Source organism: Streptomyces antarcticus (assembly GCF_026627255.1).
GTDB lineage: Bacteria > Actinomycetota > Actinomycetes > Streptomycetales > Streptomycetaceae > Streptomyces > Streptomyces antarcticus.
Genome location: NZ_JAPNLM010000002.1, coordinates 56212 through 441087, shown reverse-complemented (window position 1 = coordinate 441087; position 384876 = coordinate 56212). Strand labels below are relative to the sequence as shown.

The 384876-nt window shown below is 72.7% G+C and carries 322 protein-coding genes, 12 tRNA genes, 6 pseudogenes and 1 riboswitch (1 of these 341 only partly in view); of the genes and pseudogenes, 199 read left to right on the top strand and 141 right to left on the bottom strand.

Translation table 11 applies throughout. The features are described from left to right. Positions 1-52: 52 nt before the first annotated feature. Positions 53-120: riboswitch (guanidine-III (ykkC-III) riboswitch) on the top strand. Positions 121-149: 29 nt separating this feature from the next. Beyond that, entirely contained in the window at positions 150-470 is a 321-nt protein-coding gene (locus OTB16_RS05715; RefSeq protein ID WP_150519451.1) for a DMT family transporter, read from the top strand. A gap of 55 nt (positions 471-525) precedes the next feature. Here OTB16_RS05715 and OTB16_RS05710 read toward each other — a convergent pair whose 3' ends face one another. Then, positions 526-3021, bottom strand: a complete 2496-nt coding sequence (locus tag OTB16_RS05710) for a transglycosylase domain-containing protein (protein WP_267718742.1) — start codon at positions 3019-3021, stop codon at positions 526-528. Positions 3022-3232: 211 nt separating this feature from the next. On the opposite strand from OTB16_RS05710, the gene OTB16_RS05705 reads away from it, so the two are divergent. From OTB16_RS05705 to OTB16_RS05685, 5 genes are all read left to right on the top strand, one after another. Further along, positions 3233-4036, top strand: a complete 804-nt coding sequence (locus tag OTB16_RS05705) for an ABC transporter permease (protein ID WP_267718741.1) — start codon at positions 3233-3235, stop codon at positions 4034-4036. 22 nt (positions 4037-4058) lie between these two features. After that, positions 4059-4898, top strand: a complete 840-nt coding sequence (locus OTB16_RS05700; protein ID WP_267718819.1) for an ABC transporter permease — start codon at positions 4059-4061, stop codon at positions 4896-4898. Positions 4899-4918: 20 nt separating this feature from the next. Then, a complete protein-coding gene (locus tag OTB16_RS05695) occupies positions 4919-5893 on the top strand; it encodes an ABC transporter ATP-binding protein (protein WP_420717626.1) in 975 nt (324 codons plus the stop codon). Between the two features lie 120 nt (positions 5894-6013). Then, positions 6014-6712, top strand: coding sequence for a DUF1707 SHOCT-like domain-containing protein (locus OTB16_RS05690; protein WP_267718739.1), 699 nt, complete (start codon positions 6014-6016; stop codon positions 6710-6712). Positions 6713-6961: 249 nt separating this feature from the next. Continuing rightward, positions 6962-8437 carry a DUF445 domain-containing protein gene (locus OTB16_RS05685; protein WP_420717625.1) on the top strand — a complete coding sequence of 492 codons (1476 nt, stop codon included), beginning with the start codon at positions 6962-6964 and terminating at the stop codon, positions 8435-8437. 210 nt (positions 8438-8647) lie between these two features. Here OTB16_RS05685 and OTB16_RS05680 read toward each other — a convergent pair whose 3' ends face one another. Together OTB16_RS05680 and OTB16_RS05675 are read right to left on the bottom strand one after the other, a co-directional pair. Next, positions 8648-8947: a hypothetical protein gene (locus OTB16_RS05680; protein ID WP_267718738.1), complete on the bottom strand. Its 300-nt coding sequence runs from the start codon at positions 8945-8947 to the stop codon at positions 8648-8650. Between the two features lie 65 nt (positions 8948-9012). Then, entirely contained in the window at positions 9013-9192 is a 180-nt protein-coding gene (locus tag OTB16_RS05675; protein ID WP_267718737.1) for a hypothetical protein, read from the bottom strand. Between the two features lie 182 nt (positions 9193-9374). Here OTB16_RS05675 and OTB16_RS05670 point away from each other — a divergent pair, with 182 nt between their 5' ends. Continuing rightward, complete coding sequence (locus OTB16_RS05670) at positions 9375-9911, top strand: GNAT family N-acetyltransferase (protein ID WP_267718736.1); 537 nt, start codon at positions 9375-9377, stop codon at positions 9909-9911. Positions 9912-9950: 39 nt separating this feature from the next. Continuing rightward, positions 9951-11393: a hypothetical protein gene (locus tag OTB16_RS05665; protein ID WP_267718735.1), complete on the top strand. Its 1443-nt coding sequence runs from the start codon at positions 9951-9953 to the stop codon at positions 11391-11393. A 19-nt stretch (positions 11394-11412) separates the two neighbouring features. On the opposite strand, the gene OTB16_RS05660 is transcribed toward OTB16_RS05665, so the two are convergent. After that, a complete protein-coding gene (locus OTB16_RS05660) occupies positions 11413-14574 on the bottom strand; it encodes a DEAD/DEAH box helicase (RefSeq protein ID WP_267718734.1) in 3162 nt (1053 codons plus the stop codon). A 135-nt stretch (positions 14575-14709) separates the two neighbouring features. Further along, positions 14710-15711 (bottom strand): SEC-C domain-containing protein, encoded by a 1002-nt coding sequence (locus tag OTB16_RS05655; protein ID WP_267718733.1) that lies wholly within the window; start codon positions 15709-15711, stop codon positions 14710-14712. A gap of 56 nt (positions 15712-15767) precedes the next feature. On the opposite strand from OTB16_RS05655, the gene OTB16_RS05650 reads away from it, so the two are divergent. The 6 genes from OTB16_RS05650 (at position 15768) to OTB16_RS05625 (ending at position 20970) form a co-directional block, all read left to right on the top strand. Next, positions 15768-16628 carry a class E sortase gene (locus OTB16_RS05650; RefSeq protein ID WP_267718732.1) on the top strand — a complete coding sequence of 287 codons (861 nt, stop codon included), beginning with the start codon at positions 15768-15770 and terminating at the stop codon, positions 16626-16628. 20 nt (positions 16629-16648) lie between these two features. Next, on the top strand, positions 16649-16846 hold the full coding sequence (locus OTB16_RS05645; protein ID WP_267718731.1) for a DUF3311 domain-containing protein: 198 nt from the start codon (positions 16649-16651) through the stop codon (positions 16844-16846). A gap of 38 nt (positions 16847-16884) precedes the next feature. Then, the gene (locus OTB16_RS05640) at positions 16885-18585 is read left to right on the top strand and encodes a sodium:solute symporter family protein (protein ID WP_267718817.1); all 1701 of its coding nucleotides are present in this window, start codon (positions 16885-16887) and stop codon (positions 18583-18585) included. Further along, a complete protein-coding gene (locus OTB16_RS05635; protein ID WP_267718816.1) occupies positions 18552-18860 on the top strand; it encodes a DUF6412 domain-containing protein in 309 nt (102 codons plus the stop codon). Before OTB16_RS05640 ends, OTB16_RS05635 begins: the two co-directional genes overlap by 34 nt. A gap of 158 nt (positions 18861-19018) precedes the next feature. Next, positions 19019-19990, top strand: coding sequence for a membrane protein insertase YidC (locus OTB16_RS05630; protein WP_267718730.1), 972 nt, complete (start codon positions 19019-19021; stop codon positions 19988-19990). Positions 19991-20112: 122 nt separating this feature from the next. After that, complete coding sequence (locus OTB16_RS05625; RefSeq protein WP_267718729.1) at positions 20113-20970, top strand: fumarylacetoacetate hydrolase family protein; 858 nt, start codon at positions 20113-20115, stop codon at positions 20968-20970. 115 nt (positions 20971-21085) lie between these two features. On the opposite strand, the gene OTB16_RS05620 is transcribed toward OTB16_RS05625, so the two are convergent. Then, positions 21086-22201 carry a Gfo/Idh/MocA family protein gene (locus tag OTB16_RS05620; protein WP_267718728.1) on the bottom strand — a complete coding sequence of 372 codons (1116 nt, stop codon included), beginning with the start codon at positions 22199-22201 and terminating at the stop codon, positions 21086-21088. 56 nt (positions 22202-22257) lie between these two features. Here OTB16_RS05620 and OTB16_RS05615 point away from each other — a divergent pair, with 56 nt between their 5' ends. From OTB16_RS05615 to OTB16_RS05555, 13 genes are all read left to right on the top strand, one after another. Continuing rightward, a complete protein-coding gene (locus tag OTB16_RS05615) occupies positions 22258-23541 on the top strand; it encodes an ROK family transcriptional regulator (RefSeq protein ID WP_420717624.1) in 1284 nt (427 codons plus the stop codon). Positions 23542-23954: 413 nt separating this feature from the next. After that, positions 23955-24710 carry a hypothetical protein gene (locus OTB16_RS05610; protein WP_267718727.1) on the top strand — a complete coding sequence of 252 codons (756 nt, stop codon included), beginning with the start codon at positions 23955-23957 and terminating at the stop codon, positions 24708-24710. A gap of 176 nt (positions 24711-24886) precedes the next feature. Next, on the top strand, positions 24887-25657 hold the full coding sequence (locus OTB16_RS05605) for a GntR family transcriptional regulator (protein ID WP_267718726.1): 771 nt from the start codon (positions 24887-24889) through the stop codon (positions 25655-25657). 220 nt (positions 25658-25877) lie between these two features. Beyond that, positions 25878-26999 (top strand): TIGR03364 family FAD-dependent oxidoreductase, encoded by a 1122-nt coding sequence (locus tag OTB16_RS05600; RefSeq protein ID WP_267718725.1) that lies wholly within the window; start codon positions 25878-25880, stop codon positions 26997-26999. Positions 27000-27004: 5 nt separating this feature from the next. Further along, positions 27005-27784: a phosphonatase-like hydrolase gene (locus OTB16_RS05595; protein WP_267718724.1), complete on the top strand. Its 780-nt coding sequence runs from the start codon at positions 27005-27007 to the stop codon at positions 27782-27784. Next, positions 27781-28830, top strand: a complete 1050-nt coding sequence (locus OTB16_RS05590; RefSeq protein ID WP_267718723.1) for an ABC transporter ATP-binding protein — start codon at positions 27781-27783, stop codon at positions 28828-28830. Before OTB16_RS05595 ends, OTB16_RS05590 begins: the two co-directional genes overlap by 4 nt. Positions 28831-29032: 202 nt before the next feature. Beyond that, positions 29033-29854, top strand: coding sequence for a 2-aminoethylphosphonate ABC transporter permease subunit (locus OTB16_RS05585; protein ID WP_267718814.1), 822 nt, complete (start codon positions 29033-29035; stop codon positions 29852-29854). Continuing rightward, a complete protein-coding gene (locus tag OTB16_RS05580) occupies positions 29841-30638 on the top strand; it encodes an ABC transporter permease (RefSeq protein ID WP_267718722.1) in 798 nt (265 codons plus the stop codon). Before OTB16_RS05585 ends, OTB16_RS05580 begins: the two co-directional genes overlap by 14 nt. A gap of 146 nt (positions 30639-30784) precedes the next feature. Then, positions 30785-31858: a 2-aminoethylphosphonate ABC transporter substrate-binding protein gene (locus OTB16_RS05575; RefSeq protein ID WP_267718721.1), complete on the top strand. Its 1074-nt coding sequence runs from the start codon at positions 30785-30787 to the stop codon at positions 31856-31858. A 176-nt stretch (positions 31859-32034) separates the two neighbouring features. Further along, positions 32035-33558 carry an alkaline phosphatase family protein gene (locus OTB16_RS05570; RefSeq protein ID WP_267718720.1) on the top strand — a complete coding sequence of 508 codons (1524 nt, stop codon included), beginning with the start codon at positions 32035-32037 and terminating at the stop codon, positions 33556-33558. A 156-nt stretch (positions 33559-33714) separates the two neighbouring features. Beyond that, the gene (locus OTB16_RS05565) at positions 33715-34494 is read left to right on the top strand and encodes an HAD-IIA family hydrolase (protein WP_267718719.1); all 780 of its coding nucleotides are present in this window, start codon (positions 33715-33717) and stop codon (positions 34492-34494) included. Positions 34495-34576: 82 nt separating this feature from the next. Beyond that, complete coding sequence (locus tag OTB16_RS05560; protein ID WP_267718718.1) at positions 34577-35191, top strand: hypothetical protein; 615 nt, start codon at positions 34577-34579, stop codon at positions 35189-35191. Beyond that, positions 35188-35847 carry a class F sortase gene (locus OTB16_RS05555; RefSeq protein ID WP_267718717.1) on the top strand — a complete coding sequence of 220 codons (660 nt, stop codon included), beginning with the start codon at positions 35188-35190 and terminating at the stop codon, positions 35845-35847. The genes OTB16_RS05560 and OTB16_RS05555 overlap by 4 nt, the downstream gene beginning before the upstream one ends. 90 nt (positions 35848-35937) lie before the next feature. Here the strand turns inward: OTB16_RS05555 and OTB16_RS05550 are convergent. Then, positions 35938-36011, bottom strand: a tRNA-Lys gene (locus OTB16_RS05550). Between the two features lie 219 nt (positions 36012-36230). On the opposite strand from OTB16_RS05550, the gene OTB16_RS05545 reads away from it, so the two are divergent. From OTB16_RS05545 to OTB16_RS05525, 5 genes are all read left to right on the top strand, one after another. Continuing rightward, entirely contained in the window at positions 36231-37574 is a 1344-nt protein-coding gene (locus OTB16_RS05545) for a peptidoglycan-binding protein (RefSeq protein WP_267718716.1), read from the top strand. A gap of 11 nt (positions 37575-37585) precedes the next feature. Beyond that, positions 37586-39877: an SPFH domain-containing protein gene (locus OTB16_RS05540; protein ID WP_267718715.1), complete on the top strand. Its 2292-nt coding sequence runs from the start codon at positions 37586-37588 to the stop codon at positions 39875-39877. A 216-nt stretch (positions 39878-40093) separates the two neighbouring features. After that, positions 40094-40687 carry a lytic polysaccharide monooxygenase auxiliary activity family 9 protein gene (locus OTB16_RS05535; RefSeq protein WP_267718813.1) on the top strand — a complete coding sequence of 198 codons (594 nt, stop codon included), beginning with the start codon at positions 40094-40096 and terminating at the stop codon, positions 40685-40687. Positions 40688-40713: 26 nt separating this feature from the next. After that, a complete protein-coding gene (locus OTB16_RS05530; RefSeq protein ID WP_267718714.1) occupies positions 40714-42474 on the top strand; it encodes an AMP-binding protein in 1761 nt (586 codons plus the stop codon). A gap of 181 nt (positions 42475-42655) precedes the next feature. Beyond that, positions 42656-42729 (top strand) — tRNA-Lys (locus tag OTB16_RS05525). A 104-nt stretch (positions 42730-42833) separates the two neighbouring features. Here OTB16_RS05525 and OTB16_RS05520 read toward each other — a convergent pair. After that, complete coding sequence (locus tag OTB16_RS05520; protein ID WP_267718713.1) at positions 42834-43592, bottom strand: IclR family transcriptional regulator; 759 nt, start codon at positions 43590-43592, stop codon at positions 42834-42836. Between the two features lie 253 nt (positions 43593-43845). Here OTB16_RS05520 and OTB16_RS05515 point away from each other — a divergent pair, with 253 nt between their 5' ends. Continuing rightward, positions 43846-44961 carry an LLM class flavin-dependent oxidoreductase gene (locus tag OTB16_RS05515; protein WP_267718712.1) on the top strand — a complete coding sequence of 372 codons (1116 nt, stop codon included), beginning with the start codon at positions 43846-43848 and terminating at the stop codon, positions 44959-44961. A 253-nt stretch (positions 44962-45214) separates the two neighbouring features. Beyond that, positions 45215-46921 (top strand): glycosyl hydrolase family 18 protein, encoded by a 1707-nt coding sequence (locus OTB16_RS05510; protein WP_267718711.1) that lies wholly within the window; start codon positions 45215-45217, stop codon positions 46919-46921. A 109-nt stretch (positions 46922-47030) separates the two neighbouring features. Here the strand turns inward: OTB16_RS05510 and OTB16_RS05505 are convergent, their stop codons facing one another. Next, entirely contained in the window at positions 47031-48230 is a 1200-nt protein-coding gene (locus OTB16_RS05505) for an RNA-guided endonuclease InsQ/TnpB family protein (RefSeq protein ID WP_267718710.1), read from the bottom strand. A 156-nt stretch (positions 48231-48386) separates the two neighbouring features. Here OTB16_RS05505 and OTB16_RS05500 point away from each other — a divergent pair, with 156 nt between their 5' ends. Both OTB16_RS05500 and OTB16_RS05495 read left to right on the top strand, forming a co-directional pair. After that, on the top strand, positions 48387-49229 hold the full coding sequence (locus OTB16_RS05500) for a helix-turn-helix domain-containing protein (RefSeq protein WP_267718709.1): 843 nt from the start codon (positions 48387-48389) through the stop codon (positions 49227-49229). Beyond that, positions 49195-49449 carry a DUF397 domain-containing protein gene (locus OTB16_RS05495; RefSeq protein WP_267718708.1) on the top strand — a complete coding sequence of 85 codons (255 nt, stop codon included), beginning with the start codon at positions 49195-49197 and terminating at the stop codon, positions 49447-49449. Before OTB16_RS05500 ends, OTB16_RS05495 begins: the two co-directional genes overlap by 35 nt. A gap of 43 nt (positions 49450-49492) precedes the next feature. Here OTB16_RS05495 and OTB16_RS05490 read toward each other — a convergent pair whose 3' ends face one another. Continuing rightward, a complete protein-coding gene (locus OTB16_RS05490; protein ID WP_267718707.1) occupies positions 49493-51412 on the bottom strand; it encodes a putative bifunctional diguanylate cyclase/phosphodiesterase in 1920 nt (639 codons plus the stop codon). A 346-nt stretch (positions 51413-51758) separates the two neighbouring features. Between OTB16_RS05490 and OTB16_RS05485 the strand changes: the two genes are divergently transcribed. Next, positions 51759-52994 carry a M6 family metalloprotease domain-containing protein gene (locus OTB16_RS05485; RefSeq protein ID WP_267718706.1) on the top strand — a complete coding sequence of 412 codons (1236 nt, stop codon included), beginning with the start codon at positions 51759-51761 and terminating at the stop codon, positions 52992-52994. An 89-nt stretch (positions 52995-53083) separates the two neighbouring features. Here OTB16_RS05485 and OTB16_RS05480 read toward each other — a convergent pair. The 6 genes and pseudogenes from OTB16_RS05480 to OTB16_RS05455 all read right to left on the bottom strand — a co-directional run bounded on the left by OTB16_RS05480 (position 53084) and on the right by OTB16_RS05455 (position 58867). Further along, positions 53084-53157, bottom strand: a tRNA-Lys gene (locus tag OTB16_RS05480). After that, positions 53148-53766, bottom strand: a pseudogene (locus tag OTB16_RS05475) (bifunctional DNA primase/polymerase). Before OTB16_RS05475 ends, OTB16_RS05480 begins: the two are co-directional and overlap by 10 nt. A gap of 384 nt (positions 53767-54150) precedes the next feature. Then, positions 54151-54498: a hypothetical protein gene (locus OTB16_RS05470; protein WP_267718705.1), complete on the bottom strand. Its 348-nt coding sequence runs from the start codon at positions 54496-54498 to the stop codon at positions 54151-54153. A 288-nt stretch (positions 54499-54786) separates the two neighbouring features. Then, positions 54787-56118: an AAA domain-containing protein gene (locus OTB16_RS05465; protein WP_267718704.1), complete on the bottom strand. Its 1332-nt coding sequence runs from the start codon at positions 56116-56118 to the stop codon at positions 54787-54789. Further along, positions 56115-57692: a hypothetical protein gene (locus tag OTB16_RS05460; protein ID WP_267718703.1), complete on the bottom strand. Its 1578-nt coding sequence runs from the start codon at positions 57690-57692 to the stop codon at positions 56115-56117. Before OTB16_RS05460 ends, OTB16_RS05465 begins: the two co-directional genes overlap by 4 nt. Continuing rightward, the gene (locus tag OTB16_RS05455; protein WP_267718702.1) at positions 57689-58867 is read right to left on the bottom strand and encodes a hypothetical protein; all 1179 of its coding nucleotides are present in this window, start codon (positions 58865-58867) and stop codon (positions 57689-57691) included. The genes OTB16_RS05460 and OTB16_RS05455 overlap by 4 nt, the downstream gene beginning before the upstream one ends. Before the next feature lie 180 nt (positions 58868-59047). Here OTB16_RS05455 and OTB16_RS05450 point away from each other — a divergent pair, with 180 nt between their 5' ends. Further along, a complete protein-coding gene (locus tag OTB16_RS05450; RefSeq protein WP_267718701.1) occupies positions 59048-59644 on the top strand; it encodes a histidine phosphatase family protein in 597 nt (198 codons plus the stop codon). Between the two features lie 25 nt (positions 59645-59669). Here OTB16_RS05450 and OTB16_RS05445 read toward each other — a convergent pair whose 3' ends face one another. Beyond that, a complete protein-coding gene (locus tag OTB16_RS05445; RefSeq protein WP_267718700.1) occupies positions 59670-60989 on the bottom strand; it encodes an NsdA family TPR-like regulatory protein in 1320 nt (439 codons plus the stop codon). A gap of 282 nt (positions 60990-61271) precedes the next feature. Between OTB16_RS05445 and OTB16_RS05440 the strand changes: the two genes are divergently transcribed. The 3 genes from OTB16_RS05440 (at position 61272) to OTB16_RS05430 (ending at position 63424) form a co-directional block, all read left to right on the top strand. Continuing rightward, complete coding sequence (locus tag OTB16_RS05440) at positions 61272-61679, top strand: hypothetical protein (protein ID WP_267718699.1); 408 nt, start codon at positions 61272-61274, stop codon at positions 61677-61679. Positions 61680-61713: 34 nt separating this feature from the next. Further along, on the top strand, positions 61714-62592 hold the full coding sequence (locus tag OTB16_RS05435) for a spermidine synthase (protein ID WP_267718698.1): 879 nt from the start codon (positions 61714-61716) through the stop codon (positions 62590-62592). Positions 62593-62767: 175 nt separating this feature from the next. Continuing rightward, a complete protein-coding gene (locus tag OTB16_RS05430) occupies positions 62768-63424 on the top strand; it encodes a class I SAM-dependent methyltransferase (protein WP_267718697.1) in 657 nt (218 codons plus the stop codon). A gap of 37 nt (positions 63425-63461) precedes the next feature. Here OTB16_RS05430 and OTB16_RS05425 read toward each other — a convergent pair whose 3' ends face one another. Next, positions 63462-64025: a hypothetical protein gene (locus tag OTB16_RS05425; protein WP_420717623.1), complete on the bottom strand. Its 564-nt coding sequence runs from the start codon at positions 64023-64025 to the stop codon at positions 63462-63464. Positions 64026-64094: 69 nt separating this feature from the next. Here OTB16_RS05425 and OTB16_RS05420 point away from each other — a divergent pair, with 69 nt between their 5' ends. Then, a complete protein-coding gene (locus tag OTB16_RS05420; RefSeq protein WP_150519499.1) occupies positions 64095-64781 on the top strand; it encodes a response regulator transcription factor in 687 nt (228 codons plus the stop codon). After that, entirely contained in the window at positions 64778-66166 is a 1389-nt protein-coding gene (locus tag OTB16_RS05415; protein WP_267718695.1) for a sensor histidine kinase, read from the top strand. Before OTB16_RS05420 ends, OTB16_RS05415 begins: the two co-directional genes overlap by 4 nt. 111 nt (positions 66167-66277) lie before the next feature. On the opposite strand, the gene OTB16_RS05410 is transcribed toward OTB16_RS05415, so the two are convergent. The 5 genes from OTB16_RS05410 to OTB16_RS05390 all read right to left on the bottom strand — a co-directional run bounded on the left by OTB16_RS05410 (position 66278) and on the right by OTB16_RS05390 (position 71423). Next, positions 66278-66778: a MarR family winged helix-turn-helix transcriptional regulator gene (locus OTB16_RS05410; protein ID WP_267718694.1), complete on the bottom strand. Its 501-nt coding sequence runs from the start codon at positions 66776-66778 to the stop codon at positions 66278-66280. Positions 66779-66936: 158 nt separating this feature from the next. Further along, positions 66937-68283, bottom strand: coding sequence for a GH1 family beta-glucosidase (locus OTB16_RS05405; protein ID WP_267718693.1), 1347 nt, complete (start codon positions 68281-68283; stop codon positions 66937-66939). Next, complete coding sequence (locus tag OTB16_RS05400; protein ID WP_267718692.1) at positions 68280-69104, bottom strand: carbohydrate ABC transporter permease; 825 nt, start codon at positions 69102-69104, stop codon at positions 68280-68282. The genes OTB16_RS05405 and OTB16_RS05400 overlap by 4 nt, the downstream gene beginning before the upstream one ends. Further along, positions 69101-70066, bottom strand: coding sequence for a carbohydrate ABC transporter permease (locus OTB16_RS05395; RefSeq protein ID WP_383901222.1), 966 nt, complete (start codon positions 70064-70066; stop codon positions 69101-69103). Before OTB16_RS05395 ends, OTB16_RS05400 begins: the two co-directional genes overlap by 4 nt. Before the next feature lie 28 nt (positions 70067-70094). Further along, a complete protein-coding gene (locus tag OTB16_RS05390) occupies positions 70095-71423 on the bottom strand; it encodes an ABC transporter substrate-binding protein (RefSeq protein WP_267718691.1) in 1329 nt (442 codons plus the stop codon). 102 nt (positions 71424-71525) lie between these two features. On the opposite strand from OTB16_RS05390, the gene OTB16_RS05385 reads away from it, so the two are divergent. After that, positions 71526-72614, top strand: a complete 1089-nt coding sequence (locus OTB16_RS05385) for a LacI family DNA-binding transcriptional regulator (RefSeq protein WP_267718690.1) — start codon at positions 71526-71528, stop codon at positions 72612-72614. A 60-nt stretch (positions 72615-72674) separates the two neighbouring features. On the opposite strand, the gene OTB16_RS05380 is transcribed toward OTB16_RS05385, so the two are convergent. The 4 genes from OTB16_RS05380 to OTB16_RS05365 all read right to left on the bottom strand — a co-directional run bounded on the left by OTB16_RS05380 (position 72675) and on the right by OTB16_RS05365 (position 75618). Beyond that, positions 72675-72747 (bottom strand) — tRNA-His (locus tag OTB16_RS05380). A gap of 98 nt (positions 72748-72845) precedes the next feature. Then, positions 72846-73448 (bottom strand): oligoribonuclease, encoded by a 603-nt coding sequence (gene orn / locus OTB16_RS05375; protein WP_267718689.1) that lies wholly within the window; start codon positions 73446-73448, stop codon positions 72846-72848. A 105-nt stretch (positions 73449-73553) separates the two neighbouring features. Beyond that, positions 73554-74726, bottom strand: a complete 1173-nt coding sequence (locus tag OTB16_RS05370) for a helix-turn-helix domain-containing protein (protein WP_267718688.1) — start codon at positions 74724-74726, stop codon at positions 73554-73556. Between the two features lie 376 nt (positions 74727-75102). Continuing rightward, on the bottom strand, positions 75103-75618 hold the full coding sequence (locus OTB16_RS05365) for a hypothetical protein (RefSeq protein ID WP_324290769.1): 516 nt from the start codon (positions 75616-75618) through the stop codon (positions 75103-75105). Between the two features lie 240 nt (positions 75619-75858). Between OTB16_RS05365 and OTB16_RS05360 the strand changes: the two genes are divergently transcribed. Both OTB16_RS05360 and OTB16_RS05355 read left to right on the top strand, forming a co-directional pair. Then, entirely contained in the window at positions 75859-76392 is a 534-nt protein-coding gene (locus OTB16_RS05360; protein WP_267718687.1) for a universal stress protein, read from the top strand. Positions 76393-76489: 97 nt separating this feature from the next. Further along, positions 76490-77065: a GPR1/FUN34/YaaH family transporter gene (locus tag OTB16_RS05355; protein WP_267718686.1), complete on the top strand. Its 576-nt coding sequence runs from the start codon at positions 76490-76492 to the stop codon at positions 77063-77065. 141 nt (positions 77066-77206) lie between these two features. Here the strand turns inward: OTB16_RS05355 and glmS are convergent, their stop codons facing one another. The 3 genes from glmS to OTB16_RS05340 form a co-directional block, all read right to left on the bottom strand. Beyond that, positions 77207-79024: a glutamine--fructose-6-phosphate transaminase (isomerizing) gene (gene glmS / locus OTB16_RS05350; protein WP_267718685.1), complete on the bottom strand. Its 1818-nt coding sequence runs from the start codon at positions 79022-79024 to the stop codon at positions 77207-77209. Positions 79025-79059: 35 nt separating this feature from the next. Further along, positions 79060-79335: a hypothetical protein gene (locus OTB16_RS05345; protein WP_030008735.1), complete on the bottom strand. Its 276-nt coding sequence runs from the start codon at positions 79333-79335 to the stop codon at positions 79060-79062. Between the two features lie 97 nt (positions 79336-79432). Next, positions 79433-80323, bottom strand: coding sequence for a DUF4429 domain-containing protein (locus OTB16_RS05340; RefSeq protein WP_267718684.1), 891 nt, complete (start codon positions 80321-80323; stop codon positions 79433-79435). A 52-nt stretch (positions 80324-80375) separates the two neighbouring features. Here OTB16_RS05340 and OTB16_RS05335 point away from each other — a divergent pair, with 52 nt between their 5' ends. Further along, a complete protein-coding gene (locus OTB16_RS05335) occupies positions 80376-81965 on the top strand; it encodes a beta-N-acetylhexosaminidase (protein WP_267718683.1) in 1590 nt (529 codons plus the stop codon). Between the two features lie 313 nt (positions 81966-82278). Here OTB16_RS05335 and OTB16_RS05330 read toward each other — a convergent pair whose 3' ends face one another. The 5 genes from OTB16_RS05330 to OTB16_RS05310 all read right to left on the bottom strand — a co-directional run bounded on the left by OTB16_RS05330 (position 82279) and on the right by OTB16_RS05310 (position 89327). Beyond that, entirely contained in the window at positions 82279-83322 is a 1044-nt protein-coding gene (locus OTB16_RS05330; protein ID WP_267718682.1) for an ABC transporter substrate-binding protein, read from the bottom strand. Between the two features lie 240 nt (positions 83323-83562). Then, positions 83563-84723 carry an acyl-CoA dehydrogenase family protein gene (locus OTB16_RS05325; RefSeq protein WP_267718681.1) on the bottom strand — a complete coding sequence of 387 codons (1161 nt, stop codon included), beginning with the start codon at positions 84721-84723 and terminating at the stop codon, positions 83563-83565. A gap of 7 nt (positions 84724-84730) precedes the next feature. Beyond that, on the bottom strand, positions 84731-85648 hold the full coding sequence (locus OTB16_RS05320) for a hydroxymethylglutaryl-CoA lyase (protein WP_267718810.1): 918 nt from the start codon (positions 85646-85648) through the stop codon (positions 84731-84733). An 11-nt stretch (positions 85649-85659) separates the two neighbouring features. Beyond that, on the bottom strand, positions 85660-87684 hold the full coding sequence (locus OTB16_RS05315) for an ATP-binding protein (protein WP_267718680.1): 2025 nt from the start codon (positions 87682-87684) through the stop codon (positions 85660-85662). A gap of 26 nt (positions 87685-87710) precedes the next feature. After that, the gene (locus OTB16_RS05310; protein ID WP_267718679.1) at positions 87711-89327 is read right to left on the bottom strand and encodes a carboxyl transferase domain-containing protein; all 1617 of its coding nucleotides are present in this window, start codon (positions 89325-89327) and stop codon (positions 87711-87713) included. Positions 89328-89426: 99 nt separating this feature from the next. Here OTB16_RS05310 and OTB16_RS05305 point away from each other — a divergent pair, with 99 nt between their 5' ends. Together OTB16_RS05305 and OTB16_RS05300 are read left to right on the top strand one after the other, a co-directional pair. Further along, positions 89427-90005: an SACE_7040 family transcriptional regulator gene (locus OTB16_RS05305; protein ID WP_267718678.1), complete on the top strand. Its 579-nt coding sequence runs from the start codon at positions 89427-89429 to the stop codon at positions 90003-90005. 56 nt (positions 90006-90061) lie between these two features. After that, on the top strand, positions 90062-90889 hold the full coding sequence (locus tag OTB16_RS05300; RefSeq protein ID WP_267718677.1) for a phosphatase: 828 nt from the start codon (positions 90062-90064) through the stop codon (positions 90887-90889). 123 nt (positions 90890-91012) lie between these two features. Here OTB16_RS05300 and OTB16_RS05295 read toward each other — a convergent pair whose 3' ends face one another. From OTB16_RS05295 to OTB16_RS05285, 3 genes are all read right to left on the bottom strand, one after another. Then, positions 91013-91891, bottom strand: coding sequence for an acyl-CoA thioesterase (locus OTB16_RS05295; protein WP_267718676.1), 879 nt, complete (start codon positions 91889-91891; stop codon positions 91013-91015). Between the two features lie 27 nt (positions 91892-91918). Further along, positions 91919-93076, bottom strand: a complete 1158-nt coding sequence (locus OTB16_RS05290) for an acyl-CoA dehydrogenase family protein (protein ID WP_267718675.1) — start codon at positions 93074-93076, stop codon at positions 91919-91921. Positions 93077-93180: 104 nt separating this feature from the next. Next, positions 93181-94884, bottom strand: coding sequence for a PucR family transcriptional regulator (locus OTB16_RS05285; RefSeq protein ID WP_267718674.1), 1704 nt, complete (start codon positions 94882-94884; stop codon positions 93181-93183). A 116-nt stretch (positions 94885-95000) separates the two neighbouring features. Here OTB16_RS05285 and speB point away from each other — a divergent pair, with 116 nt between their 5' ends. From speB to OTB16_RS05260, 5 genes are all read left to right on the top strand, one after another. Continuing rightward, complete coding sequence (gene speB, locus OTB16_RS05280; RefSeq protein WP_267718673.1) at positions 95001-95972, top strand: agmatinase; 972 nt, start codon at positions 95001-95003, stop codon at positions 95970-95972. Between the two features lie 4 nt (positions 95973-95976). Further along, complete coding sequence (locus tag OTB16_RS05275; protein ID WP_267718672.1) at positions 95977-97659, top strand: thiamine pyrophosphate-binding protein; 1683 nt, start codon at positions 95977-95979, stop codon at positions 97657-97659. 62 nt (positions 97660-97721) lie between these two features. Next, complete coding sequence (locus OTB16_RS05270; protein WP_267718671.1) at positions 97722-98147, top strand: hypothetical protein; 426 nt, start codon at positions 97722-97724, stop codon at positions 98145-98147. Between the two features lie 7 nt (positions 98148-98154). Continuing rightward, positions 98155-100308, top strand: coding sequence for a hypothetical protein (locus OTB16_RS05265; protein ID WP_267718670.1), 2154 nt, complete (start codon positions 98155-98157; stop codon positions 100306-100308). A gap of 43 nt (positions 100309-100351) precedes the next feature. After that, positions 100352-100954 carry a hypothetical protein gene (locus tag OTB16_RS05260; protein WP_267718669.1) on the top strand — a complete coding sequence of 201 codons (603 nt, stop codon included), beginning with the start codon at positions 100352-100354 and terminating at the stop codon, positions 100952-100954. Here the strand turns inward: OTB16_RS05260 and OTB16_RS05255 are convergent. Continuing rightward, on the bottom strand, positions 100944-101357 hold the full coding sequence (locus OTB16_RS05255; RefSeq protein ID WP_267718668.1) for an ATP-binding protein: 414 nt from the start codon (positions 101355-101357) through the stop codon (positions 100944-100946). The genes OTB16_RS05260 and OTB16_RS05255 overlap by 11 nt on opposite strands. Positions 101358-101523: 166 nt before the next feature. Here OTB16_RS05255 and OTB16_RS05250 point away from each other — a divergent pair, with 166 nt between their 5' ends. Then, positions 101524-102288 carry a GntR family transcriptional regulator gene (locus tag OTB16_RS05250; RefSeq protein ID WP_267718667.1) on the top strand — a complete coding sequence of 255 codons (765 nt, stop codon included), beginning with the start codon at positions 101524-101526 and terminating at the stop codon, positions 102286-102288. Between the two features lie 13 nt (positions 102289-102301). Here OTB16_RS05250 and OTB16_RS05245 read toward each other — a convergent pair whose 3' ends face one another. Then, entirely contained in the window at positions 102302-102481 is a 180-nt protein-coding gene (locus tag OTB16_RS05245) for a hypothetical protein (protein WP_267718666.1), read from the bottom strand. A 181-nt stretch (positions 102482-102662) separates the two neighbouring features. Between OTB16_RS05245 and OTB16_RS05240 the strand changes: the two genes are divergently transcribed. Continuing rightward, on the top strand, positions 102663-106526 hold the full coding sequence (locus tag OTB16_RS05240; protein ID WP_267718665.1) for an ABC transporter ATP-binding protein: 3864 nt from the start codon (positions 102663-102665) through the stop codon (positions 106524-106526). Positions 106527-106589: 63 nt separating this feature from the next. Here OTB16_RS05240 and OTB16_RS05235 read toward each other — a convergent pair whose 3' ends face one another. Then, the gene (locus OTB16_RS05235) at positions 106590-107144 is read right to left on the bottom strand and encodes an EF-hand domain-containing protein (RefSeq protein WP_267718664.1); all 555 of its coding nucleotides are present in this window, start codon (positions 107142-107144) and stop codon (positions 106590-106592) included. 324 nt (positions 107145-107468) lie between these two features. Here OTB16_RS05235 and OTB16_RS05230 point away from each other — a divergent pair, with 324 nt between their 5' ends. Next, on the top strand, positions 107469-107996 hold the full coding sequence (locus OTB16_RS05230) for a hypothetical protein (protein ID WP_267718663.1): 528 nt from the start codon (positions 107469-107471) through the stop codon (positions 107994-107996). Positions 107997-108080: 84 nt separating this feature from the next. Continuing rightward, positions 108081-109514 (top strand): alpha/beta hydrolase family protein, encoded by a 1434-nt coding sequence (locus OTB16_RS05225; RefSeq protein ID WP_267718662.1) that lies wholly within the window; start codon positions 108081-108083, stop codon positions 109512-109514. Positions 109515-109738: 224 nt separating this feature from the next. Here OTB16_RS05225 and OTB16_RS05220 read toward each other — a convergent pair whose 3' ends face one another. Both OTB16_RS05220 and OTB16_RS05215 read right to left on the bottom strand, forming a co-directional pair. Further along, positions 109739-111562 (bottom strand): glycoside hydrolase family 3 protein, encoded by a 1824-nt coding sequence (locus tag OTB16_RS05220; RefSeq protein ID WP_420717622.1) that lies wholly within the window; start codon positions 111560-111562, stop codon positions 109739-109741. A gap of 10 nt (positions 111563-111572) precedes the next feature. Continuing rightward, the gene (locus tag OTB16_RS05215) at positions 111573-112529 is read right to left on the bottom strand and encodes a LysR family transcriptional regulator (RefSeq protein WP_267718661.1); all 957 of its coding nucleotides are present in this window, start codon (positions 112527-112529) and stop codon (positions 111573-111575) included. A 100-nt stretch (positions 112530-112629) separates the two neighbouring features. Between OTB16_RS05215 and OTB16_RS05210 the strand changes: the two genes are divergently transcribed. After that, positions 112630-113586, top strand: a complete 957-nt coding sequence (locus tag OTB16_RS05210; RefSeq protein WP_267718660.1) for an EamA family transporter — start codon at positions 112630-112632, stop codon at positions 113584-113586. Here OTB16_RS05210 and OTB16_RS05205 read toward each other — a convergent pair. After that, positions 113537-114034, bottom strand: a pseudogene (locus OTB16_RS05205) (GNAT family N-acetyltransferase); the annotation flags it as partial. The gene OTB16_RS05210 and the pseudogene OTB16_RS05205 sit on opposite strands and share 50 nt — an antisense overlap. Before the next feature lie 141 nt (positions 114035-114175). Continuing rightward, positions 114176-114751 carry a DUF937 domain-containing protein gene (locus OTB16_RS05200; protein ID WP_267718659.1) on the bottom strand — a complete coding sequence of 192 codons (576 nt, stop codon included), beginning with the start codon at positions 114749-114751 and terminating at the stop codon, positions 114176-114178. A 289-nt stretch (positions 114752-115040) separates the two neighbouring features. On the opposite strand from OTB16_RS05200, the gene recD2 reads away from it, so the two are divergent. Both recD2 and OTB16_RS05190 read left to right on the top strand, forming a co-directional pair. After that, positions 115041-117293 carry an SF1B family DNA helicase RecD2 gene (gene recD2, locus OTB16_RS05195; RefSeq protein ID WP_267718658.1) on the top strand — a complete coding sequence of 751 codons (2253 nt, stop codon included), beginning with the start codon at positions 115041-115043 and terminating at the stop codon, positions 117291-117293. A gap of 182 nt (positions 117294-117475) precedes the next feature. Next, on the top strand, positions 117476-118765 hold the full coding sequence (locus OTB16_RS05190; RefSeq protein WP_267718657.1) for a citrate synthase: 1290 nt from the start codon (positions 117476-117478) through the stop codon (positions 118763-118765). A gap of 391 nt (positions 118766-119156) precedes the next feature. Here the strand turns inward: OTB16_RS05190 and OTB16_RS05185 are convergent, their stop codons facing one another. Both OTB16_RS05185 and OTB16_RS05180 read right to left on the bottom strand, forming a co-directional pair. Next, on the bottom strand, positions 119157-121436 hold the full coding sequence (locus OTB16_RS05185) for a heavy metal translocating P-type ATPase (protein ID WP_267718656.1): 2280 nt from the start codon (positions 121434-121436) through the stop codon (positions 119157-119159). 158 nt (positions 121437-121594) lie between these two features. Further along, positions 121595-121834 (bottom strand): heavy-metal-associated domain-containing protein, encoded by a 240-nt coding sequence (locus tag OTB16_RS05180; RefSeq protein WP_267718655.1) that lies wholly within the window; start codon positions 121832-121834, stop codon positions 121595-121597. Between the two features lie 165 nt (positions 121835-121999). Here OTB16_RS05180 and OTB16_RS05175 point away from each other — a divergent pair. Beyond that, positions 122000-123133: pseudogene (locus tag OTB16_RS05175) on the top strand (cation:proton antiporter). Here OTB16_RS05175 and OTB16_RS05170 read toward each other — a convergent pair. Beyond that, positions 123111-123839, bottom strand: a complete 729-nt coding sequence (locus tag OTB16_RS05170) for a TetR/AcrR family transcriptional regulator (RefSeq protein ID WP_420717621.1) — start codon at positions 123837-123839, stop codon at positions 123111-123113. The pseudogene OTB16_RS05175 and the gene OTB16_RS05170 overlap by 23 nt on opposite strands. Before the next feature lie 130 nt (positions 123840-123969). Here OTB16_RS05170 and OTB16_RS05165 point away from each other — a divergent pair, with 130 nt between their 5' ends. Beyond that, a complete protein-coding gene (locus OTB16_RS05165; protein ID WP_267718653.1) occupies positions 123970-126279 on the top strand; it encodes an MMPL family transporter in 2310 nt (769 codons plus the stop codon). A 60-nt stretch (positions 126280-126339) separates the two neighbouring features. On the opposite strand, the gene OTB16_RS05160 is transcribed toward OTB16_RS05165, so the two are convergent. From OTB16_RS05160 to OTB16_RS05150, 3 genes are all read right to left on the bottom strand, one after another. Then, positions 126340-126540 carry a helix-turn-helix transcriptional regulator gene (locus OTB16_RS05160; RefSeq protein WP_267718652.1) on the bottom strand — a complete coding sequence of 67 codons (201 nt, stop codon included), beginning with the start codon at positions 126538-126540 and terminating at the stop codon, positions 126340-126342. 246 nt (positions 126541-126786) lie between these two features. Beyond that, a complete protein-coding gene (locus OTB16_RS05155; protein WP_267718651.1) occupies positions 126787-127797 on the bottom strand; it encodes a Gfo/Idh/MocA family protein in 1011 nt (336 codons plus the stop codon). Between the two features lie 22 nt (positions 127798-127819). Beyond that, positions 127820-128734, bottom strand: coding sequence for a sugar phosphate isomerase/epimerase family protein (locus OTB16_RS05150; RefSeq protein ID WP_267718650.1), 915 nt, complete (start codon positions 128732-128734; stop codon positions 127820-127822). A gap of 288 nt (positions 128735-129022) precedes the next feature. Between OTB16_RS05150 and iolC the strand changes: the two genes are divergently transcribed. The 4 genes from iolC to OTB16_RS05130 are packed head-to-tail and all read left to right on the top strand — an operon-like array spanning position 129023 to position 134226. Further along, the gene (iolC, locus tag OTB16_RS05145) at positions 129023-129946 is read left to right on the top strand and encodes a 5-dehydro-2-deoxygluconokinase (RefSeq protein WP_420717632.1); all 924 of its coding nucleotides are present in this window, start codon (positions 129023-129025) and stop codon (positions 129944-129946) included. Positions 129947-129953: 7 nt separating this feature from the next. Further along, positions 129954-130844, top strand: coding sequence for a 5-deoxy-glucuronate isomerase (gene iolB, locus OTB16_RS05140; protein ID WP_267718807.1), 891 nt, complete (start codon positions 129954-129956; stop codon positions 130842-130844). After that, positions 130841-132715: a 3D-(3,5/4)-trihydroxycyclohexane-1,2-dione acylhydrolase (decyclizing) gene (gene iolD / locus OTB16_RS05135; RefSeq protein WP_267718649.1), complete on the top strand. Its 1875-nt coding sequence runs from the start codon at positions 130841-130843 to the stop codon at positions 132713-132715. The genes iolB and iolD overlap by 4 nt, the downstream gene beginning before the upstream one ends. 11 nt (positions 132716-132726) lie before the next feature. Further along, entirely contained in the window at positions 132727-134226 is a 1500-nt protein-coding gene (locus OTB16_RS05130) for a CoA-acylating methylmalonate-semialdehyde dehydrogenase (protein ID WP_267718648.1), read from the top strand. Between the two features lie 149 nt (positions 134227-134375). Here OTB16_RS05130 and OTB16_RS05125 read toward each other — a convergent pair whose 3' ends face one another. The 4 genes from OTB16_RS05125 to OTB16_RS05110 all read right to left on the bottom strand — a co-directional run bounded on the left by OTB16_RS05125 (position 134376) and on the right by OTB16_RS05110 (position 138780). Then, on the bottom strand, positions 134376-135404 hold the full coding sequence (locus OTB16_RS05125) for a WxL protein peptidoglycan domain-containing protein (RefSeq protein ID WP_267718647.1): 1029 nt from the start codon (positions 135402-135404) through the stop codon (positions 134376-134378). 90 nt (positions 135405-135494) lie between these two features. Continuing rightward, entirely contained in the window at positions 135495-136778 is a 1284-nt protein-coding gene (locus OTB16_RS05120; RefSeq protein WP_267718646.1) for a hypothetical protein, read from the bottom strand. Positions 136779-137040: 262 nt separating this feature from the next. Next, positions 137041-138264, bottom strand: coding sequence for a S8 family peptidase (locus OTB16_RS05115; RefSeq protein ID WP_267718645.1), 1224 nt, complete (start codon positions 138262-138264; stop codon positions 137041-137043). A 102-nt stretch (positions 138265-138366) separates the two neighbouring features. Beyond that, entirely contained in the window at positions 138367-138780 is a 414-nt protein-coding gene (locus OTB16_RS05110; RefSeq protein WP_267718644.1) for a GNAT family N-acetyltransferase, read from the bottom strand. 21 nt (positions 138781-138801) lie between these two features. Here OTB16_RS05110 and OTB16_RS05105 point away from each other — a divergent pair, with 21 nt between their 5' ends. Further along, positions 138802-139527 (top strand): nucleoside deaminase, encoded by a 726-nt coding sequence (locus OTB16_RS05105; protein ID WP_267718643.1) that lies wholly within the window; start codon positions 138802-138804, stop codon positions 139525-139527. 71 nt (positions 139528-139598) lie between these two features. Here OTB16_RS05105 and OTB16_RS05100 read toward each other — a convergent pair whose 3' ends face one another. Beyond that, positions 139599-140342 (bottom strand): 4'-phosphopantetheinyl transferase family protein, encoded by a 744-nt coding sequence (locus OTB16_RS05100; protein ID WP_267718642.1) that lies wholly within the window; start codon positions 140340-140342, stop codon positions 139599-139601. A 73-nt stretch (positions 140343-140415) separates the two neighbouring features. Here OTB16_RS05100 and OTB16_RS39445 point away from each other — a divergent pair, with 73 nt between their 5' ends. Further along, positions 140416-140613 (top strand): hypothetical protein, encoded by a 198-nt coding sequence (locus OTB16_RS39445; RefSeq protein ID WP_420717620.1) that lies wholly within the window; start codon positions 140416-140418, stop codon positions 140611-140613. On the opposite strand, the gene OTB16_RS05090 is transcribed toward OTB16_RS39445, so the two are convergent. After that, a complete protein-coding gene (locus OTB16_RS05090; protein ID WP_267718641.1) occupies positions 140610-141212 on the bottom strand; it encodes a hypothetical protein in 603 nt (200 codons plus the stop codon). The genes OTB16_RS39445 and OTB16_RS05090 overlap by 4 nt on opposite strands. A gap of 238 nt (positions 141213-141450) precedes the next feature. Here OTB16_RS05090 and OTB16_RS05085 point away from each other — a divergent pair, with 238 nt between their 5' ends. Continuing rightward, on the top strand, positions 141451-141915 hold the full coding sequence (locus tag OTB16_RS05085; protein WP_267718640.1) for a phospholipase: 465 nt from the start codon (positions 141451-141453) through the stop codon (positions 141913-141915). Positions 141916-142303: 388 nt separating this feature from the next. Here the strand turns inward: OTB16_RS05085 and OTB16_RS05080 are convergent. After that, positions 142304-142379, bottom strand: a tRNA-Arg gene (locus tag OTB16_RS05080). A gap of 333 nt (positions 142380-142712) precedes the next feature. On the opposite strand from OTB16_RS05080, the gene OTB16_RS05075 reads away from it, so the two are divergent. The 8 genes from OTB16_RS05075 (at position 142713) to OTB16_RS05040 (ending at position 153631) form a co-directional block, all read left to right on the top strand. After that, the gene (locus OTB16_RS05075) at positions 142713-144329 is read left to right on the top strand and encodes a dynamin family protein (protein WP_267718639.1); all 1617 of its coding nucleotides are present in this window, start codon (positions 142713-142715) and stop codon (positions 144327-144329) included. Positions 144330-144333: 4 nt separating this feature from the next. Beyond that, on the top strand, positions 144334-146184 hold the full coding sequence (locus OTB16_RS05070) for a GTPase (RefSeq protein ID WP_267718638.1): 1851 nt from the start codon (positions 144334-144336) through the stop codon (positions 146182-146184). Positions 146185-146282: 98 nt separating this feature from the next. Continuing rightward, positions 146283-146690: a single-stranded DNA-binding protein gene (locus OTB16_RS05065; RefSeq protein WP_267718637.1), complete on the top strand. Its 408-nt coding sequence runs from the start codon at positions 146283-146285 to the stop codon at positions 146688-146690. Between the two features lie 296 nt (positions 146691-146986). Next, positions 146987-148231, top strand: coding sequence for a thioester domain-containing protein (locus tag OTB16_RS05060; RefSeq protein WP_267718636.1), 1245 nt, complete (start codon positions 146987-146989; stop codon positions 148229-148231). 581 nt (positions 148232-148812) lie between these two features. Next, positions 148813-150294 (top strand): bifunctional phosphatase PAP2/diacylglycerol kinase family protein, encoded by a 1482-nt coding sequence (locus tag OTB16_RS05055; protein ID WP_267718635.1) that lies wholly within the window; start codon positions 148813-148815, stop codon positions 150292-150294. Positions 150295-150702: 408 nt separating this feature from the next. Next, entirely contained in the window at positions 150703-152367 is a 1665-nt protein-coding gene (ettA, locus tag OTB16_RS05050; RefSeq protein ID WP_267718634.1) for an energy-dependent translational throttle protein EttA, read from the top strand. A gap of 11 nt (positions 152368-152378) precedes the next feature. Next, complete coding sequence (locus tag OTB16_RS05045) at positions 152379-152843, top strand: acyl-CoA thioesterase (protein ID WP_267718633.1); 465 nt, start codon at positions 152379-152381, stop codon at positions 152841-152843. Beyond that, positions 152840-153631 (top strand): DUF8010 domain-containing protein, encoded by a 792-nt coding sequence (locus OTB16_RS05040; RefSeq protein WP_267718632.1) that lies wholly within the window; start codon positions 152840-152842, stop codon positions 153629-153631. The genes OTB16_RS05045 and OTB16_RS05040 overlap by 4 nt, the downstream gene beginning before the upstream one ends. Before the next feature lie 22 nt (positions 153632-153653). Here the strand turns inward: OTB16_RS05040 and OTB16_RS05035 are convergent, their stop codons facing one another. Next, positions 153654-154058, bottom strand: coding sequence for a globin (locus tag OTB16_RS05035; RefSeq protein ID WP_267718631.1), 405 nt, complete (start codon positions 154056-154058; stop codon positions 153654-153656). Positions 154059-154195: 137 nt separating this feature from the next. Here OTB16_RS05035 and OTB16_RS05030 point away from each other — a divergent pair, with 137 nt between their 5' ends. Next, positions 154196-155194, top strand: coding sequence for a methyltransferase domain-containing protein (locus OTB16_RS05030; RefSeq protein WP_267718630.1), 999 nt, complete (start codon positions 154196-154198; stop codon positions 155192-155194). On the opposite strand, the gene OTB16_RS05025 is transcribed toward OTB16_RS05030, so the two are convergent. From OTB16_RS05025 to OTB16_RS04960, 14 genes and pseudogenes are all read right to left on the bottom strand, one after another. Beyond that, positions 155191-156312, bottom strand: coding sequence for an FHA domain-containing protein (locus tag OTB16_RS05025; RefSeq protein ID WP_420717619.1), 1122 nt, complete (start codon positions 156310-156312; stop codon positions 155191-155193). The genes OTB16_RS05030 and OTB16_RS05025 overlap by 4 nt on opposite strands. Before the next feature lie 14 nt (positions 156313-156326). Beyond that, positions 156327-157652, bottom strand: a complete 1326-nt coding sequence (locus OTB16_RS05020; RefSeq protein ID WP_267718629.1) for a VWA domain-containing protein — start codon at positions 157650-157652, stop codon at positions 156327-156329. A 33-nt stretch (positions 157653-157685) separates the two neighbouring features. Continuing rightward, positions 157686-159272 (bottom strand): protein phosphatase 2C domain-containing protein, encoded by a 1587-nt coding sequence (locus OTB16_RS05015; protein WP_420717618.1) that lies wholly within the window; start codon positions 159270-159272, stop codon positions 157686-157688. Positions 159273-159275: 3 nt separating this feature from the next. Then, a pseudogene (locus OTB16_RS05010) lies at positions 159276-162150 on the bottom strand (serine/threonine-protein kinase). After that, positions 162147-163493, bottom strand: a complete 1347-nt coding sequence (locus OTB16_RS05005; protein ID WP_267718628.1) for a hypothetical protein — start codon at positions 163491-163493, stop codon at positions 162147-162149. The pseudogene OTB16_RS05010 and the gene OTB16_RS05005 overlap by 4 nt, the downstream one beginning before the upstream one ends. Before the next feature lie 83 nt (positions 163494-163576). Next, positions 163577-164515: a glutamate ABC transporter substrate-binding protein gene (locus OTB16_RS05000; RefSeq protein ID WP_267718803.1), complete on the bottom strand. Its 939-nt coding sequence runs from the start codon at positions 164513-164515 to the stop codon at positions 163577-163579. Between the two features lie 140 nt (positions 164516-164655). Further along, complete coding sequence (locus OTB16_RS04995; RefSeq protein ID WP_420717631.1) at positions 164656-166035, bottom strand: hypothetical protein; 1380 nt, start codon at positions 166033-166035, stop codon at positions 164656-164658. A gap of 202 nt (positions 166036-166237) precedes the next feature. Next, a complete protein-coding gene (locus OTB16_RS04990; RefSeq protein ID WP_267718627.1) occupies positions 166238-167233 on the bottom strand; it encodes an N-acetylglucosamine kinase in 996 nt (331 codons plus the stop codon). Then, on the bottom strand, positions 167224-168489 hold the full coding sequence (locus tag OTB16_RS04985; RefSeq protein WP_267718626.1) for a 6-phospho-beta-glucosidase: 1266 nt from the start codon (positions 168487-168489) through the stop codon (positions 167224-167226). The genes OTB16_RS04990 and OTB16_RS04985 overlap by 10 nt, the downstream gene beginning before the upstream one ends. A 5-nt stretch (positions 168490-168494) precedes the next feature. Continuing rightward, positions 168495-169334 (bottom strand): carbohydrate ABC transporter permease, encoded by an 840-nt coding sequence (locus OTB16_RS04980; protein ID WP_267718625.1) that lies wholly within the window; start codon positions 169332-169334, stop codon positions 168495-168497. Further along, entirely contained in the window at positions 169331-170212 is an 882-nt protein-coding gene (locus OTB16_RS04975; protein WP_267718800.1) for a carbohydrate ABC transporter permease, read from the bottom strand. Before OTB16_RS04975 ends, OTB16_RS04980 begins: the two co-directional genes overlap by 4 nt. A gap of 112 nt (positions 170213-170324) precedes the next feature. After that, entirely contained in the window at positions 170325-171659 is a 1335-nt protein-coding gene (locus OTB16_RS04970; protein WP_267718624.1) for an ABC transporter substrate-binding protein, read from the bottom strand. A 108-nt stretch (positions 171660-171767) separates the two neighbouring features. After that, entirely contained in the window at positions 171768-172985 is a 1218-nt protein-coding gene (locus OTB16_RS04965) for an ROK family transcriptional regulator (RefSeq protein WP_267718623.1), read from the bottom strand. 150 nt (positions 172986-173135) lie between these two features. After that, on the bottom strand, positions 173136-174224 hold the full coding sequence (locus OTB16_RS04960) for a mechanosensitive ion channel family protein (RefSeq protein WP_267718622.1): 1089 nt from the start codon (positions 174222-174224) through the stop codon (positions 173136-173138). A gap of 287 nt (positions 174225-174511) precedes the next feature. Between OTB16_RS04960 and OTB16_RS04955 the strand changes: the two genes are divergently transcribed. Next, positions 174512-175060 (top strand): HNH endonuclease, encoded by a 549-nt coding sequence (locus tag OTB16_RS04955; protein WP_267718621.1) that lies wholly within the window; start codon positions 174512-174514, stop codon positions 175058-175060. 30 nt (positions 175061-175090) lie between these two features. Here OTB16_RS04955 and OTB16_RS04950 read toward each other — a convergent pair whose 3' ends face one another. After that, positions 175091-178126, bottom strand: coding sequence for a beta-N-acetylglucosaminidase domain-containing protein (locus OTB16_RS04950; protein ID WP_267718620.1), 3036 nt, complete (start codon positions 178124-178126; stop codon positions 175091-175093). 226 nt (positions 178127-178352) lie between these two features. Here OTB16_RS04950 and OTB16_RS04945 point away from each other — a divergent pair, with 226 nt between their 5' ends. The 4 genes from OTB16_RS04945 to OTB16_RS04930 all read left to right on the top strand — a co-directional run bounded on the left by OTB16_RS04945 (position 178353) and on the right by OTB16_RS04930 (position 182957). After that, positions 178353-180422: a 4-alpha-glucanotransferase gene (locus OTB16_RS04945; RefSeq protein WP_267718619.1), complete on the top strand. Its 2070-nt coding sequence runs from the start codon at positions 178353-178355 to the stop codon at positions 180420-180422. Between the two features lie 20 nt (positions 180423-180442). Beyond that, on the top strand, positions 180443-180682 hold the full coding sequence (locus OTB16_RS04940; RefSeq protein ID WP_267718618.1) for a hypothetical protein: 240 nt from the start codon (positions 180443-180445) through the stop codon (positions 180680-180682). Between the two features lie 414 nt (positions 180683-181096). Next, positions 181097-182044: a DMT family transporter gene (locus tag OTB16_RS04935; protein ID WP_267718617.1), complete on the top strand. Its 948-nt coding sequence runs from the start codon at positions 181097-181099 to the stop codon at positions 182042-182044. A 10-nt stretch (positions 182045-182054) separates the two neighbouring features. Next, positions 182055-182957 carry a LysR family transcriptional regulator gene (locus OTB16_RS04930; protein WP_267718616.1) on the top strand — a complete coding sequence of 301 codons (903 nt, stop codon included), beginning with the start codon at positions 182055-182057 and terminating at the stop codon, positions 182955-182957. Positions 182958-183185: 228 nt separating this feature from the next. Here OTB16_RS04930 and pepN (OTB16_RS04925) read toward each other — a convergent pair whose 3' ends face one another. Further along, positions 183186-185783 carry an aminopeptidase N gene (pepN, locus tag OTB16_RS04925; protein WP_267718615.1) on the bottom strand — a complete coding sequence of 866 codons (2598 nt, stop codon included), beginning with the start codon at positions 185781-185783 and terminating at the stop codon, positions 183186-183188. 138 nt (positions 185784-185921) lie between these two features. On the opposite strand from pepN (OTB16_RS04925), the gene OTB16_RS04920 reads away from it, so the two are divergent. Next, complete coding sequence (locus OTB16_RS04920; RefSeq protein ID WP_267718614.1) at positions 185922-186452, top strand: DUF1203 domain-containing protein; 531 nt, start codon at positions 185922-185924, stop codon at positions 186450-186452. Between the two features lie 61 nt (positions 186453-186513). Here the strand turns inward: OTB16_RS04920 and OTB16_RS04915 are convergent, their stop codons facing one another. The 5 genes from OTB16_RS04915 to pepN (OTB16_RS04895) form a co-directional block, all read right to left on the bottom strand. Further along, on the bottom strand, positions 186514-187542 hold the full coding sequence (locus OTB16_RS04915; RefSeq protein ID WP_267718613.1) for an aspartate-semialdehyde dehydrogenase: 1029 nt from the start codon (positions 187540-187542) through the stop codon (positions 186514-186516). Between the two features lie 383 nt (positions 187543-187925). Then, the gene (locus OTB16_RS04910; protein WP_267718612.1) at positions 187926-191243 is read right to left on the bottom strand and encodes a S8 family serine peptidase; all 3318 of its coding nucleotides are present in this window, start codon (positions 191241-191243) and stop codon (positions 187926-187928) included. Between the two features lie 326 nt (positions 191244-191569). Further along, entirely contained in the window at positions 191570-192091 is a 522-nt protein-coding gene (locus OTB16_RS04905; protein ID WP_267718611.1) for a CGNR zinc finger domain-containing protein, read from the bottom strand. A gap of 112 nt (positions 192092-192203) precedes the next feature. Next, a complete protein-coding gene (locus OTB16_RS04900; RefSeq protein ID WP_267718610.1) occupies positions 192204-193166 on the bottom strand; it encodes a hypothetical protein in 963 nt (320 codons plus the stop codon). 187 nt (positions 193167-193353) lie between these two features. Then, entirely contained in the window at positions 193354-195912 is a 2559-nt protein-coding gene (gene pepN / locus OTB16_RS04895; RefSeq protein WP_267718609.1) for an aminopeptidase N, read from the bottom strand. Positions 195913-196040: 128 nt separating this feature from the next. Here pepN (OTB16_RS04895) and OTB16_RS04890 point away from each other — a divergent pair, with 128 nt between their 5' ends. Next, entirely contained in the window at positions 196041-196688 is a 648-nt protein-coding gene (locus OTB16_RS04890; protein WP_267718608.1) for a mycothiol-dependent nitroreductase Rv2466c family protein, read from the top strand. Positions 196689-196849: 161 nt separating this feature from the next. On the opposite strand, the gene OTB16_RS04885 is transcribed toward OTB16_RS04890, so the two are convergent. The 3 genes from OTB16_RS04885 to OTB16_RS04875 form a co-directional block, all read right to left on the bottom strand. Beyond that, entirely contained in the window at positions 196850-197509 is a 660-nt protein-coding gene (locus tag OTB16_RS04885; RefSeq protein WP_267718607.1) for a superoxide dismutase, read from the bottom strand. Positions 197510-197711: 202 nt separating this feature from the next. Then, positions 197712-199127, bottom strand: a complete 1416-nt coding sequence (locus tag OTB16_RS04880; RefSeq protein ID WP_267718606.1) for an amino acid permease — start codon at positions 199125-199127, stop codon at positions 197712-197714. Positions 199128-199272: 145 nt separating this feature from the next. After that, the gene (locus OTB16_RS04875) at positions 199273-200655 is read right to left on the bottom strand and encodes an amino acid permease (RefSeq protein ID WP_267718605.1); all 1383 of its coding nucleotides are present in this window, start codon (positions 200653-200655) and stop codon (positions 199273-199275) included. A gap of 230 nt (positions 200656-200885) precedes the next feature. Here OTB16_RS04875 and OTB16_RS04870 point away from each other — a divergent pair, with 230 nt between their 5' ends. Continuing rightward, positions 200886-201479, top strand: a complete 594-nt coding sequence (locus tag OTB16_RS04870; protein ID WP_267718604.1) for a biotin transporter BioY — start codon at positions 200886-200888, stop codon at positions 201477-201479. Between the two features lie 112 nt (positions 201480-201591). On the opposite strand, the gene OTB16_RS04865 is transcribed toward OTB16_RS04870, so the two are convergent. Next, positions 201592-203031, bottom strand: coding sequence for an amino acid permease (locus tag OTB16_RS04865; protein ID WP_267718603.1), 1440 nt, complete (start codon positions 203029-203031; stop codon positions 201592-201594). 219 nt (positions 203032-203250) lie between these two features. On the opposite strand from OTB16_RS04865, the gene OTB16_RS04860 reads away from it, so the two are divergent. Together OTB16_RS04860 and OTB16_RS04855 are read left to right on the top strand one after the other, a co-directional pair. After that, positions 203251-203736: a ribose-5-phosphate isomerase gene (locus OTB16_RS04860; RefSeq protein WP_267718602.1), complete on the top strand. Its 486-nt coding sequence runs from the start codon at positions 203251-203253 to the stop codon at positions 203734-203736. 121 nt (positions 203737-203857) lie between these two features. Next, positions 203858-204664 carry an Fpg/Nei family DNA glycosylase gene (locus OTB16_RS04855; protein WP_267718601.1) on the top strand — a complete coding sequence of 269 codons (807 nt, stop codon included), beginning with the start codon at positions 203858-203860 and terminating at the stop codon, positions 204662-204664. 110 nt (positions 204665-204774) lie between these two features. Here OTB16_RS04855 and OTB16_RS04850 read toward each other — a convergent pair whose 3' ends face one another. Continuing rightward, entirely contained in the window at positions 204775-206010 is a 1236-nt protein-coding gene (locus OTB16_RS04850; protein ID WP_267718600.1) for a GNAT family N-acetyltransferase, read from the bottom strand. A 129-nt stretch (positions 206011-206139) separates the two neighbouring features. Here OTB16_RS04850 and OTB16_RS04845 point away from each other — a divergent pair, with 129 nt between their 5' ends. From OTB16_RS04845 to OTB16_RS04830, 4 genes are all read left to right on the top strand, one after another. Continuing rightward, a complete protein-coding gene (locus OTB16_RS04845) occupies positions 206140-207282 on the top strand; it encodes a PP2C family protein-serine/threonine phosphatase (RefSeq protein WP_267718599.1) in 1143 nt (380 codons plus the stop codon). A 376-nt stretch (positions 207283-207658) separates the two neighbouring features. After that, positions 207659-209053 (top strand): pyridoxal phosphate-dependent decarboxylase family protein, encoded by a 1395-nt coding sequence (locus tag OTB16_RS04840; protein ID WP_267718598.1) that lies wholly within the window; start codon positions 207659-207661, stop codon positions 209051-209053. Beyond that, positions 209050-209505, top strand: coding sequence for an HD domain-containing protein (locus OTB16_RS04835; RefSeq protein ID WP_267718597.1), 456 nt, complete (start codon positions 209050-209052; stop codon positions 209503-209505). Before OTB16_RS04840 ends, OTB16_RS04835 begins: the two co-directional genes overlap by 4 nt. A gap of 164 nt (positions 209506-209669) precedes the next feature. Then, entirely contained in the window at positions 209670-209864 is a 195-nt protein-coding gene (locus OTB16_RS04830; protein ID WP_150519620.1) for a hypothetical protein, read from the top strand. A 69-nt stretch (positions 209865-209933) separates the two neighbouring features. Here the strand turns inward: OTB16_RS04830 and OTB16_RS04825 are convergent, their stop codons facing one another. Next, the gene (locus OTB16_RS04825; protein ID WP_267718596.1) at positions 209934-210125 is read right to left on the bottom strand and encodes a DUF1059 domain-containing protein; all 192 of its coding nucleotides are present in this window, start codon (positions 210123-210125) and stop codon (positions 209934-209936) included. Between the two features lie 285 nt (positions 210126-210410). On the opposite strand from OTB16_RS04825, the gene OTB16_RS04820 reads away from it, so the two are divergent. After that, positions 210411-211097 (top strand): hypothetical protein, encoded by a 687-nt coding sequence (locus OTB16_RS04820; protein ID WP_267718595.1) that lies wholly within the window; start codon positions 210411-210413, stop codon positions 211095-211097. Between the two features lie 252 nt (positions 211098-211349). Here the strand turns inward: OTB16_RS04820 and OTB16_RS04815 are convergent. Beyond that, positions 211350-211420: transfer RNA gene (locus OTB16_RS04815), tRNA-Gly, on the bottom strand. 178 nt (positions 211421-211598) lie between these two features. On the opposite strand from OTB16_RS04815, the gene OTB16_RS04810 reads away from it, so the two are divergent. The 5 genes from OTB16_RS04810 to clpX all read left to right on the top strand — a co-directional run bounded on the left by OTB16_RS04810 (position 211599) and on the right by clpX (position 216322). After that, positions 211599-211675, top strand: a tRNA-Pro gene (locus OTB16_RS04810). A gap of 186 nt (positions 211676-211861) precedes the next feature. Continuing rightward, entirely contained in the window at positions 211862-213262 is a 1401-nt protein-coding gene (gene tig / locus OTB16_RS04805; RefSeq protein WP_267718594.1) for a trigger factor, read from the top strand. 274 nt (positions 213263-213536) lie between these two features. After that, entirely contained in the window at positions 213537-214154 is a 618-nt protein-coding gene (locus OTB16_RS04800; protein ID WP_267718593.1) for an ATP-dependent Clp protease proteolytic subunit, read from the top strand. A gap of 56 nt (positions 214155-214210) precedes the next feature. After that, a complete protein-coding gene (locus OTB16_RS04795; protein ID WP_269287547.1) occupies positions 214211-214882 on the top strand; it encodes an ATP-dependent Clp protease proteolytic subunit in 672 nt (223 codons plus the stop codon). Positions 214883-215035: 153 nt separating this feature from the next. Continuing rightward, positions 215036-216322 carry an ATP-dependent Clp protease ATP-binding subunit ClpX gene (gene clpX / locus OTB16_RS04790; protein ID WP_267718592.1) on the top strand — a complete coding sequence of 429 codons (1287 nt, stop codon included), beginning with the start codon at positions 215036-215038 and terminating at the stop codon, positions 216320-216322. Between the two features lie 79 nt (positions 216323-216401). Here the strand turns inward: clpX and OTB16_RS04785 are convergent, their stop codons facing one another. Beyond that, the gene (locus tag OTB16_RS04785) at positions 216402-217358 is read right to left on the bottom strand and encodes a hypothetical protein (protein WP_267718591.1); all 957 of its coding nucleotides are present in this window, start codon (positions 217356-217358) and stop codon (positions 216402-216404) included. A 127-nt stretch (positions 217359-217485) separates the two neighbouring features. Between OTB16_RS04785 and OTB16_RS04780 the strand changes: the two genes are divergently transcribed. Beyond that, positions 217486-220107 carry a valine--tRNA ligase gene (locus OTB16_RS04780; RefSeq protein ID WP_267718590.1) on the top strand — a complete coding sequence of 874 codons (2622 nt, stop codon included), beginning with the start codon at positions 217486-217488 and terminating at the stop codon, positions 220105-220107. 89 nt (positions 220108-220196) lie between these two features. Here the strand turns inward: OTB16_RS04780 and OTB16_RS04775 are convergent, their stop codons facing one another. After that, on the bottom strand, positions 220197-220775 hold the full coding sequence (locus OTB16_RS04775) for a vitamin K epoxide reductase family protein (RefSeq protein WP_267718589.1): 579 nt from the start codon (positions 220773-220775) through the stop codon (positions 220197-220199). Positions 220776-220939: 164 nt separating this feature from the next. Between OTB16_RS04775 and OTB16_RS04770 the strand changes: the two genes are divergently transcribed. Continuing rightward, on the top strand, positions 220940-222088 hold the full coding sequence (locus OTB16_RS04770; RefSeq protein WP_267718588.1) for a sensor histidine kinase: 1149 nt from the start codon (positions 220940-220942) through the stop codon (positions 222086-222088). Between the two features lie 12 nt (positions 222089-222100). Here the strand turns inward: OTB16_RS04770 and OTB16_RS04765 are convergent, their stop codons facing one another. Continuing rightward, complete coding sequence (locus OTB16_RS04765; RefSeq protein WP_267718587.1) at positions 222101-222829, bottom strand: rod shape-determining protein; 729 nt, start codon at positions 222827-222829, stop codon at positions 222101-222103. Positions 222830-222946: 117 nt separating this feature from the next. On the opposite strand from OTB16_RS04765, the gene folC reads away from it, so the two are divergent. From folC to galE, 18 genes are all read left to right on the top strand, one after another. Beyond that, positions 222947-224476, top strand: a complete 1530-nt coding sequence (gene folC / locus OTB16_RS04760; RefSeq protein WP_267718586.1) for a bifunctional tetrahydrofolate synthase/dihydrofolate synthase — start codon at positions 222947-222949, stop codon at positions 224474-224476. A gap of 2 nt (positions 224477-224478) precedes the next feature. After that, a complete protein-coding gene (locus OTB16_RS04755) occupies positions 224479-224838 on the top strand; it encodes a DUF4233 domain-containing protein (protein ID WP_267718585.1) in 360 nt (119 codons plus the stop codon). Positions 224839-224902: 64 nt separating this feature from the next. Beyond that, positions 224903-225313: a nucleoside-diphosphate kinase gene (gene ndk, locus OTB16_RS04750; protein ID WP_267718584.1), complete on the top strand. Its 411-nt coding sequence runs from the start codon at positions 224903-224905 to the stop codon at positions 225311-225313. Between the two features lie 296 nt (positions 225314-225609). After that, on the top strand, positions 225610-226629 hold the full coding sequence (locus OTB16_RS04745; protein ID WP_267718798.1) for a rod shape-determining protein: 1020 nt from the start codon (positions 225610-225612) through the stop codon (positions 226627-226629). A gap of 212 nt (positions 226630-226841) precedes the next feature. Beyond that, positions 226842-227789 (top strand): rod shape-determining protein MreC, encoded by a 948-nt coding sequence (mreC, locus tag OTB16_RS04740; RefSeq protein ID WP_267718583.1) that lies wholly within the window; start codon positions 226842-226844, stop codon positions 227787-227789. A gap of 13 nt (positions 227790-227802) precedes the next feature. Further along, positions 227803-228507 (top strand): rod shape-determining protein MreD, encoded by a 705-nt coding sequence (gene mreD / locus OTB16_RS04735; protein ID WP_267718582.1) that lies wholly within the window; start codon positions 227803-227805, stop codon positions 228505-228507. 13 nt (positions 228508-228520) lie between these two features. Then, positions 228521-230692, top strand: coding sequence for a penicillin-binding protein 2 (gene mrdA / locus OTB16_RS04730; RefSeq protein WP_267718581.1), 2172 nt, complete (start codon positions 228521-228523; stop codon positions 230690-230692). 5 nt (positions 230693-230697) lie between these two features. After that, positions 230698-231900, top strand: a complete 1203-nt coding sequence (gene rodA / locus OTB16_RS04725; RefSeq protein ID WP_267718580.1) for a rod shape-determining protein RodA — start codon at positions 230698-230700, stop codon at positions 231898-231900. 49 nt (positions 231901-231949) lie between these two features. Further along, positions 231950-233485, top strand: a complete 1536-nt coding sequence (locus OTB16_RS04720; RefSeq protein WP_267718579.1) for a CYTH and CHAD domain-containing protein — start codon at positions 231950-231952, stop codon at positions 233483-233485. A 73-nt stretch (positions 233486-233558) separates the two neighbouring features. Next, on the top strand, positions 233559-235484 hold the full coding sequence (locus tag OTB16_RS04715; RefSeq protein ID WP_267718578.1) for a TIGR03960 family B12-binding radical SAM protein: 1926 nt from the start codon (positions 233559-233561) through the stop codon (positions 235482-235484). Between the two features lie 124 nt (positions 235485-235608). Continuing rightward, positions 235609-236934 (top strand): hypothetical protein, encoded by a 1326-nt coding sequence (locus tag OTB16_RS04710; protein ID WP_267718577.1) that lies wholly within the window; start codon positions 235609-235611, stop codon positions 236932-236934. A gap of 126 nt (positions 236935-237060) precedes the next feature. After that, entirely contained in the window at positions 237061-237840 is a 780-nt protein-coding gene (locus OTB16_RS04705; RefSeq protein WP_267718576.1) for a TIGR03936 family radical SAM-associated protein, read from the top strand. A gap of 236 nt (positions 237841-238076) precedes the next feature. Further along, complete coding sequence (locus tag OTB16_RS04700; protein WP_267718575.1) at positions 238077-242213, top strand: Rne/Rng family ribonuclease; 4137 nt, start codon at positions 238077-238079, stop codon at positions 242211-242213. A 469-nt stretch (positions 242214-242682) separates the two neighbouring features. After that, positions 242683-243003, top strand: coding sequence for a 50S ribosomal protein L21 (gene rplU, locus OTB16_RS04695; protein ID WP_267718574.1), 321 nt, complete (start codon positions 242683-242685; stop codon positions 243001-243003). Between the two features lie 13 nt (positions 243004-243016). Continuing rightward, positions 243017-243271 (top strand): 50S ribosomal protein L27, encoded by a 255-nt coding sequence (rpmA, locus tag OTB16_RS04690; protein ID WP_030384676.1) that lies wholly within the window; start codon positions 243017-243019, stop codon positions 243269-243271. 179 nt (positions 243272-243450) lie between these two features. Beyond that, positions 243451-244893 (top strand): GTPase ObgE, encoded by a 1443-nt coding sequence (gene obgE / locus OTB16_RS04685; protein WP_267718573.1) that lies wholly within the window; start codon positions 243451-243453, stop codon positions 244891-244893. Positions 244894-244963: 70 nt separating this feature from the next. Continuing rightward, on the top strand, positions 244964-246580 hold the full coding sequence (locus OTB16_RS04680; RefSeq protein WP_267718572.1) for a glycosyltransferase family 2 protein: 1617 nt from the start codon (positions 244964-244966) through the stop codon (positions 246578-246580). A gap of 49 nt (positions 246581-246629) precedes the next feature. Then, positions 246630-247610, top strand: a complete 981-nt coding sequence (gene galE / locus OTB16_RS04675) for a UDP-glucose 4-epimerase GalE (RefSeq protein ID WP_267718571.1) — start codon at positions 246630-246632, stop codon at positions 247608-247610. A 53-nt stretch (positions 247611-247663) separates the two neighbouring features. Here galE and OTB16_RS04670 read toward each other — a convergent pair whose 3' ends face one another. Together OTB16_RS04670 and OTB16_RS04665 are read right to left on the bottom strand one after the other, a co-directional pair. Continuing rightward, positions 247664-248836, bottom strand: a complete 1173-nt coding sequence (locus OTB16_RS04670; RefSeq protein WP_267718570.1) for a glycosyltransferase — start codon at positions 248834-248836, stop codon at positions 247664-247666. Further along, the gene (locus tag OTB16_RS04665) at positions 248833-251712 is read right to left on the bottom strand and encodes a bifunctional glycosyltransferase/CDP-glycerol:glycerophosphate glycerophosphotransferase (protein ID WP_267718569.1); all 2880 of its coding nucleotides are present in this window, start codon (positions 251710-251712) and stop codon (positions 248833-248835) included. Before OTB16_RS04665 ends, OTB16_RS04670 begins: the two co-directional genes overlap by 4 nt. 171 nt (positions 251713-251883) lie before the next feature. On the opposite strand from OTB16_RS04665, the gene OTB16_RS04660 reads away from it, so the two are divergent. The 7 genes from OTB16_RS04660 to OTB16_RS04630 all read left to right on the top strand — a co-directional run bounded on the left by OTB16_RS04660 (position 251884) and on the right by OTB16_RS04630 (position 258545). Then, a complete protein-coding gene (locus OTB16_RS04660) occupies positions 251884-252909 on the top strand; it encodes a glycosyltransferase family 2 protein (protein ID WP_267718568.1) in 1026 nt (341 codons plus the stop codon). Then, complete coding sequence (locus OTB16_RS04655; protein ID WP_267718567.1) at positions 252906-253448, top strand: GtrA family protein; 543 nt, start codon at positions 252906-252908, stop codon at positions 253446-253448. The genes OTB16_RS04660 and OTB16_RS04655 overlap by 4 nt, the downstream gene beginning before the upstream one ends. A 76-nt stretch (positions 253449-253524) precedes the next feature. Beyond that, a complete protein-coding gene (proB, locus tag OTB16_RS04650) occupies positions 253525-254652 on the top strand; it encodes a glutamate 5-kinase (RefSeq protein ID WP_267718566.1) in 1128 nt (375 codons plus the stop codon). 88 nt (positions 254653-254740) lie between these two features. After that, entirely contained in the window at positions 254741-255154 is a 414-nt protein-coding gene (locus OTB16_RS04645; RefSeq protein ID WP_420717616.1) for a hypothetical protein, read from the top strand. Between the two features lie 266 nt (positions 255155-255420). Continuing rightward, entirely contained in the window at positions 255421-256701 is a 1281-nt protein-coding gene (locus OTB16_RS04640) for a glutamate-5-semialdehyde dehydrogenase (RefSeq protein ID WP_267718565.1), read from the top strand. 76 nt (positions 256702-256777) lie between these two features. Next, a complete protein-coding gene (locus tag OTB16_RS04635) occupies positions 256778-257326 on the top strand; it encodes an SCO2584 family spore wall biosynthesis protein (RefSeq protein ID WP_267718564.1) in 549 nt (182 codons plus the stop codon). Between the two features lie 70 nt (positions 257327-257396). Continuing rightward, positions 257397-258545, top strand: coding sequence for an SCO2583 family membrane protein (locus tag OTB16_RS04630; RefSeq protein ID WP_267718563.1), 1149 nt, complete (start codon positions 257397-257399; stop codon positions 258543-258545). On the opposite strand, the gene OTB16_RS04625 is transcribed toward OTB16_RS04630, so the two are convergent. Then, positions 258529-259644 (bottom strand): M48 family metallopeptidase, encoded by a 1116-nt coding sequence (locus OTB16_RS04625; RefSeq protein WP_267718562.1) that lies wholly within the window; start codon positions 259642-259644, stop codon positions 258529-258531. The two genes, OTB16_RS04630 and OTB16_RS04625, sit on opposite strands and share 17 nt — an antisense overlap. A gap of 140 nt (positions 259645-259784) precedes the next feature. Between OTB16_RS04625 and OTB16_RS04620 the strand changes: the two genes are divergently transcribed. From OTB16_RS04620 to OTB16_RS04555, 14 genes and pseudogenes are all read left to right on the top strand, one after another. After that, the gene (locus OTB16_RS04620) at positions 259785-259949 is read left to right on the top strand and encodes a hypothetical protein (protein ID WP_267718561.1); all 165 of its coding nucleotides are present in this window, start codon (positions 259785-259787) and stop codon (positions 259947-259949) included. An 84-nt stretch (positions 259950-260033) separates the two neighbouring features. Continuing rightward, a complete protein-coding gene (gene nadD / locus OTB16_RS04615) occupies positions 260034-260651 on the top strand; it encodes a nicotinate-nucleotide adenylyltransferase (RefSeq protein WP_267718560.1) in 618 nt (205 codons plus the stop codon). Between the two features lie 24 nt (positions 260652-260675). Beyond that, on the top strand, positions 260676-262457 hold the full coding sequence (locus OTB16_RS04610; protein ID WP_267718559.1) for an LCP family protein: 1782 nt from the start codon (positions 260676-260678) through the stop codon (positions 262455-262457). A gap of 119 nt (positions 262458-262576) precedes the next feature. Beyond that, complete coding sequence (gene rsfS, locus OTB16_RS04605; protein ID WP_267718558.1) at positions 262577-263023, top strand: ribosome silencing factor; 447 nt, start codon at positions 262577-262579, stop codon at positions 263021-263023. Next, positions 263020-263676 carry a histidine phosphatase family protein gene (locus OTB16_RS04600; RefSeq protein ID WP_267718796.1) on the top strand — a complete coding sequence of 219 codons (657 nt, stop codon included), beginning with the start codon at positions 263020-263022 and terminating at the stop codon, positions 263674-263676. The genes rsfS and OTB16_RS04600 overlap by 4 nt, the downstream gene beginning before the upstream one ends. A gap of 123 nt (positions 263677-263799) precedes the next feature. Continuing rightward, positions 263800-263872, top strand: a tRNA-Ala gene (locus OTB16_RS04595). 143 nt (positions 263873-264015) lie between these two features. Beyond that, positions 264016-264249, top strand: a complete 234-nt coding sequence (locus OTB16_RS04590; protein WP_267718557.1) for a hypothetical protein — start codon at positions 264016-264018, stop codon at positions 264247-264249. A 131-nt stretch (positions 264250-264380) separates the two neighbouring features. Then, positions 264381-264453 (top strand) — tRNA-Ala (locus OTB16_RS04585). A 278-nt stretch (positions 264454-264731) separates the two neighbouring features. Next, on the top strand, positions 264732-267605 hold the full coding sequence (gene leuS / locus OTB16_RS04580) for a leucine--tRNA ligase (RefSeq protein WP_267718556.1): 2874 nt from the start codon (positions 264732-264734) through the stop codon (positions 267603-267605). 122 nt (positions 267606-267727) lie between these two features. After that, complete coding sequence (locus OTB16_RS04575; RefSeq protein ID WP_267718555.1) at positions 267728-268510, top strand: hypothetical protein; 783 nt, start codon at positions 267728-267730, stop codon at positions 268508-268510. A 312-nt stretch (positions 268511-268822) separates the two neighbouring features. Continuing rightward, the gene (locus OTB16_RS04570; protein ID WP_267718554.1) at positions 268823-269668 is read left to right on the top strand and encodes a DegV family protein; all 846 of its coding nucleotides are present in this window, start codon (positions 268823-268825) and stop codon (positions 269666-269668) included. Between the two features lie 630 nt (positions 269669-270298). Further along, positions 270299-270979 carry a ComEA family DNA-binding protein gene (locus OTB16_RS39200; protein ID WP_324290768.1) on the top strand — a complete coding sequence of 227 codons (681 nt, stop codon included), beginning with the start codon at positions 270299-270301 and terminating at the stop codon, positions 270977-270979. Further along, positions 270976-273357 (top strand): annotated as a pseudogene (locus tag OTB16_RS04560) (ComEC/Rec2 family competence protein); the annotation flags it as partial. The gene OTB16_RS39200 and the pseudogene OTB16_RS04560, both read left to right, overlap by 4 nt. A gap of 145 nt (positions 273358-273502) precedes the next feature. Further along, complete coding sequence (locus tag OTB16_RS04555; protein WP_267718552.1) at positions 273503-274363, top strand: YceI family protein; 861 nt, start codon at positions 273503-273505, stop codon at positions 274361-274363. 5 nt (positions 274364-274368) lie between these two features. Here OTB16_RS04555 and OTB16_RS04550 read toward each other — a convergent pair whose 3' ends face one another. Next, complete coding sequence (locus OTB16_RS04550; RefSeq protein ID WP_267718551.1) at positions 274369-274611, bottom strand: hypothetical protein; 243 nt, start codon at positions 274609-274611, stop codon at positions 274369-274371. Between the two features lie 61 nt (positions 274612-274672). Between OTB16_RS04550 and holA the strand changes: the two genes are divergently transcribed. Next, positions 274673-275665, top strand: coding sequence for a DNA polymerase III subunit delta (gene holA, locus OTB16_RS04545; protein ID WP_267718550.1), 993 nt, complete (start codon positions 274673-274675; stop codon positions 275663-275665). 486 nt (positions 275666-276151) lie between these two features. On the opposite strand, the gene rpsT is transcribed toward holA, so the two are convergent. Continuing rightward, the gene (rpsT, locus tag OTB16_RS04540; RefSeq protein ID WP_267718549.1) at positions 276152-276418 is read right to left on the bottom strand and encodes a 30S ribosomal protein S20; all 267 of its coding nucleotides are present in this window, start codon (positions 276416-276418) and stop codon (positions 276152-276154) included. Positions 276419-276675: 257 nt separating this feature from the next. Between rpsT and lepA the strand changes: the two genes are divergently transcribed. From lepA to hemW, 3 genes are all read left to right on the top strand, one after another. Then, positions 276676-278541, top strand: coding sequence for a translation elongation factor 4 (lepA, locus tag OTB16_RS04535; protein WP_267718548.1), 1866 nt, complete (start codon positions 276676-276678; stop codon positions 278539-278541). 225 nt (positions 278542-278766) lie between these two features. Further along, positions 278767-280659: an AMP-dependent synthetase/ligase gene (locus tag OTB16_RS04530; protein WP_267718547.1), complete on the top strand. Its 1893-nt coding sequence runs from the start codon at positions 278767-278769 to the stop codon at positions 280657-280659. 92 nt (positions 280660-280751) lie between these two features. Beyond that, entirely contained in the window at positions 280752-281984 is a 1233-nt protein-coding gene (gene hemW / locus OTB16_RS04525) for a radical SAM family heme chaperone HemW (protein ID WP_267718546.1), read from the top strand. A 60-nt stretch (positions 281985-282044) separates the two neighbouring features. On the opposite strand, the gene OTB16_RS04520 is transcribed toward hemW, so the two are convergent. Both OTB16_RS04520 and OTB16_RS04515 read right to left on the bottom strand, forming a co-directional pair. After that, the gene (locus tag OTB16_RS04520) at positions 282045-282845 is read right to left on the bottom strand and encodes a DUF3097 domain-containing protein (protein WP_267718545.1); all 801 of its coding nucleotides are present in this window, start codon (positions 282843-282845) and stop codon (positions 282045-282047) included. Between the two features lie 28 nt (positions 282846-282873). After that, complete coding sequence (locus OTB16_RS04515; RefSeq protein ID WP_267718544.1) at positions 282874-283599, bottom strand: MBL fold metallo-hydrolase; 726 nt, start codon at positions 283597-283599, stop codon at positions 282874-282876. A gap of 159 nt (positions 283600-283758) precedes the next feature. Here OTB16_RS04515 and hrcA point away from each other — a divergent pair, with 159 nt between their 5' ends. From hrcA to OTB16_RS04455, 12 genes are all read left to right on the top strand, one after another. Beyond that, positions 283759-284775 (top strand): heat-inducible transcriptional repressor HrcA, encoded by a 1017-nt coding sequence (gene hrcA / locus OTB16_RS04510; protein WP_267718543.1) that lies wholly within the window; start codon positions 283759-283761, stop codon positions 284773-284775. Further along, the gene (gene dnaJ, locus OTB16_RS04505; protein ID WP_267718542.1) at positions 284776-285912 is read left to right on the top strand and encodes a molecular chaperone DnaJ; all 1137 of its coding nucleotides are present in this window, start codon (positions 284776-284778) and stop codon (positions 285910-285912) included. It abuts the gene before it with no gap. 155 nt (positions 285913-286067) lie between these two features. Continuing rightward, positions 286068-287159, top strand: a complete 1092-nt coding sequence (locus tag OTB16_RS04500; RefSeq protein WP_267718541.1) for a nitronate monooxygenase — start codon at positions 286068-286070, stop codon at positions 287157-287159. After that, the gene (locus OTB16_RS04495) at positions 287156-287899 is read left to right on the top strand and encodes a 16S rRNA (uracil(1498)-N(3))-methyltransferase (protein WP_267718540.1); all 744 of its coding nucleotides are present in this window, start codon (positions 287156-287158) and stop codon (positions 287897-287899) included. The genes OTB16_RS04500 and OTB16_RS04495 overlap by 4 nt, the downstream gene beginning before the upstream one ends. 137 nt (positions 287900-288036) lie before the next feature. After that, positions 288037-288396, top strand: a complete 360-nt coding sequence (locus tag OTB16_RS04490; protein ID WP_267718539.1) for a histidine triad nucleotide-binding protein — start codon at positions 288037-288039, stop codon at positions 288394-288396. 3 nt (positions 288397-288399) lie between these two features. Continuing rightward, on the top strand, positions 288400-289308 hold the full coding sequence (locus OTB16_RS04485; protein ID WP_267718538.1) for a ribonuclease Z: 909 nt from the start codon (positions 288400-288402) through the stop codon (positions 289306-289308). A 683-nt stretch (positions 289309-289991) separates the two neighbouring features. Further along, positions 289992-291089 (top strand): carbohydrate kinase family protein, encoded by a 1098-nt coding sequence (locus tag OTB16_RS04480; RefSeq protein ID WP_267718537.1) that lies wholly within the window; start codon positions 289992-289994, stop codon positions 291087-291089. A gap of 230 nt (positions 291090-291319) precedes the next feature. Then, on the top strand, positions 291320-292360 hold the full coding sequence (locus OTB16_RS04475; RefSeq protein ID WP_267718536.1) for a PhoH family protein: 1041 nt from the start codon (positions 291320-291322) through the stop codon (positions 292358-292360). A 13-nt stretch (positions 292361-292373) separates the two neighbouring features. Next, a complete protein-coding gene (gene ybeY / locus OTB16_RS04470) occupies positions 292374-292871 on the top strand; it encodes an rRNA maturation RNase YbeY (RefSeq protein WP_267718535.1) in 498 nt (165 codons plus the stop codon). Continuing rightward, on the top strand, positions 292868-294172 hold the full coding sequence (locus OTB16_RS04465) for a hemolysin family protein (protein ID WP_267718534.1): 1305 nt from the start codon (positions 292868-292870) through the stop codon (positions 294170-294172). Before ybeY ends, OTB16_RS04465 begins: the two co-directional genes overlap by 4 nt. Then, positions 294169-294531, top strand: coding sequence for an MmcQ/YjbR family DNA-binding protein (locus tag OTB16_RS04460; protein WP_267718533.1), 363 nt, complete (start codon positions 294169-294171; stop codon positions 294529-294531). The genes OTB16_RS04465 and OTB16_RS04460 overlap by 4 nt, the downstream gene beginning before the upstream one ends. A gap of 86 nt (positions 294532-294617) precedes the next feature. Further along, on the top strand, positions 294618-294971 hold the full coding sequence (locus tag OTB16_RS04455; protein WP_267718532.1) for a cytidine deaminase: 354 nt from the start codon (positions 294618-294620) through the stop codon (positions 294969-294971). Between the two features lie 37 nt (positions 294972-295008). Here OTB16_RS04455 and OTB16_RS04450 read toward each other — a convergent pair whose 3' ends face one another. Then, the gene (locus OTB16_RS04450) at positions 295009-296319 is read right to left on the bottom strand and encodes an MFS transporter (RefSeq protein WP_267718531.1); all 1311 of its coding nucleotides are present in this window, start codon (positions 296317-296319) and stop codon (positions 295009-295011) included. A 71-nt stretch (positions 296320-296390) separates the two neighbouring features. On the opposite strand from OTB16_RS04450, the gene OTB16_RS04445 reads away from it, so the two are divergent. The 3 genes from OTB16_RS04445 to era all read left to right on the top strand — a co-directional run bounded on the left by OTB16_RS04445 (position 296391) and on the right by era (position 301008). Further along, entirely contained in the window at positions 296391-297617 is a 1227-nt protein-coding gene (locus tag OTB16_RS04445) for a GlxA family transcriptional regulator (protein WP_267718530.1), read from the top strand. Positions 297618-297769: 152 nt separating this feature from the next. Continuing rightward, the gene (locus OTB16_RS04440; RefSeq protein ID WP_267718529.1) at positions 297770-299065 is read left to right on the top strand and encodes a beta-xylosidase; all 1296 of its coding nucleotides are present in this window, start codon (positions 297770-297772) and stop codon (positions 299063-299065) included. Between the two features lie 992 nt (positions 299066-300057). Then, positions 300058-301008, top strand: coding sequence for a GTPase Era (gene era / locus OTB16_RS04435; RefSeq protein WP_267718795.1), 951 nt, complete (start codon positions 300058-300060; stop codon positions 301006-301008). Between the two features lie 144 nt (positions 301009-301152). Here the strand turns inward: era and OTB16_RS04430 are convergent, their stop codons facing one another. The 4 genes from OTB16_RS04430 to OTB16_RS04415 form a co-directional block, all read right to left on the bottom strand. Continuing rightward, a complete protein-coding gene (locus tag OTB16_RS04430; protein ID WP_267718528.1) occupies positions 301153-301854 on the bottom strand; it encodes an SAM-dependent methyltransferase in 702 nt (233 codons plus the stop codon). A gap of 91 nt (positions 301855-301945) precedes the next feature. After that, entirely contained in the window at positions 301946-302770 is an 825-nt protein-coding gene (locus tag OTB16_RS04425) for a GNAT family N-acetyltransferase (RefSeq protein ID WP_267718527.1), read from the bottom strand. A 27-nt stretch (positions 302771-302797) separates the two neighbouring features. After that, positions 302798-303076 carry a protealysin inhibitor emfourin gene (locus OTB16_RS04420; protein ID WP_267718526.1) on the bottom strand — a complete coding sequence of 93 codons (279 nt, stop codon included), beginning with the start codon at positions 303074-303076 and terminating at the stop codon, positions 302798-302800. 10 nt (positions 303077-303086) lie between these two features. Continuing rightward, positions 303087-304157, bottom strand: a complete 1071-nt coding sequence (locus OTB16_RS04415; RefSeq protein ID WP_267718525.1) for a M4 family metallopeptidase — start codon at positions 304155-304157, stop codon at positions 303087-303089. Between the two features lie 367 nt (positions 304158-304524). Here OTB16_RS04415 and leuA point away from each other — a divergent pair, with 367 nt between their 5' ends. The 6 genes from leuA (at position 304525) to OTB16_RS04385 (ending at position 311655) form a co-directional block, all read left to right on the top strand. Continuing rightward, complete coding sequence (leuA, locus tag OTB16_RS04410) at positions 304525-306288, top strand: 2-isopropylmalate synthase (RefSeq protein ID WP_267718524.1); 1764 nt, start codon at positions 304525-304527, stop codon at positions 306286-306288. 223 nt (positions 306289-306511) lie between these two features. After that, entirely contained in the window at positions 306512-307207 is a 696-nt protein-coding gene (locus tag OTB16_RS04405; protein WP_267718523.1) for a TerB family tellurite resistance protein, read from the top strand. Positions 307208-307863: 656 nt separating this feature from the next. After that, a complete protein-coding gene (locus OTB16_RS04400) occupies positions 307864-309399 on the top strand; it encodes a nucleobase:cation symporter-2 family protein (protein WP_267718522.1) in 1536 nt (511 codons plus the stop codon). A gap of 119 nt (positions 309400-309518) precedes the next feature. Then, positions 309519-310265 (top strand): DNA repair protein RecO, encoded by a 747-nt coding sequence (recO, locus tag OTB16_RS04395; RefSeq protein ID WP_267718521.1) that lies wholly within the window; start codon positions 309519-309521, stop codon positions 310263-310265. An 11-nt stretch (positions 310266-310276) separates the two neighbouring features. Then, positions 310277-311098 carry an isoprenyl transferase gene (locus OTB16_RS04390; protein WP_267718520.1) on the top strand — a complete coding sequence of 274 codons (822 nt, stop codon included), beginning with the start codon at positions 310277-310279 and terminating at the stop codon, positions 311096-311098. A gap of 32 nt (positions 311099-311130) precedes the next feature. Further along, positions 311131-311655: a YcxB family protein gene (locus OTB16_RS04385; protein ID WP_267718519.1), complete on the top strand. Its 525-nt coding sequence runs from the start codon at positions 311131-311133 to the stop codon at positions 311653-311655. A gap of 13 nt (positions 311656-311668) precedes the next feature. Here OTB16_RS04385 and OTB16_RS04380 read toward each other — a convergent pair whose 3' ends face one another. From OTB16_RS04380 to OTB16_RS04365, 4 genes are all read right to left on the bottom strand, one after another. Beyond that, entirely contained in the window at positions 311669-312097 is a 429-nt protein-coding gene (locus OTB16_RS04380) for a Fur family transcriptional regulator (protein WP_150519707.1), read from the bottom strand. 65 nt (positions 312098-312162) lie between these two features. After that, complete coding sequence (locus tag OTB16_RS04375) at positions 312163-313026, bottom strand: metal ABC transporter permease (RefSeq protein WP_267718518.1); 864 nt, start codon at positions 313024-313026, stop codon at positions 312163-312165. Further along, a complete protein-coding gene (locus OTB16_RS04370; protein WP_267718517.1) occupies positions 313026-313817 on the bottom strand; it encodes a metal ABC transporter ATP-binding protein in 792 nt (263 codons plus the stop codon). Before OTB16_RS04370 ends, OTB16_RS04375 begins: the two co-directional genes overlap by 1 nt. 29 nt (positions 313818-313846) lie before the next feature. Then, on the bottom strand, positions 313847-314830 hold the full coding sequence (locus OTB16_RS04365) for a metal ABC transporter substrate-binding protein (RefSeq protein WP_267718516.1): 984 nt from the start codon (positions 314828-314830) through the stop codon (positions 313847-313849). Positions 314831-314984: 154 nt separating this feature from the next. Here OTB16_RS04365 and OTB16_RS04360 point away from each other — a divergent pair, with 154 nt between their 5' ends. Further along, positions 314985-316361 (top strand): glycine--tRNA ligase, encoded by a 1377-nt coding sequence (locus tag OTB16_RS04360; RefSeq protein ID WP_267718515.1) that lies wholly within the window; start codon positions 314985-314987, stop codon positions 316359-316361. Positions 316362-316457: 96 nt separating this feature from the next. Here the strand turns inward: OTB16_RS04360 and OTB16_RS04355 are convergent, their stop codons facing one another. Genes OTB16_RS04355 through OTB16_RS04345 form a run of 3 tightly spaced genes read right to left on the bottom strand, consistent with a single transcriptional unit; the run spans position 316458 to position 318524 of the window. Beyond that, a complete protein-coding gene (locus OTB16_RS04355) occupies positions 316458-317051 on the bottom strand; it encodes a TetR/AcrR family transcriptional regulator (protein ID WP_267718514.1) in 594 nt (197 codons plus the stop codon). Positions 317052-317072: 21 nt separating this feature from the next. Continuing rightward, positions 317073-318113 (bottom strand): aldo/keto reductase, encoded by a 1041-nt coding sequence (locus OTB16_RS04350; RefSeq protein ID WP_420717615.1) that lies wholly within the window; start codon positions 318111-318113, stop codon positions 317073-317075. 54 nt (positions 318114-318167) lie between these two features. Beyond that, on the bottom strand, positions 318168-318524 hold the full coding sequence (locus tag OTB16_RS04345; RefSeq protein ID WP_267718513.1) for a DoxX family protein: 357 nt from the start codon (positions 318522-318524) through the stop codon (positions 318168-318170). A 79-nt stretch (positions 318525-318603) separates the two neighbouring features. On the opposite strand from OTB16_RS04345, the gene OTB16_RS04340 reads away from it, so the two are divergent. Next, positions 318604-319059 carry a MarR family winged helix-turn-helix transcriptional regulator gene (locus OTB16_RS04340; RefSeq protein ID WP_267718512.1) on the top strand — a complete coding sequence of 152 codons (456 nt, stop codon included), beginning with the start codon at positions 318604-318606 and terminating at the stop codon, positions 319057-319059. Between the two features lie 119 nt (positions 319060-319178). Here the strand turns inward: OTB16_RS04340 and OTB16_RS04335 are convergent, their stop codons facing one another. Next, positions 319179-320615, bottom strand: coding sequence for an MFS transporter (locus tag OTB16_RS04335; RefSeq protein WP_267718511.1), 1437 nt, complete (start codon positions 320613-320615; stop codon positions 319179-319181). Positions 320616-320649: 34 nt separating this feature from the next. Between OTB16_RS04335 and dusB the strand changes: the two genes are divergently transcribed. The 3 genes from dusB to OTB16_RS04320 all read left to right on the top strand — a co-directional run bounded on the left by dusB (position 320650) and on the right by OTB16_RS04320 (position 326292). Then, the gene (gene dusB / locus OTB16_RS04330; protein WP_267718793.1) at positions 320650-321810 is read left to right on the top strand and encodes a tRNA dihydrouridine synthase DusB; all 1161 of its coding nucleotides are present in this window, start codon (positions 320650-320652) and stop codon (positions 321808-321810) included. Between the two features lie 374 nt (positions 321811-322184). Next, complete coding sequence (gene ppdK, locus OTB16_RS04325; protein WP_267718510.1) at positions 322185-324893, top strand: pyruvate, phosphate dikinase; 2709 nt, start codon at positions 322185-322187, stop codon at positions 324891-324893. Between the two features lie 385 nt (positions 324894-325278). Next, positions 325279-326292, top strand: a complete 1014-nt coding sequence (locus OTB16_RS04320) for an ArsR/SmtB family transcription factor (protein ID WP_267718509.1) — start codon at positions 325279-325281, stop codon at positions 326290-326292. Positions 326293-326349: 57 nt separating this feature from the next. On the opposite strand, the gene OTB16_RS04315 is transcribed toward OTB16_RS04320, so the two are convergent. After that, on the bottom strand, positions 326350-327510 hold the full coding sequence (locus tag OTB16_RS04315) for an alkaline phosphatase PhoX (protein ID WP_267718508.1): 1161 nt from the start codon (positions 327508-327510) through the stop codon (positions 326350-326352). 620 nt (positions 327511-328130) lie between these two features. Between OTB16_RS04315 and OTB16_RS04310 the strand changes: the two genes are divergently transcribed. Then, positions 328131-328538 (top strand): VOC family protein, encoded by a 408-nt coding sequence (locus OTB16_RS04310; protein WP_267718507.1) that lies wholly within the window; start codon positions 328131-328133, stop codon positions 328536-328538. A 9-nt stretch (positions 328539-328547) separates the two neighbouring features. Here OTB16_RS04310 and nirD read toward each other — a convergent pair whose 3' ends face one another. From nirD to OTB16_RS04295, 3 genes are read right to left on the bottom strand one after another with little or no spacing between them, the layout of a single operon-like run. Further along, the gene (gene nirD, locus OTB16_RS04305; protein WP_267718506.1) at positions 328548-328880 is read right to left on the bottom strand and encodes a nitrite reductase small subunit NirD; all 333 of its coding nucleotides are present in this window, start codon (positions 328878-328880) and stop codon (positions 328548-328550) included. Continuing rightward, the gene (nirB, locus tag OTB16_RS04300) at positions 328877-331408 is read right to left on the bottom strand and encodes a nitrite reductase large subunit NirB (protein WP_267718505.1); all 2532 of its coding nucleotides are present in this window, start codon (positions 331406-331408) and stop codon (positions 328877-328879) included. Before nirB ends, nirD begins: the two co-directional genes overlap by 4 nt. Position 331409: 1 nt before the next feature. Next, the gene (locus OTB16_RS04295; RefSeq protein ID WP_267718504.1) at positions 331410-332756 is read right to left on the bottom strand and encodes an NAD(P)/FAD-dependent oxidoreductase; all 1347 of its coding nucleotides are present in this window, start codon (positions 332754-332756) and stop codon (positions 331410-331412) included. A gap of 157 nt (positions 332757-332913) precedes the next feature. Between OTB16_RS04295 and OTB16_RS04290 the strand changes: the two genes are divergently transcribed. The 3 genes from OTB16_RS04290 (at position 332914) to OTB16_RS04280 (ending at position 335500) form a co-directional block, all read left to right on the top strand. After that, on the top strand, positions 332914-334209 hold the full coding sequence (locus tag OTB16_RS04290; RefSeq protein ID WP_267718503.1) for a ferredoxin reductase family protein: 1296 nt from the start codon (positions 332914-332916) through the stop codon (positions 334207-334209). A gap of 153 nt (positions 334210-334362) precedes the next feature. Next, positions 334363-334686: a hypothetical protein gene (locus OTB16_RS04285; protein WP_267718502.1), complete on the top strand. Its 324-nt coding sequence runs from the start codon at positions 334363-334365 to the stop codon at positions 334684-334686. 37 nt (positions 334687-334723) lie between these two features. Further along, complete coding sequence (locus OTB16_RS04280) at positions 334724-335500, top strand: sulfite exporter TauE/SafE family protein (protein ID WP_267718501.1); 777 nt, start codon at positions 334724-334726, stop codon at positions 335498-335500. 34 nt (positions 335501-335534) lie between these two features. On the opposite strand, the gene OTB16_RS04275 is transcribed toward OTB16_RS04280, so the two are convergent. From OTB16_RS04275 to OTB16_RS04265, 3 genes are all read right to left on the bottom strand, one after another. After that, positions 335535-336167, bottom strand: coding sequence for a class F sortase (locus OTB16_RS04275; protein ID WP_420717629.1), 633 nt, complete (start codon positions 336165-336167; stop codon positions 335535-335537). A 280-nt stretch (positions 336168-336447) separates the two neighbouring features. Then, positions 336448-336990, bottom strand: coding sequence for a hypothetical protein (locus tag OTB16_RS04270; protein WP_267718499.1), 543 nt, complete (start codon positions 336988-336990; stop codon positions 336448-336450). Between the two features lie 344 nt (positions 336991-337334). After that, positions 337335-337613 carry an ATP-binding protein gene (locus OTB16_RS04265; protein ID WP_324290242.1) on the bottom strand — a complete coding sequence of 93 codons (279 nt, stop codon included), beginning with the start codon at positions 337611-337613 and terminating at the stop codon, positions 337335-337337. A 287-nt stretch (positions 337614-337900) separates the two neighbouring features. On the opposite strand from OTB16_RS04265, the gene OTB16_RS04260 reads away from it, so the two are divergent. Beyond that, positions 337901-338353: a gamma-glutamylcyclotransferase family protein gene (locus OTB16_RS04260; RefSeq protein ID WP_267718498.1), complete on the top strand. Its 453-nt coding sequence runs from the start codon at positions 337901-337903 to the stop codon at positions 338351-338353. Between the two features lie 7 nt (positions 338354-338360). Here OTB16_RS04260 and dnaG read toward each other — a convergent pair whose 3' ends face one another. The 4 genes from dnaG to OTB16_RS04240 all read right to left on the bottom strand — a co-directional run bounded on the left by dnaG (position 338361) and on the right by OTB16_RS04240 (position 343859). Next, positions 338361-340271, bottom strand: coding sequence for a DNA primase (gene dnaG, locus OTB16_RS04255; protein WP_267718497.1), 1911 nt, complete (start codon positions 340269-340271; stop codon positions 338361-338363). Between the two features lie 34 nt (positions 340272-340305). Next, a complete protein-coding gene (locus OTB16_RS04250) occupies positions 340306-341580 on the bottom strand; it encodes an NAD(P)/FAD-dependent oxidoreductase (protein WP_267718496.1) in 1275 nt (424 codons plus the stop codon). Positions 341581-341673: 93 nt separating this feature from the next. Next, the gene (locus OTB16_RS04245; RefSeq protein ID WP_267718495.1) at positions 341674-343002 is read right to left on the bottom strand and encodes a deoxyguanosinetriphosphate triphosphohydrolase; all 1329 of its coding nucleotides are present in this window, start codon (positions 343000-343002) and stop codon (positions 341674-341676) included. 65 nt (positions 343003-343067) lie between these two features. Next, the gene (locus OTB16_RS04240) at positions 343068-343859 is read right to left on the bottom strand and encodes a sirohydrochlorin chelatase (RefSeq protein WP_267718494.1); all 792 of its coding nucleotides are present in this window, start codon (positions 343857-343859) and stop codon (positions 343068-343070) included. A 348-nt stretch (positions 343860-344207) separates the two neighbouring features. Here OTB16_RS04240 and OTB16_RS04235 point away from each other — a divergent pair, with 348 nt between their 5' ends. The 4 genes from OTB16_RS04235 to OTB16_RS04220 all read left to right on the top strand — a co-directional run bounded on the left by OTB16_RS04235 (position 344208) and on the right by OTB16_RS04220 (position 349509). Continuing rightward, positions 344208-344966: a SanA/YdcF family protein gene (locus OTB16_RS04235; RefSeq protein ID WP_420717614.1), complete on the top strand. Its 759-nt coding sequence runs from the start codon at positions 344208-344210 to the stop codon at positions 344964-344966. 74 nt (positions 344967-345040) lie between these two features. Next, positions 345041-345805, top strand: coding sequence for a glucose 1-dehydrogenase (locus OTB16_RS04230; protein ID WP_267718791.1), 765 nt, complete (start codon positions 345041-345043; stop codon positions 345803-345805). A 182-nt stretch (positions 345806-345987) separates the two neighbouring features. Next, positions 345988-348066 (top strand): molybdopterin oxidoreductase family protein, encoded by a 2079-nt coding sequence (locus tag OTB16_RS04225; RefSeq protein WP_267718493.1) that lies wholly within the window; start codon positions 345988-345990, stop codon positions 348064-348066. A 273-nt stretch (positions 348067-348339) separates the two neighbouring features. Continuing rightward, complete coding sequence (locus OTB16_RS04220; protein ID WP_420717628.1) at positions 348340-349509, top strand: RNA polymerase sigma factor; 1170 nt, start codon at positions 348340-348342, stop codon at positions 349507-349509. Positions 349510-349602: 93 nt separating this feature from the next. Here the strand turns inward: OTB16_RS04220 and OTB16_RS04215 are convergent, their stop codons facing one another. The 4 genes from OTB16_RS04215 to OTB16_RS04200 all read right to left on the bottom strand — a co-directional run bounded on the left by OTB16_RS04215 (position 349603) and on the right by OTB16_RS04200 (position 355359). Beyond that, positions 349603-351525 carry an ABC transporter ATP-binding protein gene (locus OTB16_RS04215; protein WP_267718491.1) on the bottom strand — a complete coding sequence of 641 codons (1923 nt, stop codon included), beginning with the start codon at positions 351523-351525 and terminating at the stop codon, positions 349603-349605. Then, the gene (locus OTB16_RS04210; protein ID WP_267718490.1) at positions 351522-353255 is read right to left on the bottom strand and encodes an ABC transporter ATP-binding protein; all 1734 of its coding nucleotides are present in this window, start codon (positions 353253-353255) and stop codon (positions 351522-351524) included. Before OTB16_RS04210 ends, OTB16_RS04215 begins: the two co-directional genes overlap by 4 nt. Positions 353256-353484: 229 nt before the next feature. Continuing rightward, complete coding sequence (locus OTB16_RS04205; RefSeq protein ID WP_267718489.1) at positions 353485-354936, bottom strand: FGGY family carbohydrate kinase; 1452 nt, start codon at positions 354934-354936, stop codon at positions 353485-353487. 120 nt (positions 354937-355056) lie between these two features. After that, the gene (locus OTB16_RS04200) at positions 355057-355359 is read right to left on the bottom strand and encodes a YtxH domain-containing protein (protein ID WP_267718488.1); all 303 of its coding nucleotides are present in this window, start codon (positions 355357-355359) and stop codon (positions 355057-355059) included. A 145-nt stretch (positions 355360-355504) separates the two neighbouring features. Between OTB16_RS04200 and OTB16_RS04195 the strand changes: the two genes are divergently transcribed. From OTB16_RS04195 to OTB16_RS04175, 6 genes are all read left to right on the top strand, one after another. Then, positions 355505-355577 (top strand) — tRNA-Asn (locus OTB16_RS04195). Between the two features lie 5 nt (positions 355578-355582). Further along, positions 355583-355655, top strand: a tRNA-Asn gene (locus OTB16_RS04190). Between the two features lie 184 nt (positions 355656-355839). Next, positions 355840-355913, top strand: a tRNA-Ile gene (locus OTB16_RS04185). A gap of 140 nt (positions 355914-356053) precedes the next feature. After that, the gene (locus tag OTB16_RS39440; protein WP_420717613.1) at positions 356054-356566 is read left to right on the top strand and encodes a helix-turn-helix domain-containing protein; all 513 of its coding nucleotides are present in this window, start codon (positions 356054-356056) and stop codon (positions 356564-356566) included. Further along, on the top strand, positions 356563-356955 hold the full coding sequence (locus OTB16_RS04180) for a hypothetical protein (protein WP_267718487.1): 393 nt from the start codon (positions 356563-356565) through the stop codon (positions 356953-356955). The genes OTB16_RS39440 and OTB16_RS04180 overlap by 4 nt, the downstream gene beginning before the upstream one ends. A gap of 209 nt (positions 356956-357164) precedes the next feature. Next, entirely contained in the window at positions 357165-357728 is a 564-nt protein-coding gene (locus OTB16_RS04175) for a hypothetical protein (protein WP_267718486.1), read from the top strand. A gap of 67 nt (positions 357729-357795) precedes the next feature. Here the strand turns inward: OTB16_RS04175 and OTB16_RS04170 are convergent, their stop codons facing one another. The 6 genes from OTB16_RS04170 to OTB16_RS04145 form a co-directional block, all read right to left on the bottom strand. Further along, the gene (locus tag OTB16_RS04170) at positions 357796-358605 is read right to left on the bottom strand and encodes a leucine-rich repeat domain-containing protein (protein WP_267718485.1); all 810 of its coding nucleotides are present in this window, start codon (positions 358603-358605) and stop codon (positions 357796-357798) included. Positions 358606-358652: 47 nt separating this feature from the next. After that, complete coding sequence (locus tag OTB16_RS04165; protein ID WP_267718484.1) at positions 358653-359465, bottom strand: phosphotransferase; 813 nt, start codon at positions 359463-359465, stop codon at positions 358653-358655. Between the two features lie 85 nt (positions 359466-359550). Continuing rightward, entirely contained in the window at positions 359551-360012 is a 462-nt protein-coding gene (locus tag OTB16_RS04160; RefSeq protein ID WP_267718483.1) for a glycine-rich domain-containing protein, read from the bottom strand. Positions 360013-360146: 134 nt separating this feature from the next. Beyond that, complete coding sequence (locus tag OTB16_RS04155) at positions 360147-360338, bottom strand: hypothetical protein (RefSeq protein ID WP_267718482.1); 192 nt, start codon at positions 360336-360338, stop codon at positions 360147-360149. Continuing rightward, positions 360335-360520 carry a hypothetical protein gene (locus tag OTB16_RS04150; protein ID WP_267718481.1) on the bottom strand — a complete coding sequence of 62 codons (186 nt, stop codon included), beginning with the start codon at positions 360518-360520 and terminating at the stop codon, positions 360335-360337. The genes OTB16_RS04155 and OTB16_RS04150 overlap by 4 nt, the downstream gene beginning before the upstream one ends. A gap of 311 nt (positions 360521-360831) precedes the next feature. Continuing rightward, a complete protein-coding gene (locus OTB16_RS04145; protein WP_267718480.1) occupies positions 360832-362061 on the bottom strand; it encodes a helix-turn-helix domain-containing protein in 1230 nt (409 codons plus the stop codon). Positions 362062-362301: 240 nt separating this feature from the next. On the opposite strand from OTB16_RS04145, the pseudogene OTB16_RS39435 reads away from it, so the two are divergent. Then, positions 362302-362559: pseudogene (locus OTB16_RS39435) on the top strand (HNH endonuclease); the annotation flags it as partial. Then, entirely contained in the window at positions 362560-363297 is a 738-nt protein-coding gene (locus OTB16_RS04140; RefSeq protein WP_267718479.1) for a hypothetical protein, read from the top strand. 144 nt (positions 363298-363441) lie between these two features. Here the strand turns inward: OTB16_RS04140 and OTB16_RS04135 are convergent, their stop codons facing one another. Continuing rightward, the gene (locus OTB16_RS04135) at positions 363442-363960 is read right to left on the bottom strand and encodes a hypothetical protein (protein WP_267718478.1); all 519 of its coding nucleotides are present in this window, start codon (positions 363958-363960) and stop codon (positions 363442-363444) included. 1186 nt (positions 363961-365146) lie between these two features. Between OTB16_RS04135 and OTB16_RS04130 the strand changes: the two genes are divergently transcribed. From OTB16_RS04130 to OTB16_RS04120, 3 genes are read left to right on the top strand one after another with little or no spacing between them, the layout of a single operon-like run. After that, on the top strand, positions 365147-365773 hold the full coding sequence (locus OTB16_RS04130; RefSeq protein ID WP_267718477.1) for a hypothetical protein: 627 nt from the start codon (positions 365147-365149) through the stop codon (positions 365771-365773). 46 nt (positions 365774-365819) lie between these two features. Beyond that, the gene (locus OTB16_RS04125; RefSeq protein ID WP_267718476.1) at positions 365820-367013 is read left to right on the top strand and encodes a sensor histidine kinase; all 1194 of its coding nucleotides are present in this window, start codon (positions 365820-365822) and stop codon (positions 367011-367013) included. Continuing rightward, positions 367010-367732, top strand: a complete 723-nt coding sequence (locus tag OTB16_RS04120) for a response regulator (protein WP_267718475.1) — start codon at positions 367010-367012, stop codon at positions 367730-367732. The genes OTB16_RS04125 and OTB16_RS04120 overlap by 4 nt, the downstream gene beginning before the upstream one ends. Before the next feature lie 1395 nt (positions 367733-369127). Here the strand turns inward: OTB16_RS04120 and OTB16_RS04115 are convergent. Continuing rightward, positions 369128-370324 (bottom strand): carboxylate-amine ligase, encoded by a 1197-nt coding sequence (locus OTB16_RS04115; RefSeq protein WP_267718474.1) that lies wholly within the window; start codon positions 370322-370324, stop codon positions 369128-369130. 214 nt (positions 370325-370538) lie between these two features. Between OTB16_RS04115 and OTB16_RS04110 the strand changes: the two genes are divergently transcribed. Beyond that, complete coding sequence (locus tag OTB16_RS04110) at positions 370539-371801, top strand: MFS transporter (RefSeq protein WP_267718473.1); 1263 nt, start codon at positions 370539-370541, stop codon at positions 371799-371801. Between the two features lie 46 nt (positions 371802-371847). On the opposite strand, the gene OTB16_RS04105 is transcribed toward OTB16_RS04110, so the two are convergent. Beyond that, positions 371848-372036: an esterase-like activity of phytase family protein gene (locus tag OTB16_RS04105; RefSeq protein ID WP_267718472.1), complete on the bottom strand. Its 189-nt coding sequence runs from the start codon at positions 372034-372036 to the stop codon at positions 371848-371850. A gap of 83 nt (positions 372037-372119) precedes the next feature. Here OTB16_RS04105 and OTB16_RS04100 point away from each other — a divergent pair, with 83 nt between their 5' ends. Beyond that, a complete protein-coding gene (locus OTB16_RS04100) occupies positions 372120-372266 on the top strand; it encodes a hypothetical protein (protein WP_267718471.1) in 147 nt (48 codons plus the stop codon). A gap of 42 nt (positions 372267-372308) precedes the next feature. Here OTB16_RS04100 and OTB16_RS04095 read toward each other — a convergent pair whose 3' ends face one another. The 3 genes from OTB16_RS04095 to OTB16_RS04085 form a co-directional block, all read right to left on the bottom strand. Beyond that, on the bottom strand, positions 372309-373667 hold the full coding sequence (locus tag OTB16_RS04095; protein WP_267718470.1) for a carboxyl transferase domain-containing protein: 1359 nt from the start codon (positions 373665-373667) through the stop codon (positions 372309-372311). A gap of 339 nt (positions 373668-374006) precedes the next feature. Beyond that, on the bottom strand, positions 374007-375644 hold the full coding sequence (locus OTB16_RS04090; RefSeq protein ID WP_267718469.1) for a sensor histidine kinase: 1638 nt from the start codon (positions 375642-375644) through the stop codon (positions 374007-374009). Then, positions 375641-376678, bottom strand: a complete 1038-nt coding sequence (locus OTB16_RS04085; RefSeq protein ID WP_267718468.1) for a rod shape-determining protein — start codon at positions 376676-376678, stop codon at positions 375641-375643. The genes OTB16_RS04090 and OTB16_RS04085 overlap by 4 nt, the downstream gene beginning before the upstream one ends. A 211-nt stretch (positions 376679-376889) precedes the next feature. Here OTB16_RS04085 and OTB16_RS04080 point away from each other — a divergent pair, with 211 nt between their 5' ends. Then, complete coding sequence (locus tag OTB16_RS04080; protein ID WP_267718467.1) at positions 376890-377600, top strand: esterase/lipase family protein; 711 nt, start codon at positions 376890-376892, stop codon at positions 377598-377600. 13 nt (positions 377601-377613) lie between these two features. On the opposite strand, the gene OTB16_RS04075 is transcribed toward OTB16_RS04080, so the two are convergent. Next, entirely contained in the window at positions 377614-378225 is a 612-nt protein-coding gene (locus OTB16_RS04075; RefSeq protein ID WP_267718466.1) for an RNA-binding protein, read from the bottom strand. 78 nt (positions 378226-378303) lie between these two features. Between OTB16_RS04075 and OTB16_RS04070 the strand changes: the two genes are divergently transcribed. After that, positions 378304-379143: an SCO2400 family protein gene (locus OTB16_RS04070; RefSeq protein WP_267718465.1), complete on the top strand. Its 840-nt coding sequence runs from the start codon at positions 378304-378306 to the stop codon at positions 379141-379143. Between the two features lie 9 nt (positions 379144-379152). Here OTB16_RS04070 and OTB16_RS04065 read toward each other — a convergent pair whose 3' ends face one another. Continuing rightward, a complete protein-coding gene (locus OTB16_RS04065; RefSeq protein WP_267718464.1) occupies positions 379153-379575 on the bottom strand; it encodes a MarR family winged helix-turn-helix transcriptional regulator in 423 nt (140 codons plus the stop codon). A gap of 94 nt (positions 379576-379669) precedes the next feature. Between OTB16_RS04065 and OTB16_RS04060 the strand changes: the two genes are divergently transcribed. The 3 genes from OTB16_RS04060 (at position 379670) to OTB16_RS04050 (ending at position 382137) form a co-directional block, all read left to right on the top strand. Beyond that, complete coding sequence (locus OTB16_RS04060; protein WP_267718463.1) at positions 379670-380692, top strand: NADP-dependent oxidoreductase; 1023 nt, start codon at positions 379670-379672, stop codon at positions 380690-380692. 65 nt (positions 380693-380757) lie between these two features. Continuing rightward, the gene (locus OTB16_RS04055) at positions 380758-381180 is read left to right on the top strand and encodes an organic hydroperoxide resistance protein (RefSeq protein ID WP_267718462.1); all 423 of its coding nucleotides are present in this window, start codon (positions 380758-380760) and stop codon (positions 381178-381180) included. Positions 381181-381288: 108 nt separating this feature from the next. Beyond that, positions 381289-382137, top strand: a complete 849-nt coding sequence (locus tag OTB16_RS04050) for an EI24 domain-containing protein (RefSeq protein WP_267718461.1) — start codon at positions 381289-381291, stop codon at positions 382135-382137. Here the strand turns inward: OTB16_RS04050 and OTB16_RS04045 are convergent. Next, the gene (locus OTB16_RS04045) at positions 382134-383039 is read right to left on the bottom strand and encodes an imine reductase family protein (RefSeq protein WP_267718460.1); all 906 of its coding nucleotides are present in this window, start codon (positions 383037-383039) and stop codon (positions 382134-382136) included. The two genes, OTB16_RS04050 and OTB16_RS04045, sit on opposite strands and share 4 nt — an antisense overlap. 96 nt (positions 383040-383135) lie before the next feature. Here OTB16_RS04045 and OTB16_RS04040 point away from each other — a divergent pair, with 96 nt between their 5' ends. Further along, the gene (locus OTB16_RS04040) at positions 383136-383471 is read left to right on the top strand and encodes a winged helix-turn-helix transcriptional regulator (protein WP_267718459.1); all 336 of its coding nucleotides are present in this window, start codon (positions 383136-383138) and stop codon (positions 383469-383471) included. Between the two features lie 439 nt (positions 383472-383910). Here OTB16_RS04040 and OTB16_RS04035 read toward each other — a convergent pair whose 3' ends face one another. Then, complete coding sequence (locus tag OTB16_RS04035) at positions 383911-384501, bottom strand: TetR/AcrR family transcriptional regulator (RefSeq protein WP_267718790.1); 591 nt, start codon at positions 384499-384501, stop codon at positions 383911-383913. Between the two features lie 170 nt (positions 384502-384671). Between OTB16_RS04035 and OTB16_RS04030 the strand changes: the two genes are divergently transcribed. Beyond that, a protein-coding gene (locus tag OTB16_RS04030) for a glycoside hydrolase family 3 protein (RefSeq protein ID WP_420717612.1) crosses the window boundary here: on the top strand, positions 384672-384876 show its 5' portion. It continues 2306 nt past the right edge of the window; only the first 205 of its 2511 coding nucleotides appear in the window; the start codon lies at positions 384672-384674; its stop codon lies beyond the right edge, outside the window.

Below are 384876 nucleotides of genomic sequence, written 5' to 3'. Positions count from 1 at the left end.
CGGGGGGGGGGGGGGGGGGGGGGGCCCCGGCCCCCCCGCCCCCCCACACCGCCCTTTGCTACGGTGGGGGAGTACCCCGACGAGACGCGCCGTACCGGGTTGAGGACAAGACGACGCACCCCGTTCGCTCTCGTCCCGGAGGTGCCGTCATGGCCTGGATCCTGTTGCTCGTCGCCGGTCTGCTCGAAGTCGGCTGGTCGATCGGAATGAAGTTCACCGAGGGTTTCACCCGGCTGTGGCCCAGTGTGTTCACGGGCGCCGGGATCGTGGCGAGCATGGTGTTGCTGTCCTACGCCGCCAAGACCCTGCCGATCGGTACGGCGTACGGGGTGTGGGTGGGCATCGGGGCCGCCGGTGCGGCCGTGCTCGGCATGGCGGTGCTGGGTGAGCCCGTCACCGCCGCCCGGATCTTCTTCATCTGCCTGCTGCTGGTCGCCGTGGTGGGGCTGAAGGCGACCTCCGGCCACTGACCGGCCACTGACCGGCCCCCGGCCGGCCGGAGCGGGCCCCCGGCCGGCCGATCCGCTACTCCAGGAACGCCGACGGCGGCGGGCGCGGGCCCTCGGTCGTGGCGCCGTCCGTGCCCTGCGTGCCCGCGGTGGCGCCGCCCTGGTCGCCCGCGGTGGTGCCGCCGTCCGTCTGGCCGCCGTTCGTCTGGCCTCCTTGTGTCTGCCCGCCCTGGCCCTGGCCGCCGTCGGTGGTGCCGCCGTCGGTCCGGCCGCCGTCCGTCTGGCCGCCGTCGGTCTGCCCGCCGTTCGTCCGGCCCCCCTGGTCCTGCCCGCCCGTGGCCGGGGTGGGGGGCGTCGGGCGGCTCGGGCGCTGCGGGGGCGTCGGCGTACGGCCGCCCGGGGTGCGCGGCGGGGTGTCGGACTCGGACGGCGGCAGCAGGGGCGGGGGCGGGGGCTGGACCGCGCCCGGTTGCAGGTCGAGTTCGAAGTCGAGCGGGTCGGTGCCCTCCAGCGCCGTCTTCGTGTACGCGGCCCAGATGCGGGCGGGGTACCCGCCGCCGCCGATCCGGGGTTCGCCCAGGGCGCCGTACAGGGACTGGAGGGTGCCGGTGTCGGGGTCCTGGCCCATCATCGACACCACCGTGACCAGGTCCGGGGTGTAGGCGGCGAACCAGGCCGAGCGGTCCAGTTCGCCGGTTCCGGTCTTGCCCGCCGCGGGGTGCCCGGCGGCGAGGGCGGCGGTGCCGGTGCCGTTGTCGACGACGCTGACGAGCATCGAGGTGGTGGTGTCGGCGGCCTCGCGGCTGACGGCCTGGGCGGGGGTGCGGTCGGGGAGCTTGAGGGTGCCGTCGCCCTTGGTGATCTCCTCCAGGAAGGTGTGAGGGGTGTGGCGGCCGTGGTCCGCGAGGGTCGCGTACGCCTGGGTCATGTCCAGGACGCTGGCCTGCATCGTGCCGAGCGCCATGGCCGGTCCGGAGTCGAAGTTCGGGGTGTCCTCGGGGATGCCGAGGGCGACGGCGGTCTCCTTGACCGCGTCGGTGCCGACGTCGACGACCATCTGGGCGAAGACGGTGTTGACGGAGAGGTCGGTGGCGGTGTTGACGGTGATGTTGCCGTACGACACCTGGCCCTCGTTCTCGGGGGCGTAGGGGATGCGGGTGCCGACGACGCGGCGCTTGTTGTCGCCGTTGTAGACCGTCTGGGGGGTGATGCGGCGGCCGTCCTGGGTGCGGGAGCCGTTCTCCACGGCGGCCGCGAAGACGAACGGCTTGAAGGTGGAGGCGACCTGGTAGTCGTGCCGGGTCGCGTTGTTCACGTACTGCTTGGTGTAGTCGATGCCGCCGTACAGGGCGACGACCTTGCCGGTGGCCGGGTCGATGGAGACCCCGCCGGCCCGTACGAGGCGGTCGGCCTTGCGCTTCGCCGGTTCGAGCTTGCCGACCATCTCGACGTCGACGGCTTCGACGAAGGCGTTCTGGCGGCGTCGGTCGATGGTGGTGGTGATGCGGTAGCCGCCCTCGGCGAGGGTCTTGTCGTCGAGGACCTTCCGCTCGACGATGAAGTCCTTGACGGCCTCGACCAGGTAGCCGCGCTGCCCGGACAGCCCGGCGGCGGTGCGGACCTTGCCGGGCTCGGGGAAGCGCGTGGCCGCGCGTTCGGTGGCGGGCATCCAGTCCTTCTTCACCATGCCGTCGAGCACGTAGTTCCAGCGGGCGACGGCACGCGGGCGGTTCTGCGGGTGGGAGACGACGTCGAAGGCGCTGGGTGAGTTGAGGAGGGTGGCGAGGTAGGCGCCCTCGGCGGTGGTGAGCCGGTCGGTGTCCTTGCCGTAGTAGGCCTGGGAGGCGGCCTGGATGCCGTAGGCGTTGCGGCCGAAGTAGCTGGTGTTCAGGTAGCCCTCGAGGATGTAGTCCTTGGACTTCTCGCGGCCGAGTTTGATCGCGATGAAGAACTCCTTGGCCTTGCGTTTGATCGTCTGCTCCTGGCCCAGGTAGTAGTTCTTCACGTACTGCTGGGTGATGGTGGAGCCGGACTGGGTGCCCTTGCCGGTCGCGGTGTTCCAGGCGGCCCGGAGCATCGCCTTGGGATCGACCGCCCGTTCGGAGTAGAAGTCGCGGTCCTCGGCGGCCAGTACGGCTTCCCGGACGGTCCGGGGGATCTGGGAGAGCGGGACGTTGACCCGGTTGACCTCGCCGTCGCGGGCGATCAGGGAGCCGTCGGAGTAGAGGTAGACGTTCGACTGGGCGGTCGCGGCGGCGTTGGCCGGCGGGATGTCGACCAGGAGGTAGCCGGCGACGAGGGCGCCGCCGAGCAGCAGGACGACCAGCAGGACGCCGCCCGCGAGCAGGCGCCAGGTGGGGAGGAGGCGGCGCCGGCCGGTCCGGCTGCGGCGGGCCTTCTTGCCGGGCTTGCGGGGGGCGCCAGGGGCGCCGGGGCCGGTGGGGCCGGTGGGTGTGCCGGCCTGCCGGGGTTGGTGCCCGGGTGGCTCCTGGGGCCGCCGCGCCTGCGGTTTTCCGGGTGGGGTGTCCGGGTCCCGAGGGGTCCAGCCCGGTGGTGGTGACGGGTCGCTCATCTCCAGGACTCCTCGGCGCCGTGCGAAATATCCACTTCTGTACCTCATGGTGTCTACCCGATGGCCACGGGTTCCGCGCCGGACGGGCGTAAAACCGGTCGCGGGGATCGCCCCTCCGCACTAAGCTCGCGCGCTTTGGCCGACGTAGGAACGACGTGGGAAACGGAGGGATACGGTGCGTCAGAGAGCAGGCGGGGGTACCCGGTCGTCGGTGCGTCTCTACCTGGCGGTCGCGGCCGGGGGATTCCGGCGTTACGCCACCTACGGGACGGCGACGGCGGCAGGGGTTTTCACGAACACCGTGTTCGGCTTCATCGTCGCGTACACGTACATCGCGCTGTGGGAGGAGCGCCCCGGGCTCGGGGGCTACGACCAGGCGCAGGCCCTGACCTTCGTGTGGGTCAGCCAGGCGCTGCTGGCCGCGGCGGCGCTCATCGGGGGCGGGTTCCAGGAGGAGATCCAGGAGCGGGTCCGTACCGGGGACATCGCCGTCGACCTGTACCGGCCGGCGGACCTCCAGATGTGGTGGCTGGCGGCCGATCTGGGCCGGGCGGCCTTCCAGCTGGCGGGGCGCGGGGTGCTGCCGCTGGTCGCGGGGGCGCTGGCCTTCCCGCTGGCGCTGCCGGCGGACCCGGCGCGCTGGCTGCTGTTCCTGGTGTCCGTCACGCTCGGGCTGGTGGTGAGCTTCGCGCTGCGCTACCTGCTGGGGCTGGCGGCGTTCTGGCTGATGGACGGGGCGGGGATCAACCTGATGGCCACCGTGGTCACCATCTTCTTCTCCGGGATGCTGCTGCCGCTGACCGTGTTCCCGGGCGGCTTCGGCGAGCTCGTCCGGGTCCTGCCGTGGGCGGCGATGCTCCAGGTCCCGATGGACGTGCTGCTGGGCGAGCACGCGGGGGCGGGGGCGGCGGCCGGGGCGCTGGCGTTCCAGGCCGGGTGGGCGGTGGTCCTGCTCGGGGCGGGCCGGCTGGTGCAGTCGGCGGCGACGCGGAAGGTGGTGGTCCAGGGTGGCTGAGGCGGTGCTGGCACGGAGCCGGATGGAGCGGGAGCTGGAGCTGCCCCGGCGCAACCGGGCCGTGGAGGGGGTGCGCGGCTACGGGCTGATCGTGGCGATGTGGATCCGGTCGACGATGACGTACCGGACGTCCTTCTTCCTGTCGACCTTCGGGAACGCGGCGATCACGCTGCTCGACTTCGTCGCGATCTCCATCATGTTCACGCACGTGGACGTCCTGGGCGGGTTCACGCTGCCCGAGGTGGCCCTGCTGTACGGCTCCTGCTCGGCCTCCCTGGGCCTGGCGGACCTGCTCCTGGGCAACACCGACCGCATCGGCTCCCGCATCCGCGACGGCTCGCTCGACACCATGCTGGTGCGTCCGGTCCCGGTGCTCGCGCAGGTCGCGGCGGACCGTTTCGCGCTGCGCCGGCTGGGCCGGATCGCCCAGGGGCTGGGGCTGCTGCTGTGGGCGGTGTCCGCGCTGGACCTGGAGTGGACCCTAGGCAAGGTGCTGCTGGTGCCGGTGATGATCACGGCGGGGGCGGCGATCTTCGGCGCGGTGATGGTGGCGGGGGCGGCGTTCCAGTTCCTGGCCGGGGACGCGGCGGAGGTGCAGAACTCCTTCACGTACGGGGGCTGCACAATGCTCCAGTACCCGCCGACGGTGTTCGGCAAGGACCTGCTGCGCGGGGTGACCTTCATCGTCCCGCTGGCCTTCGTCAACTGGCTGCCCGCGCTGTACCTGCTGGGGCGGCCTGATCCGCTGGGGCTGCCGCAGTGGGCCGCGTTCGTGAGCCCGCTGGTGGCGTTCGCCGTGTTCCTGCCCGCGTCGCTGGCGTGGCGTGCGGGCGTCCGTTCGTACCGAAGCACGGGAAGCTAGGGGTGGTGGCCGTGGTGGCCGTGGCTGTGGCGGATGCGCTGATCTCGCTGGACGGGGTCGAGAAGGTGTTCGACGTACGGCGCAGGGTGGGTCTGGTGCGCCGGGAGAAACGTCAGGTCAGGGCCGTGGACGGGCTCAGCTTCGAGGTGGCCCGGGGCGAGATGGTCGGCTACATCGGGCCCAACGGCGCCGGGAAGTCGACCACGATCAAGATGCTGACCGGCATCCTGACCCCGAGCGGCGGCCGGCTGCGGGTCGCGGGCATCGACCCGGCGCGGGAGCGGATGCGGCTCGCGCACCGGATCGGGGTGGTCTTCGGGCAGCGGACCACGCTGTGGTGGGACCTGCCGCTGAAGGACTCGTACGGGCTGATGCGGCGGATGTACCGGATCCCGGCGGCGCGGTTCAAGGAGAACATGGAGCGCTGCGTGGACCGGCTGGACCTGGCCGAGCTGCTCGACGTGCCGGTGCGTCAGCTCTCGCTGGGGCAGCGGATGCGCGGGGACATCGCGGCGGCGCTGCTGCACGATCCGGACGTGCTGTACCTGGACGAGCCGACGATCGGGCTCGACGTGGTGAGCAAGGCGAAGGTGCGCGGCTTCCTGCGGCAGCTGAACGAGGAGCTCGGCACGACGGTGCTGCTGACCACGCACGACCTCCAGGACATCGAGCAGCTGTGCGAGCGGGTGATGGTCATCGACCATGGCCGGCTGATGTACGACGGGCCGCTGCAGGGGCTGCACTCGGCGGGGTCGGTCGGGGAGAGCGAGCGGACGCTGGTGGTGGACCTGGAGCGGGAGCTCGCGCCGATCAGCGTGCCGGGCGCGCGGGTGGTGAAGGTGGACGGGCCGCGGCAGTGGCTGGCGTTCCCGGCGGGGGCGTCGGCGGCGCCGCTGGTGGCGGCGGTGGCGGCGGAATACCCGCTGGTGGACCTGTCGGTGCGGGAGCCGGACATCGAGGACGTGATCGCGCGGATGTACGCGGGCCGGGGATGAACCCTCCGCGGGTCGGGGACGAAACCCTCCGCGGGTCGGGGATAAATCAGGGTCGAGACCGGGGTGCAGGGGGGCGGCGGGCCATACAACTCCCGTGGATCAGTGCATAGGCTGGGCCACATGAGTGACGAGCGGCCGGAGAAGCCGTTGCCGGAGCTGAGGGCGTCCGATGCCGACCGGGACCGGGTGGTCGAGCGGCTGCGCGACGCCGTGGCCGAGGGCCGGCTCGACATGGAGGAGTTCGAGGAGCGCCTGGAGGCGGCCTACACGTCCCGTACGTACGCGGAACTGGAACCGCTGACCCGCGACCTGCCGGCGGTGCCGGGCGTCCCGGGGGGTGTCGCCCCGGCGGCTTCCCCGGCGCCGGTGCCGCTCGCGGGCGGGGGCGGGGTGCGGCCGTGGGCCGAGCGGGTGGGCAGGGAGACGGCGAGGTCCTCCGGGGCGGTCGCGGTCATGTCGGGCTTCCAGCGCAAGGGCCGGTGGACGGTGCCCGCGCGCTTCGACGCGGTGGCGTTCTGGGGAGGCGGGGAGCTCGACCTGCGCGAGGCGGACTTCGCCCAGCGCGAGGTCGTGATCAACTGCGTCGTGGTCATGGGAGGCGTCCAGATCACGGTGCCGCCCGGCGTGGAGGTCGACGTCCGGGGCATCGGCGTGATGGGCGCCTTCGACCAGCGCGACACCCCGGGGCCGGCCCAGCCGGGCGCTCCGCGGGTGGTGGTGACCGGCCTCGCGTTCTGGGGCGGAGTGGAGATCAAGGTCAAGGCACCCAAGCCGCCCAAGGGCTTCGACGGTCCGAAGTCGCTGCGCAAGAAGCACTGAGCGGGAGCGGGCCCGGTGGGGCCCGGTGGGGCTCGCGGCTGAGCGGTCCGGGTACGGGTGCGGGTGCGGGGCCGGGCCGGGCACGGATACGGGTCCCGGTACGGGGTACGCGTCCGGGTCCGGGTCGCGGTACGGGTCCGGGTCCGGGTCTGCTCCGGGGCCGGGCCGGGTGCGGGGGGTGCGGTGGCGCGCCGGTGGGAGTGACACGGCGTGCCGGGAACTCCTCGCGCCTCCCGGGAGTCGGATGCTATGCAGACAAACCGGCGTCCCCGGGGAAAGCAGGAGCACGTGGACAACCGCACCACCGCCGGAGGCAGTGCCCCGCCGCCGATCGACCCGCCACCGGGCGGACCCTCGGCGATCGACCCGACGCCGGGCGGGGCTTCGCCGGGTGAGCCGCCGTCGGGCAGGCCATCGGCGACCGGGCGGGCGGCGCGGCCCTCGGCGCCCGCCCGCGGGGCCTTCGTGTTCAGCGCGGCCGACGAGGAGCGCCGCCACGGCGTCCGCCGGATGAAGACCACCGCGACGGGGCTGCTGGTCCTGGTCGCCCTGGTCTACGTACTGGCCAAGTACGCGCAGAACGCCTGGGGCGCGGGCGGCTGGGCCGGGTACGTCGCCGCCGCGGCCGAAGCTGGCATGGTCGGCGCGCTCGCGGACTGGTTCGCGGTCACGGCCCTCTTCCGGAGGCCGCTGGGCCTGCCCATCCCGCACACCGCGATCATCCCGACCAAGAAGGACCAGCTGGGGGTGTCCCTCGGCGAGTTCGTCGGCGAGAACTTCCTCTCCTCCGACGTGGTCACCGCCCGGCTGCACGCCCTCGGCATCGGCGGCCGCCTCGGCGCCTGGCTGGCCGAGCCGGAGCACGCCGACCGGGTCACGGCGGAACTGGCGACCGCGCTGCGCGGGGCCCTGACCGTACTGCGCGACTCCGACGTACAGGCGGTCGTGGGCGAGGCCATCACCCGGCGGGCCGAGACGGCGGAGATCGCCCCGGGCATCGGCAAGACGCTGGAGCGGGTCGTCGCGGACGGGGGGCACCACCGGGCCGTCGACCTCGTGTGCGCGCGGGCCCACGACTGGCTGGTCACACACGGGGAAGCGGTGATGGACGCGGTCCAGGGCGGGGCGCCGGGCTGGACCCCGCGCTTCGTGGACCGCAAGATCGGCGACCGGGTGTACAAGGAGCTGCTCCGCTTCGTCACGGAGATGCGCGACATGCCGGAGCACCCGGCGCGCGGGGCGGTGGACCGGTTCCTGACGGACTTCGCGTCCGACCTCCAGTCGGACACCGAGACCAGGGCGCGCATAGAGCGCCTCAAGTCCGAGCTGCTGGCGCGCGACGAGGTGCAGGACGTGATCGCCTCGGTCTGGACCGCGGTCCGGTCGATGATGATCTCGGCGGCGGAGGACGAGCAGAGCGCGCTGCGCCTGCGGGTCCGGTCCTCGCTGATGACGCTGGGGGCCAGGCTGGCCACGGACGGCCGGCTCCAGGACAAGGTGGAGGGCTGGATCGAGGGGGCGGTGGTGTACGTCGTCACGACCTACCGCGCCGAGATCACCTCGCTGATCACGGACACGGTGGCGGGCTGGGACGCCGAGCACACGTCGCGCAAGATCGAGGCGCACATCGGCCGGGACCTGCAGTTCATCCGGATCAACGGAACGGTGGTCGGCGCCCTGGCGGGCCTGCTGATCTACTCGGTTTCGCAGGCGTTCGGCGCGTAGCGCGGGGAGGGGCGGGGCGGGGCCGGCCGGCGGGGTATGGCCGGCTCCGCCCCCGCCCCCGCCCCCGGCGCCTGACTCGGGCTCGGAACCTGCCCCTGCCCCTGACCCTGCCCCGTAGGCGGAAGCGAACGCTCGGCCGGCCGAGATCCGATCCGAAAGGACCGGGCGCGCTGACCGCGCTCGGCGACGGCTACGCGCGGTCGGCGAAGGCTATGCGCGGTCGGCGACGGCCCAGGTGGTGGCGGCGACGACACCCGCCGCCCCGAGCACGGCCGGCCAGGCACCGACCTTCTTGGCCAGCGGGTGCGCGCCGGCGAACCCGGCGAGGTAGAGGGCCCCGAGCCCGGCGGCCGCGGGCACACCGCCCCGCCGGTGCCACTCCCGCCCGGCCGCGAGCCCGGCGGCGCCGAGTACGACACCGCCCAGGGGCCGCTTCTTGGTCCACCGGGCGACGGCGTACCCGCCCACCAGACCGGCCGCCGCCACGGCGGAACTCGGCACCCGAGCCATGTCCAACTCCTTCGGTCGTCTTGTCCTATGAGCTTCACTGTGAGAGTACGAGGGTGAGGACGAGGCTAACGCGAGCGCCCGGCCACCCGACGGGCACCCAGCACCCACACCAGCACGATCACGGCACCGCCGATCACCGAGTCCGGCACGGCGTCGCGTACGGCGCTCGGCAGCAACGCCAGTACACCCAGGGCGAGAAGGAAGGCGAGCGCGCACCGGCCGGCCGTCCGAAGCATTCTGTCCACGGCTGCTCAACGCAGTCGCCGGGTGTCCCGACACGGAAGGCGTGATGGTGATTTGTCGCATACTCGCCGGATCCGTGCGGTGTGCGCGACGGGAACGCGGAGCCCATAAATTCACTCTCCCAACCCAAAATGGGAAAATCCCCACCCACCCCTCGGAACCCGACCTCAGGAGCCAGAACAACGTGATCTGCTACGGACAGGCCGTCCTCGACCTCGCGGACGAACTGGTCGACGTCTATGCCGACGTCTTCTCAGGCCCGCCGTGGAACGAGGATGAAGAAACCATTCGCCAGTTCGCGACCCGTCTCCCCGCCGACGCCCGGCGCCGTGGATTCCGTACCGCGTTCGCCCAGTCCGCGACCGGCATCGACGGCTTCGCCACGGGCTGGATCACACCGGCGGCCTTCCCCAAGATCCGCGGCTACGCCCAGGTGACCGCCCAACTCGGCGCGGCCCGGGTGAAGGAGCTCCTGACCGGCGCACTGGAGATAGACGAACTCGCCGTACGCCCCTACGCGCGCGGTCACGGCACCGGCCGGGCCCTGCTCACCGAGATCACCGCCGACGCCCCGGACCGGCGGGCCTGGCTGCTGACGTCCCGCCTCGCCCGGGACACGGTGGCCACCTACCGCCGCCTGGGCTGGCACGAGGTCCCGGCCCGGCCGGGCACCGAGACGGGGGTCGTGGTCTTCCTGTCCCCGGAGCACCCGGGCCGCTGACGACGGTACGCCGCCCCCGCGCCGGGGCATACCGGCCGCATGATCACCACGCGGCAACCCCACCCCCGCCCCCACGCCCGCCCGAACCGTCGTCCCGTCCGCCCCGGACCGGCTCACCAGCTCCGGCAGACCGGGCAGCCCGACCCCGCGCAGGGGCCCGACCCCGACGAGCGGCGCGAGCCCGCCCGCGGGCCCGACCCCGCCTCCAGGCCCGGCCCCGACCCGCAGCGCGAGCCCGCGCACGGGCCCGGCCCCGACCCGCAGCGCGAGCCCGCGCACGGGCCCGGCCCCGGCCCGCAGCGTGGGCCCAGCCGCGGGCCCGACTTCGCGCAGGGGCCCGACCCCGACGAGCGGCGCGAGCCCGCCCGCGGGACCGACCCCGCCTCCAGGCCCGGCCCCGGCCCGCAGCGTGAGCCCGCCCGCGGGCCCAACCCCGACCCGCAGCGCGGGCCCGGCCCCAACCCGCAGCGCAAGCCGCAGGGGCACCACCCCCCGCGGGCCGCGCGCCGGCAGCTGAACCTGGCCACGCGTCACCAGCTCACCGCCGCCGGCATTCCCTCCGGCACGATCACCTCCCGCTCCCGGCCCGGCGGCCCCTGGCAGCGCCTCCTGCCCCGGGTCTACCTCCTCCAGACCGGCCCCCCGGACCAGCGCCAACGCGCCCTCTCCGCCGTCCTGTACGCCGCCGAGCCCGCTGCGGACCCCCTCTCCGGCGACACGGCCGCCCTCACCGGCGCCACCGTCCTCACGCTGCTCGGCATCCGCGAAGCCCCGTACGCCCCCGGCAGCCCCGTCGACGTACTGATCCGCTCCCCGCGCCGACTCGCCGCCACCGGGCACGTACGCCCGCTGCCGACCTCCCGCTGGCCGCGCACCATCACGGTGTCCGGCGTCCCCAGCACCCGCCCCGTACGCGCGGCCGCCGACTTCGCCGCCCGTACGGACGACCCCGACCGGGTCCGGGCGGTTCTCGCGGGGGTCGTCCAGGCCGGCTGGTGCCACCCGCGCGACCTGCACGCCGAGCTCCGCGCCTCCCGCCTCCTCACCCGGCCCGCGGTCGCCGCCGCGGCGGCGGAACTGCTGGCCGGGGTCCGCTCGATCGCCGAGGCCCGGGCCCGCGACACCCTCACGGCGACGAACCTCCCGACCCCCTTGTGGAACGCCCGCCTCTACACCCCAGACGGCACCTTCCTGGCCAGCCCGGACGCGTACTGGCCCGACGAGGGCGTGGCCCTGGAGATCGACTCGGCGGAGTACCACTACACCCGCGACGCCTGGCACGCCACGCTCCGCCGCCGCCTGCGCCTGGAGTCCCACGGTGTCCTGGTGGTCAGCGCCACCCCGTCGATGATCCGCGACACCCCGACGGAGGTCCTGGCAGCCCTCCGCACCCTCCTCACCCTCGCGGCCACCCGCCCCACCCCACCCACGACAACGGCCCGCGGCCACCAACAACTCCACTTCTTCCCGGGAGCGGGGTGAGGGCGTGCAGAGGTGCTCATCAGCCGGTGATGGCCGAGTAGGAGCGGACGTCAGCGGGGATCTCGTGGTGCAGCTTCCACTCGATCCCCATCGGCTTGCTGCCCTCATGTTCGACGAACTCGGCCGGTCCGAGCAGCATCCAGGCCTGAGGACCACCGATGTCCGTCTTCTTGAAGCGTCGGACGAAGAGCAGGACGTGTGAGCCCTTCTCTGCGTGCGTCCGGTACCGCACCCCGGTGGGGGAGGTTTCGGAGGTGGAGTTCTGCGACTCCCAATGGAACTGGAACTCACCCGACGCGTAGTCCTTGTACAGGGTCTGGGGGGAGAAGTCCTTGGCGTCCTTCTCCAGCGTGATGAAGAGGGCGTCCGTCCGGATTTCCTCGCACCACCTCACCCCTTCGCGGAAGTGCCCCGGCAAGGAGCCGCCGAGCTCGCCCTGACCCAGGGCGGGGAGGATTTCCTCCCGACTGTACGAGGCGTGCACGGTCAACGGCAGGGCCGCATGGTCGCCGGTCAGGGGGACGGGAACGTGCTCGGCCCGGTCCAAGTCGTGGGCGAGTACCTGACGGAGCTCATCGCGGAAGGCGTGTTGTGAGCGGAGTGAGTCGAAGCCGTCCTGATAGCGCGAGAAGCCTGCTCCGAGCGGCCAGAGGGAGAAGAAGAACATCCGGGCATAGGCCTGGTCCTGCTCGTCGAGATCGGCGTATGCCGGAGCACCGTCCGTGATCAGTGCGGCATACGACCGGACACGTTCCGGGTCATCCACATGCAGGAAGGCTGACACGCGCTTGAGGAGCGCGTCCTCGCCTTCCGGGACGGGGGTGGTGAGCAGCTTTGCCCGCCGCAGCAGGCCCGTCCAGGAGTTCCCGTTTCCCCGGTACAGCTCGCTGATCCTTCGGCCGCTCTCCTTGAGGTACACGGCGAGGTCCGTCGTGGCGTGGGCCATGACTTCCCGGGTGAGTTGCGTGACGTTGACGTTGATCTGGTTCCGGATGTTCTCGATGATCAAGTCCTTGGCCTTGGGCTCAAGGATGATCTGGCAGCCGGGCGGCGGCTTCGGGAAGTCGTTCTCGACGCTGGTGAGGAGGCGGTTGCGGCTCAGGTTGGTCAGGGCGCGGAACTGCTCCTCGAAGCGGAACTCCTTGCGGTGCTGCCCGATGAAGTCAAGGACGGTCAGAACGGACTTGTTCTCGCTCCGCCGTAGCCCACGGCCCAGTTGCTGCAGGAAGACGGTGGCACTGGAGGTGGGACGCAGGAGCAGCAGGGTGTCCACGTCGGGCACGTCGAGGCCTTCGTTGAAGAGGTCGACGGAAAATATGACGTTGAGCTTGCCGGCCTTCAGCGCGTCCAGTGCTGCCTTCCGCTCGTCGCGCGGTGTCTCTCCGGACAGGGCCAGTGCGTGGAAGCCTGCGCGATTGAAGAAGTCGGCCATGAAGCGCGCGTGTGCCACGGACACGCAGAATCCCAGTGCACGCATCGTCTCCGGTGCGCTGTGCTTGTCCTGGAGCGCGCGGATGACGAGCCGGGCTCGCGCCTCGTTGCCGGTGAAGAGGGCGCTGAGGGCCTGGGTGTCGTACGCTCCGCGTTTCCATGCGAGGGCGCTCATGTCAGTGTTGTCGGTGATGCCGAAGTAGTGGAACGGGCACAGGAGGTCTGCCTCCAACGCTTCCCACAGGCGCATCTCGGCTGCGATGCGCCCTTCGAAGAACTCATCCTGGATGTTCAGGCCGTCCATGCGCTCGGGGGTGGCGGTCAGCCCGAGCAGTTCCCTCGGTGTGAAGTGGTTGAGGACCCTGCGGTAGGTGGGCGACGTGCCGTGATGAAACTCGTCGAAGACGACGACGTCGAAATGGTTCGCGGCGAGCGTGTCCAGGGTCTTTGCCGTCAGGGATTGGACGCTGGCGAAGACGTGGTCCCATGCCTTCGGTACCTCGCCGTCACAGAGCAGTTCGCCGAAGTTGGCGTTGACCAGTACGTCCTGGTAGGTGCGCAAGGACTGCTCGAGGATTTCCTTGCGGTGGGCTATGAACAGCAGGCGCAACGGTCGCCCCAGGCTCTGCTGGAGTTGTTTGAAGTCGAGCGCTGCCATTACCGTTTTTCCGGTGCCGGTCGCCGCAACCAGCAGGTTCGCGTGACGGTCGTGCACCGTACGCTCGACTCCGAGCCGCTCCAGCATGTCGCGCTGATGGGGGAAGGGGCGTACTTCCAGGCCCGAGAGGCTGATGATGCGCGCGGCGTCCCTGTCCTTGCTGGAGCCGCCGGCGATCCGGAGCGCTTCGTCCAGGCGGGCGGCATCGACGTCGGGGTCGTAGGGCTCGAAGGCCCGTTCGTTCCAGTAGGAGTCGAAGGTGGCTTCGAACTTTCGCAATACGTCGGGGGTTGCGACGCCGGACAGCCGCACGTTCCACTCCAGGCCGTCGAGGAGCGCTGCCTTCGACAGGTTGGAACTGCCGACGTAGGCGGTGTCGAATTGAGAGTCGCGGCGGAACAGCCAAGCTTTGGCATGGAGCCGGGTGGAGCGGAGCTCGTAGTTCACCTTCACCTGCGCACCGAATTCGCGGACGAGTCGGTCCAGTGCCCTGCGTTCCGTGGCGCCGATGTAAGTCGTGGTGATGACACGAATGGGCACGTCTCGTGCCGCAGCAGCCTTGAGCGACTGCTCCAGGACGCGCAAGCCCGTCCATTTCACGAAGGCGCACAGCAGATCGATGCGGTCGGCCGTTGCCAGCTCGGCTCGGAGCTCCGAGCCGAGGCTCGGATCATCAGGGGAGTTGGTGATGAGAGCCGTCTCCGACAGCGGAGTGGACGGGCGGACCGTGTAGGTCTCGGAGGCTGCGCGGCCGGAGACGGCGAGCAGTTGACGAGGACCGTCGACAAGGGGACCCGCCCAATCCTGGGCGCCGGAGCTTGTCTCTCCGTCGAGGGTGGCCAGGGAGTGCAGGATCTCGTTCGCCGCATCGACCTGCTCGGTCGGTGGCAGCTTCTTCAGGGCTTCGCCGACTACACGGGAGATGTGCCGGGTCAGGACGTGCCGGGAAGACTCCCCGCGGACCTGGTCGGCTATGACCACGCTTCCTGAGGCGATCAGCTCCTTGAGCTTTTCCTCAAGCCTGCTGGTGATCAGAGTCTCGTGGAGTCCGGTGACGGGCTTCGCAGCAATGGAGCGGGAACCAGGTGTCACGGATTCTCCTCAGGGCTTGATCGTTACTGCCTCTTTTATCAAAGGCCCCTGACAATGACTGCCGTGATGTGGCGGACTCGTGCCCTCAAATGTGCCTGCAAGGTTGAGAATGGGCCATTCATCAGCTGGTTCCGGTCAGTCCGTGGTGCCGTGGCATTCCGCGTACGGCTTGCCTGAGGTGCACCAGCATGCGGCCGTCGGGCTCGGGGGCCACGGGGTGGCCTTGCCTCGGGCCGCCAGGGTGGTGGCGTACTCCGCCAGGAGGGACGGGGAGGCCGGGGAGGTCTTCTCCGACGCCGCGAAGGCCTCGTAGGACGGGACGCTCGCCGTGACGATGCCGAGGTTCGTGGTGCCCGAGGCGGCCAGGGCGCGCAGGGACGCCTCGATGCGGGCGAGGTGGGTGCCGTGGGAGGGGTACTCCGCGGAGAGAGTGGGGTAGCCCGTCAGGAGCTCGGCCAGTTCGCGCTGGGGCCAGTGCAGGATCGCCACCGGGAACGGGCGGGAGAGGGCCGCGCGGCGGTCGCCCAGTTCCGCGCGGAGGCGGGCGATCTCCGCGCGCAGTTCCGCCGGGTCGTCGGAGCCGAGGGCCCAGATGCGCTTCGGGTCGTGGAGTTCGTCGAGCGGGATCGGGCCGATGTGGCGGGTGTCGGCGACCATGTCCCAGTCGTCGTGCGGCCGGCCCAGGAGGCGGCGTACGCGGTGGCGGCCGGTCAGCAGGGCCGTGGTGGCCTGGGTGAGCGGCGCGTCCTGCGTGATGAGGAGCGTGGCGGCCTCGGTGAAGCAGTCGTGCGAGGCCTCCAGCTCGTCGTGGGTCTCGAGGGCCTCCGCGATGACCTCCCAGGGAGCCGGATCCGCGGGGGCGGCCGCGCGGATGCCGGAGATCAGGGCGCGGGCCTCCGCCTCGTGGCCGTACTCCCAGAGGTTGGCCGCCTGGAGGGCCTTGATCAGGAGCGGGTCGGCGGGGGAGGACGTCAGGAGCAGGTCGTACAGGGCGCTCGCCCGATCGCGCGCGTCGCCCAGTTCCAGGTGGGCGGCGGCCTGGAGGAGCAACGGCTCCTGGTCCTCGGGGTAGCGGGTCGCCGTGCGGATGAGGCGCTCGGCTTCGGCGATGTGCTCGGCAGGCGTGTCGGGGCGCATGGTTCACACCGTACTGCCGCTGGTCAGTTGGCGGGGGAGGTCTTATGGTGCCGCCCGTGAGAGATCACATACCGGTGGTGGTGCAGGGTCGCGTACGAGGGGCGCCGCGGGTCGCGTTCGCGCGGGTGCTGTGGGCGTGCGCCGAAGTGGTCACCACCGTGGGCGTGGTGGTGGCGTTGCTGGTGGTGCACCAGGTGTGGTGGACCAACCGGCAGGCCGTCGCCGCCGCGCAGGACCGCGTACGGGCCCTGGAGCGCGAGTGGGGCGCCGGCCCCGCCGTCCCCGCCGAACCCGCCGAAGCGGATGAAACCGGCCCAACGGGTGGGGAGTCGGCCTCCCCCGCCGTGCCGGACGCCGTGCCGGACACCGGGCCGTCCGCCGTGCCGGACGCCGTGCCCTCCGCCCCCGCGTCCAGGGCCCCGGCCCCCAAGGCTCCCGCCCCCGCCCCCGCCCCCGCCCCCGGAGCATCGGCGGGCGCCGGCCAGGCGTACGCCGTCCTGCGCGTGCCGCGCCTCGGCCTCTCCGTCCCCGTCGCCCGGGGCGTCGACAAGCGCACCGTCCTCGACAAGGGGTACGCCGGCCAGTACCCCGGTACCGCGTTGCCCGGGGCGCGCGGGAACTTCGCGCTCGCGGGGCACCGCAACACCCACGGGGAGCCGTTCCGCTACCTGAACCGGCTGCGGGCGGGGGACGAACTGCTGGTCGACGTCCGGGGGCGCAGGTACACGTACGTGGTCGGCAAGGTCCTCGGCGAGACCACCGAGCGGGACACCGGGGTGATCGCGCCGGTGCCGCGCAGCGTGGTCAAGCCGGAGTACGGGTACAGCGAGCCGGGCGCCTACATCACCCTCACCACCTGCACGCCCGAATACACCTCCAAGTACCGGCTGGTGGTGTGGGGAACGCTGCGGCCATAGCGGGCCCCTAGGGTGTTGCGATGCCTCCGAATCGGATGAAGCGTCCGCATCTGGCCTGGCTGGCCGTTCCCTTCGTGCTGTTCGTGGGCGCGCTGCCGCTCGTGAACCGGGTGGAGCCGCGGATCGGCGGGGTGCCGTTCCTGCTCGTCTGGTGCGCCGGGGCCACGCTGGTGACGCCGCTCGCCGTGTGGCTGGCCTGGCGGGGGGACCACCGGTGAGCGCGTCGGCCGTGGCGACCGGCGTCTTCGCCGTCTCCATGGTGGCGACCGTCGCGCTCGGGCTGCTCGCGGTGCGCGGGCGCGGCGGGGGCGGGGGCGGGGGCGGGCTCGCCGAGTGGTCGGTGGGCGGGCGCTCGCTGGGGACCGTGTTCATCTGGGTGCTGATGGCCGGCGAGGGCTACACCAGCTTCAGCTACCTCGGGGCGGCCGGCTGGGGCTACTCGTACGGGGCGCCGGTCATGTACGTGGTCGCGTACATGACCTGCGGGTACGCCCTCGGGTACGTCGTCGGCCCGCTGCTCTGGGACTACGCGCGGCGCCACGGCCTCGTCGGGATCACCGACATGGTGGCCCACCGGTACGGGCGCCCCTGGCTGGGAGCCGCGGTCGCCGTCCTCGCGACCGTGTTCCTGCTGCCGTACATCCAGCTCCAGATCACCGGCATGGGCGTCGTCGTCACGACGGTCACCTACGGGGCCGTCCCGCCGGGGTGGGCGTACTTCGTGGCCTTCGCCGTCACCACCGGCTTCGTCGTCGTCAGCGGGCTGCGCGGCAGCGCGTGGGTGTCGGTGCTCAAGGACGTGCTGGTCATCGGCACGCTGGGGTTCCTGGCGGTGTACGTGCCCCTGCACTACTTCGGCGGTTACGGGGAGCTCTTCGACCGGCTCGTGGCGGAGCGGCCGCAGTGGCTGACCCTCCCCGGGCACGGGGCCGGCCCGGGTGGGCGCGGGGAGCTGGGGACTGCGTGGTTCGCGTCCACGACCGTGCTGAACGCGCTCACCGTCGTCATCTTCCCGACCACCGTGGCGGGGTACCTGGGCGCGCGCGACGCCGACGCGCTGCGCCGCAACGCGATGCTGCTGCCCGCCTACAACGTGCTGCTCTTCGTGCCGATGCTGCTCGGGATGGCGGCGCTGTTCGTGGTGCCGGGGCTGGCCGGGGCGGACACCAACCTCGCGCTGTTCGCGCTGGTGGTGGACTCGCTGCCGGCCTGGGCGGTGGGTCTGGTCGGGGTGGCGGCCGCGCTGTCGTCGATCGTGCCCATGGCGGTGTTCATGCTGGTCATCGGCACGATGTGGGGGCGGAGCGTGCTGCCGCTGGTGCCGGGGTGGGGCGCGGGGGAGCGGCAGAAACGGGCGTCGCAGACGGTGGTCGTGATCGCCGGGGCGGTGGCGCTGGTGATGACGTACGTCGCCCCGAACACGCTGGTGCGGCTCTCCCTCGTGTCGTACGAGGGGATGGCACAGCTGGTCCCGATGCTGCTGCTGGGGCTGGTGTGGCGGGGGCTGACGACGGCCGGGGCGGTGAGCGGGCTGGCCGCGGGCGTCGGGCTGGTCTGCGCGCTGGTCTTCACGGGGAACGACCCGGTGTGGGGGGTGAACGCGGGGATGGCCGCCCTCGCCGTGAACCTGGCGGTCGCGCTGGCGGTGTCCCGGCTCGGCCCGCGGGAGGCCGCGGACGAGCGGCCGGACGAGGAGGTGCTGGCCCGGGATCCGCTGCCGGGGCCGGATCCGGATCCGGATCCGTACCGGTTGTCGGTGGGCCCGGTTAGTATCGGAGATAAGTGGCCGGTGTCGTACGAGAGTTCGTGCGAGAGTTCGTACGCGAGGTCATGTGCGAACTCGTGCGCGGGAGAGGGAAGGGGGCGGTCAGTGTGGCTCGGCAACGAAGCGGCGGCCGTCGCCCGTCGTCCCTCCTCGGAAACCTGGTCCGGACGGCGGGGGTGTCGGCGCTGCTGACGCTCTCCTTGGTCCTCCTCGGCGGTGTCCTCGGGCTGTTCGCCGGGGAGAGCGGGCTCGGCGTCGTGGTGCTGGCCCTCGCGGCCACCGTCGCGGTGGGCTCCGAGGCCCTGGCCGCCGCCGCACGGCTCGTGCGGCCGGTGCCGCCGCACCGCATACGCACCGCGCTCCGCGACCGGGAGCAGCGCACGGCGTTCCTGCCGCAGCGCGACCCCGACGCCTCGGGCCGCTCCCGGCCCAGGGCGCCCGGCCGTTGCGTCCCGACGGCCGCGTAGGGGCGCGGATCGCTGATCGCCATCCCCGATGGTGCCCCTCGTGGGTCGTCACGCCGAAACGCATCCCCCGCATTCCCACGCGTCCACGCACCCCGTGCGTCCACGCGTCGTCCGATGCGGCTCTTTCGACGTTCGACGAGACTCTCCGGAGGGCCCTCATGTCTGCTTTCACTCATCTTGTCGCTCAGTTGGGCCGGCTGCTGGAGCCGGTGCTGGCCCAGTCGGCGACCGCCGCGGCGATCGTGCTGTTCACCGTCCTCGTGCGGCTCGCCCTCTACCCGCTGAGCCGCGCGGCCTTCCGGGGGGCGACCCCGCTGGCGACCTGCCTGCCGATGCTGTTGCAGCTGCCGGTGTTCTTCGTGATGTACCAGGCGTTCTCCGCGGCGGAGGTCGGCGGGGCGGCCAACGAGCTGCTCGGACAGCGGTTGTTCGAGGCGCCGCTGGGAGCCCGGTGGTCCGGGGCGCTCGGGGAGGGCGGCCTGCTGGGGGCGCAGGGGCTGGTGTTCCTCGGGCTGTTCGCCGCCATAGCGGCCGTGGCGGCGTGGAGCGCGGTACGGGGGCGCCGTGCGGCCGCCGCCATCGGCTCGACGGCATCGGCATCGGCGGCGACGGCGGCGACGGCGGCGACGGCATCGGCGACGGCGGCACCCGGGGCGAAGGCGGGTGCCAAGGCTGGAGCCAAACCCGGTGGGGCCAGGCCCGGTGGGACCAAGGCCGCCGGCGCCAAGGGCGGGACCGGGGCCGGGACCAAGACGGGCGCACGCAGCGCACGCAGCGCACGCAGCGCACGCAGCGCACGCAGCGCGCGGGGCGAGGCGGGTGCGGGCCGGCCGGCCGAGATGACCGCCGAGCAGCAGGAGCTGATGCGCAAGCTGGGCGGCGTACTGCCCCTGCTCTCCTTCGGCACGCTGATCACCGCCGCCGTGGTGCCGCTGGCCGCCGGGCTGTACCTGCTGACCACCACCGCGTGGTCGGTGGCGGAGCGGGTCTGGCTCCAGCACCGCAAGGACCGCGAGGACCGCGCGGAGCGGGCGGCGTCGGCCGGGGCGGCTGGGGCGTCCGGGGCGTCCGGGGCGGCCGGGGTGGTGGCGGAGCCGCGTACCAGGGGAGGCGCGCGTTCCACCCTGTGAACAGGGTCTTGCGGATTGAGCCGACTTCTTGGAGGATCGACCAATCCTCCGATGGCCGCAACCCATCGTCCGGCCCGGGGCATGCCCTTGGGCCGACCATCCTCGACCACGGGAGAATGCCCATGAAGCTGCTGCGTGTCGGACCGGTCGGGTCGGAGCGCCCCGCGCTGCTCGACCAGGACGGGACCCTGCGTGACCTGTCCGGCGTGATCACGGATGTGGACGGCGGCCTGCTGGCCGACGACTCCGTGCTGTCCCGGGTGCGGGAAGCGGCGGAGTCCGGCGGACTTCCGGTCCTGGACGCCGAGGGGCTGCGCATCGGTTCGCCGGTCGGCCGCATAGGCAAGATCGTGGGCATCGGGCTGAACTACTTCGCGCACGCGGCCGAGGTCGGCGCGGAGCCGCCGGCCGAGCCGATCCTGTTCCTCAAGGCCGCCGACACCGTGGGCGGCCCGGACGACACCGTGCTGATCCCGCGCGGCAGCGTGAAGACCGACTGGGAGGCCGAGCTCGGCGTCGTCATCGGCGCCACCGCCCGCTACCTGGCCTCCGCCGAGGAGGGTCTGGCCCACGTCGGCGGTTACGTGCTCGTCAACGACGTCTCCGAGCGGGAGTTCCAGATCGAGCGCGGCGGCACCTGGGACAAGGGCAAGAACTGCGAGACCTTCACCCCGGTCGGCCCCTGGCTCCTCACGGCCGACGAGGTACCGGACCCGCAGGTCCTGGACGTGAAGCTGTGGGTCAACGGCGAACTCAAGCAGGACGGCACCACCGCGGACCAGATCTTCCCGGTCGGCGAGGTCGTGCGGTACCTGAGCCAGTTCATGACCCTGTACCCCGGTGACCTCATCGTCACCGGCACGCCGGCGGGCGTGGCCATGGGCCAGCCCGAGCCCAAGCCGTACCTGCGGGCCGGTGACGTGGTGGAGCTGGAGATCGAGGGACTGGGCCGCCAGCGCCAGGAGTTCAAGAGCGCGTAGCCCGCGACCGCGGGGCAAGCACGGCACGCTGGCAAGCGCGGCACGCACGACGTACACGGGTGAGGGGCGGGGCCGCCGGACCGGCGGCCCCGCCCCTCTGCCGTCCGTCTCTCCGCTACCGAGCGGTGACCTCGCCGGCCGGGATCTCCACGGCCACGCCCTCGCGGGACGAGGTGCGCGCGGCCTCCAGTACGTCGAGGCAGTGCGCGGCCTCGTACGCCGTCACCGGGGCCGGGCCGCCCGTGCGCAGCGCGGTGGCGACCGCCGCGTAGTACGCCGGGTAGTCGCCCGGCACCGTCGGCACCGGGGTTCCGCCGCCGGTCAGCGGGGACTCGCCGCAGCCCAGCCGCCCCCAGAGGTGCTCCGGCTCCTCGCCCCACGCCGCGTCCGTCCCCGGGCGCAGCCCCTCGCGCAGGGCGCCTTCCTGGGGGTCGAGGCCGTATTTCACGTAGCCGGCGCGGGAGCCCAGGACGCGCATCCGGGGACCGAGCTGGGCGGTGGTCGCGCTGACGTACAGGTGGGACCGCACCCCGTTCGCGTGCGTGAGGGCGATGAACGTGTCGTCGTCGGTCGCGGCGCCCGGGCGCCGCGCGTCGGCCTCCGCGTAGACGCGTACCGCCGGGCCGAACAGCACCAGCGCCTGGTCCACGACGTGGCTGCCGAGGTCGTACAGCAGGCCGCCGATCTCCTCCGGCGCCCCCGACTCGCGCCAGCCGCCCTTGAGCTGCGGGCGCCAGCGCTCGTAGCGGGACTCGAAGCGCTGGATCTCGCCGAGCTCGCCGTCCGCGAGGAGGCGGCGCACGGTGAGGAAGTCGTTGTCCCAGCGGCGGTTCTGGAAGACGGACAGGAACGTGCCGGTCCGCTCGGCGAGGCCGGCGAGGGCGCGGGCCTCGTCCGCGGTGGCGGCCAGCGGCTTGTCCACGACGACGGGGAGACCGGCCGTGAGGGCGGCGGTGGCGAGCGGGACGTGCGTCTTGTTGGGGGACGCGATCACGACGAGGTCGAGGGCGGGGGCGTCCCCGCGGTCCCACAGCTCGTCGGCGGACTCGACGATCCGGACGCCCGGGTAGGCCTCGCGGGCCTGGGCCTGGCGTTCGGGGTCGGAGGTGACGACGGTGTCGAGGACGAGCCCGTCGGTGGCGGTCACGAGGGGCGCGTGGAAGACGGAACCGGCGAGGCCGTAGCCGATGAGGCCGACGCGGAGGGGATCGGTGGGGGCGGTGGCGTTCATGGAGTCCACTTTGGCAACAGTGTTGCCAAAGTGCAAGGAAGGTGGACAATGGGCAGGTGAACAGGGGTAGCGGGGACGGACCCGGCAACGGGTACGGCGACGGCGCGCGCGGCAGCGAAGGCAGCGAAGGCCGCGAAGTCGGTGGAGGCCGCGAAGGCCGCGAAGGCCGCGAAGGCGGTGGAGGCGAAGTCGGCGGCGGGCGCGAGGGCCGCGGCGGGGTCAACCTGCCGGCCCTGCGCGGGCACAACGAGGCGCTGCTGCTGGACCTGCTGCGCGGCGCCGGGCCCACGGGACTGGGCCGCGCCGAGCTCGCGACCCGTACGGGGCTGACCCCGCAGGCCGTCAGCAAGATCACGGCACGGCTCGGGGCCGAGGGGCTGCTCGCGGAGGCCGGCCGCGCCGCGTCCACCGGCGGCAAGCCGCGCACCCTGCTCCGGCTGGCCCCGCAGGCGCGCCACGCGGTCGGCGTGCACCTGGACCGCGACGAGCTCCGGGCGGTACGGGTCGACCTGGCCGGCACCGTCCTCGCCGCGACCGGCGGCCCGCTGGACTTCGCGGCCGGTCCCGCCGAGGCGGTCGAGGCGGTCGTACGGGTGGTCGCGCGGGTCGCGGACCCGGCCGGGCCGCCACTGCTGGGCGTCGGGGTGGCCGCGCCGGGGCCGCTCGACCACCGGACCGGGGTGATGGGCCGGGTGACGGGATTCCCGGGGTGGGAGGGGTTCCCGCTGCGGGAGGTGCTGCGGGGGCGGCTGGGCCTGCCCGTGCTGCTGGACAAGGACACCAACGCCGGCGCGGCGGGGGCGGGGGCGGGTGTGGGCCCCGGGGCGGCCGGTGCCGTCACCGGACGCGGCGGCTTCCAGGCGGGCCTCCCCGGGGCCGGGGCCTCCGGGGCGGCCCCCCGCACCTCCGTCTACCTGCATGTCGGCACCGGTCTCGGCGCGGGGCTGCGCCTGGGCGGCCGGGTCTACCGGGGCACCCGCTCGGCGGCGGGGGAGTTCGGCCACCAGGTCCTCCTGCTGGACGGCCCGCCGTGCCGGTGCGGGGCACGGGGGTGCGCGGAGGTGCTGTGCCTGGCGGCCGTGGCCCGCGGCGACCTCCCCGAGGCGGCGCGGATCCTGGGCGAGGGCGCCGCGAACCTGGTCGCGCTGCTGGACGTGGACGACGTGCTGCTCGGCGGCCGCGTGGTGGCGGCGGCCCCGGAGGCCTTCGTCTCCGGAGTCCGCGCCGTCCTCACGGCCCGGGCGCTGACCCCGGACCCGCCGACGGTCTCCCTGACGCCGAGGGGAGTGGCGGAGGGCGCGGCGGAACTGGCCCTGTCCCCCTTCTTCGACCACACCTGACGGGCCCTCCCGGCCCGAAGGGCCCGGGCGCACGGCCTCTGGCGGACAGGGCCCGGGCATACGGCCTCCGGCGGACAGGGCCTGGGCGCACGGCCTCCGGCGGACAGGGCCTGGGCGCACGGCCTCTGGCGGACGTCTCCGCCCGCGCCTCGGCCCTCCGCCCGCGCCTCGGCCCCCGGCCCCGCCCGGGGATCGGCGGGGGCCCCCGCACGCAGGTCCAGGAACGCGGAAGGGCTCCGGCGTCGGCCGCGCGGCGCCGGTTTGACCTCGTGCGCCGATCGGGCGTAAACCAGTACGACTCAGGCGCGGCGCCCGTTAGCGCGTCGCGCGTGAGTGACAGGGTGCGAGCGTGGCCGGGGTGATTGTCACCTCGTCCGATCATCATCCCGTCCGGCGAGCAGCGAAGGCCTTCCATGCGACTACGCAAAGCCCTTGCCCTCACCGCCGTCCTCTCGGCCGCCCTCGTCGCCGGCCCCGCGACCACCGCGGGTGCGGACGTGGGCACCGGCGGCGGGGCGCGGCCGGCCCCCGCGCTGCCGTCCCGGGCGCATGCCACCTGCGGTGACGGGAAGGGTGCCGCCTTCCCCATCGGCGCCCGGATCCGCGGCGGTCCGGCCGTGTACCGCACGGGCAGCGGACCGCAGAGCTGGTACCTGGACCTGACCAACACCACGGGCTCCGTGTGCACGGCCATCCACCCCGTCATCGTCTTCACCGGCAAGGCCCGCACCCTTCGCCCCGCCCACCTCCGGATGGAGTTCGACGCCCCGGGCGGCACCTTCCCCGTCAGCCTGGAGGGGACCGACCGCGACGAGATCATCGCCGTCTTCGACGGGGGCGACGCCTTCCCCGGCTTCACCGTCGCCGCCGGCGGCTCGCTCACCGTCAAGGTCGGCCTGGCCTTCGCCCCCGACGCCCCGACCGGCGAGGTCCTCGCCGACGCGGCTCTCGTGCAGCGCAAGGGCGACGACGGCGACTGGGTCGGCGAGGCCGGTGGGTACCGCTTCTCCGTGGAGGGCCCCCAGGGCGAGGAACCCTCGGAGGTGGGCGCGCTGGCGCACAGCGGCCCGCGCGACCGGGCGTACGGTGTCGGGGCCATCGTCGCCGTCGCCGCAGGCGGGGGACTCCTGCTGGTCGCCCGGCGGCTGCGCGCGACCTCCGCCGGCTGACCACCCCTGACGCCCGCCCGCCGCGCCCGGCCGCTGTCGCCCTGACGCCCGGCCCCCGCCCGCCGCGCCCGGCCCCCGCCACTGTCGCCCCGGCCCCGCCACCGGCACCGGCACCCGGGGTGATCGCGCCAGTCCCCGTACGGGAGCCGTTCACCCGGCCCGCATAGAGTCCCACCGTGGAAGACCAGACCCCGCGCCACCGCCCCGGATCGCCCGTCCGCTCCGGGATCCCCGAGCACGGCCGCATCCCCAAGTACTACGCCGTCAAGGCCCGCATCGCGGCCCTCCTCGACGAGCTGGGCGAGGGCGGTACCCTCCCCACCGAGCGGGATCTCGCCGAGCGCTACGAGGTCTCCCGCGAGACGGTCCGTCAGGCCCTGCGGGAGCTGCTGCTCGAGGGCCGGCTCCGCCGCTCCGGGCGCGGCACCGTCGTCGCCGGACCGAAGCTGGAGCAGCCGCTCTCCCTCGCCAGCTACACCGAGGGCGTACGCCGCCAGGGCCGCCGCCCCGGGCGCACCCTGATCGGACTGGAACAGTTCCCCTGCCCGCCCGAACTCGGTCCCGGCATCGGCGCCGCGCTCGGTGAGCCCGTCTGGCACCTGGAGCGCGTCCTGCTCGCCGACGACGAGCGCGTCGGCCTGGAGAGCACGTACATCCGGGTCGCCCGCGCCCCCCGCCTCGGCGACGATTTCCAGCCGGACTCCTCCTTCTACGGATACCTCCGCGACAGCCTCGGCATCATCTTCGGGGACGCCGACGAGAAGCTGGAGACGGTCCTCGCGACACCCCGCGAAGCCCTCCTCGTCGGCACTCCGCCCGCCCTCCCGATGCTGCTCATCCACCGTTTCTCGCGGGACGGGGAGGGCCGGCCGCTGGAGCGGGTGCGCTCCCTCTACCGTGGGGACAGGTTCAGCTTCACGACCCACCTGCGGCCCGAATCGGCCTGATAGGCCTGATGGGCCCGAATCGGCCTGATGGGCCTGAGCAAGCGCGAACCGGCCCCGAAGCGGCCCGGGGACGAAGCCGCTAAACCATCCGTACCGAACGGAAAGGGGCGCATCGATGTCACGGGAAGATAACGGGTCTAGTCCAAACGTCGAGGGCTGTTCACCGGCGCGTCGCCACGCCGATCCCCCCGGGCCACGGGCCCGCACCACCGTGAACCGCGTGAGAGTCATAGTCGTCGGAGGCGGCGTGGTCGGCACCATGCACGCCTGGCAAGCAGTCCAACGCGGCCACGAGGTCGTCCAGATCGAGCGCGAGGCGGAGGCCCGCGGCGCGTCACTGCGTAATTTCGGCCAGATATGGGTCAGCGGGCGGGCCGGGGGAGAGGAGCTCGAGACCGCCCTGAGGGCCCGCGAGCTATGGGAGCGCATCGGCGCGGAGGTGCCCGGTCTGGGCTTCCGTGCCATCGGCTCCCTGACCCCCGTCCGCAACGCCCGCGAGTACGCGGTCGCCGAAGCGGCCGCGGCCCGCCCCGACGCCGCCGCCCGCGGCTACGAGCTGGTCACCGCAGAGCAGGCACGGAAGATCAACCCGGCCCTGCGCGGCGACTTCGGAGCCGCCCTGTGGTGCGAGCGGGATGCGGCCGTCGAGCCGCGCACCGCGCAGCTCCACCTCCGCGAGGCCCTGCGGGCGAGCGGCCGCTACACCTTCGTCCCCGGCCGGGAGGTCCGCGCCCTGGCCGGCCCCGGCGCCGTCCGAGACGACCACGGGTACATCCACCGCGGCGACATCGTCGTCCTCGCCACCGGCGCCTGGCTGTCCGGCCTGGTCCGCGAGCTGGCCCACGACCTGCCCGTGCGCCGCGTACGGCTCCAGATGATGCAGACCGCGCCGCTCGGCGAGCAGCTGACCACCTCGGTCGCGGATGCCGACAGCTTCCGCTACTACCCGGCCTACGGCTCGCCCGCCCTGGACGCGCTCAACGCGGAGCAGGCCCAGGCGCCGACCGCCGCCGCGCACAAGATGCAGCTGCTGATGGTCCAGCGCCAGGACGGCGGACTGACCATCGGCGACACCCACGAGTACGAGCACCCCTTCGCGTTCGACACGCTCGAGGACCCCTACGAGCACCTCACCGAGGTCGCCGAGTCCTTCCTGGGCCGCCCCCTGCCCAAGATCCGGCGCCGCTGGGCGGGCGTGTACGCGCAGTGCACCGACACCACCCGCGTCGTCCACCGCCAGCAGGTGGCCGAAGACGTCTGGCTGGTGACCGGACCCGGCGGCCGCGGCATGACCTGCTCGCCCGCCATAGCCGAGACCACAGCGAACGAACTGGGCTGGTGAACCACATGACCGACACGACCGACGCCCGCGACACGACCGACGCCCCCGCCACGACCAACGCCCCCGCCGGCACCCGCAAGCTGATCGTCCTCGACATGGCCGGGACCACCGTCGCCGACGGGGGCCTGGTCGAGCGCGCCTTCGAGCGCGCCGCCGAACGCCTCGGCGTCACCCCGGGCACCCCCGACCACGAGGAGAAGCTCCGCTACGTCCGCGACACCATGGGCGAGTCGAAGATCTCCGTCTTCCGCCACCTCTTCGGCAGCGAGGAGAGCGCACAGCGCGCGAACGCCGCCTTCGAGGAGGCGTACGGCGACCTCGTCGACGGCGGGCTCGTCGCCCCGCTCCCCGGCGCCCGGGAGGCCATCGAGGAGCTCCGCGCGGACGGCCGCACCGTCGTCCTGACGACCGGCTTCGCCCGCGTCACCCAGGACGCCATCCTCGACGCCCTCGGCTGGCGCGACCTCGCCGACCTCACCCTCTGCCCGGCCGACGCGGGCGGCCGCGGCCGCCCGTACCCGGACATGGTGCTGGCCGCGTTCCTGCGGACCGGCGCCGTGGCCGACGTGGCCGACGTCGTGGTCGCGGGCGACACCGCGTACGACATGCTCAGCGGCCGCCGCGCCGGTGCCGGGCTCGTGGCCGGCGTGCTCACCGGCGCCCACGACCGCGCCGCCCTCGCCGGGCACGGCGCGACCCACGTCCTCGGCTCCGTCGCCGAACTCCCCGCGGTCCTCGCCGCCGCCGGCCCCGCCCGCCCCGCCCACCGCGCGGAGCCGGCGTGAGTGGCATCCGGTTCGAGGGGGTCAGCGTCGCCTACGACGGCGCCACCGTCCTGGACTCGCTCGACCTGACCGTCGAGCCCGGCGAGGTGATGGCCCTGCTCGGCCCCTCCGGCTCGGGCAAGACCACGGCCCTGCGCGCGGTCGCCGGGTTCGTACGGCCCGCCGCGGGCCGGGTGCTGATCGGCGGCCGGGACGTCACCGCGCTCCCGCCGCACCGGCGGGGCATCGGCATGGTCGTCCAGCAGTACGCGCTCTTCCCGCACATGCGGGTCGAGGAGAACGTGGCCTTCGGCCTCAAGGCCCGCAAGACCCCCCGCGCGGAGATCCCCGGCCGGGTCGCCGAAGCCCTGGACCTGACCGGGATGGCCGCCTACGCCAAGCGCTACCCCCGCGAGCTCTCCGGCGGCCAGCAGCAGCGCGTGGCGATCGCCCGCGCCCTCGCGATCCGCCCCGGGGTGCTCCTGCTCGACGAACCGCTGTCCGCGCTCGACGCGCAGCTGCGGTCCGGGATGCTCGCCGAACTGGCCCGGCTCCACCGCGAACTGCCCGAGGTGTCCCTCCTGTACGTGACGCACGACCAGGTGGAGGCGCTCACGCTGGCCGACCGGATCGCCGTCATGGACCGGGCCCGGCTCCAGGACTGCGGCACCCCGCAGGAGCTGTACCGGTCCCCGCGCACCGAGTTCACCGCTTCGTTCGTCGGCAACGCGAACCTGCTCCCCGTCACCGTCGCGGACGCCGGAGCCGTCTTCGCGGGGCGCCCGCTCGCCCTCGACCGCGGTCGCGCGGCGCCCGGCTCCCGGGCCACCCTGTGCGTACGGCCGCACCTGCTCGGCCTCGGCGACGGCCCCAACGCCCTCAGCGGCACCATCGCCGAGGTCCAGTGGCGGGGCTCCACGCACCGGCTGTACGTCGACGTCCACGGCCACCGCGTCAAGGCGGACCTCCCCGAACTGCGCGAGACGCCCGCCCTCGGCGACCGGGTCACCCTGCACTTCGAGCCGCGGGACGCGGTGCTCCTCGCGGCGGGGGTCTCGGATGCCTGACGCCTCGCGGCGAGCCGCACCCGGGACGACCGTGGGAACGCCCCCGGGCGGAGCCCCCGCGGCCTGCGGCCCGCCGGTCCCGGCTCCGGGCGGGCCCGGCGGGCCGGGCGGGTTCCCTTCCGGGGAGGCTCGGGGTTCCGCCCAGGGCCCCGCGCCCCGGACCCCGGCGAGTCCGGAGGGTTCCCCGGCGGGACGCAGCGGTCTGCGGCTGCCGCGCGGCGTATGGGCCCTGCCGCCCGTCGCCGTGCTCGCGCTCGTCTTCCTCTACCCCCTCGGCCTCGTCGTCCAGCAGTCCCTCACCCCCGAGGACGGCGGCGGCGCCTTCGACGCCTACGGCTCCGTCTTCGCCTCCGCCGCCTTCCGGGAGGCCCTCTGGACCACCGTCTGGCTGGCCGTCGGCGCCACCGCCGGCTGCCTCGTCCTCGGCTTCGCGCTCGCGCTCGTCATCGCCTTCGTACCGTTCCCCGGCGCCCGCGCCGTCGCGAAGTTCATCGACGTCTTCCTCTCCTTCCCCTCCTTCCTCATCACCCTCGCCCTCCTCTTCATCTACGGCAGCGTCGGCATGGCCAACGGCGTCTGGACCGACCTCACCGGCACCGCCGAGGGGCCCTTCCGGTTCCTCGCCACCCCCTGGGGCGTCCTCCTCGCCGAGATCACGTACTTCACGCCCTTCGTGATGCGCCCCCTGCTCGCCGCCTTCTCCCAGCTGGACACCGCCCAGCTCGAAGTCGCCGCCGGCCTCGGCGCCCGCCCCGCCCGGATCGTCCGCCGGGTGATCCTGCCCGAGGCCCTCCCGGCACTCGCCGCGGGCGGCAGCCTCGTCCTCGTCATGTGCCTCAACGAGTTCGGGATCGTCCTGTTCACCGGCGCCAAGGGCGTCACGACGCTGCCGATGCTCGTCTACGGCAAGGCGATCCTCGAATCCGACTACCAGGCCGCCTGCGTGGTCGCCGTCGTCAACATCGCGATCTCCGTCGGCCTGTTCGGCCTCTACCGGGTGGTGAGCAAGCGTGCTGGTGCATAGCCGGACCGGCCGCTGGGCCGCCTGGGGCCTCTTCGCCCTCCTCTTCCTGCCCCTCTTCGCCCTGCCCCTGCTCGTCGTGGTCGGGGCCTCCTTCGCCACCCACTGGTCCGGCGCCTTCCCCTCCGGCCCGACCACCGGGAACTACACCGCCGCCGTCCGCGGCGAATCCCTCCAGGCCCTGACCACGTCCCTGGTCACCGCCGTGACCGCCAGCCTGCTCGCGCTCACCCTCGGTACCTGGGCCGCGCTCGCCGCCGCCGCCCTCGGGCGGCGCGGGAAGCGCGCGCTCGACGCGCTGTTCGTGCTGCCCGTCGCCGTGCCGTCCGTGGTCGTCGGCCTCGCCGTGCTCGTCGCGTTCAGCCGGCCGCCGATCCTGCTCAACGGCACCGGATCCATCGTGGTCCTGGCGCACACCGTCCTCGTCACCGCCTTCGCCTACCAGTCGGTCTCCGCCGCGATCGTCCGGCTCGACCCCGCGTACGAGCAGGCCGCGGCCTCCCTCGGCGCCAGTCCCGCGTACGTGCTGTGGCGGGTGAGGCTGCCCCTGCTGCTGCCGTCCCTCACCGCGGCCGCCGGGCTCTGCTTCGCCCTGTCGATGGGCGAGCTGAGCGCCACGATGATGCTCTACCCGCCGGACTGGATGCCCCTGCCCGTGCGTATCTTCACCGCCACCGACCGGGGCTCGCTGTTCAGCGGATCCGCCGTCGCCGTGGTCCTGATGGCCGCGACCCTGACGGTCCTGCTGGCCGTCTCCCGGATCCGCACGAGGGCCGCGTACCGCTGACCCGTACGAGGGCCGCGTACCGCTGACCCGCGCCAGAGCCGCGTACCCCTGAATCCGGCCACGCCCCCCGCGTGACCGCTCGACCCCGCGCGCCCCGCTGTCCCTGCTGAACCTCTGCCGACTCCCTTTCCCCGTAAGGAAGTTCCATGCCCAGCAAGCTCCTGCTCCGCACCGCCGCCTCCTCCGGCTGCCTCGCCCTCGCCGCCACCCTCACCGCCTGCGGCGGCTCCGCTTCCTCCGCCGGCTCCGACGGCGGTGAGAAGGTCGTCACCGTCTACAGCGCCGACGGCCTCAAGAGCGACAAGGGCGACGGCTGGTACGACAAGGTCTTCGCCGACTTCACCAAGAAGACCGGCATCGAGGTCAAGTACGTCGAAGGCGGCTCGGGCGAGATGGTCCAGCGCGCCGTCCGCGAGAAGACCAACACCCAGGCCGACGTGCTGATCACCCTGCCCCCCTTCATCCAGCAGGCCGACGGCAAGGGCCTGCTCCAGGCCTACGCGCCGCAGGGCTCCGACAAGGTCAACGGCGCGGACAAGGCCGCCGACGGCAAGTGGACCTCGGTCGTCAACAACTACTTCGGCTTCGTCTACAACAAGAAGGAGCTCGCCGAGGCCCCCAAGACCTGGGAGGAGCTCCTCGACCCCAAGTTCAAGGGCAAGCTCCAGTACTCCACCCCGGGCGTCGCGGGCGACGGCACCGCCGTCCTCATCAAGTCGATGCACGACTTCGGCGGCAAGGAGCCGGCGATGGAGTACCTGAAGAAGCTCCAGGCCAACAACGTCGGCCCGTCCTCCTCCACCAGCAAGCTCGCGCCGAAGACCGACAAGGGCGAGCTGCTCGTGGCCAACGGCGACGTCCAGATGAACTTCGCGCAGTCCAAGTCCATGCCGAACCTGGGCATCTGGTTCCCGGCCAGGGCCGGCGGCAAGCCCACCACCTTCGCCCTCCCGTACGCGGCCGGCCTCGTCGCGAAGGCCCCGCACACGGAGAACGGCAAGAAGCTGCTCGACCACCTCCTGACGGAGGAGTCCCAGAAGCTGGTCAGCGAGGTCGGCGGCGGCTTCCCGGCCCGCACCGACGTCCGGCCGACCGACGCCAACGCCGTCGAACTCGCGCGGATCCTGGCGGGCGTCGAGGTCTTCGAGCCGGACTGGGCCGACATCGACAAGAACCTCACCGGCTACGTGGACGCGTGGAAGTCGGCAACCGGAAGCTGACCGGTTACTTCCTGGCCACCCACGGCCGCGAGAGTGACGCTTGCACCGTCACGGCCCCGCCGCGACACCGAGATAACGGGTCTGGACCGAGGACCGCACCCCCGGTCCGGACCCGGCGCACGCACGGCCCGCCCCAACCTGCCGCGCCTTCCCCACGATTGCTCCCGGAGGAGTACGTGCCCACTGCTGTCCTGTCCGGACGCACCCTCGCCGTGGCGGCCACCGCCACCGCCCTGCTCGCCACCGCCCTCGGCGCCACCGCCGCCACCGCCGGGGAGTCGGCGGCCACCACCGACAAGGTCCTCGTCATCGGCATCGACGGAGCGGTCCTCGACCGCGTCAAGGCCGCCAACGCGCCCCACCTGAACGGCCTGATGGCCCAGGGCCTGACCGCCCGCAGCACCCTCTACGCCAACCCGATGGCCGCCACCTCCTCGGGCCCCGGCTGGTCCACCATCGCCACCGGCGTGTGGCCCGACAAGCACGGCGTGAAGGACAACTCCTTCACCGGCAAGAACTACACGGCCCACCCGGACTTCCTGACCCGCATCGAGAACGCGAAGCCGTCGCTCAACACGTACGCGGCCGCCGACTGGGAGCCGATCACCTCCACCGACCAGAACGGCCCGATCTTCTCGGCCAAGGTCGACAAGCGCCTCTCCCTCAAGGGCGACCGCGACGGCTACGGCAGCGAGGACCCGAAGATCGCCGCCGCGGCCGCCACCGAGCTGCGCGACCAGAACCCCGACGCGGCCTTCGTCTACCTCGGCGAGATCGACGCGGCCGGCCACTCCTCGGGGGCTGCCAGCCAGGCCTACCTGGACGCCGTCGCCCGGGTCGACGTCCTGGTCGGCAAGCTCCTCACCGCCGTCCAGAGCCGTCCCACGTACGCCCAGGAGAACTGGAAGGTCCTGGTCACCACCGACCACGGCCACACCAGCGGCGGCGGACACGGCGGCTCCAGCATCGCCGAGCGCGGCACCTTCGTCATCGCCAGGGGCGCGGGCATCCCGGCCGGCTCGGTACGGGACGACGTCCGCCTGGCCGACGTCGCCGCGACCGCCCTCGCCCACGTGGGCGTCAGCGGCGCGGGCCTCGACGGCGTTCCGCTGAACGCCCCCGACAGCGACCCTTTCGACACCCTGCGCCCGGTCCTCCAGGCCCGCGTGGACGAGACCGGGATCCCGGCCGGCACCAAGGGCTTCACCCACACCCCGCCGGCGGGCTGGTCCGTGGACAACTCGAAGATGGGCACGGGCGGCGTCACCGAGTGGGCCGGATGGGCCTTCGCCACCGACGAGTTCTGGAGCCAGTCGCAGCGCGACCAGTGGCGCGAGCTGAACGTCCGCTCCCGTGACGTCTTTGCCGTCGCCGACTCCGACGAGTGGGACGACAAGAGCCACACCGGCACCTTCGACTCCACGCTGATCACCCCCAAGTGGCCGGTCGCGGGCGGGACCGCGAAGACCCTGTCCTTCCAGACCCACTACCGCCAGGAGGCCGGGCAGACCGCCCAGGTGCTGGTGTCCTACAACGGCGGCGCCCCGGCCGTCGTGAAGAGCTACACCGCCGACGCGGTCGCGAAGGCCGAGTCGATCGCCCTCCAGGTCCCGGCCGGCGCCACCGACGTCCAGGTCCGCTTCCGCTACAGCGGCAACAACAACTGGTACTGGACCGTCGACGACGTCCGCCTCGGCTGACCCCGGCCCGCCGCCTCGCCCCACCCCGGCCGGCCCCTTTCCGGGGCCCGCCGTCCGGGCCGTGGACGCCTTCCGCGTCCGCGGCCCGGCCCGGATAGGGTGGTACAGACCAGAGGCCCCCGAGGTCAGAGGCCCCGCAGAGCGGAGAACAGTACCGTGGCAGAGCGCAAGCCGATCGAATCCTGGCTGACCGACATGGACGGGGTCCTCATCCACGAGGGCACGCCGATCCCCGGTGCCGACGCCTTCATCAAGCGGCTGCGCGAGTCCGGCAAGCCCTTCCTGGTGCTGACCAACAACTCCATCTACACCCCCCGCGACCTGCAGGCCCGCCTCAGCCGCATGGGCCTGGACGTCCCCGTCCAGAACATCTGGACGTCGGCGCTGGCCACCGCGAAGTTCCTCGACGACCAGCGCCCGGGCGGCACGGCGTACGTCATCGGCGAGGCCGGCCTGACCACCGCCCTGCACGACATCGGCTACATCCTGACCGACCACGAGCCCGACTACGTGGTCCTCGGCGAGACCCGCACCTACAGCTTCGAGGCGATGACGAAGGCGGTCCGCCTGATCAACGCGGGCGCCCGCTTCATCTGCACCAACCCCGACGAGACCGGCCCCTCCGCCGAGGGCCCGCTCCCGGCGACCGGCGCCGTCGCCGCGCTGATCACCAAGGCGACCGGCAAGAAGCCGTACTTCGCCGGCAAGCCCAACCCGCTGATGATGCGGACCGGGCTGAACGCCATCGGCGCGCACTCCGAGAGCAGCGCGATGATCGGCGACCGGATGGACACCGACGTCCTGGCCGGGCTGGAGGCGGGCATGCAGACCTTCCTCGTCCTCACCGGTCTGACCTCGCTCGCCGACACCGAGAAGTTCCCCTACCGCCCGACCAAGACGGTCGACTCGATCGCCGACCTGGTCGACCTCGTGTAACGCGTACGGCTGACACGTACGGCGCCGCTCCGGATGCGGGGCGGCGCGCCGCACGTGAATCTCCTTGTTGAGGAGGTTCACCATGCGCAGCATTCCCATCGCACTCCGTGTCACCGGTGTGGCCGTCGCCCTGACGGCGTTCACCGCGGTGACCGCGCCCACCGCCCTCGCGGGCGAGGAGGAACGCGGCGGCCGCGAGAGCATCTCGGTCGATCCGAACCCGGCCCACCCCGGAGCGCAGGTCAAGCTGCGCGTCAAGGGCTGCGACGGTACCCGGGGGGCGGCCAAGTCCGCCGTCTTCGTGGCGGACGCCGACCTGTACGGCCGCGACGGCGGCCGCAGTCCGCTCTACGGCGAGGCGATGATCAGCTCGCACGCCCCGCCCGGCTGGCACTCCATCCGGGTGACCTGCGACGGCCACGACAAGGTCACCGGCTCCATCGAGATCGCCCACCACCACCGCCCGACCCACCGCCCGACCCACCACCCCTCGCCGGTCTGGCCGGTCCACGCGGGCGGCGGCGGCATGTCCGCCGAGCTCGCCGAGACCTCCCGGCCGGCCGCGGCGGCCAAGGAGCAGGAGGAGGGCGGCCCGGGGATGCCGCACACCGTGATCGGCGCCGTCCTCGCCGCCGCGGCCACCCTGGCCGTCGCGGGACGCGCGCTGGCCCTGCGCCGCCGCCGAAGCGGCGAGTGAGCGAGGCCAGGGCGACCGCCGGCGGCCGGCTGCTGACCTTCGTCGCGTGGTCCGTGCTGGTCCTGGGCCTGTGGCTCTGGGGCCGCCAGCTGACCGGGATACCCTCGCCCCTCGCCGGCCGGGCCGGCGGGGCAGTGGGTCCGGGGATGCCGGCCGCGCACGCCCCGATGCCGGGGTCCTCGCCCGAACGGGTCGACGTGCCCTCCCTGGGCGTCCAGGCCCCGGTGATCTCGCGGAGCCTGGACAAGGACGGTGCGATCGAGCCGCCCCCGTACGGCAGCCCGGGCACGGTGGGCTGGTGGGGCGCGGGCACCCAGCCGGGCGTCGCCGGTACGGCGCTGATGGTGGGGCACGTGGACACCAAGTCGAAGCCGGCGGTCTTCTTCGGCCTGAGCTCGGCGCAGCCGGGCGAGAAGGTGCGGGTGGTGCGGGCCGACGGGTCGGTCGCGGAGTTCACCATCGAGGACGTACGGGTCTACGACCGCGCGGGCTTCGACCCGCACAAGGCGTACGGCCAGCGGGTCGCGGGCCGGGCGGAACTGCGGCTGGTCACCTGCGGCGGTTCGTACGACAAGGCGGCCAAGGAGTACACGGCCAACGTGGTGGTCTCCGCCTACCTGACGGGCGCGGGCGTCCGCCCGGGAACGGCGGCGTAAGGCCCCGCACGCCCGCACCCAGCCGCGCACGCCCGCAGCACCGGGACACGAAGAAGGCCCCCACTCGCGTGGAGGCCTTCTTTTCGTCTGTGCGCCGCCAGGGACTCGAACCCCGGACCCGCTGATTAAGAGTCAGCTGCTCTAACCAACTGAGCTAGCGGCGCTTGGTGACAGGTAAAACTCTACCCCACTCCTGCCGGTGCTCACGACCAGCCACGCCCGCCTTGTCCGATTAACCCATGTTTGGGTGGTTCATCGTGCACGATATGTCTTGGTCGTGCCACATCTGATGCCCCGCCAGATGCGGCACGGTCCGACCAGTGGACGAGCAGGGGAGTGGACGGAACCGCATGACGATGCAGCCTCCGACGCCGCATGGGCCGATGGCGATGCCCGTTTTCCAGGAGTACGAGCCCGCTGGCGACTGCGCGTGCCAGGGCTGCGCCCAGCGCCGGCGCGCCCTCGCCCGTGCGCGGGCCATACCGCTCCGGGACGGAGGACACCCCGCCGCGCGCGGCGCGCGCCGCGCGCTCGTCCTGGCCACCGCCGCCGGTGTGGTTCTCGGCGGCGCCGGTACGGGCGCGGCCGCGGTGACCGCGCCGGCCGCCGGCGCGGTCACCGCGGACGAGGACCCGCCCGGCTCCCCGCAGGGCGGCCGGGCCCCGCTGCACGGGCCCAACGGCGGCAAGCCCGGCGCCCCGGGAGCCCCGGCGGCCCCCGGCGTGGTGAAGCGGATCGACCGGGCGACGATCATCAACCGGGCGAAGCTGTGGCTGGACGCGAAGGTGCCGTACAGCATGACCGAGTACTGGACGGACGGGTACCGGCAGGACTGCTCGGGCTACGTCTCCATGGCCTGGAACCTCGGCACGAACGAGTGGACCGGCAGCCTCGACACGTTCGCCGCGAAGATCACCAAGGACGAGCTGCTGCCGGGGGACATGCTCCTCTTCCACAACCCGGCGGACCCGAGCAAGGGCTCCCACGTGGTCCTCTTCGGCGGCTGGGCGGACCAGACCCGGACGCACTACATCGCCTACGAGCAGACCAAGCCCCACACGCGGAAGCTGGCCACGCCCTACGGCTACTGGACCAACTCCGCCAAGTACCTGCCGTACCGGTACAAGGGCATCACCGGCGGCATCACCGGCGGCGTCACCCCGGAGGCCCCCGCCGCCGGACCGAAGCCGACGGCCCCGACGGCCTTCCCCGGGGCGGAGAAGTTCGGCCCGGGAGCCACGAACGAGTACGTCGAGCACCTGGGCCGGATGCTGGCCGAGCGGGGCGGCGCCCGCTTCTACCCGAAGGGCCCCAGCCGGACCTGGACCGACGCCGACCGGCTGGCCACCCAGGCCTTCCAGCGCGCTCAGGGCTGGACGGGCGCCGACACGGACGGCCTGCCGGGCGCGCATACCTGGCGCCTGCTGGTCGAGCACCAGGGCAAGGACATCCCGCCGTCGGCGACGGGCGCGCCCGGCCCCGGCGGCGTACGGGCCTACCCGGGCGCGGCGGTTTTCCGCCCGGGCGCGTCGCACGAGGCCGTCGCGGCGCTGGGCCGCCAGCTGGTGAAGAAGGGCTTCGGCAAGCACTACACCTCCGGCCCCGGACCCCGCTGGGGCGAGGCCGACCGCCGCAACGTCGAGGCGTTCCAGCGCGCGCAGGGCTGGCGCGGCGCCGCGGCCAACGGTTACCCGGGCCCGGAAACCTGGCGCCGGCTGTTCGCATGACGGAGGCAACGATGTACCCCACGCGCACCACGTCGACCACGGGCACCTTCCGGATCCCCCAGGAGGCCGCCCGGCCGGTCCGCCCCGCCCTCCTCGCCGAAGCCCCGGCGGCGACGCCGTCGCCGACGGCACCGACATCCTGGACCGAGGCCTCCCCGGCGGCGCCGTACGCGGCTCCCACGCCGTACGCGGCTCCCACGCCGTACGCGGCGCCGGCGGCGGTGGCGGTCCCGGTGCCGGTCTCGCCTCCGATTCCGGTTCCGGCCGCGGCTCAGGTGCCTGCTCCGGAGGCGTTCCAGGCCCCGGGCCCCGTACCCGCGCCCGTATCCGTACCCGTACCCGTACCCGTACCGGTGGAGGCGGTTCCGGCCGCCCGGGTCGACGGCCCGTCGCCCGAGCCGCAGGTTCCGGTGGCGCCGTACGGTCGCCCCGAGCCGGTCCCGGTCCCGGCGGAAGCCGTACCGGCGGCGCGGGCCGATGCCGTCCTCGTGGCCGCGCAGTCGGCGGGGGAGCAGGCCCCGGCGGCCGCGCCGTACGCCCGCCCGGTGGAGCCCTGGCCCTGGTCGCCGGTGCCGGACGCCGGGGAGGTGTCGCACTCCCGCCCGGCGGAGGCCGTGGCGGTGCGCGAGCCCGGGCCGGTGTCATCGTTCGGGCCCGCCGAGGCCGCCCCGGACGCCGGTCCCGCGAGGGAGGAGGCCCCGGCCCGCCGGGCCGAACCCGTCTCGGCCCTGCCGCACACCCGCCCGACCCCGGCCGCCGGGGAGCCCGAGCCCGCGTATGCGCCGCCGTACGACCACTCCGTCGCGGTGGTCGCCGGCCCGCGCGAGGGCGCGGAGGAGCCGGACGCCCGCCCCGCCGAGGCCCCGGTCCCCGCCGCCCGCGCACGGGCCGGGTCCGATCAGGAGCCGCACCCGCACCCCGACCAGGACTTCCACCAGGACTTCCACCAGGACTTCCACCAGGACCAGGACGAGGACCCGAACCAAGCCCCGGACCAAGACCCGCACCCGGAGCCCGAGCCCGAGCCCGAGCCACAGCACGACGGCACCGGCACCCACCCCCGCACCGACCCCCACGTCCGCCCCCCGCACCCCGGCGTGCCCGGGCTCGGCGTGCCCGGGCCCGGGGTGGCCGGGATCGTCGCCCGGGCCGTGGCCCGGGGCCTGGAGCGGGAGGACGACGACACCCAGGACCTGCCCCTCGTTCCCCCCGCCGCGCCCTTCCGCGGCGCGGCGGCCACCGAGGTGCCGCTCCACCTGCCGTTCCGCGCCGACCCGAAGCCCCCGGCCGCGACCGCAGCGACCGCCCCGACCGCCGCGCCCCCCGCTGACCCGGCCCGTTCCGCCCCGACCCGGCCCGGGCCCGCCGCGGCGTCCGTCCGCCCCGCCCCCGGCCGCCGCGTCCCCCGGGGCGACGACCGGCTCCGGGAGCACCGCGGGCCCGTGCTGCCCGGCTGGATCGGCGTGGCCGTCGGCGGCCTGGCCCTGGCCGGCTGCGTCGCCGTGCTCTGGCGGGCCGGGGTCGTCCCGGCGTCCCTGGTGGCGGCCTTCGGCGCGACCCCCCGCGCCTACGAGGGACTGCGGGCCACCCACTGGCCCCCGCTCGCCTTCCTCGGCGTCGTCGCGCTCCTGGCGCTCGGCGGCCTCGGCCGCGCCCGTACCGGCCACGCCTGGGTGCTGACCCTCTTCGGCCGCTACCGGGGCACGGTCCGGCGTACGGGTCTGACCTGGGTCAGCCCCCTGCTCCTGCGCCGCCGGGTCGACGTACGGCTGCGCCACTGGCGCAGCGACCCGATGCCCGCCGTGGACTCCGGCGGCCTCGCCCTCCAGGTCGTCGTCCAGGTCGTCTGGCAGGTCAAGGACACCGCCCGCGCCACCCTCGCCGTCGCCGACCACACCGAGTACCTCGCCGAACAGGTCGAGTCGGCCATGGCCCGAGTCCTGTCCCAGCTCCCGGCCGATGCCTTCCACGAGGCCGCCCCGACCCTGCGCGACGCCGAGGCCGTCGGCGACGCGCTGACGCGGATGCTGGCGGCGGAGACCGAGGCCGTCGGCGTCGAGGTGTTCTCGGCCCAGCCGACGAGGATCGAGTACGCCCCCGAGGTCGCCGAGGCGATGCGCCGCCGCCGGGTCGCGGCGATCGACGCCAAGCACCGCGACACCGTGCTGACCTCGGTCGTCGACGCGGTGGACGACACCGTCCACCGGCTGACCTCGCGCGGGATCGTCGAGCTGGACGACTACGAGCGCAAGGCCCTCGTGAAGGACCTCACCGTCGCCTTCTACACGGGGCGGTCGGAATAGCAGGTTCCGTAGCGGTACGGGAACGGGTGGCCGGAAGGGACCGGACCACCCGTTCTCCTTTTGGTATGGACATGGGCAACTCTCGTCAATAATCTGGGAGTTGGTCTAGACCTGAAATCCGTACGGCGATCCAGGGCTCGCCACACCATCCCCACGCGTGCGCTCGCTCTCGCCGAACTCCCCCCACGTTCAAGGAGCATCATGCGTCACTTCCGCATGCCCGGACGGGCCGGCGCCGCCGCGCTCGGCCTCGGCCTCGTCGCCGGGATCACCCTGCTCAGCGCCCCCAGCGCGAGCAGCCACGGCTACACCGACACCGCCATCAGCCGCCAGAAGCTCTGTGCCAACAAGGCCGTGTCCAACTGCGGCGCCATCCAGTGGGAGCCGCAGAGCGTCGAGGGCTTCAAGGGCTTCCCGGCCGCCGGTCCCGCCGACGGCAAGATATGCGCCGGCGGCAACGCCCAGTTCTCCGAGCTCGACAACCAGCGCGGCGGCACCTGGCCCACCACCGGCGTGACCAGCGGCCAGAGCTACTCCTTCCGGTGGCAGTTCACCGCCAACCACTCGACCACCGACTTCAAGTACTACGTCACCAAGAACGGCTGGGACCCCACCAAGTCCCTCACCCGCGCGTCCCTCGACCCCCAGCCCTTCCTCACCGTCGCCTACAACGGCGCACGCCCCTCCATGACCACCGTCCACCAGGGCGCCATGCCCAGCGGCAAGTCCGGCCGCCACATGATCCTGGCCGTCTGGACGGTCAACGACACCCCGATGGCCTTCTACGCCTGCTCCGACGTTCAGTTCTGACGGAACGTCAGCTAATCTCCGGCGGCATGCGGACGTCGACTGCACCCGAAACCGTCGCGGAGCTCATAGCGCGCCAATGGGGCGACCACCGGCCCGGGCTGATGTACGAGGACACCGAGCGCCGCGTCCTCACCCGCCACCGGACCGCCCAGGAGTCCGCCGCGCGCGCCGCGCTCCTCGTCGACCTCATGCCGCCGGAGGCCGAACCGCACCTGGGGGTGCTGCTCGACAACACCCCCGAGTTCCCGTTCTGGCTCGGCGCGGCGGCCCTCGCGGGGGCCGCCGTCGCCGGGATCAACCCGACCCGGCGCGGTCCCGAGCTCGCGCGCGACATCCTGCACACCGACTGCCGCCTCCTGGTGACCGAGCGCGCCCACCTGCCGCTGCTGCGCGGCCTCGACCTGCCCGGAGTCCGCCTCCTCGTCACCGGCACCGAGGAGTACGAGGCCCTGCTCGCCCCGTACGCCGCCGCCAAGCCCGGCGAGGCGACGCTGGGCACCCCCGGCCCCGCCTCCCGGCTGCTCCTCTACTTCACCTCCGGCTCCACCGGCGCCCCCAAGGCCGCCATCTGCACCCAGGGCCGGCTGGCCGCCGCCGGGTCGGCGCTGGCCCGCCAGTTCTCCGTCACGCCGGACGACGTCCACTACGTCTGCATGCCGCTCTTCCACGGCAACGCGGTCATCGCCGACTGGCTGCCGGCGCTGGCCGGGGGCGCGACCGTGGCGCTGCGCCGCCGCTTCTCCGCCTCCGCCTTCCTGGACGACGTGCGGGCGTACGGGGCGACGTACTTCACCTACGTCGGCCGGGCCGTCCAGTACCTCCTCGCCACCGACCCCCGCCCCGACGACCGCGAACACACCCTGCGGCTCGGCTTCGGCACCGAGGCCGGGGCGGTGGACGCGGCCCGCTTCGCCGAGCGCTTCGGGGTCCGGCTGGTGGAGGGCTACGGGGCCACCGAGGGCGGGGCTTCCGTCCAGCGCACCCCGGACACCCCGCCGGGCGCCCTGGGCCGGGCGGGCGCGGGCGACGACCTGGCGGTGATCGACCCGGAGACGGGCCGCGCCTGCCCGCCGGCGGTCTTCGACGGGGACGGCCGCCTGCTGAACGGCGGCGAGGCCATCGGCGAGCTGGTCAACCGGGGCCGCAGCCTCTTCGAGGGCTACTGGCGCAACCCCGGCGCGGAAGCCGCCCGCACCCGCGACGGCTGGTACTGGACGGGGGACCTCTTCTTCCGCGACGCGTCGGGCTTCCTCTACTTCGCGGGCCGTACGGACGACCGGCTCCGCGTCGACAGTGAGAACCTGGCGGCGGCGGTGATCGAGAACATCCTCGCCCGGTGGCCCCGGGCGGCGGCGGTCGCCGTCTACGCCGTACCGGACGAGGTGGCGGGGGACCAGGTGATGGCGGCGCTCACCCTGAACGAGGGCGCGGAGTTCACGCCGGACGCCTTCGCGGAGTTCCTGGCCGCCCAGCCGGACCTGGGCACGAAGATGCCGCCGCGGTACGTCAGGGTGGTCCCGTCGATGCCGGTCACGGCCACGAACAAGGTCCACCGGGTAGCCCTCCGCCGAGCCGCCTTCCTCCCGCAGCCGCCTTCGGCCGCCGCCGCCCAGGCCCCGCCGAACGATGCGGCCCAGCCCCGGCCGGCCGGATCCGCCCCCACCCACCCGGACCCGGTCTGGCACCGCACCCCCGACGGCGAGTACCGCCCCCTGGACGCAGTGGCCCTGGCAGCGCTCCTGGCGAAGTACGAGGCCCAGAACCGCACCCACCTCCTCCACCCCTAGCCCCGGCCGGGCACCCATGGCAGCGGGCCCGCCGAGTGCTGCTCCTGGGGCTCCGCCCCGGGGAACGGCGGAAGGGCGGGCTGGGGCAGGCTGCGCGCAGCGGCACCCCGGCCTCCAGGCATCGCGCGGCCAATGGTTTTGAGCACCCCGCAGGAGCGGGTAGTATTTTCTCTGTCAGCAGGCGCCGCTAGCTCAGTTGGTTAGAGCAGCTGACTCTTAATCAGCGGGTCCGGGGTTCGAGTCCCTGGCGGCGCACCTGTCCTTCGGGCGGTTTCCGGTTCACCGGGAACCGCCCGAAGTGTTTTCCGCCCCTGCCGCGCCGCGCCCCCACGCGGCCCCCCTCGCACCCCCCGCACCGCTCACAGCGTGAGCGACAGCAGCAGCGGCGCGGCCTTCCGGTTCAGGGCGTCGGCCGCCTCCCGCAGCCGGTGCGCGTGCTCCACCGGCATCGACAGGGCCAGGCAGCCCACCGCGTTCCCGGCCGTGATCGGGACCGCCGCGCAGACGGTGCCCACGGCGTACTCCTGGAGGTCGAGCACCGGCACGGTGGCCGGCTGCGCGTCCAGCTTGGAGAACAGGATCCGCTCGTTCACGATCGTCTTCGACGTGAGCCGGGCGATCTTGTGTCGGGACAGGTGGTCGCGGCGCCCGTCCAGGTCCAGCTGCGTCAGCAGGCACTTGCCGACCGCGCTGGCGTGCGCGGCGGAGCGGAAGTCGACCCATTCGTGCACCTTGGGGGTGCGGGGGCTGTCCGCGAACTGCGTGATCCTGACCTCGCCGTCCACGTACCGGCTGATGTAGACGGCCGCGCCGACCGAGTCCCGGAGCTGGTCCAGGGTGTCCTGGAGCTTGTCCGACAGGGCCTGCTGGCGGTCAGCGCCGGAGCCGAGCAGGACGAGTGAGTCCCCTATGGCGTACGCGCCGTCGGCGACCTGCAGGACGTACCCCTCCCGGCGCAGCATGAGCAGCATCGGGGCGAGATGGACTGCGGGCAGGCCGGTCTCACGCGCGATCTGCACGTCGGTCACGCCACCGGAGTGCCGTGCGATCGTTTCGAGTACGCGTAGTGCGTACTGCGCCGAGTGGAACGGCGCGGTCGGCTCGGGCTTCAGCGCCACGGTTTCCCCCTAGCAGGTTGTTACCGCTTGCCCTAACACAGTAGCCACCAAGAGGCCCGTGTGGAGCGCCTGTTGGAGAGATTGATGGCTCAATCATGTCGCCCCGCCTGGGTCTAATCCGCTGGCATATGCCTGCGTCACGGCCTCGGGCCCCTGCTCGCCGGGAATGCTGTGGAGCCGTCCGGGGTTCCCCTTCTTGGTACGTCTGTCGTACGGATGTCGTACGGACGTGGAACACGAGACGGGAGCGACGATGAGTGACACCGGGCACACCGGCCGGCGGGAGGGTGGCCGCGACGGGATCCGCGGCGCCGCACTGGGCAGGGCGCCCGTACCCCTGTCCGTGCTGGACCTCGTCACCGTGGGCGCGGGCAGCACGGCCCACGCGGCCCTGCGCACCAGCGTGGAGATCGCCCGGTTGGCCGAATCCCGCGGCTACCACCGCCACTGGGTCGCCGAGCACCACTCGATGCCGGGGGTCGCCAGCTCCTCGCCGGCCGTGATCCTCGCCCACCTGGCCGCGCACACCTCCCGCATCCGGCTCGGTTCGGGCGGCGTCATGCTGCCCAACCACGCCCCGCTCGCCGTCGCCGAGCAGTTCGGCACCCTGGAGGCGCTCGCGCCCGGGCGGATCGACCTCGGGCTCGGCCGCGCCCCCGGCACCGATCCGCGGACCGCGGCCGCATTGCGCGGGGCCGGGCGCCTGGACGAAGCCGCCGACGAGTTCCCCCGCAGCCTCTCCGAGCTCATCCGCTTCCTCGACGACGACTTCCCGGACGGACACCCGTACGCCCGCGTGCACGCCGTGCCGGGGCCGGTCCAGGGACCCGCCGGGCGGCCGCCGATCTGGCTGCTCGGCTCCTCCGGCTTCAGCGCCCGCCTCGCCGGCCAGCTCGGCCTGCCCTTCGCCTACGCCCACCACTTCTCCGCGGCCGGCACCTTGCCCGCCCTCGACCTGTACCGGCAGAGCTTCCGGCCCTCGGCCGTGCTCGACGCCCCGTACGCCGTCATCGGGGTCGCCGCGCTCGCCGCCGACACCGCGGCGCAGGCCCGCGCCGAGGTGCTCACCGGGGCCCTGGCGATGCTGCGGCTGCGCAGCGGGCGGCCCGGGCTGATCCCGACGCCGCAGGAGGCCGCCGCGTACCCGTACTCCCCGCTGGAGCGGGAGTTCATCGAGGGGCGGCTCGTGGACATCGTCCACGGCACGCCGGACGAGGTCCGCAGCGGACTCGACGACCTGGCCAAGCGGACCGGCGCCGACGAGCTGATGCTGACCGCGAACGCCCACGGCGGAGAAGCCCGGTTGCGCTCGTACGGGCTCATCGCAGATGCGTACGGCCTGCCGGTGGAGACGCCCGAGGCGGGCTGACCGTACACAAACGGAGTTTGGCTGGTTTGTTGCCGAAACCTTGCCGGGAGATGGCTCAAGGCAGCCTTAAGCCGCTCGTCACCTTAGGTGGCGAGCGGTTTCTGATGTGCGCTCAGGTCTCTGACGAGGGGGTTTGTGTGGGGAGTGGTCTAGTCCTTGTTTGGTCCAAACCATTGACTCGGGCCTCCGGTGATCGCTATCAATCTCCCACCTGAACTTCTTGCTCTTCCCTCCCACCCCCCGGAGGCAGTCCATGCACATCCGTAAACCCCTCATCGCCGCCGCCGCCACGGCGGCACTGGCCGCCGGAGCGCTGGCCTCCTTCGCGGGGCTCAGCACCGCCCAGGCGGCCGACGCGACCCCCGCCGCCGGGGCAGCCGCGGCCGGCGGCGTCCGCATCGCCTACTACGACCAGTGGAGCGTGTACGGGAGCGCCTTCTATCCCAAGCACCTCGATACCCGCGGCATAGCGGGCAAGCTGGACGTCATCAATTACTCGTTCGGCAACATCCACCCCACCAACCTCACCTGTTTCGAGGCGAACAAGGCGGCGGGCGACGACAACAACCCCAACGCCGGTGACGGTGCGGGCGACTCGTACGCCGACTACCAGAAGTCCTTCAGCGCGGCCGACAGTGTCAGCGGTGTCGCCGACAAGTGGGACCAGCCGATCGTGGGCGTCTTCAACCAGTTCAAGCAGCTGAAGGCCAAGTACCCCCACCTGAAGATCAACATCTCGCTCGGCGGCTGGACGTACTCGAAGTTCTTCAGCGACGCGGCGAAGACCGACGCCTCCCGCAAGAAGCTCGTGTCCTCCTGCATCGACCAGTACATCAAGGGCAACCTGCCGGTCGAGGGCGGCTACGGCGGCGTCGGCGCGGCGGCCGGGATCTTCGACGGCATCGACATCGACTGGGAGTACCCGGGCTCGTCCGGCGGCCACCTCGGCAACCACTACGCCCCCGAGGACAAGCAGAACTTCACGCTCCTGCTCAAGGAGTTCCGTCAGCAGCTCGACGCCCACGGCGCGGCCAACGGCGGCAAGAAGTACCTGCTGACCTCGGCCCTCCCGGCCGGCCAGGACAAGATCAAGTACATCGAGACGGACAAGATCGGCGCGTACCTCGACTACGCGAACATCATGACGTACGACATGCACGGCGCGTGGGACAGCGACGGGCCGACGTACCACCAGTCCCCGCTGTACTCCCCGGCCGGTGACCCGACCGACCCGATCGCCCCGGGCACGCAGAAGTACAGCATCGACAACGCCATCGACTCCTGGGTCGACGGCAACCCGGCCTACGGCATCACCGGCGGCTTCCCCGCCAACAAGCTGACCCTGGGCTACGAGTTCTACTACCGCGGCTGGAAGGGCGTCCCGGCAGGGGCGAACAACGGCCTCGCCCAGTCCGCGACCGGCGCCTCCGGCGCCCGGCCCACCAGCCAGCAGGCCGGCATCGCGAACTACAAGGAGCTCGGCGGCATCGTCGACAACCCGGCGAGCACCTTCTGGGACGACCAGGCCAAGGCCTCGTACTTCTACAAGGACGGCGAGTTCTTCACCGGCCTGAACCAGAAGTCCATCCAGGCCCGGGTCGACTACGGCAAGCAGCGCGGCCTGGCCGGCGCGATGATGTACTCGCTGCTCGGCCTGGACAACAACACCACGCTGCTGAACCAGATCTCGGACGCCCTCGGCGGAGCCACGGTGCCGCCGACCACCCCGCCGACGACGCCTCCGACCACGCCGCCCACGACGCCCCCGACCACGCCGCCGACGACCCCGCCGGCCACCGGCTGCGGTTCCGTCCCGGCCTACGTCGCGGGAACCGTCTACACCGGCGGAACCGAGGTCTCCCACAACGGCCGCAAGTACAAGGCCCAGTGGTGGACACAGAACGAGGTGCCCGGCACCACCGGTGAATGGGGTGTCTGGAAGGACCTCGGCGCCTGCTGATCCCCCCACCCCGCGCCGAGCGACACTCCGCCCCGCAACCCCGGACCCCGGGTGCGGGGCGGAGCTGTGTCACGTGACTCCTCCCCCTCCTGGAGGAGGGGGCTTCTCGCTATGCCGGGTTGGCGTCGCGACGGGCCAGCCCGGCCCGTAGAACGTTCAAGGCGCCGACCGTGTCCGCGTGCGCGCGGTGACCGCAGGCGACGCAGTGGAACCTCTCCCGGGTGGGCCGGTTCTCCGGTGAGACGTGCCCGCACTGGGGGCAGGTCCGCGAGGTGTTGCGGGGGTTCACAGCGATCACGTCCCGCCCGGCGCTTTCAGCCTTGGCGTGCAGGATGCTCAGGAACACCCCCCATCCGGCCTCCGAGATGGAACGGTTGAGACCTGCCTTCGCGGCGGCTCCGTTGGGCAGGAAGGTGCCGGAACGGTCAGGGTCGGGCTTCGGTTTGGGCGCCCTGGCCATGTTGCGGATCTTGAGGTCTTCGTGCGCGATGAAGTCGTGTTGGCGGACCAGATCCAAGGCGGTCTTGTGGGCATGGTCGAGGCGCTGGCGGCGCACCTTGCGGTGAAGCTCCGCGACCTTGCGGACCATCTTCTTGCGTCGGCCGCTTTGGCGCTCACACCGGGCAAGGGCCTGCTGTGCGGCTCGGAGCTTTGCAGCAGCCTTCCGCCCGTGGCGCGGGTTCTCGACAAACCCGCCCTTGGAATCCGCGAGGAAGTGGGCCAGGCCCATGTCGATTCCGGCCATGCTGCCCGTTTTGGGCTTCGGCTCAGGCTGTACCCGCTCGGCAGTCAGGATCACGTACCAGCGCTTGCCCTCGCGCTTGACGCTGATGGTTTTGACCTTGCCGATCACCGGCCGGTGCTGGTTGACCTTGACGTGTCCCACGCCCAGGAAGCGGACGCGGGTGATGGGGTCCTGCGGGGTGGAGTCCCACCGGCAGCCGTCGCCGTCCTCGGGGAACTCCACCGTGTCGAACCGGCTCATCCCGCGAAAGCGCGGGTAGCCGGGCACGTCACCGGCCTTGACCCTGCGAAAGAACGCTGAGAAGGCCTTGCCGAGACGACGCAGCGTCGCCTGCTGAGAGGAGAACGACCAGCGCCCCTGGCAGTCCGGGTCGAACGCACGGATCTCCTTGAGCTGTGCGGACTGCATCCCGTACTGGACGCTTGTCCTGGACACGTGTCGCCAGGCGTCGCGGCGTTCCTGCAATGCGCCGTTGTAGAGCGAGCAGTGATCGCGCAGCATCTCACTCAGGGCCATCTGCTGCCCGACAGTGGGCCGCATGAGGAACTTGTACGCGCGGATCACCGGGCCCACCCCTCTCGGTTCTTTGGATCAACCTATCGAAACTCATGCAAACCGGGGGACGGTTACCGGATCCTGCACTCCTCTGCGTATCTGGCTCACTACGCTCGGAAGTCGGCTGCTGCATCCGACCCGCGTCTTCATGGGGGTGACCGTCCCGTGGTCAACATCCGCGACCTCGACCCCAGCGCCTCGCCGCTGGACTACTACGGCTTCGAACTGCGCAGGCTGCGGGAGGATGCGAAGCTGAAACAGGGCCAGTTGGGCGAGATCATCTACTGCACGGGCTCCCTGATCGGCCAGATCGAAACGGCGCGCAAGGTCCCGACCCGCGACTTCTCGGAGCGGCTGGACGCGGCGCTGGGGACCGGCGGGCTGTTCTCCCGCCTCGCCGGACTGGTCCTGCGCAGCCAACTGCCGACGTGGTTTCAGCCGTACGCGGAGATGGAAGCCCGGGCGACGTTCATCTCCACGTTCCAGTGCCAGTTGATCTACGGACTCCTCCAGACGGAGGCCTATGCGCGTGCGGTACTGGGCGTCGAGAACCCCGACACGCTCGATGCTGCCGTTGCTGCTCGCATGGATCGGCAGCGCATACTGGCCCGCGAGAATGGGCCGGTGGTGTGGGTGGTGCTGGATGAAGCGTCTCTCCATCGGGAGATCGGGGGCCGAGAGGTCATGCGGAACCAACTGGCCCATCTGCTGAGCCTCCGGGACTGGCAATGGCTGGAGATCCAGGTCCTGCCGTTCGATACCGGCCAGCACGCCGGGATGATGGGGTCGTTCAACCTCCTGCGGTTCGACAACGATCCGGATGTCCACTACAGCGAGAGCTACGACTGCGGTCACATGACCGCCAACCTGCAAGTAATCAGGGAGCGTTCGGTCGGCTACGCTCGGCTGCAAGCCGAGGCCCTATCCCCCCGCGCGTCGGCAGAGCTGATCGCTCGCGTAATGGAGGAACGCTATGGGAAGCAACCTGACGGGCGCGTTGTGGCGTAAGTCGTCTTACAGCGGTTCCAGCGGCGGTGACTGCGTCGAGTGTGCCCCCCTCGGGCCTGCCGCCTGGCGCAAGGCCTCGTACAGCGGCGGGACCGGCGGTGACTGCGTCGAGGTGGCCGCGCAGCCCTGCCAGGTCGCCGTGCGGGACTCCAAGCGGCCCGACGGGCCCGCCTTCACCGTGGCGCCGGAGGCGTTCGGGGCGTTCGTCCGGAGCCTCTGACCGTACGTACGGCCCGGCGCGGCCGGACACCGCCCCGTACCCCTCAGAGCTGGGGGTGCGGGGCGGGGCCGTCGGCGGCCGGGGCCGCGAAGGCGGGGGCGCCCTCGGCGGCGGCCTGGCGGCGGATCATGCGGGCGATCACGTCCGGGGGCACGGCCCGCGAGTACAGCCAGCCCTGGCCGGTGTCGCAGCCCACGCCGCGCAGCCGGGCCGCCTGCCCGGCGGTCTCCACGCACTCCGCCGTCACCGTCAGGCCCAGCCGGTGCGCGAGCTGGACCAGCGCCTCGACGATGGTCTCGTCGGCCGGGTTGGGGTGCGCGCCCTCGTCGTAGCGGAAGCCGCGGACGAAGGAGCCGTCCAGCTTCAGGACCGAGACCGGCAGCCGGCTGAGGTAGGCCAGGTTCGAGTACCCGGTGCCGAAGTCGTCGATCGCGATCCGTACGCCCATGTCGCTCAGCGCCTGGAGGGCCTGGAGCGGGCGGCCCGCGGAGCCCATCACCGCCGACTCGGTCAGCTCCAGCTGGAGCAGCTGCGGCGCCAGCCCCGTCTCGGCGAGGATCTCCGCGACATCGCCCACCAGGTCGGAGTCCCACACCTGGCGCACCGCGACGTTGACCGACACGAAGACCGGCGCGTCACTGGGCTGGTCGAGCTGCCAGCGCCGGGCCTGGCGGCAGGCGGTGCGCAGCACCCACCGTCCCAACTGCACGATGGAGCCGTCCTCTTCGGCGATGCCGATGAACCGGTTCGGTGTCAGGGTGCCGAACTGCGGGTGTTTCCAGCGCACCAGCGCCTCCACCCCGCGCACCGCGCCGCTCGCCAGGTCCACCAGCGGCTGGTACTCCAGCGCGAATTCGTCCCGCTCCACGGCCGGCCGGAGCGTCGAGGACAGGGCCTGGCGGGTCATGCGGTGGGCGTTGCGCTCCGGGTCGAAGAGGGTCCAGCGGGCCTTGCCGTCCGCCTTCGCCCAGTACAGGGTCGTGTCGGCGGCCTGCATCAGCCCGGTCGCCGAGGTCCCGGCGGCCGCCCGCTCCACCACGCCGATCGACGCCGAGACCGACAGCCGCTGCCCGGCCAGGTCGAACGGCTCCTGCACCGCCGCCAGCACGCTCCGCGCCAGGTCCGCGAGCTGCTCGGTGCCCGTGGAGTCCTCGACCAGCAGGGCGAACTCGTCGCCGCCGAGCCGTGCCACCAGGTGCCCGCCCGTACGGCTGTACCCGGTCCGGTCGGCGCACTGGGTCAGCCGGGCCGCGACGGCGGCCAGCAGCCGGTCGCCGACCCGGTGGCCGAGGGTGTCGTTGACCGCCTTGAACCCGTCGAGGTCCAGGTAGCAGAGCCCGATCCGGCCGGTACCGCCGCCACGCTCGTACGAGGAGGCCTCCAGGGCGCCCGAGAGCCGCTCGAAGAACAGCGCCCGGTTGGGCAGCCGGGTGACCGGGTCGTGCATCTGGAGGTGCCGCAGGCGGGCCTGGAGGTCGCGCCGGTCGCTGATGTCGGCGACGGACAGCAGGACGTCCCCGGTCCCCGGTACGGGCCCGAGCGTCACCTCGGTCCACAGCGAGTGCCCGTCGGGGTGCTTGAGCCGGCGCGTGCAGCGCAGCCGGGCCTGCCGGCCGCGGAGGACCTCCTGGTACGCCGCCCAGGTCCGGGCCTCGGCGGCCAGGTCCACCAGGTCGGCGGCGCACTGGTGGGTGAGGGCGTGCGGCTCCGTGCCCAGCAGTCCGGCGAAGGCCTGGTTCGCGGTGACGACGAAGCCGTCGCGGTCCACGACGGCCATGGCGAGGTGGGCCGCGTTGAAGGCGGCCCGGTAGTCGCGCAGCTCGGACCGTGCGCGGGACGACGGATCCGCGGCGGCCGGGGTGGCCGTCGCCGACTGGGCCGCCGGTACGACGGGGTGACGCTCCGTGATGGCCGATCGGATGCTGTCGGCCGCCGAACCGGTTCCCTCTGAGGTTCCGCTCACCGTTGGCTCCCGCAGTGCTCGTGAGTGTCCGTGCAGGAAAGTGTGCCGATCATAGAGGCTTACGGGATGGGCTATCCAGCGGCATCGCCGTGCGGAGCAGGGCAGTTCACTGTGATGACAAAGCGTCGGCCAAAGGTCGCGTGATCGTTTCTGCGCGGCTCTGAGCATGCCGAGACCCCTGCTGATCTCACGTGATCGCTCGTGACGTTCTGTAGGCAGACCCGTGAAGCCCGAGGGTCACCGGGTTGCCCTCTTGCTCACTCGTGTGGGGTAGCGGAACAGGGCATTAGTAAGACAATCGCCTCAAGGTGGACGAGATGGGATCAATCCACCACCGGAGGTCGATGTGCAGCGACAGCAGACACCCGGGGGAGTGGACCGCTCCCGCGTCCGAAGTGCCGGGGCCGTGCTCACCTCCCTCACGGCGCTCGCCGCCATGTCGCTCGTCGCGGGTCCCGCCGTCGCCGAACCGGGGGCCGGCCCCTGTGCGCTGACCCGTACGGCGGCGCACCACTCCCTGGGCCTCGACAGCTGGAACGGCGCCTACCCCCGGCCCGAGCGCACCCTCGACGCGGTCATGGTCTTCCTCTCCTTCCCCGACCACCGGCCCGCCGTCACCACCGACGAGGTCACCGGCGACTACTTCCCCGAGACGAGCGAGTTCTTCGAGCGCGCCTCGTACGGCCGCTTCCGCCTCGTCCCGCACCCGCAGCGGCAATGGGCCCGGATGCCCCGGCCGTCGACGGCGTACGGCATACAGCGCGACTGGGCCCCCGAGGACCGGGCGGCCTACCTCCGCGACGCGGTCGCGACCGCCGACGCACGCGTGGACTTCTCGCGGTACGACGTCGTGTACTTCGTCGCCGACCCGGACGCGCCCGGCGTGGACTCCGACGCCACGAAGGTCGTCAACTTCGACCGCCCGATCCGCGCGGACGGCACCGACCTGCGCCGGATCGTCACCGTCTTCGAGCGGCACCCGCCGGACCGCAACGTGCTCGCCCACGAGACCGGGCACGTCTTCGACCTCCCCGACCTCTACCACCGGCCGACGGACGGCAAGGGCGACTGGGACACGTACGTCGGGGACTGGGACGTCATGGGAAGCCAGTTCGGGATGGCCCCCGACCTCTTCGCCTGGCACAAGTGGAAGCTGGGCTGGCTGGAGCCCTCCCAGGTGGACTGCGTGCAGTCCGGCTCCTCGATGCACACCCTCCAGCCGCTGGCCCAGACCCCGCCGACGGGCGGCACGGGCGGCACCCGGCTCGCGGTGATCCGTACCGGCCCCGGCAGCGCCATCGCCGTGGAGGCGCGCGGCTCCACGGGCAACGACGGGGACACCTGCACGGAAGGGGTCCTCGTCTACCGGGTGCGCAACGAGGCGGCGTCGGGCGGCGGACCGATCGAAGTGCTCGACGGGCACCCGCGGACGGAGGCCTGCTGGGACCGCTCGGTGTACCCGCCGCTCGCGGACGCGCCGCTGGAGGTGGGCGAGACGTACACCGTGCCGGGCGAGCGGATCACGATCGAGGTGGCGGACCGGACCCAGTCGGGCGCCTACACGGTGAAGATCACCACCTGAGCGGCACGCGCACCGGAACCCGCGCACCGGAACCCGCGCACCGGGACACGAAGAAGGCCCCCACTCGCGTGGGGGCCTTCTTCCGTCTGTGCGCCGCCAGGGACTCGAACCCCGGACCCGCTGATTAAGAGTCAGCTGCTCTAACCAACTGAGCTAGCGGCGCCTGCTGACATCGCAGACATTAGCATCCTGATCCGCCGAAGGAAAAATCGATATTCCCAGGTCGGTCGGTGCCGGGCCCCGCGATACGGGCGGCGCGGGCGAAGGCCCACAGCAGCGCCTCGGGGCCGGGCAGCCACGGCGACCGGGTCCCGGGGGCCACGAGCCACCGGGAAGGCCCGCTCACGGCGGCCAGCGGCGGCACGGTGACCGCGTCGCCGCGGCCGTGGCACAGGGGAGCCGGTGCCGTACGGGAGCCGCCCCACTCCTCCCACGCCAGCAGGGCGGGCAGCCGGTGGGCGGTGCCGGGGGCGGCGAAGAGCAGCAGCCGGCCGCGGTGCACGGCGACCGGCCCGCACCCGGGGCCCTCGGCCCAGAGCAGGTCCAGCACGCGGCGGCCGAGGACGACGGGGACGTTGACGACGTCGAAGGCGGTCCCGCAGGGGAGCACGGCCGCCGCGGCGGGCCGCGCCTGCCACAGCGCGAGGGTGGTCCGCGGGGAGGCGGACGCGGAGGCGAGCCAGGCGGCGCCCTGCGGGGTGACGTGGGTGGCGGGCGCGGCGCTGCGTGCGCCGAGGGCGGAGCTGCCGGGGGCCGTCGTCAGGGTCGTCATGGATTCAGGTCTACCGGCCGTAGCGGCCCGGACCCCTGGAGTTACCGGAAACGGGGACAGGGCGGGCCGTGCTGGGGTATGTTGCGCCCCGCATATGCCAGGGGCCCGCGCGCGCAACGCCGGCGGGCCGCTCGGCGGCGGAGCCGCGGAGCCCGGCCCCGCAGGGCCGGACGGGCCCGCCCGAACCCCGGCGCAGACGTGCGTACGGCGTACGGCGTACGGGTCCCCGGAGTCCGCGGTGAGGGCTCCGGGACGGAGCCCTTGCCGGGCGGCGCGGTCGGTGCGGTCCGGTCGGTCGGCGGGGTGTGGTCGGGCGGTGGCGGCGGCGCCGGTGGCGGGGTGTGGTCGGTCGGTGCGGTCCGCCGGCCGGACCTGCCCGTGCGGTCAGGGGCCCTCGGGGCCGGCGTCGCGCTGGAGGGTCTCGCCGAACTCGATCATCTTGCGGGCGTAGTCCTCGGTCCAGTCCGCCTGCTCGGCGATGGCCGCGGGCGAGAGCCGGTCGAACCGCCGCGGGTCCGCCAGCTGCGCCGCCGCGACGGCCTGGAACTCCACCGCCCGCTCCTGCGCCGCCCGGAAGGCCAGTGTCAGTTCCGTCGCGCGGACCAGGAGCTCGCGCGGGTCGTCGATCGACTCCAGATCGAAGAAGTGCTCCGGGTCCGTGGCGGCGTCCGAGGGCTCGAAGAGCAGCGGCGCGGGCCGCAGCCTCCGCTCGGTCCGCTCGGGCTCTGCCATGCGTGTCCTCCAGCTGCTGCGCGTACGAAATGCTTCCGGGCCACCGTCCATTGTCCAACGCCGCGCAAGAGTGCACCGCTGCGGACCGCGGGCGGTGGGAACGCCCGTACGACCGGTGTGGCGCACGGGGAAGCCGACCGGTCCCGTGGCGCGTGGGTCGAGCGGGTGAGCTGCCGGAGCCCCACCAGCGCCGCGATCCCGGGCCTCCCGTCCGGCCCGGGAGCCCGCTGACCGGCCGTCAGCCGCAGAGCTCTCCGGGCGGCGCCCCGCCGCCGCCCGGCCGGAGCGCTACGGCCGCCAGGACACCCGGTGTTCGGCGAGGTGCGCCAACACCGAGTAGTTGGCCTCCCAGCCGTCCGGGAACTTCACCGTCACCCCGAGCTGTACCGGCTCCGTCGAGGGGTGGTCGTCCAGCAGGTCCGCTATGCCCGCCCGGGCCACCACGACGCACGCGTGCCGGTGCCGGGAGGCCAGCACGCACAGCCGGCCCGTCTCCAGGTGGAACGCCGTCGCGTCCGCGCGGCCCGACAGCGGGTGGAGGACCACCGTGAGGTCGTACTCGCGGCCCTGGAGCCGGTTCGCCGTGTCCACGGTGACGCCCGTGACCCCGAGCCCTGCCAGGGCCGAGCGGACCGCGGCCGCCTGGTCGCGGTGCGCCGTGCCCACCGCGATGCGGTCGGCGGTGAGCGGGGCCGGGCGCCGCGCGTGCTCGTCCGTGGTCACCGCCCCCCGGTCCAGGGCGCGCCGGACCACCGCGGCCACCGCCCGCACCGCCTCCGGGTCGGTGCGCGGGGTGTGCCGGGCCGGGAGCTCCAGCAGGCCCCAGCCCGCCTCGGCCGCCTCGTCCAGCACCCGGTCCGGGCCCGAGCCGTCCGAGGCGACCCCGTACGAGAGCCGCCGCTCGCCCGGTCCCGTACCGCTGCGGAACTGCGTGTACGGGTAGAACGCGCGGGAGACCAGCGGCGCGGCCGTCGCCGGGAGCCGCCAGGACACGGGGAGCCGGTGCTGCGGGAGCTGCGGATTGTGGGCCAGCAGGGTGGAGACCGCCGAGGCGGAGGGGTCGTAGGACAGGCCCGCCCACTGCTCGGCGCCGACCACGCTGAACGGGTCGAGCTGCCCCGGGTCGCCCACGAACAGGGCCCGCTCGAACAGCCCGGCCACGGCCAGCAGCGCGTCGGAGCGCATCTGGTACGCCTCGTCGACGATCGCGTGCTCCCAGGGCTCGGCGTCCTTGACGTAGGCCCACTTCGCCGCCGTGGAGATGGTCACCGGCAGCTCGGCGAGGTCCCCCGGCTTCGCGGAGAGCGTCACCGACGGCAGTTCGCGGAGCGCCGGGTCGTACGCGTCGCCGTCGCTGCTGTGCAGTCGGCCGACCTTGAGCCCCGGGTCCTTCTCGGCGAGCCGCAGCACCAGGTCGTCGACCTGCGCGTTCGTCTGCGCCACCACCATCAGCCGGCGCCCGGCCGCGGCCAGCTCCCGCGCCGCCCTCACCACGAGCGTGGACTTGCCGGCGCCGGGCGGGGAGTCGACGACGACGCCCCGCTCGGTTCCGTGCAGCGTGTCGTGCAGGATCGCGGCGGTCGCCCGCGCGGCCGCCGCACCCGGGTCGAAGGCGGTCACAGGAGGTCCTCGTCGGTCACGGCGTCGGGCGCGGGGGCGGTCGGGGAGGTCAGGTGTCCGGGCGGGCCGCCGTGGGTCCACGGGGTCCGCTCCGGGTCCGGGAGTTTCGGGCCGCCGCGGGCGTCGTGCTCGAACAGCGTCCAGCACACCCGGTCGCCCTTCTCCGGCACCGAGCCCGGCTCCGGGTCCCGGCCGCGGCCCATCTTGTCGAGCAGCCGCAGCACGAGCCGCCCGTCCTCGTCGAACCGGACGAAGCGCGCGGACTGCGGGCGGCCGTCCAGCGAGCGGAACACCTTCGTCCCGCCGTCCTCCGCGAGCTGCGGCCGGTCCTCCGTGGCCACCGTCACCAGCGGGCGCGGACTCGGCCGTTTCGTCTCCGTCCACTCCATCACCACCTCGGTGACCTCGCCGGCGAACGCCTCGCCCGCGAGCCGCCGGCCCGCCATCACCAGCGGGTCGTCCAGCGCCTCCTGGGCGTCGAGCCGTACCTGCTCGGTCTCCCGGGTGGCCAGCTTCTGCGCCGCCGTCACCGCGTCGTCGCGGCGCGGCTGCGGCGGCTCGCCCGCCCGTACGCGGTCCCGGTGGCCGGTGTACGACCAGCGGTCGCGCGTCCAGCGCTCCTCGGCCCGCTCACCGGCCGGCAGTTCGCGCAGGAGCTCCACGGAGCGCCACACCGCGTCCCAGGCCGGCCGCATCTGCGCCTCCACCAGCGCCCGTACGTGCTCCTCGGCGCGGGCGAGCGCCGGCCCGTCCGGGGGCTCCGCCGTGCGCGCGGCGTCGTAGCGGGCCATCGCCGGGGCCAGCACCCGGTTGTCGAACGCCGGGTCGGTGGCCGGGCCCGCGGGCGGGACCAGCAGCTGGCCGTCGCCGTCGCGGCCGAGCTCCGCCCGCAGCGCCGCCTCCGCGCCGGACGCGCCCCCCGGGGGCGCTATCCAGGCGAGCAGCGCGCCCAAGTGCTGGTCCTCCAGGTTGCTCTGGCCGCTCGCCCAGTGCCGGGACAGCAGGTCCGTCGCCGAGAGCAGCAGCGAGGAGCCGGGCACCCGTGAGCGCTCGCCGAAGTGCGTGAACCAGCGGCCCAGCAGCGGCACCCGCGCGGGCGCGGGGTACGGGTTCTCCGGGTCCTCCTCGGCCGTCCGCCGGAACCGCATCGAGCGGCCCAGCAGCCGTACGTACTCCACGCCCGCCCGGCTCGGCACGATCAGCTGCGGGGCGTCCCGGCACAGCTCGGCCTCGACCTTGCTCTTGCGGCCCGTCTCCGGGTCGGTCTCGCTGCGCTCCACGTACTCGACGTCGTCCGCGTACCCGTCCACGTACGGCAGGACCACGTCCGCGAGGTCGGCCAGGAAGGCCCAGCGCAGGTCGCGGTCGCGCGGCTGCGGTACGACCAGCAGCCTCGGCTCCGCCGGGTCGGTGCCCACCAGCGCGCCCAGCGGGGCCCCGGCCTCACCGGCCGTCGTCAGCGGTACGAGGACCAGCGGGCGCCCGGCCAGGTGGCGGTGCCGTACGGTCGCGAGCGGCTGGGCCCGGCCCGCCCGGACGGCCTGCAGCCGCGCGAGGGTGTTGAGCAGGCTCATCCGGTGCTCTCCAGCGCTTCGGCGCGCAGCCGGGCCGCGCGGTGCAGCGCGGTCGCGGCGGGATCGTCGGGGCAGCCGCGGCCGACGGCCGCCGCGAGGGCCTCCTCGACGGTGGTCAGCGCGCCCAGCTCGCCCCGTACGGAGCGGCCCAGCGCGGTCAGCTCGTCGGCGCCGCGGGCCTTCTCCCGGCAGTGGAAGGCCAGCTCGCATGCGGCCAGGCACTCGGGGGCGTACGAGGCGTCCACCGCGGCCACGGCCTCGGCCAGCTCCTCGGCGGTCCGCGCCGGGTCGAAGGTGAGCCCCTCGGGCAGCGCCCCGGCCAGTTCCTCGACCCGCGTCAGCCGGTCGAGCTGGCGCCGGGTGACGGCCCGCTCGCGGCGGACGTCGACGGGCGCCGCGGCGGGCAGGTTGGAGAAGTCCTTCGGGCAGACCAGCAGCACGGTGTGGCCGGCCTCGGCGCCCGGCAGCTTCTCGGCGGTCTTCTCCAGGGCCAGGACGTACACGGCGGACTGGCGGGCCGCGGCGCCGACCTTCGCGGCGTCGGCGGCGCCGTCGATCATCGGGAACGACTTGATCTCCACGACGGTCCAGCGGCCGTCGGGGTGCACCACGACGGCGTCCGGCTCCAGGTAGGCGGGGGTGCCCGCCACTTCCAGGGCGAGCATCGGGTGGTCGAGCAGCGTCCAGGCCGCCGCGGCGGTGGCCTCGCGCAGGGCAAGCGCGGTGCGGGCGGCGCGGCCCTCGGGCCCGGCGGCGGTGAGGTCGGGGACGCGCGCGTCCGGCCCGGGCGGCTCGGCGCCGGCGCCGAGGTGCTCGTGGACCAGCCGCAGCAGCGCGGCTCCGCCGTCGCCCTTGACCTTGGCCTCGAAGGAGTTCCCGCGGACGATGGCGAACTGCGACTGCCCGAAGGCGGCGGGGGAGCCGAGCGCCGAGGCCAGCGCGGTCTTGTCCACTCCGGCGCCGTCGAGCAGGGCGCGTCTGCCGCAGCCGGGGTTGGCGGCGAGGGCCGCCAGGGCGCGGGCGTCGAGCGGGCGGGGCGGGACGGCGGGGCCGCGCAGGCCGGCGAGCCGCTGCCGCAGGGTCGCCGGGCGCGGGGCAGCCGGCCGGGGAACCGCCGGCTGCGGGGGCTGCCGCGCGCTGCTCTGCGGAGGGACGCTGGGCGGGTAGGAGCTCACGGGCGGAAGTGTCCCATCCGCCACTGACAATCGTGGACTTACGGCGGAAACCGGTGGCCGGGGGAGCCGGTGGCCCGTGGGGCGGACGGGGTGGGCGACCTGCTGTTCGAGTGATGGATGATGGTCGGGCGACGGAAGCACCGTAAAACGCGCGAACTCTCAGATACCGGGAGAAATCTCATGGCCCCCCGCATCCTGCTGGCCCGCCACGGCCAGACGGCGTGGTCCCAGCTCGGCAAGCACACGGGACGCACGGACGTGCCCCTGCTGGAGGAGGGCAGGCGCGGGGCGAAGCTGCTCGGCGAGCGGCTGGCCCGGGACCCGTGGGCGGGCCTGCGCGACCTGGAGGTCCGCACCAGCCCGCTCGTGCGCGCGAGCGAGAGCTGCGACCTCGCGGGCTTCGGCGTCCGGGCCGAACCGTGGGACGCGCTGATGGAATGGGACTACGGCGACTACGAGGGCATGACCCCGGCCGAGATCCAGGCGGTCCGCCCCGGCTGGCTGATCTGGCGCGACGGGGTGCCGGGCGGCGAGTCGGTGGCCGACGTCGCGGCCCGCGCCGACGAGGTGGTCGCCTGGGCGCGCTCGGCGGAGCGTGACGTCCTGGTCTTCGCGCACGGGCACGTGCTGCGTACCCTCGCCGCCCGCTGGCTCGGCTTCGAGGCGTCCTTCGGCGCCCGCATCCGCCTGGAGCCCACCTCGCTGTCGGTCCTGGGCTGGGCGTACGGGGCCCCCGCGCTGGAGCGCTGGAACGACACCGGACACCTGGACGGCTGACGCGGTTCCCCCGCGGGCGCCGGCCTCAGACTGCCGCGTGCCGGGTCAGGAAGGCGCCGACGCGCGGTGAGCGCTGGTGCGGGACCAGGGCCCGGGCGGTCCCGGAGAGCATCGACCGGATCCGCGTGGACTGCACCTCGGCGAGCAGGTCCAGCACCCGGCCGCCCGCCCAGGCGGCCTCGTCCGGGGCGCCCGCGCGGGCCAGGTCGCCGGCCAGCTCGGCGGTGTAGAGGGCCACGTTCCGGGCGAAGTGCGGGTCCTGGAGGTCGGCGGCCCGGCGGGCGTGCCGGGCCGCGCGGGCGTACTCCCCGAGCGCCGCCCAGCAGCGGGCCTCCAGGGACTCCAGTTCGGCCTCGCCGAAGAACGACATCCACTCGGGGTCCGAATCCCCCTCGCCCCGGGAGAACTCCGTGTGGGCGCGGGCCAGCGCCTCCTCGCAGGCCTTGCGGTCGGCCAGCCCCGCCCAGCCCCCCGCCTCGCGCAGCGCGAGCAGCGACAGCAGCCGCGGGGAGCCGAGGGAGCGGGCCGCGCGCCGGCCCGCCTGGGCCGCCCGTACGGACTCGCGGGAGCGGCCGCAGTCCCGCGCCAGGAACGCCATGTTGCTGAACGCGTGCGCCTCCAGGCCCGGGTCGCCCGAGACCCGGGCCGTCGCCAGGGCCTCCGCGTAGTGCGAGCGGGCGTCGTCGAAGCGGCCGGAGTCGTGGGCCAGCCAGCCGACCGAGACGGCCAGTTCCCCGGCGCCCGCGTGCAGCCGGTCCTCGGTGGACTGCCGGGCGGCCCCCGCGTCGAGCAGCGCGTACGCGGTGCGCAGGGGTTCGGCGGCCCGGCGGTAGAGGGCGTCCGCCCCGTGCCGGTCGTCCAGCAGCCGGATCTGGCGTACGGCGTCCTCCACGGCGGCGGCCTCGGACTCGCCCGCGCGGGCGGGGATGACGCGGCGGGTGTCGCCGAGCAGGGTGAGGCTGAGCGTTGCGGCCGCCACGGTCGCGGAGCCTCCCGCCATGAACGCGCGACGCAGCACGTCGCTCTCCTTGGGGCTGGGGCGGTGACGGGTGGGGGAGGAGAGGGGGTCGCGGTGCGCCGCGCGCCCCCGGACGGCCTCGCGCGGCGGGAAGCCCAGGTCTGCGAGGGTGCGGCCGGGGAACATGTGGAGGAAGACCCGCTCGTACGCGTAATTGGGGCAGCGGATCTCCCCGGACTCGACCCTGCCGATGTAGCGGGCGTCGCAGGAAACCGTTTCTCCGATCTCCTTCGCCGACCGGCGCACCAGGGCCGCGAACTCGGCCGGGGAGCGCTGTCCGCGCAGCCGCCGGAACGTGGAGTTGGGTGAGTGGGGGGACGCCGCCATGGACGTGGCCTCTCTGGCGAGGGACGCAGCGCCGGTGATCCCTCCTGGGGAGGGGGTGGCCCGGCGGGCATGAACGTACCGTCAGTGACAGGGCGTTCACACGCTGTTTGGCTACAAAACGGATATCTCACCCGTGATCCGCCATGAACTGCCATCCTTTGCGGCGTCTTGGCGCCGCACCCGTTGACGTTCCCGTGCGTTGAACCCGTGCGGAGTGGGAGGCGACTCCCCGCTCCCGGCTCGTACGCGGATCGAGGAGGGGTTCCCTTGGTGGAGGCCGGCATGGAGAGCACTGGAACGCACACCGCGCCCGGGCCCGGTGCCGTTCCGGCCGGTGAGCCGGACCTGGTCACCGTGCCGACCCGGCAGGGGCTGGAGGCGGTGGACATCATCCGCCGGGCTGCCTGCCGGGCCGACGGCGTCGGCCCGGTCCTGCACGACGGGTCGGGCGACACCCTCGGCTTCCTCGTCCCGCCCGGCACCGCCGACGCCTGGGACCTGCCGGGCAGCGCGTGTACGCAGACCAACGGCCGCGGGATGCGCTTCGGCGAGTCCGCCGCGCCCACCGCGGGCGGCACCGGCTGGCTGCTCCCGCCGGAGGCCGTCGGGCCGGTCACCGATCCGGCGGTGCTGCGCGCGGCGCTCGGCGAGGCGGCCCGGCTGATCGAGGCCGCGGACAACTGCCGCTGACGGGGCACGGCCGCCGCCCCGTCACAATGGCGGGGTGGCAGGCAAGGAAAAGGGCAAGGGCAGGCAGCGCGGACGCGGCGGCGCCGAGGCGGTCGTCGGGCAGGTCGACGGCGGCCTGGCACGGCTGGAACCCGACCGCGAGCGCGCGGACGGATGGACCCTGCTGATCGACGGGGCCCCGCAGTCGCACGTGGACCTCGGCGACCCCGGGTACCTGGACTTCTCCTACCAGCGGCGGCTCGGCCACCTGATCGACCTCTGCGCGCCGGCCCGGCAGCCGCTGAACGTGCTGCACCTGGGCGGCGGCGCCTTCACCCTCGCCCGCTACACGGCGGCCTCCCGCCCCCGGTCCGGCCAGCAGGTCGTGGAGATCGACGCGGCCCTGACGGCCTTCGTACGGGAGCACCTGCCGCTGGACCCGCAGGCGCGGGTCCGGGTCCGGTCGGCGGACGCGCGGGCGGGGCTGGCGAAGGTGCCGGACGGCTGGGCGGACCTGGTGATCGCGGACGTGTTCAGCGGCGCGCGCACCCCGGCGCACCTGACGAGCGCCGAGTTCCTGGACGACGTGCGCCGCGCGCTGGCGCCCGGCGGCTGGTACGCGGCGAACCTCGCGGACGGTCCGCCGCTGGCGTTCCTGCGGGGCCAGATCGCGACGGCCGCGTCCCGGTTCGGGCAACTGGCGCTGGCCGCCGACCCGGTGGTGTGGCGCGGGAAGCGCTTCGGCAATGCCGTGCTCGTGGCCGCCGACCGGGAGCTGCCCGTCGCGGAGTTCACCCGGCGGGTGGCGAGCGATCCGCACCCGGGGCGGGTCGAGCACGGGCGGGCCCTCGCGGACTTCGCCGGCGGAGCCCTTCCCGTACGCGACGCCTCGGCGGTAGCCTCCCCGGAACCGCCGCCTTCGGTGTTCCGGTAAGGCGATCGTCCGGTCACCGGCTGTGTGGTCGCCCGTTGCGTCCCGTTCCGACCCGGATGCGGATGTGCGTGCCGAGGGTTTCGGTTTGCCAAGTATTGGCTCTGGCCCGATCGTGCGTAGCCTTGGAGAACCTCGGAGGGGTGCCCCTCTACGACGCGTCAGGAGACGGCCGACGATGTCCGAATTGCCTGCTGAGCCCGGTTCATCTGCACCCGCGCCCAGCACCGCCACCCCCGACTACACACAGCGGCTCGCCCGCCTGGAACAGTCGGGGATCAAGCGTCTGCTGCCCACGCAGGCGCCGTACCGGTGGAACCTGCGCAGGCTTCGGCTGGGACGGGTGCTCGACATCGGGTGCGGCCTCGGGCGCAACCTCCTCAACCTGGGACCCGACAGCGTCGGCGTCGACCACAACCCGCACTCGGTGCGGACCTGCCGCGAGCGCGGTCTGAACGCCTACACCCCCGACGAGCTGGCCGCCGCCCCCGACTGCGGTCCCGGCTCCTTCGACAGCCTGCTCGTCGCGCACGTGCTGGAGCACGTCGACGAGGACACCGCCGCGAAGCTGCTGGAGCAGTACCTCCCGCTCGTGGCGCCCGGCGGCAAGGTCGTCATGATCACCCCGCAGGAGGTCGGCTTCCGGTCCGACGCCACCCACATCCGCTGGGTCGGCTTCGAGGAACTGCGCAGCCACGCGGACCGGGCCGGCATCTCCGTCCTGCACACCTTCTCCTTCCCCTTCGGCCGGCCGATGGGGAAGGTCTTCCCGTACAACGAGTTCGTGCTGGTGGGCAACGTCCCGGCCGTGCCGGCCGCCGGAACGGCGTCCTGACGGCCGCTCCCGGCGGCGTCGCCGGGGCGGTCCAGCACTAGGGGTCGACGATCTCGACCAGTGGGGGATGGTCGTGCCAGGTGCAGAACACCGACACCTCGCGGCCGTCCCGGGTGAAGGTGACCCGCATCCACAGGTCCTGCTTCCACACCTGCATCCGCCAGCCGGCCGCCGGGGTCGCGGAGACCAGTTCGGCCGAGGAGGGTCCGAGGTCGAAGACGACCCGGCCGCCGGAGACGGTGTACGACTTCACCGTGCCGGCGTCCCCGTCCGTCCGCCGCGGCTGCCGGCCGCCCGGCGGCTTCGGGGACGGCCTGGCCGGGGAGGACGCGGCGGCGCCCGGCGTGGCCGGAGCGGACGCGGACGCGCTGGGGGACGGCGAAGGGGCGGGGGAGGGCGACGCCGCCGGGGACGGCGGGTCCGGCTGGTCCTGGTGCGTGGACGAGGACAGCGGCCGCGTGGTCAGCGGCACCGCGAGCGGCGGATCGTAGGCCGTGCCCGACATGACGGTGTGCACGCCCCACCACGACAGGGTCACCGCGGCCCCGGTCGACAGCGTCCACGCCATGGCATGTACAAGTCCTCGTCGCATCGAGCACATACTGCACCACCCGCCCCAAGAGGCGCCCGGCACCTCCCTGGGTCCCCCGAATGGACTACGGTGCGGCCCATGGCAAGTGTGCTCGTGGTCGAGGACGACCAGTTCGTACGTTCCGCCCTCATCCGGCACCTGACCGAGGCCTCGCACACCGTGCGCAGCGTCGGCACCGCCCTGGAGGCCCTGCGCGAGGTCGCCCACCACCGCTTCGACGTGGTCATCCTCGACCTCGGGCTGCCCGACCTGGACGGGTCCGAGGCCCTGAAGATGCTGCGCGGCATCACCGACGTCCCCGTGATCATCGCGACCGCGCGCGACGACGAGGCGGAGATCGTCCGCCTGCTCAACGACGGCGCCGACGACTACCTCACCAAGCCCTTCTCCGTGGAACACCTCTCCGCCCGGATGGCCGCCGTACTGCGCCGCTCCCAGGCGGCCGCCGCCGAACCGCCCTCACGGGTGCTGCGCGTCGGCGGCCTGGCCATCGACCCGCTGCGCCGCCAGGCCGAGCTGGACGGGGCCGTACTGGACCTGACCCGGCGGGAGTTCGACCTGCTGGCCTTCCTCGCCGGGCGGCCCGGGGTGGTCGTGGCCCGGCGCGAACTGCTCGCCGAGGTCTGGCAGCAGTCGTACGGCGACGACCAGACCATAGACGTGCACCTGTCCTGGCTGCGCCGCAAGCTCGGCGAGACCGCCGCCCGCCCGCGCTACCTGCACACGCTGCGGGGTGTCGGAGTCAAACTGGAGCCGCCCCGGTGAGGTGGGCACTGGTCAAGGTGTGCCTCGCGGTCACCGCCATGGTGGTCGTGGCCTTCGCCGTGCCGCTGGGGCTGGTGGTCCAGGAGATGGCCAGCGACCGGGCGTTCTCCAACGCCGAACGGCAGGCGGCCACCATCGGGCCGACCCTGTCCATCACCACCGACCCGGCGCAGCTGCGCAAGGCCGTGGAGACCACGCAGATGGGCGCCGCCGGGCGGATGGCCGTACACCTGCCCGCGATCGGCGACAGCCCGCCCGCGGACATCGGCGACGGCTGGGCGGGCGAGCGGGTCGTCGCCGAGACCCGGCGCATGGGCCGGGCCACGACGGCGACGGTGCCGGGCGGGGGTTCGGCGCTGCTCCAGCCCACCGCGCTCGGGTCCGGGGACATCGCGGTGGTGGAGATCCTCGTCCCGGAGAGCGAGGTCAGCAACGGGGTCACCACCGCCTGGGCGGTCCTCGCGGGCGTCGGACTGGCCCTGATCGTGGGCTCGGTGGGCGTCGCCGACCGGCTCGGAGCCCGGCTGGTCCGGCCCGCCGAGCGGCTCGCGGACGCCGCGCACCAGCTCGGCGAGGGACGGCTCGGGGCACGGGTCCCGGAGGACGGCCCGAAGGAACTGCGCTCGGCGGCCGTCGCGTTCAACGCCATGGCGGACCAGGTGGTGCAACTCCTCGCCAACGAGCGGGAACTGGCCGCCGACCTCTCGCACCGGCTGCGGACGCCGTTGACGGTGCTGCGGCTCAACACGGCCTCGCTCGGCGACGGCCCGGCCGCCGAGCAGACCCGGGCCGCCGTGGAGCAGCTGGAGCGGGAGGTCGACACCATCATCCGTACGGCCCGCGAGCAGCGCCCGGCCACCGGCCCGGCCGGGCCGGGCGCCGGCGCCGGCTGCGACGCCTCGGAGGTGATCCGCGACCGGATGGCCTTCTGGTCGGCGCTGGCGGAGGACGAGGGCCGCGAGGTGCGGCTGGCGGGCGTGGACCGTACGGTACGGATCCCCGTCGCGCGGCCCGAACTGGCCGCCGCCCTCGACGCCATGCTCGGCAACGTCTTCCGGCACACCCCCGAGGGCACGCCCTTCGCGGTGGACGTCCACGACACCCCGGACGCGGTCATCGTGCTCGTCTCGGACGCGGGGCCCGGCATCGCCGACCCGGACGCCGCCCTGCGCCGCGGCAACGACGGGGGCCGCGACGGCTCGACGGGGCTCGGCCTGGACATCGTGCGCCGGGTCGCGGAGTCGACCGGTGGCGACGTACGGCTGGGGCGGTCGGTGCTCGGCGGGACCGAGATACGGGTGTGGATCGCGCTGGACGGCCGGACCAGGGGCGGCCCGGGCGGCCCGCGGGTCCGGCGCGGCCGGCGCAAGCGGCGCGGCGCCTGAGGGACGGGGCCGGGGGGGGTGTGGCTGGGCGGGGGTGTGTTCCGCGGGGGTGTTCCGCGGGTGTGTCCCGTCCCTTTCCGTCCCGTCCCTTTTCCTTCCCATCCCCTCCGGTCAGTCGGTGTCGCCCGAGTTCAGGCGCACGGCCTGGGCCCGGCCGACCTCCGCCGCACTGTGCAGGTAGTCGGCGATGACGGTGAGTTCGGCGTCGGAATAGCCCTCCAGTACGGCGCCGAAGGCGCGGCCGGGGGCGTCCCAGGCCGCGCCGATGCGTTCGCGGGCCTCGGGCGCGAGGGTGACGAGGGAGCGCCGGCGGTCGTTCGGGTCGGCGTGCCGATCAACGATGCCCGCCTTGACCAAGCGGTCGACGAGGCGGGTGGCCGAGCCCGAGGTCAGGCCGGTGAGGCGGGCGATGTCGCCGGTGCTGACCGGGCCCGGCTCCCTGTCGAGGAGGGTGACGCACTGCAGGTCGGTGGGGTGCAGGCCGACGTGATCGGCCATCGCCTGGCTGAAGAGCGCGTAGTCGGCGTGGTGCCGCTGGCTCTCGGTGACGATGCGCGCGAGCAGCTCGGCGCGGCTCCACGACTCACCCGTAAGGGGGAAATGCGTTGACATCGACGTCTCCATGCTCCAAATTAATCTGTGTGACGCAGGGAATGCGTCACACAGAATCTGTGTCACATGTTCAGTCTATGGAAAGGGAGACGGCCATGTCGATCCTCGTCCCGACCGAGTCGATGCTTGACCCAGCTGCGGAAGGCCGGCGCCCGCGGTTACATGGCTCCCGTCCGGGCCAGCCGGGCGTACCAGCGGGCGCTGGAGCGGGGTGTGCGGACCTGGGTGTCGTAGTCGACGTGGACGATGCCGAAGCGCTTGCTGTAGCCGTAGGACCACTCGAAGTTGTCCAGCAGAGACCAGAGGAAGTACCCCTCGACCGGGGCGCCGTCCTCCAGGGCGCGGTGGACGGCGGCGAGGTGGGCCTCCAGGTAGCCGATGCGCGCCGGGTCGTGCAGTTCCGGGGCGTAGGCCGCGCCGTTCTCGGTGACCATGAGCGGCAGCCCCGGCGCCTCGCCGGCGAAGCGCAGCAGCAGGTCGTACAGGCCGGTCGGGTCGATCGACCAGTCCATGTCGGTCCGTTCGCCCGGAGGCTGGTGGAAGGCGATGTCGTCCGCGGCCGGCCAGGGGGAGTGGGCCGTGGCCCCGTGGCCGTCGGCGCGCGGGCCGACGCGGTCCGGGGCCGACGAGACCACCGCCGGGGTGTAGTAGTTCACGCCGAGGAAGCCCAACGGCTGATGGATCAGCGCCTCGTCGCCGGAACGCACGAAGGACCAGTCCGTCACGGAGGCCGTGTCCTCCATCAGGTCCTGCGGGTACGCGCCGTGCAGCAGCGGCCCGGTGAAGATCCGGTTCGCGAGGGCGTCGATCCGGCGCTGCGCGTCCAGGTCGGCCGCGGAGCCGGTCAGCGGCCGCACCGCGCTCGGATTCAGCGCGATGCCGACCCGGGCCGTGGACGGCAGGACGGCCGCGGCCAGCCCGTGCGCCAGGTTGAGGTGGTGCGCGGCGCGCAGCGCGTCGGCCGGGGAGGTGCGGCCAGGGGCGTGGACCCCGGAGGCGTAGCCGAGGAAGGCACTGCACCACGGCTCGTTGAGGGTGGTCCACAGCTCCACCCGGTCGCCCAGCGCCTCCGCGACCTGTGCGGTGTACGCGGCGAAGGCGTAGGCCGTCTCCCGCTCCGGCCAGCCGCCGGCGGCTTCGAGCTCCTGCGGCAGGTCCCAGTGGTACAAGGTCAGGCAGGGCCGGATCCCGTGCGCGAGCAGCTCGTCGACCAGCGCGTCGTAGAAGCCGATCCCCCCGGAGAGCACCCGCGGCCAGGACACCGAGAACCGGTACGCCCCCAGCCCGAGCCCGGCCATCAGCCGGACGTCCTCCCGCCACAGCCGCAGGTGGTCCACCGCCACCTCGCCGGTGTGGCCGCCGTACACCTTGCCCGGCGTACGGCAGAACGTGTCCCAGATGGACGGCCCGCGCAGTCCCGCGCCACCCTCGATCTGGAAGGCCGCCGTCGCCGCGCCCCAGAGGAATCCCTCCGGGAACCGCGTTCCGGCATCCGTGTCCGTCATCCCTTCACCGCCCCTTGCATGATGCCGCCGACGATCTGGCGGCCGAAGACCAGGAACACGAGCAGCAGCGGGAGCGTGCCCAGCAGCGCGCCCGCCATGATCACCGACTGGTCCGGGATGTATCCCCGGCCCAGCCCCGTCAGGGCCACCTGCACCGTCGGGCTGCCGCTCTGGGTCAGCGCGACGATTGGCCAGAAGAAGTCGTTCCACGCCATCACGAACGTCAGCATCCCCAGGACCGCCATCGCGGGCCGGGCCGCCGGGAACACCACGTGCCACACGACCCGCAGCGAACTCGCCCCGTCCGTCCGGGCCGCCTCGATCAGCTCCGTGGGCAGCGCCTGCAGCAGGTACTGGCGCATGAAGAACACCCCGAAGGCGGACACCAGCGTCGGCAGGATCACCGCCTGGAGCCGGTCCGTCCACGACAGCTGCGCGATCAGCATGTACAGCGGGACCACGCTCAGCTGCGGCGGGATCAGCATCGTCCCGACCACCAGCGTCATCAGCACCCCGCGGCCGCGGAAGCGCAGTTTGGCGAAGGCGAAGCCGGCCAGCGTGGAGAAGGCCACGGTGCCGGCGGCGACCGTGCCCGCCACGACCACCGTGTTCAGCAGGGCCGTGCCCATGTGGGCGTCGGTCCACGCGACCTGGAGGTTGCGCCACAGGTTCCCGCCGAACCAGAACGGCGGCGGCGTCTGGGCCAGGCGCGTATTGCTCCGCGAGGCCGCGATGGCCGTCCACACCAGCGGGAAGAGCGACCCGGCGGTGAACAGGGCGAGCACCACGTACGTGAGCCGGCCCGCGCGCAGTGCCCTCATCGGGAATCCCCCCGTCCGCGCAGCAGCCGTGCCGCGCCCGCGATCAGCAGCAGGATCAGGAACATCGCCCACGCGATGGCCGAGGCCCGCCCGAGGTGCAGGTTCACCCAGCCTTGCTCGTACAGGTACAGCCCGAGCGTCTGGAACTGGTGGTCCGAGCCCCCCGTGGCGCCCGCCCCGCCGTTGAACAGCAGCGGCTCCCCGAACAGCTGGGTCGCCCCGATCGTCGACACCACGCAGGTGAAGAGGATCGTCGGCCGCAGCGAGGGCACGGTCACGTGGACGAACTGCTGCCAGCGCGAAGCCCCGTCCAGCGCGGCCGACTCGTACAGCTCGCCCGGGATCGCCTGCATGGCCGCCAGGTAGATCAGCGCGTTGTAGCCGGTCCACCGCCAGATCACGATGGTGGAGACCGCCAACTGGGAGGCGAAGGTGCCGTTCTGCCAGTCCACCGCCTCGAAGCCGACCACCGAAAGCGCCCAGTTGACCATCCCGTAGTCCCGCCCGAAGAGCAGCACGAAAACGAGGGTGGCGGCCGCCACCGAGGTCGCGTACGGGGTGAGCACGGCGACCCGGAAGAACGCCGACCCCCGCAGACGGTAGTTCAGCAGGTGGGCCAGGCCGAGCGCGATCGCCAGCTGCGGCACCGTGGACAGCAGCCCGATGGTGACCGTGTTGCGCAGGGCGTTCCAGAAGAACTCGTCGCCCCACAGCCGGGTGAAGTTGCGCAGCCCCACCCACGTCATGGCGTCCGGGTCGGTCAGCTCCACCTGGTGCAGCGCCGCCCAGCCCGTGTACAGCAGCGGGAACAGCCCGAAGGCGGCGAAGAAGAGGAAGAAGGGTGCCACGAAGGCGTAAGGGCTCCAGCGCAGGTCCCACCGGTAGCGGCGCGAGCGCCACACCTGCCCCCGGCGGCCCCCCTCCGCCGCCGGCGACTTCGCGCCGGCGGCGGAGGGGGACAGGACAGCCGTATCGTCCGTCACCGCGGCCTCACTGCTCCAGGGCGTTGTCGATCGCCTTCACAGCGGCCTCCCAGCCCTCCTGCGGGCTGCGGCCCTTCTGGTCGACCTGGAGCATCCCGATGTCCGCCAGGTTCTGCGCGATCACCAGGTCCTTCGGGCCGATCACGGTCACCGGCACCCCCTCCGCCGCCCGCGCGAAGATCTCGCCGATCGGGGCGCCCCCGAAGTACGCGTGCTGCGCGCCCGACACCGCCGGCAGCTTGTACGCGGCGCTCGCGCTCGGGAAGCTGCCCCGCTTCTCGAACAGCTTCGCCTGCTGCGCGGGAGCCGTCAGCCAGGCCGCGAGCTTCGCCGCCTCCTCGGCGTGCTTGCCCGCCTTGGGCACCACGAGGAAGGAACCGCCCCAGTTGCTCGGCTTCGGCGCCGGCGCCACGTCCCACTTGTCCTTGCCGGCCGGACCTGCCTTGTCCTGGATGTAGCCGAGCATCCAGGCCGGGCAGGAGACGGTCGCGAAGTTGCCGTTGGAGAAGCCCTGGTCCCAGGACGGGGTGAACTGCTGGAGCTTGGCGCTGAGACCCTCGGTCGCGAACGAGGCCGCGAGGTCGAACGCGCCGCGCACCGCGGGGTTGGTCTTGTAGACGACCTTGCCCTGCTCGTCGTAGAACCGCTGCGCGCTGCTCCCGGTCACCGCCGCCATCACGCCCGACGCCGAGTCCACGAAGGCCTTGCCCTCGCCGGCCTTCGCCTTGTAGGTCTTGCCCGTCTCCAGGTACTTGTTCCAGTCGCCCGCCCACAGCGCCCCCACCGCCACCCGGTCGGTGGGCAGTCCGGCCGCCGCGAAGAGGTCCTTGCGGTAGCAGATGCCCTGGGGGCCGACGTCGGTGCCGAGGGCGACCGTCGCCCCGCCCTTCGACGTGCCCTGGGCCCACTTCCACGGCAGGTAGGCGGACTTGTCCACGCCCGCCGCCTTGCCCAGGTCCACCAGCTTGTCCGCCTGGGTGGCGGTGATCTCGGCGATGTTGTTGACCTCGATGGCCTGGATGTCGGCGAGCCCGCTCCCGGTGCCCAGGTGGGTGAGGAGCTGCGGGTAGTAGTTCTCGTTCCGCTCGATCGAGGTCTGCTCGATGCGGATGCCGGGGTTCTGCGCCGCGTACTCGTCGTAGAGACCGGCCTCCTGGAGGCCGAAGGCCCCGAAGACCCCCACGGTCAGCGTCGTCTTCGCCTTGCCGTCGGCCGGGGCTCCCGGCTCGGGCTTCTCGGCCGGGTCCTGCGCGCACCCCGCGAGCAGCAGGGCCGCCGCCCCCATCGCGGTGCCTGCTGTGAGAAGGGTTCTTCGGGTTCGGGTGTGGGCTCGCATGTGCATCCTCCCTGAAGGACGAAACGTGCCGGGTGTCGTGTGACACAGTGTGGGAGCGCTCCCACAGTCGTCAAGGGGTAGATTCACAACCGGGAGGAAGCCATGAACGGGCACGGGCGCAGTGGGGGACGGCCGACCCTCGAGGAGGTGGCGGCGCGCGCCGGAGTCGGGCGCGGCACGGTCTCCCGGGTGATCAACGGGTCCTCCAAGGTCAGCGAGCACACCAGGGCCGCCGTCGAGGCGGCCGTGGCCGAGCTGGCGTACGTCCCCAACCGCGCGGCCCGGGCCCTCGCGGCCAACCGCACCGACGCCATCGCCCTCGTGATTCCCGAGCCCGAGGCCCGTTTCTTCGCCGAGCCGTACTTCTCCGACGTGGTCCGCGGAGTCGGCGCCGCCCTCGCCGAGACCGACGTGCAGCTCGTGCTCACCCTGGCCGGCAGCGACCGCGAGCGGCGCCGCCTGGCCCAGTACCTTTCCGGCCACCGCGTCGACGGGGTGCTGCTCGTCTCCGTCCACGCGGGCGACCCGCTGCCGGAGCTGCTGGCCGAGCTGGGCATCCCCACCGTGATCAGCGGCCGCCGCTCGGCCGGCGAGACGCTGCCCAGCGTGGATTCCGACAACCTGGCGGGCGCCGCCGAGGCCGTACGCCACCTCCTCGGGCGGGGCCGCCGCGCGATCGCCACGATCACCGGCCCGCTGGACGTGTACGGAGCCCAGTGCCGCCTGGACGGCTACCGGCAGGCCCTGGCCGCCGCCGGGCACCCCGTCGACGAGGAACTGGTCTCCGTCGGGGACTTCACCGAGGACGGCGGCCGCCGGGCCATGCGCGAGCTCCTGAACCGCCGGCCCGCCCTCGACGCCGTCTTCGCCGCCTCGGACGTCATGGCGGCGGGAGCCCGGCGCGAGCTGCGCGCCGCCGGCCGCCGGATCCCGCGGGACGTGGCGCTGGTCGGCTTCGACGACTCGGTGGTGGCCCGCCACATGGACCCGCCGCTGACCAGCGTCCGGCAGCCGATCGAGGAGATGGGCCGGACCATGACGCGGCTGCTGCTGGACCAGATCGCGGGCAAGCCGCAGCCCGCGGGCGGGCCGGACGGGCGGGGCGTTCCGGGCGGGCTGGGCGCGGTGGGCGCGACCGGCGTGGCGGCCGTCGTGCTGCCGAACAGCCTGGTGGTCCGGGAGTCGTCCTGACCCCGCACCGGGCACGCAGAAGGCCCCGGTCCGCTTTCGCGTACCGGGGCCTTCTCGCAGGGTGAGTGACGGGACTTGAACCCGCGGCCACCTGGACCACAACCAGGTGCTCTACCAACTGAGCTACACCCACCATGTCCGGTCGGATAACCGACCGGCCGAAGAAAAGCGTACAGGGTCCGGGAGGGTGCTCGCTCCACCCTTTCCCGCGCCCGTCTCCGGTGGGCCCCGCTACAGGCCCGGCACGACGTGCTTGGCGGCGATGGTCCGCGCCGTGTCCGAGTCCGGCCCGGGCTGCGGCACGAAGACCGCCTCGCGGTAGTAGCGCAGCTCGGCGATGGAGTCCTTGATGTCCGCGAGCGCCCGGTGGTTGCCGTTCTTCGGCGGACTGTTGAAGTAGGCCCTGGGGTACCAGCGGCGCGCCAGCTCCTTGACCGAGGACACGTCCACGATCCGGTAGTGCATGTAGCCCTCCAGCGCGGCCATGTCGCGCAGCAGGAAGCCGCGGTCGGTGCCGACCGAGTTCCCGCAGAGGGGCGCCTTGCGCGGCTCCTTCACGTGTTCCCGTACGTAGGCCAGGACCTGTGCCTCCGCGTCCGCGAGGGTGGTCCCGCCGGCCAGCTCGTCGAGCAGTCCGGAGGAGGTGTGCATCTCGCGCACCACGTCGGGCATGGTCTCCAGTGCGGCGTCCGGCGGGCGGATCACGATGTCCACGCCGTCGCCGAGCACGTTGAGCTCCGAGTCGGTGACCAGTGCGGCCACCTCGATAAGTGCGTCGTCCGTCAACGAGAGCCCGGTCATCTCGCAGTCGATCCACACCATGCGATCGTTCATGTGTCCCACCTTATGCGGTCCCTTCGGGCCGGGACCGCATATGCGGAAGGTCCCCCATCGGCGGTGACCGATGAGGGACCTTCGCCTGCGTACCCGTTGTGGGGGTTACGCGTGTTCCCGCAGGACGCGGCCCGGGGCGTACATCTCCGTCACCGTCGGGCCCGCGGCGGCCAGGGCCGCCGCCGCCCGCTGGGGCTGCGCCGTGCGCTGGTGCGGCACGGGTCCCCCCGAGAGGTCGGAGACCTGGGACACCTCCGCCTGCGGGCGGCGTGCCCGGTAGGCGGAGCGGTAGGCGGCCGGGGAGGACCCCAGCTGCCGCCGGAAGTGACCGCGCAGGGCGACCGGCGAGCGGAACCCGCAGCGCCCGGCGACCTCGTCGACCGAATAGTCGGAGGTCTCCAGCAGCCGCTGCGCCTGGAGCACCCGCTGGGTGATCAGCCACTGCAGCGGCGCGCTGCCCGTCAGCGAGCGGAAGCGCCGGTCGAACGTGCGCCGGCTCATGTAGGCGCGGGCCGCCAGGGTTTCCACGTCGAACTGCTCGTGGAGGTGTTCCAGCGCCCAGGCCACGACCTCGGCCAGCGGGTCGGCACCGATCTCTTCCGGCAGCGACCGGTCGAGGTAGCGCTCCTGGCCGCCCGTCCGGCGCGGCGGCACGACGAGCCTGCGGGCCAGGGCCCCGGCCGCCTCGCTGCCGTGGTCCGTACGGACGATGTGCAGGCAGAGGTCGATTCCGGCCGCCGTGCCCGCGGACGTGAGCACGTCGCCGTCGTCGACGAACAGTTCGCGCGGATCGACGTGGACGGACGGATAGCGCTTGGCCAGCGTCGGCGCGTACATCCAGTGCGTCGTCGCGGGCCGGCCGTCCAGCAGACCGGCGGCGGCGAGCACGAAGGCCCCCGTGCACAGTCCGACGATCCGGGCCCCCTCCTCGTGCGCCAGACGCAGCGCGTCGAGCGCTTCCGGCGGCGGTGGTGAGGTGATGGAACGCCAGGCGGGCACGACGACCGTGCCTGCCCGGGCGATCGCCTCCAACCCGTATGGCGCGGTCAGTTCGAGTCCGCCGGTGGTCCTGAGCGGACCGTCCTCACCGGCGCACACGAGCAATCGATAGCGTGGAACTCCCGCGTCCTGCCGGTCGATGCCGAACACGGAAAGTGGAATGGAGCTCTCGAAGATCGGTCCGCCGCTGAAGAGCAGCACCGCGACGATCTCCCTGCGGCGACGCCCCGCGAGCTTCCGGCCGGCGTCTGCGACGACGGCGGTGGAATCCTGGCTCATGGCGCTAAGCCCCCCTTGGGTGTCGCGACTCCTTGGTCTGGTCGCACCTGCACGTTTCCCCTCGGCCTTGCACGTGGATCCCCCGCCGTAAATACATGATCGAATCTACTGCGTCCCGTGGTGTCGGCGTGACAAGTTCAGCACGCAGCGCTATGTCGACTTGGCAACTTGGCGAAAAGCATTCGATCAGGAAGCGTTCCACTCCGCTACCCGGGTGGGAAGCGCGCTGTCCGGCCATGGCCAGTACCCGTACGGTCACAGCGCCCCTCGGGCTCCGTCGTCGCTGGTGGTAGGGGGAGCGGGGGGACATTCCGGCAAGGGGGGCACCCTGTCGGGAAGTTGGCTTAAAACGTGCGGGTGTGGGTGTGCGAATGAGTCAGTCCTGCGGGGGCGGCGCATCGGAACCGTGGCAGCCGCGGTGGCTTTCCGTCCCGGAGCGCGAGTGCCGGCCGCGGTGCGCGGACGGCGTCCGCGCCTCCGCCAGGACCCGCGCCGCGGCCCGGTCCGCCTTCTCCGAGCAGCGCAGCATCGCCCGGCACGCGGCCGTGACGACGAGCAGGCCGAGGGTCGCGACGGCGGCCCCGCCGTAGGACGTCCCGTAGACGACGAGGACCACCGGGACGAGCAGGCAGCTGAAGGCGGCCCAGCGCACGACGTCACCCGCGGGGTCGTCGTGGGGGCGGGCGGAGGGGTGTGCGGACGGGTGGAGGGGGGATCGCGGGGCGGGGGTGAAGGACGGGGGCGCGTCGGCGTACGGGGCGGACTGCGTCCGCTGGGCGGGCTGGACGGGGTGAACCGGATGGCCGGGCACGGGCGTACTCCCTGCGGGCTCTTCCTGGACGGTCGGACGCATGTCCAACGCCTCGCGGCGGGGCTCGGTCACTGCGCGCACGGGTGGCTCCGCGCGGACTCGTCACTGGCTGTAGGGGGCAGCGGTCATTGCCAAGGAGCGCTCGCTCCGGCATGCTCCCTGGGATGCTCTCCAAGGGCGGCAAGCCCTGTGCAGGACAGGAGTGTCGCCGTACCCTGGTGGGTACGGGCTTGGGAAGATGCTTCCCGGACAGAGCTCCGTCACACAGTGTGCCACTTTCCCCCTGTTGCTTCCTCCAAAAACCTCCTCGCCGAGACACCCATGGCCGGTCACGAATTCTCCGAACCCGCGGACCGCAAGCGCAAACGCCTCGCCGACCCCGCGTCGGCCGCCGATCTGCGCGCGGTGGAACAGACGCGCCTCCCCTGCGATCCGGCCTTCCGGCACGGGGTCGTCGTGGGATTCGACGGCTCCACGTCCAGTGAGCGCGCGCTCGCCTACGCCATCGGCATGGCGAGACGCTCCGGATCCGGCCTGATCATCGTCCACGTGGCCAACCGGCTGCCCACCACCGTGTGGGCCGGCTGCGAGCCGCCCGTCTTCGTGGACGTGCCCGACCACCGGACCGAAGCCCTCGGGCTGGAGCTGGCCTGTGCGGACTACCTGGCGGAAGTGCCATGGATCCTGGTCGAGCGCGGTGGGGACATCTGCCATGAGCTGGAGGAGGTCGGCCGGGAGTATTCGGCCGACGCCATCGTGGTCGGCTCCACGCACGGGATCGTCGGCCGGATCTTCGGATCGGTGGCGGGCCGACTGGCCAAGCGCGCACAGCGACCGGTTGTTGTCATTCCGTAACCGGCTGTCCGTCGCTTGTGCGGTTGTGCGTCCATGTAAAGGGTAAATAAATGCCGCTGGGACGCAGCAAACAACTGCAGATCGAAGGGAGCCCGCCGTGGACAACGGTGTCTCTGCGGGAAGCACGGCCTCGACTTCGACCCTCGGGCACATCGCCCTGGGTCTCACCCTTCTGGCATTCGGTATCGGCCACACCGGCGTCATCGACGGTGTGAGCGCCGCCAACTCCGTGTCGCTCGCGACGTACGTCGGCGGAATCGCCCTGTTCGTCCTCGGAATCCTCGCGTTCCGTGCCGGCGACGGCTTCGACGGCACGGCGTTCGCGGGCCTCGGAGCCTTCTGGTTCACCTGGGCCGCGGGAGCGGACGGGAAGGTTTCGGCAGACGCGGCCGGAACGTTCCTTCTCCTGTTCGTTCTGCTGGGCGTCACCCTCACCGTCGGCGCCGCGAGCGGGCTGTTCGGACAGGGCGTGTACGGCCTGTTCACCCTCTCGCTGCTGCTCCTGGCGATCGGCGCCTTCGCGGACAGCGGCGTGCTGGGCAAGGCCGCCGGCTGGGTGGCGGCGGTCGCCGGGCTGCTGGCCTGGTACGGGGCCACCGCGGCCCTGGCGCACTGGCCGACGGCGGTCGGCCGGGGCAGGGCCGCGAACCGGAGCGCGGTCCCCGCGAGCTGAGCGCCGCGGCCCCGGCCGGGCGGCACGACGGCTCGGAACGCGGAACACGAACACAGAACGCGGACGCGGAACGGCCCCCGGGGTGGGTGTCCCGGGGGCCGTTCCCTGCGTCATGCCCGGCGCGCGTCGCGGGGCCGGTGGCTACTCGACGGTGACCGACTTCGCCAGGTTGCGCGGCTTGTCGATGTCCCGGCCCAGGGCCAGGGCGGTGTGGTAGGCGAGCAGCTGGAGCGGGATGCCCATCAGGATCGGGTCCAGCTCGTCCTCGTTCTTGGGCACGAGGATCGTGTGGTCGGCCTTCTCCTGCTCGCGGTGCGCGACCGCCAGGATGCGGCCGCTGCGGGCCTTGATCTCCTCCAGCGCCGCGCGGTTCTTGTCCAGCAGGTCGTCGTCGGGGACGATCGCGACGGTCGGCATCGCCGGCTCGATGAGCGCGAGCGGGCCGTGCTTGAGCTCGGAGGCCGGGTAGGCCTCGGCGTGGATGTAGGAGATCTCCTTGAGCTTCAGCGAGGCCTCCAGGGCCACGGGGTAGCCGCGCACCCGGCCGATGAACATCATCGACTTGGCCTCGGCGTACTCGGCCGCCAGCTTCTTGATCTCCTCCTCGCCCTCCAGGATCTCCTGGATCTGCGCGGGCAGCTTGCGCAGGCCCTCGATGATCCGCTTGCCGTCGGTGACCGACAGGTCGCGGATGCGGCCCAGGTGCACGGCGAGCAGCGCGAAGGCCACCACGGTGTTGGTGAAGCACTTGGTGGAGACGACGCAGACCTCGGGACCGGCGTGCACGTACACGCCGCCGTCGGCCTCGCGGGCGATCGCGGAGCCGACCACGTTGACCACGCCGAGGACGCGGGCGCCCTTGCGCTTGAGCTCCTGCACGGCCGCGAGCACGTCGTAGGTCTCGCCGGACTGCGAGACCGCGATGTAGAGGGTGTCGGGGTCCACGACCGGGTTGCGGTAGCGGAACTCGGATGCCGGCTCGGCGTCCGCGGGGATGCGGGCCATGCCCTCGATCAGCCCGGCGCCGATCATGCCGGCGTGGTACGAGGTGCCGCAGCCCAGGATCTTGACCCGGCGGATGCCGCGCGCCTCGCGCGGGTCCAGGTTCAGGCCGCCGAGGTGGACGGTGGAGAAGCGGTCGTCGATCCGGCCGCGCAGCACGCGGTCGACCGCGTCGGGCTGCTCGGAGATCTCCTTGTGCATGTAGGTGTCGTGGCCGCCCATGTCGTAGGAGGCGGCCTCCCACTCCACGGTCTCCGGGGTGGCGGTGGTGGTCGTGCCGCTCGTCGTGTAGGTACGGAAGTCGTCGGCCTTCAGGGTGGCCATCTCGCCGTCGCCGAGGGTGACGACCTGGCGGGTGTGGGCGACCAGCGCGGCGACGTCCGAGGCGACGAACATCTCCTTCTCGCCGATGCCCAGGACGACCGGGGAGCCGTTGCGGGCGACGACGATCCGGTCGGGGAAGTCGGAGTGCATGACGGCGATGCCGTAGGTGCCCTCGATGACCTTGAGCGCCTCGCGGACCTTCTCCTCCAGGGAGTCGGCGCGGGAGCGTGCCACCAGGTGGACGATGACCTCGGTGTCGGTCTCCGAGATGAAGACGACGCCCTCGGCCTCCAGCTTGGCGCGCAGCTCGGAGGCGTTGTCGACGATGCCGTTGTGGACGACGGCGACCTTGTTCTCCAGGTCCAGGTGCGGGTGGGAGTTGAGGTCGCTCGGGGCGCCGTGCGTGGCCCAGCGGGTGTGGGCGATGCCGGTGGTGCCGGCGAAGCGCTTGGGGACGCGGGACTCCAGCTCACGGACCCGGCCCTTGGCCTTGACGACCTTCAGGGCGGTCGCCTTCGGGCTGTTGACCACGATGCCCGCCGAGTCGTAGCCGCGGTACTCCAGTCGCTGCAGCCCCTCCAACAGCAGCGGTGCCACGTCACGCTTGCCGATGTAACCCACGATTCCGCACATACGGTGTTGCCCCTCCTGAAGTCCGGTGTCCGTGCTCAGCCGTAGACGATGCGGCGCAGTTGCCGGAGCGACAGCTCCGGCGGCGCCACGGCGCGGTGCGGCAGTTCCGCCGCGATCCGCTCGAAGATCTCCGCGTTGACCGCTCCGCCGGATTGCAGTTCCCGGTGGCGGCGGCGGACGAACTCCTCGGTCGTCTCGTCGAAGTACGCGAGCACGTCGAGCACCACCCGGGCGGCCTCGCCGCGCTGGAGCGCGGTGCTGCGCACCAGGTGGTCGACGAGATCGTCATGCGACGGACGGCGATCGAGCACCCGTAGATAGTGGCGTCTCGGGGAATCGAATGCAAAGATCCTGCCCGGAATCGGGCAGGATCCTTCTGGTCTGGACCAGCGGAATGGATGGATCCGGTCAGAAACGCCGCAGAACGGACTGTTTGGCGGCCGCGAACTCCTCCGCCGTGAGGATCCCCGACTGGTGCAGTTCGCCGAGCTCGCGCAGCCGGCGCAGCAGTGCGTCGTGGTCCGCCGGGCCCTCCTCGGCCGCCGGGGCCGACGCGGCGGCGGCCGCCAGGGCGGCGGGCGTGGTCTCGGGCGCCGGGGTCGCCGGGTGGGGCATCCGCGCCGCCACCGCCGCCGCGACCAGCGCCATCAGCGGGTCGTTCTTGAAGCCGAACAGCTCCACCGTGTAGGGGTCGTACTTGGGCGGGGTGGCCGTCCCGCTGCCCGCAGGGGCGAAGCGCAGCCAGCCGTTGGTCAGCCCCTTGGACGGGGACCACTCGACCACCCGGAGCTCCGCCACCTTGACGGAGCGGGTGCCGCCGGAGCGTTTGGCCTCTTCCGCCGTCCAGTTCCACTCCAGGGTGACCCTGTCCCCGTCGAAGCCGACCGTCCCGTCGCCCGCGCCCACCGTGATCGGCACGGAGGGCCCGGTCAGCAGGTACGCGTCCGTCGGGCCGGGCTCCACCCGCTCCAGCAGCAGGGCGTTGCGCACCTCGTCCACGAAGTACTCCGCGACCCCGCTGCGGTCCGAGTCCACGGTGAGCCGGTACGGGTCGGAGGCGTCCGGGAGCCGCCCGCCCGTCACCTGGAGCAGGGGATCGGCGCCGTCACGCAGCCGCAGCCGCAACCGCCCCGACCGGCGGCCCGGTTCGTAGCTGATCGCGGCCACCGCGCGCAGCGGGACGGCGACTTCGCCAAGGGTCTGGCGCAGCAGCCCCACCCCCTTGTCGCGGCCCGGAACGATGCGCACCGTGTCCCCGTCGAAGGTCCATGTGCCGTCCTTCTGGATGATTTCCGCCATCCGACGATTCTTGCACCGGCCAGCGCGGCCCACTTGGTCTATACGTGGCTGCATGAGAGTCCTGCGACGCACGCTCGGCACCCTCCTCGTCCTCGGCACGTTCGGCGCCGCGGTCTCCTGCACCGCCGCCCGCGGTGACGACGCCCGGCCCGGCGACGATCCCCCCGCCGCCCTCGCGCCCTTCGAGCGGCTGCTGCCGGCGCCCGCCTCCGCCCGCGCCGGAGGGCCCGGCTACGCCTTCGGGGCGGGCACGGTCATCCGTACCGCGACGGCCTCCGGCGAGGAGGTCCGGCAGCTCGGCGAGCTCCTCGCCGAGCAGCTGCGCGGCCCCAGCGGGCTGCCGCTGCCGGTGGTCGACGGGGCGGACGGGGACGGCATCCGGCTCCGGCTCGACGAGGAGGCCGAGGGGGTGGGCGACGAGGGCTACCGGCTGGAGTCGGCCCCCGACGGGATCACCCTCACCGCGCGGACCCCGGCCGGGCTCTTCCACGCGGGGCAGACGCTGCGGCAGCTGGTGCCGGTGGCCGGGCCCGGCACGGTGCCGGGCGGGACGGTCGAGGACCGGCCGAGGTTCGCGTACCGCGGGGCCATGATCGACATCGCCCGGCACTTCTTCACGGTGGAGCAGGTGAAGCGGTACGTCGACCAGCTCGCCCAGTACAAGGTCAACACCCTGCACCTGCACCTGACCGACGACCAGGGGTGGCGCCTGGCGGTCGACTCCTGGCCGCGGCTCGCGCAGCACGGCGGCGGCGGCGAGGTCGGTGGCGGGCCCGGCGGGTACTGGACGAAGGACGAGTACCGCGAGCTGGTCGCGTACGCGGGGGAGCGGTACGTGGACGTGGTCCCGGAGATCGACATGCCGGGTCACGTGAACGCGGCGCTGTCCTCGTACGCCGAACTGAACTGCGACGGCAAGGCCCCCGAGCGGTACACCGGGATCAAGGTCGGCTTCAGCTCGCTGTGCGTGGGGAAGGAGCGGACGTACGAGTTCGTCGACGACGTGCTCGGCGAGCTGGCGGAGCTGACCCCGGGCCGTTACCTGCACATCGGCGGCGACGAGGCGCACACGACGCCCGCGGCGGACTACGCGGCCTTCATGGACCGGGCCCAGGCGGTGGTCGGCCGGCACGGCAAGACGGTGATCGCCTGGCACCAGCTGGCGGCCGCCCGGCCCGCCGGGGGCGCGGTGCTCCAGTACTGGGGCCACGACAAGACGCCGGCCGCGGAGAAGGCGGGCGTGGTGGCGGCCGCGAAGGCGGGGCACCCGGTGATCCTGTCGCCGGCGGACCGGCTCTACCTGGACATGAAGTACGACGCGGCGACGAAGCCGGGCCTGGCGTGGGCCGGCCACGTGCCGGTCGAGCGGGCGTACTCCTGGGACCCGGGCGCCTACCTGGCCGGGGTGCCGGAGTCCGCGGTGCTGGGGGTGGAGGCCCCGCTCTGGACGGAGACCATCGCAACGCGGGCGGACTGGGAGTACATGGCCTTCCCGCGGGTGCTCGGGCTGGCGGAACTGGGGTGGTCGCAGGCCGGGTCGCTCGGCTGGGACGACTACCGGCGGCGGCTCGCCGCGCAGGGGCCCCGGCTGGACGCGCAGGAGGTGAACTTCCACCGGGCGCCGGGCGTGCCCTGGAACTGAGGACGGGGCGGGCGGCGCGGCGTGCGGGCATGCGGCGGCGCGGTCGCGAAGAGGGCCGCTGGGGTCTTCGCGACCGCACCGTGGTGCTGAGGGGCGGGCGGATGTCGAGGGACCGTATCGACATCCGCCCGCCCCGGCCGTGCGATGCTTAGGTTAGCCTCGCTTTAGTTGTTGTACAATATCGAAGGGCCCCGGCGCGAAAGCCGGGGCCCAACTGGTCGCCGTCCCAAGCGCGATGGCCGCTGACCCCCTGGGGTTCGGCCGGAGTGCCGGCCGGGGTGGCCGGCCGGATCGTCAGCCGGACGGCGTCGGGTCAGCTGACCTTCTTGGCGCCCTGGATGGACTTCGCGAGGTCCTCCAGGATCTGGGCGCACTTGTCGTACGAGTAGATCGGCTCGGTCACGCGGGGGGTGACCTGGCCGGCCTTGACCGCGGGGAGCTCGGCCCAGGTCGGCTTCTCCTTGCTCAGCGTCTCGGGCTGCAGGGCGCTGCTGCGGTTGTCGAGGAAAATGACGTCGGCCTTGTACTTGCCGGCGTTCTCCCAGCTGAGGCTCTCGAAGAAGTCGCCCTCGTCCAGCTTGTCCGGGACGACGAACTCGACGCCGAGCTGCTGGAAGTAGCTCAGGTCGGCGGAGGTCTTCGGGGTGGAGGCGTAGAAGACCTCCGGGTAGCCGGAACCGGCGAGGACCTTGATGCCCGGGTTGGCCTTGGTGGCCTGGCGGACCTTCTCGGCGGCGGCCTCGAAGCGGGCCTTCGCGTCGACCGTCTTCTTGGCCTCCATGTCCGCTCCGAGGGACTTGGCCAGGTCCGCGGTGCGCGCGAGGGCCTTGTCCATCGTGGCGTCCTTGCCGACGCTGATCGCGGCGGTCGGGGCCAGCTTCAGGATCTTGTCCTTGGAGGCCTCCGGGACGTACCAGTAGCTGCCGTCCCAGGTGTTGGTGACGAGGAGGTCGGGCCGCAGGGCCGCGTACTTCTCGACGTTGAACTGGTCGTAGACGTTGCCGAGGATCTCGACCTTGGATATGTCCAGCGAACCGGCCTGGACGTCCGGCTTGCCGTCGGCGGTCTTGGTCGGGCCGAACACGCCCTTGACCGGGACGCCGTAGTCGTACAGCGCGGCGGCGGTGCCGGTGAAGGCGACGATGCTCTTCGGCTTGGACTTGGTGCTCACGTCCACACCGAGGTCGTCCTTGAACGTCCAGGGGCCCGAAGCGGCCGCGCCCTTGTCCTTGCCGCCGTCGCCCTTCGCCGAGTCGTCGCCGCCGCCGCACGCGGCGAGCGCCGCGACGAGGCCGAGGGCGCCGCCGGCGGCGATGAAGCCCCGACGGGTGAGGGGGGAGGTCCGCGACTTGGGCATGTCGATGTCCGCTTTCGTGCGTCAGGGCGGCCGCTGGCCGTTTGGAAGGAAGGTTAGCCTAACCTTTGCCAGAAGGGTCGGGGTGGCCGGCCCCCCGCCAGGCACGGAGGCCCGGCCACGGCCGGCCGAGGGTCCCGGACGGCCGGCCGAGGGTCCCGTAACGACGCCCGGCCGAGGGTGCAGAAACGGTTCTCCCCCGGCCCGCACGCGGACCGGGGGAGAGGGCGGCCGGAAGCCGCGTCAGGCGGAGAAGCCCAGCTCGCGGGCGATCAGCATGCGCTGGACCTCGCTGGTGCCCTCGCCGATCTCCAGGATCTTGGAATCGCGCCACATCCGGGCCACCGGGTACTCGTTCATGAACCCGTAGCCGCCGTGGATCTGGGTGGCCTCGCGTGCGTTGTCGACGGCGACCGTCGAGGAGTACAGCTTCGCGATGGCCGCCTCCTTCTTGAACGGCTCGCCCGCCACCAGCCGGGAGGCCGCGTCGCGCCAGCCGACGCGGGCCATGTGGGCGCGCATCTCCATGTCCGCGAGCTTGAACTGGATGGCCTGGTTGTCGCCGATGGCCTTGCCGAAGGCGTGCCGCTCCCGGGCGTACTTCACCGACTCGTCCACGCAGCCCTGCGCGAGGCCCGTCGCGAGGGCGGAGATGGCGATCCGGCCCTCGTCGAGGATCCGCAGGAACTGCGCGTAGCCGCGGCCCTCGGCGCCGACCAGGTTGGCCAGGGGCACCCGCACGTCGGCGAAGGACAGCTCACGGGTGTCGGAGGAGTTCCAGCCGACCTTGGAGTACGGGGCGGCGACCGTGAAGCCCGGGGTGCCGGAGGGGACGATGATCGAGGAGATCTCCGGGCGGCCGTCCGCCGTGCGGCCCGTCACGGCCGTGACGGTGACCAGGCCCGTGATGTCCGTACCGGAGTTGGTGATGAAGCACTTGGAGCCGTTGATCACCCACTCGTCGCCGTCGCGCACGGCCGTGGTGCGGGTGCCGCCGGCGTCGCTGCCCGCCCCCGGCTCGGTCAGGCCGAAGGCGCCCAGGACCTCGCCGGAGCACATCTTCGGCAGCCACTGGCGCTTCTGCTCCTCGGAGCCGAAGAGGTAGAGGGGCATGGCGCCGAGGGAGACCCCTGCCTCCAGGGTGATGGCGACGGAGGAGTCGACGCGCGCGAGCTCCTCCAGGGCGATGCCCAGCGCGAGGTAGTCGCCGCCCATGCCGCCGTACTCCTCCGGGAAGGGCAGGCCGAACAGGCCCATGCGGCCCATCTCGCGGACGATCTCGTACGGGAACTCGTGGCGCTCGTACAGGTCGCCGATCTTGGGCGCGATCACGTCGTGCGCGAACGCCTCTACGGTGCGGCGGAGTTCCTCGTGCTCGGGGGTGAGCCGGTGGTCGAGGGGCATGGTCTGACTACTCCTTGTGGGAGAGGGCGCGGACGGTGCGGGAGGGGCTGGGCCGGCCCAGCTGTTCGGCCATCCACACGCTCGTGGCGGTGAGGGCGGCCAGATCGACCCCGGTCTCGATGCCGAGGCCGTCGAGCATCCACACCAGGTCTTCGGTGGCGAGGTTCCCGGTGGCGCTCTTCGCGTACGGGCACCCGCCGAGGCCTCCGGCGGACGCGTCGACGGTGCTCACGCCGTGCCGGAGCGCGGCGAGGGTGTTGGACAGGGCCTGTCCGTACGTGTCGTGGAAGTGCACGCCGATCCGGTCGGTGGCGACCCCCGCGTCGTTGAGGCCCTCCAGCAGGGCCTGGACGTGGCCCGGGGTGGCGACGCCGATGGTGTCGCCGAGGCTCAGCTCGTCGCAGCCGAGGTCCAGGAGGGACTTGGCGACGGAGACGACCTGGGGGAGCGGGACGGGCCCCTCCCACGGGTCGCCGAAGCACATCGACAGGTAGCCGCGGACATGGGCGCCGTCCTGCCGGGCACGGGCCACGACGGGTTCGAACATGGCGAGGGACTCGGCGACCGTGCGGTTGAGGTTGCGGGAGGCGAAGGTCTCCGTGGCCGAGCCGAACACCGCGATGCGGGTGGCCCCGAGGGCGAGCGCGCGGTCCAGGCCGCGCTCGTTGGGGACCAGGACGGGCAGCGCCGCGTCCACGTCCGCGAGGAGCGGGAAGAGGGCCTCGGCGTCGGCGAGCTGGGGTACCCACTTGGGGTGCACGAAGCTGGTGGCCTCGATGGTGGTCAGGCCGGCTGCGGCGAGGCGGTGCACGAACTCCGCCTTGACGGCGGTGGGTACGGCCGTCTTCTCGTTCTGCAGGCCGTCGCGGGCGCCCACCTCGTGGATGCGCACCCGGGCCGGGAGGCCGGGGGCGGGGACCTTCATGGGGAGCCCGTTCACCGGCCCTCCTCCTCGTCCGGGGTCACCACGGCCAGCACCTGGTCCATGGCGACGGTGGTGCCGGGGGTGACGTCGAGTTCGGTGACGGTTCCGGCGTGCGGGGCGGAGATGACGTGCTCCATCTTCATGGCCTCCACGACGAGCAGGCTCTGACCGGCCACGACCTCGTCCCCGACGGCCACCTTGACGACCGTGACGGTGCCGGGCATGGGCGCGGCGAGGGTTCCGGCGCCGCCCTGGCCCCGGCCGTCGAGCGCCGCCGCCACGGGGTCGTGGTCCTGGACGTGCCAGCTGTCGCCGTCGCGTCCCAGCCAGGTCCCCTCCGGGGAGGCCGTGTGGGAGAACCGGTGGGTGACGCCGTCCAGTTCGACGGTGACGGTGCCGGGGGTGCGGTCCACGATCCGGGCTCGGGCGGGTGCGCCGCCGCTCTGCCCCGGACCCCGCGTCTCGAACGCCGGCGAGGCCGGATCCGTCCCGGCCGGCCGGGTCTCGACCCGTACCGGGTCCTGGCCCGGGAGGCGGAAGTGGTGGACCGTCCAGGCGGGGGTGCCGCCCAGGCGCCAGCCGTTCGGCGCGTCGAAGGGGTCGCTCCAGCCGCCGCCCGCGGGGGTGGGCGGCCGGGACAGCAGCGCGGCCGCCGCGTACACCTCCGGCGGAACGCCGTCCGGGAGGAGCGAGGGGAGGTCCCGCTCGACCAGGCCGGTGTCCAGGTCGCCCGAGACCACGTCCGGGTGGGCGAGGAGCCGCCGCAGGAAGCCGGTGTTGGTCTGGACGCCCAGGATCACGGTGTCGGCGAGCGCGCCCCGCAGCACGCGCAGGGCGGTGGCCCGGTCCGGGCCGTACGCGATGACCTTGGACAGCATCGGGTCGTACGTGGAGCCCACCGGGACGCCCGCCAGCAGGCCGGAGTCCGTGCGGACCGGGCCGCCCGACGGCTCCGACAGGGCCAGGACCGTACCGCCCGACGGCAGGAACCCGCGGGCCGGGTCCTCCGCGCAGACGCGGGCCTCGATCGCGTGGCCGGTCAGCACGACGTCGGACTGGGTGAGGCCCAGCGCGTCGCCCGCCGCGACCCGCAGCTGCTGTTCCACCAGGTCCAGCCCGGTGACCAGCTCCGTCACCGGGTGCTCGACCTGGAGCCGGGTGTTCATCTCCATGAAGTAGTACGAGGACGGGTCCCCGCCCGGGACGATGAATTCCACCGTGCCCGCGCCGACGTACCCGCACGAGCGGGCGGCCTCCACGGCCGCCGCGCCCATCGACGCCCGCAGCTCCGGCGTCAGCAGGACCGACGGCGCCTCCTCGATCACCTTCTGGTGGCGCCGCTGGAGGGAGCATTCCCGCTCGCCGAGGTGGACCACGTTCCCGTGGGAGTCCGCCAGCACCTGGATCTCGATGTGCCGCGGCCGGTCCACCCACCGCTCGACCAGGAGGGTGTCGTCACCGAAGGAGGAGCGGGCCTCGCGGCGGGCGGCCGCGATCTCCTCGGCCAGCACCGCCTCGTCGCGCACCAGGCGCATGCCCTTGCCGCCGCCGCCCGCCGAGGGCTTGAGCAGCACCGGCATGCCGATCTCCCGCGACGCGGCGACCAGCTCGGCGTCCGAGAGCCCGCTGCCCGAGGAGCCCGGGACGACCGGGACCCCGGCCGCCTTCACCGTCTCCTTGGCGCGGATTTTGTCGCCCATCAGGGAGATCGCCGGGGCGGGCGGCCCGATGAAGGCCAGTCCGGCGTCGGCGCAGGCGGCCGCGAAGGCCGCGTTCTCCGCGAGGAAGCCGTAGCCGGGGTGGACGGCCTCGGCGCCGGTGCGGCGGGCCGCCTCGAGCAGCCGCTCCACCGACAGGTAGCTCTCCGCGGCCGCCGCCGGGCCGATCCGGACGGCCGTGTCGGCCTCCCGGACGTGCCGGGCGTCCGCGTCCGCGTCGCTGAAGACGGCCACGGAGCGGATGCCGAGCTGCCGCAGCGTGCGGATGACCCGTACCGCGATCTCGCCCCGGTTCGCGACCAGAACAGTGCTGAACATCGAAGAGGTCCTCACGTCACATCACGTCACATACGGAAGATGCCGAAAGCCGAATCGCCCAGCGGGGCGTTCGCGCACGCGGTCAGGGCCAGTCCCAGCACCTGCCGGGTCTCCATGGGGTCGATGACCCCGTCGTCCCACAGCCGGGCGGTCGCGTAGTACGCGTTTCCCTGCTCTTCGTACTGGGCGCGGACCGGGGCCTTGAAGGCCTCCTCGTCCTCGGTCGGCCAGTCCTGGCCGGCGCCCTCGATCTGGTCCCGCTTGACGGTGGCCAGCACCGACGCCGCCTGCTCGCCGCCCATCACGGAGATCTTGGCGTTCGGCCACATCCACAGGAACCGCGGCGAATAGGCCCGCCCGCACATCGAGTAGTTGCCCGCGCCGTACGAGCCGCCGACGACCACGGTCAGCTTCGGCACCCGGGCGCAGGCCACGGCCGTGACCATCTTGGCGCCGTGCTTGGCGATGCCGCCCGCCTCGTAGTCGCGGCCGACCATGAAGCCCGAGATGTTCTGGAGGAACAGCAGCGGGATCCCGCGCTGGTCGCACAGCTCGATGAAGTGAGCGCCCTTCTGGGCGGATTCGGAGAACAGGATGCCGTTGTTGGCGATGATCCCGACCGGGTGGCCGTGGATCCGGGCGAAGCCGGTGACCAGGGTCTGCCCGTACTCGGCCTTGAACTCCTGGAAGCGGGAGCCGTCCACGACCCGGGCGATGATCTCGCGCGCGTCGTAGGGGGTGCGGGAGTCGACGGGGACCGCGCCGTACAGCCCGTACGGGTCCACCTTCGGCTCCTCGGGGGCCTCCACCGACCAGGGCAGGGCCCCGCGGCCGGGCAGGGTCGCCACGATGTTCCGTACGATCCGCAGCGCGTGCGCGTCGTCCTCCGCGAGGTGGTCGGTCACCCCGGAGACCCGGGAGTGGACCTCGCCGCCGCCCAGCTCCTCGGCCGTGACCACCTCTCCGGTGGCGGCCTTCACCAGCGGCGGCCCGCCGAGGAAGATCGTGCCCTGGCCGCGGACGATGACGGCCTCGTCGCTCATCGCCGGGACGTACGCCCCGCCGGCCGTGCAGGATCCGAGGACGGCGGCGATCTGCGGGATGCCGGCGCCGGACATGCGCGCCTGGTTGTAGAAGATGCGGCCGAAGTGCTCCCGGTCGGGGAAGACCTCGTCCTGCATGGGGAGGAAGGCGCCGCCCGAGTCGACCAGGTAGAGGCAGGGGAGACGGTTCTCCAGGGCCACTTCCTGGGCGCGCAGGTGCTTCTTGACGGTCATCGGGTAGTACGTGCCGCCCTTGACGGTGGCGTCGTTCGCGACGATCACGCACTCGCGGCCGCTGACCCGGCCGATGCCCGCGATGACGCCGGCGGCGGGGGCCGAGCCCCCGTACATGCCCTCGGCGGCCAGCGGGGCCAGCTCCAGAAAGGGCGAACCGGGGTCCAGGAGGGCGTCCACGCGGTCGCGCGGGAGGAGCTTGCCGCGCGCGGTGTGGCGGGCGCGGGCCTTCTCGCCGCCGCCGAGCCGGGCTGTCTCCAGCCGGGCGCGCAGGCCCTCGGCCAGCTCGCGGTGGGCGGCCTCGTTGGCCCGCCAGGCCTCGGACGCCGGGTCCGCGGCGCTCGTCAGCACTGGTGCCTGCTGCATCGGTCGAGCTCCCTTGCTCGGTGCACGGTGTTAATGAGCGTTAACGCTTGTGGGACTTAGGTTAACGACCGCTAACGGCCCTGTCTAGAATGGTTTCCCATGAGCACCAGAGCGGCCGCCCCCACCCGTCGCGAGCAGATCCTCAGTGAGGCCGCTCGTCTCTTCGCCGCGCGTGGGTTCCACGGGGTCGGCGTCGACGAGATAGGGGCCGCGGTGGGCATCAGCGGCCCCGGCCTGTACCGGCACTTCGCGGGCAAGGACGCCATGCTCGCCGAGCTCCTCGTGGGCATCAGCGAACGCCTGCTCACCGGGGGCCGCCACCGGGTGGCGGAGGCGGCCGGCGACCCGCCGCGGGTCCTGTCCTCCCTCATCGACGGGCACATCGACTTCGCGCTCGACGACCGGGCGCTGATCACCGTGCACGACCGGGAGCTCGACCGGCTCCGGGACGCCGACCGCAAGCTCGTACGGCAGCTCCAGCGCCAGTACGTCGAGCTGTGGGTGGACGTCGTACGCGAACTGCACCCCGAGGTGGCCGAGGCCGAGGTGCGGGTCTCCGTGCACGCCGTCTTCGGCCTGCTGAACTCCACCCCGCACCTGGCCGCGCTGGGCCGGGAGGCGACGGAGTCGCTGCTGCGCAGGCTCGCCCACGGGGCGTTCGGGGCGCTGTCCGTGTGAGCGGGCGCGTCCGGCGGCCGAGATGGACGGGACGCCTCCGCCCGGGCGGCGGCAGAATGGGCCGTATGCCGAAGCCGATAGAGACGCCCGACCGATCCGCGCGAACGCCGAGCCGCGCCGAACTCGTCGACCACTTGGTGCGCACCCGCATCGCGGGGCAGGTGGCGACGCCGCGCGAGAACAACCTCTCCCACTACCGCAAGCTCGCCAACGGCGACCGGCACTACTGGCTCGGCCTGGAGCTGGGCGACCGCTGGACGGACGAGCAGGACGTCCTCGCGGTGATGGCGGAGCGCTGCGGGGTCGTGGACGACGCCGAGCACCGGTACGGCCAGGACACCATCGACCCGGAACTGACCGTGGCCGGCCTGGACCGGCTGGCGGCGCGGCTGCGCAAGGCCGCCCTGGACCGGCAGAGCGTACTGCTGGCCACCGGGCACCCGGGCGGGCTGCTGGACGTCCACCGGGCGACGGCGGCCGCGCTGCGGGCGGCGGGCTGCGAGATCATGGTCATCCCGGCCGGGCTGCACGCCGACGAGGGCTCGGTCTGGCAGTTCGCCGACATCGCCGTCCTGGAGCGGGGCGCGACGCTGTGGCACACCCATTCGCCGGCACCGATGGCCGCGATCCTGGACGGCCTGGCGGCCTCGAACCGCCCGCAGCCCGACCTCGTCGTCGCCGACCACGGCTGGGCGGGCTGCGCGGCCCAGCGGGGCCTGGACGCGGTGGGCTACGCAGACTGCAACGACCCGGCGCTCTTCCTCGCCGAGGCCGAGGGCACCCTCCAGGTGGCGATCCCCCTGGACGACCACGTGCGCGACCCGCGCCACTACGACCCGATGGTGGCGTACCTGCTGGACGCGGCGGGCCTGGCCGGGGCGTAGCCCGCCGCCGGCGGCGGGCCCCGGCGTTCCGGCGGGGCCGGGCCACCGCCGCGTCGGCGGCGGGGGCCAGGTGCGGGCACGCGGACGACCGGGGTCAGGTGCGGGGCACGCGGACGACCGGGGTCAGGTGCGGGGCACGCGGACGACGCCCTCCTGGATGACCGTCACGGCCAGGCGCCCGTCCTGGGTCCAGATGCGGGCCTGCCCGAGGCCCCGGCCGGCGGCCGCCGACGGCGACTCCTGGTCGTACAGCAGCCACTCGTCCGCGCGGAACGGCCGGTGGAACCACATGGCGTGGTCCAGCGAGGCCCCCACGACATCGCCGACCGCCCAGCCGCCCCGCCCGTGGGCGAGCAGCACCGAGTCCAGCAGCGTCATGTCCGAGACGTACGTGGCCAGGCAGGTGTGCAGCAGGGGATCGTCGCTCTCCAGCTTCCCGGCCGTACGGAACCACACCTGCGACCGCGGCTCCACCGGCTCGCCGACGCTGCCCCAGGGCGGGACCGTCGCGTAGCGCAGGTCCACCGCGGCGCGCGCGTCGATCAGGCGCTCCACCGTGCCGGGGTCGCGGAAGGCGGACCGGTAGGCGGGCAGGGCCTCGGCGGCGGTGGGCAGGGTCTCCGGGTCCGGGGCGGCGGGCATGGCGGCCTGGTGGTCGAGCCCGTCCTCGTACGTCTGGAACGACGCGGAGAGGTGGAAGATCGGCTGGCCGTGCTGGACGGCGACGACCCGGCGCGTGGTGAAGGAGCGCCCGTCGCGGATCCGGTCCACCGAGTACACGATGGGCGCGCCCGGGTCCCCGGCGCGCAGGAAGTACGAGTGCAGCGAGTGCGCGGCGCGGTCCTCGGGAACGGTCCGCCCGGCCGCGACCAGGGCCTGGGCCGCGACCTGGCCGCCGAACACGCGCGGTACCAGCGCCGAACGGCTGGTACCGCGGAAGATGTTCTCCTCGATCTGCTCCAGGTCGAGCAGGTCGAGGAGCGTCGTCAGTGCCTCGTTCATGGGGGAAGGGTAGGTGTCCCGAATCCCTTACAGGCCCATGGACTTGGCGATGATGGACTTCATGACCTCGCTGGTGCCGCCGTAGATGCGGTTCACGCGGTTGTCGGCGTACAGGCGGGCGATCGGGTACTCGTTCATGTAGCCGTAACCGCCGTGCAGCTGGAGGCACTTGTCGATGACGCGGTGCGCGACCTCGGTGCAGAACAGCTTCGCGGACGCGGCCTCGGCGGCGGTCAGCTCGCCGGCGTCCAGGGCCTCCAGGGCGCGGTCGGCGACCGCCTCGGCGGCGTCCACCTCGGCCTGGCAGGAGGCCAGTTCGAACTTGGTGTTCTGGAAGTGGGCCACCGGCTTGCCGAAGACGGTGCGGTCCGTCACGTACTGCTGGGCGAACCGGACGGCGGCCTTGGCCTGCGCGTAGGCGCCGAAGGCGATGCCCCAGCGCTCGGACGGCAGGTTGGCGCCGAGGTAGTAGAAGCCCTTGTTCTCCTCGCCCATCAGGTCCTCGACCGGGACCTTCACGTCGACGAAGGCCAGCTCGGCCGTGTCGGAGGTGCGCAGGCCGAGCTTGTCGAGCTTGCGGCCGATCGAGTAGCCCTCGGACTTGGTGTCCACGGCGAAGAGGGAGATGCCGAAGCGGCGGTCGTCCTCGCGCGGGGCGGAGGTGCGGGCGCAGACGATCACCCGGTCGGCGTGCACGCCGCCGGTGATGAAGGTCTTGGAGCCGTTGAGGACGTAGTGGGTGCCGTCCTCGGAGAGCTTGGCGGTGGTCTTCATGCCCGCGACGTCGGAGCCGGTGCCCGGCTCGGTCATGGCGAGCGCCCACATCTCCTCGCCGGTGACGAACTTCGGCAGGTAGCGCTTCTTCTGCTCGTCGGTGGAGAGCATCTTGATGTACGGGAGGGCGAGCAGCACGTGCACGCCGGAACCGCCGAAGTTCACGCCCGCGCGGGAGGTCTCCTCGTAGAGGACGGCCTCGAACTTGTGCGTGTCCAGGCCCGCGCCGCCGAACTCCTCGGGGACGTTGATGCCGAAGACGCCCAGCTCGCCGAGCTTGTAGTAGAAGTCGCGCGGCGCCTGGCCGGCCTGGAACCACTCGTCGTAGACGGGGACGACCTCGGCCTCGATGAAGGCGCGGATGGTCTCGCGGAACGCCTCGTGGTCCTCGTTGAAAACGGTACGGCGCACAGCCGACACTCCCTTATGCGGCTAAACCGCCGCCGCTCTCGCGGAGGTGGTTGCGCGCCGTCGTCGTTGCTCAATTGATGGCTTATGTCTAAGCGCTTGCTCAATTAAGTTACCGGCGAGTTGTCGTCCCTGTCCAGACTTCGTAGTGCGAACCACAGTTCCATGCGCGTGTCCGGGTCGTCGAGGTCGCGGGCGAGCAGACCGGCCGCGCGGGTGATGCGCTGGCGGACCGTGTTGCGGTGCACGCCGAGGGCGGCGGCCGTCCGGTCCCAGCTGCCGTGGTGGGCCAGCCATGCGCGCAGGGTGGCGGCCTGCGCCCCGTTCAGCGGGGCGAGCAGCGCCTCGGCGTGCGCGCGGGCCTCGGCCGGGTCGAGCAGAGCCCCCAGGCCCCCGGCCGTGTGCCGGGCGAGGGGGGTCCGGGCCGCCTCGGCGCGCTCCAGGGCCCGCCGGGCCTGCGCGTCGGCGGTCGCGAGCCCCGCGGCCGCCGCCGGGGCGCTGACCCCCAGCCGCCACCCCGTCCGCGGGCCGGGCTCCCGGTCGGTGACCAGGCGTACGGCCTCCCCGCGCGGGTCCAGCAGTACGGTGCCCAGCGCCGCGGCGAGGGCCACGGGGTCGCCGCCGCCGGCGCTCCGGGCGTGGACGGCGTACCAGGGCCCCGGCCCGGCCAGCGACCCGGCGGGGGAGCCGCCGAGCAGCAGCCGGGTCAGCGCGGCGGCCTCGTCCCCGGCGGGCCGGTCGGCTGTGAGCAGCGCCAGCAGGACCGCCGCCACCGAGGCGATCGTGTGGTCGCCGGGGGCCCGCGCGGGCGTGGCGGTCCCGAGGGCCCGGGCGGGGGGTGTGGGGAGTGCGGGGGATGCGGGGGATGCGTGCGGGGTCCCGGGCGCGGGCGGGTGCGCGTGCGGGGCCCCGGGCGGGCCGACGGGCGCGGGGCCGGGGGTCGGGGTGCCGCGTGTCGCGGGGCCGGACACCGCAGGGCCCGCCGCCGCTCCCGCTGCCGCCGTGCCGCCCGCCGGGCTGGGCGCCGTCGTTCCGCCTGCCGGGCCCGCTGCCGTCGTGCCGCCCGCCGCCGCTCCCGCCGTGCCGCCCGCCGGGCCCGGCGCCGCCGGGCCCGGCGCCGCGCCCGGCGGCGGTTCCGGGTGACGGGACAGGGCGTACGCCGCGAGGTGCCAGCCCCCGGACTCGTCGGTGGCCGTCGCCGGGCCGCCCGGCCGCCCGACCCGGGCCAGCAGCGCGGCCAGCGCCCCGGCGGCCCCGGGAGGCACCGGCCCGCCCGCCGACCGGCCGTCCGGGGCCAGCTCGACGCGGCCGCCGAGGCTCGCGGCGAGCCGCCGCAGCACCGCGGGGACCGGGTCGGGCCGGGCGGCCGCCGCCGCGAGGGACTGCTGGGCCTCGGTGACCCGGCGCAGTTCACCCGTACGGGCCTGCTCCATCAGCCGCCACACCGTACGGGCGACCGCCGTGAAGGGGGTCCCCGGCGGGACCTCCAGCAGCGGCAGCCCGTGCCGGCCGCACGCCTCGGCGAGGCCCGGCGGCACCGCCTCGTGCACGGGCGCCACGCCGAAGCCGAGGGCCGCCGCGCCCGCCGCGACGAGCCGGGCCGCGTACCGGTCGGGATCCGCCCCCAGCTCGGCGCCCGCCGTCAGCAGCAGCTCGCCGCCCAGGAGGTACGGCGACGGGTCCGCCATCTCGGAGGCGTGCACCCCGTGCACCTCGGCCGCGGCGGGCCCGGCCACGTGCCGCAGCCCCAGCTCGGGGTCGGCGAGCAGCCGTGCCAGCGGGACCGGCGGGGTGGGAGGGGCGGCTTCCATGGATACTCCGTACACATCAAGGGGCCGTAGTGGATGAAACGTATACTTCGCCCCCCGCGGGTGTCCGCTTACGCTCGAATCACCGCACCAGCAGGACCTCCAGAAGGGCACCCCCCATGAGCACGCAGCCGCGCGGACCCGTCGACTCCTCCCGCATCCCGCGCTACGCGGGCCCCGCGACCTTCGCCCGGCTGCCCCGCCTGGACGAGGTCGGCGGCTCCGCGGACGTCGCCGTCGTGGGCGTCCCCTTCGACTCCGGCGTCTCCTACCGCCCCGGCGCCCGATTCGGCGGCAACGCCATCCGCGAGGCCTCCCGCCTGCTGCGCCCGTACAACCCCGCCCAGGACGCCTCCCCGTTCGCCCTCGCGCAGGTCGCGGACGCCGGCGACATCGCGGTGAACCCCTTCAACATCAACGAGGCCGTCGACCAGGTCGAGGCCGCCGCCGACGAGCTCCTCGGCGCCGGCTCCCGCCTGATGACCCTCGGCGGCGACCACACCATCGCGCTCCCGCTGCTCCGCTCGGTCGCCAAGAAGCACGGCCCGGTCGCGCTGCTGCACTTCGACGCGCACCTGGACACCTGGGACACCTACTTCGGCGCCGAGTACACCCACGGCACCCCGTTCCGCCGCGCCGTCGAGGAGGGCATCCTCGACACCGAGGCGCTCTCCCACGTCGGCACCCGCGGCCCGCTGTACGGCAAGCAGGACCTGACCGACGACGCCAAGATGGGCTTCGGCATCGTCACCTCGGCCGACGTCTACCGGCGCGGCGCCGACGAGGTCGCCGACCAGCTGCGCCAGCGCATCGGCGACCGCCCGCTCTACATCTCCATCGACATCGACGTGCTCGACCCGGCGCACGCCCCCGGCACCGGCACCCCCGAGGCGGGCGGCATGACCTCCCGCGAGCTGCTGGAGATCATCCGCGGGCTGTCCTCCTGCAACCTCGTTTCCGCCGACGTCGTCGAGGTCGCCCCGGCGTACGATCACGCGGAGATCACCTCGGTCGCGGCCTCGCACACCGCGTACGAGCTCACCACGATCATGAGCCGGCAGATCGCTGCGGCGAAGGCGAAGGGCAACTGAGCACGTGACGCACGACCACGACCTGGTACTCCGTCCCACCGAGGCCCAGACGGCCGCCGCCCTCGCACCGCCGCCGGGCCGCACGGGCGGGGACCTGGTCGTGGAGACGCTGCGCTCGCTCGGCGCGACGACCGTCTTCGGACTGCCCGGCCAGCACGCGCTGGGCCTCTTCGACGCGGTCGGCCGCTCCGACCTGCGGCTGATCGGCCTCCGTACGGAGAACAACGCCGCCTTCGCGGCCGACGCGTACGGCCGGATCACCGGGGAGGCGGTCCCGCTGCTGCTCTCCACGGGTCCGGGCGCGCTCATGGCCCTGCCCGCCCTCGCGGAGGCGGCGGCCGCGTCCGCGCCGGTCCTCGCGATCTCCTCGCAGGTGCCGGCCGCGGGCCTGGGCGGTGGCCGGCGCGGCCACCTGCACGAGCTGCGCGACCAGTCCGCGTCCTTCCGGGACGTGGTGAAGTCCGTGCACACCGCCCGTACCCCCTCCCAGATCCCGTCGGTGGTGGCCGAGGCCTGGGAGTCGGCGCTGACGACCCCGCACGGCCCCGTCTGGGTGGAGATCCCGGAGGACGTGCTCCGCGCCGAAACCGTCATCCCGCAGGTCACGGGCATGGACGCGACCCCGCACGAACTGGCCCCGCGCCCCGAGCTGACGGCGCTGGCGTCCCACTGGCTGGCGGGGGCCGCCCGACCGGTGATCATCGCGGGCGGCGGCGTCATCCGCTCCGACGCGGCGGGCAAGCTCAGGCAGCTCGCGGAGCGCCTCAACGCGCCCGTGGTCACCACCTTCGGCGGCAAGGGCGCCTTCCCCTGGACGCACCCGCTGTCCCTCCAGTCCTGGCTGGAGGACCGCCACATGACCGACTTCCTGGAGGACGCGGACGTCCTGCTGGTCGTCGGCTCGGGCCTCGGTGAACTCTCCTCGAACTACCACACGTTCTTCCCCACCGGCCGGGTCGTGCAGATCGAGGCGGACCTCGGCAAGCTGGAGTCGAACCACGCGGCCCTCGGCATCCACGCGGACGCCCGCCTCGCGCTCCAAGCCCTGCTGGAGACGGTTCCCGCACGCGAGGACCCCACCGCGCCCGAACGCGTCCGGATGGTCCTCGCGGACATCGCAGCCCGGCTGTCCACCCAGGACGTCGGCCTGGAACAGGGCCTCCTGCGGTCCGTCCGCGCGGCGCTCCCGGCGCGGTCCCCGTCCTTCTGGGACATGACGATGCTGTCCTACTGGGCCTGGTCGGCCTTCGACCCGAAGCACCCCAACACCATGCACTCGGCGCAGGGCGCGGGCGGCCTCGGCTACGCCTTCCCGGCGGCCCTGGGCGCCTGCGTCGCGGAACCGGGCACCCCGGTGCTGGCCGTGTCCGGCGACGGCGGCGCGATGTACTCGCTCGCGGACCTGGCCACGGCCCGGCAGCACGACCTCGACGTCACCTGGCTGATCGTGGACGACGGCGGCTACGGCATCCTGCGCGAGTACATGACGGCGTCCTTCGGCCGGGCCACGGGCACGGAGCTGACCCGTCCCGACTTCGTCGCCCTGGCGGCCTCGTTCGGCGTCCCGGCGGCCACGACCACCCCGGAAACCCTCCGCGAGGACCTGGCCAAGTCCCTCGCGGAACCGGGCCCTTCGGTCCTGGTCCTCCCGACGACCCTCAAGATGTTCGCCCCGACGCACGTATAGGGCCGCCCCGGCGCCTCGTTAGGGTGGTGGTGATCAGGCACCGGCAGTCGGTAGGGGGAGCAGTGTCGTTCGAGCAGGAGTGGGCCGCGCAGAAGCAGGCCGCAGCCGCCGGCCCGTCACCGCAGATGCGGCTGAACCAGGCCCCCGCCGAACCGGGGGGCGGCGGTTCGGGCGTCCTGGCGACCGCCCCGCCGGCGAAGAAGAAGGCGGCCAACACCATCGAGAACGTCCTCCAGCCCGGTACGAAGAAGGCCGCGGACGCGGCCGACGAACCGACGAAGGGTGCGGTCACCGCGTTCAACGGCTGGGACACGGCAGCGGGCCTGACCAAGGCGCACACCCACTGGGACGACCAGGTGAAGCGGCTGATGTCCCGCCTGGACTCCGAGAAGACCGCCCTGCGCGGGGCGTCGAACCTGTTCACCGGGAACGACCAGCTGACCGGCCGCGGCTTCCAGCCGGTGAAGTCCAACATCTCGGGGGTGTGAGGGAGCCGTGCCGACGTACCAGCAGATCCTGCAGACGGACCTCTCCGCGCTCACCACGGCCGCCGACGGCTGGAAGGCCATGGCGAAGCAGTTCAAGGCCATGGAGGACGTGTACGAGAAGGAAGTCCAGAGCGTATCCACGGGCAACGGCTGGCTGGGCTCCAGCGCCCAGGTGGCGAGCACGAACTCCGGGATCACCCGCAGGGAGTTCGACGCGGCCCAGACCGAGGCGCTCGCCATGGAGTCGCTGCTGCGTGACGCGCACGCCCAGTTCGTGAACCTCAAGTCGCGGGTGACGTCCGCCGTCGCGGACGCGGTCAGCGCCGGCATGAAGGTCTCGGACGCCGGCGTCGCCGGCTATGACTTCAGCAAGACGGACCCGGCCGCCGCGAACGCGATCCGCCACGACCCCGACCTCCCGGAGGTCGAACGCTCCTGGACGCGCAGGATCGCCGAAACGGTCAAGGCGGTCACGGACTTCGACGCCGACGTCAAGGTCGCCCTGCTGAACGCGTCCGGCGCGGACGGCACGGCGATGTTCGGCTTCAACTCCAAGCCGGTCAATGACGTCGAGGCCGTCGAAGCGCTCGCGCTCACCTCGAAGATCCGTGACGGCAAGGCCTCTCCGGAGGAACTGCGGCACTACGACGAGCTCCTGCGGCAGAACTCCAAGGACCAGCACTTCAGCGAGGCGTACCTGCACGCGCTGGGCGCGAAGGACACCCTTCAGCTCGCCGACCAGATGAACCTGGCGTCCAACGAACGCGGCGCGTCGGCGGCCGACAAGAAGCTGTACGAGTCGATCAACTCCGGCCTCGCCGGGACGATCGCCTCGGGCACGAAGGACCCGGGGAGCTACGCCTACCAGCCGTTCGTCAACGGCCTCAAGGAACAGGGCCCCGAACTGGTCGCCAAGGGCCTGCGGCCCACGTACGGCTACCAGGCGCTCCTGACGCTCATGGGCCACGGCGACGGCTACGGAAAGCAGTTCCTCAACGATGTCGGGCACGGCATCATCGAGGCCGAGAAGGCGAAGCCGAACATGTACGCCCACGCGTACGACTCCCAACGGCCCAATCTGGTCTCGGACCCGCTGGACGCGATCCTGGGCATCATGGCCAAGGACCCGGACACGGCCACCTACTTCCTCGACCCGGATGCGCCCGGCAACAAGAACGACCACCTGGACCACCTGCTTACCGACCGCAAGTGGCACGACCAGTGGATGTCGGGGCCGTACGGTCCCCCGATGGAGATGGAAAGCCCCTACAAGATGGACGGCTTCGCAGCGGCCTTCCACGCGGCGGCCACCGGCGACGCGCCCGGAGACAAGATGGGCCCGGCGGGCACGCACACCGAGGGCCAGGCGCGCGTCATGCACAACGCCATCCGTCTCCTCGACGACGAGATGGGCGGCGACGAGTTCCCGGAGGAGCTGGAGAAGTTCCGCCAGCCGATGGCCAAGGCCCTGGTCGACTACGTGGCGGACACCCATCTCATCTTGGGAGGTCAGGAGAGCGACCTCGGCATCGTCAGTGGCAAGGACTCCATCCACGGTTCGGGCGATCAGGCCCAGATCGCGGTCGGCCAGGGCAGCCTGGTCCGCGTGATGCGCGGCATCGCGGACGACGGCCCGGCCTACGCCCTGTTGGTCGAAGCGGAGCGCGCCTACTCGGCGGAACAGCTCGCGACCGCCGCCCCGTACAAGGCCGACTCCCCGCACGGCGTGAGCGCTGACTGGGACAACCGCGCGCACGACATCGGGGCCGCAACGGGTGCCCTGAACGGCATCGGGGCCGACGTCTACAAGGACAAGGAAGAGGACCGCGTCACGTGGGCGGAAGGCGTGTCCGAGCACACGGCTGCCGTCGCGAACGGGCTCATCGGTGAAATCCCGGTCGTCGGCACGGTCGGCGGCTCACTGATCGACTCGGCCAAGTACGAGTGGGTCGAGGGTGTCAAAGAATCGGCCGAGGAGCAGAGCAAGAAGGATTCCAGCAAAAACTACGCGGCTGGTGTCGAGGGAACCAGCAGTCTGTTGGATGCGTGGGGACGCGAGTGGAAGATCAGCGATGATCCTGCGTTCGATCACGCCAAGAACGAGGCGGGCGAGGGATACACCTCGGGACGGGAAGCTGCTCGTGCACATCTCAGGCCGTGACGTGATCAAGACCCTCGGAAGTTCGACGGCTGCGCTCCTCTGTGTGCTGACGCTGGCGTCGTGCGCTTCGGGCGACTCCGAGGGGAAGGCTGCAAACCTGTGCGGGATCGCCTCCTCGGAGGAGGAAGCGCTCGTGCGGGAGATCCTCGTTACCGAGGGCTACGAGACGAAGGCCTACAAGTCCACGAGCGTGCTGGTGGACAAGATGAAAGCGGCGGTGCAGCAGATGCGGCCGGGCAAGGATTCGTACTTCAACACTGCGTGCCGGTACGAGGATGACCAGCAGCATCGTGGATACGCGATCTTTTCGTTCGGCTGGTCTCCCCGGGCGACTTCCGAGGTGTCCCCGTCCCACAACGGCGCTTCGTACGAGTTGAACGGAGCGGGAGGCGTGGCGAGCGCCGGCCAGTCCACGCTGCTCGTCCAGTGCGACCTGCCCGGTGAGCTCGGGGGACAGTCGCGAAACGTGCGGCTCTCGGCGGACGCGATGTTCGACCGGCCGGATGGGCCGGTCGTGGATCAAGCGGCCAAAGACCGGCGGATGACTCTCACCTACCTGATGACCCGCCGGGTCACCGATGCCCTCGGCTGCGAGAACAAGCCCCTCGCCGCGCCCCCCGTGGTGAAGCCGCTGCCTACTCCCTGAGGCCCACCTCGGCCCAGACGGCCTTGCCGATGCCGTGGGCCCGGGGGCGGTAGCCCCACCGCGAGGCGAGCGCCTCCACGATGGCGAGCCCGCGCCCCCGCTCGTCCCCCTCCGCCGCCTCCCGCGCGGCGAGCTCGACGGGGGGACCCGCGTCGGCCACCTCCACGCGGAGCGTGCCGCTCCGGCGGACCAGCCGTACCCCGATGTCCCGGCCGTGCGGGGCGCGGGCGTGGCGTACGGCGTTGGTGACCAGCTCGGACAGGACCAACTCGGCCGTCCCCGCGACTCCCGCGTCGACCTTCCAGGCGCCGAGCTGCGCGCGCAGCAGCATCCGCGCCCGGCCGGGGGCGCGGGGGCCGCGCGGCACGATCCAAAAGACCTGGACAGCGGGGTTCTCTGCCATGCGAGCCTCACTTATCTAGATACCTTCCTGTGGCCAGTGAAGCGGGCCGGGGTACTGCTCCGCCAGTAGATGTCTAGATATGTTCGATGCTGGCGGGTGTTGAGCGAGGAGCGACGTTTCGTGCCGACGCGCCTCTAGGCTGCTCGGAGATGATCGGAGGGGCGGTATGGCGAAGGATGTCGCGGGTCGGCAGCCCAAGTACCAGCGCATCGCCGCTGAGCTGAAGGACGCCATCGCGGCCGGCGAGTACGGTCCGGGCGCACGCTTGCCCGGTGAGAGCGACCTGATGAGCCGGTACGGCGTGGCTCGGATGACCGCACGGCAGGCCTTTGGGGTCCTTCAAGCCCAGGGCCTGGCTGAGGCGCGCAAGGGTGCCGGGGTTTTCGTACGGGAGTACCAGGTCGTCATCCGGCGCCGCGGCATCCAGCGGTTGGCCGTGGAGGTGTGGGGCGCCGGGGGATCCATCTGGGACGTGGACGGCAAGGGGCGCGAGCCCGTCGTCGAGTTCCTCGGCGTCACGGACGAGGCGGCGCCGGACGCCGTCGCCGCCGTGCTCGGGCTTGGCGAGGGGGCGACGGCCTGCGTGCGCCGGCGGCGGTTCCTGCTCGACGGGAAGCCCGTCATGCTCGCCACTTCCTACCTCGACGCCGCCCTCGTGGCCGGGACGCCCGTCGCGGAGCCCGACAGCGGGCCCGGCGGGATCTACGCCCGCCTCGCCGAGCTGGGGTACGGGCCCGCGCGGTTCCGGGAGGAGATCCGGTCGCGGATGCCGGGCCCGGACGAGGCAGCCCGGCTCGGGCTGACCGCGGGGACCCCGGTGGTGCTGGTCTGCCGTACGGCCTACACCGCCGAGGGGAAGGCGGTCGAGGTGAACGAGATGGTCCTCGACTCCGCCGCCTACGTCCTGGAGTACGAGTTCGACGCCCGCTAGGGACGGATACGGCCTACGCCGGGGCGAACCAGCCCGACAGGAGGAGGTCGTCCTCGTCGCGGTCCGGTTCGTGGTTCGGGTCCGCGTCCCCCTCCGGGAATGGCGCGGGGAGGGGCCGGGCCGCGGCCGCCGGGGCCGAGGCGCGGACCCACGGGGCCGGGTCCGGATCCGCTTCGGTGTCCTTGATCGTCATGGGCTGAGTATCGCCGGGCGCCTCCCGGCGGCTTCCGCTGCCCCCGTACCCCCCTGACCCGTACGGCTCAGGGCGGCTCGCCGAACAGCGCGTAAACCCGTTCGATCGTTGCGGAGGGATGAAATCCGCCGGTCGGGGCGTTGGGGGAGGCGGCAGGGCAGGAGCTACGGGGAGGCATCACGTGACGGCGGCGAAGACGGCGGTCGAGGAAAAACAGGGCTGGGGCAGGAGGCTGACCGCGTACACCTGGCGCTACAAGGTCAACGTGCTCCTCGCGCTCGGGTCATCGCTGGCCGGCATGGCCGTCATGGCGCTCGTCCCGCTGGTCACCAAGGTGATCATCGACGACGTCATCGGGGACAAGACCAAGGACATGACGCCCTGGGCCGGCATGCTCATAGCCGCCGCCCTCCTCGTGTACGTGCTCACCTACATCCGCAGGTACTACGGCGGGCGCCTCGCCCTCGACGTGCAGCACGACCTGCGCACCGACATGTACGACAGCATCGCCCGCCTCGACGGCCGGCGGCAGGACGAGCTGTCGACCGGCCAGGTGATCGGGCGGGCCACCAGCGACCTCCAGCTGATCCAGGGCCTGCTCTTCATGCTCCCGATGACCATCGGGAACTTCCTCCTCTTCGGGATATCCCTCGGCATCATGCTGTGGCTGTCCCCGCTGCTGACCCTCGTCGCGCTCCTCATGGCCCCCGCCCTCTGGTTCATCGCCAAGCGCAGCCGCAAGAAGCTCTTCCCCGCCACCTGGTGGGCCCAGGGCCAGGCCGCCGCCGTCGCGGGCGTCGTCGACGGCGCCGTGACCGGCGTCCGTGTCGTGAAGGGCTTCGGCCAGGAGGACCAGGAGACCGGCAAGCTGCGCGCCGCCGGCCGCCGGCTGTTCGCCGGCCGCATGCGGACCATCCGGCTGAACTCCCGCTACACCCCGGCCCTCCAGGCCGTACCGGCCCTCGCCCAGGTCGCCATGCTGGCCCTCGGCGGCTGGATGGCCACCAACGGCCAGGTCACCCTCGGCACCTTCGTCGCCTTCTCCACCTACCTCGCCCAGCTCGTCGGCCCCGTCCGCATGCTCGCCATGATCCTCACCGTCGGCCAGCAGGCCCGCGCCGGCGCCGAGCGGGTCTTCGAGCTCATCGACACCGAGCCGGTGATCCGGGAGGGCGCCACCGAGCTGCCCGCCGACTCGCCCGCCACCGTCGAGTTCGACGGCGTCGCCTTCGGCTACGACCGCGAGCGGCCCGTGCTCGACGGGTTCTCGCTGTCCCTCGCCGAGGGCGAGACCATCGCCCTCGTCGGCTCCTCCGGCAGCGGCAAGTCCACCGTCTCGCTCCTCCTGCCCCGCTTCTACGACGCCGACCGCGGCACCGTCCGCGTCGGCGGCCACGACGTCCGCGACCTGACGTACGCGTCCCTCAGGTCCGCGATCGGCCTGGTGCCCGAGGACTCCTTCCTCTTCTCCGACACCATCCGCGCGAACATCGCCTACGGGCACCCCGAGGCCGGCGACGAGCAGATCCGCGCCGCCGCCCGCGCCGCCCAGGCCGAGGGCTTCATCGAGGCCCTCCCGGCCGGCTACGACACCACGGTCGGCGAACAGGGGCTCACCCTCTCCGGCGGCCAGCGCCAGCGCATCGCGCTCGCCCGCGCCATCCTCACCGACCCCCGGCTGCTGCTCCTCGACGACGCCACCTCCGCCGTCGACGCCCGCGTCGAGCACGAGATCCACGAGGCGCTGCGGGCCGTCATGGCCGGCCGGACCACCCTGCTGATCGCGCACCGCCGCTCCACGCTCGCGCTGGCCGACCGGATCGCCGTACTCGACCGCGGCCGGCTCGCCGACCTCGGTACGCACGAGGAGCTGGAGCGCCGCTCCGCCCTCTACCGGCGGCTCCTCACCGACCCCGACGCCCTCGGCGCCGGCTCGCCGCGCACGCCCGCCGACACACCGATGGCCGAGTTCGAACGCGACCTCGACCGGGACGGCGACCTGGAGCGGGGCATCGAGCTCGAGGCGGAGATCAACTCCGAGCCCGTCAACGCCAAGCGCCGGGTCGCGGGCGGGGTCACCCCCGAGCTGTGGCGGCGCCAGGAGGAGTCGGACAACGCCTCCGCCGCCGCGCCCGCCGCCTCCGCCGGGATCCGCGCCCCCGGGGCCGGGCACTCCATGGCCGGGGCCGTCGCCGGGATGCCCGCCACCCCCGAACTGCTGGCGCAGGTGGCCGCGCTGCCGCCCGCCGCCGACGAACCCGACGTGGACGAGACCCGCGCCGCGGCCGCCGAGGAGAGCTACGGCCTGCGCCGCCTGCTCAAGGGCTTCTGGGCGCCGCTCGCGATCAGCCTCGGCCTCGTGGCCGTCGACGCGGGCGCCGGGCTGCTGCTGCCCATCCTGATCCGCCACGGCATCGACCAGGGCGTCGAGCAGGCCGCGCTGGGCGCCGTCTGGGTGGCCGCCGGCCTCGCCCTGGTGATCGTGATCGCGCAGTGGGCCGCGCAGTTCGCCGAGACCCGCATGACGGGCCGCACCGGCGAGCGCGTGCTGTACGCGCTGCGCGTCAAGATCTTCGCCCAGCTCCAGCGCCTCGGCCTCGACTACTACGAGCGCGAACTGACCGGCAAGATCATGACGCGGATGACCACCGACGTCGACGCCCTGTCCACGTTCCTGCAGACCGGGCTCGTCACCGCCGTCGTCTCCGTCTTCACCTTCTTCGGCATCCTCGTCGCCCTCCTCGTCCTCGACGTCGAGCTGGCGCTGATCGTCTTCGCGACCCTGCCCCTGCTGGTGGTCGGCACGGTCTACTTCCGCCGCAAGTCGGTCGCCGCCTACGAACTCGCCCGCGACCGGGTCAGCCTGGTCAACGCCGACCTCCAGGAGTCCGTCTCCGGGCTGCGCATCGTCCAGGCCTTCCGCCGCGAGGGCGCCGGCGCCGCCCGGTTCGCCGAGCGCAGCGACGCGTACCGCGAGGCCCGCGTCCGCGGCCAGTGGCTGATATCCATCTACTTCCCGTTCGTCCAGCTGCTGTCCTCGGGTGCGGCGGCCGCCGTGCTCATCGTCGGCGCGGGCCGGGTGGACGGGGGGACCCTCACCCTCGGCGCGCTGGTGGCGTACCTGCTCTACATCGACCTGTTCTTCGCCCCGGTCCAGCAGCTCTCCCAGGTCTTCGACGGCTACCAGCAGGCCACCGTCTCGCTCGGCCGCATCCAGGGACTGCTGCGGGAGCCCACCTCCACCCCGAGGCCGGCCGACCCCCGCGCGCTGCCGGAGCTGCGCGGGGAGATCGCCTTCGAGGACGTCCGGTTCCAGTACGGCACGGCCGAGGAGCGGGGCGAGAAGGGGGAGGCGCTGGCCGGAATCAGCCTGCGGATTCCCGCCGGGCAGACCGTGGCCTTCGTCGGCGAGACCGGAGCGGGCAAGTCCACGCTGGTCAAGATGGTGGCCCGGTTCTACGACCCGACCTCCGGACGGATCACCGCTGACGGTGCCGACCTGCGGGAGCTCGACCTGACGGCGTACCGCCACCGGCTGGGCGTGGTCCCCCAGGAGCCGTACCTCTTCCCGGGGACCGTCCGCGACGCCATCGCCTACGGGCGGCCCGCCGCGAGCGACGCCGAGGTCGAGGCCGCCGCCCGCGCGGTCGGCGCCCACGCCATGATCGCCACTCTCGACGGCGGCTACCTGCACACCGTCTCCGAGCGCGGCCGCAACCTCTCCGCCGGGCAGCGCCAGCTGATCGCGCTGGCCCGCGCCGAACTCGTCGACCCGGACGTGCTGCTGCTCGACGAGGCGACCGCCGCCCTCGACCTCGCCACCGAGGCCCAGGTCAACCAGGCCACCGACCGGCTCGCGGGCAAGCGCACCACGCTGGTGGTGGCCCACCGGCTGACCACCGCGGCCCGCGCCGACCGGGTCGTGGTCATGGACCGGGGCCGGGTGGTGGAGGACGGCACCCACGCCGAACTCCTGGGCCGCGGCGGGCGGTACGCCGACCTGTGGCGCACCTTCGTGGGGGAGGACGAGCCGGCCGCGGCCTGAGGCGTCAGGGCCGGGGCCCGGGTGTCGGGTGGCGGGCCCCGGAACCGGGGCCGCCGCCCGGCCTCAGAGCTCGCCGAACAGCAGGTTGCCGGGGGCGTCCTCGTCCGTACCGGTGTAGTACTCGCGCACGGCGTCGAGGAGTTCGTCCACGGTCAGGTACCCGTCGTGGTTCTTGTCGATCCGCGCGAAGAGCGCGTCCGCGGCCGCGGGGTCCAGCTTCGTGTCGAAGGCCAGCTGCGCCTTGTGGAACTCCTCCGGGCTGATGTGCCCGTCGCCGTTGGTGTCGACCACCGTCAGGATCGCCTGGACCATCGGGCGGAAGGACCGGTCGTACGCGGCGCCGTCGTCCTGGAAGAGGCGCGTCATGCCCTGCTTGTACTCCGCCTGCGTGAGCTTGTGGTCCTTGTCGACGTCCAGCTCCTTGAACAGCTCGACCCAGAAGTCGACCAGCCCGCCCATGACCTTTGCCGCCTTGGGCGAGTCCGCCGGCTCGTCGAGGGCCGTGAGCAGGCGGGAGCCGAGCCCGATGATGTCGTGCTCGTCGATGACCCGGTCGTCGTTGACGTCCAGGTGCGTGAAGGCGCGCTCCAGCTTGCGGTCGAGCAGGTCGTTCGTCATGTCGGTGGCCTTTCGCGGCTACGGTGGGCGGTCGTCCGGTCGCCTAGCGTAATCTCCTCGGTGATCGCGAACTCCCGCTCTTCCGCTGGGAAGTTGTGGGTGCACTCGTACGAGGGGGGGGCGCCCGGCCCGACGGGCCGACGCCCACGGGGTCCGGCGGACGGGCTCGCCCGGTAAGGGGCGGTTCGGTCGGGTTCGGGTAGGCCCGTGCCGGTCGTCGCGCCGCGGATGCTTGTCCGTTGCAACCTTCCGGGCGGCCCGAACGTCGTACGTGCGTGCGCGCGTTGTACGTACGACCGATCGGGGGACTGGGTGTTGCCACAGGTGCGGAGGAGGCGCGGACGGTGGACCGTCGCGCTGGGGGTGTTCACGGCGGCGCTCTCGCTGTGCGCCGGCGGGCTGTCCGCGGCGTCGCCCACGGAGGCCGTGCCCGCGCGGATCGGGAGCGGGCAGGTCATGCCCGCGCAGGCCGGGAACGGGCAGGGCGTGTACGGGCAGGGCGTGTACGGGCAGGGCGTGTACGGGCAGGGCGGGAGCGTGCGGGCCGGGAAGGTCCGGGCGGCGGGCGAGGGGTGTGGCGGCCGGCTGGCGCGGACGCTGCCGTTCTCGACGGGTGAGGTGCGGATCTACAAGAGCCGCACCCAGGCCTGTGCGATGGCGGTGGCCCGCGTTCCCGGCGAGCGCCGTCCGATGGAGGTGAGCATCCAGCCGCGGGGCGGGGCGCCGGTCCGGGACGCGGGGCGATTCACCCGGTATGCCGGTCCTGTCACCGTCGGCGCGATCAGCCGCTGCGTGTATGTGAAGGGGAGCGTAGGGGCCGGATCTGTCGATTCCGGCTGGATTCTGTGCTGACGGAGCGACCCAACTAGGTCTGGTCAGACGCATGTTCGCCCAGCTAGGTTCACGGCGACCGAAGTGAACTCAAGGGGAGGGTGCATGCGCAAGACGCTCGGATGGCTGCTGTCACTCGTGGTGCTGATCGGCACCATGGGTGCGGCGGGCTCCACGGCACAAGCGGCCACCGCCGCGGGGCCGGCCGCCGCCACGGACATCAAGGACCAGATCCTCGGCATCCCGGGGATGAGCCTGATCGAGGAGAAGCCGTACCCCGGTTACCGCTTCTTCGTACTGAACTACGAGCAGCCGGTCGACCACCGGCAGCCGTGGAAGGGCACCTTCAAGCAGCGCCTGACCCTGCTCCACAAGGACGTGTCCCGGCCGACGGTGTTCTTCACCTCCGGCTACAACGTCAACACCAGCCCGCGCCGCAGCGAGCCGACGACCATCATCGACGGCAACCAGGTGTCGATGGAGTACCGCTTCTTCACGCCCTCGCGGCCCGACCCGGCCAACTGGGCCAACCTGGACATCTGGCAGGCCGCCAGTGACCAGCACCGCCTCTTCGCCGCCCTGAAGAAGACCTACACGAAGAACTGGCTGGCCACGGGCGGCAGCAAGGGCGGCATGACCGCCACGTACTACGAGCGCTTCTACCCGCGCGACATGGACGGCATCGTCGCGTACGTCGCGCCCAACGACGTCGTCAACAAAGAGGACTCGGCCTACGACCGGTTCTTCAACAAGGTCGGCACCAAGGAGTGCCGCGACCGGCTGAACGCCGTGCAGCGCGAGGCGCTCGTGCGCCGCGAGCCGCTGGAGGCCAAGTACGCGGCGGCCGCCGCCGAGAACGGCTGGACCTTCACCACCGTCGGCACCCTCGACAAGGCCTACGAGGCCGTCGTGCTCGACTACGTGTGGGCCTTCTGGCAGTACAGCCTGCTCGCCGACTGCTCCACGGTCCCGGCCGCCGCGACCGCCTCGGACCAGGAGATCTGGGACACCATCGACGCGATCTCCGGCTTCTCGGCCTACGCCGACCAGGGCCTGGAGACGTACACGCCGTACTACTACCAGGCGGGCACCCAGCTCGGCTCGCCCGACATCAAGCAGCCCCACCTCAAGGGCCTGAGCCGCTACGGCTACCAGCCGCCGCGCAACTTCGTGCCCCGCTCGATCCCGATGACCTTCCAGCCGGCGGCCATGGCGGACGTCGACCGCTGGGTCCGGAACAACGCGAACCAGATGCTGTTCGTGTACGGGCAGAACGACCCGTGGGGTGCCGAACCGTTCCACCTCGGCTACGGGGTGCGCGACAGCTACGTGATGACCGCCCCCGGCGCCAACCACGGGGCCAACGTCGCCAAGCTCCTGGACGGCGAGCGGACCCTGGCCACCGCGAAGATCCTCCAGTGGGCCGGGGTGGCCCCGGCCGCCGCGCTCGCCGACACGGGCAAGGCGGCGCCGCTGGCGGCGCCGGACGCGCAGCTCGACCAGCGCGACCTGGAGCGCGAGCCGCAGCTGCGGCCGTAGCCGGGGGTGAGCCCGGGCAGGTGAGCCCAGGGGGCGTGTCCGCACACGGTGCGGGCACGCCCTCACCCGTGTCCCGTGTCCCGTGTCCCGTGTCCCGTGTCCCGTGTCCCGTGTCCCGGGGGCCGTTCGCCGGTTCGCGCGGCGCCGGTTCGCCCGTCGCGGGTCTCGCGGCGCCGTGCGCGCCCGCCGGGCGCCGGGCGCCGATCGCCGCCGGGCGGCCGCCGTCAGGGGTACGCCAGTCCGTGGCCCAGCGGGTAGCGGCCCGGAACCGGGACCGGGAGGCGGCCCGCGGGGCGTACCGCACCGGTGATCACCCGGGCCGCCGCGCGCATCTCCACGTCCGTCCAGCAGTACGTGGCCAGCTCCGCCGCGCACTGCGGCAGCCGGGCCGCGTCGTACGGGTTGCGGATCGCCACCGCGACCACCGGGACCCCGGACGCGACGAGTTCCGCCACCAGCGCGCGCTGGGGGCTGTCCCCCCCGGGGACGTTGTACGTGCACACCAGCACCGCCGAGTGCCCCGGCGCCGCGGCTTCGGCCCGCTCGGGCGCCACCGCGGCGGCCCGGCAGCCCAGCGCCGTCAGCTCCCGGGCCAGTACGGCCGTCGGGGGACCCGTGGTGCCGGTGGGGGACACCGGGTCGGCCCCGGTGACCAGCAGCCGGGGCGCGGCCGAGGCGTCGAGCGGGAGCAGCCCGGCGCGATTGGCCAGCAGGGTCGTCGTGCCGGCCGCGATCTCGTCGGCGGCGGCCAGGTGCTCCGGGGAGCCGACGACGGAACCCGCCCCCGCCGCGGTGACCGCGGGCGCCCCGAACAGGCCGCGGCGGGCCTTCAGTTCCAGGACGCGCAACACCGACGCGTCGATCCGCGCCTCGGTCAGCTCGCCCGCCTCGACGGCCGCCAGCACGCTGCGGTGAGCGAGCCCCAGGTCCGGCGGGTTCAGCAGCTGGTCGCAGCCCGCGAGCAGGGCCAGGACCGGCACCCGCTCGTCCCCGTACTTCTGGCGGACCCCGGCCATGTCGAGGGCGTCGGTGACCACCACCCCCCGGAAGCCGAGGCGTTCGCGCAGGATGCCGGTGACGATGGGGCGCGAGAGGGTCGCGGGGTCGCCGGAGGGGTCGAGGGCGGGGAACACGATGTGCGCCGTCATGATCGCGTCCACGCCCGCCTCCACCGCGGCCCGGAAGGGCGGCTCGTCGAGCTCCTCCCAGACGGCCCGGCTGTGGCGCATCACGGGCAGCCCGACGTGGCTGTCGGTCTCGGTGTCCCCGTGGCCGGGGAAGTGCTTGGCGGTGGCGGCCACCCCGGCTCCCTGGTAGCCGCGGACCTGTGCGGCGACCAGGGCGGCCACGGCGCGCGGGTCGGAGCCGAAGGACCGTACGCCGATCACCGGGTTGGCCGGGTTGACGTTGACGTCGGCCACCGGCGCGTAGTCCTGGCGGATGCCCATGGCGGCCAGCTCGGTGCCCGAGATCCGCGCGGCCCGGCGGGCGTCGGCGGGGGAGCCGCCCGCGCCGAGCGCCATCGCCCCCGGCAGCAGGGTCGCGGGCCGGCCGATACGGGCGACCGCCCCGTGCTCCTGGTCGGTGGAGAGCAGCAGCGGGATCCGCGCGCCGCTGCCCAGGGCGGCCCGCTGGAGGCCGCCGGAGAGCTCCGCGATCTGCCGCGGGTCACGGGTGTTGTGGGCCCACGCGAAGTAGACGATCCCGCCGAGGTGGTAACGGGAGACCAGCTCGGCGGCGGTGCGGACCCCGAACAGCGCCAGGTTCCGCTCGGCGTCCGCCGGGTCCGGGTCGGTCGCCGAGTGGCCGTACGCCCGGGACACGAAGAGCTGCCCGACCTTCTCGGCGAGGCTCATCCCCTCCACCAGGCCGCGCATCCGGGCCCGGTCGAGGTGCCGGCCCGGCGGTCCGCCGGGGGCGCGGCCGGGGGCGCGCGGGTCGTCGGGGACGCGGCGGGCCCCCGCGGTCGCGGAGGCGGCCCCGGCCACCGTGACGGCGGCCAGGGCGGCCGCGGCGAGCAGGGTCCGGCGGGAGGCGTGGTCCGTCACGCGCCGGACCCTACTGCCGGGCCGGGGCCGGGGCGTGACGGACACTCGGGAGGTCCCCCGGACGGGCCGCCGCCGCGGCCCAGTGTTCCCGCAGGGTCCGTACGGCCTCGGTGATGGCGGGCCGGCGGGCGGCCCCGGTCCGCCACAGGGCGTACAGCCGGCGCACGGGCCCGGGCTCCAGCGGTACGGCCACCGCGCCCGGCGGCAGCGTGCCCGTGCCCAGGCGGGGGACGACGGCGATGCCGAGCCCGGCCGCGACCAGGGCGACGATGGTGTGGTTCTCCTCGGCGACGTGCGCGATGTCGGGCTCGAAGCCGGCCGTCCGCAGGGTCCGCACCAGCCAGTCGTGGCAGACGCGGCCGGGCGGCTGGCACACCCAGCGCTCCCCGCCCAGATCCGCGCGCAGGATCACCTCGCGGCGGGTGAAGGGGTGCCCGGCCGGGACCACCAGGTCGCAGAGGTCGTCGCCGATCACCGCCTGCTCGATCCCCTCGGGGGCGGGCAGCGGGGCGATGTCCCAGTCGTGGGCCACCGCCAGGTCGGTGACGCCCCGGACCACCAGGTCGACCGACAGGTGCGGGTCGACCTCCGTGAGGCGTACGTCGAGCGCCGGGTGCCGTGCGGCCAGGTCGGCCAGCACCCCCGGCAGCAGCCCGCGCGCCGCCGAGGCGAACGCGGCCACCGTCAGCAGCCCGCCGGGCTGCCCGCGGCGCTCCTCCAGGGTGGTTTCGGCCCGCTCCACGATCGCCAGCAACTCCTGCGCCGTGTCGGCCAGATGGCGGGCCTCCTCGGTGAGGGCGACGCCGCGCCCGCGGCGCTCCAGCAGCCTGGTGCGGGTCTCCCGCTCCAGCTTGGCGATCTGCTGCGAGACCGCCGAGGGGGTGTAGCCGAGGGCGGCCGCCGCGCCCGCGACCGAGCCGTGGACGGATACGGCGTGCAGGGCGCGGAGGCGGGCGAGATCGAGCATGTCCCCATCGTGGCAGTCCGGCCATTCGGTAGCAATGCTTCATCCATCGCGGAAGGAACTCGCGCTGGTGCTACATCCTCCGGGCGTCGATGCTCGAACCATGCGTCCCGTACACACCGCGCTCGCCGTGCTCGTCGCCGCCGTCTGGGGCGTCAACTTCGTCGTCATCGAGATCGGACTCGACCACTTCCCGCCGTTGCTCCTGTCCGCCCTGCGCTTCCTCGCCGCCGCGCTGCCCGCCGTGTTCTTCGTCGGGCGGCCCAAGGTCGCCTGGAAGTGGATCCTCGGGGTCGGGGCGGCTCTCGGCATCGCCAAGTTCGGCCTGCTGTTCACCGGGATGGCCGCCGGGATGCCGGCCGGGCTGTCCTCGCTGGTGCTCCAGATCCAGGCCGTCTTCACCGCGGTCCTCGCCGCCGTCGTGCTGCGCGAGCGGCCCGGCCGGGTGCGGGTGGCCGGCATGGGGGTCGCGCTCGCCGGGATCGCCGTCGCCGCCGTCGACGGGGGCACCTCGGGGCCGGTGCTCGGCTTCGTCCTGGTCGTCGCGGCCGCCGCCTGCTGGGGCGTCTCCAACGTGCTGACCCGCAGGGCCTCGCCGCCCGACGCCCTGAACTTCATGGTGTGGGTGTGCGCGGTCCCGGTGCTGCCGCTGTTCGCGCTCTCGCTGCTGCTGGAGGGGCCGGAGCGGGACCTGGCCGCGCTGCGGGCCCTGGACTGGTCGGGGGCCGCCGTCATCGGGTACGTCGCCTGGGTGTCCACCGTCTTCGGCTTCGGCGCCTGGGGCTACCTGCTGCGGCGCTACCCGGCCTCCTCGGTGGCGCCCTTCTCGCTGCTGGTCCCCGTGTTCGGGATGTCCTCGGCCGCGCTGGTGCTGGGGGAATCTGTCTCGGGCACGCGCTGGCTGGCGGCGGCGCTCCTGGTCGGCGGGGTGGCACTGACCTCGCTGACCCCCGCGCGGCGTTCGGACCGTACGGGGGTCGGACCGGACCGTACGGGGGTCGGTCCGGACGTCAGCGCGGGGAGCCCTCCTGCAGCGGCAGTCGCCAGTCCTGTCCCGTGAGGGCGACCCCGTACGAGCGGTGCGGGCGCTCGGCGACCAGGGTGAAGCCGGCGTGCAGGTAGAGGGAGCGCGCCGAGGCCAGCACGTCGTTGGTCCACAGGACCAGCTCGCGGTAGCCGACCGAGCGGGCGAAGGCCACGACGGCGCCGACGAGCAGGGTCCCGATCCCGTGGCCGCGGCCGGCGGGCTCCACCAGGAGCAGCCGCAGCCGCGCGGTCCCGGGCGCGGCGTCCTCCCGTACGCACATCACCGAGCCGACCGGGCGGCCGTCCAGTTCGGCGATCCAGACCCGTTCCAGGTACGGGTCGTGGTCCTCGGCGAAGTCCGCGACGATCCGGGCCACCAGGCCCTCGAACTCGGTGTTCCAGCCGTACTCCGCGGCGTACAGCGCGCCGTGCCGCTGCACGATCCAGCCCAGGTCGCCGGGCTCGGGGGCCCGCAGCCGCACGGGTGCCTTCTCGGGCGTGTCCATGGCGTCCGAGGATAGCGGGGCGCCGGCGGGGGACAAGCGCGGAGGGCGGTCCGGGTACGGCTCCCGCCGCCGTCCGGACCGCCCTCCGCGTACCCGCGGGGCGTTACGCCGTACGGGTCACTTCCTGCCGCCGCCGAGGATCTGGCCCAGCAGGTCCCCGAGTCCGCCGCCCTCCGGGCCGGTGCCCCTCGCCGGGCCCGTCCCCGGGCCGGACGCCGGGGCGCCGCCGGACGCCGGGGCGCCGCCGGCCGCGGGGGTTCCCGCCGCCTTGCCGGAGGCCGCGCGCTTGGCGAAGACCGCCAGCAGCACCGGGATCAGCAGCTCGATCACGCGGCTGATGGCGGGCGCGGGGATGCCGGTCTTCTTCGAGACGGCGCTGGCCACCGGCTTGCTGACCTTGGCGAGCACCCCGGCCATCATCCCGCCGGACAGCATTCCGCCCAGGCCGCCGCCCAGGGTGGACACGCCCTGCAGCGGGGGCTCCGCCACCTCGGCGAAGGCCTGGCGGACCTCGACGCCGTCGTCGTCGTCGGCCGCCGCCTTCTCCTGCAGACCGCCGGTCATGGCACCGACCGTCTCGGTGACGGTGTCGCGGGCGCCGTTGGTGTCCGTGCCGAGGAGCCCGGCGATCTCGGTCAGCTTGTCGTCGCCGAGTTCCTGGAGCACGTCGTCCTGCAATGAAGGTTCGCTCATGACGGAAACGCTACTTCTGCGGCGATTTGACGGCACCTCGGACCCGCCCTCGGTAACGGAACGGTAAAGCTCCGGATCCGGGTGCAACCCCGCGCGGGAATCGCGGGTCGTATGGTGCGTCGGGACTTTCGGGAGGGGATCTGGGGGGATCGGGAAGTCCGACACGGGAGGGGTAACCGTGAGGGGGTCCGGCCGCGAGGCCGGGCCCCCTTCTGGTGTCCCGGGCCCGTCCCCTGCGGTTTTCCACAGGAGCCCCGCGCTGTCGGCGCCGGACGGTAGCTTTCGGTCCATGGCAGCGGACGGGGCGGCAGCGGCACAACCGGCAGTGGTCGATGGGGTGCTCGAGCGCATCACCTACGCCAACGAGGACACCGGGTACACGGTCGCCCGCGTCGACACGGGCCGCGGCAGCGGCGACCTCCTCACCGTCGTCGGCTCGCTCCTCGGCGCGCAGCCCGGCGAGTCGCTCCGGATGGAGGGCCGCTGGGGCTCCCACCCGCAGTACGGCAGGCAGTTCACGGTGGAGAACTACCGCACCGTGCTCCCCGCCACCATCCAGGGCATCCGGCGCTACCTCGGCTCCGGCCTGATCAAGGGCATCGGCCCGAAGATCGCCGACCGGATCGTGGAGCACTTCGGCACCGACACCCTCGACGTCATCGAGGACGAGCCGAAGCGGCTCATCGAGGTGCCGGGGCTCGGCCCCAAGCGGACCAAACTGATCGGCGCCGCATGGGAGGAGCAGAAGGCCATCAAGGAGGTCATGGTCTTCCTCCAGGGCGTCGGCGTCTCCACCTCCATCGCCGTGCGCATCTACAAGAAGTACGCCGACGCCTCCATCTCCGTGGTGAAGAACCAGCCCTACCGGCTCGCCGCCGACGTCTGGGGCATCGGATTCCTCACCGCCGACCGCATCGCCCAGGCCGTCGGCATCCCGCACGACAGCCCCGAACGGGTCAAGGCCGGGCTCCAGTACGCCCTGTCGCAGTCCACCGACCAGGGGCACTGCTTCCTGCCCGAGGACCGGCTCATCGCCGACGGGGTCAAGCTGCTCCAGGTGGACACCGGGCTGGTCATCGACTGCCTCGCCGAGCTCGCCGCAGACCCGGAGGGCGTCGTACGGGAGCCCGTGCCCGACCCGCAGGGCGGGCCGGACCCGCTGACCGCCGTGTACCTGGTCCCCTTCCACCGCGCCGAGCTGTCGCTGGTCGGGCAGGTGCGCCGGCTGCTGAACGCCGAGGACGACCGGATGCCCGGCTTCCGGGACGTGGACTGGGACAAGGCCCTGGGCTGGCTCGCCTCGCGGACCGGGGCCTCCCTCGCCCCCGAACAGAGGGACGCGGTGAAGCTGGCCCTCACCCGCCGGGTCGCCGTCCTGACCGGCGGGCCCGGCTGCGGCAAGTCCTTCACCGTGCGCTCGATCGTCGAGCTGGCCCGGGCCAAGAAGGCCAAGGTCGTGCTCGCCGCGCCCACGGGACGGGCCGCCAAGCGGCTCTCGGAACTCACCGGGGCCGAGGCCTCCACCGTGCACCGGCTGCTGGAGCTCAAGCCGGGCGGGGACGCGGCGTACGACCGGGAACGGCCGCTGGACGCGGACCTGGTCGTCGTCGACGAGGCCTCGATGCTGGACCTGCTGCTGGCCAACAAGCTCGTCAAGGCCGTGGCGCCGGGCGCCCACCTGCTGCTGGTCGGGGACGTGGACCAGCTGCCGTCGGTCGGCGCGGGGGAGGTGCTGCGGGACCTGCTGGCCGAGGGCGGCCCGGTGCCCGCCGTACGGCTGACCCGGATCTTCCGGCAGGCCCAGCAGTCCGGGGTGGTCACCAACGCCCACCGGATCAACACCGGCCTGCCGCCGATCACCGACGGGCTGCCGGACTTCTTCCTCTTCGCCGAAGAGGACACGGAGGCGGCCGGGGCGCTGGCCGTGGACGTGGCCGCCCGCAGGATTCCCGCCCGGTTCGGACTCGACCCGCGCCGCGACGTCCAGGTGCTCGCCCCCATGCACCGCGGCCCGGCCGGCGCCGGAAACCTCAACGCCCTGCTCCAGCAGGCCATCACGCCGGCCCGGCCGGACCTCCCGGAGAAGCGGTTCGGCGGCCGGGTCTTCCGGGTGGGCGACAAGGTCACCCAGATCAGGAACAACTACGAGAAGGGCGTCAACGGCGTCTTCAACGGGACGCTCGGCGTGGTCACCGCCCTCGACCCGGACGAACAGCGCCTGACCGTACGGACGGACGAGGACGAGGAGATCGGGTACGAGTTCGCCGAACTCGACGAGCTGGCCCACGCGTACGCCGTCACCATCCACCGTTCCCAGGGGAGTGAATATCCGGCCGTGGTGATCCCGGTCACCACCGGGGCCTGGATGATGCTCCAGCGCAATCTGCTCTACACGGCGGTGACCAGGGCGAAAAAACTGGTCGTCCTCGTCGGGTCACGGAAGGCCCTGGGGCAGGCGGTGCGTACGGTTTCCGCAGGCAGGAGGTACACGGCGGTCGCTGCCAGGCTGTCCGGCCGGATACCGGTGGGAAACATCACCTAGATGATCGATCATTTGGGGTTCCCGGTGCCGGTGCGAAGGGGCAGGATGAGCAGCTTGGCGGCACTCAGTGCCGTCGAAAGAACCAAATGCCGACCCCGAGTGCACTCTCCTGCGCCAAATGGGGGAAGGTAGTGGCAGTCAGGGCACCTCGAAGAAGAGGCACTACGTCGGTGAGGGATGACGTGAGCGACAACTCTGTAGTACTCCGGTACGCGGACGGTGAATACACCTACCCGGTGGTCGAGAGCACCGTCGGTGACCAGGGCTTCGACATCTCGAAGCTGCGGGCCCAGACCGGGCTCGTCACGCTGGACAGTGGCTACGGCAACACCGCGGCGTACAAGTCCGCGATTACCTACCTCGACGGCGAGCAGGGGATCCTGCGCTACCGCGGCTACCCGATCGAGCAGCTGGCCGAGCGTTCGACCTTCATCGAGGTCGCGTACCTGCTGATCAACGGGGAGCTGCCGACCGTCGACCAGCTCGCGTCGTTCCGCAATGAGATCACCCAGCACACGCTGCTGCACGAGGACGTGAAGCGCTTCTACGACGGCTTCCCGCGTGACGCGCACCCGATGGCGATGCTGTCCTCCGTGGTCAGCGCGCTGTCGACGTTCTACCAGGACAGCCACAACCCGTTCGACGAGAAGCAGCGCCACCTCTCGACGATCCGCCTGCTGGCCAAGCTGCCGACGATCGCGGCCTACGCGTACAAGAAGTCGGTCGGCCACCCGGTGGTCTACCCGCGCAACGACCTCGGCTACGTCGAGAACTTCCTGCGCATGACGTTCTCCGTGCCGGCCCAGGAATACGACCTGGACCCGGTCGTGGTCTCGGCGCTCGACAAGCTGCTGATCCTGCACGCGGACCACGAGCAGAACTGTTCGACCTCCACCGTGCGTTTGGTCGGCTCCTCGCAGGCGAACATGTTCGCCTCGATCTCCGCCGGCATCTCGGCCCTGTGGGGCCCGCTGCACGGTGGCGCCAACCAGTCCGTCCTCGAGATGCTCGAGGGCATCAAGAACGACGGCGGCGACGTCGACGCCTTCATCCGCAAGGTGAAGAACAAGGAAGACGGCGTCCGCCTCATGGGCTTCGGACACCGCGTCTACAAGAGCTTCGACCCCCGGGCGAAGATCATCAAGGCCGCGGCGCACGACGTCCTCTCGGCGCTCGGCAAGAGCGACGAGCTGCTCGACATCGCGCTCAAGCTGGAAGAGCACGCGCTGGCCGACGAGTACTTCGTCTCGCGCAACCTCTACCCGAACGTGGACTTCTACACCGGTCTCATCTACCGGGCCATGGGATTCCCGACCGAGATGTTCACCGTGCTCTTCGCGATCGGCCGCCTTCCCGGCTGGATCGCCCAGTGGCACGAGATGATCAAGGAGCCGGGTTCCCGCATCGGCCGCCCGCGCCAGATCTACACCGGCGAGGTCCTGCGCGACTTCGTTCCCGTAGAGAGCCGCTGAGCCGGGGCCTCCGGGCCGCGGCGGCATCCGCGCGCCGAACACGGGCGCGCACGCACAGGCAGGGAGAAGCGCCCCGCCGTCGATCCCCCCACGGGTCGACGGTCGGGGCGCTTTCCTTTCCCCGGTACGGATTCCCCCCACGGGATCCGATCCGGGGCGTTCGGTGTCTGCCGGGACCCGTTCGGGTCGGGAGGGCCGCTCAAGGCTTCCCGCGGCACGCGTCCCGGCCGGCCGATGCCACGGACATCCCCCAAGACGTCCGTGAGACGTCCCCCAAGACGTCCCTGGCATCGCCCCATTAGACCCACGACGACCCCGGATGGTTACGTCGCGATCACTGTGATCTGCGTCTCGCGTGAAGGAACTGTGGCGGGGATGCGAAGGTGATCCACTAGCGGAAGGACCGCAACCGGAGGCTGTTGGTCACCACGAAGACCGAGGAGAAGGCCATCGCGGCCCCCGCGATCATCGGGTTGAGCAGTCCGGCGGCCGCCAGCGGCAGGGCCGCCACGTTGTAGCCGAAGGCCCAGAACAGGTTCCCCTTGATCGTGGACAGGGTCCGGCGGGAGAGCCGGATCGCGTCCGCCGCAACCCTCAGGTCGCCCCGTACGAGGGTCAGGTCGCCGGCCTCGATGGCCGCGTCGGTGCCCGTGCCCATGGCCAGGCCCAGGTCCGCCTGGGCCAGCGCGGCCGCGTCGTTGACCCCGTCGCCGACCATGGCGACCGTACGGCCCTCGGCCTGGAGCCGCTTGACCACGTCGACCTTGTCCTGCGGCAGCACCTCGGCGATCACCTCGTCGATGCCCACCGCGCGGGCCACCGTTTCTGCCACGGCCTTGTTGTCACCGGTCAGCAGCACCGGCGTCAGGCCGAGCGCGCGCAGCCGGGCCACCGCCTCGGCGCTGGTCTCCTTGACCGCGTCGGCCACGGTCAGCACCCCGCGCGCCGTTCCGTCCCAGGCCACCAGGACGGCGGTGTCGCCCGCGGCCTCGGCGGCCGCCAGGGCCCCGGCGAGCGCCTGAGGCAGTTCGACCGACCGCTCGGCCAGCAGCCGGGCGCGGCCCACCAGGACGGCGTGGCCGTCGACCACGCCCCGGACGCCCAGCCCGGCGAGGTTCTCGAAGCCCTCCGGCGTCGGCAGCCCCCCGGGAAGGCCGGCGGCGCCCGCCGCGACCGCCCGGGCGATCGGGTGCTCGGAGGCGTGCTCCAGCGCTGCGGCGAGGCGGAGCAACTGCGAGGGGTCGACGCCCTCGGCGGGGTGGACGCCGGTCAGCGCCATCCGGCCGGTGGTGACCGTACCGGTCTTGTCCAGGACGACGGTGTCCACGCGGCGGGTGGACTCCAGCACCTCGGGGCCCTTGATCAGGATGCCGAGCTGCGCTCCCCGGCCGGTGCCGACCATCAGCGCGGTCGGGGTGGCCAGGCCCAGGGCGCAGGGGCAGGCGATGATCAGGACGGCCACGGCGGCCGTGAAGGCGGCGGTGGGGTTGTCGGTGGCGAGCAGCCAGCCGACCCAGGTGCCGAGGGCGAGGACGAGGACGACGGGGACGAAGACGGCGGAGATCCGGTCGGCGAGGCGCTGCACCTCCGCCTTGCCGTTCTGGGCGTCCTCGACGAGCTTCGCGATCCGGGCCAGCTGGGTGTCGGAGCCGATCCGGGTGGCCTCGACGACCAGGCGCCCCGAGGTGTTGACGGTGGCGCCGGTGACGGCGTCCCCCGGGGCCACCTCGACCGGGACCGACTCGCCGGTCAGCATCGAGGCGTCCACGGCGGAGTCGCCCTCGACGACCACGCCGTCGGTGGCGATCTTCTCGCCGGGGCGGACGACGAACCGGTCGCCGACCGCGAGCGAGCCCACCGGGACGCGGACCTCGGCGCCGCCGCGCAGGACGGTGACGTCCTTGGCGCCGAGCCGCAGCAGGGCCTTGAGGGCCGCGCCCGACTTCCGCTTGGCGCGCGCCTCCAGGTAGCGGCCGAGCAGGATGAACGTGACGACGCCGGCCGCGACCTCCAGGTAGATGGCGGAGGAGCCGTCCGTCCGGGAGATCGTGAGGTCGAAGCCGTGCCGCATGCCGGGCATGCCCGCGTGGCCGAAGAACAGGGCCCACAGGGACCAGGCGAAGGCGGCGAGCGTGCCGACCGAGACCAGGGTGTCCATGGTGGCGGCGCCGTGCCGGGCGTTGGTCCAGGCGGCCTTGTGGAAGGGGAGGGCGCCCCAGACGACGACGGGGGCGGCGAGCGTCAGGGAGAGCCACTGCCAGTTGTCGAACTGGAGCGCCGGGACCATCGCGAGCAGCACGACGGGGGCGGCGAGGACGGCCGAGACGAGCAGCCGGGTGCGGAGCGCGGCCGACTCGGGGTCGGCCGCCTCCGGGGCACCGTCCGCTCCGGCTCCCGGGCCTCCCGCGGCCTCCGGCTGTGGTTCCGGTTCCGGCGGCGGGGGTTCCTCTGCGGTGTACCCGGTCTTCACGACGGTCGCGATCAGATCGGCGACCCGGACGTCACCCGCGTACGAGACCTTCGCCTTCTCGGTGGCGTAGTTCACCGTCGCGGTGACCCCGTCCATCCGGTTCAGCTTCTTCTCGATGCGGGCCGCGCAGGAGGCGCAGGTCATTCCGCCGATCGTGAGCTCGACCGCCGCTATGGGTCCGTCGTGCACTGTGCTGGTCATGTTCCGGGCTCCAGGGGGAGGGCCGGGCGGTACGGAACCAGTATGAGCTGGCCGGTGCCGCCCGGCGGGGTGCTGCGGGTGCTGCGGGGGGCGGGGTGCCGCCCGGGTGGGGTGCTCCGGCGGCCGGGTGCCGCCCGGGTGGGGAGCGGTGGCGCCGGTTACGGCTGGGCGGGGCCGGCGAACTCGTAGCCCGCCTCGTCCACGGCGGCGCGTACGTCCTCGTCCGCCAGCGGGGCCGCGGAGACCACGGTGACCTCGCCGGTCGCGGCGACGGCCTTGACCGAGCTGACGCCGGGCAGGGCGGAGAGCTCCGTGGTCACCGCGCCCTCGCAGTGCCCGCAGGTCATGCCGGTCACGCGGTAGACGGTGGTGGTCCGGGTGTCCGTCTCGGCGTTCATGTCGTTCTCCTCATGAGGGGTGGGTCCGGTCGCCGGGGGCGGCGGATTTCTCCAGCCTGTTCCTCCGACACTTCGAGACTATACCCCTAGGGGGTATCAAAGCGAGGATACGCGCCCGTTCTTTTGGGGTGGACGATATGGGCGAGGTGTATGTAAATGGCGGATATGGATCAACCGGGAACCCTCGTTCTGATCATGGCCGCCGCCGTGCTCGCCCCGCTCCTCGCCTACGGGTTCTCGCGCTGGCTGGCCGTGCCGCTGGTCATCTTCGAGATCCTGCTCGGCATCCTCATGCGGCCCGACGTGCTCGGATGGGCGAGCTCCGGGTAGGTGATCGACGTACTGAGCCAGCTCGGCCTCGCCATGCTGATCTTCCTGGGCGTCTACATCGGCACCGCGCTGACCAGCACCGCGCTCGGCGCCATCCTGCCGGTGCTCAGGGATGCCGGGGACCTCAAGAGCCGGTTGGGCACGGTGATGATGGCGATGGGGTCGGTCGGCGAGTTCGGGCCGATCATCGCCATGGCGCTGCTGCTGAGCGGGCGGGCGCCGGCCCGCTCGGCCGCGCTGCTGGTGGCCTTCGGGCTGCTGACGGCGGCGGCGGTGTTCTGGGCGCTGCGGCCCAAGCCCCCTTGGTTCTCCCGCGTCATCGCCAGGACCCTGCACAGCAGCGCGCAGTTCGCGGTACGGCTGGTGATGCTGATGCTGGTGGGAATGCTGGCGCTGGCCCAGGCGCTCGGGCTCGACATCCTGCTCGGCGCCTTCGCGGCCGGACTGATCACCCGGCTGGTGCTCCAGGGGGCCGTGCCGGAGAGCAGCGGGACGGTGCTGTCGAAGGTCGAGGCGCTCGGCTTCGGCTTCCTGGTGCCGCTGTTCTTCGTGGTCACCGGGATCGAGTTCGACCTGGAGGCGCTGCTCGGGGGCGGATGGACGCTGCTCCTGGTCCCGGTGTTCCTGCTGCTGTTCGTGGTGGTGCGGGGGCTGCCGATGTGGCTGCTGGCCCCGCGGGACCTCGGGCGGCGGGACCGGTCGGCGCTGGTGCTGTTCGGTTCCACGGCGCTGCCGCTGGTCGTGGCCATCGCGACGATGGGGGTCCAGGACGGGAAGGTCGAGCCGGGGGAGGCGGCGGCGCTGGTGGGGGCGGGGATGCTGTCGGTACTGGTGTTTCCCCTGGTGGGGCTGCGGCTGCGGGCGGGCTCCGGGACGGGGAGCGGGTCCGGGTCGGGGAGCGGGTCCGGGTCGGGGAAGGGGCCGGGCGCCCGGCGCCCGGACCGGGTCATCGAGAGCGAGTCGTGGTGACCATGGGTTCCAGGTAGCGGAGCAGAACGGTCTTCAGCTCAGCGGTGTAGGCGGCGCGCTCCGGTCCCTCGTGGGCGAGGATCAGGTCCAGCGACGACTTGAAGATGCCCAGGATCATGTTCGAGGTGTGGGTGAGCTCGGCCGGCGTGGCGGCGGGGGCGAAGCCGTGCAGGACGGCCTCGATCCGGGTGAGCAGGTTGCAGTGCAGCTCCTCGTGCTCCTGCGTGATGCCCGGGACGCCGGAGCCGTGCATCAGCGCCCAGAACGCCGGGTTCTCGCAGTTGAAGGCGATGACCGGGTCCAGGACGGCGTCCAGCAGTTCGGGCAGCGGCCGGTCCAGGTTCTCGGGCAGGAAGGCCTGGCCGTGCGTCTCGTGGGCGCGCTGGAGCAGCTGGCCGCCCAGCTCGATCGCGATGGCCTCCTTGTTCGGGAAGAACTGGTAGAGCGTGCCCGGTGAGACCCCGGCCTCGCGCGCGATGGCGTTGGTGCTGGCCGCGGCGTATCCGGTACGGCAGAACACGCCCGCGGCGGCGGCCAGGAGCTGGCTGATCCGCCGCTCGCCGCGGGCCTGGCGGCGGCGGGGGGTCGCGGTCGTGGCTGCGGCCGTGGTCACTGTGGCCGTGGCCGCAGCCGTGGCCGCTGCCTTGTCGGATGGCGGGGGTGCTTCTGCCTCTTCTGCCGTTTTGTCCTGGGGTGTCCCCGGCATGTCCAATCCCTTGCTTCCCGTGGGTGATTGACAAACGCGAGGGGTCGCTCGCATTCTGAATGAACGCGAGCGACTGCTCGTATTCGCCAGTGTATTCAGCCTGGCAATCAGGTGAAGGGGACACCGAGTCATGTCCGAAGTCAAGAATCCGCCGTCGCCCGGGGAGAGCGGCAGGTGGACCCGGATCGTCACGGCCCGGCCGCGGCTCTCGCTGCTGCTCGCCCTGGTCGTGACGGCGCTGGCCGTGTTCGCGGGCGGCGGCGTCGCCGACCGGATGGGCAGCGGCGGCTGGGAGGACCCGGACGCCCAGTCCACCCGTGCGGCCTCGGTCCTGGAACGCGAGTTCCCCGGCTCCCAGCCCAACCTGCTGCTGCTGGTCCACGCCCGTGAGGGCGCCGCCGGAGTGGACGATCCCGCCGTCGCGGCCGAGGCGGAGCGGCTGACGGTGCGGCTCGCCGCCGAGCAGGGGGTCGCCGGCGTCGGCTCGTACTGGCGCACGCCGTCACCCGCGCTGCGCTCCGAGGACGGCGGACAGGCGCTGATCGCCGCCCGGGTGACGGGCGACGAGAAGACCGCCACCCGGGTGCTCGACCGGCTCGCCCCGCGCTACCAGGGGGACCACGGACCGCTCAGGGTCTCCCTCGGCGGGCAGGCCGCGGTCCAGCGGGAGGTGACCGCGACGATCCAGGAGGACCTGCTGCGCGCCGAGCTGATCGCCCTGCCGGTGACGCTCGTGCTGCTCGTCCTCGTCTTCGGCAGCGCGGTGGCCGCCCTGCTGCCGCTCGGCGTCGGCATCGTGGCCGTCCTCGGGACGAACGCGGTGCTGCGCGGCCTCACCGAGTTCACCGACGTCTCGGTCTTCGCCCAGAACCTGACCACCGCCCTCGGGCTCGGACTCGCCATCGACTACGCCCTGTTCATCGTGCGGAGGTTCCGCGAGGAACTCGCCGCGGGCCGGGACCCGGTCGGCGCCGTCGGGGCGACGCTGCGCACCGCCGGCCGCACCGTGCTGTTCTCGGCGCTGACCGTCGCCGTCTCGCTCTCGGCGATGCTGTTCTTCCCGATGTACTTCCTGCGGTCCTTCGCCTACGCCGGGGTCGCGGTCGTCCTGCTGGCGGCGGGCGCCGCGCTGATCCTGCTGCCCGCGGCCCTGGTCCTGCTGGGCCACCGGGTCAACTCCCTGGACCTGCGCGCGCTGTGGCGCCGGGGCCGGCGTACCGCAGGAGTTCGGGAGGCCGGGGAGACCGGCCGGGGCTGGGCGCGGACGACCGCGCTGGTGATGCGGCGCGCCCCGCTGTTCGCGGTGGCCACCACCGCGGGGCTGCTGCTGCTCGGCCTGCCGTTCCTCGGGGTGAAGTTCGGCACCGTGGACGACCGGCAGCTGCCGGCGACCGCCGAGTCGCACATGGTCCAGCAGCAGATCCGGGACGGCTTCCCGGGCAGCCCCGGAGGCGGGCTGATCGTGCTGGCCGAGGGGGCGGCGGGACCCGGGGACCTCACCGCGTACCGGGACCGGGTGGGCGCACTGCCCGGGGTGGTCCGGATCGACGGCCCGGTGAGCGCCGGCCCCGGCTCGCCGTACGCCTACTTCTCGGTGGCCGCCGACGGCGAGGCTGTGGGGCCGCAGGCACAGGACCTCGTCGGCGAGGTGCGAGAGGTGGACGCGCCCTTCGAGACGTCCGTGACCGGACAGGCGGCGGTCCTCGTGGACGCCCAGGACGCCATAGCGGAGGAACTGCCCGCCGCCCTGGCCCTGGTGGTACTGGCCACGCTGCTGCTGGTGTTCCTGCTCACCGGGAGCGTCCTGATACCCATCCAGGCGATCCTGCTCAACGCGCTGAGCCTGACGGCGATGTTCGGGGCGGTGGTGTGGGTCTTCCAGGAGGGCAACCTCTCGGGCCTGCTCTCCTTCACCTCGACCGGTGACATAGAGACCACGCTGCCGGTGCTGATGTTCTGCATCGCCTTCGGACTCTCCATGGACTACGGGGTGTTCCTCATATCCCGGATCAAGGAGGAGTACGACCGCACCGGGGACCACGAGGGAGCCGTGAGCGCAGGACTGGCCCGCACCGGCGGACTGATCACCGCGGCCGCCGTGATCCTGGCGGTGGTGATGGTGGCCATCGGCACCTCGCGGGTGACCAACACGAAGATGCTGGGGCTCGGAATTGCCCTGGCGGTCCTGATGGACGCCATGGTCGTACGGAGCCTCCTGGTCCCCGCGGTGATGAAGCTGACCGGGAAGGCCACCTGGTGGGCACCGGGACCGCTGCGCCGGATGCACGAGCGGTTCGGGCTGAGCGAGGGGGAGGCCGCCGCGCCGGCGCCCGGTCCGGGAGCGGGTCCCGAGGCGGGTCGGGGGCCGGGGGCGGGCCCAGGTCCGGGGCCCGGGGCGGGGGCCGGAGAGGCTGAGCGGATACCTGCCGGGGCCCGGTAGGTCCCGTCCGGCCCCGGGCCCCCGGGCCCCGGGCGCTGGTGGGGGCCCGGCCGGGGGTGGTCAGTCCTCGCGGCGGCCCCGGTTGCCCGGGCGGCGGGCCACCCAGGTGCGGATGGTGTCGGCGTACCAGTAGGGCTTGCCGACCTCCACGTGGTCGGGTGCGGGAAGCAGCCCGTGCTTGCGGTAGGAGCGGACGGTGTCCGGCTGGACCCGGATGTGGGCGGCGATCTCCTTGTACGACCACAGCTGTCGGTCGCTCATGCACGACACCTCCTCGTCCACGCCGCGGAGCCGGCCGGGAGGCCGTCGGGGGAGCCGGCGCGTGGACACTGACGATCACTCGAGTTGTGCCCGGGGAACGACGCAGGGTGAGGGCAGGGGAGGGGCTGTCGACCGCCTGTGACGGAAAACCCGCGTAATGCGGATATGCGTGACACAAGCGGGACCCCTGTGACAGATGCGACGCACCGGTCCGGCGGCGGGGCGGCCCGTCGGGCCGGAGCAGGGTCAGCGGTACAGGGGCGGGCGTTCCACCAGTTCGACCGTGGTCCGTACGCCGCCGCGCGCCGCCGTCAGGCCGGCCTCCGAGACGGCCGACGCCGCGTACCCGTCCCAGGCGTCCGGTCCGGCCACCCGGCCCCGCGCGGCCGCGGCCACCCAGCTCCGCAGCTGGCGGTCGTAGGCGTCGGCGAAGCGCACCGTGAAGTCCTGCGGGATCTCCCCGCCCCACCGGCCGGCCGCCTGCACGACCATCGCGTGCCCGTCGCCGATCAGGGCGCTGCCGGACTCGCCGACCGCCTCGCACCGCACCTGGTACCCGACACCGCAGTTGACGAAGATCTCCACGTCGACGACGGCCCCGCCGGAGGTCTCCAGCAGGACCAGCCGGGGGTCGCGCAGCCCCTCGGGCGCCGCCGAGGAGGGGGTGGGGGAGAGCACGGACACCGCCGTGACCTCCTGCCCCAGCAGCCAGCGCGCCGCGTCCACCTCGTGCACCACGGAGTCCGTGATGAGCATGTCGCTGGTGAAGAAGGAGGGGGAAGCCGCGTTGCGGTGCCGGCAGTGGAGGAAGAGCGGCCGTCCGATCCCGCCCGCGTCCAGCAGCTCCTTCAGCCGCTCGTACTCGGCGTCGTACCGCCGCATGAACCCGACCTGTACCAGGCGCCGCCCCAGCCGCTGTTCGGCCTCCATGATCCGCAGGGCGCCCGCCGGGTCCGGGGTCAGCGGCTTCTCGCACAGCACCGGCAGCCCCCGCCCCAGGGCCGCCAGGATGGCCTCCTCGTGGGCCGGTCCGGGGGAGGCGATCAGTACCGCGTCCACCCCGGGCGCGGCTATCGCGGCCGCCGGGTCGGTGTACGCGGCGGCCCCGTCCAGGGTGCCCGCCACCTCCTTGACACGGTCCCCGTCCGGATCGGCCAGGGCCACCACCCTGGCCCCGCCGACGGTCCGTCCGATCCGGCGGACGTGGTCCGCGCCCATCTTCCCGGTGCCGATGACGGCGATGCCGAGCGTGCTCATGTGGTGATTCCCTTCCGGAGGGTCAGCGGGCGCCGCAGGAGCGCAGGTAGGCCAGGGTGCGCCGGGCGATCGGCAGCGGCCGGCCGGGCGGGCAGGGGTACATGTCCTGCTCCACGATCGCGAACAGGTCCACCCCGAGCCGCTGGGCCGCCTCCAGCACCGGCTCCAGGTCCGGTACCCCCGACGGCGGCTCGCACATCACCCCGCGGGCGACCGCCGGACCGAAGGGGACCCCCTCCGCGACGACTTCGGCGAGGACGCGCGGGTCCACCTGCTTGAGGTGGAGGTAGCCGATCCGTTCCGCGAAGGTCTCGACGGCCCGGACGCTGTCGCCGCCGCAGTACGCGTAGTGCCCGGTGTCCAGGCAGAGGGAGACCAGGTCCGGGTCGGTGGCGTCCAGGAACCGGGCCACGTTCTCCGGGGTGTCGACGTGGGTGTCGGCATGCGGGTGCACGACGATCCGCAGTCCGTAGCGGTCCCGGACCTCCCGGCCCAGCCGCTCGGTCTGGGAGGTCAGGTCGCGCCACTGGCCGGCGCTGAGCGTGCGGTCCTCGCGCACCTCCCCGGTCTTGTCGTCCCGCCAGAAGGAGGGGATGACGACGAGGTGGGCCGCGCCCGCGGCCCGGGTGAGCGCCGCGATCCGCGACACGTGCTCCCAGGTGTCCTCCCACACGGCGGGCCCGTGATGGAGTCCGGTGAAGACGGTTCCCGCCGAGACGCGCAGCCCCCGCCGGGCCGTCTCCTCGGTGAGGCGGCCGGGATCGGTGGGCAGGTAGCCGTACGGGCCGAGTTCGATCCACTCGTACCCGGCGTCGGCGACCTCGTCGAGGAACCGCTCCCAGGGGGTCTGGAGGGGGTCCTCGGGGAACCAGACACCCCAGGAGTCCGGAGCCGAACCGATGCGGATACGGGTCAACGCGGGCGGGGAGGACGTCATAGCGGCCACCTTAGGGTGCGAGGCCCGGGGGGACGGCGAAGAGGACGGTGAAGGCGGTGCGCAGAACGGCGTAGGGCGGTGCGCGCGGTGGCGTAGGGCGCGCACGGTCCGGCGCACGGGGCGGCGCGCGGCGCGGGCGACGGCCCGGGCGGCGCGCCGCGGAGGACGGCGCCACGACGGCGCGGAGGCGGCGCGCGCGGCGGAGCGGGAGACGACGACGTGAACGAGCGAGTGGGAGGAGTGGCAGTGACAGTGACCGGCGACCCGTTGGGCTTCGACCTGATCACGATGGGGCGGATCGGGGTGGACCTCTACCCGCTGACGACCGGCGTGCCGCTGGCCGAGGCCGACACCTTCGGCAAGTTCCTCGGCGGCTCCCCGGCCAACGTGGCCGTCGCGGCCGCCCGCCTGGGGCGCCGGACCGCGGTGGTCACCCGGACCGGAGCCGACCCCTTCGGCGGGTACCTGCGCGCGGAGCTGCGCCGCCTCGGCGTGGACGACCGGTGGGTGTCCGAGGTCGAGGGGCTCCCCACCCCGCTCACCTTCTGCGAGATCTTCCCGCCCGACCGCTTCCCGCTCTACTTCTACCGCCTGCCGAAGGCGCCCGACCTGGAGATCGAGGCCGACGAGCTGGACCTGGACGCGGTCCGGGCGGCCCGGGTCTTCTGGATGACGGGGACGGGCCTGAGCGAGGAGCCGAGCCGCTCCGCCACCCTCGCCGCGCTGGAGGCCCGCTCCAGGGCCGGGACCACGGTCTTCGACCTGGACTGGCGGCCGACGCTGTGGCGGGAGAAGGCGGAGCCGCACTACGAACGGGCGCTGGCCCTGGCCACGGTGGCCGTCGGCAACCAGGAGGAGTGCGCGATCGCCACCGGCGAGTCCGAGCCGTACGCGGCGGCGCGGGCCCTGCTCGCCGCCGGTGTGGAGCTCGCGGTCGTCAAGCGGGGCCCGGACGGGGTACTGGCGGTGCACCGGGACGGCTCGGTCGCCGACGTCCCGCCCGTCCCGGTGGAGGTGGTCAACGGCCTCGGCGCGGGCGACGCGTTCGGCGGCGCGCTCTGCCACGGGCTGCTCGCCGGATGGGACCTGGAGCGGACGGTGCGGTACGCGAACGCGGCCGGCGCCATCGTGGCCACGCGGCTGGCCTGTTCCACCGCGATGCCGTTTCCCGACGAGGTGGAGGAGGTGCTCGGCCGTGCCGGTGGTGTCTGAGTGGGGGATGGAGTGGACGAGGCTGCTCGTGCTCGCCCTCGAACCGGGGGAGACGTACGCGCACCCGTGCGGGGACGCGGAGTGGATCGTGCTCCCGCTGTCCGGGGCCTGCCAGGTCAGCGTCCGCGACGCCGGCCAGGGTCCGGGCCCCGGCCCCGGCACCCCTCGTGGCTCCGGCCCGGCCCCCGGCCCTGGCGCCGGTGCGTACGGCTTCGCACTCCGAGGCCGCCCCGGGGTGTTCGGCGGGCCCACCGACTTCGCCTACCTGCCCCGGGACGCGCACGCGACCGTCACCTCCGCCGCGGGCGGCCGGTTCGCGCTCGCGGGGGCACGCTGCGAGCGCCGCCTGCCCGCCCGGTACGGCCCGGCCGCCGGCGTCCCCGTCGAGCTGCGGGGCGCCGGGAACTGCTCCCGACAGGTCAACAATTTCGCCGCCGCCGACTCCTTCGCCTGCGACCGGCTCATCGCCGTCGAGGTGCTCACCCCCGGCGGCAACTGGTCCTCGTACCCGCCCCACAAGCACGACGAGGACCGTCCCGGCGAGGAGTCCCGGCTGGAAGAGATCTACTGGTTCGAGATCGCCCCCCACGGCGACACCCCCGGCATCGGGTACCAGCGGGTCAGTCCCTCCCCGGCCGGGAAGACCGACATCCTCACCGAGGTGCGCACCGGCGACGCCGTGCTCATCCCGGACGGCTGGCACGGCCCGTCCATCGCCGCGCCCGGGCACGACATGTACTACCTGAACGTGATGGCGGGCCCCGGCCGCACCCGGGAGTGGCTCATCCGGGACCACCCCGACCACGGCTGGATCCGCGCCACCTGGCCGGGCGCGGAGACCGACCCCAGGCTGCCCTTCCCCGGGGCGCCCTTTCCCGAGGCGGAGGCCCCCCGATGAGACTCACCGTCGCGCAGGCCCTCGTCCGCTTCCTCTCCCGCCAGTACACCGAACGCGACGGGCAGCGCCACCGGCTGATCGCCGCCACCTGGGGGATCTTCGGCCACGGGAACGTCGCCGGCGTCGGGCAGGCGCTGCTGGAGGCGGGCCCGCAGGCGATGCCCTTCCTCCAGGGACGCAACGAGCAGGCCATGGTGCACGCCGCCGTCGGGTACGCCCGCCAGTGCGGGCGGCTTTCCGCGCACGCCGTCACCACCTCCATCGGGCCCGGCGCCACCAACCTCGTCACCGGCGCCGCCCTCGCCACGATCAACCGGATCCCGGTGCTCCTGCTGCCCGGGGACACCTTCGCGACCCGTCCCGCCGACCCCGTGCTGCAACAGCTGGAGGTGCCGTACGCGGGGGACGTCTCCGTCAACGACACCCTGCGGCCCGTCTCCCGCCACTTCGACCGCGTCACCCGGCCCGAGACGCTGATCCCGGCGGCCCTCCAGGCCGTACGGGTGCTCACCGATCCCGTGCAGACCGGCGCCGTCACCCTCGCGCTGCCGCAGGACGTGCAGGCGCAGGCGTACGACTGGCCCGAGGAGTTCTTCGCCGAGCGGGTCTGGCGCGTGCGCCGGCCCCGGCCCGACCGGTCCGAGCTGGCCGCGGCCGCCGCGGCCGTACGGGGTTCCGCGCGCCCCCTGATCATCGCCGGCGGCGGCATCCGCCACAGCGACGCCCGGGCCGCCCTCGCCGCGTTCGCCGAGGCCACCGGCATCCCGGTCGCCGCCACCCAGGCGGGCAAGGGCGCCCTCCCGCACGGCCACCCGGCCGACGTCGGCGGCATCGGGCACACGGGCACCGCCGCCGCCGACGACCTCGCCCGGGAGGCCGACCTGGTGATCGCCGCCGGGACCCGGCTGACGGACTTCACCACCGCCTCCGCGACCCTCTTCCAGAACCCCGCCGTCCGGTTCGTCGGCCTCAACCTGGACCCGTACGACGCCCACAAGCTCGCCGCCCGGCCGCTGGTCGCCGACGCCCGCGAGGGTCTCGACGAACTCCGGGAGGCGGTCTTCGGCCACCGCGTCGCCCCCGCGTACGAGGAGGCGTACCGGCGGGGCCGGGCCCGGTGGGAGGCCCGCGTCCACGAGGCCTACGCCGTATCCGCCGCCGACGAAGACCTCCCGCCCACCCAGACGCAGGTGCTCGGGCTGCTCGACGCGCTCGTCGACGGCACGGACATCCTGGTCAACGCGGCCGGCTCGCTCCCCGGCGACCTGCACAAGCTGTGGCGGACCCGCTCGGCGGACCAGTACCACGTCGAGTACGGATACTCCTGCATGGGCTACGAGATCCCGGCCGCGATCGGCGTGGCGCTCGCCGCGCCCGGCCGGCCCGTGTGGGCGCTCGTCGGCGACGGGACGTACCTGATGAACCCGACCGAGCTCGTCACCGCCGTGCAGGAGGGCGTCCCGGTCAGGGTGGTGATCCTCGACAACCACGGCTATGCCTCCATCGGCGGCCTGTCGGAGGCCGTCGGCGGGGAGGGCTTCGCCACCGCGTACCGATTCCGGGCGCCCGACTCCTCGTACACCGGGGATCCCCTTCCGGTGGACCTCGCGGCGAACGCGGCCTCCCTCGGGATGGCCGTCATCCGCGCCCGCACCGTGCGTGACCTGCGCGAAGCCCTCGCCGAGGCCCGCTCGGCGACGCGTCCCACATGTGTCTACGTACAGACCCGAACGCCCGACACTGTGTCGGGCCCACCCCCGGCACAGGCGTGGTGGGATGTTCCTGTGGCCGAGACCGCGACCCGCGAGGCGGCGGCCGAAGCCCGTGAAGCGTACGACCGGCAAGCCGCGCAGCGACGTCGCCATCTGTGAAGGAGCAAGGCATGAAGACCGTCAACCACTGGATCGGTGGCAAGACCGTCGAGGGCGCGTCGGGCAACTACGGCCCGGTCACCGACCCGGCCACCGGCGAGGTCACGACCCAGGTCGCGCTCGCCTCCGCCGAGGAGGTCGACGCGGCGGTACGGATCGCCCAGGAGGCGTTCGCGTCCTGGGGCCAGTCCTCGCTGGCCGCCCGCACCAAGGTGCTGTTCGCCTACCGCGCCCTGCTCGACGCCAACCGTGACGCGATCGCCGAGCTGATCACCGCCGAGCACGGCAAGGTCCACTCGGACGCGCTGGGCGAGGTCGCCCGCGGCCTGGAGATCGTCGAGCTGGCGTGCGGGATCACCACCCAGCTCAAGGGCGAGCTGTCGACGTCCGTGTCCAACCGCGTGGACGTCTCCTCGATCCGCCAGCCGCTCGGCGTCGTCGCGGGCATCACCCCCTTCAACTTCCCGGCGATGGTGCCGATGTGGATGTTCCCGCTGGCCGTGGCCTGCGGAAACACCTTCATCCTCAAGCCGAGCGAGAAGGACCCCTCGGCCGCGAACAAGCTGGCCCAGCTGGCCACCGAGGCCGGTCTGCCGGCAGGTGTCCTCAACGTCGTCCACGGTGACAAGGTCGCCGTCGACGCGCTCCTCGCCCACCCCGGCATCTCGGCCGTCTCCTTCGTCGGCTCCACCCCGATCGCCCGCCACATCCACACGACCGCCTCCGCCAACGGCAAGCGCGTCCAGGCGCTGGGCGGCGCCAAGAACCACATGCTCGTCCTCCCGGACGCCGACCTGGACGCGGCCGCCGACGCGGCCGTCTCCGCCGCGTACGGCTCGGCCGGCGAGCGCTGCATGGCGATCTCGGCCGTCGTGGCCGTCGGCTCCATCGCCGACACCCTCGTCGACAAGATCCGCGAGCGCGCCGAGAAGATCAAGATCGGCCCCGGCAACGACCCGGCCTCTGAGATGGGCCCGCTGATCACCGCCGCCCACCGCGACAAGGTCGCCTCGTACGTCGAGGGCGCGGCCGCCCAGGGCGCCGACGTGATCCTGGACGGCACCGGCTACACGGTCGAGGGCAACGAGAACGGCCACTGGATCGGCCTCTCACTGCTCGACAACGTCAAGACCGACTCCGACGCCTACCGCGACGAGATCTTCGGCCCGGTCCTGTGCGTCCTGCGCACCGAGACGTACGAGGAGGGCGTGGCCCTCATCAACGCCTCGCCGTTCGGCAACGGCACCGCGATCTTCACCCGCGACGGCGGCGCCGCCCGCCGCTTCCAGCTGGAGGTCCAGGCGGGCATGGTCGGCGTCAACGTCCCGATCCCCGTGCCGGTGGGCTACCACTCCTTCGGGGGCTGGAAGGACTCGCTCTTCGGCGACCACCATGTCTACGGCAACGACGGCATCCACTTCTACACCCGCGGCAAGGTCGTCACCACCCGCTGGCCGGACCCCTCGGACGCCCCCGACGGCGTGGACCTGGGCTTCCCCCGCAACCACTGACGCGGGCCGCCGCCCACGCCCACCGAGCACCCCGAACCGCGGACCCCCGGCCCACCCTCACCGGCCGGGGGTTTCCGCTGCCCGGGTCGTCGGCGGCGCCGCTCCCGGTGCCGCCCCCGTTCGCGCGTCCGTTTCCGTCCCCGGTCCCGTCAGTGCACCCGGGCCACGTCCGGTGCGGAGGCGGGGAGTTCCGCGTCGCGGGCCCGGCGCCGGTGCAGCGCCCACAGGGCGGTACCGGCCCCCGCGAGCACCAGCAGCGCGCCCGCCGCCGGCCACGGCACGGCGACGAAGTCCGCCTCGGCCGCGGAGACCAGATCGGGGTGGGCCGCCGCGCCCGCGGCGACGCGTACCGTCACCCAGTCGGACTGCGGCGCGTCCGGCCAGGCCTCCGTCAGCTCGACGCGCTGCCCCGGCAGCAGCACCAGCTTCAGCTCGCGGGCCGGCCGGTCCAGCACCTCGCGCCCGAACAACCCCTCGGCGGAGACGGTGACGCGGGGCTCGACGACGACGTTCCCCCGGTTGACCAGGGCGTACGTGATGGTCGCGCGGGCGTCCTGGATCCACGGCAGCGGCGGCGCGGACCGGCTGACCCGCACGTCCTCCACGCTCAGCCCCGCGGTCACCGGCCCGGGGACCCGGAAGTACAGCCGGGCGCCCACCGAGCGCTTCACCCCGACCTGGACCTTGCCCTCCTTCCGCACGCCCTCCACCTCGGTGTTCAGGACCACGATCCCCCCGACGTGGTCGCCGGGCGTCGTGTCCTGCGGCACCTTCACGGTGAACGGGACGTCCTTACGGCCCTTGGGAGGCACGGTGACCGTGCCCGCCGCCTCCGGCGGCAGGGCGATCCAGGTGCCGATGTCCTTGGGCTTCGTCTCCACGGGCAGCAGCGCGAAGGCGCCGCCCGACGGGGTGTTCACGGCGTCCGTGGCGAAGACCTGGAACGTCAGCTCCCGGTCGGAGGAGTTGATGATCGTCGCGCTGTCGGCGACGGTCGTCCCGGCCGCGCCCTGGTGGAAGAAGTACGCCCGGTCGGTCATCGCCGCACCGGCCGGCGGGGTCGGGAAGACCCCCCAGGTGCCGTTGTCCGCCGCCGTCGCGACGGCGGCGGGGAGCAGGCCCGCGCCCAGCAGGAGCAGGCTGACGAGCAGACCGTACAGAGGGGTGCGGGTGCGCATGGGCGGGTCTCCAGTCGCGGCGGACAGGGCAAAGGCGGTGCGGCGCCGGAGCGCCGCACCACCCTGGACGGAGCGAGCGGGCCGTACGGGTCAGGCGATGGAGAAGGTGACCACCGACTGGTAGGTGTCGGCGAACATGAACGGCGGGAGCTGGATCATCCCCGCGCCGCCGACGGCGAACTCGCCACCGGTCAGCTCGTCCCCGCCGGCCGCCTGGGAGGCGATCTTCATCGGGGTGTCGGAGATGGCGCCCGGCGTACCGGCGGAGCAGGTGCTCGGGCTGTCCGCGTTGGTCACGGTGCAGGACGGCTGGATGCCGAGCTGCGCCTTGGTCATCGAGTGGCCCGTGGTCTCGTTCAGGAACGGGGTACGGGTCGCCGTGACGTCCCAGCCGAGGGTGCCGCCGCGGAAGTCCTGGACGGACATCGCGGTGAACTGGCCCACGACCGACTGCGACTTGCCGTTGATCGTCACCTTGCCGAAGTCGACGGCCGGGTTGCCGCCCTGCGGGCCGATGGCCAGCGGACCGGGCAGGACCTCGACGTCGACCGGGTTCTTCACGCCGGGCTGGTCCTCGACGAAGACGAAGTCCTTGTACGGCTTGATCGCGCCGTCGATCCGGATCTTGTCGGCCTTCTTGGTGACGGTGACGCCGCAGTCCGCGACGCCGTTCGCCGCAGCCGTGCCGGTGCCGGTGTCACCGGTGGGGACGTCGTTCAGGAGGGCGGAACAGGTGACCGCGCCGGGGGCGAAGTTGGCGCCGGTGACGGCGACCGTGGTGCCGGCCTTGCCGCTGTTGGGCGTCAGCCTGGTGGTGATCGGGTCCTTGGGCAGGGCCTCCACGGCGACCGAGCCGAGGGAGGCGCTGGGGCGGGGGGCCGGGGTGCACGTCGTGGTGAAGACCGAGCCGGAGAGGTCCGCGTCGGTCACCGCGAGGTCGAGGGCCACGTTGACGGTGGTGCCCTCGGTGCCGTCCGGGATCTTGATGGTGCCGGAGAACGCCTTCGGGTCGAGCGGCTGGCCGGCCACGACACTGACGGTCTCGGGCGGGCTGGTGACCACCTGGGTGGTCGCCCCGACCTTGAGGGTGATCTTGGAGGTGTTCACCGTGGTGACGGAGAAGCCGGGGATCAGCGGGCTCGCGCCCGGATCGATGGTGATCGGGACGACGTCGCCCGCCTTGGCGCCGTCGGGCAGCGTGACCGTGAAGTTCTGGTTGCCGGAGCCGTCCGGCTGCGGCGCGGGGGCGTCGCAGTTCTCGAAGACGGCGGTGGTCTTGGTCGCGGCCTGCGCCGAGCCCGCGAGGCCCACCGCCCCACCCGTCAGGGCCAGGGATAGGGCTCCCGCCCCGGCCAGCACTCTTCGTCTGAGCATTCTCGTACTCACTGGGTCGCGACTCCTTCGTCATGACGAACCCCTCCCCCCACCCGCTGTGTGGGGGAGGCCGAGCCGGTGCGGTGGCCGACATTGACGCGTCGCGGTGATGAGAAGTCAATGGCTTGCTTTCGCCCGAAGGACACACACATTGATGTCCCATCAGGTCGGGTCCGGCGGAGGAGTTCCCGCGGGAGGGCGCGGAAGGAGCGGTTCCGGGCCGTTGGGGCGGTCCGGAACCACTGGAAACGGCCAGGTGCGGTCAGCGGTCGGCCGGCGTGTGCAGCAGCAGGTTCGGCGTGCCGGCTGGCAGGCCGGTGATCCGGTCGGACACGGCGCTCCGTACGAGGGCCCGGGACACCTCCGCCGGGGTGCGGGCCGTACCGCCCGCCAGGACCAGCGCCGCGACGCCCGCCACGTGCGGGGCCGCCATGGAGGTGCCGGAGGCGCGGGCCGTGGCGGCGGAAGACCCCTTCCAGGCCGAGACCACGCCCACCCCCGGTGCCGAGAGGTCCACGCAGGGGCCGTGGTTGGAGAACCCCGCGCGCCGGTCCGCTGCGTCGGTCGCGCCGACGGTGACGGCCTGCGGGACCCGGGCCGGGGAGCCGGCGCAGGCGTCCTTGCCCGCGTTCCCGGCGGCCGCGGTGAAGGTGATCCCGGCGGCGACGGCCCGCGTCACCGCGGCGTCGAGGGCGTAGCTGGGGGTGCCGCCCATGCTCATGTTCGCCACCGCCGGAGCGGCGGGCGCGGCCGAGGCGTCCTTCACCAGCCATTCCAGACCGCGCAGGATGCCCGACAGCCGCCCGGATCCCCTACAGTTCGCCACCTTCACCCCGACCAGCGAGACGCCCTTGGCGACCCCGTACGTCGTCCCGCCCACGGTCGCCGCGACGTGCGTGCCGTGGCCGTTGCAGTCGCCGGAAGTCTCCAGCCACACCGCGTTGTAACCGCTGCGGGCCCGGCCGCCGAACTCCTGGTGGCGGACGTTGATCCCGGTGTCCACGACGTAGACGGTGACGCCCTCGGCCTTGGAGGCGTACGTGTACGCGCCGTCGAGCGGCAGCTCGCGCTGGTCGATCCGGTCCAGTGGCCAGGGGGCCAGCGGCTGCGTGTCGGCGGTGTGGAACTCCGCGTCCGGCTCCACGGAGGCCACCCGCGGATCGGCGGCGAGGGCGGCGGCCCGGGCGGCGGTGGTGCGGACGGCGAAGCCGTTCAGGGCGGTGCCGTAGACGGACCCGACCTCGTCACCAGCCTCGGCCGCCTCGGCGGCCAGGGCGCGGGTCGGCGCGCGGGGGGTGGTGTCCTTGAGGACGACGACGTACGGGGCGTACGGGGCGTACGGGTCGGTGGAGGTGCTGGCGGTGCCGGCCCCGGCGGCCCCCGGGGGCGGTGCGGCGGCCGTGGTGAGCGCGGCGAGGAGTGCGGCTGCGGCCGGGAGCAGTGCGATCGGTGACGTCAGTGCGGTCAGTGCGGTCAGTGCGGTCATGCGGCCGATGCTCGGCGAGCGGTGACGCGGGCGCGCGGAGGGTGCGCCGAGTGGGCGCACGACACGCCGCCGGGAGGGCTACTGCCGGGGCCCCGGGGGCGGTTACGGAGCCAGGGGCCAGCCGCGCATCGTGAAGACGCCCTCGTCGACCGCGCCGGCGGAGCCGTAGGTGGCCAGGGCGGCCTCGTTGTCGGTGTCCACGCCCACCCACATGCCGTAACAGCCGCGGGCCCGGGCCTCCTCGGCCAGGGCCAGGGTCAGGGCGCGCCCGATCCCGCGGCGCCGGTGGCCCTCGTCCACGGAGAGCTCGTAGAGGCACATCTCGGTGCCCTTGTCCGGGTGGCTCATCTCGACGCCGGAGACCATGCCCGCGGGCACGCCGTCGACGTAGGCGATCAGCATCAGGTGGCCCGGGGCCGCGAGGAAGCGCTCCGACCAGTCCGTGCGGGCGGGCCCGTCGAAGAGAGCCTCGGCGGCGGTGAGCTCGGCAGGCGTGAGGGCCGGGCGGATGTCCATGGGGGTGACGATAATGGCCGTATGGCACAGGGGCAGTTGGATTTCGGCACGGCGTGGCGGACGGCCCCGGCGGGGGTACGGAGATCGCTCGCGCGCGCCTACGAGGGGCTGACGGCGGGCGGCCTCGCGGTGGGGGCGGCGCTGACGGACGCGGTGGGGGCGGTGCTGTGCGAAGGGCGTAACGAGGCGTACGAGGAGGGACCCGGGAACGGCCCCCTGCGCGGTACGCCGCTGGCCCACGCCGAGATGAACGCGCTCGGCGCCGCCCGGACCGGCTGGGACCTCGGCGCGGCGGTGCTGTGGAGCACGCAGGAGCCGTGCGGGATGTGCGCGGCCGCGGCGCGGTTCACGGGGGTCGGCGCGGTGCGGTACCTGGCCCCGGACCCGTGGGCCCTGGCGACCGGCGCGCCGGTCGGGACGGGCGCGCCGGGGGCCTGGGGCGGGGCAGGTGCTTCGGGTGCTTCGGGTGCTTCCGGTGCTTCCGGTGCGGAGCTGGTGGGCGAGGCGGTGTGGCTGCTGGCGGCGAACGCGATGTTCCTGCGGAGCGTGGCGGTGGCGGCGCGGGGCCCGGGCGAGCCGGAGATCCTGACGCGGCAGCGCGCCGTCGAGCCGGAGACGGCCGCCCTGTACGACCGGGTGGCACCGGGCATGCCCACGGACCGTTCGGTGGAGGAGTGGCTCGACGGCATCTGGCCGGGCCTCCGCGCCGGGGCCGAAGCGCGCGACCGGAGGCTGGCCCGCCCCTGACGGCCGTCCCGCGAGACGCAGTACCGAGCGCCGCGGGACGGCGGACCCTTCCGGGTCACGGCGCGGGCGCCCTAAGCGGGACCGGCTGCGCCGCCCGTGGTCGCAGCGGCGTCGCCCGGGGTGGCGACGGCGACGGCCGCCGCGTAGCCCGCCGGGGCGGCGAGGTCCGTCAGGGTCCAGCCGGGAAGGGGTGCCGGGGCGGGCGCGGAGCCGATGTACGGGTCGACCAGCCCGAGGGCCAGGCCCGCGCCGGTGCCCTTGAGGTAGGCCTCCTTGCGGGACCAGAGCCGGGCGAAGGCGATCTCCCGCGCCGAATCGGGGAGCACGGACAGCTCGGCGGTCTCCGACGGGTGCAGGCTGTTCACCACGCTGGCCAGCGTCGTCGCGTCGGGCACCTTCTCCACGTCGATGCCGACCGGCAGCCGGGCGAAGGCGAAGTAGGCCAGGTCACCGCTGTGCGAGAGGGAGAAGTGCACCGCGCCCCCGGCCACGGCGGGACGCCCGTGGGGGCCGCCGCAGCACGGGCAGTCCTCCCGGACCAGACTGACCTGTTCGGGCGCCAGCCCCAGGTAGCCGCCGAGCAGCACCCGAAGCCCCAGGTGCGAGGCGACGTAGCGGAGCCGGTCCCCGGGGCGCACCAGCCGGGCGGCCCGGTCCCTCTCGCCCGCGTCCAGGACGTCGCCCGCCCGGTCGACCGGGCGGCCGGCGACCTTGGCGAGCGTGGTGTCCAGGGACCACACGGCCACGGCCCGGCCCCGGGGGAGCCCCCCGATCTGGGGCGCGTCACTGCCGAGTTGGTTCACGTGCTCGATCACCTGACGAGGGTAGTCCAGGAGTCGGTGGGACCGACTGGCCACCCTCGTGCCTTCGGACACGGGGGAGTGCGTCGTGCGGAGTGCCGTGGTCACAGCGGAGGGCGACCGCATCCGCTGGGCCGAGCTGCCCTCCCGGGTGTCGACGCCCCGGAAGCGGCGGGGATTCGCGGTACTGACCGTCCCCGACTGCGGGCACGACATCATGCTCGACAACCCGGACGGTTTCGCGCGAGCCACCGCGACGGCACGTGCGGCGCCTGACACTTCCTAGCGGCGGGGCTGCCCGGCCGGGACCGCGCTGGTGGCGCCACCCGAACCGCTGCCCGAAGCACCTCCCGTACCGCTGCCCGTACTGCCTCCCGAGCCGTCGCGGGGTATGCCGTTCCCGGTCTTCGCGCCGGGGGACAGGGTGCCGTCGGTCCAGGCGTAGACCCGCTTGCCGCGCACGGCGACCTGGTACTGGCGCTGGTCCCGGCATTCGGGCCGCGCCTCGGCCCGTATGCCGTCCGGCCACCACCGGGCGCCCAGATCGGGGTCCTCCACCTTCCCCGGTGTGCCCGAGGCGCACTGCGGGCCGTCCAGGGGGGTTTTGCCGAGCGTGAACCGGATCAGCCGGGCCTCGCCGGTGGTACGCACCTTCATCCGTACGTGCGTGGCGTCCTTGGGTATCCAGGACGGCAGGTCGAACTCCTGCCGTCCGCGCCGCACGGGGGCGTCCGCGGCGGTCGCGAACTGCCTGCCCTTCTCGTGGAACACGCGGTCGTTGACGACGTCGGTCACGGGGTTGGGCGGGAGGTTGGGCAGCGCGAAGGCGCCGATGGCGAGGACTCCCACGGTGGCGGCGGCGATGACGAGCGGACGGCGGTTCATGCCCTCCAGTCTCGGCGGGGCACCCCCTCCCGCGCGTCCCTCCCCAGGACGAATCCCGCCTCTGCCGAAAGTCTCACACGCGTCATACCTGAGAGCTGTGGCCAACGCCGGGGCGGTGCGGTAGCCCGGTCCAGTAACCCCTTGCCCCCCGGAGCAGTTGGCCCGAGGGCGGACCACCGCCCCCCACCGGCCCCGAGGGCGGACCAGCCGCCCCCCCACCCTGCTCCGAGGAATGCCCATGCGCCGCCGTCGCCTCGCCCCTGCTCTCGTCTCGGCGGCCACGGCCGCCCTGCTCGCCCTCGCGCCAACTGCGTGGGCGGCAGCGGCCGTTCCGGCGGACAAACCCCTGGTGCTCGACCGCTGGACGCAGACCAGTGCCGCCAGCTATGAGTCGTGGGCCGAGGCGCGCGCGCACCGGACCACCTGGACCGCGTACGGGTTCGACTGGTCCACCGACTTCTGCACGTCCTCCCCGGACAACCCCTTCGGCTTCCCGTTCGCCGACGCCTGCGCGCGCCACGACTTCGGTTACCGCAACCACAAGCCGGCCGGGCTGTTCCCGGCCGCCAAGGCCCGCCTGGACGAGGCGTTCCACGCCGACCTCACCAGGGTCTGCGCGCGGTACTCGGGTACCCGCAAGGGTTCCTGCGACGGCACGGCGTGGACCTACTACCAAGCCGTCAGGCTCTTCGTCATCTCCTAGCCGCGAGCCGGGCACACCCCGTACCACCCGCCCGGCGAACTGGCTGAATGACGGGGTCCGGCCGGGCGGATCCACGGCCGGTCGGGGAACGAAGTTCCGGCCCGGCCGCCCGGATACGCCCGATGTGTCCCCCGGCGGCCCGTCGGTTCGGAGCGGCGGCTCGAGGGCCGGCGGAGGCTTCGCCGGTGTGCCGGAGCCGGGCCGAACGCCGCCGGGAATCCCGCCGCGCGGACACCGTGACCGCTCGCGAGAAGGCGGCGGCAGCCGGGCGGCCCCGCCCCCGCCGACGGATCCCCGGGGCTTACGGCGGCGCTACACCACTCCCGCTAGGGTGCCTCTGACCTGCACGAAAGCCCTCCTGGAGGGAGGGCTTCGAGGGGTGGAGAAGTGGTGCCCCCGGCAGGACTCGAACCTGCGGCCAAGTGCTTAGAAGGCACCTGCTCTATCCACTGAGCTACGGGGGCCGGAAGGTGGCCGTGGTGGGCCTGGAGCCCCTGGTGGGGGTGGGACTGCGGTCCGTGCCGGGTCAAGGATAGGGCTCCGGTTGCCTTGTCCCGGTTGCTTCACTCGCGTGCCACGATGTGGAGGTTCGGTGAAGCGGTCCCGATAATCGCAGGCAGGTGCGATTCTCGCATCGCTTTTGCGCCGCGACGCCCCGGGTGTTGTGTACTCGTTATGCCTGCGCCCCACTCGTCCGCCGTGCCCCGGGATGTCCCGCTGGGGTAGCGGTCGGCGCGCAGAGGACGTATAAGCTTCAAAAATGGCCCAAAATTGGGCATTCTTCGCATGTGGTGACCTTGGATGTTCGGCCTCAGCTGCTCGATGCCCTGTCCGCCCTGCGCGACCGGGTCGCGTCCGTGCGTCTGCCGCTGCCCCTGCCCGGCGCTCCGCGCGCCCGCCAGACCAGAGCCGAGCTGCTCGCGCAGCTCGACGACTACCTCGTACCCCGGCTGAAGGCGCCCGAGGCGCCGCTGCTCGCCGTTGTCGGCGGGTCCACCGGGGCCGGAAAGTCCACCCTCGTCAACTCCCTCGTCGGGCGGCAGGTCAGCGAAGCCGGCGTGCTGCGCCCGACCACGCGCACGCCCGTCCTCGTCTGCCATCCGGATGACCACCACTGGTTCGCCGGGATGCGGGTCCTCCCCGATCTGATGCGGGTCTGGATCCCGCACGGAGAGGAGGAGGACGTCCCCATGGGCGCGTCCCGGCTCCCCGACCGCGGCCGGAGGGACACCCACGCGACCCGCGAGCTGCGGGTCGAGACCATCTCCACCCTCCCGCGCGGCCTCGCCGTCCTCGACGCACCCGACATCGACTCCCTCGTCGTCGAGAACCGGACGCTCGCCGCCGAACTCATCTGCGCCGCGGACGTCTGGGTGATGGTCACCACCGCCTCGCGGTACGCCGACGCCGTCCCCTGGCACCTGCTGCGCACCGCCAAGCAGTACAAGGCCACCCTCGTCACCGTCCTCGACCGTGTCCCGCACCAGGTGCTCGCCGAGGTCTCCCGGCAGTACGGGGCGCTGCTCACGCGGGCCGGGCTCGGCGACGTACCGCGGTTCACGGTGCCGGAACTGCCCGAGTCGGCCGGCGGGGGCGGGCTGCTGCCGGCCAGCGCCGTCGCACCGCTGTACGCCTGGCTCGCCCACCACGCGCAGGACCCGGCCGCCCGGCAGTACGCCGTCGGGCGGACCGCCCTCGGCGCACTGGACTCCCTCTCGCGGCGGATGCCGGAGCTCGCCTCGGCCGTCGCCGCCCAGTACGCCGCCGCCGTACGGCTGACCTCGGCCGTGGAGGACGCGTACAAGCGGGAGGGCAAGCGGGTCCGCAACCGCCTCGACCGCGGCGCCGTACTGGCCGGGGACGCGCTGACCCGGTGGCGCGGCTACCCGCTCGACACGAGCGCCGACGAACTCCTCGACTCGCTCGCCGAGTCGCTCACCGCCCTGCTCCAGTGCGCCGTCGCCGCCGCCGACGAGCGGATCGCCGACGCCTGGCGGCGCGAGCCGGCCGCCGGGGCGGTGCCGCTGCCCGCGCCCGACCGGGAGGCGGGAGAGCGCATCGGCATGGCCGTCCGGCGCTGGCGGCGCGTCCTGGAGGAACTCGCCGAGGAGGAGGTGGCGCGGCTCGACAAGCAGCCGGCCCCCGACCCCGACGCCGTCGCCGCGCTCCTCGTCGCCGCCCTCCTCGGCGGCAAGCGGGCCCGGCCCGCCGGGGAGAAGCTCGCCGAACGGATCGGCGTACAGGCCGCCGTACGGCTGCGCGACCGGGGCGGGGAACTGGTCGGCGACCACCTCGACCAGGTGCTGCGCGCCGAACGCGACCGGCGGCTCGCCCCGCTGGAGGCGCTCGAAGTGACCCCGGAACCCCAGGCCGAGCTGATCGCCGCGCTGTCCGTACTGCAGAAGGAGAGGTGACGCGGTGACCGCCCTGACCGACCGGACCGACGACCGCTGGGACGACGGACTCATCGCACGCTCGCGGCCCCGGCCGGTGGACCGGCCGGAGAACGGATCCGAACCGGGCGACGGGACCGAGGAGGGCGACGAGGCGCTCGTACGCGCCGTCTCCGGCGCCGGCAACGACGGCGGCAAGGCGCCCGCGCCCCCGCTCAGCCCCGAGGGGCAGGCGCTGCGGCTGCGCCTCGACGCGCTGCGCCAGCTCGTCGGGCTGTCCCGGACCCGCCTCGACGGCAAGACCCTCGCCGAGGCCGGCCGGGTCCTGGACGAGGCGGCCGCACGGCGCGGACTGTCGCCGCAGCACACGGTCGTCGCCATCGCCGGAGCGACCGGAAGCGGCAAGTCCACGCTCTTCAATTCACTCGCCGGGGTGCAGATTTCCGAGACGGGGCTGCGCCGGCCGACGACCGCCGCGCCCATCGCGTGCAGTTGGTCGGACGGGGCGGCCGGCCTGCTGGACCGGCTGGAGATCCCCGGGCGGCTGCGGCGCCGGCCCCGCGAGACCTCGGAGGCGGAGGCGTTGCGCGGCATGGTCCTCGTCGACCTGCCCGACCTGGACTCGGCGGTCGGCGCCCACCGCGACCACGTGGACCGGGTACTGGCGCTGGTCGACGCGGTGGTGTGGGTGGTGGACCCGGAGAAGTACGCCGACGCCGTCCTGCACGAGCGCTACCTGCGGCCGCTCGCCGGGCACGCGGAGGTCACCTTCGTGGTGCTGAACCAGGTGGACCGGCTGCCCGGGGAGTCCGCCGACCTCGTACTGGACGACCTGCGCCGCCTCCTCGACGAGGACGGCATCGCACTCGGCGAACACGACGAGCCCGGCGCCACTGTCCTCGGCCTGTCCGCGCTGACCGGCGAGGGCGTCGGGGAACTGCGCGAACTCCTCGGACAGTTCACCCAGGAGAAGGGCGCCGCGACCCGGCGCATCTCCGCCGACGTCGACCGGGCGGCCGTGCGGCTGCGCCCGCTGTACGTCGCCGACGGGCACCCCGGACCCGAGATCGGCGAGACGGCGCGCGCCGAGTTCGAGGACCGGCTCGCCGAGGCGGTCGGGGCGTACGCGGCCGGTCTCGCGGCCGAGCGCGCCTGGCGGCGCAACGCCGGAAAGGCGTGCGGAACCCCGTGGCTGCGGCTGTGGCGGTGGTACGAGGACCGCCGCGCCCCCCGGACCCTGGCGGGCCTCGCCGCCCTGGCGGCGATCGGCGGCCGGGGCACGGTGGCTCCGGAGGCACCGGCGGAGGAGGAGGTGACCGCACGCCAGCGGGTGGAGCAGGCCGTACGGGTCGTCGCCGACGAAGCGGTCACGGGCCTGCCCGATCCGTGGGCGCAAGCGGTACGGGAGACGGCAGTGCGCGGCGCCGAACGGCTCCCGGAGGCGCTGGACGAGATCGCGGTGACCCTCGGCGCGGCGGTGGCGGTGCCGAGCGTGAAACCGCCCCGGCCCACGTGGTGGCCGGCGGCGGTGCTCGGGCAGGCGGCCATGACGCTGCTGCAGATCTACGGCGGTCTGTGGCTGGTCGGGCAGATCGTCGGGGTCCTGGAGCCGAGGCTCATGCCGCCGGTACTGCTGATGGTGGCCGGCATCATCGGCGGGCCGCTGGTGGAATGGGCCTGCTCGATCGCCGCCCGGGGCCCGGCCCGGCGGTACGGCCAGGACGCGGAGCGAAGGCTGCGGCAGGCGGCGGCCGGATGCGGCCGCGCCCGGGTGCTGGAGCCGGTGGCGGCGGAACTGCTGCGCTACCGGGAGGTGCGCGAGCAGTACGCGGCGGTGGCCGCAGGGGGGAGCCGGTTGTCCACAACCCGTCAGTAATCCACAGGCCGCGGCGGGATCCGGCGGCCGCCCCCAGCATGGTTCCCACCCCGTGCGGACGGTCCGCACGACGGGGAACGAGGGGGAGGGCGGCCGGGATGAACGACACCCTGGTGACGCTGGTGGGCCACGTGGCCACGCAGGTCGACTACAAGGAGACGCCGAACGGTCCGTCGGCGAGGTTCCGCTTCGCGGTGACGCCGAGGTACTTCGACCGGCGCAAGGAGGTCTGGGCCGACGGAGCCACCAGCTTCTACACCGTGTGGGCGCGGCGGACGCTCGCCCTGAACCTCGCCGGGTCGGTGTCGGTCGGCGAACCGCTGGTGGTGCACGGCAGGCTGAGGGTCCGGGAGGACCCGCCCGAAGGGGAGGGCAACCGGTGGTTCTCGGCCGACATCGAGGCGACGGCCGTCGGACACGACCTGAACCGCGGAACCGCGGCCTTCCGCAGGGTCGTCACGACGGACACGCCCCTGATGGTCAATCAGAGGGCGGCGGTGGGCTGAGTGTTCGAGGTGGATAGGATTCCCCGGTACTCACGGGCACCTGGGCCTTCGGCCCGAAGGGGAAGACTGTGTCGATTGCCGTTCCCGCATTCTCCGCTCCTGATTCCGCTTCTTCGCGTCCTGGCGGCCTTCCACCGGCCGGTCCGTCTCCCGCCGGCTCTCGCGCAGGCGGTACGAGTTCTCCGGCCTGCCCGGCTTCTGGGGCCTCTCCGGTTTCGCCAGCCTCTCCGGCCTCATCTGTCCCGCCGGCCTCTCCGGCCGAGGCCGCGCGGTCCGTCGCGCGCCGCCCGCTGGCGGTGGCGCTGCTGGCCGCCGCACTCGCCGCCGCCCCCGGAGCGCAGGCGGCCGCCGACTCCGATCCGGTGGGCTCCCGGGCCCCGGAGGGCGCGAGCGCCGTCCTGGACGGGCTGAAGACGTACGGCCAGGCGGTCCTGCACTCCGGCGACGGATCGGTGCGTCGGATCCCGGCCGGGCTCTACGAGATGCGGGTCGACGGCGGCGGCATGCTCCAGACGTACGGGGTCGGGGTGGAGGGCAACGCGCAGCCCCAGGCCCGGTACAACGAGAGCGGCTGGAGCGGCAGCCCGCTGGCGGCCAAGGGCGAGGCGGGCCGGATCCGCTGGGTCCTGGAGCACTCCTACCCCCAGCTGAACGATCTGGCCGGTCTCGCCAAGGCCGCCGGTGCCGCAGGGCTCACCGCGGAGAGCGCCGCGGCGGGGACCCAGGTGGCCATCTGGCGCCTGGCCGACGGGGCCCGGGTAGAGGCCGCGGACCCGGAGGCCGAGAAGCTGGCCGACTACCTCCAGCGGGCGGCGGGCCGGCTGCCGGAGCCGCCCGCTTCGCTGGCGCTGGACCCGGGCGACGTGACCGGGCCGGTGGGCACGCGGCTCGGCCCCGTGACCGTCCGGACCGGGGCGCGCAGCGTGTCCGTCATCCCGGACGCGGCGGCCGTCGCGATGGGGGTGCGGGTGGTGGACGCCGAGGGGAAGCCGCTGGAGACCGCCGCCAACGGGAGCCGGCTCTACTTCGAGGTGCCGGCGGGGACTCCCGACGGGTTCGCCTCGGTCACCGTGCAGGGCGCGACGAAGGTACCGGTCGGGCGGGTCTTCACCAGCGGGGTCCCGGCCCAGGCGCAGATCGTGGCCGGCTCCAGCGAGTCGGCGGCGAAGGCGATGGCCACGGCGATGTGGCCGGCCGTCCCGGCGGCCGAGACGGCCACGGCGGGTACCGCGGCCGCCACGACCTCCGGAACGGGATCGGAAGCGGCTTCGGGAGCGGGCTCCGGGACGGCTCCGGGAGCGGCCGCGGGGACGGGCTCCGGAACGGCCTCCGGAACGGGCTCCGGGCCGTCGGCGATGACCCTGGGCTCACAGTCGGCCGCCCTCTCGCCGGACTCCCCGGACGAGGACCGCCTGGCGTCCAGCGGGAGCTCGGCGGCGACCCCGGTCATCGCCTCGCTGGCGGTGGGCCTGGTGGTTCTGGGCGGCCTGGTCGTACTCCTGCTCCGCAAGCGCCCGCTGGAGGGAGAGGACCAGGCCTGACCCGGCCCGGGGGGCCGGTCCGACTCGGTCTCGGCGCGTCCGGTCCGACCCGGTCCGACCAGACCCGGTCCGACCCTCGGCCCGACCAGACCCGGCCTGACCAGACCCGGCCTGACCAGACCCGGCCCGGCCCGGCGAGCAGACCCGGCCCGGCCCTGCTCGCCGGGCCCGATCGGCTCCCGGCGCCGCGCCGCGCCGCGCCGCGCTGGGCTGGGCGCCCGGGACCCGCTGGCGGTCCGCAACGGCCGGCGCATGGCCGCGGCCGGGCGGGGGTGGGGCCTGGAGCGGCTGGTGCCTGGTTGCGGCAGCGGCCGGGGGCCGCGCCCGGCCGAGCAGGGCGCCGCCCGGGCGGTTTCCGACGGCCGGGCGGCCCGGACGGCCGTGTTCCGACCGTCTTGCGCCCGCCCGCCCGGCCTGCCGGCACCGGCCAGTCGGGGTCTCCAGGCCTCCGGGCCGCTTCGCCGGTTCGTGCGGACCGGGGCCGCTCCGGCTCTCTCCCGGGTCGGTCCGGGGCGGCGCGACGCCCGGTCTGTCACCTGTCCGGCTGATTTCGGGCCGCCGACCGGGGGTATGGGCAGGAAATGGTTGATCAGGAACTGACCTGGCGAGGCGCGGTCGCACGATGGGACCGCGAACTGTTCGACATGGTGGCCCGGCGGCACTGGCCCGGCGCCGACCGGGTGCTGCCGAGGCTCGGGCGGGCCGCGAACCACGGGGTGCTGTGGGGCGGGGCCGCCGCGGCGATCGCCGTGTTCGGGTCGGCCGGAGCACGCAAGGCCGCCGTACGGGGGGTGGCCTCGCTGTCCCTGGCCTCCGCGACCATCAACACCGTCGGCAAGTGGTCCGTGCGCCGAGCGCGGCCGCTTCTCGACGGGGTGCCCGCCGTACGGCGGCTGTCGACGCAGCCGCAGACCACCTCGTTCCCCTCCGGGCACTCGGCGTCCGCCTTCGCCTTCACCGCCGGGCTGGCGCTGGAATCGCCCGGCTGGGGTGCCGTGGTGGTCCCGGTCGCGGCTTCGGTGGCGTTCTCCCGGGTGTACACGGGGGTCCACTACCCCTCAGACGTGCTCGCGGGCGCCGCGCTGGGCGTGGCGGCCGGGTTCGTCGTACGGCGGCTCGCGCGGGACGCGCAGGAGGCCCGGGTCGTGCCGGGAGACGAACGCACCGCCGTCGGGGCGCCCGTCCTGCCCGACGGGGAGGGGCTCACGGTGGTGGTCAACACCGGATCGGGCACGGCCGCCAGCGCGGGCCTCGACGTGCTGCGCTCCCGGCTCCCCAAGGCCGAGCTGGTGGAGTGCGGCGGCGCGGAACTGACCGCCGAGCTGGCGGCGGCGGCCTCCCGGGCCACCGTGCTCGGGGTCTGCGGCGGCGACGGCACCATCAACGCCGCCGCCACCGCCGCGCTGCGCGCCGGGGTACCGCTCGCGGTGTTTCCCGGCGGCACCCTCAACCACTTCGCGCTCGACCTCGGCCTCGCCGGAGCCGCGGACACCTGCCGCGCCGTCGCCGCGGGGGAGGCCGTACACATCGGAGTGGGCCGGTTCACCCCGGGACCCGGGGGCGGCGAGTCCGGCTACTTCCTGAACAACTTCAGCATCGGCGCGTACCCCGAGCTGCTCGGCCACCGCCTCCGCTGGGGTCCGCGGATCGGCGGCGGTCCGGCCGCGCTGCTTGCGGCCTGGCGGGTGCTGCGCTCCCAGCGGCCCGTACGGCTGCGGCTGGCCGGGCGGCCCCGGAGCGTGTGGCTGCTCTTCGCGGGCAACGGCACCTATCACGGCACCGGTCCCACACCGCGCCGCCGCGACAACCTCGGCGAGGGCCTCCTCGACCTCCGCATCGTGTACGGCGGCGGACGGCCCGGCCCCCGCCTGCTGGCGGCCGCGTTCGCGGGCCCGTTGAGCCGTTCCCCCGTCCACACGGCGACCCGGTTGCGCAGCCTGCGCATCGGGGACATTCCGTCCGGTACCCCGCTGGCGTACGACGGGGAGTACGCGGAGGCGACCGCCGCGCTGGTGCTCGAGGAGCTGCCGGACGCGCTCACCGTCTACCGGCCACGGACGTGACTCCTCTATTTGAACCTGTTCGATTCTGGTCCTGAAGTCATCTGCAGTGCCCCGAATCCAAGATCGTCAGGTCTTGGAGCGCCCAAAAGCAGTTGTTTGTCGGTGACGGTGCGGGTACCGCGCTCGTGGCCGGTGCGGGCCTCGTGCTCGCCGCCCGACTGCGCCGCCAGGGCTCCGGCGCCTGAGGAACCCCGCACTCCGCGCCGGTGGCGCGCCCGCCACCACCGGCGCGCCACGGGCGCGGACGTCCGTACCGGTGCCGGTGGCGTCCGGTGATGACCAGAGGGTGAGACCCGCCCCCGGCCTCGCCCCAGCTCAGGGGGTCTGACCTACCCATTCGCCCGTAGGTATGGACGGCTGGCAAGATGGGGTGTATCTGCCCACCATCGATCTGCCGGACGGTTTCTCTTGGCTGAGTTCATCTACACCATGCGCAAGACGCGCAAGGCGCACGGCGACAAGGTGATTCTTGATGACGTCACCCTGAACTTCCTGCCCGGCGCGAAGATCGGTGTGGTCGGCCCGAACGGTGCCGGTAAGTCCACCGTTCTGAAGATCATGGCGGGCCTGGAGCAGCCGTCCAACGGCGAGGCGTACCTCTCGCCCGGCTTCACCGTCGGCATCCTCATGCAGGAGCCCAAGCTCGACGAGTCGAAGACCGTTCTGGAGAACGTCCAGGACGGCGCCGCCGACACGATGAAGAAGCTGCACCGCTTCAACGAGGTCGCCGAGCTGATGGCGACCGACTACACGGACGCCCTCCTCGACGAGATGGGCAAGCTCCAGGAGGACCTGGACCACTCCAACGCCTGGGACCTCGACGCCCAGCTGGAGCAGGCCATGGACGCCCTGGGCTGCCCGCCCGGCGACTGGCCGGTCACGAACCTCTCCGGTGGCGAGAAGCGCCGTGTCGCGCTCTGCAAGCTGCTGATCGAGGCCCCGGACCTGCTCCTCCTCGACGAGCCCACCAACCACCTCGACGCCGAGTCGGTGAACTGGCTGGAGCAGCACCTCTCGAAGTACGCGGGCGCCGTGGTGGCCGTCACCCACGACCGGTACTTCCTGAACAACGTCGCCGAGTGGATCCTCGAACTCGACCGCGGCCGCGCCCTGCCCTACGAGGGCAACTACTCCACGTACCTGGAGAAGAAGGCCACCCGCCTCAAGGTCGAGGGCCGCAAGGACGAGAAGCGCCAGAAGCGCCTCAAGGAAGAGCTGGAGTGGGTGCGGTCCAACGCCAAGGGGCGTCAGACCAAGTCCAAGGCCCGTCTCGCCCGTTACGAGGAGATGGCGGCCGAGGCTGACAAGATGCGGAAGCTGGACTTCGAGGAGATCCAGATCCCGCCGGGCCCGCGTCTCGGCTCGATCGTGGTCGAGGTCAACAACCTCTCCAAGGCGTTCGGTGACAAGGTCCTCATCGACGACCTGTCGTTCACGCTGCCGCGCAACGGCATCGTCGGCATCATCGGCCCCAACGGCGCCGGCAAGACCACGCTGTTCAAGATGATCCAGGGCCTGGAGACGCCGGACTCCGGCGCCATCAAGGTCGGCGACACGGTCAAGATCAGCTACGTCGACCAGAGCCGCGCCAACATCGACCCCAAGAAGACCCTCTGGGCGGTCGTGTCGGACGAGCTGGACTACATCAACGTGGGCCAGGTCGAGATGCCGTCCCGCGCGTACGTCAGCGCCTTCGGCTTCAAGGGTCCGGACCAGCAGAAGCCGGCCGGCGTCCTGTCCGGTGGTGAGCGCAACCGCCTCAACCTGGCGCTGACGCTCAAGGAGGGCGGCAACCTGCTGCTCCTCGACGAGCCCACCAACGACCTCGACGTCGAGACCCTGTCCTCGCTCGAGAACGCGCTCCTCGAGTTCCCCGGTGCGGCCGTGGTCATCTCCCACGACCGCTGGTTCCTGGACCGGGTCGCGACCCACATCCTCGCCTACGAGGGCGAATCCAAGTGGTACTGGTTCGAGGGCAACTTCGAGTCGTACGAGAAGAACAAGGTCGAGCGTCTCGGTGCGGACGCGACCCGTCCGCACCGCGCCACCTACAAGAAGCTGACCCGAGGCTGAGGTCGAAGGCCATGGCCAGACATCACTACCGGTGCCCCCTCCGCTGGGCGGACATGGATGCCTTCGGGCACGTCAACAACGTCGTCTTCCTCCGCTATCTGGAGGAGGCGCGCATCGACTTCATGTTCCGCCTGGCGCCGGGGGAGGGCAGTGAGTCCTTCACGGGCGGATCCGTCGTGGCCCGCCACGAGATCGACTACAAGCTGCCCCTCGTGCACCGCCACGAGCCGGTGCTCATCGAGTCCTGGGTGACCCGGATAGGCGCCGCGTCCCTGACCATCCGCTACGAGGTCAAGGACGAGGCGACCGACGAGCGGCCCGAGACGGTCTACGTGCGCGCCGAGACCGTGGTCGTGCCGTACAACCTCGCCGAGGGGCGGCCCCGCCGCATCACGGCCGAGGAGAAGCTCTTCCTCGAGGAGTACCTCGACAAGCCCGAGGCCCCGAAGAGTTCCGGAAGGCGCCTCGCGGCATGAGTGAGCAGCTGCGCTTCGCCGATCCCGGGGAGGCGGCGGACCTCGCCGCCTTCCTGGGCCGGCTGGTGCACTACGACCGCGCCGCCGCGGTCCGCCTCCAGGCGGGCGGCGGCGCGCTCGCCGTCTTCGGGCGGCCGCCCTCCTTCGAGGTGCTGGCCGTCCGCTCGGTCCGGCTCGCCGCACCCGTCTCCACGCCGCTGGACCTGACCGTGTCCGCCGGCGAGCTGCTGGAGTACGTGGACGAGGCCTCCGCCGCGGCCTCGGTGCCCGGGCCGGTCACCGGACCGCCCTGGACCGGGGTCCTCCCGCCCCGCGGCGGCTGGCGACAGCTGGACGGGCTGCCCGGCCCCGAGGCGGTACGGGCCGCCGTGGCGGCCGCCGTCGCCGAGTTCCGGACCCGGGACGCGGCCCTGCCCGCGCAGCACCGGACCCGGTCCGAGCGCGACCGCATCGGCCGCGAGATCTGGTCCCGCCCCCTGGGTGACACCGAGCTGCCGATGCGCGCCGTGCACGCCGCGCAGTCGCTGGGCTTCCTGCGGGCGGTACGGGTTCCGGCACCCGTACCGGCGTCCGGTTCCGCTGCCGCGTCCGGTTCCGACCCCGTGACCGGTTCCGCTTCCGGCACGGCCTCCGCGCCCGTGTACGTGCCCCCGTCCTCCCCGGTCGCGCTGCTCGCCGCCGGGAACTGGCTGCGGCTGCGGACCCCGTACGGCTCCGTGGCCCTGCGCCGCCCCGGCGGTGCCGGCGGTCTCGGCGGTCTCGGCGGCCTCCAGGTACGGCCGCTCTAGCCGGTCCCGTACGGAATGCGCCTCAGTCGGCGGTGTTGATCATCGACGCGGCCGCGTACGTCAGGTACTTCCACAGTTGCGCCTCGTGCTCCGGGGCCAGCCCCAGCTCGTCCAGCGCGACCCGCATGTGCTTCAGCCAGGCGTCGTGCGCCGCCGCGTCCACCTGGAACGGCGCGTGCCGCATCCGCAGCCGCGGGTGGCCCCGGTGCTGGCTGTAGGTCGTCGGACCGCCCCAGTACTGCATAAGGAACAGGGTGAACCGCTCCTCGGCGGGCCCCAGGTCCTCCTCCGGGTACATCGGGCGCAGCAGAGGGTCCTCCGCGACCCCCTGGTAGAAGCGCCGGACGAGACGGCGGAAGGTCTCCTCGCCGCCGACCTGCTCGTAAAAGGTCTGCTCCTGAAGCGTGCCCCGCGGAATCTCATTCACCCGACCATCGTCTCAGACGCCCGGACGGAGGACCGGGGTCCTAGGACCCCCGACGGATCCCCCGCAGCCCCCGACGGATTCCCAGGCAGGATCCCCGAGCGGTCGCACGCCGGCGTCCCGCGCAGGACAGTGGAGGCATGGCCGCACACACCGCGGGTCCCGGGGCCCGCGATCTGCGGGAGGCCGCGCACGCCGCCCAGGTCCGCGAGCTGACCGCCGCCGGAGCGCTGGACGATCCGGACTGGCGGGCGGCGTTCACCGCGGTGCCCCGGCACGTGTTCGTCCCCTACTTCTGGACCGGCCGCGGCGCGGGCCACGAACGCCTCTGGTCCGAGGATCCCGACCCCAGGCAGCGGGCCCGCTGGCTGCGCGGGGTCTACGCCGACGCCCCGCTCGCGACCCGGCTGCGCGACGGCGAGCTGATCTCCTCCAGCAGCCAGCCGTCCCTGATGGCGAGGATGCTGGAGGCGCTCCGGGTGCGCGACGGGGACAACGTGCTGGAGATCGGCGCGGGCACCGGATACAACGCCGCCCTGCTCTGCCACCGGCTCGGCGAGGACCTCGTGACCACCGTGGACCTCGACGAGGAGATCACCGAGTCCGCACGGGCCCATCTGGCCCGGCTCGGCTACCGGCCCGCCGTCGTCACCGGCGACGGGGCGCGCGGATGTCCCTCCCGGGCCCCGTTCGACCGGATCATGGCCACCTGTACGCTGCCGCTGGTCCCGTACGCCTGGCTCGGCCAGTGCCGGCCGGGGGCGCGGATCCTGGCCCCGCTGGCGACCGGCCTGATCGCGCTCACGGTCCGCGACGCGGACTTCGCCGAGGGCGGCTTCCTCCAGACCCCGGCCTACTTCGTCCCGCTGCGCGGCGCCACGGCGGCGCCGACCGGGACTGCGTACGGGGACCCGTACGACCTGGTGGACAACGAGCGGTTCCAGTTCCTGCTGGTGCTGACCGCGGGGGTCCTGCACCCCCGCGAGGCCCTGGACCTCTGGCGGCGGGAGGACCGCCCGGCCCGCGAACGCTTCGGCGTCACGGTCACCGCGGAGGGCCAGTGGTCCTGGCTCGACGACCCCGGGGGCCCGTACGTGTGGCCCCTGGGGTCGTCCGGCGGGGGTGAGGCCGTTGTCTAGCCGCGGCGGACGGTGATCGTGGTCCAGGCGCCGACGTGGACGCGGTCCCCGTCCGCGAGCGTGACGGGGACGTAGGGCTGGATCGGCTCCTCGCCGCCGTTGATCGTGGTGCCGTTGGTGGAGTTCTGGTCCACCACCGCCCAGCTGAGGTCCGGCTGCTGGACCAGGACCGCGTGCTGGTGGGAGACGCCCGGGTCCTCCGGGGGCACCGACAGGTCGATGTCGGGCGCCTCGCCCGTGGAGGCGCGGCGGCGGCCGATGGTGATCTGGCCGCCGGACAGCGGGAGGTGCTGCTCCGGTGAGTACGCGGGCAGGTTGAGCGCGGCCGCCTCCGGGCCGCTGCGCTGCATCATCGCCATGAAGTACGAGCGGTCCGGGCCGATCGTCGCCGACCAGGAGCCGCCGCCCTGGGGCGCGAAGGACTGCGGCGGGTGGGGCTGGTGCTGCTGGTACTGCGGCTGGTGCTGTTGCGGCGGGTACTCCTGGTACTCCTGCTGCGGGGGCTGCTGCTGGTACTGGTGCTGCTGCGGAGCCTGCTGGTACTCCTGCTGCGGCTCGTGCGCGGGCGGGGGGAGCAGCCAGTCGTCCTCGCGTTGGAGCGGCTCGGCCCCGCGGTTGACCCGGGAGGGCCGCGAGCCCTGGTACTCGAAGTGGTCCTGGGAGTACGCGCCGGGATGCTGCGCGGGCGGCGCCGGCGGCGGGAGGGGCGTGACGCCGGGACCGGGGGTGTTGGCCTGAGGGCCCTGGCCGTGTGAGCCCTGGCCCTGGCCGTGTGAGCCCTGGCCCTGGCCGTGTGAGCCCTGGCCCTGCGGCCCCTGGTCCGGGGTGGCGGGCGGGGCGTACGAAGTCGGCGTACGCGTCAGGAAGTTGTACCGGCACTCCTCGCAGAACGGGGCCATGGCCTCGCGCGGGGTGCGGCACTGCGGGCAGAGTTCGGCCTGGGCGGTCGGCTCACCGGCGGTCGGAGGGTAGCCGTAGCCGTAGGAGGGCGCGGCGGGGGCGCTCTCCCGGGCAGCCATGCGGTGGCCGCAGACCTCGCACCAGTCGTCGGAGGCGGACTGGTGCCCGTTCGGGCAGGTCGGCATGGCGGCGCTTCCCCCTTCTTCTCCCTGCGTCATCACGTCAGGTCTTCTCAGGTCTTCTTCACTCGGACGGTCTGGGTCGACCGGGTTTCGAGAGTCATCTCGTCGGCGTCGGTGACCCTGGCTTTCAGCCGCACAGTACCCGCCACCGCATCCACGACATCCACCACCTTCGACAGAAGCTTCGCGGTGTCGGCGTTTCCGGACACGCTCGCCAATTGCACCGCCCGGCCGAGCTTGGCCGTGGCGCCGTCGACATCGCCCAGTTTGCGGGCTTCCAGGCCCTGCTGGATAGCCTGCGCGAGCTCCGCCTGCCCGGTGTAGTGAGCGACTTGGGGGTTGATGGCGGTCGACGCCGCCAGGTCGTCCGTCCACACCGCCCGGACCAGCCCCTGGGCCAGTACGGTCGCCGGCTCGCCGGCCGTTCCCGGCAGGACGAGCGTGGCGCGGGCCGCGAGCATCTCCTGGCCGACGGAGGCGCTCGGGACGCGCACGCACACGTGGTACTCGCGGGACTCGTCGCCCCAGGAGCCGGTCGGGTAGTCGCCGGCCCGCGGGCCGGCCTCGGTGCGGCGGTCCGTCAGGTCCTGGACCGCGGGCGCGACCTGCTTGACGTACTGGATCTCCACGCCGACCGGGGTCCACAGGCGCAGCGCGACGTCCGCGACCTCCTTGCCCATGACGTTCTCCATCATGTGCGTGAAGTCCCCGGCGAGGTGCGCCGGGTCGGCCACGATGTCGGCCGAGCCGAGCAGCGCGCTCGCGATCTGGGTGACCTCCTTGACCTCCCAGTCGGTGCCGACCCCACGGGCGTCGCAGGTGAAACGGCCCGCGCAGGCGTCGAGGGTGGCGCGCAGCACGGCCGGCTCCTCGTGCTCGTTGCGGCCGTCGGTGAGCAGGATGCCGTGCCGGATGACGGCCGCGGACTGGCGCAGCAAGCCGTCGGCGAGGCGCAGCCAGGTGCCGATGGCGGTGCCGCCGCCCGAGCTCAGGCCGCGCAGCGCCTCCTTGGCCTCGGCGCGGGTGGCCGGCCCGGCGACGGCGAGGCGGCCCTGGCCCGGGTAGACCTCCTTGGCCACGTGGGTGCCGGCGATCACGGCGAAGGAGGTGCCGTCGCGCAGGGTGTCCACGGCGGCGGCCGTGGCCTCGCGGGCCCCGCGCATCTTCTCGGGCGGGTACTCCATCGACCCCGAGCAGTCGACCATGATCACGACGGCTGCCGTGCCCTGGAGGGCCGACGCACGGGTGGCCGTGGCCCCGCCGGTGGAGGTGGCCGTGACGATGGCGTGGACGTCCCGCCCGCCCTCGGGCAGGAACTCGTTCTGGTACACCTCCAGCGTGAAGCGCGGGGCGCTCGGCTTGGCGAAGTTCGCCATCGGTCGGTCTCCTAGAAGGCTCGGGCGGGCTGGTCAGGCCTGCGCGCGTGGTTCCGGTTCCGCTTCGGGTCCGGCTCCCGGTTCCGGTCGGGGCTCGGGCAGCGCCGCGAACGGCACGATGGCCACGGTGACGTTGTCATGGCCACCGCCGTCCAGCGCGTGCCCCACCAGCACCTGCGCACTGTGCAGGGGGCGGACGGCGGCGTCCGCGGGGAGCACCCGGGCAATGTCCCGGGCGGACTCGGCGTAGTTCCAGAGGCCGTCGGTGCAGACGACGACCACGCCGGGGTGGTCCGGCTTGAAGGTGGCGGTGTGCGGTTCGAGGTCGTACGCGTCGGCGCCGAGCCAGCCGGTGATCGCGTGCGCGCGGACGTCGGCGTAGGCCTCGGCCTCGCCCATCAGGCCGGCCGCGACCATCTGCGCCGCCCAGGAGTCGTCCTCGGTGAGGCGGCGGGGCAGGGCGGCCCGGTCGTCCGGCACCCAGTACGCGCGGCTGTCGCCCACCCAGCCGATGGTCAGCAGCCCGCTGCTGACGACCGCGCCGACCAGGGTGCAGGCGGGGGCGTTCTGCGCGCCCGGCGTCTCCGGGGCCAGCGCGTTCACCGCGGTGGCCGCGGCCAGGATCGCCTCGTGCATGGCCTCCTGGGGGTGCGCGCCGCGGGGCAGCGCGTCGAGCAGGGCCTCGTTCGCGGCGGCGGCGGCGGCCGCCGACGCCTCGTCGGGGCGGCTCGCGGAGGAGACGCCGTCGCAGACGATGGCCACGGTGGCGGCGGAGCCGTCGGGCAGGGCGGTGGCCGCCACGGCGAATGAGTCCTCGTTGCGGTGGTGGCGCAGCCCCCGGTCGCTGACGGCGGCGACGCTGCCGAGCTCCTCCTCCTGGTGGTCCCGCTCCCGGGGCTGGGCGTGCCCGCAGTGCTCGCAGTAGCCGTCGGTGTCCACGTGCCCCGCCCGGCAGGCGACGCAGGTCTTCCCGCCGGCGGGAGTCCCCTCGGGCGGTGTGCCGTCGCCGCCCTGGCCGGCGCCCTGCGGGGTGCCGTACGGGTCCCCGTGGCCCGGGTCCGTCCCCCGCGGCGCGGCGTACGAGCCCTCGTGCCCGGAGGTCGCGCCCTGCGGGGTGGCCTGGGGGCCGTCGTACCGGTGGTGTTCCTCCGCCGGGCCGGCGGAGGACTCCGGGCCGGTGTCCCCGGCGTCCCCGGGCTCCCCGGGGGGTCTCCCGGGGTGGCCGTACCGGGCGGCGGGTGCCGGTGCCGCCGCGGGGGGCGCGGGGGGCGCGGGCGGGGTGCCGTACGCCGGCTCGCCGCCGGTGCCGTACGGGGTGCCCGGGTCCGGCGGGGCGACGGCCCAGTCCGCGGGGTCGCCGACCAGGGTCGGCGCGGCCGAGGCCACGCTGCCCCAGCCGGGAGCCGGTTCGGCCGCGTCGTAGCCGTCGCCGGCCGGGGCCGGGGCCGGGGCGGGCGCGGGAACCCCGCCCGGCGACGGCGGGAGCGGGATGGTCGGGTGGTCCGCGGCCGGAGCCGGGGGAGGGGCGGTGACGGCGTAGCCGCAGACGCCGCAGAAGCGGTCACCGTCCTCCAGGGGTTCCGCGCAGCCAGGGCAGCCCGACAGCCGATGCATCGACATCAATCACACCCACGTCCGGGGACGGAAACGGTTTGCCCGCTCCACCAGTTCGATCCTCTCCTCGCCCCGCTGTGCCAGCCGGGCGAGGACGCGGTACGAGCGCTCCAGTCCGAAGCGCAGTCCGCGCTCGTCGAGTTGACTGCCGAGCAGCGAGGTCCGGCCGGGGTCGGAACCCCGGCTACCAGACACTACCCAGTCCAGGGCCGAGCCCAGAACCTCGGTCGTCAGCCGCTCGTGGCGCTCCGGGTCCAGCCCGAACCGCCGCAACGCCTCCACCTGGTCGGAGGCGGCCCGCAGATCGGCCAGCAGCGGTTCCAGCGGCGACCGGTCGCGCAGACGTGCGCGTACGGCCGCCACCCGCGCGGCGGTGTAGTGGATGGACGCCTCCGGCACGGACTCCAGCGTGCGCACGGCCCCGTCCCGGTCTCCGGCGGCCAGTTGGACCCGGGCCAGCCCGAAGGCCGCGCTCACGAAACCCGGGTCGGTGATCCAGACCAGCCGGTAGTACTCGGCGGCGTTGTCCAACTGTCCGAGGACCTCCGCGCACAGCCCGAGGGCGAGCTTCGGCGCGGGTTCGCCCGGGAAGGCGTCGTAGATCGCGTCGAAGGACAGGGCCGCTATCTCGTCGTCACCGGCGGCCAGCGAGGCGATGCCGCGCGCCCACACCACCCGCCAGTCGTCCGGGTGCCGGTCCTCCAGCTCCGCCAGGGTGTTCCCGGCGACGGACAGTTCGCCCAGCTCCAGCCGGGCCCGCAGCTCGCGCAGCCGCAGCTCGGCCGAGTCGGCGGGCGCCGAGCCCAGCGCGCCGAGCAGGTCGGCCGGGGCGGAGGCGAGCAGACCGGCCAGGAAACCGGCGTTGGGATCGGCCGGGTCCACCAGCGGCACCGGCAGGGCCAGCGCCGTGCCCCGCGCGTCGAGCCGCGCCAGGCCCGCCGTCCGGGACTCCGCGAACACCGCCGGGGCGGGTCCGGGGCCGGATGCGGGCGCCGCCGGGCGGAGCGACGCCCGCCGGCGGGTACGGCCGGGATGCGGGCGGGGCGGCCGCAGCCGCCGGCCCGCGGCCCGCCACACCGTGGCTCCCCGGCCCGTGGCCCGCGGCGGGACCCGCCACCGGGTACGGCAGCACCCCGGGCGCCGCCGGACCGGGTGGCGGAACGACGCCGGGCGCGGCGGCGTACGGGACGGCCCCGGACACGCCGGGTACGACCGGTCCGATGCCGCCGGACACACCGGCGCCGGCTCCCGCGACACCGCTGACCGCGACACTGCTTCCCGCGGCGCCCGTTCCCGCGGCGCCGCGGCCGAACGGGCCGCGCCGCCGGGCGGCCGCCGGCCGTACGCCCAGGTGCGACACCTCCAGGCCCGCCTCGTCCGCGAACAGCCGGGTGTCCGGCACCCGCAGTTCCGGGCTGAACAGCGTCGACAGCTGCGGACGCGGCCGGCCCGTCTGGAGCGCGACCACCTCCCGCAGCACGCCCGTCAGCTGGTCCGCCATCTCCTGCGCGGACGCGAACCGCCGCCCCGGATCGGGGTCGGTGGCCCGGACGAGCAGCCGGTAGAAGGACTCGTACCGCCCGAACACCTCGATGTGCTCCGGGTCCGGCAGCGAGTCCACGAACACGTTGGTGTAGCCCTGGAAGTCGAAGGTCAGGACGGCCAGCGTCCGCGCCACCGTGTACAGGTCGGACGCGACCGACGGGCCCACCTCGGCGACCTCCGGCGCCTGATAGCCGACGGTTCCGTAGATGGCCGACTCGTCGTCGTCCATCCGCCGGACCGCGCCCATGTCGATCAGCTTCAGCTGGTCCTGCTGCTGGATCGCGTTGTCGACCTTGAAGTCGCAGTACAGGAGGTTGCGGCTGTGCAGGTGGCCGAGCGCCTCCAGCGCCTCGATCCCGTACGCGCAGGCCTGTTCCACCGGCAGTGGATCACGCCGCCCGTCCGGCCGGCGCCGCTCGTTGGCGATCTCCTTCAGCGACTTGCCGCCGACGTACTCCATGACGATGTACCCGTCCAGCGAACCGGTCCGCTGGTCGAGGTGCTCCACGAAGTTGTAGATCCGCACGATGTTGGAGTGCTCGATCTCCGCGAGGAAGCGCCGCTCGGAGATCGCGGCCTCCATCGCGTCCTGGTCCCCGGTGTCGAGCAGGCCCTTGAGCACCACCCACCGGTTCGAGACCGCGCGGTCGACGGCCAGGTACACCCAGCCGAGCCCGCCGTGCGCCAGGCAGCCCGCCACCTCGTACTGGCCGTGGACCACGTCGCCCGCGCGCAGCTTGGGCACGAAGGAGTACGGGTGCCCGCACTTGGTGCAGAACCCCTCCGTCCGGCCCTGCCGCTCGCCCCGGGAACGCCCCACCGGGGCCCCGCAGTCCGAACGCGAGCAGAACCGCTTGCGCTCCGGCACCTCCGGGTTCTCCAGGACCGCCGCCGAGGGGTCCGGACGCGGCACCTCCGGCATCGTCACCAGTCCGGCGCCGAGCCGGCCGCGCCCCGAGGACGAGGGCGCCGAGCCCGAGCTGCGGACCGACACCGACCGGGTGGAGGCGGTCCCGGACAGCGCCCGTGACAGCCGTCCCGACACGGAGCGCCGGGACTGCGACGAACGGGACGAGCGCGAGGACCGCGCCGACCCGGACGACCGCGCCGAGCCGTGGGAGCCCTGCGAGCCCGCCGATCCCCGGGACCCGCCGGAGCCCAGCGATCCCTTCGCCGCGCTGGTCATCCCCGTCGGCGGCGAGAGCAGCTCCTCGGCCCCCGCGGCGACCGCGCCGACCGGCGCCAGCCCGCAGGTGTCGCAGTACAGCTCGCCGCCGCCCATGTCCTCGTACGTCCCCGGGCAGCCGGGGCGAACGCACATCGTTCCGGTCAGGCTCATGCGTCCTCCTTCCCCGGCCCGGCGGGCCAGTGGTGATCCGGCAGGGGCTGCTGAGGCCCCGGAGACTGTTGATGCCCTGAAGTCTGTTGCGGCCCCAGGGACTGTTGCGGCCCCAGGGGCTGCTGTGGCGCCAGTGACTCGGCCGTCGCCTGCTGGTAGCGCAGGACCGCCAACTCGGCGGCCCGCAGATCGCAGGGCGCGCTCCACAGCATCCGCCGGGCCGTGTCGTACCGCTCGATCAGCACCGGGTCCTCCGCCATTCCGTGCCGGGCCACCTTCGCCCTGTACGCGTCGAGGCGCCCGCGCAGCTCGGCCCGGACCGCGAGGGGGGCCGTCACCGCCGTCAGCGACTCACGGGCCCGGCGCAGTTCCTCCTCGGCCCGCTCCTCCAGCGACTCCAGCAGCGGCGAGAGCCGGTGCCACCGGGACCGGCGCCGGTGCTCGGCCGCCGCCGCGAGCTGCTCCTGGAGCGCCGTGGGCGGGCCGCTCACCGCGGGCACCTCGGACGCGGCGATCTTCGCCAGCACCTCGCCGCGCGCGGTCCGCGCCTCGGCGAGGGTCCGGTCCGCCCGCGACAGCACGTCCCGCAGGCTGATCAGCCGCCGCTCGGAGTCCTGCCGTACGTCCAGCACGGCCTCGACCTCCCGGCGTACGTCCTCCAGCGCGAGCGCCGCGCGGTCGTAGCGCCCGGTGTCGGGCCGGCCGCCGCCGGGCGCGGAACTCCCCGCGACCGGCAGCCAGAACGCCAGCGGGTCCTCGATCACCCGCGCCCGCAGCCCGGTCAGCTCGGCCGTGATGTCCTCCAGGTCATCGCCGGAGGGGTGCTCGCCCGGCCGCACGCCCACCGAGTGGGCCAGCGAGCGGGTGCGGTGCAGCTCGGCCGCGAGGAGGTCGATGCGGGCGGGCAGCGCCGACCACACCGCGTCGGCGGCCACCACCACGTCGAGCGAACGCGCGTACAGCCCGTTCATCCGGGCCACCAGCTCGGCGAGCGAGAACCGCTCCGCCAGCGGGGAACCCTCCACCGCGGCCCCCGCGATCAGCACCCCGGGCCCGCGCAGGCGCTCGGTGAGCTCGGACAGTTCCTCGCGATTCGGCCAGCGACGCCGCTCGCGGATCTCCCGGGCGGCGGCCAGGGCCCCGCTGTAGGCGTCGAAGTACCTCCACAGCCGGGTGATGTCCGCGTCGGCGGCCGCCCAGCGCTCCGCGGTGAGCCCGGTCAGCGCGGCTCCCTCCAGCAGCCGGCGGCCGGAGTGGTCCTGGAGGGCGAGCAGCGAGCTCTCCACGGCCTCGTGCTCCGCGCCCAGCCGGGCCAGCGCACGGTCGACGTCGTCCCGGTCCATCACCGCCGATCCCGCCTCCCCCGACTCCGCGCCGCCCGACCGCGCCCGCTGCCGTGACTCCGACCCCGACTCCGCCACCGGCCTCAGCCGTCCCGGTACTTGGGCTCGGGCGGTCCGCCCACGTTGGGCAGCACGGCCCTGAGGTGCACCCCGTACGAGGTCATCCACGGGCTGCCGGCGCCGCCCGCGCGGTAGTCCTCCAGCACCTTGTTGACCCGCCGGACGAGGTCGGAGGCGTCCTTGTTCATCGCCACGCCGTAGAACTCGCGGGTGAAGGGCGAGCCGACCAGCTGCACCGAGGGGTCCTGCGCGGCCTGGCCGGCCGCGAGCGCGTTGTCGGTGACGATGCCGTCGACCTCGCCCAGCTGGAGCCGCACCAGGCAGTCCAGCTGGTTGGGCACGGTGACCGGCACCGAGCCGTACGACTGGGCCGTCAGCGTCGCCTCCGCCGTGGAACCGGCCGCGAAGCAGATCCGCTTGTCCTTCAGCGAGGTGTCGTAGCCCGTGATCGGCGACCCCTTGGGGGCCAGCACCTGCTGTCCGGCCTCGAAGTAGGCCGTCGAGAAGGCGACGTCCTCCAGGCGCTTGCAGTTGATCGTCATGGTCCGCACGACGACGTCGACGCGCCCCTCCTGGAGCGCGGGGACGCGCTGGCTCGTGGGGATGGCCCGGTATATGACCGCGTCCGGGTCGCCGAGGATGTCCTTGGCGATGGCCCTGACCAGGTCGATGTCGAAGCCGTCGAGGACACCGCCGCGGGACTGGCTGAGGTACCCCCAGCGGAAACTGTTCTGGTCCACGCCCGCCACCAGCTTGCCCGCCGCCTTGATCCGGGCGATGGTCGCCCCGTCCACGGCGGACGGGCGCAGGCTCGCCTCCGGGTTCTGGCAGGTGTCCGCCGGCGCGGCCGGGGCCACAGCCGGCGAGGCGGGCCCGACCGCGGCCGGGCGGCCGGTGTCCGGGGCGGCCTGGGCCAGCGGGAGCAGCACGGCCGCGGCCGTCACCGCGCAGGCGGCGGCCATCGCGCTGACCCCGCCCCAGCCGCGCAGGCGCCGGGTGGCCCGCCGGAGGCCGCCGGCCCCGCCCGGTTCCGCCGGGACCCCGTGGTCCGCGCCGGCTCCGTTCGCCCTGGGGGCGCGTTCCGCTCGTATCCGCATCGCTCTCACCTGTACTCCGAAAGCCTGCGCCCGATACCGAGCAGCGCCGCCGCCGCGCCGAGGGCCGCCAGGGCCGCCGCGCCCGTCATCAAACCGTCCAGGGCGCCGAGCCCGTCCCGGGCCGCCCGGGTGAACTCCCGCTGCTCGTGGGCCACCGTCTGTGCCAGGGAGGCGTCCACCGTGTCGAAGGCGGCGCCGCTGCTCTCCTTTTGCGCGTCGTTGCCGACGACCTGGTCCCGGGCGGCGGCGTAGTCCCCCTTGAGGTCCGACTCCCGGGCCGCCGCGTGCCGCGCCTTCCACTGCTCCACGCCGTCCGCCGCCCGGCTCAGGGGCCCCCGGCCCGCGTCGTCGTCGGCCAGCCGCAGGGCCGCCGCCAGTCCGCTGTCCAGCTGCTTCATGTTGTGCGTGAAGTCCACGTCGTACTTGTCGGACTTCTTGTCCTCGGCCAGTACGGCGCCGCGCGCGATCAGCGTCAGGTTCTCGCCGGCCCGTGCCTGGAGGGAGGCGATCCGCGCGTCGTTGAGGACCTTCAGCGACTCCTGTCCGTCCGCCCGTGCCTGGCTCAGGTCCGACCGGGCCACCGTGTGCCCCACGACCAGCCACAGCAGCACCACCAGCGAGGCCGCCGTCGCGGTGACCAGCCCGTGGTTGAAGACCCGGTTCGTACGCCGGTAGTTGCGCCGCTGCACCCACAGCAGGGCGGCGAGCGCGAGCAGGCCGGTGCCGATGGAGGCCAGCGGCCAGGACCGGGCCTCGTCGTGGTCGGTGTAGAGCCGCCGGGTCTCCGCCTCGTAGAGCCGCTGGGCGGCGGGCAGCAGCTGGGTGGTCATCTGCTCGTTGGCGTACCGGAGGTAGGCGCCGCCCAGCGGCAGGCCCTGCCGGTTCGTGGCGCGGGCCTGCTCGATCAGCCCGGTGTAGCGGGGCAGACCCTCGCTCAGCAGGGAGATCTGCGCGCGGGACTCCTCGTCGACCCGGGTGTTGGCGGCCGCGCTCACGAGCAGTTTCGAGGCGTTGGCGATGTCCTTCTCGTACCGCTGGCGGACCTCGCGCGGCTCTTGGCCGCCCGCGAGGAATCCGTTGGAGGAGGTCGTGTCGGCGTCCGCGAGGGAGCGGTAGATGCTGGCCGCGTCAGCGCTCAGCGGCTGGCTGCGGCCCACGACGTCCTCGGCGGCACCGACCCGGCCGGACATCTCCCAGACGCTCACCGTGCCGAACAGCACGATCAGGGCGGCCACCGCGGCTCCGATGATCCGCAGCCGGCCGGGCTCGGTCGTCGCGGCCGCGCGCAGCCGCTCCACGCCCTCGGCCCATGCGGTGCCCCGCCCCGGCGGCCCGCCGGGCGCCCCGGCGTGACCGCCCGGCGGCGCGGGCGCGCGTGTCGTGATGGCCACCGTGCTCCCCCTCGGTCTGTGCTCCCCCGGATGTGGCCGGGAGCCTGCGCAGCAGTATGGACGTAGCGACGGCCGGCCACAGCACCGGTGGTCGATCTTGGGCGATACGTCCCCGGGGGCGTCCCCTTCGCCCCTTGACCGTCAAAACGTCCCTACGACCGCCACGGTTCCAGACAGGCGGCCCGTTCGGGCGGGTTCACCCGAAACGGGCGCGGAGTTTGCTGTGGGCGAAGGGCGCGGACCCGAGCGCGTCCAGGCCCAGCAGCGCGGCCCCGAGCACCGGGGGCGCCGTGACCACCGAGATCCGGGCGCGCGGGGCGCGTTCGGCGAGGCCCGCGGCGATCCGGTCGTTCAACTGCGGGTGGCGGGCGGCCAGCACGCTGCCGCCGAGGACCACGGGCACCTCCTCGTCCAGCAGGTCCAGCCGGCGCAGCGCCACCGTCGCCATGGTCACCACCTCGTCCGCCTGCCGGTGCACCAGTGCCAGCGCCACCGGGTCGCCGGCCGCCGCCACCGCGAACAGCAGCGGGGTCAGCTCGTGCCGCCGCTCGGCGGGGACGCGGCCCAGGTGCAGTTCCTGCACCAGCGCGTACATCGAGGTGAGGCCGAAGTGCGCGGGCAGCGCCCGGGCCAGTTCGGTCGGCTCGCCGCGCCCGTCCTCGGCCCGGGCCGCGAACCACAGGGCCTCCTCGGCCAGGCCGCCCCCGCCGCCCCAGTCGCCGGAGATCCGCCCGACCGCGGGGAAGCGCGCGGTCCGCCCGTCCGGTGTCGTCCCGACGCAGTTGATGCCGGCGCCGCACACCACCGCGACGCCGCGCGGCTCGGCGCCCGGCGGCAGTCCGGCGCGCAGCAGCGCGAAGGTGTCGTTGTGCACCGCCGTCACGCGGCCCCAGCCGCGGCGGCGGATCTCGTGGCCCAGTTCCCGTTCCTCCACCGGGAAGTCGGCGTTGGCCAGACAGGCCGACACGTACTCGGCCCACGGCCCGGTACCGCCCTCCCCGCGGTGGTCCAGCCCGACGGAGGCCATAGCCTCGGCGAGCACGTCGACGGCCGCGGCCACGCCCGTCAGGAACGGCTGGAAGCCCCCGGCCCGCCCGGTGGCCGTCACCGAGCCGTCCGGGGCGATCAGCGCCACGTCCGTCTTGCTGTTGCCCGCGTCGATCGCCAGCACCGCGGGGAGGGTCACAGCCATGCCAGGTGCTCCTTGTTGTGCGCGAGGAGGCGGTCGGTCAGCGCCTCGGCCCGGTCGAACTGGCCGACCAGCGGGTGCGCCAGCAGTGCCTTGAAGACCCGCTCGCGGCCGCCGCGGACCGCCGCGTCCAGCGCGAGGTCCTCGTACGCCGTCACGTGCGCGACGAGCCCGGCGTACAGGGGGTCCAGCCGGGGCGCGGCCAGCGGTACCGGGCCGGAGCCGTCCACCCGGGCCTGCACCTCGACGACCGCGTCGTCGGGGAGGAACGGCAGGGTGCCGTTGTTGCGGGTGTTGACCACCTGCACGGCGGGCCCGCCGTCGCCCAGCAGGGAGGCCGCCAGGTCCACGGCCGCCTCCGAGTAGAAGGCGCCGCCCCGCTTCGCCAGCAGCGCGGGCTTCTCGTCCAGGGCGGGGTCGCCGTACAGGGCGAGCAGTTCGCGTTCCATCGCGGCGACCTCGGCGGCCCGCGAGGGCTTGGAGCCGAGCTCCCGGACGACCTCGTCGTGCGCGTAGAAGTACCGCAGGTAGTACGAGGGCACCACGCCGAGCCGGTCCAGCACGGCGCGCGGCAGGTGCAGGTCCCCGGCGATCGCGTCCGCGTGGCCGGCCAGCAGCCGCGGCAGCAGGTCCTCGCCGTCCGGGCCGCCGCGGCGGACGCCCAGTTCCCAGGTGAGGTGGTTGAGCCCGACGTGGTCCAGGTGGATGTCGGCGGGCGCGAGGTCGAGCAGGGCCGCGAACTTGCGCTGGAAGCCGATGGCGACGTTGCACAGTCCGACGGCCTTGTGCCCGGCCCGCAGCAGGGCCCGGGTGACGATCCCGACCGGGTTGGTGAAGTCGATGATCCAGGCGTCCGGGCTGGCCCGGCGCACCCGTTCGGCGATGTCCAGGACCACCGGGACGGTGCGCAGGGCCTTCGCGAGGCCGCCCGCGCCGGTGGTCTCCTGGCCGACGCAGCCGCACTCCAGCGGCCAGGTCTCGTCCTGGAGCCGGGCGGCCTGGCCGCCGACGCGCAGCTGGATCAGCACCGCGTCGGCGCCCTCGACCCCGGCGTCGAGGTCGGAGGTGGTGGTGATCCGCCCGGGGTGCCCCTGCCGGGCGAAGATCCGCCGGGCCAGGCCGCCGACCAGTTCCAGCCGCTCCGCGGCCGGGTCGATCAGGACCAGCTCGGAGACCGGCAGGGTGTCGCGCAGCCGGGCGAATCCGTCGATCAGCTCGGGGGTGTAGGTGGAACCGCCGCCCACCACTGCGAGTTTCATGGTCATCAGCCTTTCACTCCGGTCAGGGTGACGCCCTCGACGAACGCCTTCTGGGCGAAGAAGAAGAGGACGATCACCGGTGCCATGACCAGTACGGTCGCGGCCATCGTCAGGTTCCAGTTGGTGTGGTGGGCGCCCTTGAAGGACTCCAGCCCGTAGCTGAGGGTCCAGGCGGCCGGGTTGTCCGAGGCGTAGATCTGCGGGCCGAAGTAGTCGTTCCAGGCGTAGAAGAACTGGAACAGGGCGACGGCCGCGATGCCGGGCCTGGCCATCGGCAGGACGACGCGCAGCAGGGTGCGCAGCTCGCCGCAGCCGTCGACGCGGGCCGCGTCGAGGTACTCGTCGGGGATGGTCAGCAGGAACTGGCGGAGCAGGAAGATGGAGAAGGCGTCGCCGAAGGCCATCGGGATGATCAGCGGCCACAGGCTGCCCGTCAGGCCGAGCTGTTTCGCCCAGAAGAGGTACATGGGGATGACGACCACCTGCGGCGGCAGCATCATCATGGCGATCACGAGCATCAGCGACAGGCGCCGCGCGCGGAAGCGGAACTTGGCGAGCGCGTAGGCCACGGGCACCGAGGAGACCACGGTCAGCAGGGTGCCGAGCCCGGCGTACAGCAGGGTGTTGCGCCACCAGGTCAGGAAGCCGGGGGTGTTCCACACCGCGGCGTAGTTGCCCCACTCCCAGGTGTCCGGCCACAGGTCGCGGGTCAGGGCCTGCCGGTCGCCCATCAGGGAGGTCAGCAGGAGGAAGACGAACGGGAGGACGAAGAACAGGGCGGCGGCCACGCCGAGGGAGTGCACACCGACCCAGTGCAGTACGGCCTTGCGGCTGCGCGTGCTCATTCACCGGCTCCGATCAGTCCGCCACGGCGGCGCATGAGGAGCGCGGTGAAGGCCATGGAGAGGGTGAACAGGACCAGCGCGATGACGCAGGCGGTGCCGTAGTCGAAGCGCTGGAACCCGAGGTTGTAGACGAGCTGCGGCAGGGTCAGGGTGGACTTGTCTGGGTAGCCGGGCTCGAACTGCTGGCCCGAGCCGCCGATCACCCCGGCCGCCACCTTCCCGGCCACGAGCGGCTGGGTGTAGTACTGCATGGCCTGGATGACCCCGGTGACGACGGCGAACAGGACGATCGGGGAGATGTTCGGCAGGGTGATGTGGCGAAAGCGCGCCCAGGAGCCGGCCCCGTCCAGCTCGGCGGCCTCGTACTGCTCCTTGGGCACGTCGAGCAGGGCGGCCATGAAGATGACCATCAGGTCGCCGACGCCCCACAGGGCGAGGGCGGTGAGCGCGGGTTTGGACCAGCTCGGGTCGGTGAACCAGCCGGGGGTGGGCAGTCCCACCGCATCGAGCACGGTGTTGACGGGTCCGGTGCCGGGGTTGAGCAGGAAGACGAAGGCCAGCGTGGCGGCGACCGGCGGGGCCAGGTAGGGCAGGTAGAAGAGGGTCCGGAAGATCCCGGTCCCGGTCTTGATCTTGGTGATCAGCAGGCCGATGCCGAGGCCGAAGGCGACGCGGCAGCCGACCATGACCACGACGAGCCACAGGGTGTTGCGCATCGCCGGCCAGAAGGCGGGGGAGTCGGTGAAGACGTACGACCAGTTGTCGAGCCCGTTGAAGACGGGCTGCCGGAAGCCGTCGTACTTGGTGAAGGAGAAGTACACGGTGGACAGGAGCGGGTAGGCGAAGAAGACCGCGAACCCGATCAGCCAGGGGGACATGAAGGCCGCGGTCCGCAGGGCGGACCTCCGGCGCCTCGCCCGCGCGGCCGGGTCGGGGGCCCCGTCCGGGGCGGTATGGGCCGCGGTGGGTGCGGCGGCGGCGGTCATCGGGCTACTTCGCCTTCGCGATGTCCGTGTCGATCTGCTGGTCGACCTTGGCGAGGCCGGCCGTGATGTCGGCGACGGCGCCCTTCTCGGCCCCGTACGCGAAGTCCTCGAAGGTCAGCTGGTAGGTGCCGCCGTCCGCCTGGGCCGGCGTGGTGCTGGACTTCGGGTGCCGGGCGATGTCGACGAAGGTCTTGAACTCCGGGGTCAGCTCCAGCGCGGGCGACTCCAGGGCCGCCAGCGTGGACGGCACGTTGTGGATGGCGTTGGCGAAGGCCACCACCGCCTCGGTGTCGGTGGTCATGTACTTCACCAGCTCCCAGGCGGCGTTCTGCTTCGTGCCGACCGAGGCGATGCCCATGATCGTGCCGGAGAGGTAGCCCTTGCCGTAGTCGGCGGCCTGGTCGTCGGGCACGGGCAGCGGCGCGGTGCCGATCTCGAAGCCGACCCCCGCCTCCTTCGCCATCGCGGCCCGCCACTCGCCGTCGATCTGCATGGCGACCTGGCCCCGGTGGAAGGGGTGTTCGGCGCTCCACTCGTCGCCGAAGGTGGTGCGGAACCTCTCCAGCTTCTCGTAGCCGCCGAGCTTCTCGACCAGGTCCTTCTGTGCGGTGAGCATCTTCGTGAAGGCCGGGTCCTTGGCCAGGCCGGCCTTGCCGTCGGCGTCGAAGTACCTCGCGCCCCACTGGGCGGCGAGGCGGGTCGGCTTGGTCTCGTACCCGTGGAAGGTGGGCATCAGCCCGACCTGCTCGTACGAGTCCCCCTTGGGCTTGGTCAGCTTCTGGGCGACCTCGGTGAACCGGCTCCAGGTCTTCGGGGGCTCGGTGATGCCGGCGGCGGCGAAGGCGGTCTTGTTGTAGACCAGCCCGTACGCGTCGTTCAGCAGCGGCAGGGTGCATTGGTTGCCGTTGAACTGGGTGTACTCCAGCAGGGTCTTGGGGAAGACCTTCGCCTTGTCGATCCCGGACTTCTCCAGGAAGGGGTTCAGGTCGGCGAAGGCGCCGGAGTTGCAGAACTTGCCGACGCTGTCGGTGGTGAAGGAGGAGACCACGTCGGGGGCGCCGTCCCCTCCCGCCCGCAGGGCCTGGTTGACCTTGTCGTCGGTCATGTTGCCGGTGACCTTGACCTTGATGTTCGGGTGGGCCTTCTCGAACCGCGCGATGTTCTCCTCGATCGCCATGACCTCGCTCGGCGCGGACCAGCCGTGCCAGAAGGAGAGGGTGACGTCCTTCGCCGGGTCGTCGGCGGCCGCGTTCCCGCTCTGGCCCGTACAGGCGGTGGCGAGTACGGATATCGCGGCGAGGAGGGTGGCCGCGGTGGTCAGGCGTCCGGTTCTGGGCATGGCGGTGCTCGCTCTCTACGGGAGGAACTTCCGGGAGGGGTGCCAGGGCGGGTGCGGGAGGTGCGGGGGGAGGGCTTCCGGCTTCCGGCGGCCCCCGGTCGGCCCCGGTCAGCGGGAGGTGTCGAAGACCGCGTCGCGGGTGGCGGCGAGCGCGCTCTCCAGCGCGCCGTGCAGCACCGGCCGTTCGCGCACCTGGCCGGCGACCAGGCGGGGGCGGGAGGGGGCCAGTTCGGAGAGCTCGGCCTCCAGCAGGCCGCGCAGCGGTTCACCGCCCGCGGCGATCACCGACCCGGACAGCACCACGATCTCCGGGTCCAGTACGGCGACCAGCGAGGCCAGACCGGTGGCCAGCCCGGTGGCGTACGCCTGGAGGAAGGCCAGGTACGGCCCTTCGGGCGAGTCCGCGGCCCGCGCGAGCAGCGCGACGGCGGCGGCGACCTGCGGGGGGTACGGGCCGTCGGGCGCGGGCCCGGGCGGGACCTCGACGCCGAGCTCCGCGGCCAGCCGGGGCAGCGCCTGGTGGCCGGCCAGCTCCTGGAAGCCGCCCGAGTTGGCCCGGGTGACCTGGCGGACCAGGGGATGGCCGGGCACGGGCAGGAAGCCGACCTCGCCCGCGCCGCCGGTCCAGCCGCGGTGCAGCCGGCCGCCGAGGACGAGGGCGGCGCCGAGCCCCTCCTCGTTCCACAGCAGGACGAAGTCCTCGTGGCCGCGGGCCGCCCCGAGGCGCTGCTCGGCGACGGCGGCGAGGTTGACGTCGTTCTCGTACTCGACGGGCATCGGCAGGGCCGCCGCCAGGTCGTCGAGCAGGGTGGGGGAGTGCCAGCCGGGCAGGTGGCTGGCGTAGCGCAGCCGGCCGGTCTGCGGGTCGAAGGCGCCCGGGGTGGCGATGACCACCCGGTGCAGGTCCGAGCGGTGCAGCCCGGCCGCCTTGACGGCGCCGCCGAGCGCCTCGCAGACCTGGTCGACGGCCCCGGCGCCCTCGGCGTACGGGACCTCGTGGGTGCCGGCCACCGTGCCGGTGAGGTCGGCGACGGCCGCCAGCACGCGCGTCGGGGTGACGTCCAGGCCGCCCACATACGCCGCCCGGGGGTTGACGGCGTACAGCTGGGCGCTGGGTCCGGGGCGGCCGCCGTCGGTTCCGGTGGCGACGACGAGCCCGGCGGCCTCCAGGCGGGCCAGCAGCTGCGAGGCGGTGGGCTTGGACAGGCCCGTCAGGTGGCCGATCCGGGTCCGCGAGAGCGGGCCGTGGGCCAGCAGGAGTTCGAGGGCGGCCCGGTCGTTCATGGCGCGCAGGAGGCTGGGCGTTCCGGGCGTGGCGGCGGGCATGTCGCGGTCTCTCCCTCACCGAGATGAACTGTTAGGTAAGTTTCCTATCGTGGTTCGACCCGTGTCAATGCCGCCGCCCCGCAGGAAAAATCCTGCGGGGCGGCGGAAGCGGGGCGGACGGACCCGGTGGGTGCCTTCGGGGGCGGCCGGCTACTTGGTGATCCTCGGGGCGCCGGACGGGCTCTGCGGCGGTATCGGGGCGGTGGCCAGCGACTGCGGGGACGTCGGGTTCGCCAGCGCCGAGGGAGCGGCGACCGCGGCCGACGGGTCGGCCGGGGCGTCCTCGTCGTCCCCGTCCGGCAGCCCGCCGACGATGCGGATGCCCGCCGCGTCGAAGGCCTCCTTGATCCGCCAGCGCAGCTCGCGCTCCACCGCGAACTGCTGGCCCGGCATGGTCTTGGCCGACACCTTCACGGTCATTGACGCGAGCAGCACCTCGTCCAGGCCCAGTACCTCCACCGGACCCCACAGGCGCTCGTCCCACGGCGACTCCTTCGCCAGGCCGTCGGCTACCTCCTGGACCACCTCGCGGATCCGCGGCAGGTGCTCCGTCGGCTTGACCTGGACGTCGACCGTCGCGGTCGCCCAGCCTTGGCTGAGGTTGCCGATCCGCTTGATCTCGCCGTTGCGCACGTACCAGATCTCGCCGTTCTCCCCGCGCAGCTTGGTCACCCGCAGGCCGACCTCTATGACCTCGCCGGAGGCCACGCCCGCGTCGATCTTGTCCCCGACGCCGTACTGGTCCTCCAGGATCATGAACACGCCGGAGAGGAAGTCCGTCACCAGGTTCCGGGCGCCGAAACCGATCGCGACACCGGCCACACCGGCGCTCGCCAGCAGCGGTCCCAGGTTGATGTCGAGCGCCCCGAGCACCATCAGCCCGGCCGTGCCGAGGATCAGGAACGAGGCCACCGAGCGCAGCACCGAGCCCATCGCCTCGGAACGCTGGCGGCGCCGCTCGGCATTGACCAGCAGCCCGCCCAGGGCCATGCCCTCCATGGCCTCGGCACCGCGGTTCATCCGCGTTATCAGCTTGGTCAGCGACTTGCGGACCACCGACCGCAACGCCCCCGCGATCACGATGATCAGCAGGATTCTCAGGCCCAGGTACAGCCAGTCGGCCCAGTTCTCCTCGATGAAGCTCGCGGCCTCGGTGACGCTCTCGTGCGTCTCCTTGAGCGTCGTGGACGCGTCCGGGGTGTCGGCTGCGAGCGGCAGCAGGGCGGCGGGCCAGGGCACGGCGGGAACCTCCAGGTATCGCGGCCTGCCCGCCGGGGGGTCCCTTCCCGGACGGCGTCCGGGGCGGGTGTGCGGGCAGACCAACCACCCTAACGGGGCATTACCCCCGGCCCCGTCCCGTGTTCGAGGGAGAGACCAGGCTCACCCGGGGAGGAAAGGGGTGTGGTTGAAAACACCCCGGACCCGTTACGGGCGCGTGGTGGCGCTTCGACCAGGCATAAGGAGAGACTGGAGAGCAGATCGTCCCGGCGCGAGCCACGCGCCGCCGGCGTACAAGGAGGCAGTCCGTGCCGCACGTCCTGGTCCTCAACGCGTCGTACGAGCCGCTCGGCGTCGTACCGCTCCGCCGCGCGCTCGTCCTCGTCCTGGAGAACAAAGCGGTCTCCCTGGAAGAATCCGGCGCCTTTCTGCACAGCGCGACGCGAGCCGTCCCCGCTCCCAGCGTGGTCCGGCTCAAGCGCTTCGTCCGCGTGCCCTACCGGGGCCCCGTCCCGCTCACCCGGCGCGCGCTGTTCGCCCGCGACGGCGGCCGCTGCATGTACTGCGGCGCGGTCGCCACCAGCGTCGACCACGTCATCCCGCGCAGCCGGGGCGGCCAGCACGCCTGGGACAACGTCGTCGCCGCGTGCCGCCGCTGCAACCACGTCAAGGCCGACCGGCACCTGCTGGAGCTCGGCTGGCGGCTGCGCCACCAGCCGGCCCCGCCGTCGGGCCTGGCCTGGCGGATCATCGGCACCGGTCACCGGGACCCCCGGTGGATGCCGTACCTCCAGCCGTACGGGGCCGAGGACGCGCTGGAACGCATCGGCGTCGGCATCGGGGTCGCGGCGTCATAGCCGCCCCCCGGGCGCGGAGGGCCGCGCCGCTCAGGGCTGGACCGCGTAGGCCTCCGCCGACCAGAGGCTGCACCCGAACCGCGTCGCCCGGGTGTCGCACGTGACGCGCAGGAAGCGCGTGTCCGGCGCGTCCACGCGCAGCGACTCGGCCCCGCCCCGGGAGTCCGCCACGGCCGCGGCCGTCCGCCAGGTGACGCCGTCCGCGGAGGTCTCGACCCGGTAGGACGCGGGGTGGGCGTCCTGCCAGTGCAGCTCCACCCGGCCCACCCGGGCCGGGGCCGCCAGCTCCGCCCGCCACCACGCCCCGTCCACCGCGGGCGAGGACCAACGGGTGGCCGGGGAGCCGTCCACGGCCGCCGCCGCCGGGAAGTCCGGGGTCTCGTCGGCCGAGGAGCCCGCCCGCGCACCGCGCAGCAGGTCCGGGCCGCCGGTGCGGGCCACGGCCCGTACGGTCAGGGTCCGGGTCTCCCCGCCGAAGGTCACCGGGACCTGGTAGCTGCCGGGCGGGGTCGCGGCCGCCACGACGACCTCCAGCGGGATCGACGCCCGGCCGCCGCGCGGGGCCACCGCGTGCTGCGGGAGGCGCACCTCGATGCCCGCCGGGGGCCGCGCCGCGAGCGCACCCCGGGCCTCGCCCGGTCCCAGGGCGGACAGCTCGGCCGTGACCCGCCGCGGGGCGCCGCCGATCTCCACGTCCGCCGCCCCGCCGTCGCCGAGCTCGAAGCGGGCCTGCGGGCCGTCCCCGAGCCACGGGACCACCCGGTGCACCGCCGGGGCCGCCCCGGCCCAGGACAGGCGTACCGCGTCGGCGCGCAGGCCCGCCGTGTCCACCTGGGTCCAGCCCGAGGGCGCCGCGTCGCCGACCTTGCGCCAGCCCTCGCCCGGTACGTGGGCCTCCACCGCCGCGCCCCGCAGGCCCGCCGGCAGCGGGTCCGTCATCACCGTCACCGCCGCGACCGGGCGCGTGCCGTCCAGCCACACCGTCCAGGCGCCCGGATCCTCCGTGACGGTGCCCGTAGGGCGGACCGCGCCCGTCCAGGCGTCCGCCTCCGCCGCCGCCTTCTCGAGGAACGGGTCCAGCACGGCCCCGTCCACGGCGGCCGCGCCCGGCCGCGCCAGGCCCGCGCGGGCGTCCGCCAGGGCCCGGGAGGCCTGCCAGGCGGCCGCCCCGTCGCCCCGGGCCTGCGCCCGCAGGACATCCACCGCCAGCTCGCCGGCCGTTCCGTGGCGCGCGAGCCGGTCCAGCCAGGGCCCCGCCTCGCCTGCCAGGAACGGGAGCCTTGCGGGGGCCTCGCGCAGCACCGTGAAGGCCTTCCGCAGTTCCTCCCCGGCCGCCGGGTCCCCCGTGGCGCGGGCCGCCCAGAACTGCTCGACCAGCGGCCTGAGGTACGCCGACTCCTCCTGCTTCAGGCCCGAGGAGGCGGTGTTCCCGGCCAGCGCGGCCACCGCCTCGCGGGTCCGCGGGTCGGCTCCGGCCAGCTCGCGCACCGCGGCCGCCCAGGACTCCGACGCCCGGTAGCCGCGCGGGTTCCACGCGAAGTCCGCCGCCGTGAAGAGCGGGACGCGGGACAGGGCGCCCTGCGGCATGGCGTTGGCCAGCAGCGCGGCCGAGCCGCCCGCCACCACCGGTTCGCGGCCCGTGTAGGGGCCGAGGAAGATCCGCTTCGGGTCCCAGTCGTTCACCGGGTAGTTGTCCATGGTGACCAGCGGGTGCCCGAGCGCCGAGCGGGCTCCGGCCAGGTCCCGGCCGGTGATCGTGCGGGGCACCACGCCCACGCCCGTCCACGCCACCTCCACCCGCCGGTCGAGCGCGCCCGCCAGCGCCGTGCGGTAGGCGGTGGCCCCCGCCTGGTAGAACTCGGTGGGCAGCAGCGACAGCGGCGCCGACTCCGGGTGCAGCGCCGCCAGGTGCTCCGCCAGGCCGTTGGCGACCTCCGCGTGCGCCTTCGCGGCCGCCGCGGGGCCCTTGCCGTACCGCTCGCGGTCCGCGGGACAGCCCCATTCGGTGTAGCTGACGTCCTGGAACTGCACCTGGAACGCCCGGAAGCCCAGCTCCCACATCGCGTCCGCCTTGCGCGCCAGCGCCGTACGGTCGGCCGCCGACGACAGGCACATCGACTGACCGGGGGTGACCGCCCAGCCCAGCACGACCCGGTTGGCGCGGGCCCGTTCGGCCAGCGCGCGGAACTCCTCGCGCTGCTCGCGCGGGTACTCCCGGCGCCAGTCCGTCGTCCGGTACGTGTCGTCGCCCGGGGCGAGCAGCAGCCGGTTCTGCTTGGTGCGGCCCATGAAGTCCACCTGCGCGAGGCGCTGTTCCTGCGTCCACGGCCGCCCGAAGAAGCCCTCGGTGATCCCGCGCACGGGAGCGGCCGGCCAGTCCCGCACCCGGACCCCCGGCATCTTCTGCCCGCCGGCGGCCAGCAACTGGCGCAGCGTCTGCGCCGCGTGGAACAGCCCGTCGGCGCCCACGCCGGCCAGCGCGACCGTGTCCCGGCCGCCGGGCCGCCCCACGGCCAGCCGGTATCCGCCGTCCGGCAGGTCGCCCGCCCCGGCCGCGCCCAGCTCCCGCAGCGCGTCCTCGGCGCCCTGGCCCTGGAGCCGTACGACGGTGCCGTGTTCGGGCAGCGGCGCCCCCGGGGCGCGCTCGTGCAGCGTCCGTACGCCCGCCCGGCGCAGGGCGTCCCGTACGACCTGGACCGCGTACGGATCCGCGTCCGCCGGGGCCACCAGCACCGCTTCCGCGCCCAGCGGCACCTCGCGTGCGGGATCGGCGGTCATCGACTGCGGCCGCGGCCACACGGCGGGCCCCTCGGCGGCCGCGCGCACGGGCTCCGCGCCGGGGTCGGCGACGGCGGCGGGACCGGCGACGGCGACGGGCGCTGCGGCGCCGGCGGGCGCGGCGGCGGCGCCCCGGCCCGCCGCGGGGGCCGGTTCGCGGGCCGGGACCACCGGCGCGCCCGCCACCGCGAAGGCCCCGGGCGGCGCGTCCGCGACGGCGCCGCCCAGCAACGTCCCGATCACGGCCACCGCGGCGGCGGTCGCCCGCTTCCTGCCCCTGAGCTGCACAGACTTTCCCCGTCCCGAGACGTCCCCCGCTCGTACGAACGAGCCCGACCCCACCACCCGTGCGGCCGGAGTGTCAATGCGCGCGGGTGATCTGACCGGTATATGCCGCGAATGCGACGCCTTCGAATGGGTATGGCTGCGGTGTTCCCCGGCGATGCCCCCACCTTTCCGGCGCCTTCTGCACCACCCTTCTGACCCGCCCTCACGCACGAAGGAGTGCCCGTAGATGGACGACCTGTCCCGGCTCGCGGACCTGCACGGCATCGCCACCACCTACCAGCCCGCCGCGAACACCTCCGTCGTGGTCCCGCCGGCCACGGTGGCCGCGGTGCTCGGCCTGATCGGGGTGCGCACCGACACCCCGGACGAGGTGCGGGCGGAGCTGGTACGGGCCGAAGGGCTGCGCGCGGCAAGGCTGTTGCCGCCCGTCCTGGTCGGCTGGGCGGGGGATCCGCCGCCCGCCGCGCTGGCCGCCCTGCCGCCGGGCACCCGCGTCCGGCTGGACGCCGAGGCGCAGGGCGCGGATGACGCCGCCGGGACCAGTGCCGGGGAGGATGCCGGCGCGGCCGCCGCGTCCGTCGAGTGGGAGACCGGGCCCGGCGGCGCGCTGCCCGGCGGGCTGCCGCTGGGCGTCCACCGCATCACCGCCACCCTGCCGGACGGCCGCACCGCCGAAGCCACCCTGATCCTGGCCCCCGACCGGGCCCCGGCCCCGCCCGGGCGGACCCACGGACTCCTCGTCCAGCTGTACTCGCTGCTCTCCGAACGGTCCTGGGGCATGGGCGACCTCGGCGACCTCGCCGCGCTGGCCCGCTGGGCCGCCGAGACGCACGGCGCCGGATTCATCCAGGTCAACCCGCTGCACGCGGCCGTCCCCGGCACCCCGACCGACCCCTCCCCGTACCGCCCGTCCTCGCGCCGCTTCCCGGACCCCGTCCACCTGCGGATCGAGGACGTCCCCGAGTACGCCGACTGCCCCGACCGCGGGACCCTCGACGAACTCGCCGCCCGGGGCGGCGAACTGCGCCGCCAGGTGCTGGAGAAGGGCGCGCTGATCGACCGGGACGCCGTCTGGGCGCTCAAGCGGCGGGCCCTGGAGCTGCTGTACGCCGTCCCGCGCACCCCGGAACGCGCCGCCGCCTACGCCCGGTTCCGCGCCGGACAGGGTCCCGCGCTGGACCGGCACGCAGCCTGGTGCGCCTCCGCGGCCGGGGAGGAGCCCCGCGAGCGCGGGGACTTCCACCGCTGGCTGGTGTGGCTGACGGACACCCAGCTCGCCGCCGCCCAGCGGGCCGCCCGCGCGGCCGGCATGTCCGTCGGCATCGTGCACGACCTCGCGGTGGGGGTGCACCCCGACGGCTCGGACGCGCTCACGGGGCCCTTCCACGCCCGGCACGTCTCGGTGGGGGCCCCGCCGGACGCCTTCAACGCGCGCGGCCAGGACTGGGGGCTGCCGCCGTGGCGCCCGGACCGGCTGGCCGAGGCCGGGTTCGCGCCGCTGCGGCAGCTGCTGCGGGGGGTCTTCCGGTACGCGGGCGCCCTGCGCATCGACCACGTGATGGGGCTGTTCCGGCTCTGGTGGATCCCGGAGGGGAGCCCGGCCGCCGAGGGCACGTACGTCACGTACGACGGTGAGGCGATGCTCGCCGTGCTGGTCCTGGAGGCCCACCGGGCCGGGGCCCTGGTGATCGGCGAGGACCTCGGGACGGTGGAGCCGGGGGTCCGCCACGCGCTGGCCCGGCGCGGGGTGCTGGGCACCTCGGTGCTCTGGTTCGAGCGGGACTGGGAGGGCACGGGCGAACCGCTGGCCGCCGGGGACTGGCGTGCCGACTGCCTGGCCACCGCCACCACCCACGACCTGCCGCCGTCCGCCGCCAAGCTGGCCGGGGCCCACGTGGAACTGCGCGACCGGCTGGGCCTGCTCACCCGCCCGGTCGCGGCGGAGCGGGCCGAGGACGCCGCCGACACCGCCGAGTGGCTGGAGCTGCTGGACGGCCTCGGTCTGGAGACCAAGGACGAGGAGGCCGCCGTCCAGGCCTTGTACGCGTTCCTGCTGCGCACCCCGGCCCGGATGGTGGGGGTCTGGCTGCCGGACGCGGTGGGGGACCGGCGGCCCCAGAACCTTCCCGGGACCTGGGACCAGTACCCCAATTGGCGGCTGCCGGTCGCCGATGCCGCCGGGCGGCCGCTGACCCTGGAGGACCTGGCCGCCTCGCCCCGGGCGAACGCCCTGCTGAGCGGGGTGCGGGAGGGCGGTGCACCCCGTACGGCACCCCCGGGCGCGCGGGTCGTTTAGGTGTTCGCTACGTTTGCACCGTGGACAAGAAGAACGCTCTGCGCGCCGGCGCCGTCACGGCCGGAACGACGCTGATGATGCTGCTGATGACGTCTCCCGCCCTCGCGCTGACCCGCGACGACGGCGACGACCCGGCCCCGGGCCTGAGCATTGCCCAGACGCTGGGCCTGTTCGTGGCCACGCCGATCATCCTGTTCCTGGTGATCGCGGGCCTCGTGATGGTCGGCGACAAGTCGCGCAAGCCGCAGAACCAGAGCTGAACCCAGGCCGCCCCCGAAGGGGCGGCGCACAGAAGACCTCCGGGGCGCCGGGGGTCCGCGGAGCCGGTGCGTCAAGCCGCCGGTGCGGACCCCCGGCGCCCTGTCGTGCTCACGCGACCCCGGCCGGCAGCTCGCGGAGCAGGCCGGTGAGCGGCTCGCCCTCCTCGGGCTCCAGCCCGGTCAGGGCCGCGCGCCGCACCTCCGGCGCGGCGGACACGGCCTCGACGGTCAGGGCGAGCCCGCGGTGATCGCCTTCGGAGCCACCGTGGCCGGCCGGCCCGCAGTGGCCCGTACCCCCCGATCGTTCAGTTCTGCTGAATAGATCCATCGAAACATTTCGATGGACCTGAGCGATCGGCCGGTGCGACGGTAGGCCCACGCCCTACGACACCGACCCCGAGGGGGAAACACCCAGTGGCCGTCACGGACCGCGCCCGTACCGTTCCGCAAGCACGGCGGCCCCCCGGCCCGGCGAGGAAGGGAGCCGCCGGACTCGGCGCCGGCGTGCTCCTCGCCCTGCTCGCGACGGTCGTGTGGTCCGGCAGCTTCGTCGCCACCCGGGGGATGGCCGACACCGTCCCGCCCGTCCAGGCCGTCTTCTGGCGCTGGATCATCGCCCTGCTCGCCGTCGCCCCCTTCGCCGCCCGCCAGGCCTGGCGGCAACGGGCCCTGATCCGGCAGCACTTCGGCTACATCGCCCTCGCCACCCTGTTCGGCGTCACCCTCTACAACACCCTCGTGCACCAGGCCAGACTGACCACTTCCGCCTCCAACATGGGCATGATCATGGCGGCCTCGCCCGTCATCATGGCCTGCTACGCCCGCCTCGGCGGCGAACGGCTCGGCCCCCGGCGCACCATCGGGATGCTGGTGGCCGCCCTCGGGGTGCTGCTGCTGGTCGGGGACGGCTCCCTCGGCTTCGACTTCGCCGCCGGAGACCTGTGGATGTTCGGCGCCGCCCTCTCCTTCGCCACGTACAGCGCCCTGCTCAAGCGGGGGCCCGCCGAACTCGGCGGACTCGCCTTCCTGATCACCACCTTCGCGCTCGGCGCGCTGATGCTGGCCCCCGCCTACGCCGTCTCGCTCACCGTCCAGGGCGGCTTCGCGCTCACCCCCGGATCGGTCGGACCGCTGCTGTACGTCGGGGTGTTCTCCTCCGCCGTCGCCTTCTTCGCCTGGAACCGGGCGGTCGCGGCGATCGGCGCGGCCCGCGCCGGCATCGTGTACTACCTCCAGCCCGTGTGCGTGGCGGGGCTCGGCCTGCTGCTCCTGGGCGAGCGGACCGGCCCGGCGCAGCTGCTGTGCATGGCGCTGATCCTCGGCGGTGTGGGGCTGGGGAGCGCCGCGGGTGCCCGGCGGTAGGTTCGGCCCCATGACCGAGTGGGACATCAAGAAGCTGCGGATCCTGCGGACCCTGGCCGAACAGGGGACCGTGACCGCGACGGCCGAGGCGCTGCACATGACGCCCTCGGCCGTTTCGCAGCAGCTGACGAACCTCGCCCGGCAGCTGGGGGTGCCCCTGCTGGAGGCCCAGGGCCGACGGGTCCGGCTCACGGACGCGGCGCACCTCGTACTGCGGCATACGGAAGCGGTGTTCGCGCAGCTGGAGCGGGCCGACGCGGAGCTGGCGGGGTACCTCGCCGGAGACGCGGGGGAGGTACGGATCGGCGCCTTCTCCACCGCCGTGCCGGCCCTGGTGGTCCCGGCCGTGGCGGCGCTGCGGCGCACCCGCCCGGGGGTCGAGGTCCGGGTACGGGAGGCGGAGGCCGCCGAGTCGTACGCGCTGCTGTCCGCCGGAGCGGTGGACCTGGCGCTGTCGCTGGCGGCCCACGCGCCGACCGCGCGCGACGGCCGCTTCACGCGGCTGACGCTCCTGGAGGACCCGCTCGACGTGGCGCTCCCGCCCGACCACCCGCTGGCGGACGCGGCCGACCTGCGGCTGGCGGACCTGTCCGGCGATCCGTGGATCTACGGGGGCAGCGGGCCCTGGTCGGAGATCACCCGCAACGCGTGCGAGGCGGCCGGCTTCGTCCCGGAGCAGGCGCACTCCGCGTCCGGCTGGACGGCGATCCTGGCGATGGTCGGCGCCGGCATGGGGGTGGCCCTGGTCCCCCGGATGGTGTCGGGCCGCGCGTCGGGGCCCGTGGTGCGGGTGCTCTCGCGCGAGCGGCCGGCCCGGCACGTGATCGCCGCCGTCCGGCGGGGCTCCGAGTCGGCCCCGGCCGTGGCCCACGTCCTCGACGCGCTGCGGCGGGCCGCCGCCGACCAGCCGTAACGGGGCCGGAGGCCGGGCGTGGTGCCGCTCGCGGAGCCTCCCGGGCGCTGCCCGGACCCGCGCCGCACACGCCGGCGAGGCCGAATCTCAGCCCGTCGGCGTCCGGAGTGCGGGGGCGGGGATTGAGCCGGCGCAGGGGTGCCGCCGCGGTCGTGCCGCAGTCCTGCCGCGGACGAGGGGCCGAGGCGCCGGCGGGCAGAGGGAGTCCCGGCCCGCCGGCGTCAGGCGTTACACCGCGGCGGCAGCGGCGGCGGCGTCGGCCGCCTGGGCCCTCAGGGCCCGCTCGACACCCGCGCGGGACTCCGACACCAGGCGGCGCAGGGCCGCGTTCGGCTCGGTGGCGGCCAGCCAGGCGTCGGTCGCGTCCAGGGTCTCCGGCGTGACCTGGAGGGACGGGTACAGCCCCACCGCGATCTGCTGGGCGATCTCGTGGCTGCGGGTGTCCCAGACGTCCTTGACCGCCGCGAAGAACTTCTCCGTGTACGGGGCCAGCAGCTCGCGCTGGTCGGTCTGGACGAAGCCGCCGATCACCGCCTCCTGCACCGCGTTCGGCAGGTCGCCGGACTCCACCACCGCGGCCCACGCCGCGGCCTTGGCCTCCGCCGTCGGGCGCGCGGCCCGGGCGGTCGCCGCGTGGCGCTCGCCGGCCGCCGTCGCGTCCCGCTCCAGCTCCGCCGCGATGGCGGGCTCGTCCACGACACCGGTGGCGACCAGGCGCTCCAGGAAGGCCCACCGCAGCTCGGTGTCGACGGCCAGGCCCTCGATCTCCGCCGCGCCGTCCAGCAGGGCCGACAGGTACGTCAGCTGCCCCTCGGTGCGGGCCGTGGCCGCGAAGGCCCTGGCCCACGCCAGCTGGTGGTCGCTGCCCGGCTCGGCCGCCCGCAGGTGCTCGAGGGTGGCCTCGGTCCAGGTCGCCAGGCCCTCCGCGCGCCACGCCGGGTCGGCGTACAGGTCGACGGCCAGCTTGACCTGCCGGTGCAGGGACTGCACGACGCCGATGTCCGACTCCTTGCCGATGCCCGAGAGCACCAGCGCGAGGTAGTCGCGGGTGGCCAGCTCGCCGTCGCGCGTCATGTCCCACGCCGAGGCCCAGCACAGCGCGCGCGGCAGCGACTCGGTGAAGTCGCCGAGGTGCGCGGTGACGTTGGCGAGGGAGATCTCGTCCAGGCGGACCTTGGCGTACGACAGGTCGTCGTCGTTGAGCAGCACCGCCGTCGGGCGGGCACGGCCCACCAGCTCCGGTACCGCCGTCAGCGGACCGTCGATGTCCAGCTCGATCCGGTCGGTGCGCACGAGGCGGCCGTCCTGGAGCTCGTACAGGCCGACCGCGATCCGGTGCGGACGCAGGACCGGCTCGCCCTTCGCGCCCGCGGGCAGCGCCGGGGCCTCCTGGCGGACGGCGAACGCGGTGATGACGCCCTGCTCGTCCGTCTCCACCTCGGGGCGCAGGACGTTGATGCCGGCGGTCTCCAGCCACGCCTTCGACCAGGCGGTCAGGTCGCGGCCCGAGGTCTCCTCCAGGAAGCCCAGCAGGTCGGACAGGCGCGTGTTGCCGAACGCGTGCGCCTTGAAGTAGCCCTGCACGCCCTTGAAGAAGGCGTCCATGCCGACGTAGGCGACGAGCTGCTTGAGCACCGAGGCGCCCTTGGCGTACGTGATGCCGTCGAAGTTGACCAGGACGTCGTCCAGGTCGCGGATGTCGGCCATGATCGGGTGCGTGGACGGCAGCTGGTCCTGCCGGTACGCCCAGGTCTTCATCGAGTTGGCGAACGTGGTCCACGCGTGCGGCCACTTCGAGCCCTCGGCGTAGGCCTGGCAGGCGATCGAGGTGTACGTGGCGAACGACTCGTTCAGCCAGAGGTCGTTCCACCACTCCATGGTGACGAGGTCGCCGAACCACATGTGGGCGAGCTCGTGGAGGATCGTCTCCGCGCGCACCTCGTACGCCGCGTCCGTCACCTTCGAGCGGAAGACGTACTGGTCGCGGATGGTGACCGCGCCCGCGTTCTCCATGGCGCCCGCGTTGAACTCCGGGACGAAGAGCTGGTCGTACTTGGCGAACGGGTAGTCGTAGGCGAACTTCTCCTGGAACCAGTCGAAGCCCTGCCGGGTCACGTCGAAGATCGCGTCCGCGTCGAGGAACTCGGCGAGCGAGGGCCGGCAGTAGATGCCGAGCGGTACGGACTGGCCGTCCTTGCCCTCGTAGGAACTGTGCACCGCGTGGTACGGGCCCACGATCAGCGCGGTGATGTACGAGGAGATGCGCGGGGTCGGCTCGAAGGCCCACACCCGGTCCTTCGGCTCGGCCCCCTGAGAGGTGTCCCGTGGGGAGTTCGAGATGACCGTCCAGCCCTCCGGGGCCGTCACGGTGAACCGGAACGTCGCCTTCAGGTCGGGCTGCTCGAAGCTGGCGAAGACCCGCCGCGCGTCCGGCACCTCGAACTGGGTGTACAGGTAGGCCTGCTCGTCGACTGGGTCGACGAAGCGGTGCAGGCCCTCACCGGTGTTGGTGTACGCGCAGTCCGCGACGACGCGGAGCTCGTTGGCCCCGGCCGCCAGGTGCGGCAGGGCGATCCGCGAGTCCCGGAAGACGGCGGCGACGTCGAGCGCGTGGCCGTTGAGGACGACCTCGTGGACGGCCGGGGCGACCAGGTCGATGAAGGTCTCGGCCCCGGCCTCGGCCGACTGGAAGCGCACGGTGGTCACGGACGGATAGGTCCCGCCCTCCTGCGCTCCACTGAGATCGAGTTCGATCTCGTACGAGTCGACGGTGAGCAGCTTTGCCCGCTGCTGAGCCTCTTCACGGGTGAGATTCGTGCCTGGCACGCGTTCATCTCCTTCGATGGTGACGTTCCGGCCCATCCTTCCACGCAGACCCGGCCGGAGCCCCCGAGTAATCCACGGGCGAACGCGAGGTCCGATTTCCGCCAGCTTGGGACGTCCCCGCCCGGCAGGATCGGCCCCATGGCCACGACGACCACCGCCTCCGCGCTCCCCATCGACCCCTCCGCCCTGGCCGGACTGCGCCGGAGCGACGACGCCGGCCGCCCCTGCCTGCCGTACGAGGATCCCGGGGGCGGCGCCCCGCTCCGCTGCTGCCTGCGCCGCAGCCGCGCCGGCGAACGCGTCGCCCTGGTCTCCTACGCACCGCTGCGCCGCTGGGCGGCGCTGTCCGGCGCGGACCCGGGAGCGTACGACGAGCAGGGGCCCGTCTTCGTGCACGCCGACGCGTGCGCGGGCCCGCGGGAGGGCGGCGGCCTGCCGTTCGGGACGCCGGGGGCGCTGCGGGTCGCCCGGCGCTACGACGCGGGCGGGCGCATCCTCGGCGGCCGGATGCTGTCCCTCGGCGAGGACCCCGACGGGGTCGTGGGGCGGGCGCTGGCCGAGGCGTTCGCCGACCCGGAGGTCGCCCTCGTACACGTCCGGGCGGTGGAGTACGGCTGCTTCCTCTACGAGGTCCGCCGCGAGGTCCGCCCCGCGCCCCGCCGGCCGTGACACGGGGGAGGGGCGGGCGCCGTCCGGCGCCCGCCCCTCGTGTTCCGCTCCCGCGCGGGGATCAGCCGCGCAGCTCCTCGGCCACCAGCTCGGCGATCTGCACCGCGTTCAGCGCGGCGCCCTTGCGGAGGTTGTCGTTCGAGAGGAACAGGGCGAGTCCGTTCTCCGCCGTCTCGTCCAGCCGGATGCGGCCCACGTACGAGGCGTCCTTGCCGGCCGCCTGGAGCGGGGTCGGGATCTCCGAGAGCTCGACGCCCGGGGCGTCCTTCAGCAGCTCGTAGGCGCGCTCGACGCCGAGGGGGCGCTCGAAGCGGACGTTGACCTGGAGGGAGTGGCCGGAGAAGACCGGCACGCGCACGCAGGTGCCGGACACCTTGAGCTCCGGGAGCTCCAGGATCTTGCGGGACTCGTTGCGGAGCTTCTGCTCCTCGTCGGTCTCGAAGGAGCCGTCGTCCACGATCGAGCCCGCGAGCGGGAGCACGTTGAAGGCGATGGGCCGCTTGTAGACGCCCGGCTCGGGGAAGACCACGGCCTCGCCGTCGTGCACCAGCGCGGTGGCCTCGCCCGCGACGGCCTTGACCTGGCCGTCGAGCTCGGCGACGCCGGCCACGCCCGACCCGGACACGGCCTGGTAGGTGGTGGCGATCAGCGCGGTCAGGCCGGCCTCGTCGTGCAGCGGGCGCAGCACCGGCATCGCGGCCATGGTGGTGCAGTTCGGGTTCGCGATGATGCCCTTGGGGCGGTTCCTGATCGCGTGCGGGTTGACCTCGGAGACGACGAGGGGGACCTCGGGGTCCTTGCGCCAGGCCGAGGAGTTGTCGATCACGACGGCGCCCTGCGAGGCGACCTTCTCGGCGAGGGCCTTGGAGGTCGCGCCGCCGGCGGAGAACAGCACGATGTCCAGGCCGGAGTAGTCGGCCGTGGAGGCGTCCTCGATGGTGATCTCCCGGCCCTCCCACTCGAGGACGGAGCCCGCGGAGCGGGCCGACGCGAACAGCCGCAGCTCGTCCACCGGGAACTTCCGCTCGGCGAGGATGCCGCGCATGACTCCGCCGACCTGTCCGGTGGCTCCGACGATTCCGACCCTCACGGTGACTCCTCTTGGTACGTACGACGCGGGCGCGCGTGGAGCCATCATGCGTTCGACCCCACGAGCCTTGTCCAATCCATTGTCCGAGGAACGGACGGTGTCCGGAATGTGAACTCGTGTGACGTCTCCCCGGCGACCCTGTTGCACGCCCGCTGATCGTCCGTTTTGCCTGGTCGGAGCTGGTTGGCGTCCGATCCGTCGTGACCGGTATCCGGACACGGCCGACCGCGGAACGAAACGTCCGACCCGTCCGACTCGCGACCTTCCAGCGGATCGCCGATGCCGACGGCGGCACGGCCCGAGGGGGTCCGGGGGCCCGGGCAACACGAAGGGGCGGCGCTCGTCGGAGCGCCGCCCCCTCGGCCTGTCAGGTGCCTACCGGGTTACGGGAGGACCTTCTCGATCTGCACGCTGCCGGTGCCGGCGGCGGTGCCCCCGGCGTTGAGCAGCTGGACCTGGCCGAAGAACTGACGGCCCTCGGGGGCCGCGCTGCTGACCAGGACGTTCGCCGAGACCTGCGCGGTGGCGCCGGAGGCGAGGTTCACCGCGGCGGCCTCGTCGACCTGGACGGAGCCCAGAGCGGCCGAGAAGAACACGTCGCGGTAGTCGTACGTGGTGGAGCCCGACGGGATCGCGTAGCCCAGTACCTCGATGGTGTAGGTGCCCGCGGCCGGGTTGACCAGGCTCACGGCCTCCTCGGAGTCGCCGTCGGCGGAGCTGCCGACCTTGACGCCGTCCTTGTACACGTCGAGGTCGAGGTCGGCGCCCGTGTCGGACGTCTTGCCGATCGCGATGTCGAGGCGGGACACGCCCGCGCCGATCGTGACCTCGGTGGTGTGCGTCTCACCGGCGGCGATGGTCGGCTTGGCGACCTTCGCGGAACCGAGCGGGCCGCCCTTGAGCTTGCCGCCGGCGATGGCCGCGGCCTCGTTCTTGACGGTCCACTGGACCGGCGCCGGGGTGCCCAGCTTGACCTCGGGCAGGACCTTCACCGCGGGGTCGAAGGCCGCGCCGAGCACGGAGACGTCCAGCTTGTACGGGTTGTCCAGCAGCGGCGACGTACGGCGCGACTCGACCTCGATCTCCCAGACGCCCGGCTGCGGGTCGGCGTAGGAACGCAGGTCGGGGCGGCAGGCATTCGCCGGGTTGTCGTAGTTCGGGTAGCACTGGGTGGTCGCGCTGTCCTCGACGCCCAGACCGTACGGGTGGATCGAGATGAAGCGCGTCTGGCTGCCCGGCTGCAGACCGCCGAGGGCGACCTCGAGGGTCTTGGCGCCCGGCGGCACGGTGACGAAGTACGACTTGTGGCTGTTGCGCTGCACGGACGAGGTGTCCGACAGCTTGAAGGTCGGCGTCGCCAGCGGGGTCGAGGCGACGACCGTCGTCAGGATCTGCTTGTCGATGCCCTCGGTCGTCGCGTCGTCCAGCTGCAGGATACCGCTGTGCACGCCGGCCGACGTGGCCTTGGCCTCGACCTTGATGGTGACGGGCTTGTTCAGCGGCAGCGTGACGTAGTCGTAGCCGCCGATGACCTTGAAGGTCCCGTCGTTGTTGCGCCAGCTCAGGTCGTGCCGGGTGCCGTACTTGACGCCCGTGGTGCGGGTGACGACGACGTTGTAGACCTTCTTCTGGCCGACCTTCAGGCCGCCCTCGCGGTCGTAGACGCCGGTGCCGAAGCCCGGGGTCTTCAGGAACTGGTCGATCGCGGTGTCGACCGGCGCCTTGACGGTGAACTCGTTGGCCTTGGCGTCGCGCTGGATGGACTCCCACGCGCCGACGACGTCGATCAGACCCGCGCCCTGGGCGTGTGCCGGAACGTCGGCGATCTTCTTCGCCGTGCTGGTGAGCGCGACGCGCAGGCCCGCCGGCTTCAGCGCGACGTTCGCCTGCTTGGCGGCCGAGATCAGCAGCGCGCTCGCGCCCGCCGCCTGCGGCGACGACATCGAGGTGCCCTGGAGCATCGCGTAGCCGGGCGGCAGCGCGTAGCCCGCCTCCTTCACCGGCGAGCCCGGGATCCAGGTCTGCGCGGTGTTGATGGAGGCGCCGGGGGCGGAGATGGTCGGCGTGAAGCCGCCGTCCTCACGCGGGCCGCGCGAGGAGAAGTTGAACATGTTGTACTTCTTGGCCACGCCCGAGCCGTAGTTGGCGGCCCACGTCTCCTTGGAGACCGCCGCGCCCACGGAGAGGACCTTGTCCGCCAGGGCGGGGTCACCGATCGTGTTGACGCCGGGGCCCTCGTTGCCCGCCGAGATGACGAGCTGGACGCCGTACTTGTCGATCAGGTTGGAGTAGAGCTCCGAGCGGGCGTTGTTGCCGTCGTTGAGCGCCGGCAGGCCACCGATGGACATGTTGACGATGTCCACGCCGCGGTTGACGACGAGGTCGATCATGCCCTCGGTCAGCGCGATGTTGGTGCAGCCGCCCGACCAGGTGCAGGCGCGCGAGGAGACGAGCTTGGCGCCGGGGGCGGCGCCGTTCATCTTGCCGCCGAAGAGGCTGTTGGCGGCGGTGATGCCGGCGACGTGCGTGCCGTGCGTGCCCTCGATGATGCCGATGTTGACGAAGTCGGCCTTCTTGCCGACCCAGTCCCCGCCCAGCGGGTCCATCGGGACGTCCTTGCGGATCTCGATCACGAACGGGATGCGCTCGACGACGGGGGTCGCCGGGTTGTCCGTCCCGAAGTAGCCGACCTGGTAGCCGTCCTTGTACGGCTTCATCGGCTCGTTGTTCGTGAAGTCGAGGTCCTGGTCGGTGTCCACGCGCACGGTGCCGGTCGCCGGGTCGTACAGCATGCCGAACCGGTCGGTGGTGTCGCCGTCGCGGTTGACGTCACCGGCCATGTCGCCGTTCGCGGTGATCGACTCGGTGAAGCGGCTCCACTGGAACGCGCCCTCGGGCGCCTTCCAGGTCGAACCGCCCGCGGCGAACGAGGCGCCGGCGACCGGGGTGATCTGCGCCCGCCAGGTGCCGTCGTTGTCCGTGATCGGGTCGGTCGCCGTGACCCAGTCGACGATCTTGCGCTCGCCGGTCGTGGTCGTCTGCAGCGCGGGGTGGCCGAGGTCGACACCCGAGTCCATGATGCCGATGGTCACGCCGCGGCCGTCGGCCTGGGGGTTCTTCGTGACGAAGTCCACCGCCCCGGTCTCGAAGGACGGGTTGTACGGGTTCTTCGCCGGGGTGTTGGCGTCCGGCGCGGGGTAGGTCTCGGCCGCGGTCTTCTTGGCCGCGGCGCCCTCGCGGTCCGCGTCCGGGCGCGGGTCCGGCAGCTGGATCTCGTGGCGCAGGTCGATGCCGTGCACCGAGTTCAGCTTGACGGCCGCCTTGAGGGCGGCGTCCGCCTTCCCGGTGGGCAGCGTGGCGCGCACGTAGCCGAGGTCGTCGTACGTACGGCCGACCGAGGCACCCTCGACGGCGCCGAGCTGCTGGGCGACCTGCTTCGTCTCGCCGGGGGCGGTCGCGACCATGACGGTGACGGTCTTGTCACCCTTGGACTTGGCCTCCTGCAGCAGCTCGGCATCGGCGGAGCCGAGCTTCTGGTCCGCGGACTTCACCGGCGGTGTGGCGCGCGGCCCGTCGACGGTTCCCGCCGCGAAGGCGGGCATCGCTCCGGTCGCGCAGAGCGCGGCCACGAGGCCCGCGGCGGCGGCTATTCGGGCCGCTCGTCTGGGCCCGGATATGGAGCTGGGGGATTCGAGGGTCATCAGCATCCCTGGTATGTGAAAGATACGGTCCGGATTTCGGTGCCGGATGACCGGTCAGCCTTGCGCAAGTGACCGCTCTTTGGGGAGGGATGTCATTGACCGAGACCTGACATGGCGGACCCTCGCCACCGCGCGGTATGCGCCAGCGAGCCCGTACCGGGGCGTACCAGGGTGAAACGACGGCGATGTGGAGTGGATTTGTAGACTTCACGACCGCACCTCGGTGCCGGGGCGCGGTCGCCTCCCGGCTCGGGTGTGACACATTCCGTCCGCCCAGCGCACGCGCGTGCGCGCGTAAGGGGCGTGACGAGGGGTCGGCGCCGGGACTACGCCCGGTCCCCGCAGGCGGCCGTCCCGCACCGGAGCCGGGTGCCGTCGGGGGAGTCGTCGCGGAAGCGCAGCGCGCAGTCCCCGGACGCGCAGGTGCGGATGCGGCCGGGCGCGGAGCCCAGCAGTTCCAGGTAGTCGCGCACCGCCGTCCAGGCGGGTCCCCAGGCCGGATCGGCGAACTCGGCCCGCTCGCCCCGTCCTTCGGCGGTGAGGGTGACGCGGATGCGGCCGTGCTCCAGGACCGCGTCGAGCAGGGCGCGCGCGCTCGCGTCGGCCGGGTCGGCCATCGCGCGGGCCAGGGCCTCGCGGGCGGTCAGCAGGTGGACCAGGGCCGGGGCGTCGGCGCGGAAGCGGCCGGCCAGGCCGGCGCTCTCCAGCCAGACCGCGACTCCCTCGACGCGGGTCAGTCCGGCGGCGCCCGCGAAGAGGTCCAGCGGTTCGCCGTCCGCTGTCCAGCGGGTGTTCAGCAGGTCGAGGGCCACCGGTTCCCCGGTCAGGGGTCGTGGGTCCGCCGCCATGTCCTGCCCCTTCGTACCGTCTCGCCAGCCCCTCAAGGGTACGCGGCCGCTCGGCGCGGGCGGTCGCCGCGGGGCGATCCGGGCGCGCCCCGGCCCGTCGGCCTCCGGCGCCTCACCGGGGGAGGACCACCAGGTAGGCGGCGGGCTCGTCGTCGGCGGCCGCGGTCAGGGCGGTGCGGACGACCGCGGCCTGCTGCTCGGGCCAGTCGCGGAGCTTGCGCGGGGTGACGTGCAGGACGGTGATCCCGAGGCGCTCCAGGGTCTCCCGCTTGCGGACGCACTCGGACCACTGCTCGTCCTCCCCCTGGCGCGGGGCCCGGGTGTCGATCTCCAGGGCCACGCCCTGCTCCGGCCAGAAGGCGTCCACCCCGCCGAGGTGGGGGCCGCCGGGCAGCCGTAGGTCCACGTTCCAGACCGGCTCGGGGAGTTCGAAGCCCCGTACGATCCGGTACAGCCGGTCCTCGGCGATGGCGCGCCCCTCGGCGAGGAGCGACTCGACGGCGTCGACCACGTGCGGCCGGTTCAGCAGCCGGGCCACCGTCAGCTCCCTTACGACGGCGGCCGGTTCGCAGTGCCCGCCGCGGACGGCCTCGCTGAGCAGGCGGCGTACGGTGCCCGCGTCCGCGAGCTGGGCGACGGCGTCGGCCACGGCCCGCGCGACCGGCGCCACCGGAAGCCCGGTCACCTCCTGCGACCGGGGCGGGACGTGCGCCCGCACGATCCGCACGTCACCCGTGGAGCGGAGCCGGCGGGTGCCGGGGACGAGCACGTCGATGTGGGAGATCCCCGGCAGCGCGGGAGCGGAGGAGAACCGGTACAGCGCGAGCGCCGCCAGCCCGGTGATCATGGCCTCGCCGTTGCCGCGCCGCTCGGCGTACAGCAGCGCCGCGTGCAGCCGCTCCTCGCTCGTGGCCGGCCCCGGGTGGAGCAGGAAGATGCCCGGCAGGACCTGCCGCCAGGGCCGCTCGGCGGCGTCGGAGGCGGAGACGCCGTGCTCGCGCAGCTGGGCGAGGGTCAGCACGCGGGGGCGGCTGCCGGTGAGGTGGGCGAGGGGGAGGGGCGTGTCGTGGTTCATGACGCTGAGGTTCCCTCAGGCCATGGCCTCGCTAACCCCTGTTACACATCCGTCGACAAACCGGGACAAGGCGGGGCTAAAGTACGGGCGTTCGACTGCCGATGGGGTGCCCGCTCCCCGCGGGGAACGGGCAGGTCCAGGGGGCCGGGGGCCCGGGTCCGGCCCCGGGCCCCCGGACCGTCACGGGTCAGGCGGAGGCGTTCTCGTCACAGCGCTGGGCGCGCAGGGCGCGGGCCAGGTCGTCGCGGGACTCCAGGACCAGCCGCCGCAGGGCCGGCGGGGCCGACGGGTGGGCGTCCAGCCAGGCGTCCGTGGCGCCGACCGTCTCCGCGGAGTCCTGGAGCGACGGGTAGAGCCCCTTCACCACGTCCATCCCGATCTGGATCGACCGCTCGGCCCACACCCGTTCGAGGACGTCGAAGTACCGCCCGGTGTAGGCGGCCAGCAGCCCGCGCTGCGAGGACTGCTGCATGCCCGCGATCGTCGCCTCCACCAGCGCGTTCGACAGGCCGTCCGACTCGACCACCGCCGCCCACGCCTGGTCCTTGACCGCCGCCGACGGCCGCGCCGCCAGGCACCGCACCTGGTGCCGCTTGCCCGACGCGGTGTCGTCCCGGGCCAGTTCGGCCGCCAGCACACCCTCGTCCACCGCCCCGTGCGCGGCCAGCGGCAGCAGGAAGTCCCACCGCAGCTCCTGGTCCACCGTCAGGCCGTCGATCCGCGCCGATCCGTCCAGCAGCCCCAGGAGCAGCTGGAAGTCGCCCTCGGTCGCGGCGCCCGCCGCGAAGAACCGGGCCCAGGTGAGCTGGTGCTCCGACCCCGGCTCGGCCAGCCGCAGCTCGTGCAGCGCGCCGGCCGCCACCTCCCGGCCGCCCTGCTCGCGCCACTGCGGCGCCGCGTAGTGGGTGACCGCGGTGAGCGCCTGCGCGTGCACCATCTGCAGGACGCCCACCTCCGTCTCCCGGCCCGCGTGCGCCAGGACCAGCGCGACGAAGTCGCGCGCCGGCATCAGGCCGTCGCGCGTCAGGTTCCACAGGGCGGACCAGCACAGCGCCCGCGCGAGCGGGTCCGTGAGGTCGCCCAGGTGCGCGCGCAGCGTGGCGAGCGAGCCCTCGTCGAAGCGGATCTTGCAGTAGGTGAGGTCCTCGTCGTTGACCAGGACCAGGTCGGGCCGCTCGCTCCCGGCCAGCTCCGCCACCGCGGTCCGCGTGCCCACCACGTCGACCCCGGCCCGCGCGTACCGCACCAGGGTGCCGTCCGGCTCCAGCCGGTACAGGCCGACCGCGACCCGGTGCGGCCGCAGCTCCCCGCCCTCCTGGAGCACCGCCAGATCGGTCACGCGCCCGCCCGCGTCGTACGTCACCACCGGGGTCAGCGCGTTCACGCCCGCGGTCTGGAGCCAGGCCCGCGACCACTCGGCCATGTCCCGCCCGGACACGTCCGCCAGCACCGACAGCAGGTCGTCCAGGGTGGTGTTCCCGTAGGCGTGGGCCTTGAAGTAGCGGCGCGCGCCCTCCAGGAAGGCGTCCCGCCCGACGTAGGCGACCAGCTGCTTGAGCACCGCGGCGCCCTTGGCGTACGTGATCCCGTCGAAGTTCAGCTTCGCGTCCTCCAGGTCACGGATGTCGGCCGTGATCGGGTGCGTGGACGGCAGCTGGTCGGCCCGGTAGGCCCACGCCTTACGGCTGTTGGCGAAGGTCACCCACGCCTGGTCGAAGCGGGTGGCCTCGACCAGCCCGAAGGAGCCCATGAAGTCCGCGAAGGACTCCTTCAGCCACAGGTCGTCCCACCACTTCATGGTGACCAGGTCGCCGAACCACATGTGCGCCATCTCGTGGAGGATGACGTTCGCGCGGCGCTCGTAGGAGGCCTGCGTGACCTTGCCGCGGAAGATGTACTCCTCCCGGAAGGTCACCATCCCCGGGTTCTCCATCGCGCCCAGGTTGTACTCGGGCACGAAGGCCTGGTCGTACTTCCCGAAGGGGTACGGGTAGTCGAAGATCTCGTGGAAGAGGTCGAAGCCCTGCTTCGTCACGAGGAAGACGTCGTCCGCGTCGAAGTGCTTCGCCAGCGCCTTGCGGCACATCGCACCCAGCGGGATCGTCAGGTCCCCGCGGGTGTAGGAGTCCGTGACGTAGTGGTACGGGCCCGCCACCACGCACGTGATGTACGTGGAGATCGGCGCGGTCTCGGCGAACCGCCGGACCTCGCCGTCCCGGGACTCCTCGGCGCCGTTGCTCCACACCTGCCAGCCCGCGGGCGCGGCCACCTCGAAGCGGTACGGCGCCTTCAGGTCGGGCTGTTCGAAGTTCGCGTACACCCGGCGGGCGTCCGCCGGCTCGTACTGGGTGTAGAGGTAGACCTCGCCGTCCTCCGGGTCCACGAACCGGTGCATGCCCTCCCCGGTCCGGCTGTATGCGCAGTTCGCGTCCACCACCAGGACGTTCTCGGCGTCCAGGCCGGCCAGCGCGATCCGAGACCCGTCGAAGACGGCCGACGGGTCGAGGGCGCGCCCGTTGAGGGTCACGGAGTTCACCGAGGGTGCGATGAGGTCCGCGAAGGTGGCGGTGCCCGGGGTCGCGGCCCGGAAGCGGATCGTCGTCACCGAGCGGAAGGTCCGGGGACCCTCGGCCGGTTCGGCCTCCTCGACGGCGGACCGGAGGTCGAGGACCACCTCGTAGCCGTCGACGGACAGCAGCTCGGCCCGCCCACGGGCCTCGTCGCGGGACAGATTCTCTCCGGGCACGTGCACTCCTTCGTGCGTGATCGCGTTCTTCCGTCGAATCCTCGCACGGGGGAATGCGCGGGACTCCGGCCTGGTTGGCGACGGAGGACGTGGTCCCAGTGATGCCTTTGTCTGACTCGAGGAGAGACATGACCGACACCCAGGTGCGCGAGAAGACCCCGGTCGACTTCTGGTTCGATCCGCTCTGCCCTTGGGCGTGGATGACGTCGCGCTGGATGGTGGAGGTCGAGAAGGTTCGCGACGTCGAGGTCCGCTGGCACGTGATGAGCCTGGCCGTCCTCAACGAGAACAAGCTCGACGAGCTCCCCGAGACCTACCGCGAGCTGCTCGGCCCCAAGGGCTGGGCCCCGGTGCGCGTGGTCGTGGCGGCCCAGCAGAAGCACGGCGCCGAGGTCACCGGCAAGCTCTACACCGCGCTCGGCACCAAGATCCACAATGAGGGCCATGGCCCGACCCGCGAGGTCATCGCCGCGGCGCTGGACGAGGTCGGCCTCCCGGCCGAGCTGCTCGCGTACGCCGACTCCGACGAGTACGACGAGCTGCTGCGGGCCTCCCACAACAACGGCATCGACCGGGTGGGCCAGGAGGTCGGCACCCCGGTGATCTCCGTTCCCGGCGCCGAGGGCGACGAGGTGGCCTTCTTCGGCCCGGTCGTCACCCCGACCCCGCGCGGCGAGGCCGCCGCCCGCCTGTGGGACGGCACGCTGCTCGTCGCCTCCACGCCGGGCTTCTACGAGATCAAGCGCACCCGTACCCAGGCCCCCTCCTTCGAGTAGCCCGCATCCTTCCGGGAGCCCGCACGGCCGAACGGCGGCGGCTCCCGCCGAGAACGCAGAAGGACCCCGCGAGTCATGTCCTCGCGGGGGCCTTCTGGTGGACACGCCCGCAAGTGAAGGTGGAGAAGACGATCACGAGGCGGACGGGCGGGTGGCGCTGATCAGGCCTTGTCGGCCGGGATCAGCAGCGGGGTGTTCGCCTTGGCGTCGGCGTAGCGCTTGGCGACGTCCTGCCAGTTGACGACGTTCCACATGGCCTCGATGAAGTCCACCTTCTGGTTCTTGTACTGGAGGTAGAAGGCGTGCTCCCAGGCGTCGAACACCAGGACCGGCACGGAGGCCTGGCCCACGTTGCCCTGGTGGTCGTAGATCTGCTCGACGATCAGACGGCCGCTGATGGGCTCGTAGGCGAGCACGCCCCAGCCGGAGCCCTGCGTCGCGGAGGACGCGAAGGTCAGCTGCTTGCGGAAGGCCGCGAAGGAACCGAAGGACTCGGTGATGGCGGCCGGCAGGTCGCCGAGGCCGTCCTTCTCGTCCGGGACGCCGCCGCCGTCACCGGTCTTGGGGCTGGCCATGTTGTGCCAGTAGATGCTGTGCAGGATGTGGCCGGAGAGGTGGAACGCGAGGTTCTTCTCCAAGCCGTTCAGCGCGCCCCAGTTCTCCTTGTCGCGCGCCTCCTCCAGCTGTTCCAGCGTGGTGTTGGCGCCCGCGACGTAGGCCGCGTGGTGCTTGTCGTGGTGCAGTTCGATGATCTGCGGGTTGATCACCGGCTCCAGCGCCGCGTAGTCGTAAGGAAGCTCAGGAAGCGTGTAAATGGCCATGCGTGTGTCCGGTCCCCTCAGCGTGCCAACTGCTTATTGCAATCAATGCGCAACTGCACGCTAGCAGTATCTATTCCAGGGCACATGTAAGGGTGACCTCTCTTGTCAAGTCCTCCGGAATGCCGGAGGCCGGGCCCATGCGTTCGCATGAGCCCGGCCTCTGACCTGCCGTCCGGCGGGGGTGTCGCGCCGGACGGGAGCCTTATCGCGCCGCGCGGGCGGCCGACCGGCGCTGGAGGGTCCAGCCGGTCGCCGCGAGGGCGACGGTCAGTCCGCCGGTGAAGACGACCTGCACCCGGGTGTCCGCGTCCAGGGCCATCAGCACCAGGACTCCGGCCACCCCGGCGAGCGCCACCCACGTCAGGTAGGGGAAGCCCCACATCCGCACGACCAGCTTCTCGGGGGCCTCGCGCTCCAGCCGGCGGCGCAGCACGAGCTGGGAGGCAGCGATGAAGCCCCAGACGACGAGGATGACCCCGCCGACCATGTTCAGCAGCCAGGCGAACAGGGTGTCCGGGTACCAGTAGGAGAGGAGCACGGTGACGAAGCCGAAGCCGGAGGAGGCGAGCACCGCGCGGCGCGGCACCCGGCCGGTGACCTTGCCCAGTGCCTTCGGGCCCTGGCCGCGGGCGACGAGGGAGTAGGCCATGCGGGAGGAGCCGTAGATGTTGGCGTTCATCGCGGACAGCAGAGCGATCAGGATGACCACGTTCATGATCTCGCCGGCCGCAGGGATGCCCAGGTGGTCCAGGGTGGCCGCGTACGGGCCGTCCTGCGTCACGGCCGGGTCGTTCCACGGCAGCAGGGTCACGATGACCAGCATCGAGCCGACGTAGACGATGGCGATCCGCCACATCGTGGTCCGCACGGCCCGGGCGACGCCCTTGACCGGGTTCTCGGACTCGGCGGCCGCGATGGTCACGGTCTCCAGGCCGCCGTACGCGACGACCGAGGCGAGCAGGCCGACCAGCAGGCCGTCCACGCCGTTGGGCAGGAAGCCGCCGTCGTGCAGCAGGTTGGCGGTGCCGGGGGCGTCCGCACCGGGCAGGACGCCCAGGACGGCGAGCACGCCCAGGCCCAGGAAGAGGGCGATAGCGCCGATCTTCAGGGCGGCGAACCAGAACTCGAACTCGCCGAAGTTCGAGACGGCGGCCAGGTTGGACCCGCAGAACAGGGCCATGAAGACCAGCACCCACATCCAGGAGGGGGTGCCCGGGAACCAGCCGGTCATGATGTGCGCCGCGCCGATGGCCTCGATGGCCACGCCCACGCACAGCAGCGTCCAGAACATCCACCCGGCGGTGAACCCGGCCCAGGGGCCGATCGCCCGCTCCGCGTGCACGGAGAAGGAGCCGGAGGCGGGATCGGCGGCGGACATCTCGCCGAGCATCCGCATCACGAACATCACGAGCAGCCCGGACGCGGCGTACGCCAGCACGATCGAGGGACCGGCGGCCGCGATGCCGGCGCCGGAGCCGACGAAGAGGCCGGCGCCGATGACGCCGCCCAGGGCGATCATCGAAAGGTGGCGCTGCTTCAGTCCGTTGCCGAGGGGGGAGGCGGCGGCGGCCTGCGGCGGCGCCTGCTGCTCGGGGTGCGTGATCGTGCGCTGACTCATGCGCCCAGTGTGCCGATCGTCCGATAATCGGACGTTGCGTGTCCATCATCCGGACACTCGTTTCACCGGCCGTGATCCTCCTCGTACGACGCGCGGGTGCCCGGACCCCAAAGGGCCCCGGGCACCCGCGGCGCGCGTCGGGGCGTCAGGCCGCCCGGCGCTCGCGGATCTCCCGCGCCCACGCCACCAGCAGGACGAGGGCGGCGGCCCCGGTCGACCACAGCAGCTGCGGCCGGGCCGAGTCGTCGAACAGCATCAGCACCAGCACCGCCGCCATGCCGATCAGCGCGGCCCACGTCAGGTACGGGAACAGCCACATCGGCAGCGTGAGCCGCTCCGGCATGTCCCGCTCGATGATCCGGCGCAGCTTCAGCTGCGAGACCGCGATCAGCGCCCACACGAACAGCAGCACCGCGCCGACCGCGTTGAGCATGTAGAGGAAGATCGTGTCCGGCCACAGCAGGTTCAGCACCACCGACACGAAACCGAAGGACACCGAGGCGAAGACCGCCCGGCGCGGCACCCCGCCGTCCGAGACCTTCAGCAGCGACGTCGGCGCCTCGCCCCGCTCGGCCAGCGAGAACACCATGCGCGAGGACCCGTACAGGTTCGCGTTCAGCGCCGACAGCAGGGCCACGAACACCACGATGTTCATGATCTGGCCGGCCGCCGGGATGCCGATCGAGTCCAGCGCGGCGACGTACGGGCTCTCGCCGGGCTCCAGCGAGTCCCACGGCAGCAGGGTCACGATGACCAGCATCGAGCCGACGTAGAAGAAGAGGATGCGCCACACCGCGCTGCGCACCGCGCGGGCCACGGAGCGGGCCGGGTCCTGCGATTCGGCGGCCGCGATCGTGACGACCTCCAGACCGCCGAAGGCGAAGACGACGGCGAGCATGCCGGCGATCACCCCGCCCATGCCGGCGGGGAAGAAGCCGCCCTGGCCGGTCAGGTTGGCCATGCCGACCGGATCGGTGTCGGGGAGCAGGCCGAAGATCGCCAGGGTCCCCAGGATCAGGAACAGCACGATCGCGCCGACCTTGAGGGCGGCGAACCAGAACTCGAACTCGCCGAAGTTCTTCACGGCGGCCAGGTTGCTCACGGTGAAGACCACCATGAAGATCAGCACCCAGACCCACTGGTCCACCGACGGCAGCCAGCCGTTCGCGATCTTCGCGGCGCCGGTCGCCTCCACGGCCAGCACCACGACCAGGAGGAACCAGTAGAGCCAGCCCGCCGAGAAGCCGGCCCAGCGCCCCAGCGCCTTCTCCGCGTACACGGAGAAGGAGCCCGAGGCGGGCATGGCGGCGGACATCTCGCCGAGCGCCCGCATCACCAGCATCGCGAGGACGCCCGCCAGCAGGTAGGAGCAGATGATCGCCGGACCGGCGATCCCGATGCCCGCTCCGGAGCCGACGAAGAGCCCGGCGCCGATCACGCCGCCGAGGCCCAGCATGGTCAGGTGGCGCTGCTTGAGGCCGTGGCTCAGGGGTTCCGCCGGGAGGTCCGACAGGGGTGCTTGTGACATTCCGACAGTGTCTCCGAGTCAGGAGCGGCGACGCAAAACGGACCTCACGCACTAATCGCAGGGGTGATCCGCATCACTTCGGACGCTCTGGTTACCTCGCGGTAGAGGCTTTTTGTGAACTCCCCACCACTGCGGGGATCATCGCTTTGTGCCGGGTGACGGTGGGACCGGACGGGAGGCGGGGTTAGCGTCACGGTGTCCCGGTCGAACCCCTCACCCTCGGAGCCACGATGAGCACCGCTTCCGCCTCGCCCGCCGTCTTCCGGCCCGGCGCCGTCCTCGCCGACCTGCTGCCCGCGAGCCGTGTACGCGACATCGCGCTCGTCGTCGGCGGAGCCGCGCTCACCGGGCTCGCCGCGCAGATCGCCGTACCGGTTCCCGGCTCCCCGGTCCCCGTCACGGGGCAGACCTTCGCCGCGCTGCTCGTCGGCACCGCCTTCGGCGCCCGCCGCGGCTTCCTCGCGCTCGCCCTGTACGCCCTCGTCGGCGCGGCCGGGATGCCGTGGTTCGCGAACGGCACCTCCGGAGCCGGCGGGGCCTCCTTCGGCTACGTGCTCGGCATGCTGCTGGCCGCCACCGTCGTCGGCGCCCTCGCGCGGCAGGGCGCGGACCGCTCGGTCCTGCGCACCGCGGGCACGATGGTGCTCGGCTCGGCCGTGATCTACGCGGTCGGCGTGCCCTACCTGATGGCCTCGACCGGGATGTCCCTGACCGCGGCCGTCGCGGCGGGCCTGACCCCGTTCCTGATCGGCGACGCGCTCAAGGCCGCGCTGGCGATGGGCGCCCTGCCGGCCGCCTGGAAGCTGGTGGGCCGCCGCGGCTGAGCCGCCCGTCCCCTCAGTACGCCGGCTGTACAGCAGCCCCGGACCGCGAGCGGCGGTCCGGGGCTGCTGTCGTTCCGGGCGGCGGGTGCGGCGTCCGCCCCGCCCGCGCCGGTTACACCGAGGCGCGCTCGGCGGCCTTGCGGCGCACGTCGCGGAACACGCCGACGGCCAGTACCACGGCCGCGACCAGCAGCGACAGCAGGACGACCTGCCGGTTGGCGTCGTCGTAGACCATGTAGCCGAGAACGAAGACGATCATCGCGGCGGTGGCCCACGTCAGGTACGGGAAGAGCCACATCTTGACGGTCAGCTTCTCCGGCGCCTCGCGGACCAGGATCTTGCGCATCCGCAGCTGCGTCAGGCAGATCACCAGCCACACGAACAGGGCGACCGCGCCCGAGGAGTTCAGCAGGAAGTTGAAGACCGTGTCCTTGAAGGCGTAGTTGAAGTAGACGGCGGCGAAGCCGAAGACGACGGAGCCCAGGATCGCGGCGACCGGCACGCCCCGCTTGTTGACCTTCGCGAACGCCTTCGGGGCGTCACCGCGCTCGCCCAGCGAGAACGCCATGCGGGAGGCGGTGTAGAGGCCCGAGTTCAGGCAGGACAGCACGGCCGTCAGGACGATCACGTTCATGATCTGACCGGCGTGCGCGATGCCGATGGAGTCGAGGGCGGCGACGTACGAGCCCTTCTCCACGATCGACTCGTCGTTCCACGGCAGCAGGGTGATGACGACGAAGATCGAGCCCAGGTAGAAGACGCCGATGCGCCAGATCACCGAGTTGGTGGCCTTGGTGACCGCGCGCCGCGGGTCCTCGGACTCGCCCGCGGCGAGGGTGACGATCTCGCTGCCCATGAAGGAGAAGACGACCATCAGCACACCGGTGAGGATCGCGCCCCAGCCGTTGGGCATGAACCCGCCGGCGTCGGTGAGGTGGGCGAAGCCCGCGCCCGGGTTGTCCGAGCCCGGCAGGACGCCGAAGACGGCCAGCAGACCGACGATCACGAAGCCGCCGATGGCAACGACCTTGATGCCCGCGAACCAGAACTCGAACTCGCCGTACGAGGCGACCGAGCCCAGGTTGGTGACGGTCAGCACCGCCATCACGATCAGCGCCCAGGCCCACTGCGGAACGGCCGGGATCCAGCTTTCGAGGATCACCGCGCCGGCGGTGGCCTCCACGGCCAGCACCACCACCCAGAAGAACCAGTACAGCCAGCCGATGGAGAAGCCGGCCCAGCGGCCGAGCGCCCGGTCGGCGTACGCGGAGAATGAGCCCGAGTTCGGGCTGGCGGCGGCCATCTCGCCCAGCATCCGCATCACGAAGACCACCATCGCGCCGACCAGCGCGTAGGAGACCAGGATGGCGGGACCGGCCTTGGCGATGCCGCCGCTGGAGCCGACGAAGAGTCCGGCGCCGATGACACCGCCGATGGCGATCATGGACAGGTGGCGGTTCTTGAGACCGGCCTTCAGACCGTCTGACGGCTGGGCGCCACCGGGGTCACCGGGGGAGTCGCCTGCCTTCTGAAGGGTCGTCGTGGAGCTCATGGACGGTTCCTTAGGTTCTCGGGTTGCGAGCCCAGGCATTCAAACCTGAGATGAACGCGGTGCGGAAGACCTCAATCCGGATCGTTGCGAGGGGACGAACGTCCGGGACTTCGGTCCTGCCGTGTCCCATCTGCGTTCTTTGGGTTTACTTGAGCTTTAGAAGTGACTTACGCGACACCCGCTGCCCGCCGTCGGCCCCGCCCGTGCCACACTCGACCCATGCGCGTGTACCTCGGATCCGACCATGCCGGCTTTGAGCTCAAGAACCACCTGGTGGACTGGCTCAAGAACAACGGCCACGAGCCCGTCGACTGCGGGCCCCACATCTACGACGCGGTGGACGACTACCCGCCGTTCTGCCTGCGGGCCGCGGAGAAGACCGCCGCCGACGCGGACGGCCTCGGCATCGTGATCGGCGGCTCCGGCAACGGCGAGCAGATCGCCGCCAACAAGGTCAAGGGTGTCCGAGCCGTCCTGGCGTGGAGCGTCGAGACCGCCAAGCTCGGCCGCGAGCACAACAACGCCAACGTGATCTCCGTCGGCGGCCGGATGCACACCCAGGACGAGGCCGTCAGCTTCATCGAGGCCTTCCTGGCGACCCCGTACTCGGGCGAGGAGCGCCACACCCGGCGCATCGAGATGCTCACCGCCTACGAGCAGACCGGCGAGCTCCCCCCGATCCCGGCCCACCACCCGCAGGGCTGATCCCGCTCTCCGGCCGTGCCGCCCCCCGGGGGGACGGCACGGCCGTTCTCATGCCGTCCCGCGCCGTACGCGCCGTCCGTCCCGCGCCGTACGCGCCGTCCCGCGTCCGAGGAGCCCAGCCGTGCCCGAGGGGCATACGATCCACCGCCTCGCCCAAGACCACACCGAGCGGTTCGCCGCCCGGCCGGTCCGGGTCACCAGCCCCCAGGGGCGTTTCGCGCGGAGCGCGGCCCTGCTCGACGGGCGGGTGCTGGACGGCGCCGAGGCGCACGGCAAGCACCTCTTCCTGGAACTGGGCGACGCCTGGATCCACATCCACCTCGGCCTCTTCGGCAAGCTCGGCTTCGGCCCCGCCCCGGCGCCGCCCGCGACCGACACGGTCCGGCTGCGCCTGCTGAACGGCGAGCACCACTCCGACCTGCGCGGCCCGACCGCCTGCGCACTGATCGGTGAGGGCGAGAAGAAGGACATACACGACCGGCTCGGCCCCGACCCGCTGCGGCCGGCCGACGACCCGGACCGGGCCTGGGCCCGGATCTCGCGCTCGCGCAGCACCGTCGCCGCCCTGCTGATGGACCAGAAGGTCGTCGCGGGCGTCGGCAACGTCTACCGGGCCGAGGTCCTCTTCCGGCACGGCATCGACCCGTACCGCCTCGGCCGGGACCTGCGACGGGCCGAGTGGGACGCGATGTGGGACGACCTCGCCGCCTTGATGCGCGAGGGGGTGCGGAACAACCGGATCGACACCGTCCGCGACGAACACCTGCCCGAGGCCATGGGGCGCCCGCCGCGGGTGGACGACCACGGCGGCGAGGTGTACGTCTACCGCCGGGCGAACCTCCCCTGCCACATCTGCGGGGGCGAGATCCGCACCGCCGACCTCGCCGCCCGCAACCTCTTCTGGTGCCCCGCCTGCCAGTCCCGCTAGGGGGTGTCGTCACACTCGTTCCTGCCGTGCGTGCTCAGGCGCCGCACGACAGGAACGAGTGTGACGGCGCCCCTGGGGCCCCTCTCGGGGCCGGGCGCCCGCCCCGCCGATCAGAACCCGTGCGGGAGCCAGGGGGCCACGTCCCCCGCGAACGCCCGGGAGGCCGCCGCCAGGGCGCCCGGCCGCAGTTCGCGCACCCGGCCCGCCGCCCCGAGCGAGGAGAGCGTCATGCCGCCCAGGTACGCCGAGCCCAGCTCCCGGACCGACAGCGCCAGCTCCGCGGGCTCCTCGGTCCGCGCGCACCGCGCACCGCCCTTCGCGTCGGCGGTCAGGCGCCACCGCCCCGCGTTCCACGGGCAGAACGCGTCCTCCACCTCCAGCACCACGTCCAGCGGGGACCCGTACGTCCGGGCCTCCAGCGCCGCCGCCAAGTCCACCAGCCGCAGGTGCAGGGAGTCGCGGAAGCGCGGCCGCGACCGGCGGACGTCGCTGACCAGGTGGAGCACCGGATCGTCCACCGGCCGCCGGTTCGCCCGTACCGTCCAGGTCAGGTCGATCCCGAAGAGGTAGCGCCACAGCGCCGCGTACGCCGCCGGTTCCAGCGCGTCCAGATCGAAGACGTCCACCCGGCCCTCGGAGCCGGCCAAGTCCCATGCGGGGGTGACCCGGTAGCGGGCGTACCCGGCCACCGCGCCGTCCGGCCCCTCGGCGACCACGCACTTCAGCGGCGACCCGCCGGCGCGCATCGCGGGGGCGTCCAGCAGCGCCTGGCGCTCCCAGCCCGGCTGCCGGGCGGGCATCCCGGGCCGCCCCGGCACCAGCGCCGCGTACACCCGCTCGCAGTCGGCGAGCGCCTCCTGCGGGTCGGCGAGGCGCAGCCGCACCGCGTCCGTGCCGGGCGGCACGTCCAGGCGCACCCGGCTCGTGTCGACGTCCAGGGCGAGGGAGTACGCCGCGGTGCCGTAGCCGAAGCGCCCGTAGATCGCCGGGTCCGACGCCGTCAGCACGGCGACCGGTTCGCCGGCCGCCCGGACGTCGTCCAGCTGGCGCCGCATCAGGGAGGTGAGCACCCCCCGCCGCCGGTGGGTGGGGGAGACGCCCACCATCGTCACCCCGGCCGCGGGCACCAGCGTGCCGCCCGGAACCGAGAGCCGGAAGGTGAAGGCTCCGGCCGAACCCACGCACGTCCCGCCGTCCCAGACGCCGAGTGAACGTTCCGCCTCCGTCAGCGACGCGTAGAGCTTCCGCTCCTCCGGGGACTCCGGCACACCACCGAACGCCAGTTCCAGCTGGTCGTACCAGACATCCCACTCATCGGGCTGCAATACGCGCATCTCAAGGGCCATGCGCCCATCCCTATCAGGGCATTCCGCCGCAGTCGACGGCTTTTCGGGCGCCGGGGGACCGCAGGCCGGACCTCAGGTCCGGGGGTACCCCTGCGCATCCACAGCCGGGATGGATAAGGTCCCGAAGCAATGGCCGGAGCACATGTCGAGACCCTCACGGCCCGGATGCGCATGCTGTGGCACCGGGCGCGCACCGCACTGCGCAAATCCGCCGTCGACTACTTCCGCGGCGACGCCTCCGACTGGCTTGCGTTCGGCGGTCTCCTCCTCACCATTCCCGCGATCGCGTGCGGCACGCTCATGCTCCCCGTCTGGTTCTCGCCCTCCGCGCTCGTCCTGCCGATCGTCGCGGGCGGCCTGCTGCTGCGGCCGGCCAGCCTGCTCGCCCTGTACGCGGCCTCCGCCGCCGCGCTGATCGTCGAGGCACTCGTCCTCGGCCCGTACACCCAGGGCCCCGCGCGAGTCACCCCCGGCACCGTGCTGGTCGTCGCGGCCTGCGGGTTCTTCGGGCTCGTCATCGCGCAGTTCCGCAGCCGCGTCGGCGTGCCCTGGAGACGCGGCGGCACCATGCTCTTCGACCTGCGCGAACGCATCCGGGTCCAGAGCAAGCTGCCCGCCCTGCCGCGCGGCTGGCACCGTGAGATGGCCCTGCGCCCGGCCGGCGGCCAGTCCTTCTCCGGCGACTTCGTCGTCGCCGCCCGCACCAACGGCGGCCGGACCCTGGAGATCGTCCTCACCGACGTCTCCGGCAAGGGCATGGAAGCGGGCTCCCGCGCCCTGCTCCTCTCCGGCGCCTTCGGCGGACTGCTCGGCGCGCTGCCACCGCACGGCTTCCTGCCCGCCGCCAACGGCTACCTGCTCCGCCAGGACTGGGACGAGGGCTTCGCCACCTCCATCCACCTGGTGCTGGACCTGGAGACCGGCGACTACGAACTCCTCTCCGCCGGTCACCTCCCCGCGCTCCAACTCTCCGCCGGCACCGGGCGCTGGCAGGAGAAGACCGGCGAGGGCCCGCTGCTCGGCGTCTACGACGGGGCCGAGTTCACCCCGGCGCGCGGCAACCTGAGGCGCGGGGACGTCCTGATGCTCTTCACCGACGGGCTCGTGGAGACCTCCGACCGCGACATCAGCGAGGGCATCGACCGCCTCACCGGCGAGGCCGACCGCTACGTCGCCGCGGGCTGGGACGGGGCCGCCTGGCACCTGATCGAGAAGGTCGCCAAGGACGTCAACGACGACCGCGCCCTCCTCCTGATCCGCCGCTCGTCCTAACCGCCCTGGGCGGGCCCTAACCACCCTGGGCGGGCCCCGACCGTCCTGGTCCCGACTGCGCTGGTCCCGACCGTCCTGGGCTGGCCCCGACTGCCCTGGTCCCGACCGTCCTGGGCTGGTGCCTGCCGTCCTGGGCTGGCTCGGACCGTCCTGGGCGGTTCCTACCGTCCCGGGCTGGTCCCCACCGCCCCGGGCTGGTCCCGACCGCCCCCGGGCTCGTCCCGCCCCGGGTTCCTCCCGACCGCCCCCGGGGCGCTCGGCGTCCGGCGGCCCGGGGCGGGGTGTTACGCCGGAGGGCGCCGCGGGCCACTCGCCGCGGGCCACTCGCCCCGGATTGGCCCGCCCCCGCCGCCCGGCGGGGCCCTACCGTGCCCCCATGGACCGCACGCTCGCCGCAGACCTCGCCCGGCTCCCCGACCTCCTCGACGCGACCCGCCGCGCGGCCACCGCCGCGCTGGAGACCCTGGACGCGCGACCCGTCGTACCGGCCGCCGCCGACGCGCCACCGTACGACCCCGAGCCCCTCCCCGAGCACGGCACCGGCGCGGACGCCGCCCTCGCCGCCTTCCAGGAGCGCTGGGCACCGCGCCTGTCGGCCTCGGCGGGCCCCCGCTACCTCGGCTTCGTCACCGGAGGGGCCACCCCCGCCGCCCTCGCCGGGGACTGGCTCACCGCCGCCCACGACCAGAACTCCAACTCCGCCCTCGACGGCGCGGGCCAGGACCTCGAACGCGAGACCGTCGGCTGGCTCCGCGACCTGTTCGGCCTCTCCGCCGCGCACACCGGCACGTTCGTCAGCGGCGCCACCATGTCCAACACCACCGGCCTCGCGATCGCCCGCGAATGGCTGGGCGAACGGGCCGGCGTCTCCCCGGCCGAGGACGGGGTGGCGGCCCTCGGACAGGTCCGCGTCCTCTCCGCCGCCCCGCACTCCTCGATCGCCAAGGCCCTCTCCGTGCTCGGCCTGGGCCGCGGCTCCCTCGTACGCGTCCCCACCCTGCCCGGCCGCGAGGCCGTCGACCCGGCCGCCCTCGACCGGGCCCTCGCCGACACGCCCGGCCCGGCCGTGGTCGTCGCCAACGCGGGCACCGTCAACACGGTCGACTTCGACGACCTCCCGGCCGTCTCCGCCCTCAAGGCCCGGCACGACTTCTGGCTGCACACCGACGCGGCCTTCGGCGCCTTCGCCGCCCTCTCCCCGGCCCACGCCCACCTCGCCGCCGGCCTCGACGCCTCCGACTCCCTCTGCGTCGACCTCCACAAATGGCTCAATGTCCCCTACGACAGCGCCGTCCAGTTCACCCGCCGACAGGACCTCCAGGCCCGCGTCTTCCAGAACTCCGCCGCCTACCTCGGCCCCCTCGGCGACCACCCCGACCTGGTCCACCTCACCCCCGAGAACTCCCACCGGCTGCGCGCCCTCGCCGCCTGGTTCACGCTCCGCGCGTACGGCCGCGAGGGCCACCGCGAGATCGTCGAGCGCGACATCGACTGCGCCCGCGTCCTCGGCGAGCGGCTGTCCGCCGACCCGGCCTTCCGCCTCCTCGCCCCTGTCCGCCTGAACGTGGTCTGCTTCACCCTCGCCGAGGACCCCACCCCCGCCCGGCTCGCGGCGCTCCGGGAGGCCGCCGCGCCGGAGGTCTTCGTCACCCCCACCCACTACGCGGGAACCCCGGCCCTGCGCGCCGCGTTCTCCAACTGGCGTACCACGCGGGCGGACGCGCACCGGGCCGCCGAGGCACTCCGTACGGCAGCAAGGGAGACCGCATGACGCAGCAGCCCCTCACCCTCCTCGAGGTCGAGGCCCTCGCCCGCGCCGCGCACGAGGGCCAGACCGACAAGTCGGGCCGGCCGTACGCCGAACACCTCGCGGCCGTGGCCGAGGGCGTCCGCCTGCGCGGCGGCACCCCCGAACAGCAGGCGGCGGCCTGGCTCCACGACGCGATCGAGGACGAGGCCCTCAGCCTCACCTGGCTGGACGCGGCCGCCCTGCCGCAGCCGGTGAAGGAGATGGTCCTCGCGGTCACCAAACGCCCCGGCGAACCGCTGGAGACGTACGCGGCCCGGATCCTGGCGACTCCGGGCGCCCTCCTGGTCAAGGAGTCCGACCTCGCGCACAACGCCGACCCCGTACGGCTCTCCGTACTGGACGGCCCCACCCGCGAGCGACTGACCGCGAAGTACGCCCACGTCCGCGCCCTCCTCGGCCTCACGGCTCCGTGACGACCGCTCCGTGCCCGAAATGTGCGTAACGCGCGCACGGTTGACGGAATCAGAACAGTGGTGATTCGTCACGGGACGGATAGGTGGGGCCCGTTGGTGGGAGGATGGTGCGTGGGGGCGTGCGCCCCGGGCCGACCAGGGGACGACCGAAGGTGTGATCAGTAGTGGCCATTTCGCTGTCAGTGGTGGTTCTGTTGGCGGTCATCCTGGTGGTGCTGATCCGCGGCAACCACATCAAGGCGGGACCCGCCATCGTCGCGGCCCTCTTCGGGTTCTTCCTGGCGTCCAGCTCGATCGCGGACGACGTGAACCGCTTCCTGAACTCCCTCGCGACGATGATCGCGAACATCAAGCTCTGACCACGCACCACGGGCAGGCCAAGACGCCACTTCTACGGCTGCGGTATCACGCTGCTCTGGCCTTGGATGTCAGGCGTGCTGCGGCACCTCGTCCTTCAGCATGGTCCGCAGCATCGCGCGGAACTCCGGCGTGTCGGCCTCGCTGTGCACGGACACGGAGTGCTCGGTGGCGGCGCGGACTACTTCCTCTTCCTCGCCCGCGATGGTCAGCGTGCACTTGGCTTCGCTGGGGTAGTCCCTGCAGTCAATGACCTTACGCATGGTGTGCCTCCCGGATGTGGTGCGGCTGCCGACGTCACCGTCCAAGCAGTGCCTGGGCGGGGAGGCGGAGGCAGGGGTGTTCAGGGTCTCCTTCCACCATCCTCCCCGCCGGCCCGAGGCGCGCTTTGGGGCCAGGCCACCTGGTCAGGGCCTACACGGCCTCTTGACCCAAACCCGGCTCCGCCGCACCACCCCGGGCGTCTCAGCAGGCCACGCGGTCGGCGGAGCGGCTTTGGCTGCCAGTGGCGCGCGACCGGCGCCCCGGGCTGGAGCGGGGCGTCCGAGATGTTCCGAACGAAGAAGGACGCGGACGACTGGCTCGCCGACAAGCAGACCGAGATGCGCCGGGGCGACTGGCACGACCCGGACGCCGGAAAGGTCGCCTTCGGGCCGTACGCCGCCACCTGGATCAAAGAGCGCGAGCTGACCAGCACTACGCGGCAGCTCTCCTACTCGGTCCTCAAGCACCACCCGGAGCCGGTCCTCGATGCCGTCAACCTGGCGGAGATCTCGCCGCCCCCCGTGCGCAGCTGGCGCGCCGTCAAGCTCGCCGCCGGCACCGGGCCCACCACGGTCGCCAAGTCCTACGCCCTGCTTCGGGCCGTCCTGGGGACGGCGGTGTCCGACGAGCTGATCCGGCGGAACCCGTGCCAGGTCAAGGGCGCCGGCTCCGTGCACACCCCGGAACGTCCGACGGATCAAGGCGCCGAAGAGTGCCGCGGGCAGAAGGACCGTCTCGATTCCGGGCGTGATCCTCCCGGACCTCCACGAACAGCTGAAGCGGCACGCCGAGGCCGGCGCCGACGGGCGCGTCTTCATCGGGGCCAAGGGGGCGACCGCGCCGGAACCACTTCAACCGGCCGTGGCACAAGGCGTGTCGCGAGGCTGGGCTCAAGGGGCTGCACTTCCATGATCTTCGGCACGCGGGCAGCACGCTGGCAGCGTCAACGGGTGCCAGCACGCGGGAGTTGATGACGCGCATGGTCACAGCACCGCCCGCGCCGCGCTGATCTGCCGGCCCGCCAGTGCCGATCGGGACCGGCTGATCGCCGACGCGTTGAGCGGGGACGCATGGGCAAGAAGGATGTGAAGGACTCGAAGGGCACGAAAGGAGATCCACAGCGGAAGAGGCACGCAGGGGGCACGGCGAGCTGATCGCAGACCCGGGAACGACGAAGGGCCAGGCGGAGGAGATGTCCTCTGACCTGGCCCTTTTCGCTTCAGAGCGGGTGACGGGAATCGAACCCGCGTAGCTAGTTTGGAAGACTAGTGCTCTACCATTGAGCTACACCCGCAACGCGCGCCCACCGGTCCGGGGACCGTGGCACGGACAGCATCCTAGCGGGTCGCGCCGGGCAAACGCACACCGCATTACGCGGCCGTGGCGGCGCGCGTCGCCGGGGTGTGGGAGTGGGCCTGGGCAATACCGTGCATCGGAGGGTCTCCGGGCATGTACCCTACGTGTCGCACCGACGGGGTGTGGCGCAGCTTGGTAGCGCGTCCGCTTTGGGAGCGGAAGGTCGTCGGTTCGAATCCGGCCACCCCGACCACCGGCAGCGTCTCCTCAGATCCACAGAGGGCCGCCACAAGATCGCGTTGTGGGCTGATTGCCGCTTGCGGTTACTATGCAAGCTGCGTGCCCGTGTGTCTGATGTACCGGGCCGAAGTCCGCCGGAACCGCTGAATCACAGCGCGAAGGCAGAACCCCCAGCAGTCAGCCACAAGGAGACCGAACCGTGAAGAGCGCCGTGGAGACCCTGAACCCGACTCGGGTTCGGCTCACTGTTGAGGTGCCCTTCGAGGAGCTCAAGGACAGCCTCGACGCGGCGTACAAGAAGATCAACCAGCAGGTTACGGTGAAGGGCTTCCGCAAGGGCAAGATCCCTGCCCGCGTCATCGACCAGCGCTTCGGCCGCGGTGCGGTGCTGGAGGAGGCCGTCAACGACGCCCTCCCGAAGTTCTACACCGAGGCGGTCAACGAGGCCGACCTGAACCCGCTGGGCCAGCCCGAGGTCGACATCACGGAGCTGAAGGACGGCGAACTGCTGGCCTTCACCGCCGAGGTCGACGTGCGCCCCGAGATCGAGATCCCGGACTACTCCGGCATCGAGGTCGAGGTCGACGCCATCGAGGTGTCCGACGAGGACATCGAGAAGGCCGTCGAGCAGCTCCGCGGCCGCTTCGCGTCCACCAAGGACGTCGAGCGCGCTGCCGAGGACGGCGACGTCGTCACCCTCGACCTCGAGGCCAAGGTCGACGGCGAGGTGCTGGAGGACGGCGTCGCGTCCGACGTGTCCTACACCATCGGCTCGGGCGAGCTCCTCGAGGGCATCGACGAGGCCGTCAAGGGCCTGGAGGCCGGTGGCGAGGCCACCTTCACCTCCCAGCTGAAGGGCGGCTCCGCCGAGGGCAAGGACTCCGAGGTCACCGTCAAGGTCACCAAGGTCTCCGCCCGTGAGCTGCCGGGGCTGGACGACGAGTTCGCGCAGATGGCGAGCGAGTTCGACACCCTCGAGGACCTCAAGGCCGACAGCCGCAAGCGCCTCGAGAACCAGAAGCAGTTCGACCAGGCCACGCAGGCCCAGGAGCGCGTCCTGGAGAAGCTGCTGGAGCTCGTCGAGGTGCCGATCCCCGAGAAGCTCCTCGCGGACGAGGTCCAGACCCGCAAGCACAACCTCGAGCACCACCAGCTCGGCCAGATGGGTCTGACCATCGAGAAGTACCTGGAGTTCCAGGGCAAGACGGTCGAGGAGTTCGACGCCGAGACCTCCGAGCAGGCCGTCAAGGGCATCAAGACCCAGTTCGTCCTCGACGCGCTGGTCAACAAGGAGAAGCTGGGCGTCAACCAGGAGGAGCTCACCGAGCACCTCATGCGGCGCGCGCAGTCCTCCGGCATGTCCCCCGACCAGTTCGCCCAGGCCGTCGTCGAAGGCGGCCAGGTCCCGATGCTGGTCGGCGAGGTCGCCCGCGGCAAGGCGCTCGCGGTCGTCGTCGAGTCCGCCAAGGTCGTCGACACGAAGGGCGAGGTCATCGACCTCTCCGACGACGAGGACGAGGACGAGGCCCAGGCGGTCGCCGAGGCCGAGACGGCCGCCGCCGTCGACGCCGACGAGGACAAGGCCGAAGAGGCCAAGTAACACCCCGGGCGCAGCCCGCTGAGCAGTGCTTGAAGGGCCCGGACGCCGTCGCGTCCGGGCCCTTCTGCACGGCCTCCGGGACGGCCCCGCACCTTGCGCTCCGAGCGAACAGTTCGGGAAGCGGGATGGCGTTGTCCTACCTGCGCGTTAGGGTCCATGAATACGAGGGCACGGGAGTACCCGGAGCCGGCGGACTTGTCCGCACCGGTCGGGCCGGGCCCGAGAACGAAACGCTGAGACGGCACATGGCCGTCGGAGACGAGCAGGTGGATACGTGACGAATCTGAAGCCTTACGCCGCGGGTGAGCCGGCCATCGGCGGTGGCCTCGGCGACCATGTCTACAACCGGCTGCTCGGCGAGCGCATCATCTTCCTCGGCCAGCAGGTCGACGACGACATCGCGAACAAGATCACGGCGCAGCTCCTCCTCCTGGCCGCCGAGCCGGAGAAGGACATCTTCCTGTACATCAACAGCCCCGGCGGCTCGGTGACGGCCGGCATGGCGGTCTACGACACCATGCAGTACATCCCGAACGACGTCGTCACCATCGGTATGGGCATGGCGGCCTCCATGGGGCAGTTCCTGCTCACCGGCGGCGCCAAGGGCAAGCGCTTCGCCCTGCCGAACACCGACATCCTGATGCACCAGGGTTCGGCCGGCATCGGCGGCACCGCGTCGGACATCAAGATCCAGGCCCAGTACCTGCTGCGCACCAAGCAGCGCATGGCCGAGATCACCGCGTTCCACTCGGGCCAGACTGTCGAGGCGATCATCCGCGACGGTGACCGCGACCGTTGGTTCACCTCCGAGGAGGCCAAGGAGTACGGCCTCATCGACGAGATCATCTCGGCCGCGTCCAACGTTCCGGGCGGCGGCGGCACCGGGGCCTGATCCCCGGCACCACCCGTCAGTACCCGGCAGCAGACAGCCCGCAGAACGCCACCAGGATGGTGAACACCTCGATGTACATGAACAACCTCTCTCCCGCGAGCGGCCTCCACACCGGTCCGCAGGTGGACAACCGCTACGTCATCCCGCGCTTCGTCGAGCGCACCTCGCAGGGCGTGCGCGAGTACGACCCGTACGCGAAGCTCTTCGAGGAGCGCGTGATCTTCCTCGGCGTGCAGATCGACGACGCCTCCGCCAACGACGTCATGGCGCAGCTGCTGTGCCTGGAGTCGATGGACCCGGACCGCGACATCTCGATCTACATCAACAGCCCCGGCGGCTCCTTCACCGCGCTGACGGCGATCTACGACACCATGCAGTTCGTGAAGCCGGACATCCAGACGGTCTGCATGGGCCAGGCTGCCTCCGCCGCCGCGGTCCTGCTCGCCGCCGGCACCCCCGGCAAGCGCATGGCCCTGCCGAACGCCCGCGTGCTGATCCACCAGCCCTCCGGCGGCACCGGGCGCGAGCAGCTCTCCGACCTGGAGATCGCGGCCAACGAGATCCTGCGCATGCGCGACCAGCTGGAGACCATGCTGGCCAAGCACTCGACGACGCCGATCGAGAAGATCCGCGACGACATCGAGCGCGACAAGATCCTCACGGCCGAGGGCGCGCTGGAGTACGGCCTGATCGACCAGATCATCTCCACCCGCAAGAGCTCGGCCTGATCCTTGCCGCCAGTTGGCGTGGGCACGCCGCCGCATTCGGCGATGTGAACCACGTCAAGGGGGCCCCGCACGGGGCCCCCGGCAAGGTACCGTCGGATATGAGGCACCAGGAGCGCTGAACCAGGCGTCTCCCAGGCGAAGGGGAAGCACCTCGTGGCACGCATCGGTGACGGCGGCGACCTGCTCAAGTGCTCGTTCTGCGGAAAGAGCCAGAAGCAGGTGAAGAAGCTCATCGCAGGACCCGGTGTGTACATCTGCGACGAGTGCATCGACCTCTGCAACGAGATCATCGAAGAGGAACTCGCGGAGACCTCCGAGGTCCGGTGGGAGGAACTCCCCAAGCCCCGTGAGATCTACGAGTTCCTGGAGAGCTACGTCGTCGGCCAGGAGCCGGCGAAGAAGGCGCTCTCCGTAGCGGTCTACAACCACTACAAGCGGGTCCAGGCCGGTGAGAACGGCGGCGGGACGGGCCGTGACGACGCGATCGAGCTCGCGAAGTCCAACATCCTGCTGCTGGGTCCGACCGGTTCGGGCAAGACCCTGCTGGCCCAGACCCTCGCGCGCATGCTGAACGTCCCGTTCGCCATCGCCGACGCGACGGCGCTGACGGAGGCCGGGTACGTCGGCGAGGACGTCGAGAACATCCTGCTCAAGCTGATCCAGGCGGCCGACTACGACGTCAAGAAGGCCGAGACCGGGATCATCTACATCGACGAGATCGACAAGGTCGCCCGCAAGAGCGAGAACCCGTCGATCACCCGCGATGTGAGCGGCGAGGGCGTGCAGCAGGCCCTCCTGAAGATCCTGGAAGGCACGACCGCCTCCGTCCCGCCGCAGGGCGGCCGCAAGCACCCGCACCAGGAGTTCATCCAGATCGACACCACGAACGTGCTCTTCATCGTGGGCGGCGCCTTCTCCGGCCTGGAGAAGATCATCGAGTCGCGTGCGGGAGCCAAGGGCATCGGGTTCGGGGCGACGATCCGCTCGAAGCGCGAGATCGAGGCCAGCGACCAGTTCCACGAGGTCATGCCGGAGGACCTGGTGAAGTTCGGGATGATCCCCGAGTTCATCGGCCGCCTCCCCGTCCTGACCTCCGTGCACAACCTGGACCGCGAGGCCCTGCTCCAGATCCTGATCGAGCCGCGCAACGCGCTGGTGAAGCAGTACCAGCGCCTGTTCGAACTCGACGGCGTGGAGCTGGACTTCGAGCGCGAGGCGCTGGAAGCCATCGCGGACCAGGCGATCCTCCGCCAGACCGGCGCGCGCGGCCTGCGCGCCATCATGGAAGAGGTCCTGATGTCGGTGATGTACGAGGTCCCGTCCCGCAAGGACGTGGCCCGCGTGGTCATCACCTCGGACGTGGTCCGCTCCAACGTCAACCCGACGCTGGTCCCGCGGATCGTCCCGAAGGACCAGGGCCCGCACGAGAAGTCGGCCTAGCCGCACGGCACTACGGCCGCACGGCAGTACGCGAGAGGGGCGCCCCCGGCCGGGGGCGCCCCTCTCGCGTTGCGCCGGGTCAGACCTTGACGCGGGAGGTGTTGTAGAGCTTCGCGGTGAGTTCCGCGGTCTGCTCCAGGGTGTAGCCCGCCTTGCCGGCGAGCACGGAGGCCGCGTCCGTGGCGGTGACCACGCTCAGGGTGCTGAAGTCACCCCAGATGCAGATGGGGAGGGTGGCTTCCTGGGGGCCCTTGGCGGTGGCCTTCTTCGCCTTGAACTTGAAGTTCTGGCACTTCATCACGGCGCCCTCGAAGCCGGCCGGGGTCATCGCCTGGGGACTGCCGATGAGCTCGATCTCGGTGTCCTTGTCCTCCTTGGCGATGTTGGCCTTGGCCATGGCGAAGTAGCCGTCGACGCTCTTCTCCGGGTCGGCGAGCTCGCCGTAGAGGCCCTGGAAGTTGAGGATCTTGGCCGACAGCGGGTTCTTCGGGTCGCCGGCCTGGTAGTTCATGCCCACCTGGACCGGGTTCTTGATGCCCGCCGCTTCGGCTTCCTTCTTCTCCGTCTCGGTGAACTCGTTCTTGCTCTTCCCGTAGTTCGGGTCCTGCTTGAAGTCGTCGACCGAGGCCGGGGCGACCAGCTTGTAGCCCTTGGTGTCGGCCGCGACGGCGCCGTCCGAGCCGCCGCCCGCAAGGAAGTACCAGCCGCCTCCCGCGATCACCGCGACCGCGACGACCGCGGCGACGATCACCAGGGCCTTGGACTTCTGCGGGGGCTGCTGCGGAGGCATCCCGCCGTACGGGGCCTGCGGCGGTACGCCCGGCTGCTGCGGGTAGCCGTAACCGGGCTGCGGGGGCTGCTGCGGGTAGCCGGGCTGCTGCGGGTAGCCCTGCGGGGGGACGCCCGGCTGCTGCGGGTAGCCGTACCCGGGCTGGGGCGCGCCCTGGCCGTAGGGGCCGGGGGCCGGGGGCTGCTGCCCGTACGGACCGGGCTGCTGCGGCTGCTGTCCGTACGGCCCTGGCTGGTTGTAGCTCATCCCGCGTCCCCCAATGAGGTTGTTTATGCGTCCCTCACATCCTGACGGAAGCCGGGGGCGGGCAGGGCGGCGGGCCCCTGGAATACCGGTTTCATGACTGGACTGTTACCGCTCTAAACTGTGCCCCGTGACCGAGAACACGCAGAAACCCAGCGCCCCCGACTCCGAACTGCCGACCCAGTACGCGCCGGCCGAGGTAGAGGGAAAGCTCTACGAGCGCTGGGTGGAGCGTGGGTACTTCACGGCCGACCCCGCGAGCGAGAAGCCCCCGTACACGATCGTCATCCCGCCCCCGAACGTCACCGGCTCCCTGCACCTGGGGCACGCCTTCCAGCACACGCTGATGGACGCCCTGACCCGCCGCAAGCGGATGCAGGGGTACGAGGCGCTGTGGCTGCCCGGCATGGACCACGCCGGCATCGCCACCCAGAACAAGGTCGAGCAGCAGCTCGCCGAGGAGGGCAAGTCCCGCCACGACCTGGGCCGCGAGGAGTTCGTCGACCGGGTCTGGCAGTGGAAGGAAGAGTACGGCGGCAAGATCCTCGGCCAGATGCGGCGCCTCGGCGACGGCGTGGACTGGTCGCGCGAGCGCTTCACCATGGACGAGGGCCTGTCCAAGGCCGTCCAGACGATCTTCAAGAAGCTCTACGACGACGGCCTGATCTACCGGGCCGAGCGCATCATCAACTGGTGTCCCCGCTGTCTGACCGCCATCTCCGACATCGAGGTGGAGTACCAGGACGACGCGGGCGAGCTCGTCTCGATCCGGTACGGCGAGGGCGAGGAGACCCTGGTCGTCGCCACGACCCGCGCCGAGACGATGCTCGGTGACACCGCCGTCGCCGTCCACCCGGACGACGAGCGCTACGCGCACCTGGTCGGCAGGCAGATCAAGCTGCCGCTGACCGACCGGACCATCCCGGTCGTCGCCGACACGCACGTCGACCCGGAGTTCGGCACCGGCGCCGTCAAGGTGACCCCGGCGCACGACCCGAACGACTTCGCGATCGGGCAGCGGCACGGCCTGGCCAACACGACGGTCATGGACGAGCACGGCGTGATCACCGTCCACGGCCCCTTCCTCGGCCTGGACCGCTTCGAGGCGCGGTCCGCGATCGTCGGCGCCCTGCGCGAGCAGGGCCGCATCGTCGCGGAGAAGCGCCCGTACCAACACTCCGTCGGGCACTGCTCGCGCTGCCGCACCACGGTCGAGCCGCGGCTGTCCCTCCAGTGGTGGGTCGGCGTCAAGCCGCTCGCGAAGGCCGCGGGCGACGCGGTCCGCGACGGCCGCGTCACGATCCACCCGCAGGAGATGGAGAAGCGGTACTTCGACTGGGTCGACAACCTCAACGACTGGTGCATCTCGCGCCAGCTGTGGTGGGGCCACCGGATCCCGATCTGGTACGGCCCGGAGGGTCAGATCGTCTGCGTTGGACCGGACGACGAGATTCCGACCGGTGAGGGCTGGACGCAGGACACCGACGTCCTCGACACCTGGTTCTCCTCCGGCCTGTGGCCGTTCTCCACGCTGGGCTGGCCGGAGAAGACCCCGGACCTGGAGAAGTTCTACTCGACCGACGTCCTGGTCACCGGCCACGACATCATCTTCTTCTGGGTCGCCCGGATGATGATGTTCGGCCTCTACGCCATGGACGGCGAGGTCCCCTTCAAGACGATCGCGCTGACCGGCCTGGTCCGCGACGAGCGCGGCAAGAAGATGTCGAAGTCCTTCGGCAACGTCGTCGACCCGCTGGACTGGATGGACAAGTACGGCTCCGACGCCGTCCGCTTCACCCTGGCCAAGGGCGCCAACCCCGGCACCGACGTCCCGATCGGCGAGGACTGGGTCCAGGCCTCCCGCAACTTCGCCAACAAGATCTGGAACGCCACGCGCTTCGCGCTGATGAACGGCGCGACGATCGAGGGCGACCTGCCGCCGGCCGAGAAGCTGTCGGCGACCGACCGCTGGATCCTGTCCCGGCTGAACAAGACGGTCGCGCAGGTGGACGCCTACTACGACGACTACCAGTTCTCCAAGCTCAGCGAGGCCCTCTACCACTTCGCGTGGGACGAGGTCTTCGACTGGTACGTCGAGCTGTCGAAGACGACCTTCTTCGCGGGCGGCGAGGGCGCCGAGGTCTCCGGCCGCGTCCTCGGCGAGGTCCTGGACACCACCCTGCGCCTGCTGCACCCGGTGGTCCCGTTCGTCACCGAGACCCTCTGGACCACCCTGACCGGCGGCGAGTCCCTCGTCATCGCGGACTGGCCCAAGGACAGCGGCTTCCGCGACGAGGCCGCCGAGGCCGAGATCGAGAACCTCCAGGCCGTCGTCACCGAGGTCCGCCGCTTCCGCGCCGACCAGGGGCTCCAGCCGGGCCAGAAGGTCCCGGCCCGCCTGGACCTGGCCGGTACGGCGCTGGCCGCGCACGAGCCGGCGATCCGCCAGCTGCTGCGCCTCCAGCCCGAGGGCGAGGAGTTCAGCGCCACCGCGACGCTCCCGGTCGGCGGCGCCACCGTCGCGCTCGACCTGTCCGGCACCATCGACGTCGCGGCCGAGCGCAAGCGGCTCTCCAAGGACCTCGGCGCCGCCGAGAAGGAGAAGCAGCAGGCGGAGGCGAAGCTCGGGAACGAGGCCTTCCTGGCCAAGGCCCCCGACAACGTCGTGGACAAGATCAAGGGCCGCCTGTCCAAGGCCGGGGCGGACATCGTCCGGATCCAGGCCCAGCTGGACGCGCTGCCGCTCGCGTAGGCCCAGGTGGTACGGCGAAGGCCCCCGCACCGGACGACGGACGACGGTGCGGGGGCCTTCGCCGCGTTCCGCCCCGCGAGGGGCGGCCGTCACAGGAGGCGGCCGCCGAACTCCGCCGCGATCAGCGCGGCCAGCACCGCGTACAGGGCCAGTGGCACCAGCCAGTGCGGGACCGCCCGCAGCGTCGAGCCGGGTTTCGCCAGGTGCCGGGTGACGTACCAGAACAGCGGGATCATCACCGCCCAGACGGCCATGCACCAGGGGCAGAGCGCCCCGATGACGTACAGGCACTGCCCGATCAGCCACACCGTGAAGGCGAAGCCCGCGGCGATGGCGGCCCACAGGCCCAGCCAGAGCCGGCGGGGGAGGACCGCCCCGGCCTCCAGGGCCAGGCCCAGGCCCGCGAGGGCCGCGAAGCCGGCGAGGCCGAGCAGCGTGTTGGGGGAGCCCAGCAGACTGCTCTGCCAGGTGGTCATCACGTCGCCGCAGCTGAGGACCGCGTTCACGTCGCACCCGGGGGAGAAGAGGGGATCCTCCAGGGTGCGGACGCGGTCGTACGTGAGGACGCCCGAGGCCAGCGTGCCGATCAGGCCGCCAACGAGCAGGAGCAGGCCCGTGCCCCGGGCGGGCCGGGCGGGCCGGGCGGGGCGAGGGGCGTCGGTGCTCATTGCTCCGACCCTATGAACGGCGGGCGGCCCGGCGGCAGAGCGGAAGGGCTCCTGTACGCAGGGTCGTCCGGCCCGGGTTCCGGCCCGTCCGGAGTGCCTCATATCACTTTTTATCCGGTCCGGGCGGATCCGATCCGCCCGGCCGACCCCGGATGATGGAGGGCATGCACGTCAAGCCCGTCGCCTCGGCGCTCCACTGGGCCGTGGCCACCGGCCGTCGGTTCGCCGAGTGCTGGGCGGGCTCGCCGAGGGCGCTGGACGTGCTCACCGCGCTCGGCTGCCTGGGCCTGATGTCGCTGGACCTGCCCGGGCTGGCCGCCGCGGACAATTCGCTCAACGGCCCGCTCGCCGCCTGCGTCCTCGCCGCCGGCTGCTCGACCCTGCTGCTGCGGCGCCGGATGCCCTGGCTCTCCTTCCTCGCCGCGCTGCTGTTCATCGGCTGGCTGCATGAGCTGACCCTGATCCAGTTCGCGCTGTACTCGGTGGGCCGCTACCGCGGGCGCCGGGCCGGGATCCTGGCCACCCTGGCCTACGTGGCCTTCGCGCTGGTGATGTTCCTGCTGCCGGGCTGGCCCGAGCCGCGGGTCGAGGCCCTCAGCGCCTTCCTCAGCCTGGTCGTGCCCATCGGGGTGCTCGCCTCGGCCGTCGGGATCGCCGCCTACCGCCACGACCTCGTGGCCGAGCTGACCGCCCGCCGGGCCGAGTCCGCCGTGCTCCAGGCAGTCCAGGAGGAGCGCACCTCCGTGGCCCGCGACGTCCACGACTTCGTAGGGCGGGAGCTGACCCTGCTGACCGTACGCTCCGAGGTGCTGTCGGTACGTTCGCGCCGGACGGCGTACGCCAAGGACTTCGAGGAGCTGGCCGACACCGCGCGCCGGGCCCACCTGGTGCTCAACGACATCATCGTGCAGCGCGGGGAGCGGGCCGCGACCCCGGGCGTCGACGGGCTCCCGGCCCTCGCCGAGGAGAGCGGGCGGGCCGGCTCACCCGTACGGCTCGTGCTGGACCCGGACGCGCACGCGCTGTCGCCGCTGCGCCAGGCGGCGGTCTACCGGGTGGTCCAGGAGTGCCTGACCAACGCCGCCAAGCACGCGCGCGGCGAGACCATCGAGGTGTCGGTCGCGGCGGACGGCCCGCACGTGCGGATCGCCGTGAGCAACGTGCTGCCCGACCGGACCCCCGGCCGCGCCCCGGTCTCGGCGGGTTCGGGCACGGCGAGCATGGCGGAGCGCGTCCGGAGCCTGGGCGGCACGCTGACCGCCACCCGTACGGACGGGTCGTACCTGGTGGTCGCGACCCTGCCGCGCGGCTGACGGCCGTACGGGTCAGGCCGTCAGCACCCCGGAGGCGAACCGGGCCCCTTCCAGGGTGTCGAGGTCCTCGACGCACTTGCCCGAGCCCAGGGCCACGCAGTCCAGCGGGTTGTCCGCCACGAAGACGGGGATGCCGGTCGCGGAGGCCATCCGCAGGTCCAGGCCCGGCAGCAGCGCGCCGCCGCCCGTCAGGACGATGCCGCCCAGTGAGATGACGGCGACCTCGCAGGTGCCGCCGCCGATGTCCACCACCATCGAGCCGCGCGCCTCGGCCACCGGCAGTCCGGCGCCGATCGCCGCCGCCATCGGCTCCTCGATCAGGTGCACGGTCTTGGCACCGGCCCGGGTCGAGGCCTGGACGATGGCCCGCCGCTCGACCGGGGTGACACCGGAGGGCACGCAGATCACCATCCGGGTGCGGGTCCGCCGGCCGGGGACCGCCTTGCGGACGAAGTGCCGGATCATCTCCTCGGCGGCCTCGTAGTCGCAGATCACGCCGTCTTTGAGGGGGCGGATCGCGGTGATGGAGCCGGGGGTGCGGCCGATGGTCTCCTTGGCCTCCGTCCCGACGGCCAGGGCGGTGGTCGTACCGGCCCGGACGGCGACGACGGAGGGCTCGTTGAGGACGATTCCGTGCCCCCGGGCGTAGACGAGGGTGTTGGCGGTCCCCAGGTCGATTCCTATGTCGCGGCTGGAAGCTTTCTTGTTGGGCCCCGTCTGTTCACTGCGCGCCTGCGGCATTTGTTCCCCAATCTCCTGCTCGCAAGGCTTGCGTAACGATCTGGTCGCCCCCCACGGCGAAGGTCCTGAAACGACCGGGCCGAAAGTCCCGCGGGCTGCCGTCCGTAGACTGGGCCCGTGAGTGAGCAGCAGCCCGAGAGCCATGGCCCCGACGATCTTGACCACCTCCCCGACGAGTTCGACCGGATCGTCGCGGAAGAGTCCGACCGCGATCCCGACCTGGCGGTGATCGAGGCCGGGAGCCGCACCCTGCGCGCCCAGGCCGGAGCGCCCCAGGGGGACCCGGTACCCGCCCACCCCACCAACCCCGAGACCGCGAAGGCGCTCTTGGAGGTGGAGCAGGAGCTCGCCACCCGCTGGGGCGAGACCAAGCTGGAGCCGTCCGTGACGCGCATCGCGGCACTGATGGACCTGCTGGGCGAGCCGCAGCGCGCGTACCCCTCGATCCACGTGACCGGCACCAACGGCAAGACCAGCACCGCCCGCATGATCGAGTGCCTGCTGAACGCCTTCGAGCTGCGCACCGGCCGCTACACGAGCCCGCACGTCCAGTCGGTCACCGAGCGGATCAGCCTCGACGGGGCGCCGATCACCGCCGAGCGGTTCGTGGAGACCTACCACGACATCAAGCCGTACGTGGAGATGACCGACGCCGCCCAGGAGTACCGGCTGTCGTTCTTCGAGGTGCTCACCGGGATGGCGTACGCGGCCTTCGCGGACGCCCCGGTCGACGCGGCCGTCGTCGAGGTCGGCATGGGCGGCACCTGGGACGCGACCAACGTCATCGACGGTGCGATCGCGGTGGTCACCCCGATCAGCCTGGACCACACCGACCGCCTCGGCTCCACCCCGGGCGAGATCGCCCAGGAGAAGGGCGGCGTCATCAAGCAGGGCGCCACCGTGATCCTGGCGCAGCAGCCGGTGGACGCGGCGCAGGTGCTGCTGAAGAAGGCCGTCGAGGTCGACGCGACGGTGGCCCGCGAGGGCATGGAGTTCGGCGTCGTCTCGCGCGAGGTCGCGGTCGGCGGGCAGCAGCTGACGCTGCGCGGCGTGGGCGGCGAGTACGACGGGATCTTCCTGCCGATGTACGGCGCCCACATGGCGCGCAACGCGGCGGTGGCGCTGGCCGCGGTCGAGGCCTTCTTCGGCGTCGGCCAGGAGCACGCGCGGGTGCTGGACGTGGAGACCGTACGGAAGGCCTTCGCCGCGGTGACGTCGCCGGGCCGGATGGAGGTCGTGCGGCGCAGCCCGACGGTGGTCCTGGACGCGGCGCACAACCCGGCGGGCGCGGCGGCCACGGCGGAGGCGGTCACCGAGTCGTTCGGCTTCAGCCGGCTGGTCGGGGTCGTGGCGGCGAGCGAGGGCAAGGACGTCCGCGGGGTGCTGGAGGCCTTCGAGCCGATCTTCGCGGAGGTGGTGGTGACGGAGAACTCCAGCCACCGGGCCATGGGCGCGGACGAGCTGGCGGGCGTCGCGGTCGAGGTCTTCGGCGCGGACCGGGTGCAGGTCGAGCCGCGGCTGGACGACGCCCTGGAGGCGGCGATCACCCTGGCGGAGGAAGAGGCCGAGTACGGAGGGGCCGGGGTCCTGGTGACCGGTTCCGTGATCACGGTGGGCGAGGCCCGCCTGCTGCTGAAGAGGGGCTGAGGATGCGCACGCTGTGTGCGAGCACGCTGATCGGCGAGTTCTTCGTGATCGGGTTCGCCGGCCTGGTGGCCATGAAGAACCCGGACCTGACCCAGGCGGAGGTCTGGACGGTCTGCGGCGTCACGATGCTGCTGTCGGTGCTGCTCTGCGGGATGCTGTCGCGGCCCGGGGCGGTGCAGCTGGGCTGGGCCCTGCAGATCGGGCTGATCGCGAGCGGGTTCGTCGTCCCGACGATGTTCTTCCTCGGTGCGGTGTTCGCCGGACTGTGGTGGTGCTCGGTGCACTACGGGCGCAGGATCGACACGATCAAGGCGCGCTGGGCGGCCGCGCAGGAGGCACCCGCGGCGCCTGACGCTGCGTGACGGTTCACCGCATCGGCCCTGTAGATTCGTCCCACCGCACCCGTATGCCGCAAGGAGCCGCACCATGACCCAGCGCACCCTCGTCCTGCTCAAGCCCGACGCCGTCCGGCGGGGCCTGATCGGCGAGATCATCGGCCGCATCGAGCGGAAGGCCGGCTGGACCGTTCCCGCGCTGGAGCTGCGCACGCTGGACCAGGAGACCCTGGAGGCGCACTACGGCGAGCACAAGGGCAAGCCGTTCTACGAGCCCCTCATGGGCTTCATGTCGGGCGGTCCCGTCGTTGCCCTGGTGGTGGAAGGGGAACGCGTGATCGAGGGTGTCCGCCAGCTGGCCGGACCCACCGACCCGATCGCCGCGGCGCCCGGCTCCATCCGGGGCGACTTCGGCACGATCACCCGCGAGAACCTGATCCACGCCTCCGACTCCGAGGAGTCCGCCGCGCGTGAGCTGAAGCTGTTCTTCCCCGCTCTGTGAGCACTCCTCGCTGACGTGACATCAGCCAAATAGCGCTCATGACCTGGGGCGACCGAAGTAATTTCGGTCGCCCTCCGGTATTTCCGGCGGCGACCGGGAACGACTCGGCAGGACACGACGTCACCACTAAGGGGGCGGGTATCCGTTCCGGCGGGTTTGCCGGAGTCCCGTCGCGCGGTGTCCGTACTCCCGGCACTACGATGGGGCCTCCACCCACACACCCACCTCGCCGACCTGACAGCAGCAGCTATCAACTGGAAGGCCAGACGCTCCTCATGGGGAACAAGGGGAACTACATGTCGTTCATCGGCCGTGACATGGCGATCGACCTCGGGACCGCCAACACGCTGGTGTACGTGCGGGGCCGGGGGATCGTCCTGAACGAGCCGTCCGTGGTCGCCATCAACACGAACACCGGCGGCATCCTGGCGGTCGGCTCCGAAGCGAAGAAGATGATCGGGCGCACGCCCGGCAACATCGTCGCCGTGCGGCCCCTCAAGGACGGCGTGATCGCCGACTTCGAGATCACCGAGCGAATGCTCCGGTACTTCATCCTCAAGATCCACAAGCGCCGCTACCTGGCCCGTCCGCGCGTCGTTGTCTGCGTGCCCTCCGGCATCACCGGAGTGGAGCGCCGCGCCGTCATCGAGGCGTCCACGCAGGCCGGCGCCCGTCAGGTGCACATCATCGAAGAGCCCATGGCCGCCGCCATCGGCTCGGGCCTGCCCGTCCACGAGGCCACCGGCAACATGGTCGTGGACATCGGCGGCGGCACCACCGAGGTCGCCGTCATCTCCCTCGGCGGAATCGTCACGGCACAGTCCATCCGGGTGGCCGGCGACGAGCTCGACAACGCGATCATCCAGCACATCAAGAAGGAGTACTCGCTCCTCCTCGGTGAGCGAACGGCCGAGCAGATCAAGATCACCATCGGCTCGGCGTACGACCTCGACAAGGACGAGCACACCGAGATCCGTGGCCGCGACCTCGTCTCGGGCCTGCCCAAGACCGTGGTCATCTCGGCCGCGGAGGTCCGCAAGGCCATCGAGGAGCCCGTCAACGCCATCGTCGACGCGGTCAAGACGACGCTCGACAAGTGCCCCCCGGAGCTCTCCGGCGACATCATGGACCGCGGCATCGTCCTCACCGGCGGCGGCGCCCTGCTGCGCGGCCTCGACGAGCGGCTGCGCCGCGAGACGGGCATGCCGATCCACATCGCCGAGAATCCGCTCGACTCCGTCGCGCTCGGCTCCGGCAAGTGCGTCGAGGAGTTCGAGGCGCTCCAGCAGGTCCTGGACGCCCAGCCCCGCCGCTGATGCGGACCCCCGGGGCCGGGGACCACGCGGAACACAAGAATCCGCCGTACGGGTGCTGCCGCGCCCGTGCGGCGGATCGTTGATATACAGGCAAAAGACCTGTGCGAGCCCCGGCTCCAACGGAGCGCATCCACCGCCCCGATGACAGCACCGGCTCCACGGGAGCGGCTACGCCGCTCGCACATCTCTACGAGGAAGGCACGCCGCCGCACGTGAGGGACACACGAGAAAGCCGGCTGCTCCTGGTGCTTCTGATCGCCATCGCGTTCGCATTGATCACGGTGGACATCAGAGCGGGCGAGGAGTCTCCGGTCGACGGTGCCCGGCAAGCCGCCGCAACGGTCTTCGGCCCGGTCGAGAAGGGCGTTTCGACGGCCGTCGACCCGGTCGCCAACGCCATAGGGGCGGTACGGGACTCCGGCGAGCGCCACAACCGCATCGCCGTACTGGAGCGCGAGAACGCCCGTCTGAAGGCCACGCTGGGCAGCGAGGACCAGAACCGCAGCCGGGTCCGCGAGCTCGACGAGATGCTCAAGCGGGCCGGCGCCGGACAGTACGGAATCAAGGGCGCCGAGGTCATCGCCATAGGAGCGGCCCAGGGCTTCTCCTGGACCGTCACCATCGACGCCGGAAGCAAGGACGGCATCGAGCGCGACATGACCGTCCTCAACGGGGACGGACTCGTCGGCCGGGTCTCCACCGTGGGCCCCGACACCGCCACCGTCGTCCTCGCCAACGACCCCGACTTCACCGTCGGCACACGGCTGGAGAAGACCGGCGAGCTCGGCTTCGCCACCGGCCAGGGCGACCGCGCGATGTCCGTCCAGATGCTCAACGGCAAAGCCAAGATCAACCCCGGCGACCGCCTCGTGACCTTCGGCTCGCGCGGCAACAAGCCCTTCGTGCCCGGCGTGCCGATCGGCGAGGTGGTCAAGGTCGACCCCTCGCGCGGCGACCTGACCCGCACCGTCTGGGTCAAGCCGGCCGTTTCCTTCTCGCGCCTGGACATCGTCGGCGTCGTCGTCATGCCGCCGCGCGAGGACCCGCGCGACGCCGTCCTGCCTCCCAAGCCCGAAGCCCCCAAGCCCACCCCGACCGTCACCGTGACGGTCACCCCGTCCGCGTCGGCCGGTGTGGCCGGCAAGCCGGCCGACGAGTAGGAGCAGACCGCCCATGCGCTTCAACCGGATCCTGCTCTCGGCCACCCTCGTGGTGGTCGCCCTCGTCGTCCAGGTCACCGTCCTGGGCCGGCTCCAACTGCCCGGCGCCGTACCCGACCTCGTCCTGCTCACCGTCGTCGCCCTCGCACTCGTGTACGGGCACGTCAGCGGGGCCCTCATCGGCTTCGCCGCGGGCCTCCTCACCGACCTGGCCCCGCCCGCCGACCACGCCGCCGGGCGGTACGCGCTCGTGCTCTGCCTCATCGGCTACGTGGCGGGCCTGGTCCGCCCCGACAGCGGGCGGTTCCGCTCCGCCTGGGGCCCGATGCTGACGGTGGTCGGCGCCGCGGTCGCCTCCACGCTGCTCTACGCGGGAGTGGGCGCCCTCGTGGGCGACACCGCCGCCCGCCACGTGGGCCTGACCGGCCTGCTGTTCACCGCGACCCTGTACGACCTGCTGCTCGCGCCCTTCACCGTGCCGTTCATCATGGCGCTGGCCCGGCGCGCCGAGAACGACCCGATGGCCGTCGAGGCCGGCGGCGGACCGGCCCAGAGCAAGGACGTCTCCGCCGGCTGGCTGGCCGGCGGAACCGGCCTGCGCATCGGCAGCCAGCGCGGTGGCCTGCGCATGAAGACCGCGCGCGGACGCGCCAACCGGGCCGGCCGCATAAAGGGCGTCAAGGTCGTGAAGAGCGTGAAGAGCGTCAAGAAACTGTGACGAGGGAGCAGCGGTGACCAACACCCCGGAAACCGGCGGCACCTCCCGGGTGCGCATCAGGCTTGTCATGATCCAGGTGCTCGTCCTCTCGATGTTCCTCACCCTCGCCGGGCGCCTGTGGTACCTCCAGGTCCGCAACGGGCAGGAGTACTACGACGAGGCCAAGAGCAATCACGTCCAGCAAGTCGTCCAGCCGGCCGTACGCGGCTCGATCCTCGACGCCCGCGGGGTCGCGCTCGCCGACAACGAGACCCGCCTCGTCGTGTCCGCCAGCCGTACCGCCCTGATGAAGATGCCGGACAGGGGCAAGGGCGTCATGACCCGCCTCGCCGGCGTCCTGGACATGAGCCCCCAAGAGGTCATGGACAAGGTCCGGCTCTGCGACTCCCGCACCCCCGCGCCCTGCTGGAACGGCTCCCCGTACCAGCCGATCCCGGTCACCCTCGAGGCCACCACGCAGCAGGCGCTGCAGCTCCGCGAACGCCCCGAGGAGTTCCCCGGCATCACCGCGGAGCCCACCGCCGTACGCCGCTACCCGGCGCCCGGCGGGACCCGGACCGCGCAGGTGCTCGGCTACCTCTCGCCGGTCACCGACGAGGAGATCAAGAAGGCCAAGGACACCGACTCGCCGCACCTGCGCTCCGATCAGGTGGGCCGTTCCGGGATCGAACGCACCTATGACAAGGAGCTGCGCGGAAAGGCGCAGGTCACCTCGTACGAGGTCGACAACCTCGGCCGTGTCATGGGCCAGACCAAGTCCGACCCGGGCGTGGCCGGGTCCACCCTCGTCACCAGCATCGACGCGCGGGTCCAGGCCGTCGCCGAGTACGAGCTCCACCAGGCGATGAAGACGGTCCGCAACGAGACCGACAAGATCACGGGCCGCAAGTACGAGGCCGACTCGGGCGCCGTCGTCGTCATGGAGGTCAAGACCGGCCGGGTCGTCGCGATGGCCTCCCAGCCCGACTACGACCCCAACGCCTGGGTCGGTGGCATCTCGGCCACGGACTACGCCACGCTCACCAGCAAGAAGTCCAACTACCCGCTCCTCAACCGGGCCATCCAGGGCCAGGCCCCCGCGGGCTCCATCTTCAAGGTGGTGTCGGCCAGCGCGGCCGTGCGGGCCGGCTACGCCTTCGACGACAAGTACAACTGCAGCAGCTCGTACAGCCTCGGCGGTCGCAGCTTCGCGAACTTCGAGTCCAAGGGCCACGGCCCCATCACCCTCGGCGACGCCCTCAAGTTCTCCTGCAACACCGTGTTCTACGCCCTCGGGCACAAGGAGTGGCAGCACGACGGCGGCCTCCAGCCCAAGAAGGACGCCCACGACTGGTTCTACCGGACCGCCCGCGAATTCGGGCTCGGGTCCGAGACGCGGATCGACCTGCCGAACGAGGTCACCGGCCGCATCCCCGACCGGCGGTGGAAGAAGAACTTCTGGGCGGCCAACAAGAACGCCTGGTGCAAGCAGGGCAAGAAGGGCGGCACCTACGTCGAGCAGATCGCGTACGAGAGCTGCCTCGAGGGCAACCAGCTCAAGGCGTTCGACAGCATCAACTTCGCCATCGGCCAGGGCGACGTCCTCGTCACCCCCATCCAGATGGCCACCGCCTACTCGGCCATCGGCAACGGGGGCACCCTCTACAACCCCACCGTCGGCAAGGCCGTGATCAGCGCCGACGGCAAGCACGTCGAGATGATCAAGCCCCAGGCCCACGGCAGGCTGCCGATCGACGCCCGGACCGTCAGCGACCTCGACAAGGGCCTGCGCTCCGTCGTCGCGCCCGGAGGCACCGCCGCCTGGCGGTTCGGCGGCTGGCCGCTGGACAAGATCCCGATGCGGGCCAAGACCGGCACCGCCCAGGTCTACGGCAAGCAGACCACCTCGTGGCTGGCCACGTACACCGACGACTTCGCGATCGTCATGACCATCTCCCAGGGCGGTACCGGCTCCGGAGCCTCCGGCCCCGCCGTCCGCACCATCTACGACGCCATCTACGGCCTCGACATGGAGGGCAACCAGGACCCGAAGCGGGCCCTGCTGCTCAAGCCGGAGGCGAAACTGCCCCGGATCCTGCCCGACGGCTCCATCGAAGCCCCCGACATCAAGCCGTACGTGCCGCCGTCCCCGGAGGATGTCGCGCCGCCCGCACTCGCCGGACCACCCCCCGCACGGCAGGACTGAAGGACATGCAGACCGCCAACAAGTTCTCCGTCTCCCGGTACGCGCCCGAGCAGCGCGGGGCGATGGCCAGGATGACCGCCCGCGACTCCGTCGTGCGCCGGCTCGACTGGCCGATACTCCTGTCCGCCCTCGCGCTGTCCCTCATCGGCGCCCTGCTGGTGTGGTCGGCGACCCGCAACCGGACCCAGCTCAACCAGGGCGACCCGTACTACTTCCTGTTCCGGCACGCGCTGAACACCGGCATCGGCCTGGTCCTGATGATCGGCACCGTCTGGCTCGGCCACCGCACCCTGCGCGGCGCGGTGCCCGTGCTGTACGGGCTCTCGCTGGTGCTCATCCTCGCCGTCCTCACCCCGCTCGGCGCCACCATCAACGGCGCCCACGCGTGGATCGTGATCGGCGGCGGATTCTCCCTCCAGCCCTCCGAGTTCGTGAAGATCACGATCATCCTGGTCATGGCGATGCTGCTGGCCACCCGGGTGGACGCGGGAGACCTCTCCCATCCCGACCACCGCACGGTCGTCAAGGCCCTGTGCCTGGCGGCCGCCCCCATGGGCATCGTCATGCTGATGCCCGACCTCGGCTCCGTCATGGTGATGGTCGTCATCGTGCTCGGCGTCCTGCTGGCCTCCGGGGCCTCCAACCGGTGGGTCCTCGGCCTGCTCGGCTCGGGCGCCGGCGGAGCCGTCCTGATCTGGCAGCTCGGCGTCCTCGACGAGTACCAGATCAACCGCTTCGCCGCCTTCGCCAACCCCGAGCTGGATCCGGCGGGCGTCGGCTACAACACCAACCAGGCCCGCATCGCCATCGGCTCGGGCGGACTGACCGGCTCCGGGCTCTTCAAGGGCTCGCAGACCACCGGCCAGTTCGTGCCGGAGCAGCAGACCGACTTCGTCTTCACGGTCGCGGGGGAGGAGCTCGGCTTCATCGGCGCCGGGCTCATCCTCGTCCTGATCGGCGTCATCCTGTGGCGGGCCTGCATGATCGCCCGCGAGACCACCGAGCTCTACGGGACCATCGTGTGCGCGGGCATCATCGCCTGGTTCGCGTTCCAGTCCTTCGAGAACATCGGGATGACCCTCGGGATCATGCCGGTGGCCGGGCTCCCGCTGCCCTTCGTCTCGTACGGAGGCTCCTCGATGTTCGCCGTCTGGGTCGCCGTCGGGCTGTTGCAGTCGATCAAGGTGCAACGGCCGTTGTCGGCCTAATGCCCCGTTCACCCTGGAGTCACGTCCCGTTCAGGACTAAATTCGGTCCATGGCGGAAACGAAGCGCGAGATCGAGCGGAAGTTCGAGTTCACACGGGCCGGCAAGAAGGGCTCCGGGCCGGCCCGCGGCGAGGTGCCGGACTTGACGGGCACGGCCGGGATCACGGCCGTGACCGACCAGGGCACCGTCGAACTCGACGCCGTCTACTACGACACACCCGACCGGCGGCTCGCCGCCGACGGCCTCACCCTGCGCCGCAGAACCGGCGGCGCGGACGCCGGCTGGCACCTCAAACTGCCCGTCTCCCCGGGCGTCCGCGACGAGATCGGGGCCCCGCTCGGCGACGCCCTCCCCGACTCCCTCGCCGCACTGGTCCGCTCCCGCGTCCGGGGCACCGGCCTGGCCCCGCAGGTCCGGCTGGTCTCCTCGCGCCGGATCAGCCACCTCCTCGGCGCCGACGGCGCCCTCCTCGCGGAGCTGGCCACCGACGCGGTCCGCGCCGAGCGGAGCGGCGCCCGCGCCGCCTGGACCGAAGTCGAGGTGGAACTCGCCGACGGAGTGGACCCCGGACTGCTCGACGCGGTCGAGAAGACCTTCCGCAAGGCCGGGCTCAAGGTCTCCGACGCCCCCTCCAAACTCGCCCGGGCCCTCGCCGAGACGGGAGCCGAACCCCCCGCCCGGCCCGGAGACGCCGGCCCGGACGCGACGGCGGGCGCCCAGGTGCTCGCGTACCTGCGCGCGCAGCGCGACACGCTCGTCGCCCAGGACCCGGCCGTCCGGCGGAACCTGCCGGACTCCGTCCACCAGATGCGGGTCGCCACCCGCCGGCTGCGCAGCGCCTTCAAGACCTACCGCAAGGTGCTCGACCGCGACGTCACCGACCCGGTCGGCGAGGAACTGCGCTGGCTGGCCGCCGAACTCGGCGTCGACCGCGACCAGGAGGTCCTCCTGGAGCGGATCCAGACCCACCTGGGCGAGGTCCCGCGCACCCTGGTGACGGGCCCGGTCCGCAGCCGCCTGCGCGTGTGGAACACCACCCGCCGCGCCGGATCGCGGCGCCGGGCCCTGGCCGTGCTCGACGGCAAGAGGTACGTCGCCCTGCTGGACTCCCTCGACGCGCTGCTGGACGACCCGCCGCTGCGCGACGCCGCCGCCGGACCCGCGCGCGAGGTGCTGCCCGCGGCCGTGCTCCGCGACTTCGAGCGCCTCGCCGGACGGGTCGAAGTCGCGCTGGCCATGGACGCGGGCGCCGACCGCGACCGGGCCCTGCACGACGCCCGCAAGGCGGCCAAGCGCGCCCGCTACGCGGCCGAGGCGGCCGTTCCCGCGCTCGGCAAACCGGCGAAGCGGCTCGCCGAGGCGGTGAAGTCGGTGCAGTCCCTGCTCGGCGACCACCAGGACGGCGTGGTGGCCCGCGAAGCCCTGCGCGGCCTCGCCGTCCAGGCGCACGGAGCCGGGGAACCGGGCTTCACCTGGGGCGTCCTGTACGGACGGGAGGAGGCCCTGGCCGAGCGCCGCGAACGCGAACTCCCCGACGTGTGGGCGGCGGCGGCCGACCCGGCACTGCGGGCCGCGCTCGGATGATCACGCGGGGAGGGGCGGGTGTGCCCCCGGGGTACGCTTGAGAGTCGTCCCCCGCCCGCTTCATGAAAGTCGCGTGATGACCGAGTCGGTCTTCCCTCAGCTCGAGGCCCTGCTTCCGCACGTCCAGAAGCCGATCCAGTACGTCGGCGGAGAGCTGAACTCCACCGTCAAGGACTGGGACGCCTGTGACGTCCGCTGGGCGCTCATGTACCCGGACGCGTACGAGGTCGGGCTGCCCAACCAGGGCGTCATGATCCTGTACGAGGTGCTCAACGAGCGCGAGGGCGTCCTCGCCGAGCGCACGTACAGCGTGTGGCCGGACCTCGAAGAGCTGATGCGCGAGCACAAGGTGCCGCAGTTCACCGTCGACTCGCACCGCCCGGTGTCGGCGTTCGACGTCTTCGGGCTCTCCTTCTCCACCGAGCTCGGCTACACCAACATGCTCACGGCGCTGGACCTCGCGGGCATCCCGCTGGAGGCCCGCAACCGCACCGTCGACCACCCGATCGTCCTCGCGGGCGGCCACGCGGCCTTCAACCCCGAGCCGATCGCGGAGTTCATCGACTGCGCGGTCATCGGCGACGGCGAGCAGGCCGTCCTCGACGTGACCGAGATCATCCGCGCCTGGAAGGCCGAGGGCCGTCCGGGCGGACGCGAGGAAGTCCTGCTGCGCCTCGCGAAGACCGGCGGCGTCTACGTCCCGGGCTTCTACGACGTCGAGTACCTGCCCGACGGCCGCATCGGCCGCGTCGTCCCGAACCGCTCCGGCGTGCCGTGGCGCGTGTCCAAGCACACCGTCATGGACCTCGACGAGTGGCCGTACCCGAAGCAGCCGCTGGTCCCGCTCGCCGAGACCGTCCACGAGCGGATGTCGGTGGAGATCTTCCGCGGCTGCACCCGCGGCTGCCGTTTCTGCCAGGCCGGCATGATCACGCGCCCCGTGCGGGAGCGAAGCATCACCGGCATCGGCGAGATGGTCGAGAAGGGCCTGAAGGCGACCGGCTTCGAGGAGGTCGGCCTGCTGTCGCTGTCCTCCGCGGACCACACCGAGATCGCCGACATCGCCAAGGGCCTCGCGGACCGCTACTCCGACGACAAGGTGGGCCTGTCCCTCCCGTCGACCCGCGTCGACGCCTTCAACGTGGACCTGGCCAACGAGCTCGCCCGCAACGGGCGCCGCTCCGGCCTGACCTTCGCCCCCGAGGGCGGCTCCGAGCGCATGCGCAAGGTCATCAACAAGATGGTCTCGGAAGAGGACCTGATCCGGACCGTCTCCACGGCGTACGGCAACGGCTGGCGCCAGGTGAAGCTGTACTTCATGGTCGGCCTGCCGACCGAGACCGACGAGGACGTGCTCCAGATCGGCGACATGGCGGTCAACGTCATCGCCAAGGGCCGAGAGGTCTCCGGCCAGAACGACATCCGCTGCACGGTGTCGATCGGCGGGTTCGTGCCGAAGCCGCACACCCCGTTCCAGTGGGCGCCGCAGCTGTCGGCGGAGGAGACGGACGCCCGCCTCGGCAAGCTCCGCGACAAGCTCCGCGGGGACAAGAAGTACGGCCGTTCCATCGGCTTCCGCTACCACGACGGCAAGCCGGGCGTCGTCGAGGGCCTCCTCTCGCGCGGCGACCGCCGCGTCGGCGACGTCATCCGCGCCGTGTACGAGTCCGGCGGCCGCTTCGACGGCTGGCGCGAGCACTTCAGCTACGACCGCTGGATGGAGGCCGCCGGGAAGGCGCTGCCCGCGCACGGCGTGGACGTCGCCTGGTACACGACCCGCGAGCGCACCTACGAGGAGGTCCTGCCCTGGGACCACCTGGACTCCGGTCTCGACAAGGACTGGCTCTGGGAGGACTGGCAGGACGCCCTCGACGAGACCGAGGTCGAGGACTGCCGCTGGACCCCGTGCTTCGACTGCGGCGTGTGCCCGCAGCTCGACCTCGACATCCAGATCGGCCCCACCGGCAAGAAGCTGCTGCCGCTCACGGTCGTGAAGTAGCCGGACCCGAAGCGGCCGTTCGCCAGGACGGATCCGCCGGCGCCGCGTAACACCTGCGCATCGGGAGGCCCCCACCCGCAACGGTGGGGGCCTCCCGTGCGTCGTCAGGGACATGATCGTCGACATGCGGAAACGACCGGGCCCCGATCCCGAACCCCGTCCCGGGCCCGGGACCCCCGCCCGGCCGGAGGGCCAGGGGTGCGTCTTCGCCGTCGTGCGGATCCCCGTACGGATCGTGGCCGTGCTCATCCTGCTGCCGCTGCGGATGGTCTGGGACCTGCTGGTCCTCTGCGCCCGCGCCGTGCACCGCCGCGCCCTGCGGCCGGCCGGCGACGCGGTGGCCTGGCTGTTCGCGCGGCTGTACCGGTACGTCCTGACCCCGCTCGGCAGGGCGGCCGCCCGGCTCGCACGGGGCACGGGACTGGTCCTGCGCTGGGTGTTCCTCGCCGTCTGCTACTGGCCGTGGGCCGCCGCGTGGCGTCACCTCCTCGTACCCGCCGGTTCCGCGCTGTGGCGGTACGTGCTGACTCCGCTCGGGCGGGGGCTCGCGTGGTGCGGGCGGTGGGCGGCCGTGGTGGTGGAGTGGCTGGCGAAGGCCGTGTGCGTGTGGCCCTGGACCGGGCTCTGGCGCCATGTCCTGACGCCGCTCGGCCGGCGGCTGCTCCTGTACCTGCTGCGCCCGGCCGGCCACGGGCTCGTACGGGCGGTCCGGGTCTTCGGCCGCTCCGTGCTCCGGCCGCTCGGCGCGGGCACCGTCCGGCTCCTCGCCGCCGGCTACCGCCACCTGCTGGTTCCGCCGGTCCGCGGCGCGGGCCAGCTGGCCCGGTGGCTGTACCGCCACGTCCTCACCCCGGCCGGGCACGGCCTCGCCCGGTTCCTCCCGGCGCTCCTGCGCGCCGTGTTCGTCTGGCCGTGGGCAGCGCTGTGGCGCTACGTCCTGGTCCCCGCGGGGCGCGCCCTCGCCTGGCTGGCCAAGGCCCTGCTCGTCTGGCCCTGGGCCGCCGCCTGGCGGTACGTGGTGGGCCCCGGCGCCGCCGCGGCCCACCGCTACCTGCTGGCCCCGCTCGGCCGGGGGCTCGCCCGGACCGCGCGCGGGCTGTACGCGTACGTGCTCACGCCGCTCGGGCACTTCCTCCTCGGCGCCTGGCGGCTGGCCGGCCGCGTCAGCCGGGCCGTGGGGCGCGGGCTGCTCCTGCTGTGGCGCGGGCTCGTCGCCCGTCCCGCGGCCTGGGCCTACCGGCAGGTCGCCACTCCCGCCGGGCATTTCGCGCGCGAGGTGTGGCGCACGGCACGCGCCGCGGTACGGGAGGCACGTGCCGGCGTACGGCAGGCACTGTTCGGTACCCCTTCCCGGGAACCGGTGAGGTCAGGGGCGCGTACTCTGGGTAGTAAGAAGGCCGCAGGCAACACGCCCGCTCCCGAGATCTCCCTCCACGAACGGCAGGGGTGAGCCGGAGGCGGGGCGTGGCCCGCAGGCCCCACAGACCTCAGGGCGACGCGCCGGCCGCGGAGCCCCGCACAAGGAGAAGAACCACTGGGCAAGCGACAGACCGAAGGCCCGCCACCCGCACCGGTGGTGCAGCGCATCCGACTGCGCTACACCAAGCGCGGCCGCCTCCGGTTCACCAGCCACCGCGACTTCCAGCGGGCGTTCGAGCGGGCCCTGCGCCGCGCCGAGGTGCCCATGGCGTACTCGGCCGGCTTCACCCCGCACCCCCGCGTCTCGTACGCCAACGCCGCCCCGACCGGGACCGGCAGCGAGGCCGAGTACCTCGAGATCGCCCTCGCCGAGCCGCGCGACCCCGAGAAGCTCCGTGAGCTGCTCGACGAGTCGATGCCGGCCGGCCTCGACATCATCGACGCCGTGGAGGCCCGCACCTCGGGCCTCGCCGACCGGCTCACCGCCTCCGTGTGGGAGCTGCGCCTGGACGGAGTGGACCCGGCCGAGGCCGAACGCGCCGTCACGGCCTTCCTCGCCGCCGAGACGGTGGAGGTCCAGCGCCGGACGAAGAACGGCATGCGGACCTTCGACACGCGCGGCGCGGTGGTCACTCTGGAAGCGCTTCCCGCCCAGGTTGATAGGCCTCTGGACCATGCTTGTGCGATACTGCGGCTGGTTGTTCGGCATCTGACACCTGCCGTGCGACCCGACGACGTCCTGTCCGGTCTCCGAGCTGTGGCCGACCTGGCGCCGCCGGTCCCCTCAGCGGTGACCAGGCTGGCGCAGGGGCTCTTCGACGAGGAGTCCGGCACGGTGACCGACCCGCTCGCGCCCGACCGCGAGGCCGACACGGCCGCCCCACAAACGGCCGCCGTAGCGGCCGACGCGAAGGCGCCGGAAGGTCCCGCCGCGTAGGGAACGTCGTCGTCGCGCAGCCCTGGTACTCGGGAGCCACCTGGGTCGGGCAGCGCATTGACCTGAAGACTTCCGCCAGGCCGTACGCACACACACGTACGGAACCGGCGGCCATGGACTACAGCTCCCGTGTGGCGAACGCGCCCCGGAGGCCGGTTCCGCGCTCATTACGCGAAACCGAGCCGGACCGGATGTCAGCCGCGGCGCCCGGGAGCGTGACGGGAGAACCGCCCGCAATGCTCAACAACGAAAACACCACCACCCCCGGTAACGCCGACAGCGGCAGCCCCAGCGACAACCTGCCCCCGCGCAGGCGTCGCCGCGCCGCCTCCCGGCCGGCGGGCCCGCCCGGCGCGACCGCCGCCGAGAACACCCCGGTGGCCGAGGCCGTTCCGGCCGCCCCCGAGGCGGAGGCCGCTCCGGCCGCCGCTCCCGTTCGCGCCCGTCGCCGTGCCACGCGTGCCGTGACCGCCCCCGAGGCGCCGGCCGCCGTCGCCGCTCCGGCCCCGGCCCCGGCCGCCACGGCCCCGGCCGTCGAGGCCCCCGCCGCTGCGGTCGTCGCCGAGGAGTCCGCCGCTCCGGCCCCGCGTGCCCGTCGCCGTGCGACCCGTGCCGTGACCGCGCCGGAGGCTGCTGTCGCCGCTCCGGTCGAGGCCGCGCCGGTGGTCGAGGAGGAGGCTCCGGCCGCTCCCGCCCCGCGTGCCCGCCGCCGTGCCACCCGTGCCGGGACCGCCCCCGAGGCACCGGCCGCCGCCGTCCCCGCTCCGGTCGAGGCCGCGCCGGTGGTCGAGGAGGAGGCTCCGGCCGCTCCCGCCCCGCGTGCCCGCCGCCGTGCCACCCGTGCCGGGACCGCCCCCGAGGCACCGGCCGCCGCCGTCGCCGCCCCGGCCGAGGCCGCCCCGGCCCCGGCCGTCGAGGTCGTCCCCGCCGCGGTCGCCGCCGCAGAGCCCGCCGCCGAGGAGTCCGCCGCTCCGGCGCCGCGCACCCGCCGCCGTGCCACCCGCGCCGTCGCCGCTCCGGCCGGCGCTGGGCAGCCCGCCGCCGTCGCGGACGAGGCCCCCGCCGTCGTGGAGGAGGCCCCCAAGGCCGCCGCCCGCGCCGTCACCGTCGCCGACGCCGTGGACTCCCCGAAGCGCGGCGGCCGCCGCCGCGCCACCCGGTCCACCACCGCCCCGGCCACCACCGCCCCGGCCACCACCGCCCCGGCCGCCGCCGCGCAGCCCGACGCCGCTGCCGAGGACGAGGCGGCGCCCGCCGCGCCGGCCCGCTCGCGCCGCGCCACGCGTCCCGCCGTGGCCGTCTTCCAGGCCCCGGTCTTCGCCGAGCCGATGTTCCAGACCCCCGAGACGGCCGCCGTGGCCGCCGCGGCCGCCCGCGCCGCCGACCCGGCCGACCAGGTCGAGGAGGAGGACGAGCTCACCGAGGCCGCCGCCCCGGCCGAGGCCGTCGAGACCCCCGCCCCGCAGCCCGCGGGCCGCCGCCGTCGCCGCGGTCGCGGCGCCGCCGAGGCCGCCCCGGTCGCCGGGAGCGGCCCGGTCTCCCTGCCCGAGGTACTCGCCGAGGAGGAGCCGGAGGCCGAGACCGCCGAGCTCGACGAGGAGTCCGCCGAGTTCGACGACGCCGACGAGTCGGGCGAGCGCCCCTCGCGCCGTCGCCGCCGCGGTGGCCGCCGTCGCCGTCGCGGCGAGTCCGCCGACCTCGACGAGTCCGCCGAGGACGACGCCGAGACCCCGGCCGCCGAGCAGGAGGCCGAGGAGCAGGAGGACGACGAGGACGACGACACCGGCGCGCTCGGCTCCAGCTCCAGCCGTCGCCGCCGTCGCCGTCGCCGCCGCAGCGGTGACTCCGGCTCCGACGCCGCCGAGGGCGGCGAGGACGACGGCGTACGCACCGTCGTCAAGGTCCGCGAGCCGCGCCCGGCCCGCGAGCGCGCGGAGTCCGCCTCCACGTCCACCTCCTCCGACGAGGTCCAGTCCATCAAGGGCTCGACCCGTCTGGAGGCGAAGAAGCAGCGCCGCCGCGAGGGCCGCGAGCAGGGCCGCCGCCGCGTCCCGATCATCACGGAGGCCGAGTTCCTGGCCCGCCGTGAGGCCGTCGAGCGCGTGATGGTCGTCCGCCAGGCCGGCGAGCGCACCCAGATCGGCGTCCTCGAGGACAACGTGCTCGTCGAGCACTACGTCAACAAGGAAGAAGCCACCTCGTACGTCGGCAACGTCTACCTGGGCAAGGTCCAGAACGTGCTGCCGTCGATGGAGGCCGCCTTCATCGACATCGGCAAGGGGCGCAACGCGGTCCTGTACGCCGGCGAGGTCAACTTCGAGGCGCTCGGCATGGCCAACGGGCCGCGCCGCATCGAGTCCGCCCTCAAGTCCGGCCAGTCGGTCCTGGTGCAGGTCACCAAGGACCCGATCGGCCACAAGGGCGCCCGCCTGACCAGCCAGGTCTCGCTGCCCGGCCGCTACCTGGTCTACGTGCCCGAGGGCTCGATGACCGGTATCAGCCGCAAGCTGCCCGACACCGAGCGCGCGCGTCTGAAGACCATCCTCAAGAAGATCGTCCCCGAGGACGCGGGCGTCATCGTGCGCACCGCCGCCGAGGGCGCGAGCGAGGACGAGCTGCGCCGCGACGTCGAGCGCCTCCAGGCCCAGTGGGAGGACATCCAGAAGAAGTCGAAGCAGATCTCGACCTCTTCGCCGAGCCTGCTGTACGGCGAGCCGGACATGACGGTCCGCGTCGTGCGCGACATCTTCAACGAGGACTTCTCGAAGGTCATCGTCAGCGGTGACCAGGCCTGGGAGACCATCCACGGCTACGTCGCGCACGTCGCCCCGGACCTGTCCAACCGGCTGTCCCGCTGGACCTCCGAGGTCGACGTCTTCGCGACGTACCGGATCGACGAGCAGCTCGCCAAGGCGCTCGACCGCAAGGTGTGGCTGCCCTCGGGCGGCTCGCTTGTGATCGACAAGACCGAGGCGATGATCGTCATCGACGTCAACACCGGCAAGTTCACCGGTCAGGGCGGCAACCTCGAGGAGACCGTCACCAGGAACAACCTGGAGGCGGCCGAGGAGATCGTGCGCCAGCTGCGGCTGCGCGACCTGGGCGGCATCGTCGTCATCGACTTCATCGACATGGTCCTGGAGTCCAACCGCGACCTGGTCCTGAGGCGCATGCTGGAGTGCCTGGGCCGCGACCGGACGAAGCACCAGGTCGCCGAGGTCACCTCGCTGGGCCTGGTCCAGATGACCCGCAAGCGGGTGGGCCAGGGTCTGCTGGAGTCCTTCTCCGAGACCTGCGTCCACTGCAACGGCCGCGGCGTCATCGTCCACATGGAGACGCCGACCGTGGTCGGCGGCGGTGGCAACGGCAAGCGCGCCAAGCGCCGCGGCGGCAAGTCCGAGTTCGACCAGCACGACCACGACCACGACGCCGACACCGTCGAGGCGGAGTTCGAGGCGGAGGGCGAGAGCGCCGCCGAGGTGGCCGCCGAGGCCGCCGCTCCGCGGGCGCTGCCCGAGCCGGAGTTCGTCGCGGACGAGGAGCTGTACAGCAGCCCCGCCGAGGCCGAGGCGGGCGTCAGCGGCCGTCGCAACCGCCGCCGTGCCACCCGCAAGGCGACCGCTCCGGCGGGCGCCCCGCGCGGTGCGGCCACCCCGGCCCCCGTGGCCGAGGCCGTCGCGGAGCCGGTCGCCGAGCCCGCGCCCGTCGAGACGGCGCCGGTCCCGGAGCCGGTCGTGGAGGCCGCCCCGGCCCCCGTGGCCGAAGCCGCCGCGGAGCCGACGCCGGAGGACGCCCCCAAGGGCCGTACCCGTCGCCGGGCGACCCGTAAGGCGACCGCTCCGGCGGGCGCCCCGGCCGAGGCCGCGCCGGAGCCGGTGGTCGAATCCGCGCCGGCCGTCGCGACCGTCGCCGAGCCCGAGCCCCAGCCCGTCGCTGCGGCCGTCGTCGAGGAGGCGCCCGTCGCGGACGCCGCTCCGGCCCGCCCGCGCCGTCGTGCCACCCGCAAGGCCACCGCACCCGCCGGTTCCCCGGCAGGCGCGGCGGAGGCGGCCGTGGTCGTCGTCGAGACCCCGGTGACCGAGCCGGCCGAGCCGGCCGAGCCGGCCGAGCCGGCCGCTCCGGCCGGGGAAGACGCTTCGGCGGAGGAGGCTGCTCCCGCCAGGAAGGCCGCCAAGAAGGCCCCGGCCAAGAAGGCGACCGCGGCGAAGAAGGCGACCACCGCCAAGAAGGCGACGGCGGCGAAGAAGGCCACCACCGCCACCGCCAAGAAGGCGGCCACCACGAAGAAGACCGCGACCAAGCGGGCCACGAAGAAGACCGCGGCGGCGGAGCAGCAGGCGCTCCCGTCCGTCTCGGCTCCCACCGAGGCCTGATCCCGCGGTCCCGCCCGAACGGCCCGGCCCGGCACCGAGAGGTGCCGGGCCGGGCCGTTTCCGTACGGGGGACCTCGGTACGGGGGACCTCCGCACGCCCCGCCCGGCCCGCAGCGGCCCAGAGGCGGCCTCCGCGTCCCCGCCCGCGCCGGGGACGCCCCGGCTGCCCGCCACGGCCTCCCGGGGAGCTTCCTCCGCGTCCCCGGCGGCCTGACCGGAGTCCTCCCGTCCGGCCGCGGGGCCGCGCCGGGCGGGCGGTACGGGTGTCGGCCGCCCGGGTGATCAGGTCCCGGTTTGACCCCTCAGACGGGGCCCCGTAACCTGGGCCGCTGGCGTGTCTATGTGCGCGCCGTCCACTGAGCACCTCACCTCCCGGACCGCCTTGCGGTATGGGGGAGGCCGGCCTGCGGTTTCTTCGCGGGGCCGGCTGGCTTCAGGGGTTCCCGAATCGAGCGAGAGAGAGATCCGCGTGTACGCCATCGTGCGCAGCGGTGGTCGCCAGCACAAGGTTGCTGTTGGTGACATCGTTGAGGTTGACAAGATTCCCACTGCCAAGGTCGGCGACACGGTCGAGCTCTCGACCCTGCTCGTTGTCGACGGCGAAGCCGTGACCAGCGACCCGTGGGTGCTCGCCGGGATCAAGGTCCAGGTCGAGATCGTGGACCACCACAAGGGTGCCAAGATCGACATCCTGCGGTACAAGAACAAGACCGGCTACCGCCGTCGCCAGGGTCACCGCCAGCAGTACACGGCGATCAAGGTCACCGGTATCCCCGCGGCTGCGAAGTAAGAGGGACTGAGACATGGCACACAAGAAGGGCGCATCGTCCACTCGGAACGGGCGCGATTCCAATGCCCAGCGGCTCGGCGTGAAGCGCTTCGGCGGTCAGGTCGTTTCCGCTGGTGAGATCCTCGTCCGCCAGCGCGGTACCCACTTCCACCCGGGTTCGGGTGTGGGCCGTGGCGGCGACGACACGCTGTTCGCGCTGCTGGCCGGTTCGGTCGAGTTCGGCACGCACCGTGGCCGCAAGGTCGTCAACATCGTTCCGGCCGCCTGATCCAGCTCCTGCTGATCACGGCGTACTGAACTTCCCGAGGGCGGATCTCAGCTCTTCCCGGCTCAGGCCGGGAAGAGAGGTCCGCCCTCGGCGCGTTGTCACATAGACACGTTTAATGGGTAGCAAGGCCTACCCCCCGGGCTTTCCGGGATATTCCCGCTGTATCTGGAGGAACAACCATGACCACCTTCGTGGACCGCGTCGAGCTGCACGTCGCCGCGGGTAACGGGGGCCACGGCTGCGCCTCCGTTCACCGGGAGAAGTTCAAGCCGCTCGGCGGCCCCGACGGCGGCAACGGCGGCCGTGGCGGCGACGTGATCCTGGTGGTGGAGCAGGCGGTCACCACCCTGCTCGACTACCACTTCAGCCCCCACCGCAAGGCCACCAACGGCAAGCCCGGCGAGGGCGGCAACCGCTCCGGCAAGGACGGCACGGACCTGATGCTGCCCGTGCCGGACGGCACCGTCGTCCTTGACAAGGAGGGCAACGTCCTCGCCGACCTCGTCGGCCAGGGCACCACGTACGTGGCCGCCGAGGGCGGCCGCGGCGGCCTCGGCAACGCCGCGCTGTCGTCCGCGCGCCGCAAGGCGCCCGGCTTCGCGCTCCTCGGCGTCCCCGGCACCGCCGGCGACGTCGTCCTGGAGCTCAAGACCGTCGCCGACGTGGCGCTTGTCGGCTTCCCCAGCGCGGGCAAGTCCTCGCTGATCTCCGTGCTCTCCGCAGCCAAGCCGAAGATCGCGGACTACCCCTTCACCACCCTCGTCCCGAACCTCGGCGTGGTCACCGCCGGCTCGACGGTCTACACGATCGCCGACGTCCCGGGCCTGATCCCGGGCGCCAGCCAGGGCAAGGGCCTCGGCCTGGAGTTCCTGCGCCACGTCGAGCGCTGCTCGATCCTCGTGCACGTCCTGGACACGGCCACCCTGGAGTCCGACCGCGACCCGCTGGCCGACCTCGACGTCATCGAGGAGGAGCTGCGGATCTACGGCGGCGGCCTGGAGAAGCGTCCGCGCCTCGTCGTCCTCAACAAGGTCGACATCCCCGACGGCAAGGACCTCGCCGACATGGTCCGCCCGGACCTCGAGGCCCGCGGCTACAAGGTCTTCGAGGTCTCCGCGGTCGACCGCACGGGCCTCAAGGAGCTGTCCTTCTTCCTCGCCGAGGTCATCGCCAAGGCGCGTGCCCGCAAGCCGAAGGACGAGGCGACCCGCATCGTCATCCGGCCGAAGGCCGTGGACGACAGCGGCTTCACCATCGCCTACGACGAGGTCGAAGAGGTCTACCGGGTGCGCGGCGAGAAGCCGGAGCGCTGGGTCCGCCAGACCGACTTCAACATCGACGAGGCCGTCGGCTACCTCGCGGACCGCCTCAACCGCCTCGGCGTCGAGGCCGCGCTGCGCAAGGCCGGCGCCCGTGCCGGTGACGGCGTCGCCATCGGCGCGGACGAGAACGCGGTCGTCTTCGACTGGGAGCCGACCATGATGGCCGGCGCCGAGATGCTGGGCCGCCGCGGTGAGGACCACCGCCTGGAGGCCCCGCGCCCGGCGACCACGCGCCGCAAGGAGAAGGAAGCCGAGCGGGACTCCGTGCAGAAGGAGTACGACGAGTTCAAGCCGTTCTAGCCCACCTCCCGAGACGGGAGCCGGTTCGGGTTTGAAGGTGCCTTTACATCGTTCCCCTAGGATCCACAGGGTGAACAGCACCAACACGCCCACGGTTTCCGTCGTGGTCATCGCGTACAACGACGCCGGGCTCGTGGGCGAGGCCGTTACCTCGGCCCTCGCCCAGGGCCCGGTGGTCGCCGAGGTCATCGCGGTCAACGACGCCTCGTCCGACGACACCGGGCGGGTCCTGGACGACCTGGCCGCCGTACACCCCCGCCTGAAGGTCCTGCACCGGGCGGAGAACAGCGGGGGGTGCGGCACCCCCCGCAACGACGGGATCGCCCTCGCCACCGCCCCGTACGTCCTCTTCCTCGACAGTGACGACGTCCTGCCGCCGGGAGCCGCCGACGCCCTGGTGCGCACGGCCGTCCGGCACCGGGCCCCGGTCACCGTCGGAACGGCGGTCCGGCGCGAGCTGCCCCAGCACCACGACGTGCCGTGGATGCCCGGCCTGCACACCCCCGGAGAGGTGATCGAGCGGCCGGCCGACCGGCCCGGCCTCGTCCGGGACACCCTCTGCGTCAACAAGCTCTACGACCGCGCCTTCCTCGACGAGCACGGCCTGCGTTTTCCCGACGGCCGCTTCGTCTACGAGGACTTCGTCTTCACCGCCCGCGTCCTCGCCGCGGCCCCCCGCATCGCCGTCACCGCAGACCTCGTCTACATCTGGCACGTACGCCGCTCCGCCGCCCAGGTGTCGATCTCCCTGGACCGCAAGGACGTCGGCAACTGGCGCTCCCGGATCGAGGCCCACCGCGCCGCCTCCCGGATCCTGGCCGACGCCTCCCCGGAGCTGGGCCGCGCCTGCCAGGTGAAGTTCCTGGAGTACGACCTGCGGATGTACCTGCGCGAACTCGGCAAGGACCCCGGGTACCAGCGCGCCTGGTGGACCCTGACCCGCGCGTACCTCGCCACCTTCACCGAGGCGGACATCGAGGCGGCCGCCCCGCACGCCCGCTGGATCGTACGGGTGCTGCGCGCCGCCGAGACCCCGCCCGCCGACGTCGAGCGGCTCACCCGCCTCGCCGCCGAGCCGCCCCGGCTGCTGCCCCCGTACGCGGCCACGGCCGACGGGAACCCGGTGTGGAGCACGGAGCTCCCGGTCCCGCTCGACGGGCTGCTCGCCCTGCCGACCTCCGCACTGCCGGTGACCATGGACGCCGAACCGGCGGGCAAGACGGCGGTGCGCGTCCGCCTGCACGACCTGTACGGGCGCCTGGGCGCGGCCGTGCCGCGGACCGCGCAGCTGCGCTTCCTGCCCCGCGCCGGCGGCGATCCCGTGCTCGCCAAACCGGTGGAAATGACCCCCGGCGAGGACGGCGGCTGGACGGCCCTGCTGCCCTTCCGCCTCTCCGACCTGGCATCCACCGGCCGGAGCCAGGGCCTGCGCAGGCTCCAGACGTGGAACGTGGAGGTGGGCGTGGAGTGCGCCGACGGGAGCTCCCTGCTCACCCCGCTGCGCCCCCGCGGCCCGCTGCTTCGCCGCCGGGCGCTGCCCAGCAGCCGGTACGGTGTTCTGCTGACGCAGCCGTACCGCACGGCCTCCGGAGCGCTGGCCCTGCGCCTCGCACCGGGTGCCGCGGGCGCGCTGTACCTCGTACGCAACCGATTCGACCGGGCCAGGGCGGGCCGCGCGTCGGGCTGAGGCACCAGGACCTCAGCGCCAGAACACGGACAGGACCAGGGAGATACACATGACGTTTCTGATCACCGGGGGCGCCGGATACATCGGCGCGCACGTCGTCCGGGCGATGCTGCTCGCGGGGGAGGAGGTCGTCGTCCTCGACGACCTCTCCACGGGCAACGAGGACCGCGTACCGGAGGGCGTACCGCTGGTGATCGGCTCGGTCCTGGACCGGCTGGTCCTCGACAAGACCATCGCCGACCACCGGATCACCGGTGTGGTGCACCTGGCGGGCAAGAAGCAGGTCGGCGAGTCCGTCGAGAAGCCGATGTACTACTACCACGAGAACGTGGGCGGCCTCACGGTCCTGCTCCAGGCCGTGGCCGCCGCGGGCATCCGCAACGTCCTCTTCTCCTCGTCCGCCTCCGTCTACGGCATGCCCGACGTGGAGCTGGTCACCGAGGACACCCCCTGCGCGCCGCTGAGCCCGTACGGCGAGACCAAGCTGGCCGGCGAGTGGCTGGTCCGCGCCGCCGGCAAGGCGCACGGCATCTCCACCGCCTGCCTGCGCTACTTCAACGTGGCGGGCGCCGCGACGCCCGAACTCGCCGACACCGGCGTCTTCAACCTGGTCCCGATGGTCTTCGAGCGCTACGACGCCGGCCAGGGTGCCAAGATCTTCGGCGACGACTACGCGACCCCGGACGGCACCTGCGTCCGCGACTACATCCACGTCGCCGACCTCGCGGACGCCCACGTCGTGGCGGCCCGCAAGCTCGCCGAGTGGGCCGCGGCCGGCGACTACAAGGACCTGACCGTCAACATCGGGCGCGGCGAGGGCGTCTCCGTGCGGGAGATGGTCGAGCTCCTGAACGCGAACACCGGCCACGACTACGCCCCGGTCGTCTCCCCGCGCCGCCCCGGCGACCCGGCGAAGGTCGTGGCCTCCGCCGAGCGCATCGGCAGCGAGCTGGGCTGGAAGGCCCGCCACGACGTCCGCGAGATGGTCACCTCCGCCTGGGCCGGCTGGGAAGCCCACCGCAAGGCCTGACCCCGGGCGGCTCCGTCGTGTCCGGGGCGGGGCGGGTCGGCGCTCCGGGAAGGTCAGCGCTCCAGGAAGGAGAACAGCTCCTCCCACCGGTCGGTGATCCCGGCGCTCGAGTACCGCCGCACCGAGCGGAAGGCCGACTCCCCGAGCCGGTCGCGCAGTTCGCGGTCCGACATCAGGGCGCCCAGGTGCCCGGCCAGCTCCATGGTGTTGCCCAGCCGGGCCAGCAGCCCGTCCTCGCCGTGCGTGACGATCTCCCGTACGCCCGGCGCGCAGTCGAAGGCCGCCGCCGGCACGCCCGCCGCCATCGCCTCCAGCAGCGTGATCGGGAAGCCCTCGGCCCGCGAGGCCTGCGCGAAGACCGAGGCCCCGCGCAGCGAGCCCAGCACGTCGTCGGTACTGCCCATCCACTCCACGGAGTCGTCCAGCCCCAGCGAGGTGCAGTGCGCCCGCAGTACCGGCTCCTCCGTGCCCGCCCCGTAGATCCGCAGGACCCACTCGGGATGGTGCGGGGCGACGTCCGCCCACGCGTCGAGCAGCAGGTCGACGCCCTTCTCGAACGCGAGGCGGCCGACGCTGGCGACGACCTTCTCCGTGCGCGGAGCGGGCCGCTCCGGCATGAAGGGCAGCGGGTTCGGCATGCTGCCGACGTTCTCCATGCCCGCCCGGATCCACAGGTCCGCGTCCTCGGCGGTCAGCACCAGCAGCCGGTCCACCTCGCGGTAGTGGCGGCGGACCCGGTCGCCGCGGCTGGACTTCTGGCTGGCCTCGAACGACTCGTGGCTCATGCCGATGACGCTGAGCCCCTTGGTGTCGGCGAGTGCCACCCACTCCATCGCCCAGACCTGGGTGACGATCACGACGGCGCCCGGTGCGGCCGCCCGGAACAGGTCGCTCAGCTGTTCGGCCTTGGTCCGCATCAGCGCGCGCCGGGCCGCCTGGCGGCGCCGCTCGGGCGCGTTCAGCCGGCCCTTGAGCCCCTGCAGCCGGCGTGCGGGCGGCGGCTGGGAGGCGTACAGGGTCGTCGTCGCGTACGGCAGGTCCGCCGGCAGCTTCTGCCGGATCTCCTCGGCGACCGGGGCGATGCCGACGATGTGCACCCGGTGGCCGCGGTCGGTGAACAGCCGGGCCATCTGGTGCGACCAGGTGGTCACGCCGCCCAGCTCGTCGACGTTGTTGGAAACGAGGAAGATGTCACGGCCGCCCGGGGTGGCGGTCTGCTGGCTCACTTGCCGCTCCTGGTGAAGAACTTCTCGACGATCTGGCGCGCGGCGTCCCCGCGGTCGTACTCGCCGAACTCGGTGAGGAAGCGCTGGCGGGCCTCGGCGTACTTGGCGTCGGCCTCCTCGAAGGCGGAAAGCGCCTGCAGCAGCTCGTCCGCCGTGGCCACCACCGGGCCCGGGGCCTTCTCCTTCAGGTCGAAGTACGTGCCGCGGATGTCGGTGGCGTACTTCTCGTAGTCGTAGGCGAAGAACAGCATCGGCCGGTCCAGGACCGCGTAGTCGAACATCACGGACGAGTAGTCGGTGATCAGACCGTCGGCGAGGGCCAGCAGCGGGGTGATGTCGTGGTGCCGGGACACGTCGAGGACCCGGCCCGCGACGGACGGCGGGAGGGAGACGCTGTTGAGGTAGTGCGTCCGCACCAGCAGGGTGAAGCGGTCACCGAGCCGGTCCGCGAACTCCTCCACGTCGAACGGGAACTCGAAGCCCTCCACCGCGCCGTCCGCGTTCGCCCGGAACGTCGGCGCGTACAGCAGCACCTTCTTCTCCGGGTCGATGCCCAGCTCCGCCGCGAGCGGGCCGCGCACCCGCTCGCCGCTCTGCACCTCGGACCGGTGGGCCTCGACGAGGGCGTCGTTGCGCGGGTAGCCGGTGCGCAGCAGCACCTCGTCGCGCAGCCGGAAAGCCTTGGCGAGGGTGCGCGTGTCGTGCTCCGAGCGGATCAGGAAGTGGTCGAAGCGGTTGACGGCCGCCTGGAACCGGTCCTGGCCCGCCCGCCCCTGCGCCTTGGTGCGGGGCTCGTGGAAGCCCATGCGCTTGAGCGCGGAGCCGTGCCAGGTCTGGATGTACGTGGTGCCCGGGCGCTTGGCGAGGGCCAGCGGGAACCCCTGGTTGTCCACCCAGAACTCGGCCTGGGCCAGTGCCCGCAGGTAGGGCCAGCTCCAGCGCCGGACCAGGGTGGCCTCCTTGGGGAAGCCGGTGGGCTTGCCGCCCGCGTACGACCAGATCGCCTCGAAGGGGACGCCCTGGCGCACCATCTCCTCGTAGATCGCCTTGGGGCTGTCGCTGTACTGCTTGCCCATGTGGCTCTCGAAGACGACCGTGCCCTTCTTGACCGGCAGTTTCGAGAAGACCTCGTGGTAGAGCTTCACCTTCTGCTCGCCCGAGCCCATGTTCCGGCGGGTCCGCAGGGCCTTGCGCAGGCCCCGCTTGACCACTCCGGCGGCCTTGCCGTGTATGGCGTTGTTGATCAGCGTCTGGGTGCGGACGGCCGCGGCGCCCTCGGCGGTCAGGACATAGGAGAGGTTGCCCTTCTTGGTCACCTCCGGCTCGAAGCGGTCGGAGACCAGCCGGGTCAGCCGGGGGCGCACGCGCAGCCGGGACGCCGCGTCCAGGTCGACCCCGCCGACCGACACGCGGGTGGTGACGTGGTCGCGGCCGGCGTTCAGCCGCAGCCGGACGTCCCACACGGCGTCGATGATGCCGAGCGGGCGGACGGTGCCGCCGATGTCGGCGCTGCCGCTCCACTCGATCGTGTCACCGGCGTGGCGCACGGTTGCCACCGGGAAGCTGAACGAACGTACGCCGATCTGCCGCCGGGCCCGGAATTCCAGCGAGGCCGACAGCTCCGCGTCGGGCCGGATGCGGCCCAGCGGGTTCACGACGGCGCCGGAGAGCATGACGGTGCCGCGCCCGTCGTCCTCGTAGGAGGTGAGGCGGTTGCCCAGCTGGAGGGAGGCGAGCGGGGTGGTGTGGAAGCCGTCCCCGGTGACGTCCAGTATCCGGCGGGCCTCGGTGTCGTCCGGGTCGTCGATGTGCCGCTCGCACCAGTAGATGCGGCCGTCGCGCTCGGCGAGGGGGGAGGAGAGCCGGCCCTTGTTCGTCATGGCGTCGGCGGCCGGGAGCAGGTTGTCCCAGTCCTCCTTGCCGAGCAGGTAGGCGCAGATCGCCTGGAGGTGCGTGACGTTGTCGTACGCGGTCCGGTCGATCCCGGCGAGGTAGCCGTTCGCCAGGCGGGCGAACTCCTGGCGGTACGCGTCGCTCAGCAGGGGCAGGTCGCGCAGGTGCAGCACCAGGTCGTGCTTGAGGAACTTGGCGTCCTTCGCGGACTTGATGTCCGTGTGGCCCTTGGCGGCCAGCAGTTCGTCCACCCGGCGGTGGATCTCCATCCGGTGGACGAAGTTCGCGATCTCGTGGCGCCGGTTGCTGATCGACTTGGCGGAGGCCTTCTCGATCACGTTCCAGAAGTAGACGTGGTTCGGGATCAGCGTGATGCGGCGGGCCGCCACGTAGGCCTGCGCCGAGAACAGCAGGTCCTCGTAGTGGATGCCGACCGGGAACTCCAGGCCCTGCTCCAGCAGGAACGCGCGCCGGTAGCACTTGTTCGTGGAGAGGGTGTCGTAGACCAGCAGGTCGGGGAACTCGGTGATCGACTCCAGCGTCCGCGTCCGCGAGTAGATCCACGGGTACCACTCGGTGGTCTTGCCCCACCGGTTTTCGAGGTGCACGCGCACGCACATGCCCGAGACCAGGTCGGAGCCGGTCCGCTCGGCGGCGTCCAGCATGTTCCGGCAGGCGTTGCGCTCCAGCACGTCGTCGCTGTCCAGGAACATGACGTATGTGCCGGTGGCCTGCGCGATGCCGTGGTTGCGCGGGGCGCCGCAGCCCCCACTGTTCTCCGGAAGTTGGAACGCGCGCACTTTCCCCGGGTGCGCGGCTTCCAGTTCCTGGGCGACGGTGAAGGACCTGTCCTTGCTGCAGTCGTCGACGATCACGACCTCGACCCCGTGCAGGGTCTGGTCCAAAACCGACTGGACTGCTGTCGACAGACGCTCTGCGTCGTTGTAGACGATGACGACCACGGAGACGTCGGGCACGTGCACCTCGATCCCTTCGATTCGTTTCGCTCAGCTGATTCCGCTTATTCAGTCAAAGCTACCGCGTACCGCACTCGACTCAGGCAGGCCGACTCTCGGCGTGCGGGTTCTGGGGAAGAGGTGAGTGGCAGGGCCGGTCGTCCGCAATCACCCGTTCGGACCCAGCAGGATGTGTTCATGACCAAGCTGTCCGTAGTTGTCCCTTGTTTCAACGAAGAAGCCGTCATCGACAGCTTCGACGTCGAGATCCGCAGGGTCCTGGACGCCCTCCCCGTCGACTACGAGGTCTGTTACGTCGACGACGGAAGCTGCGACGGCACCCTCCGAAAGCTCCGGAAGATCGCGGCCGAGCACGGCGAGCAGACCCGCTTCGTCTCCTTCAGCCGCAACTTCGGCAAGGAGGCCGGCATGCTCGCCGGCCTGCGCGCGTCGACCGGCGACGCCGTCGTGATCATGGACGCGGACCTCCAGCATCCGCCGGAGCTCATCGCCACCATGCTCGAGCACCACCGGCAGGGGCACGACCAGATCATCGCCCGCCGAACGCGCGAGGGGGACAAGAGGCTCCGCTCCGTGCTGAGCCGCCTCTACTACCGGGGGGTCAACCGCTGGGTGGACGTGGAACTCACCGACGGGGTCGGCGACTTCCGCATGCTCTCGCGCCCGGCCGTGGACGCGCTGCTGTCGCTGCCCGAGTACAACCGCTTCTCCAAGGGCCTGTTCTCCTGGATCGGCTTCGACACGGTCCACTTCGACTACCGCAACGCGCGGCGCGAGGCCGGCGAGACGAAGTGGAAGTTCGGCGCCCTGCTGAACTACGGCATGGACGGCCTGATCTCCTTCAACAACCGGCCGCTGCGGACGGGAATCTGGCTCGGCGTGTCGCTGGTCGCCCTGACCGCCGTCTACGCCCTGTGGATCACGGTCGCGGCGATGACCAACGGGGTCGAGTCGCCGGGGTACGTCACCCTCGTGGCGATCATCGTGGGCCTCGGCGGCGTACACATGATCATGCTGGGCCTGATCGGCGAGTACATCGGCCGCATCTACTATGAGACCAAACGGCGGCCGCACTTCCTGGTGAAGGAAGCACACGGCTCCGACCCCGTCCCGCACGTGGCGCTGACCGCGGAACCGGGGAGGTCCGGCCCGGTCGCCGGGGCGGCGGCCGCCCCGCACAACGCGGAGCGCAGCACCGGATGAGCAGACGAGAGCAGCTCGGCCAGATCCTCCGCTTCGGCCTGGTGGGAGCCGTCAACACGGGCACCTTCTACCTGCTGTACCTGCTCCTGCACCCCTGGATGCCGTACTTCGCCGCCTACACCCTCGCCTTCCTGCTCTCGATGGTCGGCTCGTTCTTCATGAACACCTACTTCACCTACCGCACCCGGCCCACCTGGAAGAAGTTCCTGCTCTTCCCCCTGACCAACGTCACCAACTACGTCGTCCAGTCGGTCGGCCTGTACGCCCTGGTCACCTGGGCCGGCCTCGGCACGCGGATCGCCCCGCTGGTCGCCGCGGTCGTGGCCATCCCCTTCACCTACCTGATCTCCCGCAAGATCCTCGTCCCGGGCACCGCACGTGACGAGGAGGCGGAGGCACAGCCGGTGCCGGCGGGGCCTGCGGGAGCGACGGGAGCGACGGGAGCGACGGGGTCGGCCGACCGGGCGGGGGAGGGCGGCCAGGGTGGACACGGCGGCCAGAGCGGACACGGCGGTCAGGGCGGGCCGTCCAGGGTCTGAAACCCCCGCGCAGCCGCTCCCGGCCACCCCGTAGATTGAGGTCACAGGCATTTCGGCAAGGGGCAAGGGGACACACGTGTCAGCGGCTAGGCAAGGTGTCGTGGACGCCCGCAGGATCGTGGTCAAGGTCGGCTCCTCCTCCCTGACCACGGCGGCGGGCGGCCTCGACGCCGACCGGGTGGACGCCCTGGTGGACGTCCTGGCCAAGGCGCGCGGCGGCGGTGACAAGGAGATCGTCCTCGTCTCCAGCGGAGCCATCGCCGCGGGGCTCTCCCCGCTCGGCCTGCGCCGCAGGCCCAAGGACCTGGCCCGGCAGCAGGCCGCCGCCAGCGTCGGACAGGGCCTGCTCGTCGCCCGCTACACCGCCTCCTTCGCCCGCTACGGCCTCCGCGTCGGCCAGGTCCTGCTCACCACCGACGACACCAGCCGACGGGCGCACTACCGCAACGCCTACCGGACCCTGGACCAGCTGCTCGCCATGGGCGCGCTGCCCGTCGTCAACGAGAACGACACCGTCGCCACGGACGAGATCCGCTTCGGCGACAACGACCGCCTGGCCGCCCTCGTCGCCCACCTCGTACGGGCCGACCTGCTGGTCCTGCTCTCCGACGTGGACGGCCTGTACGACGGCGACCCCTCCCTGCCCGGCACCACCCGCATCGACGAGGTCCGCGGCCCCGGCGACATCGCGCACGTCTCCATCGGCAGCGCCGGAAAGGCGGGCGTGGGCACCGGCGGCATGGTCACCAAGGTCGAGGCGGCGCGGATCGCCGCCGCCGCCGGCATCCCCGTGGTCCTGACCTCCGCCAGCCAGGCCGCCGACGCCCTGGCCGGCCGCGCCACCGGCACCCACTTCCACGCGACGGGCCGCCGCTCCGGCGACCGGCTGCTCTGGCTCCAGCACGCCTCCACCCCCCAGGGGCACCTCGTACTGGACGACGGCGCGGTGCGCGCCGTCACCGAGCGCGGCAGCTCCCTGCTGCCCGCGGGCATCGCCTCCGTCGAGGGCGACTTCATCGCGGGGGACCCGGTGGAGCTCCGCGACACCTCGGGCCGGGCGGTCGCGCGCGGCCTGGTCAACTTCGACGCCAAGGAGCTCCCGCAGCTCCTCGGCCGCTCCACCCGCGAGCTCGCCCGGGAACTCGGACCCGCGTACGAGCGGGAGGTCGTCCACCGCGACGATCTGGTCCTGCTACAGGGCTGAGGTTGGGTAAAACCGCCGCGCGGGGGGCCGGGGACTGGTCAACTGTGAGGGGCGGGTGGACACGCGTAGCGGAGACAGGAGGCGGCTGGTGAGACGAGCGCTGACCAGCGTCGGTACGGGGGACGGTGAGGGCGCCGGGCACGAGCAGGAGCCGGACCACGACTCCCGCCTGTGGCACGTCACCCTGAGCGTCTCCGGCAAGCCGGCGCCGCTGTCCGAGGTCCGGCGCGGGCTGGAGCAGCTCGCCCACGACCACCCCTTCCTGCTGACGAGCCGCTACGCCGACGACCACGCCGAGATCCGCTACTGGGAGGAGGCGCGCGACCTCCACGACGCGGCGGCCGTCGCCCTGCGGCTGTGGGGCGAGCACCGCTCATCGGCGCAGCTGCCGCCCTGGGAGATCGTCGGGCTGGAGGTCATCGACCGCTCCACCTACCACCAGCGGGTGGCGGAGGGCTACGGCCCGCCCCCGGCCCACCCGGTGGGCGTACACCCGTACTGACCCCGCACCCCTGCTTCCCGACGGGCCCCACCGACCCCTGCGGGTGGCCCCCCACTCCTCTGGGATTCCTCCCTCCCGCTGGCAGCCGCCCGGCCCCGCCGCGCCGGCGTGTGAGGCGCGGGGTCCGGGCCGGAGCCCCAGGGATCTCCGGCCGGGGGAGCCCCGCGCAGCGGTACCGGCGGCGGGGTGGACAGCCGCCGTGCGCAGGCCGTCTCGGGGGGTGGAACCCCGTCCGGACCGGCCGGGCCGGGGATTACCCTGGCGGCATGACCTCGCCCGACGCCACCGCCACCTCGCCCGTCCTCGCCACGGCGCGAGCCGCCCGCACGGCCGCCGCCGTCCTGGCCCCCCTCCCTCGGTCCGCCAAGGACGCCGCCCTGCTGGCGGTCGCGGACGCGCTGGAGGCCCGTACGGCCGAGATCGTCGAGGCCAACGCCGTCGACACCGCCAAGGCGCGGGCGGCCGGCACCAGCGAGACCGTCATCGACCGCCTCACCCTCACCCCGGAGCGGGTCGCCGCCATCGCCTCCGACGTGCGGGACGTCGCCGCCCTCCCCGACCCCGTCGGCGAGGTCGTCCGCGGCAGCACCCTGCCCAACGGCATCGACCTCCGCCAGGTCCGGGTCCCGCTGGGCGTCGTCGGCATCATCTACGAGGCCCGCCCCAACGTCACCGTCGACGCCGCCGCCCTGTGCCTCAAGTCCGGCAACGCGGTCCTCCTGCGCGGCAGCTCCTCCGCCTACGCCTCCAACACCGCCCTCGTCGCCGTCCTCCGCGACGCCGTCGAGGGCGCCGGGCTGCCCGCCGACGCCGTCCAGCTGGTCCCCGGCGAGTCCCGCGAGTCCGTTCGCGAGCTGATGCGCGCCCGCGGCCTCGTCGACGTGCTCATCCCCCGCGGCGGAGCCTCCCTCATCAAGACGGTGGTCGAGGAGTCGACGGTCCCGGTCATCGAGACCGGCACCGGCAACTGCCACGTCTACGTCGACGCGCAGGCCGACCTGGACATGGCCGTGGACATCCTCGTCAACTCCAAGGCGCAGCGTCCCTCCGTCTGCAACTCCGCCGAGACCCTCCTGGTCCACCGCGACATCGCCGACGCCTTCCTGCCGCGCGCCCTCGACGCCCTCGCCGACGCCGGAGTGACCGTGCACGGCGACGCCCGCGTCCTGGCCGCCGCCCGGGACGGCAAGGTCACCGCCCTGCCCGCGACCGACGAGGACTGGGCCGCCGAGTACCTGTCCTACGACATCGCGGCCGGCGTCGTGGACTCCCTGGACGACGCGGTCGCCCACATCCGCCGCTGGACCTCCGGCCACACCGAGGCGATCGTCACCACCTCGCAGGCCGCCGCCCGCCGCTTCACCCAGCTGGTCGACTCGACCACGGTCGCCGTGAACGCCTCCACCCGGTTCACGGACGGTGGCCAGTTCGGCTTCGGCGCCGAGATCGGGATCTCCACCCAGAAGCTGCACGCCCGGGGCCCGATGGGCCTTCCGGAGCTCACTTCCACCAAGTACATCGTCACCGGAGACGGTCACATTCGGTAGTCGTCGGTCCCACACCGGGTGGCCGGATTCGCCGCACACCCTGCCCAAAGCAGCCCCCCAGGTCTACGCTGGTCCTGTGCCGGACGACGTGGGGGGCAAGCCGTTCCCGGACGACGGGGAGCCCGACGACGACCGCGGAGGCGCGGATCACGACTTCGCCTCCGTGGTGTTCGACGAGGACTTCGTCCGGAACGCCGAGATTCATGAACAGAGCGCCGCCGAGCGCCAGCGGGCGGCCGACTTGGCGCGCGCCGAGGCCGAAGCCGCCCGGGCCGCCGTCGCGGGCGGCTGGACGGCCGACGACGACGCCTACGGGTACGGCCGCCCCGACGGGTACGAGGACCACGGCTGGGACCACGGCCACGACCGCCAGGGATACTCCGACGGCCCGTACGGGGCCTACGGGGGCAGTCTGCGGCCCTACCGGGGCCGCTCGCCCTGGCTCCGGCCCGTCGCCTGGGTCCTGGCCTTCGTGCTCGGGCTGGGCATGGTCGCGCTCGCCTTCAGCGCCGTCTACCGCAGCGCCTCGGGCCAGGCGGACCCCGCTCCGGCCCCCGCCAGTACCCCATTGGGGGAAGTCAGCGGGGCCGGTGCGTTTATGGACCCCGTCGGCCGCCAACCCTGAAGGTACGACCCCACTCGCACTTCCTCCGGAGCTGGGGGCTTCTCTGAAGCGGGAACAGCGGGGAGAAGCGATGGCCGTTCCAGGAGACCCGCCCAACGGCGCCCCCGAAGGCACCGGCGGCGACGACGACGAGTTCCGGGCGGACGAGTACCGGTCGGTGGTGTTCGACGAGGACTTCGTACGGGCCGCCCGGATCCAGGAGTACTCCGCGCAGGAACGCATGGGCGAGCACGCCCGCGCTGTGCGCAGCCGCTCCATCTGGTCGACCGGCAGCGCCTCGGGCTCCCGGGGCGGGGCGCCGGGCCGGGGCGCCCGGCAGGGCCGGCTGCTCGTGCTGTTCATCGCCATGGCCTTCGCCGCCGCGGTCTACATGGGGCTGCGCAACCCGTACGTGCCCCCGCCCGACGGCGTGGCCCAGCCGCTCACCAGCACTGTCGTCCCGCTGGCACCCGGCACGCCCGTGCCCGGCGGGCGGCCCGCCGACCTGTTCGCGCGGAGCCCCGCGGCCGACTACCGCATCGGGGCGGTCGGGATCAACATGCCCGCCGTGCGCCGCACCCCGCACTTCACCGACGGCCAGGTGGCCATCGCGCTGTCCATCGCCAAGGACTACCTGGTGCAGTCCTCCCTCGACCCCGACGTCCTGGCCGGCACCGCCTCCCGTCCGGTCCGGGTGCTCCTCGACCCCGACCAGCTGGCGCAGTTCGACCGGAGCATGGCCTCGCCCTCCGGAGACGGCCGGCACGCGGCGACGGGCTGGCTGGTCCGCTTCGACCCGGCGACCGCCGTCCTGGCGGACCCCCGGGTCCGGGTCAGCGGAACCCTCGGCGTCGAGGAGGCGGCTCCCGACGTCCTGGAGGTCACCACCGACCACACCTTCGTCTACGCCGTCCGCCCGGCCACCGGATCACCGGCCGCCGCGGAAGGCGCCTCGCTCTTCACCGTCCGGCGCGAACTGCGGCTGCGCTTCGACCGGGACGACCTGGGCGCGCGCCGGGCGGAACTGGCCTCGGCGTACGTGATGGCCGGACCGCAGGACTGCTCGGCCGACCCGGCCGCGGGCTTCCGCCCGCTGCTGGCCGGAGCCGGCCCAACCACGGTGGGCCCGGCCGCGAGCGACCCGTACGCCAGCGGCCACCCGCGGCGCGCGGCCGGGCTGTGCGGCGTACTGGCGGCGCCCGCGACCCCGCAGGCCCCGCCCGTCAGCCCTGGTCCGTAGCCCCTCCCTTGCCCTCGGGGCCGGCGGCCGTGCCACCGCCCGCACCCGCTCCGCCACCGGCACTCGCTCCGGCACCCGCTCCGGTGAACTTGTCGCGCAGCTTGCCGCCCAGGTCGGCCGTGCCGCCCGCGATGTCGCCGACCAGCTTCATCAGCGGGTCCTTGCTGGTCCGTACCGCATCGGCGTAGTGGGTGGCCGACTGCCGGAACGAGTCGCTCACCGAGGCGTCCTTGTCCTCGTCCCGCCGCGGGTAGTGGCCGTCCATGATCCGCTGGTAGTCGCGGCTCTCCGCCCACTTCTTCAGCTCGGCCGCGCGCACCGTGGTGAAGGGGTGCGTCCGGGGCAGCACGTTGAGGATCTTCAGCACGGAGTCACGCAGGTCACCGCTCGACTCGTACTCCTCGGCCTGGGCGAGGAAGGCGTCCACGTTCATCTCGTGGAGGTGGTTGCCTCCCGCGATCTTCATCAGCCCGCGCATCGAGGCCCGCAGGTCCTGGCCCGCGAGCAGCCCCGCGCGGTCCGCCGAGAGCTCCGACTTGCGGAACCACTCCCGCAGCGCGGTCACCAGCGCCATGATCGCCACGTTGCCCAGGGGGATCCAGGCCACCTTCAGCGCCAGTCCGGTCAGGAACAGCAGGATCGTGCGGTACACGGCGTGACCCGAGAGGGCGTGGCCCACCTCGTGGCCCACCACGGCCCGCATCTCCTCCTCGTCCAGCAGCTCGACGAGGCCCGTCGTCACCACGATGATCGGCTCGTCGAGGCCGATGCACATCGCGTTGGGCTTCGGGTCCTGCTGCACGTACATCTGGGGGACCTTCTCCAGGTCCAGGATGTAACAGGCGTCGCGGAGCATCGTGTGCAGGTGGGGGAACTGCGTCTCGCCCACCCGCACCGATTCCGACAGGAACAGCAGCCGCAGGCTCCGCTCCGGAAGCAGCCCGCTCAAGGTCTTGAACACCGTGTCGAATCCGCTCAGCTTCCGCAGCGCCACCAGCGCCGAGCGGTCCGAGGGATGCTCGTACGCCCGCGAGGAAATACCGGGGAACCTCCTGCGGTCCCGCGCCGGTGCCTTCTCGAAACCCGTCTTCTCCGTCATTGCGCCCTCCCCTGGATCGGCCTGCTGGCCATGCGTCTATCCTCTCCAACGCCTGAGTCGGCGTGAGCGTGCCCCGGGCCCCCGCATACGATGTGAGCGAAGTCTCCGCCCGCTCCCCCGACTCGATAGGTACCTGCCTGATGAGCCTCTCCTCCACCGCCCACAACCTGGTCGTCCTCGCCTCGGAGGGGGCCGAGCACGGCGGCAACCACAGCAGCCTGAACCCGTACCTGACCGGTGGCGCCGCGCTCGGCATCCTGCTCCTGATGCTCTGGATCACCACCCGCCTGAACCGCGACCGCTAGACCGCGGACGGTTTCGCACCGGTGTCCCGAACGGGCTCGCAAGCGGGTCCGGGCCGCTCCACCGGGCCAGTAGGCTCTGCGCTCATGGGAGAGCAGGAAATGCCTACCGGCCCGGTCAAGCGCCGGCTCGGCGTCATGGGCGGGACATTCGACCCGATCCACCACGGACACCTGGTGGCGGCGAGCGAAGTGGCCGCGCTGTTCCACCTCGACGAGGTGGTGTTCGTACCGACCGGCGAGCCGTGGCAGAAGTCGCAGGGCGCCGTGTCCGCCGCCGAGGACCGCTATCTGATGACGGTCATCGCCACGGCCTCGAACCCCCAGTTCTCGGTGAGCCGCATCGACATCGACCGCGGCGGCCCGACGTACACGATCGACACCCTGCGCGACCTCAAGGCGCAGAACGACGACGCGGACCTGTTCTTCATCACCGGTGCCGACGCGCTCGCACAGATCCTCACCTGGCGGAACGCCGACGAGCTCTTCTCCCTGGCCCATTTCATCGGGGTCACCCGGCCGGGCCACGTGCTCACCGACGACGGCCTGCCCGAGGGCGGCGTCTCCCTGGTCGAGGTGCCCGCGCTGGCCATCTCGTCCACGGACTGCCGGGCGCGGGTCGCCAAGGCGGACCCGGTCTGGTATCTGGTTCCGGACGGTGTCGTGCGTTACATCGACAAGCGTGAGCTGTACCGGGGAGCCTGAGCTTCCGGAGAGAGGGGCCCCGCGGTGAACGACCGACAGGACGCGTACGACCCGTACGCGGCCCAGGAGCAGCAGCTCATCGGCTACGACGCGTACGGGCGGCCGGTGTACGGCCAGGCGCCCGCGCAAGCCGCCCAGCCCGCCCCGCCCCCTCCCCGGTACGAAGAGCAGCGGTACGAGCCGCAGCAGTACGACCCCCAGCGGTACGAGCCGCAGCAGTACGACCCGCAGCGGTACGGGCAGCCGCACGAGGACCAGTCGTACGGCTACGACCAGCAGGGATACGGGCGGCAGCCGCAGCAGGACCACTACGCCCAGCAGCCGCCCGCCCAGGAGTACGCGCAGGAGTACGCGCGGCAGGAGTACCCCCAGGCGCCGCCCGCCTACGGGTACGACACGCAGCAGGCCCAGCAGTGGATCCCGCAGCAGGCCGCCCCCCAGGCGCCGCCGGAGCCCGCACCCCGGCCCGAGCCCGCCGCCGGGCCGCCCGCGGCCCAGGTCCCCGAGCCGCGCCGCTCCGACGCGGACGCGGACGCCGCTCCCGACTATCGCACCGAGCAGTTCTCCTTCATCGACCAGCCGGACGAGGACTCCGAGGACGTCATCGACTGGCTCAAGTTCACCGAGAGCCGCACCGAGCGCCGCGAGGAGATCCGCCGACGCGGCCGCAACCGCGTGGTGGCGCTGATCGTCGTCCTCGCCCTGTTCGTCGTCGCGGGCCTCGGCTACCTCTGGTACCAGGGCAAGCTGCCGTTCCTGGACGGCCCGGGGAAGGACAAGACCGCAGCGACCGCCGACGCCGGCGCGCAGAAGCGGGACATGATCGTCGTCCACCTGCACAACACGAAGAAGGGCGGCACCTCCTCGGCGCTGCTCGTCGACAACGTCACCGCCAAGCAGGGGGCCACGGTCCTGCTCCCGAACGCCCTCGGCGTCCCCGCCGCCGACGGCACCGCCACCACCCTCGGCAAGTCGGTCGAGGACGGCGGCCTCGGCACCCGCGAGTCCCTGGACTCGGTGCTCGGCACCAGCATCGGCGGCACCTGGCGGCTGGACACGCCGTTCCTGGAGAACCTGGTCGAGCTCGTCGGCGGAATCGAGGTCGACACCGACACCGCGGTCCCGGCCGACGACGCCGCGAAGACTCCGGCCGTCGCCCAGGGCGAGAAGCAGAGCCTGAGCGGCCCGATGGCCGTCGCGTACGCCACGTACCGCGCGCAGGGCGAGCCGGAGGCCAAGCAGCAGGAACGCACGGGCAAGGTGCTCCAGGGGGTCCTGCGCAAGGTGCCGGGCGATCCGAAGGCGGCGGCGGTGACGGTCGAGAGCATCGGCCAGATCCTCGACCCGGCGCTGAACGCCCAGACCCTCGGAGCCCTGCTGTCCCGGCTCGGCGCGCACGCCAAGGTGGGCGCGTACCGGACGGACGTCCTCGCGGTGAAGGCGGACGGCACCCTCACGGACGAGACCAACAAGAAGGTGGTCAAGGAGGTCCTCGGCGGCTCGGCCTCGGCCGCGCAGCCCGGAGCCACCCCCAGGGTGGGCCTGAAGGACGCCACTGGTGACGACAAGACGCAGGCGGCGGCGAGGGCCGCACTGCTGAACGGCGGCTACGCCTTCGTGGACGGCGGCAAGGCCGACAGGACGGCGGCCGCGTCGCAGATCACGTACCAGGACGACGCCCAGCGGGACCGGGCCGTCGAGGTCGCCAAGACGCTGGGCCTGCCCGAAACGGTCGTGAAGAAGGCCGAGAACGCGGTGAACGCGGACGTCGTGGTGATCATCGGGAAGGACTACAAACCGTCCTGACCGGGCCCCGAGCGGGCTCGGAGGGCGGTCACCGCCCGCGCTGGACGTTCCGCGCGGGCGGTGTCGGCGGTACATGAGACCCTTGTAAGGATCTGCCCGCCAACCCGAAAGCATGGCCAGTGACCGCCACGGACCGCTCCATCGAGCTCATCACCGCCGCCGCCCAGGCCGCGGCCGACCGGCTCGCGCACGACATCATCGCGTACGACGTCAGCGACGTGCTGTCGATCACCGATGCCTTCCTGCTCGCATCGGCGCCCAACGACCGCCAGGTCAAGTCGATCGTCGACGAGATCGAGGAGCGCCTCCTCAAGGAGCTCGGCGCCAAGCCGGTGCGCCGCGAGGGCGACCGCGACGCCCGCTGGATCCTGCTCGACTACGTCGACATCGTCGTCCACGTCCAGCACAGCGAGGAGCGCGTGTTCTACGCGCTGGAGCGCCTGTGGAAGGACTGCCCCGAGATCGAACTGCCCGAGGACGCCAAGCTCACGCTCGGCAAGGCCGAGGAGCACGCCAAGCTGCGCGAGGCGGCGGGCGACGACGAACTGGACGGTGATCTGTTCTGAGCGGGACCACCTCGGGCAAGACCACCAGGAAGATCGTCCTCTGGCGGCACGGCCAGACCGCGTGGAACCTGGAGCGCCGGTTCCAGGGCTCCACGGACATCGAGCTGACCGAAGCGGGCGTGGCGCAGGCGCGCCGCGCCGCCCGGCTCCTCGCCTCGCTGAAGCCGGACGCCATCGTGGCCTCCGACCTCAGCCGGGCCTCGGCCACGGCCGCCGAGCTGGCGGCCGTCACCGGCCTGACGGTCGAGCACACCCCGGCGCTGCGCGAGACGTACGCGGGTGAGTGGCAGGGCCTCACGCACGACGAGATCCTCGAGAAGTACGGCGAGCAGTACGCGGCGTGGAAGCGCGGCGAGGCGGTCCGCAGGGGTGGTGGCGAACTGGAGACCGAGGTCGCCGACCGTGCCGCGCCCGTGGTGCTGGAGCACGCCGGCCGGCTGCCGCAGGGCGGCACGCTCGTCGTCGTCAGCCACGGCGGCACGATCCGTACGACCATCGGCCGTCTGCTGGGCCTGGACTCGTACTACTGGGAGGGCCTCGGCGGGCTCTCCAACTGCTGCTGGTCCGTCCTCGGCGAGGGCGCGCGCGGCTGGCGCCTGATGGAGCACAACGCCGGAACGCTGCCCGAACCGGTGCTCGGCGACGACGACTGAGCGGCTCCCCGCGGCCCTCCTGCCGGGGCAGCCGCCCGGATTTCACTTTCCGGCTGGTCGCAGGCTAGAGTTCTTCTTGTTCGCAGCGCGGAACACCGGAGACGGGGGAGCGCGGCGGAGAGCGGGGCTATAGCTCAGTTGGTAGAGCGCCTGCATGGCATGCAGGAGGTCTGGAGTTCAATTCTCCATAGCTCCACAATCGGAATCCCGTCCCCAAGTGGGGGCGGGATTCTTGCTTTTGCCCCCTTTGTGCTTGCTGGCCGGGCCTGTACCGGCATGGCAGAATCGGAGCGCCGGAGGGGGACACGACGGCCCGACGCGGGAGGGAGTCGCTGACGGATGGGTGCACACCGGCGGCGGTGCGACTGGTGCAACAACGGCACGCCGATCGTGCGGGACATGGACCCGGTCAACTCCGACTACCAGTACTGGTGCGAGGAATGCGCACGGGCGCTGATCATAAAAGGCGATCCGATCGAGACGTACCGTGAGCTGGAAGGGGAGCCGATCTACGGCCGGCTGCTCGACGAACACTGCACGCTGAAGCGGTTCTACCAGTTCGCCCGAGCGTGATGTAAGCAGGCCAAAACGGACATGGCCCGTGGTCGGTGGAAACCGATTTTTGGACCAGGGCCATGACCGTGTAATGTTTGAGATGTCGCCGAGGGGAACCGGCAAGGAACACCGAGCGACAGGCAGTACGAGGGGCTATAGCTCAGTTGGTAGAGCGCCTGCATGGCATGCAGGAGGTCTGGAGTTCAATTCTCCATAGCTCCACAGTGAAGAAGCGGGCCACCCGGATCGGGTGGCCCGCTTCTCGTTGTTCCGCTTCGGCGTCCGTCGCCGCTTCCACGACGCGGTCGCTCCGAGCGGGCGTCGGGGGCGCTGCGGTACCCTGGCGCCATGCGTGCCGTACGCCTTCTGCTTACCGAGCCGCGCTGATCAACGCCGACCCTCCGGTGGTCGGCATCGGCGCGGCGTCCCCTCCTGTGCGAGGGGTTTTTTCGTTTGGGCAGGCAGAGACGGCAGAGACGATCGATGGAGCTTCAGAAATCATGAGCGAGACGAACACCCCGGCCCCCGAGGCGGCCGAGGCGCACCGCTACACGGCTGCCATGGCCGCCGACATCGAGGCACGCTGGCAGGACGCCTGGGACGAGCAGGGCACCTACGAGGCGCCCAACCCGACCGGGGACCTGGCCGGGGACCCCGCGGTCGTCGCCAAGCCCAAGAAGTTCATCATGGACATGTTCCCGTACCCGTCCGGCGCGGGGCTGCACGTCGGCCACCCGCTCGGGTACATCGCCACCGATGTCTTCGCCCGCCACCAGCGGATGACCGGCCACAACGTCCTGCACACCCTGGGCTTCGACGCCTTCGGCCTGCCGGCCGAGCAGTACGCCGTCCAGACGGGCACGCACCCGCGGGTGTCGACCGAGGCGAACATCGAGAACATGAAGGTCCAGCTGCGCCGGCTGGGCCTGGGCCACGACAAGCGCCGGTCGTTCGCGACGATCGACCCGGACTACTACAAGTGGACCCAGTGGATCTTCCTGCAGATCTACAACTCCTGGTATGACGTGGACGCCGCCAAGGCACGGCCGATCGCCGAGCTGGTCGCCGCCTTCGAGGACGGCTCCCGTGAGGTTCCGGGCGGCCGCGCGTGGGCCGGGCTGACCGCGGGCGAGCGGGCCGACGTACTGAACGACTTCCGGCTGGCGTACGCCTCGGACGCGCCCGTGAACTGGTGCCCGGGGCTGGGCACCGTACTGGCCAACGAAGAGGTCACCGCGGACGGCCGGTCCGAGCGCGGCAACTTCCCGGTCTTCAAGGCCAAGCTGAGCCAGTGGAACATGCGGATCACCGCGTACGCCGACCGGCTGCTGGACGACCTGGACGCGCTGGACTGGCCCGAGGCCATCAAGCTGCAGCAGCGGAACTGGATCGGCCGCAGCGAGGGCGCGCGCGTGGACTTCGCCGTCGGCGGCGCCGGCGCAATCACCGTCTTCACCACCCGCCAGGACACGCTCTTCGGCGCCACCTACATGGTGCTGGCGCCCGAGCACGAGCTGATCTCCACCATCGTCCCGGCCGCCTGGCCCGAGGGCACCCACCCCGTGTGGACCGGCGGTCACGCCACCCCGGCCGAGGCCGTGAACGCGTACCGCAAGCAGGCCGCGTCGAAGTCGGACGTCGAGCGGCAGGCGGACGCCAAGGAGAAGACGGGCGTCTTCACCGGCGCGTACGCGACCAACCCGGTCAGCGGCGAGCAGGTCCCGGTCTTCATCGCCGACTACGTGCTGATGGGCTACGGCACCGGCGCGATCATGGCCGTCCCGGCGCACGACAGCCGCGACTTCGCCTTCGCGCGCGCCTTCGAGCTGCCGATGCGCTGTGTCGTGCAGCCGTCCGACGGCCGCGGCACCGACCCGGCGGAGTGGGACGACGCGTTCGCCTCGTACGAAGCGAAGCTGGTCAACTCCACCGGCTCCGGCCTGTCGCTGGACGGGCTGGGCGTGGTCGAGGCCAAGGCCCTGATCACCGGCTGGCTGGCCGAGCGCGGCATCGGCGAGGGCACGGTCAACTTCCGCCTGCGCGACTGGCTGTTCAGCCGCCAGCGGTACTGGGGCGAGCCCTTCCCGATCGTCTACGACGAGGACGGCGTCGCGCACCCGCTGCCCGAGTCGATGCTGCCGCTGGAACTGCCCGAGGTCGAGGACTACTCGCCGCGCACCTTCGAGCCGAACGACGCGCTGTCGCAGCCCGAGACCCCGCTGTCGCGCAAGGCCGACTGGGTCGAGGTCGAGCTGGACCTGGGCCGCGGCGAGGGCGTCAGGCGCTACCGGCGCGAGACCAACACCATGCCGAACTGGGCCGGCTCCTGCTGGTACGAGCTGCGCTACCTGGACCCGCACAACGCGTCCGCGCTGGTGGACCCGGAGATCGAGCAGTACTGGATGGGCCCGCGCGAGGGCCAGCCGCACGGCGGCGTCGACCTGTACGTGGGCGGCGCCGAGCACGCGGTGCTGCACCTGCTGTACGCGCGCTTCTGGGCGAAGGTGCTGTTCGACCTCGGTCACGTCTCCTCGGTGGAGCCGTTCCACAAGCTGTACAACCAGGGCATGATCCAGGCGTTCGTCTACCGCGACGAGCGCGGATTCCCGGTCTCGGCCACCGACGTCGAGGAGCGGGACGGAAAGTTCTACTTCGAGGGCGAGCCCGTCAAGCGCGAGCTGGGCAAGATGGGCAAGTCCCTGAAGAACGCCGTCACGCCGGACGAGATCTGTGAGGAGTACGGCGCGGACACCCTGCGCCTGTACGAGATGGCGATGGGCCCGCTGGACGTCTCGCGTCCGTGGGACACCCGCGCCGTCGTCGGCCAGTACCGCCTGCTGCAGCGCCTGTGGCGCAACATCGTGGACGAGGAGACGGGCGCGGTGACGGTCGTCGACGCCGAGCCCGCCGAGGACACCCTGCGCGTGCTGCACAAGGCGATCGACGGGGCCGGCACCGACCTGGCCGCGCTGCGCTTCAACACCGCCATCGCCAAGATCACCGAGCTGAACAACGCGCTGACGAAGGCGGGCCGCCCGCTGGAGCGCACGGTCGCCGAGCGGCTGGTGCTGCTGGTCGCCCCGCTGGCCCCGCACATCGCGGAGGAGCTGTGGCACCGGCTGGGGCACAGCGATTCGGTGGTCCACCAGGACTTCCCGGTCGCGGACCCGGCGTACGTCGTCGACGAGACCGTGACCTGCGTGGTCCAGGTCAAGGGCAAGGTCAAGGCGCGGCTGGAGGTGCCGCCGACGATCTCGGACGCGGACCTGGAAAAGCTGGCCGTCACCGACGCCGGAGTGGTCGCGGCGCTGGGCGGGTCGGAGATCCGCAAGGTGATCGTGCGCGCGCCGAAGCTGGTCAACATCGTCATCTGACGGGTTCGGGCTCCGGCCTAGGGGTATTCCCGTACGGGCAGGTTGGGGGTTCGATTGGAACCCCTGGCCTGCCCGTGGCGTTTACGGTGGAGGAGACGGACTAGGCAGGGGAGAGGAACCTCATGGAGGAGGCGTTGATCATCTTCGCGCTGCTGGTACTTTTCGCCTTCCTGGGCCTGGGCGCGTACGTGACCGTCAAGGTGGTGGGGGCCGCCAAGCGCGGTGTGGACCGGACGATCACGCAGGCCCGGCGGACGGTCGAGGACACGACGCTGCGGGCGAAGAGCTTCGGGCAGGTCGGGGTGAGCGGCGCGCTGGCGCAGCTGCGGCTCGACCTGCGGACGTCGATGCGGTCCACGCAGCAGGCGCTGTACCAGGGCGTTCAGGCGGACGCCTCGCTGCGGGAGTCGATCGGCTTGTTCGAGCGGCTGAGCGCGCACGGCTACGAGTTGGACGATGAGCTCAAGCGGCTGGAGCAGGAGCCGGACCGGCAGCGGATCGCCGCCGGACTCCCGGACCTGCGGGAACGTACAGCCAAGATCACAAAGGCGGCGGATTCGCTGCGGTGGGCGGCGCGCGACCGGGCCCGCCGGTTCGCCGAGGACGAGCTGAGCGTCCTGTCGGACCAGATCGAGATGGAGTCGGGCGCGCTGCGGGACTGGTCGCCCGAGGCGGTGGACGAGCTCGCGGCGGCGGCCGCGGCGTGGGACGCGCAGCAGGCCGGGCCGGCGCGCGACCGCGCACCGCACGGGTCGGCGCAGGCTCCGGCCGCGGGCGGTCGGGGTGCTGGTAGTCGGGGTGCGGACGGCCGGGGGGCGGGAGCCGATCAGGCGGCGCTGAACCAGGCGCCTCCGGCGGCGTCCTATCCGTGGCAGAAGACGCGCCGGCCGGAGAGCACGACCTGAGCACCACCTGATGCCGGCCTGACGCCGGTGATGCCGGCCTGAGGAGTGCCTGATGCCGGCCTGAGGAGTGCCTGGGCGGGGCAAGGGGCGGGCTCGAGCGGGGGCGGTGGCGGACCGCGCGGGGCGGGGGCTGGGGGTGCCCGGCGCGGCGGTGCCGTGGCGATGCTCGTCGGGGAGTCCGGGGCGGTGCCGGGGGAGCGGGTGAGGACACCGAGTAGGGAGAGTCCGGCGCGGTGTCGGGGGGGCCGGTGAGTACACCGAGTCAGAGCCCCAGGCTGCCGCGGAACGCCCACGGGCGGTACCCTCCGGCTCATGTCCCGCCATGTCGCCATCGTCACCGATTCCACGGCCTACCTGCCCCCACCGGCCATGGCGCGGCACGGAATCACCTCCGTACCGCTCACCGTGGTGCTCGGCGACGAGGCGCTGGAGGAGGGCACCGAGATCTCGGCGCGCAGTCTCGCGCTGGCCTTGCAGAAGCGCCGCTCGGTCACCACCTCGCGCCCCGGCCCGGAGGAGTTCGTCCGGGCCTACCAGGCCGCGGCGGACGCCGGCGCGACCGGCATCGTGAGCCTGCACCTGTCCTCCGAATTCTCCGGTACCTACGATTCCGCGGTGGTCGCCTCCAGGACCGCGCCCGTACCCGTCCGCGTCGTGGACACGGGCATGGTCGCGATGGCCCTCGGGTTCTGCGCCCTGGCCGCCGCCGAGGTGTCCGAGGCCGGGGGCTCCCTGGACGAGGCCGTGGCGGCCGCGGAGAAGCGGGCGGCGGACATGTCCGCGTACTTCTACGTCGACACCCTCGACTACCTCCGGCGCGGCGGCCGGATCGGGGCCGCGCAGGCCCTGCTCGGTTCGGCCCTGGCGGTGAAGCCGCTGCTGACGCTGGACGGTGGGCGGATCGAGATGCTGGAGAAGGTGCGTACCGCTTCGAAGGCCATCGCCCGGCTGGAGGAGCTGGCCGTGGAGCGTGCCGGTTCGGCCAGCGTCGACGTGGCGGTGCACCACCTGGCGGCGCCGGAACGGGCCGAGAAGCTGGCGCAGCGGCTGCGTGAGCGCATCCCGGGCCTGGTGGAGCTGCACGTCAGCGAGGTGGGCGCGGTGATCGGCGCGCATACCGGACCGGGGCTGCTGGCGGCCGTCGTCTCGCCCCGGTGAGGCGCTGAACGCCTCAGGGGCCCGAGGGACCCGGTGCGAGTGCCTCAAGGCCCCATGGCGAGGGCCCGCGGGCTCGCGGTGAGCACCGGAACGGGTGACGGGGTTATCCACAACGGGGCTTTCGTCCACCGGAATTGAGGGTTCCGAACGGCGGTCGGGTTCGGCTCGTACGGTCGTTGCATGACTCTTCGAACGCGAACGCGTACTCCGCTCCAGTCCCGTGCCACCAGCGGTCCCGGCCGCTCCCGCTCCTCCGACGGCCGCCTGCGGTTCAGGGGGGACCGGCCCCGTCGCGCGCCCGCCGAGCCGGGCGCGGTGCGCCGACGGGCCGAAGCGCTGCTGGGCGGCAGCAGCCCGCCCGAGGGGTCCTCCGGGGGCCTGCCCGGGGCGTCGCCGCCCGGGGAGTTGGCCGGGGCGCCGCCGATTGCGGGGGACCTGCCCGTGGCGCCCCTGCGCGTACGGGCCGAGGCGCTGTCGGTCGAGCCGTCCGGGGCACCGTCAGCGGCCTCGGCCGGATCGTCCGCCGGGCCGTCCGCCGGGCCGTCGTCCGGGTCGCTTGCCGGGCCGTCGTCCGGGTCATTGCCCGGTGAGGCGGTGGGGCTCTCGGCCGGGGAGGCTCGGAGGCTGGCCGTGCGGGAGCGGCTTCCGGTGTGGTTCCAGGCCCGCTGCGGAGTGGAGCCGCGCACGGTGGGGGCCGTCGCGATCGTGCTCGTGGTGGCGGTCGGCTTCGCGGGGCAGCAGTACTGGTCCGCCCGGCCCCAGCCGGTGACGGCCCCCGCGGTGATCGCCCCGGCTCCTGCCCCGGTGCCGGTCTCGGCCCTGGCGCCGGTCGCCGCGTCTCCCGGGGGCCCGGCACCGCCCGGCGGTGCGCGGATCGTGGTCGACGTCGGCGGCAAGGTACGGGAGCCGGGTGTGCGGCGGCTGCCCGCCGGTTCGCGGGTGGAGGACGCGCTGGCCGCCGCCGGCGGAGTGCGGCCGGGCACGGACACCACCGGGCTCAACCGGGCCCGGGTGCTGGTGGACGGCGAGCAGGTGCTGGTCGGCGTACCGGCACAGCCGCAACCGCAACCGCCGGCGCTGGCTCTACCGGGCGGGGGCGGGGGCGGGGGTCCGACTGCCGGTCCGCTCAGCCTCGGTTCGGCCACGGTGGAGCAGTTGGACGGGCTGCCGGGGGTCGGGCCGGTGCTGGCGCGGCACATCGTTGACTTCCGCACGGCCCGCGGCGGCTTCCGCTCGGTGGAGGAGCTCCGCCAGGTGAACGGCATCGGCGAGCGGCGCTTCGCCGATCTGCGCCGTCTGGTGCGGCCGTGAACCGCCCCGACGGGCCGGGCCCGGTGGATCTGCGCCTGGCCGTGCCGGCCCTGGCCGCCTGGGCGGCCGCCGCCCTGGCCCTGGGCGCGCCCGCCGCGTGGACGGCCGCCGGGGCCGGGCTGGGCGGCGTCGGCGCCGGACTGCTGGTGCTGGCCGCCTGGCGGCTTCCGGGAGCGCGGTGGAGGATCGCCGCCGCCGCGGGCGCCGCCCTGCTGTGCGCGGCGGCCGGAGCCGGGGTGGCGGGGCTCGAGCGGGCCGAGGCGCGGGCCGGGCCGGTCCCTGGGCTGGCCCGGGAGCACGCCCGCGTCCTCGCCGACCTCACCGTCGGCTCCGACCCCCGGGTGCTCCGCGGCGGGAACGGGCCGCCACTGGTGCTCCTGGACGCCGTGCTCACCCGCGTGACCGGGCCCGACGGGGCGCGTACCCGGGTCGAGACCCCGGTGCGGGTGCTCGCCGGACACCCGGGCTGGGCCCGGCTGCTGCCCTCCACCCGGGTGGAGGCGGTCGCCCGGCTGGCCCCGGCCCGGGGCGGTGAGCGGGCGGTGGCGCTGCTGCGGCCGGGTGGGGACACCCCGCCGGTGGTCACCGGCGGACCGAGCACCGCCCAGAGGGTCGCGGGGCGGTTGCGGGCCGGGCTGCGCGAGGCCACCGAGGGGCTCGCGCCGGACGCGAGGGCCCTGCTGCCGGGGCTCGTCGTCGGGGACACCTCCAGGGTGCCGCCCGATCTGGACGAGGCGTTCCGGGCCACCGACCTGCTGCACCTCCTGGCCGTGTCCGGGTCCAACCTCACCGTGGTGCTGTTCCTGCTCATCGGGCCGCCGGCCCGCGCGCAGCAGGCCGAGCGGCGCGGGCTGGCCCCGCTCCTCGGGCTCTCGCTGCGGGCGACCGCCCTGTGCGGGGCCGCGCTGACCCTCGCCTTCGTGGTGGTCTGCCGGCCGGAGCCGAGCGTGCTGCGGGCCGCGGCCTGCGGCACGGTCACCCTGGCCGCCATCGCCACCGGGCGGCGCCGGTCCCTGATCCCGGCCCTGGCCGCCGCCGTGCTGCTGCTCGTGCTGTACGACCCGTGGCTGGCCCGCAGCCAGGGCTTCCTGCTCTCCGTCCTGGCCACCGGAGCCCTCCTGACCCTCGCCCCCCGGTGGAGCGGAGGCCTGCAGAGACGCGGGATGCGGCCCCGGCTCGCCGAGGCGCTGGGAGCCGCGGCGGCCGCCCAGGCGGTGTGCGCCCCCGTGGTCGCCGTGCTCGCGGCCCGGGTCAGCCTGGTGGCGGTGCCGTGCAACCTGCTGGCCGAGCTCGCGGCGGGCCCGGCGACCGTCCTCGGCTTCGCGGCGCTCGCCGCGGCTCCGCTGTGGATGCCGGCCGCGGAGCTGCTGGCCCGGTGCGCCGGTGTGCCGGCCGGGTGGATCGCCGCCGTGGCCCGGGGCGGGGCCCGGCTGCCGGGAGCCGAGCTGCCCTGGCCCGGCGGGCTCGGCGGGGGTCTGCTGCTGGCCGCCGCGACCCTGGCCGTCGTGGGGCTCTGCGCCCGGTTCGGCCTGCGGCGGTGGGTCTGCGCCGCCCTGGCCGTGCTGCTGCTCCTCGCCGTCCTGCGGCCGCCTCCGCTCGTCCGTACGCTCGCGCACTGGCCGCCGCCGGACTGGCGGCTCGTCCAGTGCGCCGTGGGGCAGGGGGACGCGGCCGTGCTCGCCCTCGGCCCGGGCACGGCCATGGTGGTCGACGCCGGCCCGGAGCCCGGCCCGGTGGACGCGTGCCTGCGGGCCCTGGGCGTGCGCAGGGTGCCGCTGCTCGTGCTGACGCACTTTCACGCGGACCACGTGGGAGGCCTGCACGGGGTGCTGCGCGGGCGGTCCGTAGGTGTGATTCAGGCCACCACGCTGGAAGAGCCGCCGGGACAGGCGCAGTTCGTCCGCCGGGCCGCGGCCGGCGCGGGCGTGCCGGTCGTGCCGGCGGCGGCGGGGGAGCGGCGGCGGGCCGGGCCGCTGGACTGGGAGGTGCTCTGGCCGCCCGCCGGACCGCCGCCCGAGGGAGCCAACGACGCGAGCATCGCCCTGCTGGTGCGGGGTGCGGGGCTGACCCTGCTCCTGCTGGGGGATCTCGAACCCCCAGCACAGCAGGCCCTTTTGAGGCATCATCCGGAGCTGGGACCCGTGGACGTCCTCAAAGTCGCCCACCACGGCTCGGCGCACCAGGACCACGAACTGCTCGCCCGCGTCAGGCCGAGGTTCGCCATCGTGCCGGTCGGTGCGGGGAACCGCTACGGACACCCCGCACCAGGTACGCTCACGCGACTGCGGGCGATGGGTACGGCCGTGCTGCGCACCGATACCGACGGCTCGATCGCCATCACCGGGGCCGGCCCCGGGATGCGAGCGTTTCCGGCCAACCGCCGTCGGAGCCGGCGCGGGCACACCGGGCACGACCGTTCTGTTTGCCCGCAACCCGACAGCATGATCGAATTCGTTTTCGCCAGATCGGTACGAGTCCACACAGCACGGGGGTGCATAGACCTTGTTCGGGCGACGACGGGCGATGGAGACGGCCGGAAGTTCCAGCCCGCACACATCCGCCACACTGACGCTCCCACCGACGGCGCGGCTGCTCAGCTGCCGGGTTCTCGACACGGTCCACCAGCCGGTCCGGCTGGCCGCGTTCGAGGTGACCGACCCGATCGGCCGCCGGATCGTCGGCGGGGAGACCGACCCGTACGGCGGGTTCACGGCGGCCGTGCCGGAAGGGGAGTACCGGCTCTCGGTCACCGCCGAGGGGTACGCGCCGTTCCACGGGGCGACGATCGTGGGGGATCCGGCGCAGCCCGGCACCGCCGAGATCATCCTCGACGCGGTGGAGCCGCCGCTGCTGCCGCAGCCCGGCCACTGGGAACTCGACCCGACGCATTCGTCGATCGGCTTCTCGGCCCGCCACATAGGGTTCGCGCGCGTCCGCGGCCGCTTCAACACCTTCGCCGGCGCGGTGCGGATCGCGGAGCGGATGGAGGACTCCTCCATGCACGTGATCATCGACGCGGCGAGCATCGACACGGGTCTGCGGATGCGGGACGACCACCTGCGGTCGGCGGACTTCCTGGACGCGGTCCGGCACCCCACGGTGGAGTTCTACAGCGAGCGGTTCATCCACCGCAGCGGCAGCCGCTGGGCCGTCGCGGGCGCTCTGACCCTGCACGGGGTCAGCCGCTCCGTCACCCTGGACACCCAGTACCTGGGCCTGGGCACGGGCCTCGAGGGCGAGCCCAGGGCGGCCTGCCGGGCCACGGCCGAGCTGCACCGCGAGGACTTCACCCTGAACTGGCAGTCGATGCTGGCGCACGGGGTCGCGGCGATCGGGTCGAGCGTCGACGTGACGCTGGACATCCAGATCGTCCACAAGGCCTGACGGGGTCAGGGAGCTTCGAGCCAGCCCTCGTAGGCGTCGGCGAGGGCGTCGAGCGCGTCGGGGTCGAGCCGTTCCCGCGGGTCCTCGACCACCACCAGCCACTGGGCGTCCTCGGCGTCGTCCTCACCGGCCAGGGCGTCGCGGACCAGCTGCGGTTCCTCCGGGAGGCCGAAGCGGTCCGAGGCCTCCCGCGCCACCTCCTCGGCGGCGTCGCGGTCGGGCAGGACGAGTACATGTCGCAGGTTCACGCGACCATTCTCGGGCACGCGGCGCGTGGGGCTGTCAGTGCGGCGTGGGATGCTGGAGCCGATGGCCACCAGGAAGAACTCCACCGACGATCCGCTCGCCCCGCTCACCCTCGCGGTGGGGCAGGAGGACCTGCTGCTCGACCGCGTCGTCCGGGAGATTGTGACGGCCGCCCGAGCCGCCGACTCCGACACGGACGTGCGCGACCTCGCCCCGGAACAGCTCCAGCCCGGCACGCTGGCCGAGCTGACCAGCCCGTCGCTCTTCTCCGAGCGCAAGGTGCTGATCGTGCGCAACGCGCACGACCTGTCGGCGGACACGGTCAAGGAGGTCAAGGCGTACCTCGCCGCGCCCTTCGAGGAGATCACCGTCGTGCTCCTCCACGCGGGCGGAGTCAAGGGCAAGGGACTGCTCGACGCGGCCCGGAAGGCGGGGGCCCGCGAGGTCGCCTGCCCGAAGATGACGAAGGCGGCGGACCGACTGGCCTTCGTACGTGGCGAGTTCCGCACGCTGGGCAGGTCGGCGACGCCCGAGGCGTGCCAGACCCTGGTGGACGCGATCGGGAGCGACCTGCGGGAGCTGGCGAGCGCGGCGGCGCAGTTGTGCGCCGACGTCGAGGGCACGATCGACGAGGCCGTGGTCGGCCGGTACTACACGGGCCGGGCCGAGGCCTCCAGCTTCACGGTGGCCGACCGGGCCGTCGAGGGGCGCGCGGCGGAGGCACTCGAAGCGCTGCGCTGGTCCCTTTCCACCGGGGTGGCCCCGGTGCTGATCACCAGCGCCCTGGCCCAGGCGGTCCGTGCGATCGGCAAACTGGCCTCCGCCCCGCGCGGTGCCCGCCCGGGCGACCTCGCCCGGGACCTGGGCATGCCGCCGTGGAAGATCGACCGGGTCCGCCAGCAGATGCGGGGCTGGTCGGCCGACGGTGTCGCCGACGCCCTGCGCGCGGTGGCCGCCGCCGACGCGGGGGTCAAGGGCGGCGGCGACGACCCCGAGTACGCCCTGGAGAAGGCAGTGGTGGCGGTCGCCCACGCGGCCAGGCCGGCCCAACGCTAGCGCGGTGACCGGAAAGGTTCACCGTGTCGCGGCGCCCCGCACGGTACCTCGCCGCGTTGTCGGGCCGGCCGAGTGCCGGACGTACTCGCCCGGCCCGACGACGTGGCGGCCGACGTCCCGTTGACGGTAATCCCGGGCCGCGCCGGCCTGTCCGGCTGCGGGTTCGGCGTGCTCAGCCGGTGCTGTGCCGCGTACGCCCCACGGGTGATCACCCGGCCCGGCCGGGTCCCGCTGCGCGGTGTCGTGGGCCGGCGCCTGGCGGGGGCCTCCCGCATCCGGACGCAAAGAAGCCCCCCAGTGGGGACCAGGGGGCTTCCACGCTGGTCAGCGTGGCGTACTAGCCAGCGTGCCGTGTCGATAAAAATGTCACGAGGTGTGCCGCACTTGCCGCGGCTTGCGCGAGCAGAGCCGCGTGCGGCGCGGTGTGCCGGTCCGGAGCGGAAGAGAGGGTCCGCTGAGTCCTTACCGGCGATTCACATCGAGAGCTCAGCCCTGCAGGGCGGCAACCTTGATGGCCAGCGCCGACTTCTTGTTGGCGGCGGCGTTCTTGTGGATGACGCCCTTCGAGACAGCCTTGTCGAGCGCACGCGCGGCGGCGCGAGAAGCCACGGTGGCCTTCTCGGCGTCACCGGCGACGACGGCCTCGCGGGCCTTGCGGATCGCGGTCTTGAGCGAAGACTTGACGGCCTTGTTGCGCAGGCGCGCCTTCTCGTTCGTCTTGTTCCGCTTGATCTGGGACTTGATGTTCGCCACGAAAGAGCCTTTTCAGGTTCAGAGTTTTGTTCTTCGGATTGTGTCCCGACAGCTGAGAGGGCATACGAGACACAGCTACCCAGGCTACCAGGCACTCTGCGGGTGGCCCAAACCGAGCGCACTGCCCCGTCCATGGGACCATGGGAGTCTGCGTACAGATCCGAGATCCCGCCGCCGAGAGCGACGGGAGCCGGATCCACGCTCCGACCGACGCTCCGCAAACGCTTCCGACTGCGACCCGAGAATCAGGACACTGCGTGCCCGCGATCCCCAGCCACGTGCCCGAGCCGAGCCGTACCGACCCGGCGCTGATCCGCAACTTCTGCATCATCGCGCACATCGACCACGGCAAGTCGACCCTTGCCGACCGGATGCTCCAGCTCACCGGTGTGGTCGACCAGCGGCAGATGCGCGCCCAGTACCTCGACCGCATGGACATCGAGCGTGAGCGCGGCATCACGATCAAGTCCCAGGCGGTCCGGCTGCCCTGGGCCCCCACCACGGGCGAGGGCCTGGGTACCACCCACATCCTCAACATGATCGACACCCCCGGGCACGTCGACTTCACCTACGAGGTCTCGCGCTCCCTCGCCGCGTGCGAGGGCACCGTCCTCCTCGTGGACGCGGCCCAGGGCATCGAGGCCCAGACCCTCGCCAACCTGTACCTGGCGATGGAGAAGGACCTCGCGATCGTCCCGGTCCTGAACAAGATCGACCTGCCGGCCGCCCAGCCGGAGAAGTTCGCCGAGGAACTCGCGAACCTGGTCGGCTGCCAGCCGGAGGACGTGCTGCGCGTCTCGGCGAAGACCGGTCTCGGCGTGGACGTGCTGCTCGACAAGATCGTCGCCACGGTCCCGGCCCCGGTCGGCCCCAAGGACGCCCCGGCCCGCGCGATGATCTTCGACTCGGTCTACGACTCGTACCGCGGCGTGGTCACCTACGTGCGTGTGGTCGACGGCCAGCTCAGCAAGCGCGAACGCATCCGCATGATGTCCACCGGCGCCACCCACGAGCTGCTGGAGATCGGCGTCTCCTCCCCGGAGATGACCCCGGCCGACGGCATCGGCGTCGGCGAGGTGGGCTACATCATCACCGGCGTGAAGGACGTCCGTCAGTCCAAGGTCGGTGACACGATCACCAGCCTGCACAACGGCGCGACCGAGGCCCTCGGCGGCTACAAGGACCCGCGGCCCATGGTTTTCTCGGGCCTGTACCCGCTCGACGGCTCGGACTACCCGGACCTGCGCGAGGCCCTGGACAAGCTGCAGCTCAACGATGCCGCGCTGGTCTACGAGCCGGAGACCTCGGCGGCGCTCGGCTTCGGCTTCCGCGTCGGCTTCCTCGGCCTGCTCCACCTGGACGTGGTGCGCGAGCGCCTGGAGCGCGAGTTCGGTCTCGACCTGATCGCCACCGCGCCGAACGTCGTCTACCGGGTCGTCATGGAAGACGGCAAGGAAGTCTCCGTCACCAACCCGAGCGAGTTCCCCGAGGGCAAGATCTCGGACGTGTTCGAGCCGGTCGTCCGGGCCACCCTGCTCGCGCCCTCCGAGTTCATCGGCGCGATCATGGAGCTCTGCCAGCAGCGCCGCGGCACCCTCCTCGGGATGGACTACCTCTCCGAGGACCGCGTCGAGATCCGCTACACCCTCCCGCTCGCGGAGATCGTCTTCGACTTCTTCGACCAGCTGAAGTCCAAGACGCGCGGCTACGCCTCCCTGGACTACGAGCCCACCGGCGAGCTGTCCGGCAGCCTGGTCAAGGTCGACATCCTGCTGCACGGCGACAAGGTCGACGCCTTCTCCGCCGTCTGCCACAAGGACGCCGCCTACGCCTACGGCGTGCGCCTGGTCGCCAAGCTGCGCGAGCTCATCCCGCGGCAGGCCTTCGAGATCCCGATCCAGGCGGCCGTCGGCTCCCGCGTCATCGCCCGCGAGACCATCCGCGCCATCCGCAAGGATGTCCTCGCCAAGTGCTACGGCGGTGACATCTCCCGTAAGCGGAAGCTGCTGGAGAAGCAGAAGGAGGGCAAGAAGCGGATGAAGATGGTCGGCTCCGTGGAGGTCCCGCAGGAGGCCTTCATCGCCGTCCTGTCCAGCGACGAATCCTCCGGCAAGAAGAAGTAGCGACCGGTACGGAACGAGGCCCTCACGCTCAGGCGTGAGGGCCTCTTTCGTTATGAACCGGCCGCCTGCGGGCTCTTACGCACCGGCCTGGCGGCCTCTAGTCTGATCACTGCTCGACGGTTACTCGCCAGTCACTAACCGGCACGTCTCAAACCCGCCAGTCCCAAGCGCCCCCCAAGCGCCCCACGCCCACGCACTGCCGCGTGGACCGGTCCGGAGGATGTCGTGAGCGACACACAGACCTTGATCGAGAACCGCCCGCCCACCGTGGCGGCCCTCTTCCTTGAGCGCGTCGCCGCCACGCCCGACGCGGAGGCGTACCGGTTCCCGGTCCCCGCGGCCGGCGGCGGGGGCGCTCCCGACGACTGGAAGTCGCTCAGCTGGGGACAGGCGGCCGAGCGCGTCTTCTCCATCGCCGCCGGCCTGATCACCCTCGGCCTCGAAGCGGAGGACCGTGTCGCCCTCGCCTCCAACACCAGGGTCGAGTGGATCCTCGCCGACCTCGGCGTGATGTGCGCGGGCGCCGCGACCACCACCGTCTACCCGAGCACCAACGCCGAGGAGTCGGCGTACATCCTCGCCGACTCGGCCAGCCGGGTACTGATCGCCGAGGACGCCAAGCAGCTGGCCAAGGCGCGCGAGCACCGCGCGGACCTGCCCGGGCTGGCGCACGTCATCGTCCTGGAGGCCGCCGACGCGGTGCCGGCCGACGGGGACCCGGACGGCTGGGTGCTCTCCCTCGCGGACCTCGAGAAGCGCGGTGCGGCGCACCTCGCCGAGAACCCCGGGGCGGTGAAGGAGCGGATCGCGGCGATCACCGCCGACCAGCTCGCCACCCTCATCTACACCTCCGGTACCACCGGCCGCCCCAAGGGCGTACGGCTGCCGCACGACAATTGGTCGTACATGGCCAAGGCGACCGTGGCCACCGGGCTGATCACCAAGGACGACGTCCAGTACCTGTGGCTGCCCCTGGCCCACGTCTTCGGCAAGGTGCTGACCTCCGGCCAGATCGAGGTCGGGCACGTCACCGCCGTCGACGGACGCATCGACAAGATCATCGAGAACCTGCCGATCGTGCAGCCGACCTACATGGCGGCCGTCCCGCGCATCTTCGAGAAGGTCTACAACGGGGTCGCCGCCAAGGCGCGGGCCGGCGGCGGGGCCAAGTACAAGATCTTCCAGTGGGCCGTCGGCGTCGCCCGCGAGTACGCGAAGGTCACGCAGGACAACTTCCGGCGCACCGGCAACGCCACGGCGCCCTTCGGCCTCACCACCAAGCACAAGATCGCCGACGCGCTCGTCTACTCCAAGCTCCGCGAGGCCTTCGGCGGCAACCTGCGCGCCGCCGTCTCCGGGTCCGCGGCCCTGGCGCCCGACATCGGCTACTTCTTCGCCGGCGCGGGCATCCACATCCTGGAGGGCTACGGCCTGACGGAGTCCAGCGCCGCCTCCTTCGTCAACCCGGGCGAGGCCTACCGCACCGGAACCGTCGGCAAGCCGCTCCCCGGCACCGAGGTCCGCATCGCCGACGACGGCGAGATCCTGCTGCGCGGCCCCGGCATCATGGAGGGCTACCACGGGCTGCCTGAGAAGACCGCCGAGGTGCTGGAGGCGGACGGCTGGCTGCACACCGGGGACATCGGCGAGCTGTCGGCCGACGGCTACCTGCGGATCACCGACCGCAAGAAGGACCTGATCAAGACCTCGGGCGGCAAGTACGTCGCCCCGGCCGAGGTCGAGGGCCAGTTCAAGGCGATCTGCCCGTACGTGTCGAGCATCGTGGTGCACGGCGCGGACCGGAACTTCTGCTCGGCGCTCATCGCGCTCGACGGACCCGCCATCCTGGGCTGGGCCGCCGAGAACGGGCTGGAGGGCAAGACGTACGCGCAGGTCGTGGCCGCCCCGCAGACGACGCGGCTGATCGAGACGTACGTACAGACCCTCAACGAGGGGCTCCAGCGCTGGCAGACGGTCAAGAAGTTCCGGCTGCTGCCGCGGGACCTGGACGTCGAGCACGGCGACCTCACGCCGAGCCTGAAGCTGAAGCGGCCCGTGGTCGAGCGTGAGTTCAAGCACCTGATCGAGGAGATGTACGAGGGCTCCCGCGAGGCGTAGCGCCTGCCGCGGGCTCGGCGGGGCGGGCCGGTGGCCCCTCCCGCCGCGCCCGCCGTTCCCGGGGGGTGTGGCGGGTGCGGGACAATGGGCGCATGCCTTCCGTACTGCCCGACGGTGAACCCATGCCCGAAGACGGCTCGCTGCCGTCGCACGCCCTGGCGGGCGCAGGCGAGCGGCCGCTCGGCTTCTACCTGCACGTCCCGTACTGCGCCACGCGCTGCGGGTACTGCGATTTCAACACCTACACGGCCACCGAGCTGCGGGGCACCGGCGGAGTGCTCGCCTCCCGGGAGAACTACGCCGACACCCTGATCGACGAGGTCCGCCTCGCCCGCAAGGTGCTCGGCGACGACCCCCGCGCCGTCCGCACCGTCTTCGTCGGCGGCGGCACGCCCACGCTGCTCCCGGCCCGGGACCTCGTACGGATGGTCGCGGCGATCCGGGACGAGTTCGGCCTGGCCGAGGACGCCGAGGTCACCACCGAGGCCAATCCGGACTCCGTGGACCCGGAGTACCTGGCCGAGCTGCGCGCCGGCGGCTTCAACCGGGTCTCCTTCGGCATGCAGAGCGCCCGGCAGCACGTCCTGAAGGTGCTCGACCGCACCCACACGCCCGGGCGGCCCGAGGCGTGCGTCGCGGAGGCGCGGGCGGCGGGCTTCGAGCACGTCAACCTCGACCTGATCTACGGCACGCCGGGGGAGTCGGACGAGGACTGGCGGGCCACCCTGGACGCCGCGCTCGGCGCCGGGCCGGACCACATCAGCGCGTACGCCCTCATCGTCGAGGAGGGGACGCAGCTCGCCCGCCGCATCCGCCGCGGCGAGGTCCCGATGACGGACGACGACGTGCACGCCGACCGCTACCTGATCGCCGACGAGGCGATGGCGCAGGCCGGGTACCACTGGTACGAGGTGTCGAACTGGGCCACCACCGAGGCCGGGCGCTGCCTGCACAACGAGCTGTACTGGCGCGGCGCCGACTGGTGGGGCGCGGGCCCCGGCGCGCACTCGCACGTCGGCGGCGTCCGCTGGTGGAACGTGAAGCACCCCGGCGCCTACGCCGCCGCCCTGGCCGGGGGCAGGTCCCCGGGCGCCGGTCGCGAGCTGCTGTCGCCGGAGGACCGGCGGGTCGAGCGGATCCTGCTGGAGCTGCGGCTGCTGGACGGCTGCCCGCTGACCCTGCTGGCCCCGGCGGGGCTCGCGGCGGCCGGGAAGGCCCTCGCGGACGGGCTCCTGGAGCCCGGCCCGTACGCGGCCGGGCGGGCCGTGCTGACCCTGCGGGGGCGGCTGCTGGCCGACGCGGTGGTCCGGGACCTGGTGGACTGACGCCCGCCGTACGGGGTGACAGGTGACGGGTCACGGGCGGCCGAGGGGAGAACGGCGGCCTCAGGGGGCCGTCACGAAGTCGATCAGCTCCTCGACGCGGCCCAGCAGCGTCGGCTCCAGGTCCTTGTACGAGGTCACCCGCGACAGGATGTGCTGCCAGGCGGCCCCCGTGTTCTCCGGCCAGCCCAGGGCCCGGCAGACGCCCGTCTTCCAGTCCTGCCCGCGCGGCACCACCGGCCACGCGGCGATGCCCAGCGCGGACGGCTTCACCGCCTGCCAGACGTCCACGTACGGGTGGCCCGCGATCAGCACGTCCGGCGAGGTCACGGCGGCCGCGATGCGGGACTCCTTCGACCCCGGCACCAGGTGGTCCACGAGGACGCCGAGCCGGGCGTCCGGACCCGGTCCGAACTCCGCCACGATCGCCGGGAGGTCGTCGATCCCCTCCAGGTACTCCACCACCACGCCCTCGATCCGCAGGTCGTCGCCCCAGACCCGCTCCACCAGCTCCGCGTCGTGCCGCCCCTCGACGTAGATCCGGCCGGCCCGCGCCACCCGCGCCCGCGCCCCCGGGACGGCGATCGACCCCGACGCCGTACGGGACGGTGCCACCGGGCCGCGCGGCGGGCGGACCAGGGTGACCACCGCGCCGTCCAGCAGGAACGCGGCGGGTTCCATCGGGAACACCCGCCGCTTGCCGAACCGGTCCTCCAGGGTCACCGTGCCCGCCTCGCAGCCCACCACCGCGCCGCAGAAGTCCGTACCGGCGGCCTCGACCACCAGGTCGGGCTCCGCCGCCACCTCGGGCACGGCCTTGGGGCGCTTCCACTGCGGGGTCAGGTCGGGGGAGTACTCGCGCATCCGGCCGACAGTAGGAGAGGCGCGGCGATCACGCCTCCGACACGCCGAAACGCGCGGCCAGTGTGGCGCGTTGCGCACGGACGAAGGCCGCGTCGACCACCGCTCCGTGACCCGGTACGTACAGCGCGTCGTCACCGCCCAGGGCCAGCAGCCGGTCCAGGGCGTCCGGCCAGCGGGCCGGCACCGCGTCGCCGCCCGCCTGCGGCTCGCCCGACTCCTCCACCAGGTCGCCGCAGAAGACCGTCTCGCGCTCTCCCGGGACGAACACCGCCAGGTCGTGCCCCGTGTGCCCCGGCCCCAGGTTGGCCAGCAGCACCCGCACACCGCCCAGCTCCAGCGTCCACTCGCCCGACACCGCGTGCCGGGGGAGCACCAGCAGCTCGACGGCCTCCGCCGCCTCCGACGCGGCCAGCCCGTGCCGCACCGCGGTCCGCCGCAGCGGCTCCCGCCCGGCGTCCAGGACGGAGTCCAGCCCGACCGCGGCGTACACCTCGGCCCCGGAGAACGCCGCCGCGCCCAGAACGTGATCGAAATGCCCGTGCGTGAATGCGATATGGGTCACGCGGCGACCCGTCAGCCGCTCGGCCCCGGCACGGATCTCCACACCCTCCCGCAGGCACGAACCGGGGTCGATCAGGAGCACCGACTCGTCCCCCACCACCAGTCCCACCGTGCAGTCCCACACCGGAAGACGCCGCCGTCCGGCCCGTCCGGTCAGCCGTTCCCAGCCCGCCTCTTCCCATCGCACGTCCATGCGGCGACGCTACCCTGACGGGCCGCCCTTGCCAGGGCGTCACCACCCGGCCGTACACTGACCGGGGGGTCTCTGGCACTCGAACGACCAGAGTGCCAAACGGAGTGCCAACGAACGCCGGCGCAACACGGCGACGGACCACAGCTGGAGGTGTGCGCGATGCTCAGTGAACGCAGGCTCGAAGTGCTGCGCGCCATCGTCCAGGACTACGTCGGGACCGAGGAGCCGGTCGGCTCCAAGGCTCTGACCGAGCGGCACCGGCTCGGCGTCTCACCCGCCACCGTGCGCAACGACATGGCCGTGCTGGAGGACGAGGGCTACATCGCCCAGCCCCACACCAGCGCCGGCCGCATCCCCACCGACAAGGGTTACCGGCTCTTCGTCGACCGGCTGGCGGGTGTCAAACCCCTGTCGACGCCCGAGCGCCGGGCCATCCAGAACTTCCTCGACGGCGCGGTGGACCTCGACGACGTCGTCGGCCGTACGGTGCGGCTGCTCGCGCAGCTCACCCGGCAGGTCGCCGTCGTCCAGTACCCCTCGCTGACGCGCTCCACCGTGCGTCACGTCGAGCTGCTGTCGCTGGCCCCGGCCCGGCTGATGCTCGTACTGATCACGGACACCGGGCGCGTCGAGCAGCGGCTCATCGACTGCCAGACCCCCTTCGGGGAGACCTCGCTCGCGGACCTGCGGGCCCGGCTCAACAGCCGGGTCGTCGGCCGCCGCTTCACCGATGTGCCCCCGCTCGTCCAGGACCTCCCCGAGTCCTTCGAGGCCGACGACCGCGCCACGGTCTCCACCGTGCTCGCGACGCTCCTCGAAACCCTGGTCGAGGAAGCCGAGGAACGGCTGATGATCGGCGGAACCGCCAATCTCACCCGCTTCGGACACGATTTTCCCCTGACGATCAGGCCGGTGCTCGAAGCGCTGGAGGAGCAGGTCGTGCTCCTCAAGCTGCTGGGCGAGGCCAGTGAGTCGGGAATGGCCGTACGGATCGGGCATGAGAACGCCTACGAGGGACTGAACTCCACGTCGGTCGTCTCGGTCGGTTACGGTTCGGGCGGCGAAGCCGTCGCCAAACTCGGCGTGGTCGGACCGACCCGCATGGATTACCCCGGAACGATGGGAGCGGTACGCGCAGTGGCACGTTACGTCGGACAGATCCTGGCGGAGTCGTAAGTGGCCACGGACTACTACGCCGTTCTCGGCGTGCGCCGCGACGCTTCCCAGGACGAGATCAAGAAGGCATTCCGGCGGCTTGCGCGCGAGCTGCACCCGGATGTGAATCCCGATCCCAAGACGCAAGAGCGTTTCAAGGAGATCAACGCGGCGTACGAGGTCCTCTCGGACCCGCAGAAGAAGCAGGTCTACGACCTCGGCGGCGACCCGCTGTCCTCCTCGGGCGGCGGCGGCGCGGGCGGATTCGGGGCGGGCGGCTTCGGCAACTTCTCCGACATCATGGACGCCTTCTTCGGCCAGAGTCAGCAGCGCGGCCCGCGCTCGCGGACCCGCCGCGGCCAGGACGCCATGATCCGCCTGGACCTGGAACTGGACGAGGCGGCCTTCGGGACCACCAAGGACATCCAGGTCGACACGGCCGTCGTGTGCACGACCTGCTCCGGTGAGGGCGCCGCCCCCGGCACCTCGGCGCAGACGTGTGACATGTGCCGCGGCCGCGGTGAGGTCTCGCAGGTCACCCGGTCCTTCCTGGGCCAGGTCATGACCTCGCGCCCCTGCCCGCAGTGCCAGGGCTTCGGCACCGTCGTCCCGACCCCGTGCCCCGAGTGCGCGGGCGACGGCCGGGTCCGGTCCCGCCGCAGCCTCACGGTCAAGATCCCGGCGGGCGTCGAGAACGGCACCCGCATCCAGCTCGCGGGCGAGGGCGAGGTCGGCCCCGGCGGCGGCCCCGCCGGAGACCTGTACGTGGAGATCCACGAACTGCCGCACTCGACGTTCCAGCGCCGCGGGGACGACCTGCACTGCACGGTCACCATCCCGATGACGGCGGCCTCGCTGGGCACCAAGTGCCCGCTGGAGACGCTCGACGGCCTGGAGGAGATCGACATCCGGCCCGGCACCCAGTCCGGGCAGGCGATCCCGCTGCACGGGCGCGGCGTCACGCACCTGCGCGGCGGCGGGCGCGGCGACCTCATCGTGCACGTCGAGGTCACCACCCCGAGCAAGCTGGACGCCCAGCAGGAGGAACTGCTGCGCCAGCTGGCGAAGCTGCGCGGCGAGGAGCGGCCCACGGGGCAGTTCGCGCCGGGCCAGCAGGGCCTGTTCAGCCGCCTGAAGGACGCCTTCAACGGCCGCTGAACGGCCCGCGAGCACGCGTACGAGCCCGGCCCGGGAACACCCCGGCCGGGCTCGCCGCATCCGGCCCGGCCGGGGCGTTCCCGGGCCGGATGCGGACTATGCCAGGCGAATGCCGTGATTCGGTGCGATGAGCGGGACATGGCACGATGCAGTCCATGTCCACCGCACCGAACGGTCTTTCTCCGTACCCGATCGTGCAGGCTCCCATGGCGGGCGGCGCCTCGTGTCCCCCGCTCGCCGCAGCCGTGTGCGAGGCGGGCGGACTGGGCTTCCTGGCCGGCGGGTACAAGACCGCCGACGGCATGTACCAGGAGATCAAGCAGGTGCGCGCCCTCACCCGGCGCCCGTTCGGCGTCAACCTCTTCCTGCCGCAGACCGGCTACGTGGACCCGGCCGCCGTCGAGGCGTACCGCGGCCAGCTGGCCGGCGAGGCCAACTGGTACGGGATCTCCCTCGCCGCCGAGGACATCATGGGCACCTCCGACGACGGCTACGACGCCAAGCTCGCCATCCTCCTGGAGGACCCCGTCCCCGTCGTCTCCTTCACCTTCGGCCGGCCCTCCGGCGCGGCGCTCACCGCGCTGCGCAAGGCCGGTACGTACACCGTCGTCACGGTGACCTCGGTCGAGGAGGCCCGCGACGCGCAGGAGGTGGGCGCCGACGCGGTCTGCGTCCAGGGCGTGGAGGCCGGCGGCCACCAGGGCACCCACCGCGACGACCCGCAGGCCGACGGCACCGCGGCCGTCGGACTGCTGGCGCTGGTGGCGCAGGTACGGGAATCCGTGGCCCTCCCGATCATCGCGTCGGGCGGGCTGATGCGGGGCTCGCAGGTCGCGGCGCTGCTCGCGGCGGGCGCCGAGGCGGCCCAGCTCGGGACGGCCTTCCTCGCCTGCCCCGAGTCGGGGGCGCACCCGCTGCACAAGAAGGCGCTGACGGACCCGCTCTTCGTACGGACCGAACTGACCCGCGCCTTCTCCGGGCGGCCGGCCAGGGGGCTGGTCAACCGCTTCATGCGCGAGCACGGGCCGTACGCCCCGGCCGCGTACCCGCAGGTCCACCACCTGACCTCGGGGCTGCGCAAGGCGGCCGCCGCGGCCGGCGATCCGCAGGGCATGGCCCTGTGGGCCGGCCAGGGGCACCGGCTGGCGCGGGCGCTGCCGGCCGGAGAGCTGGTGGAGGTGCTCGCCGCCGAACTGGCCGAAGCACAGAACACGTTGAAGGCAAGGCAGATGAGGAGCGTGTCATGACGGCCCCGGTGTTCGTGGTCGAAGAGGTCCCCGCGGGGGCGGAGTTCGTCCTGGACGGCCCCGAGGGCCGGCACGCGGTGTCCGTGAAGCGGCTGAACCCGGGCGAGGCGGTGGTCCTCGCGGACGGCCGCGGCCGCTGGGCGCAGGGCGCGGTCAAAGCCGCGGAGGGCAAGGACCGGCTCGTCGTGGCGGTCTCCGGGGTCTTCGAGGAACCCGAACCGGCCGTCCGGATCACCGTGGTCCAGGCGCTGCCCAAGGGCGACCGGGGCGAGCTGGCCGTCGAGACCATGACCGAGACCGGCGTCGACGCGATCGTGCCGTGGCAGGCCTCGCGCTGCATCACCCAGTGGCGCGGCGACCGCGGCGCCAAGTCCCTGGCCAAGTGGCGGGCCACGGCACGTGAGGCGGGCAAGCAGTCCCGCCGGGTCCGCTTCCCGGAGGTGGCCGAGGTCCTGTCCACCAAGCAGGTCGCCACGCTGCTGGCCGGCGCCGACCTGGCGATGGTCCTCCACGAGGACCGCGACACCCCCTCGCAGGCCTTGGCCTCGGCGGCCCTGCCCGCGGCTGGCTCCGTCGTCCTGGTGGTCGGCCCGGAGGGCGGGGTCTCCCCGGACGAGCTCGCGGCGTTCGCGGCCGTCGGGGCCCACCCGTACCGGCTGGGCCGCTCGGTCCTGCGCACCTCCACGGCGGGCACCGCCGCGACGGCGGTGCTGCTGGCGCGGACGGGGCGCTGGTCCTGAACGGGCCGGTGGCGCCGGGGCGCCGGCACTGAAACGGCCGGTGAAGCCGGGGCGCCGGTCCTGAAAGGGCGCCCGGCGTGACCGGGGCCGGGCTGGATACGATGCCCGGACCGATCACCGTCACGGAAGGCGTACCAATGGCCGGGGAACCGCAGGCCGACTGCCTGTTCTGCAAGATCGCCACGGGGGACATCCCGGCGACCGTCGTCCGGGAGACCGAAACGACCATCGCCTTCCGGGACGTCAGCCCGAAGGCGCCCACGCACGTACTCGTCATCCCCAAGGCCCACTACCCGGACGCCGCATCGCTCGCCGCCGCCGAGCCGGGCATCGCCGCCGACGTGCTGCGCGAGGCCGGGCAGGTGGCGGCGGACGAGAAAGTCGACGGACAGGGCTACCGGATCGTCTTCAACACCGGCGCCGGCGCCGGCCAGACCGTCTTCCACGCGCACGCGCACGTCCTCGGCGGGCGCGGCCTCGAGTGGCCCCCCGGATAGACCGTGTCCGTACGAGAGTTCGTGGTGCTGGGCACCGCCAGCCAGGTGCCCACCCGCCACCGCAACCACAACGGGTACCTGCTGCGCTGGGACGGCGAGGGCATCCTCTTCGACCCGGGCGAGGGCACCCAGCGCCAGATGCTCCGCGCCGGGGTCGCCGCGCACGACATAAACCGGATCTGCGTCACGCACTTCCACGGCGACCACAGCCTGGGGCTGGCCGGGGTGATCCAGCGCATCAACCTGGACCGGGTCCCGCACCCGGTCACCGCGCACTACCCGGCCTCGGGACAGAAGTTCTTCGACCGGCTGCGGTACGCGACGGCCTACCGGGAGACGGTGGAGCTGCGCGAGGAGCCGGTGGCGCGGGACGGGGTCCTGGCGCGGGAGGCCTCGTACACGCTGGAGGCGCGGCTGCTCTCGCACCCGGTGGAGTCCTTCGGGTACCGGCTGACCGAGCCGGACGGGCGCCGCATGGTGCCGGAGCTGCTCGCGCGGCACGGCGTCAAGGGACCGGACGTGGGCCGGCTCCAGCGGGACGGGCGCCTCGGCGAGGTCACCCTGGACGACGTCAGCGAAGCCAGGCCCGGGCAGCGGTTCGCCTTCGTCATGGACACCAGGCTGTGCGACGGGGTGGCGGAGCTCGCCGACGGCTGCGACATGCTGGTGATCGAGTCGACCTTCCTCGACGAGGACGTCCGGCTGGCGGTCGACCACGGCCACCTCACCGCGGGCCAGGCGGCCGGTGTGGCGCGTGAGGCGGGCGTACGGCACCTGGTGCTGACGCACTTCTCGCAGCGCTACCCGGACCCCTCGGAGTTCGAACGGCAGGCCCGTGCCGCGGGGTTCGAGGGGGAGCTGACGGTGGCGGCGGACCTGATCCGCGTACCGGTCCCCAGGCGGGCGTCCTAGCCCTGGCGAAGCGTCGCGCTCCACGCCGCCCCGGCCCGCCCCTGCCCCGGGAGCCGTCCTGGACGCGCGCGCCGTCGCGGGGGCGGGGGCGGCGGGGGGCCGGCGCGCGCAGCAGTACGCGGCGGGGGAGCCGGCGCAGCGGGATCTCCGCGACCTCCAGCTCCGCGACCTCCAGCTCCGCGGCGCCCACCCGCGGCACCGCGCCCGACGGAGCACCCGCACCGGCCGCCAGGACCGCCGCCGCGGCCCCGCCCCGGCGGCGGACCGAACCGGCGCCCCAGGCGGGCGCCGAGGGCGGAGGCCGCCGTCACCCCGAGCGGGCCCGCGCCCAGCGCCGCGGCGAAGGCCACGCCGAGGGTGACCTCCGACAGCCCGGCCTGCCGGCCACCGCGAGCAGCAGCCCGGTCCGGGCGGCCGGGCGCGGCCCGTGGGCCACGAGGGGCCGGGCGGCGGAAGGGCGCGGAGGCGCGGTGCTGCACGCGTGTTCCAGGAGGTACGCGGGAGGTGCCGCAGAGTGAGCGGGGCCCCTGTCCGTCAAGGGGCTGGAGTTGAGGAGAAGAGCGTTCCTGTGGTGATCTGCGCCACACTGGGTTTTGCTGCCGTCCGGCACGGGCAGGGCTGGCAGCTTTCCACTGCAGGCCCGCACGTAGAAACGACCCTTCCAGAACAACGGGGAGCACACCGTGACCAGTCGGGACAGCTTCGACAGCCTCTCAGCCGCCGTGGATCCGCTCGGTCCGGTGCGCGACCCCGAGGAACCCGGCTGCGACGTCTTCCTGACCGGAACCGTCTTCCTCGACATCATCTTCACCGGCCTCGACTCGGCCCCGGTGCGCGGCACGGAGTCCTGGGCGCGAGGAATGGGCTCCAGCCCCGGCGGCGTCGCCAACATGGCGACCGCGCTCGCCCGGCTCGGCCTGCGCACCTCGCTGGCCGCGGCGTTCGGGGACGACCACTACGGCGAATACTGCTGGGACGCGCTCGAACAGGGCGAGGCCATCGACCTGTCCATGTCCCGGACCGTCCCCGGCTGGCACAGCCCGGTCACGGTCTCGATGGCCTACGAGGGCGAGCGCACGATGGTCTCGCACGGCCACGAGGCCCCGCCGCCGGCCGGCCCCGGCCCCTTCCCGCAGTGCCCGCCGAGGGCCCGCGCGGCCGTGGCCTCGCTGGGACCGGGCCGCGGCGAGGAATGGATCGGCGAGGCCGCGCGGCGCGGCTCGCGGGTCTTCGGGGACGTGGGCTGGGACGAGAGCGGCCGCTGGGACCTGGGGGCACTGGCCGACCTGGAGCACTGCGAGGCCTTTCTGCCGAACGCGGGTGAGGCGATGCGGTACACGCGGACCGAATGCCCGCGGGCGGCGGCCCGGGCGCTGGCCGAGAAGGTGCCGATCGCGGTGGTGACGATGGGCGCGGAGGGCTCGTACGCCGTGGACGGGCGCACCGGGGAGAGCGCCCAGGTCCCGGGGATCGCGGTGGAGGCGCTGGACCCGACGGGGGCGGGGGACGTGTACGTGGCGGGCTTCGTCACCGGGACCCTGGCGGGCTGGCCGCTGGCGGACCGGCTGGCCTTCGCCGGGCTGACGGCGGCGCTGTCGGTCCAGGAGTTCGGCGGCTCCCTGTCGGCCCCCGGCTGGCCGGAGGTCGCCTACTGGTGGCACGCCGCGCCGCACGACCTGCGCGGCCGGTACGCGTTCCTGGACGACCTGATGCCGCCGGGAACGACCCCGGCGGCGCGGCGCCGCGCGGTGCCGACGATCGGCTTCCGGCACTCCGCGTAGGCCGTGTCGCCGAGGTCCCGTCCGGCCGGCGGGGCACGCCCCGGGCCGCCCCGCCGGCCGGTGCTCCCCGCCCCGTAGCGGGGGCCGCGGGGGTGCGCGCGGTTCCGGCGGCCCGGGCGGGCGTAAAACCCCTCGGGGAAGACGCGCCGGAGACGTAGGCTTGGTAGTCCGAGGCCGTCGATCGGCGCGGCCCCCCAGCGGGAGGTATGTGCAGGCCACAGTGCCGGCCCATGACTCAGACACCGACATCCCACACCCCGGCGCCGGGCCAGGCGCGCGCCCACTTCACCGTTCCCGCGACGCACCCGATGGTGACGGTGCTCGGTTCGGGCGACGTCCTGCTGCGCGTGATCGAGAGGGCCTTCCCGAAGGCCGACATCCATGTGCGGGGCAATCAGGTCAGCGCGATCGGTGACGCGGCGGAAGTCGCCCTGATCCAGCGCCTGTTCGACGAGATGATGCTGGTGCTCCGCACCGGGCAGCCGATGACGGAGGACGCAGTGGAACGCTCGATCGGCATGCTCAAGGCGAGCACCAACGGCAAGGGCGGCTCCGAGGAGACGCCCGCCGAGGTCCTCACCCAGAACATCCTCTCCAGCCGCGGCCGCACCATCCGCCCCAAGACCCTCAATCAGAAGCGGTACGTCGACGCGATCGACAAGAACACGATCGTTTTCGGCATCGGCCCCGCCGGTACCGGAAAGACCTACCTCGCGATGGCCAAGGCCGTCCAGGCGCTCCAGTCCAAGCAGGTCAGCCGGATCATCCTGACCCGGCCCGCCGTCGAGGCGGGGGAGCGGCTCGGCTTCCTGCCGGGCACCCTCTTCGACAAGATCGACCCGTACCTGCGCCCGCTCTACGACGCGCTGCACGACATGATCGACCCCGACTCGATCCCGCGCCTGATGGCCGCGGGCACCATCGAGGTGGCGCCGCTGGCGTACATGAGGGGTCGCACTCTGAATGAGGCGTTCGTCGTCCTCGACGAGGCGCAGAACACCACCACCGAGCAGATGAAGATGTTCCTGACCCGCCTCGGCTTCGATTCGAAGATCGTCGTCACCGGTGACGTGACGCAGGTCGACCTCCCCGGCGGGGCCAAGAGCGGGCTGCGGCAGGTGCAGGACATCCTGGAGGGCGTGCCCGACATCCACTTCTCGAGGCTCACCTCCGAGGATGTCGTCCGGCACAAGCTGGTCGGCCGTATCGTCGACGCGTACGAACAGTACGACGAGACCCGGCCGGCCCCGGACGGCCATCAGCGGAAGTAGAACCCAGCGCACCATGTCGATCGACGTCAACAACGAGTCCGGAACCGAGGTCGACGAGCGGGCGATCCTCGACATCGCCCGCTACGCGCTCACCCGGATGCGGATCCACCCGCTCTCCGAGCTCTCCGTCATCGTGATCGACGAAGGGGCGATGGAGCAGCTCCACATCCAGTGGATGGACCTGCCCGGACCCACCGACGTCATGTCCTTCCCGATGGACGAGCTCCGTCCGCCGACGAAGGACGACGAGGAGCCCCCGCAGGGGCTCCTCGGTGACATCGTGCTCTGCCCCGAGGTCGCCAAGAAGCAGGGCGAGGACGCCCCGACGCAGCACTCCATGGACGAGGAGCTCCAGCTCCTGACCGTCCACGGGGTGCTGCACCTGCTCGGGTACGACCACGAGGAGCCGGACGAGAAGGTCGAGATGTTCGGTCTCCAGGCGGCCATCGTCGACGGCTGGCGCGGTGAGCGCGGAATGACCGGTCCGTCCCCGGCCCCGACCGTTTCGTGAACGCCGCCCAGCTCATCACCGGCGCGGTCCTGCTGGTGGTCGTGGCCTGGTTCGCGGCGTGCGCCGAGTCCGGGATCGCCCGGATCTCCAGCTTCCGCGCCGACCAGGCCGTACGCGAGGGCCGGCGCGGCAGCGCGAAGCTCGCCCAGGTCTCCGCCGACCCCACCCGCTACGTCAACGTGGCGCTGCTGGTCCGCGTCACCTGCGAGATGGCGGCGGGCGTGCTCGTCACGTACGTCTGCCTCGACGAGTTCGGGGAGAACTGGACCGCGCTGCTCGTGGCCATCGCCGTGATGGTGCTGGTCTCGTACGTCGCCGTCGGCGTCTCGCCCCGTACGATCGGCCGCCAGCACCCGCTGAACACCGCGACGGCGGCGGCGTACGTGCTCGTGCCGCTCGCGCGGATCATGGGTCCGATCCCGCAGCTGCTGATCCTCATCGGCAACGCGCTCACGCCCGGGAAGGGCTTCCGCAAGGGGCCGTTCGCCTCCGAGGCCGAGCTGCGGGCGATGGTGGACCTGGCGGAGAAGGAATCGCTGATCGAGGACGACGAGCGCCGGATGGTGCACCAGGTCTTCGAGCTCGGCGACACCCTGGTGCGCGAGGTGATGGTGCCGCGGACCGACCTGATCTGCATCGAGCGGTACAAGACGATCCGTCAGGCGACCACGCTGGCGCTGCGGTCGGGCTTCTCGCGCATACCGGTCACCGGGGAGAACGAGGACGACATCGTCGGGATCGTGTACCTGAAGGACCTCGTCCGCAAGACGCACGTCAGCCGGGAAGCGGAGTCCGACCTCGTGTCGACGGTGATGCGGCCCGCCCTCTTCGTGCCCGACACCAAGAACGCGGGCGACCTGCTCCGCGAGATGCAGTCGGTGCGAAATCACGTGGCCGTCGTCATCGACGAGTACGGCGGCACCGCCGGCATCGTCACCATCGAGGACATCCTCGAGGAGATCGTCGGCGAGATCACCGACGAGTACGACCGCGAGATCCCGCCGGTCGAGGACCTGGGCGAGGACAGCTACCGGGTCACGGCGCGCCTGGACATCACCGACCTCGGTGAGCTGTTCAAGGTCGAGGCCTTCGACGACGAGGACGTGGAGACGGTCGGCGGGCTGCTCGCCAAGGCGCTCGGCCGGGTGCCGATCGCGGGCGCCTCGGCGCTGGTGGAGCTTCCGGACGGGCGTCCGCTGCGCCTGACGGCCGAGTCCCCGGCCGGCCGCCGGAACAAGATCGTGACGGTGCTGGTCGAACCGGTCGCCCCGGCGGCGGCCGAGGGCGAGGAGGGCGAATGACCCCGGAACGGCTGCGCGCCCTGTGCCTCGGTTTCAACGCGGCGGTGGAGGAGTTCCCCTTCACCCCGGAGACCTCGGTGTTCAAGGTGCTGGGCAAGGTGTTCGCGCTCTCCGCGCTCGACGGGGAGCCGCTGAAGGTCAACCTCAAGTGCGAGCCCGAGCTGGCGGTGCGGCTGCGCGAGGAGCACGAGGCGATCGTGCCCGGCTATCACATGAACAAGCGGCACTGGAACACCGTGACGGTGGGCGGGCCGGACGGGCTGCCGGACGCGCTGGTGCGGGAGCTGGTCGAGGACTCGTACGACCTCGTGGTGGCGGGCCTGCCGAAGGCGGAGCGGCTGCGGCTCGACCGCCCCTGATCCGGTCGCGGGGCGGGGCGGCGCGGCGGGTCCGCGGCGCGGCCCCGCCCGGGCGCTCCGTCCGGGAGCTCCCTATGCTTCCGCCCATGACCGACAGCACCGGGATCGACCCCGAGGACAGCAAGATCATCACGCTGGCGCGCAGCGCCCGGGCCCGCAACGGCGTGCCCGAGGGGGCGGCGGTGCGCGACGAGACGGGCCGCACGTACGTCGCCGGGACGGTGGAGCTGGACTCCCTGAAGCTCAGCGCCCTGCAGACGGCCGTCGCGATGGCCGTGGCCAGCGGGGCGCAGTCCCTGGAGGCCGCCGCCGTGGTCAGCGCGGCCGACGCCCCCGCCGAGGCCGACCGCGCGGCCGTCCGCGACCTGGGCGGGCCGGACACCCCGGTCCTCCTGGCGGCCCCGGACGGCACCCTGAAGTCCACCACCCCGGCCGGCTGACACCCGTACGCCCCCCGCCGGCCGGCCCGGACCTGGGTCAGGCCGGGGCGGGCAGCGGCGGCTCGGGCCGCGCGGGGGACCGGCGGATGACCATCGCCATCAGCGCGGCCATCGCGCACAGCGCTCCCGAGGCGTACCAGACGACGTCGTACGAGCCGAAGGCGTCCCGCGCCAGGCCGCCCAGGAAGGCCACCACGGCCGCCCCCACCTGGTGCGAGGCCAGCACCCAGCCGAAGACGATCGCGCTGTCGTCGCCGTAGTGCTCCCGGCACAGCGCGATGGTCGGCGGGACGGTCGCGACCCAGTCCAGGCCGTAGAACACGATGAAGAAGATCAGCGGGGGCTGGACCGACGGGGCCAGCAGCATCGGCAGGAACAGCAGCGACACCCCGCGCAGGGCGTAGTAGACGGCCAGCAGCCGCCGGGCCTCGAAGCGGTCGGTGAACCAGCCCGAGGCGATCGTGCCGACGACGTCGAACACGCCGATCACCGCAAGCAGCCCCGCCGCGGCCGTCACCGGCATGCCGTGGTCGTGCGCGGCCGGTACGAAGTGGGTCCGCACCAGGCCGTTCGTCGAGGCCCCGCAGATGGCGAAGGTGCCGGCCAGCAGCCAGAAGGGGCCCGTGCGCGCGGCCTTGAACAGCACCGTCACGGCCCGGCGCGCGGCCCCCGGGACGGGGGCGGGCTTGGCGGTGTACGCGCCCCCGTACGGGGCGAGGCCCACGTCCGCCGGATGGTCGCGCAGCAGAAGCCATACGAACGGGACGACGGCCGTGGCTGCCAGCGAGACGGTCACCGCCGCCGGGCGCCAGCCGTGGTGCTCCACCAGCCAGGCCAGCAGTGGCAGGAAGATCAGCTGGCCGGAGGCGCCGGCCGCGGTCAGGACGCCGGTGACGAGCCCGCGCCGGGCCGTGAACCAGCGGTTCGTCACCGTCGCGGCGAAGGCCAGAGCCATCGAGCCGCTGCCCAGCCCCACCAGGACGCCCCAGAACAGCACCAGCTGCCAGGACGCGGTCATCCACACGGTGGCGAGCGAGCCGCCGGATATGACGAGCAGGGCCACCGCCACGACCCGGCGGATGCCGAAGCGGTCCATCAGCGCGGCGGCGAAGGGCGCGGTGAGTCCGTACAGGGCGAGGTTCACCGAGACGGCGAAGGCGATGGTGCCGCGGGACCAGTCGAACTCGGTGTGCAGCGGCTCGATGAGCAGTCCGGGCAGGGAGGCGAACCCGGCGGCCCCGATGATCGTCACGAAGGCGACGGCCGCGACGAACCACGCGCGGTGGATCCGTCCGGCCGGGCGCGGGGCGGGCGGGGTGGCCGTGGAGGCGGGGGCTGTCTGTGTCACGGGGCCAGCATCCGGCCCACGGGGATGCGGACGACAGTGGCCTGACTGTCATGCTTCGCTACGATCGGGCCATGCCAGCCATGGAGCCGAAGGTGAAGCCGCAGTCCTCCTCGCTGCCGCTGCCGCTGCCGCTGCCGCTGTCGTTGCCGAAGTCGCCGCAGCCGTCGGGCCGGCCGGGGCCGGAGCGGCCGGAGGCGCGGTGCGTCGCGGCGCACCGGGTCGTCGTGCTCGCCCTCGCCGGACTGCTGCCCTTCGAACTCGGCATCCCGCACCGGATCTTCGGGCGCGCGAAGGACCCCGCCGGGCGGCCGCTCTACGAGATCCTCACTTGCGGGCTGGCCCCGGGGCCGGTGCGCACCGACGCCGACTTCGCCGTCCACGTCGAGCACGGTCCCGAACTGCTGGCCACGGCCGACACGGTGGTGGTGCCCGCCTCGTACGAGCTGGGGCCGGTCTACGACCACGGCCGGCTGAGCCCGGAGCTCGCCGCCGCCCTCGCGCACATCCGCCCGGGCACCCGGCTCGTCTCCATCTGCACCGGGGGGTACGTGCTGGCCGCCGCGGGGTACCTCGACGGCCGCCCGGCCACCACCCACTGGGCCTCCGCCGAGCACTTCCAGCGGCTCTTCCCGGCCGTACGGGTGGACCCCGGGGTGCTCTACACCGACGACGGGGACGTGCTGACCTCGGCCGGGGTCGCCGCCGGGATCGACCTGTGCGTGCACATCGTGCGCCGCGACCACGGGGCGGCCGTCGCGAACGAGGTGGCGCGGCGGACCGTCGTACCGCCCCACCGGGAGGGCGGCCAGGCCCAGTTCATCGAGCGCCCGGTGCCCGAGCCGCAGCTCGCGAGCACCACCGCGGCGCGCGCGTGGGTGCTGGACCGGCTGCACGAGCCGCTGCGCCTGACCGACCTGGCCCGGCAGGAGGCCATGTCGGTACGGACCTTCACGCGCCGCTTCCGGGAGGAGTCCGGGATCAGCCCCGGGCAGTGGATCACCGGGCAGCGGGTGGAGCGGGCCCGGCGGCTGCTGGAGCGGACGGACCTGCCGGTGGAACAGGTGGCGCGGGAGACGGGCTTCGGGACGGCCCAGTCGCTGCGCAAGCACGTGCAGGCGGCGCTGGGGGTGAGCCCGACGGCGTACCGGCGCACGTTCCGCGAAGGCGGCACGGGCAGCGGGGGCGGCACGGGCGCCGGGGGGAACGCGGACGCCGGTGGCGCGGGCGCGGGCGCGAGCGAGGGCGCGGGCAAGGTCGAGGCCGAGCCCGTGGCCGTGGCCGTGGTGCGGGCATCCTGACATCTCCTGATGGGCCATCAGTTGATGCCGGGTCCGCGCATTGACTTCTTCCGCCGCCCGCTCGTGAATGGCCCCCTGTCGGCGGGACGGAACCCAGGGGGCGGGCAGTGCTAGCAGGGGCGCGGAACCGGAGATGGTCGGCGGCCGTCGGCATGGCCGTGCTCGCGGCGGCGACCGGGGGAGCGCTGGGCCCGCCCGCCGCCGCCGAGGGGGAGCCCCCCGCGGGCCGGGTGCCGGGCCAGGTTGACTTCCCGACCCAGTGCGCGGCGCCGCAGGAGGCCGGACTCCCGCCCGCCGAAGGCCACACCACCGCCCGGATCACCGTCGACGACCCGGCGCCGCGGGTCGGAGACACCGTCACCGTGACCTACCAGGTGACCCGGACCCCCGCCGCGAACCCGGTGGGCGCCGGACTCCCCGCCGACGTGGTGACCCCGACCGGGCGGATCCTGCTGGCCGGCGCGCAGAGCGGGGAGGTCACCGTCGTGGGGGCCGAGCGCAACGACCCCGTCGGGGCGGGCGAGCCGCTCCCGCCCGTCGCCATGACCGGCACCTTCACGGTCACCGCCCGGGGCGAGATCACTCTCGCCCCGGGCGGCTACACCCTGCACACGAGCCACCTCATGGACCTCGACACCGTGTGCACGGCCGCCGGGACCCCCGTCTCCGCGCGCCTCACCTCGACCGCGCTGCCCACGGCCAACCTGCGCAGCGTCTTCCTCGCCGCCGCCCACGGGAGACCGGGCGCCGTCGTCGAGGTCACCGCCGCCGGCTTCCCGCCGGGCACGTCCGTGACGGTGGCCGGCCGCGCGGGAGCCGCCGAGACCGCCGACCGGGTCACCTCCACCGCCGACGAACGGGGCGTGGTCCTGGCCCGGCTGCCCGTCACCGACCGGGCCACCACCGGCGTCGTCGCGTACGAGGGTCCGGCCTGGTCGGCGGGGCTCGGGTCGGGTCCGGCCGCGTACGCCGTCATCGACGCGGCCCCGCCGCCCCCGGGGACCCGTAAGGTCACGGCCACCGTCGAGCCGGGGGTGCTCGGCATGACCCAGGCCGGCGAGGACATCGTCCTGGGCCCGGTGCCGTACGGCGACGGCGGCGCCGCCCCCGGCCGAATCGGCACGGTCACCGTCAAGGACGCCCGCGGCGGCCCGGCCGGCTGGTCCCTGACCGGCAAGGTCACCGACTTCACCGGCCTGGGCGGTGTCCGCATCCCGGGCGCCTCCCTCTCCTGGACCCCGTCCTGCACCGCCGCGGCCGGCAGCCCCAGCCCCTGTACGCCGGGCAGCGCGGGCCCCGTCGGCCCCGACGGGGCGGTCCTCGCCTCGACCCCCGACGCGGCCGCGGTGGGCGGCGACTTCACGGTCGATGCCGCCGTCACCCTCCAGGTGCCCCCGTACACCCCGCCGGGCGCGTACACGGCGGTCCTGACCCTCACCCTGTCGTGAATCTTGTCGCGAACCCTGTCGTGACCGCCCGGCCGTCACCCCCGCCGCCTCCTTCGCGGCCGGTGCGCCCGCGGGGCGGTCCCGCCGTGCGGGCGCTGCTGCTCGGCGTCCTCGCCCTGGCCGCCGTCCTGCTGGGGGCTCCCGGGACGGCCGCGGCCGCCGACAACGGGCAGTGGTCCGTGCTCCCCGCCGCCACCACCGTCGGCCAGCGCCCGTACTTCTACCTCGCCGCCGCACCCGGCGGCGCCGCCGCGGACTCCGTCACCATCGCCAACCGCACCGACCGCCCCCGCACCTTCCGCCTCTACGCCGCCGACGCCTACAACACCGCCCGCGACGGCGGCTTCGCCCTGCGAGGCCCCGACGAACCGCGCCGGGCCACCGCCGCCTGGGCCAGGCTCGGCCGGGAGCGGGTCACCGTGCCCGCCCGCGGGGCCGTGAGCGTCGGCTTCACCGTGACCGTCCCGGACCGGGCCGAACCGGGGGACCACCCCGGCGCCATCGTGGCCCTGGAGGAACGGCCCGACACCGTCACCGACCGGGGGATCGGCGTCCGGCAGGCCGTCGCCGCGCGGCTCTACCTGAGGGTGACCGGCCCGACCGCCCCCGCCCTCGCCGTCCGGGGAGTCGCCGTCAGCCGCCGGGGCTCCGGCGCGGAGGTCGCGTACACGCTCCGCAACACCGGCAACGTCACGCTGCGCCCGAACGCCACCCTCACCGCCACCGGCGTGCTCGGCCGCACCCTCCTCGCGCGCGGGCACACCGGGGTGCCGGCCGAGCTGCTGCCGGGTCAGGAAGTCCGGCTCCGCGCCCCCTGGGCGGACCCGCCCGGTGCGGAATGGGCCGAGGTGACCGTACGGGCCGCGGCCGACGGAACCACAGCTCAGGGCCGTGCCGACCACGCCGCGCACCCCCTCCTGGCCCCCCTCCTCGCGGGCGGGAGCGGCCTCGTGGCCGTGGCCTGGTCGGCGCTGGGAGCCGCATCGGGGAGAATGGCCCGTATGAGCGATCGTTCCCCCGAGTCCACCAGCCCGCACCGTGCGGGCTTCGCCTGCTTCGTCGGCCGCCCCAACGCGGGCAAGTCGACCCTCACCAACGCACTCGTGGGCACCAAGGTCGCGATCACCTCCAACCGGCCGCAGACCACCCGCCACACCGTCCGCGGGATCGTGCACCGCCCCGACGCGCAGCTCATCCTCGTCGACACCCCGGGGCTGCACAAGCCGCGCACCCTGCTCGGCGAGCGCCTCAACGACGTCGTTCGCGCCACCTGGTCCGAGGTCGACGTCATCGGCTTCTGCGTGCCCGCCGACCAGAAGCTCGGCCCCGGCGACAAGTTCATCGCGAAGGAGCTCGCGGGGATCAAGAAGACCCCCAAGATCGCCATCGTGACCAAGACCGACCTGGTCGAGTCCAAGCAGCTCGCCGAGCAGCTCCTCGCCATCCACCAGCTCGGCGCCGAGCTCGGTTTCGAGTGGGCCGAGATCGTGCCCGTCTCGGCGGTCGGCGACACCCAGGTCCAGCTGCTGGCCGACCTGATCGCACCGTTGCTGCCCGTGAGCCCGCCGCTGTACCCGGAGGGCGACCTCACCGACGAGCCCGAGATGGTGATGGTGGCCGAGCTGATCCGCGAGGCCGCTCTGGAGGGCGTGCGCGACGAGCTCCCGCACTCCATCGCCGTGGTCGTCGAGGAGATGATCCCGCGCGAGAACCGCCCCGCCGACCGGCCGCTGCTCGACATCCACGCGAACGTCTACATCGAGCGGCCGAGCCAGAAGGGCATCATCATCGGCCCGAAGGGCGCCCGGCTGAAGGAGGTCGGGATGAAGTCGCGCAAGCACATCGAGGCGCTGCTCGGGACCCCCGTCTTCCTCGACCTCCACGTGAAGGTCGCCAAGGACTGGCAGCGCGACCCCAAGCAGCTCCGCAAGCTCGGTTTCTGACCGGCCTGCCGGAATCTGACGGAATCTGCCGGTACCGGCCGGGGTCGTGCGCGAGCACGGCCCCGGAACCGGCCCGTTCAGCCTCGCCCCGGCGTCCCAGCCAGGCCCTGCCTCGCCCCGGTGTCCCAGCTGTATGGCCCCGCCTCAGCGCAGCCGGCGGACCTTGACCGCGTTGTCCGTGCGCGTGCCGGGCGTGCCGTCGGGCTGTGCCTGGATCCGCTCGTGCTCCTCGGCCACCAGCACCTCCCAGTCGCCCTCGGGCAGCTCCAGCTGCTCCACGACCTCGCCGGGCGTCGGGAAGTGCACCTCCGGGTGCGGGTTCTCCTGCCAGGACGCCCAGCCGCCGTGGCCGACGATCAGCAGGGTCCCGCCGGGGGCCACCGCGGCGGCCGCGGTCCGCAGGATCCGCTCGCGCGGGAACTCCCCGTACGTGTGCAGGAAGCACGCCGACACCAGGTCGAATTCCCCGGCCGGGAACGACTCGGCCAGGTCGTGCCGCCGCCACTCCACGAGGTCGCCGACCCCCGCCTCGGCGGCGTGTCCGGCCGCGCGCTCCAGCGCCACGCCGGAGATGTCCGTACCGGTGACCCGCCAGCCGCGCCGGGCCAGCCAGATGGCGTCGCCGCCCTCGCCGCAGCCGAGGTCCAGGGCCCGGCCGGGGGGAAGCTGTGAAGTCTCCCGGACCAGGGCGGCGTTGGCGTCGCCGCTCCAGATCCGGTCGCTCTTGCCGTAGCGGCCGTCCCAGTACCGCTCCCCGCCCTCGGCGACCTGCTCGTGCTGCTCGTGCTGTACGTGTTCGGCGTGCGCGTGCGGCTGCGGCTGCTGGTGCTGGTGCTGTGCGGACACGGGATCACTCCTCGACCGGTGGCTGTGCGGACACCGCCGATGCTCCTCCCGGCCCGCCCGGACGGGCAAACCCCGTTGCCGTTCCGGCAAACTATCCGTCCTGGGGCTCCGCGATCAGCGCCGTCGCCACCCGGCGGAAGCCGATGCGGCCGTAGAGCCGGGCCACGTCCTCGTCGCCCGCCGAGAGGAAGACCGTACGGACCCCCCGCTCGCGGGCCGTCGCGACGAGCGCCGCGGTGACCCCGAGGGCCAGGCCCTGCCGGCGGGCCGACGGCAGCGTGCCCACGGCGACGACCTCGGCCACGTCGCCCACCGGGTTGTACAGGCCGGAGCACAGGACCACGCCGTCCCGGACGGCCGCCGCCATCACCGTACGGCCCGACACGATCTTGTCCGCGACGCGCTCCCGGCCGGCCTCCGCCGCCGGATCGGCCAGCGCCGCGGCCAGCTCGGCGGGACCGGCCGCGCCCACCGCCGTGCCCGGCGCCGCGAAGGCCAGGGCCGGGACGGCCACCGCCGCCGCCAGCAGCGGGTCGTCCGCGCCGAGCAGCCGTACCTCCGGGTGCGCGGGCGCCCGTACCGCGGCCGGGTCCAGCACCATCAGCGGGTGCGCGTGGACGTGCAGCCCCGCCTCCTCCACCGCCGCGCGCAGCGAGGGGGTGGTCTCGGCCACCCACTCGAAGGCCTCGGGGACCCCCAGCTCGCGCTGCCGCGCCACGACCCGCCGTACGTCGTCGGCGGTCGCGTCGGGGCCGCCGGGTGCGGGCCGCGCGTAGTACGGCCAGCCCGCGCCCTCCTGCACGAAGAGGGTCAGCGGTCCGAAGTCCTCGGCCCGGGCCCCGCCTTCGCGGGGCACCGTGTCGTAGTACCGCTCCAGCTCGGACAGTGTCGTCCTGTCGGTCACTCGCTCGCTCATCGGGTCATCCAAGCAAAGCGGCCGGGCTCAGGCACCTTCTTTCAGGACGCGCGAGACCAGCGCCCGCTGCGCGTCCGAGAGGTGAGGGTCGCGGAACGACACCGTCCGCCCGTCCACGGTGACCGTGTACGAGAACCCGTCCCGGACGCCGCCCGCCGGGTCCGCCGGATCGCAGGGCGGGCCGGGCCGCAGCGCCCGCAGGGCCAGGGCCCGCCACTCGTCCTCGTCCGGCCGTCCGGAGGTGTCCACCTCGCCCCGCCGCTCGATGCCCGCGAAGCCGCCCGTCCGCACCACTGAGATCCGCATGTCCCCCCTCCTACCCCAGCCCGACCGCGGACCACGCCTTCTGGAGCGCCTGGTGCTCCGCGCCGCCCTCCCCGTACCGGGCCACGGCGGCCGCGGCCGTCACCCGGGCGAAGTCCCGGAAGTCGGCGTCCGTGGCGAGCTCCCCGCCGGTCAGGGCGTCGTACCAGATCTGCCCGGCCCGCTCCCAGGCCTTGCCGCCCAGCTCGCTCGCCACGATGTAGAAGGCGTGGTTCGGGATGCCGGAGTTGATGTGCACCCCGCCGTTGTCGCGGACGGTGTCGACGTAGTCGTCCATCGTGGCCGGCTGCGGGTCCTTGCCGAGCTCGTCGTCCTCGTACGCCGTCCCGGGCGCCTTCATCGACCGCAGGGCCTGGCCGCGGTCGACGGCGGGCCCCAGCAGCCCGGCGCCGATCAGCCAGTCCGCGCGGTCGGCCGTCTGATCGAGCGCGTACTGCTTGATGAGGGAGCCGAAGACGTCCGACACGGATTCGTTGAGGGCGCCCGACTGGCCGTGGTACTCCAGGTTGGCCGTGTACTGGGTGACCCCGTGCGCGAGCTCGTGGCCGATGACGTCCACCGACACGGTGAAGTCGAGGAAGAGCTCGCCGTCGCCGTCGCCGAAGACCATCTGCCGGCCGTCCCAGAAGGCGTTGTTGTAGTCCTCGCCGTAGTGGACGGTCGCGTCGAGCGGGAGCCCGGCACCGTCGATCGAGCGGCGCCCGAAGGCGGTCAGGAACAGCTCGTACGTCGCACCCAGCCCGGCGTACGCGCGATTGACGGTGACGTCCCCGCTGACGGGCCCGCCCTCCTCGCGGACCTTCCGCCCGGGCAGCCGGGTGCGGTGCTGGGCGTCGTACACGGTCCGTTCGGGCCGGTCGGGGGCGGGCGCGGCCGGGGCGGGGGCCGCGAGGCCCCGGACGGTGGTGACCCGCCGGCGGGTGCGCAGGAGGGAGTCGCGTTCGAGGGTGGCCTGCGCGAGATCGGCGAACCGGGGGTTGCGGGACCGGGCGATGCGGTCGAGCAGGTGCGGCGGCACGACCGTGCAGAAGACGGGGTGGCGGTGGGTGGGAGAGGCGTCCATGCTCGGCAATGTGGCAGTGGGTCACCTTTATGTCACTACCTGCAACCATGATTCATTCGCACGTCTGAACGCGGGTGCTCCGGATTGACGGACCCCACTGACTTGCACCGCACCTTAAGCGGCGTAGCTCACATTTGGTATAAATCGGACTGGGGGGTCTTGCATACTGAAACAGGACCCCCGCGTACCGCGCGGCTCGGCTAGGCTCGGCCCATCATGCGTTTCGGGCTGCTTCTCCTTAGCTGCCGCGGCGAGGGTCTGTAGTCGTAGGCCGGCCCCCTCCCCGCGGAGTTTGGTGTCGCGGTTTTGCGACCGCCCGTCGGCCGTCCCAGCGAACTACACGCGGACACGCGAGGAGCCCAACGCCATGAGCCAGCAGTCTTTTGTCGGTCGCCCCACGCCCATCACGAACGCGACCCACGCCCAGCGGCCCTCCGGGATGCCGATCCACAAGTACGGCTTCTACGAGCAGGTCGAGATCCCGGACCGCACCTGGCCGAACGCCCGGGTGACCCGGGCTCCCCGCTGGCTGTCGACCGACCTGCGCGACGGCAACCAGTCGCTGATCGATCCGATGACCCCCGCCCGCAAGCGCGAGATGTTCGACCTGCTGGTGCGCATGGGCTACAAGGAGATCGAGGTCGGCTTCCCCTCCTCCGGCGAGACGGACTTCGCCTTCGTGCGCTCCATCATCGAAGAGGGCGCGATCCCGGAGGACGTCACCATCTCCGTACTGACCCAGGCCCGCGAGGACCTGATCGAGCGGACCGTGGAGTCCCTGGTCGGCGCCCACCGCGCCACCGTGCACCTGTACAACGCGACCGCCCCGACCTTCCGCCGGGTCGTCTTCCGTGGCTCCAAGGAGCAGATCAAGCAGATCGCTGTCGACGGCACCCGCCTGGTGATGGAGTACGCCGAGAAGCTGCTGGGCCCGGAGACGACCTTCGGCTACCAGTACAGCCCGGAGATCTTCACCGACACCGAGCTGGACTTCGCCCTGGAGGTCTGCGAGGCCGTCTGCGACGTCTGGCAGCCGGGCGAGGGCCGCGAGATCATCCTGAACCTGCCCGCCACCGTCGAGCGCTCCACGCCGTCCACGCACGCCGACCGCTTCGAGTGGATGGCCCGCAACCTGACCCGCCGCGAGCACATCTGCATCTCCGTGCACCCGCACAACGACCGCGGCACCGCCGTCGCCGCCGCCGAGCTCGCGCTGATGGCCGGCGCCGACCGCATCGAGGGCTGCCTGTTCGGGCAGGGCGAGCGCACCGGCAACGTCGACCTGATCACCCTGGGCATGAACCTGTTCTCCCAGGGCATCGACCCGCAGATCGACTTCTCGCAGATCGACGAGATCCGCCGCACGAGCGAGTACTGCAACCAGATGGAGGTCCACCCGCGCCACCCCTACGCGGGCGACCTGGTCTACACCGCCTTCTCCGGCTCCCACCAGGACGCCATCAAGAAGGGCTTCGACGCGAGGGAGGCCGACGCGGCCGCCGCGGGCAAGACCGTGGACGACATCGAGTGGGCGGTCCCGTACCTGCCCATCGACCCGAAGGACGTCGGCCGCTCCTACGAGGCCGTCATCCGCGTCAACTCGCAGTCCGGCAAGGGCGGCATCGCCTACGTCCTGAAGAACGACCACAAGCTGGACCTGCCGCGCCGCATGCAGATCGAGTTCTCCCGGATCATCCAGGCCAAGACCGACTCCGAGGGCGGCGAGGTCACGCCGAAGGCGATCTGGTCCGTCTTCCAGGACGAGTACCTGCCCAACCCCGAGAATCCGTGGGGGCGCGTCCAGCTGCGTTCCGGCCAGACCACCACCGACAAGGACGGCACGGACACGCTGACCGTCGAGGCGGTCGTGGACGGCGTCGACACCGTGCTGGACGGCACCGGCAACGGACCGATCTCGGCCTTCTTCGACGCGCTGGCCGGCATCGGCATCGACGCCCGCCTGCTGGACTACACCGAGCACACCATGAGCGAGGGCGCCTCCGCCGTGGCCGCCTCGTACATCGAGTGCGCGATCGACGGCCGCGTCCTGTGGGGCATCGGCATCGACGCCAACACCACCCGCGCCTCCCTGAAGGCGGTCATCTCCGCCGTCAACCGCGCGGGCCGCTGACACTCCCGCGACACGACCCCGCCGCCTCCCTCCGGGGGAGGGGCGGGGTTTCCGCCTTTCCAGGGGCCGGAGCGGCCGGGATACGGGGGCGTGCGCGGGGGCGCAGACCGGCCAAGTCCCCGTCCCGCGCCATGTTGTCTTGTCACACGACTGACGCATCCTCACCGATGTGGCTAGCATCACGCCCACCGGCGATGTTGCCGGAAGGTTACGGAGGTGCGACGTGCTGCCAGTTCGGGGTGGGGACGGCCGGAAGCTGAGGGTCTGGGGCACCCGTACCACCTGGAGCACCGTGGGTGACGGGGAGTTCTTCTGCCCCGCCTGCGGTGGGGACCGCAATTACCGCAGGCGAACCGGGCGCCGCCGCTTCGCCGTCCTCGGCGTGCCGCTGCTGCCCCGCGGTCTCGCCGGGCCCGTCGTCGAGTGCCACGCCTGCCGCGAGCGCTTCGACACCGACGTGCTCGACCACCTGACCACCACCCGCTTCACGGCCCTGCTGCGCGACGCGGTGCACACCGTGGCGCTGGCCGTGCTGGCCGCGGGCGGGACGGCCTCCCGCAGCACGCTGGAGGCCGCCGTGTGCGCCGTACGGGCCGCGGGGTTCCAGGACTGCGGGGAGGAGCAGCTGGAGTCCCTCGTGGACGCGCTGTGCAGCGACGAGGGCCGGCTCGGCCTGTACGACGTGCCCGAGTGCTGCGGGGCCGCGCTGTCGATAGAGCTCCACGAGGCCCTGGAACCGCTGGCCCCGCACCTCGCCGCCCCGGGCCGCGAATCGATCCTGCTGCAGGGCGCGCGGATCGCGCTCGCGGACGGCCCGTACATCCCGGCCGAGCGCGAGGTGCTCGCCACGGTGGGCGCGGCGCTGCGGATCGACGCGGACGAGGTGGCCCGGCTGCTGTCGGCGGTACGCGCGCCCTGACGCCCCGCGCCGGGGATGCCCGGCGGCGGGGTCCGGCGGCGGGGTCTGAGGGCGGGGTCTGAGGGCGGGTCCCCGGCTGGGTCCGGGGCGGCCGCTCCGGCTTGATCTTTTCGGTTCCGGTCGCTCTCCGGGCCCCCAAATCGGTTCGGAACGGCCTCTTCCGACGTAACGATCCGGCCTCGCGGGGGCTGAACCGGCCCGGCCCGCTGTCCGTACGCCCCGTGGAGGAGATCACTCCGGGCTCGGCGGCGGTGCCGCCGGGATCCCGGTGTCGCGCCGCGGGTTTGCTGTGCGGAACGCGGTGGACGCGCGTAGCGGCATGGTGTGGCGCAGGTCACTTCACAGTCGCGCAGCCGGGCCGACTGTCGCCCGGGTGCGCGCCCTTACTCCTGTGCCCCGGTGCTTGGCCATGGGGGGAACCTATGAATCGGATGCCCTGGAGAGTCAACAGTTTGTAGAAGTTGACGATATGTGTGAGGACCCCCACAGGCGTTCAATTCCGGTCACACGACGAGACGCCGCCGGTAACACCGCGGGGCTTCGATGCACGTGAACTCACTGACAACCCTGACGGATCAACGGGTTAGCGACCCACTCCGGCCAGGGATCACCAGATCTCCTCTCACTTACCTCACCTCTTGAAGGGCAAGGCAGAGATGGCACGTGTCGCCGCCCGGCTTTCCGCCAACGGACAGCAGAGCACGCACCCGGTCGACGAGGTGCTCCCCCTCCCCAAGCTCGCGCTGTACGGCTTCCAGCACGTACTCGCGTTCTACGCCGGCGCGGTGATCGTCCCGATCATCGTCGGCAACGCGCTGAAGCTGAGCCCCGAGCAGCTCGTCTACCTGATCAACGCGGACCTGTTCACCTGCGGCATCGCCTCGATCATCCAGGCCTGGGGCATAGGCCGGGTCGGTGCGCGGCTGCCCCTGATCCAGGGCGTCACCTTCACCGCCGTCTCCCCGATGATCGCCATCGGCCTCGGTGCGGGAGGCGGTACCGCCGCGCTGCTGGTCATCTACGGCGCGGTCATCACCGCCGGCATCGCGACCTTCGCCTTCGCCTGGCTGCCCGCCAAGGCGTTCCGTTCGGTCATGCGGCTCTTCCCGCCGGTCGTCACCGGCACGGTGATCACCGTACTGGGCATCGTCCTGATCCCGGTGGGCCTCAACGACGCGGCGGGCGGCGTCGGCAGCCCCGACTTCGGCAACCCGAAGCACTTCGCCTACGCGGGCGGCACGATGCTCTTCATCCTCGTCCTGATGAAGATCGGCAAGCCGTTCCTCTCCAGCATCTCCATCCTCCTCGGCCTGGTCGGCGGCACCGCGGTCGCGTTCCTCCTCGGGGACGCGAAGTTCGGCGCCGTCGGCGACTCCGGCTGGATCGGCGTCACGACCCCCTTCCACTTCGGCGTCCCGAAGTTCGAGTGGTTCCCGATCGTGCTGATGCTCATCGTCATGCTGATCACCATGGTCGAGACGACCGGTGACACGTACGCCGTCGGCGAGATCGTCGAGAAGGACATCGACAGCGAGACCGTGGCCCGCGCCCTGCGCGCCGACGGCGCCGCGACCGCGCTCGGCGGCGTCCTCAACTCCTTCCCGTACGTGGCCTTCGCCGAGAACGTCGGCCTGGTGCGGATGACGAAGGTCAAGAGCCGGTTCGTGGTCGTCGCCGCCGGTGTCTTCATGATCATCCTGGGGCTGCTCCCCAAGGCCGCCGCGATCGTCGCCGCCGTGCCCCACGGGGTCCTCGGCGGAGCCGCGACCGTCATGTTCGGCATGGTCGCCCTGGCCGGCATCCAGACCCTGGGCAAGGTGGACCTCAAGGAGGAGAAGAACGCGCTGATCGTCGGCGTCTCCCTCGCCTTCGCCCTGCTCCCCGCGACCGTCCCGGTGTTCTTCACCCAGCACATGGACGCGGACCTGTCCTCGCTGCTCAACAGCGGCGTCACCCTCGGAGCTACCGCCGCCATCGTCCTCAACCTGATCTTCAACGGTCCGGCCAAGGGCGACGCGCAGTCCGTCCCCCGGGTAGAGCTGCCCGCCCAGGCGGCGGCCCCGGCGGGGGACGGCCCGGCGGACGACGCTGCCGCAACGGCGGACGACGGTGCCGGGAAGGCCGCCGCCGCGACCGAGAAGGCGGACGGCAGGGTCGCCACACCGGGGGACGCGGCAACCCCCGCCACCTGATCCCTCCCAAGGGGTATCCGCCCCCCGCCCGGACTCCGGTCCGCGGCGGGGGCCGGCGCCGTCCGGCCCCGTCCGTGCGCGCGTTCCCGTACGGGTGGACCGCAGGGGACAATGGGCGCATGAGTCTGTTCCGCGACGACGGCATCGTGCTGCGCACCCAGAAGCTGGGCGAGGCGGACCGCATCATCACGCTGCTCACCCGGGGCCACGGCCGGGTGCGGGCCGTCGCCCGCGGAGTCCGGCGTACGAAGTCCAAGTTCGGGTCCCGGCTGGAACCTTTCTCCCACGCCGACGTGCAGTTCTTCGCCCGCGGCGGCGAACTGATCGGCCGCAGCCTGCCGCTCTGTACCCAGACCGAGATCATCGCCCCGTACGGCAACGGCATCGTCACCGACTACGCCCGCTACACCGCCGGCACCGCCATGCTGGAGACCGCCGAGCGGTTCACGGAGAACGAGGGCGAGCCCTCCGTACAGCAGTACCTGCTCCTCGTCGGAGCCCTGCGCACCCTCTCCCGCGGCGAACACGAGCCGCACCTCATCCTCGACGCCTTCCTGCTGCGCTCCCTCGCCGTCAACGGCTACGCGCCCAGCTTCGAGGACTGCGCCAAGTGCGGCATCCACGGCCCCAACCGGCACTTCTCCGTCGCCGCGGGCGGGGTGATATGCGGGGACTGCCGCGTGCCCGGCAGCGTCGTACCCTCTTCGGAGGCCATCGCCCTGCTCAGCGCGCTGCTGACGGGCGACTGGAGCCATGCCGACGCGTGCGAGCCGCGTCACGTGCGGGAGGGCAGCGGGCTGGTCTCCGCCTATTTGCACTGGCATCTGGAGCGCGGGCTACGCTCCCTTCGATACGTCGAGAAATAGGAGCTGGGCACATGGCACGACGCGGGATTCTGGGACGCTCTCGCCGCGAGTACAAGGTTCCCGAGCCGCACCCGTCCGGTGCGCGTCCGCCGAAGATCCCCGGCGAGCTGGTCCCGAACCACGTCGCGGTCGTCATGGACGGCAACGGCCGCTGGGCCAAGGAGCGCGGTCTGCCGCGCACCGAGGGGCACAAGGTCGGCGAGGGCGTCGTGCTCGACGTGCTCAAGGGCTGCCTGGAGATGGGCGTCAAGAACCTCTCCCTGTACGCCTTCTCGACGGAGAACTGGAAGCGCTCGCCCGACGAGGTCCGCTTCCTGATGAACTTCAACCGCGACGTCATCCGCCGCCGCCGCGACGAGATGAACGAGCTGGGCATCCGGATCCGCTGGGTCGGCCGCATGCCGAAGATGTGGAAGTCGGTCGTCCAGGAGCTCCAGGTCGCCCAGGAGCAGACCGTCGACAACGACGCGATGACCCTGTACTTCTGCGTCAACTACGGCGGCCGCGCGGAGATCGCGGACGCGGCGCAGGCGATCGCCCGCGACGTGGCGGCGGGACGGCTCGACCCGTCGAAGGTGAACGAGAAGACCTTCGCGAAGTACATGTACTACCCGGACATGCCGGATGTGGACCTGTTCCTGCGGCCGAGCGGCGAGCAGCGCACCTCCAACTACCTGCTCTGGCAGAGCGCGTACGCCGAGATGGTCTTCCAGGACGTGCTGTGGCCCGACTTCGACCGCCGCAACCTCTGGGCGGCGTGCCTGGAGTACGCCCAGCGCGACCGCCGCTTCGGCGGCGCGCTCCCGAACCAGGCGGAGGGCTCCGCGGGCTGAAGCGCCCGCTGGGCCGTCTAGGCTCCACCGTCATGGACATGACTGACTGGGCGGTGGAGCTGCACTACGGCCCGGCCCGCGGCGACGTACGGGAGGTGCTGCGCTGGCGCGCGGTCCGGGCGCCGGCCGGGCGCGGGCAGGCGCTGCTGTGGCTGGTACTGGTTCCCCTGGTGCCGGTCCTGCTGATCGTGGTCCGGCACGGACGGGGGACGAGCCCGGCCGGCCTGGCCTTCGCCGCCGGGGTGGGGTCGGCGCTGGGCGCCCTCTGCCTCGGTCTGGACCTGTACCGGCTCGCACGCCGGATGTACCGCTGGGCGGCGGAGCACCCGGAGTACCGCTGCGTGGTCACGGAACGGGGCGTGTCCAACCACCGGCCCGACGGCACGGTGGCCGCGTACCGATGGGACAGGTACCGGGGGTGGACGGAGACCCGGAACCTGTTCGTCTTCGTCTTCGCCAACGGAACCCTGGGCTGGCTCCCGAAGCGGGCGGCCGCGGCCCCCGGGGACATCGACCGGATCCGCGCCGCCCTCGACCGCAACCTGAGCCGGATCTAGCCGGCGGGGGCAGCTAGCCGGCGGCCGCGCAGTCCGCGCAGGTGCCGAAGATCTCCACCGTGTGGGCGACGTTCACGTAGCCGTGCTCGGCCGCGATCGATTCCGCCCACTTCTCCACGGCCGGACCCTCCACCTCGACCGCCTTGCCGCACTTGCGGCAGACCAGGTGGTGGTGGTGGTCCCCGGTGGAGCAGCGGCGGTAGACCGACTCGCCGTCGCTGGTGCGCAGGACGTCGACCTCGCCGGCGTCCGCGAGGGACTGGAGGGTGCGGTAGACGGTGGTCAGGCCCACGGAGTCGCCACGGTGCTTGAGCATGTCGTGGAGTTCCTGGGCGCTGCGGAACTCGTCCACCTCGTCCAGCGCCGCCGCCACGGCGGCCCGCTGCCGGGTGGACCGTCCTCGTACTGGCGCGGTGTTCGTCTCGCCAGGCGCAGTCGCCACCGGTTCCTCCTCGTGTCGGCCTCGGGCGTTCGGCTCGGGCCCATTGTGCCAGGCGGTCGGCCCTCCTAGACCTTCACGTCGTCCCGGGTGCACACCTCTTCGGCCGCGCGTGCGGCTTTTGCCCGTCGCCTGGCCAGCGGCGTCGACAGGGCGGTCATCGCCATGAAGACGCCGATGGCGAGCAGCACGATGGCCGCGCCCGAGGGCGCCTCGACGTAGTACGTGGTGACCGTGCCGGTCAGGGAGACCACCAGGCCGATCGCCATGGCCAGCGACAGCGTCGCGGTGAACCCGCGGGTGACCCGCTGGGCGGCCGCCACCGGGATCACCATCATGGCGCTGACCAGCAGCAGGCCGACGATGCGCATCGCGACGGTCACGGTGACCGCGGCGGTCACCATGATCAGCAGGTTCAGCAGGCGCACCGGCAGGCCGGTGACCCGGGCGAACTCCTCGTCCTGGCAGACGGCGAACAGCTGCCGGCGCAGGCCGATGGTGACGGCGAGGACGAACGCGGAGAGGACCGCCACGGCGGTGACGTCCTCGGTCGCGACCGTGGTGATCGAGCCGAACATCGCGCTGAGCAGCTTGGCCGTGGAGCCCCCGCCCACGCTGATGATCATGACGCCGCCGGCGAGGCCGCCGTAGAACAGCATGGCGAGCGCCACGTCGCCGCTGGTCTTGCCGCGGGAGCGGATCAGCTCCATGCCGACGGCGCCGACGACGGCCACCAGGGTCGCCATCCAGACCGGGCTGGTGTTCAGGACGAAGCCGAGCGCGACGCCGGTCATGGCCACGTGGCCCAGGCCGTCGCCCATGACGGCCTGGCGGCGCTGGACGAGGTACGTGCCGATCGCGGGCGCGGTGATGCCGACCAGCGCGGCCGCGATCAGCGCCCGCACCATGAAGGGGTAGTCGAGGAGGTCCATCAGCTCAGGAGTCCCGTCCGCTGGGGCTCGGCGTCGTGCGCCGCGTGGGGGTGTACGTGGTCGTGGCCGGGCAGGGCGTGCTGCCCCAGGGCCTCCGGGGGCGGGCCGTCGTGGACGACGCAGCCGTCGCGCAGGACGACGGCGCGGTCGATCAGCGGTTCCAGCGGGCCCAGCTCGTGCAGGACGAGGAGCACGGTCGTGCCGGCGGCGACCTGGGTGCGCAGGGCGTGCGCGAGAACCGCCTGGTTGGCGAGGTCCACGCCGGCCATCGGCTCGTCCATGATCAGGAGTTCGGGTTCGACGGCGAGGGCCCGGGCAATGAGGACGCGCTGGTGCTGGCCGCCGGAGAGGGCGTTGACCGAGGCGTCGGCGTACGCGTCCATGTCGACGAGGGACAGGGCGCGGCTGACGGCGTCCTTGTCGGCCTTGCGCAGGAGGCCGAAGCGGGAGCGGGCGAGGCGTCCGGCGGAGACGACCTCCCGGACGGTGGCGGGGACGCCGCCGGCGGCGGTGGTGCGCTGCGGGACGTACCCGATGCGCGACCACGCGCGGAAGCGCTTGAAGTCCGTGCCGAAGAGGGACAGCTCCCCGTCGGCCAGCGGGACCTGGCCGACCACGGCGCGGACGGCCGTGGACTTGCCGGAGCCGTTGGCGCCGAGCAGGGCGACGACCTCGCCGCGGTGGACGGTGAGGTCTACGCCGCGCAGCACGGGGCGCGAGCCGAGCGAGGCCGTGGCCCCGCGCAGGGATATGACGGGCTGGTCCGCTGCCTGCCCCGGCGTGGACTGCATGGCTCGCGCCTCCGTTGCTGCTGCTGTCATTACTTGGCTCCGAGCGCCTTCTGGAGGTTCTTCAGGTTCGACCGCATGACCTCGAAGTAGTCAGCGCCCTGGGAGCCGTCGGTGATTCCCTCGAGCGGGTCGAGGACGTCGGTCTTCAGTCCCGTGTCCTTCGCGAGGGTCTTGGCCGTCTTGTCGCTGGCCAGGGTCTCGAAGAACACCGTGCTGACATTGTCCTTCGCCGCCACGGCCTGGAGGTCCTTCATACGGGCCGGGCTGGGCTCGGACTCGGGGTCGACGCCGGAGATGCCCTCCTGGTCGAGGCCGTAGCGCTCGGCGAGGTAGCCGAAGGCGGAGTGGGTGGTGATGAAGGTCCGGGAGGCCGTGTTCTTCAGGCCGTCCTTGAACTCCGTGTCCAGCGCGCCCAGTTCGGCGACCAGGTCCGTGGTGTTCTTCTTGTAGTCCGCCGCGTGGCCGGGGTCGGCCTTCTCCAGTGCCGCGCCGACGCCCTTGGCGATCTCGGCGTACTTGGAGGGGTCGAGCCAGACGTGCGGGTCCTCGCCGGCCTCGCCGTGGCTGTGGTCGTGGCCCTCGTCCGCGCCCTCGCCCTCGCCTTCGGCGGCGTGGCCGTCGTGGCCGGAGGCGCCGTGGGCCTCCAGCGTGGTGAGGGTGGCGGCGTCGACGACGTTCTTCACGCCGGACTGCTCCACGGCCTTGTCGACGGCGGGCTGCAGGCTCTTGAGGTAGAGGACCACGTCGGCCTCGCTGAGCTGCGCGGTCTGCTTGGGGGTGATCTCCAGGTCGTGCGGCTCGACACCCGGCTTCGTCAGGGTGGAGACCTTCACGTGGTCCTTGCCGATCTTCTCGGCGAGGAACTGCATCGGGTAGAACGACGCCGTCACGTCGAGCTTGCCGTCGGCGCTCTTGCCGGCGGCGCTGGCTCCGGAGCAGGCGGTGAGGGCCGTGGCGCCGAGGGTGACGGCTCCGGCGAGGGCGGCTGCGGGTATGAGGCGTCGTACGTTCATGACATCCATTTTCATCAAAAATGGAAACCGTTGTCAACAAGCCAGGTGGGAGGGCGGCCTCCGGGCCGTGGAGGGGATCCGATTTGAAGGGGAGGGTGCGGGCGCCGGTAACCTAAAGGCTTCGCCGTTCGTCCTCGTTAATGAAGAGAGCACCGTGGCCGCCGACAAGATCGACACCATCGTCAGCCTGAGCAAGCGCCGTGGCTTCGTTTTCCCTTGCAGTGAGATCTACGGCGGCTCCAAGGCCGCCTGGGATTACGGCCCGCTGGGTGTCGAGCTCAAGGAGAACATCAAGCGCCAGTGGTGGAAGGCGATGGTCACCGGGCGTGAGGACATCGTCGGCCTCGACTCGTCCGTGATCCTGGCCCCGGAGGTCTGGGTGGCCTCTGGTCACGTCGCGACCTTCTCGGACCCGCTGACCGAGTGCACCGCCTGTCACAAGCGCCACCGCGCGGACCACCTTGAAGAGGCGTACGAGGCCAAGCACGGCCGCCCGCCCGTCAACGGCCTCGCCGATGTCAACTGCCCCCACTGCGGCGTGAAGGGCCAGTTCACCGAGCCCAAGCAGTTCTCCGGCATGCTGGAGACGCACCTCGGCCCGACCCAGGACTCCAAGGCGTACCTGCGCCCCGAGACCGCCCAGGGCATCTTCACCAACTACGCCCAGGTGCAGACCGTCTCGCGCAAGAAGCCGCCGTTCGGCATCGCGCAGATGGGCAAGTCCTTCCGGAACGAGATCACTCCGGGCAACTTCATCTTCCGCACGCGCGAGTTCGAGCAGATGGAGATGGAGTTCTTCGTCAAGCCGGGCGAGGACGAGCAGTGGCAGGAGTACTGGATGGCCGAGCGCTGGAACTGGTACCGCGGCCTCGGCATCCGCGAGGAGAACATCCGCTGGTTCGAGCACCCGAAGGAGAAGCTGTCCCACTACTCGAAGCGCACCGCCGACATCGAGTACCGCTTCAACTTCGGTGGCAACGAGTTCTCCGAGCTCGAGGGCGTGGCCAACCGGACCGACTACGACCTCAAGGCCCACTCCGCCGCCTCCGGCCAGGACCTCGTGTTCTTCGACCAGGAGTCGAAGGAGCGCTACACCCCGTACGTCATCGAGCCGGCGGCCGGCGTTAACCGCGCCATGCTCGCCTTCATGCTCGACGCGTACAACGAGGACGAGGCCCCCAACGCCAAGGGCGTCATGGAGAAGCGCACCGTGATGCGCCTCGACCCGCGCCTGGCCCCGGTCAAGGTCGCCGTCCTGCCGCTGTCCCGCAACGCGCAGCTGTCGCCGAAGGCCAAGGGCCTCGCCGCAGACCTGCGCAAGTTCTGGAACATCGAGTTCGACGACGCGGGCGCCATCGGCCGCCGCTACCGCCGTCAGGACGAGATCGGCACGCCGTTCTGCGTCACCGTCGACTTCGACACCCTGGACGACAACGCGGTGACCGTGCGCGAGCGCGACACCATGAAGCAGGAGCGCGTCTCCCTGGACCAGATCCAGAGCTACCTCGGCAGCCGCCTGCTCGGCTGCTAGGTCCGCAAGGCCGTAAGAGCCGAAACCGGTGGCCCGGTGCGCGACGCGCACCGGGCCACCGGCTTTTACGGGCGGGGCGCGCGGCGGCGGCCCCTATCAGGCGCGCAGGCCCCGGATGACGAGGGAGGTGACGGCTTCGAACTCCGGGATGATCGTCGGCGAGAGCCAGTCGGCCGCGTACTGCGGGTCGTGGAAGCGGCCGGTGGCGTCGAAGACCGCGCGGGCGGCGCCCGGCACGTCCCCGGCGGCGAGCGACCCGGCCGCGACGCCCTCGGCGATGATCCGCGCCAGCTGGGCGACCAGCTCGGTCAGGTGCTCGTCCACCACCCCGCTGTTCTCGGCGAGCAGCACGGTGTAGGTGGCGAACAGCTCGGGGTCGTCCCCGGCCTTGTGGCGCTTCGCCTCGAAGAGGGCCTCCAGCCATGCCTCCAGCTTGGAGGGGGCGCTCCCGCCGGGAGCCGAGGCGATCTCCTCCAGCAGCACCGCGCTCTTGGTGAGCCACCGCTCGGTGACGGCCTCGCGCAGCGCCGCCTTCGACGGGAAGTGGCGGTACACGCTGCCGTGGCTGACGCCCAGGGCGCGGGCCACGTCCACCACGGTCGCCTTGGTGGGACCGAAGCGGCGCAGCACCTCCTCCGTGGTCGCGAGGATGCGCTCGGGGGTCAGGGGCTCGGCGGCAGCGGGGGGCATGGGGACGACCGTACCGTCAGCTCAGTGCTCACTGTCGAGGTGGGCCATCTGCGCGGCCGGGTACCGCTCGCCGGACGCCGAGCCCGCGGGGACGGCCTCCTCGATCGCGACCAGGTCCGCGGCGCTGAGCGTGACGTCCATGGCACCCAGTGCCTCGGTGAGCCGGTCCCGGCGCCGGGCACCCACCAGCGGCACGATGTCGCTGCCCCGCGACAGGACCCAGGCGATGGCCGTCTGGGCGACGCTGACCCCCTTCTCGTCCGCGACCTTCCGCAGGGCGTCGACCAGATCGAGGTTCCGGTCGAGGTTGTCGCCCTGGAACCGGGGGCTCATGCCGCGGAAGTCGCCCGGCGTCAGCTCGCGGTCCCGGGAGAAGTGCCCGCTGATGAGGCCGCGGGACAGGACTCCGTACGCCGTGACGCCGATGCCCAGCTCGCGCGCGGCCGGCAGGATCTCCTCCTCGATACCGCGGGAGATCAGCGAGTACTCGATCTGGAGGTCCGCGATCGGAGCCACCGCGGCGGCCCTGCGCAGGGTGTCCGCGCCGACCTCGGAGAGGCCGATGTGCCGGACGTGCCCGGCCTGGACGGCCTCGGCGATGGCCCCGACGGTCTCCTCGATCGGCACATCAGGGTCCACGCGGGCGATCCGGTAGATGTCGATGTGGTCCCGGCCGAGCCGCTGGAGGGAGTAGGCCAGGAAGTTCCTGACGGCCGCGGGCCGGCCGTCATACCCGGTGAAGCCGCCCTCGACCGTGCGCAGCGCACCGAACTTGACGCTGGTCAGCGCCTGTTCGCGGGCCGCGGCGGGGGCGGTGCGCAGGGCTTCTCCGATCAGCAGCTCGTTGTGCCCCATGCCGTAGAAGTCGCCGGTGTCGAGCAGGGTGACCCCGGCGTCCAGGGCGGCGTGGATGGTCGCGAGGGACTCGGCGCGGTCGGCTTCCCCGTAGAGGGCGGACATGCCCATGCAGCCGAGGCCGAGCGGGAACATGGCGGGTCCGGCGCCGCCGAGCCGGCGGTGGGCGGTGGATGCGGGGGCGGATGCGTTCTCGTTCGTGGTCATGGGACGAGAATGACATGACGAGTGACAGATTTCAATATCTGTCACTCGTCAGGGCTACGCCAGGACGCGCAGGATCAGCGCGGCCGCCGCCAGGAGGGCCAGCACGGCCGCGGGGGCGAGCTCGTAGTCCTTGACGCGCAGGTGGGCGATGACCGCGCCGATGAAATAGAGGGTCACGCCGGCGGCGGCGGCCGCGCCGATCGGGAGGATCCAGAGACCCGCCACCAGGCCCGCGGCGCCGGCCGCCTTCAGGGCGGCGAGGCGTGGCAGCCAGGAATCCGGGACCTCGACCTTGCGCATGCTGGCCAGGATCTGGTCGTTGCGGCGGAGCGTGAAGGTGGCGGAGGCGGTGAGGGCGAGGGCGAGCAGGATGCCGACGACGGTGTAGGCGATGAACATGAAGAACCCCAATGGTCGATGCTGTCAGATCATTGAATAACATCAACGATCGTTAGACTGCAACCATTCCATGATTGCTACGATATGGACCATGACGGCAGATCAGGACGGATCGCACCCCCCGCAGCGGCTGGGCCTGCTGCTGGCCTGGCACGGTTCGGTCACGCAGACCCGCATGAAGCAGGCCTTCGGTACGGCCGGGCTCAGCCCGCGGCACGCCATGACGCTGATGAACCTGGAGGGCGGCCCCATCAGCCAGCGGGAGCTCGCGGAGCGGCTGGAGGTGGACCCGAGCGTGCTGGTCGGGATCCTGAACGACCTGGAGGGCGACGGCCTGGCCGAACGCCGCCGTGACACGGCAGACCGCCGGCGCCACAACGTGGCCCTCACCTCCGCGGGGTCCGCCGTCCTGGACACGACGAACGCGGCGCTCGACGAGGTCGAGCGGGGGCTCTTCGGGGACCTCTCCCCGGGCGACCGGACGGTGCTGCGCGACCTGCTGGGCAGGATCGACACGCGCGCGGAGGACTTCGACTGCCAGGAGTGAGCCGGGGGGAGCGGCGGGCCCCGTAGCGGGAGCCCGTCAGCCCGCCGGCCCAGAGCGCGCCGGCCCCCAGACCGCCGGACCCGGCCCGTCAGCCCACGCCGCCGCGACCGCGAGAGCGGTCAGGCGTCCGCCGGGGCCGGGGTGGCCGCGGGGTCGAGGGTGCGGGCCGTACGGGCCGCCGTCGAGCGGGCCCAGGGGCCGCTCGTGGCAGCCCCCACCACCAGGACGATCAGGCCGCAGGCCGTGATGATCCACCAGGCCGGCCCGGTCGCCTCGGCGAAGTCCGAACCGTGCGCCATCCCGGACGCCAGCACCGAGCCCACCACGGCGACGCCCAGGGTGCCGCCGGTCTGCCGGCTCGTGGACGCGATGGCCGCCGCGACACCCGCCTGGGAGCGCGGCATCCCGGACACCGCCGTATTGGTGACCGGGGCGTTGACCATGCCGAAGCCCAGCCCGAAGAGCATGTACCCGGCGAAGAGCAGCGGGGTGGACGTCTCCGCCTCGAAGACCGCGAAGAGCAGGCCGCTCGCCGCCATCGTCACGCCCGCGACCAGCAGCGGCAGCCGCGGACCGCGGGTCGCGACCAGCCGGCCCGAGAGCGGGGCGAACAGGAAGGTCAGCGTGGCCATCGGCAGCATGTACAGCCCCGCGTCCAGGGCGCTGAGCCCGCGCACGTCCTGGAGGTAGAGCGTGTTCAGGAACAGGAAGCCGGACAGCCCGGCGAAGGCGCTGACCGCGATCACGGTCGCCCCGCTGAACGGTGCGCTCCGGAAGAACCGGAGGTCGACCAGGGGCTCCTCCCGCCGCGGCTCGTACACCAGCAGCCCCACGAGCGAGGCGACGGCGATCACACCGCAGCCCACGATCAGCGGGGAGCCCCAGCCGACGGCGGGCGCCTCGATGATCCCGTACGTGACGCTGCCGAGCAGCGCCATGACCAGTACCTGGCCCACCGGGTCCGGGCGCCGCGGCCGGGCGGCCCGGGACTCGGGGATGTAGCGCAGCGTCAGTACGAGGGCGGCCACGCCGATCGGCAGGTTGAGCCAGAAGATGGAGCGCCAGCCCACGGAGTCCACCATCACCCCGCCGATCAACGGGCCGGCCGCCATGGAGACGCCCGCGACCGCGCCCCACACGCCGATGGCCCGCGCCCGGGCCGCGGGCTCGGTGAAGGTGTTGGTGATGATCGACATCGCCACCGGGTTGAGCATCGCGCCGCCGACCGCCTGGACCATCCGGAAGACGATGAGCCAGTCGAGGCTGGGAGCGAGGGAACACAGCAGGGAGCCGAGGGTGAAGAGCACCAGCCCGGCGACGAACACCTTGCGGCGCCCGATCCGGTCGGCCGTGGAGCCCGCGAGCATCAGCAGCGAGGCCAGGACCAGGGTGTAGGAGTCGATGCTCCACTGCAGCCCCGCGACCGACGCGTCCAGATCGCGGCGCATCGAGGGCAGCGCGACGTTCAGGACGGTGTTGTCGAGGCTGACGATCAGCAGGCTCATGCAGCAGATCGCCAGGACGAGCGTGCGCTGCCGGGGACTCGACTCGATCATGCGGCCGATGGTACGTCCGCCCCACCGCCCCGGCATGCGGGACAATGGGCGGATGACCACGCTTCCCCCGCCCCTCGCGATCGGCCCGCACACCGTGCAGCCCCCGGTGGTGCTCGCACCCATGGCCGGTATCACCAATGCCCCGTTCCGTACCCTCTGCCGGGAGTTCTCGGGCGGCAAGGGGCTGTTCGTGAGCGAGATGATCACGACCCGCGCCCTGGTCGAGCGCAACGAGAAGACCATGCAGCTGATCCACTTCGACGAGGCCGAGAAGCCCCGCTCGATCCAGCTGTACGGGGTCGACCCCGCGACGGTCGGCAAGGCGGTCCGGATGATCGTCGAGGAGGACCGCGCCGACCACATCGACCTCAACTTCGGCTGCCCGGTGCCCAAGGTCACCCGCAAGGGCGGTGGCTCGGCCCTCCCGTACAAGCGCCACCTGCTGCGCGCGATCCTGCGCGAGGCCGTCGCGGGCGCCGGAGACCTGCCGGTGACCATGAAGATGCGCAAGGGCATCAACGACGAGCACCTCACCTACCTCGACGCCGGCCGGATCGCCGTCGAGGAGGGGGTCACCGCCATCGCCCTGCACGGGCGCACCACCGCCCAGCACTACGGCGGTACCGCCGACTGGGACGCCATAGCGCGGCTCAAGGAGCACGTGCCGGAGATCCCGGTGCTCGGCAACGGCGACATCTGGTGCGCCGAGGACGCGCTGCGCATGGTCCGCGAGACCGGTTGTGATGGCGTCGTCGTGGGGCGCGGCTGCCTGGGCCGCCCGTGGCTGTTCAACGACCTGGTGGCGGCCTTCGAGGGGCGTCCCGAGGACTTCCACAAGCCCATGCTGCGGGAGGTCGCGGCGACCATGCACCGGCACGCCGAGCTGCTCGGGCAGTGGATCGGTGACGAGGCGCGCGGGGTGATCGACTTCCGTAAGCACGTGGCCTGGTACTTGAAGGGCTTCGCGGTGGGCTCCGAGATGCGCCAGAAGCTGGCGGTGACCTCCTCCCTGGCCGAGCTGGACGCTCATCTGAGCGAGCTGGACCTGGACCAGCCGTGGCCCGAGAGCGCGGACGGTCCGCGCGGCCGGACGTCCGGAAACAACCGGGTTGTCCTGCCCGAGGGCTGGTTGAAGGATCCGTACGACTGCGCGGGCGTGGGCGAGGAAGCCGAACTGGACACGTCAGGAGGCTGACAGTGCCTGGCAAAACGTGTCTTCGCGAGCGTGACATACGCCACGCATGGGTGGGCTTGCGCTCACATGAGCGTAAGAATCGCGGATAAGACTTTCAAAGGGTGGCACTGGGTGCCACCCTTTGTGCGTTCACTACTTGAAGGCAAACGGATCGATGATCGCTCATCCGAGCAGAATCAAGCCTCAGTGGGCACTTCGGCCTTCGGGAAATGAACGATCTTCGAGGTTCTAGCTACCGATGAGTCACTTTCGATCTCCTGGCGCATGGGTGGTTACGGCCGCATGACCGCCAAGTGGACGTACCCATAAGCCTTCGATCTGGGTATGTTCCTGGCCGTCAGGGCAGCCACCGAGTCCTCGAGGAGTCGAGACCCGTGTCGGAAAACAAAGATCAGAAGCTCGTCTACGACTTCACCGAGGGCAACCGCGACCTCAAGGACCTTCTCGGCGGCAAGGGGGCCAACCTCGCCGAGATGACCAACCTCGGCCTCCCGGTCCCTCCCGGCTTCACCATCACCACCGAGGCGTGCAAGGTCTACCTCGACAGCGGTACGGCCCCGGCCGCGCTGCGCGACGAGGTCAGCGCCCACCTGGAAGCCCTCGAGGCGAAGATGGGCAAGAAGCTCGGCCAGTCGGACGACCCGCTGCTGGTCTCCGTGCGCTCCGGCGCCAAGTTCTCGATGCCCGGCATGATGGACACCGTCCTCAACATCGGCCTCTCCGACGAGTCCGTCACCGGCCTCGCCGCGCAGTCCGGTGACGAGCGCTTCGCGTGGGACTCCTACCGCCGCCTCATCCAGATGTTCGGCAAGACCGTCATGGACGTCGGCGGCGAGCTCTTCGAGGAGGCCCTCGAAGAGGCCAAGGCCGCCAAGAAGGTCACCGTCGACACCGACCTCGACGCCGCCGACCTGAAGAAGCTGGTCAAGCACTTCAAGAAGATCGTGGCGAAGGAGGCCGGCCGCGAGTTCCCGCAGGACGCCCGCGACCAGATGGACCTCGCCGTCGAAGCGGTCTTCAACTCGTGGAACACCGACCGCGCCAAGCTCTACCGCCGCCAGGAGCGCATCCCCGGCGACCTGGGCACCGCCGTCAACATCTGTTCCATGGTCTTCGGCAACCTCGGCCCGGACTCCGGCACGGGCGTCGCGTTCACCCGCGACCCCGCCAGCGGCCACCAGGGCGTCTACGGCGACTACCTCCAGAACGCCCAGGGCGAGGACGTGGTGGCGGGCATCCGCAACACCGTCCCCCTCGCGGACCTGGAGGGCATCGACAAGGCCTCGTACGACCAGCTCATGACGATCATGGAGACGCTGGAGACCCACTACAAGGATCTCTGCGACATCGAGTTCACGATCGAGCGCGGCCAGCTCTGGATGCTCCAGACCCGCGTCGGCAAGCGCACCGCGGGCGCCGCCTTCCGCATCGCCACGCAGCTCGTCGACCAGGGCCTGATCGACGAGGCCGAGGCCCTCCAGCGCGTCAACGGCGCCCAGCTCGCCCAGCTGATGTTCCCGCGCTTCGACGCCGACGCGACGACCCAGCTCCTGGGCCGCGGCATCGCCGCCTCCCCGGGCGCGGCGGTCGGCAAGGCCGTCTTCGACTCCTACACGGCCGTCAAGTGGTCCCGCTCCGGCGAGAAGGTCATCCTGATCCGCCGCGAGACCAACCCCGACGACCTCGACGGCATGATCGCCTCCGAGGGCATCCTGACCTCGCGCGGCGGCAAGACCTCGCACGCCGCCGTCGTCGCCCGCGGCATGGGCAAGACCTGCGTCTGCGGCGCCGAGGAACTCGACGTCGACACCAAGCGCCGCCGCATGACGGTCGGCGGGACGGTCATCGAAGAGGGCGACGTCGTCTCCATCGACGGCTCCACCGGCAAGGTCTACCTCGGCGAGGTACCCGTCGTACCCTCCCCGGTCGTGGAGTACTTCGAGGGCCGCATGCACGCCGGCGCCGACGACGCCGACGAGCTGGTCGCCGCCGTCCACCGGATCATGGCCTACGCGGACCGCGTCCGCCGGCTGCGCGTGCGCGCCAACGCCGACAACGCCGAGGACGCGCTGCGCGCCCGCCGCTTCGGCGCCCAGGGCATCGGCCTGTGCCGCACCGAGCACATGTTCCTCGGCGAGCGCCGCGAGATGGTCGAGCGCCTGATCCTCGCGGACACCGACGAGGAGCGCGAGGGCGCTCTGGACGCCCTGCTGCCGCTGCAGAAGAAGGACTTCGTCGAGCTGTTCGAGGCGATGGACGGACTGCCCGTCACCGTCCGCCTGCTCGACCCGCCGCTGCACGAGTTCCTGCCCGACATCACCGAGCTGTCGGTGCGCGTCGCCCTCGCCGAGTCCCGCAAGGACGCCAACGAGAACGACCTGCGCCTGCTCCAGGCCGTGCACAAGCTGCACGAGCAGAACCCGATGCTGGGTCTGCGCGGTGTCCGCCTCGGCCTGGTCATCCCCGGTCTGTTCGCCATGCAGGTACGGGCGATCGCCGAGGCCGCGGCCGAGCGCAAGAACGCCAAGGGCGACCCGCGCGCCGAGATCATGGTCCCGCTCGTGGGCACCGTCCAGGAGCTGGAGATCGTCCGCGACGAGGCCGACCAGGTCATCGCCGAGGTCGAGGCCGCGACCGGCACCAGCCTCAAGCTGACCATCGGCACGATGATCGAGCTGCCCCGCGCCGCCCTGACGGCCGGACAGATCGCCGAGGCCGCGCAGTTCTTCTCCTTCGGCACGAACGACCTGACGCAGACGGTCTGGGGCTTCTCCCGCGACGACGTCGAGGCCTCGTTCTTCACCGCGTACCTGGAGAAGGGCATCTTCGGGGTCTCGCCCTTCGAGACCATCGACCGCGACGGCGTCGGCGCGCTGGTCCGCAGCGCCGTCCAGGCCGGCCGGGCCACCCGCCCCGACCTCAAGCTCGGCGTCTGCGGCGAGCACGGCGGCGACCCGGAGTCCGTCCACTTCTTCCACGAGGTGGGCCTGGACTACGTCTCCTGCTCGCCCTTCCGGATTCCGGTGGCGCGCCTGGAGGCCGGTCGTGCGGCCGCCGAATCGAAGGGCAGCGACAGCCGCTGACCCCCGCCCCGTGAAGGGGCCCCACAGACCGCGCCTGCCCCCGGGTTCCCTGACACCCGGAGGCGGGCGCGTCTATTTTTTCGTGTTCAACAAATCTTTACGCCAGCAGGCGGTGGACGGATCCCCACCCGTCCACCGCCGCTGTCATTCTGCCGGGCACGTCGGCGCTTCCCGGTGCGACCGACCGCCAGGCCCCGCAAAGCCCCCCACGGCCTTCGCGGAGCGTTTCGGTCGCATCGGAGTGTGCCCGGCGGAGTACAGGATTTCGGTTGTCACGCCTCCGCCGAAAGGGGTTTCAACTGTGGCCGAAAGGGCGTGGTGACCACGTGTGACGGCATGCATACTCATGGGGCGGGGGGATTGCGGTTGCACAGGTGGGGGTTCGGTGCTGCGTATCCATTTCACTGGAGTGGACCTGGCACGCGTACGGATGGCAGGTCGTCCCGATGCGTTGTGGGAAACGATTCTGAGCTTTCACCGCCTAAGGGACCGGCGCGATGCCCGGCTCTTCGGTGAATGGCGTACGGAAACCCGGAGCAGGTTGAATAGTGAAACACGCATGCTCGGTATGCTTATACCGAGCAGAGGTTATTTTCCCGATTTCCTGACCCCTGTGGAGGGGCAGTACGGGTGGGACGTGGGCCTCGACGCGCTGCGCGGCATACGTCCCGAACGGATGCGGCACGAGGTGCTGCTCCTGGGCGCGGGCACGGCCCCCGGCTCGGCGGTCGCGCCGCGGCTGCGGGAGTTCATGGACGGCGGCACCAAGCACCTGCCCAGGCTGCTGGGAGAGCTGCGCGGCTACCACCGCGCGGCCGTGGAGCCGTACTGGACGCACATCCAGGCCCAGATCGAGGCCGAACGGGCCGCGCGCGGCCGGGCCCTGCTCGACGGGGGCGCGGACGAGCTGCTGGCCTCGCTGCCGCCGATGCTGCGCTGGCACGCCCCGGTCCTGGAGTGCGACTACCCGGTGGACCGGGACGTACGGCTGCGCGGGCGCGGGCTGCTGCTCCAGCCGTCGTTCTTCTGCCGGCGCACCGCGGTGACGCTGCACGACCCGGAGCAGCCGCCCGTACTGGTCTACCCGGCCGCGGCGCAGCTGGCCTCGGCGCCGCCCGCGGGGGGCGAGGCCGCCCGGCCCGTGGAGGAGCGCCGCCAGCGCACCCTGGGCAAGCTGGTCGGGCACACCCGCTCGGTGGTGCTGCGTGCCATAGGGGACGGGGCCACCACGAGCGAGCTGGCCCGCCGGGCCGGGGTCTCCCTGGCCTCTGCGAGCCAGCACGCCTGTGTGATGCGGGAGGCGGGCCTGGTCACCACCCTGCGGCACGGGAACGCGGTGCTGCACACCGTGACCCCGCTCGGCGCGGCCCTGCTGAAGGGCGGGGCGGTGGCGTCGTGACCGCCCCCGGCCCCCGGACGCGCGTCCGGGGGCCGGGGGCACGGCCAGGGGATTGGGTCACGTGCGGAAGGGGCCGGTGACCTCGTACGTGATGCCGCCCGACGAGCTGCCGCTCGTCCCGCGCTGGCTGCTGAAGTAGAGCCGGGTGCCGTCGGGGGAGAAGGCCGGGCCGGTGATCTCCGAGGAGGACTGGCCCGTGATCCGCAGGAACGGGGCGACCACGTCGTCCGGGGTGATCACGCAGACCTCCATGTTGCCGCCGTCCTCGGCGACGTACAGGTCCCCGTACGAGGACCCGGTGACGTTGTCCACGCCCGTCAGCGGGGCCGCGCCGCCGGGGACCAGGGAGTCGTCGTAGGCCAGCTCGTAGGTGCTCGCGGCGAGGTTCAGCTGCCAGACCCGGTTGTCGCCCTTGGTCGTGAACCACACGGTGTCGTTGGCGTAGTGGCAGCCCTCGCCGCCGCTGAACTTCTTCGCGCCCGAGACCTGGCTGCGCGTGGCGGTCGGGTAACCGTCGCGGTCCGGGACGTTGGCCCAGGTGAACGAGCCGGAGGTGGCCGTGGACGCCTTCAGGACCTGGAGGGTGCCGGCGGAGAGGTTGCCCCAGGTGGTCGGGACGAAGCGGTAGAAGCAGCCGTCCGACTCGTCCTCCGTCAGGTAGATCACCTTGCGGACCGGGTCGGCGGCGGCCGCCTCGTGCTTGAACTGGCCCATCGCCGGGCGCTGGACGGCCGCGTTCACCCCGTACGGGTCGGTCTCGTACACGTAGCCGCGGGTGACCTCCTCGCAGGACAGCCAGGTGTTCCAGGGGGTTTTGCCGCCCGCGCAGTTCTGCCGGGTGTTCGACAGGATCCGGTACGCGCCGGTGATCGCGCCGGTCGCGCCGAACTTCACCGCGCTGGCGCCGCCGCTCGGGTTGATCTCCGAGTTCGACACGTAGATCCAGCCCGTGCCGTCCGCGAAACAGGCACCGCCGTCGGGCGCGCTGTGCCACTTGTACGTGGTGGAGCCGACGTTCTGGCCGGACCGGGCGATCACCCGGCTGCTGAAGCCGGCGGGGAGCTGGAGGCCGTTCGCGTCGGCCGCGCCGAGCGCCCCGTACGGGCCGGCCCCCGGCTGGGCGGGGGCCGCGTAGGCCGCCCCGTGCATCAGGGTGCCGCCGAAGGCGGCGGCGGACGAGCCTATGACTGCGCCGCGCAGAAAGGTACGACGTTCCACGGTCACTCCTGTGGGAGGAAGGCCCCGCGTCCGGTCGGACGCGGGGTCGCACGCGTCGAGGAACCTAGAAGAGCTGAGTTGACGTGACGTCAATTCCTCATGACGCGCGAGCGACCGGCTCGGGGTCAATGGCCGTGCGCCCTTCACCTGAAGGGATTTCGGCGTGCCGGAGGGCATTTTCCGGAAGGTTTTCCGCTTCTCACCGGCGGCGCCGTGCGCCGGACCGCGGACGATTCGATGTGCGTACGCCCAGGCACACCCCGCCCGCCGGCCTCCGCCGCCGGGCGCGCCGAGGGGCGGGTTCCGGCCGATTCCGGCGCCCGGGGTTTCACCCCGCGTACGGCGCGCGATGGCCGACGGGATGCCCTGCGGGCTCTCGTGCGGGCCTTCCAGAGGCCCCTCCAGAGGCCCCTCCCGCGGGACCTTCGCCCCGCACGCCGCGCTTGAGCCGTCCGGGTGGTGTGCTCGCGGGGACCGGACCCTCCTGACCTGCTGATTCGTCCCCGGCCAAAGAAATCGCGCGGGATTTTTCCCGGGAGCGATGAGTTTTCCGGCGCCCCCCGGTCTACCCCTCGAACGCGCCGCACGGTGCGAGCGCAGCCGAGGGAAGAGGGACCGAGATGTCCGCCACCATGATCTTCGTCAACCTGCCGGTCAAGGACCTGGACGCCAGCAAGGCCTTCTGGGGCGAGCTCGGCTACGGCTTCAACGCCCAGTTCAGTGACGAGAACTGCGCCTCCATGGTGATCAGCGACACGATCGTGGCGATGCTCCTGACCGAGGCCCGCTACAAGGACTTCACCCACAAGGAGATCGCGGACGCCACCAAGACCTCCGAGGTCCTGCTCTGTCTCAGCTCCGAGAGCCGCGCCGCGGTCGACGCGCTCGTCGACGCGGCCGTCGCCGCCGGGGGCACCGAGTCCCGCCCGGCCCAGGACCTCGGCTTCATGTACGGCCGGGCTTTCGACGACCTCGACGGACACACCTGGGAGATCATGTGGATGGACCCGGCGGCGGTCCAGGGCTGAGCACCGCCCTCACGAGGTGGCGGCGGTCCGCACCCGGTAGGTCCGGACCGCGACCTCCTCGTCGTCCAGGCAGCGCCCCGACTCCAGGTCGAAGCGCTGCTTGAGCAGCGGCGAGGCCACGAACGGCCGCCCTGCCGCGCACCCCAGCAGCCCCCGCGACAGCACGTGCGCCCCGGTGAAGGGGTCCTGGTTGCCGATGGCGTACGGGCGCCCCCCGCGGTCGAGGAACACCGCGGCCTGGCTCCCGTCGGGCAGCAGGGCCGCGACGCCCCGGCCGGGGACGAGCGCCGACAGCTCGCACACCGTCAGCCACCCCTCCTCCACCTCCAGTTCGACGGTCATCGGGTGCCTCCCAGCGGCTGAAGGGTGAGGACGGCCAGGTCGGGCTTGACCTGGTCGCGTTCGGGCACGAACTTCACGGTCGGGTCGGGGGCCCCGGGCGCGTTGACGAAGGACACGAAACGGCGCATCCGCTCCGGGTCCGACAGGGTCTCGGCCCACTCGTCGCGGTAGTGCGCGACGTGGTCGGCCATCAGGGACTCCAGCTCCGCGCACAGCCCGAGCGAGTCGTGCACGACCACGTCCCGCAGGTGCTCCAGACCGCCCTCCATCCGTTCCAGCCAGGTGGAGGTCCGCTCCAGCCGGTCGGCGGTGCGGATGTAGAACATCAGGAACCGGTCGATGAGGCGGATCAGCTCGGCGTCCGACAGGTCCTGGGCGAGCAGGTCGGCGTGGCGCGGGGTGGCCCCGCCGTTGCCGCCGACGTAGAGGTTCCAGCCGCTCGCCGTCGCGATCACCCCGAAGTCCTTGCTCTGCGCCTCCGCGCACTCGCGGGCGCAGCCGGAGACCGCCGACTTCAGCTTGTGCGGTGCCCGCAGGCCCCGGTAGCGCAGTTCCAGGCCGATGGCCATGCGCACGCTGTCCTGAACCCCGTACCGGCACCAGGTCTGCCCCACGCAGGACTTCACCGTCCGCAGGGCCTTCCCGTACGCGTGCCCGGACTCGAAGCCCGCGTCGACGAGCCGGGCCCAGATCAGCGGGAGCTGGTCCACGCTCGCGCCGAAGAGGTCGATCCGCTGCCCGCCGGTGATCTTCGTGTAGAGGCCGAAGTCGCGTGCCACCTCGCCGATCACGATCAGCCTGTCCGGGGTGATCTCGCCGCCGGGGATGCGCGGGACGACCGAATAGGAGCCGTTGCGCTGGATGTTGGCGAGGAAGTGGTCGTTCGTGTCCTGGAGGGCCGCCTGTTCCCCGTCGAGGACGTAGCCGCTGGCCCCGAGGGTCGGGGCGAGGGAGGCGATGATCGAGCCGACGGTGGGCTTGCACACCTCGCAGCCGTCTCCGCCGCGGGCTTCCGGGCGGCCGTGGCCGTCCAGCAGCTCCGCGTACGACGTCAGCCGCCGGGTGCGGACGATCTCGTACAGCTCCGTGCGGGTGTGCGGGAAGCAGCCGCACAGGCCCGGGTCGGCGGCCGGCGGCAGCAGCTGCCCGATCACCTTGAGGCAGCTGCCGCAGCCGGTGCCCGCCTTGGTGCACTTCTTGACCTCGGGGACGGTGGCGCAGGCGGCGATGGCCCGCTTGGTGACGTTGTGGCAGGAGCAGATCACCGCGTGGTCGGGGAGCGCGGACGGGCCGAGCGCGACGGGCGCGCCGAGGCCGGCGGGCAGGACCAGTTGCTCGGGGGCGACGGGCGGCACGCTGCCGGTGAGCGGGCGCAGCAGCCCGTACGAGTCGGCGTCGCCGACCAGGACCCCGCCGAGCAGCACCCCGTCGGGGGAGACGACCAGCTTCTTGTAGACGCCCGAGCGGGAGTCGGACCAGACCACGTCGAGGCTGCCGGGGGCGGCGCCGTGGGCGTCGCCGAAGGAGGCCACGTCGACGCCGAGGAGCTTGAGCTTGGTGGAGAGGTCGGCTCCGGTGAACTCCTTCTCGCGGCCCAGCAGGTCGTCGGCGGCGGTCTCGGCCATCTCGTAGCCGGGGGCGACCAGGCCGTACACCCGGCCGTCGACGGCGAGCGCGCACTCGCCGATGGCGTACACGCGCGGATCGGAGGTGCGGCAGCGGGCATCGACGGCGATGCCGCCGCGCTCGCCCACGTCCAGCCCCGCGGAGCGGGCCAGCTGGTCGCGGGGGCGGACGCCCGCGGAGAAGACGACGAGCTCGGTGTCGACGCGGGAGCCGTCGGAGAGCAGCATCCCGCTGACGCTGCCGTCCTCGCCGGTCAGCACCTCCTGGGTGCCCACGCCGGTGTGGACGGTGAGGCCCATGGCCTCGATGGTGCGCAGCAGGGCCGCGCCGCCGCCCTCGTCGATTTGGACGGGCATCAGGCGCGGGGCGAACTCGACGATCCGGGCGGTGAGTCCGAGGCCCTGAAGGGCGCCGGCCGCCTCCAGCCCGAGGAGTCCGCCGCCGACGACCGCGCCGTGGGTGCGGGTCTTGGCGTACTCCTCGATGGCGAGGAGGTCCTCGATGGTGCGGTAGACGAAGCAGCCCGGTGCGTCCTTGCCGGGGACCGGCGGCACGAAGGGGTGGCTGCCGGTCGCCAGGACCAGGACGTCGTACGGGAAGACGCGGCCGGAGCGGGAGGTGACGGTGCGGGCCTCCCGGTCGACGGATTCGGCGGGGTCGTCGAGGTGCAGGGCGATGCCGTGCTCCTCCATGAAGCCGGACGGCGTCATGGACAGGTCCTCGGGGGTGCTGCCGGAGAAGTACGAGGTGAGGTGCACCCGGTCGTAGGCCGGCCGGGGCTCCTCGCAGAGCACGGTGACCCGGTGGGTCGCGGTGGCGCCCCGCTCGGCCAGGGCTTCGAGGTAGCGCTGGCCGACCATGCCGTGCCCGATGAGCACGAGGGTGGGCAGGGGCTCGGTCATGTCAGTGGCCTCCGTCGTCGGTGAGCAGGCGGAACAGGTCGGCGGGGTCGTGCAGGGGCTCGCCGCCCTCCCAGCCGCGGGCGAGGGCGCCCACGCTGGAGAGCTCGCCGAGCAGGACCCCGCCGACGAGGCGGTCGCCGCGGACGACGACCTGCCGGTAGGTCCGGCGGGTGGCGTCCGCGAGGCGGACCACGTCGTCGCCGGGGAGCGGGGTGGTCTCACCGAAGGCGGCGAGGTCGAGCGTGCGGTGGCCGGCTCCGCCGAGCGTGAGCCGGGTGAGGGCCCGGGTGCCGGTGTACGGGGCCGCCCCGCCGGGGCGGGCGTCCGGGGCGGCTCCCGCGCCGGCGTGAGCGGCGGTCTCCGGGGCGGCGGTGACCCCGGCAGCGGGCGCGGCGTCCGGAGCCCCGTGCGGGGTCCGGCCGGTGAGGATCGCGGCCAGTGCGTCGGCCTGCTCCAGGGCCGCGCCCGCCAGGCCGTACACCCGGCCGGCGTGCTCGGCGCAGTCGCCGATGGCGTGGACGCGGGGGTCGCTGGTGCGGAGCCGGTCGTCGACGACGACGCCCGTGCGGACGTCGAGGCCGGCGGCCACGGCCAGACCCGTACGGGGGCGCACCCCGCAGGCCAGCACGACGAGGTCGGCCTCCAGCCGGTAGCCGTCGGCGAGTTCGGCCCCGGTGACCCGGCGGGAACCGCCCGGCGGGCCGGTCGTACTCAGGCCGCGCACCCGGCACTCCGTGTGGATCTCCACGCCCAGCGCGGTCAGGTGGGCGTGGAGCAGCGCCGAGGCGGCCGCGTCGAGCTGGCGCTCCATCAGCCGCTCCGCCTGCTGGGCCAGGACCACCTGCGCGCCCCGCGCCGCCAGCGCCCGGGCCGCCGAGACGCCCAGCAGGCCGCCGCCGATGACCACCGCGCGCACGCCCGGTCCGACGGCCGCCGACAGGGCCAGGCAGTCGTCCATCGTGCGGAACGGGTGCACCCCCTCGGGGAGTTCCCGCCCGTCCGGCACGAACAGCCCACGCAGCGGTGGCAGCACCGGGTTCGAACCCGTGGCCAGCACCAGGGTGTCGTACCGCTCCACGCTCCCGTCGTCGCAGTGCACCGCCCGCTCCGCACGGTCGATCCGGACCGCCCGGACGCCCCGCCGCAGCGCCGGGCCGGGTGCGGGCAGGGCCGTCACCTCCGGCGCGTACCGGCCCGCGAGGACCTCGGCGAGCAGCACCCGGTTGTACGGGACGTGCGTCTCCTCGCCCAGCACGGTCACCGCCGCGTCCGGGCCGCTCATCCGCTGCGCCAGCCGCAGGCCCGCCAGGCCGCCGCCGATCACCACCACACGCTGCTCCGAGGTCATGCCACGAGCGTGCGGGGGCGCTGTTTCCCCGCCGCATCGCCGTTGTTACCCGGACGGAACGCCCGCCTCAGCGCAGGGGTTAAGGGTCGGTGAGGCCTCCCTCAAGGCCGCCTTAAGGATCATCTGCGTGCCCGTCCGGGCGCTTAGCGTGACCCGTATGCGAGATGCGGTGGTGCTGGTCAGGGGCGGGATGCTGGGCGGGGCGGGGGTCGTGACCGCGCTCTGGGCGGCGCAGGTGCGCCCGTCGGCCCGGCCCGACGCGCTGTTCGCCACGGCCGCCCACCTGACCGGTCTGCTCGCCGGGTACGGGGTGCTGGTGCTGCTGTTCCTCATGGCCCGGGTACCGGCCGTCGAGCACGGCGTCGGCGCCGACCGGCTGGCCCGCTGGCACGCCGCCGGCGGCAAGCACGTCCTGCTCCTCTGCTTCGGGCACGGGCTCTTCGCCCTGCTCGGCTACGCCGTGCACGAGGGGGTCGACGTGGTGTCCGCCGTCCGGGACCTGCTCGGCTACCCCGCGCTCGCCGCCGCCGCGGCCGGGACCGTCCTCCTGGCCGCGGTCGGCGTGACCTCCGCCCGGGCGGTGCGCCGCCGGGTGTCGCACGAGACCTGGCGCGGGGTGCACCTCCTGGTCTACCTCGCCGCCGCCCTCGGGTTCGGCCACCAGCTCGCCGGACCCGACGTCGCCCCGGTCGCCTGGTTCTGGGCCCTCGCCCACACCGCCGTCGCCGTCCTGCTGGTCTGGTACCGCGCCGTGGTCCCCGTACGGCAGGCCCTGCGGCACGCGCTGCGGGTCGCCGAGGTACGGGTCGAGGGGCCGGGCGTCGTCTCCGTCACCGTGTCCGGGGAGCACCTCGCCGAACTGCGCGCCGAGCCGGGGCAGTTCCTGCGCTGGCGGTTCCTCCGGCGCAGGCTCTGGCACACCGCGCTGCCGTTCTCGCTGTCCGCGCCGGTCCGCGACGACACCCTCCGGATCACCGTCAAGGGGCTCGGCGGCCACTCCCGCCGCATCCGCAGGCTGCGTCCCGGGACGCGGGTCCTGGCCACCGGGCCGTTCGGGGCGCTCACCGCCGCCCGGCGGACCCGGGCCAAGGTGCTGCTGATCGCGGGCGGGGTCGGCATCACCCCGATCCGGGCCCTGTTCGAGACCCTGCCCGGCGGCCCCGGGGACCTCACCCTGCTCTACCGGGCCGGGGCTGAGGAGCACCTGGTCCTGCGTGCCGAGCTGGAGGCCATCGCCGCCGAGCGGCAGGCCGGGCTGCACTACCTGCTGGGGCCGTCCGGCGCCGCCTACGATCCGCTCGCCCCGCAGGCGCTGGCCGCGCTGGTTCCGGACCTCGCCGCGCACGACGTGTACCTGTGCGGGCCGCCGGGGATGGCCGGGGCGGCGCGGGCCGCACTGCTGCGGGCCGGGGTGCCGGCCGGCCACATCCACTCCGAGTGCTTCGCCTTCTGAGCCCGGTCGCCTGCCGTCCTGCCGCCTCCCGCCTGCCGTCCTGCCGTCCTGCCGAGCCTTCCGATGGCGTGGGTCCCCCCGCTCCCGCTCCGTTGTCCCGCCGCGTTCTTCCGCCCCGTTCTTCCGTCCCGCCGTCCGAGAGGTCGCCGCGCCATGCGCCACCCGTTGCACATCGCCCTGTCCGTGCCCGCGCCACTGTCCGTACCGCTGTCCGTACCGCTGTCCGTACCGCTGTCCACACCCCTGGCCGGGCCCGCCCTGGCGGGTCCCGCCCCGGCCCGGCACCGGAAGCCGTCGCCCTGGAGGTCGGTCGCGGCGGCCGTACCGCCCGCGCGGCGGCTGGCGGCGGGGCTGGGGCTGGTCAGCGTGCTGGCCGCGACCGCGCTCACGGCGGCCGTGGACCCGGCCGCGCCGGTGGCCCCGGACCGGGTGCCGGCCGGGCGAAGCTCAACGTTTGCGCAAGTTTCCGGGGATTGATGGTCCCTGCACCCAACTGCTCCATAGGGTCGGGGTCGTGCCTGACATATCAACGACCATGATCATCGTGCTGTGCGTGGCCGCCGCGGCGGCCGGATGGATCGACGCGGTGGTCGGCGGCGGCGGCCTGCTCCTGCTGCCCGCCCTGCTGCTCGGCCTGCCCCAGGCCCACCCCGCCACCGTGCTCGGCACCAACAAGGCGGTGGCCATCGTCGGCACCGCGGGCGCGGCGGTGACGTACGTGCGCAAGGCCCCGGTGAACGTGAAGCTCGCCGTACGGATCGGCCTCGCCGCGCTCGCCGGCTCGATGGGCGGCGCCGCGCTGGCGGGTGGCATCGACAAGGACGCCATGCGTCCGCTGATCATGGCGGTCCTCGTGGTCGTCGCCGCCGTGGTGATCTTCAAGCCCGGCTTCGGCGCCGCCCCGTCCACCTCGCCCGTTTCCCGGCAGCGGGTCCTGCTGGCCATCGGGCTGGCCGGTCTCGGCATCGGCTTCTACGACGGGCTCATCGGGCCCGGCACCGGAACCTTCCTGGTGCTGGCCCTCACCGCGCTGCTTCACCTCGACCTGGTGTCCGCCTCCGCCACCGCCAAGATCGTCAACGTGTGCACGAACGCCGGAGCGCTCGCGATGTTCGCCTACCAGGGCCGGGTGCTGTGGCAGCTGGCCGCGCTGATGGCGCTGTTCAACCTGGCCGGCGGCATGATCGGCGCGAGCATGGCGCTCAAGAAGGGCAGCGCCTTCGTCCGCGGCGTGCTCCTCACGGTGGTGGGGGCCCTGGTCGTCCGGCTCGGTTTCGAGCAGTGGGGCTGAGCGCGGGCGCCCCGCGCCGTCGTGCCGCCACCCGCTAATAGGTCCCCGTGAGGTGGGCGAAGACCACCACGTTGCCCCGGTAGCCCGTACGCGGGGAGAAGCCGCCGCCACAGGTGATCACCCGTAGCTCGGCGCGCGCGGACGGGCCGTACACGAGGGAGTCGGGGAAGTCCTTGGCGTCGTACACCCCGACCGCGTGGACCGTGAACACCGCCGTACGGCCGTCCGCGCGCGGGACCTCGACGGTGGCCCCGCGGCGCAGCGCGCCCAGGTGGTAGAAGACCCCGGGGCCGACCGCGTCGTCCACGTGCCCGGCGATCACGGCGGTGCCCGTGGCGCCCGGGGTGGTGCCCTCGCGGTACCACCCGGCCAGGTCGCGCCGGTCCGGCGGAGGCACTTCGAGGCTGCCGCCCGCCTGGAGGCCGAGCCCGGTCAGCGGCGCGTCGACCCGGATGGACGGGATCCGGATCCGGGCGGGCGGGGAGCCGGAGAGCGGGGCGATGCCGGGCCCGGACGCGCTGGCGGCGGTCAGCGCCTCGGCGGGGGAGGGCAGCGGCGGCCCCACGGGTTCGCGGGAGCCGCTGGTGACGAGCCAGATGCCGACGCAGGCGGCGAGGGCGACGAGCCCGCCGTGGCGGGCGGTGGCGGTACGGGGGGTGCGGGCGATGCCGCGGCCCGCCGGAGCGGATCCGGGGGTGCCCGTACGGGCGCTGCCGGCCGCGGGCCAGGGCCGGCGGTTCTGCGGCGGGCCGCCCGGGGAGCCCCGGGAGCCCCGGGAGCCCCAAGAGCCCCGGGAGCTGCGGACATCGCCACCCATGCGTACCCCCTCGGCTTCCGTTTCGGGGTGACTGGCCGTCGCCCGGCCCCGCGAACGGGGGGGACCTCGCGGGGGCGGGCGACGGGGACGGTACCGGTCGGACCGCGGCCGGAGCCGCGGTGGGCGTCCGTCAGCTCCGCGTGCCGCTCGCCCGGCGACGCAGGAGCCAGATACCGCCGACGGCGGTCGCGGCCAGTACGGCCGTTCCCGCCGCGATCGTGGCGGGGTCGGCGGTGGTGGTCGTGCCACCGCCCACCCCGGTGTGGACGGGGCCCTGCGGCCCGCGTTCGGTGACGACCAGGTCGCCGGTGGCGAACTTGCCGTTCGCGCAGGTGGCGCCGATGCCGTAGGTGCCGGGCCGGGTGCCGCGGGTGACCTGGAACTGCCCCACGACCACCTCCTTGTGGGTGCCCGGGACCAGCTTGAACCGGCCGCCGCCGACCGTGCTGGCGTCGCCCTCCGCGTGGCTGCCGTGGCCGCACGCGGTGGTGTTGACGGTGACGGTGGCGCCGGGGGCCGCGGACTTGGGCCACACCTCCAGCGGGGCGAAGTCACCGGGGGCGAAGCTGACGATGCCGAGGTCCGCGGCCGCGACCGCGCCGGCGACCGGGCCGGTGAACGCGGCGGCGGTCAGCGCGGTGGCGGTCAGCGCGTGAGCGGTACGTCGGCGCATGGGACTCTCCTGGAGACACGGGGTCGTGTTCCCGAGGTAACCCGGCCCGGCCCGACCGCGCCTGCTGATGTCCTGTCAGTTCGGTCCGCCGCCGCCCCCCGGACTGGGTGTTTCCGCAGATCAGCCGGGTCGGTGCGGCCATCGGTGCCACCCGCGCCGTCCGGGTGACCACGCAACCGCCTCACGCCCCGGCCCCCGGCCCCGCCCCGCCTCACGCCCCGGCCCCCGGCCCCGCCCCGCCTCACGCCCCGGACCCGGCTCCCGGCCCCGGCACCCGGCCCAGGCCCCCCGGCCCCGGCTGACGGCTCCGGCTCCCGGCCGTGGTTCCGGTGGCCCCGCCCCGCTCACGGCCCCGCACGGTCCGCCCGCCCCGCGGCCGGGTCGTCGGTCGGCGGGAGCGCCACCGTCGCCGCGGCCCCCGGCGGCTCCGCGTTCGCCAGGGTGACCCGCGCCCCGATGACCTGGGCCCGGCCCAGGGCGATGGTCGGGCCCGGCCCCGTGCCCTGACCGCGTTCGGGCGCGCCGGTCGGGAACCGCTGCGGCCCCTCGCGCGGCAGCTTCTCGGGTAAGCCCGGCCCCCGGTCCCGTACCGTCACCGTCGTCCCCGACGCGGTCACGGTCACCGGACCGCCGCCGTGCCGCCGCGCCGAGGCCGCCGGGCGCGCCGCACCCGCCCGTGGCGAGCGCGCGGGCGCAGGCACACAGGAGGGCGGAGGCGGGGCGGCGGAGCGAAGGCAGCATGGAGGCCGGACCGGAGGCTGGGGGGAGGGAGGAGGCCGACGGTGGACGTCGCGGGTCACGGGCGCCGGGAGGTCGCGCAACGGCCGTGCGTACGGTGGAGGCGCGCAGGGGAAGCCGGGACTTTCGGCAAGGCCTGCGGACCAGCCGCCCCACCCGAGGGAGTGCCCGCGTGACATCGGCCGTTCGGCCCGGGGAACCGCCCGCCCCGCTGCCGTTCTTCGTCTACGGAACCCTGCGCCCGGGGGAGGTCAACCACGACCTGTTCCTGCGCGGCCGCACGGCCCGCGAGGAGCCCGCCCGGCTGCCCGACGCGGCGCTCTACGACGGCCCCGGGTACCCGTACGCCGTCCACCGCCCCGGCTCGGCCGTCCTCGGCGAGCTGATCACGCCGGCCCCCGGCGCGTACCCGGAACTGCTGGCCGCCCTGGACCGGCTGGAGGAGTACGAGGGCCCGGGCCGCCCGGGGAACCTCTACGACCGGATCGCCCGCGAGGTGCTCCGCCCCGACGGCACCGCCGCCCGGGCCTGGGTCTACCTGGCCGCGCCCCTGCTCGCCCGCGACCTGCGCGCGTCCGGCACGGAGATACCCGGCGGCGACTGGCTCGGCCGCCGGGGGGCGTAGGCCCCGGCTACAGGCCCTCGGCGCCGCGGTTGCGCAGCCGGCGGCCGTACTGCTGGAGGACCCACAGCTCCTCCTGGACCGCGGCCAGTTGCTCCGGCGGGGCCTGCGGGCCGAGCCGGGACATCGTGCCCTGGATCTCGTGGACCCGGCGGTCCACGGCGCGCAGGCGCACCTGCACCAGCTGGACGCCCGCATAGATCTCGTCCACGGTCTTCGTGTGGATCGCCTCGACCGCGAGTTCCGTGACGAGCGCGCGGACGGTGTCGTTCGGGGCGGCCTCGCGGACCTTGGCCAGGTAGTCCTCGGTGCCCAGCGAGGCGCCGCCCGCGTCCAGGATGGCCTGGCGCACGGCCGCGTACGGCGGGGCGGTGAACTCGTCCATCCCGTACGCGTCGAAGGCCGGGGAGACCAGGGCGGGGCGCTGGAGGGCCAGCTTCAGCAGTTCGCGCTCGGTGCGGTGGGCGGGGCTGCGCAGGTTCAGCGCGGGGCCGCCGGCCGGCCGCTCGGGCTGCGCGGGGCCCGCGTCGTAGGACGGGCGTCCGCCTCCGCCGCGCCCCTGCTGCTGCGGCTGGCCGCCGCGGTCGCGGGCCCAGCGGGCCAGCTGCGCGACCCGCTTGACGACGAACGCCTCGTCGCGGATGCCCAGCATGCCCGCCAGCTGGACCGCCGACTCGTGCTGGATCGCGATGTTCTTGATGTGGGCGACGACCGGCGCCGCCTCGTCCAGGGCGGCCGCCCGGCCCGCCGGGTTCTCCAGGTTGTGCCGCGACACGATGTGCCGCAGCGCGAACTCGAAGAGCGGGGTACGGGTCTCGACCAGCGAGGCCACCGCCGCGTCCCCCTGAGCCAGGCGCAGGTCGCAGGGGTCCATCCCGCCGGGGGTGATCGCGATGGAGGTCTCGGCGGCGAACTTCTGGTCGTCCTCGAAGGCCCGCAGAGCGGCCTTCTGGCCGGCCGCGTCGCCGTCGAAGGTGAAGATCACCTCGGCGGTGGCGTTGTCCATCAGCAGCCGGCGCAGGATCTTGATGTGATCCCCGCCGAAGGCGGTGCCACAGGTGGCGATCGCGGTGGTGACCCCGGCCATGTGGCAGGCCATGACGTCGGTGTAGCCCTCGACGACGACGGCCCGGGAGGTCTTCGCGATCTCCTTCTTCGCCAGGTCGATGCCGTACAGCACCTGGGACTTCTTGTAGATCGCCGTCTCGGGCGTGTTCAGGTACTTGGGGCCGTTGTCGTCGTCGCGGAGCTTGCGCGCGCCGAAGCCGACGACCTCGCCCGTGATGTCCCGGATGGGCCACATCAGCCGCCCCCGGAAGCGGTCGATCGGCTTGCCGCTGCGGCTGTCCTGGGCGAGCCCGGAGGTGATCAGTTCCTTGTCGCTGAAGCCCTTGCCGCGCAGGAAACGGGTCAGGTGGTCCCAGCCGGCCGGGCTGTAGCCCACGCTGAAGTGGGCGGCCGCGGCCTGGTCGAAGCCGCGCTCCGCCAGGAACTTGCGGCCGATCTCCGCCTCGGGGGAGTCCAGCTGGTCCACGTAGAACGTGGCGGCGGCCTTGTGCGCCTCGACCAGGCGGATGCGCTCGCCGCGCCCGCTGGTGCCGGCGGTGTAGCCGCCCTCCTCGTACCGCAGGGTGATGCCGGCCTGGCCGGCCAGGCGCTCGACCGCCTCCGAGAAGGAGAGGTGGTCGATCTTCATGATGAAGTCGAGGGTGTCCCCGCCCGCCTGGCAGCCGAAGCAGTGGTAGAGCCCCTTACTGGGGCTGACCTGGAAGGACGGGGACTTTTCGTCGTGGAAGGGGCAGAGGCCCTTGAGGTTGCCGCCGCCCGCGTTGCGCAGTTGGAGGTATTCGGAGACGACGGCGTCGATCGGGACCGCGTCCCGTACCGCCTTCACGTCGTCGTCGTTGATCCGTCCTGCCACCCGTGAAGTCTACGGCCGGGCGGCGGCAAACCTGTCAGGCCCCCTCCGCCGTGACCAGGGACGCGAGCGGAACCGACGGGTCCGCGAGCTTGTCGCGGTCCACCGGGGCCTTGGACCTGATCAGGGCCTGGATGTGTTCGGTGACATCCCACACATTGACGTTCATACCGGCCAGCACCCGTCCTTCCGAGAGCCAGAAGGCGATGAACTCCCGCTTGCCCACGTTGCCGCGGATCAGCACCTGGTCGTAGCCCCCCGCGGGCGCGTACCCCGAGTACTCCAGGCCCACGTCGTACTGGTCGGAGAAGAAGTACGGCACCCGGTCGTAGCTGACCTCCTGCCCCAGCATCGCCCGCGCGGCGGCCGGCCCCCCGTTGAGGGCGTTGGCCCAGTGCTCGACGCGCAGCCGCGTTCCGAGCACCGGGTGGTGCGCGGCGGCCACGTCCCCGGCCGCGAAGACGTCCGGGTCCGAGGTGCGCAGGGAGGCGTCCACGGCGATCCCGCCGCCGTGCGCCCGGTCCACGAGGGCGAGCCCGGAGGTCTCGGCGAGGGCCGTCCGGGGCGCCGCCCCGATCGCCGAGAGGACCGCGTGCGCCGGGTGCTCCTCGCCGTCGTCGGTGCGGGCGGCCAGCACCATGCCGTCCTGGCCCACGATCTCCGTCAGCCGGGCGCCGAAGTGGAAGCGCACCCCGTGCCCGGCGTGCAGGTCCGCGAAGAGCCGGCCGATCTCCGGGCCGAGGACCGAGTACAGCGGGGTGGCCTCCGCCTCGACCACGGTGACCTCGGCCCCGTACCCGCGCGCCGCGGCGGCGACCTCCAGGCCGATCCAGCCGGCGCCCGCGATCAGCAGGTGGCCGTTGTCCCGGCCGAGGGCGGCCAGGACGCCGCGCAGCCGCTCCGCGTGGGCCAGGCGGCGCAAGTGGTGCACGCCCACCAGGTCCGTGCCGGGGAGGTCGAGGCGGCGCGGCTCGGAGCCCGTGGCCAGCAGCAGCTTGTCGTAGTGCAGCAGCGTGCCGTCGCCCAGGCGCACCGACTTGTTCTCACGGTCCAGGTGCACCGCGGGCTGGCCGAGGTGAAGCTCGACGTCGGCGCTCGCGTACCAGGACGGCTCGTGCACGAAGACGCTGTCGCGCTCCTCCTTGCCCACCAGGAACCCCTTGGACAGCGGGGGACGTTCGTACGGGCGGTCGTGCTCGTCGCCGATCAGGATCACCCGGCCCGTGAACCCCTCGGCCCGCAGCGTCTCGGCCGCCTTCGCCCCGGCCAGCCCTCCGCCGACGATGATGAACGTCTGGTGTGCGTCGACCACCTGATGCCTCCTCATTACCTGTTCGTCACGTGCGGCCACATGCGAGCGTCCCGCACTGAGCCTGCCGCGTGAAGGGGGAGTGGCCCGATAGGCTCACCCTTCGGCGCGTCGCGTGCGCCCGGTGAGGCGGCCGTGCAGGGAGCGGGCGGCGGCGTCCGTGAGGCACGCGATCTGGTCCACGACCGCGCGTTTCCTCGCCCGGTCGTCCGGGGCCGTGTCGAAGATGGCCCGGAACTGCGGGTCCAGCCCCTCGGGCGCGCGCCGGCTCAGCGCCTCGGCGAGTTCGGCCAGGACGACGCGCTGGTCTGCCCGGATCCGCTCCTGTTCGTCGCGCTGCATCACGTACAGGTCGGCGACCGCCTTGAGCACCGCGCACTCGTTGCACGCCTCGCGCGGGACCACCAGACCGGCCCCGTACCGGGTGAGGCGGCCCGGGCCGTACGCCTCGCGGGTGGCGCCCTCGGCGGCCTGGCAGAACCGGCCGATCAGCTGGCTGGTGGCGTCCTTCAGCCGGGCCTGGGCCACGGCCGAGCCGTCGTACCCGTGCGGCCACCACTCCTGCTCCATCAGCCGGTCCAAGGCCTCGCGCAGCTCCTCGGGATCGGTGTCCGCCGGGACGTAGCGGCCGATGGCGACCCGCCAGATCGCGGTCCGCTCGGGCTCGGCGTGCAGCAGGTTCGGGTCGAGGTGGCCCGCGTGCAGGCCGTCCTCGAAGTCGTGCACCGAGTACGCGACGTCGTCCGCCCAGTCCATGACCTGCGCCTCGAAGCACTTGCGGTCCGCGGGGGCGCCGAGGCGCAGCCACTCGAAGACCGGCAGGTCGTCCTCGTACGCCCCGAACTTCACCGAGCCGGGGTCGGTGGGGTGGTCGCCGCGGGCCCACGGGTACTTGGTGGCCGCGTCCAGGCAGGCCCGGGTGAGGTTCAGGCCGACGCTGACCAGCTCGCCGTCCGCGTCGGGCACGAACCGCTTGGGCTCCAGGCGGGTCAGCAGGCGCAGGGACTGGGCGTTGCCCTCGAAGCCGCCGCAGTCCTTGGCGAACTCGTTGAGCGCCTCCTCGCCGTTGTGGCCGAAGGGCGGGTGGCCCATGTCGTGGGAGAGGCAGGCGGCCTCGACCAGGTCGGGGTCGCAGCCCAGGGCCGCGCCGAGCTCCCGGCCGACCTGGGCGCACTCCAGCGAGTGGGTCAGGCGGGTGCGGGGGCTCGCGTCCCAGTCGTACGAGCGGGTGCCGGGGGTGACGACCTGCGTCTTCCCGGCCAGCCGGCGCAGCGCGGCGGAGTGCAGTACGCGGGCACGGTCGCGCTGGAAGGCGGTCCGGCCGGGTCGTTTGTCGGGCTCGGTGGCCCAGCGCTCGGTGGCGGCGGGATCGTACGGCTCGCGGGGGTCGGTGGGGTCTGCGGGAGCGTGCGCGGTGCCTTCCATGGTGAGACGTTAACCGGAGACCTGACAATCCGAGCAATACGACCGCACGCGGTCCTCACGAGCTCTTACGCGGAGGCCTGCCGGAGCCGGGTCTCCCGCCGGTTCTCCCGCCCGGCGAGGGCCTCGTCGTACCGCTGGAGGACGAGGCGGGCCAGGGCCGGGTGGGCGCCGAGCGGGGCGGCGGCCGGGCCGGGAGCGGCGGCGGCGCTGCGGGTGGCGAAGTGACCGGGGGCGGTGAAGTACGAGGCGATCGCGGGCCGGTGGTGCCCGCGGGCGGCGAGGGCGCGCACCGCCTCGGGGACGGTGGGGGAGGCGGCGGAGGCGTAGGCCGCGACGACGGCCACCCCGCCGAGGCGCTCGGAGAGCAGGGCGGCGGCGGCGCGGGTGTCGGCGGCCGCGTCGGGGTCACGCGATCCGGCGGCGGCCAGCACCACGGCCGTGCCGGGGGTCCAGCCGGCTTCCCGGAGCCGGTCGCGGAGGGCCTCGACGAGGAGCGGGTGCGGGCCGAGGGGGGCGGCGACGCGGACCCGGAGGCGGGGAGCACGGGCGGCGGCCGCGGGGAGGTCCCGTTTGACGTGGTACCCGCGTCCGAGGAGCAGCGGGACGAGCACCGCCCCGCCCGAAGCGCCGTCGGATGCCTGCCGGCAGGCCCGTTCGGAGGCCGCGCGCAGGGTGTCGGCGAGCAGCGGCGGGTTCAGCTCCAGGTGCCCGAGCCGTACGTCGAGGCGCGGGCGGAGTTCGCGGACCCGCTCGAGGAGGGCTTCGACGGCGCGCGGGGCGCGCGGGTCGCGGCTGCCGTGGGCCACGGCGACGAGGGTGGGCCGTTGCTCGTGCCGCTCGTGCTGCTGGTGCTGCATGGGTGGGCTCCGGGGTGACGGGCGCGCGGCGGGCGCAGCCCGCTGAGCTGCGTGCCGAGTTGGGCGGTGATCCGGGTGAGCAGCTCGACGGCGCTGCCGAAGGGGAGGGACAGGGTGTCGGAAGGGTGCACCGGCTCCGTCATGGACCGATCCTGCGCGCCGGAGGTTGCCGTTGCGTTGCGCCGGGGTGTCGGCTCTTTTCCGGCTGCTCACTCGCTCATTCGTACGGGTGAAAGGTGGGGGAGGTGGAACTGGGGGGCGGGGTCGGTTCGTCAATCCGTGCGAACGATGTTGAACGCAACGGGTCGAGCGCCGCGGATCGGGCGCGATGGGGGGACGGTCATGGGAATGCCGGGCTGGGTGCGGGCGGTGGCGGGGCGGCTGCCGGGAGCGGGACGGCGGCCGGGAGTGGGGTGGCTGCGGGCGGTGCGGTTCCCGGCGGTGCGGTTGCCGCGCGGGGTGCGGGCGCGGCGGCGGGCCGTCCAGACCGTGATGGCGGGGTGCGTACTGGCCCTGCTGCCCTCGGCGTGGACGCACGCGGCGGCCGCCGACCGGCTGCGGAGCACGGCGGACGCTCCCGCCGCCGAGGTGGCGGTGGTCTTCGGGGCGGGCCTGTGGAACGGGCAGCCCACTCCCTACCTGGCCAACCGGCTGGACGCCGCCGCCGAGCTGTACCGGACGGGCCGGGTCAAGGTCGTCCTGATCACGGGGGACAACAGCCGCACCGAGTACGACGAGCCCGGCGCGATGCGCACGTACCTCACCGGCCAGGGGGTGCCGGGCGACCGGATCGTCAGCGACTTCGCCGGCTTCGACACCTGGGACTCATGCGTCCGGGCCAAGGAGATATTCGGGGTCGAGCGGGCCGTGCTGATCAGCCAGGGCTTCCACATACGCAGGGCCGTGGCCCTGTGCGAGGCCGCGGGCGTGGAGTCGTACGGGGTCGGGGTCGACGACGAGCACGACGCCACCTGGTACTACGGCGGCACCCGCGAGGTCTTCGCGGCGGGCAAGGCGGCACTGGACGCGGCTTTCAAACCCGAGCCGCGGTTCCTCGGGCCGAAGGAGCAGGGGGTGTCGCGGGCCCTGGCCGCTCTGGCAGACTGACGCGCGATCAGCGACTATGCCGATTAGTCATATGCCGGTTGGTCCGTTCGAGCATCAGAGGGGGAACCGTGTCCGTGGTGGATCTGGGCGGCAAGGTCGTCGTCGTCACCGGTGGAGCCCGCGGCCTGGGCGCCGCCATCGCGCGGGCCGTCGTGGACGGCGGGGGCAGGGTGCTGATCACCGACGTGCTGGAGGCGGAGGGCGCGGAGACCGCCGCGAAGCTCGGCGAGGCGGCGCGGTTCGTCCGGCACGACGTCACCAGCGAGGCCGACTGGCAGGCGGCGCTCGACCACGCGGTCGCCGAGTTCGGCTGCATCGACGGGCTCGTGAACAACGCCGGCATATCCACCGGCCAGTTCCTGGAGCACGAGAGCGTCGAGCACTTCCGCCGGGTCGTCGAGATCAACCTGGTCGGCGTGTTCATCGGCATCAAGGCCGCGATACCGCTGCTGCGCGCCGGCGGCGGCGGATCCATCGTCAACATCTCCTCCGCCGCCGGCCTGACCGGCCTCGCGCTCACCGCCGGGTACGGGGCTTCCAAGTGGGCCGTGCGCGGGCTGTCGAAGATCGGCGCGGTCGAGCTCGCGGAGGCACGGATCCGCGTGAACTCCGTCCACCCCGGCATGACCCTGACCCCGATGACCGCCCCGGTCGGCATCCAGGCCGGCGAGGGCAACTACCCCGGGACGCCGATGGGCCGCGTCGGCGTCCCCGCGGAGATCGCGGCGGCGGTCGCGTTCCTGCTCTCGGACGCCGCCGGGTACATCACGGGCGCCGAACTCGCGGTGGACGGCGGCTGGACGGCCGGCCTGACCGTGAAGTACCTCACGGGCCAGTAACCCCGCGCGGCCGGTGCCCCCGTACGGCCGGTCCGTCCGTCCCCCGTGCCCCCGTTCCCCTCGCCCCCGTACGGCCGGGCCGCCGGGCCTCACCGCGGCTGCCGGACGGCGCTGAGGTGGCCGTACGGGAGGTGTAACCGGGGGCGGGGGTCCGTGTAACACCGCCGACGCAGGCTGGGGGCATGCACCCCCCGGAAGCCCCCGTCACCGCCACGCACTGCCCGTACTGCGCGCTCCAGTGCGGGATGAACCTGCGCCCCGAGCCCGGCGGCACCGGTGTCGCGGTCGAGGAGCGGGCGGACTTCCCGGTCAACCGGGGCGCGCTGTGCGGCAAGGGCCGCACCGCCCCCGCCGTGCTGTCCTCCCGGGTGCGCCTGACCGAGCCGCTCGTCCGCACCCACGCCGGGCGGCTGGAACCGGCCACCTGGGAGGAGGCCCTCGGCACAGTCGCCGAGGGTCTGGCCCGCACCCGCCGGACCCACGGCCGCGACGCGGTCGGGGTGTTCGGCGGGGGCGGGCTCACCAACGAGAAGGCGTACGCGCTCGGCAAGTTCGCGCGCGTCGCCCTGCGCACCTCGCAGATCGACTACAACGGCCGCTTCTGCATGTCCTCGGCGGCCGCCGCCCACCAGCGGGCCTTCGGCCTCGACCGCGGTCTGCCCTTCCCCCTGGAGGACATTCCGCGCACCGGCTGCGTGATCCTCGTCGGCTCCAACCTGGCCGAGACGATGCCCCCGGCGCTGCGCTACCTCACCGAACTCAAGGAGAACGGCGGCACCCTGATCGTCGTCGACCCGCGCCGCACGCGCACCGCCGAGCAGGCCGACCTCCACCTGGCGCCCCGGCCGGGGACCGATCTCGCGCTGGCGCTGGGCCTGCTGCACCTGGTGGTCGCGGAGGGCGGTACGGACGAGGAGTTCATCGCCGCCCGCACCACCGGCTGGGAGGAGACCCGGGCCGCCGCGATGGCGCACTGGCCCGAGCACGTCGAACGCGTCACGGGCGTCCCGGTCCCCAAGCTCCGCGAGGCGGCCGCCATGTTCTGTGCGCCCTCCTCCGCCATGGTCCTGACGGCCCGGGGCCCGGAGCAGCAGTCCAAGGGCACCGACACCGTCGGGGCCTGGATCAACCTGTGCCTGGCCACCGGCCGGGCCGGCCGCCCGTTCTCCGGGTACGGCTGCCTCACCGGCCAGGGCAACGGCCAGGGCGGCCGCGAGCACGGCCAGAAGGCCGACCAGCTCCCCGGCTACCGCAAGCTCACCGACCCGGCGGCGCGGGCCCACGTTGCGGGAGTCTGGGGCGTCGACCCCGACAGCCTCCCCGGCCCCGGCCGCAGCGCCTACGAACTCCTCGACGCCCTCGGCACCGACGTGAAGGCCCTGCTCCTGATGGGCTCCAACCCGGTGGTCTCCGCCCCCCGCGCCGCCCACATAGAGGACCGCATCCGCTCCCTGGACTTCCTCGCGGTGGCCGACGTGGTCCTCTCCGAGACGGCCGCGCTCGCCGACGTGGTCCTCCCGGTCACCCAGTGGGCGGAGGAGACTGGCACCACCACCAGCCTGGAGGGCCGCGTCCTGCTCCGCCGCCGCGCCCTCACCCCGCCGCCGGGGGTCCGCACTGACCTGGAGGTCCTGCACGGCCTGGCCTCCCGGCTCGGCGTGGAGAAGGGCTTCCCCACCGCTCCCGAGGAGGTCTTCGACGAGCTGCGCCGCGCCTCGGCGGGCGGTCCGGCCGACTACTCGGGCATCACCTACGCCCGGATCGAGGCCGAGCAGGGCGTCTTCTGGCCCTGCCCCGAAGGCGCCGCCGGCACGCCCCGCCTCTTCCTCGACTCCTTCGCCACGGACGACGGCCGCGCCCGCTTCGTCCCCGTATCCCACCGCGACGCCGCCGAGGTCCCCGACGCCCGGTACCCGCTCCACCTCACCACCGGCCGGGTCGTCGCCCAGTACCAGTCCGGCGCCCAGACCCGCCGGGTCGACGAGCTCAACGCCGCCGCCCCCGGGCCCTTCGTCGAGATCCACCCCCGCCTCGCGGCACGCCTCGGCGTCGCCGACGGCACGCCGCTGGCGGTGACGTCGCGCCGCGGCCGCGCGGTCGCCCCGGCGCGCATCACCGACACCATCCGCGCGGACACGGTCTTCATGCCGTTCCACTGGCCCGGCGAGGGCCGCGCCAACACCCTCACCAACCCGGCCCTGGACCCCGTATCCCGGATGCCCGAGTTCAAGGTCTGCGCGGTCCGCGTCGAGCCCGCCTGACCGCCAGGTTGATGTCCGTGGACTCCAACTCCCTTGATCCGGAGCGGGTTTCGAGGTGGGTGAATGCCGCCGGTCCGCGGAGCGCACCGGCACGCGCGTTTCGTACGGGGACGTGGCGGCGATCCTCTCGGACATGAGTCCGATCCGCATCGGGGTTGCCGCCGGGGGGTAGCCATCCGGTCACGTACCGGACCCAGAAAGTGCTCGCACGCCCCTCGTGGCGGTGATGTGCCGTACGCCACACTGAGGTGCGGTGCCCCCGTCCTCGGAGCCCTGGAGGCCGCCCCCGTGCAGACCCAGCCCTTGACCGTGAACGTGAGCGAGCCCTCGGAGGCCGACGAGGCCGAGGCAGAGGCCGACGTCGTGGACGACGCAGCGGACGAGGTCACGGCCGAAGCGCAGAACGAGGCGGCCGAAGCGAACGAAGCGGACGAAGCGGACGAGGAGCCCGGTGTACCGGAGCTGTACGAGCCGGTACCGGTACCGGCACCGCGCAGGCGCAGCGGCGGCAGCGGCGCCAACAGCGGCGCGGGCCCGTCCGCCGACCTGTTCCGGCAGTACCTGCGCGAGATAGGCAGGATCCCGCTCCTCACCGCCGCCGAAGAGGTTGACCTCGCCCGGCGCGTGGAAGCCGGACTGTTCGCCGAGGAGAAGCTGGGCAGCACCCCGGACCTCGACTCCCGGCTCGCCCTCGACCTCGACAAGCTCGTCGTCATGGGCCGGATGGCCAAGCGCCGTCTCATCGAGTCGAACCTGCGGCTCGTCGTCTCCGTCGCGAAGCGGTACGTCGGCCGCGGGCTCACCATGCTCGACCTCGTCCAGGAGGGGAACCTCGGACTCATCCGGGCCGTCGAGAAGTTCGACTACGCCCGCGGCTACAAGTTCTCCACCTACGCCACCTGGTGGATCCGGCAGGCGATGTCCCGGGCCCTCGCCGACCAGGCCCGGACCATCCGTGTGCCGGTCCACGTCGTGGAACTGATCAACCGGGTCGTCCGCGTCCAGCGCCGCATGCTCCAGGAACGCGGGTACGAGCCCACCGCCGAAGAGGTCGCCACCCACCTGGAACTGACCCCCGAGCGGGTCATGGAGGTGCTGCGCCTCGCGCAGGAGCCGATCTCCCTGCACTCCCCGGTGGGCGAAGAGGACGACGTCGCCCTCGGCGACCTCATCGAGGACGGCGACGCCGCCTCACCCGTGGAGTCCGCCGCGTTCTTCCTGCTGCGCGAACACCTCGAAGCCGTGCTCTCCACCCTCGGCGAGCGCGAGCGCAAGGTCGTCCAGCTGCGGTACGGGCTCGCCGACGGCCGCCCCCGCACCCTGGAGGAGATCGGGCGGATCTTCGGCGTGACGCGCGAGCGGATCCGCCAGATCGAGTCCAAGACCCTCAACAAGCTGCGCGACCACGCCTTCGCCGACCAGCTCCGGGGCTACCTCGACTGACCCGGACCAGGACCAGGACCCCCAGGACCAGGACCAGACCAGGATCAGACCAGGACCCGGACCCGGACCCTGGTCCGGGCCCGGCGGCCCGTTCTAGTCCACCTCCGCGACCGCCTGCGCGAACTGCGCCGCGTACAGCCGCGCGTAGGCGCCGTCCGAGGCCAGCAGCTCCTCGTGCGTGCCCTGTTCCACGATCGAGCCGCTCTCCATCACCAGGATCACGTCCGCGTCGCGGATCGTGGACAGCCGGTGCGCGATCACGAAGGACGTACGGCCGTGCGCGAGCCGCGACATCGCCTTCTGGATCAGTACCTCGGTACGGGTGTCCACCGAGCTCGTCGCCTCGTCGAGCACCAGGATCACCGGGTCCGACAGGAACGCCCGGGCGATGGTGATCAGCTGCTTCTCGCCCGCGCTGACGCCCGCGCCCTCGTCGTCCAGCACGGTGTCGTAGCCGTCCGGCAGGGTGCGGATGAAGCGGTCCGCGTGGGCCGCCTTCGCCGCCTCCTCGATCTCGGCGCGCGTGACCTCGCGCGAGGCCCCGTACGCGATGTTGTCCGCGATGGTGCCGCCGAACAGCCAGGTGTCCTGGAGCACCATGCCGATGCCCCCGCGCAGTTCCTCGCGCGTCATCTTCGCTATGTCCACGCCGTCGAGCGCGATCTCGCCGCCCGTGACCTCGTAGAACCGCATCAGCAGATTGACCAGCGTGGTCTTGCCGGCCCCCGTCGGGCCGACGATCGCGACCGTGTGACCCGGCTCGACCGTCAGCGAGAGGTTCTCGATCAGCGGCTTGTCCGGCTCGTAGCGGAAGGCCACCTTGTCGAGCGTGACCTGCCCGCGCAGCCGCTCCGGCCGCTCCGGCACCACCGCGTCGGCCTCCTGCTCCGGCGCGTCGAGCAGCTCGTACACCCGCTCCGCCGAGGCGACGCCCGACTGCACCAGGTTCGCCATCGAGGCGACCTGCGTCAGCGGCATCGAGAACTGGCGCGAGTACTGGATGAAGGCCTGCACGTCACCGATCGACAGGGTGCCCGAAGCCACCCGCAGACCGCCGACGACCGCGATCAGCACGTAGTTGATGTTCGAGATGAAGAACATCACCGGCTGCATGATCCCGCTGACCAGCTGCGCCTTGAACGTGGCCCGGTACAGCTCCTCGTTCTGCTCGGCGAACAGCGCCGCCGACTCCTTCTGCCGGCCGAAGACCTTGACCAGCGTGTGGCCCGAGTACATCTCCTCGACGTGGGCGTTGAGCGTGCCCGTGGTCTTCCACTGCGCCACGAACTGCGGCTGCGACCTCTTGCCGATCTTCGCCGCGACGAAGATCGAGACCGGTACGGTCCCCAGCGCGACCAGCGCCAGCAGCGGCGAGATCCAGAACATCATCGCGAGCACGCCCACGATGGTCAGCAGCGAGTTGAGCAGCTGCCCCATCGTCTGCTGGAGCGTCTGCCCGATGTTGTCGATGTCGTTCGTCGCGCGGCTGAGCACCTCACCGCGCTTCTGCTGGTCGAAGTACGACAGCGGCAGCCGCGACAGCTTCGCCTGCAGCTCCTCGCGCATCCGGTACACGGTGCCGTTCATGACGTGGTTCGACAGCCGCGTCGCGACCAGCATCAGCAGCCCGGCCAGGGTGAACACCACCAGCGCCCAGACCGCCACGACCCCGACGGCACCGAAGTCGATGCCCTGCCCGGGGGTGAAGGCGGTGCCGGACAGCATGTCGGCCATGCCGCCCCGCCCGTCGGCGCGCATCCGCTCCAGGGCCTGTTCCTTGGTGATCCCGGACGGCATCTGCCGCCCCACGATCCCCGCGAACACCAGGTCGGTGGCGTCGCCGAGTATCTTCGGCCCGACGACCGCGCAGCCGACGCTGCCGACGACCGCGCCGACCATGCCCCACAGCTTGGCCCGGTCCTGCGCCAGCTGGCCCAGCAGGCGCTTGCCCGAGCCCTTGAAGTCCATGGACCGCTGGGCCGGCCCCATCATCATCCGTCCTCCGGGCCCGCTCATGCGGCCTCCGCTTCCGTCAGCTGGGAGAGCACGATCTCCCGGTAGGTCTCATTGCCGGCCATCAGTTCGTGGTGCCGCCCCTCGCCCACCACCTGGCCCTCGTCCAGGACGACGATCCGGTCCGCGTCGCGGATCGTGGAGACCCGCTGGGCGACGATGACCACGGTCGCGTCCTGCGTCTCGCGGGCGAGCGCCGCGCGCAGGGCCGCGTCCGTGGCGTAGTCGAGCGCCGAGAACGAGTCGTCGAAGAGGTAGATCTCCGGGCGCTGCACCAGGGTGCGGGCGATGGCCAGGCGCTGGCGCTGCCCGCCGGACACGTTGGTCCCGCCCTGGGTGACCGGAGCCTCCAGGCCGCCCTCCAGCTCGGACACGAAGTCCCTGGCCTGCGCCACCTCGAGGGCCTGCCACAGCTCCTCGTCGGTCGCGTCGGGGCGCCCGTAGCGCAGATTGGAGGCGACGGTTCCGGAGAACAGGTACGGCTTCTGCGGGACCATGCCGACCGTCCTGGCCAGCAGTTCCGGGTCGAGCCGGCGTACGTCCTCCCCGTCGACGAGCACCTCGCCGCCGGTCGCGTCGAAGAGCCGCGGGACCAGGCCCAGCAGGGTGGACTTGCCGCTGCCGGTGGAACCGATCACCGCGGTGATCTCGCCGGGGCGGGCCACCAGATCCACCCCGCGCAGCACGGGCACCTCGGCGCCCGGGTAGCGGAAGTCGGCGCCGCGCAGTTCGAGCTGTCCGTGCCGGGCGAGTTCGCGCACCGGGTCCACGGGCGGGACGACGCTGGAGTCGGTGTCCAGGACCTCCTGGATGCGCTCGGCGCACACTTCGGCACGGGGCACCATCATGAACATGAAGGTGGCCATCATCACGGACATGACGATCTGCATCAGGTAGGCGAGGAAGGCCGTCAGCTGGCCGATCTCCATGTCGCCGCTGTCGACGCGCATCGCGCCGAACCAGATGACGGCGACGCTGGAGATGTTCACGACCACGATGACGGTGGGGAACATCAGCGCCAGGAGCTTGCCGGCGGCCAGCGAGACGCCGGTCAGGTCCGCGTTGGCCTCCCGGAAGCGGCCCTTCTCGTAGTCGTCGCGGACGAAGGCACGGATCACCCGGTTGCCGGTGATCTGCTCGCGCAGCACCCGGTTCACCGTGTCCAGGCGCTCCTGCATCTGCCGGAACAGCGGCCGCGTGCGGAAGACGATCGCGCCGACCGACAGGCCGAGCACGGGGACCACGGCGAGCAGTACACCGGAGAGCTTCACGTCCAGGGAGAGCGCCATGGCGATGCCGCCGACGCACATGATCGGCGCCGAGACCATCAGCGTGAAGGTCATCAGCACCAGCATCTGGACCTGCTGGACGTCATTGGTCGTACGGGTGATCAGGGACGGGGCGCCGAAATGGCCGAGCTCCCGCGCGGAGAAGCTCTGGACCCGGTCGAAGATCGCGGCGCGGACGTCGCGGCCGAAGGCGGCCGCGGTACGGGCGCCGTAGTAGACGGCGCCGACGTTGCAGACCAGCTGGACGAGCGAGACGGCCAGCATCAGGGCGCCGAAGCGCAGGATGTAGCCGGTGTCCCCGTTGACGACACCGTTGTCGATGATGTCCGCGTTCAGGGTCGGCAGGTAGAGGCTCGCGCTGGTCTGCAGCAGCTGGAGCAGGACCAGCAGAGCGATGGGTTTCCGGTACGGACCCAGATGGGTCCGCAGAAGTCGTATGAGCACGCGCAGGCTCCGGTCGGCAAGATCGAGGGGGGTTCACCCCATCTTGGGCCAACCGGTGGCCCGATCCCCACCGGATTTCGCAAAGGCCGGTCAAAAGGAGTAGGCCACCGTGCGCCCCGCGCCTTAGGCCGGAACCCTCAGGAGCCCCGCTCGCCCGCACCGTCTCCGAACCCGCCGGTGCCGCCCGTCCGCGCCGTCTCCGAAACCCGTACGCGCCGCCCGTCCGCGCCTACGGGAACGCGCCCGGGTGGATCTGCTCCCGCGTCGCGGTGTACTGCTGCCGCACCGCCTGCCAGGCCGGGAAGTCCTCGCCCGGCTCGAAGACCTGCGCGGACGGGTCCGGCCAGACCGGCGGGGTGTGCGGGGCCAGCGTGCCCCGCGCCGCGCCGAGCGCCCAGGCCGCCTGGCGGGCCGCGCCGAGCGCCGCGTAGTCGGCCGGGGCGGGGACCACGACCTGCGTCCCGAAGAGGCCCGGCGCGAACGCCTGCACGGCGGGCAGCTCGGCCGCCGCGCCGAGCAGGAACACCCGGCGGATCCCGACACCGCGCGAGCGCAGCACGTCGAGGGCGTCCACCAGCCCGCACAGCATGCCCTCGAAGGAGGCCCTGGCCAGGTGCTCCGGCTTCATCGAGTCCCGGCGGAGCCCGGACAGGGTTCCGGCGGTGTGCGGCAGGTTCGGCGTCCGCTCACCCTCCAGGTACGGCAGGAGTACGAGGCCGTGCGCGCCCGGCGTCGACTTCAGCGCGAGCGCGGAGAGTCCGTCCAGGTCGGTGCCCAGCAGCTCCGCCGTACCGCGCAGGGCCCGTACGGCGTTCGAGGTGTTCACCACCGGCAGGTGCAGGCCGCTGGCGTCGGCCAGCGAGGTGATCAGACCGCCCGGCTCCGCCAGGGCCTCGCGGTGCACGGCCATCACCGAGCCGGAGGCGCCCAGGGAGACCACGGCGTCGCCGGGGGCGAGGCCGAGCCCGAGCGCGGCGGCCATCGTCTCGCCGGTGCCGGCGGAGATCAGCAGCCCCTCCGGCGTCGTCCCGGCGGCGTCGGCCGGCCCGAGCACCTCGGGCAGCAGCGCCTGGTGCCCGAGCGCAAGGTCGACCAGGTCGGGGCGCCAGGAACCGGTTGCCGCCGACCAGTACCCGGTCCCGGAGGCGCCGCCCCGGTCGGTGGTCCGCCGGGCCGGCCGGCCCAGCAGCTGCCAGACCAGCCAGTCGTGCGGGGACATCAGTACGGCGACCCGGCGGGCGGCGTCGGGATCGGTGCGGGCCAGCCAGGCCAGCTTGGCTATCGGCTGCGCGGAGTGCGGGACCGCGCCCACCGCCTCGGACCAGGCCTGCCGGCCGCCGAGCGAGTCGATGAGGTCGGCGGCGGCCACCTGGCCGCGCTTGTCGTTGCCGACCAGCGCGGACCGTACGAGAGCGCCCTGCGCGTCCAGGGGCAGCAGACCGTGCTGCTGCGCGGAGACCCCTATGGCCTGCACGCCTTCGAGGAGCCCGCCGCCGGCGGCCTCGCCGAGCGAGAGCAGCCAGGCCTGCGGATCGGCCTCGTGGGGGTTCGCGCCGTCGGGTTCGCCCGTGGGCTGTGGATGGGGTGCGTACCCCTGGCGCAGTACGGCGCCCGTATCGGCGTCGCAGACGACGATACGAGTGAAGGTGGAAGAGCTGTCCAGCCCGGCGACTATCCCCATGCGGAGGATTCTGCCGCACGCGCGGCCGGACTCCACCGCCGCGGACCCCGCGAAGACCCCTCGAAGACCACGCGAAAGACCCCGCGGAGCCCGGGGGCTGCCGCGGGGTCCGCGACGGGGTCAGGTGTTGCTGGTGCCCCAGTCGTCCTCGGCGCCGCCGCCGACCCGGTCGCGCAGGCCCCGCACCCGCTCGGCCAGGCCCTCCGGCACGGCGTCGCCGACCTTCTGGCTCACCGCCGCGAAGGCCTTCCCGGCGAACTCGCGCCCGTTGTGCCCGGCGGTCTCGGCGGCGTTGCGCACCACCGGGTGCTGGGCGACTTCCCGCGCGGACTTCTTCAGCTGCTCGTACCGCTCGCGCCCGGCCCTCGTCCCGAGCACGTAGCCCAGGGCCAGTCCGACCACGAACGTGACCTTGTACCGCATGCCTGCCACCCTTCGTCGTGGGGAGCCCGGCCCGCTGGCGATACCGATTGGCGGAGCACCCCCCTGCTTGCGCTAATCTATGTCTCGCAACGGACGGTCGCCCCCCGGCAAGGCCGGAGGTGGGCTGTTCGATGCACCGCAGCAATCCCCTGTAGCTCAATTGGCAGAGCAGCCGACTGTTAATCGGCAGGTTACTGGTTCGAGTCCAGTCGGGGGAGCGCGGTCCCCTGTAGCTCAATTGGCAGAGCATTCGGCTGTTAACCGGAGGGTTGCTGGTTCGAGTCCAGCCGGGGGAGCAAGGAAGAAGAGGGCCCCGGGTGGGTCCTCTTCTTTTTTTGCCCTCTTCTGGAACCGGGCAGCCGTCAGCGCGGTCTCTCTGAACGGGCGAAGCCGATCATGCGAGGCATCCGAGGCAGGAGATCGTATGAGCGGCTATGCTGCGGCAGACGGCGCGCACATGTGTACGCGCCACGCCGTGAAGGGGCGGTAGCTCAGCCGGTTAGAGCAGCGGACTCATAATCCGTCGGCCGTGGGTTCGAGTCCCACCCGCCCCACTGCGAGCCGCAGGTGAAGAAACGATCTCACCTGCGGCTTTGGCGTTTCCGGAGTCTGTCGTGGCCGAGGGCTCAGAGACGTCGATGCTCGGCCGTACCGTCGTAGCGCTTGCCAAGGAGGCAGTTCGGGAGGGCGCCGCATGAACGCTCACGACCGTTCCCAGCGCGTTCCCAACCCCCTCGCGACCTGCGCCAATGATGCCCGCAGCGGATACCAAATCCGTCGGTTCGATGGCTCGGATCGGGCGCGACCGGGCCGTTCGATGCTCCGGCCCGATGGATCGGTGATCGTGCCACCCGCGCTGGCGAGTGAGGTCGTCCGCATCCTCTCGGGTCACCTTGACGCACGGGTGCGTACAGATGGGGGCGAGCTCTCCACAGAAGCACGGCGCCTCCTTGTCGCACTACAAGCTGGCGCCGAGCACACGACCACGGAGCCCGCACGGCCCGCCGCTACCGGAAGCCCCACGGCGGACCCTGGCACGGTCGAGGTGACCGTGATCGAGGCGGCGGCGCTCATGGAGTGTTCGCCGCGCTGGATTCGGTCCCTGGTCAAAGCCGGGTGCCTGCCCGCCCGGCGGGCCGGCGAGCGTCTGTGGCTCGTCGACCGAGTAGCTCTCGACCACTACCGCCAAGGAGGAACCGCCCTATGACCACCGCCGACGTCGACCGCTCCCAGTGGGAGGACACCACACCTGACGACCGCAAGATCCCTTGGAAGAGGATCACGGCCCCGGAGGCCCGCTCGGGCCCCGTCAGTACGCACCCCGTCATGGCAGACCGGGGCTTCGTCCACACCGCACCGTGGTGGGTCGACGGCACTCTCTACACGGACAACGCCCGCTGGTTCGGGCACGTCCGCGAGCACGCGCAGCAGAGCGGGCAGCAGATCGTCGTCGAGGAAGTCCCGGACGGTGCGCCGGCCGAGCACCGCGCCCAGGTCGAGGCCATGCGCCGATACGCCGAGCTGCACACCCTGCGGCCGGCCCGCCCTCTGCCGCGCGATGAGCAGGGGCAGCCCCTGCTCATCCGCTTCTACTGACCAGCCCCCGCCGCCGAAGGACCCCACACTATGACCAGCCTCACTGGCCCGAGCATCATCGACGCACAGCTCTCCCTCGCCACCGTCCGCCGTGCCCGCGAAGCGGACCTCACCGGACTGCGCCGGCGCCTCGACGACGGGCTCAGCCAGGCCCGAACCTTCCGTGACCCGACCTCACCGACGAGGCGAACGTCCGTCGCCGGGCGGAAATGGAACGTGCCGCCCGCGAGCACGCAGGCATCGAACTGGACGGCATCGAGCGCACGACCAACGCGGCGGCCGAACAGATCCGCGCGTACGCCGAACGCACTTCGGCGCCGACCGCGGGCACCGCAACCGAACAACTCCTCGCCGAGACCCGCCGGGGGCGCGCGTGGGACCGCACCCGAGCCTTGCTCGACGCCGGCCGCAGCGCTGCCGATGTGATCGGCTCGGCAGACGTCGACACCCTGCGCGCTCTGCGCGTCGAACTCCCGTCGTACCTCGCTGCCAGGAGAGCCAAGCCCGAGGGCTTGGCCGGCCGCGGCTGGACCGAAGCGGACCCGGCCCCGGTGCTGCGCACGATCGACCGGGCCCTCGTCGACCGCCTGCCCAAGGATCAGAGCGCGGCCCTGCGCATCCGCCTCGACCTCGACCAGGCCGAGCCCGGTCTGCGTGAAACCGTCGCGGGCTTGCGGCGCCAGGTCGACGGCTCAGCCAGTGACGGCGACGGGCTGCGCAGCGCCATCGCTGCCCGCTTTGCCGATCAAGAAGCGGCACAGCTCGATGCGTAGCTGACAGAGTGCGCCCTACAAGCACAGCCCCGCCAACTAGCGGAGCTGTGCTTTGTAAGGGAAGACTTCAGGCCCAGTCAGCCGACGGCTGGACTGTTTCCCATCCGCCCAAGTGAGGCTGAGGAGCGTGCTTGGCGGCGCCGGGGGGCAGCGCGGCGACGCAGGCGGTCGAGCAGGCATTGACGAGCAGCGGTAGGACGTCGGTGGCGACCACGAGCGAGATCCACCGCTGGTGAAGCTCTCGTCCCTCCACCGGCCCGTCACAGACACTGCACGTGCTGATTGCTGTCGTGCCCCACTGCTTCGGGTCCAGTGCGGCGAGGCGGTCGCCGGACTGGACCTCGCTCGTCTTCCGCAGCCGGGGGAAGGGCGGACGAAGCTTGAAGTTGCCGAACAGGGAGCGGGTGCTGACCGTGCTGTTTGCCAGCTTCGAGCACCGGGTGATCTCGTACGGGAACCAGTGCAGCCGGTGGGAGGTGTACGGGCTGAACTCCTCCAGATTGGTCATCGCGCCGATCTCCGGAGGAATCCGCACGAGATTGCTGCCGTAGAGCCTCAAATGCTTTACCTCGGTCAGCCGGGCGATGCTCGCTGGCAGGGTGATGACGTCGCGCCGCTCATGTGGGCTGAGCTCGACGAGCGGGTTGAACTCCTCCCTGCCGTCCGCAGCCGCCTCTTCGACGAGCGAGAGAAGGCGCAGCCAACCCGCCGAAGACGTGTCCTGATGCTCTCCGTGAAAACCGACCCGGGCACGTGGCTGCGCCTTGTACTGATTGAAACAGGTGCAGCGTTCCCGGTGGATGGGTCGACCGTCCGGCCCGATTCCTTCGGGCCATCGGTTCGCGAACAGGCGGGGCTCGGGGGGTGTGGCATCCATACGATCAAGATAGAAACCCGGCAGGACGATCGCACTGGGTTTCGGTACTAAGCGCTGTGTACCTCCTGGCTGCTGCGATGCATGGTCCAGGCTCGGGCGGCAGCGATCAGGGGGGCGCGGTGCGGCGCCGGGTCGGTAGCGGCACGACTCTCCCAGACGCCACAGAGGGTGGCTGCGAAGGTGGCGACGGCCGAAGGCTCGGCGGTGCGGTAGGCAGGCACTGCTCGGGCGAGGGCTTCGGCTTGCTCCGCGGTGTGGCCGGCGTGAATGAAGCGTGGGATGGCGAAACCTGTGTCTGCCCACGCTGGGCCGGGGCAGGCAAGGGCCCAGTCCAGTACACGGATTCCGTTCGCGGTGGCCAGCATGTTCAGCGGCGACACGTCGGAGTGGACGAGGGCACGGCCTTCGAGATCGGGGCAGCGGTCGTCAGGGAAGAACCCGGCCCAGCGGACGTGCAGCGGCTTCTTGCGCACCTGCTCCAGCCACGGGGCCTCGGACATCGTGGCGAGTGTGTCGAGGAAGGGACCGATATCGGGTGAGCTGGGGCTGAGGTCTGGGTGTGTGCCGACGAGGTACTCGTACCCGGTGAGCAGCCAGCCGCCGGCGTTGACCTGCCAGAGCACGCGGGGGGCGAGCGGTGCGACGCGGGTCACGCGCGCCTCGTAGTCGTACATCCACGCTGCGGGCTCGTCGCTGCGGGTGCCCTTGACGAAGACGGGCCCGGCGGCGGTGTGGAGGGTGCATGCGAGGCGGGCCATCACGCCGGTCTCTGCGGTCTCGGCGTGCTCGACGGGGCCGGTGTAGGCCTCGACGGCGCTACGGGACTCGGGCGGGAGCTCAAGCCATGCGGTGCGGTCCACCCGCGTACTCCTCGTGTAGAACGGAAGCCGGTCCCCGGCTCGGCCACAGAGTGGCATAAGCCGAGGACCGACCGCAGGCGGTACGTCAGGCGTACTTGGGGCTGTTGTGGCAGTTGGCGTGGCACTGCGAGCAGTCGGCGAGGTCCAGCTCGGGCCAGAACTCCATGTCGATCACGAATCCGGACGCGACGATCGCGTCGACCGTCCGGGCGCGCAGGGCCTTGCCACCGCCGTGCTCCTCCTTGTCGAGGAATCCGGGCTGGTGGTGGACGCACTTGCCGATCGTCCCCGAGCAGAAGTCCTGGTACGCCTGCGTGTGCAGCAGGAAGGCGTGCCAGAAGTCATCGACGAGCGGCGACGGGCTGAGCGGGGTATCGCTGTACGCGCCAGCCGCGAGGAAGGCGATCATCTGGCCGACGCCGCGGTCGGCCTTGGCGTCCGTCAGCTCGGGGAACTTGGCCTGCATGTTGGACACGAGCGTCGCGCGCAGCTTGGCGCCGATCAGATTCCGCGCGTCGGTCGCGGGACGTTCCTGGATTACGGTCACGGTCCTTGCCTCCTTGGTCAGTGGTGCATGGGACGTGCTGTGAAGCGCCTCGGCCGGCGCGACTGGGGACCGTGCCGACCGAGGCGTGCCCCGCCCGCCCGGGATCTGTCGGGTCATCCGAGCGGACGGGGAGATCAGAGCGCCGGGAGTCCGGCGTCAGGGATGGCCATTGCCGACGGTGCGTCGCGGTGGCCAAGCTCACCCGTGGTCAGGGTGGCGAGCGCAGCGAATCCCGCGGCGGTGCCAAGCACCCATATCCAGCTCAGGAAGCGGCCCACCGGATCGCCGGACGTGGCCCCGCGCTGCAGAGCGTGGCGCGCGGTCATGCTGCGTTCCCCTGTGCCTGCTCGCGCTGGGAGATGAGCCGCTCGAACTGGATTGCGTACAACTCGACCTGGTCCGGAGTGAGGACGAGCAGGGACTCGGCCGTACCGCCGTCGTCGAAGTGGACCAGGACCGGCAGCGCGCTCTGCTGGGCCCGATGGTCGTACACGGCGTCGCGTCGCATAGGGGTCACGTACGTGGCCTGTGCCGGGACGGGGCGCAGAGTAGTTCCATCGGCCGGCGCCGACCACTCGTCGCCACCGCCCGGCGGACGCAAGTGATACGTGCTGGCGCCCACTCTGGGCAGCGTCACGACGACGCCGATTCGGCCGTCCTTGGCGGTGTCGCGGGCGAGGTCGCCAAGTCGAGGGTAGAACGGTCCGGCCGTCCCTAACTCGCTGCCGTGTGAAGGGAGATGGGGTGTTGGTCGTCCTGTCATGCCCCAGAAGTTAGGGGCGCATCAGGGGCCCAATATGAATGGGAGGAATACCGCCCTCATCCGTCCAGGTGGAAGCGGTCTGACATGCGGCGCAGCTTCTCGCGGGTGGCGATTCGCTCGGCGTAGACGATGCCTCGGAGGGTCGACCGGGCGATCGGATGGTTCCGTACGAGCTGGGGGGCGATCCGCTCTGCGGTCTCCAGCTCGGCGAGCGCGCGGTCGCGGTTGCCGTCCCACAGCCACGCGCGGGCAAGGTCCATGTGGTGGTGGCCCTGACGGGAGTTGGGGAGCGCGGCAACGAGCTCGGGCGCGGTGCGTCGGTTTATGGCGAGGGCCTTGGTCTGCTCACCGGTCTCCAGGGCGACGCTGATCGCGTGGATCTGTACGTTGCCGGGGGAGAAGGTTACCGAGTGCCGGTCGTAGATAGGTGGGTTGTGGTTGCCTGCCATCCGGCGGGCAGCATCACGGGCGTGGTTGATCCGCTCGTCGGCCTCGGACGGTCGGCCGGCACGGGCTGCGGCGACGGCGGCGCGCAGGTGGAGCGTGCCCCACATTCGCAGGGCGAGCGGCTCGCCGAGCTCGTACTCGCGTTGCACGCTGGCGATGGCCTTGTCCGACAGGGTGAGCGAGTCGTCCCAATCGGCCGTGGCCCACATGTCCCAGACGCGCATCCAGTCGGCGAGCGCGGGCATGACGGGGTCGGCTGAGAGGCGAGCCGCCCATGCGGCGCGCTCGGCCGCCATGGCGACGAGCTCAGGGTGCCCGAGGGCGTGCGCGGCGGTGTGGGCGAACTTGCACGCCACGGCGTAGATCCCGAACGCTTCCTCGCGCTCGTGGCCGGTCGAGGCCTCGGCCAGGGCGCGAGCCTCGCGCAGCAGGTCGGGGAGGGTAGCGAGGATCGCTGTGTTGGCCGCAGCGTCCCGCAGGCGGTGCAGGCGGGTCATGTCCCGCCACAGTTCGCCGGACGCGCGCGGTGCGCCGTCGAAGATCGGCGCGAGGTCGTAGCGGCGCAGCTCGCGCAGGATGGACGCCGCCGACACCTGCCACTGATTCTCGGCGGGGCTGCTCGCGTACGGCCGGCCGATCAGGTCATTGGGATGCACGTGCAGCTCGGCGGCGACGAGGTTCAGCAGGCCGACCCGGTCCAACTCGATCAGGCCGCGTTCCATCTTGGACACCCAGCCCTGGGTCTTGCCCAGCGCGGAGGCGAGGTCTGCCTGCGGCATCCCAAGCCGCAGCCGTGCCCGCCGGACTCGCCGGCCGATCTCCTCGGCTTCCTCCAACATCAGCGCACCCCCTGTGCCTGCGCGGCCTGGCGTACCTGTCGACGTGACGGCGCCTTCGGCCAGCTCACTAGCAAGGTACCGACAGGAGCAGTCGCGCGGGGAGTGTTGTCGTTCTGGCGGGGGCGGCAGCGAGTGTCAATCGCGGTTGTGTAGCAGGCCCTGCAATCCTATGAAACAGCGGATATTCTCCTCGTCAGCCTGCATCATGTTGCCAACACTGGGTTTTACGGATGGAGCAACATGGGGATTTCTGCAGTCGACCGCAAGCATCTCTGGGGTCGATCGGGCGGAAGGTGCGCGTTTCCGGAATGCGAGAAGAAGCTAATCAGAGAAATAGGGGAGTATGTCGAAACCTCGACGGCGCAAAGTGTAACCCTGGGAGAGGAGGCTCACATTGTCGCGGAGTCGGATAGTGGGCCGCGGGCTGATCCGGAGATGTCACAAAAGAGCAGGGATAGCTGCGCTAATCTAATTCTACTCTGCGAAGAGCATCATAAAGTGATCGATGCGGCCGGAGGTCGGTACTTCTCGGTCGACGTCCTCCGCGAGATGAAACGGGAGCATGAAGCGGCAGTCGATCGCAATATGGAAAGGTCGTTGGGGGGAGGTGAAGAAGCGGCCGAACGTACCAGCAGGTTCATTGGTGAGTGGAGTCGGCGCGTTGACTTGGATGAATGGGATGCCTGGACTTCCTCGCTGTTGGTGCCGTCGCCAGTTATCGACCGAGACAGGTTCGACCGCTATTCGGCAACCGTTATCTGGTTGAGTAACCGCGCTTGGCCCACGTCGCACTTCTCAGGTGTTCAGCGAGCCGTGAAAATCTTCGCGGACGTCTGGAGGGATCTGATCGGCGTGATCGATCGAGAGTTCGCATATCATCGGAACATGCGGGACCGGTTTTGCCTCCGAGAGAAGCACAAGGAGATCGACTGGGACGAAAAGCTTTACAAGCAATATGGAGACGAGTTCGATTTCCTAGTCGACTTGATTCATGAGCTCGTTTACCATGCTACGGCTGCCGCGAACTTGATCTGCGATCGAGTTCGCGATGAGGTTGATTATGGGTATCGGTTTGATGAAGGCAGGATTTCCGTCACTCGTGGGCCGAATGAATTCTTGAGGTTCGAGCACTTCCGGCCTTCATATGCTGATGAGCATCGTCTATCGGGTGACCCATACCCTGGATTGACTGGAGTCAAGAAATTTGTTGTCGAAACCTACGGGCATCGCTTGTAGCTAGCGGTTAACGCTTGCCTTCAAGGCGCTGCTGACGGCTGTGAGCTGAGCCGGGGTTAGGGTGAACCCATTCAATGGGTTGCGGAAGCTGTGGGAGCCGTCGCAGACCCATTGGTCGCCCTTTTGTTGCCAGTTAGGGGCTTCTCACTGGCCCTGATTTAGAAGCAACAGGCGAGCGAGTTGGGCAGGGTCTTCGACGAGAGTGAGGGCTGCAACCGCTGCGGCGAGACGAGTTGCCGCGGTTTCGGGTACGTCGGCATCTCCCAGCATGGGGAAGAGCAGCAGCAGCCGAGCGTTCGGGTCGAGGGCGCCGGCGGCTTGAGTTGCTACGGATTCGAGCTCGCGCCATGACAGGCCGGGCCCCATGAAGTGGCCATCGTCGGTGGCGAGGGTGACGGCTTCCGTCCAGTCGGGGTGGGAGAGCAGGTAGTCGACGCCGTGGTCGCCCTCCAAGTTGCGATAGACGACGTGGAGTGCGTACCCGGAGTGCAAGTGCACGGTGAACGTCGGCCACGCATCGGGGGACGACAGGGTCTTGTACAGCTCTTGAGCGTCGTCCCAGTCGGGGCCGAAGGCGATGGCCTGTGCTTCCTCGCCCCAGAGGCTTGAACCGAGGTGGCACGGCCAGAAGAGAGGGAGGTCGAGGAACCTCGAACCGTCCACCAGTGGGCCGTCTTCGTAACCTGCGATCTCCAGAATTGGCAGATGATCGCATAGCGGGTCGGCACGGCCTCAGGCTGGCCGAGCGGCGCCGCCAAAGGCCAGGGCGGCGCCGCATAAAGGCTGCTCAGGGCTGGTGCGTCTTGAGAACGAGCTGAGAACCCGATGGGAACGGACGCACCAGAATGAGGCGGCAGATGGCGTCACGCCGAGGCGGTGCGCGCAGCCTGTGACCAGCCGGAACGGCAGAGTGGATCATCCGGCGGCATCCTCCGGATCGTCCTTGATCGGACTCATAATCCGTCGGCCGTGGGTTCGAGTCCGACCCGCCCCACCGAGCATCCCCAGGCAGAATCGTTCTGACCTGGGGAAACGTGTTTCTTTGGGGGCATTTCGCGTGTGGCGTTTGCCTCGCGGGGGTGTGGCGAACGTGTGTCTTCGCGCATCGAAGACGAGCCCTGAGCGGCTTTGGCCTGGGGTTTTGGCGACGCCTCCGTGGGAGCGCCGTGGAACGGTCCCACGGTCGTTGCGGGAGACGCCGCACTCCGCCCAACCCCACCGCATCGACGCTTGTGGCTGCCGTCTCGTGGTCTGTCTGTCTTGTGCGCAATAAGCTGCCGCGGAATGTGATGAGGGGCCGGCGGTCGATCTGACGGCTGCCGGAGCAACCGGCGTAGTCCCTCGACGCCTCCACCCCGGCTCCGGAACCTGTACTTCCGCACCTGAAACTCGCGCACGCTGAAGGATGGCTCTCCAGTCCTGCCTGGCAGAGGTCCGGCACTGTCCATTCATCCGGGGTGTTCCGCGAGTTCGGCGGACGTGAACTCGCCGCTTCCCTGTGGTAGGCACGTGTGTCCTACATCACTCAGGGGTTTTTGTGGTGCGTATGAATCCTGGAGTGATGTCCTGGTTTATATGGGTGGACCCGCGTCTCTCCCGTGCCTACCGCCACAGCGCCCTCGCAATATGCGAGCGGACGGGGTGAGTCGGGGAGGGGCTGTGTGGTTGGCAGGAGAGGCGGCGCGAGCCGCCCTGCGCGCGGTCACGGTGATGGCCGCATCCGTCGCACGAGGGAGGGCCAAAACCCCTCGCTCCGGCGATCCGCCAGGAGGCCGGACGCTCCAGGATGAGTGATGTTCCCGCCGGGCGCACGAACGCCCGGCGATCACACTGGAGTTGGGAGTCACTGATGAATTCTCGTACGGTCATGCTCGCGGTACCCGCGCTCACCTTCAGCTACGGCCTGTTCCGGATCGTGGACGGGCTGGACGGCGAGCGGGGCCCTGGCCCCGCCTGGACCCTCGGGCATCTGGCGTTCAGCGCGGCACTGGTGCTGTTCGTGGTGGTGTTCCGCCGGCTGAGGGGGCTCGCCCCGTCAGGGGACCGCGTCGCGGCGGTGGCGCACTGGGCGGCGACGGCCGGAGCCGCTGTCCTGCTGGTGCAGTTCGGGATCGACCTGGTGGCGGGGGCGGTGTCCGCGGACCACCTGGAGATGTCGCTGTTCACGGAACGGGTCTCGCAGGCCCCCGGCGTGGCACCGGTCGTCTACGACTTCGGACCGTACCTCTTCTACGTGGGGATGCTCGCCCTCATCGTGCGGCTGGCCGTGCTCCGGGTGCTCAAGTCGTGGACGGCGCTCCTCGTCCTCGCCGACCTGGTGATGCCGCTGGCCGACAAGGACCTGATCCCGGTCGGGGCGCTGCTACTGTCCGTCTCCTTCGCGCAGATCGCGCGGGTGATGGAGTCGAGGCGGGCCGCCTCCGGCACGGCGGACGGCCGTGGTGCGCAGAGCCAGGCGGTGGCCGGTGCGCGGTGACGCGTCAGGGGGAGTTGTGGCGGGGAGAACTGCGGCCTGGGGAGACGTGAGGGCGCGGGCCGACCGGATACGGGAGCGGCTCGGCCCGATGTCCCCGCAGGCCGTCGACACCGGGCTCACGGTCCTCGTGGCCGCCGCCCAACTCTGGCCCTTCGCCGCACGGGCCGACGGGGGCGGCGGGCCATGGGACGGGTGGGGTGCCCTGGTCGTGCTGGTCTCGGCGGCGCCGCTGTACTGGCGGCGGAGCCACCCGGTACCCGTACTGATGGTGAGTCTCGTGGCGACCAGCAGCTACGACCACGTCGGCGAGGTGCCGGCCCAACCGGTTTGGTACGCCGCCCTGGTGGCGATCCACTCGGTCGCCGAGCGGTCGGGACGATGGGCCCGTCACACCGTCGTCGCCGTGACCGTACTCGGCAGCTTTGCGCTCGCCTCCTCCGAATCCGGACTGCGGATGAGCGTGCTATGCGTCGCGGCCTACGCGCTCGGCAGGGCGTCCGCCGCCGGCCGGGCCCACGCGGAACGGCTGGAGCACGAGCGTCAGGCAGAGGCCGAGAAGGCCGCACTCGCCGAACGCGCCAGAATCGCCCGGGACATGCACGACATCCTGTCCCACGCGGTGAGCCTGATGGTCGTCCAGGCCGAGGCCGGACCCGTGGTCCTGGCCACGGACCCGGCTCGCGCCGAACGCACCTTCGATGCCATCGCGGGTGCGGGACGCGACGCGATGGTGCAGCTGAGAGGGATCCTGGAGGTGCTCGCCCCGGACCGGGCCCCGGAGCCCGAGCGCACCCCTCAGCCCGGCCTCGCCGACCTGCTCGTCCTGACTGCCGGATCGGGGCTCACCGTCGAGTGCACGCAGGCCGACGGCTCGGGAATCACCGTCGAGTACCCGCAGCCCGACCGAGCGGGCCCCCGTCCGCTCGCCCCGCATGTGGAGACCGCCGCGTTCCGCATCGTCCAGGAGGCGTTGACCAATATCGTCAGGCATGCGGGCACCGATCGTGCCCGGATTCACTTCCACTGGCAGGAAGACCGAGGCATCGTGCAGCTCGACATCACCGACGGCGGAGCGGTCGCCGGACAGCGGCCCGCCCGCTCCCTCCTCTCCGGCGGCCACGGTCTGATCAACATCCGGGAACGTGCGCGTTCGTGCGGCGGGACCGCCGAATGCGGGCCCTGTCCCGACGGCCCCGGCTTCCGGGTCCGCGCTCGCCTCCCGCTCCTCCCCCCGTCATGAGCGGCGGTACGGCGGCCGAGCCGCTGCGCGTGCTCGTCGCCGACGACCAGGAACTGGTCCGTGCCGGCTTCGCGATGATCCTGGACGCCCAGTCGGACATCCACGTCGTCGCGGAAGCCGCCGACGGCGCCGAAGCGATCAGGGCGGTACGGGACCACACCCCGGACGTCGCACTGCTCGACATCCGCATGCCGGGAACGGACGGCCTCACCGCCACCGCCGAAATCTGCGCCACCAGCGCCACCCGCGTCATCATCCTGACCACCTTCGACCTCGACGCGTACGTCTTCGAGGCGCTGCGCGCGGGTGCGAGCGGTTTTCTGCTGAAGGACGTCCGGCGCGACGATCTCGCCCACGCGGTACGGGTCGTCGCGGGCGGTGAGTCCCTCCTCTCGCCCTCCATCACCAGAAAGCTCATCACCCATTGCACCAGCGCACCCACCGCGGTGTCGCTGCTCCCGGACCCGCGCCTCGGCTCCCTCACCGCGCGCGAGACCGAAACCCTGCGCCTGCTCGCACGCGGCCTCACCAATCCGGAGATAGCCGCGACCATGGTCATCAGCGAACACACCGTGAAGACCCACGTCAGCAGCATTCTCGCCAAACTCGGCCTCCGTGACCGCATCCAGGCGGTGATCGCGGCCTATGAGTCGGGCCTGGCGGTGCCTGGCCGCCGAGAGCCGACGAACTCCGCGGACAGGGCTTCTTCTTGCGGCTAGTGCCACAGCCCCGTCGGGGTGGCGTGAACGGCGTATCCGGCGAGCTGTCGGCCGTTCTTAGGGCCCACGGGCCGCTTCGTCGCTGTTCGCAGGATCGGACATCCCGATGGCGGACCGTCACCCGGTGGACGAGCCGCGGGAGCCATCGCCACGCACCCCACCGAGGAACCGACCCGAAGCGGATACCGGTCGGCACGGTACCCGTTGCCTGGAGTCGTCCACCGCGGACGACTCATCGGCGGCGCGGGCCCGGTGCGGCCGCGACCGGCGCGGCATCCGGGGCGTGTTCCTCGACCCTCTGCCGCATCCGGGGCAGCGGGCCCCTGCCAATCACCTTGCCCTCGACCGGCGGAGCACCCAGCCCACGCCTTGACGCTCCGGTGCACGCCAATGAGATCCTTTCACCGTGAGGGCGGGACCGTGCCCTCGCTCCTCCTCACCTTCGTCCTATTCACCGCACCCGTGCCAATCCCGACGAGACAGCTCCCCACCCTGGTGCGCCGACCGCTGCCGCTTCTCAAGGGGACCGTCGCCAACGACGTCGTCCCTGCTGCCTGGCCGTCGGCATCGTCCTCGCCTCCACCCTGATCCGCCCGCTCACCATCCCGCTGACCCTGGGTGCCGCGTCCGCCGTGACCAGCGGTCAGCGCTCCCAGGATCTGATCCGCCCGACTGCGGCCGGGTTCGTCAGGTACGGCAACCGGAGCACTCGGCCACTTTCTCCGTGATCCACGGCCTGCGCTCCCTGCCGCCGCCGTCCTGACCGCGACCGGGACGTGCGCCGCATCCTGGCCGTCCGGTCGCCCAGGCGGCCGGGGATCTCGGGATTCACGAAGCCTTGCGGCTGTGGGTCCTCCATGCCGAGGCCGACCACGGCAGTCGGCCTGATCTGCTCACTACGGTCGAGCGGACGGAGCTCGTGCGCCCCCCAAGGGGCTGGTGGCTTCGCTACGCAACGTAATTGCGTGCGCGACTGGGACTGGCCGTGGCCTGTAGGCGTTCTCAAGGAACCTACTTGGCGATTCGATGATGCGGCAGGCGGTCCCACCCTGGGCTTATCGGAGTTTGGCAGGTTAGTAGGAGTGAGCGTCGGCGGTGTGGCGAACGCCTAACCGATCCCCGTTCGAGCTGGATCGAGGAGGATGCAGCTGGATGGAAACGGGTGGCTATGTCCGTTGTTCCGGTATCTTCGCACGTGAGACGCGTCACCGGTTTGGGTTCGAGTCCCACCCGCCCCACCGCAGGGCTGGTCCGCAGAAACGTTGCGACCAGGGTGTTCGGTGCCCCCACCCGGGATTGCTGGGCCGGGGCACCTTTTGTATTCCGCCTTGTGGGCGATGCGTGGGCAGCCGGGTGGCCAGTGCTGTGACCGCAAGGGTTGACCGTGCCGCGGGGCTAGAAGTTCTCCGTCTCGTCCGCCAAGTGCCGCAGTACGTCCGTCAGGTCCTGGCGGCGGGCGAAGGCCGCGCGTTGGCGGTGGGCGCCCGAGCCGTCGCGCAGGAGGCCCGCCAGGGTCTTCGCCGCGTGGTCCAGGTCGCCCACGGCCGCCAGTTCCGGGGCGACCAGGTCCAGCAGGGCCTCCGCGAGGTCGGCCGCCGGGAGTTCCGCGCCCGAGTAGGGGTCGAGGCCGAACCCCTCCAGCCCGTCGTGGGCCGCCCGCCAGCGCGCCAGGCGCAGTACGTCGTCCCGCACCGCCGGTTCGGGGCGCCGCTCCGCGATCTCCCGCAGGGCCGTGGCGACCAAGGCCCGGGCCAGCTCGGCCTGGAGGATGGCCGTGTCGATGTCCGGGGACATGTCCGGCGCCCGGATCTCGAGCGTCGGCCAGTGCCCCGAGGGGCGGAGGTCCCAGTAGACCATCTTGGTGTCCAGGGCCGCCCCGGAGTCGAGGAGCGTCCGCACCGAGCGCCGGAAGTGCGCGGTGGAGGTGTAGTGCGGTGGCAGCCCCGCCGAGGGCCAGCCCGCCCAGGCCATCGCACGCCAGCTGGCGTGGCCGGTGTCGCGGCCGCCCCAGAAAGGCGAGTTGGCGGCCAGCGCGATCAGCGTGGGCAGCCAGGGCCGGACCCGGTTGGACACGGCCACCGCCGTGTCCACGTCGAGCGTGCCGACGTGGACGTGGCGGCCGCAGCTGACGAGGGTCTCGGTGAGCGAGCCGAAGCGGTGGTGCTGCTCGCGCTGGCGCGGCTCGTCGTCGGTCAGGCGCAGCGGTCCCTCCACGGCCAGGACCGGCGAGGGCGAGGCCAGCAGCCGGCAGCCGTGGGCGCGGGCCGCGCGGACGAGGGTGCGGCGGAGGGCGGCGAGTTCCTCGCGCAGCGCGGCCGCCGAGTGCGCGACGGGGGTGGACAGCTCCACCTGGTAGCGGGTGCCCTCGGGGTGCAGCTCGCCGGGCAGCCCGCCGGCCGTGGCGAGGACGAGCTCGGCGGCGGGGACCACCCGGAACGTGCGGGCGTCGACGAGCAGGAACTCCTCCTCGACTCCGAGGGTGAGGGGGACGGCGGGCGGGACGGCGGGCGGGACGGCGGGGCGCACCGTGCGGTGCGCGGCGCCGGTACTCGTGGTGCTGTCGCTCGTGGTGCTGTTGCCAGGTTCGATCACTACGCCTCCCTGGACATACGAGTCTTTTCATCATGAGCCGAACACGAGGTGAGGAGCGCACGTCGATTCGGTCAAATGTCCGGTGATAGTGGCGAGTTAGCGGCAAGCACCCGTCGGCGCCGGGGTTGCGGAGCCGAGTGGGGCGACTGTGACCTGTGTGTGAAGCGCGGGAAATCGTCTGGGGTGCGCGGCCGGGTGGTGGTTACCATCCGCTGTGAACCGTACGACCGCACCCGCGCGCACCCGGCCCCGCATATTCGCCGACCTGACTCCACTGCGCACCTCCCCGGACTACCGGCGGCTGTGGACCGGCAGCATGATCTCCTGGGTCGGGCAGGCGATGACCGCGCTCGCGATCTCGCTCCAGGTCTACGACATCACCGGCTCCAGCTTCTCCGTCGGGCTGGTCGGTCTCTTCTCGCTCGTCCCGCTCGTCGCCTTCGGCCTGTACGGCGGGGCCATCGCCGACACCCTCGACCGGCGCAAACTCGGCCTGTACGCCTCCCTCGGCGCGGCCGCGCTGTCCATCGCGCTCGCCGCGGCGGCCCTGCTCGACTACCACCGGGTCTGGTTCCTGTACGCCGTCGTCGCCCTCCAGTCGGTGTGCGGCGCGCTCAGCGGACCGGCGCGCTCGGCGATGATCCCCCGGCTGCTCCCGGCCGAACAGCTGCCCGCCGCCAACGCCCTGAACTCCGTCACCATGACCACCGGGACCATGGCCGGCCCGATGCTCGGCGGCCTGATCGTCGGCTGGTGGGGCTACCAGGCCGCCTACCTCGTCGACGCCGTCACCTTCTGCGCCGCCCTGTACGCGCAGTGGCGGCTGCCGCCGATGAAGCCCGACCGCGCCGAGGGCGTGCGCGGGCGGGCCTCCGTCCTGGACGGCCTGCGCTTCCTCGGGACCCGGCCCAACATCCGGATGACCTTCTTCTCCGACCTGGCCGCGATGGTGCTCGCCCAGCCGAAGGCGCTGTTCCCGGCCATCGCCGCCCTGTGGTTCGGCGGCGACGCCAAGACGGTCGGGCTGATGGTGGCCGCCCCCGCCCTGGGGGCGATGCTCGGCGGGGTGCTCTCCGGCTGGCAGGGCCGGATCCGCCGGCACGGGCTGGCGATCCTGCTCGCCGTCGCCTCGTGGGGGCTGGCCATCGCCGCCTTCGGGCTCACCCGGAACCTGTGGATCGGGCTGTTCTTCCTCGCCCTGGCGGGGTGGGCCGACACCATCTCCATGGTGTTCCGCTCCACGATGATGCAGGCCGCGGCCCCGGACGAGATGCGGGGGCGGCTCCAGGGCGTGTTCATCGTGGTCGTCGCGGGCGGCCCCCGGCTCGGGGACTTCGTCGCCGGCTCCGTCGCCGACCTGACCTCGCCGACCGTGGCGATCACGGGCGGCGGGCTCGCGTGCGTCCTGGTGCTGGGCCTGCTCGCGCTCCGCTGGCGCGGTTTCGCCCGCTACGACGCGAGGTCGCCGCAGGCGTGACCCCGTGTGAAGGGGAGTTGGCGGGTTCGGTTCAGTTCGGTCCTGTTCACGCTGAAGACCGGCCGCGGTCCGGTTCGCGGTGGCCCCGACCCTGGCGCGGGAGGCGGAAGGCGTCAGGGACCGGCAGCGTGCCCAGGACCTGGCCGGTGCGGCTGTAGCGCCGGATCGCGGGCACGAACTCGTCCGTCAGGTACGTCCCGTCCCCGTCGACGACTATCCCCGGGAGTCGGTTCACCCGGCAGTTTTTTCGCGATCACTGACTTCGGCGACTGCCCCGCGCCGGGCGCCCCGTCGAAGCTGCCGCAGGGCCAGCTGCTGGTGGACACCATCGAGGGCACGGCCGCGTCCGGCCACGACGGGGCCGGGCGGCTGCGCCCGCTGCTCGTCAGCGACGACAACGAGCTGGCGCAGCAGCTCACGCGGCTCCACCGGATGGACGTACGGCTGCCGTCGCGCCGCCGCTGACGGAGCCCGCGCGCCGGCGCCCGGCAGGACGGGGCCGTCCGTTCAGCCGGTCCGGGGCGCGACCACGCCGCGTGCCACGCCCAGGGCCACCAGGTCCTGGGGGCGGATGCGGAGCTGGTCGGCGGTGGCCGGGGCGGCCTCCGGGGGCCGCTTGAGGATGGCCGCCGCCAGCTCCGGGGCGATCACCGAGAAGTAGCTGTCGGGGGTGACCCACGTATTGCCCGGCGCGGCCAGCGCGAGGGCGCCGCCCGAACCGCCCTCGCCGATCAGCAGGGTGGTGACGGGTACCGCGGCCGAGGCCAGTGCCGCGAAGACGTCCGCGATGGCGGGCCCGGCGCCCGCGTGCTCGGCGGCGGCGTCGTTGGCCGCGCCCGGGGTGTCCACCAGGGTGAGCACGGGGATGCCGAGCCGGTCCGCGAGCCGGACGACGCGGGCGGCCGTACGGTACCCGGCCGGGCGGGTGGCGGTTCCGCACTGGGCGGCGTACGCGACCGCGCGGCCCTCCCGCAGCCCGAAACCGCACAGCATCCCGGGGTCGGTGCCGCCCGCCCGGTCCCCGGAGAGGGGCAGGCGCAGGGTGAAGTACGCGTCCAGGTACGCCCCGGCGCGCGGCCGGTCCGGGTGACGGGCCTGGCGGACGGCGTCCCAGCCGGTCTCCGGCGGTGCCCCGTCGTGTACGCCGCCCAGCGCGGCCGGCGGCTCGACGGGCCCGCCGGGCCTGGGCGCGGTCAGCACGCGCAGCCAGCCGGCGAGGGTCCCGGGCAGCTCCGCCGGGGGCACGACGGCGTCGACGTGCCCGGCGGCGTACTGCCCCTCGGCCGTGTAGGCCGCCGGGTCCGCGTCCGCAGGCCGGACCCGTGAGCCCGCGAAGCCGACCTGCGCCCCGGGGAGCGCGAGGACCACGTCGGCCCCGGCCCCGAGGGTGGCCCAGCCGCCGCCGGTGGTCGGATCGCGCAGGACGGCCAGCTGGGGGAGTCCGGCGGCCCGGGTCAGGACGCACTGGCGGGCCACGCGCTGCAGCTGGGTCAGCGCGAGCATGCCCTCCTGCATGCGGGAGCCGCCGGTCGCGATCAGGGAGACCAGGGGCAGGTGGTGCGCGCGGGCGTGCGCGTAGGCGGCTTCGAGCCGGTCGCCGGTGCGCTGGCCCAGGGAACCGCCGAGGAAACCGAACTCGAAGGAGATCACGGCGGCTTCGACGCCCCCGAAGCGGGCGGCGCCGGTGACGACGGACTCCACCTCGCCGGTCCGCCGCGCGGCGCGGGCGCGGGAGTCGTCGTACCCGGTCCAGGCCAGCGGCCCGTCGGGCGTCGACTGTCCCGGGGGCGGGGGGAGTTCGGCGAAGCTGCCGGCGTCGGCGAGGGAGGCGATGGCCGCGCGGGCCGAGAGGCGGGTCGTCGTCACGGGGCCACCCTAGGCGGTGCCCTCGCGGTCAGGGCCGGCCCGGTGCGGAAGGGTGCCCGACGGGCAGGGCGCGGGACGTGGTCGACCCCGAGCCGCCCCGGACCGCACCCCGGCGGGCCACCCGGAGGTGCCCCGGGACGGACCGGCGCCACGCCCGCGTCCGCCGGAGCGGTGGAACCGATGGACCCGGAACGGCGACTCCCCGCACGCCTCCGGAGCGGCTACGTCCCGCACCTCTGGAGCGGTGACTTCCCGTATGCCTCTGGAACGGCGACTCACCGCACGCCTCTGGAGCGGCGGCTCCCCGTACGCCCCTGGAGCGGCGACTCCCCGTACGCCTCAGAGCGGTGACTCCCAGGTCACCGTCGTGCCCCGCGTCGCCGATTCCGTACGGCCGTCGTCCGAGACCGTCAGGCGGACCCGGGACGGGGTCGCGTCCACCTCCACCTCGATGGAGGCGACCTCGCTGCGGCGGTGCGCCGCGGCCAGGGCGCCGCGCAGGACGGAGAGCAGATCGCCCGCCACCGGCTCCGGCAGCAGGGCGTCCAGCGGCCCCGCGAAGTGCACCGACGGCTGGAAGCCCAGCAGGACCGCCGCACCGCCCGTCTCGCGCAGGACCCGGCCCCGGAAGGTCGTCGGGGCGTCGGTCGGCGGCTGCTGGAGGGCGAAGATGGCGGTGCGGACCTCCTGGATGGTGGAGTCCAGTTCGTCGACCGCGCGGGCCAGTTCGTCGCCCACGGTGTCCCCGGACGGTGCGTTCGAGGACCTCCGCCGGGTGCTCTCCAGCATCATCTCCGTCGCGAACAGCCGCTGGACCACCAGGTCGTGCAGGTCCCGGGCGATCCGGTCGCGGTCCTCGTATACCGCCAGCTGCTCCCGGTCGTGCTGGGCGTCCGCGAGGACGAGGGCCAGCGCCGCCTGGGAGGCGAACTGCGAGGCCAGCAGCCGGTCCACCGCGTCGTACGCCGGCCCGCCCCGGTCCCGAGGCAGGGCCAGCGTGCCGATCAGCTGCCCGCCGCTCTGCAGCGGCAGCATCATGCTGGGGCCGAAGCGCTCCCGGACGTGGGTGGTCATCCGGGGGTCCGTCGCCGAGTCCTCTATGAAGACCGCCTCGCCGCCGAGGAGTTGTTCCAGGACCGGGGAGCCGGGCGCGATCGCCGTCCCCACCAGGTCCCCGGGTTCGCCCTGGGTGGAGGCGGCGACGATCTCCATGCCGCCCTCGGGAGTGGGCTGGAGCACGACCCCGGCCGCCGCGTCCGCCAGCAGCCGGGCCCGTTCGGCCACGCACATCAGCGCGTCCGCGGCGGGGCGCCCGGCCAGCAGGGTCGTGGTCACGGCGGCCGCGCCCTCGATCCAGCGCTCCCGGCGGCGCACGGTCTCGTACAGCCGGGCGTTGCCGATCGCTATGCCCGCCTGCGAGGCCAGGACGCGCAGCAGGGCGAGGTCCTCGTCGGTGAAGGAGCCGCCCCCCTGCTTCTCGGTGAGGTAGAGGTTCCCGAAGACCTCGGTGTGCACCCGGATCGGAACGCCCAGGAGGCCGCGCATCGGCGGATGGCCGGGCGGGAAGCCGGCCGACCGGGGGTCCCGGGTGAGGTCGTCGAGCAGCAGCGGACGCGGATCGCCGATCAGGGTTCCGAGGAGGCCGGAGCGGCCGTCCGGCAGGTGGGGGATGGCGGCCCGTTCCGCCTCGGTCATCCCGGAGGTGAACAGCCCGGTCAGCCGGACGCGCTCGGGCTCGATGACCCCGAGCGCCCCGTACCGGGCCCCGCACAGCCCGGTCGCCGAGTCCACGATGTGCTGGAGGGTGGAGTGCAGCTCCAGCTCGGAGCCGACGCTGAGCACCCCCTCCAGCAGGACGGGCAGGCTGGGCTGCTCCCCGTCCCGGTCCGGGTCGCGGGCGGGCTCCCGGCCCGGGGCAGGCTGCCGTCCCGTGGCGGGCTCCCGGCCCGTGGCGGGCTGCCGTCCCGCGTCCGTCATCCGGCCAGCGGGTTGAGAACCATGGGTGCGATCTTCCCTTCGAGCATCGCGCCGAGACCGAGCACGGCGCACACGTCCGGCCGCTCCGCGATGGCGACGGGCATGCCGGTCGCGTCGCGCAGCATCTGGTCCAGACCCGGCAGCAGGGCGCTGCCGCCCACCATCATGATCCCCCGGTCCGTCAGGTCCGCGACCAGGTCCGGCGGGCAGTCCCGCAGGACCTTGCCGATGCCGTCGAGGACGGCGGTCAGCGGGGTGAAGATCGCGTCGCGCACGGCGGCGGTGTCCACCTGGACCGAGCGGGCCAGGCCGGTGGCCACGTCGCGGCCGTGGATCAGGGTGGAGGCCGGTCCCCCGGCGGTGATGCCGTTGCCGTGCAGGGCCAGCTGGAGCGGACGGACCGCCTGGCTGGGCAGCATCAGCTCGTGCGCGTGGCGCAGGTGCTGGACGATCGCGTGGTCGATGGCCTCGCCGCCGACCGGGATGCGCTCGGCGGTGACGATCGAGCCGAGGGAGAGGACGGCCACCTGGGTGGCCGCCGCCCCGCACACCATGATCATCGTCGCGGTCGGCTGCTCCACGGGCAGGCCGCAGCCGACGGCCGCCGCGATCAGGGTGTCGACCAGCTCGACACGCCGGGCGCCGAGTCCGACCAGGGTCTCGACGGTCGCCCGCTGGGCCAGCGGGTCCGCGTCGTGCGGGGTGCAGGCCGCGGCGCGCAGCCGGGGCTTGCGGCGCAGGGCGCGCCGCAGCTTCTCGCCGAGGAGGTGACGCAGCATCCGCTGCGCCATCTCGATGTCGACGACGGTGCCGCCGGAGACGGGGCGTACGACCCGGATGTAGTCAGGCGTACGGCCCGTCATCCGCTCGGCGAAGGTGCCGACGGCGATGAGCGCGCCGGTGCGCGTGTTCACCGCCGCGACGCTGGGCTCGTCGACGACGAGGCCGGCTCCCTTGACGTACACGCGGGTCCTGGCCGCGCCCAGGTCGACGGCGACGTGGCAGCGGCGCAACTGCTCAAGACTGACGGTCACGGCAGATCCTCCCGAGAGCGCTGACGCAAGAAGACCGGCGGACCGCCGGTCGCTTCTCATATCATCCCGGGCATATGGGGTGGACCGCCTGTTGAGCTGCTCCGGCCGGGGGTGCCGGGTGCCTGCACGGGGGTGGATTTCTGTACCGACAGACAGCACCATGCGCGCACCGCACGCACTACTCGCGCGTAACAAGGTAAAGGGGGACCTGATGCTGACGGCCCGCCAGAGACTGCTGGCACTTCTGACGCTCTGCCTGGCGCTGCTGGCGCCCATCCCGGCCCATGCCGCCGACCGGGGCACCGGGAGCGCCGCTGACCAGGCATCATCGCGCAATCCGGTGGTCTTCGTACACGGTTACAACGCCGACCCGGGCGTCTGGGGCTCCCTGCGCGAGGACCTGCGGGCCGCCGGGTACGCCGACTCGGAGCTCTTCTCGTGGGGTTACGACACGCACCGGTCCGTCAACGAGGTCCTCGCCGGCCGGCTCGGCGCGTACGTCGACGAGGTCCGCCGGCAGACCGGCGCCGCCCGCGTCGACGTCGTCGCGCACTCCTTCGGCTCGCTGGTGAGCCGCTGGTACGTGAAGTTCGGCGGCGGCGCCACCACCGTCGACCACTGGGTCTCGCTGGCCGGCCCCAACCGCGGCACCTCCACCGCCTGGGCCTGCGCCCTGTGGGACCAGGCCTGCCGGGACATGACGCCCGGCTCGTACGTGGTGAAGAACCTGAACGCCGGGGACGAGACCCCGGGCGCGGTGAAGTACGCGACGTTCTGGTCCCCGTGCGACGAGGTCGTCAACCCGGACGACAGCGTTCCGCTCACCGGGGCCGCGAACACGCGGGTCGGCTGCATCGAGCACAACGACCTGCTGGGCGACGACGCGACCTCGGCGGGCGTACGGGCCTTCCTCGCCTCCTAGGCCCAGGGCACCTTCAGGGGGTGCCGGCGAACCCGACCCGCTGGAGCAGGCCGTACGTGAACTCCGCCACGCAGGGCCGACCCCCGGCGGTGAACGCGAGGCGCCAGCGGGTCGGCGCGGTGCCCTCCATCGGCCGCACCGGCGCGAAGGCGCGCGCCACCTCGTCCACCGTCGCCGACCAGGGCAGCAGGTCGTCCGCCGACTCCAGTACGGGACCGGCCGCGCCCGGGGCCCGGACCAGCCACTCGTTCCACACCGCCCCGTCCGGCGCGGCCAGCACCTCGAACCGCAGGTCCGGCCAGAGCGGCACCGGCCACAGCAGGGCCTCGCACTCCAGATCGCCGATCTTGCGCCGCTCGGCGGACTCCGCCGGGCCCAGCACCGAGCGGTACCGGGCCAGGGCTCCGCGCGAGCGGGACTGGGGGTCCCCCCGGACGGAGTCTGGGGGATGGACCATGGCCTGCCAGCGCTTGTTGGCCTCGCGCTGGTCCGCGAGCGAGGCGCCCAGCCGGTGCCGGGCCCGGTCGGCGAGGTCGGGCTGGAAGTCGGCCATCCGGCGCAACAGCACCAGCTGGAAGGCTTCCGGCCCGAAGGGCCCCGGGCGTCCGGGCGGGGTCGCTGTCATGGAGGCCACGATTCCACACAGGATCCTTACGTTCCCGCGTTACGGATGTGGCCGGTGACCGCATAGCCTGCGGGCGCCATGAACTACTGCCACGCCTGCCGGAGGCATCTCAACGGCGCACTGGCGTGCGCCGGGTGCGGAACCCCGGCCGAATACCTCGTCCCCGCCGCCCCCGTCCAGCCGGGCGCCCCGGGGGCCCCCGACCCCTTCGCCGCAGGCCAGGCCCCGGCCCCCGCCCCCGCCCAGGGTTACGGCGGGCCGCACGTGCCCGGCGGCGTCCACGCGGACTCCGGCGGCGTCCACGCCGACTCCGTCGTCGTCCACGCCGACTCCGTCGTCGTCCTGTCGGCGCCGAACGAGCGCCGCCCCGGCGCACGCCGCCGCTCCGCGCACCGCAGGCGCCGCCGGACCGTGCTGAACGTCGGGCTCGGGCTGCTGCTCGCGACCGGCGGCGCGCTCGTGGCGGTCCGCGTGGCGACCGACGGGGAGCGCGGCGACCGCGCCTCCACCGTGGTGCTGACCGACGACTCGGCGCCCGGCGTGCCCGTGCCCGACCCGAGCGCGCCGCCCGCCGCGGCGTCCCCGTCCGGTGCGCCGGGCCGGGCCACCGCCTCGGGGAAGACCGCCGGCGGGGGGACGAAGACGGCCGGTCCCGCGGCGTCCTCCGCGAGCGCGGCGAAGCCGGGTCCGACGTCGTCGGCGCCCGCGCCCGCCCCGACGGGGCCGTCCTCCGGGACCCCCGACGCGGGGGCCACCGTAAAGCCGGAAACGTCGGCGAAGCCGTCGCCCAGCACCTCCGGGAGCGCGAAGCCGCCGAAGCCCTCGGCGTCGGCCAAGCCCAAGCCGACGAGGACCCCGTTGCCCACCCCGACGAAGACCCCGCGCCCCTGCGAATGGTGGGACTTCACCTGCTGGTGAGCCGGGTCGTCAGCCCAGCATCCGCTTGAGCAGGTCCCGCAGGGCCGTCCGTTCCTGCGACGACAGCCCCGCCAGGGGTTCGCGCGCGAAGTCGAGGGACTCGCGCAGCCGGTCGGCCGTCTGGAGGCCCTCCTCGGTGGGGGCGGCCAGCTTGACCCGGCGGTCCGCCGGGTCCGGGCGGCGCTCGACCAGGCCGCGGCTCTCCAGCCGGTCGACGATGCCGGTCACGTTCGAAGGCTCGCACCGCAGCTTCTGGGCGATCCGGCGCATCGGCAGCGGCTCCAGGGCCAGCAGGTTCAGGACCCGGGCCTGGGCGCCCGTGAGCTGGTGGCTTGCGGCCACGTGCTCGTACTCCATGTGGTAGCGGGCCACGACATCGCCGATGAGTTCGACGACCTCGAGGGTCACTGGGTCTGCGCGACGACTGGGCATGGAACCAGCGTACCCATTTACTTGACAACATGAAATATCCAGGCGCATGGTTGTTTCACGTTGTAAAGCATTTCTTCCGCACCCAGGAGTCCCCATGACCGAGATCCCCGCCGTCAGCCGTGAGTGGCACCTCGTCCGTCGCCCGCAGGGCTGGCCCGTCGCCGAGGACTTCGCCCTGCGCGAGGTCCCTGTGTCCGCCGAGCCCGCGGCCGGCCGGATCCTCGTGCGCAACCTCCACATGTCGGTGGACCCGTACATGCGCGGCCGGATGAACGACGTGAAGTCCTACGTACCGCCCTTCCAGCTCGACGAGCCGATGCAGGGCGGCGCCGTCGGCGAGGTCGTCGCCTCCGCCGCCGAGGGCTTCGCGGTCGGCGACCACGTCCTGCACCACCTGGGCTGGCGCGAGTACGCCGACGTCGACGCGAAGCACGCCACCAAGGTCGACGCCGCCCTCGCCCCGCTCTCCGCCTACCTCGGCGTGCTCGGCATGCCGGGCCTCACCGCCTACGCGGGCCTCTTCGAGGTCGCCTCCTTCAAGGAGGGCGACGCCGTCTTCGTCTCCGGCGCCGCGGGCGCGGTCGGCGGCCTCGTCGGCCAGTTCGCGAAGATCAAGGGCGCCTCCCGGGTGATCGGCTCCGCCGGCTCGGACGAGAAGGTGACCCTCCTCACGGAGAAGTACGGCTTCGACGCCGCCTTCAACTACAAGAACGGCCCGGTCGGCGAGCAGCTGCGCGCCGCCGCCCCCGAGGGCATCGACGTCTACTTCGACAACGTCGGCGGCGACCACCTCGAAGCCGCGATCTCCTCCCTCAAGGTGCACGGCCGCGCCACCCTGTGCGGCGCGATCGCCGGCTACAACGACACCGAGGCCGCGCCCGGCCCGCGCAACCTCATGCAGGTCATCGGCAAGCGGCTGCGGCTCCAGGGCATCCTCGTCGGGGACCACGCCGGACTCCAGCAGCAGTTCGTCCAGGACGTGGCCGGCTGGCTGGCCTCGGGCGAGCTGCGCTACGACGAGACGGTCGTCGAGGGCGTCGAGAACGCCACCTCCGCCTTCCTCGGCATGCTGCGCGGAGAGAACACCGGAAAGATGATCGTTTCTTTCACCGGTTAGGCTCACTCCACACCGTCGCGGCCCGTGGGCGCGAGTCGCGACGATCACCAGGAGGATTTTCCTACATGTCCATCCAGCAGTCCGATGTCGCGTACACCGCTGTCGCCACCGCCGCGAACGGCCGTGACGGCCGCGTCGCCACCAACGACGGCCAGCTCGACGTCGTCGTGAACCCGCCGAAGGAGCTCGGCGGCAGCGGCGCCGGCACCAACCCGGAGCAGCTTTTCGCGGCCGGCTACAGCGCCTGCTTCCAGGGCGCCCTGGGCGTCGTCGCGAAGAACGAGAACGCCGACATCTCCGGTTCCACCGTCACCGCCGAGGTCGGCATCGGCAAGAACGACGACGGCTTCGGCCTGATCGTCAAGATCTCCGCCGTGATCCCGAACGTGGACGCCGCCACCGCGAAGGACCTCATCGAGAAGGCCCACCAGGTCTGCCCGTACTCCAAGGCGACCCGCGGCAACATCACCGTCGAGCTCGCCGTCTGATCCAGCGGCTCCCGCTGATCGCACGCCGCGCACGCCGGAACCGGCGCACGCACGCCTGAAGGCCGCACCCCCGAACGGGGGTGCGGCCTTCGCCGTAAACTGACCCCCATGCGTGATCTTGCGGGGGGTTTCCGGTATCTGCTGGCCGGCCAGCGATGGGTCTTCGGGCACGGCAGGTGGCTCGGTTTCGGGCTGCTGCCCGGACTGGTGTCGCTCGTCCTCTACACCGCGGCCCTGATCGGGCTCTCCTACGGCGCCGACGACCTGACGGTGTGGGCGACGCCGTTCGCCGACGACTGGACCTCGCCCTGGTCCGGACTCTTCCGCGGCTTCCTGTCCGGCCTGTTCTTCTGCCTCGGCCTCTTCCTCGCGGTCATCACCTTCACCGCCGTGACCCTGCTGATCGGCCAGCCCTTCTACGAGTCCCTCTCGGAGCAGGTCGACCGCAGCGAGGGCGGCGACGTGCCCGAGTCCGGCCTCCCGCTCTGGCGGGAGCTGTGGATCTCGGCCCGGGACAGCGTGAAGGTGCTCGGCCGCGTCCTGCTGTACGGCATCCTGCTCTTCGCCCTGGGCTTCGTCCCGGTCATCGGGCAGACGGTGGTCCCGTTCCTCGGGTTCTGCGTCTCCGGCTACTTCCTGACCCAGGAACTCACCGCCGTCGCCCTCCAGCGCCGCAAGGTGGACCTGGCGGAGCGGCTCGTCATGCTCCGGGCGCGGCGGATGATGGTGCTCGGCTTCGGCGTGCCGCTGGTGCTGTCCTTCCTGGTGCCGATCGTCGCGGTGTTCCTCATGCCGGGAGCGGTGGCCGGGGCCACGCTGATGGCGCGCGACCTGATGGGCGAGTCCGGCGCGGACGCCCCGGGGGAGGGGCCGGCCGGTGAGCCGGCGCCGCCCGCCGCCCCGGCGACGCCGCCCGCCGCCCCCGCGACCGGCTTCGGGCCGCCGCCGGTCTACTAGGGCGTGCGGAGCCCGGAGCGCAGCAGGGTGATGGCGCCGACCGTGTCCTCCACGCCGTGGGCCGCCGGGTCGGCGTCCAGCCGGCGCCGCATCAGCTCCAGGTAAGGGGCGATCAGCTCCGCGCTGACGCCCTGTTCCGCGGCGGTGCGCAGCAGGGTGCCGCTGGCCGCGACCTGCATGGCCAGGTTGGACACCACCCCCGTGGTGAGGTTCCGCGAGGTGAGCCGCTCGCCGGCGTTGCCGACGAAGAAGCCCATCGCGCCCAGCCACTCGGACAGCAGCGGCGCCAGGTCGTTCGGGGCGATGTCCTCGCCCTCGATCAGCGCGTAGGCGTGCGAGATACCGGCGAACATCCCGTACATCGCGCTCAGCAGCGCCACGTCGTGAAGGGCGGCGTGTCCGGGGTCCTCCCCGACGAAGCGGGCGCCGGCCGGGACCTCCAGGGCCGTCCGGTGGGTGTCGAAGAGGGCGCGCGAACCGCTGTAGAAGACGTAGCCCCCGGCGTCGGGGACACCGATCATCGTCGGGGTCGCCATGATCCCGCCGTCGACGAAGCGGGCCCCGCGCTCCGCGGCCCATGCGGCCCGGGCGCGGCCCTCGGCGGGCGTGCCGGTGGTGAGGTTGACCAGGTCCCGGCCGCTGAGGTCCACGTCCTTCAGGACGGAGTCGATACTGGCGTCGTCCAGCAGGCAGAGCACGACCAGGCCGTTCGCGGCGACCGCCCCGGCGGGGTCGGCGGCGACGGTCGCGCCGTCGGCGGCGAGGGCCTCGGCTTTGGCGGCGGTGCGGTTCCAGACGGTGAGGGGGTGCCCGGCGGCGAGCCAGGTGCGGGCGAGGGCGGTACCCATGTCGCCGAGGCCGAGCAGGGTGAGCGGGTGCTTCGTCGTGTGGTTGTCGGTCATGACGTTTAGCCTGGTGGCAGGCCGTGAGACGCTCAAGTACGCACTTTGGGGTGGGTGGTTACCCCGAGGTGAGCGAGCAGGTGGGAGGGGTGCGTGATGGCGGTGACGCGAAGGCCCGGCGCGGATCACTGCGGGATCGCCGCGGCGATGTCCGTGATCGACGGCAAGTGGAAGGTCTCGCTCCTGTGGGAGCTGGAGCAGTGCCCGCGCCGCTTCGGTGAACTGCGGCGGCTGGTCCCGGGGGTGTCGGAGAAGGTGCTCGCCGCCCAGCTGCGCGAGCTGGAGACCGACGGCATCGTCCACCGCGAGGTGTACGACGAGGTCCCGCCGCGCGTGGAGTACTCGCTGACGCCGCTCGGCCAGGACCTGAACGCCGCGCTGGAGGCGCTGGGGCAGTGGGGCGCCAAGCACCTCCTGCCCGACTCGGCGTAGCGGGGCCGCACGTCGCGCCGGCGCCGCCCGCGCGCCGGCGCCACGGGCCCGGATCCCGCGTACGGCCGCCCGCCGTAAGGCCGGACGCGTACGGCCGGACGCCGAACGGACCCCGCGCAGGGGGTCGGCGTACCGGCCGACGGCACCCTGCCCGAGGGGAGGCGGTCCCACCTGCCGCCGGGCCCGGACTGCCCGTTCCGCCTGCTGGAGGAGCAGGTACGGGAGGACGCGGGGGCGGGGGACCCGCTGCTGGACGAGTGCCGGGCCCACCTGGCGGCGGGCAGCAGCCGCCGCCTGCTGCTCCGGCGCCGGTCGCCCGCCGAGCCCTGGACGGGCCGGCTGCGCGGCCGCGCCCACGCCGGGCGCCCGCGCGCCGCCCGTCCTGCCCGGCCCTCGATCCGCTGCTCGGCGTACCGCCGGGACGGTAGGGCCGCGCGGGTCAGCCGGGCGGGCGGCCGGGTTCCGGGCCGCTGAGCAGCGTGAGGAACGAGCGGAACGCGGCGGGCATGTCCACCGACTCCGGGGCCAGCAGCCACTGGTACTGCAGGCCGTCCATCACCGCGGTGAGCAGGGGCGCGACCTGATCGGGGGTCAGGCCCGAGGGGAGCCGCTCGCCGTACTCGGCGCGCAGCACCGCGGCCATCTCGGAGCGGACCTGCGCGTAGCGCTCGGTGAAGAACTCCCGCGCCGGGTGCCCGTCGGTCACGCTCTCGCCCAGCAGCGCCGAGAAGGTCTGCACGATGCCCGGGCGCATGGCGTTGTACTCCACCAGCGACGCCAGCAGGTCCAGTCGCCAGGTCCCGGCCGCGGCGCGCGAGCCACCGCCGGTGTCCCACCGGTCGCGCTCCTCCAGCACCGCGACGAGCAGGGCGTCCTTGGTCGGGAAGTAGTGCAGCAGCCCCTGCTGGGTCAGGCCCACGCGCTCGGCCACCGAGGCCAGGGACGCGCCCCGGTAGCCGCGCTCCGCGATCACCTCGACGGCCGCGCGGACGATGTCCTCGCGCCGTTCCTCGCTCCTCGCCCTGGCCATCGCCCGGTCCCTCTCCTCGTTCACAGCCGCCAGCAGGACCGTACGGCATGTGAATGTCACGAATGCATTACGAAGCCTACCGCTCACCAGGTATCGGGTCCACGATGGGGGCGACCGCCCCGCGCAACCGCACGCACCGCACCCAACGCACCCAACGAGGAGGCACGGCCGTGACCGATGCCGATCAGGTCCGCGAAGTTCAGGCCCGCGACGACCAGGCCCGCGAAGACCAAAGCCGTGAAGACGCCGTGGAGGCGGCGCTCGACAAGCTGGACCTCGACGCCAAGACCCGGCTCCTGGCGGGCCAGGACATGTGGTCCCTGCCCGCCGTCCCCGAGATCGGGCTGCAGTCCCTGGTCATGTCCGACGGCCCCA

Excerpts from the sequence above, each read along its gene's own strand:
- OTB16_RS04050 (WP_267718461.1), top strand. The coding sequence starts at position 381,289 with ATGCGTGATCTTGCGGGGGGTTTCCGGTATCTGCTGGCCGGCCAGCGA.
- OTB16_RS05110 (WP_267718644.1), bottom strand. The coding sequence starts at position 138,780 with ATGGACATCCGCCCGGCCCTCACGCCTGCCGAGCTCACCGCCGCCGAG.
- OTB16_RS04900 (WP_267718610.1), bottom strand. The coding sequence starts at position 193,166 with ATGAACCACGACACGCCCCTCCCCCTCGCCCACCTCACCGGCAGCCGC.
- OTB16_RS05245 (WP_267718666.1), bottom strand. The coding sequence starts at position 102,481 with ATGACGATCAAGGACACCGAAGCGGATCCGGACCCGGCCCCGTGGGTC.
- OTB16_RS04460 (WP_267718533.1), top strand. The coding sequence starts at position 294,169 with ATGACCCCGGAACGGCTGCGCGCCCTGTGCCTCGGTTTCAACGCGGCG.
- OTB16_RS04785 (WP_267718591.1), bottom strand. The coding sequence starts at position 217,358 with ATGAGCTACAACCAGCCAGGGCCGTACGGACAGCAGCCGCAGCAGCCC.
- OTB16_RS04835 (WP_267718597.1), top strand. The coding sequence starts at position 209,050 with ATGACGCAGCAGCCCCTCACCCTCCTCGAGGTCGAGGCCCTCGCCCGC.
- OTB16_RS05225 (WP_267718662.1), top strand. The coding sequence starts at position 108,081 with ATGCGCAAGACGCTCGGATGGCTGCTGTCACTCGTGGTGCTGATCGGC.
- OTB16_RS04245 (WP_267718495.1), bottom strand. The coding sequence starts at position 343,002 with ATGGAAGGCACCGCGCACGCTCCCGCAGACCCCACCGACCCCCGCGAG.
- rpmA (WP_030384676.1), top strand. The coding sequence starts at position 243,017 with ATGGCACACAAGAAGGGCGCATCGTCCACTCGGAACGGGCGCGATTCC.
- OTB16_RS04240 (WP_267718494.1), bottom strand. The coding sequence starts at position 343,859 with ATGCAGCACCAGCAGCACGAGCGGCACGAGCAACGGCCCACCCTCGTC.
- OTB16_RS04400 (WP_267718522.1), top strand. The coding sequence starts at position 307,864 with ATGGCACGTGTCGCCGCCCGGCTTTCCGCCAACGGACAGCAGAGCACG.
- OTB16_RS05300 (WP_267718677.1), top strand. The coding sequence starts at position 90,062 with ATGGGCCGTATGCCGAAGCCGATAGAGACGCCCGACCGATCCGCGCGA.
- iolB (WP_267718807.1), top strand. The coding sequence starts at position 129,954 with ATGGAGTGGACGAGGCTGCTCGTGCTCGCCCTCGAACCGGGGGAGACG.
- OTB16_RS04910 (WP_267718612.1), bottom strand. The coding sequence starts at position 191,243 with ATGACCCTCGAATCCCCCAGCTCCATATCCGGGCCCAGACGAGCGGCC.
- OTB16_RS05030 (WP_267718630.1), top strand. The coding sequence starts at position 154,196 with ATGGCCGCACACACCGCGGGTCCCGGGGCCCGCGATCTGCGGGAGGCC.
- OTB16_RS04090 (WP_267718469.1), bottom strand. The coding sequence starts at position 375,644 with ATGACGGACGCGGGACGGCAGCCCGCCACGGGCCGGGAGCCCGCCACG.
- OTB16_RS04555 (WP_267718552.1), top strand. The coding sequence starts at position 273,503 with ATGGAGACGGCCGGAAGTTCCAGCCCGCACACATCCGCCACACTGACG.
- OTB16_RS04980 (WP_267718625.1), bottom strand. The coding sequence starts at position 169,334 with ATGAGCACGCGCAGCCGCAAGGCCGTACTGCACTGGGTCGGTGTGCAC.
- OTB16_RS04170 (WP_267718485.1), bottom strand. The coding sequence starts at position 358,605 with ATGGATGCCACACCCCCCGAGCCCCGCCTGTTCGCGAACCGATGGCCC.
- OTB16_RS05170 (WP_420717621.1), bottom strand. The coding sequence starts at position 123,839 with ATGCCGGGGACACCCCAGGACAAAACGGCAGAAGAGGCAGAAGCACCC.
- OTB16_RS05645 (WP_267718731.1), top strand. The coding sequence starts at position 16,649 with ATGCCTCCGAATCGGATGAAGCGTCCGCATCTGGCCTGGCTGGCCGTT.
- OTB16_RS04905 (WP_267718611.1), bottom strand. The coding sequence starts at position 192,091 with ATGGCGGCGGACCCACGACCCCTGACCGGGGAACCGGTGGCCCTCGAC.
- OTB16_RS05200 (WP_267718659.1), bottom strand. The coding sequence starts at position 114,751 with ATGAGCGAACCTTCATTGCAGGACGACGTGCTCCAGGAACTCGGCGAC.
- OTB16_RS04065 (WP_267718464.1), bottom strand. The coding sequence starts at position 379,575 with ATGCCCAGTCGTCGCGCAGACCCAGTGACCCTCGAGGTCGTCGAACTC.
- OTB16_RS04335 (WP_267718511.1), bottom strand. The coding sequence starts at position 320,615 with ATGATCGAGTCGAGTCCCCGGCAGCGCACGCTCGTCCTGGCGATCTGC.
- OTB16_RS04765 (WP_267718587.1), bottom strand. The coding sequence starts at position 222,829 with ATGCCGCAGGCGCGCAGTGAACAGACGGGGCCCAACAAGAAAGCTTCC.
- OTB16_RS04215 (WP_267718491.1), bottom strand. The coding sequence starts at position 351,525 with ATGAGCGGGCCCGGAGGACGGATGATGATGGGGCCGGCCCAGCGGTCC.
- OTB16_RS04655 (WP_267718567.1), top strand. The coding sequence starts at position 252,906 with ATGAGCAGACGAGAGCAGCTCGGCCAGATCCTCCGCTTCGGCCTGGTG.
- galE (WP_267718571.1), top strand. The coding sequence starts at position 246,630 with ATGACGTTTCTGATCACCGGGGGCGCCGGATACATCGGCGCGCACGTC.
- OTB16_RS04630 (WP_267718563.1), top strand. The coding sequence starts at position 257,397 with ATGGCCGTTCCAGGAGACCCGCCCAACGGCGCCCCCGAAGGCACCGGC.
- OTB16_RS04035 (WP_267718790.1), bottom strand. The coding sequence starts at position 384,501 with ATGGCCAGGGCGAGGAGCGAGGAACGGCGCGAGGACATCGTCCGCGCG.
- OTB16_RS04660 (WP_267718568.1), top strand. The coding sequence starts at position 251,884 with ATGACCAAGCTGTCCGTAGTTGTCCCTTGTTTCAACGAAGAAGCCGTC.
- OTB16_RS05120 (WP_267718646.1), bottom strand. The coding sequence starts at position 136,778 with ATGCTCAGACGAAGAGTGCTGGCCGGGGCGGGAGCCCTATCCCTGGCC.
- OTB16_RS04875 (WP_267718605.1), bottom strand. The coding sequence starts at position 200,655 with ATGTCACAAGCACCCCTGTCGGACCTCCCGGCGGAACCCCTGAGCCAC.
- OTB16_RS05370 (WP_267718688.1), bottom strand. The coding sequence starts at position 74,726 with ATGAGCCAGGATTCCACCGCCGTCGTCGCAGACGCCGGCCGGAAGCTC.
- OTB16_RS04225 (WP_267718493.1), top strand. The coding sequence starts at position 345,988 with ATGCACCCCCCGGAAGCCCCCGTCACCGCCACGCACTGCCCGTACTGC.
- OTB16_RS04700 (WP_267718575.1), top strand. The coding sequence starts at position 238,077 with ATGCTCAACAACGAAAACACCACCACCCCCGGTAACGCCGACAGCGGC.
- OTB16_RS04620 (WP_267718561.1), top strand. The coding sequence starts at position 259,785 with ATGAGCCTCTCCTCCACCGCCCACAACCTGGTCGTCCTCGCCTCGGAG.
- OTB16_RS04350 (WP_420717615.1), bottom strand. The coding sequence starts at position 318,113 with ATGACCACGAACGAGAACGCATCCGCCCCCGCATCCACCGCCCACCGC.
- leuS (WP_267718556.1), top strand. The coding sequence starts at position 264,732 with ATGAGCGAGACGAACACCCCGGCCCCCGAGGCGGCCGAGGCGCACCGC.
- rodA (WP_267718580.1), top strand. The coding sequence starts at position 230,698 with ATGCAGACCGCCAACAAGTTCTCCGTCTCCCGGTACGCGCCCGAGCAG.
- OTB16_RS04365 (WP_267718516.1), bottom strand. The coding sequence starts at position 314,830 with ATGAACGTACGACGCCTCATACCCGCAGCCGCCCTCGCCGGAGCCGTC.
- OTB16_RS05690 (WP_267718739.1), top strand. The coding sequence starts at position 6,014 with ATGAGTGACGAGCGGCCGGAGAAGCCGTTGCCGGAGCTGAGGGCGTCC.
- OTB16_RS04860 (WP_267718602.1), top strand. The coding sequence starts at position 203,251 with ATGCGCGTGTACCTCGGATCCGACCATGCCGGCTTTGAGCTCAAGAAC.
- OTB16_RS04495 (WP_267718540.1), top strand. The coding sequence starts at position 287,156 with ATGACGGCCCCGGTGTTCGTGGTCGAAGAGGTCCCCGCGGGGGCGGAG.
- OTB16_RS04150 (WP_267718481.1), bottom strand. The coding sequence starts at position 360,520 with ATGCGACGCGACGCCGTGTACGACCATCGGGCCCAGCAGAGCGCGCTG.
- OTB16_RS05385 (WP_267718690.1), top strand. The coding sequence starts at position 71,526 with ATGAACGGGCACGGGCGCAGTGGGGGACGGCCGACCCTCGAGGAGGTG.
- OTB16_RS04060 (WP_267718463.1), top strand. The coding sequence starts at position 379,670 with ATGACCGAGATCCCCGCCGTCAGCCGTGAGTGGCACCTCGTCCGTCGC.
- OTB16_RS04625 (WP_267718562.1), bottom strand. The coding sequence starts at position 259,644 with ATGACGGAGAAGACGGGTTTCGAGAAGGCACCGGCGCGGGACCGCAGG.
- OTB16_RS05130 (WP_267718648.1), top strand. The coding sequence starts at position 132,727 with ATGAAGACCGTCAACCACTGGATCGGTGGCAAGACCGTCGAGGGCGCG.
- OTB16_RS05315 (WP_267718680.1), bottom strand. The coding sequence starts at position 87,684 with ATGTTCAGCACTGTTCTGGTCGCGAACCGGGGCGAGATCGCGGTACGG.
- OTB16_RS04235 (WP_420717614.1), top strand. The coding sequence starts at position 344,208 with ATGCCGGGCTGGGTGCGGGCGGTGGCGGGGCGGCTGCCGGGAGCGGGA.
- OTB16_RS04885 (WP_267718607.1), bottom strand. The coding sequence starts at position 197,509 with ATGGCCATTTACACGCTTCCTGAGCTTCCTTACGACTACGCGGCGCTG.
- OTB16_RS05610 (WP_267718727.1), top strand. The coding sequence starts at position 23,955 with ATGCGACTACGCAAAGCCCTTGCCCTCACCGCCGTCCTCTCGGCCGCC.
- OTB16_RS05180 (WP_267718655.1), bottom strand. The coding sequence starts at position 121,834 with ATGAACGCCGAGACGGACACCCGGACCACCACCGTCTACCGCGTGACC.
- OTB16_RS04455 (WP_267718532.1), top strand. The coding sequence starts at position 294,618 with ATGACCGACAGCACCGGGATCGACCCCGAGGACAGCAAGATCATCACG.
- OTB16_RS05460 (WP_267718703.1), bottom strand. The coding sequence starts at position 57,692 with ATGAGCCTGCTCAACACCCTCGCGCGGCTGCAGGCCGTCCGGGCGGGC.
- OTB16_RS05710 (WP_267718742.1), bottom strand. The coding sequence starts at position 3,021 with ATGAGCGACCCGTCACCACCACCGGGCTGGACCCCTCGGGACCCGGAC.
- OTB16_RS05470 (WP_267718705.1), bottom strand. The coding sequence starts at position 54,498 with ATGGCAGAGCCCGAGCGGACCGAGCGGAGGCTGCGGCCCGCGCCGCTG.
- OTB16_RS05625 (WP_267718729.1), top strand. The coding sequence starts at position 20,113 with ATGAAGCTGCTGCGTGTCGGACCGGTCGGGTCGGAGCGCCCCGCGCTG.
- OTB16_RS04590 (WP_267718557.1), top strand. The coding sequence starts at position 264,016 with ATGGGTGCACACCGGCGGCGGTGCGACTGGTGCAACAACGGCACGCCG.
- OTB16_RS05215 (WP_267718661.1), bottom strand. The coding sequence starts at position 112,529 with ATGCTCGATCTCGCCCGCCTCCGCGCCCTGCACGCCGTATCCGTCCAC.
- OTB16_RS04420 (WP_267718526.1), bottom strand. The coding sequence starts at position 303,076 with ATGCGGATCTCAGTGGTGCGGACGGGCGGCTTCGCGGGCATCGAGCGG.
- OTB16_RS39440 (WP_420717613.1), top strand. The coding sequence starts at position 356,054 with ATGAACGCTCACGACCGTTCCCAGCGCGTTCCCAACCCCCTCGCGACC.
- holA (WP_267718550.1), top strand. The coding sequence starts at position 274,673 with ATGGCCACCAGGAAGAACTCCACCGACGATCCGCTCGCCCCGCTCACC.
- obgE (WP_267718573.1), top strand. The coding sequence starts at position 243,451 with ATGACCACCTTCGTGGACCGCGTCGAGCTGCACGTCGCCGCGGGTAAC.
- OTB16_RS05430 (WP_267718697.1), top strand. The coding sequence starts at position 62,768 with ATGTCCGAATTGCCTGCTGAGCCCGGTTCATCTGCACCCGCGCCCAGC.
- OTB16_RS05445 (WP_267718700.1), bottom strand. The coding sequence starts at position 60,989 with ATGGCGGCGTCCCCCCACTCACCCAACTCCACGTTCCGGCGGCTGCGC.
- OTB16_RS05185 (WP_267718656.1), bottom strand. The coding sequence starts at position 121,436 with ATGACCAGCACAGTGCACGACGGACCCATAGCGGCGGTCGAGCTCACG.
- OTB16_RS04415 (WP_267718525.1), bottom strand. The coding sequence starts at position 304,157 with ATGGACGCCTCTCCCACCCACCGCCACCCCGTCTTCTGCACGGTCGTG.
- OTB16_RS04175 (WP_267718486.1), top strand. The coding sequence starts at position 357,165 with ATGGAACGTGCCGCCCGCGAGCACGCAGGCATCGAACTGGACGGCATC.
- OTB16_RS05680 (WP_267718738.1), bottom strand. The coding sequence starts at position 8,947 with ATGGCTCGGGTGCCGAGTTCCGCCGTGGCGGCGGCCGGTCTGGTGGGC.
- recD2 (WP_267718658.1), top strand. The coding sequence starts at position 115,041 with ATGGCAGCGGACGGGGCGGCAGCGGCACAACCGGCAGTGGTCGATGGG.
- ndk (WP_267718584.1), top strand. The coding sequence starts at position 224,903 with ATGACCCAGCGCACCCTCGTCCTGCTCAAGCCCGACGCCGTCCGGCGG.
- speB (WP_267718673.1), top strand. The coding sequence starts at position 95,001 with ATGAGCACGCAGCCGCGCGGACCCGTCGACTCCTCCCGCATCCCGCGC.
- OTB16_RS05335 (WP_267718683.1), top strand. The coding sequence starts at position 80,376 with ATGAGAGTCCTGCGACGCACGCTCGGCACCCTCCTCGTCCTCGGCACG.
- OTB16_RS04970 (WP_267718624.1), bottom strand. The coding sequence starts at position 171,659 with ATGCCCAGAACCGGACGCCTGACCACCGCGGCCACCCTCCTCGCCGCG.
- OTB16_RS04180 (WP_267718487.1), top strand. The coding sequence starts at position 356,563 with ATGACCACCGCCGACGTCGACCGCTCCCAGTGGGAGGACACCACACCT.
- OTB16_RS04310 (WP_267718507.1), top strand. The coding sequence starts at position 328,131 with ATGTCCGCCACCATGATCTTCGTCAACCTGCCGGTCAAGGACCTGGAC.
- OTB16_RS04920 (WP_267718614.1), top strand. The coding sequence starts at position 185,922 with ATGGCCACGACGACCACCGCCTCCGCGCTCCCCATCGACCCCTCCGCC.
- OTB16_RS05000 (WP_267718803.1), bottom strand. The coding sequence starts at position 164,515 with ATGGCCGCCGCCTGCGCGGTGACGGCCGCGGCCGTGCTGCTCCCGCTG.
- OTB16_RS04040 (WP_267718459.1), top strand. The coding sequence starts at position 383,136 with ATGGCGGTGACGCGAAGGCCCGGCGCGGATCACTGCGGGATCGCCGCG.
- OTB16_RS05495 (WP_267718708.1), top strand. The coding sequence starts at position 49,195 with ATGGGAAGCAACCTGACGGGCGCGTTGTGGCGTAAGTCGTCTTACAGC.
- OTB16_RS05020 (WP_267718629.1), bottom strand. The coding sequence starts at position 157,652 with ATGGCGAACTTCGCCAAGCCGAGCGCCCCGCGCTTCACGCTGGAGGTG.
- dusB (WP_267718793.1), top strand. The coding sequence starts at position 320,650 with ATGCGGGACAATGGGCGGATGACCACGCTTCCCCCGCCCCTCGCGATC.
- OTB16_RS05065 (WP_267718637.1), top strand. The coding sequence starts at position 146,283 with ATGAACGACACCCTGGTGACGCTGGTGGGCCACGTGGCCACGCAGGTC.
- OTB16_RS05330 (WP_267718682.1), bottom strand. The coding sequence starts at position 83,322 with ATGCCCAAGTCGCGGACCTCCCCCCTCACCCGTCGGGGCTTCATCGCC.
- OTB16_RS04965 (WP_267718623.1), bottom strand. The coding sequence starts at position 172,985 with ATGCCCGCCGCCACGCCCGGAACGCCCAGCCTCCTGCGCGCCATGAAC.
- leuA (WP_267718524.1), top strand. The coding sequence starts at position 304,525 with ATGAGCCAGCAGTCTTTTGTCGGTCGCCCCACGCCCATCACGAACGCG.
- OTB16_RS05125 (WP_267718647.1), bottom strand. The coding sequence starts at position 135,404 with ATGCGCACCCGCACCCCTCTGTACGGTCTGCTCGTCAGCCTGCTCCTG.
- OTB16_RS05620 (WP_267718728.1), bottom strand. The coding sequence starts at position 22,201 with ATGAACGCCACCGCCCCCACCGATCCCCTCCGCGTCGGCCTCATCGGC.
- OTB16_RS04515 (WP_267718544.1), bottom strand. The coding sequence starts at position 283,599 with ATGGACGTGCGATGGGAAGAGGCGGGCTGGGAACGGCTGACCGGACGG.
- OTB16_RS05665 (WP_267718735.1), top strand. The coding sequence starts at position 9,951 with ATGATCACCACGCGGCAACCCCACCCCCGCCCCCACGCCCGCCCGAAC.
- OTB16_RS05160 (WP_267718652.1), bottom strand. The coding sequence starts at position 126,540 with ATGAGCGACCGACAGCTGTGGTCGTACAAGGAGATCGCCGCCCACATC.
- OTB16_RS04355 (WP_267718514.1), bottom strand. The coding sequence starts at position 317,051 with ATGCCCCCCGCTGCCGCCGAGCCCCTGACCCCCGAGCGCATCCTCGCG.
- OTB16_RS04840 (WP_267718598.1), top strand. The coding sequence starts at position 207,659 with ATGGACCGCACGCTCGCCGCAGACCTCGCCCGGCTCCCCGACCTCCTC.
- OTB16_RS04475 (WP_267718536.1), top strand. The coding sequence starts at position 291,320 with ATGACTCAGACACCGACATCCCACACCCCGGCGCCGGGCCAGGCGCGC.
- mreD (WP_267718582.1), top strand. The coding sequence starts at position 227,803 with ATGCGCTTCAACCGGATCCTGCTCTCGGCCACCCTCGTGGTGGTCGCC.
- OTB16_RS04820 (WP_267718595.1), top strand. The coding sequence starts at position 210,411 with ATGTTCCGAACGAAGAAGGACGCGGACGACTGGCTCGCCGACAAGCAG.
- OTB16_RS04375 (WP_267718518.1), bottom strand. The coding sequence starts at position 313,026 with ATGGACCTCCTCGACTACCCCTTCATGGTGCGGGCGCTGATCGCGGCC.
- nirB (WP_267718505.1), bottom strand. The coding sequence starts at position 331,408 with ATGACCGAGCCCCTGCCCACCCTCGTGCTCATCGGGCACGGCATGGTC.
- OTB16_RS05410 (WP_267718694.1), bottom strand. The coding sequence starts at position 66,778 with ATGTCAACGCATTTCCCCCTTACGGGTGAGTCGTGGAGCCGCGCCGAG.
- OTB16_RS05040 (WP_267718632.1), top strand. The coding sequence starts at position 152,840 with ATGAGTGAGCAGCTGCGCTTCGCCGATCCCGGGGAGGCGGCGGACCTC.
- OTB16_RS04850 (WP_267718600.1), bottom strand. The coding sequence starts at position 206,010 with ATGGCCCTTGAGATGCGCGTATTGCAGCCCGATGAGTGGGATGTCTGG.
- OTB16_RS05210 (WP_267718660.1), top strand. The coding sequence starts at position 112,630 with ATGCGTCCCGTACACACCGCGCTCGCCGTGCTCGTCGCCGCCGTCTGG.
- OTB16_RS05540 (WP_267718715.1), top strand. The coding sequence starts at position 37,586 with ATGTACCCCACGCGCACCACGTCGACCACGGGCACCTTCCGGATCCCC.
- OTB16_RS04520 (WP_267718545.1), bottom strand. The coding sequence starts at position 282,845 with ATGCGCGAGTACTCCCCCGACCTGACCCCGCAGTGGAAGCGCCCCAAG.
- OTB16_RS05425 (WP_420717623.1), bottom strand. The coding sequence starts at position 64,025 with ATGTGCTCGATGCGACGAGGACTTGTACATGCCATGGCGTGGACGCTG.
- OTB16_RS04425 (WP_267718527.1), bottom strand. The coding sequence starts at position 302,770 with ATGAGCGAGCGAGTGACCGACAGGACGACACTGTCCGAGCTGGAGCGG.
- hemW (WP_267718546.1), top strand. The coding sequence starts at position 280,752 with ATGCCTTCCGTACTGCCCGACGGTGAACCCATGCCCGAAGACGGCTCG.
- OTB16_RS04640 (WP_267718565.1), top strand. The coding sequence starts at position 255,421 with ATGACCTCGCCCGACGCCACCGCCACCTCGCCCGTCCTCGCCACGGCG.
- OTB16_RS04070 (WP_267718465.1), top strand. The coding sequence starts at position 378,304 with ATGAACTACTGCCACGCCTGCCGGAGGCATCTCAACGGCGCACTGGCG.
- OTB16_RS05340 (WP_267718684.1), bottom strand. The coding sequence starts at position 80,323 with ATGGCGGAAATCATCCAGAAGGACGGCACATGGACCTTCGACGGGGAC.
- OTB16_RS05105 (WP_267718643.1), top strand. The coding sequence starts at position 138,802 with ATGGCACAGGGGCAGTTGGATTTCGGCACGGCGTGGCGGACGGCCCCG.
- OTB16_RS04385 (WP_267718519.1), top strand. The coding sequence starts at position 311,131 with ATGGACATGACTGACTGGGCGGTGGAGCTGCACTACGGCCCGGCCCGC.
- OTB16_RS04075 (WP_267718466.1), bottom strand. The coding sequence starts at position 378,225 with ATGACAGCGACCCCGCCCGGACGCCCGGGGCCCTTCGGGCCGGAAGCC.
- OTB16_RS04130 (WP_267718477.1), top strand. The coding sequence starts at position 365,147 with ATGAATTCTCGTACGGTCATGCTCGCGGTACCCGCGCTCACCTTCAGC.
- OTB16_RS04985 (WP_267718626.1), bottom strand. The coding sequence starts at position 168,489 with ATGAAACTCGCAGTGGTGGGCGGCGGTTCCACCTACACCCCCGAGCTG.
- era (WP_267718795.1), top strand. The coding sequence starts at position 300,058 with ATGGCCCGTATGAGCGATCGTTCCCCCGAGTCCACCAGCCCGCACCGT.
- OTB16_RS05055 (WP_267718635.1), top strand. The coding sequence starts at position 148,813 with ATGGTTGATCAGGAACTGACCTGGCGAGGCGCGGTCGCACGATGGGAC.
- OTB16_RS04870 (WP_267718604.1), top strand. The coding sequence starts at position 200,886 with ATGAGCACCGCTTCCGCCTCGCCCGCCGTCTTCCGGCCCGGCGCCGTC.
- OTB16_RS05150 (WP_267718650.1), bottom strand. The coding sequence starts at position 128,734 with ATGACGTCCTCCCCGCCCGCGTTGACCCGTATCCGCATCGGTTCGGCT.
- OTB16_RS04205 (WP_267718489.1), bottom strand. The coding sequence starts at position 354,936 with ATGGGGATAGTCGCCGGGCTGGACAGCTCTTCCACCTTCACTCGTATC.
- OTB16_RS04755 (WP_267718585.1), top strand. The coding sequence starts at position 224,479 with ATGCGCACGCTGTGTGCGAGCACGCTGATCGGCGAGTTCTTCGTGATC.
- OTB16_RS04390 (WP_267718520.1), top strand. The coding sequence starts at position 310,277 with ATGGCACGACGCGGGATTCTGGGACGCTCTCGCCGCGAGTACAAGGTT.
- OTB16_RS04295 (WP_267718504.1), bottom strand. The coding sequence starts at position 332,756 with ATGACCTCGGAGCAGCGTGTGGTGGTGATCGGCGGCGGCCTGGCGGGC.
- OTB16_RS04440 (WP_267718529.1), top strand. The coding sequence starts at position 297,770 with ATGGCCGTGCTCGCGGCGGCGACCGGGGGAGCGCTGGGCCCGCCCGCC.
- OTB16_RS05320 (WP_267718810.1), bottom strand. The coding sequence starts at position 85,648 with ATGAAGGTCCCCGCCCCCGGCCTCCCGGCCCGGGTGCGCATCCACGAG.
- OTB16_RS04340 (WP_267718512.1), top strand. The coding sequence starts at position 318,604 with ATGACGGCAGATCAGGACGGATCGCACCCCCCGCAGCGGCTGGGCCTG.
- OTB16_RS04155 (WP_267718482.1), bottom strand. The coding sequence starts at position 360,338 with ATGACCGCGCGCCACGCTCTGCAGCGCGGGGCCACGTCCGGCGATCCG.
- OTB16_RS04710 (WP_267718577.1), top strand. The coding sequence starts at position 235,609 with ATGCGGAAACGACCGGGCCCCGATCCCGAACCCCGTCCCGGGCCCGGG.
- OTB16_RS05310 (WP_267718679.1), bottom strand. The coding sequence starts at position 89,327 with ATGCAGCAGGCACCAGTGCTGACGAGCGCCGCGGACCCGGCGTCCGAG.
- iolD (WP_267718649.1), top strand. The coding sequence starts at position 130,841 with ATGAGACTCACCGTCGCGCAGGCCCTCGTCCGCTTCCTCTCCCGCCAG.
- OTB16_RS05325 (WP_267718681.1), bottom strand. The coding sequence starts at position 84,723 with ATGCCCCTCGACCACCGGCTCACCCCCGAGCACGAGGAACTCCGCCGC.
- OTB16_RS04145 (WP_267718480.1), bottom strand. The coding sequence starts at position 362,061 with ATGTTGGAGGAAGCCGAGGAGATCGGCCGGCGAGTCCGGCGGGCACGG.
- OTB16_RS05045 (WP_267718633.1), top strand. The coding sequence starts at position 152,379 with ATGGCCAGACATCACTACCGGTGCCCCCTCCGCTGGGCGGACATGGAT.
- OTB16_RS05305 (WP_267718678.1), top strand. The coding sequence starts at position 89,427 with ATGAGCACCAGAGCGGCCGCCCCCACCCGTCGCGAGCAGATCCTCAGT.
- OTB16_RS04080 (WP_267718467.1), top strand. The coding sequence starts at position 376,890 with ATGCTGACGGCCCGCCAGAGACTGCTGGCACTTCTGACGCTCTGCCTG.
- OTB16_RS04055 (WP_267718462.1), top strand. The coding sequence starts at position 380,758 with ATGTCCATCCAGCAGTCCGATGTCGCGTACACCGCTGTCGCCACCGCC.
- OTB16_RS05560 (WP_267718718.1), top strand. The coding sequence starts at position 34,577 with ATGCGCAGCATTCCCATCGCACTCCGTGTCACCGGTGTGGCCGTCGCC.
- OTB16_RS05165 (WP_267718653.1), top strand. The coding sequence starts at position 123,970 with ATGTCCGAAGTCAAGAATCCGCCGTCGCCCGGGGAGAGCGGCAGGTGG.
- OTB16_RS05510 (WP_267718711.1), top strand. The coding sequence starts at position 45,215 with ATGCACATCCGTAAACCCCTCATCGCCGCCGCCGCCACGGCGGCACTG.
- OTB16_RS04575 (WP_267718555.1), top strand. The coding sequence starts at position 267,728 with ATGGAGGAGGCGTTGATCATCTTCGCGCTGCTGGTACTTTTCGCCTTC.
- OTB16_RS04930 (WP_267718616.1), top strand. The coding sequence starts at position 182,055 with ATGACCGAGTGGGACATCAAGAAGCTGCGGATCCTGCGGACCCTGGCC.
- OTB16_RS05005 (WP_267718628.1), bottom strand. The coding sequence starts at position 163,493 with ATGGACCGGGACGACGTCGACCGTGCGCTGGCCCGGCTGGGCGCGGAG.
- OTB16_RS05295 (WP_267718676.1), bottom strand. The coding sequence starts at position 91,891 with ATGAACGAGGCACTGACGACGCTCCTCGACCTGCTCGACCTGGAGCAG.
- OTB16_RS04945 (WP_267718619.1), top strand. The coding sequence starts at position 178,353 with ATGGACGACCTGTCCCGGCTCGCGGACCTGCACGGCATCGCCACCACC.
- OTB16_RS05420 (WP_150519499.1), top strand. The coding sequence starts at position 64,095 with ATGGCAAGTGTGCTCGTGGTCGAGGACGACCAGTTCGTACGTTCCGCC.
- OTB16_RS05400 (WP_267718692.1), bottom strand. The coding sequence starts at position 69,104 with ATGAGGGCACTGCGCGCGGGCCGGCTCACGTACGTGGTGCTCGCCCTG.
- OTB16_RS04745 (WP_267718798.1), top strand. The coding sequence starts at position 225,610 with ATGTCGTTCATCGGCCGTGACATGGCGATCGACCTCGGGACCGCCAAC.
- OTB16_RS05545 (WP_267718716.1), top strand. The coding sequence starts at position 36,231 with ATGGCGATGCCCGTTTTCCAGGAGTACGAGCCCGCTGGCGACTGCGCG.
- OTB16_RS04290 (WP_267718503.1), top strand. The coding sequence starts at position 332,914 with ATGCGAGATGCGGTGGTGCTGGTCAGGGGCGGGATGCTGGGCGGGGCG.
- OTB16_RS04795 (WP_269287547.1), top strand. The coding sequence starts at position 214,211 with ATGGTGAACACCTCGATGTACATGAACAACCTCTCTCCCGCGAGCGGC.
- OTB16_RS05640 (WP_267718817.1), top strand. The coding sequence starts at position 16,885 with ATGGTGGCGACCGTCGCGCTCGGGCTGCTCGCGGTGCGCGGGCGCGGC.
- OTB16_RS04775 (WP_267718589.1), bottom strand. The coding sequence starts at position 220,775 with ATGAGCACCGACGCCCCTCGCCCCGCCCGGCCCGCCCGGCCCGCCCGG.
- OTB16_RS04500 (WP_267718541.1), top strand. The coding sequence starts at position 286,068 with ATGTCCACCGCACCGAACGGTCTTTCTCCGTACCCGATCGTGCAGGCT.
- OTB16_RS05685 (WP_420717625.1), top strand. The coding sequence starts at position 6,962 with ATGCAGACAAACCGGCGTCCCCGGGGAAAGCAGGAGCACGTGGACAAC.
- OTB16_RS04865 (WP_267718603.1), bottom strand. The coding sequence starts at position 203,031 with ATGAGCTCCACGACGACCCTTCAGAAGGCAGGCGACTCCCCCGGTGAC.
- OTB16_RS04285 (WP_267718502.1), top strand. The coding sequence starts at position 334,363 with ATGCGCCACCCGTTGCACATCGCCCTGTCCGTGCCCGCGCCACTGTCC.
- ybeY (WP_267718535.1), top strand. The coding sequence starts at position 292,374 with ATGTCGATCGACGTCAACAACGAGTCCGGAACCGAGGTCGACGAGCGG.
- OTB16_RS05085 (WP_267718640.1), top strand. The coding sequence starts at position 141,451 with ATGCGCCGCCGTCGCCTCGCCCCTGCTCTCGTCTCGGCGGCCACGGCC.
- OTB16_RS04770 (WP_267718588.1), top strand. The coding sequence starts at position 220,940 with ATGCACGTCAAGCCCGTCGCCTCGGCGCTCCACTGGGCCGTGGCCACC.
- OTB16_RS05090 (WP_267718641.1), bottom strand. The coding sequence starts at position 141,212 with ATGAACCGCCGTCCGCTCGTCATCGCCGCCGCCACCGTGGGAGTCCTC.
- nirD (WP_267718506.1), bottom strand. The coding sequence starts at position 328,880 with ATGACCGTCGAACTGGAGGTGGAGGAGGGGTGGCTGACGGTGTGCGAG.
- OTB16_RS04990 (WP_267718627.1), bottom strand. The coding sequence starts at position 167,233 with ATGGCTGTGACCCTCCCCGCGGTGCTGGCGATCGACGCGGGCAACAGC.
- OTB16_RS05155 (WP_267718651.1), bottom strand. The coding sequence starts at position 127,797 with ATGAGCACGCTCGGCATCGCCGTCATCGGCACCGGGAAGATGGGCGCG.
- OTB16_RS05440 (WP_267718699.1), top strand. The coding sequence starts at position 61,272 with ATGGAGAGCACTGGAACGCACACCGCGCCCGGGCCCGGTGCCGTTCCG.
- OTB16_RS05630 (WP_267718730.1), top strand. The coding sequence starts at position 19,019 with ATGTCTGCTTTCACTCATCTTGTCGCTCAGTTGGGCCGGCTGCTGGAG.
- OTB16_RS04445 (WP_267718530.1), top strand. The coding sequence starts at position 296,391 with ATGCCAGCCATGGAGCCGAAGGTGAAGCCGCAGTCCTCCTCGCTGCCG.
- OTB16_RS04120 (WP_267718475.1), top strand. The coding sequence starts at position 367,010 with ATGAGCGGCGGTACGGCGGCCGAGCCGCTGCGCGTGCTCGTCGCCGAC.
- OTB16_RS04975 (WP_267718800.1), bottom strand. The coding sequence starts at position 170,212 with ATGTCCCCCTGGCTGATCGGGTTCGCGGTCTTCTTCGCCTACCCGCTC.
- recO (WP_267718521.1), top strand. The coding sequence starts at position 309,519 with ATGAGTCTGTTCCGCGACGACGGCATCGTGCTGCGCACCCAGAAGCTG.
- OTB16_RS05655 (WP_267718733.1), bottom strand. The coding sequence starts at position 15,711 with ATGCGCCCCGACACGCCTGCCGAGCACATCGCCGAAGCCGAGCGCCTC.
- OTB16_RS05530 (WP_267718714.1), top strand. The coding sequence starts at position 40,714 with ATGCGGACGTCGACTGCACCCGAAACCGTCGCGGAGCTCATAGCGCGC.
- OTB16_RS05255 (WP_267718668.1), bottom strand. The coding sequence starts at position 101,357 with ATGGCAGAGAACCCCGCTGTCCAGGTCTTTTGGATCGTGCCGCGCGGC.
- OTB16_RS05285 (WP_267718674.1), bottom strand. The coding sequence starts at position 94,884 with ATGGAAGCCGCCCCTCCCACCCCGCCGGTCCCGCTGGCACGGCTGCTC.
- OTB16_RS05450 (WP_267718701.1), top strand. The coding sequence starts at position 59,048 with ATGGCCCCCCGCATCCTGCTGGCCCGCCACGGCCAGACGGCGTGGTCC.
- iolC (WP_420717632.1), top strand. The coding sequence starts at position 129,023 with ATGGGGCGGATCGGGGTGGACCTCTACCCGCTGACGACCGGCGTGCCG.
- OTB16_RS05025 (WP_420717619.1), bottom strand. The coding sequence starts at position 156,312 with ATGACGCAGGGAGAAGAAGGGGGAAGCGCCGCCATGCCGACCTGCCCG.
- OTB16_RS04825 (WP_267718596.1), bottom strand. The coding sequence starts at position 210,125 with ATGCGTAAGGTCATTGACTGCAGGGACTACCCCAGCGAAGCCAAGTGC.
- OTB16_RS05405 (WP_267718693.1), bottom strand. The coding sequence starts at position 68,283 with ATGACGGACACGGATGCCGGAACGCGGTTCCCGGAGGGATTCCTCTGG.
- OTB16_RS04200 (WP_267718488.1), bottom strand. The coding sequence starts at position 355,359 with ATGCGGTACAAGGTCACGTTCGTGGTCGGACTGGCCCTGGGCTACGTG.
- hrcA (WP_267718543.1), top strand. The coding sequence starts at position 283,759 with ATGCTCAGTGAACGCAGGCTCGAAGTGCTGCGCGCCATCGTCCAGGAC.
- OTB16_RS05575 (WP_267718721.1), top strand. The coding sequence starts at position 30,785 with ATGCCCAGCAAGCTCCTGCTCCGCACCGCCGCCTCCTCCGGCTGCCTC.
- OTB16_RS05115 (WP_267718645.1), bottom strand. The coding sequence starts at position 138,264 with ATGACCGCACTGACCGCACTGACCGCACTGACGTCACCGATCGCACTG.
- OTB16_RS05715 (WP_150519451.1), top strand. The coding sequence starts at position 150 with ATGGCCTGGATCCTGTTGCTCGTCGCCGGTCTGCTCGAAGTCGGCTGG.
- OTB16_RS04370 (WP_267718517.1), bottom strand. The coding sequence starts at position 313,817 with ATGCAGTCCACGCCGGGGCAGGCAGCGGACCAGCCCGTCATATCCCTG.
- OTB16_RS04490 (WP_267718539.1), top strand. The coding sequence starts at position 288,037 with ATGGCCGGGGAACCGCAGGCCGACTGCCTGTTCTGCAAGATCGCCACG.
- OTB16_RS05535 (WP_267718813.1), top strand. The coding sequence starts at position 40,094 with ATGCCCGGACGGGCCGGCGCCGCCGCGCTCGGCCTCGGCCTCGTCGCC.
- OTB16_RS05250 (WP_267718667.1), top strand. The coding sequence starts at position 101,524 with ATGGCGAAGGATGTCGCGGGTCGGCAGCCCAAGTACCAGCGCATCGCC.
- OTB16_RS05015 (WP_420717618.1), bottom strand. The coding sequence starts at position 159,272 with ATGTCGATGCATCGGCTGTCGGGCTGCCCTGGCTGCGCGGAACCCCTG.
- glmS (WP_267718685.1), bottom strand. The coding sequence starts at position 79,024 with ATGTGCGGAATCGTGGGTTACATCGGCAAGCGTGACGTGGCACCGCTG.
- nadD (WP_267718560.1), top strand. The coding sequence starts at position 260,034 with ATGGGAGAGCAGGAAATGCCTACCGGCCCGGTCAAGCGCCGGCTCGGC.
- OTB16_RS04720 (WP_267718579.1), top strand. The coding sequence starts at position 231,950 with ATGGCGGAAACGAAGCGCGAGATCGAGCGGAAGTTCGAGTTCACACGG.
- OTB16_RS05360 (WP_267718687.1), top strand. The coding sequence starts at position 75,859 with ATGGCCGGTCACGAATTCTCCGAACCCGCGGACCGCAAGCGCAAACGC.
- OTB16_RS04045 (WP_267718460.1), bottom strand. The coding sequence starts at position 383,039 with ATGACCGACAACCACACGACGAAGCACCCGCTCACCCTGCTCGGCCTC.
- OTB16_RS04570 (WP_267718554.1), top strand. The coding sequence starts at position 268,823 with ATGTCCCGCCATGTCGCCATCGTCACCGATTCCACGGCCTACCTGCCC.
- OTB16_RS05515 (WP_267718712.1), top strand. The coding sequence starts at position 43,846 with ATGAGTGACACCGGGCACACCGGCCGGCGGGAGGGTGGCCGCGACGGG.
- OTB16_RS05235 (WP_267718664.1), bottom strand. The coding sequence starts at position 107,144 with ATGACGAACGACCTGCTCGACCGCAAGCTGGAGCGCGCCTTCACGCAC.
- orn (WP_267718689.1), bottom strand. The coding sequence starts at position 73,448 with ATGAACGATCGCATGGTGTGGATCGACTGCGAGATGACCGGGCTCTCG.
- OTB16_RS05595 (WP_267718724.1), top strand. The coding sequence starts at position 27,005 with ATGACCGACACGACCGACGCCCGCGACACGACCGACGCCCCCGCCACG.
- OTB16_RS05390 (WP_267718691.1), bottom strand. The coding sequence starts at position 71,423 with ATGCGAGCCCACACCCGAACCCGAAGAACCCTTCTCACAGCAGGCACC.
- OTB16_RS05700 (WP_267718819.1), top strand. The coding sequence starts at position 4,059 with ATGGAGCGGGAGCTGGAGCTGCCCCGGCGCAACCGGGCCGTGGAGGGG.
- OTB16_RS04890 (WP_267718608.1), top strand. The coding sequence starts at position 196,041 with ATGACCGACACCCAGGTGCGCGAGAAGACCCCGGTCGACTTCTGGTTC.
- OTB16_RS04270 (WP_267718499.1), bottom strand. The coding sequence starts at position 336,990 with ATGCGCCGACGTACCGCTCACGCGCTGACCGCCACCGCGCTGACCGCC.
- OTB16_RS04845 (WP_267718599.1), top strand. The coding sequence starts at position 206,140 with ATGGCCGGAGCACATGTCGAGACCCTCACGGCCCGGATGCGCATGCTG.
- OTB16_RS04880 (WP_267718606.1), bottom strand. The coding sequence starts at position 199,127 with ATGAGTCAGCGCACGATCACGCACCCCGAGCAGCAGGCGCCGCCGCAG.